This window comes from Paenibacillus sp. ACRRX, assembly GCF_022346885.1.
Lineage (GTDB): Bacteria > Bacillota > Bacilli > Paenibacillales > Paenibacillaceae > Paenibacillus_B.
Genome location: NZ_JAKRNK010000006.1, coordinates 1 through 344,403 on the forward strand (window position 1 = coordinate 1; position 344,403 = coordinate 344,403).

Sequence of the window (344,403 nt, forward strand, 5' to 3'; positions counted from 1 at the left end):
GACAGAAGTCGCTCTGTGCTTATTACGTCGCAGAGGGTGAGCTGACGGTAGGCGAGTTAAGAGCGGCGCTGGCAGAGGAATTGCCAAGTTATATGATTCCGTCGTACTTTGTACAGCTGGAACAGATGCCGCTTGCACCTAATGGCAAGCTGGATCGCAAATTGCTGCCTGCTCCTGAAGGAAGCTTGCATACAGGCGCGGAGTATGTTGCGCCGCGAGTTGATATGGAGAAGACGCTTGCGACTGTATGGCAAGCTGTATTAGGCATCGAGCGAGTTGGTGTGTTGGATCATTTCTTTGAACTAGGTGGCGACTCCATCAAGTCCATTCAAGTGGCATCTCGACTGCAGCAAGCGGGCTATAAGCTGGAAATTCGGGACTTGTTCAAATACCCGACAATTGCGCAGCTGCAAGCACATTTGCAGCCAATCAGCAGATTGGCAGATCAAGGCGAAGTAACAGGTTTAGTTCCATTAACCCCAATTCAACATTGGTTTTTTGAGCAAAATTTTGCTGAATCACATCATTTCAACCAGTCAATCATGTTGTTCCGCAAAGAAGGTTTTAATGTTACAGCGCTTCGTGCAGCACTGAATAAGCTGGTGGAGCATCATGACGCTTTGAGAATCGTCATACGAAAGACAGCTCAAGATGGATATGCATCTTGGAACCGTGCAATTGCAGACGGCAACCTGTTCGGTCTGGAAGAGGCTGACGTTACACAGCTGGCCGATCCTGGTGCAGCCATTGAAGCAAAGGCTAATGAGATTCAAAGCGGAATGAATCTGGAAGCTGGTCCGCTTGTGAAAGCAGGTTTGTTCCACGGTACGGATGGAGATCATTTATTGCTAGTCGTCCACCATATGGTCATAGACGGCGTGTCGTGGCGGATCTTGTTGGAGGATATCGCATCTGGTTATGAACAAGCTCAAAAGGGTGAAAGCATACGTTTTCCAGTAAAAACAGATAGCTTCCAGATCTGGGCGGAGCAGCTCGCTGCATATGCGAATAGCCCATCCTCAGAAAAAGAACGCGCATACTGGGAGAGTATCGTAAAAACAGAAGTATCTTCGTTATCTAAAGACTTCGAGGTCGAACGGACATTCCAAAGGGACACCGAATCCGTTGTTGTGGAATGGAACAAAGAAGATACAGAGCAATTACTGAAGCAGGTACATCGTGCTTATAACACGGACATGAACGATATTCTGCTGACAGCACTTGGGATGGCCGTTCAGCAATGGCGTGGACTTGAGCGTGTGCTTGTAGCTCTTGAAGGTCATGGTCGTGAGTCCATTCTGGAAGATGTGGATATTACACGTACGGTAGGTTGGTTTACTAGCGAGTATCCGCTCCTTTTAGAGACTGAACCGGGGAAAATGCTGGCCTATCAGCTAAAAAAGGTAAAAGAGGATTTGCGCCGGATTCCAAACAAAGGAATTGGGTACGGCATTTGCCGTTACTTATCTGCCGGTGATGAACAACTATGGGCGGCAGCTCAGACGCCTGACATTCGATTTAACTACCTTGGACAATTCGATCAGGATCTGCAGAGCAACGAGTTGATTGTATCGCCGTATTCCAGCGGTTCGGATATTAGCGATGAACAAGCACGTAAGTATGCATTGGACATTAACGGCATCATTACAAACGGCGTCTTATCGCTTGATCTCAGCTACAGCGGCAAAGAATTCCGCAAGGACACGATGATTGAGCTGGCAGCTTGCTTAAAATCATGCTTGCAGGACATTATTAACCATTGCACAGCGCAAGCACGTCCAGAATTAACACCAAGCGATGTGCTCCTGCAAGGGCTGAGCGTTGATGCTTTAGAGCAGCTGACGGAGCGTATGCAGCATACTGGTCATATTGAAAATATATATACACTGACTCCAATGCAGAAGGGCATGTGGTTCCACAGTGCCATGAACAGTCAAACAGGAGCGTATCATGAACAGACTCGGTTCACGCTCGAAGGTGAGCTGGATGTAGATTTGTTCGCCAGAAGCTTGCAAACATTGGCGCAAAGTCATGCTGTGCTGCGTACGAATTTTACTAGTGGACCGCTTGGTGAACCTGTACAAATCGTGTTTAAGGAAAAAACGCTTGGCTTCACTTTTGAAGACATACAAGACCTTGGTGAAGAAGAACAAAAGGCATACATCCAAGCGATGGCAGACCAAGATCAGGCGCGAGGATTTGATCTGGAGCGTGATGCACTATTACGTGTATCCGTTATACAAATGAATGAAGTAAGTTATCAAGTGCTATGGAGCTCACACCACATATTGATGGATGGTTGGTGCTTGCCGCAGCTTACACAAGAGCTGTTTGACACGTATGCCGCATTCGTGCAGCAGCAACAGCCAGCTCAGTCAACAGTTCCTGCGTACAGTCACTATATCGAATGGCTGGAAAGGCAGGACAAAGAAGCGGCTTCTGCGTATTGGTCCACCTATCTGGGAGATTACGATCAGCAGACAGCCCTTCCGCAAGAAACTACATCGATTCGAAGCGAGGCCTACGTCGCAGAACAACTGAGCCGTGAATTGGACGCATCACTTAGCAAAGCGATCAGTCGGGCAGCCAAGCAGCATCAGGTGACGCTGAACACCTTGCTGCAAGCCGCATGGGGTGTCATTTTACAAAAATACAATGGCACTAACGATGTGGTCTTCGGCAGTGTCGTATCCGGTAGACCTGCGGAAATAACAGGTATCGAGTCGATGATCGGATTGTTTATCAATACGATACCAGTTCGTGTGAGATCCAATGCAGACGACAGTTTTGCCGAACTAATGGGACAATTGCAGGAACAAGCTCTCGAATCCGGTAAATTTGATTATTATCCATTGTATGAGATTCAAGCACGTACGGTACAAAAGCAAGATCTAGTTAGACAAATTATGGTGTTCGAAAATTATCCGATGGATGAGCAATTGGAGCAGGCAGGCGGCGACGAGCGTGGCGTGCTGGCCATTACAAACGTTGAGGTGGAAGAGCAGACCAATTATGACTTCAACGTGATCGTCATTCCAGGCGAGGAGCTTTCTTTCCGGTTTGATTACAATGCCAATGTGTTCAGACATGCGGACATGGAACGGCTGATGGGTCACTTGCTGCACATTCTGGAGCAGATTGCGGCTAATCCACACATTTTAATTAGTGATCTGGAATTAACGACCGAACCAGAAAAGGTAGAGATTATTGACACCTTTAACGCTACAGTAACAAATTATCCACGTCATACTGCGCTGCATCGATTGTTCGAGGAACAAGTTCAACGAGTACCAAATGCGATTGCTGTTTCGTTTGATAACCGTGTTTGGACTTATCATGAATTAAACGAACGGGCCAATCGCCTTGCGCGGACGCTGAAGTCGCAAGGGGTAACAACCGACCATTTGGTAGGCCTAATGGCAGAGCGTTCCCTTAATATGATTGTCGGTATATTGGCTATCTTAAAGGCCGGCGGTGCTTACGTGCCTATCGACCCAGAATATCCGGAGGAACGCATTCGCTATATGATCGAAGACTCCGGTGCTCAGCTTATGCTGACGCAGCAGCATCTTGTAGATAGAGTCCCTGGCATAAGCAGGATCATTGTGCTTGATGACGAACTAGCGTATGACGCTAATGGAACGAATCTGGAAGGAAGCAGTGATGCGACAGATCTGGCATACGTCATCTACACGTCAGGCACGACGGGCAAGCCTAAAGGAAATTTAACGACTCACCGCAACATCGTACGGGTAGTAAAAGGTGCAGCATATATGAGCATTTCTGAGCAAGATCATGTCTTGCAGTTATCCAGCTATGCTTTTGACGGTTCAACGTTTGACATATTTGGTGCGCTGCTAAACGGAGCGAAGCTCGTTTTGATCCCGCAAGAGATACTGCTGGAAGTTCGAATGCTGGCCGATTTGATAGAGCGTGAACGGATCTCGGTTATGTTTATCACAACTGCGTTCTTTAACGTATTGGTTGATGTCAATACTGCGTGCTTGCACCACCTGCGTGCTATTTTGTTCGGTGGGGAGCGTGTATCTGTTAGTCACGTTCGCAAAGCGCTCCGTCATCTTGGACCGGGAACGATTAAGCACGTGTATGGCCCAACGGAGAGTACGGTCTTTGCGACCTGTTATGACGTCTATGAAATGGAAGATCAAGCGGTTACGGTTCCGATTGGAGGCCCTATCAGCAATACCGCCATTTACATCGTAGATAGCAAGAACAAGCTGCTGCCAGTCGGAGTAGCTGGGGAATTGTGTGTGGCGGGCGATGGCTTGGCCCGTGGGTATTTGAACCGAGCTGATTTGACGGCAGAGAAGTTCGTCGAGAATCCGTTTGCAGCGGGTGAAAGAATGTATCGAACAGGGGACCTGGCGAAATGGCTTCCAGACGGTTCAATCGAATACGTAGGACGTATCGATCAACAAGTGAAAATCCGCGGTTATCGGATTGAATTGGGTGAGATAGAAGCCCAATTGCTTGATGTGCCGGCTGTACATGAAGGAATTGTTGTCGCAAGAGAGACCGACACTGGTGAAAAGCAGCTTTGTGCTTATTTCGTGGCAGAGCAGCCAATTTCTGCAAGTGAACTGAAGGCTATTCTTGGACAAGAACTGCCTGCCTATATGCTGCCATCACATTTCATCCAATTGGATCGCCTACCGCTGACACCTAACGGCAAGGTAGATCGCAAATCGCTGCCAGCACCGGAAGAGCATATGCACGCTGGGACAGAACATGTTGAACCGCGTACGCCGCAAGAGGCACAGCTTGCTCGTATCTGGAAAGAGGTGCTCGGGTTAACGACCGTTAGTATGACAGACCATTTCTTTGAGCTTGGCGGACACTCTTTACGCGCAACTATTTTAGTCAACAGGCTGCATCAAGAGCTTCAGCTTGAGATGCCACTTCGCGAAGTGTTCCAGTACCCAACGCTCGAAGCGATGGCTGAGCGTTTGACTATAGCAGGACAGCACACATATGTGAGCATACCGGTTGCACAGACCAGTGCATACTATCCTGTTTCATCCGCACAGAAACGGCTCTATATTTTACATCAGTTGGACGGAGCTGAACTGAGCTATAACATGCCTAACATTATGCTGCTAGAGGGAGCACTGGATCGTAGCCGCTTTGAAGCTGCTTTCCATGGACTAATCTTACGGCACGAAACGCTGCGGACTGGCTTTGAATTGGTAAATGGCGAGCCAGTACAGCGAATAGCTGAAGAAGTGGAATTCGCAGTCGAGTATATGGAGGCTAGCGAAGAGGAAGCCGCTGAGCTTACACGCTCATTTATACGCTCGTTTCAGCTGGAGCAACCACCGCTGCTGCGGATCGGACTCATTAAGTTGTCAGAGCATCGTTATCTGTTGATGTTTGACATGCACCATATTATATCCGATGGAACTTCGATGGGAATTCTAGTGAATGAATTTGTTCGCTTGTATGGCGATGAGGATCTGCCGTCACTGCAAATCCAATATAAAGATTACGCTGTGTGGCAGCAATCGACCGTGCAGCAAGCGCAAATGAAACAGCAGGAAGCTTACTGGCTGCATACACTTGCAGGGGAAATTCCAGTACTCGAACTGCCAACCGATCACATTCGTCCAGCGACACAAAGCTTCCGCGGAGATCTGCAGCAGTTCGTACTTTCCCCAGAGAAGAGCGAAGGCTTGCGGCAGTTGGCCACGAACTGTGGGGCGACCATGTATATGGTATTGTTGGCGGCATATACCGCTTTGCTGCATAAATACTCAGCACAAGAGGATATCATCGTCGGCACACCGATTGCAGGGCGAAATCATGCAGATCTCCAGCCGCTGATGGGTATGTTTGTGAATACACTAGCCATTCGCAGTTACCCAGCCGGCCATAAATCATTTATATCCTATTTGGATGAAGTGAAAGAATCGACATTAGGCGCCTTTGAAAACCAGAATTATCCCTTCGAGGAACTGGTAGATAAAGTCCAGGTTGTACGAGACATGAGTCGTAATCCTGTGTTCGACACGATGTTTATTTTGCAGAACGCAGAGCTAGGCGATATGAACATCCATGGACTGAAGCTGCAGGCGGTTCAAAATGAACATACGATCTCGAAATTTGACCTAACATTCCAGGCTGAAGAAGCAGATGCGGAAATCATATGCAGCATTGAGTATTCAACGGAACTATTTGAGCGTGAGACGATTGAACGGATGATAGGGCACTTTAAGACCTTCATTGACGCTGTGCTGGATAACCCGCAAGCACACATCTCGTCGCTGGCGATAGTAACCGATGCAGAGAAGCAGCAATTGCAAGCAGCATTTAATAACACCGCAATGGCGTATCCGCGCGACAAGACGGTGCACGAGTTGTTCGCAGGACAAGTGGAGCGCACACCTGACGCGCCGGCCGTTGCTTTTGGCAGCGAGCAGTTAACTTATCAGCAGCTAGAGCGGAAGGCGAACCAGCTTGCGCAAACGCTGCAAGAGCGTGGAGTAGCGGCCGAGCAGCCCGTTGGCATTATGGTGGAACGTTCGCTGGAGCTGGTGGTTGCCGTATTGGCCGTGCTAAAAGCAGGAGGTACCTTTGTACCGATCGATCCAGAGTATCCAGAAACGCGTATCCGCTACATGTTGGCAGACAGCGGGGCGGAGCTGGTGCTGACGCAAGCGTCACTGTTCGAACTCGTTCCGGATGAAGTCGATAAGCTGGATGTACACGCTGCGGGGAGCTACACGGGAACAGGTGCAGCAGTGCGTAATGTCAACGAAGCTGCTCATTTGCTCTATATTATTTACACATCAGGAACGACCGGCAACCCAAAAGGGGTTATGCTGGAGCATCGCAATATGGTCAATCTGCTCTACTATCAGCAGCATGGAACGACCATTCCAATGCCTTCTCGCATTTTGCAATATGCTTCTAACAGCTTTGACGTGAGCTACCAAGAAATATTCTCTGCCCTACTGTTCGGCGGCTGCCTGTACATGGTAGATAACGAAGTACGCAAAGAGCCGCTGCGGTTGTTCCGAGAAATTGAGCAGAACCACATCAACGTGCTGTATCTGCCGGTGGCGTTCTTGAAGTTTATTTTTGCAGAAGCAGAATGGGCAGAGGCTTTCCCAGACTGCGTCGAGCATATCATTACTGCCGGTGAACAATTAGTCGTCACGCCGCAGGTACAAGCGTGCTTGCAGAAGCAGGGCATCAGCCTACACAACCATTATGGCCCGTCGGAGACACACGTGGTGACCACACATACGATGCAGCCTGAAGACATCGCGGTGGGTCTGCCGCCAATAGGCAAACCTGTGGCGAACACACATATTTACATCGTAAATGACAGCTTCGAACAGCAGCCAATAGGGGTCGCAGGAGAGCTGTATGTGTCTGGTGATTGCGTAGGCCGCGGCTATTGGGGACGCCCAGATTTGACGGACGAGAAGTTCCTTGCTAATCCGTTTGCGCCAAGCGAACGGCTGTACAACACGGGGGATGTGGCCCGCTGGCTGGCTGACGGCAGCATTGAATATATCGGCCGCAGCGACCATCAGGTGAAGATTCGCGGCTTCCGTATCGAGCTTGGCGAAGTGGAATCCCAGCTGTTAAGCGTGGCGTCGGTGCAAGAAGCAACAGTCCTTGCACTGGAAGACGAAGCGGGACAGAAGCAGCTATGCGCGTATTTCACAGCTGAGGGTACGTTAACGGCAGGAGAGCTGCGGACAGCGCTGTCACAGGAACTGCCAGGATATATGATCCCGTCGTATTTTGTACAGTTGGATCGACTGCCTTTGACACCTAACGGTAAGATTGATCGCCGTGCACTGCCAGCACCGGAAGGCGACGTGCAGACCGGAGCGGAATTCGTGGCGCCGCGTACAACGGCGGAGATGCAGCTTGCACACATTTGGCAGGATGTGTTGGGCTTGAACCGCGTAGGTGTGAAAGACAACTTCTTTGAGCTAGGCGGCCATTCGCTGCGAGCGACCACTTTGGTGAGCCGACTCTACAAAGAGATGAACGTTAACTTCCCGCTGCGTGGGGTGTTCCAGCATCCGACAATTGAGGAGATGGCACAAGCTATAGCAGGCATGGAGCAGCAGCAATATGCGGCTATTCCGTTGGCGCAAGAGCAAGCCTATTATCCGTTATCGTCAGCACAGAAACGATTGTATATTTTGAGCCAGCTCGAAGGAGCGGAGTTAAGCTACAACATGCCAGGCGTGCTGCTGCTTGAAGGTCCGCTGAACCGCGATCGCTTCCAAACAGCATTCCTGAAATTAATTGCGCGGCATGAGACGCTTCGGACGGGCTTCGAAATGGTCAACGGTGAGCCCATGCAGCGAGTACATCGAAATACGGAGTTTGCAATTGAGTACAAGCAGGCTGCAGAACAAAACGCTACCGAGACAGTACTTGGCTTCATTCGGGAATTTGAGCTGAATAAGCCTCCACTTTTACGTGTTGGCTTGATCGAGCTGACAACGGAACGCCATATTCTCATGTTTGACATGCACCATATTATTTCCGATGGGGCATCCATGAGTAACTTGGTGGATGAGTTTACGGGCTTGTATGCGAATGAAGAACGGACGCCGCTGCGTGTGCAGTACAAAGATTATGCTGTTTGGCAGCAGTCAGACATGCATCGCAAAGAACAACGGCAGCAGGAAAGCTACTGGCTGCAAATGTTAGAAGGCGACTTGCCAGTTGTAGAACTCCCAACGGATTATGACAGACCTTCGGCCCGCAGCTTCGAGGGTGATCAAGTCGAGTTCGAGATCGATCCGGTTATCACACAGCGGTTGAATCAACTGGCAGCTAATCATGGAAGCACATTGTACATGGTGTTGTTGTCTGCTTACTCGATCTTGCTGTCCAAATACAGCGGGCATGAAGATATTATTGTGGGTACACCGGTTGCTGGTCGTAACCATGCTGATTTGGAGCCTTTAATCGGGATGTTTATCAACACACTTGCCATTCGTAATTATCCAAACCGGGACAAAACATTCCAAACTTTCCTCGCGGAAGTCAAGGAAACGACATTGGGCGCGTTTGAGCACCAAGACTACCCGTTCGAAGAGCTTGTTGAACGACTGAACTTGCAGTGGGAGCCTAATCGCAATCCGATTTTCGATACTATGTTTGTCTTACAGAATACCGAGGAGCGCGGGGGTTACATTGATCAATTAACGATTTCACCATATCCGATTGATAATGGAGTAGAGGCGAAATTTGATTTGACGTTGTCCGTGTCCGAAGAAAATGATGTCATCAAAGGCAGCTTCTTGTATGCGAGCAAGTTATTTAAAGCGGCTGGCATTCACCGCATGATGCGTGATTATGTTGCTGTACTGAGCCAAATATGCCAAAATCCACAAGTTCAGATCAAAGATTTGAACTGTGGAGAGCAGAGTGCAGGCAAAACAAGCTCGGTTGAAACGATACAATTTGCGTTTTAACCTGCCTTAGACTTATTGAACTACTCATTTAACGGGGGTGTCTGTTCTCACCAGAGGCACACACTCCCGCTTTATTCCATACATCAGATAGGATAGGAGAGGTTCATAAATGAAGTCGGTGTTCGATAAGGAAGAAGCTTATTGGAAAGAGAAGTTTAATTCAGAGGACAGCATGAGCATTCTACCGTATAGCAGTACAACAAGCCAACCGGCAAACGCAGAACAGAAACCAGACTTGTCTGTCATTACTCATGCGCTTCCGTCCGAGCTGTCGGATCGAATCTTTTCACTTGCCAATGGTTCCGATATGGCTGTATACATGATCCTGCTTGCGGGCGTAACCTGTATTTTTCATAAATATACCAGTCGCGATCACGTTCTTCTTGGAATGCCTGTTGTAGGGTCATCCCTTGATGAGAAATCAACTCCCGACGATATTCTTATTATTAAGACGCATATCAGCAGCGACAGTAATTTTCGCTCCTTATTAGGACAAATCAAAAACGCGATCGGGGAAGCGCTGGAACATCAACATATACCATTTCGTAAAATGGTTCAGCATCTGAGCATGCAGTATGACACCAGAGGCTTGCCACTCATAAATACAGTAGTATCGTATTCTGATGTACATACCGATTCAGTTGAACAAAGTGCAGCTGTAGAAGTACTATTCCGCTTCCATCGTGATCACAACCGTCTCCATCTGAACATCAGCTATGACAACTCCCATTATGATGCCGACTATTTAAATACATTAACCGATCATTTATGCCGCCTCCTCAGCACTGTACTCTTCCAAACCGAACTTGAAATTGGCAAAGTTGAACTTTTATCCGAGTCAGAGCAGCACCAGCTTCTTCATCTATTTAATGATGTCTGGACAGATTATCCGCGTCAAGCCACTCTGCATGGTTTGTTCGAAGAGCATGTGGAACAGCAGCCAGACGCAATTGCGGTCTCCTTCGAGAAGGAAAGATTGACCTACCGAGAGCTGAATGAACGTTCCAATCAACTGGCCAGAACGCTGCGTGCTAATGGAGTGCAGTCAGACAAGCTGGTTGGTTTGATAGCCGAGCGTTCCCTTGATATGATCGTGGGCATGTTGGCCGTTCTCAAAGCTGGAGGGGCTTATGTCGCCATTGACCCGGAGTATCCAGAAGAGCGGATTCGATACATGCTCGAAGATTCAGGCTCACATGTAAAGCTGGTACAGCGTCATTTGCAAAATCGCGTACCGGATATGACGTCCAAAGGTTGCCTTCTTCTGCTGGATGATGAGCAATCGTATAATGCCGACGGCTCAAATCTAGAATCACTCAACGAAGCTGAAAGCTTGGCTTGCGTCATTTACACGTCGGGTACGACAGGGAAGCCCAAAGGGAATCTTACGTCTCATCGTAACCTCGTACGGATTGTACGGAATACGAACTATATTGAAATTACGGGACAGGATAAGGTGCTTCAATTGTCCAGCTACTCGTTTGATGGGTCGGCTTTTGACATATTTGGAGCTTTGACGAATGGTGCTCATTTGGTGCTGGTACCGCAGGAGACACTGCTTGACGCAACAAAGCTAGCAGCGCTCATTGCTGTCGAACGTATCTCAGTTATGCTTATAACAACGGCATATTTTAACGTGCTTGTGGACGTTAATACGGCTTGTTTGAATGAGGTGCGTGTCATTTTATTTGGCGGTGAACGTGTATCTGTCGCACATGTGCGCAAAGCTCTTCAGCAAATCGGACCAGGCAAGTTGAAACATGCCTATGGCCCTTCGGAAAGTACCGTGTATGCCACTTGGTACGATGTAAATGAAGTTGCTGAAGATGCGGTCACCGTTCCGATAGGGCGTCCCCTCAGCAATACAAAGCTTTATATCGTTAATGACCAGAATGGATTGCAGCCTATTGGTGTTGCTGGCGAATTATGCGTTGGTGGAGAAGGGCTTGTCCGTGGATACTTGAATCGCCCGGATCTGACGAAAGAGAAATTTGTTCATAATCCGTTTATTCCCGGAGAACGGATGTACCGGACGGGAGACTTGGCAAGATGGCTGCCTGATGGCAATGTAGAATACGTAGGCAGAATAGACGACCAAGTGAAAATTCGCGGTTATCGAATTGAGGTCGGTGAAGTAGAAGCCCAACTGCTGAAAGTGGAATCTATACTTAAGGCAACAGTTGTTGTCCGCGGCAGCGACAGTAGTGAGAAGCAGTTGTGCGCATACTACGTGGCTGATCGTCCGCTCCCAGCCAGCGAATTAAAAAGTTTACTCGCGCAAGATCTGCCGAGCTATATGATTCCTGCGTATTTGATCCCGCTTGAACGGATGCCGCTTACAACTAATGGGAAAGTGGATCGTAAAGCACTGCCATCACCTGAAGATTATGTGCAGGCGGAGACAGAATACGTTGCTCCACGTACTCCCCATGAAGTACAGCTTGCCCGCATTTGGCAAGACGTGCTCGGCTTGACGAAAGTAGGCGTTAAGGACAACTTCTTCGAACTGGGTGGGCATTCGCTGCGGGCGACTACGTTGGTAAGCAAGCTGCACAAAGAAGAGAATATTAGCTTGTCACTGCGTGACGTGTTCCGTTACCCTACCTTGGAGGCACTAGCAGCGTTCATCGTTGACGCAGAACAGGAGACACATGTCTCAATCCCTGTAATAGAAGAAAGAGATTATTATCCACTTTCGTCTGTGCAGAAGCGTCTCTATATTTTACATCAATTGGAAGGTGCTGAGCAGAGCTACAATATGCCGGGCGCGATGCTGATTGAAGGTGCGCTCGACAGGGAGCGGTTAGATGATGCATTCCGTACGCTGATTGATCGTCACGAGACGCTGCGCACTGGTTTTGAGATGGTAAATGGGGAGCCTATTCAGCGGGTATACACAGCGGTACCGTTTGCGATAGAGGTGATGCAAGCCCATAGTGCGGACCCTGCAGGTAGTATGCAGAGCTTTATACGAAGCTTTGATCTGGCGAAACCACCGCTATTGCGAGTAGGACTAGTTGAGCTGGCACCAGAGCGTCATATTCTCTTGTTTGATATGCACCATATCGTTTCAGACGGAACCTCGATAGGAATTATGATCGCGGAGTTTGTTGGTCTTTACACTGGGGATGTGCTTAATCCCCTTCAAATCCAGTACAAGGATTATGCAGCATGGCAGCAGTCCCCTGCACAACAGGAGCGGTTGCAGCATCAGGAGACCTATTGGATGCAGGCATTACACGGCACATTGCCGGTGCTTGAAATGCCGACAGATTATGCAAGGCCAGCAGTAAAGCGTCACGAAGGTGCTATTTTTGAATTTAATATTGATCCAGAGCGGAGTGCGGGCTTACGCAAGCTTGCGGCTGACAGCAGGACAACGCTGTACATGGTGCTGTTGGCGGCATATACTATCGTGCTGCATAAATATTCGGGACAAGAGGACATTATCGTCGGGACACCGATTGCAGGCCGGACGCACAGCGATCTGCAGCCCCTGATCGGGATGTTTGTAAACACACTTGCCATTCGAAATTATCCTACAGGCACGAAGACGGTCTTGTCATATTTGGAGGATGTCAAGGAAACGGCATTAGGTGCATTTGAGCATCAAGACTATCCATTTGAGGATTTAGTGGAAAATGTACACATCACAAGAGATCTAAGCCGCCATCCGGTATTTGATACGATGTTTGCTTTGGAGAATACGGAGAAGCGTGAATTCGATCTTGATGGACTTCAGGTAAAGCCCTTTGCCAATGAATACAGTATGGCCAAATTCGACCTAAATCTGACCGTGACCGAAGACGAGGACGGACTCCTATGCAGCATGGAGTATGCTACTGCCTTGTATAAGCAAGAGACGATTGAGCGGATGTCCAAGCACTTCCTGCAATTAATAGCAGGTATGATAAATAACCCGCAAGCACACATCTCGTCGCTGACGATGGTAACTGATGCAGAGAAGCAGCAATTGCAAGCATCATTCAACAACACCGCAATGGCGTATCCGCGTGACAAGACGGTGCACGAGTTGTTCGCAGGACAAGTGGAGCGCACACCTGACGCGCCGGCCGTTGCTTTTGGCAGCGAGCAGTTAACTTATCAGCAGCTAGAGCGGAAGGCGAACCAGCTTGCGCAAACGCTGCAAGAGCGTGGAGTAGCGGCCGAGCAGCCCGTTGGCATTATGGTGGAACGTTCGCTGGAGCTGGTGGTTGCCGTATTGGCCGTGCTAAAAGCAGGAGGTACCTTCGTACCGATTGATCCAGAGTATCCAGAAACGCGTATCCGCTATATGTTGGCAGACAGTGGGGCCAAGCTGGTGCTGACGCAAGCGTCACTGTTCGAACTCGTTCCGGATGAAGTCGATAAGCTGGATGTACACGCTGCGGGGAGCTACACGGGAACAGGTGCAGCAGTGCGTAATGTCAACGAAGCTGCTCACTTGCTCTATATTATTTACACATCAGGAACTACTGGCAACCCAAAAGGGGTTATGCTGGAGCATCGCAATATGGTCAATCTGCTCTACTATCAGCAGCACGGAACGACCATTCCAATGCCTTCTCGCATTTTGCAATATGCTTCTAACAGCTTTGACGTGAGCTACCAAGAAATATTCTCTGCCCTACTGTTCGGCGGCTGCCTGTACATGGTAGATAACGAGATACGCAAAGAGCCGCTGCGGTTGTTCCGAGAAATTGAGCAGAACCACATCAACGTACTGTATCTGCCGGTGGCGTTCTTGAAGTTTATTTTTGCAGAAGCAGAATGGGCAGAGGCTTTCCCTGACTGCGTCGAGCATATCATTACTGCCGGCGAACAATTAGTCGTCACGCCGCAGGTACAAGCGTGCTTGCAGAAGCAGGGCATCAGCCTGCACAACCATTATGGCCCGTCGGAGACACACGTAGTGACCACACATACAATGCAGCCTGAAGACATCGCGGTGGGTCTGCCGCCAATAGGCAAACCTGTGGCGAACACACATATTTACATCGTAAATGACAGCTTCGAACAGCAGCCAATCGGGGTCGCAGGAGAGCTGTATGTGTCTGGTGATTGCGTAGGCCGCGGCTATTGGGGACGCCCTGATTTGACGGACGAGAAGTTCCTTGCTAATCCGTTTGCGCCAAGCGAACGGCTGTACAACACGGGTGATGTGGCCCGCTGGCTGGCTGACGGCAGCATTGAATATATCGGCCGCAGCGACCATCAGGTGAAGATTCGCGGCTTCCGTATCGAGCTTGGCGAAGTGGAATCCCAGCTGTTAAGCGTGGCGTCGGTGCAAGAGGCAACAGTCCTTGCACTGGAAGACGAAGCGGGACAGAAGCAGCTATGCGCGTATTTCACAGCTGAGGGTACGTTAACGGCAGGAGAGCTGCGGACAGCGCTGTCGCAGGAACTGCCAGGATATATGATCCCGTCGTATTTTGTACAGTTGGATCGACTGCCTTTGACACCTAACGGTAAGATTGATCGCCGTGCACTGCCAGCACCGGAAGGCGACGTGCAGACCGGAGCGGAATTCGTGGCGCCGCGTACAACGGCGGAGATGCAGCTTGCACGCATTTGGCAGGATGTGTTGGGCATGAACCGCGTAGGTGTGAAAGACAACTTCTTTGAGCTAGGCGGCCATTCGCTGCGAGCGACCACTTTGGTGAGCCGACTCTACAAAGAGATGAACGTTAACTTCCCGCTGCGTGGGGTGTTCCAGCATCCAACAATTGAGGAGATGGCACAAGCTATAGCAGGCATGGAGCAGCAGCAATATGCGGCTATTCCGTTGGCGCAAGAGCAAGCCTATTATCCGTTATCGTCAGCACAGAAACGATTGTATATTTTGAGCCAGCTCGAAGGAGCGGAGTTAAGCTACAACATGCCAGGCGTGCTGCTGCTTGAAGGTCCGCTGAACCGCGATCGCTTCCAAACAGCATTCCTGAAATTAATTGCACGGCATGAGACGCTGCGAACTGGCTTTGTGATGGAAGCTGGAGAACCTGTGCAATGCATTCATGGCGATGTTGAATTCAACATCGAATACATGCAAGCATCAGACGAGCAGCTCGAGTCATTGATACAGCAATTTGTTCGAGTTTTCGATTTGAAGCAGGCACCTTTGCTGCGAGTGGGCTTGGTCAAACTTGAAGATGAGCGTCATGTGCTCATGTTTGACATGCATCACATTATTTCGGATGGAGTTACGATGGGGAACTTGGTCCATGAATTTGCTCAGTTGTACGCAGGAGAACAACTGCCAAAGCTGCGTATTCAATACAAAGATTATGCCGCTTGGCAGCAATCTACAGCATATAGCGATAGACTGGCACGCCAAGAGACATATTGGCTGGATCGGTTGGCCGGCGAATTGCCTGTTTTGGGACTTCCTACTGATTATGTTCGCCCACCAGTCCAGCAATTTAGCGGCGATGTCGCCTTGTTAACACTTGACAAGCAGCAGCATGAACAGCTAGGCAAGTTGGCAGCTGAAAATGGATCAACTTTATATATGGTACTACTCACTGCCTATACAGCTCTGCTTCACAAGTACACGGGCCAAGAAGACATCATTGTCGGATCACCGATTGCCGGTCGCAATCACCCTGACGTAGAGCCGCTGCTTGGTATGTTTGTAAATACACTAGCCATCCGTAATTACCCAACAAGTGAGAAAACATTCCTTGAGTTATTGTCTGAAGTGAAGGATTCCACTTTAGGAGCTTTTGAACATCAGGACTACCCATTCGAAAGTATAGTAGAGAAAGTTCATACCTCGCGAGATTTGAGCCGCAATCCGTTATTCGATACGATGTTTAGTTTGGAAAATACCGAACGAGAAAATATCGAGTTCGATGGGCTTCAAATTCAGCCTTATCCGCATCAGCATACAATTGCCAAGTTTGACTTAACTTTTCATGCCGAAGAGAGCACAGAAGGAATATTGTGCGGGCTAGGTTATGCTACGTCTCTGTATACTCGAGAAACTGCGGAACGCATGTGTCTTCATTTTCAACAACTGATTATAGCCATTCTACAGAAGCCGGAGCTGAAGCTGTCTGAGCTTCAACTGTCGACTACTGAAGAGAAGGAACTGGTCCTGCATACATTCAACGACACCACTACGAATTATCCACGTGAAATGACAATTCAGCATTTATTCGAAGAACAGGCGCATCTAACGCCTGAGGCGGTAGCCGTTTCGTTTGGGGAAAGATCGCTAACGTACAACGAGCTTAACGAGCGAGTTAATCGCTTGGCCAGAACACTAAGAGCCAAAGGTGTCAGCGTTGGCATTATGGCAGGGCTGATGGCAGAACGTTCCCCAGAAATGATTGTGGCGATTTTAGCGATTCTGAAGGCTGGAGGAGCATATGTCCCCATTGATCCTGATTACCCCGAAGACCGCATTCGTTACATGATGGAGGATTCGGGTACACGGATCATGGTCGTCCAGCATCATTTAAAAGCGAATATCCCGCTGCACTGTGACACCGTTATTTTAGACGATGAGGATTCTTACCATGTTGATGGTTCGAATCTGGAGCAGCACAATGGCGCTTCTGACATGGCCTATGTAATTTATACATCGGGAACAACGGGCATGCCTAAAGGGAATCTGACATCACATCGAAATATTGTAAGAGTTGTGCGGGATACAAATTACATTGATATTCACACAGAGGATGTGGTACTCCAGCTTTCAAGCTATGCGTTTGATGGATCTACTTTTGATATTTTTGGTGCACTGCTAAACGGGGCAAAGCTTGTGCTAGTACCAAGAACCACCGTAATGGACGTGGGACAACTGGCTGATTTGATTGATAGTGAGCAAATTACAGTCATGTTTATTACAACGGCTTATTTTAATGTACTAGTCGATATGAGACCGCAATGTTTACGTCACATACGCGCCATCCTATTCGGAGGCGAGCGTGTCTCGGTCAGCCACGCACGCAAAGCATTGCAGCATCTCGGGCCTGGCAAGATCAAGCATGTATACGGTCCAACGGAGACTACCGTATTCGCAACCAGTTACGATGTCAACGAGATAGCGGACGATGCTGTAACCATTCCGATTGGCCGACCGATCAGCAATACAAGTATTTATATTCTGGATCAAAATGATCACCTTCAACCAATCGGCGTAACTGGAGAGCTGTGTATTGCAGGCGACGGTGTAGCTAAAGGCTACTTGAACCGTCCGGATCTGACGAATGCAAAGTTCGTAGGCAGCCCGTTTGTTGCAGGGGAACGAATGTACCGGACCGGCGACTTAGCGAGATGGCTGCCAGACGGCGCGATCGAATATGTAGGGCGTATCGACGACCAGGTGAAGATTCGCGGCTATCGAATCGAACTGGGTGAGATAGAGGCTCATTTACTGCAGCATGAGGCCGTTCAGGAGGCAATCGTGACCGTTCAGGAAACTAGCCATGGGGAGAAGCGGTTGTCTGCCTATTACGTGGCAGAGCGGCCAACTACTGGAGGAGAACTGAGAACTACATTGGCTCAAGAACTGCCTGCATACATGATCCCGTCGTACTTCGTGCAGTTGGAGCGGATGCCATTGTCGCCAAATGGCAAGGTCAATCGAAAAGCGCTTCCTGCTCCTGAAGAGCACGTCCTAACAGGAACGGAATTTGTAGCGCCGCGTACGCCGCAAGAAGTACAATTGGCACATATATGGCAAGAAACACTAGGATTTGATCAGGTTAGCGTAAAAGATAACTTTTTCGAACTTGGCGGTCACTCTCTAAGCCTGATGCAATTAGTAGAGCGTGTATATAACGCAACAGGTGTACAAATTCCGCTGCACAGCGTATTCCAGCGGCCTACCATTGAAGAAATGGCCATGGAGATGCTCAAATCCGAATTTGCGGAGCAGATTAGCAGCCCGTTTGTAAAATTAAATACAAATGGATCAGTGAACGTATTCTGCTTCCCTCCTGGCTTAGGTTACGGACTCACTTATTTGGAACTGGCCAAGGAGTTGGAACATGAATGTGTGCTGTATGGCATCGATTTTATTGATGACGCCTCAAATTGGGACGATATGCTGGACCGATATGTAGATACGGTGGTCTCCATCCAACCTAAGCCGCCATACGTCTTGTTAGGTTATTCCCTTGGCGGGAACTTGACCTTTGAAGTGGCCAAAGCTATGGAACGAAGAGGTTATCCGGTATCGGACATATTAATGCTCGATTCCTTGAGGAAGCTGTCTGTACATGTAGTGGACGAGTTCGAAGACGATATGGATGACATGCTTGATGGCGTGGAGGATCTCAAGCAGATGCTGCTGCTTAATCCATTACTACGCGAGCGGGTTAAGCATAAAATGCGGACGTACTGGTCATATGGAGTTGAGGTTGTAAATTCTGGAATTGTAGAAGCCAACATTCATGCACTCTTGGCTGCACCGTCTGAAGTGAACCGACCGGATAATGTGACAACGGCGCTGTGGAGAGAAGCTACCCGTGGCAGTTATCTCGAATATTCACTTAGCGGCGAGCACGAAGATGTACTGCAGCCCGCATATTTGGAAAGCAACGCTCGTGTCATTCGGTCCATTATCCATCACATTATTAAACAAGAGCTGGACGCCCACGAGGTAATGTCGTGATGCTGCTGGTCGGCATTTGTAAACACACAAATTGATACTGCATACTTACAGACCGATCTAATACTAGATGACATAAGTGACATAAAAAACGGTCGGTTTGTGAGTATTCATCCACGACTATGGTTTGTAAAAGGGGAGACAATGGAGTGGTCATGCAAAAACAAAAAGGCATGTTGACCCTATGGAAATCAGCCATGTGGTTGATGTCGTTCGTTAAGTCACACAAAGGCTGGATGATTGCCGGTATTATTGCAGCTATAGCTGCAGCGGTGATCGAGATATGGACAGGAAATTTAATACAGCAGCTCACGACAAACGCAGAACATGGTGAAGGGCAGCTAGTTGTAAACACGGTATATATGGTGCTCATTGTGATTGCAGTAGGTGTGCCAGCAAAATATGTTATGGTCTATGGTGTCGAAAAGGGCGGAGCGCGTGCAATGCGGGATCTTCGCAACCATACGATGCATCATATTGGGAAGCTGCCGATTCATTATCTAGAAAAGCAGCATTCTGGCGACATGGTGTCACGAATTACAAATGACGTCCAACTGATTAACCAGTTTATGATTCGTGATTTGCCGCAGTGGTTTTACCATCCGCTTTTGTTTATTGGCTGCTTTAGTTATTTATTATGGATTAGATGGGAACTGGTGCTGCTTAGTTTGCTGCTCGTACCTATCTCTTTGTTTGTTGCACAGTGGATAGGCAAGCAGCTGCAACAACTTACAGAAGAAGCTCAAGCCAGCACAGGACAAATGAATGTCATTCTCCAGGACACACTCGGGGGGATGGCGCTCGTCAAAAGCTACCTGCTGCAAGGATTGCTTTTTCGTTCTTATCAAACCCTCCTTCAGCTCACCTTGCAAAAACGCTTGGCAGTAAGCAAACGAGAAGCGATTGTTACCCCAATTTTGTTTACTTTAATGATTAGTCCTGTCGTATTTGCGGTGTTATATGGAAGCTATTTAATCTCTAAAGGGTTGTTCAGTACGGGAGAACTCATCGCTTTTCTGTATCTGCTTAATTTGTGTCTGGAGCCGCTTCAAAATATTCCCACACTGATTACCCATACATTTGAGATGAGTGGAGCATTAAAACGAGTATATGAGATCGTAAAGCAGCCAGTCGAACGGCAGGAGGGCAGTGTCATCAAAGTTTCAGACGCACCCCCAATTGCGTTTGAACAAGTCAGCTTTGCTTATGAAAAGGGTACACCTCTGCTGCAGGACCTAAGCTTTACGATTGATCATGGGAAAACCGTGGCATTAGTCGGTGCGAGTGGTGGTGGGAAAAGCACGATCATTAAATTAATTTGCGGCTTCTATCCATTAGCATCGGATAGAGGGACGATTCGAGTATTTGGCGAGTCGCTTCATGACTGCAATCCAGAGGACCTTCGTTCTCATTTGTCAGTCGTCACCCAAGATTCCTATTTGTTCAGCGGAACGATTTCGGACAACATTTGGTATGGTCATCCGCATGCAACGCTAAATGATATCATAGCGGCTGCCAAGTTAGCCAATGCACATTCCTTTATTATGGAATTGGCGGAGGGGTACCAGACTGACGTGGGAGAAAGAGGAGGATTGTTGTCAGGCGGACAACGTCAGCGGGTTGCTATTGCTCGTGCCATTCTAAAGGATGCGCCTATCTTGCTGTTGGATGAGCCTACATCGGCACTAGACACGGAGACGGAAATGTTGGTTCAAGAAGCACTTAATGTCCTTATGAAGAACCGGACAACCATTGTAATTGCTCACCGCTTGTCTACAATTCAGCATGCGGATGAAATATGGGTTATGGAAAATGGGAGTATCGCGGAAGCGGGCAGTCATGCTCAATTGCTAGAGAAGGGCGGAGCGTACGCACGGCTGTATCACCAGCAGTTTATAGTGACACCGACTGAAGGAAAGGAGGCGGTCAGCATATGAAAGCTCCCGAGTTGATAGCATACGCAAAAGAAGTCAATAGCATGATGAACTTCATGAGCAGAAAGCGCAAGCTTCAATATTATGTCGGTATGCTGACGAGCGGCGCTGCCAATACCTTGTTTATTTTATCTTTTAGCCTTGTGGTGCAAAGCTTGGTTAACTACGCAGAGTCGAAGGATATTTCCCTTATGTATCAAGCTTTATACATTTTGGGAGGCTCGATTTTGCTGCTTAATATCCTCTCTCCGCCATTTACGTATTTGTTCCATCGAAGTGTTGAGCTTACACTCGTGAACATCCGTGAACGTATGTATCAGAAGTTATGCAGGCTGAAAGCTTCTTTTTTAGAACGAACGCATAACGGTGAGTTCCTTTCCCGCATGAATAATGATGTGTCTACCTTGGAAACCACTTACTGCGGAATCTTGTTTGCTATGCTGCTGGAAATCATGATTAGCCTCGGCTCAATTGTGATGATGTTTGTGGTTCATTGGCAATTTGCATGTGTATCGCTGCTTATATTGCTTGTGTCCTTTTACATTAGCACTCGTTTTGTTAATGCGGTGCGTGCGATGTATGATCGTTCCTTGCAAATAACAGCCAAGTTAACGGAAAAATTTACGGACTTTCTAGCGGGTATCCAACTGGTAAAGCTGTTCCGAATACGGCCCATTTATACGCAATACGAAACATTAAATGAGGAAGCCACACAAATTGCCCAACAAATTGCCCACAAAAAGGGGATGCTGGCGGCTGTCAATCATTTTGTGAGCTACATTACATTTTGTGGGATTATTGTGATTGGAAGTTTATTATATGCGTATGGAATGATTAGTATGGGGGCTGTAGCTGCCTTAGCCGTGCTGCAAATTCATTTGACGCATTCTTTTATGAATTTTGGAACTACATTATCTCTTGTTCAAAATTCTTTAGCAGGGGCACAGCGGATCGAAGAAATGCTAGCGGAAGAGGAAGAGCCGCGGAGAATTGGGAACGATGCTAGTACGTCTGTGACGGGAGCAACGGTGGAACTAAATGAGGTCGAGTTTGCCTATCAGGCGGAAACACCCGTAATTTGCAACGTTTCCATGCAGGTACAGCCTGGACAAGTAGCGGCCATCGTTGGCAGCAGCGGCAGTGGAAAGAGTACATTAATTAAGCTGCTGCTTGGTTTTTATCCGATTGACCGGGGAGATATTCGTATCCAGGGCAAACCATTTGGTCAATATACGTTAGCGGAAATTCGTCAGTTGATTGCTTATGTCCCTCAAGAAGCGTTCTTATTTACGGGTACGATCGAGGACAATATTCGTTACGGTAACCCACAAGCTTCGCATGAAGAGGTAGTGTCAGCAGCCCAAGCCGCTTATGCTCATCACTTTATCGAGGAACTGCCTGATAAGTATCAGACACATGTGGGGGAACGAGGTGCATCCTTGTCTGGGGGACAACGGCAGCGAATCGCAATTGCCAGGGCGCTGCTCAAAAATGCACCAATTCTGCTGCTTGATGAAGCCACTTCGGCGCTTGACGCAGAATCCGAGCATTGGGTGCAGAAAGCACTGCAGCAGTTGATGGAGGGGCGTACAACGATTCTGATTGCCCATCGGCTGTCTACCGTTGAGAATGCAGATATCATATTTGTAATGAAAGAAGGAGTGATCGTTGAGCAGGGGGATCACCGAAGTCTGCTCCAAGAAGGGAATTATTATGCCAGTTTACAGGGACAGGCCGGCTGATGGCGGTTGCTGCCAGTAAGTGCGAACTTCAATCGACATGCAACAGAATTGTTAATATGGTGATCACATTTTGATATGTAACTGTCCAAAAAGGAAGCCCCTGAAGTCTAGACAGAGGGGCTTCTTCCTTTCTTTAGACAACATATCTGTCGTATTAACAAACGCCTCAACGCTTAACAGCGCCGAAAAAAGACAAGATAAAACCTCATGATTCAGATGAAATCTGATAAGGCAGGTCCTGTAGTTCGAGGTTCTGCTCGGATCCACCTTCTAATATGACCTTTGTGAGACACACACGCGGCATTCTGCCATCTGGGAACCATGGTCGTGTAATATCGATAACGATTAACAATCCTTCGGCGTCTCCAACTCCCGCAAATTGTTTCCCATCGCCACGCCACATTTTCTGGGACAACACATCACATATCTGCGGCAACTCATCCTCTACTGAAAGTAATGGGAGCCCAATCTCACTTATACAGAGGATGCTATCGTGTCCAAAAGCAGTTTTTGAAAAATGAGTAAGTGAATGATGTGCAATCAATTCAACTAGGTTGCTCTGTGGATCGTAAAAATAAGTTGCCGTTGCATTCCAGTCCTCGAAAAAGAACTGATTTTGATTATCTTTTGAGAACAACTTAATTCCTTTCGCTTGCAGCCAATGTCCTGCTTCATCTAATTGATTGCTAGGAACCATAAAGGCAAAATGATAGTAATTTTGACTGTCGGTAGACCGCTGGAACGTCAGCTTCGATGCCCCAGCTCGAAGAGAGAATGAATCTATTGTCTCATCCTCAATCGGAAATTGCAGCAGTTCACTATAAAATTGTTTCATTTCGCGATAAAGATGCGTTTGCAGCACGATTTCTTTAATACGCATGTCATTTTCCTTCCTCTCATGGACTTCTATCATTGTCGAGCCCTTTGGCCGCATGTAAGTCATAAGTCTATAGAATTAGGTACAGCAACAGTGTAATAAACAATCGCTACTTAATCAACATAAATGTTTATAAAGTAACTAACGTATAAGCATGTCAATCGGCTATTCTTCTTCATACCAAAAGATGTATAGTTCATAAGCATCACAAAAGGTTGTAAACAATACTTGCATATCTTATCAATCCTAATTATTATTTGAAGATGTGATTAATCCAATCTCCGGATGAATGGAATATACCCATCATATATCATAAACATCTCCAAAAAGGGGTTCAACCAATGGATTTTTACCAGCAACGAATACTGCCTGCCTCACGTCAAATGAAAGATCTAGAGAAAGCGGTTGCCTCCTCCTTCGAGTATCTGGTCTTGCTTGATATGCACGTCGCTCAACTAAAACATGCATGTCAGATGGTACACCGCGCTAATAAAAAGTTATTTCTGCATATTGACTTGATCCAAGGCCTCCAGAATGACGCATACGCTACTGAATACCTCTGTCAGGAATATCGTCCGTACGGGATCTTATCAACGAAAGCAAGCGTGATTCAGAAAGCAAAGCAAAAAGGTGTGGTTGCTGTGCAGCGTATATTTTTGATTGACAACAGTGCACTGGAAAAGAGCTTTAAGCTGCTGCAGAACACACAGCCGGATGTCATTGAAGTATTGCCGGGTGGAATGCCAAATGTCATTCGAAAAGTGAAGCAGAGTACGAATCTGCCGATCCTTGCGGGAGGCTTTATCTCGACGAGTGAAGATGTAGAGCAGGCTTTACAGGCTGGAGCAGAAGCGGTCACCACTTCAAACAAGCAATTGTGGACATTGTATGAAAAAAAGTGATTGACAACGCTTACAATTTAAAATAAAATTTGAGCTAAGTTAATAAACGTTACGGAGACTTGGAGATCTACTTTCAAACGCGCTGTTAGCTCAACATTGAGCTACTGCGTGTAATTGATAGTAGGTCTTTTTGTGTTCTTAACGCCTAACCGCATCTATAATTGACAACAGGAGGGTTTAATATGTCAGCATTTTGGGGAGAAGTGATCGGAACGATGATTCTGATCGCACTCGGTGGCGGCGTATGTGCAGGTGTTTCACTTAAGAAATCTTATGCAGCTAATTCAGGATGGATCGTCATCACGATGGGATGGGGCTTGGCGGTTGCAGTTGCCGCCTATGCGGTAGGAACGATCAGCGGGGCGCACTTGAATCCAGCGCTGACGTTGGGACTAGCCTTAATAGGCAATTTCCCTTGGGCAGACGTACCATCCTATATGGCGGCTCAATTGATTGGTGCCATCGCAGGCGCAGTCATCGTATACTTACATTACTTACCGCACTGGAAACTAACCGAAGATCCTGCGACGAAGTTGGGCGTATTTGCGACAGGTCCAGCTGTCTATCATCCATTCTCCAATTTGATCAGTGAGATGATTGGTACATTTATATTGGTTCTCGGCATTTTGGCGATCGGGGCTAATAAATTCACGGACGGATTAAACCCGCTTATTGTTGGGTTCCTCATTGTCAGCATCGGACTTTCACTGGGTGGTACGACTGGTTATGCGATCAATCCGGCACGTGACTTGGGGCCAAGAATTGCGCATATGATCCTTCCGATTGCAGGCAAGGGCAGTTCGAATTGGAAGTATGCTTGGATACCTGTTGTAGGACCATTGCTTGGGGGAGCGCTGGGAGGTTTATTTTACAAAACGGTATTCCTAGGTACGTCAGATTCTATGGTATGGGTTGTATTAGGGGCAACAGCAGTTATTCTTGTCCTTGCACTGCTTATTTCCTCAAAAGGGACAAGTCGTCAAGCCTCAATATAGATGAATAAAGGTCCGCGCATGAAAAATAGTGTAACGGCGTAATGATGGTGTAAATGCTGAAATCAGGATAACGGGGGAATCTCACATGGAAAAATATATTTTATCGCTTGATCAGGGCACTACAAGTTCAAGAGCCATTCTTTTTAACAAAGAAGGACAAATCGTTCACGTAGCACAGAAAGAATTTACGCAAATCTTTCCTGAGCCAGGCTGGGTAGAGCACAATGCACAAGAAATATGGGGGACGATTCTGGCTGTTATCGCGACGTGTCTGATCGAATCCAGCATCAAGCCAAGTCAGATCGCAAGTATTGGCATTACAAATCAACGCGAAACGACGGTTGTCTGGGATAAGGAGTCCGGACGCCCTGTGTACAACGCGATTGTTTGGCAGTCGAGACAAACCAAATCGATCTGTGATGAGCTGCAAGCAGCTGGGCATAGTGAGCTGTTCCGCTCCAAGACAGGATTGTTGATAGATTCATATTTCTCGGGCACAAAAGTGAAATGGATTCTGGATCATGTGCCTGGTGCAAGGGAGAAAGCAGAACGTGGTGATTTACTATTCGGCACGATCGATACTTGGCTGATCTGGAAGCTGACAGGCGGCAATGTACACGTCACAGATTATAGCAACGCTTCACGTACATTAATGTACAATATTCATGAGTTGAAATGGGACGAGGAACTATTGGAACTGCTAACAATTCCAAAACAAATGCTGCCTGAAGTGCGCTCATCTTCTGAAGTATATGGTAAAACAGCTGACTTCCATTTCTTCGGAGAAGAAATTCCGATTGCAGGCGCGGCTGGTGACCAGCAAGCCGCTTTGTTCGGTCAAGCCTGCTTCAAACAAGGAATGGCTAAGAACACATACGGTACGGGCTGCTTTATGCTTATGAATACCGGTGATACGGCCGTTCAATCTTCCCATGGCTTGTTAACGACAATAGCTTGGGGAATTGATGGCAAAGTGGAATATGCCCTGGAGGGCAGTGTATTCGTGGCCGGTTCCGCTGTACAATGGCTGCGTGATGGACTTCGTATGATTAAGGAATCTAAAGACAGCGAACTGTACGCAAGCAAGGTTGATTCGACAGATGGTGTGTATGTTGTGCCTGCTTTTGTTGGGCTTGGTACACCGTATTGGGATAGCGAAGTGAAGGGTGCTATTTTTGGCTTGACACGTGGAACATCAAAAGAGCATTTTATTCGGGCTACATTGGAATCCCTTGCTTATCAGACCAAAGATGTACTTACAGCGATGGAGGCTGACTCCTCGATTCAATTAACCAAGCTGCGTGTGGATGGCGGTGCGGTGCAGAACAATTTCCTGATGCAGTTCCAGAGCGATATGCTTGGCGTGCCGGTGGAATGCCCACAAGTATACGAGACGACAGCCCTTGGTGCGGCTTATCTTGCGGGTCTGGCAGTAGGATTCTGGAGCAGCCGTGACGAGATTGCCGCCCAGTGGAGCATTGACCGTACGTTTAAGCCTGCTATGCTAGAGGAGCAGCAAGCGGAGCTTTATGCTGGTTGGAACAAAGCAATCGAGGCGACAAAAGTATTTAAATAATGGCAATAATATGTTACAATTTTAAATAAGTTAATATTTAGATTCGGTTGGAGAGCAGAGAAACCGCAATTGCACTATAGTCTAGTACTATAGTGTTATTGCGGTTTTTCTTATTATATGCCGTATCCATGACCAGGAGGGTCCATCAGATGTTAAATACATTTTCCGCAACAGAGCGTAGATCGATTATAGAAGGAATGGGTCAGCAGCCACTTGACGTTATCGTCATTGGGGGCGGGATTACAGGTGCAGGAATTGCTTTGGACGCTACAACAAGAGGGTTGCGCACAGCATTGTTCGAGATGCAGGACTTTGCAGCTGGAACTTCAAGTCGTTCAACCAAGCTGGTGCATGGTGGGCTCCGGTATTTAAAGCAATTTGACGTGAAAACCGTAGCAGAAGTAGGAAAAGAGCGTGCAATTGTATACGAGAACGGACCACATGTGACGACTCCGGAATGGATGCTCTTGCCACTTCATCGCGGGGGAACATTTGGTAAATTCAGCACTGGTATCGGGTTGCGTGTCTATGACTTCCTAGCTGGCGTCAAACGTAGTGAGCGGAGACGGATGCTAGCGGAACAAGAAACGCTAAAACGTGAACCGCTCTTAAAACGGGATGGGCTGCTGGGCGGTGGATACTACGTAGAATATCGCACAGACGATGCCCGGCTGACGATTGAAGTCATGAAGGAAGCTGTGCATCACGGTGCGATGGCAGTGAACTATATGAAAGTAGACTCGTTTGTCTATGAAAATAGTAAAATAGTTGGTGTACGAGTCGTTGATCAATTGAATGGCCATGCGCATGAGTTTCGCGCCAAGAAAATAATAAATGCTGCAGGACCGTGGGTTGACGAACTTCGGAACAAAGATCACTCGAAGACAGGCAAGCATCTGCAATTGTCAAAAGGAGTTCATCTTGTTATTGACCAAGCCAAGTTCCCGCTCAAGCAAGCGGTATACTTTGATACACCAGACGGGCGCATGGTGTTTGCGATCCCGCGTGACGGCAAGGCTTATGTAGGGACAACTGACACGTTCTACAAAGCAGATCCCGTACAGCCGATTATGACAAAGGAAGACCGCGATTACATCATGGGTGCAATTGCGTATATGTTCCCAACAGTGAAATTAACCGTTGATGATATTGAATCGAGCTGGGCAGGGGTAAGGCCGCTAATTTATGAAGAAGGCAAGAATGCATCCGAGATTTCTCGCCGCGACGAAATTTGGCAGTCGCCTTCAGGTCTGATTACCATTGCTGGCGGAAAACTGACAGGCTATCGCAAAATGGCCGAAATGATCGTGGACTTGGTCATGCGTCTGTTAGTTCAAGATGATGGCCGTGCTTTTGTAGCAGCCAAGACTAAACAAATGCCAATCTCTGGCGGACACGTGGGCGGTTCAAGTGCGTTCCCTCGTTACATTCAAAGCAAGGTGGATGAAGGGGTTCGCCATGGACTAGATCCTGCATTAGCTAAACGATGGGTACAATCTTATGGTTCTAACGTGGATGACATTTTCAAGTTTGTGGACCGCTATCGTGATCAAACGACAGCCAGCGGACTGCCACTGGAGGTGCTCATACCACTTGTATACGCAATGAACGAGGAATTGACTATGAAGCCTGTTGATTTCTTCATCCGTCGTACCGGCGCACTGTTCTTTAACATCCAGTGGGTACATCAATGGAAGCAGCCTGTCATTGCTTTTATGGCTGCTCATCTGGATTGGACGCCTGAACAGCAAACAAAATACATGAAGGAACTTGATACTTGTCTGCATCAAGCTGTTGTTCCGCAGGTTGAAATGGCGAAGTAGTTCGAAGTTCAGCAATTTAATCATAAGTGACTGCCCAAGGAGCAGGTCCCAGTAGGATCACTACGCATAGGACTGCTCCTTGATTGTTTCAAAAGCTTGTTTGGGCTTCATCCTTATCTGCTGCTATTTCTAAGATGCTCAGGCTGCACGTTGATCGGTGCTTCAGCACCAATCTGTGCGTCACCAGGTATATTACTGTCGCTCTGTTTTGAGCCGAGCCTATTCATCTGACTGTAAACTGTACCAATAATAACGAAGAGTGCGCCGATATAATGAAAGTTGGTTATGGTTTCACCAAGAAAAATGGCAGATAACATATATCCAAAGATAGGTGTAAGAAATAAAAAATTATTTGCTCTGACAGGGTCTTCTTTCAATAAGGAGAACCAAAGCAACATCGCAATAATTGAAACAACAATTACTTGCCAGAAAAGCCCAAATCCAAAGTAGACATCGAGATGAAAGTAGTAATCAGGCTCTAATAAAAACGAAAGCGGTATAGCCATTGCACTGCCTAAAATAATCTGCCAGGTATTTACTACAATTCCGGGCAATCTCATTTGTATTTTACTAAAGTAAATGCTTCCGATCCCCATTGAAAAAACACCAATTCCCAATGTAATGAACCCGAATAACGTTCCATTAATAATGTTTATATAAGGATATAGGGCAATTCCTAGGCCTAACGCTGAGAGACACATGCCCACTAACTCATTTCTTTTGATGGTTCTGTTTAAAAAGATGGAGCAAAGGAAAGCAACAATAAACGGATTGAAGGTAAGTAATAAATTAAAAATGCTTGAATCTACATGGTCAAGGGATAAGAAACAGCATCCCACATAAATAGTCGAATTAAGTAATCCTAGAATAATTAAATTTCCCCATTCTTTCCCTTTTGGAAAAGGATACTTTCTGTTAGCGATATACACGATAGCAAATAGTATAATCCCTGCGAAAAACAATCTTGTTGAGGCGAAAAGTAGTGGACTTGAAGAGACTAAACCTATTTTTGTAGCAATTGCTGCAGTAGCCCAAATAAACGCATAAAGGATTCCGGTCGTTGTTCTCAATGTAATCACAACCTTTAGAATAAGTCTTACATCGAGTATATAAGCTTGAAATCAATTAATAAAATTGATATTTTGAATGAAAACCATCATCTTTTTAGATGGATGTGAGGGGGCGAATCTTTGTGGAAATTCGGCATTTGGTTACCCTGATTACGATCGTTGAGTTAGGCGGTTTCACCAAAGCCGCAAATCATCTTGGATATGCTCAATCAACCATTACTTCACATATAAAGGCTTTGGAAACGGAACTAGGTCGCCCTTTATTTGATCGGATAGGAAAACAGGTGATATTAACGGAAGTTGGAAAAAAACTGATGCCTCATGCCAAAAAGATGTTAGAAATTTATGACGACATTCAAGAAGTAACTTCTACAGAAGGTGAAATTTCAGGTCATATCACCATTACGGTTGCAGAATACCTATTACTCTATCGTTTTCCACCCATTTTTGAAGAGTTCAAACGAACATATCCTCATGTAAGTATAGAATGGCACCACGTGGACCCATTTACATTTCGGGAAGAACTTTCAAATGGAAGTACGGATATCGTTTTTATGTTAGGAAAAAAAGTGAAGGATTCGAATATCTATTGTGAAACAATAGTAGAAGAGCAAATGATGTTTTTATACCCCAATGATTTCAACTTGAACAATCAATTGGATTTGAAAAAGTGCAGTTTACTTGTTACCAAAAAAGGGTGCAGCTATCGTACCCTTTTGGAGCAGTTTGTAGAAAAATCCAATATAGGAATTCAAAGCAGGATTGAGTTTTGGAGTATCGAGTCAGTAAAACAATCAATTATGAGTGGCCTAGGAGTCTCGATATTGCCTCGAATAACTGTGGAGAAAGAGTTGTGTGAACATAAGTTAGTAGGAGAAAAGTATGAAGAAACGCTTTCTACATTTATGTTGTATCCCAAAAACAAGTGGTTATCGCCGGCAGTAACAGCGTTTATTCGTATCGTCAGAAAAAACGCACAATTTTGGTGATAGGGGCAAAGCGTAATACCGGGCAGCCTGTCGTTTGAACGTTTTGTGGAATTGTTACCAGCATTGAAAGTAAGATACTACTCCTTTCCAGTTCACCATCGTTGTCGATACTCGCAGTCATCTGTTTCGGAGTAGCTTATGGTATGGCGTTAATACTGAATCGTCATAAGTTAATCCTGTTGGCTTCTTTTATTTTGCTTTTGGTTATGATTGGGACTTATTTTTTGTTACCTCAGTTCAGTATAGCCTTTTGAATGATGGTTCTATTGATTAAAAAAGAACAAACCAAATCAAAATAAGTAATAAAGTACTCCTTTAGACATGCTGTTATGTCTGGGGAGTTTTTTTGTTGGACTCCTTTAACAGGGAAAGAAAATACCTTAGCAGGTAGCATGGAAGCACAATATAAATGATAATGATTATCAGTTAATTCGATGCACACAAATTGATGATTGGTGAGGGGTTTATGATGAGAACACGTAAGAGGAGTCAGATATTCGGTGGTGTTGTCATAGCAGTTCTATTCAGCACTGCTTGTGGAAATACAACACACAATGATGCGATTTTGGAAGTAACAAATGAAGCAGCTCAAGCTAATAAGAGCGTGAAACAAGAGACGATGAACAAACATTATCCTGTTACACTATCCATCTACTCGGATGAAGGCAAAGAAATGAAGCAAACAATAGAGACGGAGCCGAAACGAGTAGTCGTCGTAGGGTCCGCGATGGCTGAATTAATGATTGCATTCGGACTTGAAGATAAAGTAGTTGGTCTTGGTTACTTGGATCAGTCTTTTTCTAAATATGAAGATCAAATTAGCCAGCTGCCGATTCTTTCAGATCTATGGCCATCCAAGGAGTCGGTAATTGATTTGCAACCTGACATCATCTATGCGATGTCCTCAGCTTTTAAAGAGGATCGCTTAGGTGAAATCTCATTTTGGAACGAGCGAGGAATTTCTGTCATAACGGCTTCAAATTTTACTATCGGACGGAGTATCGAGCACTATATGGACGACATCCGAAATTTTGGAGTAGCTTTTGACGTAGAAGGAAAGACAGAGGCCTTTATAAAGGAGCAAACTGCGAGAATAACCAAAGTGAAACAAACTTCCAAATCAGTTCAAAATAGGCCTAATGTATTGTTGATCGCAAGTGCAGGACGTGAAAATTTTGATTATTACCCACCTTCCTGGAGTGTAATTGATGAAATGATCGAAGGCTCTGGAGGTAAATACGTGGAGTTGTCAGACGGATATATGGAAATGTCAATTGAGGCAATTATTGCTGCTAATCCGGAGAAAATAGTGTTAACTCAATTTCAAGATCCTAATAATGAGACAATTAAGACGAAGCTGCTCTCCAATGACAGGCTGCAAAACGTTGAAGCCATCAAAAAGGGAAATGTCATGGTCGTAGACTATACCAATGCCATTCGTGGAAGTCTTCAGCTTGCAGATCTGTATGAGGACGTGGCTGCCTTTATCCATCCTGAACAATATGGAGGGCAGTCATGATGTTATCGGTAAAGAAGATAACGATGGATAAGACTGCTTTAACAAATTTTGATGCTGCAATGCAGAAACGCACGTTTTTTATATGGATAATGCTCCTATTAATTGCTGCCGTTATTTGTTCTGTTGGACTTGCCTTGTCGATTGGGCAGGTATCGGTATCTTTCGGAGATGCGCTGCGTATTGTGACGCTGCGATCGACAGGGATATCGCTCGGTGATATGGAGGAGCTTGCTTCTGGTACAACCATGGATATTATTTGGAACATACGATTACCACGCGTATTATTAGCGATGATTGTTGGGACGGGTTTGGCTTTGTGCGGAGCGGTTATGCAGGCTGCTGTACAAAATCCGCTTGCCGATCCCTATATATTGGGAATCTCGTCTGGGGCCTCTTTAGGTGCAACATTTTCTATTATCCTTGGCTTTGGTGCGGCAGGAATTTTCGGGAATTTAGGTGTAGCATTCTGGGCCTTTTTGGGTGCTTTCGGCGCGTCTGTGCTCGTGCTTGTTTTGGCTAATGTGGGTAGTAAGATGTCTTCCGTCAAGCTAGTGCTTGCAGGAATGGTCATTCATGCATTATGCAGCGCCTTTTCCAATTTTATCGTTTATTTTGCTAAAGATGCGGAGGGCATCCGGTCGATAACGTTTTGGACAATGGGCAGTCTGGCTTCGGCAAAATGGGATCAACTGCCATTGATTGCCGTCATAGTAGGAGCTGCAGCGCTCTTTTTTATATTTCAGGCGAGAATATTAAATACAATGCTAATGGGAGATGAAGCTGCCATAACGTTAGGTATACATCTTAATACTTATCGCAGGTTATATATGATGCTAGCCTCGCTCTTGACAGGAATTCTGGTTGCCACCTGCGGCATTATTGGTTTTGTTGGGTTAATTGTTCCTCATATCGTCCGCAGTATGGTAGGTTCAGATCATAAACGACTGTTGCCTGTTACGATTCTTGTCAGTGCCATTTTTTTAATATGGACAGATGTATTGGCCCGATCGATCATTCCAAATGGGGAACTTCCGATTGGTATTGTCACTGCGCTTCTTGGTGCTCCAATGTTTATGTACATGTTAATTAAAAGGAGTTACGGATTTGGAGGGAAATAGATTGGAATTAAAAGTAGAGCATCTCGTTGTGGCGCTGTCTGGAACAGACATCGTTAAAAATATTTCACTCCATGTAGACAACGGACAGTTTGTGGGTATTATCGGACCGAACGGCTGCGGAAAGTCGACCTTACTAAAAAGTATATACAAAGTGCTTAAACCGAGAAAAGGTACTGTCTTTTTGGATCAGAGAAACGTCATCACATCTAATCCCAAATATATCGCTCAACAAATGGCTGTTGTCGGGCAATTTAATGACATGAACTTTGAGTTCACAGTTTTTGAGATGGTCATGATGGGCAGAACACCTCACAAGCATCTAATGGAAGCTGATCGTCAAGAAGACTATGCCCTCGTATATGCGGCGCTGGAGAAGGTAGATTTACTTGCTTACGCGGATAGAAGCTACTTAACACTTTCGGGAGGGGAGCGACAACGTGTTCTATTGGCGCGTGCCATTGCACAGCAGCCTCAGTTTCTAGTCTTGGATGAACCAACCAATCATCTGGATATTAAGTATCAACTGCACATGTTCTCAATTGTAAAATCGTTGCAAATAGCCACGTTAGCAGCTTTGCATGATCTGTCACTTGCTGCTATGTACTGCGATATTATTATTGTGGTTAAAGAAGGTGAAATCGTAGCAAGCGGCAGGCCAGATGAGGTGTTAACTAAGGAGCTAATCTATAGCGTCTATGATGTTGAATGTGAGATCTATCCAAATCCTGTAGACGGCAGATTGGCCATTGCCTACATCTCGACCTAGACATTAATTTTCACAAGATAGAGCCCGTGCTTTTGCTATTAATGTGTGAATATCATCACTATTCATGAATTCTACTATCGTTAGTATTGATAATGATTATCATATATAATGAAATAGGATTTATGGAGTATAGCATATACGGAGGATCTATGAATACGACTACCTATGAACTGCAAGATGTACGAATGTTGGCGGAGCCTGGTACACAAAGTCCTGCCGCATTGATTCTGTCCTATCCAGCTGTTATTGTGCCGACTGAAGCCATCGTATTACGTACAGCAAGCAGCATGTATAAGGTGAATGAGGGGCAGTGTATTGTGTTGCGGCATGCGGAAGAATGTATGAGCATGATAACAGCAAACAGGACTGAATTCGCACCTGTTTACGCCGTTATTTTCCAAAGTTATGTACTGAGTGAGCGTACGGACACCTGTCTGCTTTATCGTATTAGCCATGAGAATATACCCGCACACGGGGCTGTTATGGAGTTTTCAAGGCATTCGTTTGCTTTGCTGATGAGCCTGATGGCACAGCTTCGGCGGGCATCTTGGTCACGGAATGCCTCTAGACTAGATTTAATGCTGGATGAGCTGCTGAGCAGTGTCTTTAGGAGCAAAGCAGGCGAGTTCACCTTTATGTCCCATAATGATGCGATCAAAGACGCGGTTATATATGTGAATCAACATTTTGACACTTCGATCAGCCGTTCTTTTATGGCACAGATGACAGGGTTTAACCAAAGTTATTTTTCGTCCCTTTTCCATAAGGAGACAGGGTGGAGCTTCGCCGAATATTTGACTCGGATCCGTATTGAAGAGGCGAAGCGAAGATTATTAAGTACAAGCGACAATTTGAACGATATCGCTTATAAGACCGGGTTTGCCGATGGTTCTTATTTAGGAAAAGCATTTCGAAAAGTAGTCGGCTTGACACCTAGCGCTTTTCGTCAAAGGAGGGGAACTACACGTATTATCGGTATGCAGTTTCTCGGGGCACTGCTTGCAGTAGGCATTAAGCCACTTGCAACCACAGCTGAGGTGCTCCGTTCATCTTTACTCCTGCTTGAAGATCTGGAAGGGATTGTTGAGATAGATGAGCTTCACATTGCTGAGCAGTTAAAGCCTTTAGCACCAGACTTCATATTAATTCCTTCCTATTATTATCAGTATCCGGATTTGCTTAAGGCCTTGGAGAGGGTCGCACCAGTCGTTACGCTTGAGTGGGGGAAGATGGACAAGCTGGATGAGGTGAGAGTGATAGGCAGCCTCTTCGGGCGTACAATGGAAGCTGAACGATGGATTACTAGACTCCAACAAAAAGCCCTAGCAGCCAGGCAGGCCATACGACAGTGTATCGGTGCTCATGAAACGGTAGCGCTATATGAACAGTGGCATGATCAGCGCTGGCTTATTCCTTATGATTCGGTGCGGTCTGCGTTTAATCTTTATCAATTGCTTGAGCTTACGCCGCCGCTACGTGTTCAGGAAGAAGTGCTCGACCAGGCCAAGCATCTTTTTATACAGGAGCAGGATTTGATGAACTATGCAGCAGACCATATGTTTTTTATCGTCCCTTGCGCAAATACCGAAGCTTTTGAAGGGAAAATGATTTCACACGGCGTATGGCTGCAACTTCGAAACGAACATCAGTGCCATTTCTATGTACTACAGTTGGAGGAGTTCTGGATGGATGAAGGCGTATCATTGGAAAAACAGATGGATGTATTGGTAAATTTGTTAACATCAGGCCAGTGGATCCAACAATAATCCCTATTGGAAAACCAACCTCTGTACATCGACGGCACATGAATAGCATGTGTATAATAAGGGTTATCGTCGCGAATGATAATCATTATTAATGGAGGTTGTTATGGTTAAATCCGATACATATATTCTCAAATCTTTTGTTGTGATACTTTTTGTGTTGATGTTGACGGCTTGTGGCGGGGGAAGTACTGACACTGCTGCGCCTAATAAAGCCACATCAGCCGCAGAGAGCGGTGGCAAACAAGTCTCTCAACAGGAGCAAGAGTCTTCCGATTCAAAGACTAGCAACACGGATTCTGTTCAAACCAAAACGATACAAACTGCCACAGGGCAGCTTGAGATACCTGTTAATCCAAAGAGGATCGTAATGGATGGATATTTGCCCAATATGCTCATCCTGGGCATTAAGCCGGTTGGGGCTATGCAGTGGGATCTAGATAACAAAGTCATTAAGGATCAAATTGCCGGCATTGAAAGCGTAGGCGAGCGCTCACTTGAGAAGATGCTGGATTTGGACCCTGATTTGATTGTGACTTGGCTCGATCCGAAGTATGATGGAAAGATTATTGAACAATACAACAAGATCGCGCCAACCATTGTACTGCCTTACAACTATTTCAGCAGTATCTACGAAAGTACTCGTTATTTTGGGGACATATTCGACAAGCAAAAAGAAGCGGAGCAATGGTTGACGGAATTCGATCAGGATTCAGCAGAAGCACGTACGAAGATTAACAAAGTTGTGAAGCCAAAGGATACGTTTGCTTTGATGGGCGTTTTTGTGGTGGATAGTGCGTTCTACATTTATGGAGATGGCGGCTATCGTGGTGGAGAGGCAATTTATCAACATTTGAAGCTCAATCCACCGCCAAAGCAGAAACAAGAGATGATTGGCAAACAATCCTCGAAAAAAGTATCCTTCGAAGTTGTTCATGAGTATGCAGGTGATTACATTTTCCTTGACCAAGGCAAAATGATAGCAGAGGTGTGGGGAAGCAACGAGGGAGTATGGAAATCACTTGATGCCGTAAAAAACAATCGAGTATTTGACCTCGATCCCGACTTGTTCTGGGGTAATGATCCCATTTCTTTGAAACTACAAATTAAAGAATTGGCCAAAATGATTACAGAGCGGGCAAAGTAACACACGCTAACACAAGAAAACAGCATTATGTAAACTATGATTAAAGTCGCGTACTCCGCGGCTTTTTTTGTTTTTTCACTGCTAGGTCTGTTATACAAATGAAATCAAAACTCGATCACGTTATACATAGAACTAGATTAACCATTGAACAATTGAATTTACGTATAGAATTTATCTATTATCGAATGCATTGACCTAGAGTATTCTCGGGTGCTAAAGTAATTCCAATCTTATTCTTAGTTTTCCTGTAGGAATTATTAGTTTATGAAATGAAATAATGGGAGGCATACGTTTATGAGAAAATTATCCGTGTTTGTAATTGCAGTTGGCTTTGTCTTTATCGTATCTGGCTGCGGGAATGATACACAGAGCACGAGCGCCAACACGAGCGGCACTGCATCCTCAATTGCATCCAATTCAGCAACCACCATCAATAAAATAATTGTGGGTACAGGGAGTGATTTTGAGCAAGTAGCTTTTATAAATGAAAAAGGTGAGCTGACAGGTTATGACGTAGAGGTGATCCGAGAGATTGATAAGCGCCTTCCACAATATGAGTTTGAGTTTCAAACGATGGATTTCTCAAACATATTGCTCAGCCTTGAAACCAAAAAAATTGATATAGCAGCGCATCTATTTGAAAAAAACCCGGAGCGAGAACAAAAATTTCTATTTAACCAAGAGCCTTACGCCTACTGGCGAAACAAAATCATCATTTCGTCAGATAACAAGGATTCTATACAGTCGCTTGATGATCTGAAAGGCAAAAAAGTGCTCATCGGTCCGACTAGTGCCCAGGCTCAAATTCTTGAGAATTATAACAAGGAGCATAACAACGCGATTCATATCGTGTACCAGCAAAACGATGCCAATGATGATGTGCTTCAGGTGACTTCAGGGCGTGTGGATGCAACTATCGGGGCAGATTTCCTTCTTCCTATTAAAGACCCGCAGGGGAAACTCAAAACAGTGGGAAATGCATTAAATGAAGGCAACATTCTCTATGTATTTCGTAAAAATGATTCTGCATCACAGGAGCTTGCCAATACCGTTGACGCCACAATTAAAGAACTTAAAGCTGACGGGACACTTAGCAAATTAAGCACGCAATGGCTTGGCCAAGACTTTTCTAAATAAACAGTAAAGCTAACTACGAACTAGATGTCCCTGCAAGGAAGGTGAGAACGAGAGATGGGCCAACATCCATTTGAAATTTCCTATGTATTTGAATACGTTGTAAAGCTGCTTCCGTCTTTGAAAGTTACGTTGGTTATTGTGTCCAGCTCGATCCTGCTCGGTCTGCTGCTAGGACTGCTCGTCGCGTTGCCTCGACTATATCGTATTCCAATCCTGCAACAGCTGTCTCAAATTTATGTATCTTTTTTTAGAGGTACACCCATTCTTATTCAGCTCTTCCTGTTCTACTATGGCATTCCAGAATTACTAAAGCTCTTTCAACTTGATGTATCCAGAATATCTGCGCTGTACTTCGTTATTTTAACTTACTCCCTGCACAGTGGAGCTTTTATCTCTGAAGTTATCCGAGGGGCCGTGAAGGCAGTGGACCGAGGACAGATTGAAGCTGCTTACGCTGTTGGAATGAATGGCTTTCAAGCTTTCAGTCGAATTGTGCAGCCACAGGCACTGGCCATTTCTGTACCCGTCTTCGCAAACGTAGTTATCGGTAATTTAAAAGACACTTCACTTGCTTTTACACTAGGAATTATGGAAATAACGGGGAAGGCGCAAACACTTGGAACGATATCACATCGATTTGTTGAGATATACATTTCGCTCGCGGTTGTCTACTTTATGATCAGTTTGGCGCTTGAGAAGTTGTTTCATCATATTGAAAAGCGGCTGCTCCGCCATGAAGCAAAAGCTGACTCTGTCAGCACAGCAGAACGCAGTAGAAATGTGTTCGTCCGTCTATTTACGGCCGTTACCGTTAAAATTCGCAAAGAGGAGGCGGGTTTATGAAGCTTGATCTCTCCTTTATTGGAACTGCTCTCATGCAATTATTATCGGCTATCCCAACTACATTGGCGATTACGGCAGTGTCGATGTTATGTGGATTGGCCATCGGCACGATTGTAGCCTTGATAAGATTGTACAAAGTTCCAGTATTGCATTATATGGCTGCATCGTATGTCACTTTTATTCGCGGCACACCTATGCTGACCCATCTTCTGCTCATCTACTTCGGGCTTCCCTTGATTGTCGATTTCTTGTCTGCCCAGTTCGGATGGTCATTCCGATCCATCTCTATCCCGATGATTGCATTTGCTTACCTTTCGTTTTCCATTACGGCAGGGGCTTATTTATCTGAAGTGGTTCGCTCTGGTCTGCTCGCCGTGAATAAGGGACAGATTGAAGCTGCCTATTCCATCGGGATGACAACTAAACAAGCGTTAAGTCGAATTGTATTCCCCCAAGCCTTTGCAATTCTATTGCCCAGCTTGTCCAACAGCACAATCAGCATGCTGCACGGGTCAACGCTTGTGTTTACCGTTTCTGTTGTAGATATTAACGCCAAGTCCCAGATAATCGCTTCATCAAACTGGAAGTTTCTTGAGTCTTATATTGCAGCTGCGATTATTTACTGGGCTTTAACCATTTTGATTGAAAGGCTGACCCTGTTCGTGGAGAAGCGTTTTCAATTATATAACGAAGGCGGCGTGACGTAGCGCAATGCGCGCAGATTCGTAAATACATCGAAAATCGATAGGAGCAGCTAACCATGACCATAAAGATCGGGATTTTAGATCAAAGTATCGTGTTCCCTGGGCAGACACCTGGAGAGGCTTTAGGCAATACGGTCAAGCTCGCACGTTTGGCTGAAACGCTTGGTTATGAACGGTTTTGGGTGTCTGAGCATCATGACTCGAGCCAATTTGCGGGTTCATCACCTGAAGTTCTCATCGCTCATCTGCTTGCTCACACGAACAGCATCAAAATTGGATCAGGAGGGGTTATGCTGCAGCATTATAGCCCTTACAAAGTGGCTGAGAACTTTAACTTGCTCGCCTCATTGGCTCCAGGACGGATCGATCTTGGAATCGGCCGTGCTCCAGGCGGTCTGCCGCGTTCTACCAAAGCACTGCAGCCTGCAGAGGATACTCGCAAACTCGAGGAGAAGCTGAACGAGCTTGAGCAATTTCTGCTTGGACCGGCAAAGGATGAGCATCCGCTCGCTGGTTTGAAGGCCACTCCACTGCCAGAACGTCCTGCTGAAATTTATATCCTTGGCACAAGTGTATCAAGTGCTGAAATAGCTGCAGAGCGCGGCCTGCCATATGTATTTGCCTTGTTTATCAATAATGATCCGGAGGCGGCGCGCGAAGCTTTTCATACATATCGGACGAAATATAATACGGCCCGAAAATCCGAGCCCAGGACGATTCTAGCTTTATCTGTCATCGCTGCTGATACAGAGGTAGAGGCTGCTAACATAGCGGGCGATTTGAAAAGTGTACGTGTTACATTAGCCAGTGGCAAGACTATAAATGTTGGATCCGTGGAGCAAGCAGAAGAATTTGCACGGCAGGCGGGTGAATCGTACACTGCTGAAGTGCGCGACGCTGACATCACTAAGGGCACAAAGGAAACGGTAAGGAAGCGGATATTGGAATTGAAGGCGCAATATGGCGTATCAGAATTTATTTTCACTACGGTAGTCAGTGATTATGAGAAGCGTGTACGTTCCTTTACTTTATTAAAGGAAGCGTTAGAGGAACTAGCTGTATAACAAAAAGGGAGGTGTAGGATGAGTCAATTAGCATTCGATATGGAGTCCTATTTAAGTACCTACGGGAAGTTAAAACAAGCCATTGAGGGCTTGACGGACGAAGAACTGACATGGAAGGCTGCGCCGCATCAATGGAGTGTGACGGAAGTACTGGCTCACTTAGTGGATCACAGTGTAATCGTTTCGTTTCGTATACGAGAAATATTATCTGGTTCAGACGTTCGATTACCCTTCTTTAGCCAAGATCCATGGGTAGCTGGACAGAAGGCAAATGATGGAGCTGCTGCAGACGCCCTCCAAGTATTTAAAGCATTACTTGAGTACCATAGCCTGCTGCTTCAACGATTGACACCAGATGACTGGTCAAAGACAGGTATCAACTGGAAAGACGAGTCGATCAGTCTTGCGACAGTCATACAAGCATTTATCACACATGTAGAGACTCATCTCGCGCAGATCGCACGGATTAAGCTCGGAAATAGTGAAGCGCGTAATTCAAGCTGCACGTTCTGATTTGACCACTAAGAAAGAAAGCAGGTGCGCACCATGCCAGATGGAGCCATTATTATTCGGGATGCGGAAGCGTCGGATTTTGAAGCGGTTAAGGCTGTTCTAATGGATGCCTACGCTCAGTACGAATGGCTGCTTTCAAAAGATCGTTGGGAGAAGTACCGGGAAGAAATTATCGACTCCGTGAGCAATAGTCAAGTAAAAGCTCGAATTATTGCTGAACTGGATGGGGTTGTCATTGGAAGCGTATTTCTGTATGACTCCTCAGAGGCGGCTTACGGATTACCTCAATTAAATATAAACACTCCAATTATGCGCTTGTTGGCAGTAGCAAGCAACGTTAGAAGGCGAGGAGTAGCCACACAATTAATCTGGGCAGGGATCAGGCGATCTCATCAATGGGGAGCAGACATGCTTCATCTTCATACATCAGAAGTAATGGGTGCAGCCGCGCAGCTTTATGAGCGTCTGGGCTTCGAGCGAGCGCATGACAAAGATATTATTAAGGGTGATGCTGTTGTTAAAAGCTATCGATTTCATGTGAAAGAAGCAACACAACTGTGGAAGGGAGCGCTGATCACCTAGAATTTTTCGATGTTAAAATAGATTTATTCTATTATACAAGCCTCATATATTCAGTTATGCTGAATGAAATTAATACCACTATTCATATGTGAAAAATAAGTATTGAACTGATATAAAAATAGTTCTTATAAAAGCGAGGTGAAGCGAATGGGAAAGCTGCTGGAGATTGATCGATTACAGATCGCCTTTCGAACCGACCAAGGAGATATCATTTCCGTCGATGAAGCCAGTTTTGACCTTGCATCGGGGGAGACCGTTGCCATTGTAGGCGAGTCAGGCTGCGGAAAGAGTGTAACCTCATTATCCATTATCGGGTTGCTTGGCAAGAGCGGTTATGTTTGTCAAGGCGAGATTCGGTTTAATGATTGCTCGCTTACGAAGGCCTCATCAGCGGAATTGCGTAAACTACGAGGCAATGAAATCTCGATGATCTTTCAAGACTCGATGACTTCGTTGAATCCAGTCATCCCGATTGGGGAGCAAATTGAAGAGCCCATTCGCTTACATCTGAACCTGTCCCGTCAACAAGCAAGAGCGGTTGCTGTAGATATGTTAAGAAAGGTGGGCATTGCAAGACCAGAAGCAATCAGCAAGGAATATCCCCATGCGTTGTCAGGCGGGATGAGGCAGCGAGTCATGATTGCTATTGCATTAGTATGCAAGCCTAAGCTGCTTATTGCAGATGAACCGACAACAGCACTTGATGTGACGATCCAGGCACAAATACTCCAGCTTATGAAGCAATTACAAACAAACAATGGCACGTCAATCTTGCTTGTTACACATGATTTAGGTGTCGTGGCAGAGATGGCAGACAAAGTAGTCGTAATGTACGCAGGACAGGTGGTGGAAACAGCGGATGTGTTCACGTTGTTCCGAGCACCACAACATCCCTATACGCAAGGATTGATGCGATCGATCCCGCACCTCAATCGTGACAGCAGCAAGCGGATGCATGCAATCCCGGGTACTGTCCCTTCGCCGCAGCATATGCCAACAGGTTGTCGGTATCATCCTCGCTGTCGCTATGCTGTTGGTCGATGTCGACAAGAACAACCGACCGTGCAAAGTGTCGGCGGGGAGCATCTGGTGAGATGCTGGCTGCCTAGTGAGACGGAAAACACATGGGTTCCATTGGAGGGGCATTTAAGCGGGGGAACCTTATGACTTTACAAGCGGAAATAATTAGCCGACAAACCAAAAAAGCACTGCTGCGCGTGGAGCATTTAAAAACATACTATCCTTTGCGAAACGGCCTATTTTCACGTGCCACTGGTCATATCAAAGCTGTAGATGATGTTAACCTGACGCTGTACAAAGGCGAGACCCTAGGCTTAGTTGGGGAATCGGGCTGTGGCAAGTCAACGATTGGACGCTCTATTATGCGTTTGGAGCAGCCTTATTCGGGTCGTATTTTGTTTGATGGCGAGGACATTACGCACTTCCCCGTCCAAAGATTGAAGCATGTGCGGACGCGTATGCAAATGATCTTTCAAGATCCTTTTGTTTCGCTAAATCCACGAATTCGGATTTGTGATGCCCTCGCGGAGCCATTAATGGTTCACAAGCGGGTAAGACGCAGTGAGGCACAGCGTGAAGTAGCGGCTTTACTTCAGACGGTTGGCTTGCCTCGCTCGACTAACAACCGCTATCCGCATGAATTGTCGGGAGGACAACGACAACGCATCGTCATTGCTAGAGCGATTGCGCTTCGGCCGAAGCTAATCGTATGCGATGAACCCGTGTCGGCACTTGACGTTTCTATCCAGGCGCAGATTATGAACCTGCTGCAGGATTTACAGGAGGAACTGAAATTCACATACTTATTTATCACCCATGGTATGGGTGCAGTAAAGCAGATGAGTACCAGAATTGCTGTGATGTACCTAGGGAAAATTGTAGAGTTGGCCCCAACACAGCATTTGTTTCGTCAGCCGAAGCACCCCTACACACAACTGCTCTTGCATGCTATCCCATCGCCAGATCCGACTCTTAGAAAACCAAACAATCAAATCCTTCTTGGTGATGTTCCAAGTTCGATCGATCCACCCTCAGGCTGTCGATTTCATACGCGCTGTCCTTATGCACAAACACAATGCCGGACTGTCGAACCTGCTCTTACAGATGGCGATCATGCTGTCGCCTGCCATTACCCATTAGAATAAGGCGAAGCTTGAAGGGGGAAGTGATGATGGGGCGGTATATCATACGCAGGCTATTGATTTCGATACCTGTCTTTTTTGGGATCACCATCTTAAGTTTCCTGATTATGAACATGGCGCCTGGTAATCCTGTTGACATGTTGATTAATCCTAATATTCCAAAAGAAATGCTGGATTTAAAAAAAGAACTTCTTGGCTTAAATGATCCATTATATGTTCAGTATGTCAAATGGTTGAGCGGATTGTTAAAAGGGGAACTTGGTTATTCCTTTAGCAGCTTTGCCTCTGTCTCACAGTTGATCGGCGAGCGAATCGGGCCTACCTTGCTGCTGGCTTCATCCTCCCTAATGATAGGTGTTGTAATTGCCATCCCTATAGGAGTAATTAGCGCAGTTAAACAAAATTCTAACCTTGATTATCTATTGACGGGTTTATCATTTCTCGGCATATCTATTCCCCCCTTTTTTTTCGGACTAGGCTTGATTTATATCGTAGGAATTCAATTAAACTGGCTGCCAACAGGGGGGATGACAACGCTTGGAGGCACAGGAGGGATCGGTGACATCCTCGCTCATTTGATACTTCCTGTTATGGTTCTGGGGGTTACGATCGCTGGAAAAAAGGTGCGTTATGTACGCGCGAGCATGCTGGAAGTACTCCAGCAGGACTATTTACGGACTGCCCGTGCAAAGGGAATAAATGAGTTTATGGTAACGAATAAGCATGCGCTTCGTAATGCGCTCATCCCGATTATTACAATAGTAGGTACTGAGATACCCCTGCTGCTCGGTGGAAGTATTATCATTGAACAAATCTTTCAATGGCCAGGTATCGGACAGTTGACGATGGAAGCACTCTTATCCCGGGATTACCCAACATTAATGGGATTAAATATCGTGGCAGCATGTATCGTACTCACCACCAATTTGTTAACGGATATCCTGTATGCGCTAGTTGATCCGCGTATGAAGTACAGCTGAGGGGAGGGAGAAAATGTCCGTAACGAAGTTGTCGAAACTGTCATGGCGAAAAGAGGTCCCTGCCTCCGATATGAACGAGTCAAGTGAACAAGCCGATTATGTGGTTGAGAAGTATGTCAGCCAAATTAAACGCAAGTTCTTCAAGCACAAAATGGGGGTATGGGGCTGTATCATAACTTTGCTGCTGCTTAGTGTCGGGTTGCTTGCCCCGTGGTTGGCCCCATACCAACCGAATGAAGTTACAGCATCTTTCTCTGCTCCTCCTTCGCTCACAAACTGGTTAGGTACCGATCAAGTTGGGCGAGACGTATTAAGTCGGCTCATTTACGGCATGAGGATATCCCTGCTAATTGGCTTCTTCACGGTCATCATATACGTCATATTTGGTTCTTTAATCGGGATGCTGGCAGGATACTTTGGCGGCTGGCTCGATACGCTAATTATGCGTATTACGGATATCTTCTTAAGCTTCCCTTATATGCTGGTCGTGTTGGTCATCGTGAGCGTATTAGGTGCTGATGTGTTTACGATTATACTCGTACTTGCTCTTTTCAAGTGGCCTACCCTTGCCATGCTCGTCCGCAGTAGTGTCATGTCCATCAAGCAGACGGATTATGTTCGAGCAAGTATTACGTTAGGTTATAGTACGCCGCGCATCTTGTTTAGGCATATTTTGCCGAATGCGGCAGCTCCTATTATCGTAAATGCTACCTTCGGGATTGCCGGTACCATTCTCAGCGAGGCGGGTCTTAGCTTTCTTGGCATGGGTATTAAGTCCCCACAGGCAAGTTTGGGCAACATGCTGCATGATGCCCAATCCTTGACGGTTTTAACGGAACAACCTTGGTTGTGGGTGCCCGCAGGCGTTGTCATCTTAATGATAGTGCTCTCTTTTAACTTTGTAGGGGATGGCCTGCGTGATGCGCTTGATGCAAAAGCTTAACTAACTTCCTAAGCTTTCATTTAGCAACATTAAGTCATTACAAACTGGGGGCGAAACAATGAGAAAAAGCGTTTGGTTACAGCCATTTATCTTGTTAATGATCCTGCTGCTGTTACTATCTGCATGCAGTAAGTCAGAGTCAGCAGATGTTGGAGCACAAAATAAAACCTCAAATGATCGAGCTAGCGAAACAATCGTCAAAAAAACAATCACAATTGGCATTGTCAACGCTCCAGTTACTTTAAATCAGATCAATACACAAGACAATTCGGCCTCGCTCGCCCCGATCAGCTTATTAAACGATTCTTTGTTGGATGTCACGGATACAGCACAATTTATTCCGAAGTTGGCGGAATCTATAAAGACAAAGGATAAACAGACCTACAGGATTACGCTCAAACCCAATGCCAAATGGAATGATGGTACTCCATTTACGACTGCTGACGTTGCATTCACCTTAAAGCTTGCGCTTAACCCGAAAGTGGATACCTCATTTAAGCTGTCATTTATAGAAGGATTGAATGAGATTGGTAAATTAGAAGAAAAGACAGCAGACATTTCCGGACTTAAAATAATCGATTCTTCTACCTTCGAAATTAAAGCCAAAACACCGATCGACCCGCTTGTGTTTAATGAACGTTTTGGTGTAAAGGTCAACTATCTGCCTGCTCATATTCTAAAGAACGTTGACCCTGAGCAGCTATCCACACATGAATATTTCCAGAAACCGACGGTAACGATTGGCCCTTATCGATTCACTAGTTATCAGAAAGGACAATATGTGGAGCTCTCCAAAAATGAAAATTACTACCTTGACGCCCCAAAGATTGACAGAATCTTTATAAAAGTGCTTCCGGCGCCGAATCTTGTAGCGCAGCTTCAAACCGGAGAAATTCAGATGAACTCTTTACCTGTGGGACTAGTCCCGATCACCGAATATGACAAAGTAAAAAGCTTTGAGAACGTTAATGTAACTTCGGCACCAGCCTCTGAACCTGCTGAGTTGTTCTTTAATACAGAAAAGCTGCCTGATAAGAAGGTGCGTCAAGCCATCGCGTATGCGTTGAATCGACCGCTTATCGTCAATCAGCTCTTAAAAGGTCAAGCTGAAATTATTGACGGTGGAATTCCAAGCTCTCACCCTTACTTTAACAAAAGCATTAAGCCCTATGATTTTAACCCTGAAAAAGCAAAACAATTGCTGCAAGAGACGGGGTGGGATTTCAAGCGCACCCTGACATTCTTAATACCCGTAGGCAATAAGGTTCGTGAACAGGCAGCAGACATAGTAGTGCAAAATCTAGAAGCAATAGGGCTGAACATAGACGTCCAAAAGTTTGATTTCCCTACACTAATCGACAAGGTTGAGAAAGGCGAACATGATATTACCATCTTTACAAGAGATTATTATATCGAGCCCAGCCTTTATTTTACAACTTATAGAAGTAAAGACCCTGACAGTGTCATTCGTTATCATCATCCACTAGTCGATGAGCTGATTCAAAAAGGCGAGCAAGAAATCGACGAAACGAAGCGTCATGAGATTTACAATCGATTACAAGAAGTATTACATGATGAAGTCCCAACGTTAGCTGTTTATTCAGAGAAACGATTACAGGTAGTTTCCAAAGCTGTGCTTACAGGTAAACCTTTAAATCTAGGTACGTTTAACCAGGTCAATCAGTGGGATGTAGTAACAAAGTAGGTTATAAGGGATTATTCCGTTATAATAAACCGTTTTAAACAAATCAATGGAGGTGTTAGGAAATGGCAGATTTAAGCTGTCTCGTATGTAAGTCGGAAATTGAAGTAGAAGAACGCGCAACTACAGGTGAGATCGTGGAATGTGAATCTTGCGGTCAAGAGCACGAGGTTCAAGTGGAAGCCAATCTTGTCACGATAGCTCTTGCTCCGGAGATTGAAGAAACTTGGGGAGAGTAGGAAATTAACATGGATCAAAGCAGTGCTGTTTTATTATGTGTGACAAAGCTGAGAGAGGAAGAACAACGTATTATGGCTCATCTTGGCAATCTTGGTATTCGCGTACAAGTTAATCTGGATTCCATGGAGTTACCTTTAGCAGGTTCTGATGCACACTCATTTGGACTTGCGCTCATTCGTTGTCTTTCTCAGAAAAGTGCGATGAATCGATCCCGCCTGCTTGAGTTAGCTGGTATGGAAACCATAAATTCAACCCACGCAATCACCATTTGCACCAATAAGATCCATCAAGCCATCGTGTTTGAGAAATTTGGGGTTCCCCAGCCTCATTTTAAAATAATCTTTACTCCTGCAAAGCTGTTTGATGCTTTGCAAGAGTACGGAGACCTCTGTGTCATTAAACCTGCAACCTCATCATGGGGGAGAGGAATTGCAAGAATTACAGGCAAAGATTGCTTAGAGGGATGGATAGCGGCGCGTGAATCCGTAGATCCTGGTCATCAATCCTTTCCCGTCTTAGTACAGGAATATGTGGAGAAGGGGGATTATGACATCCGTGTTGTCATAGTCGGCCGAACACCGATTGTCGCATTCCGTCGGGTCTCCACTGAAAACTGGAAGACAAATACGCATCTCGGTGCAGATATTGAACTGCTTACGATTAACGACGAGATCCTTGCTATTTGTGAACGATTAGTCGAAGTGTTAGGCGAGGGCATATACGGTGCAGATTTGTTTTTTGATTATAAACATTTGCGTTATGTTGTCTGTGAAGTGAATCAGAACCCTGAATTTTCAAAATCGTGGAAAGTCCATGGGGTGGATGTGGCTTATCATATTGCACATTATGTAAGTGAGGTACTAGGTCGGGAAAACAGGGTAAACTGCACTATTAATTCATAGTATTCAGGGAGGTATAATTGTTAAATGGGTGAAACATTAATGAAGTTAAAGACCGTCATTCAAAAAGAACATTACTTTCCCTTATCTTTTGTATTATCGAGAGTGCTGAATTCAGGCGTTATTATGAGTATAGAGAAGAATGATCATGAATTAAAAGGATTGGAGAAAATCATTGCCAAGCTGACAGGAACTGCCTATGTATCTTTGTTTAACAGCTATACAGGGGCGATTCACGGTGCATTGTGGGGGCAGGACATTGTTTACCAATCCACTGTAAGGTTGGAGCAGCCAAGTAAACAGGAACAAAAGTTCTTGCGTTGGCTAGGTATCAGTCTCGTATCAGATCCGCAGACAGAGCAGGCATATACTTCAATTGCGCTGACGTGGGAAAATCTAAATCAATTAAATCCATCCATCTTCGCTGTGAGCGGTCTTGCCCCTGTTCTTGTGCTCGATTTTACTCCATTAGGATTCGGTCCTGCTGCTGCAATTGCTATAAATGACGAGAACATATGGAAAAAGGCAGAGCGGTTAAAAATCTTCGGTGCCTTTGATCTGCAAACGATGTGGACGCAGGAAGAAAGTGAACCAGAGCTGCAACCAGCAGCTCAATTCAACTACAGGCTCAGCCCGCTCGTAGCAGCATGCGTGAAAATAGCGTTATTAAGGAGGCATCCATCCTAATGAAGACCGATTTTATTCGTAAACCGCTCAAGCTGCCATCAGACGATTCGGTTCGAGAACCATTGGCTTATGGGGGCGGACCAGCGGTAATCCCTGAAGACGTGCGTCGGACCAATTTTCCGATTATTACGAAAGAAGACGTGATTCAAATGCTAGTCTCGATCCAGCAAGACGGTGATCAGGTCGTGGATGAATTTAAGGAGGCGTATCGCCATTACGTTGGAGCTAATTATGCGATAGCCACAGCAAGCGGCACATCAAGCTTGCACCTCGCACTTGTTGGCGTCGGGGTTCAGCCTGGTGATGAGGTTATTGTCCCGGCGTTCACCTTTATTGCAACGGCGCAGGCGGTTGTAGCTGCCAAGGCGATCCCTATCTTCGTAGATATAGACCCGATCACATACTGCTTAGATCCTGTGCAAGCAGAGCAGGCCATTACGAAGAAGACCAAAGCGATTATGCCTGTACATGTGCATGGTCTGCCAGCTGATATGTCCGCATTAAGACGGCTGACAGACAAGTACTCGCTCCGTCTTGTTGAAGACGCCTCCCATGCGCATTCGGCTTCCATCCATGAACAAGTGGCAGGCTCGATTGGTGATGGCGCAGGTCAAAGCTTAATGGCGGACAAAAATTTCCCTGTAGGTGGAGAAGGCGGCATCGCTTTCTTTAAAGAGAAGGAAGACTATGAACGTGCCCTTCATTTTCTTGATTCATCGGGCATCGACTACCGCATGTCCTGGATCGCTGCGGCCTTTGGCTTGAGTCAATTGGATCGCCTTCCGTATTATGATGCCATTCGAGCACGGAATGCGGCGTATTTGACAAATGCGCTAGCAGAGACAAAGCTGTTTAGCGGACCGCTCGTGCCTGATGGATATAAGCACAGTTATAACATGTATCGTGTGAAATTATCACCGGAACGTCTCGGATTAGCAGACCTTGAAGATTACCGTGTAAAAGATGCGGTTCAGCAGCTTATAAATGCAGAAGGCGTTTATGCGAGAGAGTGGCAAAATGTGCCGATTCCGGGGCATCTCCCCTTTAAAAATCGTAAAGGCTTTGGAGCGGGATATCCTTTCACCTTATCGGATCGTAAAGACTTTGGGTATGATCTAGTTCGTTTTCCCGTCACATTAAACATGCTGCGCAACAGCTTGACGATATGTCGAGAATTAAGGACACCGATCGAGTATGAGCGAATACAAGCCTACGCGTTGGCATTTAAGAAGATTGATGCGAATCCGCATATCATTCGCGAACTAGTGGAGCGGGGCGATAACCTTAAAGTGTTGTATGAAAGGGACGCCAGATTAGGATGAACATAACCGACAACCGAAAAATACGAGCAGCCATTTTAGGTGGCAGCGGGTTCACAGGCGCTGAACTGTATCGATTGCTGCGCAGGCATCCCCAATTTGACATTGATTTTGTATCCTCTGAATCCAAAGCGGGCCAATCGGTCGACAAGTACTACATCAGTTCGATTCATAAAAAGCAGATAAGCCCGCTTAAATTCAGTAAAATGGCCGAGCTGCACGGCCATTACGATGCAATCTTTTCGTGTTTGCCTACAGGGGCTTTGCCTAAAGTGATCCAACATGTTGCGGAGCATACCGATTACATTTTTAATGTCAGCGGTGATTATCGCTTAGCCGATTCTGATCAATTGCAGCAACATTATCCCGAAACGCTAAAGTACAATTTTAAGGGCGGCTGGCATTATTTTATCCCAGAATTCAGTAAGATTGATCTTACGAAGAAGATCGTCAATCTACCTGGTTGTATGGCGGTGGCCGCGCTGTACACGCTCTATCCACTCGTTGCGCACGATCTCATTGATCCACGTGTCATAACGGATGCGAAGACAGGTTCAAGCGGCGGCGGCAAATCAACTACTGAGCATCATGCAGAGCGCGCTCATAATTTTAGGGCCTACAAGGTTCATGGCCACCGTCATAAGCCGGAGGTTGAGCACGCGCTAGACTACCATCTTCACCATACAGTAGCGTTGCAATTTTCAGTCTATAGTCTGGACTTGCCCCGTGGAATTATGGCCACTACCTATTCTTTGCTAAAGGAGGGGGTAAGCGCCGTCGATGTAAAGAAAGCTTTCTACAGCACGTATGCATCGAAGCCCTTTCTCCATTATTTCAATTCGGGCAGCGGTTCTCCTATGATAAAGACTGTAGTAGGTACAAATTATGCCGAGATTGGTGCATATGTAGAAGGGCAAAACTGTGTGTCCATCGCCACTATTGACAATCTAATAAAAGGTGCCGCAGGTCAGGCGATTCAGGCGGCTAATCTCTATTTTGGCTTTGACGAGGAGACAGGCCTGCGATTTGAAGGTGAAGGAGCGTGGCCTTAATGAGCAGCCAAAGTCTGTATGTAATCAAGCTGGGCAGCAGTACGATTGTCCATCACCCTGAAATTTTTGAGGAAATCAATCGCATCGTAAAGCGAGGGCATCAGGTTCTGCTTGTGGCAGGCGGTGCAGAAGCTATTCGACTCAAATATGAATCAATATCGCGTCCAATGCCTTTTCTTACTTTGCCATCTGGTGATGAAGCGAGGTACTGTGCTCCTGATGAAATGCCTATTATCCGTGCAGCTTATCATGAGAATATTTTATCGATCATTGATAAGCAGTTAAAAAGTTATGGTCTATCTGTATACGCCCAGCTTGGTGGCGATCATAGTCTCATCTCGGGCCAGAAGGCCAAACCAATTAAGGCCATTAAGGATGAACGAACTGTTATTATCCGAGATTCTTTATTCGGACAATTCACAGGCAGTCACACGTCATTTTTGCGGTCAGCTTTAACGGCTTTTGATGTGGTGTGTCTGACTCCACCGATCTTTGATCCTACATTAGATACGTATATTAATATCGATGCCGATATACTGGCAGCTCATTTAGCGATTGAACTGGAAGCCCATCATTTACGCTTTGTTACCGGTACTTCTGGTTTGCTGCTAGATATTCGTGATCCATCGTCCACGATTTCGGATATCTATACAGATGATGAATTAAGCTTTGTTCAAGGGCGCATGAAGCAGAAGGTACGTGCTGCGCAGCTGGCAATTCTTGAGGGAGCTTGTGATGTCTTCATTTCAGGCCCGCATACGCTGCTAGGCAGCAAGACGTGGTTCTGGAACGTTAGCAGGGAGCTGGGAGCGCTTGATCTGCTAAACAAAGTTGCACGAATTCCTTCTGTTTCCCAGGATGAGCACGAACTCGCCAATTATTTGTTGGATGAGATCAAGCTTCCCTCCGTGTCTGGGACTATAGATGAAGCAGGCAATATCGTATTCAGAAAAGGGAGCGGTCCGCACACGCTGCTTCTGCTGGGCCACATCGATACAGTGCCTCATGTGTGGCCGGTTCGTACGGATACAAACGGAATTACAGGCAGAGGTGTCGTAGATGCTAAAGGCAGCTTCGTTAATTTTATTCATATGCTGCAAGAAGTTGATGTACCGGAGCATGGCTCATTACTGGTCATAGGAGCTGTCGAAGAAGAGATATCGTCTTCCAAAGGTGCTTACTTCATTCGTGATCATTATTCCGCAGATGCGGTTATTATTGGGGAACCTAGCGGAGAACACAATCTGACACTCGGTTACTACGGTTTGTTTAAGCTGCGGATTACCATTCATCGGGCGCAGGAGCATACTGCAGCCAAAGATAGCATTAGTGTAATTGACGAATTGTATCATGTAGCGGGAGAAATCCGCCAGCGAGTTCGCGATATCGATTCCCAATCGTTATCATCGCTGATTGATATTAAACATCAACAGGCAAGAGGATTTCTCACGGTAACAAGCATTTTGAATTTCAGGGTGTCGCAAGCGGCGGGTAAAGATTATGCAGAAAAGCTTGATTTAACATTTGGCAAAGAAGTGACGATTGAGGTATTACGTGCGACACCCGGCTACGCTAACGCACGCTCGGGTTCACTTGTAAAAGCCTTTGTACGCAGCTTTTCCAAGCAAGGAAAATCAATACATTATATTAAGAAACGTGGAACAAGCGATATGAACACACTGGCAACCACTTGGAGCACGGTTCCTATGGTGGCCTATGGCCCTGGCGATTCAAGTTTGGATCATACCAATGATGAGTACTTACACTACAGAGAAGCAGCAGCGACCAGAGTAATATTAAAAGACGCAGTAACCGAATGGTTTCGGTTGCGACTGGAGGAGTAGATGAGGGATATGATACCTACCCAGCAGTCTGAGCGTCGTGAGCAGACAAATGAGATTTCTTTGCTTCTCGAAAGAGCAAGGGAAGCAAGGGAATTAATTATCGATATGGCAGCTGCGGCTACAGGCTGTCATATCGGTGGAAGTTTGTCTGCTATTGATCTATTGATTGGCGCGTATGCGAAGTATGGGCAAGATCCGGATACTGCCATTATTCTGAGCAAAGGGCATGCTGCTGCGGCATTATACGCTGCACTTCATGTGAATGGAATCGTGCAAGATAATCCAGCGGAGAGCTACGGCCAGGAAGGGTCACTATTTACCGGTCATCCGAATCACAAATTGCCTGGCATCCCTTTTGCCACTGGAAGTCTGGGCCATGGAATTCCTTATGCGGCAGGCTGGGCACTGGCACAGAAGATGAAACAAACGAATGGATTAGGGATTGTGATCGGCGGGGATGGTGAACTGCAAGAAGGACTCTGCTGGGAAACGGCTCAGATCGTGCAAGCACAAGCAGTGCGTAATTTTATTTATATTATCGATTGTAATGGTGGGCAAAATGACGGGTATGTTCATGACATATCTCCGATCCGCAATCTGCGGCAGCGTTTTGAAGCGTTTGGATTTGTAGTCAGAGAAATCGACGGCCATCATTTTGAACAAATTCTTGCAGCAATAGAACCTGATTCAGAGAGACCTGTTGCTGTTCTCGCCAATACGATAAAAGGCAAAGGTGTAGCAGCAATAGAAGGCAATCCCGAAGCTCATTATGTAAAGATATCGGAAAAGTTGGCATATAGATGGAAGGTGAGTCTCGCATGACAATGTCGGGCAGGGATTCTTACAAAGCTGAGCTGGCTCAGCTAGCTGTTCTTAACGACCGGATAGTGTGTATTGAGGCAGATCTGGGCGGCAAAAATCATCCCTTTCAACAACAGCATCCTGAGCGCTTTTTTAACTTTGGAATTGCGGAGATGGCAGGAATAGATATGGCAGCTGGACTTGCAGAAGCTGGATATGTCCCGTTTTTCTCCACGTTTGCCTCTTTCGCCGCCCTGCGTGCAGCTGAAAGCATCAAACTTGCATTGGGCTACATGGGCAAAAATGTGAAAGTAGTCGCGGCATATGGTGGTGTATCCGGGGGATGGTTTGGCACGACGCATCATGCTCTGGAGGACATTGCTATCCTCCAATCGTTGCAGCAGGTTCGAATTGCTTGTCCACATGGGGAACAGGAGACCAGAACAGTGATTCAAGAGGCAGCAGCCTCGACAGAGCCGTATTACATCCGACTTTCTAGAAATGACACTTTTGACAGTATGAAGCGACAAGCGGACACAGACTGCAGGGAGATCATTGTCGAAGGGGGTGAAGCTGTCGATCAATCCCCATTATGTATCGTTTCGGTGGGGGAGCAAGCAACGGAATTATGCAAGCAGATTGTTCAACAAAATCCTGCTATCGTTCATGCGCATTTATGTTACATCGATATTCAAAGTATTAAATCCTATATTGAAGAATTAAGTGCTTTGTCCAAACGTCTGCTTGTAGTAGAGGAGCATCGCGCAACCGGAAGTACAGCATCGTACCTTGCCTTATTGCTGCCAAGGCATGAGATTTATTCACATCACTGTGGTGAACATTGGCCGATTTATGGAGGTTCACATACCGATGTGCTGAACTATTTAGGATTTGGACTGGAACCGCTGCAACAACAAATTTGGGATATCGTAGGTGGTGCAGGTGGTCTTTAGCGTACTAAAACCCAAAAACTTCCGTCATTACTTTATCGCGGACATCGTTTCCGGGTTCGGGGTAGGGATGAGTACGATTGGTGCCAACTGGTATCTAATGGATAAGACCGGGTCTATCGGCTCAATCGGCTTTATGTTGTCCCTTAACGTAATTGCAGGTTTTCTGATCTCGGCATTTGCAGGTTCATTCATTGATAAATGGAATCGCAAGACGATTATTTTATGGGCAAACATCGTACGTGCCGCAGCATTGCTGTTAATAACTGCTGCTTTTGTATGGACGGGGTTCCGCATTGAGTATTTGTATGCCTTTGCGATTGTTAATGGCATGGGTTGGGCTCTGTACATGTCAGCTTCACGAAGTCTAGTGCAAGAGATTGTCCCTGAGAAGGATCTGATACATGGCAACTCCTTAATTGAGATCAGTCTGCAAGTAGGCATGTTTATGGCGGGTGCCCTGTCAGGCGTATTATACAAATATGTGGGCTTCGAAGTCATACTGCTGCTGAATGCGCTGGCTTTTATCATAAGCAGCTTGTTTCTCAGGAGGATTCAATATGCGCCACTCCCACTAGAACAGGAGACGGACTCCTTTTATCAAACGTTCAAAGACGGCATTCGTTATCTAATAGAGCGTCCTTATATTTTCTTATTAGGGGTTGTATCGATTGTCCCGCTTGTATCCACCATGGTATATAATGTCGTCCTGCCGGGTTACGTGAGTACTGCTGTGCAAGGAGACTCGGTTGTATTTGGACTGGCGGATATGAGCTATGGAATCGGTGGGTTGTTGTCGGGGTTTATAGCTGCCCCATTGGCCAAAAGAATATCTCGTCATGGCACAATCTTACTGTTTTTCCTTGTATCTGTACTCAACTTACTCGCCATTGCCGTAAACTCTACAATTTTGATCTTATATCTAGGCAGCGTGTTAGTTGGGCTAACGAACTCTTCCTTACGTATCCTAGTGACAACGTCCTTGATGGAGTCTGTCTCAAAGTCCTACATGGGGCGAGCGACTTCGGTCTGGATGGCCATATCCTTGCTTTTGCAAACCGTCTCGGCGACAGGCCTTGGGATAGTGATTGATCGCTATTCCCCAGGAGTGGGGTTTATGTGTATGAGTGGGCTGATGTTGATCGGACTTATCGTATATTATGTGCTAAGCAGCAAAGCAGCGCATAAGCAGTCAGTAACAGTAAAGGGAGGCCAACACTTATGACAACAAGCAAAACAGTAGCTTTTGTTGAACCGAGCTTCTATGGTGTTAGTTTTGTGAAAGCTGCTTTTGAGCAGGGACATAGAGTGATTTCAATCGTATCTTCGCCTAATAATCCACAGAAATATGGGTATGAAGGTATTTATCACGATCTTATTGTGGCTGACATTAGGGATGAGGAATCGCTCTATCAGGCGATTGTTCAATCTCCATATGCCGATCAACTGGATGCACTGATTCCAGCTACGGATTACGCTTCCCATTTGACGGCTAAAGTGGCTGAACGCCTTGGACTCAAGGGGGTTCCCTTTGAGGCAGCATTAAAATCTAGAAATAAAGATTTGGCGCGGGAAGCCTATGCGGAGCATCGTGTTCCTAGTGCGGCTTTTAGGAAGGTGAGAACCTTCGAGGAGGCGGCTGCCGCAGCAGCTGATATTGGGTACCCCATCGTATTAAAGCCCACTAATTGTGCAAGCAGTCAGCATGTATACTTTATTAGCAGTGTTAATGAATTACAAGCAGCTATGGATGTTATTGTCGAATTTAAAGTATCCTATATGGATTTTAAAGTTCGTGAGGAGTATTTGGTTGAACAATATCTAGAAGGTCCCGAATTCAGCGTAGAGTTGTTCGTTAGTGAGGGTGTACCGCTGTTTTCAGTCGTTACCGAGAAAACAACTTCACCTTTACCCTATTTTGTTGAGGTTCTCCATACGCTTCCTACTTCGGTACATACAGATCGTGAGGACGAGATCGTGCACACGGCTGTTAAGGCGCTAAGAGCGATTGGAATTACGAATGGGCCCAGCCATGTCGAAGTAAAGCTTACAAGTGACGGAGCACGAATCATTGAGGTAAATGGTCGGCCGGGAGGCGATAATATTTCTTCAGACTTGTTAGTGCAGGCATTAGGCGTAGACATCTTCGAAGCAACAGTTAACTTTTATTTGGATAACCCGATTGCGATTCAGAGGAAGCATGAGCGGGCGGCGGCGATTGCTTATGTGACCGCAGAGCGTGAGGGGATTTTTGCAAATTTAAAGGGGCTCGAAAGTTGGAGCCAGCACCCTAGCGTTGTCCGGTATCAAATTAGTGTATCCCCAGGTGAAATCATTTCGCCAGCTAAGAGCTCAGATGATCGCTTAGGTTACGTTATTACCGTTGGTGATACGCCACAAGAGGCTAAAGAACTGGCTCTATCGCTCGTGAACAGTTTGCAAATCGTTTATCAGCAGCAGGACGCAGGGATAGCCAAGGTGTAGGCAGGAACTTCACCAATCAAGCATCCTTTTGGTGGCAAAAATGAAGTGAGCACGGGCTGTAAACAAAATTATTCATAAAAAGGAGTTGAAGAAGCCATATGGGTATCGCTGTAATCTATGGCAGTTCACGTCGAAATGGAAACTCGGAGCAATTGGCCAATTTGTTAGTAAATGGATTCGAAGCGGATCACATTTTCTTGTCTGACTATAAGATTAACCCGATTAATGACTACCGACATTCAGACAAGGGGCCCTATCCAGATGATGACTATCATCACGTAATTGATCGTGTTCTGGCACAGGATGTGCTTGTATTTACAACACCAATCTATTGGTATGGAGCATCAGGATTAACCAAAACGTTTATTGATCGTTGGTCGCAGTCTCTGAGGGAAAATAAATCGGAATTTTTATCAAATCTGTCAAGCAAGACAGCATGGGTTATTGGCATAGGAGACGACCAACCACATCTCAAAGGCATTCCGCTAGTACAGCAGTTCCAATATATATTTGAATATACGGGAACCCATTTTGCTGGTTATATCTTGGGCAAGGGCAATAAGCCAGGTGATATACTTGAGGATGCAATCGCTGTGGCGGCGGTGGAACAAATCCGCAAAGCTTGGCATCTTTAATGTTATTAAATAAGCTAAATCCGTTTTTCCGTATGAACAATCCGTTTTCAGGTAGCCGTCGATGCGTTTTTCTCCTAAAATTTTAGAGAGTAAAGCATCATTAGCGGATGCTGCGAAAGGGGATAGTGTGAAGATGGCAAGAACTCGATTTAGTATATTTTTTAGTGTATTTGTGGCCATGGTAGGATTGATGATTATTGCACCTATCATGCCTCCACTTATTCGTGAATTGGGGTTAAGCGAGACACACTCCGGCTTAATTATTTCTTTGGGCTCGGTTGCGATGGCCTTAATGGCGCCGGTGTGGGGGCGACTAAGTGATATAAAAGGCAGAAAGCCCGTTATATTGATTGGCTTTTTCGGAATGTTTGTAAGTTACATTTTGTTTACAGCAACGATGTATGCTGGACTGTCTGGATTTATTAAAGGTGGACTATTAGTTGCCTTACTTATTGTCGCACGTGCTATGGTCGGCTTCTTTATTCCAGCGGTCCCTTCATCTGCGCAGGCTTACATGGCTGATGTTACCGAAGAGCATGAACGATCCGCAGGTATGGCCTTAATTGGAGCTGCCAACGGATTAGGACTTGTGTTAGGGCCAGCCATTGCTGGTGTGTTTGCCCTGATTGGATTGATCTGGCCTTTGTATATTGGTGCAGTTCTCCCTGTGATTGCAATAGTTGTCGTACTGCTGCTAATACCAGCCCATAAACCTGTTATTCACGAGAAGGTTCCGAAGGTAAACCCGTTTCAAAAAGGAGTCCGTCTTTATTTATTTGCAGGGTTGATCACGATGCTCAGCATTGTTAGCTTGCAAGTGGTGGGTGGATTTTATTTTCAGGATCAATTATCTTTAACAACGCAGGAGACCGCCCGGATGCTATCCTTGGGTTTGATGTTTTCGGGGGTTGCGATGATCATTACACAGGGCTTCCAGATGAAAAAACAGACATGGCAGCCCAAACAACTTATTCTGGCAGGTGCATTACTGTTTATTGTCAGTTTAGCACTCTTCTTATTTGTAATTAACTTGGTGAGTTACTACATTGCATTCTTCTTGTTCGGGGTTGGATCAGGCCTCATGATGCCTGGCTTTATGGCAGGATCGTCGCTAGCCGTATCCCGTGAGCAGCAGGGGGGGATTGCAGGACTTGTGGCATCGGTGCAAGGGATTTCGGCAGTGATTGCTCCCATTATGAGCACAAGTCTATACCAAGTTGATCGGCATCTTCCGTTTGCGGTAATCGCCGGTTGTGTCCTTGTGTTGGTGTTTACTATGTTTGCCGTAAACAACAAGCATGCTGAAAGTAGATCGATAACAGGTCAATAGACGATGGATTTCTAGCTTTACAGCAGATTATGATGCCGAGAGGCACATTTTTTACAGAATATATTGATAATGATTATCTTTATCGTTATATTAGTAGGTAATATCGTTAGTGCTTAACAATTGCAAACCAGCCTTACAGTTGAACTTTTTCTTCGAGGTTTTTCCTTGGGGAAAAAGTTTTTCTTGTTTACAATAATTTTGGGTTGGGTTAAAATTGGTTAAGCGCAAACAGGAGAGTGGTTGAACATCTATGTGTATTCTCCTACTCCTAAAATCTACGCTTTTAGCACATATATATAACCTAATCGGTTTATATTTTATATTGGATCGGAGGAGAATGGCCTTGAACTTGCAACTAGACTCTTGGGATTTGGACGGAATGTTCGGGGAGTTTCATGATGTTACGCCTTCTTCCCCATTACAGGAACAGCACCATTACCTTTACACTTTTCCATCTCAGAGTGGAACAGGCAACTTGCATCGGATTTGTTTGCGAGAGGGATTGGAAATTAATTGGTTCGATGCAAAATTAAATAATCCGGTAACGATGGATGTAGGTATTCACTATCCACATTTAGAAATCGCTTATACGATGTCGGGCAGCGGCTGCTGGCAAACGTCTGCACATACGCAGGATTACGAGATATCCTCAGGTGTATCTACACTTGTCTATATGCATGAGACAAAGATGCATGCCGAGTTTTCCCAGAATGAGCATCTGCTTCATATGGAATTACGAATTGATATGCGACATTTACAAGCAGTCGTGCCTGAAATGGATCGACTGTCAGAAAGTTCATTTTATTGCAAGCAAACGGTAGGATCGCCGCAAATTCCGCTTATCGTGGAGCAAATGAAGCAATGCCCATATAGGGGGGCGCTTCAAAGGCTTTATTTAGAAGGGAAGTCGCTTGAGCTTTTGGCGTTCCACTTAGATGGGATAGATCATGAAGCGAAGGAACAACAAGTAAAGTCCAAGCTCACTGCAGATGATATCCAATGTCTGTATCAAGCGAAAGAGATCCTTTCTCGATCATGGAGACAGCCACCCAGTTTGCTGGGGCTGGCTAGATTGGCCGGACTGAACGATTACAAGCTTAAGCTTGGCTTTAAAGAGCTGTTTGGTACTACTGTGTTTGGTTATGTACGTGGATTACGAATGAATGAAGCGCGTACTATACTGGAACAAGGGCAAGCAAATGTAAGCGAAACCGCCATTATGGTCGGATATCACAATATGAGCCACTTTGCTGCGCTTTTTCGGAAGACTTTTGGTTACAATCCTAGTGAAACTGTAAAGCTTGCTTCATCCACTACAGATGCCGAGGTCAAGCTGTTCTGAGAAAATAAAGAGCTACAGTATTCCGGAAGCGTCGCTTCTTGACCCCAGAGCTCCAAAATCGCTAGACAAAATACTGCCATGCTCATCTTCACTACCACTAACTTGTAGGGTATTTAAGACCGTTAAAAAAGCAAAATCGCCCTCATCTTGATAACAAGGTGTGGGCGATTTTACGCTTACTATTAAAGTTAGAAAATGTCAATCAACTCTAAAACAAAAGAGAGGGAATGACCCTCTCTTTTGACGAGCTTTAACCTAACCATACTATTTGATAAGACGAGCATTTACCCAATCAGCATGGTCACTGTTAATACCATCTTCACCATCTGTGACAATAAGTTTTAGCTCATTCTTTCCAGTAAGACTTACGTTTACTTCTTTTGGCGCTACATTATTATGCATTTTACCACTAGTGAATACAACTTGATTGTCTACAACAACTTGAAACTCCACAGAACCTACAGTACCTACCTCATTATCTACCCCAACTAGCGCGGCAAAGGATGTATACTGCCCATTCAGTTTGTAGACGATTTCACTGTTAGCGTGTGTGCCCAAACCTTTTGTATAGGTTATGTTATTTAACTTAAGTGTATTTCCACCAACACTATGATCTTTTTGGATGGTTCCCCAACCTGTTGTGGCAGAAAACCAATTAATATCGCTGAGATACGTTGTAACAGGTTGTGGTGCTTCAAAGATTTTAATCTCACTTGCAGATGCAAAACCATTTGCTCCACCACCTTGAGGTACTTCAAGTCGAACATATTTAGCAAGCGTAGGTGTGAAAGTTACGGTCTTTTCTGTTTTGTCCTTTGCCCACGTGCCTGTAGCAACCTCAGTGAAGGATACCCCATCAAGACTAGTTAGAATTTTATAATTTGTAATAATCCCATTTTCTTCGCTTTGGCGTGGTAAATATGTCAGCTTGTTGAAAGTTAGTGGATTTGCGTACTTTGCTGTAATATTGTAAGGGAACTGATTTTGTTTATTCCATTGGGTGTGCCAGATACTATTTGTATCTCCATCAAATGCATTTACTGCGGCATTATTAGTACTTGAAGTCTCTTGGCTATTTGATGTTACCCCAATAATGCCTTTTACCTTATCCATTCCATCAGTCGGTTTAATGATGTTATAATCTGACCCAAACCAAATGGGTGCAGTTAGAAGAGGTAAACTCAATGCATTAATCTTATTTTTTGTATCGTTTGTTGCAGGTAAACCCCATTTATCAAAGAAAGGCGTCAAGTCATAGTGAGCTACTTTTGAAGTGTTTAGAATAAATGCCTGTTTTTTCTGATCATCTGTAGTTGGCAGATCTGCTTGTGCTAACTCACGATATAATCGATGTAGCGCTGGATAGAAGTTATCCCCAAATGCAAGATTAAGCTGCCACAACATTTCTAATTTTGAATTAGAGTCTGAGAAATTCTTGGTTGGCTGATCTACAAACGTGAAAGCAGCTAAGTACTCGCCTTGGGACCTTGCAGGCTCAGTAGGTTTAAGAACCTTCTTAGCGGCTAGAGAATATATATTTACATTCACCTCAGTCATCCCATCCCAATTCCAAGGTGCTTGTTGTCTCAAATGACCTGCCTCATGATACTGCCCCCAACCCGTTCTTGTAAGGTTTAAAGCATCGGCACTTGCTCCCGTATCTTTAGGCATAATTGCCCCATCCCAAATTGCATATGCATACGCTCCTGGTATGGTTTTTTCTGATTCGATAAAGCCAATCAAATGCCTATCTAACCGATGCCTAGGATCAGAATCAGAATGAGATAGTCCAGATATTTGATCCTGTGCTGTAATAAACTTGTCATAAGTCTGTAAAACAGCAATTGGGTCTTGATTCAAGATATGATCTTTAGCTGTAGCATAATAGAAGACAAAGAGAGCTCTTTCTGATTGAAGAACAACAGAAGGTGCATTAGGATAAGTATTCATCATTGCCTGCCAATCCGCATTTGTATTCTTGCCTAATACAAAGAAGGGAACAGGACTCCCCCCACTCACTACATTTACATTAATACTACCTTCATTGTTGCTGTTATCAAATGACAACAATCCGCCATTTGGTGAGGAAATTGTATTTAGGCCTGGTTGTAATGGATAAAAAAGCGCCCATTCTTTATCATGACGATGTATCCCAATAACCGCTGTAATTGGTTTGTTACCTGAAACTTCAATCTGAATTTGTTCATTGGGTTGTGCATATAACCCTGTCGGCTGATATATTTTTCGAGCATTAATCAATCTACGCTCTCGATCGCCTTCCGCCCATATATCTCCAAGGGCTTTTACTTCAAAATTCCGCTGAACAACAAGAGTACTTTGCTGTGTAATGGCTTCCTCCGATGGTGTGATGACTGGCTCTGAAGTTTGGGCTAGTGCCCAAGATGGCGAGCCAGCTACTACAACCGCTGTTACCACCATAAGAAATAAAACCTGAAGTGACTTCTTAAGTTTTCTCATCAAATCCTCCTAAAATAAACTAAATTTATGCATAGCCAGCATTTAAATGCTGGCATATCCATCTTGGTGTGCACTAAATAAATTTCATACTAATGTTACATTAATAAATACCATAATATACCATTAATTTAATGACACCATTTATCTCTATTGCTTCAATACCATCTTTATTCTCCTCTAAATAAAAAACTCACAATATAAGCTGTGCGCAAGCGAAGGCGCGGGAACTAACGTGCAGGATAATTGAGCAGCCTCACTAAGTACATAAGATTTGTTCCACAGAGAGAACAGGAGGAACATAAGTGAAAGATCATTGGGAACGAACAGGTAAGCATATGTAGCTTACTCTCGAGACCCTGAATATTATGATTAGCCATGCTTTTCGGGACAGGCGCCTCTATAAGCTTACCAGTGGTCTGGTGCAATTCTAAATGAAAATGGCGTCTATTATCTGAGTTAGAAGATACAATTTCTTTGTCTGATTTAATAAATCGTTCGACAGCGCAAATGCCAAACCGGATTGCAGATCTAAGGCGTCTAATCATGCAGACGATTCAATGAGGTTACATATTGTGTGGTAACCTCCCGGAATCAACCGCTTTAATAGGTTAAGAGGGATTAATCCTCTAATGAGAACCCGATCAAAGCACCTTCAAGTCAATGCTTTCATGTCGCAAGATATGGGGGCAATTTTGAAGGTGTTTTGTGTTGTGTGCAAGTGCGAGCTATCTCATGGAAGTGTGCACATAGATCTTCAAATGAGCAATAAACTAAAATGAAGCATTAAGAAAAAATATGTTCCTTAATGAGGATGATTTTCTATTGACCATTGTGGTCAAATCCAATATTTAGTAATTTGTAACAGGGGAGGGATTCTGTTAATAACTATTTATGTTAATGACTTGATAGATTGATCCTATTGAAAGGACGTGTATCTTATGAATCCGATAACGATAAACGATTTTTATCTGCCAGAAACGATGAAGGATCCGATTACGTTTTATAAGCGGTTAAGGGAACAGCAAGAGCCTATTATCTACCTTGATGACGTATATGGTATGGGGGGAGCCTGGGTTGCCTTAAATTATGACGATGTTGCAGTTATTTTAAAAGATGAGCGGTTTGTTAAAGATACCCGTAAATTTGTGCAGCAGCAACACAATAATTATTCGTCCGAAGAACAGTCATCCACTCATAAAATGCTTGCCCGTTTAATAACGATGCCGAACATGCTTATGGTTGACCCACCCGATCACACTCGCTTGCGTAGGTTAGTCTCCAAGGCATTTACTCCACGTATGATCGAAGATTTGCGTCCACGTATTCAACAGATTACTAATGAATTGTTAGAGGCTGTACAAGGCAAGGGGAGAATGGATCTTATTGCAGACTTTGCTTACCCATTGCCTATTATCGTTATTTGTGAAATGTTGGGTGTTCCTGCTTCTGACAGAGATCAATTCCGCGTATGGACACAGACCCTAATGAGTTCTGCTCTAAACCCGAATCAAGGAGAAGCCGTCCTAACATCACTCGATCAATTTGTTCAGTATATTAAAGTGTTACTAGTCCAGAAAAGGAAGAACCCCGGTCATGACCTGACAAGCGAAATGCTAAATGCCCAGGAACAAGAAGACTCGCTAAGTGAGGATGAGTTGATTTCTACTATCTGGCTGCTCCTTATCGCAGGACATGAGACAACGGCCAACCTGATAGGCAGTGGCATGCTTGCATTGCTGCAGCATCCCGAGCAGATGGATATGCTCCGAAAAGATTATTCTTTATTGCCATCAGCAGTTGAAGAAATGTTGCGTTATGCCGGGCCGATTATGTTAGGGAGCCGTATTGCAGGAGAAGACATCACTTTGAATGGAAAAAGGATCTGCAAAGGGGAAATGGTACTTGTCTCTTTGGCTGCCGCTAACTTGGATTCACAGAAATTTATTGAACCCGATGTGTTTAATATTACACGTGAGGAGAACCAGCATCTGGCCTTCGGGAAAGGTATCCATCATTGTCTGGGTGCACCATTAGCTCGGCTTGAAGGTCAGATTGCTATAGGCACGCTGCTGCAACAATTTCCTCATTTATGCTTGCTAAATGACCCTCATGAATTAACTTGGACATTCAGTAAAGTTCGATCCCTTGCAAGTCTGCACGTGACATTCTAGTTTGATTAATTGACGTAGTGTCCATCGTATGTTGAGAATGTTGACGAGTAACCCGATCCGTACTACAATATCACAAATGAAAGGGTGTTATTGTAGTATGGACCGCTTAAACACAGTTAAACGATATCCGAAACGCTGCTCCGAACAAATGGATAAATACGATGAGACGTTGTCCGGAGCTTAATCAAAAGCGTAATTGCTTTTATTTCATCGACTGATAGCAGGTTAAATTTGGTGTGAATTCTCACGCTTATTTAGTTGTGCTTTCAGTTGGTGTTACAGATTAAGAGGCTGTAGACATGTTTTGTCTGCAGCCTTTTGTGATATAACCGATTCAGTCCGTTGCTGAATTTGGTATAGCTGTACCGTTTTGACGTGTACATCAAGCAGAAGGATTGCCCCAACCAGGGTGCGATGCTTTCTGCTTTTTTTATTTTATATGCGAGAAAAGAGGAATAATAGATGAAGGTCAAACGGTTAAAAAATATTATGGAAAATACTCCGAGTTTCTGAAACAAAAGACTCATTTACGTGAAGGGCATACGCCGCTATTTGGCACAGTGTGGAGTCAAAGATAGCCATGTCGTGCAAGCCATTGGATCATTAAGCGGCGGCGAGCAATCCAAGGTTAAGCTGTGCAGCTTAATGCTAACAAATTGTAATATGCTAATACTCGATGAACGGACCAATCATTTAGATGCGGAGACCAAAAAAGCGCTCCAACAAGCTTTAATTGAATTTACAGGAAGCATTATTCTAGTATCGCATGAGGAAGCCTTTTATCAAACATGGGTTGATCAGGTGTCCAATATCGAACAATTTAATGATAGAGGAGAATAAATCAGCATGGCAACAAACATAAATTCCGGATGGAATCAGAGAATCACTTTATTTCTAACGGCTCAAACTATATCTTTATTTGGTTCCTCTTTGGTCCAGTATGCGATTATTTGGTATATTACGTTACAAACTTCCTCAGGCATCATGTTGACGTTATCAACCGTTTGTGGCTTTCTTCCGCAAATCGTGATCTCCTTGTTTGCCGGAGTCTGGATTGATCGATATAATCGTAAAAAATTGATAATGTTGGCTGACGGTGCGATCGCTGGATCAACACTCATTCTTGCCATATTGTACTGTGCAGGATACGAAGATATTGTGCTGCTTTATCCATTGCTGCTCGTTCGTGCGGCAGGCACTGGCATACAAGCACCTGCTGTAAGTGCACTTATTCCTCAAATTGTGCCACAAGATAAACTGATGAAGGTAAGCGGAATAAATAGTAGTATTTCATCTCTGATGATGTTTCTTTCGCCGGCAGCGGGTGGTGTGATGTTGTCTATTGCTCCTTTGGAAACTGTGTTTATGGTAGATGTCATTACGGCAGTCGTAGGAATTAGTATTATGCTTATAATCGAAGTACCTACATTAACAAGACCGGATGGTCAGCACAACTCCAACTGGCATGAGATTAAGCGGGGATTTATTTATATGAAAGAGCATACCTTCATCAAACGATTGCTTATGTTCTTATTTATTGTTCTCATATTAATTAGTCCATCTGCTTTTCTAACACCATTAATGGTGAGTCGCTCCTTTGGTGCAGAAGTGTGGCGATTAACGATTAGTGAAATGACGTTTAGCGCAGGCGCACTTCTCGGTGGTGTGTTGATTGCAGCTTGGGGAGGCTTTCGTAATCGGATGCATACTACCCTGTTGGCGTGTGCACTATATGGGCTCTTCATGATCGGACTCGGGAGTTCTCCCGTGTTTATCGTGTATTTGGCAGCAAACTTCCTTATTGGCATCACAATGCCATGTTTTAATTCGCCGATAACGGTGTTCATACAAGAAAGGGTGGATCCACACATGCATGGACGTGTGTTTAGCCTAATGCAAGTGTCCAATTCATGCGCCTTGCCACTTGGTATGATGTTGTTTGGCCCACTTGGGGATGTGATTCATGTGGAGAATATACTTATCGGTTGTGGATTGTTAGTTATGGTATGTGCCATATTGGCTTATAGAGTGAAACTCTCGACTGCAGATGAATGGACGTGAATGCGAATAACCCACAACTTAACAGCATGCTGTGAATGAATATCTTCTTTAGTAATTATGACGGATAGAAAATTATCTATCTTATGGTGTATTTGTAATCGAAGCATGTGAAGGGTGGCTCACTATCATATGATGGTTAGGGGGGCCATCCTTCCCTCATTAAGGGACAGGATGATAACTGTATAGGATGTAACAATTACCGTGTTATAATTACTTTTAAACGCATAATAACACACTCAATACTCATATTATGTTTTCTATCTGCTGAACCCTTAAACCTAACCGCAGATCACGATTTGAACTTTTGAAGCAACTGGGAGGTCCAATACTATGAAAAAAAGGATCGGAATCATCGGCCTTGGAGATATTGCACAGAAAGCGTATCTGCCTGTACTAACTCAATTTGATGATGTGGAGATCTCAGGGATTATGGCCCGCACGCCAGAAACCGTTGAAAGAATTGGTAATCGCTATCGGATAGATGGCCGATTTACGGATTTAGATGCGCTGCTGCATCAGGAACTGGACGCAGTATTTATTCACACGCCTACCGAAATACATGAACAAATGGCGATCCAATGTCTTGAGCGCGGCATTCACGTATACATAGATAAACCGCTCGCCTATCATATCGATGCTTCAAAGAGGATGGTGGAAGCTTCGGCTAAGTATGATCGGCTGCTTGCCGTCGGCTTTAACCGTCGCTTTGCACCGATGTATCAGCAGGCAAAGGCTTGGTTGGATGAAGTAGGGGGATTCGACTTGTGCATCGCTCAGAAACATAGGACGAAACAGCAGAAGCTAAGTGCCAAGGAAACGTTGTATGATGATCTGATCCATATGATCGATTTGCTCCTGTGGATGGGAGCCAAACCATATGAGATTGCTTCCTATATTCAGGAAAAGGATGACCAAAATCGGTTGCTGCATGCGACAGGCCAACTTGTATTTGGCAAGTCGCCGGCCTTGTTTAGTATGAATCGACAAGCAGGTGCTGATATGGAAAAGGTAGAACTTCACGGAGGCGGCAGATCTGTTGAAATTTTGAATCTTGAATCTGCTGTGTGGAATGATCGCTCAAGTGGTCAGCAAGTGAAGAAATTTGGAAGTTGGGACACGATCGGTGATCGACGTGGATTTGCTGGTGTTATCCGACACTTTTTGGAGTCACTGGACGTACCGGAGCGATGCAGCATTCGAGCTGATCAAGTGATGGCTTCCCATATTCTAATTGAAAAGTTGCTTTTATCTGAAACATAGACTCAAACGTGTGATTTGTTTACGGAAATACGGAGTATAACATCTATCAAGTGATAAAAATAAAGGCGCCATTCGCAGTTGAACTGTGAACCGTATGATGGACCACTTTGCAAAAAAGTGCCCTGTGACGGTCTCAGTATAGATAAACTCGAACGGTGCTTTTTATATTGCTACTAATATCGATTTGAAAACGTATTACTAAACTTCTCTTAGAAAAGTGGAATGTTTACAATTTTAAACTACATGGCGGGTTATTTACTCAATTTCAATCATAAATAACTCGAAGTTTATCACTTGCACCAATGTGATAAGATGGGTGAAAAATTATTTTCCAGACAAAGGATGTGTATCGATATGAAGCTGAATCACATTAATCTTACGGTCACAGATGTCCCTGCGGCCCAAAATTTCCTAGAAACCTACTTCGGCCTTAAGAAGATCGACACAAGTGGTGATGTGCGCGGAAGTGCATTCGCAGTACTAATTGATGATGATGGAGCGGTAATCACGTTAATGAAAGGAACAGGGGTGAATTATCCTAAAACGTTTCATATTGGGTTTATTCAGGAGAGTGAAGAGAAAGTGAATGAACTCAATCAACGCCTGAAGGATGATGGTTACGATGTTGCACCTCCGAAAAGATCACATGGATGGACATTCTATGTCAAAGCTCCTGGTGAGTTTACGGTAGAAGTACTGGCATAAATCGAGGACATCGTTGAAGCAATCTATCCAATTTCTGGTGAGATATGTTGTAAGCGTCGTAAGTTTGATATGAAATATAGTTCAGTAGGTAATGTCTAGGGGCAAAAGCGAACTGGATGCAGAAGACATATAATGAGGTAATTTCTCACTCAATATAGATATTTGTTAGGAGCCTTAGATGGCAATTGGCCATCTAAGGCTCTTTTATGTTGTCATGATCAATACAGTTAGATTTTTACTGCATTTCCACTGTTAATATAATATTCATCACCATTAACAGATCGGAAAGTAACACTTCTAGCTTCTATCAGGATGACATATTTTGAAGCTTGCCTATTTCCCTCTGTGGCTTCTTAAACAGCTGCATTAAGTTATCAAAGTTAACAAGCACAGTGCCCACGATAATCGTAATGGCTCCGACAACGGTTAACCAGGTAATGGATTCACCATAGAACAGCACCCCAATCGTGAGTGCAATTAATGGCGAGATGTAAAGCCAGGTTGAGGCAAAAATCGGGCTCGTCTTGGCGACTAGCCAATAGAATAGACTATGACCAATCATCGAACCGATGACAATGAGATAAAGCATGGAGCCAATCGCTTCTGCTGATTGTAAACTCTGAAACTGCCACTGTTCTGTACATGCAGACAGCAAGAGCAATAGTGCACCACCGTACATCATTTGAGCTGCATTTAGAGCAATGGGTGATGTTTCTGGGAAACGTTTCGTCACGCTTTTTGAATAAATGGCTCCGAATGAATAGAACAGTTGACCAATTAAGATGATAAAACTGCCGACAAGCAGCCATATATTTGCTGATAACGTAATCGTAGGTAAAATAATTAGCGTCACGCCAATAAGGCCAATGATGCAGCCAATTAAAGAACGCCGGCTAGGCGACTGACGCATGATGATGACTTGCAGCAACAGAATCATTATCGGAGCAGTGGCTGAAAATACGGCTGCAATTCCTGAGGTAACGTATTGTTCCCCCCAATACAAGGCTGCAAAGGTACCAAATGTTAAACCAATTCCTGTGAGCAGCATTTCCTTACGCAGAAGGAGCGAGAAGCTTGCTTTTTTCCTCCACATCATCCAGACGAATAAAAGTAGACCTGCCACAAAAAAGCGGATACCCGAAGATAAAAATGGTGGTGCAGAGGCATCAACACCGATCTTGATAGCTAGAAATGTTGTGCCAAAAATGAGACAAACGAGTAAATAATTTAAGATGACCATAATTTCTCCCCCTCTGTGAATGATCATACACCTTAAGCTATAGAACAGATAAATACGAACAGAACAGATGAATCGTCATTAGTGTACAATAGTGAATTAAAGGGGAGGCGGCTTGCATGCTGTTTAAACAAGTATACGATCACATTATAGCGAGGATTAGCAGAGGCGAATGGAAAGTACATGATAAGCTGCCTTCAATTAGACTGCTAGCCCTCGAATTGGGTATTAACAGACTGACTGTATTTAAAGCGTATCAATTGTTGAAAAAGAATGGTGTAGCCTATGTCAAGGAAAAGTCAGGCTATTACGTAAGTCCTGAGCAAGTGGATCAATCTTCGTATGAGCATGACGCGAGCTTGGCTATCGAATGTTCTGCTGTACAGTTAAACAGCAAATTATCTGACATCCATAGAGTAACCGCTGCCTATCAATTCTCACAAGCACTGATAGATCCTAATTTGCTGCCCAACTTATTTTTGTCTGAGTATGTGAAGAAGGTATTTGATATATATCCCAAGCTAATGGGGACTTATTCGACTGCACAAGGGGATGAGGAGCTGCGTGATGTCCTTTGCCAATATGTTAAACGAAAATATCGGGTTCATTTGCATACCAATGAAGTGCTGATCACGACAGGTGCACAGCAGGCCATAGACTTGCTGTCCAGGCTATTTGTAAGACCGCTAGATGCGATATTGGTGGAGCGACCGACTTACAGCGCTGCAATTGATGTATTCCAGGGCCAAGGTGCTAGATTAATTTCGGTTGATATATCGCCAAAAGGGTATGATTTGGACAGGGTAGAAATGTTGATGAGAAAGCACAAACCGCGCTTCTTTTATATGAATCCTACTTTCCATAATCCAACAGGGTATACCGTGCCGATCTCTCAACGGAAGCAGCTTGTAGAGTTGGCTGAAAGGTATCGCTGTTTGATCATTGAGGATGATGCATTTCACGAGATGTATTTTGATGAACATCCCCCTCCACCCTTATTCACATACGATACAGAAGGATGGGTTGTATATCTCCGGAGTTTCAGTAAGTATGTAGCACCAGGTTTACGAATTTGCGCCGTATTTGCCCGAAAATCTGTGATAGAGCCACTTATAAAGGTCAAATCATTGGCTGACAACGGAACGCCGTTAGTGACCCAGAAAATATTCGTCCATTACTTTCAGTCCGAGCGGATGCAACAGCATCTGGAAAAGCTGCGTATTGCACTTCAAATCAGGAGAGATATTATGGAAGAAGAATTAGCAATGGCACCGATCGATTGGAGATGGACCACTCCTAATGGTGGGCTCAATCTATGGCTCCAGCTGCCAGGCACTATTCCCGTAAGAGCATTGTTAGATGAGTGCTTCCGACGATCGATATCCTTTGTACCTGGTCAGATTTGTGATCCATTGGATGAGATGCAGTCTTGGATCAGACTGAGCTATTCATTTGTAAATGAGGAACAAATACGTGCCGGAATTCGACAATTTGCAGAGATCGCACAACGGATACAGGAACGGTGAGATGGAAGACAATTAAACATTTGGTTTAGTTAATGCTAAAGGCGATATCTTGACAGCGATATCGCTTTTTTTATTTTACGCACAATTATGCTGCTGTAGATTTCATTCGATCACTCCCTTCAAAAGCAGTAAATTTCATATTATCGCAGATTCTCTAAAGAAGGAATTACTAATGTCTCCAATGGAGGAGAGGGACCATGTCGAGCAAGAGAAAAACGGAATGAACTTTGCACCACTCATTAGTTAGACTTTTGATTACGATCCTTATGAATTCAACAACCTCACCCCCAGTGGCAATGTATACAAGCTCGACTTAGAGAGATGCTCTCTACGTTGACAGGTATATTTTGTTTATTTCCCAATAAAATGAACAGTGGTTATCTATCTATGAACGAAATGTTGAGAAGGAGGATGTGAATGACCAAGACTTTACATTTCCAACTAGTATCAGGTTACACCAACGAAAATCTTACTTTACATGTAGGCACTAGCCAGCATGTACTGCAAGTGCATACGGAGGAAACACTCCAACAAGCAGCAGTAAACAATCAGGCGCTTGCGCTTCTCTCTGAAGAGAGTCGCAAACACTTCACACATTTTGTGAATGTATCGGACGAGCACTTTCCCACCGATCGATTAAGGCGAATTCGCGTGACCTCACCTGACAAGGATCCCACGATATATCTCCCTGCCTTGCATCATGTATCGATTCATATCCCTGAACATCACAACCGAAAGTATTTCGAACGCATGCATGCTAAAAATGGTCGGTTTCATCATCCAAAGCTGGAGTCTATGGGAGTCACTAGCTTGCACAACAGCATGAACGATGCTGAGCTCATACAAGCTAGCGTAGATGCAGAATATTTACAAACGCCTTGGGACATCGCCGTCGCAATCCTGTTCTCGAACCCTGAATTGGCATCGAACCAGCCTTATACGGCAAGCATCGTCAAAAATTCGCATATTGCCCCGTCCAGCAGCGTCAATCCCACACAATACAATCAGGTGTACAACTTGGCAACAGTGATCAGTTCACAGGGCATGGCGTCTTCTACTGGCGGCTGGGCAACCATTACCGATTCCGTCGATCAATTTGGAAATCCGCTTTACTACGATTACGATTTCGGAACGCATAAAAAAGGCGATCGCATCTTGATATACAAATGGTCAGATTTGACGACTCAGAATGCCACGGCTCCAAATGCAGGAGCGATGCGAACCTCCAGCAATGACATGACGCTACAAAACCAAACATGGAGCGTGAACCAAGGGAAGACGGCTAATCAACAGCAGGACGGAACCAGTAGTGTTACCTTTCGGAAATTGTTCGCGGCGCCAAAGCTTGCCGCAGATGCTTCTGAGCCGACCTTTAAATGGACGGTAAAAGAACTGACGCCTAATCATGGATTGTCGATATACGCGGATTCGCTGGCGTTTAAAGACAACAACACTTTCTCAATCGATGTAAAAAACACCTATTTGCGCACGTTGACAGCTTATGCAGAGTTTTTTAATGAAAACGGTGATCCGATCCAAAACCCCGAAGGTTGGAACGAACAGCTTCCGTCTACAATTAGCGGCTGGTTCGAGACAGATTACAAAAAATTCATTTCAAGTCTATCGGCTGTTAATACCATTATGGGTATCCCGATGCCAACTGACCCAACGACTTTATCATTCACATTTCCAAATGATGCAACAAGTCTCAGACTGTTGTTCGGGGGATTGGGTACATCCAAATGGGACGAAGATGTCGATCTTTCCGGTGCACTGCTGACGGGTTTTTTTCAATATGGTATACCTTCTCTGTTTTTGGCGGCAGGCGCGGCGATTACAAGCACCAAATGGTTTAGCGATTTCGTAAAGGACATCGACAATGTTGTCGCCGTTTTAGGGGCATCCTTTGGGGTCGTTGGTGGAGGCGTGGCAACAGCTGCGGCTCTTGGTAACACCAAAGCAGTTTTAAGCAAATTCGCCGATGCCGTGGCCGGCATTTTACTTGGCCCAGGACTTGAGAAGCTTGTTCTTTACATTACGGGGCAAATAACGGTTGCGGAATTGGAAGACAGCATTCCTTTCGTGGGCTGGGCACTGCGGGCAGCGAACATGGCTATGGATTTTGCCGAAATGGCGGTCACGACAGGGGAGGTTCTATCTTCGCCAGCAACACTAACCTCCACTGTAACTCGCGCCATGGACCTGCAGTTCACATTAAGTCCTGATCCGGAGCATGGTGAAGCAGGGCATCCAGAGACAGCCGTATGGCCAGGGGTGGCAGATCATTATCAGGTGACTGTCCAATATCAGGGCGGAACGAACTTTGTACTGAAGGGCAGCATGCCAGAAGTGACATCTAACACACCACTGCAGTTAACGTTTGCAAATATTCCTGTCGGCGGCAGCCTTCAGATTATTGCTGGAATTTATTCGACCAGTGGTTGGTTGTGCGGCAAGTATCAGGGTGACTGGTTGCCGGCATTCCCGGACGACGGTTCCACTTCACTTCGTCAATCGGGTAATATTACAGAAATTCTCGTGCCACTCACGCAAGATACGCAGTACAACTACAAGGAGAAAATTATATTTGACGCTGATAGCCAGAAGCATATCTGGCATGCTGGCGATGTGCCAACAGCTACTGTAGCGAGCCTTGATTGCAGCAGTGGGGGCAACCATTTATGCAAGCCGGTAGGGATGTCATTAAATGGGCAAGCCTATCAAGTAGGCTACGTGTGGAGTGCTTCCAGTCAAAATTATTTGGCGCAGAACTTATCTGTGTTAGCCGATCCACAATCCCGCTTCAAGCTATCCGAGGTATCATTTGCTATCCAGCCAGCCATCGCCTACGATCAATTCGGCCTTGAGCCAGAAGATGGACAAGAGCAGGAAATCAGCTTGAATAATTTTATCGTCGACACCAGAAATAACGAGTTTCACTTACGTCAAGTGAATTTGGAAGATGAACAATCTGGTTTTGGCTTGAACGATCCAGATCTCAAGAGTTGGGGCAAGTTTAACCTATCAACTCTCGATGCTATTGTCGTTCATCCGACCGGGGCGGTTATCGCTGTAAGTTGGGAAGACAGCAAGATGGAAATTTTGCAAATACCTGCTGAACCGACGGATGATGCACAGGCACCTGATGCGCAGATGGTCTCAGGCCTTGGCGTCAGACAAGGACTGATGCAGGGACCAAGAGCACTTGCGGTTACACCGGACGGGCGTATCCTCATTCTCGAAACATTAAATCAGCGCATTCAATCGTTTGACGTTCAAGGTAATCCGGTTGCCAGTTTCCTAGGTGAAAAGCTATTTACGTTAACGGCAGCGGATTATGCTCCCGATCTGAACCAAGGCATATTCTCGCCAGCCTTACAGCAGCAATTTCAAGAAAACGGGCTCACACATATTTTTGATCTTGATGTTTCACTTATAACTGATTTAAATTCTGGTGTCCTGACATCAAATCTGATAAATGCATTTGCTAACGAGGGTGTGTACTTGTCTTACGACAGCGAAAATATGGACGATCATACGCTCAGCTCCTACGTGACGGTCGTTACCCATGATCAGGAATGGACGATTTCTGATCCAACCCGAAGCGCCGTTTACAACATACAAAAAGCAAACAGCTCACTAAACGTATGCGACGTACTGACCAATGTAACGATTGATGTCCGCGCTCAAGGCAGCATCTGGGTCGTGGAGGATTGGAATGGTGCTCAGTCATACTACATTGCTCAGGATGAGGTTAATAGTCAAGTGTTGAACGTTAATCGCTACTTGTCTTATATCTCGCTGTACAATCCAGAAGGCCGTACGGACATCACATATTTGGACGTATCAGCAGAAGCAAAAGGGTATGTCTATGTGTTGTCTTATGTAGAGGGGGGCGGAGTGCCAGGCAATTATATGATGGATATTTACGATCCAAATGGCATGTTCCTTGTACGGACGCCCGATTCGAGATTGCAGCCAGAAAGTCCTCAATATATATGTGCAGCCAAGTTCGTTATCGACATCTGGCGCAATGTGTACACGCTCAATTACGAAGCGATCGTCGGTGCGAACAATCGCATCGAACCTAGCATTAGTCACTGGATTCCGACGCTACCGTTGTTTGATCTGGGTCTTGATAAGCAGCCTGACTTCGATAATCAAGATGTAGCTGCCGTGCAAGCCGATTTTGCGGCGAATGGCATAACATTGAGTAGCTCGACGCAGATCGTGACGGTTAGCACAAGTGGCTATTGGCAAGTGATTGATGGAGCACAGACCTATGATGTTATTCGCAGCGGCAGCAGTCTGGAAGTGTACGGTATCCCAGTTGTCTAGCAATCCGGGTTGAAGTGCCTCTAACTTCGGACAGCTTGAAAGTAGCAAATAAGTGCTCAGTGTCCTTTCTCATCCATTTACGCGTTAAGGGGGAAAAAACGTGGCAGACCTATTCACTCAAGTATCCGTACAGCTTGGTTTGACGGAGGAAGACATCCACCGGGGTACGCTAACTACAGGAGCTTCGACAGGCCCAATGTATTTATCAACCAAGCCGCAGTTTCCTACGGCGGTGACACCCAAAATAGTCTCAATTCAAACGGTGCAGGAACTGCAGACGCTTGTCGGCAACATCAAGGAAGCTGGTGTCTTACAAGACGTGCCGGAACCATGGCCTGATGAGAAATGGGATGCAGATGCTAAGCAATTAAATGAGTCGGACAATCGTAAAGTCTATGCCGCCCTACGTGCGATACTTGCAGGCAAAGATACAGAGATGACAAGCTACACTTCCATTGTGAACAAGCGGTATTTTCCGATAAAAGCGGGTGTATTCGCCTGCGAAGATATTGTAGTCACTCCAGATCAGCCTCTGATCATTGAGCCGCACGGACATGATCCAGTTGTGTTGACCTGCAACTCGATCACGCTAGAACCAGGTGGGCAAATTATTTGTCAAGCTCCCGTTATTCTCTCGGTAAATACATTTACGAAAAAGTAAACAAATCTATTCTAATATTAAGGAGGCGTTCTTAATGAGCGTAGTAAATCAAATTCGGAGTACGTTTATGAGCCGTTATGGCCTTACAGATGACATCCTTCACAAAGGAACAATCACAACTTCGGGTACAACCTATATTTCGGCCGATCCAGCTCTTCCATCTGTTGTGAAGCCAGTGTACGTAACCATCAATTCCGTCGACGAGTTTAAAGAGTTCGGCGGCAATCCAGATCACTTGTATACGAGTGGTGTTATGCAGGAGCATCACAACGTCGCGGATGATTGGCCAGCCGCGAAGACCTCGCTGGCATATTCCGAGCTATCGCCACACGAAAAGGCTGCGATATGCCATGCATATACAGCGTATATATACGGGAACTCACAAAAGGTTCAATCATATCGGGATGTGATTCAGAAGCACTACTTCCCCGCGCAGCTCGCGGTGCTTGCGGCGGAAGATGTCGTTGTGAAATCAGGGGATCAACTTATTCTTTCTGGAGACGGAGATGCTCCTATAACATATTCCTTCAATACAATAACGGTTGAAGCTGGCGGCCAAATCATTAACACCGGCCAAGCAACACTGCTGGCCAATGTATTAACGCAACAAGGAGGGGACTCATCAACATATACATACGTTAGTTTAGGTACGGATGCGAAGGACGGTGCAGCAGGAGGTAATGGCGGTAATGGAAGCTCTGGCACAACGGGAAGCTCTGGATCGGATGGCAAAGACTCTTGCGATACTAAACCAGGCCAGGGCGGAACTGGCGGAACGGGAAATCCAGGGTCGCCAGGCGGCAGCGGTTCTCGCGGTTCGGATGCTGCACCAGTTAATGCAACGCTCGACACGGTCGATGGACCGGTCACATTAGGATCTGTAGGTGGTAATGGGGGTAATGGAGGAACAGGAGGTCAAGGCGGAACAGGTGGAACAGGTGGCCCTGGTGGGGCCTCAACAAGCCATTGCTCGGCAGGAGCGCAAGGCAAGGGCGGTACAGGAGGAGATGGAGGAAACGGGGGCACGGGCGGGGATGGCGGCAGCGGCCAATCTGTATACTTCAACTATACAACGCTAGTCACCGGCGGTTCGATTACTGTTGTGACACCAGAGGGTAAAGGTCAGGGTGGGCAAGGTGGAAAAGGCGGCAATGCAGGCAACGGAGGTTCTGGCAATCCACAGGGGGGCGGTGGCCATGCAGGTCAGGCAGGTGTGAATGGCACTAACGGAAAGCTTGGAACTGTTTATGTCAATAACGTGCCTCAGCCACCATCCCAATAGATAGATCGATTAAACTAGTCCGGCTGTCAAACATGGCTATCGAACAATACTTGTCACAAAGCGGGCTGACAGCCGGGAGAAACTATGAGGAGGTAGAAGAACATGAGTTTAGCTTACGACATTGTCATTCAAGGAGCTAACGGAGCCAAAGGGGATAATGGCTCGGATGGACAAAGCGCAACGCAAAACGGAACCAACGGAATAAACGGAAAGTACGATAAAAATGACAGCCCACATTGCACGTCCGCAACGAATGGGCAAGCTGGACAAAATGCGCTGGCGGCTGGAAGCGGCGGAGAACAGGGCGGAGCAGGAGCAAGCGCGTTCGACTTCGTGCTTCGCTGTGAGCAGTTCGTTGCACAATCGCCGATCACCATAATTAGCCAAGGCGGAGATGGCGGCAATGGAGGAGATGGTGGGAACGGAAGTAACGGCAGCAGCGGTGGCAATGCCGGGCAACAATCGTCCAAATGCGAGGACTCATTGCCACCAGCATTGGGGGGAATTGGTGGTAACGGTAGTAATGGTGGTAACGGTGGTGCTGGTGGAAATGGTGGCAACGGAGGAGACATTATTGTCAGTTACCTATCTGCATCGCTGACGCAACCCGTCTCGGCTCAATCGTCAGGAGGCGTAGGTGGAGTTGGTGGAGCAGCGGGAATCGCCGGTGTAGGCGGAACGGGAGGTGTGAACGGCGTCATTGATGGCCAGCCGCCGACAAGTGCGAATGACGGTGTGAACGGCGTGTCCGGGACGCCGGGAGCACCCGGTATTCCCGGTAGCAGCGGAAGCGTATCAGTGAAACCAACGGCACAGTTATAACGGCACAGGAGGATTATCCATGACTTCGGATACGATGACGTTTATCGGGAAATGGGCGTTCAGCAGCACAGATGGGAACTCCTACATAAGCCTAGACAAAAACACTGGACTGCTTACTGTTGTTGCGACTCAGTCCGCTCAGGAAGATCAGCGTTTCAATGCGTATGGAGATACCGGCAGCGGATTTTGGCTGCAGGCTAGTAACGGGAAATATGTCATCTATAACGGAAACGGATACGCGGCAACAGATCCCAGAACAGGCACCCCTTCTTTATTCGTTCTTGAGACGTCAGATTCATCCGTCCGGCTCGGCGAGCAAGCAGCAGGAACGAAATATTACGTCAATATGAACGGGGATGCAGTCAATCGTGTTCCAATTGAAAGCCCTCCTTCTACAACACTGTTAGAGCAATTATCCATTTCGCCGGGACTGGTACAAATTCAGGCGTCAAAGGTTGCAGAAAGCATGGACTTGACTTGGGTCTATATGGCTGCTGCCGATTTAAGCAGCATTATCTTTTCAGGATCTGATCTATCGCATGCCGATTTGTCAAACTGTAATGTTTATGGTGCGATTTTTCAAGGGCTGGACACGAATTTGTCGTACGCTTCATTCGCAAATGCCAGTATGTCTTATGTCATGATGGCTGAAGTTATTATGTCGAATGCAGATTTGACGAATGCGATAATGACTTACGCACAACTGCCTAACAGCAATTTGCAAGGAAGCATTTTTGCAGGCGCTAACCTGACGGACGCTTCGCTTATTAACGCCGACCTTAAGGGCGCCGACTTGACTAACGCCAATCTGTACGGAGCAAATGCGAACGGTACTCACTTCGACCAGGCGAATTTAACAAAGACTAACTTTTTGCGTGCGGTTGTAATAAATGTTCACATTCCTGGAGCAACGGTTGCATATGCGAATCTTGATAACCAGGATTTGACCACAGCAGAGATCGATTCCCTTACAAATTTCACTGGAGCTAGCATGCAGAATGTCCGCTTGAGCAATTGTTCCTTGCTGGGCGTGACGTTCTCCCATGCGGATCTGACCGGCTCCTTATTTGATGGAGCCAACTTAACCGGTGCGGATTTCAGTTATGCCAATTTGACGAATGCTTCGCTTAAAAATGGAGTAAAGTTGTATAGCTCAAGCATGTCGAACGCTACATTAACAAGCGCAGATCTGACAGGCGCTCAGCTTGGAGCGAAGGATGAAGCCTTTACGCTTAGCACGTCGCTCGTTCCGGATTTGAACAGCGGGGCCATTACGTCATCCATACAACAAGCATTTCAGGAAGCCGGACACCCGTTATCAAACAATGCAATGCTGACGGTGCGTATCCCGGATCAGAACTGGGTGATTACTGATGGCAATACCGTCTATACAATTACAAACGGAGGTGCCGTATTGAATGTATGGACGTATTCCGATACGAACGATGCAGCTGTATTGGCTGGAGCTTACATGCCAAATGCCATCTTCACTGACGCTAACTTGTATGCGGTCAATATGTCTGGGGTCAATTGGTACGGTGATGCCGCCAAAGCCAATAACGCCGATTTGGAAGAAGCGGATTTGGCAGGAGCCAACCTGGGCAGCATGGATTTCTCACAAGCCCGCATGTACGGCTGCAATTTGGATTCTGCTAACTTGGTGAGCACTAATTTTAATGGCGTCTATTTACGCGCTTCGATTAATAAAAAACAGGCGTCACTTGCCTACGCTAACCTCCAAGGAGCCACCTTCGTAGAGGCGCAATTACAGGGAGCTGTGCTGACAAATGCCGCCATATCGCTCGATCAAGGACCATTCTTCACATTGCCCTCTTCCTATGCGTCCAGTCTCAATAATCAGACGATATCGTCCGATTTACGAACTCAATTCGAGATGAACAATTATCCGTTGGAATCAAACGCAACTGTAACTGTGAATATTCTGGGCAGCTATTGGACGATCAATAACGGCTCTAACTCTGTGTACCCGGTTTACAATATCGTCGAAATTGGCACCACATTATACGTATCAGGTGGGCCGATCGGCGTACACTTGTTTGACCTGCCACAATCAATGAGTAATGAGTTGGATCAGCAAAATGTAGCGCCTGATATTCAGACAGCGTTCAGCGATAACGGATATCCGCTGCTACCAACCGCTGTTATTGACCAAGTGATCGTTCAAGGCAGTGAGTGGCACATGTCCAATATCAACGCCGACACGACGCAATTGCAAGAAGGATATGCAGAGTTCTATATTCTTAAGAACACTGAGGATGAAACGCTGCATGTCTATGGCTCAGTGTTGATGGTTGTCCGTATTGGAGATGACCAGACGCTGCAGCAGGTACGAATCGCTCTCGCTACAACACAAGTGACGCAAGACGTTATGGATGGTACAACAACGTGTCCGAACGGACAAAAATTGTCGCAGTATTTGAATCAAACGCCTCCACAGCATATTACGTGGGAGCAGATGATGACGGCGGCAACGCCGCCAAAGCCACCAGCTTGCATTCCAGATCCGTGGCATTGGTGTCCGTGAGAGGAGTTGCCGTTTATGGCCCTATCAGGAAGTGGTTTTATGAACAGCTCATCCGGATCAGCACCGATAGATATTGTGACTTTATTGGCAGGCTGCCATTCTGAGCTGACTTCAGCTGATCCTTCAATTAATGCATCTGTGCTTTTGCATATCAACAGCCAAAGCAATACACGGTATGGACTTGCAACCTCTATCAGCAAGCAGGGGCAGGCGAGCTCGGTCTTACACCTGTGTACCCATATAATTGGTCAACAGAAACGTGCTAAGGCGCGGGATCTCTCGCGAGGGACTGCTGTTTATGTGTGGGCGCAATTTGCTACTTGAAGCAAATGCGGAAAGGATGGTTGCAGACAAATGTCAAAGCGAGAACTAAACCGCAGCGCTAGCGATAATACCAGACGGGATGCGATAGCCGTTGTCGGCATGGGATGCCGCTTCCCCGGCGGAGTCAACAGCCCGGATCAATACTGGGACTTATTAATCAATGGAAAAGATGCTATTGTCGAAGTGCCAGCAGATCGCTGGAGCATTGCAGATTATTATCATCCTAACCGTGAACGAAATGGTAAGATGATTACACGTTTCGGAGGATTCATCGACGGAGTTGAACGGTTCGATCCCGAATTTTTTGGTATATCACCGCACGAAGCAGAGCATATGGACCCGCAGCAGCGTCATCTGCTTGAGGTCACGTGGGAAGCGCTGGAAGACGGGGGACATGTCCCTGCCAAGCTGCGAGGAAAGGATGTCGGGGTGTTTATCGGTGCATTTGCGCTTGATTATCATGCACTACAATTTGGAGATCCGTTTCAACGTAATGTCAGCCCCTATACGGCTGCAAGCAGTATGGCTACGATGTTGTCGAACCGGATTTCTTACATCTACGATTTTAGAGGCCCTTCCATGACCATCGATACCGCCTGCTCCTCCTCGCTTGTCTCCTTGCACCTTGCCTGTGAAAGCCTGAGAAGTGGCGGGAGCGAGATGGCTTTGGCGGGAGGAGTGCTCCTATCGTTTACTCCCCAGTATACAGTCGTCGAGAGCAAAGGTGGTTTTCTGTCTCCTGATGGACGCTGTAAAACGTTTGATGCGTCCGCAAATGGATATGTTCGTGGAGAAGGTGTTGGGGTGGTCGTACTGAAGCGCCTCGCAGATGCCATGGAAGCCGGTGATACGATTCAAGCGGTTATCGTTGCCAGTGGGATCAACCAAGACGGTCATACAATCGGCATTACGGTTCCTAATGGCAGTGCGCAGCTGCAACTGATTCAAGATACGCTGCGCAAGGCCGGTCTGAAAGGCACCGATGTCCACTATGTGGAAGCTCATGGGACAGGTACGCCAATCGGTGATCCCATCGAGGCTAAAGCTATTGGGACAGTGTACGGTGAAGCTCGTCTGGAGAGCAATCCTTTGTACATCGGTTCATGCAAAACGAATATCGGACATACCGAATCGGCAGCTGGCATTGCGGGTTTCATAAAAGCCGTGCTTTGCCTTCAACATCTCCAAATTCCACCAAATTTGCATTTCCATGAACCGAATCCTTCTATTTCTTTTGAGGATTGGAAATTGAAGGTTCCGACAGAAATAGAAACGTGGCCCGCACACAAAGGTCCGGCGATCGCAGCTGTCAATTCTTTCGGCTTTGGCGGGACTAACGCTCATGCTATCTTACGGGGGCCTTTGCAGCACGAGGAGACACGAACAATAAGAGCCGGAGATGCTAGGGTAAGAGCTTTACCAGAAAGAACTGTCGCTTCAGAAGAACAAGATTCCGTCAAGGAACGGGTCTATCTGCTGCCGCTATCGGCACGTAAAGCCGAGGCGCTCCCATTAGTAAACGAAGCTTATCTGCAACGTTTGACCCTTACCAACAACGTCCCATTCCCATCATTTCAAATGGAGGACTTATGCTGGAGCGCAGGTATGCGGCGCGAACATCACAACTACCGACAGGCAATCGTATTTCGACAGCGCGACGAACTGGTGCAGCTCCTCGACGCATCAGCTCATGGTGTTTCAATGAAGGGGATCATTCCCGAAAACAAAATATTAGGAGACGCATCAAAGCTCGTGTGGACCTTCTCCGGTATGGGGCCGCAATGGTATGGAATGGGGCGGCAGCTACTGAAGCAGGAACCGCTATTCCGTCAGACGATGGAGCGCTGTGACGCTTTATTCTTTTCGATTGCCGGTTGGTCAATACTTGAGGAACTTCGGAAAGAAGAATTAGACAGCCGCATGGACGAAACGGCTGTTTCTATGCCGATAAGCTTTATGCTGCAGGTGTCACTGGCTGCATTATGGCGCTCATGGGGCATCCTTCCAGGTGTGATCGTCGGTCATAGCGCGGGAGAAGTGGCCGCGTTTTACGAAGCAGGCGTTTACACACTGGATGATGCGCTGCGGGTCGTTTATCACCGCAGTCGTTTGCTTGATCGACTAAGCGGTACAGGGTCAATGGCGTTCGTTGCTGTTTCGGAGATGGACGCGGCCCAACTTCTTTCAGGGCTAGAAGACAAGGTATGTGTCGCTGCAGTCAACAGCCCTGTTTCAATCACATTGTCAGGTGATACACAGGCGATGACTGAAATTTTGAAACGCGCGGAGGAAAAATGTCTGTTTTACCGCTTGCTTCGAGTGCAAGTACCATTTCACAGCCATTACATGGAGGAGATCAAAGATGAACTGCTGGCCAGCTTAAAGGATATACCCACCCGGCTGGTCTCGATTCCACTGTACTCTACGGTAACCGCCGGTCAGGTCAATGGTCAGGATATCACTGCTTCTTATTGGTGGCGTAACGTAAGAGATACGGTTGCTTTTGCAGCCGTCATCGATCAGTTGATCAAACAAGGTTTTAATGCATTTCTGGAAATTGGGGCTCATCCGGTACTGTCTGGGCCTTTGACGGAATGCTTGGGGGGGAGTTCAGGAGTCGTGGTTTCCTCGATCCGTCGCAAAGAGGATGAATCAGAAGCGATGATGCATGCTCTTGCTGAATTGTATACCAGGGGTTTCGAGCCGAACTGGCAAGCGTTGTATCCGCACGGAATGTGGATGAAACCACCTTCTTATCCTTGGCTAAGGAACGCGTATTGGAACGAACCGGAGTTCATACGCCATATCCGTCAAGGTTATCGGGACCATCCGCTGCTTGGCAGACCGCTGCCAGGGGCAATGAAAGCTTGGGAAAGCGAAATCTCGCTGCTCCATTTCCCATATCTACAAGATCATCGCGTGCTGGATCAAATTCTATTTCCCGCAGCAGGCTATATCGAAGCAGCCATGGCTGCATTAACTCAAACGTTGGGCGATGGTAGCAGCTGCGTGCTGGAAGACATGGAGTTCCACAGAAGTTTGATATTATCGGATTCGAGTGCTTCACCTGTAATGCAGCACTATTTGGATATAGAGAATGGTACCTTCCGGATATATGCTGCGGCGGATGAGCAGCGGCAATCGTTCGTCCTTCTCGCATCCTGCCGCGTGCGACAGCTTCAGGGTTGGCAAAAGGTAGATCAGAAGGATATCATAAGCGCTCGGTGCACGACCCCGAATATAATTGAAAAAGACAAAGCGTACCGCATTTTAAAAAATTCGGGCTTTGATTATGGCCATTCGTTTCAGGGCATGGAGCGGGTATATCTTGGGGACGACGAGACATGGGTCGAAATCGTACTTCCAATGGACGAAAGTGAAACACGCGAGTATAGTTTTCACCCGCGCTTGATGGATGCTTGCTTCCACGCACTGCTTGCTGCCGAGTTTCCGATCGAAGGCGAGCTTCCTCAAGAGTCACAGCAGCAAGAATTTCGCATACCTGTCCGCCTAGGGCAAGTTAGCTTTTATCGCAAACCCGAAGGTCGTTTATGGGCCCACAGTATACTAATCGAACGTAATGAGACGTTGACCAGAGGTAATCTGTTAATATATGACGAACAGGAGAGACTTGTCGCACAATTCATGGACTTCGTGAAGCAAGCCGTCGACACTGGCGGTGGTAGAATGGACGGTAAACAAGCAGGGCGCTGGCTTAATCGTTTGGAGTGGCTTGAGTTGGAACGAATGTCACCTGAGTCTAATCCATCTACAGATAGCAGCACTCCGAGCGTATGGCTTTTTTTTGCCGACGCAGTAGGAATAGCAGAAAGAACAGCGGAAAGGTTAAGAAGCCGAGGGCATCGATGCATGTTGGTGGTCTCTGGGCATACTTATGCATTCGGTGGCGAGTGGCAGGAAAGTTGCATCGATCCTGAGGCTCCAGAACATTATGATCGATTGCTCGCCGATATGTCCCGAGCGGCTGGTGGTTCGACCGTAGGGGTTGTGCATGGTTGGAATCTGGACTTGCCATCTCCGGAAGAAATGACCATAAGGGATGCATCCTATAAATGGAGGATGATCAAAAACCGCGGCTGCCATTCTGTGCTTTACCTTATCCAAAGTATCGCTCGTAATCAAGCTGCCGCAGGGATTTGGATCGTCACACAAGGTACCCAGAGCATACCCGGAAATGAACGACCGATTGCTGTCTTCCAAGCAGCAGCTTGGGGACTGGGGCGCTATATCGGTCAGCAAGAACTGCGTGAGTATGGAAAAGGTCTAATCGACTTGGATCCTGGGGCAACGGTAGACGAGGCAGCACTATGTCTCATGGACGAAATCACAAATGAAAATGATGAGGAACAGCAGGTGGCTTATCGGCAAGACCGACGCTACGTGCTCCGGCTAAAGCGATATCATGAGCTGCCGCCCTCCTTGCCGCTGCAATGCCGGAATGATGGGACTTATCTTATTACAGGAGCCTTCGGAGCGATCGGGCAAGAAGCAGCTCGTCTGCTCGTTGAAAAAGGGGCAAGACACTTGCTGCTGCTCGGCCGGAAAACTCTGCCTGAACGCGAGACGTGGGACGATGCGATCATTGACAGTCAGGATGCTAAACGGATTGCTTTCATCAGGGAGCTAGAAGGAACAGGTGCGCATGTATCTGTTATAGGTATAGACATTTCTGACAAGGATGCAATTTATCACTTCATCAAGGGATACGAAACAAACTGTTCTTTACCGATTCTTGGGGTCATCCATAGCGCTGGAACAGTGAAGGATGTTCTTTTAATGCACATGGATAACAACCTATTTGACGAAGCTTATGATCCAAAAGCAAAAGGAGCTTGGAACTTGCACCAAGCCTTGCTACTGCAACCTCTTGAATTCTTTGTCCTTTTCTCATCGCTTGGTTCCTTGCTTCCAGCCGGAGGGCAAGGGAACTATGCAGCAGGTAATGCGTGTATAGATGCTCTTGCTGCTTATCGTCGCTCACTTGGCTTGCCAGCTCTTAGCATTAACTGGGGACCTTGGTCAATCGGGATGGTCGATAAGCTGCAGCTAATTGACATATTCCGTTCAAATGGAATCGACATCATCACACCAGCATTAGGTATGCGACTGTTAGAATATTTGATTGTTCAAAATATTTCCCAGGTCGTGGTACTTTCCGCCGGTTGGCGTGCGTTCCGCAAATTATATGACGGAATCAAGATGCTTGAGCTGCTTGACGAGAGTGAGGACCTAAGTAAGGATCTGTCAGCTGCGAAAGAAGCTATCATCGAACAGATCCAAACTCTTTCATCATCTGCGAGGGAAGCTGTGCTTATCGAATATGTGGAGGGATTCATCTCTGAATTACTTCATTTTGCTCGTGAATCGCTAGATACGACTAAATCACTTCCTGAGATCGGACTGGATTCGATGATGGCCGTCCAATTGCGCGCGCGGCTGCTGAATGAGCTCGGTGTCTCGCCGATGGTCGGGGAATTACTCAGCGGAAACAGCATTTCCTTATTATGTGATAAGGTTGTACGGCAATTCAATGAACAACATACTTTAGCCATGCTTCAACTCGCTGTTGAACAGAAAAAGGAGATAACTAACTTTAATCCAATTAGAGTATGATCGATTTGAAAAGAGGGGCTGCCAGCCTCTCTTTTTTGTTTAATCAGCTATGTAACACCATTATCAAATTGATTCTAATAATTTAAATCTAGGTCATCCTTTACCTAATCAAGTAATGTAAAAATCGAGGTGCAAGAAGTGTATAAGAGAGGGCGACATTTCCTATCTTCATTACAACTTCAGTTAAATTTCATCTGGATTTCATACAGCTTTAGTATACTCGTGGATGCACTAGCTGAGATTAAAATTATACATCGAGGTGAGCATAAGTGGCAGTAAACATTCTGGTTATCGAAGATGATCTTTATATTCAAGAGCTTATTCAAGAATTTCTTCGAGCTCAAGATTATGTTGTAGAAGTAGCTAGTGATGGAAGTGAAGGGTACAACAAGTTTCAACAAGGTACGTTTGATCTGGTCCTGCTGGACGTTATGCTGCCGAACATGGATGGTTATTCCGTGTGTAGAATGATTCGCAACAAACACTGCACACCCGTTATCATCATGACTGCGTTAAGTGAAGAGAAAGACCAGCTCAAAGCATTCGAGCTGGAAGCAGATGACTTCATTTCAAAACCGTTCTCTTTTAATGTGCTTGTCAAACGAGTCGAAGCTATCCTGCGGCGGTCTAAAACAGAGACCAAGCCCAAAGAGCTGTATTTTGACCGTCTCCGCTTGGATTGTGATAGCTATAAAGCTTATATTGATCAATCACTTATTGAAATCACAGTTAAGGAATTTAGCATACTTCAATACTTTTTAGAAAATGTGGGTCGAACGATTACGAGGGAGATGCTGCTGGATCGGATTTGGGGATATGATTTCTATGGAGATACGCGGATTGTAGACGCACATATTAAAAATATTCGAAAAAAGTTAGGATTGCCTTACATTCGAACGGTTAAAGGAATAGGTTACATTATAGATGGTGGTGAAAGTTGAAACGTCGTGGGATTACATTCAAAATATTTATAGTCACTACCATTTTACTTGTCGTGTCGGCTCTGATTTTATATCTTACGCTTTATTTTTTACTTCCTCCTTATTATTATCATAACAAAAAAGCAAAGCTTGAGGCTGGCGTGCATACATTAGTCTCCCAAATCGAAGCGAGTAAATGGGACAAGGCAAAAGATATACTGAAGGAGTTTGAACATCAGTACAACGCCAGTGTAATGGTTCAAAGTGAGAAAAATCAAATCATTTTTCCTAATGTTGTTTTTCTCAAAGATACTGATAACGCTAAAATAACGGGCTCCACTATGCCTCCTGTAGTAAGAGATGATACTTTTAATAAAATGATGCCTGTTTCTTTTGTAGGTGATCGTGAGCGATATCGTTTGATGGTCACGGCATCACTCCAGCCTGTTGATGAGGCAGCAACCGTTATATTGACGTTTCTACCCTACATGGTAATCGTAATTCTACTGCTTTCCTTTGTTGGTGCATATGTGTATTCTCGACTCATTGCACGACCACTGCTTGGCCTAAATGTTATGGCTAAAAAGATGGCCATGCTTGATTTCAGTACAGATTTCGACTTCAAGTCAAATGACGAAATTGGAGAGCTGGCAAGTTCATTAAATAAGCTGTCTCGCAATCTGCAACGCTCAATGGAGGAGCTTCATCTGGCTAATTCACAGCTGACAGACGACATCAAAAAAAAGGAAGAACAAGAAATCCAGCGACGGGAGTTTGTTGCGATGATTTCGCATGAATTGAAAACCCCGATTACTGCGGTATCAGGCCAATTGGAGGCTATGATTCATAATATTGGACCTTACCGCAATCGAGATAAATATTTGCTGCAATCACATCAAATTACGCAAGAGATGGAGAAGCTTGTTCATGAGATACTTGATATTTCGAGCCTAGAAAGCCAGGAGTTCAGGCCGCAAATCCGAACTTTGAATGCTACGCTGCTGCTGACAAATATAATAGAGAACTATCAATATTTTTGTGATACCAAAAAGATTAAGCTTGTAAGCGACATAGCGGAGAACGTCACGCTGCAGGCTGATGAACGTTTGTTGTCTAAAGCAGTGTCCAATGTATTAAGCAATGCAGTCAAATATACCCCTAAGGGGGAGGTAGTAAGTGTACACCTTTTTAAAACTTTGGATGGCATACAACTGGATGTAATGAATTCAGGCACGCATATCGAAGCGAATGAGCTACCTCATCTCTTCAAACCTTTTTATCGACTAGAGAAGTCACGAAGCCGAACGACAGGAGGTAGTGGACTTGGTTTATACATTGTACAAAAGGTATTGGAAGCACATCATGCCCAGTATAAATTAACAAATGAAGCCAATGGCGTAAAGTTTTCTATGAGTTTCCCAAGAACCTGGAACGATACTTAGTTCCGGGTTCTTTTTCTTATTCCATTCATACGTACTTCATATGAACTTCAAGTTGACCCAATATACTAGGCTCCATAGAAGCGGGAAACATACCGATTGATGATGTTACCGATATGGAGGAGAAGCTTATGAATATACACCGTGTAAAGATTAAGGAGATGTTAACTGCTTGTTGCTTTCTCGCTCCAAGTCTTATCGGTTTTGCGTTGTTTTATTTAATTCCATTTGGTACAAGCATCCTGTACGCCTTCCAGGATCGTCTCACGGCTGCATGGACGCTCGTTAATTATTCAGATTTGCTTTCCAGCTTGTCATTTCAAAAAGCAGCAGCAAATACCATCCGATTCACCGCTATAAGCGTACCGTTGCTTGTTACTTTATCTCTCATTGTGGCAATGCTGTTAAACCAGCGTGTGTTCTTCAGAAACTGGCTGCGAACAGCATATGTGCTGCCATTAATCGTGCCGGTGGCTTCTATCGTGCTCTTTTGGCAGATCATGTTTGATTGGAACGGGGTATTTAACGCTTTTTTGCAATACGCAGGTTGGAGTCGCATCGATTGGATGAAATCAGAATGGTCTGAGGCGGTTATCATTCTTATCTATGTATGGAAGAACATTGGATACAACGTTGTTTTGTTTCTGGCGGGCCTACAAAATATTCCTGAGCAATATTATGAAATCGCAGATCTGGAAGGGGCAGGGCCAATACGTAAGTTGTTTGGCATCACGTTAATCTATTTGACACCTACGATGTTCCTGGTCATCCTGATGTCCGTATTAAATTCATTCAAAGTGTTTCGGGAGACGTATCTCATAGCAGGAGCTTATCCGCAAGATCGCATTTATATGCTGCAGCACTATATGAACAATATGTTCTTATCGCTGGACATTCAGAAGTTATCTGCAGCAGCGACACTTATGGCAGTCTGTATTGTCGTATTGGTTGCTTGCTTGTTCCTAATCGAGCGCATGTTCCGCTCATTTATGGAGTAAGACGCATAACTACATGGGTTCAGGAGGTTGCACAAGTGGGCAAAAAATTTAAAGAAAATATGCTGTCACTCTTACGAACGATTGGATTAACGATTTTTGCACTTCTGTTATTTGTCCCGATTTTAGTTACAGTTGTTAATTCTTTGATGCCAGAACGAGAGATTTTCGCAAATTACGACATGCTTGGAAGTTCGAGCAGGAACGATTTCGTTAACTTGAAGCTGATTCCCGATTGGGTCTCCTTTGGACAATATTTTAAGGTGCTCGTATCCACATCGGGATATTTACACATGTTCTGGAACTCTGTGTACATGGTTGTGCCAATAATAATCGGGCAGGTGGCAGTGGGGGCATTAGCAGCCTACGCTTTTGCAAAATTTCGTTTCCCGGGTAAAGAGTTATTGTTTTTCCTTTACCTGACAGCGATGTTAATGCCATTTCAAGTCACGCTTGTACCCAATTATTTAATGGTAGACCGTCTTGGACTTTTAAATAGTTCCAGTTCCATCATTCTCCCAGGGATATTCGCTGCGTTTGGGGTGTTTTTGCTAAGGCAATTTATGCTCCAGATTCCCACGGCCTACATGGAAGCTGCCAAAATAGATGGCGCGAGTTATTTACGCATCTTTGTGTCTATTGTATTACCAATGGTCAAACCAGGGATTGCAGCACTTATTGTACTGTTATTCGCTGACAACTGGAATATGGTCGAGCAGCCGCTCATCTTTCTCCGTGATGCGGAATTACAACCGCTCTCCGTATTTCTGTCCAGCCTGCAGAAGGAAGCCTTCGGGGTTACATTTGCCGCTTCTTGCCTTTATATGGCGCCTATGGTGCTGCTATTTCTAAATACGGAGAAGTATTTTATTGAAGGGATTCAACTTTCCGGTATTAAAGGGTAACGCCTCTTAACATCGATCATTCACCATAGTACAGGGAGGAATTGAAATGCTGGCTATACGCCGCCATCTGCTGCGTTATTTGTTTATTGCGTTTTTTGGACTATTGGCCGTGCTGACCTTGTTCAGCAATACCTTTCAAACGATGATGCTGCCAAAAGTGACGACAGAAAATGCCGCTACCAAATTGTTATCTCTAGTCATTGAAGGCAGTGGGACGATCACCTATAAGGAGCAGGAAGATTTGATTAGTGACAGTAGCACAAAAGTGACCAAAGTTCATGTTAACAAAAACGATGATGTTAAGAAGGGCCAAGTACTTGTAACATTCGATAATTCTGCACTTAAGCAGCAGTTGCTAGATGAAGAAGATGGGCTGAAAAGGCTGCTGTTAGATATCGATGCACAAAGAGAACAATACATTGCTGCGAAAAGAGAAGAAGATGCAGAGGCATTACGGCAGGTAAAGCGTGAACTTGACAAACAACAATTAAGTGTAAATACACAACAACGAAAGATTGATAGCTTGCGCAGTGATTTGTCAAAAAATAATACGATAATGGCTCCTTATAGTGGGCGGGTATTGGATATTCAAGCGAGAGAGGGCGGGATACTCTCCAGTGGATCGACAGCGCTAACCCTAGCAAAATCCAGCGCTGGATTCCATTTTTCATTTGCCACAGATGTAAACGCATCTGAACTCATGCAGCTCGGCGAAAGTGTACAAGTCCGTGTGAAAGATGAAAAAGAATGGACGGTGACGGGTACGATCACAAAAATCAAGGAAAGTTCAACACCTGATAATCAGGGGGCAAAAGGAGAAATAGGTGCTATGAACAACGAGCAGGAGGATACGAAGAAGATCATTGAGGTCACGATGAAGGATAACAATTTGAAAGGAGGTGAGCAGGCAAGCATGTACATCGACAAACCGCTTAAGCAGCAAGGGTTGGTCTTACGTAAAGAGGTCCTTAAGAAAGATAGTACAGGAAGTTATGTATTTGTTGTGCGAGAAAAGAAAAGTCCGTTAGGCAATACGTACACCGCACAAAAAACACCTGTGAAGACGGGAAGTGAAACAGAAGATGAGGTAATTATACTATCTGGTCTTACCCCAGTAGCGGATATTATTGTAGAAATGAGTGAACCGTTGCAAGATGGCAACCGGGTTCGACTAAATTAAAAAGGAATGATAATAATGAACAAAAAATGGTTGCTACTCTTTATAATCGCCATGTTATCTATAACGGCTTGTACGTCAAATCATGCAGATCCTGTATCGGATTCTTCCCCTTCACCCGAAGCTGGAGGCAAGAAAACAGTCGTTGTTTCCGTACTGCATGTAAACCCTTTTCTAGAAACGGTCGTTGAAAAGTTCGAGGCCTTGCATCCTGACATTTATATCGAACTTAAAAGCTATCCCATTAGCGGCGGCTTGATAATGACTGGATTAGAGACTGAGAAGTATGTGCAATCGGTACTTACTGAAGCGATGTCCGGGAAAGGAGCGGATTTGATAGAAATGAGAAACTTGCCAGAAGACAAATTGGTGGATAAACAGGTATTGGCTAACATAAATGATCTCATGACAAATGATTCATCGTTTGATAAGCAGCAGTATTTCCAAAACATATTCCAGTCACCACAAGGTGCTGAAGGTCTGTATTCCATGCCTGTTAATCTGATGCTGGATATGATGGTGGGTAAGCCCGATCTTTTGAAAAAGGTGAACGCTAACATTGACGATGGGGCATGGACATGGGAGCAGCTTAAGGATATCACTAAGAAGATACAGGCTCAGCAAGGCAAGGAAATATACGCCTTTGCCGGACTTCCACCAGAGATGATCATGTCTTACTTCCTTGAGGATAGCTATCGAGAATTTGTTCTGGATAATCAGCAAGCCAATTTTGACTCCAACGAATTCAGATCACTTATGCAAAATATTAAAGCGATGTACGATGAAGGGCTGATTAATGCCAATGACGAGAACCAAGAGGGTATGAGTACTTCCGGTGACGGAAATAAAAATAGCTTGTTCTCTTATACGGGAAGTAACAGAGCAGAAACTCTATTGAGCAAATTAGTAGATTCGAATAGTCAAATGTTCCAAAGACCAACGATCAGCGGTCAACCTCGCGGTTGGACTTACAAATCTAGCAACAGCTTTGGTATGAATCGTAACTCCAAAGTTCAAAAGGAAGCTTGGGAATTTCTGAAGTTTATGCTCACAGAAGAGGTGCAAGCTTCGGACTACATGATGGGGATTCCCCTGCATAAGGGAGCAAATGAGAAAAAGCTTCAGGAAGCAGCGCAAAAATTGGCTGCAACTGTGCCGGATGCCAAGTTATTGGAGGAACAAATTCAGTACGCGCAAAAAGTCCTTGAGACAGCACACCCAAGCTTTTCTATTGATAAAAAAATCGAGACTATCGTCCAAGAAGAGTTTGATTCCTATATGAATGGCCAGAAGTCAGTGGAGGAAGTAAGCAAGTTGATCCAGAATAGAGTCAGTACCTATTTGAACGAGTAAAATCACTGACGGTAGGATGTAGAATAGAATCACGAACTAATAATCGCAGATGCCCGCCACATACTATGGGGCGGGCATCTGCGATTGGCTTTAGAATCAGGTAATCAGCTTAACCACCCAAACATCAAAGGTGCTGGAGAATACACACTATGTTTAGCTGCTCTCTATTAATCAAATTTCTTTCCTGTAATCTATTATATTATCTTTATTAATATCACACATCGTGGTAAGCTCGATCATGTAATCAAATATGTAATAAAATGTATTTGATGATTAGAAAACTCAAATGGGAAAGGTGGTAACGTTATGAGGAAGTGGATGATGGTTATTTGGGCAATGGTAATGGTTTTGTCGCTTAGCAGCTCTGTATTTGCAGACGGAAATTTTACAAGCAGCACCGTGAACTTAGGGAAGGATGCTAACGGAAAACGACAAGTACAAATCAGCTGGAATCCGCCACCTGGTAAGGAAGTGAGCCATTATGAAGTAAAGCGGCATGACGTTTTTTATGCTTGGTTTTGGTGGGATATATGTAATAATACAACACAAACGACTTGCATAGACAACAAAATATCGCAGAAGGGAACATACGATTACTTTGTGATTGCACATCTAACGGATGGAACAAAGATTGAGGCACCGGTGTCACGCATACCCGTAGCGGACTACTTGGGCGTGCCTGCTGTCCCGACCATAACTGTTTCTTCTTTGGGCAATCGAAATTATAAGGTCGGGTTCTCCATCACAAGCGGAAATAACGCGGACTTCTGGTATTTGTACCAAAACGGGAGCTGCACGTCTACCTGCTACCCTTTTCAAGATATATTAAATGAAAATGGAAACAATCCTCAATCTGCCTCTCTTACTCTAACACTCCAACCTGGAACTTACGTATATACTTTGAAACTAGTAAATACTTATGGGGTAACCTGGGCCGTTCCATACACCTTAGTTGTACCCTAAACCCTGATCCTAATCTAGCATTTCAAAAAAAGGAGCTGTTCTACAAGTCACAAAAATGCACTTGGGAAACAGCTCCTTTCGCTAATTGATTATGAATATTAGCATCAGATGAGTACCCGTCATTATAAATATTTTGTTGGTTTAGTTCAGGATTACTTTTTGCTGGGTAGAGTATACCCCGTTCTTTACGGTTTGAAAGATATACCAGTATTGTTTGTTAGAATCAACATTTGTGTGATCCCAGAAGAGGGTTGTTCCTTTGGTTAATTCTTTTTTGAATACTTCGATTAGATTAGTCCTATTCAACTTAATAACCCGAATGTAATCATAGTCGGTCGTAGGGTTCGTCCATGCAATAGTAACGGGAGAAGTGCTAGTAAGATGAAGGTTAGTAACAGGGTCTGGTGCGGCGGCCGAAGTGATTGGAACGATTGTAAACATCAACACGAGGCATAGAAACAGGATACGGAAAACAGAACGCCCAGGCTTGCTTTTCAAAGAAAACATCCATATTCCTCCTTTTGTATGGAAAACTTAATTCTTTTGTTACAGTATCTAGATACTCCTCCTTTCTTGCATTCTATTATATGGATGGTTTTACCTGTCATGACCTAATAATAACATCTTTTTGCTAACTTAGGTTGGATTTTATTACAAATAAATCCATTATTATGTTTGTGTGCAAGTCGTTCCAGTTATGTGGTTTGAGGGTGCGGATCAAGGGCTTACACCTCATATGAATATGTACAGCATAAATAACCTAATAGTAAAGAGGCCAACCTGTTAATTAGGATCGGCCTCTTCTCTGGTACGGACCGTTGATTCGATGGCATTCCATAAGATCCGCAAATGTCCTACGATTCTCGTTAAGGTTCTTCACAATCTCATGTAGGAATGAGAAGAAATGCTGTTGTTTTCTCTTAAAATAGAATAGAGTTCCTCAAGTTTTTGAATCTGATAGGTGGCAATAATATCCGAATGATTGGGTATCATTTCGGGGTTAAACCAACACGTATCTATTCCAGCTAGATGACCACCTTTTATATCCGCACTTAAAGAGTCTCCAACAATTAAGGTTTGCTCCGCCGCAAAGTTAGGAATTCTTGCAAACACATAATCAAAATATTCCTTCATTGGCTTTTGAAAACCAGTATCCTCCGAAACAAAAATGTCTTTAAACATTGGATATAGTCCCGAATCACGTAAACGCTTATACTGTGTTTTGGATACGCCATTTGTTACAATATATAAATCGTATTTCTGATGAAGATCCATTATTAAATCAAAGGCACCATTAACAAGTTGATGTCCTTGTTCCAGATAAGTCCGGTAGTTATTTTCGAGTACAGTCCCATCCACGTCTTTGCCATATTGTTTAAATAAAATAGAAAAGCGAGTGTTTACAACCTCATCACGATCTAATTTCCCTTCTTCAAAGGATTTCCATAGCGTATGATTAATTTTTTTATACTGTGCTTCAATTTCAGGTGTCAGTAGAGCCTGTTCACCTTTAAACAACATCTCCAAAGCTAACTTTTCAGCCGCACCAAAATCCAATAGCGTATCATCTACATCAAATAGTAATGTTTTGTATTTTTGCAAAATAATCTACCCACCAATTCTCTACTCGACTATTGTCCATAATATGAAGTCCATCCTAAGCTGCATAACTTAAATAAGTCGTTAAATAAGTAATTCTTTGTTGCTGTTGCTACAATAAAAGCGGCACATACATGCAGGGAATCGTTCCATGTCTGTATGTACCGCTATTGTGCTTATTCATGAAAATTCATTTAGAACATTCGGCGTCCAGTCTTTTACACCGTTGTCTTCAATAATACCCAGAACCACATCTGTAATATCTGGATCTGCAATCAGCTGATCTTGAACACGGAATTTGATATCATCAGCATCAGCTAACGATAAGCCTCTACGTAATTCAATCATAGCATCGACGTGGTAATAGCGTCCTTCTTGAGTAATACGAAGATCATTGATATCGGTCACATCTTTATCAGAAAGAATAATTAAAGCCACTCTCTCAGCAACATCACGAGGCGCCGACACTCCGATTAACCCAACCATATTATCATAACCAACCCGGAATGCAACACCAACCATGAGCAGCCCAATGAGAATGGTGACAACTCCATCAAGTGCCTCAAATGAGGTTTGAGAGGTGACGATAACTGCGATCATGGCTAATAGTGCACCCGTCACTGCGACCAGGTCTTCGTAAAATACTAAGCGGGTAGGAGGAGCAGAACGACCCACATGTTTAAATGCTGCTGGAATAAATCCGAAGCCTGTTGTTTCAACCCTTGCTTCTTTGTTTATTTCTTTCATCGCTTTTAACAAGATTGCGCCATCAACAGCAAGGTTTAACAATAAAGCGGCGATGTTAATCCAAAACGCACTGCCAGCGCCAGCTTGCACAGGGTGCTGAATCAAATGCCATCCTTCTCGAACAGTCTCATAAGCCATGATCGTCACGACAATGACCGCAATCATACAAAAGATGTTTATTACTCGTCCAAATCCTGTAGGGAATTGACGGGTAGGTTTCTTTTCCGCAAGAATACTTCCTGCAAACACAAATCCTTGATTCACGCTGTCTGCTAGTGAATGCATAGCAGATGCGAACATTGCTCCGCTGCCGCTCATAGCTGCTCCTGTACCTTTAGCAATTGCAATAAAAGCATTGCCTACCATCGCGAGCGCAGAAGATTTATTTCCTTTCTTAAGTAACTGTACTAAATTTTCGCGTTCCGGTTCGGGCTCCATTATTTCCTCCTAAATTCGTAAAAAGAATGATTGCATAATCTCAATTATTTTATAATACAACGTTTTATTCATCAATAATTAATATGAATAACTGACATAACAAGTTCAACAGTTAAATCGTAAATCTGTACAATGTATTATGCATTAGAATACAAATCATTCTTATTATGGTTACAAAAAAGCAGCACTATAACAAGTGCTGCTTTTTTAAAGATTAAGTTCCTAATTTAGCCCCTTAAATTCTCCTTTTGAAACAATATAAGTCCTTATTAAACTTAGTTATGATTGTTATCTTCTTATAATACGCTGCTCACTAACAATAAAATGCTTCCCAAGCAGCCACATACCCCAACTTATCACTAAGAAATATAGTGGCATTGTTAATAGAGAACCATTATGAAGAACACTCATTCCCCATGTTATAAAGCTAACGAGCAAGTAGTAACCTAGACTAAAAATAGCGCCCGCCGTTCCAACCACATCATGGAAACCGACAAGTGCAAGACTTAAACAGTTAGGCAGTGCAATCCCTGCGCCCAGCAGCATAATAAACATGGATCCTAATATGCATACAATGGCCATGATTCTTGGTAGTGTGTCCACTGCACCAGCAACTGTCAATACAAGCGCTCCAACGCCCATTACAAGAAGACCTGAATGAATGATTTTCTCAGGGGCATGCCTTGTTAATAGTCTTTTGGATATCATTGAACCGAAAATCGATGCCAAGGCAACCACAATCCCGAAGAAACCGTAAACACCTGGTGATAATTGAAAGTACTCAATAAATAAAAAAGGGGCCTCGGCATAATAGCTGAAAATAACTCCATTTATGCCGCCAATCAACGCGCCAAAGACTAGAATACGTTGTGACAACAACATTTGTTTAGCGGTCGATGCAAGAGCTACCTTTTTTCGTTTTGACTTATCAGTTGTTTCCGGCAACTTCAATAGGGCATAAACAAACAAAACAACACTCAAAATAACAAGCGTAAAGAATACCGACCTAAATCCAAGGGCTTGATCAATCCAGCCTCCGATGAGCGGCCCGATAGCGGGAGTAAATGCGATTACTGCAGATATCTGCGCAAACATGGTGTGCCGTTGCGTCCCTGATAGACTTTCACGAAGTATCGTTTGTGTAATGATCGATCCAGTAGCGGCACCAAAAGCTTGAATAAAACGACTTAGCAAAAGTGCATCAACAGATCCTGAGAAATAGCACAATAAACTTCCAATTCCATATAAAACAAGGCCACCCAGCATGGCTGGTCTTCGTCCGATATAATCCGATAACCATCCCCAGCAGAAAACACCCAGCGCAAATCCGATAAAGTAAATGCTTAAGGTTAGCTGGACCGCACTATTTGAGGCACGGAGCGCCAGTGATATATCGGGTAGTGAAGGTGTATAGATAGTTTCACTAATCTGCGGAAAAGCCACAAGTACGATCATTAATAATAAAGACGGGACTGCATTATTTTTGGTTTTCACTTTATATTCGCCCTCCTACAAGCTTATATAACTTCGAAAAGTATAAGCTTAGCTAGGGAAACGGGGGCTTCATTATTCTAATTCGATTACATATACTCATTTTTAAGTTCACCTTGATCAATAAATGTAGGAGGACTAAACCAATATCGCTATAGATCAGCGAATTATACCAAACATAAATATATCAAGTTTTACATATTCCTTCATTTAAGTCAAGTGCAGGACTTTTGTTTTACTTGTTACTATTTTTAATACCATTAAATAAATAGAGAGACTATAATAAAAAATAGTAGCGAAGAAATTTCGGCTTAAGATTTGAATAATACCAACTTGGAGGTTTAGGAGAGTGGCAAAGCGCTTCAAAAAGCCTGAAAGCAGGATTTATGCCATGCAGCTGGCAACGATTTTTTTAGGCTTTATTATTTTTGGTTTTTCAGAAAATATAAAAGGACCAGCAATCCCACGAATTCAATTTGATTTTATGTTAAATGAATCACAGCTCGGCATGTTATTGTCGCTTAATGCATTGGGTTACTTAATAGCCTGTTCATTTACTGCTTTCCTGACGCGTAGATGGGGAATTAAAATTGTAAGTATTGCCGCCTTTGGGTCTATGCTCATTTCAGGTATTCTTATTTACTTTTCTCGAAGCTATCCGGCTTTTTCCGCATCTTATTTTCTAATGTATATCGGCAACGGGATGCTTGAGATTGCGCTTGCTATTCTAGGAGCACGGATATTCGTCAAAAATACAGGCACGATGATGAACTTAAGCCATGGTTTCTATGGGCTCAGTTCTACCGTCGCACCCTTAATTGCAACAGGGCTTATGTCGGTGAGTGTGTTTGGGTACACGCTGGATTGGCGCGGCATGTACCTCGTTATGTTAGCGTTATCCATTATTCCAATCTTATTTGCATGGCGAAGTACTTTCCCAAGCGATAATATATCACATGAAGATCATGTTTCATTAAAGACTTTGATGAAAGACCGTGCTCTATGGCTTATGGTGCTGATCCTCTCATTTGGTGTTGTATCGGAATTGGCTGTTGGTGGATGGTTAGTCAATTTCCTGGAAAAGGCTTATTCCTGGGATACGACTACAGCCTCAGGTATGTTGTCTGCTTTTTTCTTTTGTTTTGCGCTCGCAAGACTGCTATTAGGTCCACTAACCGATAACATTGGCTTTAATTTATCGCTTATTATTTTTTCCACGTTTTCTGCAATATGCACGTTTGCAGCCATCTTGGGTGGGGAACGATTAGCATTTCTGTTTGCAGGTGCTGGAATAGGTATTGCCATGATTTATCCCACGGTTATGGCTTTTATCGCGAAAAGGTATCCCAATGGGAGTGATACCGCTATCACGTTTACAGTCACCTTAATGGGAATAGGGAGTGTCATTGGCAATTATATGATAGGGGGAGTGATTGATGTTGTTAAACATCTATTCGGTGCGGATACTCAAATGGGCTTAATCCGCGGTCTCCAAGCTGGGTACGCATTCATCGGTTTGTGTGCCGCCATTTGTGCTGTATTCAGCTGTATTCTATTCCGATTTTTAAGAAAGAGAAACGAACTTATTTGATATTCATAAGTGTCATTAACAACAGAACTTGTTTTTTCGTTGAAAAAGGACGATAGCCCGATGTTATTACACATTCGGGCTATCGTCCTTTTTGAGTGTTAAGCTTCATCGTTTATTTGGTTCGACCATAAGCTTTGGCATAACGTAAAATACGGCGATAGGCAGCGGGGTTAAATGTTCGGTAGACATATATAGCAGGTCTGGTGTTCACTTCTAAAATCCATGGCCGCATGCTTTTGTCGAGTGCGATATCAAGCCCCAATTCTTTCAAGCCCTTATAATTTTTACTTAACTGCTTGCCTACAGCTAATCCCATTTGGTTAAGCTCGCTGCGAAGTTGACGAATGGAGGACTGACTCATGTGAGGGCTCATTAAAGTAGACAAGGATTCCATTTTACCACCATTGCTTACATTCGTTACAATTTTATGAGCAGCTGCTTTCCGACCAAAGATGGACATCGCTTCCCAATTATGGTTCAAATTTTTTTGAACCAACACTCGAAGATCGAACTTTCGGCCTTTGTGGCTCAGCATGTGAATACCCTGTTGCACCAAGTACTTTCGCTTTCCGATCCGTGACTTAATTTTATTGTGCAAAAGATCCATGGAAGGAAATGAGTGAGTAGAAACTCCTTCACTTAGTTCGAACGAAACATCGGAGCGTCTTTTAGCACGCATAACCCCTTTACCGTGGGTACCAGTGTCAGGCTTTACGTACACCATTTTGTATCTACCCAACATCTCTCCCAAGCGGCTGAAATTGTATTGGGCTGTTTCTGGAATGTAACGCTTCAATGAGGTGTTTTGCAGAACGCGGGTTTTTTTCCATTTACTAAATACATGTCGAGCAGACAAAAGAGCATCACCTTTTCTGAAAAAAATGTTTGTATCTGGCTGCACTGGCGTAAAAGGCTAACAATTTGATTAACAATATCAATGTATGACACGGGGCACGATTAGGAATGGACAAAAACCTATTTGGCATCTGCTAATGTCCTTGACAAGTAGCTGCTTGATTTGTCTTCAGCCACAATTAAATTATAATAAATGATGAAGAGCATTCGATTACAAGTAGGGGATGAAGTACAGTTGCCTAAATCCATCGTAGAAAAGCTAAACTTAAAAAGTTACAAGCAAGCGGCCATTATAAATCAGCCGGAAGGAACCGATTATTTTAATGCGTTGACAAACTACGATACCTTTTTCAAGGAGAGAACGTACGATCTGATATTTGCTTTTGTATTAGACATGGAGTCCTTAAAGAACCTGGTCAACCTTGTTATCGAGCACCAGTATATGAGTCAACATGGATATCTCTTTGCGGCATATCCTAAAAAGGGCAATAAAGTTTACCCGACGTTTATCCATCGCGATGATTTATTAACAGGGCTAGGCAGTGATGAGTCTGGATACATTGGATCAAGTAATATTAAGTTCGCACGTATGGTCGGGTTAGATGATGTCTTTACCGTGGTCGGTTTTAAAGAAGATGCTAAGCACAAGGGACGGATTTCTTCTCAGTCAAGTCAATGTGTAGATGATTATATTTCTTTGATCCCATGTGTGGAAAGGGATCTTGAGGATAGGCCCGATTTGCTGAACTTATACCAGTCGCTCACCCCTGGATACCGTAAAGATTGGGCACGTTACGTGTATAGTGCCAAGCAAGAAGCAACAAAAGTTAAACGCAGAGATGAAATGAAGATGATTCTTGAGGCGGGATACAAGAGTCGCGAATTATATCGTAAAGCACATCCACAGACCTAAGACGCAAAAGCCATCAATCTTACAGATTGGTGGCTTTTGCTGTGATTACTATATGTAGTAAGTCCATGAGATGGAGAAAGGTGGGTATTTTGTATAATAATAACAAAGTTTAAAGAGCCGATTGACAAAATATAGTTCTGTTGGTAAGCTGACTTGGATGATAATAATTATCATTATCATTTAATGTTGTTTCTTATTTTTAGTTCTATTATTTCTAATTGTTTGGTTTCATAGAATAACTGAATCTTTACATTATTTTGCTGTAGAAGGAGAGAAATCATGTTAAACAAAATGAATAAGCAAATAGGTCTTATTGTGTGTACGCTAGTGATTGTAATGATGGTTTTGGCAGGCTGCGGCAGTACAAGCACTTCAGACGCATCAAGTGTGGACAGTACTAAAGCTGTAACATCTGCCGAATCAACTAAATCGGATAAAAGTGAATCAGAGAAGTCTGAAGAGAAGTCTGGGACGCGAAAAGTAACGACTGTGATGGGGGAAGTGGAGGTGCCCGTTAATCCTCAGCGAGTCATCGTCAACTGGTATGTGGGAGATGTATTTACACTGGGCATTAAGCCTGTGGCGATAAACGCTCGTGCGGATAAAGCGATGCCATTTTATGATCAGTTTGAGGGAATTCCGATCACGGAGAAATGGGAGTCCGAGGAAATTTTGAAATATGATCCCGATCTGATCATTACTTACGATCCTAAGGATTATGAGGATTTCTCCAAGCTTGCCCCGGTTATTGTAGTTCCCGAGGGGGAAGTAAGCTCATCAGAGCGATTATCTTTCCTTGGCGCAGCAACTGGACATGAAGCAGAGGCCAAAGAAGCGATTGCCGTTTTCGAGGAAAAGCTTCAAAATGCAAAGGGAAAGCTGAGCAGCGGTATTTTTAAAGACAAAAACTTCAGTATTCTTCAGGATTGGGGCCGAGAATCATACGGCGTTATGTACGAGACGGGTTCACGGGGTGGCACACTGCTCTACGAATATATTGGACTGAAAAAGCCAGAGAAGCTCGAGCAATTGGTTAAGAAGTCAGGAAAGGGTCGTGATTCTCTGTCCTATGAAGTGGCTTCGCAATATTTTGGAGACTATGTGCTCTGGTTTTTGAAAGAGGGATACGAGTCCGAATATGCAAAATCAGTGATCTGGAACAGCATCCCTGCGGTTAAACAAGGAAATGTCATACAAATTCCAGGTGAGTATAGCGGTTTGTTCTATTATTCCGATGTTGCGAGCATGACAGCACAGTTGGATTATATCTTGGATCGGTTGCTCGCGCTAGAAAAGAAATAATAGCGTATACAACGGACAAACTAAAGGTGTCAATATGTTAATGGAAACAGATAACAGCAGCAAGGGAAGATTGAAGTTTAGCTTGTTCATGCTCACTGGTAGCATCATGCTGATTTTAGCAACTGCAGCATCAATCTCATTCGGTGCCGCAGACATGAGCCTTGAAGTGGCTTGGGGTGCTCTTTTTCATTTTGATTCTGGAATTCCTGAACACCATATTATTCGAATTTTCCGTTTGCCTCGAACAGCAGCGGATATCATAGTTGGATGCAGTCTGGCTGTGTGTGGAGCCGTTATGCAGGGAACTACCCGTAACCCACTGGCCGATTCTGGACTACTAGGCATCAGTTCGGGTTCGACATTTGCGATTGCCCTGTGTATGGCCTTTTTGCCAGGACGATCTTATGTAGAAACGATGATCTATTCCTGTATGGGTGCAGCTATCACAACAGCTATTACTTATTACATGGCATCAGTCGGTAAGCGCGGAATGACCCCACAGCGTCTCGTGCTGGCAGGAATGTCTATTTCAATGCTATTTGGTTCTTTCAGCACCTATATTGCACTTAAATATGACATTGGACAAAGTTTGGCCTATTGGACAGCTGGAGGAACGGCTAACGTGGAGTGGATGCAGCTTGTTTACGTGACGCCAGTATTCGTAATCGGTTTGATTTGGGCAATTACCCTCGCTCCATCTATTACAATACTGAACTTCGGGGAAGAGCTTGCAGCAGGTCTTGGACTACGCGTAAAACGGATTAAAGGCGCTGCCACCATAATTGTCCTCGTATTAACTGGACTTTCTGTTATTGTCGTCGGTCCTATCGGCTTTGTTGGACTCATTATTCCGCATATTGTTCGATATATCATTGGTGTGGACTATTGTTACATCATACCAGCTTCCGCTTTGTATGGCGCAGTGTTTATGGTTAGTGCAGATTTACTGGGCAGAATATTGGGACGTCCTCACGAAATGCCACTTGGAATTATCTTTGCATTGATCGGGGTTCCATACTTCCTCTATCTTGTACGCAAACAAAGGAGGGAGTTTGGTTGACTCAAATCATTAAGAAGCGATTTGCATTAGCAAGACCGATTGGTGTTATTTTGTTATTATCCGTATTGGTAATCCTACTTGCTGTAATTAGTATGAACGTGGGGCGATTAAATCTATCTCCGCTCGAGGTACTGCAAGTCATCATCGGTAAGGGTACCGAGAAGCAAAATCTAATCGTGTTTGAGCTTCGTCTGCCTCGAATTGCTTTGGCAGTGTTAGTAGGCATGGGAATGGCCATCTCGGGCTGTGTGATGCAAAGCCTGCTCAGAAATGATCTGGCCAGTCCGGGTACGCTAGGAATCAGCTCAGGTTCCGGATTATTTGTAATGCTGTATATTACCGTTTTTGCGGGGAGCGGATTTTTATCACCCATGTTCTTACCGCTGCTGGCCTTTGTAGGTGGTATCACAGCAGCGATGCTTATATTTGTGCTTGCCTATCGAAAAGGTAAGGAGCTGTCACCTACAGGTTTGATTCTGACGGGTGTGGCCTTAGGCAGTGGATACGGCGCATTAACGCTTATGATTACACTTGGTCTAGAACAGAAACAGTATGATTTTGCACTGCGTTGGCAGATCGGAAATTTATGGGGCGATGATTGGAAGTACATTATGGTGTTGTTGCCTTGGGTTATTATTATCGGTTTTTATGTAGTGTTCAAATCGAATACTCTAAATACGTTAAATCTGGGCAATCAAACAGCTACTGGTCTTGGCGTCGCAGTTAAACGAGAGTTTATCGGTCTGACGATAGCTGCCGTCGCATTATCATCCGGCAGTGTAGCACTCGGGGGTAACTTTTTCTTCGTGGGATTGATCGCACCTCACTTGGCTCGTAGAATTGTAGGTCCTAACCACAAGTTCATGATTCCAACTGCGGCATTGGTAGGAGCGTTAATTATTTTGGCGGCAGATACCTTTACCCGTACGGTCAGTATGGGTGCAGATATTCCGACCGGTGTCATTATTACAATCTTTGTCACTCCCTATTTCCTCTATCTTTTATCAAAATCAAATTAGTATATGAGATGAATACAGACTTAAGAGATTGCAATATCTTATTGCTATCACGTAGAACATGATAAAAAACTTAGTTGGTACTACGAATCATTACAAACAAGTGCATCTAGTATTGGAAAGGGTATAATAAATGAACAGCAGTAAATCCTAAAGCAGGGAGTTTCAGCTGAACGACATGAGAACTGAGGTGATAGGATGCCAGAACATGAAACAAACCTACATATGGGATGGAACTTTAATAACAGTTATGCGCGCCTTCCCGTATCCCTATTTACGAGACTTAATCCGACTCCTGTTCAGTCACCGAAGCTGGTCATTTTAAATCATCCGTTGGCAAACTCTCTAGGGCTGAATACCAAAGCGCTGGAAAGTATCACTGGTACAGCTATACTGGCAGGCAACAAGATTCCTGAAGGTGCTGCGCCGCTCGCTCAAGCCTATGCAGGTCATCAATTCGGACATTTTAACCTATTAGGGGACGGACGAGCGCTTTTGCTTGGCGAACAAATTACGCCGTCAGGAGAACGATTCGACCTTCAGCTCAAGGGTGCAGGACCAACACCTTACTCTCGCAGTGGAGATGGGCGAGCCGCGTTAGGGCCGATGCTGCGCGAATATATAATCAGTGAAGCGATGCATGCGCTTGGCATTGCAACCACCCGCAGTCTGGCAGTAGTGACAACCGGTGAATTCATAATCCGAGAAACGGAACTGCCAGGTGCAATCTTGACCCGCGTGGCTGCCAGTCATCTTCGCGTTGGTACTTTTCAATACGTATCACAATGGGGTACTGCTGAAGAACTTCAGGCACTGGCTAATTATGCATTAGAACGACACTTCCCAGAAGTTAGCGCCAATGAGAACCGATATCTGCTCCTTCTTCGCGAAGTTATAAAGCGTCAGGCTGCGCTTATTGCGCAATGGCAGCTTGTGGGCTTTATTCATGGAGTGATGAATACTGACAACATGACCATTAGCGGAGAAACGATCGATTATGGGCCTTGTGCATTTATGGATGCCTATGATCCGGCAACAGTCTTCAGTTCCATTGACACTCGAGGACGTTATGCCTATGGAAATCAGCCACAAATCGCTGCCTGGAATCTCGCCAGGTTTGCTGAAACCTTATTGCCGCTGCTGCATACTCATGAGACTCAGGCAATTGAATTGGCAGAAGAGGCTATTTCAGATTTTGCTGAAATGTATTTCCATAACTGGCTCACAGGAATGAGAGCTAAATTGGGCATATTTAACGAAGAGAAGCAAGATGAATCTCTGGTCGATGACCTGCTCAGCATGATGGGCAAGTATCGCGAGGACTACACCAATACCTTCCGTGCCTTAACTTTGGGTCAATTCCAGAATTCCATCCTGTTTGGAACTGCGGAATTTACGCAGTGGCATGAGCAATGGCAGGCTAGACTGACCAGACAGCAGCAATCAGACGCCGCCTCGCAGCAATTAATGCGGAACAGCAACCCTGCAATTATCGCTCGCAACCATCGGGTAGAGGAGGCGCTAGAAGCAGCGGTGCGGCACGGAGACTTTAGTGTGATGCAGAAGCTAATTGATGTACTTTCCAACCCATACGCTCACACCTCTGAACAGGATGATTACGCTGTATTGCCTGAGTCATCTGATTTGCCTTATCGAACCTTTTGCGGCACCTAAATTAGGAGCATCCTATTATGTGGGAACATCACCCATCACAGTCGAGGAAGCAATCTCTTGTATTCGAATGAATGTGTTAGAGGTTAAATGTTGTTCCATATGCAGTGGCCAAATGAAGTGAAGGAAGGCGAAGGCTCATCGAATGAAACCTTACTTCTTAAGGAATACTCACATTTCATTAACAGCATAGCATAATGAATAATGAGGTATTTGACTGAAAAAAGTTCTCAATTTGTAATTATTATAAAATAGCTTGACAGATTGCATCATTTCGTAAATAATAATGATTATAAAGTGTGTTCAGAAAATGTTACAGGTTCTGAATGGGCTTTAATCACTACACTACATTTAAAGGAGATTATAAATATGTCACTTATCGGAACAGAAGTATTGCCATTTAAAGCATCAGCATTTCACAATGGGAAATTCATCGATGTAACAGAAGAAAATTTCAAAGGTAAATGGAGTGTAGTATGCTTCTATCCAGCAGACTTTACATTCGTATGTCCTACTGAGCTTGAAGATTTGCAAAACCAATACGAAACATTGCAAAAGTTGGGCGTAGAAGTATATTCCGTATCAACAGACACTCACTTCACACATAAAGCATGGCATGCTAGCTCTGAAGCTATTGGTAAAGTTACTTATATTATGATCGGCGATCCTTCTCATGTAATTTCCCGCAACTTTGATGTATTAATCGAAGCGGATGGTCTTGCAGACCGTGGTACGTTTATCATTGATCCGGACGGTGTGATCCAAACAGTTGAAATTACAGCTGGTGGTATTGGCCGTGATGCAAGCGCGCTGGTGAACAAAATCAAAGCAGCACAGTATGTTCGTAACAATCCGGGCGAAGTGTGCCCAGCAAAATGGCAAGAAGGCGGAAAAACGCTTAAACCAAGCCTTGATCTCGTAGGCAAAATTTAAGGTGTGATAATATGACACTAGACCAAGAATTAAAAACTCAACTGGAACAATATCTCCAACTCTTAGAAGGAGATGTTGTTCTAAAAGTTAGTGCAGACGCTGATGAGGCATCTCAAGAGATGATTGCACTGGTTGATGAAATTGCCGGCATGTCTGCAAAGATAACGGTGGAGAAAGTGCAGTTGTCTAGAACACCAAGCTTTAGCGTAAATCGAGTAGGGGAAGACACTGGGGTAACATTTGCAGGAACTCCGTTGGGTCACGAATTTACTTCATTAGTGTTGGCTCTGTTACAGGTTAGCGGAAGACCTCCCAAGGTTGAGCAAAGTGTAATTGATCAAATTAAAAGTATTCGTGGCGAATACACATTTGAATCTTACATTAGCCTGAGCTGTCATAATTGTCCTGATGTTGTACAAGCTCTGAATTTGATGAGTATCTTTAATCCTGGTATTACTCATACGATGATTGATGGTGCAGTCTTCAAAGAAGAGGTTGAGAGCAAGGACGTTATGGCTGTGCCAAGCGTTTACCTTAATGGTGAATTTTTTGACAGCGGTCGGATGACGGTTGAAGAAATTCTTGCCAAGCTGGGTACTGCTCCTGATGCATCAGAGTTTGACAATAAGGATCCTTATGATGTGCTTGTTGTTGGCAGTGGGCCGGCAGGTGCAAGTGCAGCCATTTATGCAGCACGTAAAGGAATTCGTACTGGTATCGTTGCGGAACGTTTTGGCGGTCAGGTCAATGATACTATGGGCATTGAGAACTTTATCAGTGTTAAATACACGGAAGGTCCTAAGCTCGTTGCCAGTATTGAGGAGCAGGTGAAAGAGTACAATATCGATGTCATGAAATTGCAGCGTGCCAAGCGTCTGGAAAAGAAAGATTTTATCGAAGTTGAACTCGAAAACGGTGCAGTTCTCAAGAGCAAAACGGTAATTGTATCAACAGGTGCGCGTTGGCGGAATATTGGAGTTCCTGGTGAAGTGGAGTTTAAGAACAAAGGGGTAGCTTATTGCCCGCATTGTGATGGTCCATTGTTCACGGGTAAAGATGTTGCGGTTGTTGGCGGCGGTAACTCAGGTATTGAGGCAGCGATTGATCTTGCAGGTATTGTAAAACATGTAACGGTATTGGAGTTCGCGCCAGAGCTCAAAGCCGATGCTGTGCTGCAAGACCGACTTTATAGTCTACCTAACGTTACTGTTCATAAAAACGTGCAAACCAAAGAAATTACTGGAACGGATAAAGTAAACGGAATTTCTTATGTCGATCGTGAGACAGGAGAAGAGCATCATGTGGAGTTGCAAGGTGTATTTGTACAAATCGGTCTCGTTCCAAATACAGATTGGTTAGCCGACACGGTTGAACGTTCTCGTATGGGCGAGATTGTGGTAAATAGTCATGGTGCTACAAATGTACCTGGTGTGTTTGCTGCTGGCGATTGTACGAATAGTCCCTATAAGCAGATCATCATCTCGATGGGATCTGGTGCTACAGCAGCTCTGGGTGCGTTTGATTATCTTATCCGCAATTAATTATCGTTATATAATAAGTTAAACGGAAGCCCTCATTTTTACTAGATGAGGGCTTTTGTATGTAGTTGTAGGGCATCGGTGCCCTGAGGTGCTTTTAGTTATACATACTTTAAATTTAAATGGGATCGTTAACTATATGTTGTTGTATGCCTAAATGAATATAAACCTCCACTTGCTACTTTGTATGCCATAAGCGATACTAAGCATAAGTGGAAAGGTTTGTTAGGGTTGAAGTAGTTGATTTGGTGCGAACCCCAGGTGCACATGAAATCCCCGGGAGATCCGCACCTCTTGCTGCACAAGGGATTTCGGCAATTTGTCAGTTGAATGTCAGTGAAGTTATCCTTGTATATTGGAGATCCGCACTTTTGGAGCTGGGAGCCTTAGTGGGACAAGGACTCTTTGTACCCGCTGTCGCACTCTACGCGAGTGCGTGGATAGAAACCTATGTACTGCAGAGTCATGATGAGGGAATTTGTGTCGCACTCTACACGAGTGCGTGGATAGAAACCCACATCTATGGGCAGAACGAATAGATTTATTGGAGTCGCACTCTACACGAGTGCGTGGATAGAAACCTCACTCAACTCAATTACTTCATTTAGTTCCTTCTGGTTGCACTCTACACGAGTGCGTGGATAGAAACTCTAATATCATCGTAGCCTCTTTTTCGGGATAAGTAAGTCGCACTCTACACGAGTGCGTGGATAGAAACAAATGCTGATATGTCTCTTTGTCGTCCACTGTATAGTGGTCGTACTCTACACGAGTGCGTGGATAGAAACTGGTTGTAGTGTCAGCTCATGTATTAACCCAGCTCGGTCGCACTCTACACGAGTGCGTAGAAAAAATACCTTTCCAGTTCCGTCTAGCTGTAGAGGGGAATAGGATATGGAAAACTACTAGTTTCAAAAAAATTTGCTACTAGGTGAGGATAGGAATTCTGTGTAAAACCTATACTTTGTTGGATTTGGAGGGGAATTGGTGTTCGAAACTAACAACAGGGTATTGTAAAACGTAAGAGTGTAGCAGTCGTGGCCTGAGGCCATTTATATCCTCTTAACACTCTATTATTCAGGTCAGCCTGCCTGTGAGATGATTGCCAACTTAGCATCAGTGGAAGATGACAACACCCACCTGCAGGCTGATGTTAATGAATAAATACGATACAGTCTACGAGTCATTCCCTCAGAAGGGCATACGCGACTCGTGACATTTAAAGAGTGGATTGGAATGTCGCTACTCGATGTGTGGGTTACGGGAGATTATTAAAGTTCATAGTTGTGTACAAATACGTTTGGTTAGAAACATCGTAAACGAGTTTGTCTACATCGGCTTGTGTGTACTGGAAATCATCGCAGTTTTTCGTATGACTCCACGAAAAGCCGTTTAAAGCCAGTGTTCCGCCAGCTTTTTTTATGGGTACTGCAATAGACATTTCAGCTCCGTCAAAGAAAGCTCTTTTCCCATTGCTGCCCGTTGTCTTGTGGTAGTAACCAGCAGAAATAGATGAAGTCGGTACCATGTTTAATTCGTAGCTTACTGTATTTAGACCGGAATAATACGGGTTTTCAGCCAACCAACCAAGTTCGCCATCTCTATTGCCTTTATAGTATTTGGGCGTATTCTTATCAACAGAGATAGAACCAATGGTGCTGCCAGATGAATTTGAAACAGTCAATTTTACAATATATTCTCCTCGAGAATCTTTTTCCCCAGCCAGCTTCAGATTTACGGTTTGTCCTGTGATATTGCTAATGTTGGTTTCTTGCCAGGTGCTGCTGCTCGCACCACCGAATATAACAGCTTTCCACTGGGTTCCATCCAAGATAACACCACCGTCAAAAGTTGCCCCTTGTTTTGAATTAATCGAAATAAAAAATTCAGGGTAAATTTGACCAGCGATTGCATTGATATTGGCGCTGCTTGGTATTTTTAATTTTGTCTGGCCGCCTACAACAGTCTCAGAGAAATTGGATTGTTTAATTTGAGATCTAAAACCATCTCCGCTCTCTTCGGCAGCAGATACAATAGAAACTGACGAAAGCATAAATATTACTGTAAGTACGGTAGTAAACCATTTTTTCATAAAATACCTCCTGTTTTTTGACCTATTGGCGCAGCAAACAATGATACCCTCTTGTACACAACTGGATTCGCAACAATTCTGACTAAGTCTTAGACCATAGATACACCTCCTTTAAATAAATGGTTATAAATACCTTTTAATCTACTTAATCTTACTCTATATACACCCATAATACGAATATGAAACTAACTGCGTATAAGTAATGATCTGGGTCGGTATATGCGCTAAAAATAAGCAATGATTTCTCGTTGCGGAAAGAGACTCATAAAACCAGGCATGATAGGTGCCCGCAGAGGCTACCACTTATCACGGAATAAAAATGACATTTCTTTTTTTGATATTATTCATGCCATTGAGAGAACGGAGTTGGGCTTGATCAGGACAGATGAATGGGGATGACATCTATACATGGTGTATATGCCATAGGAGATTCTTCAGGCTTCATGTCTTCCCAATTGATCGTTGCCGCGGTTCAGAGAAGTCGAACCGCTATGGGATAAACACGGACAAAAGTATTATAGAACGATAGATTAGCATAGTGATAGTAATACGTTAGTTAATCAGAGGGGGCAGTGAGCATGGAAAATAGGTGGAACGAGCGTTTTAATTCGGAGGAATATATGTTTGGGGAAGAACCTAACCTATTCATTCAACAACAAGCCTCTAGGTTAGATAAATGTAAAAAAGTTATCGCATTTGCAGAGGGGGAGGGCAGGAATGCTGTTTTTTTGGCAGCAAGAGATCATGAAGTAACAGCAATTGACTATGCGGAGAGCGGCCTCCAAAAAACTAAAAAACTAGCTCACAAGTATGCCGTTCACGTGCAGACGAAAAAAATAGACTTATTGGTGGACAACGTGCCAACCGAGGAATATGATGCCGCAATAATGGTATTTGGTCACTTTTATAAAGAAGCTCAAAAACGGATACTAGATAAAATGAAAAATACTGTAAAGACTAAGGGTATTATTATGCTTGAGGTGTATTCCAAGGATCAATTAAAATATGGTTCAGGTGGACCAGGCGATCTTGAAATGCTTTACGACCCGCAAGAGATCCTGAGTTGGTGCGAGGGTCATGAGGTGATCCATTTCTTTTACGGGGAACAAGAACGAGTGGAAGGAAAGGCGCACACCGGTTTAGCTCATGTCATTCAGCTAGTGTTAAGAAAATAAGAATATGTCATGAATTTAATCAAGAATAATTAGCACTTATATCAAAAGGTCTTGACTAGTTGTTGTCTCCAACTACAGCCAAGACCTTTATATTTTTGTATGAAGAACAGATTAGCTTCCGGTCCAAATGGAGTATGCATAGTGGTACAGAGTAGTATCATTTGCACTTAAAGCTGATCCACTATAATACACTTGAAGCGGAATAATATCATAGTAGTGTCTGGAAACAGTCACATGAGCGCTATACTGTCCAATAGCTGGTTGCACACCACTAATCGTGACCGAAAATGTACCGTTAGCACTGGTCGTTGTCTGTGCCTGATAGACTTTGTTGTTTAACTTGGTTAGGAAGGCGACTGTAATGGGAGCGTTGAAGGCAGGGGCGCCAGATGCATCTTTTGCTAGACCCGTAATGGTGATTGAATCTTTGAACCGCCACATATATCCTTCACCGTAGTTAATTCGTTGTCCAGCATTTACGTCAGATATGGTACTGACATGCGTGATGTTTACCTGCGTAGGTGCCTTGAACTCCGTGAAGGTAAGCTTATACGGTTGGACCGCGTTGTAAGAGGATAGCGACAGGACGCGAATATAATAGGTTCCTTGCGCAAATGAGCCGAGTACATCTGTATTTTGATTAATCGTGCCTAGTGATTGTAAGTTCTGATTGAAAAGCTGTACCTGATAATTTGTATTTGGTGCACTATTCGTAAAGTTGATACGGAACGACTTGGCAGCGGTGACCGTGAGCTTTACCCAGTCCTCATCGTATAAATTGTCGAGCGTTTGCTGCAACAGGTTGATCGAATCGGTCAAGGGCTTGGCCCGCCATACATTGTCGTCAGGCTCTGCACTATCATATACAGGAGACTCCTGTATTGTGAATAAATATGGATTAGCTGCATCGAAGCCTGCTTGTGCATTGACCGCTACATAATAGATGCCTGCTGGGGCAATTCGGCTTATCTGTTCATTTGTTTGGGGGCCGTAGGAGGATATTTCTTGCTCGACTAGATTGTAGGTGGTTGTGTCTAAGCGGAACAAATGAAGATTATAATCAACTGCGGCGTTTTGCACAGTCTGGAGATAAACGGTAACTTTTCCCGGAGTCGTGGTCTGAAATGTGTACCAACGCTCACCGTTAGCTTCAGAAATTTTATCTGAATATACAACTGATGTTACAACTGGAATAGCAGAGTTAGGATTGTTGTTTATCGCAGCAGGGGCGGTTGGAGGTGGTTCAGAAATGGTGGACGTTGACAAAGATTCGGGGTGTGTGGATATAGCCGTAACTTGTTGCAGCTTATCTCGCTGAAGGTGAACTGGTACGCTGTACTGTTCTGGTTGATCGTGATTCAGCGTGGTTTGAGGGATGCTGGGAAGTGCAGCGGCGATATCGCTTTGGGGCCATACCGTCCCTCCCAATAAGGCAATGGATAGCATCAATGAACTTAAGAATGACCGATTTCTCAATTTACTCATTCGAACACCCTCTCCTTGAAATATGTAATTGACAATTTTATCTTCCTCCTTTTTCTCTCCACTAGCAATAGCTTTAGCGAAATTTTATATAATAGGGGTACGCAGGGGGATCGAAAGCAAGCTTTTATAATCAAAATGACATCCCTGAACAGTTCGAAACGCTGCGACAGCAGCACGCGACACTTTCGACGCCAAAGCGTTTGAAACGTGAGATAGATGATGAAAGTAACGATGTCCTAATTGAAAGCTTGAGTCGAAAAATGAAGGTGTTAGAGAAAGAAAATAAGGAGCTAAGAAAATGGTTAAAAGTCAAATACGCCAAGTTGTATATGAGTCCATAACTATTAGTTTATGAAAAACTAAACATATATGTGATATAATCCGAATTGGACAAGTCCCCTACTTAGATTAAGCCAAGTTGATCAGTTCATCTTTTTTGAATACATATATGTAACATTATGGATAAAGTGAAATCGAAGCAGCTATTAACCGATGAAAGGATAGTAAGAAATATAGGAAAAAGAGGGGGAAACGAAATTGAAAAAGAAGGACAGGCAATCCGCTTACTCTTGGGAACTCCGGAAGACAGCATAGAGATAGATAACAAACACATTTCTAATGGAGGTCGACAATGAAACGATTTATTCCTGCGTTGCTATGCCTTATGTTAATCCTTACGGCTCATTCAGGTTCGGTGCAAGCCAAAGTGAATAATGGAAGTACCGTTAGCGAACAGCACTATACACGGATCGGTGAGGATTACGAAATCCTTAATGGGACTATGCTTCTATCAAAAAAAGACGGAACTGTATGGTATTGGGACACACTAGCTTATTCTTCCCATGCTTCCGATCCATTTTATCAAGCCAAACTTAAGCAAATTCCGGGCTTGCGGGATGTGAAACAATTCTCGTTCGATGGCAAGAACGGGGAAAGTAGATTAATGACGAATTACGCTGCATTAAAAAAAGACGGAACCGTATGGTATTGGGATTCTAGGAACAACACCTATCCTGTAGATTCTAGGATTGCTCCGAAGCCTATTAAAGATTTGAATCATGTAACATCACTCGTCGCCGATTATACCGGTAACTCTAAAAATTATAAGACCTTGTTTGTATTAAAATCAGACGGATCGGTCTGGTGCTGGATAGCTCAACAAGGCAAAGCTTCATCGACTTCTTATTATAAGATTCTTGATAATGTCGCATCTATAAAATCTGTGAACGGTCACGTATACGCAGTTAAAAAAGAGGGTTCGGTATGGAAATGGAGGACATACATGTACTGGCCCCAAAATAGCAAATTTTATGACAAAAATCCAGAGCAGATCATAGGGCTGGAAGACATCGTCAACATAGAGATGGGCGGCACTACAAACTATGCGTATAAGAAAGATGGCACGGTCTGGTCTTGGAAAACTTATGATAAGGAAAGTACTCCGATCCAAATACATAGAGCAACAGGTGCTCGAGGAATTGTTCAATTTAGCTCACAGCTGAAAGATTCGAATATCGATACTACTTATGCTCTGCTAACGGACGATAAGCTCTGGTCAATAGACAGCGATAAAGTGTTCCCCGAGCTTTCAAATATCGCTTCTGTACACCACAAGGACAAGGGCAGCTATATGGAAAACTATGTACTGAAAAAGGATCAGACCTTGTGGGCATGGAAAGATAATGTTTCTGCTTTTCCGAAGCTTGTTGTGTTCACGAATGAATCAGCAGCTGGCAATCGTTCTGGGTCAACAGAAAAACCAACAAGTGATCGTGCTGAGACCAAAACTCAGCCTGAGTTGATACGGATGACTTCACCGGAAGTTAGCCTTTCTCCGTTTATCACGATGCTGCAGCCTGGCGGACAACAGTCTATTGCTGTCAACAATGTGCTTCCCGGAACTAAAATAACATACACCATTGACGATCCTAGCATAGGATCTATAACGAATGTGAATGGCTTACCAGTCATAACAGCGAATAAATCTGGACAAACGATTGTACGGGCCACGACAAGCAGAGCTGGTTTCCCAGAAGAGACGACTTACATATTGTTGTATGTTGTGGATGGCAGCATGGTATCTGATACGTATTTCAGTGCTGTCCGTTCGATTCCTGACGCTGACAAGCAGAATTCGGCTATCGTAGAAGGACTCATGCAAGCAGGGGAGCTTGTGATCACTGCCGCAAGCAGCGATAAGCCGACTCCTGTTGACGGTCAGATCGTCATAACGCCTGAATTGATTGACAGGCTAGCAGGAAATGCATCAAGGGCGAAGTCAGCGGTACAGCAGGCGCTGTCAGAAAATAAGATTGTTCCTGCGAGAGATCTGATCGTGAACGCGGAAATACTTTCTTCGCCTACACAAAATGAATATATGTTCAAGCTCAATAAAAGTGGGTTAGTTGGCCGGAAGGATATTGACTATATAACTGTTTATGCAGGGGATGCGAAACTCGTATTTAATGTTGCGACAGCACAGCGACTGTTTCAGTCGCAATCAGTTATCGTCATTCAGCTGGTGAAAGAGAATAACGGCGTATATCGCATACAATTTTTAGATGAGCAAGGGCAGGAGCTTTCAGGTGTAGCAAGCAACATTCAGCTCATTTTGCCTGCGAATTATGCAGACGCAGTACACAGTAGTATGTTTTATGTGAATGGGAAAACAAAGGAGCCAATCGGTGGGAAGTATAATTCGTCCAAAAACGGCATGGAAGCGGAAATCAACCGTTCCGGAACGTATCTCGTGGACGATAATTCGAAATCATTCCCTGATATTAACGATCGAGATCCAGAATTAAAGCAAGCGGTACAATTTCTAGGCTCCAAAGGAATCGTCACCGGAAAAGACAATGGCAATTTTGAGCCCGATTCCCTGCTCACCCGTGCAGAGTTCACGGCGATGCTGGTAAGAGCGTTTAACGTTATGGATGAAAAGGCAAAGGAAAGCTTTTCGGACGTACATCCGCCGCAATGGCATCATCCATTTATCGCTTCTTCTGAAAAAAATCATATCGTCGAAGGTTATCCTGATGGCACATTTAAGCCGGATCGTACGATAGAACGGCAAGAAATGACCGCCATCGGCGCCAGATTCCTGCATGAGAGGAAGCATTATTATTATCCTTCGAATCCGGATGAATACTTAAACCGATTTGTAGACAAAGAAACGGTATCCAAGTGGGCGAAGCCAACGATGTCCTTGGCGGTGAAGCAGCGCTTGATCGATGTTCCCGCCAATAAACAGATAAAGGCAAAAGAGGCTGTTACGCGTGGGGAAGCCGCACGAATGCTGTATCGTCTTTATTTACAGCTATAACTCATAGTTGTACTTGAGATATGTTAATTTGTGAACTCTTCGGTATAAATAAAGTTTAAGACTGATCCATTAAAAAACAGCGGCGGACCAAGACTGGAAAAATAAAGTCTTAGTCTGCCGCTGTAGTCTTTCAACTAACGTGCCCCGATAACTTAAAACTAGAAATTAGAGTATACATCAAAAATCTCAATTGATCTTGTCTGATTTAGAAATTTCTTATTATCCATTTGGCATTTCGTTCATCCTCAACTTCAAACAGTACAACAACTGCTTGCTCCACTAGATGTAACACTATTTTCCGGACTTCTTCTGTAAAGTTATTCCAGGACATTCAACTTATTGATAACATTCTGAAGTCTCAATTCGGCGGATTTCTCGAAATCGAAATTTTAAATTACTACTCCCCGTTTTGAGAGAACCCGATCCATTTCATCATAATGTTCTTTGTCGCTTGAGGCATAGATCAAATCAAAACTATCGTTATTTTTCATCACTGTTATTATGCTGTCATCATAATTCCCATAAAATTCGATACCAATCCAATGCCGAAAGGAAATACCTTTATTGTTATAGTTATCACGAATAAAATCCAAGTCGGTTTTTTTAATGGAATAAAATGATTCACAACCATATTCAAGAGCGAATCCGGTTTGTAAATAGGCCATCGCATGAAAAAAATCGGTCAATGTTTCAAAATCCTTTATCCATACTTTTTCATCGAAACTCATATAGACAGGGGGATTGGACCTGGATAAATCGTTCTTATGGATTCCCCAAACACAGACACGTTGATTCTCGCAATAAAAAATTAAATACTCGCTATGTTTGAAGTATTGGAGTTGTTCGGGTTTGATCAAACTATCTTGTGTATGATTCAGCCGCTCGTCTTTACCAAGTTCCACATAATAATCTATAAATACCTGGGGCAACTCACCAAAATTATGTTTAATAGTTTGTATCTCATCATAACTAAAGCCATTTCGTTTTGTAATATGAAATAGCTTCTTAATTACTGTAAAATCAGTCACCCGTATCACACCTTATCCTTGTATAATACTCCATCGATTGATTTAACCATCAAGAGAGCATATTACACACCCATTGTACCATATCATTATTCACTATCTTGCCCGTTAGTTTCTCACTATCGCCAGTCTACAACTATATAAAGGATTAGACTGACGTTGCTTCATTAAGTAATGGCCAGTTTAATTGAAAGAGGGAATAATTACATATATAAAATAAGGAAATATATTGTTAAGATTTGATAGGTAAAGTATTCCACGGAATATGTCGGAACAGTTGCGACTCTCCTTTTTACTAACTGAGCAGGTTATTTATAGAATTACTCATTACTTATCGGAAAATTAGTATTAAAGAGGTGAATGAAAGCGTGCAGTCTACGCGTTATATAGATGGATTATGTTTTTCTGTCTTATAGCAACCATCTTTTTGAAAACTGCCTTAACAAAAACTAAAAGGAATAACCAAATTGAAATTATTTTTAAATGTCATAACTTATTTAGTTACAGCTATTGCCGCAATTCTCGCATCTTTTCCATTAGCAGCAATTTATCAGGATTTAAGTGGTAATGATAATACGTTTTTCTTACATAATATGTTCATCTGGTCACCAATTATCGCGATTGTTTCGTTTATTATCTGTTATTTTTTAATTAAAAAAATAACGATCAAGCCGATACTTTTGGGGACAATAATCGGCTTTTGGTTTATCAAAGTTAGCATCTTCATTCGCGACACAATTGATCTTTATATTCTGTTAATGCCAATCCTTCTTGTATTTTTATCACATTTCTTATTAAAGAAATATAACAATTGGCTGCATATCAGTGGTTTTACACTTGGAGCAACATTCGGTTTCATTACATCCTACGCAACAGTTCTTTTTATAAGACTGGTTAATAATTCATTAACTTCGTATTTTAATTTCCAGCACAACGAATTAATGATAGTTATTGCTGGAACTGCTATTTTCACGATATTAGGAAGTATTATCGGACTCAAAAGATGTAAACAGACACAAGAGATGTAGTAGTTTATCTCCACATAACTAGAACTCGGAGTGATGAACTGCGAAAATATTATTTTCCGTATCAGAACGACTTGTTCATTTTATCGAAACTTGTACTTAACAATAAGGATGCTTTAATTAAAACTCATTGAGTTGCATATGCAGCTCTTTTTTCTTATTGTGCTAACGGAGAACGTTCATTCAATGATACAGCGACAGTAATGGACTATATTTTCTGTTGACACCTCGATTTCCTCTGTAATGATGACATACAAGCTGTCACTGAGAGTGTGGTAGGATAAAATTCTAACTTGCCCCGTAGTAACTGAAATGAAAGGAGGAGGCATCAATGAGGCGTATGGATCGCTTGATCGCAATCGTGATTGCGCTGCAGCAACGACAGGAATCTGCGCAGGTGCTTGCTGACAAGCTGGAAGTGTCTAAGCGAACAATTATGCGAGACATGCAAGCACTCTCTGAGATGGGCATCCCACTGTACGCGGAGATCGGTCCGACAGGAGGGTACCGGTTGTCAGAGGGCTACAGTTTACCGCCATTGCAGCTTGATGTGCAGGAGACTTTGACGGTGCTAGTTGCGCTGCGTGCACTGACAGCCTATGCGGATACGCCATTCAATCGGGAAAGATGGACTGTTATTGATAAATTACGTCATGTTCTTCCGCCGGCAACCCTACATCAAGTTGAGCCTTTACTCGAATTGATGCGGGTAGAGGTGCCAAAACGTTCGTTCAAGGCGCCCCTTTTAAACGAACTGCTCGCTTACTGTTCAGAAGGGGCTTGGATGAACGCTCACTATCGCTCAGAGAAGCATCGCCGTTGGCTGCTGCTGAAGCCCAAAAGAGTTTATGCGGAGCACGGCTTCTGGTATTGTGAGGCATACTCGCCTATACATGGGGAAATAAGGACATTTCGTGCCGATCGATTCGATGAGCTGCAAGATGCAGACCCAGCAGCTGCTCAGGATCAAGTGGGGCTGATATACCCACCTAAAAAAGAAACCGCAGACAACTACATACGGATTCGAGCTGAGTTAAGTTATCGAGGAATGCTGATGGTCGAACAAGACCCTCATATAGGGGAGCGTGTGCACGCATTGCAGGATGACCTGTGGGAGGTTGATTTCCTCTGCCCCGCATCTGAATGGGAATGGGCAAAGAGGTTCTTTTTCTCGCTTGGCTCTGACGCTCATGTACGGGAACCAGATTTGTTGCGAGCTGATCTCTACGAAAGAGCTAGGGATCTGTGTAATCGTTACCGAGCAGAAGCTGAAAAGGAACTGGTCGAAGATAGCCTCTTAGATGCTAAGAGAAATTCACATGTATAATATCCAATACAATTATTAGAAAAGGGGATATCATTATGAGTGGTGTTACACAAATACGAGATCATTTATTAGAAGAATTAAATTTAGTCGTCCGCACTGTTGAATCACTGTTGACCAAAATTCAACCGGAAGAGTGGGAGTATCGCCCAGCTGAAAATATGCGTACGCTATTGGAGTTGACACATCATCTTGTATCCATCCCTGCTTCCGATTTGGCTATTTTACAAGAAAAGACCCAAACAGAAGTAGAGCAAGTGGAAACACAAGTAAGCGGGATCAGGGACCCATTGGTTCTAGCAGCACAGTTTCGTGCCAACTATGACTTATTACAAGCCTACATGTTGTCATTAACTGAGGCGGAGTTATTAAACAAGTCTACAAAAGCGTTTTATTTGGACCATGGTATCGTTCAAATTAAGTGGCTGATCGAAATTGTTACACATTCGTTTCACCACAGATCGCAGCTTTATAACTACCTGAAACAGTCAGGCCATGAACTTCAATTTTTTATGCTTTATGGCTAAGATGTGTACAAACCTTGAATAGTGTTCCGATTTGAAATCGAAGCGAGTGGAGGAAAAGGAGTCATATTATGCACATAAGAATATTAGAAGAGAGAGACAACCAACACATTGAGTCCATAATTAGGACTTGTCTGAAGGAATTTGGGGGAGACCGAGAAGGATTGGCCTGGGCCGATCCACAGCTAGGCAGTTTATCCATGGTCTATCAAAAGGACCATTCTAGGTACTGGGTTGTAGAGTATAATGGAAAAATAGTGGGGGGCTGCGGCATTGGGCCCGTCGACGATATGGAAGGCATTTGCGAACTGCAGAAAATGTACTGCTTGCCAGAAGCTCGTGGGACTGGTATTGCTCATCAGCTGATGGTAACGGCGCTTGACTTTGCGAGTAAACATTACAAGCAATGCTATATTGAGACCTTAAGCAATATGGAAGCGGCTAATCAGTTCTATAAGAAATATGATTTTGTTGCACTAGAGAGGCCGCTCGGCAATACGGGGCACTTCTCGTGCGATGTATGGTATCTAAAGACGTTTACTGATAATTGATGGTGCAATAGCAACAACAATGCTGCTAAATAAGGCAGTTGATCATTAATATGATAGTTCCATAAAATACCGTGGTAGGAGGCATAAGCGCTCTTGAACTCACAGGATCATACAGAAACAGAATTTAGCAGAGAATGAAACAATGTAATAAGAGCCCTCACCCTGAAGACAAGGTGAGGGCTCTTTAACGATGGGATCTGTTAATCAATAACCCTTACACAAATGTAGAAGATTAAATGGCCGCAGTGCATACTATTTATTATGACCGTGACCTCTTTAGTCATGAGTGGCCACTGATTTACTATCAATTTTGTAACCCAAAAGGTTCTTGCTCGTATTAAGTTTACATGCCTGTTATGAGAACGTAATTGCGAATTTGGATGCGGCATGATATTAATGTTGTTTACTTCATTAGTGGAGTCTCTTTTTATCTTATAGATACACATTTAACCTACATAAAAGTTGAGGTCATTCATCTTATGAGTGTGGTATTTACAGATCATGCCGATATATGGTATCGGTCAGCTGAACAGAAGGCAGCCCAGTATTTTGCATCCCTTCGCAAGCAAGTCATAGAAGAGACTTATGTCCCTGTCCTGACAGAGGACATTCAAATGTGGAAAAAGAACCATATTCACCGTCATTCCTTGCTGTCCTTTTTTTCGAAGCGAAAAAGAAAGCCTGATTCTCGGGATTACCACAGTTATATCCAGTGGCTGAATTATACTGGGAAACTGGATGAATATTTGGATCGAAGTGTTTCCTATATTTATTTACGGGATCTGGGCAAGGCACTTGACTCTTCTGACACACAGACTCGAGTTCAGCGTGTAGTTGCCGATGTTAAAAATCATTTACTTCATTCCAATCCAGTGAACATGGGAAAACAAACAGAGTTAATGAGCCTGAAAGCCTTATATCGATGGGCTCAGACAAAAGGCATCGAATCGGATATTATTTGGGTTATTGATAAACTCAAGGCTGTATCCACACATATTCCGCAGGAATTGAATGCCGAGCATGCGCAGCGCAAGCTGATCAAGATTATTGTTGGGGTATTGTTGCATGTCATAGAAGAAATGGATGATACAACTTTGCCGGCAGAACGCACGAAGAGAATGGGCGAAGCTATTAGAATTGGTTATTCCTATGGTCTGACTTATCCGTTTATCGATGATCTACTTGATTCCCAAATTCTAACCTCACATGAGAAAGAACAATATTCTAAGATGATTAGAACGGCTCTTCTGACTGGATCTGTGCCGGAATTAGGCGAGTGGACAGGGAGTAATCTGGAGTTTATTCAATATGTACATTCAGAACTACGGGATGCTTTTGAATACATTAAGCATCAGCAAGGGAAGGAAACACAAAAGACATTTTTTGAGCAGTCTTACGTGTTTTTTCATGCTCAGGAAATCGATCGTATGAAAGAGCTGTCTAACGCTGATTACACCAATGAGCAGCTTTATATACCCATCATTTTAAAATCTTCTTCATCCCGATTAATTGTTCGCTCTGTCATTGGTGCATCCACGGACGAGGATTTTGATCAGCGTACTTTCTTTTATGGCATTTACAATCAGTTGGCTGATGATTTCGCGGATATGTTTGATGACATGCAAAATGGTGCAGTAACACCCTATACCTATTATTTAAAATATCGGGACCAGCGTTCAGATCTGATAAACCCCTTTGAGTTGTACTGGGCGGTCATCTCGCATTTGATCCATCATGTGCATCATTCAGATATCAAGACTCGTGAGGTCATCCTGAATCGAGCGATTAATGGTCTAAAACGTTTCAAGGAACGCATCGGCACAGAAAAGTATAATGAAATGATGGAGATATTTGCATCAAGAATTCCGGCATTCAACCTTCTTATCCAGCAGATGGTTCGTAAAGCGGATGATGTGGATTTCTTTGACAAACTGCTGCGTGATCAGATGGTGATCTCGCTTAGAACCGATCGAGAGGAAAAGGAATTTTTCCAAGATACTGTTAGGACAGTCCGTCAGCAGATCAACAATCTGCTGCAGATCCCTAAACACAGCGGAATTCCACCGATGAAGGAATCACTCATTGATGCTGCAAATTACAGCCTTGAAGGGGACAGCAAGCGTTTACGGCCCATATTGACTTGGGTCATGGGTGTGAATGAATACGGTCTGCATGCTGCGGCTATCGCACCGCTTCTGAGATCATTGGAGTATATGCATACCGCCTCCTTGATCTTTGACGATCTGCCATCGCAGGATAATTCGTCTATCCGAAGGGGACGACCAACTCTGCATCAGGTCCATAATAGTTCTACTGCAGAGTTAGCCGGCCTTTATTTGATCCAGAAGGCGATTGAAGAACAATCGTCGCTTGATGGGTTTGATACAAAGACAGTGCTTGCCTTGATGCAATATTCCTCTCAAAAGGCTGGCGATATGTGTGTGGGGCAGGCGATGGATTTGGACTCCAAAGGAAGAGTATTGACCTTGGACCAAATGAACATGTTGTGTTTCTACAAAACTGGAATCGCGTTCGAAGCCTCTTTGGTTATGCCTGCCATACTCGCTCAGGTAAAGGGAACGGAAATTGCGACTTTGAAGCGATTTGCCTATCATGCAGGTATTGCCTTTCAGATAAGAGATGATTTGCTTGATCTAGAGGGCGATGTGCTCCTACTCGGTAAGCCTATTGGCATAGATGTTGATAACAACAATTCAACTTTTGTGACTGTACTAGGTCAAGAAGGAGCCAGAAAAGAGATGTGGGAACACTACTGCTTCGCAATGGAAGCGCTAGAAGAGATTCCCCGCAATATTCCCTTTCTGAAGCATTTATTGGATTATTTTGTTAATAGAGACCGTTAGCACCGTGTGTTTTAGATCAAGATCCTTAGCAATACATTTTAACCAGTGTGGATGATTCATGTTTTGGAAAGCGTTGGACGTGTACGGGGAGCCTTGGTCATTATAAACGATCACGCCCGTCACGTCTTTCATCTTTTCGAGTTTTCACTGTTTAAATTAAAAATATGTTAAGAATCGGTATCATCTATTAAAAATTCATAATATAATAAAGAATGTGTCGGAATCTGTTGTCGATTAATTACATACTGGTCGATTAGTGGCGATTTATGATCACCGGTGTCAGTCAGAAGAGGGGCAGATCGATGAAAGCACTCATTTTTTCAGTATGCATGGCTGCGACTCCATTTCTTGTGTATGTCATATTTAGAGGATACCGTAAAAGGGAGCAAAGTCGCCTTGGTGACATGGGCCTACTGCAATTAAGTAACACGAACAACGCAACCCTTGCTTTTGATCAAACTAGGGAGCAGGCGGAAGGGACTGTGCGGATGCCCTCTGTGCTCATCGTGGATGATCAGTCGTCCATTCAAATGCTGCTGCGCGAAGCATTTAATTCCATGAATGCACAGATTGTAAGTGCTTATTCAGGTCAGGAAGCAGTTGAATACATTCGAGAACAATCCTTTGCGGTTGTGTTGATGGATGTTAAGCTGCCTGATATGAGCGGGATGGACTTGCTTCTCAAGTTTCGGGCGATGCGTCCCCAACTCCAGGTCATTATGATGTCTGCCTTCAGTGATGTTAATCGGATTGAATCTGCTAAGTCTGCCGGAGCAATCGGTTATTTCTCTAAGCCATTTGATATTGATGAATTAAGATCCTTTGTTGCATCTAGACTTTAATTGTACCTTTATTACGTAGTCGGAGGATGTTATGAGACGACGAACTATTCATACGCAGATGGTTGTTCGAATCGTCATAACGGTAACGATCGCACTGTCCTTTATTTTCGCGTTATCTTATGATGCGATTCGTTCAATCATTCAGGACCAAATTAATCAAAGTTTATTAAGTCAAGCTCAGATGGCTGCGCATGAAGTAGATGCTGCGATTCGACAGCAGAAAACGATGGTCGAGACGTTTGCACGTGTTATTAATGGCATTTACAATTCGGACGATCCACTGGGCAATATCAACCATGCTACCCGAATGTTTGCAGAGCAGCCCAATCCATTAGTCTTTGGTTATTGGTTCACCGCCCAATCTGACTACAAACAACAAGGTAAGTTCACTTCGCGATATGGATATAATGAGAATCACCAACTTCGCAGCTATTACAGTCCGTCACATACTGATGATTCGCTCCCCATTTTCAGAGATAATCCAATGTTTGACTACTATCACGGTGCAGTGAAGACAGGCGCTACATATATCACGTCTCCATATCTGGATCCTCATTTACGAATTCCCATGTTATCCCTTAGCACTCCTGTATATGATAAACAGCTCAAGGTTAGAGGCGTTGCAGGGATCGATATCCGCTTCAATGATTTGCACACCTTATCTACACGGCTCAGTTTTTATCCTAACAGCGAAACGTTACTAATATCCCAGCAGGACGAGGTATTGTACAATCCCGACAGTAAAATTAACTTGCATGACATTAACTATCCTTTTGATACGGACATTAGCAATCTTGTACATGAAATTAAGCAGAACAAGACACAAATGGTAAACGCCAGGTATAAAGACAAGGATGTTATTATATTTGCCATGCCAATTACAGAACCTGGTTGGACAGCGTTAATAATGCTGCCTACATCTGTCATTGACCAAGTATTGGCACGAGTATTGCTGATATCATTGATAACCTTCGCAATTTTGGTGATTACCGTCTACATTTTAGTCCATTTGTGGGTAAAACGGCTAATCACGAAGCCCTTAAAAGTACTGGTGCAGGCGTCGCAGCGCATTGCAATCGGCGATTTTAGTGGTACTGTTCAAATTCAAACGGAAAATGAATGGATGCAGCTAGAAAAGCATATGAATCAAATGCTGGAGACACTGCGGCATCATGCGAAGCTGGAACAGGAAATGAAACGTATGAGTGCGCTGAAAGTCGTAGGTGAGATGGCTGCTGCCATCAGCCATGAGATCCGGAATCCGCTGACCACCGTGCGCGGGTTTCTACAGCTGCTTCGTAATAAGCCAGAGCATGCTGCAGAACATGTTTATTTTGACACGATGATGGATGAAATTATTAGAGCAAATACCATTATTACAGAATACTTAACGTTGGCGCAGAACAAACTGGCCCATTTTACCCCGCAATCCTTAAATCATATTATTGAGCAAATTTATCCTCTTGTTCAGGCGTCCGCTACGGCCAATTGCCAGCATATTGTGATGGATTTGCAAACATTGCCAGCTGTAATGCTGGATGAAAAAGAAATACGGCAGCTCCTGCACAATGTGATCCGGAACGGACTAGAAGCGATGGAGGCCAACAAAGTGCTGCAAATTAGAACCCGTGCTGAAGATGAGGCAGTACTGTTGGAGATTGAAGATGAAGGCCCGGGATTTGAACCCTCCATCTTATCTATTGCGGGTACACCATTTATGACAACGAAGGTAAATGGGACTGGATTAGGCTTGGCCATCTGTTACAGCATTGTGCAGCGTCATCACGGCAGCTTGCATATAAGCTCGAAACCAGGGAGGACAGTCATTTCTATTAAGCTTCCTCTCGTCTTCCCCGCTCCTGGCACAAATAATTAAGACAGGCATCGCATGAGCACAGTAGCTTTTGGTGAAATCTGGCGGCTGTGCTCTATCGCTGTCTTCTGTTCATTCCATGATCACATCTCCCTCAGCTTTTCTTCTTATTCTGCCCGGTCTGCTATTAGATGCCGACACGCATCATATACAACAAAGAAGAGGGAAGAATAACTCCTCGTTTGCATGAGTACACATAAACATACACTTAAGATGATGAATGATATTTATATTATACGTCGTCTTGTTAGTGCGCTCCAAAATGATGGTGTAAAAATATAGAATATAATGGTATTTACTCAACTTGGGCAGCGTTAAATGCTCCTTTTATGTCGCACTTTATTTCAAAAATTAAACACTTAGTCATATGTCAACGAAACAACATTTCATTTTTTATCAGTGTTGACCAATGTTATATAAAGACGAGGTTTTCGGCATGATAAGCATGAGCAATAGCTAATGAACACAAAAAAGTATTGTATAAGTATGCAACATTGTGTATACTGGTGTCAGTCCACGAGACATGCAATTGTACTTACATTCAGATAAAGTGGGGAATTAATAATGACTAAGATGAAGGCATTTCAATTGGCAACAGCATGTATGCTGCTTATGGCTCTCGTTGTAGGTTGCGGCACGAAAGAAGACGCATATGATAAGGTGATTAAAGAGAAGAAGCTGGTCCTTGGGACAAGTGCAGACTACCCACCTTTTGAATTCCATAAGAAGATCGCAGACGGCAAGGACGAGATTGTAGGATATGATATTATGATCGCTAAGGAGATCGCTAAGGATCTCGGTGCAGAACTAGTTATTGATGATATGAAGTTTGATTCTGTTCTTCAGGCCGTTTCTTCTGGTAAAGTCAATTTTGGGATGGCTGGAATGGACGCGACAGAGGAACGAGCAAAAGTAATGTTGTTCTCGAATTCAGTGTATAAGGCTGAAGCAGGGGTTCTAGTCCGCGCAGAAGACAAGGACAAGTTCAAGACACCTGAAGACTTGAAGGGGCTGAAAGTTGGCGTTCAGAAAGGTTCTACATTTGAAGATGTAGCCACACAAATTCCGGACGCTAAGCAGGATCTGCTTGTTAAGGTGAACGATCTTGTTCTCTCACTGGAAACCAAGCGTGTAGATGCCGTATTGGTAGAGAAACCAGTTGGGCTAGCCTATGAGACTAATAATACGAAGGTAGCTCTTTCGCCCGTAGTGCTCAAGCCGGCAAGCGAAGGTTACGTTGCAGGTGTGGGCAAAGAAAGCGTAAAGCTGAAGGAAGCAATCGACAAGACTATTGCACGTCTTAAAGCGGACGGTTCACTTGATAAGTTTATTACAGAAGCCAATGCATTGGCAGATGCTGCTGCAGATGAAGCAAAGTAAGGAATGGCGGATATAAGCAAACGACAGGTGCGGCGTAAAGCCGCGCTTTTTCGTTGGAAAACATATAGGCAAGATGTAGAAAGGGTTGTTTAACATGAATATGTTCCAAGCATTATGGGAATTCAAAATGACTTACTTATCAGGAATGGGCATGACGATACTGTTATCTATATCAGCGATCATAGTTGGTTTTATATTTGGATTAATACTTGTCTTGATGCGGCGGTCAGGGATTGCTCCCTTAAAGTGGTTCTCAGCAACTTATATTGAAGTATTTCGGGGAACTCCATTACTTGTGCAATTGTTTATTATTTATTTTGGACTATCGGAGTACGGGGTTGACTTGCCAAAGTTTACTTCCGGTGCGATTGCCGTTGCTTTAAATAGTGCGGCTTATTTGGCGGAGATATTCCGTGCAGGTATTCAAGGTGTTAACCAAGGACAAGTGGAGGCTGCCCGTTCTTTAGGTATGACCCAATCGATGACAATGCGTTATATCGTGTTGCCGCAAGCATTACGTAATGTAATGCCTGCTATCGGTAACGAATTTATTACAATCATTAAAGAATCTTCAATTGTAACTTTTATTGGCATTGCAGATCTTATGTTTCAGACTGAAGTTATTCGAAACACAACTTATTCATCCATGGGACCGCTTTTGGGGTGTGCGCTATGTTACTTTATTATGACGTTTACACTATCCAAAATGGTCGGATTGATGGAAAGGAAGTTAAAGTATAATGATTAACATCACAAACTTACACAAGTCGTACGGCCAATTACACATTTTAAAAGGGATAGATCTTGAAATTAACGCAGGTGAAGTCGTTGTGGTCATTGGGCCAAGCGGGTCCGGGAAGAGCACTTTGCTGCGCTGTCTGAATTTGCTGGAGACACCAACGAAAGGTGAGATACGATTCGAGGGTGAGATCATTAACGATAAGAAACATGATATTAATGCCACACGCGAGAAGATGGGAATGGTATTCCAATCCTTTAATCTGTTTCCGCATATGTCGATTCTTAACAACATTACGATTTCACCTATTAAAGTGAAAAAGATGGACAAACAGAGTGCCGAAACAATAGCGTACGAACTGCTTGAAAAGGTAGGATTAAAAAACAAAGCGAGTGCTTTCCCAGCACAGTTATCTGGAGGTCAGAAACAGCGGATTGCAATCGCCCGTGCATTAGCAATGCAGCCGCACGTTATGCTGTTTGATGAGCCAACTTCGGCGTTAGATCCTGAGATGGTAGGCGAAGTGTTAGAGGTCATGAAGTCACTTGCAGCCGAAGGTATGACCATGGTAATTGTGACACATGAAATGGGATTTGCACGTGAGGTAGGGGATCGCATTATTTTTATGGACGGCGGAAATATCGTGGAACAAGGAGCTCCGGAATTGCTCTTTGCAAATCCACAGCATGCTCGGACACGAGATTTTTTAAGTCGTGTGTTATAACCGGAGCAGATGATCTTGGACGTAACATCAATAATAAACATAAATGTAATTATGTAAACTAAATTCAGATCAAAAAGTACTCGCCGAAGCGGGTACTTTTTTTGTATCATTATGAACTGTTTAATTTCATCAATATCCACTTTAATGACGTTTTTGTCATCTTTCTATAAAAAAATGAAAATCTGAACCCTTTGGGGCCCAAGGGTTTGAGCGTCATGTAATAATCTACCTGCGCACAGGTTACAAAATTGTGATATGATTCTTTCCGAGCCGAGACAAGTAATGTACGGGGGATGATTTACCGGTAGTTGAAATGGGACATACCATTTTAATTATCTCGGGGTGAATCACATTAATGGTTGGCAACAACCCATGATGAGTAGGGTACTCCTTAACCCGAATCCGACAACTAACCCCGCAGGCTTTATACTAAGGAGGTACACATAATGAAGAAACGAATGACCCTCAAGATTGCAGGAGTTATGCTTGGACTTGTCACAATGTTCCATATTTTGCCTGCATATGCTTCACCTTATATAGCAGTAGAAGGAGATACTTTCTATTCTATATCGAAGAAGTACAAGGTAGGATTGGAGGCGCTGTTAGCAGCAAATCCTACGATTAAACCGAAAAATATTTATGGCGGCTTGGAGATTCAGATCCCGGACATAGTGAAGAACAAGGCCGCGAAAGTAGAGATTGCGTCGATTCCGTCACCGAAGACTGAAACAGCGAAAACTGCTGACAAGCAGCCAACAAAAGCATTGTCAGATACAACTCCTGCTACGGAGAAACCAGCTCAGGCCAAGCCAGCAGAGAAAAAGGCGGCAAGCGTGGCCTCTTCTGTACCTAGTAACGTTGTTACTGTTGCTGGGCGTGACATGAAGTATAAAAAGAAGTTGAATGTGAAAGCTACTGCATATACAGCACATCCGAGTGAAAACGGGAAATGGGGCGCAGTTGACTATTTTGGTAATCCATTAAAATTAGGCACTGTTGCTGTAGACCCTAAAGTGATTCCACTCGGCACAAAATTGTTTGTTACCGGCTATCAATTTAAGCATCTGCCACAGGGTGGGTATGTTGCAACAGCTTCTGATATTGGAGGCGCAGTGAATGGCAGCAGGATCGATCTGTTTGTTCCTGTCAGTCAAAAAACAGGCAGCACATTCGGAGTGCAGAGCGTTCAGGTATATGTATTGAAATAAGGAATAGAAACGGCTGGTGTACCTAGATAAGGGACATCAGCCGTTTTTATTTGTTTAGAGCTGGAGTGAGCCAGACAACAACTACCGTTCTTTCTTCTCCTTTTGGTCATGAAACAGTTCAGGTACGGTCACAAAGTTATAATTCTGAGCACGCAGCTTTTTAATAATGCTCGGAAGCGCTTTGACTGTATTTTGTAAGTACCCATTCATACCGCTTCCACCGGCATGCTGCAATACAATCGAACCCGCAGATACTTCATTTAAAATATTCCGCTCCATTAAAGAAGAAGGGATACCCCGCCAATCATTAGAATCTACGTCCCAATTAACGACCATATAGCCATTTTCTCCTGCCCATTGCAACTGATCTTCTGAAATTTCGCCAAATGGAGGACGGAAAAAGCGTGGTTTATAACCAACTATGTCGTCTACGATGGCTTCGGTCTGCTTGAGCTGGCTAATAAACGCTTCTATACCCGATCTGGTTAGAAGTGGATGACTGTACGTATGATTGCCGATCACATGTCCTTCAGCGACAATGCGTTTAACCAGAGCAGGATACTGCTTGGCTCGGTAACCAACTAAAAAGAATGTAGCCCGAATACCTTCATCTCGTAATATATCGAGCACAAGAGGTGTAACGCGGTTATCAGGCACGTCGTCGAATGTTAAAGCAATCTTCTTTTCATGAGTACTGTTACTGGCTCTTAGCTTGAAAATGTGAGGATAACGTGTTCTAAGTTGGGCGATAGACAGCTTACGCTGACCTATAATCTGTTTTTGATTGCTTACAGCAGAACGTGCCTTTTGCTGTTGCTGATTCTGTTTCGTCTGAAGGTGCTTTTGTGTCTGCTGTACTCTGCGATATTGTTTTAATTGATTAGACTGCTGTTGTTGTTGTTGTTGTTCTGTGCGAAAGGAGAACTTGAATTTTTTAGTTTCTCTCTCCTTTGATTCTTGGGCATGTTTTTCCATATGCTTTGTCATATGCGAACGTATCGGCCAAGTAGTTCCATTATGCACCGTACTGTTCGATCGCACTTCAGCAGGTGTCGCTGAAGTGGAACTGCTGTGATTGGAAGTCTGGTCAGGGATGTTTGGTAATGGATAACCCGCTTTAGGTTCATGCATCCCGCATCCACTGCTTACAATCAGAAAGGATAAGACAGCGGTTGTGCATAATCGACGCATTTCGATCCCCCCTCCGCTTGTATTCGATGTCATTGTTATGTCCTTCGACATATGGAAATATGCTTGTAAAGGCAAACCATTTATCACGCCTATTAGCAGATGTTTCTAATATTCTGAAAATTTTCGCAAACATAAAGAAAACGTCAATTCAGATGTGATTTCTATCACGGTCGCATAGAAGGGATAATGACATAGTATAGTTGTTAAACCTCGAAAAGGAGTATGACTGTGCATACAATTGTATCTAACGAACGCATCTCAGAAGGCATTTACCTGATGACGGTAGAAGGGCGATTCACTGCGCGCATGGGACAATTTTATATGCTCCGCTCGTGGAATCATTCGCCGATTTTATCACGTCCAATTAGTATTTGTAACATTGAACCGGACAGCATCCAATTTTTGTACAAGGTTGCAGGTGAAGGTACTCGCATGTTCGCTGCTTTGCGTGCAGGTGATCAGATTCAATTGGAAGGCCCATTAGGAAATGGTTTTCCTAATGTAACAGGGAGAACCGCATTAATAGGCGGGGGAATCGGGATTGCTCCATTGCTCTATACGGCAAAGCAACTGGACAAGCCTGATATCTATCTTGGATTCAGAGGACAATCGTATCTGACAGAGGCTTATGAGCCTTATGCAAATGAAGTTTATGTGAGAGTAAACGGGAACCTGTTAGAGGATTTAGACTTATCGAAATACGAGAATGTTCTTGTATGTGGTCCATTGGGCATGATGAAGGCCGTTGCATTAATGATGGAGCATACGGATACCAAGGTGTATGTATCTTTTGAGAAACGAATGGCATGCGGTATTGGAGCATGTTATGTGTGTTCAGTCATGAACAAAGACAAAAACAAAAAGGTTTGTTCGGATGGACCTGTATTTTTGGCAAAGGAGGTGGATTGGCATGCGGAGCTTAGCTTGTAGTGTAGCAGGTATTCATTTTAATAATCCGATCGTTATGGCATCTGGAACATTTGGTTTTGGGAAAGAATATGCCAAATTATATGATATTAATCGATTGGGCGGCATCTCTTGCAAAGGCTTAACGCTGCATCCGCGCACAGGGAATACAGGAACACGTGTATTTGAGACATCAGGCGGCATGCTGAACAGTGTAGGGCTGGAGAATCCGGGAGTTGAGGCATTTCTAAATGAAGAAATGCTGTACTGGGAAACGATCGAGCCCGTTAAGATCGCAAATCTAGGTGGAAGTAACATCGAAGAATATGTGCTGGGAGCACTAAAAATCACGCGTGACGCCGAGGAACGACGCAAGCAGAGTCGTATGGCTGTGGACATGATAGAACTTAATATTTCTTGTCCTAATGTCAAAGAGGGCGGGATTGCCTTTGGCGTAAACACAAATATCGCTCGTGAAGTTATACGCGAAGTTCGTCAAGTCACATCGCTTCCGCTTGCAGTGAAGCTGTCACCAAATGCTGAAAATATTGTAGATATGTCAGTGATGTGTCAAGAAGAAGGAGCCGAATGTGTCTCCTTAGTAAATACATTTTCCGCAATGAAGATCGACATTTATCAACGCAAAAGTGTCTTTAATAATGTGTATGCAGGGTTATCTGGACCAGCAATCAAACCAATTGCACTTCGTATGGTCCATCAAGTATCAAAGGAAGTGACTATTCCCGTGATGGGTATGGGTGGTATTGCATCAGCATCAGACGTCATTGAGTTTATTATGGCAGGGGCTTCTGTCGTACAGATTGGTACTTATAATTTCATGAACCTTCGTGCTGGAGAAGAACTGATCGCGGGAATCCAAAGCTTCATGGAGCTGGAGAACATTAATAGCTTGGACGAGATTAGGGGCATCATATAAAATGAAATGGAATATACCGTCTAACTCGATACAATGCCGGATTGAACGGATAGGTAGAGATTGGCTGGTTACCCTCACAGGTGGAGAGATGCCGGAGGATCATCATATTGGAGCGGTATCGATAGCATACCGGGCTCCGGAGATGCAGTCAGGCTGGAAAGTGGACACGCTCAAGGTTCCTAGGCACAAGGAGCATGTGCTCACGAATCCTATGGCTTTGGAAGCGGCTGCTACACTGGGCGGCACTGTGACTGTTGCAGCAGGCGTGCATTTTGATCAGTTGACTGCAGAACAAATTCAAATCGTCGTGGATGAATGTTGGCGATTGCTGCGCGAAGCATTGAATCATACAGATTAAACATATGGGAACAGGTCGGAATATCCGGCCTGTTTATTCTATATAATTTCAGAATAAAGGATGAAACGGATCATAACTTTCCACGTATAGATTATCATTAAGTTAAAGAAGCTAACCTTGAGGAGGAACTATACACCATGTCACTGTTCAAACGTTTAAGAGATGTTACGATGTCGAATGTGTTTGCCTTAATTGAGAAAGCCGAAGATCCAATTAAGATGACGGATCAATATCTCCGTGATATGCAAGAAGATCTTGAGGAAGCAGAGCGTGCCGTTGCACAGCAGATTGCGATTGAGAAGCGCTTTAAGCAGCAATACGAGGAGCAAGAAGCACTCGTGAAGAAACGCGAGGAGCAGGCTCATCTTGCTGTAGGCGCAGGTAACCTTGAACTGGCTCGTCGTGCGTTGGAAGAGAAAAAGTCCGCTGAGCAGAAAATGACTGAGTTCAAAACTAGCTATGATCAGAACAAAGCTGCAGCAGACAATCTTCGTAGCAAGCTGGAAGAGATGCGTAAGCAGTACACTGACATGAAGAACAAACGTGAAACGCTTGTAGCTCGCTACAATGCTGCAAAAGCACAAAATGAAATCAACAAAGCAATGGCTGGTTTCAGTTCAGATACAGCAATGTCCGGTTTGAAGCGTATGGAAGACAAAATGCTGCAAATGGAAGCACAGGCAGATGCCAGCAATGAACTGAGCGGTAATTCTCGCTCTTTGGACGACGAATTCGCCCAGCTTGGTAAAGACCAGCAGGTCGAAGACGAACTGGCAGCAATTATTAAGAAAATGGAACAGCAGAAATCCGATGGCTCGAGCAGCTAATTGATTACAACACCCAATGCTGAACGAAGACGCTTGCTTACCGCAAGCGTCTTCGTTCGCCAACATGTCCGGAATCAGAAAGAGGAGGAGAAAGCTTGGACATCCTTAATGTAAGCTTTCAGAACATTCAAGCCATGGCACTGTGGACAGGAACAGGTGTAATCCTGTTATTTATCCTCATGTGCATTGATGCTTTATTCACGAAATATAATGATATACAAGAGATGAAAAATGGGAACGTAGCGGTAACGACCCGCTTTATAATGAAGCTGTTTGCACAAGGCTTCATATTATCCTCATCCATTAAAGTCGCGTACAGCTTGGGCGAGGCGCTAGTTATGTCTGTAGTTTCTTTTATTATGCTGCTCATTATTGAGGCCATTGTCCGAATCGTGCTTCGAGTTGTTTTTAATCTTAATCTGGAAGCGGGCACAAAGGACGGAATGATGTCCCATGCGTTGTTAGCCGGCTCTTTGCACGTAGTCGGAGCATTTATTATCGCAGCTTGTCTGTAACAGAGTAAAATGTTCCCTATCTAGGGGTGCAATGAAAGGAGCAACTGCACATGGGATTATGGAAAAGAGTGCGCAAGCTCATGGAGAAACCGGAACCGGTCAAGCCCGAGAAGACACCTATGAGTTTGCAGCCAGGTGATGTATGTGAAGTATCACTTATGACTTATGAAATTATTGGGCGTACGGAGTGGAAAGCGCGTTCAACGATATGGCTAACGCTGCGTGATGGTTCGCGTGTTCAGTACTTACAAGTAGAGAAACGTGAGCAATGGAATTATAACTTATATGAAGCGATTGATGGACGATTAGATGCTGTCGACGAAGTTCCAAGTGAGATCGAACTCGATGGTACATGGTACTACATGGAAGATCAGTATAACGGCCTCGTGCAGGTTCAAGGCCAGACACCGTTTGGCGTACCTGGGGAGCAGTACGTATGGGAGTATCAATCGGACAATCGGAAACGGCTTCGAATTGAGTGGCAGGATGGTCGCTTTCAGCTATATGAAGGCGAATCTGTATTACCTGCTGACGTTCGTGTCATCCGTCAGTCTTAATCGAGGCTGAGATGAAGAATAAATCTCTTTATTGGCTCAAATGGCTGCTGGTCGTCACCTTTATTGTTCCCCTGTTGACGGCATGCGGACAGATGGATATTTCAGAAACGTACCCCCTGGAATCGGTAACTAAAGAAGGCAACAGCAGTTCCTATGTTTACCGTGCTGCTGGGGTAGAAGTTCCTGCAGTTGCCACTGCACTTGCCGATAAGAGGAAGCCGGAGCAGATCTCAAAGGAAGATAAGGAGCGGATGTTCCTCGTCTATCCAGATGAGGTGATACAGCTTCAGCGTGACACGGAAAATCCGGAAGATACACTTATTGAGGTAGATTCCAAAGAGTACGTACAGAAAAATTACGATCGTAGCTTCCTGGAGATGTACATTCAGTACAAGATCGTAGACACATTGTTTGATTCACTAAGTGGATTTGGCAAATATCGAGGTTATACACAACAACGGCAATATGCTCCATCGAAGCCGTACCGGGCACCTACTCAAGAAGATAAGAAAAAAGCACCTCCAATTACGGTAGAACGTAAAGGTTCAATCTTCCGCCGTGGTTCGAATCAAGATTCGACAGTCGGTAGTGGAGGGAGTATATTTAACCGTACTCCTTCATCTAAAGGCTCCATCACGCGGGACAAAAGTGGGGGATCCAAATACAGTTCCAAGTCACCCACAATTAAGAAGTCCAAACCACCACGAACTCGGATAGGTAAAGGTGGCATTACAAGGCGTGGGCGAAGGTAGCTTGCCTTACGAATTTTAGTATGAATGCCGCTGTTCTGCATTGCAGAATGGCGGTTTTTTAATATTATACAAGATAGAAGATATATCTTCGAATTCACTTCGTGTAAATTCCGTTGCGCACGGACTCATTTTGAAACATAGAGCTTGGGTATAATCATCACAATCATTTCAAGTTACAATAAATAAACATAATTATAATTATGTAAACTATTTTAAATGATCACTATAAGTAAATAACAAAAAAGGGGCCAGTACATGAACTGGCCTCTGATTGTAGAGCAATTTCATGTGGTTATGTAAGACATTTTATCTAAAATATATGTAAACAAGTATCCCTAACGATCAATCGCTTCAGACATCGTCTTATCCGTCAAGTGTGCATAGATCTCAGTTGTTTCCGTGGAGGCATGTCCCAGCTGTTCTTTGGTCTTATAAATATCATTTTGCAAATAATAGTCAGTAGCAAACGAGTGGCGGAGCTTATGAATAGTCAAGGCAGGCTTGCCGAACCGTTTAGCGTATTTTAGCACCATTTGCTGCATGGCCCGCTTGGTCATACGGTTGCCTTCTTGTTCTCCATTTTTAATAGCGAGAAACAAAGCCTTTTCTCGCTTCGGCGCATGATATCGGGTACTGCGCAGCTGAAGGTATACTTCAAGATGATCCTTAGCTCGTTCTCTATAATAGACTGGGGTCTTAAAAGTCTCATCATTATGACCTTTACGGTAGACGTATATCAGTTTATGATTCATATCAACGTCATCGATATTCAGATTCACCACTTCACTGACCCGCAGACCCGAGTTTAGAATTAGGCTGGCGATAGCAGCATCACGTGCTGCATTCAGCTGGTGAGCATACAGCGCTTGTTTATTCGAAGCGACATCAGCAGCATAACCTTCACGTATATAGTGAATGAATGCCTCTAATTCATCTTCTTCCAGCAGCTTTCCTTTTAACTTGGCGGCGCTATCCTTAGGTTTATGTACTCGTTTAATCTCAATCTTCGCCATTACGTTACGTTTGAGCAGCGGGTACAAGTTCTCGTCCTCGGCAATCTGGCTTAAGTAGTGAAATAAGGATCTCATCGAGGAGAGCTTACGAGATATTGTAATACGGCTATTCTTTTGTTCCTTATAGGTAGTCAAGTAGATCCGATAGGCAGTAATGTGCTCCATCCGCAACGATTCCAATTGCAGCAGGGTAACATCCTTCATCAAGGGACCTTCACTTATGCCTTCTGTTATAAGCCATCCTAGAAAAATCTCATAATCACGTATATATTCCAGCAAAGTAGAGGGGGATAAGTCAGGAAGCTTGTATTCCATATATTGTTGAATGTACCATGGCATTGTCGGAAGCTTCTGTTCCAAGTGTACACGGTCTTTTTGTTTCTGAATCGTCATTTTCAGCTTGCTCCTTCATGTGCTCATCATTTCCATCCTAATCTTTATTTTAACATATCAAAAAAGATTTGACGGTTTCCTTTTCCAGATGTAACGTATACTCTTAGTACAGTAAGATTACCAAGAGAGGTTGCGAAACATGTCATGAAACAAACGTACTCGAAGAAGCAGAAATTCCAGCAATTGCTTTACATTTTACTTCCTATATTTGTGACTCAAGTTGCACTGCAGCTTATGACTTTCTTTGATACGGTCATGTCCGGTCATTTTAATAAGGAGAATCTGGCGGGCGTCGCCATTGCTACGAGTTATTGGGTTCCTATATATACAGGACTAAGCGGTATATTTTTAGCTGTTACCCCAATTGTGGCGCAATATGTGGGTGCGAAGCAACGTGACAAGATTGCATCGAGCGTTATTCAAGCCGCTTATTTATCGATATTGTTTGGTATAGGCGTTATTATCCTAGGTTTTTTTGCTGTGGATCCCTTAATTAATCGGATGAATCTAGAGGCAGAAGTTAGCCGTGTGGCTAAAGAGTTTTTAAGTGCTATCGGTATTGGAGTCATTCCTGTATTTATTTATACGGTCATACGTGCAACCATTGATGGACTTGGTCTCACTCGTGTCACGATGTTTATTACGTTGTTGTCTTTTCCTATTAACGTTATTTTGAATTATGTTTTTATTTTCGGCAAGTTTGGCATGCCAAGATTGGGTGGTGTAGGCTCAGGGTTTGCAACATCCATTACCTATATCATCATTTTAAGTGTGGCTATTCTGTTTATGAAACGTAACACGATGATGCAGGATCTTGGCATGTTCAGACGATTAGAGAAGGTATCCTTAGCGCAATGGAAGGAAGTACTGCGCATTGGTTTGCCAATCGGATTGTCTATCTTCTTTGAAGTCAGTGTATTCTCAATGGTTACGTTATTGATGAGTGGATACGATACAATAACGATCGCCTCCCATCAATCTGCATTGAACTTTGCTTCATTACTGTACATGCTCCCGCTCAGCATTGCGATGTCCTTAACGATTATGATTGGCTTTGAAGTAGGGGCCAAACGTTATGAGGACGCCAAGCAGTATGCAAGATTAGGTGTCTTTTCAGCCATTGGGCTTGCGGGAATATGTGCGGTGTTTCTAGTGATATTCCATTCTAATGTAGCTGCCATGTACACAAACGATCCCACTGTCAAAGAGATGACAGAGACCTTTTTGATGTATGCGATCTTCTTCCAGCTGTCAGATGCAATAGCGGCTCCTGTACAAGGAACTTTACGTGGCTATAAGGATGTTAATATTGTATTTATAGTTGCATTTGTATCCTATTGGGTCATCGGCCTGCCAGTTGGATTCGCACTCTCATCTTGGACATCTCTTGGTGCTTATGGCTTTTGGATCGGCCTAATCACGGGCTTGGCATTTGGGGCAATCGGCTTGTATGTTCGTCTCAGCGTTATTGAACGGCGTGCTAAACGAGGACTGTTAGGGAATTAAGGAGTTAAGGAGGGGGCGGTTATAAGCCGTCTCCTTTTTGCTGTTTGTAAGTGATGAAGCTCAATGCGCTTCATAATATATTTTACTAAGGGTGGAAATATCCAGCTGCCGACAAAAGCGGCCGGGTCAGAGTACATCGTCTTCTTTATGAGGACAAATAAGGCGGAGCTTCCTATAAAGTCAATCATAATCATTTGTCTTATAGCCGACGCGGGCACGACAATCACAATAAATTCATCATTTCGTTTCTTCCATGGCAAAGGCATTTACTGCTTCCTCCATTTCACATCATAGCAGGACTGTTTATCTTTACTTTATGTGTGCAAGGGATTGTCTTATGTGCCTTGCTTCAGCGCTAGATAGCTAATTGTGAGGATAAAGATGAAAAATGATATATGCGCGGTTTATTGATTTTTAGATAACCACTACTTCACACTTCCTCCTTGTTATAGCATATAACCTTTATCCTATTTATAAATAATGCACAGCCCAAAGGATTACAGTTGGGCTTTTTGTAATATCCACTAGGGTGGGACGATAAGAGGTAGTGGATAATCTGGCTATTATTATAAATGCTTATTACCTTGGTATGTGGCTCCGTAAGCAGTTTAGCAAGAAATAACGGGCAATATACCTTCACTTGTTCGGAATATATTTCGTGCCTTCAAAATATATAATGTGTATTATATGCGCCGTATTATCACTATAATACACATTTAATCAAATGTAAGCGAAAATAAATTCGCATATAGTGTGTATTACTTATTGAATAATCATTAAATATGACGTATTATATAAACAGAGCAAAGGAGGTTCTAACAATATATGCATAAACGACTCGGTGTCAGCGGAACTGGAAGAATTGGAAGATTGGTTATACGCAGCATGTTTATTCATGGAGATGGGACTTCAATCGGCCTTATTAATTCTTCATGTTCCCCCGAACAATTAGCACATCTTTTGAAGTATGATTCGATACACGGGCGGTGGGACGAGGAGATTAAGTCTGATGATCATTGCTTAATTATTCGTGGTCACAACATTCCAATCGTTAACGAACGTAACCCCGAACTGCTGCCATGGCAAACGTATGGGATTGACGTTGTCGTGGATGCAACAGGCAAATTCAAAAGCCGTTCAGAAGCATCGAAGCATCTCCAAGCAGGGGCTAAACGAGTGGTTGTAACGGCACCTGGAAAAGAACTGGATTGTACTATTGTAATGGGTGTCAATGAGCATACTTATGATCCGGACCATCACGCGCTCATTTCCACTGCATCCTGTACGACCAATTGCTTGGCACCGCTTCTGCAAGTATTGGACCAGGAATTTGGCGTACAATCGGGCTGGATGACGACCGTTCATGCTTACACGAATGATCAGAAACATCTTGACAATGCACATTCTGACTGGCGAAGAGCAAGAGCGTGCGGAAGCTCCATTATTCCGACTTCGACTGGCGTAGGCAAGGCGCTAAAAGATATCCTTCCGCATCTGGCGGAATCCATCCAGGGTATCTCATTGAGAGTACCCGTACAAAATGTGTCCTTGGTTGATCTTACTGTTCAATTGCATTGTGAAATAACAAAAGAGGATATAAGTCGCGCATTTACAAATGCGATTCAAGAAGGTCTGGGGCCATTTGTAGAGTATAACGAAGAACCCCTTGTATCTTCCGATTACATTGGCAATAACAAATCTGCAATTATAGATGGATTATCGATTCAGACGGCGGGGCAACAAGCTAAACTATTGGCTTGGTACGACAACGAATGGGCATATGCATGCCGGGTAACTGATTTTGTGAAGTATATGTTCGTCCAAAATGAAAAGGGGGAATTATTGTGCGGGACCAAATCAATGAATTAATTTCTGATTATGTGAGACAGAATGATCTGGGTACAATTATTTGTCGACATTGCGACGACATCATCGATACATTGCCCACTAATAGTGTAAAGACGAAGTATATGGTATGCGAGAAAGAAGCTTGTCGTAAACAAGAGGGGAGTGCTTCGGCTTGACAGTATTAAGAGTGAGCTCATTCCAAAATGGCGGCAAAGAACATATAGAACTTCTGGGTGGAAAAGGCGCTCACCTTGCGGAAATGACAAAGGCGGGACTTCCTGTCCCGCCTGGATTCACCATCACAACAGACGTCTGCAGACATTATTACAACAATAACCGCCAACTGCCTACGGGCTTGAGGGATGAGATCGAACTTGCACTTACTGAGCTGGAGAAAGAGCAAAAACGAGTGTTTGGCGGCACAGACTGTCCACTGCTTGTGTCGGTACGTTCTGGTTCCGTAACGTCAATGCCCGGCATGATGGATACGATTTTGAATTTAGGATTAAATGACGAAACAGTAGAAGGATTAGCGCAGCAGACCAACAATCGAAGATTTGCTTACGACTGTTATCGCCGCCTTATCCAAATGTACGGCTCGGTTGTCTATCATATAGAGGCGATACATTTTGAGCGTGTGCTCCAAGAGGAGAAGCAGCTCCATCAATGTAAGGACGATCAACAACTTACAGAAGAATCGTTGATCACGCTCGTTCGGAAATTCAAACGACTTATTGATCAACGTGCCGATAAAGTATTTCCGCAAAATGTAAGGGATCAATTACAAGGGGCAATAGAAGCCGTGTTCTTATCTTGGTCGAGTCCAAGGGCGAAAGTATATCGCAAAGTTCATCTTATTCCGGATGATCAGGGAACAGCCGTAAACGTGCAGGCAATGGTATTTGGCAATATGGGAAATAACAGCGGAACAGGCGTATTATTTACTCGTAATCCCTCTACTGGGGAGAACGTCATGTTTGGTGAATATTTAATGAATGCACAAGGGGAAGATGTTGTCGGCGGTACAAGAACACCAATTCCGATTGCAGCTTTGCAGGAAACGCTGCCTGAAGTTTACCAGGAGCTATCCTCCTCTGCGGAGCAGCTTGAAAGGCACTATAAGGACATTCAAGATATTGAGTTTACGATTGAAAATGGAAAATTGTATTTCTTGCAAACACGCAGTGCGAAGCGGAATGCGCGTGCTGCGCTCAAGGTAGCTGCTGATCTAGTCAATGAATGTATGATATCAAAAGAAGAAGCTTTGATGCGCATTGATGTACAGCATTTGAACCATTTATTGCATCGCTCCTTGCAAACCACTGCTGATCACGTTGTCATAGCAACGGGACTGCCTGCTTCTCCAGGCGCAGCCTGTGGGCAAGCCGTATTTGATGCAGACACTGCAGACGAATGGAAACGTGCGGGAAAATCGGTTATTCTGGTACGTCTCGAAACGACACCTGAAGATATTCACGGCGTTATCGCTGCTGAAGGAATTCTTACGCTGCGTGGAGGCATGACAAGCCATGCTGCAGTTGTTGCCCGTGGGATGGGCAAACCTTGTGTGTGTGGTTGTGAAGTTTTAAAGATTGATGAAGAGCAGCAGCAGCTTATCGCCAAGGATATCGTTATTCGTGAAGGTGACTGGCTTACACTCGATGGTGGCAGCGGGCAAGTTATCCCTGGTCAATTGGAGTTAAAAGAAGCGGATATTTTCCCGGAGCTACTGTTAATTCTGGAATGGGCAGATCAGATTCGTTCCTTAAAAGTGATGGCAAATGCTGATTCTCCGCTGGATGCACGTAAAGCAAGGGAGTTTGGAGCAGAGGGTATAGGGCTGTGTCGAACTGAGCACATGTTCTTATCCCCAACGCGAGTTCCAATTGTGCAGCAGATGATTCTGGCTGACAAGGAAATGGATCGCCAAGTGGCGCTAAACCGCTTGCTGCCAATGCAGCGTTATGATTTCGAAGAAATGTTCCGTGAAATGGATGGTTATCCAGTGACGATTCGCTTGCTGGATCCACCACTACACGAATTTCTTCCAAATGTGGAGGAATTGACAGAGCGTTTAATGGTACTGCGTTCAACTGAGGGTGTCATCCATACCGAACGTTCTGAATTAGAACGGATGATAAGAAGAGTCCGCGAACTGCAAGAAACCAATCCGATGCTAGGGCAGCGCGGATGTAGACTAGGGATTATGTTCCCTGAAATATATGAAATGCAAATTGAAGCGATATTCCAAGCAGCGCTCAGATGTATATGTGACGGGATCACAGTACATCCACAAGTTATGATTCCATTGGTGGGGCATGTTAATGAACTGCATTTGCTGCGGAAATTAGTTGACCAAGTGGCAGAACAAGTGTTAGGGCATGAAAAAAGAAACTGTCCGTACAAGGTAGGCACGATGATCGAAGTGCCTCGTGCAGCCTTAACGGCAGGTGAGATTGCACGATCAGCAGACTTTTTCTCCTTTGGCACTAACGATTTAACCCAGATGACATTTGGATACAGCCGAGATGATGCTGAAGGCAAATTTTTAACGCACTATGTCGAGAATAAGCTGCTTCCGCACAATCCATTTCAAGTATTAGATACAGAAGGGGTAGGCAAGCTGATCGAGATGGCAGTCATTCAAGGCCGGTCAAGAAATCCCCTGCTGACCACGAGTATTTGTGGGGAACACGGCGGCGATCTGGAATCCATTATGTTCTGTCAGCGTGTGGGATTGGATTATATCAGCTGCTCGCCGTATAGACTTCCAGTTGCTCGAATTGCGGCGGCCCAAGCTCATATACGCATGCAATGGGAACTGAAGCTTCAAGAAGAAGCAGTCTGAATCTGGACTTAAATGTAATGTACATGCAGCCGGATGGTGACATATTCGGTGACTCGTGAAGATCGAGAGTTACGAATATCCCATCCGGGATGCTATAATCTTGTCATAAAGAAGTAGCTCAAAAGTCCGCGCCTCTTCTTTAACAGATATTTATAGCATGAAGCGGAGGGATACAACATCGAACTAACAGCAAGACAATTAGAGATCATTAAGATCGTTAAAAAACATGCTCCCATTACGGGAGAACAGATAGCAGAGATGCTTACCGTCAGTCGACCGACGATTCGTGCGGACCTATCCTTACTTGTCATGCTGGATTACATTGCTGCCAAGCCGAAAGTGGGCTATTTTCTTGGTGAGAAGGCTGAGAAAAAAGAATCAGACTCCTATGTTCTGCGTGAAATGAAGGTTGGACAGGTTCAAGGCATGCCAATCGTGGTAGATGTGAAGACAACGGTACAAGACGCAGTTGTCACATTGTTTCTGGAGAATATCGGAAGTTTGATCGTAACGGACGAAGAGGGCAAGCTTGCGGGTGTTATTTCACGTAAGGATTTGCTTAAAGTGACGTTGGGTAACCCCAATGCATCCTCCATGCCGGTCAGCATGGTGATGACTAGACAGCCGAATATCGTGACGATCACGCCAGAAGAATCTGTACTGGAAGCAGCACGCAAGATGATCCACCATCAGGTTGACAGCTTGCCGGTTGTTTCTTGTCCGGATGGTACGTCAGATGCGGAATGTAACGTCGTTGGCCGGATTACGAAGACAACGATCATCAAGCTGTTGCTCGATAAAGTAGAGCAGGAGTAAGCGGGAGGACAGAAGTGTATGGGGAAGGCGTCATATACAATTACCGTCGTATCCGATTCCGTAGGAGAGACAGCGGAAGCGGTCGTGCGGGCTGCCATACGGCAGTTCGAAGCACCACAAATCAAGATCAAGCGCCATATGAATGTACGTAATGAAGAAGAATTATGTATTGTAATGGAAGAGGTCGCCGAATCGGGGGGATTTGTTGCATATACACTCGTCCAACCCGAATTAAGAGCAGCGATTAAAGAGCATGCCATTCGATTGCACGTTCGAGCTGTCGATGTGATGGGGCCGATGATTCAAGCTTTTGTGGACACATTTGCTGATCAGCCCAAACGAATGCCCGGACTGCTCCATCGGTTGGATGAGGACTATTTTCAACGAGTAGAAGCCGTTGAATTTGCCGTGAAATGTGACGATGGCAAGGATCTGAATGCTATTCTCAAGGCGGATATCGTATTGCTTGGGGTATCTAGGACGTCAAAGACACCATTAAGTGTATTTTTGGCACATAAAGGCAAGAAGGTTGTGAATTACCCTGTAGTTCCCGAGATTCAACCGCCGGAACACTTATATCGTATCTCATCCAACAAAATAATTGGTTTGACCATGAATGCGGAGCATCTTCTCAAAATTCGCTCAGAAAGATTAAAATCGATGGGGCTTCCTGTGTTGGTGCGATATGCATCGTTAGAACGTATTGTTGAGGAGTTAGAATATGCTCGTTCGTTATTTGATCGGTTAGGTTGTCCCGTCATTGATATTACAGACAAGGCAATTGAAGAGACGGCCGGAATCGTGATGGATTTCATATCATAAGATAAAGAGGAGGGAGCTGGAGATGGATCGTCAACTAGCTCTGGAGATCGCGCGTGTTACGGAGGCGGGTGCCCTAGCTTCAGCCTCATGGATAGGGCGGGGTGACAAGCATAGCGCAGATCATGCTGCCACTAGTGCAATTAGAGAAATGTTCGATTCGGTGCCAATCGATGGCACCGTAGTCATCGGCGAAGGGGAAATGGATGAGGCACCGATGCTTTACATTGGTGAAAAGGTAGGCAGTCGTAAAGGCCCCGAAGTGGATGTAGCGGTAGATCCATTGGAAGGAACAGAGGTAGTCGCAAACGGGTTAAACAATGGAATGTCGGTTATCGCGATTGCAGAGAAGGGACATTTCTTGCATGCGCCAGATATGTATATGCGGAAGCTGGCAGTTGGACCCTCGCTTGCTGGGCATCTTAGTCTGGATGATCCCATTGATCTAACATTGGAGAAGGCGGCACGTACACTGGGCAAATCTGTACAGGACTTGACAGTTATGATTCTACAGCGCGAGCGGCACAGCGACTTGGTACAGGCATTAAGAAACAGCGGCGTTCGAATCAAACTGCTCGATCATGGAGACGTATCCGGTGCAATTGTGTCCGCTATCCCGGAATGCGGTGTGGATTTATATGTAGGTTCAGGCGGTGCGCCAGAAGGCGTACTTGCAGCTGCGGCTTTGAGATGCCTCGGCGGCGAACTTCAAGGTCGACTTATGGTAGAGAGTGAAGAGCAATATGCTCGTTGTTTAAGAATGGGTATTAAAGATCCGGACGCATTGCTCACGATGACAGACCTTGTAGGTACAGGTGATGTTATTTTTGCGGCAACAGGGATTACCAATAGCGATTTGCTAAACGGGGTACGTCATTTGCCTGGTCAACGAGTTGAGACACATTCTGTCATTATGCGAGCGAATACGGGTACAATTCGTTATTTACGGTGTGTGCATAACATGTCGGTAAAATTAAAGTACGCAGCAGGAATGAATTAAACAATCTGTTACCGAGAAGTCGAGCATTATGCTTGGCTTTTTTTGTTATTTTGGATATTACAAAAGCGAGTACTGCTTATGGCGTTTAACTAGTAAATAATAGTATAGTAGAAGGTGGTGTTTTTTGCGCCACTTTTCGTAATTTATACGCTATTCCATTTTGTAGCCACATAGTAACCTACAATGTTTGTCGAAAATTTTAGTGATTGGGGTCTTAAGAGTAATTCAGGCTTCGAGTCAATTGCTAGATTAGCAGTTAGGAGTAATAGAAATGGATCAGCATATGTTTTTGCCTCCTGTGCGAATTGTTGATATTACGAACAATAAACAGGAAATCCCGCCTGGGGTATCGTTAATATCTGCGCCTGCATTATGGGAAGAAAGTCAACGTGGGGATGGAGTCGTTATCGCGATTCTGGATTCTGGCTGTCAGGTCGATCATCCGGACTTGTGCGGTAGAATTGTCTCAGGAAGAAACTTTACGAATGACGGGGGAGTTGAGGATTACACAGATCAAAGTGGGCATGGCACTCATATCGCAGGAACAATTGCGGCGAATTTGAACAATTATGGCGTGGCAGGAGTTGCTCCCGAAGCAGATCTGCTTATTCTGAAAGTGATTGGCTCAGATGGATCTGCACGAATCCAACAGGTTGTAGATGCTGTGGATTATGCGATCGCTTGGAGAAATGGTCCGCAGCGTGTGCGTGTCATCTCCATGTCGCTCGGCTCTACGCATGATAACGCAGCCTTGCACGAAGCTATTAAACGTGCTGTCGCAGCTGATATTGCAGTGATATGCTCTGCTGGCAACGAGGGAGACAATTGCGCGGATACGATAGAGATCAGTTATCCAGGCGCCTATCCGGAAACACTATGTGTTGGAGCTATTGATATTGACTTGAATATGGCACCATTTACGAACACAAACGAGACCGTAGACCTGGTTGCGCCCGGCAATGAGATTCTGTCAACCTGGATGGATGGGAAATATGCGGTCATGTCTGGAACCTCGATGGCAGTACCTCATGTTACGGGAGCAGCAGCACTCATTATTAATGAACGTGAGCGGGAGCTTGAAAGAACTATTAGCGTGCAGGAAATTTATGAGCAACTAAAAAAGCGAACGGAGTCTCTTGGTTATAAGCGAACAGTGGAAGGGCATGGTGTTTTAATGCTGGATACATAGAGTTATTAGAGTATATAACTTTGGTAGCGCTCGCTTTGAAACAACAGATGTGATACTTTATGGGTTATCACTATTAAATAAGGACTTGCCAACTGGCGAGTCCTTATTTCTTCCGATTAGTTAATGGATTTCCAAACTGCAGAGGAACTACTAGGTGTGTCGCCCAGCGTCCACCAGCGTGCTTCGTAGTTAGCGCCATTGTAAGATACTTTGTCGCCAGCTAAGTACACGGTACCTGCACTCCATGCTGGGTATGCAGTACCACCATCAGTTAATGTCTTCTTAGACAGTGCTACTGAGGCAGCAGACTTATTGCCGGCAGTATCAACTGCTTTAATCGTGTACACATAAGTCGTGTTCGCTGTTAAGCCAGTATCATTGTAAGAAGTTGTTGTCGATGTTCCTACTAAGGTTCCATTACGATAAACTTCATAATTTTGAATACCAGCAGAAGCAGTAGAAGCAGACCAAGTTAATTGAATGCTGCTTACTGTCTGAGCAGGTGAAACCACATTGCCTGGAACTGTAGGAAGCTGTGTTCCAGTTCCATTCGTCAAGTTCACGTCAATAACTTGATAGAAAGCATTTGGTGTATCTGCAATTTCCCATACGCCAAGAATAAGGTGGTAACCACTACGATCTGTCGGAACGTTACATTGGTGGCTGACGGATGTAGGTGGTTTTGCACCGCCGTCATTGATTTGGCAGAACAGCTCCAGATCGGAACGTTTTAATGCTTGGTTCGGATTCCAATTAGCTTTTGTAATGTAATATTTCCATTCACGTGTAGCATGGTTAGCTGTCAGCTTCCAAGTGAATGTATTTGTACCACCGTTTAAGTTTACTTTATTCCAGCGTGTAGTTGTTTGCTCGTACAATTCAGGGTAGATGCCGCCGCCTGTAATTTGGCCGTCAGCAGGTCCGCCAGTAGGGAAATGCCCAGGAGCTTCAATGCTTTGCGGTTCGTACTGAATAGCACCACAATTCGTGTTCGTGCCTTGCTTACATTGTAATGCACGGCCTGCTGGAGACTCGATGTAACCATGTGCAGAAGCTTTTCCAGCAAACACAAAAGAACATGCAGCCAGCAGCAAAGCCATAAATACGACAGCTGCGAGTGGAGATAGTTTAGGTAACGAGAGACGATATGAATTCATTATTTGGATCCTCCTATTATTGGTAGATTAGGTGTATAACATGCTATGCATGTTATTCCTGTTAAACAGCTTGTAACGTCTGAAAGTTCACCTCCGGCTTCTGCTATTCCTCAACTTCCTTGGCCAACGTGGTGCGTGGTACATACAGAATAAAAGCGCTAATCTCATGAAGATGAGACTATTCCACACATCATGAATGAATATACCTTGCTATCTTGCTTACTCCATAACACACACAGTTCTCAGCAAAGTTAAACGGTTAAACAAAGTGATGTCATCGTCTTGAGTTGATAGCGTTTACAACCCAGGTGCATAAACACCACAATCGCTTGATCTACTCCGCATGATGATTATCCTTAAACAGGTAACCGTTTACATAAGAACCGTACCGATGGCCTCTTCCATAGGGATAATTGAAAATGTGAAAAGTTGAGAGTTAATAAAGGTGTACACCTTATATTGCTTGGGGCTTGTCTAGCTGCGTAGATGAATCGTATAAGGTGTGCTGTAAAAAAAGTAATAGGCAAATAATGGAGTGGAAGTTGAGTTAATTCTATTATAACGAAACAGAAAGAGGGGTCAAGAAATAAATTGTGTGAAATATCACTCGCGAAATGGCGCAAACGGTTGTGTATTCTAGTTAATGATGCACAATATTTGCGTCATTAAACCTAAACTGCGTATAATAATGATTATACGCAGTTATTTTTGAACTAGAATTTGAGATAAATGGTGCTGAATTGTATGATATGAAAGGAGATTTGCTTAATGACTGCTACAGTTTGGAATCGAATTGAAATCGAAGACAAGTACGAAGAATCGCTTACTGCATTTCGCCTGTGGATGACAAATGCCGGATACACCGTATATACACAGCGTAATTATATTGGAGATGTGCATCAATTTCTCAGAACCTTAAATGGAAAACCGGTAACAGACATTAAAAATTTGCAAGTCTTGTCTTATCTCGCACAGGTGAAATCGACTGGTGTGAGTGATTCTACACGCAATCGCAAACATTGTGCTCTTATCAGCTTTTATCGTTCATTAAATGAATTGGAGATTACAGACGTAAATCCAGCGCTGCAAGTGAAAAAGTCTAAGACGGAGTCACAGCGTGCTCCCGTATATTTGGAACCGCCACAGATTAGAGAGTTGATTCAAGGGGTAGACGGCAAGTACCGCAATCGTAATATAGCTATTCTAATGCTGATGGCATATGGAGGCTTACGGGTAGGTGAAGTACATAGACTTAATCTTTCCGACTTTCATCGAGAGCGACGTACCATCGAGGTGCTGGGTAAAGGGCGCAAGTGGAGAACCGTTCCGCTGCCTGAGCCGGTTGTACAACATCTGGAATTATCATTGCTAGAACGGTTGCAGCCCTGGCGAGCCGGCGAGGATGCATTATTTATATCGCAGAAGGGCCGTAGACTCTCAATTCGCAACATCCAATCAATCGCTAGTCTGTTATTTGAACAAATGTCGTGGAATGACGAACAAAATAAGTATGCGGGAAAGGGCAGATCGTATTCATGCCATAAGCTTCGCCATTCGTTCGCAACCATGCTCGTACGCAGTGGCACGGATATCCGTACGGTTCAGGAAATGTTGGGGCATGCTTCCATTCAGACAACGACAGTATACACACATGTAAACGATAAGCAGAAAGAAGAGGCAATGTCTCGTTTAGCAGCATGGATGTAGTGGGTTGTAGCGACGTGATATGAATAACTGACGCAAAACGTTCCCAAACTATATAGTACAATAGGAATGGCTGGCTATTGCTTCACCAAAGGAGGAGTGCGTATGAATGCAATCAAGTCAAAGCTTCAAGCGCTATTCCGCCAACGTTGGCTTGTAAAGTCTTTTAAGATCGGTTTTCCGTTGGCTGTTATTTTATTTGTTATTATTCAAGGAAAGAAAGAACTTTCTCGCTTTTCCATCTCAGAGTCGTTAAAAGCGGTTCGATTGTTGTCGAGCGAGAACTTTACAGGGCTAATTATTTTAGGCATATTGGCAGTTTCCACCATGTTTTTCTATGATGTGATGCTGCTGCGCTCAATCAGGGCCAAGATGAGATGGAGTAAAATTTTCCGTGTATCTTGGATAGCTAACACGTTTAACGGTATTTTTGGTTTTGGAGGAGTAGCAGGAGTCGGCGTTCGAACTGTACTTTATCGATCCGTGTCTAAAGATGCGTCTAGATTGCTGCTCGCGATTGCCTGGATGGCACCATCTATGATTAGTGGCTTGTCCTTGTTATCCATTCTTGTTATTATCGGCGTATTCCCAGCGCATGAACTGTTGAATGCTAAAGGCTGGCTATGGATTGTGCTAATCGGGATCGCGCTTTTTTTTCCGACTTATCTTTTGCTTTCACGTTGGAAAGGACGTCAGCATGCCAATGTGGGATTGACATTTGGTTATACGCTAGTGTCCTTTATTGAATGGCTGGCAGCTGGGACAGTTGCTTACTCGATATTAGTATGTTTAGGAGTCCCTGTAAGTTACATACAAGTGATTGGCATCTATACGGTTAGTGCCGTGGCTGGAATCATTAGTATGGTTCCAGGCGGATTTGGTACATTTGATATTACTTATCTCATTGGGATGCAGGCACTGGGCGTTGAAGATCATTTGGTGTTTACAGGCTTGTTGTTATTCCGGATTATTTATTATTTTATACCATTTGGATTGGGTCTCATCTTCGCTGCATTTGAATTCGGCGAGGTCGCCGTGAAAAAATGGGAAGATCATCCTAAATTCAGTTCTTACATTGAATCGGGAAGTATATTCTGGTTTATACAACGCTCCGTCTGGATGAGCTTATCTGCCTGGTCAATTACTATTCTATTGTTTATGACGTCCATCTTTCTGCTGGCTTATGGCGTCACGACACCAGAGCTCGGGCAATCGTTTGTCCGGATACCGTGGTTGAATTCACAGAGCGCTTATCCAATTGTTAACGGTATGATTATTGGCTCTGCTTTCCTTATTCTGATGATGTTAAAAGGGATATTCGAAAGAACGCTGCGCGCCTATTATATTACATTAATTGCACTGCTCATAAGTACGACAGCTACTTTTTTATTGGGAACAAGTATCCGACATACTTTGTGGCTGCTTGGTATGCTTTTATTTGTATTTTTACTGCGCAGCCAGTTCACAAGACTGCGTTATCCCATCACGAAAGCTGCGACCATAGTGAGCACATTATTTATGCTCATCGTCGTCTGGATGTACTTGATTATCGGCAAAGTGTTCAGTTCACTGCACGATTCGATTGAGTTTGGCAGCTATTTGCTGTCACAAGGTGAATGGGCAACCTCCATCGTCACAGCAGGTATCGTATTTGTATGTTTGTACAGTATTGGCTGGGCAGCATTTGAACACCATAATCGTGAGCCCTTTGGGCGTGAATGGTCCTATCATGATCGTCATTATTTTCAGACTGTTCCAAACGGCTGGATATATGAACATGTACCATATAAACGGATGTACGAAACAGACATTCCCAACATGCAGCTGCCAATTGTTATCCGAGGTAGGAGAGTACTGGTACTTGGCCTGCCGCAAATTGATGCAAAGTATCGTGCTAAAGTGATGCAGCAATTGTACGCCCAAGCTGATCGATTCGGGTATGAAGTTGTTTTCACGCAGGTCAATTCGGAGTGGATGCCGCTGCTGCATGACTATGGCAACGACTTCTTCAAAATTGGTGAACGGGCGCACATCCGAATGGAAGGTACCATCACGGAAGAAGTTCCTGATATGAGTCATGTGGAAAGGTATGACTTTCCGTTGGACCAATCTGTGCAGAATCATCTTCTGGCCAGCATAAGTCAATGGTCAAATGTAAGTGCAGAGTATGTACAAGGCTTTACACGTGCATTACATCTGATGAACGGTTCGCATTATTTGTTTGTACTGCAGCCCGCTTCGCATGAGACATGGACCGGTTATGCCATTGTCTTCCTAGACACTGCGAACAGGCGGCTTATTATTGAGGATATGCGCTGCACCAGTTTGTCCCAGCAGTATGAACCAAGTGAGGTGACGGATGGAGATCATCATTTGCTTCATACTCTGTATATGTGGGCACGTCACAAAGAAGTCATACTAGAGACGGGCTTTATTCCGCTCGCACACGTCGAGACGTCTCTTGCGCCTTATTCATGGACGGAACGTTCTGCCATTGCCATGTATCGACGCTTGCGAGGTCAATTTCTGCTCTACAATCAGCGTTATCGCTGGCAGACATGGAGTGAACCAGAATGGGAGTCGCAGTATGTAGCATTTCCGAAGCGAATGTCACTTAATACGTTAATGTGGAGATATACACGCTGGCTCCAACGAATCCATAGACAAAGTTTATTGGAAATCGGACGTACAAATACAAAATAAGAACATTTTGAAAACTATAATGAAAAATCATGAAAATAACACTCAAAGGCTCGGAATCACGGTTCCGGGCCTTTAGCATGGAAAAAACCGCTTCCATCTCATGAATACGCCGCTTTCCGCGTGTAGGACAGGGGGGCATATGGTGCTACAATAAGTAATGAAAGAAGGTTAGAACAAGGTTGTTAGAACCTATTTCACACACTAACTGATGACTTCTCTATTTATAATTCAGTAATACAGCTTAGATAATAACTTGCAGAAGGTGATTGTACATGGAAGGGCTAATAGGCTTCGCAATTTTGGTCGGATTTAACTTAGCAGGTGTATGGCTGCATAATACGCTGAATATTCCTTTACCGGGGAATGTGCTTGGGCTTGTGTTATTTCTAGCAGCGCTTGGCTTGAAGGTCATTCGATTGGAGTGGGTTGAACGATCAGCTCAATACCTTCTGAAACATATGCTCTTGTTTTTTATTCCTTACGTAGTGGGTATTATCGCGTTCTTCCCGGTTCTTGAAGCCCATTGGTTCAGCATATTTGCTGGAATCGGCGGCAGCACGCTAGCGGTATTGTACGTAACCGGCATGGTTGCCAAGAAGCTGCAATCTACAGATCATAATGAGCCTGTGACCAATAAGGTAGGCCAGGGGGAAGCAGCATGAATGCAGCAGACATTCTCCAAAAAGTTTGGTTTGGCTTAACGATAACGGTTGTGGTGTACATAGCGGCTCGCGCACTACAACAACGTATTAAATGGATGCATCCTATGATTGTAAGCGCCGGAGTCCTTATATCGATCTTGTTGATTAGTGGCCTACCGCTTCAGCAATACAAAGAAGGGGCCGACCTATTGTCACTGCTGCTAGGACCTGCTACGATTGCTCTCGGAGTCCCAATTTATAAACATCGTCAACACATTAAAGAACAATTTCGTGCGGTAATGCTGTCGATAACGTGCGGATCCATTGTTGGGGTAGCAAGTGTAGCTGCGATTATGTTCTCCTTTAGCGGAGGCAAAGATATTGCGATGAGTATGCTGCCAAAATCCGTGAGTTCGCCGATTGCAGTTGAGATTGCCAAATCCCTTGGAGCTGTTCCAGAATTGGCTGCTGTCTTTACGGTATTTACGGGAATTGTGGGAGCACTTGTAGGCACAGCCTTCCTGCGGAAGTTCGGTATTAGAGATGAAGTTTCGTTGGGGATTGCGCTTGGTACAGCAGCCCATGGCTTCGGAACAGCTAAATGTTTAGCTGATTCTGAGAAGCAAGGAACGTTTAGTGGTTTGGCAATGGGACTAATGGGTGTAATTACATCTGCGCTGTTTGCTGTCTTGTTTTTGGTTATATAACAACATTTATAATTAATTGTGTTAATTGTATGAAGTCTCTCCTCGCGGAGAGGCTTTTTTTGTTTGAATTCCATTCATTAGGGTCCCCGATTGTAAAAATAGACGGTTGTGAAAATGCGATCAAAACACCGAGTGGAATATTAGAAGGGCAAGTCAGCGTGCCTTTGAGTTTGGCTATAAGTCTTTTCCAAGTTTCTATTTCCTTTACGAAAAACTTACCGGCAAGTGTTTGATGATTTGTCCGGTTACTCCGAAATAGCAAGAACGTTGGTTCATGTGAAGATGATGAATGCTCTGACACCGATGGGATTAAAATTGTAATCTAGATTAGAGGATATGATAAGAAGCCACCGCTCATCGTCAGGTGAGAAGTGGCTTTTACATTTATTTTTTATAATGTGAAATTAATCACATTATATGCTGTAAATTTGTGATATAGTAAAGACATCAAATAAGAGGAGTGATTACAATGAGAACATTCAAAACATTTAACGATACAAACAAGGTCACTCAGTACTTCCTGCAATTGTGTTACAACTGTGATGACAAACATTTATGCACAACCGAGGAAGAGTGCAAGCAATGCTGGACAAACCATCATCAAGTAGACGTAGATAATGAACATAATGAAACACGTGATATGTTAGCAGCGTATTACGCATAAGGAACAAAACTTTTTTATCCCCTACATTGTGAAAAAAGTAACATTCTAAAATGGGAATTTGCTCATCTTTTGAACACAACGTTTGAAGAATTGAAGAATTTGAAACATACTGCTGTTGAACCTCCGACCTATTACGGAGGTTTTTTGTTTGAAAGTGTATTTCAAGGCAAAAGGCCGGTCGGTGTCTGTAAGTTGCAGTCATGTGGACTTCCAATATACTTCAAAATAGAATATGATGTACGATAACGGAAAACAACTGTAGTAAAGATGTAAAGAGGTGAGAATTCATGGTGTTCAGATTGGGCAAGCGTATACACTTGGAAGTGTGGTATGACAGTTGGTGTCCACTGTGCACAGGGATTCGCAAGCGATTAATAGCTATCGATTCCTTTCGCGTGCTGCAGTTCCAATCGATTCGAGATGATATAGCTGTAAGCCAATCTAGTGTGAAGCACATTCCTTTGCCTGAGTTGGAACAGAGAATGCATGTGAGAGAGGTTCAGTCGAACCGCTTATATAGTGGGATTGATGCTGTTATCGTGATATCCAAAGCGATTCCGCTCTTATGGATTTTTTGGCCGCTGCTAGTTATCAGTCGTTGGATCAGGTTAGGCGAAAGACTGTATGATTTTATTGCTTCGCGTCGTATAATTGTACCCGCAGGTGCTTGTCAGGATCAACAGTGTGATTGGAGACCACCAGCGTCCAATAAGGATAGTAAATAACCTTTTGTATTCATTGAAAGGGTATTTACTATCCTTAAGATAAAGAGTGACATAAATATTATTATGTAAACCAATTGCGTTTCAATCCTATCGTTTGATCCACTTATAAGTGTCTAATTTCTGTCATGTTAAATGAATTGCAGTGGAATAAACATCTTAAAGAGCAGACAATCCTAGGGATAGCCTGCTCTTTAGTCATTCATAACTATTAAATCATATTAAATAAGTAATTAGTCTGCACTCCACACCAGTGGGTGAGTCGAATCAATAAGTTCGACAGCCTTGGCATTACTAATCACTTGGGCTTCGTCTTTGCAGCCAGGAATTACACTTGTCACTGCAGGGTGGCGTAAACACCAAGCTAAAGCCCACTGCGCCATATTGACATCATGCGGCACTTCATTACGCTGGATCAGCTCGACTTGCTTTAACGTTTCGTCTAGCTCTACTCCATTATGCCGCGCACGGACATCATTTTCTCCGAATTTCATGCCTGCTTTATACTTCCCAGTCAAAAATCCGCTTGCAAGAGGTACACGTGCCAGAACGCCTAAATTGTGCGCTTCACACTCAGGAAATACGTCTTGTTCTGGGCGACGATCCAAACGATTATATACGATCTGGATTACGCTTGCTCCAATCTCTGTTGCATTTACTGTCTGATGCATGCTGTTGCTCTTGTTTAAAGATATGCCAATATGTCTTATTTTACCTGAATTCATCTGCTTATCGAGCATCGTCCACAGTTCATCATTATTAAAAGCCTCATCATTACCAGAATGGAATTGATACAAATCTATGTAATCTGTATTTAATGCTATTAATGATTTGTCCAATTGTTGCAGCACGTCACTAGCACCATATTTATCAGTGCGGTTCATGTGCGAGTGAAACTGATGTCCGAACTTTGTTGCCAGAATCCAATCTTCACGATTATTTTGTGCCAAATAGCCGCCAATCAATTTCTCTGACAAATGGTCGCCATAACATTCGGCTGTGTCAATGAAGTTGATACCAACCTCTTTTGCCTGATGCAGAATACGATCCACTTCTGCCTGCGTGTAATCATGACCCCATTCGCCGCCAAATTGCCATGTTCCCACACCGATTACGGAGACTTTCATACCTGTCTTGCCTAACACACGATATTGCATCATTGAACATGTCCTCCCTGCGTCTGGTTTTATGAATAACTACAGTGTAGCATAAATGGCATCGGATATTAAAATCAGAGGGGGCTGCGTCAGGCTCTAATCCAGTATCCACAATTCTAGCAATATATAGGAAATGACAGAATAGGATTGAAACCTGAATGAACGGGAGTATTATTAATAAATAAGGGAGTAGGGCAACTTTTGAGTTTTGTTTACGTATGGTTAATAATATACATACATAGTGCTCCTAAGAAATAATGAAGCAAGAAAGTAGAGGACAAACATGAATAATCAAATGATCGATGGAAGATATGAATTAGTACAGACCATAATGCAATCGGATGACGGCACTTGGTACCGTGCACAGGATACATCTCTTAAAAGAGAAATATTTTTATTGTTAAGCACTGGCACACCTGAAGACTCATTAAGAGAACTAACAGCTGAACTGTCTCAGTCATCTAGCGACTCTTTCTTCCAGTTATTGAATGCGGGAACGGATGGTCCCAATGCTTTTATGGTATTTAATGCGTACAAGGGTATGCCCTTGTATCAATATGCAGAGAAGCATGCAGTGCCTTTGCAGACAGCGCTCCAGATTGTATTTCTTGCGGGCCAACGGCTCCAGGAGGGAGGCCGATTAGGCACGTCAGCTTTCTCTGTGAGCTTTGATAATCTCTGGATTACCGATCAGCATGAATTACTCGTAATGAATTACTGGAATGAAGCTAGAAGCAGTCGAACAGGCACGTCGGGCTTGTCACAATTGCTTTATCAATTGTGTACGCTTCATGCACTGGCACCGCGTCAGTACGATATTTATGTGAGTAGAATGCAGTCAGCTTTAAAGCATGAGCTGCCGGCTCAACGCCAATCCGTCTTGACACTGGCTAGACGGGTATATCAGGACGATGAGTCAGTATTGGGTTATATGACCACGATTACAGAGATCTTAAATCAGCCTAATCTGCCGATTGTAGACAGTTATGCCCAGTATGAGGTGAAAGCAGCTCAGCCGCCTACTTATGAGTCTTTGTCGTCCACCACACCAGAAGCCTATGTTGCAGATTCGACGCTGTACGATGAACCTGAGACAGCTTATGATACAGTCGAACAGGAGGAGCGACCGCAAACGCTCGTTCGAGAACGGACACAGCCTGATAAGCGAGTACAGCAGGCTCCTAAGCGGAAGCTGAGAACGCCGCTTATTATTGCAGGCTGCATTTTATTTGTCAGTTTGCTTGGCGGAGCAATTATCTGGGCTAATTCTTTAAGCAAATCAAGCGATGCGGCAACTGAACCAGAATCAACAGTCACAACGCCAAACGATGCAGATCAACATAAAGAAGAAACATCAGAATCCAATCAAGTAGATAACGGGGATGGTTCTACTTCTACTGATAATGGATCATCTGCGGGAACTGACTCAACAACAGGACAAGTAGAACCGGGTACTACAAATAAAGGTGGTACGTCAGAGAGTGGAAATACTGATTCTACCAGCAATGAAAATGGCGAAGGAAGCGAACAGCAGCCAAATCAAGGACAAACAACCGATCCGGGTACAACAAGTCCGAACACAGGGGTGGAAACAGAACAACCAACTACGGGTGGAACCGATGGGACAACTACTCCTGGCACAAACCCGGGAACAACTACACCGCCGGTCACTACTGACCCAACGGCGCCAACGGAACCGACAGTTCCAACAGATCCTAATGGCAATACGACACAACCAACGACACCAAGCGGAACGGCACCTAATTTGGTTGGTCTTACACAAGCCGAAGCAGAGAAAGCGGCATTGGCGGCAGGCATGAAATATAGCTTTGCCAAAGAAAACGCTGAGGGTCAGGAAGCAGGCAAAGTCTTTAAGCAGGAGCCCGCAGCAGGAACAGCAGTGAAAAAAGGAGACCGTGTCACGTTTTACATCGTTCGTGAAGCGAAGAAGTAATACACAAGCTTATCAGATCAAATTAAGTTAACATATACAAGAGGATACCTCCAAGATATGCTGTTTCGGGAAATACAGATAGTATTTCCAACGGAGAGGCCATCAGAAGAGCCAAGTTACGACTTGGTTCTTCATGCATCTCTGGTAAAGCGACTGCTGTCGTAGAAAGATCGTATATTCTGTCTGATGCACTTGATTTCTAGCGATTATTGCGCTTGCCTGGGAAATAAGCATAAGGAAATGGCCGCTTAAATTATTATATTTCCTAGGTTCTCATGTATGGATAAACATCAGTTTTAACGATATCAGGAACAAAACTTATTTTTGCTTTAATTTTGACATGCCAGCGTGAACAAGTTTGACCTTTACTTGAATATTGTCCAGATCACCAGGGGAAAGTGTAATGTTTCTGCCGTTACCTTGGCGTTTCCAATGCGTTACCTGTTGGCGGTATACATATTGATGCAAGCTGTATAGATCCGCATTATGATCCAACCCCACCTTGAACGTGTGTTTTATCTCAGCCTTCACTTTATCTTCTGCAAGTTCCTCTATTTCAGACTCTGGCAGTGGAGCCAACATTTCATCAATACTACCAGTAATATTGGCTTTAATGGTATAGGAGAGCACGGCTCCTTGAGTACGCACGTGAATGTCCCATTTCGATGTTTCCATCGATAATAAGACCTGGTGTTTGTTATTGTCCCGCCCAATAGCCAATGCCGTTCGTGCTGAACTCGAATTAATCCATCTTAAGCCCAAACTGTCCGCTTTGGACTGCCATCCTTTATACGAATTGTCGTCAATTACAAATATACCATCCACTTCATACTGCTCATTGGGTTTAATGTCTTTGAACCACTGCTTGCTATTTGTGGCCAATGAGGGCAGGAGTAGGGTTGCCCCGGGTTCTACTAGCTTTATTAACATTTCACGCAGTGACAGCGGCTTGATATAGGCTTGTTGCTCGTACATGTCCATCGGATTATGAAGCAGGGAATTGATAGGCGCCAAGTTAAATGTGTTATTGACTGCAAACAGCTCCTTAATCGAAACATGCGTACCAAACACCCAAGGTGAATATCTAATTTCATGATAACGCAGCATCGAATCCATCATGCTTTTCATATTTTGCGATAACACTCGTTCGTGAAACACAATAGCAGTGGTATGTTCCCAAACAATAGGCAGTTGTGAGGAATTATAAATATTATTGATCGCTGCGTCTAACGTTACACCTTCCCCGCGTCCTAGCCATACGGGTACTTTATCTTTAGGCTTAACTCCTTCTTGCTTGGCTACATTTGAAAAATCAAGGGATTGCGTATATACAATGTATTTATCATTCTGAAAATCGATACCAATAGCTGTGACATAATTGTTATCCTGCACATTTTTATAATCCCAGCATCCGCTTAAGCTAAGTAGCAGCAAGAGTAAACTTCCAACATACAGCCCTCGAATTGGGATACGCGCACTCATTATTTCTTATCTCCTTCCCGTGTTTTATCCAACGGATAAATATATTCCGGTCGTCTATTTTTCCATTTAGAGGGCAACTCAATCAAGGATTTGGCAATATCATGAAACGATGGTGGGGACAATGGAGCCAGGTAAGGAATCCCAAAGGACTCCAGTGTTGATAAATACAGCAGTATTGACAGCATGGCGATAAAGAATCCATACATCCCTAGAAATGACGACAAGAGAACAACACCTAATCTGATTACACTCACAGTGCCGCTTAGTGACTGATTTACTAGTGTGAAGGTCGCAACTGCAGTGACAGCGGCTACAACCAATGTTGTAGGAGAGCCAAGTCCAGCCCTTATAGAAGCGTCACCTACAATAAGACCGCCGACAACAGCTACAGTCTGGCCAACGGCCTTGGGGAGCCTAACACCAGCTTCACGAAAAATCTCAAACAGTCCTAACATTAGGATTAACTCCATTGATGCAGAGAAAGGTAATCCGGATCTGGCATTGGTGACAGTTGCGAGTAATGGCAGAGGAAGCTGCTCTACATTAAAGGCAATTAACGCAATCCAGAATCCTGGGATAAATATAGATACGAACAAGCCTACAAGTCGCAGTAGACGTTGGAATGTAACAAAGTAATATGGAAAATGCGCATCCTCAGGTGATTTTAAAGCTAACATCAGGTCAGCTGGACCGATCAGCGCCATGGGAGTCGTATCAACCATAATGACAAATCGTCCTCTGACGAGTGATTGCACGACATGATCAGGCCTGCCAATATAGTCGAGCAGCGGGAATAGGGCATATTGGGAATCGCCAATTGCATCACCTAGCTGCGAGCTGCTAATCAGCGCATCAATGTCTAGACGATTAAGGCGATCTCTGACATCGGCGACTAAATCAGGATTTGCGATATCTTTAATGTATAACAGTGCGACGTCGGTATGTGTGCGCCTGCCTATCGTAAGACTTTCGACCTTCAAGCTGTCGGACTTCATTCGTTTGCGAACTAGTGCAATATTAGTCGTAAGGCTTTCTGTAAAGCCATCCTTTGGCCCTTTGATCGAGATTTCCGTACTTGATTCCTCTGGAGCCCGATTAGGCGGCTTGGCAATATCAATCGTATAGTAACGCTCAACATCAGGAAAGCACACCAGTAGGTGACCATCGAATAAACGTGCTTCTGCTTTTAACAACCCAGAGGATGACGCTAATGGAATCAATGACAGACTAGAATGGTCGTCTAAATGAGATACCTCTTCTACCGACTGCATAAGATCTCTGAACCTTGGTATTATATACTGATTAAACTGCTGGAAGTCGGCCATTCCCTCGCACCATGCAAACACCACCTCAATTTCCTGATGTAAAGTGTTGTACTTGCAGGTGTGGAAATGGATATCTGAGCAAGTTAAAAGATGTTTTTTTAGGCTCAATATAGTTAATGGTGCTAATTCATTTAGTCGATTCGGCAATTTGTCGCTAGAAATATTTGTTGGATCCTCATTCATGTTAAATAGTCCTTTTAGATGTGTTGGAAAAGCAAGCAAGAAGGGCAAAGATGCCTGAGCATACAAGGATTCCAATGGTAACAACAGGATAATAGTAGTCATGCAGCCATGAAAGAAACATCATGTCGCTCATACTAATCTGTATTACACTGATCAAGAGCAGTCCGGATATTATGCATACGGCAGCCCTGGCCCCTTTACTGCGAAAGGGCATGAGATCGTAGATCAGGAACATGGCCAATGATATGCGAATAAACGCTCCAGATAACCATTGGAAAATGGAAAAGAAGTCTACGTGATTGATGTACTTGCCTACGGTAACCAGTCGCCATTGCTCAAATGTAGGGAACCGTAAGCTGACAGCTGTGTCTCGGCCAAAGTTAGCGATTGCTCCAATGTAGGGACCTATAGTAAGCCCACCTAAAAAGATTGCTAACACTGCCATTCCCCAAAAGTTAACCTTGGTAGACATATGATGATGCAGGAAAAGTACCATAATGAGTTCAACCATGCCGGCGCCTCCATAGATCGTTCCCTGGAGTACGGGAAGAGTTCCATTCTCAAGAAGGGGAAACATCAACGAATAGTTTTTATACTGCATGTTGGCTCCCATCACAAAGTAACCTAAAACAATAACGACCGGCAGCAGCATACCTGAACATATAGCTATCGATCGAATACCTGCAAGAGCGCATGCTGCGGATAAAATTGCCAACGTTATGACGATAACAAATAGCGGAGTGTGGGGTAAATACGATACGGTTGTCCAACTGGCAGTATCCTTTAATGTGATGAAGGCTACTGTTAGCAAGTACGTAACAAGAATGATAATGACTAGCCATGCCACAAATGGGCCTGTTTTTCCGTTAAGCCATTCAAATAAAGTTTGCTTGCCTTTCTTTTTTATGGTCCACAGAATGACCGGGATCCAGAGCAGGCTAAGAGCCATAACCATTACAATGCTTAACCATCCGTCTCTGCCGGATTGCTGCAGCAGAAGAGGGATGATAATCACATGATTCAACATGCCGGTTGATAGCAGTAAGATCATGCACACTTGTAAAAAGCTAACGGAAGTCTTGGGTACGCTCATATGAACCTCCTTACAAACAGTTGCATGTAGCATTGTGTTAATTTGCTCCAAAAGAAGAGAGTTCATCCATGACCAATTAAATATACATATAATATATTATGTAAACTAATGATAAAAGATGTGCAGCCAACCATTTTTGCATTCTGGATAAGCTTATTAAAGCAATCATGGTTTGTGATTGGAATGATCTTTGTAAATGAAAAAAGAAGAAGCGATACTCGCTCCTTCTTCAGCTATATTTGGTTTCTATTTTAGTGTAAGCCACAAAACGAATGGGGGAGTCACTAATGTTGATGAGAGCATACATCTACAACTATACATAATGAGACTGTCCTATTTGTGGCTTACAGATTAGGCTCTCGCTCTGAAAACTCTTGAAGCAACCCGCCTATCTGTTCAACCAGTGGGGCAGGTGCTTTCTTCGTTGAACCCGCATCAAATGGTGGCTGAGGATCGTATTCCAAAATCAACTGGACTCCTTTACCCAGATCATCCCCGAACTCCCAAGATACTAATTGGAGAGCCATATCAATACCTGAAGATACACCAGCTGCGGTTACGATTTTATCATGGCGAACCACTCTTTCTTCTGTTGGAATGGCTCCAAGAGAATGAAGCAGGTTGAAGGAGGCCCAATGAGTGGTCGCGTTCGCTCCATTCAATAAGCCTGCAGCGCTCAAAATAAGCGAGCCAGTACATACCGAAGTCGTCCACTTCGTCGTTTCATGTATTTTACGAATCCAATTCAATGTTTCTTCGTCATTGATTGGTGTTTTGTAGTTAGGAGGGCTGCAGCCGGGAACAATAAGAATATCGGCTGTATTAACCTCAGAGAAACTATAATCGGCATACAAACCACCCATTTTTGAATCTAGTTTGATGAGTCCTTTCTGCTTGGCTACAAATTTCACATTACATTTCATTGTTGCAGCAAATACTTCGTATGGACCAATTGCATCTAATGCTGTAATACCATCGTATAGCAGGACAGCGATTTCCATGATGATCTCTCCTTTAAGCATGATGTTAATTCATTCACGCTCCAAGTATACCATACCCCCCTATAGTATACTGGTGTATATATTGTGAAGTCTTCTTATTTTCGAAAGTACTTTCTACTAATAATCCCCAGAAATAATGCTGATCTCTTTCAAGTCTGATTGGGATGGACTTCATAACTTGAAGCATAGGCGCAATACGGTAAGCGATAAATCGGGGTGTAACAATGAGCCCGCTGCAGCAGCGGGCTTTAAATTGATTGTTGATTAAGCTAAAACTGCCAGCACATCATCAATTTTTCGTTTGTGTGACAACACACCGTAATTCATCCAGGCTATAAAATCAACTTCATACACATGCCCGTGTTGAACAGCAGGAAGCTGATTCCACAAAGGTGTGTCCAGTAGTTCTCTGCCTTCTCCTTCACGTTTATCGAACGTAATAAACAAGTGATCTGCATCAAGCTGGGCGATCCATTCATTCGTAAGGGATATCCGCCTTTGTCCAGTAGTCAGCTTATTTACAAGCGGGTGGGGTGTGAGTCCCAAATCCTTATAAAGAACACCACCAGTATAACCTAGTTGTTCACCTCCATATAGATTAATTCCACATGCTGAAATACGGAGACAAGCTACAGTTCCGTTGCAGACAGACCGTCGGAGTATCTCACGTGCGGCAGCGGCTTTTTGCTCATAACTTTGAATTACTTCTTCTACCTTGCCGGATTTGTCGAAGATGGAAGCTATCGTTCTGAGCGTTGCTCGCCAGTCCTCTCCCATAAATGGAAGCTTAAATAGCGGGGCAATATGACGGCAGTCCTCAAGTTGCCAGCGGCGGTACCCTTCATCCAACAGAATAAGATCCGGCTCATATTGGGATAGTTGAGCCCAATTCCCTGACGAAATATCGAAATGTGGGACCTGATGAAGTCCTAAATATTCTTGCTTTCCCCATTGCGCATGTGAATACTGGGCAACTGGAACAATATCCAGCGCAAGCAAATAATCCTCAAGAAATGGGGCAAACACGCGAATATTGCCTTGATGTGTGCGACGATACTGGCCGGGAGTAACACCTACGGTACCTTTAAATCGCCTGTTGAAATAGTATTCGTTGCTATAGCCGACCGATTGTGCAATATGATGCAAACGGTCGTCGCTCATAAGCAGCAATTGCTGAGCGCGCTCAATACGTACACCATTCAAATAGTCGAGTGGAAGCTGTCCGGTGATTTCCCTGAATAGCTGTGTGTATCGAGAACGATTGATTTGTACCATTGCAGCTAACTGATCTACTGTTAATGCTTCAATGTAATGATGATCTATAAAGTCAATGGAACGTTCTACTGCAGCTCGGTTAAAGGCGTCCTGATTCTCCACGCTACTTTGCTGGCAAAGCAGCAGAAGCTCCTGAAAACGGATATGTCTTGTCAATCGTTGTGTATCCCCATTGTCACCACGATTGTAATACAAAGATTCGAGCAGCAGGACACAGTGGGAGAAGGGATGAAAGGTAACCAAGCCATGCTGTACCAAATTATTGCCTATCGATGCCTGAATACGAGCATATCCGGATTCAGTCTTACCAATCATTTCAAAGCTTAGTTGGTAAAAAGCAAGTCCTTCTCCTTCACAGCGCATGTCACTGCCTGTCCCTGGGGCAAGCATAAATCCCATTCCTTTTTTGAGTGGAAACCGGGTTCCATCTACGAACAGGATTCCGTTCCCCTGTGTTATGATGATCAATGTCCAGTCTTGAACTACTTCCTGTAAAGTATTAGAGTAAGCAGATCTGCTTAACAGTTCTATCTGGTTAAGGGAGTAAAAAAGAACGTCTGCTGATGGCAACTGCTGTGTGTGATTCACTATTTCTCGCCTCTTTTGATTGAGAATTATTTTCAATTATATTAGTGTAAAGCAAAAAAGAAAGCTCATCAACTGAAGTTGACAATCTTTCTTTTTTAAATTCAATCTTTACATGTGGCAAGAGGTTACTTCACCATATATCGAAGCAAGTCATCCAATTTCATTGAATTGGCTGTAATAGCACCTGACTGCCAATGCGTACGGTCCATCTTATACACCTTACCGTTCTTAATTGCCGGAATGTTCTTCCATAATGGCCCGTTCAGCTTGTTGTAAGCCTCCTGATTTCCAGCGTCATCCCATGTCCCGTTGGCAGGGAATACAATTATATGATCAGCTTCCAGCTGAGGGATGACTTCCTCAGAGACGATAACATGGTAGTCGGTCATATTTGCTGCCATAGGTACAGGTTCAAGCCCAAACTCTTTATAAATAACACCTGTATAGCGGTTTTTAACTCCGAAGAGAGCCATACTTTTGTCTGCAACGTTTAAACGAATAACAGCCACTTTCTCTTTGCCCACAGTTTTCTGTAATTTAGCCTTGCTTTCTTCGACTTTTTGACGATAGTCCTTCAATACTTTTTCAGCCTTTTCCGGAATGCCTAAAGCATCAGCAATGGATTTTAAAATTTCTGTAGAGTCTTCGAGCACTTCTTCCTTTATGCGATATGTAGGCGCTACTTTTGAATATTGCTCATACTGGGCTTGATTAGCCCCCCCATCGAGAATGATGAGATCGGGACTTTGCTCGAGCAGAGCTTCGATGCTGCCAGTGATGTCGAATTGCGGAACATCAAGCTGAAGATAGTCCTGCTTGCCCCAGCTCGGATGGTACCATTGTACAACCGGAGTCACATCTAATGCTTTCAAATAATCCTCTACATAGATTCCTGCCACCCTTTGGGGGTGAGTGGGAATTGTTACGTCTCCAAATTCGCCGCTAACAACTCGTGTCTCTGGTTTAGTTTGCTTGCCAGATGCACCATCTTGCCCTTGGGCATTTTCTGTATTAATTTGTTCAACTGGTTCTGGATTCACTGAATTCGACGTATTACAAGCAGTCAAACTCATCACCACAATTATACCTAAGGTTAGCGTAATAACGTTGCATCTTTTTTTAAACATATTATTTCCCCCAGACATTATTGTTATTGATTATCATTCTCAAAGAGGTTGCTTTGTGAATGTTAACTTATAATTAGTTTCTATTCAATGCATATTCTCTGAGAATTTCTTATCTAATCTCTTATCAGACTTCATTGAGATCGCAAGGCATAGATTCAGAACCAGCACAGTGCATCGTAAGGTTGTTTTTGGTAGAGCAGGTTAGTAGTAACATGAGTTATGCACTTTGTGGTAACACCTGGTAGTAATTCTGGGGTTTAGGTGTACCCCAAAGAAGCATTAAATAATGCTGTAACCAAAATAATCGAATACGTCTTGCAAAACGTTTCACTTCTACATCAAAATCAACGTAGATTCGCCCTTTACTTTTGTAGATTCTTTTGTAGGTTTGGCAACGAGTGTGGAAAAGGCAGCGGACCATTTCGCCGTGGGTGAAACCTTCATCACGACTCGTTTTTTCTTTGTTCATTTCAAATAATGCACAAATACCAACGATCCATGGCTATCCACAATCGGCATTTCACCGCTTCACGCAGCATCAGGAGCATTTGCTTATCGAGATCCAACTTCATAAGACCCTCTTCCTTGGTTTCAGGTTAATGCCAAATCGAATAGGACAAGGGATACTCTAACCCAAGCTGCAGGCAGATAAAGATATTGTTGTTGCGACAGTGCCGTATCATTTGCACGAGTAGAGATGTAGAATAATAGGGAGAATCAAATACTAAAGTGAATTCATTATGGCTAAGATAAAAGCAAAGGTTACCCCTGCTTTCACATCGCTGGACAAGTCGCTGATCGAGCGATATGCGGCCAGTAGTCCATCGAAATGGGGAGAGAATATCTCCAGTGCGCAAACACATTTGGCTACGAAAGAGCGAGTCATTGCCTGTGGGGAAAAGAAGGCAGCGGTTACGATGAGAAGTTTATCTAATATTTGAGCAAAGAAAAATTCCAGCGATGCTATTCATCAATGTGAGATAGATAGCAGCCAATCCGGACATTTTGCCGCTTTGGCTGCTAACCCCTTATTTGAGATCGAAAATCACGGAACAGAACACCGCCCGTCGTTCATGATTTAGGCTTTGAAATTGCCAGATACAACGTACTCGCCGATGCGGAGAAGGATACCGCCGAGGGCGTGATGAAAGCAATACCTGAGCTGTGCAAAGCAGGTTTTCACTTGTACAGCTCGCTGCTATAGAGCATAAGGGGACCTAAGTGTTGGGCTGACTACCCTACTCAAATTCATCCATCAACAACGATGATACTTCATAATTTCGGCTTGCCAAACGCGCAAAGTACCCCAAGAAAGGACGGAGTGACTCCGCGGACTTCACGTCCATAACGCGAGTCGCGCATATGCCATGCTGATACGAACGTATACGCCACAAGCACCATTGTCAGGTTTTGTGGATTATTTCTGGTATTTTGAAGGATATGCACCACCTCATTCAAAGGAGCTTTCGCTACCTGATGGTTCGATTGAACTCGTGATCAACCTGCATAACGATAAGATTAAATTGTTCAGCCGAGAGTACAAGGACCCATTACGGACATACGGCAGCTCTGTTATTTGCGGGCCGCATTCCGAATATTTCATTATCGATACTTCCGCAGAGGCCACTGTTTTGGGCATACATTTCATACCGGGCGGCATTTCCCCATTTCTTAAAATGCCGGTGAATGAACTACATAATACGCATGTTTCCTTGGATGCACTGTGGGGAGCAAGCGCCTATGATCTGCGTGAGATGCTGCTTCAATCACAAACGGTAGATGAAATGTTTCGAATACTTGAAGCAAATCTGATCAAGCTGGCTTCCCGACCACTAATACGCCATCCGGCAGTAAGCTTCGCACTTAACGAGTTTATGCGGTTGCCGCATACAAGACCCCTTTCGGATGTGATTGATCAAATCGGTTTAAGTCAACGGAGATTTATTCAGATCTTTAAAGAAGAAGTGGGGTTGACGCCCAAGCTTTTCTGTCGTCTTCGTCGTTTTCAGGAGGTATTGAACAGATTAGACCACACGAAATGCGTCAATTGGTTGGATGTTGCCATCGCTTGCGGATATTATGATCAGATGCATTTTATTAAGGATTTTCAGGCTTTCTCCAGTCTAAATCCTACTGATTATTTATCAGCGCAAGGCAGGCATCACAATCATGTTGCGATCCATAACTAAGGGGTCAATTTTTTACTATACCCTCGTTTGAGGGGCGGTTAAAATAGTGAAAAAAGAGAGGTGAATGTAAATGGTTAATGTAACCCCGTTTCTATGGATCAAGAACACTGCGGAGGCGATTGAGTTCTACAAGAAGGCTTTTGATGCCGTAGAGAAATATCGCTTGACGGAGCCGGAAGGCAAAGTCGCTCATGCTGAAATTGTAATCGGCGAAGCTCTCATACAGCTCGCTGGCGAATATCCCGAATACGGCATTTTAGGGGCGGAAACGATAGGCAATACAACGGTCGGTATCCATCTTTTGGTCGACGATGTAGATAAGCTGTTCCATCAGGCGGTTGAAGCTGGAGCGACAATCGTCAATCCGATAGCCGATCAATTCTACGGTGAACGAGCGGGAAGTGTGAAGGATCCATTCGGACATTATTGGATGATCTCAACCACACTTGAAACCTTGGAACCTGAGGAAATACAGAAGCGATTTCTCGCCATGTATGCGAGTTAAGCTGGTTACATAAATAACTTAATAAAGATAAATAAACAAAGCAGGTCCGCATGACCTGCTTTGTTTATTTGTATCCTCGTAAAACAAAAAGCGGTTTTTTGGCGAACTGCAGATGCTGGATGCATTGGCAAATAGGAGCGGCTTTATAGTTCAGTCGTCCTTGCGTAATCATGAAGATTACTGCCTTCCTTTTCTAGCTGGTGAACATATATTTTATAATGTATAGCTTATTTGCAACGAATAAAGGAACCACTAACAGCAGACTTATTCATATAGAATATCACCAAAACCGTAATTGGGATTGGTGGTTTTTTTATTGTCTACTATGATTTCTAGAATATCGAATGTGATAAGAATGTCACATTTCCGATCTTGCTTGTCATCTCAATCGAGCGACGGTGGCTAATGTAAAACAATAAAATAAGGGTGCAAGAACTGCCAGTCAATATAAAATGTTCCGACACATCCCAGTTAACTAGCAGCTACAGCTCTTGCATGATGTTGTTGGTTACCAGGTCCAAATTTTAGAAAAGTAAGGAGAGGATTTAAGTTGAAGAAACGTCGAAATCAAATCCCACGCGTACTTAGCATACTGACCACTGTACTGGTGATCAGCCTCGCTGCAGAAACAAGCGTGTACGCTCAGAAGCAGCCACAAGCGAGTCGAACTGACACCGTCAAACGGATGGCCTTCATTGTCCATAATGCCCTCCCACAAACAGACTACGTGCCCTTGATGGATTATACGAGTGGGCCAGTTGATGGCAGCGAGGTAGAGGCGTTTTTGGACGCTTTTTTTGCCAAGGATGCCATCAAGCAAAAAGCAGGGACTATTACTGTATCCGTTGTACAAGACGGTAAGGTGCTTGTATCCAAGGGCTACGGTATGACTGACAAAACGTCGAAAACGCCTGTAGACGCAAGTCGATCAACCTTTCGAATCGCATCTGTCTCCAAAGTGTTCACGGCAGCCGCCATTATGCAGCTCGTTGAGCAAGGAAAGATTTCACTTCAAGACAATATTGAAAAGTATCTGGATGGTTACAAAGTCACCAATCCATTCCGTACACCCGTCACGATCGAGAACCTGCTAACGCATACGACCGGATTTGAAGTGCGCGAACCTGCAGATGCCAGCTATTTGACCGATGCTTCTCAGAAGCCGATTTCACTAAAAGAAAGTATCTTCATGCAGTTCCCGCCGGTAGTTCGGAAGCCCGGAACGTCATACATGTATGATAATTTCGCCTCGAGGCTGCAAGGATACATCGTACAGCAGGTAAGTGGAGAGCCCTTTGGGAGCTATATGCAAAAGCATCTGTTTGAACCGCTTGGCATGACTTCAAGCAGCTTTCGGCTAACGAAAGATCTGGCTGGACGCATGGTAACATCTTACGATATGGCGAATAACGCCATTCCAGCGTATGATTTGTCGCCGAGCGAGTGGCCGGAGGGCAGTATGATATCGACAGCCTCTGATATGGCGTTGTTTATGAGAGCATTCCTTAACGATGGCCAGGCCGTTGATGGTACTGTGATCCTGTCGCCTCCATCTGTGAAGGCGATGTCGGCGTACCACATCGCCATCCACCCGGAGATGCCAGATATGACATACGGCTTTGAGTCGTCTGTAGATCTGTCCAGTACAAACGGTGAAGATGTGATCTCAAAAGGCGGCGATATTCTTGGCTTCAGCTCTTTGCTGTGGCTGCTACCTGACCGTAAAACAGGTGTCTTCGTCTCTTACAATACGAATCAAGATGTACGAAAAGATTTATTTGCCGCCTTTATGGATCATTATTATGCTGATCGTAAACCCTCATTTGGACCGATGGGCTTTCAACCGCATTCCAAAGCCACACTTGCCAAATTTGAGGGCTTGTATTCCGATTTGAGGATTAAATTAATGACCAAAGTTGAAGTTACAGGCGACGGTACGCTCCTGGTAAGTGATCCTTACAGCCATAATAATAAGCTGACGCAGGTGGATAATCTACTGTTTGTGGATGAGCAGGGGAAGCCGCTCGCGTTCAAAATGGATGCAAACGGTCGCATTGTTTATCTCAAATATGCGAATCAATTCAGCTACGCTGCTAAAATCGCGGAGAACCAGCAAGGTTTCCCGGACGTATCAGCTGATCATCCCTATAACAGTTACATTCATGGCTTGAAATCGCTCGGTTTCTTAACAGATGATCTGTCTAAGCCATTTCATCCTATACAGCCCATTACTCGAGGAGCCTTCATTCATGCTTTTAACGCAATATGGAATATTTCTGAGTCTACCAACCCATCTTCATTTAAGGATATTGAACACTCTCCCTATCGAAAAGATATTCATGCCGCTGCAGAGGCAGGCCTGTTGAATGGGACAAGCGATGACTTGTTCGAACCAGACCGTCCGATTCGCCGAGAGGAAGCAGCCGCTATTGTTTTTCGCATACTGGCGGGATCGGAAATTCGAGAGCCGAATGCTACGGCTGCGTTAGCGCCTGGGACGTCAAAATGGGCTGTCGATGCAGTCAGCTCTGTTGTGAAATGGAAGCTGCATGGCCCGGAGGTGACCGAAACGAATGGCACAATCGACTACGGCTCGCAGCGAGATCTGAACAAACAAGAATTGGCAGCGCTACTATTTACGATGCTGCTTCCGAATTAGGGAGGAAACGTTGGTGAGAGGGGCGTAGTTGCCTCTCTTTTTTTGTTTAGATTACTGTCGAAATGTTCTTTTTCAAAAATTTAAATTGGAATGATATGATAATAGAAAGCTGCGGATGATTATCATTATAGGATATAAATCGCGACAATCGCAGGAGGGGATGATGACCGTGATGGATTTAAACATTTTGATTATAGAAGATGATGCTGCAATTTTCCGTTCCTTAAAGGAGAAGTTGGAGCAATGGTCGTTTCACGTCATGGGACCGGAGCGATATGACGATGTAATGCACACTTTTATTAGCCAACAGCCGCAACTGGTCATCATTGATATCCAACTCCCGATGTACGATGGTTTTCATTGGTGTCGTGAGATTCGGGCGGTTTCGAAAGTACCGATTCTATTTCTATCGTCGCGTGATCATCCGTTAGATATGATAATGGCGATGAATATGGGAGCCGACGATTATATCCAGAAGCCGTTTCATATGGATGTGCTATTAGCCCAGATTCAAGCGATTCTTCGCCGGACTTATGCTTATGGGGAGGAAACGATCGATCTGATCGAATGGAACGGCTCCATAATTGATTTGAATCGAGGGCTAATCCGCAAAAATGGACAGGATGTGGTGTTAACGAAGAATGAGTTCTTTATCCTTGTATTGCTGGTTAAGGCTAAGGATACCGTTATATCTCGCGATGATCTAATCCGCAAGCTGTGGGATGATGAACGTTTCGTCAATGACAATACGTTAACTGCAAATATTACTCGGCTGCGCCAAAAGCTAACAGTGTTCCAGTTGGAGGAAGCCATTGTCACGAAGAAAGGGCTTGGCTATATGGCGGCAACGTTATAAGGGGGGAGTGACTTGTTACTCCGTTATTTGGCTGATAGGACGAGCTGGATTGTTTTCTACCTGCTTTCCTTGTTATTCGTGGATTTGCTAATCTGGATCGACCCTGGCATTTCGATCAGAACTGAATCAATACTGTATTTAAACTCGCTGCTCATTTTGTCTATGATCTTATTTGTAGGTTGGCGCTTTGGAAAAGAAATGAAATATGCGCGCGTGCTGTCGAATCTAGCTGAACAGATAGATGAAGACTGGCTTGAGATGATGCCGCCTCCTAGCTTTTATCACGAAGAAGCCACAAATCAGCTTTTGCAGACAGCGGGTTACTGGTATTCACGTAAACTTTCAGAAAGCCATGCTGCCCAAGCTATGGAAAAGGATTATATTACCGCCTGGGTACATGAAGTGAAAGCCCCGCTGACCGCCATGAAACTGACAATAGATACCAATAGGGGCAATCCGGAGCTACGTAAAGTTGAATCAGAATGGCTGCGGATTCATCTGCTCATTGACCAACAGCTGTACATTTCACGTTTGTCATCGCTAGAGTCGGATTATATGGTGGAACAAATCGGGATTCAGCAGCTTGCGGTCAAGGAAATACGCGAGTTGGCCCCCTGGTGTGTGGAGAAAAATATAGCCATCGAGATTGAAGGAGAGGAGGCTTTGGTTACGACAGACCGCAAATGGTGCCGCTTCATCATTCGGCAAGTGCTGACCAATGCGGTAAAATACAGCTACGCAGGCGGAACAATATTGCTCACGACTACAGTCACGCCTGATGGACATGTCCGATTAGCAATCAAGGATGAAGGGCAGGGTATTGCCGCCCATGACTTGCCTCGTATTTTTGATAAAGGATTTACCGGGGAAAACGGAAGATTGCAAAATGCGGCAACCGGACTGGGGCTCTATTTAGCACAGACTGTCGCACTCAAAATCGGGATTGGATTAACGGTGCAATCGGAGACGCACGTAGGAACAAAGATTGGGATGATTTTTTCTACAAATCGTGAGTTCGAACCGGTACGGACATAACAATCTTGGAATGAGACAATTAAGTCTGCCAATGTGTTTAAATGACCTTTTTCTCTTAAATAAATGTTGGAGCAGAGCGGGAGGCTAAGAAGATGATTCAAAGCAATATGAAAAAAACCGTGCTGCATGCGCAACAACTCCGTAAATCCTATGGTATCAGGGGTAATGTTCAGCAGGTGCTCAGAGGCATTGATCTACGTGTCGTAGAAGGGGAATTTGTCGGCATTATGGGACCGTCCGGTTCGGGAAAGTCAACGTTGATTAAGGTGCTGGCAGCAATGGATAAAGCGACGGCTGGAAAAATAGTAGTCGAAGATGTCGACATCTCGACTATGAAAGACGCTGAACGGTCTATTATCCGATGCAATAAGCTCGGATTCATCTTTCAAGATTACAACTTGTTAGATATGCTGACGGTGAAAGAGAACATTCTACTTTCCATATCGCTTAGTAAAATGCGAAAAAAAGAGGTAGAGGCTAAATTTCAGGAAATTGCATTGGATCTTGGCATCCTGGATATTGCCGATAAATACCCCCATGAAATTTCTGGCGGGCAGCGGCAGAGGACATCTATTGCACGAGCCTTGATTCAGCACCCTGCTCTACTATTCGCGGATGAGCCAACAGGCGCGCTAGATTCGAAAGCAGCCACCTCACTATTGGAGATAATAGAGGCGCTTAATCGGCAGCGCAGCATTACTATAATGATGGTGACTCATGATCCAATCGTATCGAGTTATTGCAGTCGAGTCGTGTTTTTGAAGGATGGTATGCTGTATTCCGAATTATATCGCGGCAGCAAAACGCGGCAAACTTTCTTCAAAGATATTATGAACGTGCAGGCCGTACTCGGGGGTGACCACGTTGACCCTGCGTGAGCTGGTCATCCGCAGTATGCGAAGTAATATGAAACATGACTATCTATATTTTTTCGCGTTTATGATGAGTACTGCCCTATATTTTGTGTTTGCTACTTTGGCCAATGATTCTTTAATTATGGCAGCTATCTTCAAAGATATTCAATTCGCTTTGTTATTTAAAGTGGCTGGGATTTTACTGCTTGCGATTATGATCATATTCATGATCTATGCGAACGGCATCTTCCTGAAGAGGCGCAGCAGGGAAATCGGGTTGTATCAGCTTGTTGGCCTTACCCGCAGGACCGTGGGGCTGCTGCTCATAACGGAAAATGTATTTCTTGGCATAGGAGCGCTCCTTATCGGAATTGCCAGCGGGGCACTCGTGTCACGACTTTTTTTACTCATTCTATTGAAACTGGTTGGTAGTAAAAGTGTACTAACCGTCTCATTCTCCAGCTCAGCTGCCATGCAAACTGCTATTGTGTTTGCTGTTCTCATCGTCCTTACATTAATACAAACGTTGTACAAAGTTTACTGCACCACGCTTATTGAACTGCTCAAGGTGGATCGTCAGGGCGCTCAACCAACACAGCCTAAAGCAGTTTTGTCCACTATCATGGGGCTGCTCGGCATTTTGTTGATCGTAATAGGTTACATGCTCTCCAATGAAACGCTTGGTCCGGAATTTTTTTTGCAATTACTGGCCATTCTCGCCTCAACCATCCTGGGAACTTATCTAGTATTTCGTGTAACGATTGGTTGGCTGTTCTACCTGATTCGTAGGAATAGGAATGGGCAGCTTGGACTGAAAAACAGTTTATCACTGGCACCGATCATGCATCGAATGAAATCAAATGCGATATTTCTAACGTTGATTACGGTTTTGTCCGCAATGACATTGACAATGGTGGCATTCGCGTACTCGATTTACTACTCGGCCGAAAGTGAGGCTCGGGCCATGATGCCATACGATTTCATTTTTGAAAATAATGAGCACGATGCAAATTCATTTCGTGCTGATTTGGAGTTGACAGGCCTTCCATTTGTACACTATCCAATTGAGGCGGTTCGACTGACAGGTAGTTTTGGAACAGGGAAGGAGGATAGACGCAACTTTTTGCTACTTGCAGCAGAACAGCTGCAGGCAAGTGGTGCCGATATTGTTGTGCCGGAACAAAGTGAGGCCATCTGGTATAGTGGCCTAAGGAAAACAGTAAGCACGGAGCGGGATCCTGTTCATTTTCCGCAGGCAGCTTATTTGGGAGCATACAGGGGGTATGCCCTAATAAATGTGATCCATGGCATTGATCGTTATATGATGAACTTTAACGTGCAGGGCAGTCAACTGATCGTCTCTGAGGCGACGCTAACAGATATTCGCGAGCAGATGCCTATGCTTACAGAGCAGGAGGTTGTTCGTATTGATACTTATCAGATTGCGCTTATGGGTGATCGCGCAGCAGCTGCTGATTTCTATGCGAAATATGTCAAAGCAGACGAGTATAGACCAAGCTTCTACACGTATTATAAGGAGTCGCATCAAAAATTTGGACTAATCCTCTTCACTGCAGGCTTTCTCGGACTTATATTTATGACCGCAACAGGCAGCATATTGTATTTCAAGCAGATAACAGAGGCGGAGCTGGAGAGGAAGAGCTATACGATTCTGCGGCAGCTCGGATTCGGGGAGCGTGAAATGATGGGCGGCATTATACGTAAACAGCTGTTTGTGTTTGCGATTCCGCTTGTGATTGGGCTTGTACATGCCTACTTCGCCGTAAAAACTGCCACAGCGCTGACACTGTCAGACATCACCATTCCCGCAGCTATTGCCATGGCAATCTACACGCTAATTTACTTCATGTTTGCTGTTCTTACTGTTCGTTATTATCGCCAGATGGTAAGGAAAGCGCTGTAGTGATCAGAAATCCACTGTCTTATCTGACCGCCTTGGGATGATATTTTGCAAATAATACACCAATCAAGAAGGCAGTACGGTCTTGGACAATTTACCTAGTAATAATGTTAAATGACATAACGGCACGATCACAGCGAGAGCAGCACGACACATACCCTATTCGAAATATGGTTACCGCAAGCTGTAGCAACTTTAGGAAAATTTAATAATTACCCTATTTCTTTTTAATAAGTTTCACCTATCCTTGTCGTAGCAGGAAGGGGCACACGATTGAAAAAGAAATGGGGTTTTTGCTGTGGATATATTTAGAAAGACCAGTAAAAATAAATGGATTCGAAGTGATTGGGCGGCTGCCTGGATGTTTCTCACACCAAGCTTGATCGGATTCGCCTTGTTTTATCTGATACCATTTGCTACCGGTGTTGGGTACTCCTTGATGGATAGCACGATCGATGGCCAATTCGTTGGCTTGGATAATTATAATACGCTGCTGGAAAGCGATTCCTTTCGCAAAGCAGCGTCCAATACCTTCTTGTTCACTGTTGTGACGGTTCCAGTCATCATTGCGATATCTCTTGGCTTAGCCATGCTCCTAAATCAGAACATTTATTTTCGTAACATGCTACGAACTGCTTATGTAATGCCGCTTGTCGTTCCTGTCGCATCCATTGTTGTCATTTGGCAGATTCTATTTGATTGGAACGGTTCGCTGAATGCAATGCTCCATGTATTTGGGATCGAACGTGTGGATTGGATGAAGACAAGCGCTGCGAGAAATGTTGTGATGGTCGTGTATTTATGGAAGAACGTTGGATATAACATGATTTTATTCTTGGCAGGACTGCAGCAAATACCGAAAGATTATTACGAAACCGCCGACTTGGAAGGCGCGGGGCGTCTTCGGCAGTTCACGAGCATTACGCTTGTTTATCTAACATCTACGATGTTCTTCGTCATCATCATGTCCATTATCAATTCGTTCAAAGTATTCCGGGAAACGTACCTGATTGCAGGAGATTATCCCCATGACAGCATATATATGCTTCAACACTATATGAACAATACGTTTATGTCGCTCGATATTCAGAAGATAACTGCAGCAGCAACCATGATGGTAGGGTGCATCTTGTTCATCGTGCTCCTATTATTTGCGATTGAACGAAGGTTCCGGCAGTTTATGGAGTAGCAGGAGGTGAGACAAGTGCAAAAAACAAATTGGTGGCAAAAAGCAGTACTCACGGGTATGTTATCGCTCATAGCGCTAGTATTGCTGTTCCCAATCGTGATTACGTTCACAAATTCATTAACGACTGCCAAAGAAATCAACATCAATTACGAAGCGATTGGGAAGCTGAACTCAACGGGATTCGTCAATTTGAAGCTGCTGCCAGATTTCGTATCTTTTGAACAGTATTATAAAGTTTTAGTAGAGAACACTAGATTTCTGATGATGTTCTGGAACTCCGTTTTCATGGTCGTACCAATTATTGCAGGACAGACGCTGATTGCGGCGTTAGCTGCTTATGCATTCTCTAAGCTGCGATTCCCAGGACGGGACAAGTTGTTTCTGGTCTATGTATTGACGATGCTTATGCCGTTCCAAGTGACGCTCGTACCCAACTATATTATGGCGGACCGCTTGGGGCTGTTGAACTCTCCTAGCGCGATTATTCTACCAGGTGTTTTCGCAGCATTCGGCGTGTTCATGCTTAGACAGTTTACGATGAATATTCCGTATGCCTACATCGAAGCTGCCAAAATGGACGGTGCCGGACATCTTCGGATATTTTTGCGGATTATTATCCCGATGATTCAGCCAGGAATCGCGGCGCTTGTCGTTCTATTATTCGTCGATTACTGGAATATGGTGGAGCAACCGTTGATCTTCTTAGACGATCCGTTTAAGCAACCGTTGTCCGTTTTTCTATCGCGAATTAATCAGGAAGAGCAAGGCGTTGCTTTCGCGGCATCTATGCTCTACATGACACCCATGGTGCTGTTATTTCTATATGCGGAGTCTTATTTTATCGAGGGCATTCAACTATCTGGCATCAAAGGTTAGGTGTACTGGTTAGGGAGGGAACGGAATTGGATCGAAAACGAAAGATCTTATGGATATTTATCTTGTTTATGATAACACTTCTGATTTTTACGCTGTATAGCAACACGCTGCAATCACTATCTTTGCCGAAAGTAAGAGCAGAGAAAGCGATTCTAGGCAGTATCGAGCATTCGCTCGAGGCGAGCAGTATATTGCAGCCGCTGGCGGAAGTGAAGCTACTTAATCCCGCAGGCTGGAAAGTTACGGCTATTGCTGTCAAAGAAGGGGATCGTGTGAAGAAAGGGCAGACCTTAATCACCTATGACAGCAAATTAACGGAACGAGAACTAAAAGACGAGGAAGCGCAATTGGCCAAGCTGAAGTTCGATCTGCAGAACAGTCAAGATCAGTTTATTGCATTCGCCACGGATGGGGACGAAGTGAAGGTGCGCAGCGCCCGACGCGATATCGAGATTCGTAGAATTGATATTGGAGTACAGGAGAGGAAGATTCATTCGCTTAAAGAAAAAATCGAGAACAACAAGAAGATTATCGCCCCTTTCGACGGAGTTATCACCCGATTGAATGCCATTGAAGGGATGGCATCGATGAGTGAGCCGGATGTTCAGGTTGCGAACAATCTTCAAGGATATCGATTAGAGTTCATGATCGATTCATCGCTCCTATCCAGCCTGGGGGTCACGTTGAAAGAGAAGGTGCCGATCGAGATTCGTCCCAACCCTGGTCAGGAAATTAGAAATATTGAAGGGACGGTCTATGAGATCGCTGATGCAGCACCGCGGTTGGATACTTCTTCGAATCAAGAGCACAAGACCCCGACAGCGACAGCACAGAAAATTATTCGTGTGCAAGTGATCGATTCAGAACTGAAGGGGGGTGAACAGGCGTTCATCCAACTGAAGAAACGCTCTTCACAAGAGGGGTTATTAATCTCCAATGAGGCGATTCACCAGGATCGAGAGGGCAAATATGTGTACCGGATCGAACAGCAGAAGGGCGCTCTAGGCAATAATTTTATTGTAGTTAAGACCAAGATTCGTTCCAGTGAATCCAATGACAAGGAAACGCTGATCCTGTCATTTGATTTTGACATGAATGATCTGATTATTCTTGAGAGCACAGAGCCGTTACAGAACGGCAATCGCATTCGACTGCAATAATGATTGAGAAGAAGAGAGGAATCATACGATGAAAAAGAAAATCATGATGGGCATGATGTGTATCTTAATCGCTGCAACGACCGCTTGCGGCAGTGGAGATGGATCTAACAAGGATGCTGCTAGTAAAGCAAAGCGACAGAACAAAGACGGGAAGACGATTGTTACCCTAAGTTCACTTTATGTCTATCCTTACTTCGAGGCGCTGGAGAAGAAATTCGAACAGAAATATCCGGATATCGACTTGCAAATTCAAGCTTATTTGGGCATCGAGGAAAAAATGACGGAAACGGCCATTGAAAAGTATCTTAAACAGATGAATTCAACGATGTTAACAGGGGAAGGCGCAGATATTATTGAAATGAGCTATTTGCCAGTCGAGAAATATGTGTCTAAAAAAATGCTTGTCAATATGAACGATAGGTTAGAAGCCGATCAAACGATAAATAAAAGTGACCTGAACATGAATGTGTTGAATGGGATGAAAATAAATGGAGGTTTGTATTCTGTCCCTTCTTCCTTCTTCGTCGGTACGTTTGTCGGGAATGGAGATGCCCTTGCGAAGACAGTCAAGGTGGACGAGAAGAACTGGACTTGGACACAGTTCGAGGAGGTGGCGCGCAAGTTTAAGGCGAGCAGCCGCAAAGATCAATTCGCCCTAACGAGTTACGCGCCAGAACGATTCCTGCAAATCTTGGTTAAGAATAATCTTACTGATTTCATAGATGCTGATAATCGTCAGGCGAAATTCGATACACCGTTATTCATACAGAGTTTGAAACAAATTCAAAAAATGTACGACGAAAAAATCTTATCGGCAAGTGCAGGCAAGCCGAACAACCAATTGTTCTATCATACCTATTTATACTCGCCTTTGGATGTAGCTCAAGTGGCATTCAATTTCTATGCGAATCCGAAATTATTGCCTACCCCGCATACGAAAGAAGATGTGCCTGGTACCACCTTCTTAATACCGAATCAACTTGGCATTTCAGCCAATTCACCAGTTAAAGATGAAGCGTGGAAGTTCATCGCATTCCTTATGTCAAAAGAAGCGCAATCCATGAATGATGGAGAAGGCTTCTCGCTTCTCGCATCCGTCAATGAACAGATGCTTCAAGACATCAAGAAGCGTGTTAAGAACGGTGAGATTACAACGAAAATGACGGATCGCCACTACGATGAACTGAAACAGCTCATTCAATCTGCGAGCAGCTTGGCCCAGGCGGATGATAAGTTGCTATCCATGATTGAAGAAGAATCCAAATCGTATTTCAGTGGCCAGAAATCGGCAGAAGAAGTGGCTAAGTTGATTCAGAACCGTACAACGACTTATTTAAATGAGTAGTTAAGCATCAAATGAATGTTATGAAAACAACAATGTTGGGCTATGTAAAATAGATGGTGTAAAGATGAACTCCCCATATAGGGAGTTCATCTTTACGTTATGACAAACTCTAATCAATAAGAAACATTCGTTTTCACTAGTCGAAATTACTTTCTATATCTTCAGTACCTGAGCTAGGCCTTGCCGCACCGCTTGTAGATCCATCCGAATTTTGATAAGGAGGGGAAATGTCCTCTTGATCCGGCATCATTCTGTCTTGATAAACATCGGATTCCTTTTTATTCAGTTCCGTATCATCTCCTACACCAAAATTCAACGCGTATATAAAACCGCCAATTAGAATAATAATGGTGAGGCCAATGCAAGCCGCCATTCTTTTTCGCATGATTCTGATTCCTTTCTTTTTCCGAAATGTATCATTACATATTTTTAATAACTAAATCTTTTTGTTCAAGCAATACCGCTGTATCTGAGTGTTTAGCCACGTCTGGAGAGTGGGTGACGACAATGATGCATTTATTTTCTTTATGAGCAAACTCTTTGAATAGTTCGATAATATCAAAGGCAGTTGCTTGATCTAGATTCCCGGTAGGCTCATCGGCAATTAATAAATCCACGTCGCAAGATAAGGCTCGGGCAATCGCCACGCGTTGTTGTTGTCCACCGCTAAGCTGCAATACCTTTCTTTTGGCTTCTATTTCCGTTAACCCTACCTTTTTTAATAATTCATGCGCTCTCGCTTTTTTGTCTTTCACGTCAACTTCCGTAATCTCCATGGCCGTTACTACATTTTGAAGGGCAGTCATATACGTAATGAGGTTGTAGGATTGAAAGATAATCGAGACATGTTTGTTTCGATAGGACTCCAACCCCATTTTCTGTATATCTGTTCCTTTGAATAGGACAGACCCGCTTCTAGGAGTATCTAATCCGCTTGCTAGACTAAGAGTCGTTGTTTTTCCTGATCCAGATGGTCCTAAAATCGTATAAAAATGTCCGGCTTGAAACGAAAAGTTTACGTTATCTAAAATCGTATATTTTTTATGATTGTTTTTATAATGGTAATTCAGATTTTGGAACTGCAATATTGCGTCCATATAGACCCCCCTATTCATGTTTTAATAAGATATCTTTTGGATTCAATCGGAGAATCGATAATGCTGGAAGAATGGTTGATAAGATTGCGATCACTAGACCCAGCATACCTAACTTCAACAAATCTTCGGAGGTTACTCGCACATCAATATCAAGAACCGGCTCCACATCCTGACCTTGGTCAGGAATCATTCCAAACGAGAATCCGGGATTATTTTCAGCCTCCTGTTCTCCCACATAAGAAGCAACTTCATTCTGCAATAAACGATCTCCCATTTTTTGAGACACGGTCCCGCCTGTAAAGACAGAAAGGCTGAATGCTAGAGCAGCGATACACAATACTTCTACTAATAGTTGTCCGATTAATTTTCCTTTTTTCTCGCCAATCGCGAGCAGAATTCCTAATTCTTTCCTCCTTTCCTTTATGGCCAACGTAATAATAAGGCCTAAGATAATGGCTCCCGCAAAAGAGACCAAGTATATGATCCATTTCGAAGTCGATGCTACGTTCTCAATCGGGCCCACCATTTTTCGATATAATGCATCATGGGCATCGAGCTTAAATAGGTCGAAGTCAATGCCTGTTTTCTTGCCTTCTGCTTTGAAATCCTCAATATGGTTTGGATCATTCAAGTAATAAATGGCTTGGTCAATGGGGCTCCCTTTCGTTTCTTTATTTTCTGAAAACTCTTTTAATGATCCGTACGAAACATATACTTTGTTCGACGGATGAAACAACGGCGGTGCCGATTCCATGTTACCGTCTATCGTGGACGTTTCGTATATTCCGATAATCTGTAAATCTATTTTCGATGCACCATCTTGTGCTTGAATTTTTAGCTGATCACCAACTTGCAGATTGTTTTGTTCAGCCAATTCTTTTTCAACGAGGGCTACTTTCTGATCCTTGTCATCCGGTGTTATGGAACGGCCATCGATGACTTTGTTCGTTTCGTCCGTAAATTCTTTTAGCAAATCAGAAACACGAACGCCTTGAATGAGTGTATTTGGCATTTTCATGCTCCCTTGGTTCCCGTCTACGGAACCGCCTAGCGCGTTATCTCCTTGATTGGTATTAATGGGGGTATAGCCATCTGCTATACCTTGACTGTCTTTTACATAGTTGAACTCTTTTACATGTGGGGATTCGGCTAACTTATCTGCTTCCTCTGTAGAAATTTCCGGACGATGTATTCTTTCATTTGGATTCTCAAGTCTCTGTTTTTGTACATACTTTTGAAATTTATCCCCATCTAATCCTAGCGTCACATCAACTCCTAACTTTTTCCTGACAAGATCATTCGCTGCCTTTGTGACATTCTGTATGGCGAATCCCGCTAATACTAAATTAGTAAGCACCAAAAAGACGGCGAATAGGATGAATGACTTTCCCTTTCTTGCTTGTACACTTAAATAGGCGCGTTTGATAAAATTCATAATTTCTAACCTCCTTTTTGATATCTATAATGTATAGGAGTGATCTGGAGTCTACATGAAGTTAGCGAGGAGCTTATCTAGAGAACGTTATGTTATTATCTGGAAGATAATTCGGTGTCAACATAGAAAAACCCGTGAGGCTGCCGAATAGCAATCTCACGGATCGTGTGTATCTCTTGGAGATCTCTATGTAGCTTGAGAACCAAGATTTTCTTTGATTATTTTTCTACATGGACATCAAGGGTTTGGACGCCAAGAACTTCATCGAGTTGTTTTTTCATTTGCTCCTTCGTGATTGTACCTGCTTTTGATTGATCAAAAAGGGCTTTTACCTTTTGTTGAGTAGCATCATCAAAGTGAATCGCTTTTGTTTCTTTCTTCATGTTGTGAGCCGGACTGAAATCTACATCCAAATCGATGCCGAGCTCTTGCAGCTGAGCTTTTACCTGCTCTTTGCTAAGTGTTCCGGTTCTCATTTGCTCAAGAATCGCTTTCGCCTTTTCTTTGGCAGCTTCGTCAAGGTTATCGAATATTGACGAAGTCATCTTTACCATAACGCCATGAGCTGTTTTGCTGAAATTCACATCCATGTCAATGCCAAGCTCTTGCAGTTGAGCTTTCACTTGTTCTTTTGTAAGGGTGCCGGCTTGGGCTTGCTCAAGTATCGCTTTTGCCTTTTCCTTGGTAGCGTCATCGAGGTTAACAGGGTTCACTTTTCCAACTTTGAATTTGATGCCGTCATGAGCCGCTTTGAGAGCAAAGTCTACATTGACACCAAGTTCTTGCAGCTGAAGTTTGGCTTGTTCTTTCGTAAGAGTCCCTTTCTGCAATTGATCGAAAATGGCTTTCGCCTTGCTTTGAGCCGCTTCATCAAGGTTATTTGCTGCCTTTACCTTAACAGTCGCTGTCAGTAGTTGTCCATTCCCGATAGATTGCGCAGGTACCTCGGCAGCGAATGCGGATCCCAAAGAGGTGAATGTGAGTACAGCACCTAAAGCAGTTGTGGCTAATGTTTTTTTCATAATTGTCAATCTCCTTTGCGAATGTATTGTAGTTTACGATCTCATTGTATGACCCTTATCTGGAGTTACTATGAAGATCATGTAGAGTTTTGGTGAGGATTTTCGGTCTCTTCATATAAACTCCAGATAGCACGGCTATACTAATAATAGAGGTGATATCATAATGAACTATCAGATTCTTGTGATTGAAGATGATCAAGAAATTCGGGAATTAATCAAACAATTTTTGATGACCCAACAATATAATGTTGAAGTTGCATCCGATGGAATAGAAGGTATGAAACAATTCAATAAGCAATCCTTCGATTTAATTCTATTGGATGTCATGATGCCTAATCTTAACGGATTCGAGGTCGCCAAGATGATTCGGAATGAGTCCAATGTTCCCATCATTTTGCTAACTGCTTTAGAAGAAGAACAGGATCAATTAAAAGGTTTCGATCTCGGAATCGACGATTATATTACAAAGCCTTTTTCATTTCATCTATTGATACGGAGAGTCGAAGCCGTGTTAAGAAGAAGCAAGGATCAAGGAACGAATAATAGCCTGGTATTCAAGGAGGTTCAAGTAGATTGCAATGCCTATAAAGTATACGTCAACGAAGTTGAAATCCCATTAACGACCAAAGAATTCGAAATCATACAGTTGCTCGTTCAAAATGAGAAAAAAGTGCTCACCCGAGAAAGCATCGTCGAGAAAGTATGGGGATACGATTATTACGGGGATACGCGAGTCATCGATACGCATATTAAAAATGTGAGAAAGAAGTTAGATATACCTTACATTAAAACCGTAAAGGGGATCGGCTACAAAATTGATGACTAAATGGTTGAACATGCTGAAAATGAAGCGTATTACTTATAAGCTGTTTGTGACTACGTCCCTTATTCTGTTATCCTTTGCCGTCCTGATTTATGTATCGCTGTATTTCTTTCTGCCTACCTTTTATCAGCAGTACAAGACGACTCAGCTTCAGACAGGGATCGAAGAAATCATAACGAAATCGAAGGAACTTGATTTGCAATATGGTGTGCTGCTTCTTGATGCCTTTTCCAAAAAAAATAACGCAATCGTCTATCTTCAAAATAAAGAGGGAGCTATCATTTACTCTCCATTTTTTTCTTCCGTTCGCAAAGGCTATTCACTACCGGCAGAAGTGAGAGTCGAAAGAGCAAAACCAATCCTGAATACAAACTCCTTCGATGTCGCCGTGCCTATTCAGTTTATAGATGCGAATTTAGTGCTTGTCGTGTCTGCTACCTTTCAACCGATTGATGAGGCTTCGCAAGTATTAGTACTTTTTCTCCCTTATTTAAGCATTATCGTTATTGTAATCGGCATAGGCAGTGCTTACTTTTACTCAAGGTTTATCACGAAGCCGCTTCTGTACATTAATCAAGGTGCGCAGAAGATGGCGAACTTGGATTTTTCGGAACAAATCGAGGTACATTCTACGGATGAATTGGGGGAGCTGTCTACCAGTCTAAATGAACTGTCAGTGAATTTGCAGCAAACGATGCAAGAGTTGCACAATGCGAATCGGCAGTTAAAGAGCGATATTGAAAAAGAAAGAGCAGTGGAAACAAAACGAAGGGAATTTTTCGCGATTGCAGCGCATGAATTAAAAACTCCTCTTACCGTGATGAAAGGGTATCTGGAAGGAATGATCTATCATATCGGTCCGTATCGCGATCGCGATCAATATTTGCATAAAAATCATCAGATTGTCGAGGGAATGGAGCAGTTAGTTCGTGAGATATTAAGCATGTCGAAGTTGGAGCGCGATGCATTCAAGCTGCAGCTGGAAGAAGTGAATCTTTCGCAGCTCGTGGATAAAATAACTGCTGATCTTGAATATTTTGCGGCTCAGCGAGAGATTCAACTTATGAAGCATATTGCCTCAAACATAATGGTTCACACTGATCGTCTGATGCTGGTGAAAGCATGCAAAAATATCATCCATAATGCGATTATGTATTCTCCACAGGGAGAAAAAGTATGCATTCAGCTAACCCGAGATGTGCAGGAAGGCTGCATTCAATTTCAAGTCATCAATACTGGCGTGAACATTAAGGAAGAGGACATGCAGCAGATTTTTGAACCCTTCTATCGAGTTGAAAAATCTAGAAATCGCAACACGGGGGGCAGCGGATTGGGATTATATCTTGTAAAGCAGATTTTTGAAGCTCTTGGCATCTCATACTCTATTAACAATATAGAGCAAGGAGTCGAATTTGAAGCTGCCATTCCGATATCAGAACAATGAACGCTTACAAGAAACGGGCTTTAAAATGGCTACTCTTATTTAATTAACAGATATAAGATAAGGAGCTTTCGAGTATGTGCTCGAAGCTCCTTTTTCTTGTATTCATACACGCTTATTTGAATCATATCCATATAAACTGAGTTTACTTTAGAAGTAATTGTCGTACCGGAGACGGATATCATATATAACTGTAAAATGAGAGTATTCTCATTTTTATGTTGGCATTAACTGTTATTAGTAGTAAGATAATAATATAAAAGTGAGAGTTATCTCATTTTTAAAAGGAGTGAAACGATGCCAAAAGTAAATGAAGACTATATTCAAAAAAAGAAGACACAAATATTAGATGCAGCCTTTGTGGTATTCAAACGAAAACCACTATATGAAATGACTATGCTAGATGTTATTAAGGAAGCGGGTATAAGCAAGGGGGGGATATATAGGTATTTTGGTGATATTGATGAAGTGATTATAGCTTTACTTAATAGAGAAACAGCTAGAAACAATTATAAGCATAAAATTGATGAGATACTTGCAAGTACAGAGACCACAGTAAGTATAGTCGAAGCTCTTTTTGATTTTCTGGCAAACTATATTCATAACAGTCCAGCTACACTTGGTAAATTTCAATTTGAACTTACTGTATATTTTGCAAATCATCCTAATAAATCGGAAAAGTTTAAAAACAGTCTTACAGAACAGGAAAATGGTCAATATTTCATAAGCACACTTTTTAACGAGATAACGAAAGGAGTAAATAAGGGAGAGCTTCAGACGATCTTTCCGCTAAATGATATCTTTACTTATATTATCACCACAATTGATGGTGTGGTTCATAAAGTTGTATTGCAAAAATGTTATAGTGTCAATGCAAATCGCATTGATGTCATACAGATTTTTAAGATGATATCAAACTCAGTATTACATATGTTAGGGGTTAAATGATTGAATATCCCAGGGGGACTATGTATGAAAAATAAAGAATTAAAAGAGGTTATGATATTTTTCATAATTACTGTTTTCTTAAGCCTGTTTGTATTTTGGGGGCCACTTGCTTTATGTGAAGTTCCAACTATTGGCTTTAATAGTGGGGCAGTTGGACCGGTTTGGGCAATAATATTGTTCATGATGGGAGGCTTTGTCCCTTCGATAACAGGTATCATTCTTACTGCCGTTTTTGAAGGTAAAAAACAAGTAAAACAATTTATGAAAGAAGCATTTCAAGCTAAAATTGGATTAAAGTGGGTTCTGATAATTATTCTAACAGCAGCATATTTTGCTGTATCTTGGATTGTTATCTATTTAGCTTTGGATGGAAACTTTCATTACGCTAAATTTTTATCTGTACTACCTACTATTCTTCCTTTGTTTATACTAGGCCCATTATCAGAAGAGTATGGTTGGAGAGGCTTCGCTTTAAAGAGATTATTAAAAATTGTTAATCCTAACATAGCGAGTTTAATAATTGGGTTAGTTTGGTCTGTATGGCACTTGCCATTGTTTTATATAGTAGGTACTAATCAGCATGAGCAGCAACTGTTATTTTTTACTTTCATGATATCGGTTACGAGCAGTTGTTTCATTTATACTTACATCTATATCAAAACAAATCAAAATTTGTTTACAGCAGTATTATTTCACTGGGCTTACACCTTTTTTTCAGATGCAGCGCACAGTAGTATTATAAGGAGCGATTTATTTAATGTGCTGGAATTTTTCCCAGCACTTCTAATTGGAGTAGTATTTTCATTTTTGTTGCATCGGATCAAGCCGATATTAAAGACTATCAATGCTAGCAGTACGATATGAAGATAAAGCATTGAACTATTGGGAAATTATATGATCATGTCTGTTATCCCTATAAACAGGTCTGTTTGATCAAATCAAACAGCGACAGTCACGGACTATTTTAATCCATCACTGTCGCTGTCTTCATTTCTAGCAGGTCAAATTCTTAGCTTTTGTGATAAATTTGGTCGATATGATATCAACCTAAGGTCAATTAATGTGATAAGTAGCCGTGATGTGATTGATTGTATACGAGGAAGGCGCTGCAAATTGAATGTAAAAATAACCGTCCTCAGTTGCCGTGAAAATTCTTCCTACGTTGCTGTTAAAGAAAGTCCCGAGATGGTAGTTGGTATTGTCGTACACGGAATAATACGCATAATTGCCTTGTGCATAAATCGTGAGCTGTTGGCCTTTCTTCAAATAGATTCCTTCCAGCGAGCTTAGTTCATTAGGGTGAAGTGCATAGTGCTTAACGAACTGCTGTGTTTGTCGAACATCAGGCTTGGTAGCAGCGATAGGTGCAGTGGAAGCATATGCAGGTGATGCTGTAGCGAGGACAACCAGTACAGACATGGACAAAAGCAATTTCTTCATACTGATTCAACTCCTTTGATATATGTTCAAGTAGTATCTCGAAGTTATGTTAAATATAATTCATTATCAGATTCTTGTAAACATATAATTCCGATTTTTATTGTAGGAAATAGAAATGCAGATGGGGTTGTTTAGAACGCTGGGCGACAGGTTAGGGGACACGACAGATGTTATGAGGGGTATTGCGGGGTATGTACCCTTTGGACCTTATTATCCTTGGGCGATGTGTGCTTTTAATGAACCTAACCAAAAACCTTCCCGGTCATTTACCGAGAAGGTTCCAGTTAGAATTATGTTATTTAGAAGATGCAGATTTGGTTTTGACGTGCTCTCCAATCTCTACCTTTACATCTTCGATCTTGTTTTTCCCATCGAGCAGCTTACTTGGCTTACCCTTTAGGAAATAGTCAAAGAAATCCAATGTATATGCATTAATACTGCTGTGAGTACGATACACGGTCTGTATTCTAGCAGCATCATTCGGTACAGATGGATAGGTAATTAACGGAGTGTCTGAAAATGTACTATGGTCTGCATGACGGAATGATACGGAATAACTAGAGCGTACTGCCTGCTTATAGCGAGAAATCACATGTTTCAACATCTCGGTCATCTTCTTTTCATCCTTTCCTTGTGCTTGTGCAACCTGCTTAGGATCAGTACTTTCTAAATTTTTCAATCCGTCGTAGCCAGCATTCATCAGCATAAATGGACCTGGTATTCCGCTCTCAGGAATCAATTTGCCAAAGAAGCCGCCGTCCATATTGATGCCAGCTTTTACACGATCATCCTGGAGCATCACTTGAGCAGCTGTAGCACCTCCGAATGAATGACCGAGCATTCCAACTCGACTCAGATCAGCCTGCTTCCAAATATGATAGCTTTTCTTCTCTGAAAGTTGTGCTAGGCGATCTAATACAAACTGAATATCTTTCACCCATACTTTGGTGATTAATCGATCTAGGTAAGAGGTATTATCATCATTAGCGCCGTTGACTTTGACAACTTTTCCGTTAGGAAATGTGGTTACTAACGAATTATATGTATGCTGAACACTTACAACGATGTAGCCTTGGCTTGCTAGTGGCTCTGCAATAAATCGATACGTATCATTAAGCAGCCCGAAGCCGTGTGATAAGATGAGTACCGGATATCTTTGTTCCGATTCAGCAATAGGTGCCTTGATCAAAGAATGAGTAGTAGATGAGAGCAAGGGTAAAAATTGAGCAGCAGGGATTTTATAATAACCTTCATATGCTTTTGCCAATGATGTTGGATCCGTTGCATAAGGTTCGCGCTTATGAGAGGCGCTTGATGCGTTAGTAGGATACCAGACTTGAATCATCAGCTCACGATGATCCGACTTGTCTGCCGTAAATGTTTCCGGACGAGCTTTGTCTATCCAATGAAAACGATCTGTTCCCACTTTATATGGGCCTTTAAGGGCAGGGAATATTACAGCTGTCTGCTTAGACGAAGTCGTCGGAGCCTTAGATTGTTGGGTAGCAACTGCTGATTGTTGCTCTTTCTGGGATGGGCTGCTTCCAAATGCGTTTATTACGCTATTCCCGATAAACAATGAACACAGCATAATTGTCACTAAAAATTTACGTTTCCCGATAAGCTTTACTTCCATAATGCAACTCTCCATTTCAACAATAGGTTTGTGTGAGTAAATACTTGCTTCCAATGCATTAGACTCTACTACAGCAAATTCCCCTTCATTGGCGGTAAATGTGCTGGAAGTCGAGATGGCTCTATTCCTAAGTGTCTTATGAAGTAGTCCCATTTCCTGCGGATAAATACGGTACTTCTAAGTTTCTAACATATATGTCGGATGACAAGAAGATGAGGACATTACCGATTGTACGCTTTATGGCGTTCCTAATATGTTAAATCAATATTCATCGGGGATATAAAAATATTCGGCAGCCTCGAAGCAGTTAATAAGTTCCACCTATCCTTGTCGTAGCAGGGAGGGGAACACGATTGAAAAAGAAATTTCAGAACCGCACAACGACTTATTTAAATGAGTAGTTAAGAAAAAAATGAATGTTAATAGTAAATGGCATGGATCTATTGCGACGCGCTAGGTCCTTTTTACTTGTAATTACTTATTGAAGTCATTGAATTACTGAGATGAGAAAAAGAAAGAGCTTATTGCCATTTATGAAGATAGAGTGGCTGCTTATTCAACATTAAAGGAACGATTATCAGAAAGATTCATCTTGGTTATGGGATTCCTGAGGAACCAGTGGAGAACAAAACGGAGAAAATGAAAAGACGTCCTTTGCGGAGGAGCTACTGCTTTAGCAGTACCTTCTCCAGGGCGTCTTCCTTCATGGTCACGGTCAGTATACCAATCCGCTAGGGATCGGGCTGAGACCACATGTAGGTTGTTGTTATATTTCTGAAAGCGATAGAATCACCGATTGGCACCGAACTAAAGGGCTTTTTTCAAAGAGCGGATGACTTTGCACGGATTGCCGACAGCCAAACTATCTGGCGGAATGTCCTTCGTAACGACACTGCCAGCCCCAATCACGCTGTTCGCTCCGATCGTCACGCCTGGCAGGACTATAGCGCCTGCACAGATCCATACATTATCACCGATATTGACTGGATGTGTGTATTCCAATCCCGCTATCCGTTGCTCTACATCCATAGCATGTTCTTCCGTTATAAGGCAGACGTTGGGTGCAATAAATACGTTGTTACCAATTGTAATTTCCCCGCTGTCCATGAGCTTGCAGTTAGCATTGAGAAAAAAATTATCTCCTACCGTGGTATTATACCCATAAGTACAGAAAAGGGGCTGCTCTACAACGCAATTATCTCCGGTCTTTCCCAGCAGCCCGCGAATGGCGATCTCTCGTGCCTCGCGGTCTAGCGGGTGTATATTGTTATATTCGTATAACTTGTTCACGGTATCAGCACGGTCAGCGACAAGCTCAGGATCGCCAGGTTGGTATAACATACCAGCATGCGATTTTTCTTTTTCGTTCATAACATCAACTCCTATATTCATAACAGCAAAGGTATTGTAATATAAGGGATGATAAGATACAACTATAATATTGCGCCATTGGCATCATCAAGATCGTGAGACAGAGATGGCCGGATGTGGCTCCGTTATATGCTTCTACAAACCATGATTGACCATTGTATCTGGTCAATAAGGTTACACCCTCTTTTATTGTTCATCTCCTCTTAGTACCACCCTGAACCTCTTTTTGCAAACGTAGGATAGACTTGGCGCACTTGATAATACTTCGATCTCTCAGCGCATCCCGTAAATCCGAATGGTCTCTTGGGCGTCAAAGTTAGATCGGTGGAATGGTTCGTGAGCACTCGTTCTTCTTGAAACGATGACAACCAAACACAACCGTCACCACGATGCCGGGGCAAGCTCGAAAACCCGTAGTCATACGTCACAACGTCCCGAACAGTAAGGCGCCGCCGCTACCACAGACTTGCCCTTGCCGTGGCTGACGATTTTGATACTATTTGATAGATAGCCATGGTCGCGCTCCTTTCCATGCCAATCTGCACAATGATTTTCTGTGATATTTAATAACAAGTTCGCGTTTGCTATACTGATAGCAAATAGCTGGTTTTGGGAGGATAGTATGAACGAATTAAAGCAAATTGAACAGAAGTACAATTTTACATACCCGAAATTATATAGACAGTTGTATTTAGACGGTATGTTGGATTCGGGTGGAGAATATGGGCAGGATTGGTACGAAAAGTATTATGCTAAATTAGCCCAAAACCCGCCTATGCTGTTTTTCGGCTTTGACTTTGAGTTGCTAAAATGGAACAGAATCGTTGAAGAAATCGAAGCATTCAAAGACCCCGACGATTATCGTCAGACGAAACCAGAGTTTCAGTTTGTTCCATTTGGTCGACAAAAAAGCGGAGATTTGTATGTGTTCCAATTTGATAAACAAAACGGTGAGGATGTACCTATTACGTTGATTTATCACGATGATATTACCGCTGTTGTTTTGGCGAAAAATTTACAGGATTTTATTTTTAGGGACTTGCTTGAAGATTTAACGAATATGAAGTATTCCAATACAGCAAGTGGCGATTTGAAAGTCAATTCTGCCAACATATTAAGAACACACCGAAAGTATTTGAAGCATAGTCAAGTTGCAAAGTTGGAAGAAATATATGGTAGAGATGTTTTTGAATACATAGAAACGACCTCAACGGGGCGCGAGCTGCCACTGGAAGGGTTAATCTCAAACGATGAATTAAAACAAGTGTTAAAACAGGAGATTAGTTTCGACGCGCTCGACAACGAGTTTGAGTATTGCAATTAATAGACACGCACAAGACGTCAGCACATCTACGGGCTGACGTCTTTTTGTCTCTTCGATTTGGTTTTCTGAATTATCCATACCCCATAGTTCAGATGTTTTGCATTCCCCCCAGATATTGCAAAAATTGACCGCTTCCACACAGCAAAGCGTTCTTCGTTAAATGTTCATTCTCTAAGTAACGGGGAGCAATTCATTAATATTGATTCGAAGAAACCGGAACGTTTTATGATGTCATTTTATTGGGATTCCAACGATACCTTGCTTCAAAGCTATATATAAATGGAAATTTCTAACGAGACGTAATATTAAATCGGTTATTATGGAGTATTAGTATCTATTGTATTTTACCCTAAACGAGATGCCTAAGTTTAGGTTTCATCATTTAAAAAACCAACAGGAAGTTCACCTCTGAAAAGAGTAGCAGAACATATTTATACGAAGCTCAATATAGAGATAATGTATAAAATGGGACATTGAAGTCACCAGGGAGGGGCCCGATCCTGCATGTTTTTTATGCTTCGAACGATAATGTTCGTGATCAGTGCCTTCGCACAGAAAGATTCATGTAAGTTCTTTGTTTACCCCGATGCGCTATGAATAATTTTTTTGAAGTTTTTCGAGAAATAATTGAACCGAAATCCGGTTCTTTACGCCTTATCTATATAGAGACAAATGTGAGAGGGGAGACATCATGGAAGTGGAAAACGAACAGCGGCTAATGGATGAGATTAGGCAGGGGAATAAAGACGCTTTCCGGACGTTGGTGAATCCGGTGATTCCGAAGGCTTATCGGACCGCATATATGATGCTGCAATCCAAGCCGTTGGCGGAGGAAGCGGTACAGAACGCACTAATTGAATTGTATTCGACGATCGTGAGCGGCAAAGAAATTAACAAACTTCATGGTTGGTTTAGTCGGTTGCTAGCTAACCGGGCGATTGATATCGCGAGGAAAGAGCAAGGGAATAAAATTACCGTTGATATCGATGGCATGGAGATCCAGGACGCAGCTTCTACACCACTTGAAAATTTGCTCATGAAGGAACAGTCGGAGCGGCTGTTCGAGTCGATAATTACATTGGAGTTGCATCAGCGGATCGTTGTCGTGTTGTATTATTTTCAGGAACTAAAGATTGAGGAGATCGCCACTCTTCTAGACATAAAAGAAGGTACGGTCAAGTCCCGACTATATCATGCCAGACTAAAACTCAGCGCTGTGCTTCAACGGGCGCAAGGGCAGGCAAAGGAGCTGACGATATGAGTAGAGAATGTGATACGGATTTGAAAGCAGGCTTAGCGCAAGCGCTGGCAACGATTCCGGTACCCCAATCATTGTTTCAATTCGCGGAGGAACTGCCCGGCAAATTCGATCGAGGCGAACTGGAGCTGGATGGAAATTCGAAGATTGAATCGCAACCGATTGGATCTAGACGGTCCAAGCGACAGAAGATTCCTGTCGTCTTCAAAGGCACGGCAGCGGCGGTGATCTTAGTGGTAACGTTCTTTGCAGGTGTGACCATGTCTCCTGCTTTTGCTTCGCTCGTCAGAGGTGTGCCTGGCATCGATATCGCTATCGATTGGCTGAAGCATATACGGGAGCAAGACGGTGTCCAGACGGCGATGAACCACGACTACATACCGATCGATCCGGTGACGATGAAGAGAGACGGCACGATCATTACGATCAGCGACATCTATCTGACAGAAGAGGAGCTGCTGTTCAAAAGCTTCATTCAGACTGACTCATTCGATTTAACCGATGAGAGCAGTCCGGTATCGATTTGGATTTCTCCCCTCAATACCTTAGCTGGTCAAGGATCGACGACCTCTTCGTCTGTCATCACGGCAGCCGATGGCAGCGGGAAACCGGTGCTTCATGAAACGTATAAGTATCAGTTGTCCGATGGCGTTGTTAAGCAGTTTTTAGTGCAGGGCACCGAACTTGAGCTAGAGGTTACCAAAAGAACTTTTATCGATGAGGGACGTAGATTAGATATACAGCAAATGGGGATTATGAAAGTGTCGATTCAGCCTGACAAGCTGCTGCACAATAAAGTGTTAGAGCCGAAGCAGTCGCTGCCTATTGGTGATTCTGATCTCAAGGAACTGAGCTTGGAAAAGTTGACAATTCAACCGACGACGATGAATCTGATTTTGAAAGGGCCTGAGGGATGGTATTACGAATTTCCGAGAGACGATGAGACTGCCCCGTATTTGAAGGACGATCAAGGCCGGGAGTATCGGTACGATCCTTCAGGCTCCGGTCTATTGTATTATGAGGGCGGACAACTGCAATTGCCGTTCTCATCGTCCGTTTATTTCGAACCGAATGTCCGTTCATTGACGCTTCATATTGGAAGTCTCCGGGTAGGCGAATTCGAGCCAAGCGAAAAGCTGGATTTGCCTTTAAACGGCGAAAATCCGCGTACGATACATTTTAAAAATAAGGAAATCGTTATCGAGGGGGCGGACTACTTGCCTGAAGGGTATCTGCATTTGAAGATCAAAAAAGACAGTCCCGAACAGAAGAGGCTGGAGGGCGTATCTTTTGGCATTGCTCAGGAGGAGAATCTTACAGAGAAATTCGATAATGAAGGAACCGAAGCTTACGATGCTTACAGGAAAAAACAAAGAGAGGACATGAAGTCCTTCCATGTGAACGGCTTCGGCATCGCCGAGGATAACCGCAAGTCGGAACATCTGAACGTCTATATTCCAGCGCCCAAGCTAGACCAGTATACGCTCACACTGTCCCGAACCGGAGATTCCATTACGGTGAACCGTGACTATACGGTTTCGTTGAAACCTTGATCAGCAAGGCCTAAATCAGAAACACGCCTTCAATGGCGTGTTTTTTTGCTATCACATATTTGAATCAATTTTATAAGAAGAAAGATACTGCAAATAAAATCGCTAAGGTTCAACAAGTTATAAGGAAAAGTAAGGAGGAAGAAGGAAAACCAAGAAATGAAGAGTTAATAACGCAGCACGAAGAAATTGATGCAATAGATAAAGCCAGAGAGTTGCTTTTTAGTTAGGCTAAAGGTGTTTTGTTATTATAAACTTTACACAATCATGCCACATTACTATATCCTCCCTTATAGATTGTCCCATAACCGTACTACACGCAAGGCATATGCGCCTCTATTGCGTAACATCCCACTGTTTCTACTTGCGCTCGGCGGTTGTTGATACTGAATTTCTTTCAAAATATCTCTCATTGAATAAAACTGATATACTATTGATAAATGAGGTACTGTGTTGTACGATGTATATGCAAGAGGAGGTGTGAAAGGCGGAAAAGATATGACGAATATATGAAAAAATAAACCAGTTAACAAAGTATTTTAAGGAAAAGAAATAATTTCAGTGATGTTCAAAAAGAGTACTGTACCTTTCTTAGAACGAAATAGTGTTGGGAAAACAACAGTTAGGAAGATAATTACAAACTTACAATATTAATAGAGAAGAGGAATACCTTTTGAAAATACGTAGTCAAATTACATTTGCAAGTCTGGCCCTTCTAATAACTGGAAGCTTCCTGCTATACACATCGCCAACCTCAATTGTAAAAGCAGAGCCCACTCAAAATGTATCTAGTTCCTTACAAACAACCACTCAACGATCTCATAATTCCGTCAAGCAAGCAATGCAGGATACATTGCAACTTGGATTCCCGGGGATACTTGCTAAAACTTCTGAGGGTGGAAAAACGTGGGGTTATGCCACTGGGGTAGCGAATCTGAGCACAAAGAAACCAATGGAAACAGATTTTCGCTTTCGAATTGGAAGTGTAACGAAGACGTTTACCGCAACGGTTGTACTTCAATTAGCTGGAGAGAACCGCTTGAATCTAGACGACTCCATCGAAAAGTGGTTGCCTGGTGTCATTGAAGGAAACGGATATAATGGTAAACAGATCACCATCCGGCAGATATTGAACCATACAAGTGGTATCGCTGAATACTCAAGATTCAAAGGCGCTGATTTTATGGATACAAAAAAATCGTATACGGCTGAAGAAATAGTGAAGATGGGGATTTCTCTGCCCCCAGACTTTGTCCCAGGAAAGGGCTGGTCTTATTCAAACACAGGATACGTATTACTGGGTATTCTTATTGAAAAATTAACCGGAAACAGCTACGCAGAAGAGATTGAAAATCGAATTATTGAACCGCTTGAATTGTCGAATACATTCCTACCTGGAAATTCAAGCGTTATACCAGGAACCAAGCATGCTCGGGGATATTCCCAACCAGACGAAGCAAGTGAGATAAAAGATGTTACACATTATAATCCAAGTGCAGGTAGCTCAGCTGGAGATATGATTTCTACTGCAGACGACTTAAATAAATTCTTCTCTTCCTTGCTCGGTGGCAAACTACTGAAGGAGCAGCAATTAAAACAAATGCTAACTACAGTTCCTGTAGGAAGAGCAGGAATCGATAGATATGGTCTTGGAATCTTTGAAACACAGCTTCCAAACAGTGTCTCGATATGGGGGCACACAGGTGGTATTCTAGGGTTTTCTACTTATGCTGGAGGTACACTTGGAGGCAAGCATACTTTGGTCGTAAGTCTGAACAGTTTGGGTAGAGATAACAGTCCTAATCCTTTTAATAATATTTTACTTGCTGAATTTAGCAAGTAGACAGAAAGGGGAAGCGGAATATTATGTAATAGTTTTTATAATTAAGAACATACCTTTCTGGTCCTAAAACCCAACTTACTAATATAAGATGAGTGATTATGGGATTAAGACGACAACTTTTTAAACCTTGCCCTTCTCAAAACACGCCTAGAAAGCCCGGGCAATATAAGACGTTTTTGAGCCTCTATTGCGTAACATTGCCTGCTGTTTCTGCTTGCGTTCGACGGTTATTGGTACTGAATTTACTATTGATAAATACAGTACTGTGTTGTACGATATACATGCAGGAGGTACAGTATATGAATGTAGAAGATTGGAAGTCACAAATTAAGCGAGGAACACTCGATTTATGTATTCTATTGCTAATAAAGCAACGACCATATTATGGGTATGAAATTATAAGTAAGTTAGAGCAGTATCCTATTGTTGCTGCAAAAGAAAATACAATTTATCCACTGCTTAGAAGATTATTGAAAGAAGAATATATTTCTTCATCTTGGCAAGAAAGTACAGAGGGCTTGCCACCGAGAAAATATTATACCCTTACAGAAAAAGGAAACGAATACTTAAACGCGATGTCCTTAGAATGGGATAATTTATTAACGGCTATATCAGAAATTAAAGGAGAGTTAAATGATGGATAGAATTATGAATGACTATCTTGTAAAAATTGAAAAGTATTTGAAATCTATGTCCGACTCCGAGCGTATCGACATTGTAAAAGAAATCAAAAGCGTAATGCTTGAATTGCAAAATAATGGTTTTTCTTCTGAGCAAATCATCGAACGGTTAGGAAACCCAAAAGAATTAGCGAAAGCATACTTAGGTGAAGCCATTTCAAAGAACAATAAATTTAGTTGGAGTAAATTCGGAGCAATATTTGCATTTTGTAGCAGCTTTGCAGGCGTCAGCGGTATGTTACTTTTGCCATTCATCAGTACTCTTTCCATTGCTTTAATGATTGGTGGAGTTATTACGCCAATGGGCGGAATTATTAAATTTGTTGGGTATCTTATGGGATATGATATTGCCGGAATAACAATCGAAATGGGAACATTTACACCAAGCCCAATGCAGTTCTTGCCCATTTCTATTGTGATTGGTGTCTTAATGTTTTGGCTCGGGAAAGTCTTATGGAAGCTTACTATTAAATATATACACGCAATTAGTCAGAAAAAGAAAACAGTGTAATAATATAAAGAACGGGGCGCGGCGGTCATTCATAGACCAACCGTACCCCGTTTTTACTATGCGAGGGCAGCGTCATGTTTACGCGTAAGTGCTTCGACGCGTCGTTTGTGTATCCATGACAACGCTTCGTAATCGTTGAGTCATCTCGGCTCGGCATAGGGGATATAGGAAATATCGTACTTCGGGATCGACGACAATTATCGGATGACGGTATCCTAATTGTTGTTCATGCACTAAGCAAAGCAGAAGGAAGGCACCACCTAATGCAGCTTTAGCAAGATGATATTTACACCTATGTCCTCCCTTATGGATTCGTACTTCATTCTGTCCAGGCAATCAATGACTATAAGAGAATGCTCAATAAGAAAGAAGGTAGGAGCAAAATGAATTACTTGTTTGAGAACCTTGCCGAAATGAACGGGATGACAGATCAAGTTGTAGCAACAGATATGTTAATAACAGCTAAGGCAGGCGTCAAAGATCTAGCAGTTGCGATAACAGAAACAGCATCCCCGGAAGTAAGAAACATATTAAGAAGTCATTTAGATACAGCTATATTATTTACATGACTTGAATAACGAACACGCTGCGAGCGGCTGTAATGGGTAACGCCCAGTCAAATCTGGGCCGTGCGAAATAACAACTAGGAGTGGGAGCAACTACAGCGTATCTACCGACGACACCGGATGCAGTCTACAACTATAATTTCCGAGTCTAATGTAGTGTAGTGTTTAGAAATATGAAAATGAGCCCACCACCGTAATTTGGAAGCTTCTTATTTCCAATTTTACATGCAATGGGCTATTTATGTTCAGTGTAAGGCAGTGTAAGATACAGAGGTTATTAGTTTGTTGATTTAAAGTATTTTAATAAAATTCCCTCTAAAACTTGCTTAAAATCGTTTTTATTATAAGAAGAGTTATCAACTTTTATCTTGGTTATGTTTAAGCTGTTAAAAATTTCTTCTTCTAGTTTCCTTCTTGCTTTAAGAACCTGCAGCGTTCCTTCTAACCCTTTGTAATTTTGTTTTTTCCCATAACCTTGGTTCGTATAATATTCAATAAATCCCTCTGACCATTCCTGAGGTCTTTCCTTTACAGCTTTTCTGAAAGATTGATCAAGATCGTTCTGTTCTACGTAAATCATCAAGGGATTCAGTCGCTCCACAATTATTGCTAGTTCAATAACGTAACTTATAACGTCTTCCTTCTTCGCACCATGTTTAATCATCCCCGTGGTTACAGGATTTTGTATAAAACAACCATCAAAAACAAAGGTGTCTGCGCCATTCAAAACTTGATCTGCAAACTTCTTCCATCGTTCTGTTATCAATTTCCTGTTTTGATCAAGCGACAATTCATAAATATCATGTTTGAAAACTGCATGAAGCAATTCATCTGGAAAACCTGACCCGTATTCATTTTTTATTTTCCGATATTCTAGGAAGTAATCGTTACCTTGTTTAATCATGAGATTACTCAACAAATCTTTAAACTTTTCATGGGTACTCAATAATTCATCGCATTCATCTTTCTTAAAGAAAGCGACTCCATCATAATCAGCAGGATGTTCCAGATTTCCTTCTAAAAACAGCTGGGATGTAATGTTCATTTCCGTAAGAATTTCATGAACAAGTTGAGCTGTTGTTGTTTTCCCGAATCCTGGCAATCCCTCAATCAAGACTAACTTCGATCTCATATTAAAGTTCCTCCATTCGCTAATTGGAGGATAAGCAGGTAAGGATCAATAGAGATGCGGTTTCCCACAAATAAAAGCGGATACCATCCGGTATCCGCAGCATGGGTTTATAATACACCTTTTCCTGCATACCCTGTAAGATTAAAGAAAAGCATACCAAATAAAATAGTGTAGTCACTATTACAGGCATCATTTTGATTGTTAATCTTTACAGAGTAATCCACATGATAAGGTTTATGCTCCTTTGTTTGCATCTCTATTCCCTAGATTAACATTAAGCATAGATAAGTTCAATCAGGGACTTTCTAAACAAAACAAAAAGAACGCTCCCGCGCCACACAGCTTACGGTAAGGGAAAAGGGATATTCTCTCTTGCGGAGTCAAGCAGCTCCTGCAGCTCCATCGCCAGCACCCTAAAGCTCCTGTGTTCGAGGAACCGACTCCTATTGCCGCTCAACCCAGTAAGTTGGAGGGGCTTCATCCAAGAGTACTGGGGGTCGCACAAAAGCTATTCCAGGATGGTCACTTCCGTTCAGCTGTTCTAGATAAGTATGTAGCGTTGGATAATGATGTTAGGCGTAAAAGTAGGCTACAACATGATGGACAAAGCTAATGCAAAAAGCTTTTACTAATAAGGCAACTATTCTTAAGGTAGCTGGTGGTGACTCACCGCAGCTAGGAACGATGTGGTTATTTTCAGGTTCTGTGATGGGGGTTCGTAATGTTCTTGCCCATGACCATTTCGATACATCCATCAGAACAGGAAGCGTAGAGCAGCTATACTTTGCATCAATGTTGTTCAGACGATTAGACCTCGCGGTGAATGTTGAAGCAGAGCAACTCATGGCGGAAATTTCTCAGATCTCGTTCAAACTTGACGGAAATGAATCCTTTTTGAATAAAAGACAAAATAAAGAAGTATCTTTCTCCATCAAAAGAATTTGTTGATGGTCAATTGCACAGGCTTTGTTTCGACAAGTTCCTTACATTAATTCGAAGTGTATACTTTAATGACCAAAATGCAGGTATCGACTTGTTATTGGAGTGGGATGCACCGATCTTTGATCACATCACCAATGACGACCATTCGATTTAATCACTTACATTTATAAGGCAGCTGGCGATTTAAATACTCTGAGTTATGTGTTGAATAAGGTAGGACGAAAAGGTCTTAAAGAACTGACGGACAAAATTGATAAGTTGAATGAGGAATCATTGTATCCGAGTCAAAAAAATGATAGTGAGATCTGTTCTGCAGCTGCCGCGAAAATCGGCAGCTATTATTTTTGTAGTGGATATTCCTTCTAGCAGATAAACAATAAACTGGCGCTCTGGACGAGCGACTAAGATTAGGATGGTTTGCTTCGAATCGGATAATGCTTCTACAGTCTTTGTATACATCTCTTGTTTTGCGCTCATCCCCGAAAGAGGTCCAAGACATGATGCTCCGTGTATGTTTGTATCCATAAACCCAGTCCAAGCTTTTGGAAGTTGCAAGAGTATTAAGGTATGACCTGTTGGAGCTGTATCAAAAACGATATGGTAGAATTCATGTTCGTTAGTAGATAATAACTTGGTGAATTCATCAAAAACGGCAATTTTAACCGTACAAGCGCCTGAGAGCTGCTCTTCAATCTGTTGTATCGCTTCCTGAGGGAGAATGTCGCGATAAGGTCCGACGACTTGGTCTCGATAATCGCTTGCAGCTTGTTCAGGGTCTAAGTTAGCTGCTAAGAGTCCAGGTACACCATTTACAGGTGTGGGTTCACTACGGATCGTTGTCTCAAACAAATCATCCAAGTTCGAGGCTGTACTGATTAAAAGGACTTTCTTTCCTTGTTTAGCTAATGTCGATAGCGCTGGAGCTAGCAACAGATGTTTTACCCACGCCACCTTTACCAGTGAAAAAAATATAGCGATGATGTAGATCGTAGGTACGAATTTCATGGGTAACACCTCCTTTGCTTAGCAGCAGCCACTGCCTGGTTCACAACAACTTTGTGACTTCGGCTGCACCTTGATGGTTTTAAAGGTTTTTTTACCGATATTCCCTGAGTCAAATGAAACCCCTGTCCAAGCTGTCAACTCTTCACGCGTTGGGTACCGATTTTCCGTCTTCAGTTCACCATCTACGAGTGTGATTGGGAATGCATCAGGACCATGCTGTTGAAGATAAGAGAGTGCAACCTGATTAATCGTAAATGCTTGAATGTCCTGAGACAGGTTGAAACGTTACATCACATCCCTGCTTGCGTATTGCATCCAGATCTGCAGCAATGCGAATGAGTTCAGGATCAACACTCGGTGTATAAGCTATTGATTATATAAGTGCATGATTATATAATGATTGATGTAATCAAGTATGTCACACGAAGGAGATGCTTCAAATGAAAATTGAAATCTTTGATCCTGCTTTATGTTGCTCAACAGGTGTCTGTGAGCGATTGATTATATAATGAAAAAAATTGAAGATAAGGGGGAGCATAAGATGTCGATTTCCATTGAAGAAATGGCTGAACAATTCAAGTTACTAGGAGATAAGACTCGCTTAAAGATCGTAACGATATTAAATCAACAAGATATGTGTGTTTGTCAGTTAGTTGAACTGCTTCAAACGACGCAGCCGAATATCAGTCAACACCTTCGAAAATTGAAGGATGCAGGCTTAGTACAAGAAGAACGCAGAGGACAGTGGATTTTTTATTCCTTACAAGTAGCAGAACAACCACATCTCCACGATGCGCTTCAATATTTACCGAAACTTGAGGAAGAGGTCCAACAGAAAATATACAGCATGTTATGCGAATAGGAGGATGATTTCCATGGGTGAGGGGAAGAGACTTTCTTTTCTAGATCGGTATCTAACGATTTGGATCTTTGGGGCAATGGCTATTGGCTTATGCCTAGGGTATTTAATTCCTAATTTCTCCGAAGTGCTTTCCAGTATGCAAATTGGAACGACATCTATACCACTTGCCATAGGTCTGATTGTGATGATGTATCCGCCGCTTGCAAAAGTGAAGTATGAAAAGCTTGGACGGGTGTTTAAGGATTGGAAGGTACTCCTTCTATCCTTAGTACAGAACTGGATTATCGGTCCCTTTCTGATGTTCTTCCTAGCTATTTTATTTTTAAGCGATATGCCTGAATACATGATTGGGCTAATCATGATTGGGCTTGCAAGATGTATCGCGATGGTCTTGGTGTGGAGTGATCTAGCCAAGGGGGATCCGGAATACACAGCTGGCCTTGTTGCATTCAACTCGATCTTTCAGATCCTGTTTTATTCCGTTTTTACGTATGTGTTTATCACCGTACTACCAGGTTGGTTTGGGGTTGAGGGCGCTGTTGTTGATGTCTCCATGGGACAGATTGCAGAGAGCGTGCTGATTTATTTGGGAATTCCTTTTGCAGCAGGGTTACTGACACGCGTGATTGGGATCAAGCTGAAGGGTCAACAGTGGTACGAACAAGTGTTGATTCCGAAGATAAGTCCACTTGCCCTTATTGCACTATTATTTACGATCGTCTTGATGTTCACGCTTAAAGCAGAATTGATTGTCAAGCTGCCTCTTGATGTAGTGCGTATTGCGATTCCGATGATCATCTACTTTGTCGTGATGTTCCTTGTATCCTTTTTCTTATCAAAAAAGTCAGGAACCTCCTATCCAGTGGCTTCGTCTTTATCTTTTACGGCTGCAAGTAATAACTTCGAACTAGCGATAGCCGTAGCGATTGGCGTATTTGGTTTGGATTCAGGGGTTGCCTTTGCTGCAGTAATTGGGCCGCTTGTTGAAGTACCGGTATTGATCGGGCTTGTAAATGTATCGCTTTGGTTGAAGCGAAAGTATTTTGAGCCTGCAGTAAATAAGTAAAACTAGGAGAGATTAAGAATGAGTAAACCATTGATGTATTTTCTATGTACAGGAAACTCTTGCCGAAGCCAGATCGCAGACGGCTGGTTAAAAACGTTAGGTAGTGATCAATACGAAGTCAAGAGTGCAGGTTTGAAGGCACACGGTCTTAATCCAAGAGCTGTCCAAGTAATGAAGGAAGCTGGAATTGATATATCGAACCATACATCTGATGTGATCGATCCTGAGATCCTCAATCGTGCTGATTATGTCGTAACTCTTTGTGGGCATGCTGATGAGCATTGTCCTATAATCTCGAACCCGAACGTGGTGAAATGGCATTGGGGCTTTGATGATCCTGCAAAAGCGGTTGGAACTGAAGAGGAAATAATGGCTCAATTCCGTGAGGTGCGAGACGCAATAAAAACCAGAATCGAATATTTCCTAGCAGAAGGAAAATAATCAGCGCTTTGAACCGATTAAAAGGATTTATAATCGTATATCTTATTTATAGGTTCGACATTTAAAAAGAATGTCTTTATTCGCCCAGTCACTAGGGATCATTTCTCGGATGACAATAAGTGTTAAAAGAAAATAAACCATTAGACTGGCGATAGTGTTAAACTACGGGAAGTTTACAATAACAGAGGATGGAAACATTATGGAGTTAAAATTCGTCATTCTGGTAAATTTTCTAAGATACTATATTTTGTGAAAATTAACTAGCGCCACAGACTCATAAATCGTAAGACTAATTTAATTGCTAAACAATACGCTCTAATCATTAATGTTATTTTTTCTTGGTGTGATACAAGATCACACTGAATTAATATCAGTCAAAAAAAAGCAACCATTATGATTGCTTATTTGAACTTGAGGTTGGGGAACAAGGAGGTAATATTAATTATATTCGAAATTTAGCATGAGGTTACAAACCTAATGAAGTGTAGGATGATAAGCCTTCTAGATGCATGTATAATAGCCAGCCTTAAAGGGTGACGATAGGGGTAGGCTTTGACAGAACAATATAAATTTATACGGAAATAAATTTATTATGACTCATCTTTCTGATTCGACTATCCGATGATTTTATCATTGGACCGTTATATTGCGCCCCTCTCAAGTTGTTATAAGACAATATGTAATCAGTATGGTATTTTCATTCCCATATGAAAAGCCAAAGAAAACAATCTGTCACTGTAACACCGAGAGAGGCCGTCGATAAAAAGGGGAGTGAGTCAGATCGTGAAATCAACCCGTTTAAGATTATTACCATTTCGCTTCGTAATTATGCACATTTATAAACGTCACAATTTTGTTCTCCCTTTTCACATAGCCGATCTTCTCATTTATAAGTAGCGTCATCGATAATCACCGAAAACAAATTAAGGTCTGGCAATAGAGGTTTCAAGCACTCCAGAACAATAAAAATTTTATGATCCGTTCAACTTATCTTTATAACCATTCTTTTAATAGCTATATATTTTATAAAATAAAAACTACTTCTCATTGTATGTCTAACAATGGGAAGTAGTTTTTTGTCCGTTGGCTCAATACTGTTTTTGATTCAATCCTATACTACTTGATTGCGTCTGAGAAGCGTACCCAAGATTATAGCCTAAGTTGTGAGAATTCGCGTATGAAGATGCAGAGCTCTCAATTTGGTTACATGCTTGTAAAACAGATTGCATTTGTTGAACGGCTGTGTGATGTCCTTGAAGTGCCGTCTGAATAGTTTGTGCTGCTTGTTGTTCACGTTGCACCAATTGCTCTAATACACGAGCATTTTCTTGTTCTTGCTGTAGCAAACGTTGATAATTACCACTAGCTTGCTCTGTTTGTTGTATCAGCTGCTGTATAGTACTTTTAATTTGTTGCGTTGATTGATATGGCATATTCAAAACCTCCTTTCAAATAGAGTGTGTGAACCAATGATGCACCCCTTAATAAAGTGCACCGCAAATTAGAAATTATGCAGATTTTTTTAAAAACAATATCAAAAGCATCACAAAAATCATGTGCGATACACTATGGGCATTAAAGCAATAGGGGGTACTAGCGACAGCAGCCGAACGTATTTTAATAATGTTCAAAACTAAACAAAAGTGATGACTTGAATGTTTACTGAAAAACGCTTATTAACGTTAGTTAATTGTTAAATGCTCAAGGGAATAAAAATATAAGTACAATATTTTTTATATTTACATTCACTGGGTAACATAATAATGATATTGGGCTATTTGCCTCTCGTGCAGATAAAGGAAAAATAATTTTCAACTTACAGCAGCAGGAGGACTAGAACTAATGAATGAAAAACTATGGATTACAGCATTGGGTGGAGTTAACGAAATAGGCAAGAACATGTATGTATTAAAGTATGGAGAAGATATCGTCGTGATTGATTGTGGTTCCAAATTTCCAGATGAAAGCTTTTTGGGAATAGACTTGATAATACCTGATATTAGCTATTTATTAGCTAACAAAAATCAAGTTCGAGCATTAGTTGTTACTCATGGTCACGAGGATCATATCGGAGGAATTCCTTATTTATTAAAGCAACTGCAAATCCCTTTATATGCTTCACGGCTGACCTTAGGTCTAATTGAGATCAAACTAAGGGAGCATGGTATTCTTAGTGAAACAATAATGAAATGTATAAACGCTGATTCACAAATTGAACTTGGAGCCATCAGTTGTTCCTTTTTTAACACGAATCACAGTATCCCAGATAGTCTCGGTCTCGTATTTGACACACCTGAAGGCACAATCGTTCATACGGGCGACTTTAAATTTGATATGACACCCGTGAATAAGCAATATCCAGATCTACATAGAATGTCCGATATTGGTAAAAAGGGCGTACTGTTGCTTCTATCTGAAAGTACCAATGCTGAGCGTCCAGGATTTACTCCATCGGAAAGTCTCGTTGGCGCTCATATCGAAGAGGCTTTTAACAGAGCAGATCGTAAAGTTTTATTTCCACTTTCGCATCGAACGTATATCGACTCCAACAAGTTATTGATGCTGCCGCTCAAACAAACCGTAAATTAACTTTACTTGGTAGGAGTATGCTTAATGTAGTATCCGTGGCGCAAGACTTAGGATACTTGACAATACCAGAGGGGATGCTCATTGATTCAGAAGAGGCCAATAAACTTTCACCCCATAAAATTGCTGTACTTTGTACCGGTAGTCAAGGTGAACCAATGGCAGCCTTAGCCCGTCTTGCAGGAGCAGCACATAGACAAATGAAAGTAGAAGTAGGAGATACGGTAATCATTGCTGCAAATCCTATTCCTGGAAATGAACGCAATGTAGCAGAATCTTCTTTAGATCCTTATCGCCAGCATGGTTTATATACGCCTGATAACAAGAAACAGCACCCTTAGCTGCCATAGAAGTTCCCCACAAGCTAAGTACTTCCCCATAATGTAACGGCTCGTTTTTGGGGTCACCACTTAATATACCCATAAAATTATTACTCCCTTACTTAAATTTTTTTGAACCCTCTAATTAAGCTTCCTCTTTTACTAGTAACTTATTCATGCCCAAAATCATTTTTGACTGTTTAACTCATGACTGATTTCATGAGTAAAGTAGCCACCCTAATGAAAAAGCGAACTTCATCTTGTAGAAGTTTACTTTACAGTTGAGTAGAGTGCTAAACCTTCGAAGTGTAACGATATACAGAATAGCACGGGTATTTATAATCAGTTCTTTGATTACGTATATAGTTAGGAAATTATTGTTTTTTGACGTATTTACCGTAATCCGGAATGGCGATACGCAAAGTCCTTCGCTAATTTTTCCAATCCATCAGACAGTTCTTCACCAGCAATTGGTCTTCCGTGGCCAGTTACAGCAACGGCTGGCTTCAAGGCTGATAATACTTTCACAGACTGCCAAGCTGCTTGCCAATCTGTAGTGAAATATCGAGGAGGTCCGTTTAGCTCCTGCTGTTGTGTAAGAACTTTATAGAGCGAGTCTGAACTTATTGAACGTCTTTCGTTAGTTCAAATCCATACCCGCTATAGAAATGACATATATACACCCTTACCCTCTAACATCTTAAATCCGAGTTGCTTGTACAACGTACGAGCAGGGGCATTATCATCATCTGTTTCGAGCTGTAATCGTGCGGCTTTATTAGAAATAGCTAAATCAATTGCATGCTCCATTAGCTTCCTGCCTACGCCCTTCTTTCTATGCTTAGATGATGAATATAAAGCCTCTATACGCAATACTGGGGAGCCTTTGCTTATTGAGAAGCTCCAGGAAAGGATGATGAAACCAATATATTCATGTTCCTGCTTAGCTAAATAACAATAAGCCGAGCTGTCATTAATAAACCTATTTAAGATTTGTTCACATTGTTCTAGCTGATCTGGTGATGGATCTGACTCGTCTACTCCATTGGATGAAGAATTTAAGTAGCCTGCTATCAAGCTTATAACTTTAGGAATATGAGATTTATCAAGAAGTATGATTTCTATATCCAATATAAATCCCTCCCGTCAAAATTAAAATCTTCAATATAATAATTATTCATGAAATTATGTCTGTTTCCTGCCAGTTAGTTTCAATAAGAAGGACGTTCCCGCGCCTTCGCTTGGGCTAAGTCCTCCTCATTATATTCTCTTTCCAATTACTAATCAAAGAACGTACGCGGTTAGCATGTAGTGCTTAAACAGGGGACTTATCTTAACCTAAGCATTAAGAAAATACTTTATTTTCTATTGACACCGCTGTCGTCACTGGAAAGGAGCAGCGTGCAATTGTTTGCAGTTGACAGACCTGCGCCCATGCGGATCTGGGCCGTGCGAAAGAACAACCAGGAGCGTGAGCAGCAGCTGACGTAGCATCTTAAGAGGAGTAGGTTCTGATGCGAAATACATTGTGAGCAAGCTGGTGCGTCATCTAACAAACTGGTAAAAATGTACTAGGATATCGTAAAAGCTTATATCTCCCTTTTTATCATTTAGGCGCTTGCCCATTATTGCATGTTGTGCACTCCTTTATATAGGTATCTGCATATATTAACAGCAAACACTGAATGTGAAGAGGAGAATGAGGATGCATCATCATTTAGGTCATCACTATCACTGGCATAATCCTGTGCCTAGCAACTGGAATAATAACTATCAGGGTTATTATCCTCAATACTGCTATAGGTATAATAACGATAGTAATCCCTACGGCAAAATAATATTAAGAGATTATGGTCAATGTCCACTTGTAGTGAATATTGATCATGCCGCAAAGCAAAACAATACTTATCGTACCGCTTTATGGACAGGTAAACATTTTCAAGTGACTCTAATGAGCATCAATGTTGGCGAAGATATCGGTTTAGAAGTTCATCCGACAACGGATCAATTCATACGTGTGGAAGAAGGTCAGGGACTTGTTCAAATGGGGGATCGAAAAGACAATTTAGATTTTCAAGTGATGGCTTATGAGGACTATGCAATTATGATACCTGCGGGAAAATGGCACAATATAACGAATACAGGACATATACCTCTTAAAATTTACGTGATCTATGCACCGCCTGAGCATCCATATGGTACAGTTCATGAAACAAAAGCAGTCGCCATGTCTGCAGAAGGATAGTTAAATCTGATTCTAGAATCAACTTTATTTTGCCCCGGTTCGTAAGTCAAGCCGGGTTAATTACATATTACTCAATTTTATTATCTGCCACCACTTATCTAACCGGAAATGGTACGATATAATCACTCCAGAATGATTATCGAGCGTTTACTTCCTGGTTTATAGGCACGTGACCCCATATGGAGGTTTCACACGCAAATCACAACAATAAAACCAAGTGCTGCTAAGAATGATAAAAACAGTTCCGAAAATTCAAATAATGAATTCTCGAGCGTAGCTCCAATTGCAAACAGTGAAATTAATTCATCTCCCTGATAACCGATTCCAAAACTTTATGAAAGGAGAAACCTTTCTAAGTATAGATCGGATTAAAAAAAGGAAACTGCAATGCATTGCCATACTAATAACAAATTGTGCTTTTTAGGAGGAGCCTGTCACCAAGGGATATTTATGTCCTTTTGGTAACGGGCTTTTTTTGTCATCTCATAGTCAGAACATATTATAAATTAGGGAAGGGTGATATCTAGGTGTTAATTCTTCAACTAGCTATTATATTAATTGCGTCCAAGGCAGCTGGGAGTTTAAGTGTAAGGTTAGGTCAACCGTCAGTCTTAGGAAAACTTCTAGTTGGAATTGTACTTGGACCATCCGTTTTAGGCTTAATAAATGAGACAGATTCTTTGGCAGAATTTAGTCAAATAGGTGTCATATTATTAATGTTTATTGCGGGTTTGGAAACAGATGTTAATGAATTTAAACGCACTGGTAAAGCCTCATCGCTAGTAGGGTTTGGCGGAATTATTGTTCCACTTATACTAGGTTATTTTGTAGGAATCACTTTAAGTCTCACTACGATGGAATCATGGTTTTTGGGATTACTTCTTTCTGCTACAAGTGTTAGTATTTCCGTCCAAGCACTTAAGGAAATGAATCAATTAAAAACTCGGGAAGGCACAACTATTTTAGGTGCAGCTGTAATAGATGATGTAGTTGTTATTATCGCATTAGCATTCTTGATGAGTTTTACAGGTTCAGATGTTAGTTTAACTATTGTTATTCTGAAGAAAATACTATTTTTTGCTGGTGCAATACTTATTGGCTGGAAAGTAGTTCCGTGGTTTCTAAATAAATTTTCATTCTTAAAAGTTACAGAAACAGTAATATCCTCAGCTTTAATTATCTGTTTTGTTTTTGCATATATAGCAGAATTCGCTGGTATCGCTGCCATAATAGGAGCTTATATTGCAGGTGTAGCAATTAGTGTAACGGACTTTAAACACGAAGTTATTCAAAAGGTTGAAACAATTAGTTATTCAATTTTTGTGCCTGTATTCTTTACTTCTATTGGTATCACCGCTCAGTTTACAGGGATAACTAAAAACTTAGGTCTTATTGTTCTTTTAACCATCATTGCAGTTCTTACTAAGCTAATTGGTGCATCCGTCGGCGCAAGGATAGCTGGATTCGGTTGGAATAGTTCTTTAGGAATTGGTGCGGCTATGGTATCTCTTGGTGAAGTTGCTTTAATTATTTCAGCAATTGGTCTAGAATCCAAATTACTAAGCCAAGACATGTTTGCTGTAATAGTTGTTGTCATCTTAATTACAACAATCGTAACTCCACCCATGATGAAATATTTTTTTGAAAAGAAATACTATTCAAAGAACGAAGGTTACGAACCTGTTAAACGAGAACAAATTTAGAGTAAATATTCTTTAAAGGCTGAGAGATACATTTTACTTTTTATACGTTCAGTAATATGATATTCGCCACTAGGATCATTTGGTTTCTATAGTTTTCTAACACATATAACATTGTTTCTAAAGCATTTAAGCAGGGTATTATTGAGGAGTGTACAAAGTAAATAAAGTTATTGACTGGAGCTGTTGATGTAGCGTGATTTTTCAATTAGCTAATCGTCAACCTTTGAGGAATAAATATTAGACTTGGCCATCGAGAGCTTTTTCAATTATACTCGAATCAGAAAATAAACAATTAGATAGAGGGCAAGAACTTGTGTTGCATCGATTGTGAAAGCATCAGGGGTGTTAGTTGTAGTGAGTCAATTCCAGTCTACAACATTATCTTCTTAGTCAAAACTCTATTTTCCCTAGTTTAATTGTATTATCGTATATAGAGGGAAGTGGTTCATTATATGAACTACTTCCCTTTATTTTTTGTTCAATATTGATTGGACTGTCAACACTAAATCAGTTTACTTTTTATGGGCTCGTTTCCTGAACCCGATAGGGATTAACTAACTTAGGGGTTCCATGAACAAGATGATGATCGAACTAATTAATGTAATCATCAAGTTCAAGTTTTAGATCTTTTAGATTATTAAAAGTTTCCTGTTTAAGAAGCTCTGTATTTAATTCTTCGAATGTGGCTTCGACAACAGCATTTTCGTAGGGACAACCTTTATACTCAGATATATCCGGCTAATGTTGAAAGTAGCTACATAGAATGACAAGTATCAGCGATGTACGCATGACCTTGATTAACTTTGGATAACATATTCCCACTGGTAAGCAAAACTAAGGGGAAACGTATGTCTTTCAGAGTTCGAAATCCTATAGATGAAGCTCGTAAAGCTGCAGAGCGTGCGGCAAGAGCTGTTGCTGAGGCAGCTGAGCGTGTTGCCAGAGAAACAGCAGAGGCAGCCGCTGAAGCAGAACAAATAGCAAAAGAAGCACAAGCGACCTTAGAGCAAAAACTAAAAGAAGCAGAAGAACCTGCTATTTAGGGCTGGATAATCAGTTGGTGATCACGCATATAAGCTATGCTGAAATAAGTGCTAATTAAGGAAATAATGAGCATTAGATGAATGAATTCGAAGGCAGCGATGTGCGAAGCTAGTTATCTGGTAGCTCTAGTTATCTGGTAGCTAATGAAAATATGTAACATCTTATCTTATTTTTTTCTCAAATAATGCACTGATAAAAATGTGTAACATCTTATTAGAACTCAAGTGTAGTAAGGGTTTAACGAACCCTTTAGACATATGTACAAAATACGGGTTTTGTGAAATAGTATTATCAGTAAAAAGGAAGATTATCGTTGTCCGTCTATTTAGCACATCCAATTGTTGTCTCAGAAAATGATTCTCTGCCTTTACTTTTTCAAGTTCTTACGTATACTCAGGGCCTTTTCCACCATAGCTATATTGCTTACCAACAGGTTGCTCTATACGATGGAATTGACATACCATTTCATCCAAGTCTTTAACTGTGTCATATTTCGTATTCCTAGCTGATCCATGACTTGTCGTCTTGGGATACCTGCTAGTCTCATTTGAATCGCTTGTATCTTCACTTCCATGGGATAGATCACTCTCGTTCCCAACACAAAAACACCTACAAGGTTGTCTCCATATCTTACGACATGAAATGATTCACTTGAAGGTTTTTTGATTTGTCTCATATTAGGTGGTCAGTCCCTACTAGAGAAATTGAGCTTTTTAGTTATTTCATTTATTTATTGAATTCATTAACTGGAAGAAGTATTCAGGTTTATGAGTCTTATTTAGGTTATACCATGAATGTAATGCATCTGGTGTAAATACGTCTATTTTTTTCAATACCTCCATTGCAAATTCTAGAGGAGCTATTCCTGATGCAGTAACTAAATTCGTATCAGATACTACAGATCCCAACTCATAGAACTTATCACCTTTATAGTTAGGACATACCATTTTAGTATATTCTAAGTTATTACTTGTATGCTTTCTAGTATCCAAGTATCCCATATTCGCGAGGGCATCAGTTGCACCACAAATTGCAGCAACAATAGTGCCAAGCTTTAAAGCATGTCCAATTATTTCCAATATAGGTTGATGAATCTCTTCACTCCAAGTAGTCCCTCCTGGTAAAATTAAAAGATCTTTACTCTCAAGAGTACATTCATTAAGGGAAATATCTGGTTTTATGCCCAGTCCTCCCATAGTAGTAATCATTTCTTTATTAGCTCCTACTGTAATTACTTTTAAAGGTGCTAAATCTTTTTTGAAATATCTTCCTGAGTTTAGTTCAGCAATTAAATATCCATATTCCCAGTCCGACATTGTATTAAATACATATAGAAAAGCTTTTTTTGTTTGCATCCAATAACACTCCAATCACAGTTGATATAGCTATTATAATATGACTTCCCTGACAGTTAACGTCAGGGAAGTTATCATACTTGATGAAATTTTATTAATTCCGACAGAACTTCAGGATCTGACCGTTAGCATAGTGAAGACTGCCTATCAAGTTGAAATTCTAAATCCATGGCAATAAAAATACCTCAGATGCATTCATCTTATTCACCTTTTATAGTTGGCTTATTTTATCCTGTATGATCCAGGAAACTTAAATGATCAATGGCGCATTAGTTAGGGCTTACATGGTTGTCAGGGTGAATTAGATTTCCCTTCATAGATGTCTATTGTTTATGAAACGCTATTTCGACACCTTCATCAATAAAGATTCCTTCAGAAATATGGATATAACTCATCGTGTTTCGAATCCAATACAGATTAGGTTCAACTTTAAATAACTGGGTATCATGTTGGTCATGGAAAGATATAATATAGGAGTCTATCCCCTCTTTAATTATGAAGGACGTTTGATATTCATCTGCGAGTTGATAGGGACCTACGATGTTATCAGCGCTATTGAATTTCATGATTCTAGGTTGCTTTGGAGCATCAGGTTCACTACTATCATTGGGTTGGTTTAAAAATTCTAATATTTGCTGCTCGTAAAAAGGGCTTACCTCTTCATTCGTTAATAGAACTGTCACCTCTTCGCTTGTCAAAGAACATAAGCAATGCGACGAATTGCCCGGCCAACCACCAGAGTGACCAATAGAACCATCTTGAATAATAAAACCACAACCATATGAGCTATTTAACGGTGAAGGAGTAAGGGCGCGATTCATCATTTCAAGTGATACTAATTTACCCTGAAGGAACCCTTTTACAAATCGGGCTATATCTTGAGCTGTGGCATAAATGCCCCCGTCACCATAAAAATCGTACTTCTTATTGATATCTTTAAAAATGGGATCTTCTATTACATGGATATATTTCTTATTTATAAAATCAAATAGCTTACTGACAGCAGTTGGCTTAGATTTTGGCTTCGTTGTGGTGTTTATAAGTTGAAGAGGTTGGGCAATCATTCTTTGTAAATAATCCTCATAAGATAGTTGACTTGCCTGTTCGATAATTTTAGCTAGCAAGACATAATTTGTATTTGTATAGAGCCAACTGCTACCTGGTAGGAAGTAAGGCTCCTTGTTAAGTAAAATATCTTCAATATTTTCAACTGAAGAATTATCTATATATTCTGGAATTCCGGATGTATGCGTCAATAACTCTTCAATCGTTACATCTTGAAAGGTACTTGTGTCAAACCATTTTGTTAAGTTGTCGTTAAAATGAATCACCTTTTTTTCTATTAATTGAAGTACCATCACAGCTGTGTACATTTTGCTTAAGGAAGCAATGTTAAATAGTGTATCCCCCGTAATCGGAACTAAATTTTTCATATCTGCAGCGCCTATTGTCACATCTACAATTTCGTTATTGCTCTTTTCTACATAGACTGCACCATTGAACTGGATTTTTTCAAGCGTAGAATAAATAGAGTTGAACATAAGTAAGCCTCCTAAATATATTAGTCATCTAATATTTTTGAGATGAAGAACTCAAATGAACTCTTCAGCAGCAATTTCTTTCAATTTATTCGTAATTCTTTCTAATTCATTACGTTCAGCATCAGTTAGTTTAGAAAATAAACGATCGGCCACCGAACGCTCGACATATTCTTGCTTCTCAAAGTACTCCACACCTTTAGTTCCTAGCGTAATAAAAACTTCGCGGCGATTATCAGGATTGATAGTACGATGAATAAACTGGTTCTTCTCCATCTTCGCAATAAGCTGGCTTACTGCACTAGAACTATTGTTCATTTCTATAGCAATCTCACCTACCGTTATTTTGTTGGCTGCGTATACAATATCCAGCAACACGGCTTGCTGAGTGGTGATAGAACTAGCTAAATATGGTTCATAATATTTAAAAATCAAGCGGTTAATGGCATAGTCCGCTTCATTAATTTGTTTAACTTGTTCATATAAGTTCATGATCTCACCCTCTGGAATATGTTAGATACCTAATATATTAGAGGAGGAGCTACGATATGTCAAATTTTTGGTGATGGATTGTAGTGTTCTTCATCCGTTAAATGAGTGCAAATAATTTTCGGATTTTTCCGGTACATATCGTGCTTCCCTGATGGGCACATTGAAGAAAAAGTGAGTAAACGATCCAAAAGATTCATGACCAACATGCCGGTGCTAAACACGAATCGTTAGTCGCAGATCTAGGTTAGAGCAAAGATGTTAACAGGTTATTGAAAAATACACTTAAGTTGATATTTTAATCAATTGCCTTGACATATTCGTGGCTACCGAATATTGTGATATTTCCGATGAAGATTGATTTAACATCAGGTACGCCACAAGTCGTACTGTCGGTAGTGTCCTCATCTTCTTGTCAAAAGCAGATAACAAGAACTTGGGGACATAAAACAAAAAACCGCGATTTATGAGGTATGTAATGTCTCAACGTTCTTGTCGACCAACATTTGTGCCTCCTCCTTTAGGAGTATTTGCATTGATCTGTTTAATAGTTTTTGGATTTTGAAAATAGTGTGCCTGTTGTCAGCTATATACGTCTTCTGTTGCAACATCATATGGATGTTCCAACGTAGCTAATTCGTAAAAAACAATATCTCTAATTTTGTTACTAAAAACGTCAGGATCATTGATTTTCCAAAGATCCTGGCGTTTCGCTTTTCTATTAAATATGCACCATATTATTAGATATTAGGCTAAAAAATAAGGTTTCTAAAAACTCCGTCACAAGTTTAAGCCATTCTAATTGATAACTAGTGCGAATGATTTGTTGCACGTCTAACAAATAATGCTAATAGCAGACCGATTACGGCCACAATCACAATAGCGCCAAATGTAAATTGTGTACCTGCTGCAACTAGAGTTTCAGGGCTTGCTTTTGAATGCTCTACTGTAAAGCGGTGTTGTCCTATTGTCATGAGTGTAATTGCTAAAGCAGTACCAGCTGCGCCTGCAATCTGCTGAAGTGTATTTATGACAGCGGAACCATGAGAATACAACTGTTTTGGTAAATCATTAAGTGAGTTTGTTGTCGCCGGTATAATCGTTGTTGATACACCTACATGGGGTAGTACCAGCGCAGCTGACACCATTTGATCATATTGCTGACGGATCAGTTCCCAATTAATCGGGCGCGTGAGTACATGCTGAAGGTTCGCATATGCATCAGTCATTCCCGGCTCCGGGCGGTATAACTTTTGTGTGTGAATAGCTTTTAATCGAGGCATAAGTTTGTAACCAAGTAAATGACAAAAGGCAAATGCAACCTCACTCTGTCCATGAGAATCAACATAATTCTTTTCCACTTCCATATCGGTGCAATGGCGCAACAACCCTTCCATCATCGCAGCGACTTCTGATGAAGAACACGATTTTAGCTGCGAGTAGATGCAAGTCGAATTTTTCTCTACATGCCAATAAATCATAACACCGCGGCCGCGGTATCGGATATGTCATTCCGTCATGAGGTTCTGATCCCATGCCCCGAATTTCTTTGAATCGGAGGCGCAAGATGTTGTTCCCTCACCCCATATTTCCTGCATCCGTACTTTGAAGATAGCGTTCACTACTTCGGAAATCGCGTTGCGAAGGTTATCTTTGTGAATGAATTTACGCCGGACATAAAGAAGGTCTTTATAGCTTTCACCATGATCACCGGCACTGACACGCTTTAAACCGGTATTCGTTCCCAAACCGTAAAGAGATAAGATCAACCGCTTTTGTAGCGTATCCCGGTCTAATATCTCTCGATGACCCACCGTCTTGAACATTTCTGTAAACGAAATACGTAGATCGGTTTCCTTCAAAATATCCAGTAAGCTGGTCATTGGCCAGCGGCGCGTAATTTCACCTTTTATCCGGATTAAATTAACCGGCTCTTCTTGAGGTTCCAATGGAGAAAGCGAGATCCAGCCTTTACCTTTATCAGTAATTCGTACTTTAGGGTTCTTCGGCATTCCCTCGTTTAATTTTTCAAGGCCTTGAATCATTTCCTGCTTTAGCGTAGTGATAAAAGAATCTGCATCCAGCGGCTGATTTAAAGCTTTGTAGTTTTCCTCCTGGCGTTCCTCGAAGTCTACCGGTAGGTCCTCATCCGGATTCCGATACCGGTTCGCTCCGGATACCCAAATTTCTTTACATCGTAACTTATCCCGAAGCATTTGTAAGGCGCTGATTTCATAGTTGATCCTGTTTACTCGTTCTTGTCCCTTTTCATCTTTTTCGATGATAATTTCTTTGTAGTTATTACGGATCACCCCATTGATCGGAATTTCGTCGGTTAAGGGAAAATAGTGCATTCCCGTTTGAGTGTATTTCTTGATTAGCTCAAGCGTGAGGATAACCGGACGATGAATGTCGTTATTAGAACGAAAATCAAGAATGCTAAGAATTTCAGGAACTATCCGGCGGTAATGGCTGCCATAGGAGGCACGAATGACCGTATGGATTTTTTCGCGGTATGCCGGTCCAGTATGTTTAAATTCTTTGACCAAATCTTTTAGTGTTTGTTCGTTTACAACTGGGTACAGGACATCTTTAATGATTCCCTCCGGATGCTCGATGGCCGTCTGTGCCATGTTAAATAAAATGCCATACTTATTGCTGACTCGTCGTAGATCGTTCAGAATTTCCTTATCGATTTTTCGTTCGGCGCGTACTCCGATACGGTGAATAATTTGAATAAGCAGATCGACCAGGTTATCCGATATTTCCATGCAGCGTAACCAAAAGAAAGTTGACAACAGCGTATATCGAATCGGATCGGGATGTCGGCGCAGCTCGCGTAGATCCTCAGTAGAAACGCGCTGCCGGTACTTTTTCAATACCTTGTGGGGAATGTCTCGAAATAAATCATCCGGAAGCTCCAAATTGCGAATAGTCCGCAATTTGTTAACTTCCTTCAGAACGCTATCCACCCCAGCACGACCAGGATCTGCCTTTAACTCATTAAATGATATTTGGATACTGTTGTCACTGGAGGCTTCTTCTTCGTCAATCTCTAAAAACGAAATGCTATCAATTAGAGAGTCTAACTGAGCTAAAGACGTGGAAGGTAGTTTTAGATATGTCGCTTGAAAGAAGGATTCTTCATATTTGTGAATGGCTGAACGGATCAAACGCTCAATGCGGTCTGGTGTGGGAGGTACGATTTTTAATTCATGGAATCGACGGTAAACGCGTTCCTTTAAATGCTCAAATTCATGATCCTGATGCAGAACATGTTGACATAGCCATTCTGTCATTTCCTGAGCATCTTCTATCGTATCCTCGCGGAACCCGAAGAACTCCCGGATCTGTGTTCTGTGGTAGGTGATCGAACGACCAGTCCAATCGTACTGAGCATATAATTCTGGCTCAGAGAAGATTTGCTTTGCAATGTACGCGATCACCGCTTTGGAAACTTCGTACTTATGAGTTGGGAAACGGGCTTCATTTTGAAAAAACTTGAGTAGCACGGCAAATCCAATCCTGGTTTCCCCGGTCTTGTTCTCGATCAACCTCATCTCGTTCGGTAGGATCGTATAATGCTCGATTAATTCGTCCAGTTCCCAATTTCGCTTCATGTTATCCCCTCCAAAGTAAAGTTCCTATTACAGTGAGTATCGGAACGTAGTGCTTGAAATAAGTAGATCCAAGCTGTATTTTTTGGACAATACGAGTCTTAAATAGATCGAAGTTCCATATACAAAAATAAATTCGGAACTTTAAGTTATTCATGGGGATTAAGCTAAGGGGCAGGTTAGTTGCAATAAAAGGAAATCATTTACGACTTATCAAGATCAGGAAAAGGAATCGTTTTCCACCAAGCTTTTCATGACTTCGACCACCATCGAAGCATAATTGTGGTAAGATATTCAACAGCTGACACACGTTAATACGTTCAGGAGGGGACAAGTTGGAAACAATACCGAATATCGTAGAAGTGGCAGCGCTCGTCGGCGATCCTTCGCGCGTCACGATGTTGCTTGAATTGTTAGGAGGTAAAGCTCTTCCTGCCAGCGAACTGGCGCGTGCCGCGCGTATTACGCCACAAACGGCAAGTTCGCATCTGGCAAAATTGGTCGAGGGGGGCTTGCTCGTCGTGGAAATGAGCGGTCGACACCGCTATTATCGGTTGGCTGGACCCGAAGTCGCATACGCGCTCGAAGCGCTCAATGTCATCGCAACGCAAAAGCCGATTCGGTCACTCAAGGAATACGACCAGTCAAAAGTGTTGCGGTATGCTCGCACTTGCTACGACCATATCGCGGGAGAAGTGGGCGTGGAGCTGACTGATCGGCTACTTGCGTTGGGAATGATCGAACGATCCGGTCGAGACTTTGTAGTTAGCACACAGGGATATGACCGTTTTAAGCACTTTGGCATCGATGTAGATAGCGTGCAAAAAGGAAGGCGCCATTTTGCTAGGCAATGTCTGGATTGGAGCGAGAGGCGACACCATATCGCGGGTGGTCTTGGTACCGCAATTACCAACAGATTATTTGAACTTGAATGGATTACGCGGATTCCCGGCGGGCGTGCCGTTCGCGTAACGGCCGCGGGTCTGAAGGGCTTGGCTGACGAGTTTGACCTGAAACTTTGACATGCAATTCACCTCAGCAACGTTGCATTCATTATTCGGTGAGAGTCGAATGATTTTCCCGTTATACTACTCGTTGAGGTGAGAGTTTAAATGAATAAAAAAACGAAATTAGCAATTCAGCTCATTCAGCCCAAAATACTGTACTTTGGCACTCCGGTCGTATTACTATCAACATTGAATGAGGATGGGACGACGAACCTCACACCGATGTCATCTGCTTGGGCTCTTGGGAATCGCATCGTTCTCGGGCTTGGCGGAGGCGGGAAGGGATTCGCCAACCTGCTCCGCTGTGGAGAATGCGTTGTCAACCTGCCGGATGCGTCACACTGGGGGCAAGTAGAAAAATTATCCAGGTTGACTGGGGCCAATCCAGTGCCAGATTACAAACGGGAGCTGTACCGATTTGAACACGATAAATTTTCAGCTGGTGGATTCACACCGCTTGCTTCAGATATCGTGAAACCGCAGCGAGTGGAAGAGTGCCCTTTGCAAATCGAGGCAAAAGTCGTCAACCTCCATCACTCAGAGGGATTTGCTATTATCGAGGTAGAGGTACAAAAAGTCCATGCTCATGAAGCGATTTTGCTAAGTGAGCAACATGTCAATCCAACCGCGTGGAACCCGCTGATTTACAGCTTTCGCCACTACTTTGGCCTGGATAAAGAGTTGGGCAAGACCTTTAAGTCAGAAACATGATATGGACACTAGTTTCGATGAAGAAATGAAAAGGCTAATTGAATCATTTGGAAATAAAATATTAGAAAACAGCGTTGACCGCTGAACTAACGGGTACGTTAGTTCAACGAACAGGCTGCAATTGGTACAATTATCACTCATAAAAAGAACTCTCTACAGAAGTGGAGGGTTCTTACATTTTTATCCATATGTTTGCGGGTGGTGTCAGCTACGCTGGTACTACCCCCACTTGTCAAATTGAACATTGGGTCTCTGCTAAGACCGTAAAGGAAGGAATCAATCTTTTTCATGCTTTCTGTATGTAAATGTAATGTACATTCTTTTTCTACAAAGTATCTATTATGTGAATAAGATTTCAGTTGCTCCTTTTAAGATTTTCTGATCCATATAACTAGAAAACGGCAGCTGAATGGCTGCCGTTACTTTTTATGTACTTGGTTCTGCTTCCCCTTCCTTTCTATGCCCCCGGGTATCCACAGTTGCAGAACCTCTAGGCGTAGCAAAAAAGCCCAAGCGAACGACAAATAGCGCCGTTCTCTTGGGCATTTATGTTGATATATGAAAACACTAAAGAAAAGGAGTAGATTGCTAGTTTCCTCCCATAGAAATGAGGAGCTGCATAACCGTCCCGAAAGGCAACTTTTTCTTGCGGGTAAAATCTTTTTCAGGTTTTTGGACATAGGGTGTTGGTGCGGCTGACATTTCTCTAATAAGGAATGTCAGCTTTTCTTTAAGTGACACCGCATATTCATTCATTGGCATAACCCCCTCGTTTTTCAAGGGGCTACGCTACACATTTCCAACTTCCAGTCAAGTCCTATTTGCGGTTTTTATGCAAAAAAAGAGCGGCTATCTACTCGATAACCTGCTCTCATGCTTGATTATGGTGTCCACGCCTTATCTTAATGACATTGCCTTCGAGGGTTCCTTTTTTATGAATTAAGGCTTCTTGTTGTGCAAGAAGTATTGAATGTGTTTGTAAACGTCTTCACGAATTTTCACATCATGATTATGCTCAAAAATGTTAATATCAAGGAATTGACCATTCTCATATTCATATCTGAATATTTTAATCCCAGATCCAATATCCTTGGTGTTTCCCAATGTGTTTATCATTTCTCTGTACGTCATATCCTTTGTTATTTTAGCCAAATGAGACGACGTTATTTTTCTTATCTCATTTGTTAATCCTAGAATTTCATTATTATTTTCATCACGTGACTGTGCGTTATGGTTAGAGCATCCAAGTAATGTCGTCATTAAAGAAAAAAAAACTAAAATAAAAATAAATGTATTTTTCCGAACATGCATTGCAACGTCCCCTTTCTTTTTGGTAGCGTGTATCGTTTACAAATAAAATAACTCATGGCCCTTCGCTTCTAAAAATCTTCTTTCCCAATTTATATGTCAACATCTTCTTTTTTATTATTTTGAGTCTATCATTGACTGCTCGTCAGAAAAACTTCCATCGTAACATGTGATCTTTAAGGTGAGAAGAGGATATATTCGGAAATGTCCCCGAGTTCTTGTCAAAAGAAAATGACAAGAACTCGGGGACATAAAACAAAGAAACGCGATTTAAGTGGTATGTGATGTCACAACGTTCTTGTCATCCGTCATCTTTTTTATCCATTATGACTGAGACAAAAGTCCTTTTACAAACAATGGGACACTATGCTTATAGAACTCTTCCTCGGTGACGAGTTGGGACTGATATTGCCCGTGAATCAGCTCGCTCATCTGAAAACCGTAGCACATCGAGAGAAAAGACATGGCGGCAAGACGCTCATCCTGTCTGGCTATAACTTTTTTCTTGTGCAAGCGTTCAAAATATTCAACCAGCAAGGAGTGCAGCTTCGCCGGCGGATCGGCCAGCATTCTGTCCAATTCGGGAAGCATTCCTTTGTCGCGGATGCCAATCATAATGATGTCCGCATTTTTATGGAAAAACAAACGGTACTGCAGGCTTACATTCAGCAGATCGACTTCTGGATTATCGGTCGCTTCCTCTTTTAACAGCTTCTCAAATTGCGGGATATCCGAATGTCTTTCAATGATGGCTTCCAATATGCCTTGCTTGCTTCCAAATTGCCGGAAAATCGTAGATTCATTGACTTTAGCTTCCGCTGCAATGGCTTTGGTGCTTACTCCCCGATAGCCATTCTTTTTAATAAGCCGTGTCGCAGTCTCAATGATTCTGTCAGAAGTATTCATTGTATTTCTCCTTTTGCAGATGTTAAACCTATTCTACTACAAGTATTGCCCATGTAGCAGGGTTGGGATTATCATTTTCATAAACGTATATTCAAGGAATATCATTTCTTTTTCCCCAGCGGCTTGGTTCTGTAATCTTGACATGATCAGGCACCAATTGCGTGAGCGTGCCTAATTTTTCGAATGTAATCTGGATTCGGTCAGAGGGCAACAGCCATTGTTCAGTCTCGATTGCGCAGCAATCCGGTATTGTCCCCATTCCTATAATCGTGCCTGGGAGCGGCGTGAAAACTTTGAGAACCTCCTCCATCACTTTTGCAGGGTGTGCAGAATACTCGGATGTGCTTCCTTTCCAATGCAGTCTCTCCCCGATGCGTACATCCACTTCCAGTGACAGTGGGTTGTCGATTTCATCAGGCGTAACTAGAAATGGTCCTATTCCTTTGCTGCGATCAAAATCTTTGCAGCGCGTCGGTCCGGTCATCGCCAGAAAATCCGGCCACTGCACATCGCGAATAGTACTGTCGTTAAAAATAACATAACCTGCAATGCAGTTCCCCTTCCCTGTAACCATGGCCAGCTCTGGCTCAATATCCAGGTAAGAAGAGTACGATGGCCAATGAATCGTATCCCCATCGCCAATTAATGCATTATGGTTACACTTGTAATAACTGAAAGTTACTTTATCCGGATCTTTCTGAAATTTTTCAGCAATTTTTTGTTTAAGCTCTTCTCTTTCCGGCCCTGTGTATTCTCTTTGCAGCAGATTTACGCCAGCATTTCTAAGATGTCTTGGCGTCAACCCGAAATCGATAAGCGCAGCCGGATTCGGAACCGGCGAGAGCAGCTTTACCTCTGCAATCGGGCAGATTTCATTTTCATTGAATTGATGCGTCTGTTCGACAGCATATTGCATTAATTCCTTAGCGGCATCATAACTTGCCGGCAAATAATGAAGATAGCTGTCCATACTTTCAAGACTGTCAACGAATCTTCCCTGCTTTTTCAAGATTGCGGCAAATGAAACGACAAAGTTATCGTTTATCACAAGCCCAAACAAATGTTCCTGAGATGTCTTGGTTTTAAAGGTTACTAGCTTCATGTTGCAGCGCCTCCATCCATGTTGTGTCTGTTACTAGCATATTACATAAAGATAATGCATGCAAGTACTTGCTTGCATTTGTATTTTACATTCTCTATACTAAAGACATGCCTCACCCCAAAACATATACACAAAGGAGAATTTTCATGAAGAAGTATGGACGTATTATCCAGAAACCCCGCGTTAAATTTTTTGAAGTCGCAGATGGTGTCTTTGCCGGTATATCGCCGTATCGTGGCATCAGCTGGGCCAATGCCGGGTTCATCAACAAGGGTGAAGGGCTAGTGTATGACACGTTCTTCGATTTGTTCCATGCACGGGAAATGCGGGATGCTTTTAAGGAAGTAAGCAACGGTGCCTCTCCCGCATATGTGGTGAACTCGCACTATAACAGTGACCATGCCTGGGGAAACAAAGTGTTTGAAGATGCTTGTATTATTATGCACAAGGAGGCGTCTAGAGAGCGTCTCACAGAAAATATCGCCTGGATGGACAGTGTCATCAGAAGAGGAAAGGATTCACCGGAATCGACCTCGGGAGAACGGTTTTTTGCGGCGGAATTTGAAGGATTCGACCTGGAAGGCGTAGAATGGGTGCTCCCGAATATTGAGATAAAAGACGATATCAACATCCGTCTTGGCGATACGGAAGTTATGATTTACAACGTAGCTCCTGCCCACTCTGACAGTGACTTGCTGCTGTGGATGCCAAAAGAAAAAGTGCTGTTCGCCGGTGATGTCGTATTTAACGGTTGTACAGCATACAGCGAAGAGGGAACCCTCAATTGGGTTAAAGTGCTTGATCGCATTATTGATGAAATTAAACCCGAAATCGTTATTCCAGGGCATGGCGCCATCTGCGGCCTGGACTTCGTGAGGGAGCAGAGAGAATACCTCCTGAACCTGATCAGCGAGTTTAACAAGCATTACAATGACGAGATTGATGCCTTGTCCCTGACCAAGCAAATTGATATTTCCCGCTTCCTTCATTGGATTCAGCCAGAACGCTTGTATGTTACAGTGGACATCCTATTGAAAAGCAAACGAGGTTTACCACCCCTTCCAATTTGGAACGAGGTGCCTGCTAAGCTGGAAGACATGAAAGCTTTTTTGGCCGGAAAATATGGTAATCAAATCAAGCCATGGGATCCTATGAGTGTTTGGCAAGAATAGCAATTTGAAGCTTGCCTTCTAAAAACATTAGAACGGCCCTGTCGCAAACGATGCGAACAGCGGCCGTTCTTTTGAATTGTTCCACTGAAATAAAATCGACGCTTAGAAACGATTATACAAAATGAAGAATTGGTGGGATTATTTTTTACAGCCGCTTTTAAAAATCTCAATCATCTGTTCCTCAAACATGTCCGAATGAGTTGCCTTGTATAAACGCTAACGGTGCAGTATGTAAATCGTAATTTCACGTCTTCTCTTTTTATGAAAAGTGATGAGATATATTATTTAAATATAACTACCGTTCTTCTCTTGCATTGACTGCTTCATGCTCAACAACATGTTATACCTGTTATTGATCATTCAAACAGCTTAAAAAGTAAAAACGATTACCTCTCCTCTTAGGGACCAGGCAATCGTTTTTGATTATTTCATTAAGTACTCCAAAATTTCGCATACGTTAGACTCCACACTGTTTGTGTGGGTATGTATCGTGATTTCCGGATGCACGGGCGGTTCATAGACATCAGAAATACCGGTAAATGCTGTGATTTCGCCTTTTATTGCTTTTGCATATAAGCCTTTCGCATCTCTACGTACACATTCCTCCAATGGACAATGCACATACACTTCAACGTATGACTCCAGCTCTGCTCGGGCATAGTCTCGCATTTCCATATAGGGTGCAATCATGGAGATGATCGTCGTAACCCCATTGCGGTTCAGCAGCTTGCTAATATAAACGGCACGACGAATATTCTCTAGTCGATCTTCTTTACTGAATCCAAGCTCTCGTCCTACGTTGTGTCTAAGTTCATCGCCGTCCAAGCATTCGACCCTAACGCCTCTTTCCTGAAGAGCCGCTGTCAAAGCTAACGCTGTTGTCGTTTTACCAGAGCTTGGAATCCCTGTTAACCATATTGCTGTCCCAACCAATGCACTGTTCCCCTTTATGATAAAATAGCGATCCGTTCAAGTGCACGTTCTCCGTAAATAGAATCAAACGGCTGCTCCTCCATATGGATGTAACCTATGTAACAATCACATTGCCTCATACGGCACGGGCGTTCTTTAGAGATTCCATCTAGGCCATCTTTATACAAATTTCCGATCACTTGACGGTCCTTATAGCAGCGCTTTACGCGCCCGTCGCCTTGGACATAAAACACATTTTCTCCTGCACGGCACGGCTTGTCCATACTGTCGTAATCTTTGGCATTAAGGACAAAGTAAGGGTCCATCTCGGTCAAAAATGCGGTATCCTCGGCAGAATAGTATTCTGGTTTATCTTTGTAGGCGTTCACCCACATATAAACATCATCAGGTAGTGCATTCCTTAATGAAGAAATGGAGTTGAACGCACTCTTAACACCGACACAGCCTACACTGAACGGTATTTTTTGTTCATAAAGCTTGCTGCATTGCTGTAAAAATCGCTTTTCCTCCGTCTGCCCCGGATGGTAGGTTACCCAAAATGAAGCAGTAACCGGATCCAATTCGGCTGTCCAATCGAGCCTAGCGGATAAGTTGGTTTGGATAGCGACCTTAGTAACGTGCTGCATGTGCGACAGCTTAACCAAAGCTTCCCTGTACCACCGATGCGTAAGTCCTTCGCCATATGGATTAAAAAACAAGGACAACTGATGCCCGCTTCCTGCTTGTGTCCTTACCCACTCGACAAATGTCTGCACCTGCAGCCGATCCTTTGCCAATGTCTCTTGACTATCTATATTCTTGCTAAAAGGACAATAAGGGCAGTCATAATTGCATGAGCTCAAGCTCCCGCGAAAATAAATCGTCGCTTTCATAACAGTACACAGCTTTCCATGCGCGCCCGTATTTCTGGAGAAATGAACCAATCCCCTATAGAATCGGAGTACATGAGCCCTTCATCCGTCAGACGCAGCACCTCATGCTCTATAACAGCCAGATCCGTATGCACAAGCAGATTCAACTCGGGATAGTCTACTAGAGCTGACGATGTGAATCGCTCCGCGTAGCTGCTCAATGCCAAGCCTTCTGTATGAAGCAGTGCTTTTAGGATAAAGCGTCGCTGCTGATCATCCTTGCTTAACACAATGCCATAATCTGCATGGGTATAATCGGCTGAAGCCACATAGTCGGCAATGATGCTTGCTGTAGCTGAACGACCTACACTGTATCGCGAGGAGTAATGGACTGTTCTCGTGTAAGATCGTGCGCCACAGCCAAGTCCAATCATGCCCTCCTCCTGACAACCATAAGGGAGTAATGATTTCTCCGACATAGCATCTGCTTTGGCAAATCTCCGCATCGAGTACTGGGTATATCCATGTGCACGCAAACGATCCCGCGCCACACGATAGAAGCTTAGTCTCTGATCCTCGCCACTCTGCCTGATCTGCTCTGGCTTTACGATCGTGTGCTCACGAGTATATAACGGATAAATAAATAACTCCTCTGGATCATAAGACAACGCCTTATCCAGCGAATATATCCAGCTATCAAGGGTCTGGCCAGGAAGGCCATAAATCAAGTCCAGATTAAGGATCGGAAATTGATACAGCTTGAGCTGTCTCAGAGCTCTTTCGACTTCCTGCGGCTTTTGAGGACGATAGATCGCATCCGCTTCAAATTCTACGAAGCTTTGAATGCCCATGCTGACCCGATCCACCTGCCTACTTTTTAAAATGTCCAAGCGTTCGATGGTGATCGTCTCGGGAGATGTCTCTACCGAGATGGAGGCTTGGTTTGGATTCATACCCATCACATGTTGAGCAATATGAAACAACCGATCCAGCTGGGTAGGTTCCAGTAAAGTCGGTGTACCGCCTCCAATTGCAAATCTGGCAACCGGTTTATTCGGAATGAGCGGAGCCCATTGTGCAGCTTGTCTTTCCAAAGCATCCACATAATTGGTATGTACGTCGGCCCTCTTGTCAGGCAACGTGAATAAATTGCAAAAACCGCAGCGTGCTCCGCAAAACGGAATATGCATATATAAAAATAACGTATCTGCTAATTCCTGACTCCACAATTCGGAAAGCGGCAGCTTCCTCTCTAATTCTCGATAGGAGGTTTTGTGTGGATAAGCGTATAGATAAGATCGGTAAGGCTCTGATGTGAGGTTTTCTTTCCAACTGCGCAGAGCCTCCGAATTCTGGATGATATCCGTGTAATTAGGGTAGACCGTATAGCTCATCATGTTCCCTCCTCTCACCTTACAATATAAATTCGCGATAAGGCACGTTCCACACGACCTCATGCGCTAGTCTATGGCCGTTGTAGCCATCTTCACCGAAGGCGGTGCCATGATCAGAGAACGCCATGCAAAATACAGGCCGTTCTCGTTCTCTGAATGCCTGAAATAATCGACCAAGCTCACTGTCAACATATCGAAGTGCCGCGCGCTGCGTCTCTATGGAGTCTTTCTTTGCTCCTGGTACAAAATAATGATTGGGCCCATGAATCGCTGATATATTCATAAACAAAAACATACGTTCTGTGTGATCCGAATTGTGCAGCAGCTTGATGGCATGGTTCACCTGGTGCTCAGTAGAGCGTTGATTCGTAACTCCAAAGGTCATCCGCCAATAGCTTTCTTGGAAATAGCTTGGAAGAACTTTGGCGAGCGGAACTTTTTTGGTGAAAAAGATGACTCCACCTATACAAATCGTACGGTAGCCCGCTACCTGTAATCCAGATACGAGATCCGTTGAATCAAATTGCCATGTAAACGGATGTGTCTTTAATCCCGTATTTTTCGAATGAAACAATCGAACATGCTCTGACTTGTTTGTCGTAGCGGGGGTCGGCAGAAATCCGCCAAAGAAAGCATGATGGGCTGCATAAGTGAAGCTGCCGGGCGAATGTCGCTTTTCCCAATGTGCGTCCCCGCACAAATTCGGACAGTTTGCTTCCTCCAACACAGCGGCGTCATATCGCAGCGTATCCAGCGTAATCATCAGAATATCATGACTGCCTACAATTTCGTTCATGTTAAACATCGTGGTGATCCTCTTCCATTTTAAATATTCGTAGAGCGTGAAGCCATTCTCATTTCCCATTCATAGGGATCGTGTCCTTCATAATGGCTATGATACAGTAAATCCCCAAACGGATTAACATCCAATACATACGGTCTATACGAACCACTGCTCAGTAGTACATCTATGCCTGCGACGGTAGAGCGTTGAAATACCGATAACGTTTGTTCAGCGCATCGTCGTACGGCAGCTTGAAGGTTGTCAGACATGCCAACCTCCTCCAAACTCATTCGATCACTATCGAGATGCAGATTCGTTATAGGTGTTCTGCTTGCCCTTGCAATACTGTGACAAGCTTGACCTGCTACGACAAGTTGCCGGATATCAAAAGTGCGATCCTGATAAGTCGCTTTTGGAATCCATTGCTCTACATGAGCGCCGTGTCCCAATAACCAGTTGATGATTTGGCGAATGACTTGGTGTTCTTTATAGTTCATCAGCTTTTTTACATTATAAAATACAGGTGGTCTACGGAGATAGTTCTCCACACCTATCGTCGTCACGGCCGATTCCGCTCCTGTAACGGGATTTACCTGATACGCGATTACACCACATGCGCCAGAACCAGTTGCTAGCTTGATAAATAGACGATATGTTCGCTCTTTTGCCATTGCATCCCGAAGTGTATCGTAATCCGGTATGGCTTCCGGTGCAGCTAATCTTCTTGGCACCGGTAATCCAGCTGATGATAAGATCTGGTGCGTATACCTTTTATCGAACATGGCGGCTATGTCCTCGGGAGCATTCATCCATCGCGGGGTATCCCATAGTTGTGCTGCCTCCCTGTCCAGTCGAGATAACAACTTGCAATACCCACGAAACCACTGGGAGGGATGATAGAGTTTTCCCTTAATCTCCTTCAACCCTTTGGCCATCCTTACCAAAATAGGCTGAACAACGCTCTTGTTGTATCTCAGCCAACGCTCGTCTATTTGAGTGTTAGCCGCATCAGGGGCGCCAAGTGCAATCAGCTCACGTTCTACTTCAAAATGTTCCCCGGGCGCGTCGATCCGCAGCAATGGAGATTCAGCAAACATTAGCCCCGAGCTTTGTGCAAGCGAACTTAAGGATACATTTCCCTGCAGCACATCCCTATAATCCAAAACAAAGGCTGGGGGCAACCCCAGCCGAGCTCTTGCCGCTTGCAGTCCGGTTGTTCTTCTATTACCGGAGTTGCCTATAATAATCATCGATTCCATCGTTATTCCGTCAAGGAAGGATAGCGATAATCCTCGTCTTCATCTGAATCCTGTTGATCGCTGATATCTACATTCAGCCCTGACTGCTTCCAACGATTCATCATTTCATCCGACATATAATGATAGCTTAAATCAAGGTTCTTCAGTTTCATTACCTTTTCGCTATGGATAAGTGCTTCAGCTCCCTCATCTGTCAAGGTCCCCATAGAAAGATCCAACGTATGTAGTTGATCAAGAATCGGTGCATTGGCTACCGCAATAGCAATTTCATCTTGAATTTCACTGTCTTTGAGCCCAAGATAGGAAAGCAAAGGGAATTTTCCAGGTTCAATCAACTGGAGCACATCCTCGAGACTTCCATCAAAACCATACTCTTCTACCCCTAAATAAAGTTCTAGCTTCTTTAAGTTTTTGAAACTACCTTCACTTATGCTAGTAATGACGTCATTACTAAGACCGCCGCAAATAATAGTAAGCTCCTCCAGTTTGTCATGGTGAGCCGGAATTAGGCTGAGACCTGTGCTTCCTTTAATTGTGAGAGAGCGAAGCTCGGGATAGGCAGATAGAATCGGTCCTAGGTTAGATTGATTAATCCAAGAGACCTCGCATTCTTCATAGGACATATCGCCAATAAATAAACTCCGCAGCTGCGGAAAGCGGTCTTTCAACCGAACAAGAACTTCGACAATTTCACTGGAATCATTCTCGTAGGCGCCGCCCCAGTCACCGATGACGAGACTTTCAAGTTGCAAGCTCTCATCCTTGTCTGCCATTTCCACTATTAAGTCTACGATTTTGACACCTTTCTCATATTGATCATAATCGACAGATAATTTACATTCGGACATAACAACAATACCTCCTAAAATGAATACTAACTTTTATTATAATAGCCATACTTGCGAGTTACAAATGTTTGCCAATTAATAAATAAATCCTACATAATTGACTAACAGAAGAGAACCCGATATCTGGATCTTTTTCTGTAAAAGTCAAACTGGCATACAGCTTCACGAGTGCCTCGAATCTACACTTAAATTTTGCTCTTAAGAGCGTATATTGGGGGCTTATTAAATAAATTCGAACTTCTACCTGGATCCACAGGTTTATCATCCTCTCTGAACGTGAGTTAACAGTTATCTTATTGTCACATAAGGACTTGTCATTGTAATTTCGCTATCTTGCTATTACATTCCAAAATGCACACAAAAGCCTGTTTTCAGGGTTATACTAACTTTTGTTAACCGTCTTGCAAATCAAGACTGCCCAAAGGGGAATAAATCGGCTTTTTCAAAAATGTCGATCACGCATTAGCCGCATATTTTCGTCCCTGCAAACGGCGCAAGTCACACGGGCAAACGCTGGAAGTCAACCAACGGCTGAAAAAACACTTGAAGGAGGCATTTTAATGACAACTAAAAACAGCAGTCCTCTCTATTGGACCTTGCTTTCTTATGAAAATTGGAAGGTGCATATCGGCGCAACTGAAGCAGGCTTATGTTTTGTGGGCTCGCAGAATCAGCCATACGAAGAATTGGCGACATGGACAAATAACCGCTTTCCTGGACACGGGCTGATTCAAGATGATGAAAAGCTGCAACCGTATGCAGATGAACTTGTTCGATATTTTCAAGGTCAACTTAATCAATTCACCATCCCACTCTTTTATCGCGGAACGCCTTTTCAGGCAGCTGTATGGAAGGCACTTTGTGATATCCCTTACGGTCAAACCCGGTCTTACTCGGAGATTGCTCATCAGATTCAAAAACCGGCTGCGGTTCGAGCGGTTGGTACTGCCATTGGCTCAAATCCGATTCTAATTACGGTTCCTTGCCATCGGGTTATCGGCAAGAATGGATCGCTGACGGGTTATCGCGGCGGAATGGACATGAAAACAAAACTGCTGGAACTGGAGCAAAGCACACCAATCCTTGAAAAGGAGCTGCACCATGTCTGACCAACGTATACCATCATTAGTCAATCTTAACTGGTCCGAGTTGCACCAGACACTTGACGAACAGGGCTACGCCAAACTACCATGTCTTCTTAATTCCGATGTGTGTGAAAGTCTGATGGAAGGCTATGAAGATGAATCACTTTATCGCAAAACCATCGATATGACGCGTTATCGTTTCGGAATCGGAGAGTACAAATATTATCAAGCTCCCCTTCCAGATCTGTTACAACAGCTTCGTGATGGCCTGTACCCGGAGCTCGCCAAAACGGCCAATCGCTGGCTGGAACATTTGAATCGATCACCCGAATATCCTGATACTCTGGCTGCCTTTCTCGATCAATGTCATCAGGCAGGGCAAACTCGTCCAACCCCGCTGATTCTTAAATATGAAGTAGGCGGCTACAATTGTCTCCATCAGGATTTGTACGGTGACATCTTCTTCCCCTTTCAAGTCGTATTTGTGCTAAACCAACGAGGCGGAGATTATACAGGCGGCGAATCTTTACTCATCGAGCAGCGGCCGCGGGCGCAGAGCAGAGGTCATGTCATTACGCTGAATCAGGGTGAAGGACTAATCTTTCCAACCCAGCAGCGACCCGTATCGGGTACACGCGGCTATTATAGGGTGACTCTGCGACATGGCGTAGGTACAATCACATCGGGAACACGTTACAGCATGGGGATTATTTTTCATGATGCGAAGTGAACGAACAACCGAATCCTCGACATACAAGTTTGATTCAACAAAGAACTGCAGTCTCGCCTATTATACGTATACAAGGCATGGATCGGCAGGTGAACGAGGATGACAGTCAAGTATTTGTACAAAACACCAAAAACACTGCTGAATAAAGGAACTGGTTTTTTGTCCGGCTATAGTCATTCGTTAAATCCTTATACAGGATGTACCTTCGCCTGTTCCTATTGCTATGTGCGGCAAATGCCTGTCTCCACTTTTCGCAGCGCGGAGTGGGGAACTTGGGTAGATATTAAAAAAGAGGCTGCGGTCACATTCCAAAAGGAGTTGCGCAGAGCCAGAGTCAAGGGCCCGGTTACCATCTTCATGTCATCCAGCACGGACCCTTACCAACCAATCGAACACAAGGAGAAAGTTACGCAGTCTTTACTGGAGGTTATGGTCGACAATCCCCCAGACTTCTTGCTTGTTCAGACACGCAGCCCACTTGTCAGCAGAGACATTATGTTACTGCAACAGCTGGGGGCCAAGGTTCGGGTAAGCATGACGGTAGAGACCGACCGGGAAGATATTCGCAAGCACTTTGCCCCCTATGCTCCTCCCATTCAGGCAAGACTTAAAACACTACAACTGCTTGCTAAATTCGGTATTCCTACACAAGTTGCCATCGCTCCCTTATTACCGAGCAGTAAGCGATTTGCAGAAATGTTGCGTCCCCTGGTTAACCGGGTATGTGTAGACGATTATTTTATGGGGGACGGCAGTGGCGGTAAACGAACGCGCAATTTGGGCTTACAAGCGTTATATAAAAATCTGGGCATGGAAGAATGGTATCATCCATCTGCCTATCAATTGGTTTATGAGCAAATGCGGCAGCACTTTTCGGAAGATGAACTTTACATCAGCCAGAAGGGTTTTGAACCCTAACGTGATCATATGTAAAATCATGTCTCCATTTATTTTCAATCCTGTGTAAAAGTAATAGATGAAGTTGAGTGAAGCCTATGGACTTCAAGAAATATATTGGCAAGACAGAACAGGTAAGAATTCCGGAGCCCCGCAATCCTTACCTGTTTTCGTTTCACCATCATGTATAAGTTTAATTTAATGACGTGAACATTGCCTAATGAAGTCTTATTGCCGCGTTAACATGTTCGCATTGTAATACTCGGTATTTTCCACCTCACGACTTTCATTCTCAAACCTACGTTTGTTACATATTTTTATTTGCGTTTCATACTACGAATAATACGCTTGGTTTCCTGGTCTACTCGGAAAGACTCCGTTATTTTCTGCAAAGCTTTGTTAAATGTATCGTTGTCCAAAGAATTAGATTTTAAGTATGTCATCGTTGGCTCAGGCATTTTGATAAAGCAAATCGATATCGCCCAAGCTACAGCCATTTTTACATAGTATGCTTCATGTTTAATACCATCCAGCTTTTTTAAAACGGCATCCAGATAGATATCGTCTACATAATAATTAAGAAGCATCACGACAGCGAAGCGAAGATCGTATTCATTTGTGGATTCAAAATATGGCTGAAGAAAATCCCATACACGCTCTTTATGCTTCTGAGTAACCTTGAGACCTGCACAAAAACTATCACATACCGACCAATTGTCGATGCTTGGTATAAACGCGGCTACATGATACAAAACTTCATCAATGTCCGCCTTCAAGTAGCCAATAATCATTCCGTGCACCATAACCTCTTCAAACCACTCTGCTTGGTTTCCAATAAAATTGCCTGTCCAATTGCCCGTTGCCATTTTTTTCGCGATCTTGCGAAGCTCTGGCAATCGTACACCCAATACATTATTTATATTGGGGATCAAGGCCGCAGAAAAAGCTTGGTACCCCGGCTCTGCCAGCTCGAGTAGCTGTTCCTTCAATGTCATTTCCATGGTAGTAACTCCTTATTTACTCAAACGAAATCACCCACAAATATAGGGAAGCCACCGAACCGAATGGCGAATATTTACGCCGATACTGCTCAAATTCTACTTTTGATAAATCGGAAAGACTGTACAGTTTCATTATCCCTCTTCGGATCGCAATATCTCCCCAACTGACAACATCCCGTCGTTCCATGGAATTGATAAGCAACATCTCTGCAGTCCAACGTCCAATGCCATTTAACGTTGTCAGCTGACGAATCACCTCATCATCGGGTAGATCGCGAAGCGTTTCAATATCCCATTTACCTGTTGTGATCGTTTCGGCAATGGAATGGATACAGACCGCTTTTTTCATCGTCATCCCGCATTTCTGGATATCGTCTGTGCTCTGTCTGGTTATATTTTCAGGCGTGATTTCGCCTAATCTCTCCTGCATTCGATCCCAAACGGTATGAACGGCTTTAACGGACACCAATTGCCCCACTATTGCGTGTACAAGCGCGGAAAATAGATCGGGAATGATTTCACGTTCGACTTTCCCCAAACGGTCGATGGCTCTTCCCAAGATTTCATCCTTTTGCTTTAGATAATCGATTTCGTTTTGCCCATACTCATAAAACTTGGTCACGACTCTGTTCAACCAGTTATCCTCCAATCGTGAATGATAGAACCAATGTGTCACCTATTACTATACCTAAAAAGGCTGTATTTAAGTGAAAACTCGAATGAAACAGCAAGATTAAGAAACGAATTGAATTGAAACATAATAATTCCTCACAAGCATCAGTCACCGAATAATCATTCCCATTAAACCCACAAAAGTTGAAGCCTGATGACTGGCAATAATACATCCATCTAAATCCTCAACCTCGACACTTAGCTCATTAAAGTTACAGTCGCTAAGATCGACTCCCTTTAGCTTTGATCCGATCATACAAGATTGATCGATATTACAACGGGTAAAGTTTAATTTTTGAATAGTAGAACCATAATAGTCAGCGCTTTCTAAAGAACAATCTTCAAAACTTACTTGTTTAAATTTAGCGAAGCGAAAATTTGAAAAATCAGCTAAGCAGTCCAGAATACGGACATTTTGAAGTCTACTCTGAGAGAAGTTTGTACCAATTAGCTTACAATTTCTAAATTCAATACGATGAAAGAATGAACTTGGAAAATTAACATTTGAAAAATCGCAATTCTCGAAAACAATATCTGTAAGTTCGATTTGTTCCAACGATGACTCTGTAATGGTTACATTTCTAAAAATCATTTTATCCATGGAAACCTTGACAGCATCCTGGTACTCAATTGTTATATTATCAATAACTCCATTACTAATCTCATCTCTTGATTCTAATGAGTGAATAGTTCTTGTTTCGAGCAACTCAACTGGAATTTTAGGCTGCTCAATCTTAAATATCATATTGTCCTCCATCCTTCATCCGTTGATAGATCAGCTATCAAAATGATTATTGCATTTATTCTCCACTAAAACTTTTGGCCCATTCAGCAACCCTGCGACTACTTTCTTCCTCTGACAAATCTTCAATCCTAGTCATAATACTCCACCTTACTCCAAAAGGGTCCAGTATACTACCAAATCGATCACCTGAAACAAAACTTGTAACTGGTTCCCTTACTTTTGCTCCTCTTGATACTGCATTTTCAAATACCTGATCAACATTAATTACATAAATCCCTAAAGAATAACATGCATTGTCTTCATCTGGCGGCAAGACCAATTTATATGCCGGATTCGCTGCTCCCAATTGCAAAAAACCATTTCCAAAATCTAATTCTGCATGGATAATTATTTTATTGCCATTCCCATCAGGTAGTTCAGTAATATCCTTCACCCTTGCATTGAAAACAATTTTATAGAACTCAATTGCTTTAACAGGATCCTTCACGGTTATAAATGGTGTTATCGTTGTCACGCCGTTAGGTGTACCATTCTTTGTATGTTTACCTGATACGGCCGTATATTTTATGCTTTCAGTCAACTTTACTCCTGCTTTATTCATTTACAAGCTCTCCTTATTTTATCATTTATCAAGTGATACCAACGATCCATCTCGGTAATCAACGATTATCTTCATTATAAAAAAACTTCAGTGACATCTACTGTCAGTCAAGTTTTTGAAGTTGATCATATCTACTTATATTTAAATTTACTTCCGCGATCGTTTAGTTATATCTTACCTTCATCCATATAGTCCAGCATCAGGACCTGACTGCGAATGGACGCTGGATGGATGATTTTAACTGGATTTGTATATATAAAACCGATATATTATGTGGGAGGTAGAGCACAAAGTGTTCGTGTTCGATATGTGTAAATGAAAGAACGCGCATGTCGAAATCTACACGTTTAGGCTCATATTATTTATATTGGGGAGGGCCTCGGCATGGACAAAAATTCTGTTTATGAAACAAATAGCTTCTATTGGGATACAAAAGGAAATGAATATTTAGGAGCAATCGTTCTTCCTTTTTATGGCGCATTTGTATCAGAAGAAAAATGCCAGCTTTTTGGTGATGTCTCAGGGAAAAAGATGCTGGAAATAGGTTGTGGAAACGGTCAATCCTTACAATATCACGGGGAACACAAAGCCTCTGAACTATGGGCTGTGGATATATCAGAAAAACAAATCAAAAAGGCAGCGCAGCATTTGAAGGCATGCGGTCTTTCAGCAAAATTGATTTGTTCTCCCATGGAAGAGGAATGTGGTATGCCAGTTGATTATTTTGACTTTGTTTACTCGATTTACGCCATAGGATGGACCACCGACCTTGAGGGTACATTTCGCCGGATCGCTTCTTACCTAAAAAAAGACGGTGTATTTATTTTCAGTTGGTCTCACCCTATTCACAGATGTGTTGCTGCAGAAAATAATAGGCTTACTTTTAAAAAATGTTACTTCGATGAATCTTGGTATTCGATATCTCTTGATGAAGGTGTGATAACCTTATCGGATCGTAAACTATCAACCTATGTGAATGCGTTGGCAAAAGCGGGATTCGTAATTGAGCAAATGATTGAGCAATCTGATGATGAAATTATGCGGGACGATAACAGCGAGTTTGCACAAAGAGCGAAAATGCTTCCTGTAACTTTTGTAATCAAAGCAAGAAAACTATAGACTATTATGACAAAAGCATCTGCCGTCTTCAAAGTTCGAGTAACCTGGAACTGAGCCGCTTATTCCATCTCAACCTCCGTAACCACTAACGCTTTCAGAAGAAACTAAACGACCGTTCCCCGGTAAAATACTGAGAAACGGTCGCAGCATAATAATGTTTTTTATTCTTGTCTTCGTTACACCATTCATATTTCAATGCCATTTTACCGAGCAATTACTTCAAGTACATCGCCGGTTCCATCATCAATAATACGTATATTTTTGTCATCAATGAGTTGAATTGTGCCGTCCGGCTTCAACGTTTCATGCTGCTCCTTTAATCCGTGAGCAACGGTTTTGCGAATCAGCCCTTGATTCTTGAATACCAACGTATACAGGTCATGTTCTCCACTCTTTCGATTAGAATATTCAATTGTGACTACAAGTAGATTCTTGTTAGTCCCCTTGAAATTTAAGTTGAGAACATGAGTATTCAAGTTAATGTCTTTTATGCCTAACGGAATCGAAGTCTTTTGTCCCGTATAAACATTAGTAATCTCTAGATCCCCTTTTCCTGCTCGAATTGTATAGTTGTATCCCATCATGCTGCCATAAATAGTATCCGTATAATTGTTGAGTCCTGTCACGGTTACCTTGCCCGTCTTGGTGTCTTGATTGGCCACTTCCCCCTCCAAAGCAGATGCAAGGAATCTAATCGGCACATAAAGATGACTAATATACCATACAGGTTCTCTGCCCATATCCACTTCTTTACCATCAACTTCGGCAATTCCGCTTCCCATGTGGACAACAATACGCTTCTGATTCCTTTTCAAAACCGCCGTCTTGTCACTTTCCATCTCCCAATGCAGACCTGCGTTGCTGCCCAGCGAGAAAAAACTTCCGTAAGTGACACCGTCCTTAAGCAGCGTCTCAATATGGTTGATACGGCCGTCTTCCCATTGCAGTTCCAACTTCACGTACTTGGATGCTGCATTCGTTTCATGTGATCCAAGCGGAAAAAGAAATGACATGATAACTAGAATGGCAACTGCATTTTTCCAATTGTTCATTTTCATAGCAACCTCACCCACTTAATGTATTTTTCATTCTATAATAGAAACGCGTATATCTTATAAAAAGTTGCTATTACAATAGGAGTTGGAACGCAGAATGACGATTTTCGAATTATGTTCTTTCGTGTTCTCTTATTCTTGATAATGCTATTGTGGCTGCTAATTTTCCATTATGCATTCCGTTTTTAGAAACCTCTGTTAACTTTTCTTTAGCTGGAATGTATCTATGAAAACCAATAATCTCACATGCTCTCTCTTGCACATACATATCTTCATCATCTAAATACTTTATTAATGAATCAAGATCTCTTTTCGGTGTTAATGCCATGATTGAAAAAATATACTGACAACGAACATCATCATTTATTAGTTCGTTAGAACTTATCAATTTGTTCAGCTCTTCAATACAAATTGAGTCTTCAGCAAGCTCAGTATTACTAAATTCTATTTCTGAGGGATAGTCTTTCTTTAATTCATCCCAATCCAAATTAGGATGTTGTTCGAGTTTAGTTATAAATGAACTTATACTTCTAAAACTTGGAGATAAATCCGTTTCCTCATGATTGATGTAACTTATCCTGTATTTGCATGCACCTTGAAAATGTAAGCCTATGTAGTTTGAATGATCATCTGTCCATAACGGAATAATATCTTGATAAACCTCCATTTCAGACATAAAATCAGCTGTTTCAATGATTTCATCAAATTCCATTAATCTTAAAAAGTATTTTTGATCCTTCTGTTGTTTGCTGTGAGTTTCTAACTCTTCAACTAATCTAATAGGTAATGTGATGCTGAATCTATTAAAAAGATCTATAAACATATTTCTGCTCCTTTGAAAAAAGATACTTTTGAGCTAACCTACTTGTTAATTGAGAAAAGGCCGCCTTATAGCAGCCTACATGTAATTCAACTATCGTGTCCCGTTAGTTTAATATTCATATCCGGTTTCTTCATTTGGTTTTGTACAAGCTGCATCTAGAATATATATGCCATTCTCAATTCTTCTGCGCAATAAATTGTTTGAATCTTACAAAATACTGCTCTGATGCCTCCCAGCGCCTCCAGTCCAAAAAGGACATGTCCTGCTTACCATATTGATCCGGTGGCTGATAATGCCGGGAAACATAAGTTCCGTTGTCCAGTGAATAAAAATAATACGCTCCATCAGGAGTCTTGATTTCAATCCTAGCATCTAGGTAATCTCCATCTTCGTCTATACGGGCCTGACGGAAGGTGTAACATTTTGAGCCGTCCCAGAATCCGTCATCCTCCGCTTCTTCTATAGATAACGCCTGAATGACAGGGTACTGCAAAATGTCTTGCACATCCTGTACCTCAATGTTTCGTAAATAAAGCTCAGCCATATTAACGCAGGTCAGAAACATCGTCCAGCAATCGCTAATCTCTGCTAGCGCTTCTTGAGACTCTTCCGTAATGTTCTCCCACTCAGACTCCTTATCAACGGTTTTCCTCAACAAACCGATGGAATGATCTTGCTCTAGCCAAATGTAATACTGATGCCGTGTATCTTCCATATAAACGCTGAGATCCCGCTGATCCCCGTCAGCATCAATATGTTCCTGCTGAGCTTTGAAAAATACGCCTTTTTCCTGAAAATCAAAAGATGGCGTGTCATTCGGCATTAAAATACACTGTGTCAATTTTAATATATTTTCCTCATTGATCGTATTATGGGTAAAATATAAATGAACAGGTTTCTCTCTCGTGCGGGTTACATTTAATTCTTTTAATGCGGATCGTCCTTCTGCAATAACGGTTGCCAGCGTGTCAAAAGAAAAGCCAGCATCCTCCTCTTCCATGTCCAGAAAAACTTCATCGATCAAAACCTCATGAATACCCACCGGGAGCTCCTGAAGTACACCGTCTCCCTCCCACACATTTACTAGGCATGCGATCGATTTCTGCCCGTCCACTTGGAATTTGTACTCATCATCCTGAACTAAAACCGCAGCGCTGAGATCACCTTTTACAATTGTTTCCCCATGATTGTAGGAACCGCACAATATTTCAGCAACCAACAGATTGCCCGACACATAAATTTCCTGACCGCCTACAGCTATATTTTTCGCGCTCAAATTACCGATTACCATAAGTCCTATGGCACCATCAGTTTCTTTATTAAAGAGATTGTCTACGGCAAAATTTCCATCAATAAAAAGGAGGATTACCTCTTTTTGTTGCGGAAAAGGCTGCTCCCAATCCAGATTAAGAGCAGGTAGTGTCAAATCCCCTTCATAATATGCGGCAAGATGTTCCTCATTAAAATCCTGATAAAACTTGGCCCACCAAGAGCCTTCCGGAAACTTATCTGCAAGCTGACTAAGTGGAATGAATTGAAAAAGGGTGTCCATACCTTGTTTTCCTTTCACTAGTAAGTTTTAACTATTTTCTCATATGTAAAAATTAGGGTCAATCTCAACTTTTTATTGCTGCGCCCGTCAACCAGCCTGCCCGTTAGCGAAACGCAGCTACCGATCTTATGCTTGCCGGATCGTAATCAGGCTTAATCAGTATTAGGGCTTAGCTTTCAGATCAGGACGCCTTAGGCGAATTATAATTCTGGTATATCGAGACATAGTCGCAGACCTGCTAACTGGCCAGGCATATTTTTTATAGGTAATTGCAGCTCGGTCAATAGCATTGCCCATTGTGAAGGATGTTGAAACGGGTAAAATCCGGCAGCGCCTCCACGAACTATTATCTCATCCTTCGCTCCTTTAATGCGGGTGAACGCGGCAATGGCAAGACCTGCTATGCCAAAATTATTGGATGCAGCATGATTGAGCCCGCTATCACCAAATTGAGTAAGGCAAATGTCATCGGATAAATCTCGTGATGGAATTTCTTCTCCACATGTGAATAAATTATTTTTGAATTCCTTGGAAACATACTCCCACTCGGAGTCCCACGGCATTCTATACCCGCTTTTTTCCATAAAAGATGCCGCTTCTTGTAAGTTAACATAGGCAGGAAATGGCCCATCTTCGCTATAGAAATCAGGTCTTTCTAGATCATTTGATAGATTAATATTTTCCTCCAGTACCCACTCGTAAACAGGGAAGCGGCTCATTAGGAATGGGTTTATATGAGTATTTTCATTTCCATCAGATTGATGGATAAGTTGAGAAATCATGGACCAGTCGTTAGGTTCGCATATATTTCTGATGCTCTCAATATGTTGAGAGCAGGCTCCATAAATAAAGTCTCCACCAAATATTAGATTTAAAGGTGTTTCATAAAGCTCATCATAAAAACATGGTATTTCTATTTCTTTACCATTACTGGGGCTTTTTAATAGATATGGTTTTGCGAGTTTGAATCTGCCTGGTAATTTCTCGATTATCGAATTGCAAATATCTCCGCGTCGTTCACGAGAAGCAGATTGCCAATTTTCCAGGCTATTGATTTCTGTAATATTGTACATTGGATGCACCATCCTCTTCAGCGTATTTTTCTCAGCTTAAGCTGCTTATTTATCAGGACGAGTGGGATCGATTATTGAATGCTGATGATTTTCTATATAAGCGTCAAAAGCATCTATGCCTTCTTGTAAAATTATATACGCTTCTTTAGGAGTAATTGGGACAACCCACAAGACACTAATTACTTCTTCACCTATTTTTATTTCTTCTAAATCTTCACTTTCTCCTCTGAGTTCATCAATTAAAAGGGCCTTTGTAGTCCAGTTCTCTGGTGCGAGTGTGCTCTCAGTCATTACTCGTGGTACTCCCGAAGACTTTATATTTTCAATATTATGGGCAATTAAGTCGCAGAAATATGTGAATATACGATCAATGTTTTCTTGCCCCAAATCGGGTTTTAATGCTAGCATCCATTCAGTCTCAATAGGTTTTCCAGTTTTTCGAATGGAATTAGATAGGCCGACTGTTGCGAATCTTGCAGGGATATTATCATTAATTGATGGGAAATAATATATCTCAATATATACGCCAATCTCTGGTTTTGTCATTATGACTCTATATTCCGGCATAGACCATTCTTTGATATACATATTAAGTATAATTGTTCTTCTGATGTCGAATTCCAGAATTTTTTCTCGGCATGACTCTTTATTGATTTGCACATCTATCACCTTTTTCTTTAATGGCTTTCTCCGTTTTCGTATCATGGAAACCATTTGGAGCTTTAAGTGCAAGGAAGCAGTTTATAACTCTCTCGTTGTCTCTTGTTTTTACTCCACTTGGTTCTGGTGTTCCACCCTTATGTTCTTTGAAAACTTCATTACAGCTTCCTGAGCTCTATGGATAATATCATCTACTTCGGAAAACTGACGATCCATAGATGCTAGCACCTTCAGCAAAAAAAGACCAAGACTTTGATCTCCTAGACACAATTCCGTTTCGGCGAAATATTCGATGTCTTCGAGTTTTTCTATATTTCTTTTATGATTGATGTTTTTAGGGAACTCGATGTATTGATGGAGGGTTAAGACTGCATCTTCTCCCTTCGTTTTAAAATCGTGAACAATTCCGTTGAATAGGGTGTCTTTGAATCCTTCCTTGAGCCTGCCTTTTTCATTCAATGCATCAGGATGAAATGTCGCCAAATATTTTTCGTTTCTTATGGCCTGATCATTCATGATGTAGAGTACTTTTTCTTCGTCAAGAATCTTAACGATTTCATCAAATGACTTGAACCGTAGTCTTGTAAATCTTGCCGGAGAGAATTGCTTTCGCAAAGAATCTTCATGATTTGAAAGATATGCTCTAAATGAAATTTCAGCATTTCCTTCCAAGAGTTCTTTGAAATAAGCAAGATGCCTTTCATCAACCATATCTGCCTCCTATGCTTCTTGAGCATTTGGGTGTACATTAGTGAGATCTGCAATCTGATAGCCAATTGGATCTGACGATACACTAGGTGCTCGCCATCCGAGAGATCGTGCATAGTGCCGAAAAACAGACGTTTGGGAACGATTAATCCAGATCTCTAGCCCAACTAACCAACTCTTCATTTTCTAAATGATATGGATTTTTGTAAATATTAGAGTAATAGTATTCCGACTCCAATAAGTCTCTAATCTTATTGAAAACATGATTGGTGGCATGAAATCCATTGCTGATAGGAGCAGTGAAGGCAAGCGAGCCATTATGAAAACCATCTAAAGAGCCAGCAAGCTCTTGTTTGACTATTGTTTCAACCGCTTCTAATATTTCTTTGATAGGCTGCTCTTTGTAAATTTGAACACAAAAATTCCCACCATGCTCTATTAACTCAAAATCTCCGTTTGGATGGAGCTTTATTGTATCTCCTTTTGCAAGCCCTAGAGCTAGCCCTGGAGATGCACATAATTTAAATTTTTGATCGCTTAGGTATTCTGCAGGAAGCTCTTCTAAAACTGCTTCCTCTGAATAGGTTCCAGCAAAAACCTGAATCAATGTTAATTTATCGTTCATATGTTGCTCCTTAACTGCGTCTATCTTGCATTACATGTATTCATGTATTTTATAAGTTAACGTGGCATCTTCATGTATGATCAGGGTGCTTTAACTCTCTCCACCCATGTTTGTCGAGTATGTAAATACTTTTTGAGCCAATGCATAGCAAAGTGTCACCAACGACCGAAATATCTTCGCATTCTACAATTTCATCAATCTTCTGAAGCCTGGACTTTTCTTTTGTATAATCAAGTAAAAATAATCCTTCATTCGAAGCGAAGTAGATATGATCTCTATAAAACGCCATCTTTGTTAAAATCATATCGTCATCGTAGTGGCTGACAGCTTCGAACCCGCTGGCTGCATTTCCGCGCAATATGGTTCCATTAAATCCGCATGTCCAAATGACACCGTTGGAGGCACATATTACACTCATCATAATCTCGTCAGTGAATACTTGGCAAAGCCTCCAAGAGTGCCCGTTGAAGTGATATATTCCATTCCGTCCGACTGCATATAAATCTTTGGCGGAATATCCATCGATGTCAGCAATGTCATCGCCGATATTAAATTGATTTATTGCATGGTTGGGCTTTATTGTTGGAGCGGGACTTCTTAGTTCACCTGCGATATCATGCCATTGATTAGCATCACGAACATATATTTGCCCACCACCACCGCATGCGTACAAACAGCCATCAATCTCCTTCAAAGAGTTAAGATAACCATACATCGGTGCAACCTTTTTCAATCCGGCATCTACTATTTTTTCTGTGCCTTGTCCCCCAGGCCAGTAATATGAAATATCTCCGTTTTTCGAAAGTGCAGCATATTTACGTTGACTACCCAGCGCAGACTTAACAACACAAAGACATATAGTTGAAAAATAGGGGATGTCTAAGTGACGCCATTTGTTCTCAGGAGCTTGATCGTCAAAATAAAAAATCCTGGTGAACTCAGACGAGTCATCTAAATCATCCGGCTTAGATGCAAACATATAGTAATCATCTTCGATCGCAGCACACTTGTTGAACGTTATTAAAATTGCATTCATAGGTTAAAATCCGATACCATAGCGGACCTCCTTGAGTCATCTATTAAGCCAGTTTTGAGAAATCTATCGACACTTTTCTATTGGAATCTATATTTCTCCAGTCCCTCAATCACTACTCATAACCCTGTTAAGAGGCAGGTAATGGAACGACCTTAATTTTGCAGAATAAATCTGTTCTGAAGAGAGGATGACGTCATCCTCTCTTTGGATATCGATTTGCTGCCAAAACGTCTAGTCAGCTTTGCACGTATTGAGCCGATTCAAATCGATAATTTCGTTAATGCCATACTCCTCGAATTTATCCAGCAGCGGGTCACTGCCGTGCTTCAACTTCAAATCCATTTCTTCTGAATAGAGAGGGATGATGGCATAAAAGTGTACGACTCGCCCATCCCCCATGTCCAGCGAAAGAAAATCTTCATCCACATCAAGAGGAGGCAGCAAAATGATTCCGCTCATTTCCGTTTGCTGTGATAGCGGTTCAGCCGGATCCCCATTAGGCATCGTATGCTCCCAGCCTAGCCAAGTATCGTACTCATGGGGAAAACGAGCTAACATTTTGAGCCATTTAATAGGCCAAAAATGTACGTGATTTTCTAAATCTTCTTGCGAGATCCGCCAATCCGGCGGCAAGCAGATCATCAATTCCGCGAATTCGTAGTCTTCTGCGCCTTCTGGCGTATTCATGGGCTTAAAGCTCATGCCCGTTGTAAATAACGTATAATAATTGCGTTCGGGTGTCGGTTTTATGACGTGGACATCAATATGAACGACATCCGATAGGATTTCGTGGAAAACGGAATCGATTTCTCCGATATACTGGCGCACGTGGTCTTCGATTTTCTCGCTCCATCCTTCTTCCCCGTACTCCGGTGGCTGCCAAACATGCTGCCTATCGCCATAGCGATAGATTGGGTACCCTGACTCCGAATATTCCGTCAATTTTGACACGGTCGTCTCTCCCTTGCTTCCTATATTTTCATCTAATTCATCATACCATAATGTCTATATACAAGTAATAATTCCCAACCCCGTTCATAGGTAAGTCGTACTCCACTTTTCGTTTGCCACCCCTGATGGCAAACAGCACCTTACTAACCTGTTGCGATGTGATTTCCTTTGCTGGAATAACGCTAGTCATAACCCTCGATTAATTGCCATACCTGTGCAGGTGAAGCAGAAATATTAATAAAGGTCGTAGTTATTGCCATATTTATTACTTTCCTTTTTAGTTAACGTTGATTGGTAGTGGAGCATGAGGGGCTACCAGTTTTTGTTCGCGCATTTCTTCCCAGAATGCAGGCGGGATGATCGTGTTCAATGCAGCTTTGTCTTCTGCAATTCGCTCAGGTCGACTAGCACCAGGAATGACAGCAGCAACTGCAGGATTAGCCAGTGAAAATTGTAAAGCAGCTGCCTTGATGCTGATGTGATGACGATCTGCAATATTTCTGATTCTCGCAACTCTTGCCATAATTTCTGGTGACGCTTGTTGATATTCGAAGTGAGTTCCTCCAGCAAGAACACCTGAGCTATATGGACCACCAACGACAATATCCATATTGTGTTTTTCAGCCGATTGCATTACCCGCTGCAGCGAGTGCTCATGGTCTAATAAGGTGTAACGACCAGCCAGCAACGATACATCTGGTTTCGTTTCTTCCAATTCAAGCATAAGTTCAATCGGCTCTACTCGGTTTACTCCGAGTCCCCAACCCTTAATTACTCCTTCTTCACGTAAACGTGTGAGTGCACGGAATGCCCCTGTTCGGGCAATTTCAAATTGCGATAACCACTCATCACCATAAAAGTCTTGCGCGACATCATGAATATAAACAAAGTCCAGACGATCTGTTCTCAAGCGTGTCAAACTCTGCTCGATTGAGCGAAGGGTTGCATCCGCGCTATAATCATTGATGATTTTATTCTTACGGCCGAATTCGAATAGTCCCCCTTTTTCTCCCAGATCACGGGCAGAAGTATCCTCAAGTTCATCCGAAATGATTCGACCTACTTTCGTACTTAAAACGTAATCATTACGACTTCTTTTCGACAGTGCTTCACCAAGGCGAATCTCCGCTAAGCCAGAACCATAAAGAGGAGCTGTGTCAAAGTAACGTATGCCACTCTCCCAAGCAGCATCTACAGTTGCGATAGCTTCTTCTTCTGGGATGTTACGATACATATTACCTAGCGGAGCAGTTCCAAAGCCTAGTTTTCCTTGCAGTATATTTCTCATATGAGTAAACCCTCCTAATATTTTTTAAGCTGTATCTGTATGTCGGAAATCAATGACTGTCCAATCACTTAATGTCATTTCATCGTCTGGCAAATTTGATTATGAGACATTTATATCGATAATAAAAGTACGCACTTTTAAGTAATATGGGAACTAAAAAGTACCTACTAAAATACTGGAGTACATCCCATGACTGGCGTTTATCTCAAAATTAAATAAGAAAATGGCCTGACAGCAGCAGGCCATTTCAAATCAAACGGGCAATGAGATCATTATATAAGCGATTCTTCTTGAATGTTGGTAAACAGGTACTTTTATTTATTCAAATAAAACCGTTTTTTGCTCCAAACTACTTTTCTTGGCCAATTCAATCACCTTAATCGTATTCATCGCTTCAATTGCGTTTACAGGTAACGGAGCATTATGGGTGATCGCTTGATAAATGCCTTGATAGAAATTTTCATAAGAACCCGGTATCGTTTCTATTTTTTTTGTGGTGCCATGTTTTCCATTTTCAGTCGTCAACTCACCATACCACTGTTCATGGTCTTGCCCCCAACCTGGGCTTCCTGGCACGCTGCCTTGGCGAAGAGCATCTTCTTGTGAGTCCAGACCATATTTAATAAAACTCCCTTTACTGCCGTGAACTTGAAATTTCGGACCGGAACTTTTAACAATTGAACCACTGTGCAGAATGACTCGCATTTTTCCATAATTTAAAATGATATGAAAATAATCATCCACTAAAGCATCCACTCTTTGTGCAAATACATCACCAAACACACTTATTGGGTTACCAAATAAGTACAAAGCCTGATCGATTAGGTGTGCTCCTAAATCATAAAGCATGCCTGCCCCAGGTCCAACTTGTTCTCTCCATCTTTCTCTTACCTCTGGCCGATACCGGTCAAAATGCGCTTCATATAAATAAATTTCGCCCATAGCGCCGGATTCGATACATTGCTTCACGGTCAGAAAATCATTATCCCATCTCCTATTGTGAAAAACGCTTAGCAATTTGTTCTGTCCGTTCGCTATTTCGATTAGATCTTTTGCCTCTTCAGTCTGAATAACAAATGGTTTCTCTACAACAACGTGTTTCCCAGCAAGCAAGGACTGTTTGGCAAAAGAATAATGTGTAGAATTAGGAGTCGTAATGACGACTAGGTCAATTCTTTCATCCGATAGCAGATCTTCTATAGAGGATACGACCTCCATATCTGGAAACTTCCTTCTCACTTTATGAGGATCACTGGAGACAATCTTTAGAATTTCCATTCCCGCAAGAGATTGTATAAGTGGAGCGTGAAAAATCTCACCCGATAATCCATAACCTACAATACCGACATTAATGATTTTCATTTGGTTTCCTCGCTTTCTCAGGAGCTTGTTAAGCGTCAAGTTTATTCCATTATAATTATTTTACTGAATATTAACAACAATAATTAAGTTTAATAATTATAAATACAGTTATTTAACTTATATATTTTGTATATCATGCAACTTATATGCACATCAAAATGATGATAAATTGTGTTTGCATTGAATTAGGCAGCAACAAATAATAAAATAAAGGGAGAATAATCAGCTAAGGTGGACAAGTATGAACCAAGAAGAAAGAATAAAGTCGATTCTGGACTATTTAAAATCGAATATAAAGATTAGTATGGAGGAAATTTGCTCCCTGTATGAGGTTTCTTATGATACAGCTAGACGCGATATGGTGAAAATGGAGCAAGATGGGTTAATTGTTCGAATTCGAGGCGGAGCAATGCTGCCTTCTCTTACCAAGCATATTAGTAGTTATAAAGATCGGTCAGAAAACACGGAGAATAAACGCCGAATTGCACATGTGGCAGCTTCCCTAATACAGGACGGGGACTATCTCCTTATGGATGCAGGTACTACTACGCAATATACTTCCGAATTATTAACAACCCCAAATAATGTTATTGTGACCAATTCCATCGACATTGCGGCTGTTTTGTGCGACAAACCTGAAACCATCACCCATTTGTTGGGTGGAGAATTAAATACTTGGCATCGATACGCATTCGGCCCTCGTGCAATCGAAATGCTTTCTGATATCAAAGTAGATAAATTGTTCTTAGGTACATGCGGGCTCTCACTTGAAGGCGTGTTTGCTCCTACAGTAGAAGAAGCCTATATGAAAAGAGAAATGATAAAAAGAGCAAACCAAATTATTTTGCTTGCAGATTCAAGCAAGTTTGAAAAAAGTTTATTTCACCGTGTGTGCCAATTCGATCAAATCGATTTAATAGTTACTGATACCGCGCCAGAACAACCATTTGATAAAATTTTCAAGGATTTTGGAGTTAAGGTCATGGTTGCGTCCGACTAGACTGCTATTTAATGGGAAAAGCCGCAAATATGCGGCTTTTTGTATGTTCTTGTTGTTTTAGCTAGTTAGGTAAACAAATTGTGTGTCATCATTAAAAATCAAAATTGTCAGGATCTGGACCTACACGGTGATTTTGATTCAAATCATCCATAAGTTTCATATCTTCATTTGTGAGCTCAAAGTCAAAAATAGCAGCATTTTCTACAATACGATGCTCTTTGGTTGATTTCGGAATGGTAATAATGCCATGCTGTAGATCCCAACGTAAAATAACTTGGGCTACAGATTTATTATATTTAGCAGCAATTTTAGTCAAAACTTCATTATCTAATAATTCGCCTTGCATTAATGGTGACCAAGCTTCCAGTTGGATGCCATGTTTTTCACAGAATGCTTGAAGCTCTTTTTGCGTTAAGCGTGGATGACATTCCACTTGGTTGATTACTGGTTTAATTTCTGCGTCTTTTAATAAGTTTTCAAGATGGTTAACATGAAAATTACTTACTCCAATTGCTTTTACCCGTCCTTCTTTATAGAGGGTTTCTAATGCACGCCATGCTTCTTTGTATTTGCCTTCAACAGGCCAATGAATCAGATAAAGATCTAGGTAATCTAACCCCAGTTTTTTTAGGCTTGTTTCATAAGCTGCGATTGTCGATTCATAACCCAAATCAGCATTCCATACTTTTGAAGTGACAAATACCTCTTCTCTTGAGATACCTGCTGCTTGTAGTCCTTCACGGATGCCTTGACCTACTCCTTCTTCATTTCCATAAATCGCTGCGGTATCAATGCTGCGGTAACCATGCTTGATAGCTACTTTAACGGCGTTGACCAACTCTGGCCCTTCTTCCACTTTAAACACTCCGAGACCAAATCCCGGCATTTTTACACCATTGTGTAGAGTCACTGTATCTTGCAAATTCTTTATCATTAAAAATTCCTCCTATATTAATTAATCTAACTGAACCGTTGATTTTAAAAGTTTGTTTAACCTTACCGGCAAAATATATTATGTTATACGACAACCTAAAATAAAAGTACGTACTTTTTTGTGCTATAGGTACTTAAAAGTGCCTTTTGCCTTTCCAAGCTTACTTCCATTCAGACCAAATTAACTTCATGAGGTACTAACAGCGCTAACCATTCGAATGAGTCTCTATAATAAGCAAAAAAAACCGCTTAGCCATCCTGGCTAAACGGTCCATTATGCTACATCTGGATCGACTCTATCATCTCCACTACAGGCTTCTGCCACGAGTCCTTCTCATCGACTGGAGCGCTAAAGCTAATTTCAAGTAGTGCTCCATCTAATTCCGCCCAACCAAGGAGTCGATAAGTGTCACCCTTCTGGGATGGCATGATGACTTCAATGACTGCAATGTGCTTCCTATGTACGAGCATCGTCTCATTCTTCAACCATTCTAACTTTTCTCCTTCACTGTCATGTTCCAAAATCGCCTTCATCTTCAATCGTGCCTCATCGATTCCGGCATCGGTTACCGGTTGCTCTGGATCATGTCGCAGCTCGAGCTTCACTTTCTTATGTTTATAAGTATAGACAAACTTCGAGTTCGATGTCTCATTCGATTGCAGCTCTAATCCCTGCGGGAGCTTCAGTGACATCAAATTGGAGAACACTTTGCTCATTCCTAGCTCAACAGACTCATTTACCTTATTGATTTTTTGTTCTAGTTCCTGCTGCTCATGCTGTACAGTCAATGCGATCTCCTTGCCCACACCCGCCTCTCGCTCTTGAGTGCCTTGGAGCATACTGCACGCAGAGATGATTGCCACTACGATCGTTAACAATGATACAGCCAGCCATTTTTTCATCACTATTCCTTCCTTATCTCTTCAAATTTTCCAACTACTCATTTAAATAGATTGTCACACGATTTGCGACCAAATCCGCAACCTCTTGCGCCGATTTCTGTCCACTGAAGTAAGCTTTTGCTTCTTCTTCAATAATGGTTTGAATCTTCGAATTATTCTGTTGCGGCGTGATTGCCTGGGCAAGCATCTGCTTGATTATACTGATGTCCGCCTTCTGAACTGAGATCGTGGATCCCATTGGCGACTCAATAGCGCCTTTGTCCTCAAGATCCTGAAAAGTCTTCTCGTTTACTTTTTTATTGACCGAGAACCCTTGTAGACCAGGCATCATCTGGCCCTCCTCGGACAATAAGAACTTCATGAATTCCCATGCTTCCGCCTGCACATTCGAATTCCTATTCATTCCTAAGTTCTTATGCATCACGAATGTACCTCCAACCTGCTGCCCAGCAGCGAGGGGCTTATGATAGATCTTCCCTTGTTCATAGAACATCGCTGGCCCTACGAAATAATCTTCAGGTGATAAGATTAGAGAAGGTGCAAAGAAATAATCACCTGCGTTGACTTCTGCATCTGTAACTACCTTATTCGCATACATCATCTTCACCTGCTCCATCAATCCAACAAATACACTAGCATCGAAGCTCACAGGGCGCTTCTCTTCATGGACAATGCGAGTATAGTTATCAACGAACAGGTTATTCAGCATTTGCTCAGGCGGCGTATTCCCCATCGAATACGTATGCCCGCCTGATGCCGCCAGACGAGTGCCTACCGATGTAAACTCCCCCCATGTCCATGTGCTGTCATCAAATTTCACACCGGATTGCTCTATGGCCTTTGCATCCCCCATAAGACTGTCTAAGGAAAACCACAAAGGCAGTGAATAGAGTCCGCCCCTCATCTTAGCCCCATCCAAAATGTTCATCTCATACAACGTGGAATCAAAAGCAGGGTCCTGCTTCATCAACTCACTCAAGTTAACAAGCGCTTCTTTGTCTACGTATTTCCAGACCGGCAGACCACTCACATCCAGAGCGATCAAATCAGCTCCTTTACCGGACAATAGCTCTGTATTCGTGGTATTCACATATTTTTCGAGATCCCCTTCTTGATTGGAGCCTTCCCCTTGGCTGTATTCCTTGATTTGAATATCCACATCGGGATGTTTCTCTTCATACCGCTTCTCTGCCTGGGAATACACAGGGTCCTTTTGGAATACGGATAAGACAACCATTTTCTTGCCGTCTTGTCCTTCCTGTCCTTCTTCCTTCACCTTACTGGACTGTCCACCAGTACATGCGGTCAATGCCATCGTTAATCCAACGATTAAACTGAGTACACCTCTTTTTTTCATCGTTAACCTCTCCTCTCCATTCTCCATGCGATCGATGCGGCTCATGCGCATTAGAAGACTCTAACGCGTTGGCCTTCTGTAAGCGGCTCGCTGCTTTCCACAATGATGCTATCTTTCATGTAAACTCCTTGTAACACCATCGTTTCTTGACCATTCGTTCCCCCTAATTGGACGGGGGACTTCCGAACGACGTAAGTATTGCCTAACGGCCCTTTACGCTCTTCGATGACTAGCACATACTTGTCTTTCCCCTGTTGATGTATCGCTTGGTTCGATATGAGCATGCCACCTGCGGGCTTCTCCGATTGTGTCAGTTCTACGCTTACGAGTTCATTCGCTTGAACATTTGGATGTTGGACCTTCACCACGACCCGTTGACTTGAAACCGTCTGAGACCCCCCACTTCCTGATCCCTCTTGTAAGGCAGTACCTGTTCCTGGCCCCGCCACCTGACGAATATCGGTAATGATCCCTTCAATCGGGACTTTTGCCCCTTTATGTTCAACTTGAACGTTCAACTTCTCCTCCGTCCGCAGTTTTAGGCCCATCGTATCCGGAATGACCATTTCAAATTGATAGCCTTGCTGCCTACTCGCTAAGCTGATATCAGGACCTCCGCTCCCAGAAGGCAGTAGTTCCGTGGCAAGTATCTGGGTCACAACGCCGTCAAATGGCGCGATGATGCGTCTACGTTCACTCTCCTCTGACTGCATCGTGTTCACTTTTCGCTCCTGGACTCCCAAGGCGATTTGGGCGCGTTCTAACTCCCGGTTCGTGCGGCGAGCCTGCATCTCGTCGTTATTTTGCATGGCTTCAATATAAGCATCATGCAAGTCAACGAGTGCAAGCCGCTGCTGTGCAATGTCCGCCTGAACGTCAAGAATAGCCTGTGCAGCTGCAGAATTTTTATATGTGATTAGCGTCTGGCCCTTAGCTACACGATCCCCTTCTTTCACATAAATCTTCTGAGTAGACCATTCTGCCGTATTCGATAAATTGATCTGTTGCCGAGGCAGCAGCCGAGCAGTACCACGCCACTCAGTTACTAACACGCCTTGCCTCCCTACCTCTGTTTGTACCTTCGGTAGATTTATCGTCAGCAAAGTATTGCTCGATAGGGTAAGGAAAAGAAGCAAGCCGCTGAATACCCCGGTGAACCACACTATTTTTCGTTTTTTTCTAGCATCCAGCGCTTCTGGGAACTCTGTAGCCATCCTAACCCTCCTCTCATAGCTACCCTTTAATCCCCGACATTTGAACACCTTCGATAAAATAAGACTCCGCATATAAGAACAGCAGAACCATCGGTGTCATATAAATCAGCGATGCAGCAAAACCAATGCCTTGGGCTTCCTTATGGATTCTGGATAAATAGAGCGATAATGGCTGCTTAAAGGCATCCTCCAAGAAGATCAAAGGCTGCTCGACCATATTCCAATGTTCAACGAACAACAACACGATTAACGCCGCAATTCCCGGCTTCATCAAAGGCAGCATAATTCGAAAAAAAATGTAGTAATGTCCAGCGCCATCCATCTGCGCTGCTTCAACCAACGCATAGGGAATCGAGAGCATAAATTGTCTCAGCATAAACACACCGAATGCCGCGAATATTCCTGGCAAAATAATCGCGCTTGCTGTATTCATCAACCCCAACTTATCAGCAATAATATAATTCGGAACCAGGGTCACTTGAAAAGGCATCAGCATCGTCATCAGATACACCCGAAACCAGCCTTCTCTCCCCTTGAACCGAAGCTTGGCAAAAGCATACGCTGCCAGTGCACTTACAACCGTCTGTCCCGCAATGATCGCCATGACCATCGTGACGGAATTCCAGAACATGAATAAATACGTCGGCGTCTCTAACAGGACTTTTCCGTACTGTTCGAAGGACAGCCAATCCGGGATGAGCTTCAGATTTACGAATGCAGCAGTCTCCCCTTGCGTAACGACTGGCATTTTACCCACCAGACCGTAATTGCTGCGAATTTCATGCTCCGTCATAAAAGAATTTGTGAATGTAATCACAATAGGTATTAGCATCAGAAGCCCGATGCATGCCATCACCAGGGTGACAAATAGGTTCCGAATGAAACCCTTCTTCTTCATTCTACCTCCCGTATCATTCCATAAATTGTGTATATCGCTTTTCTAATCGAAGCAGCATTGTTACGATAATAAAGATAACGATTACCATCATTGCCGCAGCTGCAGACAGCTTCTGCACATCCATCGCGAAGAACATATTGTTCATATAATGTTGAAGTGTATAGATGCTGTCATGCGGGTAGTCTCCTGCGATTAGGTACGTTTCTCGGAAAATTTTGAATGTATTCATAATCGACATCAGGATGACGAAGACCATCGTTGGCGTTAAATAGACGAGTGTAATCCCGTAACATTGGCGCCACTTGCCCGCCCCCTCCAAATCAGCCGTCTCATAGTAATCCCGCGGAATGCTTTGCAGCCCTGCAAGGAATAAAATGATGTTGTAGCCGATATGCTTCCATAGGTAAAAAATAGTGATCACACTTCTTGCCCAGACCGATTTCATCCAATCTACTTGTTCAAGCCCGGCAGCATACAGCCAAGCATTAAGTGATCCATTCCAATCAAAAAGCACTTGCCACACCATCACGATGGATGCCACCGGTACGACCAGTGGCAGGACATAAGCCATCCTTAGAAATTGCCGCAAATAGAGATTCCTGTTCAGTACGAGTGCGATACCTAGTGACAAAAGAAGCATTAGAGGGACATTCACGGTCGTGAACCAGAACGTATTCGAGGCGGCTTTGCGAAAAGAATCACTGCTTAGCAGCTCCTGATAATTCGAGAGTCCAACAAATGAACCGCCAACCGTTCGGTCCAACACGGAGTAGACAAGTCCCATTCCAAACGGAATGAGATAGAATAGAGCAAAACCGATCGCACTTGGCAGCAAGAATGTTACAGCAACTAGCCCTTCTCTTCGGCGGAGAAAATTCCGCTTCATGACTCCTCCGAATCATAAAATGCAACACTTATATTACCTTCTTGAAGGTTTACTTGGAACATCGCCCTGCCATCCGCTGCACGTTTGTAAATGACGATAGATTGATCTATTCCTTGTGCTTCATTCGCATGGCCGACTGCCACTTCCGGCTGATAACCATCGATTCGAAGATCCAGTTGTTTCAAGAATACATTCGCCATCGCGATCGTTTCCGATGGTTGTAATTTCGAAGGAAGCGGGGCTGATGGCTTTGTACCTATTGCTTGAACAAAATGTAACTGCCCTGTTTCCGCATCGACATTGGCTACAACCTCTTGATGCGGCTCTTCGAATGTCTTTCCTTTCTCCATCAATATGAGATTCAATTGATGAATCCGCTTACCTCCATTGATCCCCTTGGTAATTTGTGCGCTTGCAATGTCGAAGTCCTTCGTCTCAGGAAATCCACGATTAATGCGAGCAAGCAAGTCTTGTGCCGTCTTATGCTTGCTAATCTCATCCGCATATAGATTGGTCGTGACATAATCCGAATCCTCATCTTTGGTGACGAAGCTGCGCACATCCTCCGTTCCGGTTAGATTGAGCAAGGCACGAATCTGTGCCGCTACGGCAGGCGCGGTATGAATGACAACGGGTGTGAGAAGGATAACCGCAAGTACACATGCCACCATGCGAACTTTTACAGTTGATTTTGCTTTATTTTTTTCATTGCGATACCGTGCGTAAGAAGCTTCTAGAATGCGCTTTTGCATTTCCGATGGAGTTTCCATTGCCTCCGCACAATCCTGTAGCTTATCGCGCAGCTGTTGTTCAATGGACATATAGTTCTTGCTCCTTTGCTGATTCAAAGTATGGGCTAATCTTGCGAAGCTTCCCCAGTGCAGCATGATGTCTGGATTTGACCGTGCCTACGGGAATGCCCAACAATTCAGCCATTTCATCGAAGGTATATTCGTGATAATAGCGCAGAATGATTACCGTACTGAGTTTGTAGGATAACTGATGAACGATGGTCAGCATCTCCTGATGCGTCTCGGACTCCAGAACCTCACGATCCGAGAACATATGCTCTTCTACCTCCAAGAGCCGCTTCTTCTCGAAGATGCGGAATCTCCTCCAGCTTTTGGTTCGCCACTTCTGTATTTGCTTCAGCGCGATGCCATGCATCCAAAATCGAAAGGGACGATTCGCATCGTAATTGTCGATCGAGCGCCACAGCTGAAAATAAATTTCGTTTATAACATCTTCTATTTCATTTTTTTCCGTCATCAGAAAGACAACGGAGCGGTAGATTTCGGGGAATGACCATTCATAGATCACCTGAAACGCAGACGAATCCCCATCCTTCATCCGTCCAATCCAATACTCAATATCAATATCTTTCATGAAAAAAGGGCCCTCCTAAGTAAGCTTACACTCTATATTGCCACGATCATTCGAAAAGGTTCGATAAATGCCCTAAAAAATTTAGGATAAATCATTTCGTTTGGATGCAAATCACTTTTACTTCATCAAACTGAGCACATATCTATATATCAAAAGTACATACATTTATCGATTTTTAAAATAGCGCGTCATAGCTTTTTTAGCTTTTGCCAGACTAGATAGCCTAGCTACCTGCCAATTAGAAGCCTGCTTGCTATGATGTTAAATAATTATAGTGTTATGTAAGATAACCGTTAGTTCTTCGGATTCCAGCGGACTGATAATTTGGCAAAATACACACCATATATACTTCAAGCAACCACGCTCTCTGAAATAACACGTCCATAGTTAAGATCTTGTACCCCCAAAACAAAAAAAGCCACTAAAATAGCGACTTTGATTGGGATGATATTGTTGTCCCCCGACATATTTATTATTTTGGTTCTAAAACGTTAGTCGTTCATTCAGCTGCAATCCTCTACTAGTTCGAGCGCCCTGTTCATCTCGTCAAACTTGCTGTTATTCGAGGAAACCTGAGCTCTTGTAGGCGCATTCGGCTCAATATACAGCTTGGCACTATTTACGGCTAAAGCTGCGTCCGTGAAAGCTCCAGCAATAAGATACAACTTACTGCCGTAATTTGCCGTATCTCCAGCCACAAACACACCGGGAAGATTGGTTGCCAGTTTCTCATCCGCTTTAAAATTCCAATCCTCTCTCGCTAGCCCCCAATTCAGCATAGGACCGAGATCACCGCGCAAGCCATGATTAATTAAGACGGCGTCCACCGCGAGACGCTTCAGCCCCGTTTCCTTTGTCCATTCCCCGTCCTCATTTAATGGTGCAATCGAAACAGCATCAAGCCGCTTGCCATTCCCGTATAAATCCGTAATAACATATGGCGTAAGCACTTGAACGTTTGATGCCTTCATCTGTTTCACATTCTGCTCCAGCCCGCCGAAGTGTTCCCGTCGGTGTACGAGCGTCACCGATGCTGCGATTTCCACTAGTGCATTAGCCCAATCGATAGCCGAATCCCCACCTCCAGAGATGAGTACTCTCTTATCGCGAAAGCTTGCCAATTCCGTGACGGTATAATGGAGATTTGTCTTTTCGTAATTCTCTGCTCCAGGCAGGTCAAGCCTAGCAAGCTTCAGCGCACCATGGCCTACTGCCAAAATCAGCGTCCGGCTCCAGTGCTGCTCTCCGGTTGCAGACGTTATGAGCATCGTACCATCAGCCATTCTCTCCAGCCCGGTAATTTGTTGACCCAACACAATAGTTGGATCAAATGTTTGAGCCTGTCGGGTCATGACCTGGGTCAGTTGCGCGGCGCGAACGGGTGCCAGGCCGCCGACATCCCAGACGATCTTCTCGGGGTACATCAACGTCCTTCCCCCAAGTTCCTCTCTCGCCTCGATCAACTTCGTCTTCATATCGCGCATTCCGCTGTAAAAGGCAGCATATAGACCCGCCGGTCCTCCACCAATGATGGTAACGTCATAAAGATCTAGTTTCTTCGCCATTCTTTCCCTCCTCTGTTCCTGATCTCCCCTGCAAGTTGAGCTAAGTCTTCTTGCGTTTAAATAACAAATACATGAAGAAAGGAGCACCAATGCCTGCTGTGAATACACCTGCTGGAATATCCAGCGGCTGAAAAAGCATTCTTCCCGCCAAATCCGCCAGCAGTAGAATGATTGCACCTATAAACGCGGATACCGGGATAATGATCTTGTAAGAATTACCGACAATCCTCCTGGCGATATGCGGTGCCATCAATCCTATGAACGAAATCGTACCGGCTACGCCAACCGCAGCGCCGGCAAGCGCAACGCTATAAAATAAGAGAATCATCCGACTAAGCTGAATCCTGCTTCCAAGCCCACGAGCGACATCTTCGCCCAAGGATTGCACATTTAATTCTTTCGCCAGCAGCAGTGACAAAGGAATGAACACCGCTACCCACGGCCAGAGCATCTCGACATAGCTCCAATTGGTACCATATATGCTCCCCGTCATCCAATTAAGCACTTGAGCGGCCAGATACGCCGGCCCGCTAATAAGCAGGAACGTGGTGAGCGCCCCCATTGCGGTAGAAATGCCAATGCCGATCAGCACCAACCGGAACGGCGACACACCTTTTTTCCAAGCTAATACATAATTGATAGTAGCCGTAACCAATGCACCGCCGATAGCAATGAACGGTACCCAGTGAATGCTGTAGCCCGTCACGAAAGTCATGAAGGCAACCACAGCTACCGATGCTCCTCCGGTTATACCCAGCAGATCAGGCGAAGCGAGCGGATTACGAATAACGCCCTGCAATAATGCACCGGCTGCTGCTAATGCTGCACCAATGAGAATAGCCGCTACTATTCGAGGCAGACGGAACTGCATAATGATCAGGTTGCTGGCTTCCATATTTCGGCCGGCAAGAGAAGCAAACACCTCCTCTAGAGGAACGCCAACGCCCCCAAGCGATAAACTAACAAGCGACAAGGCGACAACGATAAAAGATAAAGCGATAAACATGAATGTATATTTCGCTGTATGCGGATTAAGCATGTTGTTTCCTCCTGGCCACATGAATCAGAAAGGGAACTCCGATAATCGCCGTTGCGACGCCTACTGGAACTTCTTTGGTTTCCAGAATAAAGCGTGACGCTAAATCTGCAGTCACTAGAAGGATCGCACCGACAATTGCCGTATAAGGAAGCAGCCATTTGAAATCATGCCCAATCATATATCTGCACAAGTGAGGGACGATAAGCCCGACGAAAGCGATCGGACCAGCTGCTGCTACCGAACTTCCCGCCAATAGTACGATTGCCGCAGCCGACAGTACGCGCACCAGTGTCAAACGCTGTCCCAAGTTTCTCGCGCTATCGTCTCCAAGCGCCATAATGTTTAACGAGCTCGCCAATAGTAGTGAGATCGCTAACCCTATTACCATATAAGGCAGTACCATCAGCAAATGCTCCAAATCTCTTCCTTCTACGGAGCCGATCATCCAGAATAGCGCAGATTCGAGCGACTGCTTATCAATAAGAATAATGCCCGATGTAATAGAGGAAGTGAAAGCTGCCATACAAGCGCCAGCCAAGGTCAGCTTTACCGGCTCGAACCCGCCTCCTTGCAAGCCCAGCGTATAGACGGCCGCTGATGTTGCAACCGCGCCTGCGAAAGCAAGCCAGACCATGCCGCTCATCGTTAACGAGGAGCCGAACGCGAGCAGGCCAATGACAATAAATAGCACTGCGCCCGCATTTACGCCGAGGACGGAGGGCGAAGCAAGCGGATTCCTTGTCAGAACTTGCATAATTGCCCCGGCTACAGCTAAGCTTGCCCCTACCAGTGCCGCAACCAAGGTTCGGGGAACGCGAGCCGTCGTCAGAATAAGATGTTCGTTGGAGCCGTCGAAATGACTGTAAGCCTGCCATAGGTCTTTTAACCCGAAGTAATGAAGACCGTACAATACACTGCACAACATACTAATCAGCAGCAGGATCGCGCTGACAGCTAGGCCGGCGAGCTTTCGCTTGCTGCTTCGCGTTAGAAAAGAACCATTCATGCCTGCACCGAGTCTCCTTTTCATTGGCAGTTCTAACAACTAAACTGCCAGAATCGTCAACAAGCTGACGCGAATACAGCGTCAGCTTGTCGATCCGATAAGCCTTTATTATTTTACATCAAAGTATTTAACGAGTTCATCCAGCAGCAGATTAGCCGCTTCATATCCACCTGCCGAGTTCCATATGGCTTCATCGACTTGAATAATCTTATTGTTCTTGCTAACACTCAAGTTCTGGAACAACGGATCTTTTTTCCACTCCTCCACGACCTTCGCCGCATCATTCTTGCCTGGAGACTCTGATACGAAGTAGAATAGCACATCACCATCCATACTAGGTATCGTCTCTTTGGACATAACTTCTATAAAGGAGTCTTTATCCTGCGATGCTGGCCGGGCAATGCCTAATTGGCTCAAGAGCACACCGGAGAACGTTTGCTTCTGGTAGATACGAACTTGTTTGGCGGAGAAGCGGACCACTGATACTTTCGTTTCCGCTTTGCTGCCAAGCTTGGCCTTCACATCCGCGACACGTTTGTCGAAGGCCTCCATAACCTGCTCTCCTTCTTTCTGTTTGTTTAAGGCTTCGGAGTAAAGCTTGAAGTTGATTTTCCAATCTCCTGCAAGATCATCGGAAAATATCGTCGGAGCAATCTGCTTTAATTGGTCATAAATTTTCTCCTGTCTGACCTTATTGCCGATAATCAGATCGGGCTTGAGGCTCGCGATCATTTCAATATTCGGCTGCAGCTCGTCTCCAACAACGGTGACCCCTTCCATCTCTTGCTTGATATGGTCGTACCAAGGATCGCCAATCCAAGACTGAACGGCTCCGACCGGTTTGATGCCGACTGCCAACAGCGCCTCCGTTCCTTCATTGGTCAATATAACAATACGTTCAGGGGTGCCTGTGAGCGTTTCTTCCCCCATCGCATGTTTAATTACTCTTGTGTCACTCGCCGGGCTTGCAGCAGGACTTGTGGAAGCTGCTACATTACTACTGGGCGAGCTGCTGTTTGCCGATGTGGCGTTCGTTCCTCCTGTTGTGCATGCGCTTAACAAGAGGGTGAAACAAAATAATAAAGTTGCTGCCATTGCTGTTCTCGACTTGCGATACATCGGTAATACCCCTTCTCTCTTATAATGATAACGATTCTCAAACTCATTACCAATATAACGCTGCTGCCTTCTAGCAACAATGGGAGATCTAAACATAACGGATGGATTATTTCGACACTGCTCCTGCTGCATCGCAGCTTCTTTAAAGCTTGTGGGAGAAGCACCTTCGTATTTCTTGAAGATACGGCTGAAATAATAGCTGTCGGTATAGCCTACGCTCTCTGCAATTTCCTTCAAGGTAAAATCGGTGGACAGAAGCAAATGCTTCGCCTTGCTCATCCGTAATTGAATCAAATAGTCGATCGGGCTCGTTCTGACTTGCTTCTTGAAGGCGCGCAGCAGTTGCCTGGAGCTGCAATCAAGGTGTTCAAGCAGCGACTCAAGTGTAATCGGCTCCCGATAGCGCTCATGAATATAACGTACTGCTTGGGCCACTAGATCAGGCTTGACTGCTATCACATTCTGTCGTTCCATCTGCTCCAGTATTTCATGGACCATTTGATAAAAAATCGCTTTAACTTGAAGTTTCTCTATTAGATTCGAACGATGCCACTCCTTGCTCATGGAGGTGACATGATGGAAGATGGAGATCGGGTAATGAGGCTTGAACACATACTGCATTTGAAACGGATTGTGCTGCTCTATCAATTTGACAGTTTCTTTACGGGCTGGTAGCGCTAGCACCGCTTTATACATAATCATATAATAATCCAGCAGCTCCTCTGCCGTAATATCAAGATAGAAGCCCTTGCCCCCATGGATCAAGGAAAACCGGCTGACGTGGTGTGCAATGCCGTCCAGCTGGAGTTGTGCGCTGCCTCTAGTCACATATATGAAGGCACTTGATGGCAATCTGTATGCATGCAGCTCCTCTTCTTGCTCCATTTTTGTATGCCGTACATCTATGATCTTAATGAATGCCTGATTCCATAGCAAAGCTTGATCATTCAATTTCACTGTCTTGCGCTCCTCTTCTCTTTTACTCTATGTTGTGAGATCTATACCTTCATCTTATATGATACTGATTATCATTTGCAACGATAATTGCATGTCCATTTCCCAGCGGCTCTTGTTACATATTGCCATCTTCGATTCCTTACAAAAACTACTTCTGATCCAACAAAATTGGGTTCTGACGGGCGCTGGATTACCACATAAAGAGTAACATAACGTGGAATGAGGAGGGTCAGACCAATTCAGCTATGTTCATATTTCCATTTAGAAGCAGTGTGTCATTTTTAATCTAATTTATTAATAAAACCACACAGGGCATCCCAATAAATGAGTTCGACTGTTATAATGAAAAATTCCTTCAAGCTACCCGCTAGCATATGTAGTCAGCTTAATTGCAATTAACATATTTTTAGATTAACCAGTCGCCAATTAATATTTGACGACTGGCCGCTTATCCGCAAAGTAATACTAATAAATTGATTACTTTAATTTATCGTAATACCGCCACTTGCATATCCTGCAACAGAATTTATTAATGATATTCCAGTAGCGGTTGCAGAGAATACGAGCAGAAGTCGGTCTTGAGGTGAAACTGGAATAGCTAATCCAGGTGTCAAACCATTGCTGACTTGACCTATGGCAATAATTCCTGTTAGCGCAGGTGCCAGTGTAACAGAAGCTCCAGGTATTGCAACAAATGTGTTATTTGGTGTTGTTGATCTAAATAATTGTGCAGTGATGGTAATTGTTGAACCAACTAGTGCTAGAGCTAAGGTCGTGCTAAAATATGCTGCAATATTCGTAATTGTCCCTGCGCGTGGTACTGAAAATGCAAAGTTTAGTAGAGTTCCTCCTGCTCCAGTTAAATCTATAGTGCCTCCAACAATGCTAACACCTGTTCCTGAATTCCCAAATCCAACTAAACTAGAGGTTCCAATAAGTCCACCTGCAATAGTTGTTAAAATAACAGGAAGACCAGATGCATAAGGTATAATTGCACTAGATCCTGTTACTCCCGTCGCTCCAGTAGCGCCAGCGACTCCTGTTCCCCCAGTGGCACCAGTAGCACCCGTTGCCCCAGTAGCGCCAGTTGCACCTGTTGCTCCGCCAGCAGGCCCAGTGGCGCCTGTCACACCTGTATTACCTGTAGCTCCAGTAGTACCGGTTCCTGTTGCTCCTGTCGCTCCAGTAGCACCTGTACCACCTGTACCGCCAGTAGCTCCTGTTGCTCCTGTAATTCCACCAGAAGGACCTGTTGCTCCAGTCGCCCCAGTAGGTCCAGTTAATGAAGGTGCTGTCAAGATGCTATTAAGCTTAGACTCTAAGAGCATCTCATTCTTGAGAGCAGTCATTAGTGTATTTTGTACACTATCATCAATTGCTAGCAAATCGCTGATAGTCGCTGGTATTGTTAACCCAGGTAAAGTTCCAACAGCATATTGTATTTTTTCGGCTTCAGCATTAATGACATGACCTAGGCCTAATTCATCTATCGCAATTGATGCTAACAATAAGTTTAACGCATCTTCTCTTGATAATGTGATACTTGGTGTTATATTTGGAAGATTCGCTTGTGACATGATTCCACCTCACATTTATATTTGCTCACGCATTATCTTATGTCTCAGAACTAGTAAAGTTCGTGATTTATGCATATATCCGCATATGACTATCCATATAAAACATAGAATATAAAAGTACATTAATGAAATGAAAAAAAGAGGGTGCCTGTGCCCTCCTTTTAAAAAGATATCTATAAAATTAAATTGTTATTTGCTAGATTAGAGTTTTATCTAAAGGCATTTAATGAATTAGGTTAGTTTTATTCCAACAAATTTAGTCTGATTATTACGCATTAGCTTCACTGGTACAAGTCGCTCATATAAAAATGGGAGGTTTTATTGTCGCAAGCCCCTCTGCCCAAGGGTTACCGAGTAAACGACTGGTACCACTAGAGCCATATGACACTGAAATTTATCATATGCATTTTCTTATAATAAGGTTCCGTAATGAATAACCTCTAGCATAATAATTAATGCAAACCTGTAGGCAGACAATAACGTTCCTGAATTAACCCTTGAGCACCAGCCATATTCAATCATGAGCATTCCCGCCTCGAAAAGGAACGTTTAGAAATTGATACAACTGGTGCCAAAGAGCCATAGGGATGAGATGTCTCAAAAATAGTATATGAATTTAACAAGTTGATTATTCTAATAACTTCAATCAAACAAATAAGACTAATGCGGCTGTACCCACTACACTCTTTGCAGATGGCCACGCTAGCGTAAGTGTACTCGCACTCGCCCCACATACGCAAAACGGCTTTCCTTCTGGCCACGTTGATGGTCTAGTAATCAGGTCCACTGGATTCTTGGGCAGCATCACACTTTGTCCCACTCTGTGCAGTCAGCCACGCTAACGTTAGCGCGCTGGTGCTTATTCCGCTCGTGCTAAGCGCGGCTCCCTGCCCCTTGAACACATGACCTTGCCTATCAGATGTCCAAATATAAGATCCATCCGCTACCTAGATACAAATCGTATGATAGCATGTTATTTTCTTATTAAAAATACAAAATTCTATAATCTCATGGCACATATTTTAACTGTCAAGCTATAATTCAGGTTCGTTATCAGTACCTCTGATCGCTCAAGAGAAGAGGGGAATGCAAGCATTTGCTTCCCTCGCCTTCACGATTAACACTTACCTTTATGTAAGTACCTGTACTAAAAGTGCATACTTACATTTTTATAGTTCTGACCTTATACTCAAGAAGTAATATCACCTAAGGAGGAAAAATCTATGAAAACTCTTGTTATCGTAACACACCCAAGTATAGAGACATCCATCATAAATAAACGGTGGGCAGATGAACTCAAAAAATATCCAGAAAAGTATACTGTACATGAGTTGCATAAAGTTTACCCTGACGGAAACATCAATGTAGAAAAGGAACAACAATTAATTGAATCACATAGTAATCTTGTTTTACAGTTTCCTGTTTATTGGTTTAATAGTCCGCCACTGCTGAAAAAGTGGCTTGACGATGTATTTGCTTATGGTTGGGCATACGGTTCAAATGGAGGCGATAAATTAAAAAACCGCAAAGCTGCGTTAGCTGTATCTGCCGGGATAAAGGAAGAAGACTATCGTGAAGAGGGTAGATACCAGTATACGCTCGAACATTTATTATCCCCTTTTGAAACTTCTTTCCGGTATTGCAATGCAGATTATCGCTCGTTCTTTGCTTTTTATGGTACTGAAAGTTTTGAGCCAAATGCTGGCGAATTGGACAAAAGCGCACAAGATTATCTGAATTTTATTGACAACCTGTAATGAGATAGCCTAATTAGGCCAAAAAGAAGTAATTCCTACTGCTGTACATCCTCTAGAGTTAGATCTCTGTTATTCTCACCCCACTCACACATCATATTTAACAATGGGATCAGGGTTTGGCCACGGGCTGTTAATGAATATTCCACTTTGGGAGGGACTTGAGGAAATTCCTTGCGGTTGATAAGACCATCTGACTCCAGTTCCTTTAACATAATGCTTAGCGTCTTAAAAGAAATGATTCCGATACTTCGCTTCAACTCATTGTGCCGCATAACCTTGTTTTCAGACAGCCAATACAGAATAATCATTTTATACTTACCGCCTATTAAGGACAACGTATACCCAAAGCCGGTATTTTTTAATTCCATGCCAGTAGGGACACAGGTGTCGCGCACAGTTACACTCTCCTTTTAGCCATGTGTCAAGGGCCAATCACCTTCTATTGTTGCGGCTGCTTCCAGCAGGAAAACTGAACTGATTACGTTCACTTCAGCTTTCCAAGGCCCTGCTGACCATTCATAACTAAATTCTACGTTTTCGCTTGAATCATCTATGACACAAAACATCTCAATATCCGAGAAGGGTCCGTCTGTACCCCGGGATACAGATCCATAGACTCCTATTGCGAGTACTTGTTCTTTGTATAGCTTATGGAGTTTAGCCGCAATTTCTTGGCAGATTTGAAGTCTTTCTTTTCGAGAAATTTCTACTGGTCCATTCATGTTCATCTACATACATCTCCCTTTACTATATTACTAGCGAGTGGACTTTGACACATGAATGGAGGACCACGTGCCTAACGGGGAACTTTATCTGGATACATGAGTTCGTTCACCTCCAATTTACTATATGGTAAAGCTACAATAAAATAAGCCGGCGCTATCGCCTCATTGGCGACAGAACCAGCTTAAAGTACCTATATTAAAAAACTTTTGTTGTCCATGATTCACAATTCCATGTTTCTGTAACAATATCCCGATAGAATTCAGGTTCGTGAGAGATAAGCAGGATACTGCCTTTGTAAGCTTTGAGGGCACGTTTCAGCTCTTCCTTCGCATCGACATCCAGATGGTTAGTCGGCTCATCGAGTACGAGCAGATTTGTTTCTCTGTTAATGAGCTTGCATAAGCGAACCTTTGCCTTCTCACCGCCGCTTAGCACAGCGATCTTGCTCTCAATATGCTTCGTAGTGAGACCACACTTCGCCAGCGCCGCACGTACTTCGAATTGGGAGAACGAAGGGAACTCATTCCATATTTCTTCGATGCACGTGTTATAGTTTGTATCCTTAATTTCCTGCTCAAAATAGCCGATATCCAGATTGTCTCCACGTTCAACAGAACCAGAGATCGCTGAAAGCTCGCCTAGAATACTGCGTAGCAGTGTCGTCTTCCCGATACCGTTCGCACCAACAAATGCGATCTTCTGGCCGCGCTCCATACGAAGATTCAATGGTCTAGACAACGGCTCATCGTAACCGATAACAAGATCTTTGGTTTCAAATACTAGCTTACTGGAAGCTCGCGAATCCTTGAAGTTGAACTGCGGCTGGGGCTTCTCCTTCGCCAGCTCGATGACATCCATCTTATCCAGCTTCTTCTGCCTGGACATCGCCATGTTGCGTGTAGCAACACTTGCCTTGTTACGCGCAACAAAGTCCTTCAGATCGGAGATCTCCTGCTGTTGACGCTTATAAGCAGATTCCAACTGCTGTTTCTTCATTTCATACACTTGCTGGAACTTATCATAATCACCAACATAGCGGTTCAACTCTTGGTTTTCCATATGATAGATCAAGTTAATAACGTTGTTCAGGAAAGGAATATCGTGCGAAATGAGAATAAATGCATTCTCATAAGTTTGCAGATATCGCTTCAGCCATTCGATATGCTGCTCATCAAGATAGTTTGTGGGCTCATCCAATAACAGGATGTCCGGCTTCTCTAGCAATAGCTTCGCCAACAACACTTTGGTACGCTGACCGCCGCTGAGGTCATTTACGTCTTTGTCCAGACCGATATCATTCAGCCCGAGTCCACGAGCTGTTTCTTCGACTTTGGCATCAATCAAATAGAAATCTTGATTAGTCAACGTATCTTGAATCGTACCTACATCTTCAAGGAGCTTCTCCAGCTCTTCCGGTGTTACGTCCCCCATCTTGCCGTACATGTCATTCATTTCTTGTTCCAAGTCAAATAAGTATTGGAAGGCTCCCCTCAAAACATCACGGATCGTCGAGCCCTTGCTCAACACGGCATGCTGATCAAGATATCCAACACGCATCCGCTTGGACCATTCCACCTTACCTTCATCTGGCTGCAACTTGCCAGTAATAATATTCATAAATGTGGACTTGCCTTCGCCGTTGGCGCCAATCAGTCCAATGTGCTCGCCTTTGAGCAGACGGAAGGACACGTCCTTAAAGATCGCACGGTCTCCGAAGCCGTGACTTAGTCGTTCTACGTTTAATATGCTCATGCATGACACCTTTTCTTTTATACTTTGTACTAGAACATTATAAACGTTGTAGCGACTAGAACTCAATGTATCCTCTTCTATTTTATGAAAAATAACATTTACTTCTGTTCCAACCCCGATTCTAACCTGCTATGCAATCCCATCAGAACTGAACGCTAAAACCTTTGAATTTAATAAGTGGTGAATGGCTATGTCGTCAGCTCCATCATTATGTCGTCAAGAAGTCTGCTTACTTCTTGTTCAGAAACAGCGGGTGTATGGTAACCTACGCACAAAGTGAGTATATTACGATATGAGCTTACACCCAGACAGAAAAAGGGGGCGTACATAATCGGCGAAGTCATATAACCATTTACTGTATTACAAGCTGCAAATTGGATAGTGTGTTCTGAGATGACGCCGAAATTCGTCATTAGCGGCAATGCCATTTGCAGCTGACTGACCATCTCATGCTGCTTGGCCATCCCTGCTTTTGCAGTAGAAAGAGGCATTGCAGCCATCTTCTCCATTCCTGCTGCAGAAGACAGGCCGGGAGTATGCTTTTTAATTGCATCCATGGCGTGCTTCACCTTCTCTAAAGTTGCTTCAAATAGCTCGCCGTCGTTCATCTCAATCTCAGGCATTTCCATACCGGATAAATTACATAATGCTCCTGTTGTGCGGCTCGGCAAATACCGGCGCAGATCGACTGTTATGCCAATGGCCTTTTCCTTGGTACGAGGCGCCATGTAGACTGCTTGCTTGGCAATAGAGCGAAAGTACGCCGCAAGCACTCCGTCATTGAGCGTTGCCCTAGCTGCCTTGGTTCGGTTAATGAGCTTTTCTGTCTGGTATTGTTCCAGACTTCTCACTGCAATAACAGGAGTTAGATTCTCTTGAGAAGTGGATGGGAAAGACCAAAGGGAAGCAATTCCTGCTTGCTGTTGGTGGGCTGACCAAATATCTGTTATTCCCGCTGCAGCAAACAGTGGAGTTTGGTCCCTAAAACCTTGTTTGCCCTCCATCATGACTTGATGGATCGTTTGGTAAGACTCTCCCTCAAATAACCGGGTATATAGCGTGGCCAATAGCTGGATAAACTCTTTCACCCCTGCCCCATCCATGCAAAGATGTGATATTTTCAAGCACAACGAATCATGTCCAGATCTAAACAGCCGTGCCTCTAGCATTGGACCGTTAACCCAGTCAATCGGCTGGGCTATGTAGGCTTCTATTAGGGAGTCTCTTTCATGATCTTGACAATTTTGAACAGACAATATCGACTCGATCGCACGTTCTGTATATTTTTCCCAATAAGGTGTTTCAGCTTCTACAAATCTACTGTTTAAAATAGGATTTTTGACAGATGTTAGTTGAAGAGCCTTCTGTAATAAATTTGTATCGAGCTGCCCAGCAAAATGTAGTACAGTCCCAATTTGTTGGACTGCAGTAAACAGCCCCATTAAGTAATTCATCCGATCCTGTGATGCAGCTGGATATATAATAACTTCTTGTTCTTCCTTCATAAGTAATCCGCCTCCTGTCAATAAATGTATCGATTATTATTTTTATAATTAAACAAACAATATAATGTTTCGTCTACTTATATAATAAACGTATTTTAAATATATTTATAAAGATAGTCAATATACTTCTTTTTCGGGAAAATAGATCGTATATCAGATCGGTATCATATGCATTCTAATTCCAGATTTTTTTGAGGGTAAAATAAAAAACCGCGATCATCGCGATTACTTCACAAACAACGGAGGACACGACTCTTATCTGTCTACATTTGAGCTGAATTCTGCAATTCCTGTGATAGGGCTTCTCTCGTCTCTCTGAGGTACGTGGGCAATGAGTCCCATATCAGCCTAGGCCTTATTTATAAAGCGGTAACAGCTGCCTCAAACTCCCCCTCCACTTCAGAAAGCTGTTCTAGCGTATCTGCGAGAACGCACCACTCTTGTAACATCGCAGCAGATTGGCATTTGCCAAATAATCGGGCTTGTAGTTCTTTTAAATGTGCTAACTGCGTATGACTGCCAGCAAAAAATCTTGAAAAGTCCATAGCCCGTTTCGCACCAAGCGGTAGTGCAAAATGTATAAGATGTTCGATCTCTCCGTGGACAAGATTTCCGCTTCTGATATGTTCGGCTTTAGCGAGAATGGCGTTTGTACCGACCACGTAATTAGAATCAGTTCCATATATTGCTTGTTGCTTATAACGGGATTGAAATAAACGGAGGGAGCGCTCATAAACAAGTTCTACTGAAGGGGACTCTATCCGCTCAGGTGACAGCCAATAACGGTAAGAGCCTTGGCTGCACTTGATTCGTTCCGCCTTCCAGGCCAGATCCAACTGCTCTAACGGCAGCCATACATACGGATATCCTGCTGGATCGTGCAGCATTATTTCTTGTACATTGATGTCTAATGCAAGAACATAATGATCACTTCCTCCCACATATCGATAATTTGGATTGTAGGTTAAATGCCCCATATCCAAAGGCCCTAACATGATCGGTGATACGGCAAGATCTTCTCTTAATTCGTCCAACGGCATTAGTGCCCCGTCTTGTTTCACTTTTTCTTGAACATGAAAGCCGAGTATATCAAACGCTCGGTTAACACCTTCATCAGGGCTGCTTGAGCAGCTATCGAAGAAGATCCTATTAGATTCTGAAAGAAAAGCTCCTAACGCGAATCCTGTCATAACTTCAAAGAAGCCAGGCTCAACATCCTCACCGATCGTCGACAACAGCATCGAAGCCGAATTGGCATAACAATATGCGCCATTTCCCAAATAACGTGTCATATCATTCATCCTTTCATAACCGCTCATGTATTTCTTTGCTCTTTATTCAGCGAGCTAGATTAAAAGCGACACTATTATTCATGATGCCAGTCGAAATGGATGTCTTACTTGTTAACGCTTACCTTCCAACAAAAAGACGATCAACACTGATGATTCATGTGGTTGATCGTCTTTTTGTTATTATTCGAATGAATTAGACCCGTTTTCCCTCAATCATCGTCCATTGTACTTCATACTTCTCATTGAGAAGAACAAAATCTGCGTCATAGCCGAGTTCAATTTTCCCTTTGTTCGTCAGACCTAAAATACGAGCAGGTGAGGTTGAAGCCATTTGTACAGCATCTGTGAAGGATATTCCATGCGCTGTAGTTAGTCGCAACGCTTCATTCATTGTTACCGTACTTGATGCCAAAGTACCATCCGCTAACCTTGCAACTCCCTCGGATACCGTGACATGATGGCCACCAAACAGATATTCTCCATCCCCCATACCCATCGCTTGAAGCGCGTCTGTAATCAGTACCATCCCTTCCGGTCCTTTAATACGATGCATCAGACGGATGATTGCTGGATGAAGATGAACTTCGTCGACGATCGCTTGCAGACTTACATGCGGCTCCTCGAATGCGGCAACGATCAGACCGGGGTCCCGATGATGAATTGGTCTCATGCCATTAAAGCAATGTGTCACATGACTCGCGCCTGCCCCAAATGCTTCCTTCGCTTCCTCATACGTGGCATCAGAATGCGCAACGGCAATGACAACTCCTTGCTCCTTTAAATAGGAAATCAGCTCTAGTCCACCCGGCAATTCTGGAGCAATCGTCACCATTTTTATAAGCGAACCAGCTTCCCGGAATATAAGCTTCATTTCATCCAGATCAGGATGGCGAAGATATTTCTCATTCTGCATCCCTTTCCGTCTCGGATTCAAATAAGGTCCTTCCAAATGAATGCCAGCGATCTTAGCTCCTTGCTCACGACCGACCACCGATTTCACGCGGCAAATCATGTTCAGTAGATCATCGATCGTGGAACTTACAGTTGTCGCCAAGAATGAAGTGCATCCGGTGGCCGCACATGTCTGAGATACTGCTTGAATACTTTCTTCCGTGCCATCCATCATATCGTAGCCATTTGCTCCATGAATATGAACATCTATCATCCCAGGGATGAGCCACATCCCTTTGCCATCTATCCGTTCGTAGTCCTCGTCGAATGTAGAAGCTTCTTGCGTCTCAATGCGCTCTATCTTCCCATCTGTAATCCAAACTGAAGCGGAAGGCAGGATTTGATGTGGGAGCAATACGTTGACATCATGAATGATTATGTTGTTCATTTCTATTCAACTCCGTCCTCAGAATTATTTGTTGTACATTCAATCAGTGTGATATTATTCTGATCTAATACTTCTCTCATTTCACTGTTAACAGACTGATCTGTCACGATAATATCCACGTAATCAAAATCTAACTTAAATCTTGACTTTGCCGCGAATTTCGTATGATCCACAACAAGGATCACTTGATCCGATTGCTTGGCCATTTCCTTCTTCACTCGAACATCATCTTCATAGGGATAATAGAGTCCGTCTGGCTGAATGGACGTTGCCCCGATGTACGCCTTATCTGCACGAATTTCACTAATTTTATCGATAACAGAAGGACCATATAATAGTCGATTCTGCGCATGCAAATAGCCGCCAAGTACATAAATGTTCAAATCATCTCGTTTGGAGAGAATGCTTACATTATCAATTGAATGTGTAACGGCAGTAATCTGCTTCGCTTGAATATGTTCCGCGACAAATTGGACAGTTGTCGATACGTCCAAAAATACCGTCTCATGATCGTGAATCAGCTTAGCCCCAAGCTGACCGATAGCGTTCTTACTGGTGGATTCTTCAATGAGACGTTCCTGATAGGAAGAGAGCTCTTTCTGAAGACTGGGAAGAGCTACCCCGCCATGCGTCCGAACAACGACACCTTCTTGAACCAGTTTGACAATATCTCTGCGCGCTGTGTCTCTGGATACTTGAAAAATCGAGCATATTTCGCCAACACTCATGGATTGATGTTGCTTTAAGTAATCAAGAATGTTTAATAATCTTTCTTCTTGAAACAAACGGGGTGCACTCCTTTAATAATGATTTTATACTTTAACATAAGTATATATAAGTACGTGTAATATTACAATAAGTATTTATAAGTAATTATCGTGATTAACTACACTCTAGAACCTATAATTCACTTACATTATAAGATATACTGCTGAATTACTTCCAACCAGTATGTAACGCCTTTGTGCTGCCCTTATTCAGACAGGCAACGGCAAATAACCTCAGCAGCTTCCGGCCGCCGAGGTTATTTATTGAGTTATACGTTAGAACCTAGATGCGGTTTGTTAATACACGGGAACCGGATTAGCAGGCACTTTGATATCCGCATGTACTGTGCTTGTACTGACCTGAACCGGCTCCGAATTATTTCGAACTCCAGCTGCCTTTATGACAAAATGATAGCTTTTGTTTGGATCAACGTTATTTAATGTATACTTATATTCGGTTTGACCTGCAACAACTGGAATATATACGCTCCAATTTTTGTTCACCTTGTCATCCTGCTCATAAATTCTGAATCCTCTGACAGACTCTGTGACAACCGAAGGGGAATTCCATGAAATAACGGCTTTGCCACCACTCTCGATTTTGACTTTCGCTTGCTCTACCTTAGCAGGCTTATCGTCTGTTCGCTTGATGCTGTACTCGTCGTATTTCTTTACGCTCTCCCCTTTTGCCGCCGTATATGACGTAAATTTGAGAAGTTCATTAGTGATCGAGACATCGGTGAACATTTTTTTGAACGGCTGAGCATTGATAACGGCAAAATAATCATTATAGCCTGGATATTTCTCGTAAAATTTTCCACCTACAGAGTTTGTCATCAGATACACGGTACCCTGAGGATTGACTACATTACCTTGGGGATCTTTAATTACGTTTTTAATAGGCTTATCGTTCAGCATTTGATAAGATCTCATATACATATGGTCATGTGCTTCGAACACAATATCTATGCCCATCTCATCGAATACAGGTATCAAGTACTTCTTATAGAATTGGATGCGGCTATCTTCCCACTGCCCCGCATTGTCGCCTGAGGAATACGGACCTTTATGAAAGGATACGAATTTCCACTTCTTATCGGTTTTTGCAACTTGATTCCTCATCCAATCCAACTGGGCATTGAATTCAGGATCTACCCAATCCAGTTCACCTTTTTTATTGAGTGCTCCCTCGAACTGGGAGTTAAATTGCATAAAGAGCGCATCCCCATATTCAAAAGCATAAACAGAACCCTCATGAGTGCCTGTAACTACGCTTTTTGGCAAATTAAAATGGTTGTAAAAATTATTGTTATCTGTCGTTTCATCCCCGTCATAGTCTTTGACTTCATGTCCGCCAAGCACAGGAACAAAAGGAACACGAGCAAATTCATACTGCGGAACGCCTAGAAACCATTGCCATTGGGATTCCAAATCGCCGTTATCCACCAAGTCCCCGGTTAAAATAAAGAACTTCGGATCGCCAATATGATCAATCGCCTTGCGGAATGTATCTTGCCACAGCTCAAATGTAGATTTACTGGAGCCCTGCGAGTCGGAGCCTACAACAAAGCGGAAATCCGCATTATTCACTTGATCGGTAGTAAAAGAACCAATAGGGCCCCATCCATCTGCATCTCCATTGCCAGCACGGTATTTGTATGCCGTAGCCGGCTTGAGCTGATTTGCAATGACCTTATGGCTTGCAAATTTCTCCTTTTTCTTAGCTGATCGATCACCTTTCACCATGAAAGTCTCAATAATAGTGGAACTTCCGGTATACACAGTCGCTTTAGCTTCTGGGAATACATCATTTACTACTTCTGCGGCTTCAACAACCTGCAGCTTTGTTCCTGATACGTTTTTTGGTGTGTACCATGCAAATGCCAGACTAGTTTTGGGATCTCCGTTGAATGTCATATTTAACAATTGGGGAATTTTCTGAGAATTTAGTGTTTTGCGCTCGCCGCTGACCACAACATCTCTTATTCTGCTCGAGCCCGTATTTCCTATCGAGTCACTTCCTGATACTCGTGCATTAGAGTTCACAAGCCAGCGAATATATAATCGATTTTGATCATTGGCTTCGTTTGGAAGCAGAGCATCTACTAATGATCCTGTAGCATTGTAGTCAGTTCCTAGTAGAAGCGTACCTTTGTTTACGTCTTTCCAATTAGTTAAATCTGTGCTTATTTGGACCTTGAAATCTCTTGGTCCTGAGGAAGAGGATTTCTGTTGTGAGGATAAAGTGATATTTTCCAGGCCTTTTGTTGAGAGGGTGGCAATCCAAGCCTTTTTGTCTTTACCATTATCCCAACCTTGATAACGAATGCTTTTTTCGCTTTCTTCAAAAGTAAAGCCCTGTCTGTTACTTCCCCCAACCTCTTGTACGATCGACGAGGAATCTTTATAAAGGCCTGATGAAGCATTAAACACCCCGGGGTCATTTTTAATGCTCGTAAAATCCCATTTTGCTGCAATTTCAGTACTTGCCACCACTGTCTGTTCTTCCACCTCGTCAGCAAAAGCCAAATTGGTGAATAACAACATAAACATGACTAACATAGCAACTGCTCGATAACATTTCTTTTGCAAAGCACGATTAACCTGCATTTCATACCCTCTTTTCTCATAAAATATAAATCTTTATCCAAAGAGATGGTAACACACTATTATGTTATGCCTAAGTTATTTACTTAAACTATAAATTTTAAGTTAAAAAACTTGATTTTATGGCTCTTATTAGATTTCTATTATGTTGAAAATCGAATTTCCTGCACTACGAGACATAATTTAAATTGATTCAATAATACCCTCGATTTCATTTTGAATATCTACACTCGACTCAGCTTGTTATTCTGCATAGATGGAGTGGATGTTTCCTTCTGGATCGGCAAAAAAAGCGGCTGTATGTCCCCAAGGCATGAGCGTAGGCTCTTTAATTGCAGTGCCGCCATTTGAAATGATTTTCTCATAGGCTAATTGGACCTGTTCAGGCGAATCACATGGGAAGCATAGTTCCAAAGCTTGTCCCCTATGCGCTTCGGAATAAGAGTGATGGCCATTCGTATTGGCCCCCATTAATTGTTTGGAGCAAATGGACAGGCGAACGCCACTATTTTCAAACTCCACGTACTCTTCAGAGTCGACAATAGTTGGGAATCCAAGCACATCCCGATAAAATCGAGTCATTCGGGGAACGTCATTCGTTAACAACGTAAGTACGGTTACTTGAGGTTTCATATATAAAACTTCCTTTACGGATTTTTTTAGACATGAAGCTAGATTACAGAATATCAGTCTTTAACCTGTATTGAGATCCTCTAGGAACTATTTGTAGACCCCTACAGTCGAAAGCAATCTATTGCTAGTAAGTCATTACGTTATAGGACACTTAAATTTCATTAGTTTGCTAACTACTTCATACTAAAGCTAACCTTGGTTATTAATGTTCAATATTGTAGCAAGATCAATTATGGTGCTCTCTATCCTTTCAACTATTTATTCTTCTGCTTTGCAACTTGCATACCGCCGATGATAAGCATGATAACCCCAATTACTGCTAGAATAATCCGAACTAAGAATGGACTCAATGAAAACACAGTTTCACCTTGCCAGTGCAATCCGAACAACCTTTCATTCAGGCCCACAATCGCCAATAATGGCTTAAGAAACAAACTCAGCGCTAATAATACTATCCCCCAAATAATATTGCTATTCATTGAGTCATAACCTCTTTTCCAATTTAGATAAATGAAGATTAGTTCAAAATAAAACGATCTATCATTGCCTTATTAGAATTTTATCCGATAATGTTATTATTTGGATACTTATCAAGTCTCGTGCAATAATAGAAGAATGTCGACCTAGCTGAAGCCCAATTTTGCGGCAGTACCAACCCAATCAATGCAGCACTTCTAGTTGTCCTCGTTCAATTATGTAAAGCTCATGGTGGGTTCTCCTGTAAATGATGGTTGTGTGGTAACTTCCATTTTACACGACTCCATCCATAGGCTTCTTTGTGATTTTAGCTGTCGCACTTCATATTACAAGTTCGTCATAAAATAAAATTTTTATGTGATTTGGTGTACAATATACATAGAATTATTTTATAGATTAGCTGGAGGTGATCATATGAATTTACTTAATATCTCATTTGTGATATTGATAATAGTAGGATTATTATTCGCCGCTTATGGTTTACATAAAAAATCTCAATTATCAATATTCTTTGGTGGGATGGCTTTCTTAGCACCAGTTTTTCATTTCATTGGTTGGACTCCTGTTTTACCTTTCGTTGCTCCGATTGCATTGGTAATTTCATATTTTGGGATGAAAAAGGTAAACCCGCTTAGACAGACTCTTTAAAGGGTCTTTTTTTATGCACACCTTAACACTTCAACTGTTCTATAATTTGACTTCTGACACGATGAAATAAGCATTTGCTCTACTCGTTTTATCAAACGCTAAGTATAACCAACGAAACCAATAAGGCCGTTATCCAAATATTTTGTAACAACCCCTTAAGGTTCCCAAACCTAAACATTCCCTCCACTATATTTTACTGTTAGGTTCCGTAGCTGCTATTTTCTGTAGGCTCAATACTTAAATTACTAGGGAGATTGTGCAACCCCCATTTGCACATAGCCTCCAGAATTGGCATCAAAGTTCTGCCCCTTGGAGTTAAAGAATATTCCACCTTAGGAGGTGTTTGCCGGTATTCTCTCCGGTTGATAATATTGTTTTCTTCTAGCTCCTTCAACTGGGAGCTCAGGACCTTGTGAGTAATGTCTGGAATGCGCCGCTTGAGCTCACCGTAGCGTATAACCTCTTGGTTGATTAGTTGATACATGATTTTCATTTTCCATTTGCCTCCAATCATGGTTAAAGTATAGTCAAACGGAGTCAGGCTATTTTGTTTTTCCGTAGATTCGTTCTGTTTCATCATCTCATTGGGTTCCCTTCCCTTAAAGTAAGTACACACTTTAAAGTGCATACTATTTTTTTGAAAATATGTGTTAGTATGAGTTCCAAGTGCAAGCAGAACTTCTCTCTGGTTAACAGTTTAAACCGAAACTGCCACCGCAAAAAGTAATGAAAGGATAATAATTATGCCAAGCTATGATGCAATCGAGTTTAATATGAGCGATTTAAGTGAGCATGAAATGTATAAATTGATGATCGGTTCAGTTGTACCGAGACCCATTGCGTGGGTTTCGTCCAAAAGCAAAGAAGGCGTATTAAATTTGGCACCCTTTAGTTTTTTTACTGTTGCTTCCCGTAACCCACCAACACTGCTGATTTCCATCGGCCCGGGCGTAGGCGAACGAGACGGTACGGTCAAGGATACACTGACCAATATTCGTGAGCTCGGAGAGTATGTTATTAATATGGTTTCCGAGCCACTAGGCGAAGCGATGCAGCGTTCCTCCGCTAATGTAGCACCTTCAAAGAATGAGTTTGAACTTGCAGGAGTCACGCCCAAGCCCTGTAAGTATGTCAATGTACCAGCTGTACTTGAAGCCCCGATCGCTTTCGAGCTAAAACTCGATCGAATTATACCCGTCGGCGGAGATCATCTAGTTCTTGGAATCATAGAGCATGTGCAAATGGACCCCGCTTCGTATGCAGGAAATTTTAAAACAGCAGTGGATAAATGGAAGCCATTGGCAAGCTTAGCCGGTGACTATGCCGGACTGACAACTACATTTTCACTTATACATGTAGCTGATAAAAATATTTAGCGGAGCAGATGTCATCTCCGTCATGACAAATCTTTCTCCATTCCAATTTTCTCAATGTTTATGTCAAGACCAACTCTTTCAAGGATACTTTTCCCTTCAAGAACACCGAATTGAAGAACCGGCCATTAGCCGATTTCACTACAGCGTGTCCACAGATCAGGTTGTTTTCACTTATCGTAATCATATCGTATAAATGCGGGTTTCGCGAGATAGCACGAGCTGGCTGTATTCCATTCACCATACCTCTAAACGAGGAGAGGAAAGATGGATGTGTTATTTAAAAACAAAAAAAGAGTAGCAATCGCTTCATGCATAACAGCAATAACTCTTTTGGGAGCCGCAATTCCCGTAAGTGCAGCGGATACGCCAAGCAATACTATACCAACTGTTTCTTATGGAAATACTACTTGGACAGAGATACGCCTCTACCAGTAGTTGTTGTTCCAAACACATGGAATCAATTTGCTTAAGATTTTCGTTAAGATTCTTGGGATAAGGATACATTTGTAGCATTGAATGCATCCGCTGGTGTGTCTCTTGCAACTACTTGTACCTCTCAATACACGATTAGTGGAAGCACTGAATATAACTTCGCATTAATAGCTAAGGCTACTATAAGTGGTAATTGGGGGCAAAGCTGGGGGAAAACCCTCTACTGTAACTTACACTGCAGAAAAGGGATTCACTTATGAGCTTTGGAGCGCTAATAAAATCAAAAGAACATATTAGTCGTATCCTCGAGAGGGTAAAACAGGACTGGCTGCGCAGAGCAACGGCAGTAATGGAACTTATAAATGGTTCTTCCGATATAAATAAATGATATAATAACCGTTGATAGAACAATCAACGGTTATTATATCATCCATTAAGGAGTGGTATAAATATTCGAATTTAGAAAAAGTCACGTAACAGTCATTTTTTTTATTTTTATAGTTATTATGAGCAGCTGCAGTTCAAAAAATGAGACAATTCCCACTAAAGTTGACTCACCTAATATTTCTCAATCACAGCTAGATAAAAGTGATGCTGATTTAGTACCCAAACTAGAACGTAATAATAAAAATCAAGTTTCTTATCTCTTTTTTAATGAAGCGGATGTGACTAAAACTATTTTTTTATCCTTCTATGCCAATTACGATAGACGGACAATAGCTAAGGTGGAGCTTTTACAAGACAATAAAACAGTAGTGAGTAATGTTAAACTTCATGATAAAAAGATCACGAATAATGGAAAATTCACAATTTCACTATCTAAATATATCCCGCAATTTAATAAAATTAAATTTTTTGACGAAAATGATGCTCTTATTTTTACACTTCAAACAGGTCAATACTTTCTCGAAAAAATAAATATTAATAATAAAAATAATGAAGATTCATGGTTTTTAGATTCCTACAACACCTTAGAAGATGCTGGTAGATTCAAAATAAATGCGAAGATCAAGAAAAAGGGGCAAAACAAGTACAGCTATAAAATATTATTACCAAAAAAAATAAAAGATCAAAATATTTTGAAGCAAGAAGACAAATCGTCAATTAAAGATAATAATTTTAGTTTTAATTACGAAAGCCAAATTGACTTAAAACAATTTGGAAATTATGAAAGCATATCTTATGATATGTCTGTTATTCAAAGTGATATTTATGGAGGTCAGTCCTTAATAATGTCTGTGAATATTCCTTTATCAAAAACTAATATAATTAACAATTAAAATACGGAATATGATTTTTAGACCCATTCTAGTGGCTTCCAAGTAAACCACCTGATGTTCTTACGTTTATGATTTATCCTTGTGCCTAAATCAATTATGAAACTAGCTTGTCCCCTCGCCTATTAAGTTTTTTGTAGACTACTATTTGATTATCAAAAACATTATGGGACTGCCTTGACGGCCTCTATTTCAGTGGTCACGAAAAAAAGATGGAGCATTATCAGCGGACATTCCTATACAGAACGTCCGCTGATAATGCCTTTCTTTATAGCCTCCAAAAGGTCAAAAGAGGGGTTAAACTTTCTTAATCGCTTTGAAATCTCTAAAAAGCTAATTTAGCATATACAGCATACCAAGTCACTTACAAGCTTGAGATACACTTCCTCCGCCATGAATTAACTTCATCAAGATAATTTCCTAACTTCCCTCCTTTATCTTCTTTTATCTTGGATTGCTGGATCAAGCAAGCAACGCTGTCATGGGACGAAAGTGAGTGTCATCAAGAGAAACCGTGAAAAATACTCGGTATCAGCAATGTGTGACGTCCTACGAATCTCTAAAAGCACATACTATTATGAAGCCACAGAACACAAGTCAGAAGACCATGTTACGAGTCATATCGTTAAAATGTTCAATATGAACCGTAAAGCTTACGGTACTAGAAATTTAAAAGTTCAACTTCGTTAGCGAGGCATGATCGTATCTAGGCGTTGAATCAGCCGAATCATGCAGCACAAAGGCCTAGTCTCTACTTATACAGTAGCTCAATATAAGCCACAAAAGACAACATCTAACTAATCCAAGCAAGCAAACGAACTAAATAACTACCAATGGCTAAGCGATGCGTTAAGAGATCGTTTAATAGCCATCTTTAATTAATTCAACAGCTCTCTCAACATACTCGTCTCTGCCTTCTATAATGCCTTCAATGGTTGGATCAAGAAGAATATCAGGCTGCACTCCTATTCTTTGCGTTGGTTTATTCTCAGGATCAAATACACCGATTCCACTTATTGCAGTTTTTATATTTCCTGGAAAAGTAAATTTAACTACATTACCATCAGCTCCGGCAGTTGGCCTCCCAAGAACTATTGAATTTTCTGTATTTCTAAGCGACATCGTTGTAAACTCACCGCTACTAATAGTTTGTTCATTGATTAAAATCACTACTTTCCCTTTATAAACCGCGTCATTTGTATCTTGAGGCTTCCCTGAGACAAGAGTCTCAATATAATTAAATTCACCCGGTATTGCACGATTAGGTAATGACACTTTGGCAAACTCTTTTTCAGAAGGGATCAGATACTGGGCTAATGTATAGGTAAGTTCGCTAGAAGGGTAATTTCTAAGATCAACAATCAGACCTTTAGTGTTCCACCATTCCTTCATGATTGCATCAATCTCACCTTTTCCCAACAGACCGGCATTGATATAGTAAATTTCCCCGTTCTCAATTGCTTGAGATTTTGTATCAACAAGGAAATTAATCACTTGTCGAGAACCCGTCACACTTACATCCATCGTTTTTCCCTGTCGGATTATGGTAACGTCCGTATTCTTCTGATGAGCTCGCAATAATGCAAGAAAGAAAAAAGTAGCCGTGTCTTCTCGAGACTGTGAGATGTATTTTCTTCTTTCTTCTAATAATTGATCTATACTATTGTCCCCAACTTTTAATATAATGTCTCCGACTTCAAGTCCACATTTGTTAATTACTTTACTTATAACAATCTGATTGTTAATTTCAGTAAAGTTTACGGGAAACTGATATTTTCCAAAATAATCAGTAATTGACTCTTTATTTTTGCCCACCAAATAGGCATGAGAATCATGTATTCTAGTTGTCAGTTCCGATAAGGTCATGAAATAGGAATCATAATCAGACCCATCTATTATTTTAGGGATAAACTCCAGAAGCACTCGATCCCAATCCTCTCCGATAACATCTTTATAAGGATAATAATATTCGATAATATTCCAATAACGGAATAATCCAAGTAATCTGTAGCCTGCATCATCAAATTTCATACTATAATAAGGGTTTTCATTATCCATAATCGGAAAGGGTGAATTACCCTTAAAAATAACATATGCATTTTCTCGTTCTGAAATATTTGAATCCAAAAGCTTTGATAATTCAAGGCTCAGATCTGTACCGAGATATTCCTCGTCCTTACCCCAATCTGTAGTTGGACTGAGCTGTATAGAATTTTTGGAAAACTGGTATAGCTGCTCTAGATCCCTGGGAACGGTCCCATTACCTAATGAATGAACCCACTTATAGAGAATTGAGTTTACATCTGAATTGTCTTCTAAAATAGAAGGCATCACCCGAAATAGTTCATAATCCCAATTTATATCCCCAGATACAACCTTAGGATGGTAATATTTCACCATTCCCCATACCTTACTGACCTTAGCCAAATCCACGATTTTTTGTTCAGAAAGGCTGGAAAATTTCATCCCACTTCCTTGATCAAAATCTTGCTTCTTCTCTCTCCCAGGTTGAAGAGTCTCTTGTGATGTTGAATACCCTGCAATAATAAAAATAAGCAACACACTGAAAAACACCAGGTACATCCGCTTCCTTCTTTTACCTTCTCCCACCTATTTCCCACCTTCCAGCTCAACAATTTAACTTTTTGTCTTTCAGGCAAATCTAGGACCTGCTTCATCTATCTTAGCAAATCTACATGGTATTATATACCATACTTATAAACTATCCTTCATAATCCCTCTTGTAAGAAAATTCCTGATAATCGTTAGCCTTCGCTCTCAGGTAACTATTAAAGATAACTTATGTGTTCCCTTTGGATAAATGAATGGCTCTTCCCTTACAATTGGAAACTTAATCTCACTAAATCGTAGGAATCTCGTATATGTTTTGATCCAAAAAATTAAAAATAAAAAAGCAGCACGGGACATAGCTGCCCAGAACTGCTGCTCATTTTCTTCTGCACTTAAAACTTTATGAAGGTAACCGTAAATTTGGTATAGGCATATCTTTCACTTTCCACCTTAATCAAAGCTTGATGCGCTTCGATAATGGATTTGGCTAATGCCAAGCCAATTCCTACCGATTCATGCTTTTTAGAACCGCTTGCTTTATAGAATCTCTCAAAAATATGCGGCAATTCCTCAGCAGCAATTCCTTCCCCAAAGTCTTGAATCACCAACTCCGTATAAATTGGTGTATCTTCGATTGTAATCTTGATCTTATCGCCGGGATCGGAGTGCTCAATCGCATTCTTCAGCAGGTTCAATAATGCTTCTTGCATCCATAGTTTATCGTGTGCAACGACTACTTCCTTCGGGCCATTCCAGTCAATCAATATATTCCGATCAGTAATCATGTTCTCCAAGCGATCTATAGCATCCTCAACGGACTCAACCAAATTGGCCGGTTCTTTCTCAAATGAAATGGCTCTTGCATCTATTTTCGCTACCTTCAACAAATTTTGAATCAAGAGATGCATTCTAGAGATTTGCACATCGTTATTTTGCAGCAGCTGAACTTGCTGCTGGCGCGGCAAGCTTTCATTCAGCATCATCTCATTGTAGATGGATATCGTAGAAAGCGGCGTTTTTAATTGATGGGATATATCCTGCAGCATTTGTACTAAAAATTCTCTCTCTTCACGCAAATCCTGCATGCTTTTTCGAATAATATGTTTCATCGAACGAAAGGAAACCACCAGCTTAGCGAGATCCCCTTCTTTGTTTTCATTGATGACAACTGAATAATCCCCATCGATGATTTTTTTGGCTGCCGAGGTAAGCTGTCTAATTTTCTGGAAAATCATCTTATACTGCATGTAGCTTGCCAGAATCAGTACACATCCGAAACAAACCAATCCCCAATACATAAACTGATTATGGCTAGCGATATGGTTATTTAATAGAGGAAAAAGCTGCGACTCCAGTCCCTCATATAATCCATACTGCCTTAAGATCGCTCTCCCTTTTTCCTGATACGGAATTGAATCAGAGGAATGGCTTGTTAAGACTTTCATAATTTCCGCTTCGTTCTCAGGGTTATGTTCGACCAATCTTGCGGTGATTTCCCCCCAAGTTGTAATGGAATCGCTTTTCAATTGATAGTTGAACAGTTGTTGGGTAATCAATTGATAAACGGTAAATAACGTTAACAGAACGGCCAATATCGCTATGTAGCCTTTCAACTCGGTATTTTTCATCATCTTACTCTCTGCTCACATCCTTATTCCAGCGATAGCCCAATCCTCTTTGCGTGACGATAAACTGCGGATTTTGGGGATCATCTTCAACCTTGTCTCTTAAACGCCTAATGTATACAGATAACGTATTTTCATCAAAAAAAACTTCATCTCCGTCCGTCATATTTAGCAGGAGTTCATCTCGTTTCAATGCTTTGTGGGCGTTCATCATGAAAGCTAGGAGAAGCTTATATTCTGAATTCGTTACTGGAACGCTCTCTTGATTTTTGTACACCTTGACTAGGTTCATATCGATTTTAATATTTTCAGATGTAAGGATCATCGAAGTAGTTTTCAGCAGCGCTTGCTTGCGTAATTGCACTTTCACTCTGGACATCAGTTCCTTCACGCGAAAAGGCTTCGTGATATAATCATCCCCTCCTATATCCAGTCCCATGACCACATTTGCTTCTTCATCCAGGGCGGATAAGAATACAACCGATGTATCGCTATGTTTTTTGAAATGCACACATAAATCATAGCCATTTCCATCTGGAAGGCCAATATCTAGAATAATTAAATCAAAAGTATGATGATCATACTGATGCTTCGCTTCTTTGACACTAGAGGCTCTAATTACCTCATACCCCTCATTTTTCAATGAAAATTCGATGGCTAGCCCAAGAGCTTCATCATCTTCAACCAGCAATATGTTACTCAACGTGTGGCCCCCTTCTCCTCTTTCAATTTCGGCCATAGGCCAACAAATCAGAATAGCCTGACTATACACATAGCCAGGCCCTCGTTATTATTCTTCCCTGATCACATCAATAATATTATCTTTTTGGATTTTGCGCAGCGGAATCAGAACAGATACATAACTGATGATTAAAGCGGCAGCAAACGTAATGATACAAGCTATATAAGGAATCGTCCACTCAAGCTTCAAGACACCAGAAGCTGCCACATATATTATATAGGAAAGTATACATCCGAAAAAGATCCCTTGTAAGCTCCCAGACACACCGTATATCAATGCTTCATAGATAATCATTTTTTTCAAACCTTTTTGTGACATACCAATTGATTTTAACGCAGCCAGTTCTTTACGTCTGATGATGATGCTGATCGTAATCGTATTGATGATATTAACACTGCCAATCAGAGAAATAACCGCAATAAAACCATATACGAGCACTTTAATCACAAGCTCTGATTCTTTCCTTATTTTATTCTCGTCCAGATAATTAACGATTGTAATCGAGTACTTGGTTCCAACGGTCTGCTGGATGTCCGCAACTGCCGCGCTAGATTGATCCACATCCTTTAAGTTGATTCGAAAACTAGCGTCCTGTTGGCTAACTTCAGATACATTACTAAGCGACTTCAACTGTTCTAAAATGGCATGACGGTCTACGGAAGAATCATGATGATCTTGTTGCAGGTAGATGGTTAGATCCGATTTCGTGGACTCTTTATTCACATATTTGGATGCAAATGCGATATTCATGATCGATGAGAACGTAATAAACAAAACACTACTTATAATGATCGATAAGATCGTAATGTTATATCGATTTTTATTTCTTTTTACATTTTTCATGGCCAGGCTCAATGGAAAAGATATCGGCTTTTTCAGCACGGTATTTTTTTGTTTTTTGATCGATTCTTTCCTTATGGATAATCTACTGCTGATTGCCAGCAGGGGAGATATTCTGCCTGCAAAGAAAGCCGGATAATAACTGGATGCTAATACAGCTGCCAGCGTAATGATCGAGCTGATCAATACGATTTGCCAATCAATGTGAAAGAACGAGACACTTGCACCGTCCTCTAATATAATGAAGAAAATAAACTGCAGAGCTGCAAGAGCTAATATGCTGCATACAATTCCAATCGGAATCGCGATAACAGCCAGCACAGCAGCCTCCCTCATGACAATGTGTCGAATCTGCTTGCGCGTAGCTCCGATGCTTCTCAATAACCCGAACTGCTTCATCCGTTCAACGACGCTGATTTGAAAGGCGTTATAGATGACGACAGCTGTCGCGACCACGACTATACTGATGACGATGACGAGCATGGCCAAAATCGAGCGATTCGACTGTGGCTTCAACACTCGTATCAATTCTTCATTGATAACAATATTTTCATTACCAGTAAGTAATTTGACTTCATCTAACACTTCGTTAAAGTTCGCTGTCTGGTTGATTTCGAATAATATCCGACCTTCCCCAATGTCAAAATCACGTTTATAGGTTAATAATCGTCCAACTTTACTTTTCTGTGTAAACTCGCGATTGTCTAGTAACCCAACCAGTTTATAGGTTTCTCCATCCAATTGAAAGGATTCTCCGAGCTTAAGATCTTTATTGATATAAGGAAGCGTCCATGAATCGACCGCTGCCTCATGCTCATTGGCAGGTAGTTGGCCATCCAAAAGGCTATAAGGTAAAAATTCCAACGCACGATGATCGGCGAAATTCATTTGTACTGAAACGTCCCCAACCGGGATGTTCTTGCCCTGAGACATCAATCCATACGATGCGATTTGGGGATTGTATCTGATCTTATTCAGTATCGCTTCATCGTAATTGGAGATGCCGACATGAAACGAAAACCCATTTAGCTTTTTGATGTTTTCAATTTGGGAGAGCTGTGATCCCTTCATAAACAGACAGATCGTGGATATTAACGCTACTGAGAGTACGATTCCGACTAAGGTCAAAATGGTACGCTTGATATTCCCTTTTAGATACCGGCTGCTAAGTTGTTTGTAACTGCTGATCAACTTCATTCTCCCCCAGTCTAAGCCTTATTCACAGTTAGCCGTTGATCTGAAATGATACTACCGTCTTCAATCGTTATCACCCGGTCGGAAGCCGATGCAATCGATAAATCATGCGTAATCAACACAATAGTTTGATTGTATTTCTTGGCTGTCAATCGTAATAAATCCATGACTTCCTTTGTATTTTTCGTATCTAGGTTACCTGTAGGTTCATCGGCCAGTATCAAATGAGGACGATTAATTAGCGCCCTGCCAATGGAGACCCGTTGCTGTTGGCCGCCAGATAATTCGGAAGGCAGATGAGTCTTTCGGTCATGAAGCCCCAGGGTTTCAATAATTTCATCGAGATACGTCATATCTACCTGTTCCTCATCTAATAGCATAGGCAATGCGATATTCTCCTGGACATTCAATACCGGAATCAAATTAAAGAATTGAAAAATAAATCCGACTTTTCTTCTTCTGAATATGGAAAGCTCATCGTCCGAATAATCGTAAATACTATTTTCCCCGATGAATACTTGTCCTGAAGTTGGTCGATCCAACCCTCCTAATATATGCAGCAGTGTACTTTTCCCCGAGCCGGACACACCTACGATGGAGACAAATTCTCCTTGTTGGATCGAGAGCGTAATCCCTTTCAACGCATCAACCCTGTTATTGCCTTCGCCATAACTTTTCACTACATTTTCCATTCTTACAACTTCCATATCTTCACCCACTCATTACGTAAAGTTCAACCTTATGTGTATGCATTCATGTACTTAATCTTTTACATCTACAAAGTTTACTTTGTCTTCGCTATCTGGATAAACACTTCTGATTTCATCTAAAATCTTATTCACTTTTTCTTTCTTTTTATAATCAAAACTGTCTTTTTGGAAATGAATCAATGAGATCGTTGACTCTGCTTCCTTTATGTTGTTATAAGTTTGGTCGTTAACAATAACCAGATCCATAGGGTCATACCCGATCCAAGCCTGACGTTTCACATACTGTACGGATACTTTCTGACCGTTCAAATCGATTTGGTTATTCTTTATTTCGTAATCACTTAAAGAGAAGAGCAGATTTTGACCATTCGATAATTCTTTAATTGCGGTAACTGGATCTGAAATAATAGATGAGCTTTCAGGATCTTGTCTAGCTCGAATCATCCCCTTCTTGATGAACTGCTCAGCTGTAGAACGAGTAATAACTGAATATTTGATATCTCGGGTATCAAATTCCTGTCCCGCTTCATCCCGATCTTGCTCTGCAATTTTTGTAGTTATTGTTGTTGTAATCAGCTTCATTTTGTAGTCGATCACTTCTTTGCTCCTATCTTTGTACAACTCTTTGACTTTCTTCATCTCTTGATCTGTAGCGATCACTAAAATTCCATTAGCCGATTGCGTTGGGCCTTCCACAAAACGTTTTACGCCGAACCCGATACCTGCAAAAATAGCGATAACCAATACGAAAACTATCAACTTCTTCATTTTGACTGCCCCTTTATAAAAATCATTTTATGTCTGAATTATATACAACTACGCTTTATAAGTTAATGACTCTTATCTAACGATTTGACCTCTTCTCTTACATTTTAGTAAGAATGATAGAGATTGCTGATTTTCTTAGGGCAGTATTTAACCACTATATGGATACCGACATGACGTGAGTTGTATCTTCATGAGAAAGCGGAACGCCAAAAAGCCCTAACCGATGCGGGCATAGGGCTAGAACAAGCGACGCCGAATGAAATGTACACGTGACGCACATGATCGACCACAATCACTTGTGAGGGAATAACCTCCTTTAACTCTCGCCGAACTTCCGTGCTCATTGCAAAAGGACAGCATCTTTTATTTGTCCACGCGCACCTAGCTATGCTAGGCACAACCAGCCGGAGTGAGTCCAGTCGAGGTAGGAGCCAAGTCACTTCGTAGCTGACAGACAACTGGTGGAGAGGAGAGATCCTAAGGTTGAAGCCCTGAAACAAAGGAAAACTCCCCTTCAAGCAGCGGTTTATTACTAAACCTCTCTATTTGAAGAAGATCATATCAAAATCGGTAGCCTGTTCCATTATTTATAGTAGCGAGGTTACGAACTTCACCTCTGGAAAGCGGCTATTCGGTCCTTTCATTAAGATTCCACCCTGATTTTTCAGATACATATCGAAGAAATCCAGTATATAGGCATTGATAACGGAGTTTGCTCTCTCGGGCGCAATCTTTCCTGTAACGCCTAGCATTTTGAACAGCGGAGAAATGAACTGTACGTCAATAAAATTCAAATGCTCCGTATTGTCGATATAGAGGAATTGTCCCCCTGCGGTAACCGTTTCGCGCATCCGTTCAAGCTCTAACTTTTTGTATTCCGTTACTTGATTCATCCACTCTCTTGTGTTGCCCATACGGTTAAGCTCTGCATCCGTGTAGACCCGGTTATCCATCACCATTTTTAATCTATCAAATTCGCTTTCCGAGTTCATGAACAAAAACGGCTTTCGCAGGCCCTCTCTGTCACGCAGTCGATAAAGCGCTCCATCTAAGTCGATTCCAACCGTGATTCGCGGATCGTAAGCAGCGTCGTAGGCCGTCGCTCCGCCGATGGAATGACCGAATACCCCGACATGACCGAGATCAAACCTCCCTTTTAGATGACTTGGAATCTGACCCGATTGGATGAGCTCGAATTGGTCTAGCGCAAACGCCACATCGTCGGTTAACACTTTTCCCAACTTGTCGCGATTACCGCTTTCCGTCCGATAATCATGGTCAGGCGAGAATAAGCCGTTGGTTGTGCTGGTCGTGATTCGACCGTCCGGAAACTCAGTTGCAAATGTATTGTAGGTGTGGTCGATCACTGCCACGATATATCCGTGACTAGCGAGATTTTCGGCTTGTGACGTATGGAGGAACCTGGAAGATCCGAAACCGGGATTCGCAAGGATCAGCGGGTATGAAGTCTGAGCCGAAGAGACCTCGGCCCCTGAATAAGCATTGCTGGATACGTACTTCAGGTGTTGAAGAGTAAACCCAGGAAGGCCATAGTTCGCGGCCATATAATTCAAAATCTGGGTATCGGGAATAAAGGGAGCGTACTTGCCAGTGCCAGCTTGAGCTGGATACCATACCTGAACCATCAATTCTCTCTTACCATCTCTGGCTTCGTCGAAAATCTCTTCCCTTTTTGTATCCACGAAATGAAAAATTTGCGTCCCTACCTTAAATTCGCCTGTCGGTTCAGGCAGTTTAAATACAGGAAAAGCATATATGAGACCTGCTGTTACGACCAGCATTATCGCGATAGCGGTATAAGCCGAACCCAACATGAATCTTGGGATTTTTTTTGGGCCTGTTTTTTTAAAATAGCTATAACCAGAAATGGCTAAAAACAGCATCGTTATGCTGTATGGGAAAAATATCTGAACTCTGTATCCTTCCACTGTCCAATGAATGACCAGTAAAAGTGTGGCGATTCCGCTGGCTACAAATACTGGAAATCTGCGCCTACCTTTTTTTAATAGGACTGTTAATGCAAACAAGCCGATGTTTGACAAAAAAAGCAACAGTTCATACAGCCTCATCTCGATTCTCCTTTTAAAAAATCTCTTTTCATTTGTTCCAATCTTATCCTGCCAGACTGGCCTAAGCTTTCGATTTGCCTTACATCTACCTTACAATTGTGTAATTCGATCTTGCGGTATTAGAGGACTCGTAAAACAGTTTCTGATATTTTTAATGAAACCCATTTTATTGAATTTCGTGAACGATGCGAGGTATCTGCAGATTTAGATTTCGTAACCGGATCAAATTAAATTTCAATTGCAGCTTCTTCAATTCATACTTTCTTTATCATTGTAATAATGTAAAAAAGCACCCTAAGAATGCAACATTTTCGCATTCTCAGGATACTTCCCTCTCCCTGACTTTTCATTTAACATAACCTTCCATAATAGGTTTTGATCTCACAAGCTCTATTGCAAATTATCGCAGTTTAGCGGATCTATAATAGACACATTTCGTATACCTTTTTTATCGTACATCCAACTATTGTTTTATCAATACTATTCACATAATTTAGCTATCTAGCATAAGATATATAGATTTTTTAGTAGATAGGAGGAATAAAATTGACAATCATTAATCGTCAGCGCTTAACAAGTCAGACTACCAATACCGTGGTCGCAGCCTCTCAAGTACAAGCCATAACAAGCTTACTGGCAGGATCCGCACCTAATGCTGTAAATGTAGGTAATGCTCCTCTCATTTGGCCTTCTCTCAACAAATATATTAACGACAATAACGATGCTCCAGCATTCACTATAATTCCTGAACAACCATTTTCTTCTGTACCGGAGCCGCAATTTCTATGGAACAGCTTAACTCCTATTCCTGGAGAGAGCTTGGGGTTTGCCACCATGACATCACCAATCTTGATAGAAGCTAATACCCAAGCTGAGTTTGTTCTGTTTCTAGCCGTATTTGCAGATAATGCTCATACCGCTAGAATTGATATTGTTAATGCACAAACCTTTGCCCCAATCCCATCGACCGATGCAAGCGTTAACTTGTTAGACGGTTCACTTGATCCCGTAACAAGTGTAACGACCGACACTAGTAATCCTTATAATTGGCAAAAGATTCGCTATTATTCTATTCCAATTACGTTGACCGCTGTTCCGACTGATCAGCTGGTACGCTTTGTTATTTCCTTTTCAGTCAGCAATTACTTGGATAATGGATCCATAAATACCGCTGGCTTGGCTTTTGTTGCGGACTTTTATCAATTTGTGGGAGATGATGAAATCGTGAGTGCATTTGGAGGACTTTTACTTGATGAAGTTGGAATTTTGAATCTATCCTCTACATCGATCAGAGTGCCATTGGACCTGCCGTCTAATACCTCACTGAATATCAGCTATGCTACACCGGAAGTCATAACAATTACCGAGGCGGGCACCTATCGTGTCGATATTAACTTGGTAGGAACGATCGCCATTGCCCCCTCCCAAGTTGGAGTGGGACTCGGCATCAACAACACCCTCCAAGCCGATATGTTTCAGGAACTGATAGTGAATGCAGTAGACTTTTCCACGTTTACCCTGTCCAACTACTATGTTTTAGGTATTGGAAATCAATTGAGCATTCTTATGTATTCCATACCCAACTTGCAGTTTTTCTTTGCTGGTACGGGTATTTCAGCAGTACTATCGGTTCAGCGCGTATTCTAATATAGTTGTAGACTCACTGGATGTTCTTAAAGTAGAGAAACGAAAAGGCCAACTATTCGCTGGCCATACCCCTGTTGAGTAGACAGAACTAAAAAGACAGGTTTAAGCAGCAGCCGTATCTCGGTATTCCACCGGGGAACGGTTGTTCAATTTTTTCTGAAATCTACTTTGGTTAAAAACAAGATATATTTCCGTACTTGTTGTTCTGCCTCAGCTAAGGTATTCGGTTTGCCTAAATAAATCTTTTCCGTTTTAGATTCCATCTAAGATCCAGACGCTCTAATCCTTCGATTTCCATCGCTAATTTTTGTAGTTCAGTTAGATGATTATTTCTTAGGTCTAATTCTAATAAATTCCGAATTGTGAAATCTCTTCAGGCAAAAAGGAGCAAGTGTCTCTCGACACTTGCTCCTTACGTGTTTTTCATACGTTCAACCTCTTCATTACCTGCAGCGATATAGACGCCAGCCTTTTATATGCTTCTGACACTACCATCGCACCCTTCCGACCAATCTTTGATCAATATGTGTATTATTCTCGTTTCTTCCCAACTGCACCCATAAAGATGATGAATTCTTCATCACCGTCTAATTCTAAAATATCATCAACCAATTTTTGATCATAGATTCCAATTGCACAAGCACCTGCACCGATCGATTCACTAGTCAAATAAAGGTTTTGGCTTACATGTCCAACATCGATGAGGATTTTTTTGTGAGCTGAAATATCATACTTCCATTCAGAACGATAGGGTGTTGTACTCCATGCAAACATTACCGAAGCTTTTTTTACAAAATTAGGAACAAAAGGCTGATCCAAAGTAATCGCATCAATTTTTTGATCAATTTTATCTAATTCAAACATAAACAGGAGCTTGTGTTCCATGGGAAGGTATCTATAAATTCCTTGTTGCAAGCCCTCTACTCGCATAATAAATAAATATGTCTCAAATGTATGTGTTGCCCCACTGCAGGGTACAGTTCGCAATGTACACCCATTCTTCGTCATACTCGTTATCCCTTGGGTAGCCCATAATAAATATGATAACTCTTCAAGACTTAATGATTCATCAGAATAAAACCTTGTACTTCTTCTTTCATTTATACATTCATATATGCTTTCTTTACTTACAACATCTTTTCTGATCTCTGGCAAATCAATAATTAGTGATGTTGAGTTATAGGACTTAACAATTGGTGGTTGCGGAAGTCCCTTTAGCTTATCTGTTTTAATATGTTTAAATTCAAGAAAATTCGATTTCAAAAAGTTTCTATGTTGTTCATATTTAGCCATAATAGACTCTCCTTAGATGACTTAATCGTTTCTTAATAGTTCTAACATAGCATGTATTAAAAATTATATTGTGATCTCATTCACAATATAATTTTTTACTTGAATACTAATGTGGTCTCGGTTAATGTGGTCTCGGTGTCAGCAGAAAATAAAGTCCTAGACTGTCGCTGTTTCATTTAACTAACGTGTCCTGTTAGCTTAACAAACAACTTTTCCGTTGGGTTTGAACCTATCCTCTCGATTCCATCCTTCGGAGATATACATCTCAATTATAATGAACTCAGCCGGATTCCTTGCACGATCCGCTCCTGGAGACTCTACGATGAATCAAATTATTAGAATCAGAAAATATAGAAAATAAGACCTTTGCCCTCGGCTACAGTTTGGCTATAGAAACGCCGGATTTCGTTAAAATTCTGAAGCATGTAGGCAAAGAATTCATCTTCATCCTCGTCTGAAACAGTGTCAGGTTCAAGCGGATATACCTCTTCCTTAACCATGGCCGGGAAATCATACCGCAAGCGAAGCTGCGCTTCATCCAGCTCAGACATAGCCAGAAGCGCTTCTGCAACTTGCTCGGCGCGTAAGGAAAACGCCCCGAATGAGCCGAAATCGATGCCTTTGTCAGACGTCAGCGGAACAACATAGCCAAGAGGGGGCTCTCCATCAGCAATATCGCCACAAAGCAAGTAGTGAATCGCCTCCCAGGATCTATCAATGTCCAGTCCGGGATAATCGTCTATTTTCAAACTCTTCAATGCAATGTCACCTGCTGTGATTTGCTGCACCATGTTGTCATCCATAGCAAAGTAATATCCGCGCATTCCCATGTCGTCATCCTTCTTTCCATTATTAGTAGTGACTATACTACCCCATCAAAATGTAACATCTGGTAATTGTGTATTTCAAGGAACATTATACCCATGTTGCCGTCAGGACTACTTGTATGAATGTATATGTACTATTGCCCTCATAAAACAGATATTACCCGCACGCTATTCATAGAAAAAACCGTTCCTTATTCGGGAAACGGTTCGTTATTTTTATAAAAGCGACACAATGATTGTATTTTTATAATAGTAAACCCATTAATGGATCCCATTTATTCCGGTGCATTCGGACCCACATCTGCTGCTTTAAGCGGTTTGCGACTACTAGCAGCATTTGAAAATTCATCAGCTCCTACATCGGTTTTCGAGCGTAGTTGTCCATCCATATCATCTATCACTTTCACTCGTTTTTCAAGTTGGATGTCAGTTACTGCTTTATTTATAGCTGGGCTGTTGGCAGATAGTTTATGCAAGCCTTCAGAAATGGTAAAGTCGGGATTTATGGCTAATATTTCAGAAGGGCCGCGTGACGCATTGGATAATGTGCTACCAAAGCCGAGGTTACCCTTAAAGATAGTGTCGGTGCTGCTAGACTCGTGATATAAGATGCCCGTCTTATTAGCGACGATATTGTTGGCCACCCAGCTTCCAGTCGGGGCGTATTTTTTTGACGTATTCGTTGAACCAATCGTAATACCATCTTTACTGTTAACAATGGTGTTATTTACGACTGTTGCACGATACACTCGCCATTGGGAGCTCAAATCTTCATCTGAAGGGTTCGTTGGTTTCCCATCTTTTCCACCGTCATACTTACCGCTGTCCAGAAATATAGCATCACCTGTTATGTCTTCCATATAATTGTTATAAATTTTATGATCATTTCCATATATCCGAATGCCCATTACCTTCTCCTTCACGCCATCTCCAAAAAAGAAATTGCCGTAAAACTTGTTATTGTGACCATGTCTGGCTGTCAATCCACCGCGGTTATTTATGAATGTGTTATACCTAACCTCATTGTTGCCTGATTTTACTGACACAACCTCTAGATCGCCGTCACAATTCTCGAATAGATTGTATTGGACTTTGTTTTGACCTTCGGATAAGGAAATCTTCGATACTCCAAGACGAATCGTTTCATTACCGTTTGCTGCTGATAATTTAACATTACGGAAATGGTTGTATTCAATCACGTCACGCTGAGAAATTTGTTTAACAGCTCCATTTATATATCCACTAAAAGCAATTACTGGTGCAGGATCGCTTTTCCCGTTAAAATCGTTGCGATCAATCTGGTTGTCGGAGCTGTTCTCACCTTTAATCTCCAGCCAGATCATCTTATTTCCAGTTGCAGGGACAGCAAACATATTGCGTGTCAATCGGATATGGTTCGAACCGTCAAGCTGAACCGCTGCACTGCGGGTGGTAGTTCCGGTGTTCGTAATTTTCAGTCCTTCAACGACAATATGAGATGAACGGACAATGTGTAACACGTCAGCACCCGCAATAATCGCTCGCCCACGGTTTGCGGCTTTAATCGTAATCGGATTTGTACTTGTGCCATGTTTACCACTGATTTGCAGCGCTTTGCTTCCTTTGTATGTACCATTTGCCAACACAATGGTTGTCCCTGGATTTGCCTCATCAATTGCTGTCTCTAGCTGTGCAGAGGTCGACACTTTTACTACCTTTGATACTACCCCTGATTCAAGTGCAACGTCATAAACGACGTCTGTTACTCCGGGCGCACCACCAGCTAACTGATTTTCTGCTGACGAATAACCTGTTACTGGAAACAAGGTTACTGACAACAAGGTCATAAGTAATAATCGTCTAATTTTGCTAGGTTTTATCAACATGATCACCTCTGTATATAATTGTAGTTGTAATCCTACCTTCTATATATAACCTATTTTGAATAAAAGGATCTTAAAAATTGGTTTTTTACGTAACATTTATACATGAGACAGGACGTCTATCTATGATTTAACATCCATTTGGTACTGCAATGCATAGCTATGACTCTTTAAACATCCTAAGCCTAGAATTTTGCTTCATTAAATTAAAAACCACTCTTTTAGTGCAATAAAATAAGCAGGCTTAAGCAGCCTGCTCAACAATGTATAATATTCAACTTCAAGTCCCGCTAAAGTTTTCTTTCCTTATTGCCCTTACTAATATTGCCTACGTCTCGTCCCATAACGACCGATTCTAAGAGAAGAGTTCAGCGCTGGGTGTTATGGCGGATGAGGAATAAATAGCTGACTACTGAAAGGCTGCAGAACATGATGATACTAACAGTAAAAACGGCAAACATGCTGTTTTTCTGTTATTGATGCACGAATCTATTATCATCCATATTTGCTTGTATAACGTCCACCCAATTTGTATTATGCATCATCTCGGAAGAATCCCCATCAAATGCCTTCATGGCTTCCTGATCATCAAGCAGCCGATATCTCAACCAAGCCGTTAAGTAACCCCTATGGTTGCCACCATTACCTTCAATCGCTGTATGAGCTGCACCTTTTGCCATCCCCATCATAACAGGCGTGCTTGCGTTAGCACTATGCAAGGCTAATTGATTCGTTGATACCGGTGAGATTAAAAAATCTCTTGTACCGCCCAAAATGAGGAAAGGAACGGTAATTCGTGCTGTATCGTACACATCTTTTGGATCACAATGCTTCAAATCCGGGAGAGCGATGGATACAACCGTCTTAATCAACGATCCACTTTTATAGTTGGTATGAGCATTAATGACGCCAGTAGACCCTTGAGAATGTCCAGCTACACCAATATGTTCTATTTTTATTTTTTGATAAAACAAGCTGTTAGTGAGTTGGTTTTCATTTCTCAAATAATCAATAGCCTCTACAATTTCTTTGCCTGTTCCTGTCGTTTTGCTATAGGAATCGATTACAATGAATCCCCAGCTAGCAAGATGCGATAAGAGCTCATCATAACGATCTGGCGTGGCACCTGTTCCATTCCCCCAAGAAATAATAGGATAGGATTCGTCTCCCTGAAATGCTGGGTAGTATATTCTAAATAAAGCCTCTTTGCTCGTACTCTTAACTTCTTCTACTTTTACATGATAGCTTCCTTGCTGTGCATACCGCTGCTCAATGCTTCCTTCTGTAAGTTCTGGTACATTAGAATGAATGATTATTTGCATGAATATAGTTATTGGAACTGCAACGATAAGGACAACAACTGACAACCATAAAATCCACTTTCGTTTTTTCCAAACCGACATAGACGTGACCTCTCCGATAGTCTATAGGTTTCTCTATCGTTTTCTCTGTTAAATAATAAAACTAATGGGATATACGTGAAAGATGCAGTTAAGTTTCATTAAACAAGATGCTAGATTAAACAGTAGATACGGAGAACTGAGAATAGCTCAAAAAGTATGATTTGCTGTAAGTACAATAGACTGTCACAGCTCCAAGTTAGCAATGTACCACGTGAATTCAAAAACAGGACGGGCAGATAAAAGAGGTGTTTTGAAACTCGGTTATTTCGTCCTCTTTGACGGTAAAAAGGTGGGATTATTGTATTGGATTTTAACGAAGATTGACTCATCAAAGAAGAGACCTTTTAACGGTCTCTTCTTTAATGGCAATTCTACTATTGAGCGTCAATTAATAATTTTTAACTTTACAGCAAATGGTCGGGTCTTGTATACCACTTGTAGACCTCATTTAAAAATGAGGTGAATTTATGAAAATATCAAGATTAAAACGTATGTAATGGATACTTGTTCAAAACATATTTTTTCCCTTTTATTAATTGCTCTGCACTCAAAGTGAGTCCGTATATATCGCTTGAAAATGACACACTTCTCCCCAATAAGAAACCTACCATATAAGTTTCCCAATCAGGATAAGCTTTGCTTGCCAGTTTTGCAACAGTTTGCAAATATGACATCGCTTCTTCTCTAGTAATGTAGTTAAGAAAGCAACAAGTTCTTGCTAGGAACCCAACACGCTCATAATCCCATGCTTCCATAGTCTTAAAGTTGACAATATCCTCTGGTGAGGTGAATTTAACTTTTCCTTTAGAAACGCTAAATAAAGTTTTACAACCTTCATTAAAACTATCTACGATTTCTTGTTCAATTCCCTCTGGACTTCCTTTACTCTTGATGATTTCTAAAATAATATCATTATACTTTGTACGATGCCCTTCATTGAGCAACCATTCTATTGTATCTTTTGCAGTTGCAGAATCTACAATTTCCCACATTTCAGCAAGACCATTTATATAAGTCTCTCTGTGTTTCTCTTCAAAATTTAAAATGCTTGCTTGCGAATAAACATGGTTATTGGAAACCAGTACGCTTCCAAAACACATCAATTTCTCTTCATTTTCTGATAATTTGTTCACTTCATAGAAACTAGGTTTTCTAGAGAACCAACCCAAAATACTCACTCCTATTTCTTTTTTGTAAGGATAACATTTCTTTTCCTACTAATTATTCGCTGATACCACTTTTTAACCCAAGTAAAATTATAACAAATTCAATTATAATACATATTTTAATTAATGCAATAAATTATTAATATCATTTCCGTTTTAGAAAGCAATAAAGCCCAATGTATATGCTTTCTTATAAGTAAATGTAAGCATAACAATTATCAGATAAAAGGCTTTGACCAACTTCCATTGAGAAGGATTTTCCATTGGATTCCAAGCATGTTCATCACCAAGGACTGGTACAATTTTCTAATTATTATTGACTAAACCAAATTTACTATATTATTATTAACATTGTATTCCACTACCAAATTCAAGGAGGTTGTATAATGAAAAAGAAACTTGCTATTTACATCATGACTGCTCTACTGATGTTGTCTGTTGCAATTCCTGCAAGTGCTGCTTCTTACACCACGAATTTGTCCAATATTAACAACGATGAAATTACAGAAGTTAATCCTGAAAGAACTAATAAAATCGAAATATTGTATGAAGAGAGATCTAGGTTAATACAATCAAACGACCATGGAGAAAAACTTGCTGAAAATCAAATGAAATTAGAGGGTCTAGGTGTAGAGTTTCTTTCCACTAATGAGGTTCAGCAAAGATTTGGTAATGATGCTCCAGCTGAAGCTAATTTAAATTTAACTAGTGTCAATAACTCGGACTTGATTTCTCCTTACGTTAATCCTCCTGAAAAGAAAAATATTGTTTGGAAAAGTTATCGAGCGGATATGGTTAAGAATAGCGTTACATATGAAGTACAACATCTAACTGCAGAATCTAACAGCCAATCTTCATCATTAAAAGGAACAACCACTGCTGTTGTACAAACAAGCAGCTCCTTTGGAGTTGCAGTCGAAAAATTAATATTTACTGTATGTAAAGCAGGGGCATCAACCGTATCTAATGGAGTAAGTATTGCAATATCATTTTATGACGCATTGAAATCTTTTATTAGTGATGCAAATTTCAAAGCTACTACAACGGTTGATAACGTTAAAGTCACCTATCAAACAAATCAATATCAATCTATTGATTATATGTATGTTAAGGTAAAATCAAAGAATGACAATACTCAAGTTTTATCTTTTGTAACTAATGAAGTTTCAGGTGACACAACTGCAATTGTCCCTATTTTTAAGTATGGTGCTAATGGTGCTACATCTGGATCATCATCTAGCACTATAAATAGACAATTTTCATATAAAGCACCAAAACATCGGGATAGCGCACAGGCAGTGGCCTCCTATCTTGATCCTGTTTATCAACCAGGTCAATCATTCTTAAATGAGCTTCAAGTTACAGGGATTAAGGGCGCGAAAGTACATTTTATCCCTATGACTGTTGTAACTTTACCAGGTTCTCTTAATTAACTTTTATCAAAGAGCATAACATCTTGGAGTATGTACAAGGTGTTATGCTCTTTACTCCATTTTTTACGTGTCAATAGTTTGTATTAACCGCGATTTGGTACTCCCCCCATATAGGATTCATAGCACACTGTATATGAAATCGAATACTACGTATTATTGACGATGATTCATTTTAGCGCCTCGTCAAACGCCAGTTCGATCTGATCAATTTCTGTAGAGACCGCAAACAGAATATAAGGTTCCTTCACCTTTACTACGTGTTTTTCAAGCAGAGCATATTCATTCGGGCGATAGTCTTTAAATTTGACCGACTGAGTGTCGATTCGTTTTATAATGTTTGACTTGACACTTTCTACTTGCTTTACGTCTGTTACCTTAATTACAACAATTTCATCCGCCATGACGTTGGACTTAGCAGTATAGAGAATAAATTCTTCAACTTGTTCAGAGTCAAGGCCGTATAGCTTTTTCAGCTTACTCTCATCCCCTTTCTTCAACTTGTCCAAGTTGACAGACTGCTTGATCTGCTCTTCGATCTTGGCAGTTGATACGTTGATAGATGGCTGTTTAGAAGTACATCCAATCATTAGACTAACTGCAAGAATGAATATAAGCATTGCTAACCACATTCTTTGTTTGATTATTTTATCATCACTTTCCATAAGGTCTGTTTCCCCTTCTCCGTTATTCTTTTGTATCCGTCAAATTGTTGATCGATGGATCCTCTACGAATGTATTCATGTTATAAAGTATCAGCATGTCATGGATTTGATGCTGCTGCGCGAGCGATGCAACATCCCCCTCATAATATCTAAGATCCACCATATAAATTTCACTGAAATGTGAGGTTAGGAACGGAATAAAGCTATTGGCATAGGAATCCTTGACCACAAGCAGCTTCTGCCCTTCCTTATGGCCTGTATTAATCTTAATAAGAGGGTGGTTGCCATTAAAAAATACGGTATACTTGTCCTTTTTCTTCATATTTTCCAACTCATACATGGAATCCGTGCGTTGCTGCTCTTCAACGTATTCGACGGTATACTCCCATTCATTCTTCGGTATATACAATTCTATACTGTCTGGACTCAAATTTCGAAATCCACTCTTCGAATACAAGGAGCCATAGAAATCATGCGTCAAGATTCGTATATCGAAGTCTTCATCCCTCTTATGAGTGAATCCCATCTGCTTGCTTAGCTGCTGGTACGCATAGAAAGCACCTTTACTTGTCCAATGGTGATCCGTTTTGTAGTAAATCGGTTCATTTTGTCGAGAAGAAAGCACTGGGTACACATCGACATAATGGATGCCTGGATTTAAAGATGTTCTTACGTCATTCAGCAAGACCCGTTCACGATCACCCGAGACGTAATCCGGAAGCTTGCTTTGCAGCACACTGACAGCAGTTGGAACGAGCATTATATACTTGGTAAGCTCTGGCGTTGAGGAGTGGAAGGAATTAATCGTTTGGACCTTCTCTTTCAATTCACTTTCACTTCGCTCAACAAACTTCTGAAGTAAATACCCATCCTTCCCAAGGTACACACCATTGCTTTCTTTCTTGCCTATCACGCGATCCACACTGGATTTTACATCAACCCATATCTCTTTTGCCACGAATTGATCCGTCATATACTTCTCAAAGTCCGATGTGAACTTTCCAGATATAAAGCTGTGAAACGAAAACACTGGCAGTTGCTCCAACTTCCGATTTTCTGACTCTGAGAATACCTTCTTAGGCAGCAGCAGATTGAGAAACAGAATAAGACCGATAAAGATCAGAAATAATATCGCCATTACGTATTGCGACAACTTGTCATAACGATTCAAGCTCAATCACCTCCCCGTTAATCATTTTTGTTCCGTCTTTTAGAATCTAAAGTACAAGAAGGGATTATACGTTTCATTGACCAAATAGGCCGTCGAAAGAAGCAGAAATATAACGTATAGCATGGACATGAAAATAGCCCCGCCTATCTGATACTTGTTATTAAATGCTGATATCGCCTTCTTTGGAAGTGGTGTAGCCAATAGTGCAGCTAGCAGCAATACAATAAGATTCGTAGATAAATAATAGTAGCTATGATCGTTAGCAATCTGATGTGTGCTAAAGTTAAACATTGTTCCTAGAAATTCCATCGCTGTCGACAACTGATCAAGCTCAAAAAATACCCATCCGATCACGACAATCAGGAGTGTATAGATATGCCCTACTATGCGAGGGAGATGCTGCAGCCACTTGTATAGGAAGAGCTTTTCAAGCGCAATAAAACATCCGAAATAAAGACCCCATATGATGAAATTCCAGCTTGCGCCATGCCAAAATCCGGTCAAAAACCATACAACAAACAAATTGCGTAACTGCTTTACGATTCCTGCCCTATTTCCGCCTAGCGGAATGTATACGTACTCACGGAACCAAGAACCTAACGACATATGCCATCTCCGCCAGAACTCTGATACGCTGGTTGAGATATACGGATAATTGAAGTTCTTCGTAAACTCGAAGCCTAACATTTTACCGAGACCGCGTGCCATATCCGAATATCCACTAAAATCAAAATAGATTTGCAAGGTAAAGGCGATAATGCCAATCCATGAAGTTGCTACGGTCAAATCCGCCGCAGGAGTAGCTTTAATGTTTGACCAGAGCATGCCGATATTGTTCGCAAGCAGCACCTTTTTCGCCAGACCACTAATGAACAATTGCGTTCCTTCCCCAAATAACGATAGTGTTATTTTTCGGCTTGTGAGTTGCTTTGCAACATCACCGTATGCAATGATCGGTCCCGCCACAAGCTGCGGAAACATCGTTACAAATGTACCGAAGGAGATGATATTTTTCTGAACAGGAACTTTATCGCGGTACACGTCTATAATGTAAGACATGGTTTGAAACGTATAGAAGGAAATGCCGATCGGAAGCGGAAGCGACGTTACTTCTAGATGCAAGTTGAACAAAGAATTAAGATTCTCGACCAAAAATCCGAAGTATTTGAAAAAACCGAGTATTGCTATATTCCCGATGAGGGAGCAAACCAAGATGGCTCTTGCAATACTTTTTTGACTACGAAATCTATCGATTAGAAGTCCATTCGCATAATCAAACACGGTCGAAAATATCATTAGAAAGATGTAAACTGGCTCTCCCCACGCATAGAAAACTAAACTTGCCAAGATCAAAATTACATTTCGCAGCCGATTCGGTGTTATAAAATAGATAAAAAGTGTTACAGGCAAAAACAAATACAGAAAAATCAGGCTACTGAATACCAAAGCTCGGCGACCTCCTTCATGAGAATCTTATTTCAGTTCGCCTTTCAGATAGTCGAGCAAAAGCGGATAGAATTCAGCCTTGAAATGTATGCCATCCTCATCATATAAGGCTAGATTCTGTTGGGCTACGGATGATACATTTACATACTTCACTTGTTTTTTGCCGGCCAGTTCCTTTAAAAGTTGATTGTAAGCGTCAATATTGGAGTAACGCGGCTCTTCTATTAGTGCTTTCTTGGTTACTGGAGTGACTGACAATATCGTTATTTTGGTTTGCGGCAGCGTCTCTTTGATCTTGTCGAGCAATTTCCCGTATTGCTCGATCCCGAACTGCAACGGATTATCTGTTGGCCAGAGAATGTCATCTGAGCCCAATGCTATAAATAAATGTTCCGGATTTCTTTTAGCCAATTCGGCCACATCATTGCCTTTCAAGGCGAAGAAAGCTGTCTTGCCGGCTGCTCCAAATACGTTCGCTTTGTCCAGTACATCATGGAAACTAAATCCCTCGGTAATAGAATCTCCATAGAATACACTCGTATTAAACAGAGATTTCAGTGCAGATTCCTTTGCTATTGCTGTTGTAGCTTCTTTTTGCGGAGTCGCTTCTTTATCTACTGCTGTCGAAGCAGTTCCGTTCTCTTGACTTACACAAGCTGCCAGGGACATGGCGATCATCGCTGTCATCAATAGGGTCATCCACTTTTTCATAATCATTTTCCTCTCTTGTGACTTACTTTTTTTATGAAATGATGTGTGATAATAGGACTACTCTCTTCATCACAATAGATAGTTTAAAGAAGTAAGATGAAGATAAAGTGCAGATGAGGTTGAATTTAAATAAAAAAGAGCAGCTCTTGATGTTTACAAGAGCTGCTCAGCTATAAATGAATCAGAAATGATATATGTTTATTTAGAAGGTATTTTTCTTTTCTCAAGGAAGAAAAAGAAAAGTACACCGTCCACAGTGTTGTTCGCGCCATAGGAAACCCCGTGCAGTTCCAGTATCTTTTTGGAAATGGCAAGCCCTAGTCCCGTTCCTCCGGAAGCGCGATGTCGGGAAACTTCGCCCCGATAAAAGCGATCCCATATTTTCTCGATCTGCACTGACGGAATATGGACGCCTGTATTCTCGATGCATACCTTAACGGATTCCTGCTCCTCAGTCATTGAAATGTTAATGGAATTTCCCTCGGGTGTGTATCGAATAGCGTTGTTGATAAAGTTGACAATAACTTGCTCGATTCGGAGCTTATTGGCCACGACTTCAATCGGAGCTAGCGATACATTCAAACTCAATTGCTTGTGTGCAATGTCGTTATACAGCTTTTCACAAGATTGCTCGATCACAGTATCAATTCTGAACGTGTCCAGCTTCATTTTGTATGTTCCTGATTCATATTTTGCTAATTCCAACATGTCCACGATGAGAAGATCCATCCGCTTCACTTCATTTTCCATGGCAGAAAAGTAATAATCCCTCTTATGGTTGGCCACGCCGTCTTTCAAAATCGACAGACAGCTCTGAATGACACTCAGAGGGGTTTTCAATTCATGCGATACCCCTGAGATGAATTCCTTTCGTGTATTCTCCAACTGCTTTTCTTTTTCAATGTCCTGCTGAAGCTTTTGGATATAGGAATTTAAGGTGTCCGATAATTCATTAATATTACGCGAGAGATCCCCAATCTCATCTTTTGTTGTGATGGGGAGCTTTTCAGAAAAATCCAGCTCAGTTATTTTCTTTGTCATTTGATTGATCCGCAATAAAGGACTTGCGATACCCTTGGAAAAATAGAACGAGGCCAGCAATATAAGTACTAGGACAAACACTATGATATAAAGATAATAATCCTGGATCATCCGAATCGCTTCATCGACTGGCTGCAGGGAGGTCATTGCAAATATATATGCGTCCTTCCCCTCTTGGTCTTTAATAGCCGTAACAAACTGTTTATATTTAATATCATTCTCTTCGTACGTACCCTCTAATGTAGCTGCTGCCTCTTCCTCATTCTTTAACAGCAAATCCGCTTGAAATGCTTTAATTCTGTCCAAGAATAAGTGGTTCGTATAAATAAATCGTGTAGCTTCATTTTTTGCAGGTAACATCGTTTTCGTTATGGTTCCGAATAAGAAAAGGGTTGGAAATTTCGTATTATTCAAATCTTCAGACCCTTTTTCGTTTGGTAAAAGCTCATGTTCCTTTTTTGCAAGCCGATTATTCTCCCAAGTAACAGCAAAGTTATCTGTGCTGATTATGTATGGAATAACCTCTGTCCCTTTTCTAAGTCCTTGAATTACGATGTCGTTTCCTTTACGCAGAAATTCGTTTCCTTGCCGGATTTCCTCAAAGTCACTAAAGCTATATAAGGGGATTATGATAGTTTTGGCAGCGAAATTATCATGACTGACTTCATTTATTGTAACTTCAATTGAGTCATCACTGCTCTCTTTTACATTGCCGAATTCATCTAATACAGTTACCCAAGTATTGTGCTCTCTATAAAATTCCTGCTCCAGACGTCCAATGTCTAACGAATGATTATCTTGGTTAACATAGTTTTGAGCGAATGTTTCAAGGCTCGCTTTTACATTCTTTACTTTCTGATGGACATAATATTGCTTAAAAAATACGGTCTGGCCAAAAAAAATGGTGGCGAGGATCAGTATACATAATGCCGTTGTTAAAACAAATAATTTGAATACGATACCTTTTTTCATGACAATTCCTCAAATTTATAGCCGGATCGAACGACCGTAACAATGCATTTGGCCTTGTGCCCTAGTTTGTGGCGAAGGTTGCGGATATGACTATTGACCGTCCGATCGTCGCCTACGAAGTCATAGCCCCATATTTTCGTTATCAATTGTTCGCGGTTGATAATGATTCCTTTATTCTCCATCAAGTAAATTAATATTTCAAATTCCGTATGAGTTAAGCTGATGTGAACCTCATCTACCGAAACAGTACGAGAAGATAGGGAGACCGTAATGCCGCTGCTGGAGATGATTGAACTATCCGGTTCTTGCATATGTCGGTTTTCCAGCAGTCTCTTTGCTCGTGCCAATAATATTTGAGGACTATAGGGTTTGGTCACATAGTCATCTGCTCCAAGTTCGAAACCAAGCAGTGTATCATCTTCATCAACACGAGCGGTTAGCATAATAATGGGAACATTTGATGTTTTGCGAATCCGTTGACATACAGACCATCCATCTATTTCAGGCAACATAATATCAAGAATAAGCAGATCCACCTCATGATTCTGAAAGGTTGATAATGCTTCTCTCCCGTCGCCCGCTTCTAGAACATGATATCCTTCGTTAAGTAAGTAATCTTTCATAATTTCGCGTAAAATATGCTCGTCTTCTACAATTAAAATTGTATTCGTCATGGTTGATCCTCCATTGAATGGTGTGATTTGTTATGCTCCCAGGAGAATTCACTGCAAAGATAAATTCCTTCATCTAAAACGACTAATCGTTCAATAAGCTGGATATCATTCTTTACTTGTTAGATAAAGCATAAACATAGCTCGATAATAATTTGAATAACCCCCCTATTTGAGGGGGGGCCGTGCACAAATATTATTTTATCATATACTATAAACGGTTATCCTTTTGGAAATTAAGACGAAAATGCGCTTTGTCATGGTACACTGCGAACTCATATCCCTGATCTTTATAGAATTTAATGATTTCCGGTAGCACTTGCAAGGTTTGTGGCTTCTCGTGCATAAGAACAACTTCCAAATCCTCTGTCGTTTGTTCTTTTACATTTTCGATAATTTTATTTGGGTTTCCTTTTAACATCCAATCATGGGAGTCAATCGTCCAGTCCCATACTTTAATGCCTACGTTTGCGATTTGATCGCGAATTTGTATGTCCTTCAATCCAGGGGCTGATCCATAAGGGGGACGTACCAGCTTTGGATTCGTACCTGTAATATCGCGGATCAAGTTTAATGTTTCCACCATTTCGGGGACAAACTGTTTATTGTCATATAACTTGACCGCATCATGTGTCATACTATGTGCTCCAACATAGTGTCCTTCTTTTACAGCTCTTTTGACATAATCTTGATACTCCGTATTTTTCAAATTACTGCCCTGCATGAAAAAAGTTGCTTTTACATTATACTCTTGTAATACGTCTAGGAATTGGCCCGTTAATGAACTCGGTCCATCGTCAAAAGTCAGGTAGACTACCTTCTTATCTTGCTTGCTGACATCGCTGCCCCTTTCAGCTGAAATAGAGGAAAGTTTCCCAGAATTAAAGAATATAAGGAGAGATACGACCAGGATAATTCCTATGGACATTCCTATTTTCGTGAATGCACTCCTACTTCTGCCAAATCGTGATGTTTTCATATAATCGATCCTTTCTATGTCATTCACTTGTTGAGATGAATAAATACTTGTTGTATTCTTTTTTCTTACAAGTGATAGATTAATATAGAAAGATAAAGATAAAGTGCAGATCATGTTGAATACATTTAAAGAAAAAATGTGTGGGTTAGCCAGCTAACCAGAAGACAGTCTACACATGCCATCTAACGCAAAGAATAGGCACATTAGATTCTCTGAGTATTCCTCCCCCCCTTTGTCGGTATGGAACCGTCACGCTGACGCTGTCATAACACAAAGCATAGCCCCTGAATGAGAAAACAGTGCCCCCTCCACACTGGAGGGGGCACTGTTTCATTCTCTTACGGCTTGGCGGTTCCCTTAATCTTATCAAAGTACGGGGCAAGCTTGGAGCCGAGCTGCTTAAACTGCTGTTGTTCTTCTTTGGTCAGCTTCTCCTCATGAGTGACCCCATTTTTATCGGTGATCTTCAGCTTTAATTGCACGATTTGCTTGGTCAGCTCCATATACTCCTTAAATTCTTCTTCCTTGAGCTTGCCTTTAGCTGCTTGAAGCATTCCCTCGATCGCTTGATACTCTTCCTGTGAAACGCCATGCTGTTCAATGTCTGTAGAGGAACCGAATATATCATCGGCTAGATAGGAAGCAGCAAGTGCGACAGACGGAATCAGGATTGCTACTGCGACAATACCTACAAGTATTCGTTTTTTCATGGGAGATCTGCCTCTCTCTTCGTTCATATAGTGTTGATAGGACTGACGGACACGTCCATACAAATCGGGTGGGCAGTGCATCGAATCAGCTACCTGGTGAAGCACTTCACGCAATTCTTTGTCAATGGACATACGCGTCTCCTCCCGTCATTTCCGAACGTTTCCGGAGTTCTTTCAGTGCCAGATGATGCCTGGATTTCACTGTGCCAACAGGGATCTGCAGCATGTCTGCGATTTCTTCCAGAGCATAGTCGTGAAAATAGCGCAGGATGACAACCACGCGTAGTTTATACGATAACTGGCGGACAAGGCTGAACAGTTCATGCTGCATTTCGGACTGCAGGACAGCTATCTCCGTCCACTCGAACTGTTCGCAAGTCATCTGGCGGTTTCGTTCAAAGAGGCGAATTCGACGCCAAGCCTTTCTTTTCCAATCTTGGACCTGGCGGACAGTGATCCCGTGCAGCCAATACCGAAACGGTCGGTTCGAGTCGTACGTGTGAAATGACCGCCACATGCTCATATAAACTTCATTCACGATATCTTCAATGTCCTGTTTGTTGTAGACGAGAAAAGCAACCGTCCGATATACGTCTTGGTGAGTCGCCTGATAGACAAGCTGAAAAGCCGATTCGTCGCCCAACGTTTCTTTTTCAAGCCACGGAAGTAATTCTTTATCATTCATGGGGGGCCCCTCCCTAACGTGTTACAACCCTTTATTCGCTCTCGCGGGGAAAAAGGTTCAGTAAGCGAATAAACTTTTTTATGATACTCGCCATTTTAGGAACTTCTTCTGGTTCACGGTTACACCGCTTAACGTGGTGAAGAACGAAAAAACGCTATTCTTCTGTAATATATCAGTAATCTTACCTTGATTGGACTTTCACCAACTAAAATTAATGGCTTTCTAGACACACAACATAAAAAACCGCTCCTTTTCGAGCGGTTTCCTCTTAAAATAAAGGTTATCCATTCTTTGTTGCAATGTTTGCATGAAAAATAAAAATTAATAATTTCCTACATAAAGAATAGAAACACACTATACCGCATTACGTTCCATTACAAGAACCAAACAACCCTTTTCAGACCATGGTTCATGTTCTGTATTAGGTCCATAACAGAGATAAGAACCTGCTCCATACTCAACATCATTGCTGATAAGAGCTCCATCTAATACGAATAATTCCTCGGTATCCTTATGCGTATGTTGAGGGAATTTTGCCCCCGGTGCAAATCGCACGACATAACGCAGTTCACCATTCTCATCTCGCAATGGGATTTGTTCTATACCATCCATAACAAATTTCCACTCACTGTTTGTGATATCAACGGAAAATAAATTTTTCATGTTATCATCTCCTTCTATACAAATAGTAATTTATAATGATATATTACTCAATATGAACAAAAATGAACTATTCTTCAGGAGAAATGAATTATGGAAATCCGTTTGTTACAGACATTTCAAGCTGTAGTCCAATGTGGTAGTCAGATAAAAGCAGCAAATCTGCTGCAATACGCACAATCTACCATCACCTTACACATCAATCAATTAGAAGAAACACTCGGCATCGAACTGTTTGAACGTAAAGGAAAACAAATGGTGCTAACCGAAGCCGGAAGACTTATGAAAGAACAGGCAGATATTTTATTAAATCAAGTGGATGTCATCACCGAAACCGCAAAAGAATTTTCAATCGGTCAAAAAGGACTTATTCGGATTGGAGCAATTGATTCCATTGCCAAAACAAATTTGATTACCATACTAACAACGTTTATGAAAGAACATCCTCAAATTTGTCTTTCCATCGAAAGTGGCGTAACCCAACAATTTAGTCAACGGATTATCGCTAACGAACTTGATATTGCCTTATGTCCTCCTCCATCACCAGAATTAAATCTTGAATTTTATCCGTTGTATGAAGAAAAGCTTTGTTTGATACTGCCAATCGACCATCCATTATCTACACAAGAAAAAATTTACATGTGTGATTTGGAAGAGGAAAGTTTCATTTTAACTGGACAATTGTGTGATTATCGGCGAAAAATAGAGCATGTTTTTCTTCATCATGGCTTTCATTTACACGCTAATTACGATGCAACCAACATGGATATGGTTTTAAATCTTGTATTACAAGGCTTTGGTATTGCTATGCTGCCTAGCAATTTCGTTGCCAATTCACATCAATACGCTGTTCGTGACATCGATGATATTTCAGTCGTTTTACCTGTTGGATTAATCCGCAAAAAAAATAAAGTCCTCAGCCCTGCTACAGAAAAATTGGTAGCTAACCTAATTTCATCCTGCTAAACAAGCACAAAAACCAGTTCATGTTTGTCAAGCAGATCTACCTTGGTACCTAACAGATTTTTTATTATAATAATGTTTATGGAAATGACAAATAAACCTCCATTGGCGAGGAAGTTTATGGATTTTGTTGGATATTGTTAACGATGAACAAGCTTAAGCATTAGCTATGGTATACGCATGTTAAAATAGCAGCCACAGGGTTTATTAAAACCTTGTGGCTGCTTTTCATATCACACAATAGATACCGAAAGTTAATGTTTAGTTTACTGACTATAAGCACATGCAACGAAGATTGCTGACTGTCGAGAAGGCTGCTCGTCCCGAAACAAGGATAACCTTTAGTTGTATTAGGAGATCCTGCCCATTGGTCGGGATTATTCTGGCACCTTGTCCGTTCGAAATTGGAACCGGGGCATCGCTATAACCCCGGTTCTGAAACCATTGAGCCGGAGTACACGTTAGGCTTGTTCTGCCCAGTTCGCCGGATATGTTACATAGATAAATCGTGCATATTCTGGCACAGAAAATTGAATCTTACTTCCTTTTGGAATCAAGATCACTTCTCCTGGACCAGCTGACACCTTTGTACCGTCAATGATAACATCCAGATGTCCCTCAATCACATAATCAATTTCATCATAGTTAAGTGTCCAGTCAAAGGTTGTTTCTTTCATCTCCATGATACCGCAGCCAAGTCTTGGACTTTCCTTTAGCGAGAAAAGATCTTTACAATAGACAATATCATTAGGATTGCCTGTATCGAGACGATCCTCTTCTGTTACTTTCATATTTGGCACTTTAACAGAAGTAATCCCTCCAGGACCTCTATGAACATTCTGTTCAATAGCATTTGCTCCTATTTCTTCCATGATAATTTTACGAACCATCTCTTCAATCATTTTTTTATCGATACTCATGGGTACCCTCCTCTATTTCTTAGGTGCAGTATTTTGGAACCATTTTACTTGCAATGAGCATTGCAACCATTACAGCTGTGACATACTTTTGAACATCGATTCTGTTATTGGCTAAAAGAGATGTGAAACAAATTTCACTACGCTATATGACTTCTTTCTTCGTAATCACCATACGCGGCACGAAAAACGACGCCGCCATATATAGTTTGGATAAGACAAGTTGTGTTGTCATGTTCCCATATCTATTCCTGCACTAAACAATTCCTCTGCCATTTCCTTATTTCCCATAGCATAAAAAAACACAAAAAGGCCTAAAGTTATACCGCTTCCTGTCAAATAGGAATGCTATAACCTTAAGCCTCTTTGCTTTAGTAAGACTACGCCTTTGTAGTCCTATATTACATTATAAACGCGAATGAAACACGCTGTTCCACACGCTGTAAATTTAAATTGCATACTCCCTTATAGTTTATCCTCTAACTAGCTATTTACAATAGATAAACCTAAACTATTTTGTGAACATTCTTCAACGTTGAATCCTTTACCATGCTCACAATCTTGAAGAGCATGTTCAAAACAATTTTGCAACAATTCATTAACCTGAATTTCAAAATTAATTTTTTTGAAATCTAAATGGGGAGGAAATATTCGATTTATCTCCTATTGAACCTATAGGAAATAGAGAAAATAGAAGTTTGAACGTGATATTTAGATATTGTTGTCGTTGTTTACGCTTACCTCGGAATTGATCCAATAATTACCTTACCTTATACTGACATTTAGTAACCTATTTATTCAGCTAGCAACAAAAAAATTCAAGAGAATGGAAAGGTGAAAATAATAGACTTGGGTTCGCATTTAATCAGAACGTAAGCTTTCGTACTCGTCTACTCTTTAAAACTATCGTTCAGCTTTTTGATTACTTTTGACTTCAAAACGATAGTGCTCGGAACTAAAATACGGAACGATTACAAAGGAGAGATTTCTATTATTCACACTTACTCTAGATTAAAAAAAACGTTGTCCATCGCTCTAGCCTCGACATTGCTTTTATCATTAGGTACTTTGTCAAATGTAGCATACGCTTCAGAGAGTGGACAGTCCTTTCCGACGAGTGCATCATTCTCAAAAACTGCCCCTCCGATCTTCGAAGAAAAAATTGTTGTTAAACTTAAACAGCAAGCCTTCCACCCAAGCAAAGAAGGAAAACTTCAATTGCAACAAGAAATACTTCCGCTATCCGCTATACCAGAATTATCGTTTGACCCGCTAATCTCGCAGCAATACTTACCATCAGCTAACAAAGGCGTTGCTGCTAGTCATTTTACATCGGTGTTTGAACGCTATTATTATTCCAAAATTCCCGCTGGCGCTGACGTCGAACAGTTGTTACAAAAGTTGCGAAGCTCCTCGCTCGTTGAAGAAGCCTACTTAAGCAAAAAACCAGAATTAGCCAATGCGCCTATATCAAACACAACACCTGTCCTTCCAGACAACGATCCACGCTTCTCTTTACAAAGTTATGCACAAGCAGATCCTCTAGGTGTTAACGCTCCGTATGCTTGGCAATTTGAAGGTGGAGATGGCAAAGGTATCAAGTGGGCCGATGTCGAGTGGAATTGGGCTTTAAATCATGAAGATCTAGCTGCTCACAACATACAACTTTTGCCAGGAGCCGTTAATGATGGAGATGGTAGTCACGGTACGGCTGTACTCGGGGTTGTATCCGCGGTTGACAATGCTATCGGCAATATTGGGCTAGCAAACAAAGCAACGCCAATTGTATCCTCATTAGTTCGTTCAGGTGGTACAGCAGAAGCAATTTTAGCAGCCACACAAGTGTTATCTCCGGGTGACGTTATTCTGCTCGAAATACAGATCGGTTATGGCGGTCCTTGGTTGCCTATCGAAACACAGCCGGCAGAGTTTGATGCAATCCAATATGCAACAAGCTTAGGTATTGTCGTTGTAGAAGCGGGAGCCAACGGTGGTGCTGATCTCGATCAGTACAAGCATTGGGACAATAAATATATCTTCAATCGGGATCTCCCAGATTTCAAAGATTCTGGAGCAATACTTGTAGGAGCGGGTTCATCAACTGCACCTCACTACAGACTCGGCTTCAGTAGCCAAGGCAATCGAATCGACGCTTACGGTATTGGCGAGAACGTTGCTACCTTAAGTTCAACAAGTACTGCTTCGACAACAGGTTATACTGACCATTTTAATGGAACATCTTCTGCTTCACCTGTCGTTGTAGGTGCGATTCTACAACTTCAAGGAATCGCTAAAGCCAAATTCGGCGTGCCGTATTCGCCAGATGAAGTTCGTAGAATACTGAGATGGTTACCGTTCAATACCCCGACTTCCGACATAGCAAATGATAGAATTGGTACCCTACCTAATTTAAAACAAATTATTACGAATTTACCTACCCCAGGTGCTGTACCTAACGATACAGTAGCACCACTAGCACCAACCAATCTAGTTGTTAATACTACCAATAACACAGTTAACTTGAACTGGACAGCTTCTACGGACAATGTTGGTTTGATCGGCTATGACATTTATGTAAATAACGATCCTTTTGCTAAAGCAAGATCGACTAGCAATTCTGCTACGATCAGTGGATTAACAAGTGGTTCATATACGTTTACTGTCAAGGCTCGGGATGGCTTTAGTAATTTGTCTACGGCAAGTAACTCGGTGCCGGTGCAAGTTGCCGCCTGCCCAGCTCCATGGAGTGACTCTTCCACTTATGTTCAAGATCATATTGTTTCTTATAACGGAGTTAAGTATCAAGCCAAATGGTGGACGCAAAATGAACGTCCAGATCTGAAAAGTGGTCCCAACGATGTTTGGACTGTGCTCGGCCCTTGCTAAAAAATAAGAACTTGATTAAATAATAGAGAGGTAGGGCATATCAATTCCCTACCTCTCTATTATTATCTTCGATAACCCCACTTTAGTTCTGTAAGTAAACTCCAATTACAAAAACAATTGTCTTAAATAAAATATTTATATGGCGTTCTGGATTACACATGAAATAATAGATACATATTCTACAGGAGCGTTTAGCAAGCGCTAACTCGTTTTTAGGAGGGCTCTTGCCCGCGGAGAAAGCGTACTTTGTACCGCTTTACGCGCTCCTTTTTGGGGTGAGTATCTGCTATACTGTAAACTATGATGATTAATGCGGGATATCATTTTCAAACGGGATTGTAAACCAAAGTAAAAGATGGTTGAGAGGCAGTTGGATGCTTGTCAGCCGTTGGTTCAAGTGAAACGTGGCTAAGTTAAAGGGTAATTAAGTATTTTATTGAGTGATATATCGTTTTGAAAGGAAGAAAATATGATCTATTTTACCGCGGACTTGCATTTTGAACATGACAAAATTATTAAGCATGCGCATCGCCCTTTTCGCAGTGTGGGAGAAATGAACCAAAAATTAATTCAAAAATGGAACAAAAAAGTATCCTATACGGATGAGGTATACATTCTGGGTGATGTGACAATGAAAGGCGGGATGGTGGCTAATCATTATTTATCACAGCTAAATGGAACGAAATATTTGATCAAAGGGAATCACGATAACTTCGTTGATGACGAACCGTTTGACCAAAGTCACTTCGTCTGGATCAAAGATTATTATGAATTAAAACATGGAAATCATCATTTCATCTTGTTCCATTATCCAATCCTTGAGTGGCATAAACAAAGACATAGCTCAATTCAACTGCATGGGCACATTCACTCCGATATTTCGTATAACCTAGAAATGCTTGAAGAAGGCATTAACCGCTATGATGTTGGCGTGGACGCGAATCTGTATGCGCCTGTGAGTATGGAAGAGATCTTGAAGACTTTGGACAAGTGAGAAGTTTGAGAAAAATAGTTGTTCGTAACTAGTCCTTTAAAACGCATGATACGCTTACTGCATGAAGTCTCCTAAATGAAGGTTGCCTTATGACCAGGTGCGAGAAAAACAATCGAAGTCGCTTCAATTATTCGCAGCGGCATGCCGTTCCCATTGTTCAAATTATTAACGTTTCGGATCTAAACTAGCAGGTCTATGCTGCTGTACACGGTGGAGATACCGATATCTCGGGATAGATGCCTTTTACCAGCAAGAAGATTGATGATGTATGATCTATTATCAAGGCTTTTCCTTGTTATTCTGCAACACCAGTGAGCTCATAAAGCGAACAAAGAGGCAGCCGGATCTCGGGTCCACAGCAATATCCACATCGATCCCGTACACTTCCCGATACACCTCTTTCGGCCTATTTTCGATAATTAACGTAATCACATTGTTTTCCTCTTAAAAATATATGGTAGCATCTCTAACAACCGTTCACGTGTGATGGGATCTTCATAATTCCATGTAGCATCGATATAATGAATCTTACTGGAAGTTAACTTGGCTATAACCTTGATCTGTGGGCAGTGAGCAACTGCTTGCAATTCTAAGGGAGAACCCAAGATGAAGTTGCGATCTCCCCTGCTGCAACTACACGTTCTTTATAAGGAAGCGCTGAGTTGAAGGGAACAGTTGGAGCAATTTTCGACAATGCCTTTTTTCGGCTAGCTGACTGTAAGTATTAATAATTAGATCGGGTTCTAAGTTCATGATCAACTCTAAGTCACCAGAATTTCCAGCATCATTACGTTTCGCACCCTTTTGACAAGAGCCATTGCTTTATAACATCAAATGCCTGTTGTGCATCCTGTTCGTAGAAGACGGCCACCTCTTGCTGGTAAGCATAATTCAATCGTACATAGCCACCCAGTTGCAGGTAAAACAAAAAGCAAGTATATGGGGTCTCAATGGACAAATCCGGTGGAAAATCCGCTTGGCACATTCCGGCCAGCTCGGGCAGTGAAAGCTGGTTCTGCCCTGATGGAAAACGCAAAAAGAGATGGTTCCGAGTTCCCGTCCACGGTTCATAATAGACGGCCTCCTCTTGGCTGCTTCCATACACCTGACGGTATATTTCGTCCAGAACCAAGGCGTACATGCCATCGTCTTCCTGATCCCGTATCTGCAGGGAAATCGTCTTTATGTGCTCCGCATGCCGAGGCAGCCAGAGCAGCCCAGCCGTCTGAGGATGTACCGCCAGGAAATCACCGTCCATCGTTGTGCCTATAGCCTTACACTCGCCGATCTGTTGCTCAGTAATGGGGCTATCTTCGCCATGCTCCCATAACCCGTACTCGGCAAAGGGTTTTAGCACCTCCGAATCAGGCAATTGGACATTGATCCATCCTCTGTAAGTTCCTTCACCAAAGCGCTGCAAAAAGCGAAGGTAGCCTGGTGGATAAATAGCAGCATCTTCCTTCGCCAGCAGTAGGTTCTGGCTCTCAGACAGCGGCTTTTGCTGAGATACGATGTACATGAATACTCCCCCTGTCTTTCAATTCGCTGATGGATTTCAAAAAATGGACATGCAAGACTTCATACCACCGTGGCCACAAAACCCACAGAATTGGATTAGTTACCATTCATAAAAATTTTCCTTGATCATTTCCTCAAATGAATCTGCTAATAACTTGATCTCCCCGGTATCGTGATAACAGATGCAAACCTTTCCCGCTTGATTAATGATAATCGGGTCGCCGGACCCATCCATGGAAATGACATAACTGGTTCGTAAAACATCTGCAAAGGGAAGTTCCTTGCATTGCTCTCGGAACTCCAGCGTCAAATCGACAACCGTTTCATTTCCGAGACTAGAGCCATTTGAGAATGCATGTATCGCAAGACCAGCATATGCTCCCCCAAAGGTCTTGATAAAGTGGACGTAATCCTCATGAAAGATTACATTCAGCCGTTGCTGAGCCTTAACAATTTCCTCTTGGCTCGCCGGCATGCCTACTAGTGTTCTATGATCTTCCCGATGAAGAAAAAGTTTTAATCTCTCCATTAACGCGTTTTTCATAGGTTATCTCCTTCCCAGACAATGCTGTTTCAGGATAAACTTCGTCTGTTTTTATTGGAATCTCATATCAGTGTGACTTGGCTACGTGTAAAGCCATCCATCCGCCGGATGATTTCCAGGCTCTTTTCAAGCGATGCATAAGAATGCTCGATCGTGCTCGCTACAGCTCCATTCCGCTGTTTCTCATAAATGGTGATCACTGGTCAACAACCCTTTACCATATGTAACTTGCTAATCCCACTGCCCGCTCCTTATCTCTTTGATGTCAGTATTCGCGAGCTGCATCGAACCAGCATTGAGCCATCTCCTCCGTTATAGGCTGGCCAATCAGGTGATCAGACTGGCTGAGCTGCCATACAGCTTCGCCAAGGTCTTCTCTTTCTGTGGTTTCGATGCCTTTGAGGGTATTGAAACGTACGGTAAAAGCGGTAATGGCTGCTTCGGCATCAGCAAGGCTGCTGGCTTGGGCCAAGGATGCCTGTGCAATGTTATAAGCTTCATTAGCCAGTTTGGCAAGACGTTTAGGCCAAGACGAGAATGGGCGGCCATATTCGGTCATCCACCACGCAGGTTTTCGTAACTGGCTCACTGAAGCATGACCGGTCCACGGACGGGTTTTAGCGCGTGTTTTCATTTGCTGCCTTAGGCGCTTACCTGTGGCCTCTTCCACATTGTAGGCGATAAATCTGTCAAGAAACGGCCATGTGTCCAAGGAGGGCAAGTCCTCCAAATCAGGCATGAAGCGCAGCTCCAGATTCGTTAACTGGGCATGACGAACCAACAAATCCATGTCACAGAAGTTCCCCCACAAACTGAGTGAGTCAAGATTGGGGAACCGGTCCAGAGAGTCCAGCGAGATAGGCTGTCCCAGCGGCGTGTTTTGCAGCGTCAGGCTCGTCACCTGGTGCAATTCACCAAGGTCAGGCAATGTGAAAGGAGGATCATTCTTGCGTCGACTGGTGCGTGGCGCTAGTGTCAGTGAAGACGGCATATTTCCAGTGGCCGATAAGCGTAATAGATCGCCAGACACGCTCAGGCGGTAAGATCCCTGTGGAAGCTTCAAGCTCAGGCACCCTTCGGTCTGGCCCAGCTCAATATGCAAGCCATGTATAATGGATTGGCTAGCGTCCACCACCGTATCGGCAGACAGGAGCGGAGTCCACATCATCTCTTCAATGGGACGTTTCTGCGCCCAATCCAAGAAGCTCGCGTCACTACCTGAATAGTACAGAAATCGCGGCCAAGGCGAGCCCGCCGGCGTAGCAAAGGCATCGAATACGGTCCAATCGATGCGTGCGTCTGGTACGACGTGGAGGTCCACCTTTTTTCCCAATTGCGACGGTCCGATAGATAAGCTGCCCACACCGGGACGAATAACAAGAGTGTGGCTGCGAGGACCCGTCAGATCAATCGGATAACTACCGTTTTCTCTAACAGAACTAGAAGGTTGAGCTTGGTTATCATTTGGCACTTCCGTCATCCTTTCTTCTACGCTTGATTTAGATGCTCCATTTTTGAAAACCATAATTGAATAAGCAATCTTGTATTTTTGAAATTCCTCTGCCGACATCAGTTGATCTCTCAATTGCCCCATGCACGTTCCATCTCAATCTCTTGAGAAAACTAGCTTCATTCACGCTTCTTTAGACAAATTTCACACAAAATAGGAATCCTCAAACTCAATAACATCGTCAGTATACGAAAAGTGATTGGCCTGGAGTCTTATTGATATTCCGTTGGAGAACTCTTCAAATGAGTTTGCAATCACCTATTGATAGCTCATACCTGGGTGATATTTAAAGATTTGTCCCGAGATGCCGTTTCCCCCCCTGATCTAAATCCAAAATTAGACACGAGGATGCTTCAAAATCGGTAAACGGAATCCATTTTTTGCTCCCAATTAGAGGTTTGATCCGAGCTTCGTCGATCCATTCCACCTGCTCCTCGTCCTCAAACAAATCATTCATCATGGACCATGTTTCGATGATATCCGAGATAGACATAAAGGAGTTATAACCGATAAAAGGTACTTGCTATTGTTGTCCGTTCCATGTCGACAGAAAGTTGCGAAAATGAATTGGTAGTTGAACGTTTAATGTACTTTCCTAAAGGATTAGTTCTTGCTCCGTAGCAGGAGGGTTAACGGTAGAATAAATCGATTGCGATATCGTTTCAATTTGTTTTAGAATACTTCCCCATACGCCGTTAGCCATGCATGGTCCACCGCCACTTTTAAAATTCATATTTCCCAAATCTATTTCTGAGAGCTTCTTCGTATGGTATCCACTCCGAGTCACTCCATAAAGACAAATTTACAAGTTCCGACAGCTTATCTACGACTTGTGCTGGGCTATTGATCTTTATCAAAGCGTCAAGATCCTCATTACGGATATCCAACGCTGCTCGCAGGTAATCATCATTAAGACGCTCTTCTTTGAGTTCATATTCATCCCTCGCCCACTGTTCGCAAAAGATTCTTTCGGCCTGGATCTCTCCACCCTCGAAAATCGACAACTCGAATATTTCCTCATTTATATACCCGGCAGTCATCACCGGTCCCTCGATAAGTCGGGACAACGTAATGCCGATCTTCTTCACAGTCCCCCATACGAAATAATCGTGGAGCACGCTGATCCAGTTCTCATTGCTTTTGCTTACATACATGACAACTTTGGTCACCTGAGCTTCATTTTTACCTAGTGCTTTGAGATGCGCCTTACTTAACTCTCTTAATACTTCGATAGTCTGCTCAAGGTTTTTCGACCTGATATGCAAATTTGCAAATGATCTTCCCACAGGTAACCTCCTACGACTAAGGCTGTTTTATGCTCATTACCTAATCTAGTAGCCCTATATAATTAGTATCTTATATTCATTATAGTGATCGTTTGTCCAAATTCCACCTACTTTTTACCTGAATTATGGAAATATGTACGATTCACTCCTCATACAATCAAAAGGCGCCCCATGGACGCCTTTTGTCTTGCACACCTGTTTTATTTGAGCATTTGATATACTTGCTCAACATCCTTATCCCCACGGCCAGACAGATTGATGATGATAATTTGATCCTGGCCCATCATCGATGAAAGCTTCTTTGCGTATGCAATCGCATGCGCACTCTCCAGGGCAGGAATGATTCCCTCTGTGCGGGACAGCTCCTGGAAGGCCTCCAGCACTTCCTCATTGGTGACGGTTGCATATTCAGCCCGGCCCGTCACTTTCAGCTGGCTATGCTCCGGCCCAATGCCCGGATAGTCAAGTCCTGCTGCAATTGAATAGGTCTTCTTAGGCTGGCCTTCCTCATCCAACAGCACTAAACACTTGAATCCATGAATGATGCTCGGTACTCCTTCGGTTAAGGATGGCGCTTGATCGGGCTCAACACCAATCAAGCGAACGGTCGGCTCGTCGATGTAGTGCGCGAATGCGCCAATCGCATTGCTGCCGCCACCTGTGCAGGCCACTACCGCATCCGGCAGACGTCCTTCTTTCTCCATAATCTGCTGCTTTGATTCTTCGCTAATAATCGCCTGAAAGTGCTTGACCATCGTCGGAAATGGATGCGGCCCTACTGCGGAACCTAGCAAATAAAACGTATTTTCATAGTTGCGAACTAGATCGTCCAGCGCTTCATCTACCGCATCCTTCAGTCGACCTTGGCCTTTATGAACCGGTACAACCGTCGCTCCGAGCAGCTCCATTCGAAACACGTTAAGCGCCTGCCGGCGTGTATCTTCCGCTCCCATGTAAATGACACATTCCATATTAAACATGGCGCAGGCCGTTGCTGTAGCAACGCCGTGCTGTCCGGCACCAGTCTCAGCGATAATCCGTTTCGCGCCCATCCGCTTAGCGAGCAGGATTTGGCCAATAGCGTTGTTGATCTTATGCGCTCCGGTATGATTCAGATCCTCGCGCTTTAAGTAAATCTTCGGGCCACCCCAAGCTTTGGTCAGCCGCTCCGCATACGTCAGTGGATTCTCGCGACCAACATATTCGCGCAGGTAATAGCGAAGCTCTTCCTTAAAATCAGTGTCGTCTCTAAACTTGTAAAATTGCTCACTCAAATAACTCAAAACTTCCTGCAATTCTGGCGGGACGAAGCTGCCCCCAAACTCTCCGAAGTATCCCTCTTGCTGCAATTGTTGGTCCATAAGTAAGCCCCTCCACCAATCGAAATAGAAATAGAATTGGAAATCTACACCTAGCATTTTACCATAAATTACTTCAGGTCTGAATTGCTCTAGACCTCCCTACAATGATATTTTAATCTACGTTCTATGCACTTTTGATAAATACATGCCTAGTGCTTGCCATTCGTACAATCAGGTTTGTATGGAAACACATGACGGTTTTTTTACTTCATAAAAAAAGTTCCTAAATTTCTTTAGGAACTAAACACATTTTTCTAAATTAGAAGGATGTACCGGATTGAAGCTAGTTAAGCCTCTTCCAATAGACTTCTCAAATAGCGAGAACGAAGAAACAAGAAGTAAATGGACCACGCTACTAGAAATAAAAATATAATACTCGTTGCGAAACTTCCTATGGAAGTGGACACTCGTGTTTGTAGCATTTGCAGTGCAAATACGGAATGTAGTGCTGCGAGTATGACAGGGATAAAGAAAAGGATCGCTAACTGTACCGTGATAATCTGATTCACCTCGCGGTTAGTCATGCCTATTTTCCGCAGCTTTCTGTACTTCCCTTTTTCCTCCTGAACATCGGTATAAAAGCGGAAGTAAATAAAGCTTCCAGCCGCAATAAAAAACACGATACTGATAAATGTCCCCACAAAGAGCATTAATTTGTAAGTTAATTGATCCGTCTGGTACCAGTCCGGTGATGAACGATACTTAAACGCACTCCAATCGGTTCCAATTTGGGCATTAATTTTTTCTGCTGCTCTCGATGCCTCTGTCCAATCCGGAACTAAATAACCATAATACACTCCTTTGTTTAATACAGAATCCTGTTTCTCGAAATCTGTATCATTTAATACATACAATTTTCTATACGAGCCCTCTGGAAATAGGTTGTCTTGGACAGCATCGATAATCCGAAGTGAATTGCTTCCCAAGTGTACGGCTTCATGCTCCTTAATCGTTATACGGGTATTTGCTTTGTTTGTCCACACGGGGACTTCAATAGCTTCTCCAGTTTGTAACTGCAATGGTTCGCGGTTCAACAATTCCGCAATCCGATTATAACCTTGATTGGATATTGCTCCGGTCTTCTGACTTGAATCGCTGTCGAACTCTAGGAATGGTACCGAGACTGTCGTATACAACAGCCCTTCTTCAGCTAATATTGAGGAAATGATAGCAAGATTTTGATCACGGTGAGCATCAGAAGAATAGGAGGAATAATTGAACGGTATCGGATAGCTCTTCGCGTATTCCTCGTCTACCGACTGATAAATGGCAAAAAAAGTTGCCATTGTCGTGAATGATACCGTGCAGGTAATGGTGATAACAAACAATAATCGAGCGTTATCTTTCATACGATAAACCAAGTCTGTAATCCAAACTAAGTTCGTTTTGTGAAAAAATAATGGTGGAAGGGATGTCAATCGCATTAAGATAAATACACTAAGCTGAGAATAGAACAGGTAAGTTCCTGCTGAAACCAATATCGCGATAACGCCCAAGTCATAAGGGATCGCAAATTCTAATACGACAATGAGATAACCTGCCGCAATCCATATGAATCCTGTTATGGAGAGCCATAAAGATGCTTTAGGTGGATCTTTTGGCTTTTGATTCCCTTTAAGGAGTTCAATGATCTCCTTAGATCTCACTGCAAACGGGGCGAGCTTAGAGATCAAGCCAAATATGATTAGAAAGCAGGTTATTGTCAAAATAATCGCTTTCACTGGCATGTAAAATTCGAGTTCTGAAACTTCCAGAATCATCGAAGCGAACATTAAAAAATATTTCGATAAAAAAAGTCCAGCGGTGATTCCTGTCACCATTGCTGTAAGCCCAATAATGATATTTTCCCATGAAATCAGTCGATTCAATTGCTTGCGTGTAGCACCTAACATCATCAACAAACCAATTTCTTTTGATCGCATCTTCAAAAAAGTCCCCACTGAATACAGGATAAACAGTAATGAAAATATGGAGATCGCAAATTCTCCTGCAGACAGAACAGCATGAACGGGGCCGGAAGTGAAACTCTCTCCGATCTTAGGATGAAACAGGTTCACAGCAAATAGAAAAAAGACCAATATGGAAAAGGTGCTGCTGAGAAAGTAGGCTAGGTATGCTTTGTAATTTCTTTGCACGTTTTTAATTGCGAATTGTCGAAAAGTCACGAGAATCGCCTCCCATAAAGGACAACACTTCCATAATGTTGCCATAGAAGTCGTTCTGATGTTCCCCCCGATAAATCTCGTTATATATAGAACCATCGCGAATGAAAATAATTCGGTCGCAATAACTCGCAGCTGTTGGATCATGAGTAACCGTTAATATTGTTGCTCCCATTTCGCGATTAATATTGCGCAACAACTCCATTACAGCACGAGATGATTTGATGTCCAAGTTTCCCGTTGGTTCGTCCGCAAGTACTAGTGCCGGTTCATGAATGATGGCTCTTGCAATGGCTGCACGTTGGACTTGTCCTCCCGATATTTCATAGGTACGCTTGTCGAGAATATCAGTAATCCCCAAAATTGGAGCAATGGCGTTTAACCGTTCATTCATTTTCCTTACAGCTACTCCGTCCAGCGCTAATGGCAGGAAAATATTTTCCCGTAAGGTCAACGTATGTAATAGATTGAAGTCCTGAAACACAAAGCCTAGTTCGCGGCGCCGAAACACAGCCAATTGCTCAGATGGTAGTTGATGTGGTTCTTTTCCATTGATGACAACCGCTCCAGTGGTTGGATGGTCAATTGTCGAGACGACATTCAACAGCGTTGTCTTTCCGCTCCCCGATGGGCCCATAACGCCAACAAATTGACCTTTCGGTACGATGAAATCTATAAGTTTTAATGCCTGGCAAGACACTTTTCCCTCATAAATTTTTGATATTTTACTGATTTCCAGCATATTCATGTGTGAACTCGCTCCTTTCTTTCCTTACTCTAAGGTTATAAGAAAGGAAGGGATGCCGCTATCGTTCTAAATAACATCAACATTACAAATCAGTCACCTTGTCGAATCAGGATGATAGGGCAATGGAAAATCAATCTTGACTTCCGTTCCTACTCCTAAAGAGGATTGGATCGAAACCTTGTGACCTAACTCATCACAAATTTTCCGGACGAGATATAAACCGATGCCCGTGGATTCACCATATTTGCGTCCGTTGGCACCAGTAAAATACAAGTCAAATACTCTAGGAAGGTCTTGAGGGGAGATGCCTATGCCTTCATCGTTTACGGTCAATGTAATGAACGCTCCTTGTCGACGTACCAATATCCTGATCTGACGATTTCCACCATCAGAATATCGGATGGAATTGGTAACCAGTTGCGTCAGTACAAACTTCAGCCATTTGCGATCCGAAAGAACGGTGGCATCCCCTTGCACATCGGCTGAGGGGAAGATGTGTTGGTGAATAAAGTGACTTTTTAAGTCGTTAATGACTTCAAACACCAGCGGCTCTATGGGCACCGTTTGAATATAGAAATCCTGTCGAAAAGAGGACATTCTTGACAAGGTCAGAATCATATTTAACTGGTACTCCATACGGGCGATCTCCATTTGCATTTCCTCCGCCCCCTCCGAGTCCTCACGATCCTGAACAATCAGATGCAAAGCGGAAAGCGGTGTTTTGAGCAAATGGACAAAACGATTCATAAAATCAATCTGCTCCTGTTTTTCCTGTATGGATCTTTCCTTTTCGCTCTGCAATAACTGATATTGCCTTGCAAGTCCTCTCTTGAAAGTATGAAGCAACGGTGATGTAACGTCCATTTGCAAAAAAACCTTTGCATCTTTCAAATCGGGAATATTGCTCAGCCACTTATAGCCGCCGCGTCCAGCCACATAACGGAATATCAGATAAATCAGCAGCATAAAAATACTCACTAGAAAGAGATACACGATATTGCTTGCAACCATATTTACATCCAACCAGCGAAATGTCGAATATAAAAATATAAACTGTATGATATGAAGTATGATATAGGAAGTATTATCTTTAATAAATAACTTCACTCTTTGGCCACCTCGTTCCAAGAGACATTCAAACGATAGCCTAACCCCTTGACGGTTTCAATGGCATTTTCTATTCCGAGTTCGGTGAACTTCTTGCGTAACCGGGCTACATTTACATTCAGTGTGTTCTCGTTAATGAATTCTTTTTCGTCCCACATCCGTTCAAATATTTTCTCCCGCTTTACCGTACGTGGATACTTGTGGATAAGAAGGTCTAGAAGATCACCCTCTTTTTTCATAAGTGATATTTTTTGCTGTCTGTAATGTAGTTCTGGACGTTCGGGGAAAAATGTTACTCCATAAAAATGAACTTGCCGTTCGGTATCAGCACCTCCGATTGATAATTCCCCATACGAACGGCGGATTTGACTTTTCACTTTGGCAACGATGACATCATAGTAAAAAGGTTTAGTTACAAAATCATCTCCACCGTACTCTATTGCCATCACCTGATCCAATTCTCCTGTTCGAGCAGAAATAAAAATAATGGGACAAGGTGAAATTTTTCGTATTTGTTTGCACCAATAGTATCCATCAAATTTAGGCAGATTCACATCCAGCAAGACGAGATGAGGCATGATTTGTTCAAAGGCTTGATCTATGGCATCAAACTGCTGTGTCACAATAGGTTGATATCCGTATTTGTCCAAATGATTGGATAGAAGCTCGGCAATTCGCTGATCATCTTCTACAATAAGAATCCGGTACATAAATCCTCCCTCCACACGCTTGGGTCATTTTGATCCGTACCAATTGCAGGTTATTCACTAACATTATAGATGAAATTGAGCAGACTTTGTAAAATAACGGAAACCATCTCATGTGTTGAGGCTTAGCTAATAAATAAAAGTGCCTGTCCTGCAATACCTTATAGCAATTACAACGCCTCAGTATACAAGTTCGTAGCTGTCATAATCGCTAATAAAACGGCAGCGCTACCGTTCATTCTCATAGTTTAATAACAAGGGTTATTGGCAAAAAATAAGAAGGAGCTTATCACGACGTGACAGCTCCTAAAAATCTAATGGGTTAAAATAAACAAGATTCTGTTTTCTCCGTTCCCTTAAATTGTGCTCTACGATGTGCTAAGCAAAGAAGGCCATACCGAAATTTTCTCACGGCAGGAAGGACATAAGGTTTCCCCCGCTAAATAAGGCAGGTGTCCAGCCAATGTTTGTTCTCCAATCGATGCGGCACGCTCCGCTAATGTCCGTATTTCTTCATCTACAAATGACGTGACCGGAACAATCACATGTGGTTCCTGACCTGTGTGAAAGACGGGGTCGCGTTCATAAGCTTGAAGAATTCCTGCACAATCTTCATTAGGCCAGATGAATACATCTTGCTCGCAGGCAGGACACACGGCCACATACTCATCACCTTCACTAAATGTCATCAACATGTTGGCAGGGAGATATGAGCCGCGATAAGCAGCATCCGCAACAAGAATGTAACGCTTCTCGGTATCATCTATGGATTGTTGGGCAGTGTAGGCTAATACTTCCTCTGTAAGCGCTCGGAGCTTGCCAATTGCCTCTACATAGTCACCATATATTTCCGAACAAACGGAGCTGCCCACATCCTCAGCTAGTTCAGCCCAAGATGCCGGGAATGGCGCCTCATCCCGCTCACCACGGCTTACCTCAATGATTCCGCAATTGATATACAGCTCTTTGCGCACTTCTGCATCCGATGTGGAGCATGCCAGCTGTGCCAAATACGGCATCGCCGCGTAGGTAGCCGTATATATCGTATTTTGATGGAACAAATACTCCTGAAAGAGTTCGTCAAAAATCTCCTGGCTGTATTCCTGCACTAGCTGCTGCAATAACACAGGCGCGTTGTCTGCAAAACCGTACGCTCCTGTAAGTTTTCCCCATACATCGCTATTCCACTTTAGCAAGGCTTCCCTCCGTTCCACATTAACAACTTTATCCTTTCTACTAATTGTATCACAAACAAACACTAGAATTAGTGCCTGATACCCTACACTTCCCTCTTAACTCAACAGCTATTCTCTGATTGCCATAGACAGACTTGTACATTTACAATAAGAAAATGACAAAGACTAAAGTCAGATTGACAGGAGGAGGATATTAGATGCCGCAATTAATTTTTAGAGGAATTCCAGCCGAGGGCATACGTGCAATTAGCATCCCTCTCGTAGAGGAAATGGCCGCAATTTGCCAATGCGGAACGGATAATTTCACTTTAGAGTGCCTGCACGTCACCGCTATATTCGACGGGAAATATACCGATTCGTACCCTTTCATCGATGTATGGTGGTTTGAGCGGGGGGAAGAAGTGCGCGATAAGATGGCAGAGGCGATCGATAGGCATGTCCGTTCTCTCGGTATACCCGATTTGGAGATTTCCTTCCGGGTTGGCCGCGAGGACAATTTTTATATGAACGGACGCCGTTATGATTCGTAGCTAATAACAATGCGAGTGGCGACAAATACGGGACCTCCAGCACGTTGATTCTATCCTTGCCGCCTTGACATAGAATACCGGATACGCCTAGACCGTTTACAAGCAGGTTGCCGACAACTCGGTCAATAAATTATTATTTAGTCGCGCAGAAAGCAATTAACTGCAACAAATCCTGAGGATCACATATTTGCTGTACCAAAGCCAAAAACTAGCAGACCCGTATAGACAAGAAGGCGACCCTTATTTGGGTCGTCTTTCTAGCTTCTAGAAATAGTTAAAATTGCTAAATACGAAAATGTCAGAGATGCTCTTCATGACGGGAATTTTTCAGACTAGATTCCGAGGCCTTCCGATCTTCAAATTATTACTTGTTCTATATCATCACATTTTTCACTAGTCGGCTGATATAAAGAGTGAAGCTTGTATTCGCTTTAAACTTGCTCGTACCCAAAACCGTTGCTGTCACTCGTGGTACGGGTCACCGCACTGTCTGTAACGGCAAGTTTTCATACTAAAACAGATTCTAGTGGACAACCCTTCAAATCATTTGCAGGAAACCCTTTGCCCCGTACCGCTGGTACTTCGACTTCAACATCAGGCCCATGTGTTTGGAGAACGTTTTGAAGTTTATGATCCATGCCCCTGCATTCGAGATTACATTCTTTGCTGCGTCGATGGCATCATGACGTTCAAGAAATGTCGAACATTTTAAACTAATTCGTTTAACCATGTTTCCGTTCCCGTCTTGGATGTTATTTTAGAATGTTTTTCTCCAAGTGTAATTGTCGAAGAAACAAAAACAAGGGAAGACCCAGTGAAGGACCTACCAGTAGTGTACCTGCAATCGGCAGCCATAAATATTTCATTCTCTTTCTGGTGCCTTCTAACAGAATGAATCCCATAAGCACGATCGCGGTAACTAAAACATCCATCCATGCAAAAGCTCCGATACGCGTGCTGGTTATGGCTTTAAATAGAAGAGTCAAATCGAGGCCATTGTGCACGACCCAAGGGATGAATTGCGAATAGGGCAAGACGAGTCCCAAAAAAGCTAATACTCCATAAAAGTACTTCATTTATAACCCTCCATTATTTTGTAATTTCAAAAAGCTTGCAAAAGTCCGTTTGCTCCATCTTCGCTGCTACGCGCGCCCCGGCCTCAACCCATGTCCTTCAAGGCTCCGTTCCAATCCTGCTGCGCGATTTTTCAAAAAACTTGCCCCTACTTATGGTACGGTTCACCGTTACTAATCTTCAATTTATATGCTCATTACTTCAATGCAAAAGGCAGCTGATTGTTTGACCAGCTCATTGTTCAACTATCGTGTCCTGTTACCTCAATCGACATTACGCGCCTGGTCCTACAGCTAGAATTGTCTTGGGAAGACCAAAGACGGCAGCCCGCAGCGTAGATACAGAGTTATGTGAAGCAGCATCTCATCAGAAAACGAACTTGAATTCTCATATTTCACTTCTATAATTTATTCTGTTACCTCGCTATGTTCCTCATGCAGCTGCAATATTTCGATGTCATTAAAATTAGTATATATCCTGAATTTATTATTTTTCCAAGAGGTTTCGCCTAATGCCTTATTCGCGAACTTTGAGAATAATTCCATATGTTGAGTATTCGCGAAATTACTGAGTTATCCTGTCCGTTTGTTTAATCGATTAGTTATGATCACAACTTTCATGATTAATGACCTCACCTTTGCCCTACCATCTATCGGGAATGAGTTCAAGTCCTTGTCATTTAATCTTGACAAAAACCTTATCACTAAATGAAAAAGCCGCGATTCTCGCGGCGAGTAATAAAATAATATTCTTGTCAAACGACATTTTTAACATAAATAAGAAGAAAAACAAGCGCTGGTGGCTCACTGTTGTAGACTGCCAGGATAGGCTGTATCTATATACCACTCTTTATTTTATTTTCTTCCAATCCACACCATTAGAAGAAATTGCCACTTCCTTCGCGTTATAACCGATAAACATTTTACCTGATTGAATGACTTCCATCTTATTCATAATGTTTAATTTCGTTTCTTTCCAGTTCAGCTTATCTTTGGACGTTAATAATCGAGTGCGTATAACTCCAGAGCTGTACCAGTATTGTGTAAACACATAATACTGGTTATTTAGCTGAAAGATAGGCGTACGATAATCATCATTACTGTACTTATGAAAAATAGCTGCACTTTTCTTGAAATTAAAAGTAATTCCATCCCTTGAGGTCAATTGATTAGAATACATGTCAAATAAACTAATAATTCCTTTGTCTATTGGCTGCTCTTCATATACATAGTAATTCCGTTCCGGTACGAATTTTCCGGTTGCTATATCGGTCGTATTCCAAGTATAAAACAGCTTTTTGTTTACGGCTCCGGATCGAAGCTTCCAATTAATTAGGTCCGAAGAGGTGTAAACAATAAGCTCTGCTCCTACATCGTCCTTTGGGTTAACCAAAAAATGATTGATTTCAGTTGTTTTTTTGTAATTATAATATGAATGTCCGCCTGCGATGGCTGAATACCCGCTTCCATTCCACCATATAATTATGGGGCTACCCGTCCATAGGATATCGTTGATAGATCCCTTCTGAACCCAATTTAAACCGTCTGGTGAAGTAAATACATATACCTTATTCGACTTTTCACTTGTTGCCAACAGAATCCGAGTACCGTGCACGATCTGGATGTTCCCGATCCCAAGCTTTAATCCATTATCTGCTTCTAAGGTGAATGGCGTCCAATTCACAGCATCGGTAGAATAATAATGGCTTTCTCCATTAAATGTGTACGAATTGGATAAATAATATACACCTTGGACAATCCGAATCTGATGGTATATAGCAGATGAGGGCAGACTACGAGATACCCACGTTTTTCCATAGTCTCGAGTGATGTTTAAGTATTTATCTGATATGGTAAGAATTTCTCCTTTACCATCTGCAGTGATACTATTGATCGCATCTTTCGTCGCGCGTTGAAAAGCAACTGGAAATGTAACAACTTGCTGAGTTGTATTCAAGTTTAACTCTTCAGCACTTGCCGTATCGGAGTTACTAGACATGGAGATAATCACTATTACGATTGAACTGATAATAAAATAAATCCATTTGTTAGTTTTCATTATTTCTCCTTCTGTAAAGTATAGTTATTGGGATAAATTGAGTCATTATTATACATTATAGGATTTTCTTATTTATGAACAGATAAACACATCTAGTTATTACATATATAGGGTTTCATAATTGTAATACTTCGCATTTTCATCTTGTCAAATTGGTAGTCTATGTAACTAATAAATATCCTATCCACTAAGACGTCATGCAAAAGAGCTACCATGCGGCAGCCCCTTCATTTTAAACATCTGTAACCACACTTGTAGTTCCATAATCTTATCGTTTTGCTTTATCATTTTTTCTCACTAAACTGAGACGGACTGGTTTCACGGATGTGGAAAAGGATATCGAACTGTTCCGACAGAGATGCATTAAAATACTGCGGCCGATCAGGGATGATTTGAGCGATGCCGTCAAAGAACGGCTGCTCTTTTTGTGCCCATTCCTTTGCCTGATCCTTAAGATTGCGAACATCCAGCATAAACATTTCATATGGAACTTCGCCAAACTTATAGTTGGAGCTGTTCACGTCCTGCTGAATCGTATCTGTCGCAAGCTTGCCTTCGCTGAAGGCGGTGAATTTCCCCTTGGTTGTGGTAGTTCCGATGGCCACATATTGATCGCCAAAGCGCTCGTTCAAGAACTGCCCCGCCACTTTCGGGTACATTTCCTTATCAATTACGCCTTTTGCTACATGGATATTATGTCCCCACACCATCGTTTTACCGCCAAATGCTTGCTGGGCCCATTCTGCATGATCGGCTAAGTATTGATCGTGCAGCGTTACAATCTGTGCATAATCGCTAGGAATCATCATTGCCGTGAAATTCTCGATCACCTTAGCCGTCCCCTTCACCCATACAAGCTCGGATGCGGCATTTTCATTGTTCATCTGTTCCGTCTTATTTTCGAGCAATTTTACAACTTTGGCTGCATTCGCATTGAATTTCTTCTTCTTCTCAGGTGTAAGCTTCATATATTCCGGCAAGCCTACAGCCGCAGCTGGTAACTCCTTATAGCTTTCCTCGACTTCGGACAGTATTTCAGGATGATGCAGTTTCACATAGTCAATCACTTTATGAAAGACAGCTGGCTCAAAAGTCTTCAAGTCGAGTCCGATAAATTGGATTTTCTTCTCGTGTGCTGGGTCAGCGTTATAGTCCTTCATCCATTCAACCATCGCAACAATCTCATCGGCTGGGTACAGCAGCTTCAAAAATTCTCTTGGATTCCCCTTTCCTGTGTGGATATATTCATTCAGCTTTAAGCCATTGCCCCAATCCTCTTCGATTCCGAAATTCGTAAAACCCATCTCGGTAACTAAAAACTTGACGAGACGAAACTTCATTGTAAATATTTCAGAACTTCCGTGTGAAGCTTCTCCTAATCCCACATAATTGGCGTTCCCAATCATGTCTTTGAACGGCATCATATCATCGAATGGCTGCATAGGATCGATCGTCTTTAGCGCCTTTGCTTGTGAATGAATTGACTCAACCACACTCAACTTGACAGGTTGAGCGACTACGGTAGGTTCCACCTGTTTATCCTCCTTCTTCTCCCCACACCCTACAGCCAGCATAGATGCTCCAATCATGATAGATATCCCTGCATATACCATTTTCTGTTTCATTTGTTTCCACCTTTTCTCGTGTTGTAATATTGTTCACTGGTACGTTTTCTATTTTATTTTTTAAATCTCTCAATTTTCTAACTTGATTCTTACGAAATCATTAAGTTATTTCTGAATGTAGGCACCCCCTAATCATAGGTCCCTTTTCAATGCGAAACGAAGAACATTACAACTAGGAAGAAAGCAAGATCCGATCAACGATTATCTTGAATTTAAAGGCGAGCACGCACAAATATCGCTCCGCAAGAAAGAGAATAAACGAATGCATTGGTTGCTTTTAATCAAAATTTAATAATTGTTTTCGGTTAAATAAGTTCCATTTTAGATGAATATGGTAAAATATAGATCGAAAGTTTTAAGTAGTTTATTTTTTTAGGGGAGGAGGATTTCATCCAAAATCTAAATAGGAGGTGTAGCAATGATTACACGAAGCAAAATGATGGCTTTGAGTCTCTGCTTTTGTATGCTGCTCGCTTTATTACCTACATCAGGTAACGCCAAGGCAGAGGTTAATGTCGCAGGTATGACAGATGTTGTACCGAATCCGTGGAAGCAGCAAAATATCGGTTCTCCCGCATTAGCGGGCAGCGCTTCTTACGATCCGGGGGTTGATCAATTTACTGTAAGCGGCGCTGGCACAGACATCTGGGGCAAGTCAGATCAGTTCAATTATCTCTATCAGCCCTGGACGGGAGACGGCGCTATTATTGCCCTTGTCTCTTCTCAGAGCAATTCACACGATTTTGCGAAGGCAGGAATCATGATCAGGGAAACGTTGAACCCCAACTCCAAGCATGTCGATTTGCTATTAACGCCTTCCAACGGGTTCACGTTCCAATACCGGACTGATACGGGCGGAACATCTCAGAGTATTAAAATTGCTTCGACGAGCCCGGCCTGGATAAAGCTTGAACGCAAAGGCAATGTGATCAAAGGATATGTATCCAACAACGGGTTGAACTGGGGCGATTTGGGCAACTTGACTCTTAATATGAATGCTTCGCTGTATGTTGGATTGGCTGTCACCAGCCATAATGTATCCAACTTAAGCACGGCCACCTTTGACAAGGTAAAAGTCAATGCCACCGGTGATGTATTCCCCCCTACAGAACCAACAAACTTGCAAGCAAACCGTATAACGGATACAACTGCGAACATATCCTGGACCGCATCGCTGGATGATGTTGGGGTAAAGGGCTATGACTTATACAAAGATAATGTCCTGACACAAGCGAATGTCAAGGATACTACCTACACCTATACCGGATTAACACCGGATACCACCTATCAATTCACAGTCAAAGCTAAAGATGCGGTAGGAAATATATCCAATGCCAGCAGCCCTCTCACCGTGAAGACGACAAGCCAAACCGATACGCAGGCCCCAACTGCTCCAACAGGACTTGTAAGCCCAAGCAAAACATCTTCGTCAGTCAATCTAACCTGGACGGCATCTACAGATAACGTAAGCGTCTATGCGTACGACATTTATAAAAATGGCACACTCGCCGGAAACACGCCTACGACATCTTTTAATGCAACAGGACTTACAGCAAATACCTCATATACCTTCACCGTTAGAGCAAGGGACTTAGCAGGAAATATATCTGCAGCTAGCAATGCGTTGTCTGTCAAAACCAACCCCACCTCTTCCGATCCTTATACGCCAGAGGTTGTCGCTAACAACTTGGAAACACCATGGGCTGTTGATTTTGCATCAGATGGGCGGATTTTCTTCACCGAACGCAACAGCGGCAGAGTTCGTGTCATTGTGAATGGGAAGTTGAAATCCACGCCAGTCATTACGCTAGGCTCGCCTTTCTATTACATGCCTAAGAGCGAAGGCGGCTTGTTGGGACTCGTCCTCGATCCTAATTTCACCACCAATCATTATATGTATATCTACCATTCCTACAAAACATCAGACAACAAAGTTGCCAATCAGGTCGTTCGGCTTAAAGAGAATAACAATATCGCTACGGTAGACAAAGTCCTGATTACGAACCTTCCAGGTGCGGTCTATCACAATGGCGGTCGGCTGAAAATAGGTCCCGATAACAAGCTGTATTTCGCCGACGGCAATTACGGTAACAAAGACGATACACTTACTTATCTCGGCGGGAAAATATTCCGACTGAATTTAGACGGCACCATTCCTAGTGATAATCCGTTTGCCTCCTCTCCCATTTATAGCCGTGGACACCGGAATCCTCAAGGATTAGCCTGGCAGCCAGGAACAAATCGTCTCTTTGCATCGGAGCACGGTGAATCTTCTAAAGATGAGATTAACTACATTCAACCCGGCAACAATTACGGTTGGCCTAAATATGAGGGTGGGAATCAAAATCAACCAGGGATTACACCTCCGCTCATTTATGCGAATGGCACAACATGGGCGCCTTCGGGTATGACTTTTGTAACTCAAGGGCCGTGGTCAGGGAACCTGCTTGTTACCAATTTAAAAGGCAAACAGATCATTCGTATGATCATTGGAGAGCAGAACGGCAAACCGACGATCAAGAGCAGTGATCTTACTTACTTGTTTGTGAATAAATATGGACGCATTCGCGACATTGTCGAGGCACCAGACGGATCACTCTATTTCGTTACCAGTAACAATGGCGACAAAAACGGTGACGGCAGCCCGGATAAACTTATTCGATTAGCACCTAACTTCTAGCGAATATGAATTATACGACTTGGCCTGCTTAAGCTTCTAGATTAAGGATAGACCTCTTATAGCAATAGGGGGTCTATTCTTCATTCATCTTGAAACGAGCAGTGTAATTATGAAATTCACAAATTATTCGCTGATCAGCATTATTGCAGTTGTCATTCTCTTGACGGGATGTGAGAGTGAATCGAAAAGGAGTTCTCATTTAGAAAAAGAGGCATGTTGTCAATGAGCAGCCATCATATAAAAAAATAGGTATCACTCGCACAATTAGATTGCACAATTGATACCTATTTAATATTGAAATTTTCAGTGGCCTCGTCACGATGTGTATGTTAATTACATCTGTTCTCCAAGGCATGTTACGTAATCTTAAATATTAAACCAGCGCAATTCGCCGCCCTTTAGCTCCAGTTCAAAGCTATTGCCATTCGCATACACCGTGGTGTTCCGTGGCTCAGGCGTATTGTTGACAACGCAATACGTTCCTGTTTCTGGATAAACATGAATTTCCGTATGGGCATCCGAACTAAACCAGTTGTGCAATTCTCTATCTTTGCTGCATGACCACAGTAGTGCACGATGTAACAAACGGGCGTTTTCCGCACTATACGGTAGTCCACCAATATAAACGCAGCGACCGTTAAAGTAACTATTAACAGCTAACTGCACCTCTTTATCCTTACAAGTTAGAATATCAGCGCTAGTCGCATATACATTTTTCTTACCTTCACCAAAGTTAATGTCACCATCCATATCGGCGGTTATAAAGTGAGACGGCTTGACGTCCCAATTGTATTTATCGTAACCGAGGGTGAACCCGCGTTCTAGCTCCACACCTAGAGCATCGCCTAGCTGGAAGAAGCGCCCCTGATGTTGGGCAGCGGAAGGTTCGCCTACACCGATAAAACCGCCGCCACCAGCAATAAATGCGCGGATTTGCTCAACAATATACGGATCTGTCCAGTTATCGCCGCCGCCATGAGCGGTGCCAGCGTCACCGACGTTAATAATAACATCAATATCATCTAACAACTGCGGCTGCTCACGAATGTCGTCAAAGCTTATGAACGAAACATCGAACGGAGCGCCGCTCAAAATTTCTATAATACCTGCATAGCTGTAGTTTTGTTTCTGATACAGCGCATGATGCACCATGTGGCAGCCCCAAGAGCGCATTTTCCCCCAGCTATTCAAGACGGCAACTTTAGCTAAGCAGAGCGGCTTCGTGCGCGCCTTCTCATATAAATCGCGGAATTCATCCGCTACTTGCGATACATAATCAACAAAGTCTGGGAAGTCCAGCGCCAGCTTCAAGTAACCGCCATAGCCAATACGATCTACAGGCTTACGCAAGATCGCACGCCGTGCTGTTAACCAGTTCTCTTGCGCTTCTGCCGTTGGATTGCCACCAGGATGGAACGTATCCGGGAAGAAGTATGGCAAGAAGCGCCCTTCTGTATATTTCACCCCAGGAATGTCGCTAATTAGGCGCAGTGTCGAACCATTACCGAC

At 42.8% G+C, this 344,403-nt stretch carries 280 protein-coding genes, 11 pseudogenes, 1 CRISPR repeat array and 1 riboswitch; of the genes and pseudogenes, 156 read left to right on the forward strand and 135 right to left on the reverse strand.

Features of this window, described 5'->3' with window-relative positions:
- From MH117_RS17620 to MH117_RS17635, 4 genes are all read left to right on the forward strand, one after another.
- Nucleotides 1-9,470: amino acid adenylation domain-containing protein (locus tag MH117_RS17620; RefSeq protein WP_481857279.1), on the forward strand; the 9,470-nt coding region annotated here is incomplete at its 5' end.
- Between the two features lie 109 nt (nucleotides 9,471-9,579).
- The gene (locus MH117_RS17625) at nucleotides 9,580-19,092 is read left to right on the forward strand and encodes a non-ribosomal peptide synthetase (protein ID WP_239330740.1); all 9,513 of its coding nucleotides are present in this window, start codon (nucleotides 9,580-9,582) and stop codon (nucleotides 19,090-19,092) included.
- Between the two features lie 152 nt (nucleotides 19,093-19,244).
- Entirely contained in the window at nucleotides 19,245-21,026 is a 1,782-nt protein-coding gene (locus tag MH117_RS17630; protein WP_239330742.1) for an ABC transporter ATP-binding protein, read from the forward strand.
- Nucleotides 21,023-22,765 carry an ABC transporter ATP-binding protein gene (locus MH117_RS17635; RefSeq protein WP_239330744.1) on the forward strand — a complete coding sequence of 581 codons (1,743 nt, stop codon included), beginning with the start codon at nucleotides 21,023-21,025 and terminating at the stop codon, nucleotides 22,763-22,765. The genes MH117_RS17630 and MH117_RS17635 overlap by 4 nt, the downstream gene beginning before the upstream one ends.
- A gap of 205 nt (nucleotides 22,766-22,970) precedes the next feature.
- Here MH117_RS17635 and MH117_RS17640 read toward each other — a convergent pair whose 3' ends face one another.
- Nucleotides 22,971-23,645, reverse strand: a complete 675-nt coding sequence (locus MH117_RS17640) for a VOC family protein (protein WP_239330747.1) — start codon at nucleotides 23,643-23,645, stop codon at nucleotides 22,971-22,973.
- A gap of 338 nt (nucleotides 23,646-23,983) precedes the next feature.
- Between MH117_RS17640 and MH117_RS17645 the strand changes: the two genes are divergently transcribed.
- From MH117_RS17645 to MH117_RS17660, 4 genes are all read left to right on the forward strand, one after another.
- Nucleotides 23,984-24,544, forward strand: coding sequence for a glycerol-3-phosphate responsive antiterminator (locus MH117_RS17645; RefSeq protein ID WP_239330750.1), 561 nt, complete (start codon nucleotides 23,984-23,986; stop codon nucleotides 24,542-24,544).
- 182 nt (nucleotides 24,545-24,726) lie between these two features.
- Nucleotides 24,727-25,539, forward strand: coding sequence for an MIP/aquaporin family protein (locus MH117_RS17650; protein ID WP_239330751.1), 813 nt, complete (start codon nucleotides 24,727-24,729; stop codon nucleotides 25,537-25,539).
- An 85-nt stretch (nucleotides 25,540-25,624) separates the two neighbouring features.
- Complete coding sequence (glpK, locus tag MH117_RS17655) at nucleotides 25,625-27,115, forward strand: glycerol kinase GlpK (protein ID WP_239330752.1); 1,491 nt, start codon at nucleotides 25,625-25,627, stop codon at nucleotides 27,113-27,115.
- 149 nt (nucleotides 27,116-27,264) lie between these two features.
- Nucleotides 27,265-28,938, forward strand: coding sequence for a glycerol-3-phosphate dehydrogenase/oxidase (locus MH117_RS17660; RefSeq protein WP_239330753.1), 1,674 nt, complete (start codon nucleotides 27,265-27,267; stop codon nucleotides 28,936-28,938).
- Between the two features lie 113 nt (nucleotides 28,939-29,051).
- Here MH117_RS17660 and MH117_RS17665 read toward each other — a convergent pair whose 3' ends face one another.
- On the reverse strand, nucleotides 29,052-30,008 hold the full coding sequence (locus MH117_RS17665; RefSeq protein WP_239330755.1) for a DMT family transporter: 957 nt from the start codon (nucleotides 30,006-30,008) through the stop codon (nucleotides 29,052-29,054).
- 122 nt (nucleotides 30,009-30,130) lie between these two features.
- On the opposite strand from MH117_RS17665, the gene MH117_RS17670 reads away from it, so the two are divergent.
- The 30 genes from MH117_RS17670 (at nucleotide 30,131) to MH117_RS17815 (ending at nucleotide 61,523) form a co-directional block, all read left to right on the forward strand.
- Entirely contained in the window at nucleotides 30,131-30,997 is an 867-nt protein-coding gene (locus MH117_RS17670; protein WP_239330757.1) for a LysR family transcriptional regulator, read from the forward strand.
- 469 nt (nucleotides 30,998-31,466) lie between these two features.
- Entirely contained in the window at nucleotides 31,467-32,516 is a 1,050-nt protein-coding gene (locus MH117_RS17675) for an ABC transporter substrate-binding protein (RefSeq protein ID WP_239330759.1), read from the forward strand.
- Nucleotides 32,517-32,575: 59 nt separating this feature from the next.
- Nucleotides 32,576-33,634 carry a FecCD family ABC transporter permease gene (locus MH117_RS17680; protein WP_239331338.1) on the forward strand — a complete coding sequence of 353 codons (1,059 nt, stop codon included), beginning with the start codon at nucleotides 32,576-32,578 and terminating at the stop codon, nucleotides 33,632-33,634.
- Between the two features lies 1 nt (nucleotide 33,635).
- A complete protein-coding gene (locus MH117_RS17685) occupies nucleotides 33,636-34,400 on the forward strand; it encodes an ABC transporter ATP-binding protein (protein ID WP_239330761.1) in 765 nt (254 codons plus the stop codon).
- Nucleotides 34,401-34,549: 149 nt separating this feature from the next.
- The gene (locus MH117_RS17690; protein WP_239330763.1) at nucleotides 34,550-36,166 is read left to right on the forward strand and encodes a helix-turn-helix domain-containing protein; all 1,617 of its coding nucleotides are present in this window, start codon (nucleotides 34,550-34,552) and stop codon (nucleotides 36,164-36,166) included.
- Between the two features lie 103 nt (nucleotides 36,167-36,269).
- Nucleotides 36,270-37,310, forward strand: coding sequence for an ABC transporter substrate-binding protein (locus tag MH117_RS17695; protein WP_239330765.1), 1,041 nt, complete (start codon nucleotides 36,270-36,272; stop codon nucleotides 37,308-37,310).
- Nucleotides 37,311-37,604: 294 nt separating this feature from the next.
- Complete coding sequence (locus MH117_RS17700; RefSeq protein WP_239330768.1) at nucleotides 37,605-38,447, forward strand: transporter substrate-binding domain-containing protein; 843 nt, start codon at nucleotides 37,605-37,607, stop codon at nucleotides 38,445-38,447.
- A 54-nt stretch (nucleotides 38,448-38,501) separates the two neighbouring features.
- Nucleotides 38,502-39,290: an amino acid ABC transporter permease gene (locus MH117_RS17705; protein WP_239330771.1), complete on the forward strand. Its 789-nt coding sequence runs from the start codon at nucleotides 38,502-38,504 to the stop codon at nucleotides 39,288-39,290.
- Complete coding sequence (locus MH117_RS17710; RefSeq protein WP_239330774.1) at nucleotides 39,287-39,997, forward strand: amino acid ABC transporter permease; 711 nt, start codon at nucleotides 39,287-39,289, stop codon at nucleotides 39,995-39,997. The genes MH117_RS17705 and MH117_RS17710 overlap by 4 nt, the downstream gene beginning before the upstream one ends.
- Nucleotides 39,998-40,050: 53 nt before the next feature.
- The gene (locus MH117_RS17715; RefSeq protein WP_239330777.1) at nucleotides 40,051-41,058 is read left to right on the forward strand and encodes an LLM class flavin-dependent oxidoreductase; all 1,008 of its coding nucleotides are present in this window, start codon (nucleotides 40,051-40,053) and stop codon (nucleotides 41,056-41,058) included.
- 18 nt (nucleotides 41,059-41,076) lie between these two features.
- Nucleotides 41,077-41,571: a DinB family protein gene (locus MH117_RS17720; protein WP_239330780.1), complete on the forward strand. Its 495-nt coding sequence runs from the start codon at nucleotides 41,077-41,079 to the stop codon at nucleotides 41,569-41,571.
- A gap of 33 nt (nucleotides 41,572-41,604) precedes the next feature.
- A complete protein-coding gene (locus MH117_RS17725) occupies nucleotides 41,605-42,153 on the forward strand; it encodes a GNAT family N-acetyltransferase (protein WP_239331340.1) in 549 nt (182 codons plus the stop codon).
- Nucleotides 42,154-42,300: 147 nt separating this feature from the next.
- Nucleotides 42,301-43,320: an ABC transporter ATP-binding protein gene (locus MH117_RS17730; RefSeq protein ID WP_239330783.1), complete on the forward strand. Its 1,020-nt coding sequence runs from the start codon at nucleotides 42,301-42,303 to the stop codon at nucleotides 43,318-43,320.
- On the forward strand, nucleotides 43,317-44,318 hold the full coding sequence (locus tag MH117_RS17735; RefSeq protein ID WP_239330786.1) for an ABC transporter ATP-binding protein: 1,002 nt from the start codon (nucleotides 43,317-43,319) through the stop codon (nucleotides 44,316-44,318). Before MH117_RS17730 ends, MH117_RS17735 begins: the two co-directional genes overlap by 4 nt.
- A gap of 26 nt (nucleotides 44,319-44,344) precedes the next feature.
- Nucleotides 44,345-45,295 carry an ABC transporter permease gene (locus tag MH117_RS17740; RefSeq protein ID WP_239330789.1) on the forward strand — a complete coding sequence of 317 codons (951 nt, stop codon included), beginning with the start codon at nucleotides 44,345-44,347 and terminating at the stop codon, nucleotides 45,293-45,295.
- Nucleotides 45,296-45,308: 13 nt separating this feature from the next.
- Complete coding sequence (locus MH117_RS17745) at nucleotides 45,309-46,238, forward strand: ABC transporter permease (RefSeq protein WP_239330792.1); 930 nt, start codon at nucleotides 45,309-45,311, stop codon at nucleotides 46,236-46,238.
- Between the two features lie 58 nt (nucleotides 46,239-46,296).
- Nucleotides 46,297-47,943, forward strand: a complete 1,647-nt coding sequence (locus MH117_RS17750; protein WP_239330795.1) for an ABC transporter substrate-binding protein — start codon at nucleotides 46,297-46,299, stop codon at nucleotides 47,941-47,943.
- Nucleotides 47,944-48,005: 62 nt separating this feature from the next.
- Nucleotides 48,006-48,179: a lysine biosynthesis protein LysW gene (locus MH117_RS17755; protein WP_239330798.1), complete on the forward strand. Its 174-nt coding sequence runs from the start codon at nucleotides 48,006-48,008 to the stop codon at nucleotides 48,177-48,179.
- Between the two features lie 9 nt (nucleotides 48,180-48,188).
- Complete coding sequence (locus tag MH117_RS17760) at nucleotides 48,189-49,082, forward strand: RimK family alpha-L-glutamate ligase (protein ID WP_239330801.1); 894 nt, start codon at nucleotides 48,189-48,191, stop codon at nucleotides 49,080-49,082.
- Between the two features lie 24 nt (nucleotides 49,083-49,106).
- Nucleotides 49,107-49,766: a degT/DnrJ/EryC1/StrS aminotransferase gene (locus MH117_RS17765; protein WP_239330804.1), complete on the forward strand. Its 660-nt coding sequence runs from the start codon at nucleotides 49,107-49,109 to the stop codon at nucleotides 49,764-49,766.
- Nucleotides 49,766-51,088, forward strand: a complete 1,323-nt coding sequence (locus tag MH117_RS17770) for a DegT/DnrJ/EryC1/StrS aminotransferase family protein (protein ID WP_239330807.1) — start codon at nucleotides 49,766-49,768, stop codon at nucleotides 51,086-51,088. Before MH117_RS17765 ends, MH117_RS17770 begins: the two co-directional genes overlap by 1 nt.
- Nucleotides 51,085-52,137 carry an N-acetyl-gamma-glutamyl-phosphate reductase gene (gene argC, locus MH117_RS17775; protein ID WP_239330810.1) on the forward strand — a complete coding sequence of 351 codons (1,053 nt, stop codon included), beginning with the start codon at nucleotides 51,085-51,087 and terminating at the stop codon, nucleotides 52,135-52,137. The genes MH117_RS17770 and argC overlap by 4 nt, the downstream gene beginning before the upstream one ends.
- Nucleotides 52,137-53,981, forward strand: coding sequence for a M20/M25/M40 family metallo-hydrolase (locus MH117_RS17780; protein ID WP_239330813.1), 1,845 nt, complete (start codon nucleotides 52,137-52,139; stop codon nucleotides 53,979-53,981). The genes argC and MH117_RS17780 overlap by 1 nt, the downstream gene beginning before the upstream one ends.
- Entirely contained in the window at nucleotides 53,982-54,803 is an 822-nt protein-coding gene (locus tag MH117_RS17785) for a 1-deoxy-D-xylulose-5-phosphate synthase N-terminal domain-containing protein (protein ID WP_239330816.1), read from the forward strand.
- Nucleotides 54,782-55,735, forward strand: a complete 954-nt coding sequence (locus MH117_RS17790) for a transketolase family protein (RefSeq protein WP_239330820.1) — start codon at nucleotides 54,782-54,784, stop codon at nucleotides 55,733-55,735. Before MH117_RS17785 ends, MH117_RS17790 begins: the two co-directional genes overlap by 22 nt.
- The gene (locus MH117_RS17795; RefSeq protein WP_239330822.1) at nucleotides 55,725-56,957 is read left to right on the forward strand and encodes an MFS transporter; all 1,233 of its coding nucleotides are present in this window, start codon (nucleotides 55,725-55,727) and stop codon (nucleotides 56,955-56,957) included. The genes MH117_RS17790 and MH117_RS17795 overlap by 11 nt, the downstream gene beginning before the upstream one ends.
- The gene (locus MH117_RS17800) at nucleotides 56,954-58,216 is read left to right on the forward strand and encodes an ATP-grasp domain-containing protein (protein ID WP_239330823.1); all 1,263 of its coding nucleotides are present in this window, start codon (nucleotides 56,954-56,956) and stop codon (nucleotides 58,214-58,216) included. The genes MH117_RS17795 and MH117_RS17800 overlap by 4 nt, the downstream gene beginning before the upstream one ends.
- A 98-nt stretch (nucleotides 58,217-58,314) precedes the next feature.
- Entirely contained in the window at nucleotides 58,315-58,851 is a 537-nt protein-coding gene (locus MH117_RS17805; RefSeq protein ID WP_239330824.1) for a flavodoxin family protein, read from the forward strand.
- A gap of 133 nt (nucleotides 58,852-58,984) precedes the next feature.
- Nucleotides 58,985-60,181, forward strand: coding sequence for an MFS transporter (locus MH117_RS17810; RefSeq protein WP_239330826.1), 1,197 nt, complete (start codon nucleotides 58,985-58,987; stop codon nucleotides 60,179-60,181).
- Nucleotides 60,182-60,524: 343 nt separating this feature from the next.
- The gene (locus tag MH117_RS17815; protein WP_239330828.1) at nucleotides 60,525-61,523 is read left to right on the forward strand and encodes a helix-turn-helix transcriptional regulator; all 999 of its coding nucleotides are present in this window, start codon (nucleotides 60,525-60,527) and stop codon (nucleotides 61,521-61,523) included.
- A 264-nt stretch (nucleotides 61,524-61,787) separates the two neighbouring features.
- On the opposite strand, the gene MH117_RS17820 is transcribed toward MH117_RS17815, so the two are convergent.
- A complete protein-coding gene (locus tag MH117_RS17820) occupies nucleotides 61,788-64,001 on the reverse strand; it encodes an NPCBM/NEW2 domain-containing protein (protein ID WP_239330830.1) in 2,214 nt (737 codons plus the stop codon).
- 938 nt (nucleotides 64,002-64,939) lie between these two features.
- Here MH117_RS17820 and MH117_RS17825 point away from each other — a divergent pair.
- The 5 genes and pseudogenes from MH117_RS17825 (at nucleotide 64,940) to MH117_RS17845 (ending at nucleotide 70,198) form a co-directional block, all read left to right on the forward strand.
- Complete coding sequence (locus tag MH117_RS17825) at nucleotides 64,940-66,172, forward strand: cytochrome P450 family protein (RefSeq protein ID WP_239330832.1); 1,233 nt, start codon at nucleotides 64,940-64,942, stop codon at nucleotides 66,170-66,172.
- 531 nt (nucleotides 66,173-66,703) lie between these two features.
- Nucleotides 66,704-67,012: pseudogene (locus tag MH117_RS17830) on the forward strand (ATP-binding cassette domain-containing protein); the annotation flags it as partial.
- Between the two features lie 6 nt (nucleotides 67,013-67,018).
- A complete protein-coding gene (locus MH117_RS17835) occupies nucleotides 67,019-68,233 on the forward strand; it encodes an MFS transporter (RefSeq protein ID WP_239330835.1) in 1,215 nt (404 codons plus the stop codon).
- Nucleotides 68,234-68,563: 330 nt separating this feature from the next.
- Nucleotides 68,564-69,493, forward strand: a complete 930-nt coding sequence (locus tag MH117_RS17840; protein ID WP_239330838.1) for a Gfo/Idh/MocA family protein — start codon at nucleotides 68,564-68,566, stop codon at nucleotides 69,491-69,493.
- Nucleotides 69,494-69,847: 354 nt separating this feature from the next.
- On the forward strand, nucleotides 69,848-70,198 hold the full coding sequence (locus tag MH117_RS17845; protein ID WP_239330841.1) for a VOC family protein: 351 nt from the start codon (nucleotides 69,848-69,850) through the stop codon (nucleotides 70,196-70,198).
- A 307-nt stretch (nucleotides 70,199-70,505) separates the two neighbouring features.
- Here MH117_RS17845 and MH117_RS17850 read toward each other — a convergent pair whose 3' ends face one another.
- A complete protein-coding gene (locus MH117_RS17850) occupies nucleotides 70,506-71,438 on the reverse strand; it encodes a DMT family transporter (RefSeq protein ID WP_239330844.1) in 933 nt (310 codons plus the stop codon).
- Nucleotides 71,439-71,554: 116 nt separating this feature from the next.
- Between MH117_RS17850 and MH117_RS17855 the strand changes: the two genes are divergently transcribed.
- The 15 genes from MH117_RS17855 to MH117_RS17925 all read left to right on the forward strand — a co-directional run bounded on the left by MH117_RS17855 (nucleotide 71,555) and on the right by MH117_RS17925 (nucleotide 96,319).
- On the forward strand, nucleotides 71,555-72,961 hold the full coding sequence (locus MH117_RS17855; protein WP_239330846.1) for an aminotransferase-like domain-containing protein: 1,407 nt from the start codon (nucleotides 71,555-71,557) through the stop codon (nucleotides 72,959-72,961).
- 417 nt (nucleotides 72,962-73,378) lie between these two features.
- On the forward strand, nucleotides 73,379-77,299 hold the full coding sequence (locus tag MH117_RS17860; protein WP_239330848.1) for a hypothetical protein: 3,921 nt from the start codon (nucleotides 73,379-73,381) through the stop codon (nucleotides 77,297-77,299).
- A 100-nt stretch (nucleotides 77,300-77,399) separates the two neighbouring features.
- On the forward strand, nucleotides 77,400-77,960 hold the full coding sequence (locus MH117_RS17865; protein ID WP_239330850.1) for a hypothetical protein: 561 nt from the start codon (nucleotides 77,400-77,402) through the stop codon (nucleotides 77,958-77,960).
- 34 nt (nucleotides 77,961-77,994) lie between these two features.
- Nucleotides 77,995-79,242, forward strand: coding sequence for a hypothetical protein (locus tag MH117_RS17870; RefSeq protein ID WP_239330852.1), 1,248 nt, complete (start codon nucleotides 77,995-77,997; stop codon nucleotides 79,240-79,242).
- A 102-nt stretch (nucleotides 79,243-79,344) separates the two neighbouring features.
- On the forward strand, nucleotides 79,345-80,064 hold the full coding sequence (locus tag MH117_RS26580; protein ID WP_275444718.1) for a hypothetical protein: 720 nt from the start codon (nucleotides 79,345-79,347) through the stop codon (nucleotides 80,062-80,064).
- Nucleotides 80,065-80,083: 19 nt separating this feature from the next.
- Nucleotides 80,084-82,609, forward strand: a complete 2,526-nt coding sequence (locus tag MH117_RS17880) for a pentapeptide repeat-containing protein (protein WP_239330854.1) — start codon at nucleotides 80,084-80,086, stop codon at nucleotides 82,607-82,609.
- Between the two features lie 15 nt (nucleotides 82,610-82,624).
- On the forward strand, nucleotides 82,625-82,933 hold the full coding sequence (locus MH117_RS17885) for a hypothetical protein (RefSeq protein WP_239330855.1): 309 nt from the start codon (nucleotides 82,625-82,627) through the stop codon (nucleotides 82,931-82,933).
- Nucleotides 82,934-82,963: 30 nt separating this feature from the next.
- Nucleotides 82,964-88,567: a type I polyketide synthase gene (locus tag MH117_RS17890; protein WP_239330857.1), complete on the forward strand. Its 5,604-nt coding sequence runs from the start codon at nucleotides 82,964-82,966 to the stop codon at nucleotides 88,565-88,567.
- Nucleotides 88,568-88,836: 269 nt separating this feature from the next.
- Entirely contained in the window at nucleotides 88,837-89,508 is a 672-nt protein-coding gene (locus MH117_RS17895; protein WP_239330859.1) for a response regulator transcription factor, read from the forward strand.
- Entirely contained in the window at nucleotides 89,505-90,929 is a 1,425-nt protein-coding gene (locus tag MH117_RS17900; protein ID WP_239330861.1) for a sensor histidine kinase, read from the forward strand. Before MH117_RS17895 ends, MH117_RS17900 begins: the two co-directional genes overlap by 4 nt.
- Before the next feature lie 128 nt (nucleotides 90,930-91,057).
- Entirely contained in the window at nucleotides 91,058-91,924 is an 867-nt protein-coding gene (locus MH117_RS17905; protein WP_239330863.1) for a carbohydrate ABC transporter permease, read from the forward strand.
- Nucleotides 91,925-91,983: 59 nt separating this feature from the next.
- The gene (locus tag MH117_RS17910; RefSeq protein ID WP_239331342.1) at nucleotides 91,984-92,826 is read left to right on the forward strand and encodes a carbohydrate ABC transporter permease; all 843 of its coding nucleotides are present in this window, start codon (nucleotides 91,984-91,986) and stop codon (nucleotides 92,824-92,826) included.
- Nucleotides 92,827-92,872: 46 nt separating this feature from the next.
- The gene (locus MH117_RS17915) at nucleotides 92,873-94,006 is read left to right on the forward strand and encodes an efflux RND transporter periplasmic adaptor subunit (RefSeq protein WP_239330866.1); all 1,134 of its coding nucleotides are present in this window, start codon (nucleotides 92,873-92,875) and stop codon (nucleotides 94,004-94,006) included.
- Between the two features lie 15 nt (nucleotides 94,007-94,021).
- The gene (locus MH117_RS17920) at nucleotides 94,022-95,356 is read left to right on the forward strand and encodes an ABC transporter substrate-binding protein (protein ID WP_239330869.1); all 1,335 of its coding nucleotides are present in this window, start codon (nucleotides 94,022-94,024) and stop codon (nucleotides 95,354-95,356) included.
- Nucleotides 95,357-95,662: 306 nt separating this feature from the next.
- Complete coding sequence (locus MH117_RS17925; RefSeq protein WP_239330872.1) at nucleotides 95,663-96,319, forward strand: fibronectin type III domain-containing protein; 657 nt, start codon at nucleotides 95,663-95,665, stop codon at nucleotides 96,317-96,319.
- A 141-nt stretch (nucleotides 96,320-96,460) separates the two neighbouring features.
- On the opposite strand, the gene MH117_RS17930 is transcribed toward MH117_RS17925, so the two are convergent.
- The 4 genes from MH117_RS17930 to MH117_RS17945 all read right to left on the reverse strand — a co-directional run bounded on the left by MH117_RS17930 (nucleotide 96,461) and on the right by MH117_RS17945 (nucleotide 100,558).
- A complete protein-coding gene (locus tag MH117_RS17930; protein ID WP_239330875.1) occupies nucleotides 96,461-96,826 on the reverse strand; it encodes a hypothetical protein in 366 nt (121 codons plus the stop codon).
- Nucleotides 96,827-97,195: 369 nt separating this feature from the next.
- The gene (locus MH117_RS17935; protein WP_239330877.1) at nucleotides 97,196-97,921 is read right to left on the reverse strand and encodes a YjjG family noncanonical pyrimidine nucleotidase; all 726 of its coding nucleotides are present in this window, start codon (nucleotides 97,919-97,921) and stop codon (nucleotides 97,196-97,198) included.
- A 177-nt stretch (nucleotides 97,922-98,098) separates the two neighbouring features.
- Nucleotides 98,099-99,103: a cation diffusion facilitator family transporter gene (locus MH117_RS17940; protein WP_239330879.1), complete on the reverse strand. Its 1,005-nt coding sequence runs from the start codon at nucleotides 99,101-99,103 to the stop codon at nucleotides 98,099-98,101.
- A 288-nt stretch (nucleotides 99,104-99,391) separates the two neighbouring features.
- Nucleotides 99,392-100,558, reverse strand: a complete 1,167-nt coding sequence (locus MH117_RS17945; RefSeq protein ID WP_239331344.1) for a multidrug effflux MFS transporter — start codon at nucleotides 100,556-100,558, stop codon at nucleotides 99,392-99,394.
- A gap of 427 nt (nucleotides 100,559-100,985) precedes the next feature.
- On the opposite strand from MH117_RS17945, the gene MH117_RS17950 reads away from it, so the two are divergent.
- The gene (locus tag MH117_RS17950) at nucleotides 100,986-102,185 is read left to right on the forward strand and encodes an MFS transporter (RefSeq protein WP_239331346.1); all 1,200 of its coding nucleotides are present in this window, start codon (nucleotides 100,986-100,988) and stop codon (nucleotides 102,183-102,185) included.
- A gap of 112 nt (nucleotides 102,186-102,297) precedes the next feature.
- Here MH117_RS17950 and MH117_RS17955 read toward each other — a convergent pair whose 3' ends face one another.
- Nucleotides 102,298-103,041 carry a YheC/YheD family protein gene (locus tag MH117_RS17955; RefSeq protein WP_239330882.1) on the reverse strand — a complete coding sequence of 248 codons (744 nt, stop codon included), beginning with the start codon at nucleotides 103,039-103,041 and terminating at the stop codon, nucleotides 102,298-102,300.
- Between the two features lie 195 nt (nucleotides 103,042-103,236).
- Here MH117_RS17955 and MH117_RS17960 point away from each other — a divergent pair, with 195 nt between their 5' ends.
- From MH117_RS17960 to ahpF, 7 genes are all read left to right on the forward strand, one after another.
- Nucleotides 103,237-103,953: a YdeI/OmpD-associated family protein gene (locus tag MH117_RS17960; protein WP_239330885.1), complete on the forward strand. Its 717-nt coding sequence runs from the start codon at nucleotides 103,237-103,239 to the stop codon at nucleotides 103,951-103,953.
- 279 nt (nucleotides 103,954-104,232) lie between these two features.
- On the forward strand, nucleotides 104,233-105,255 hold the full coding sequence (locus MH117_RS17965; RefSeq protein WP_239330888.1) for an ABC transporter substrate-binding protein: 1,023 nt from the start codon (nucleotides 104,233-104,235) through the stop codon (nucleotides 105,253-105,255).
- A gap of 40 nt (nucleotides 105,256-105,295) precedes the next feature.
- Nucleotides 105,296-106,315 (forward strand): FecCD family ABC transporter permease, encoded by a 1,020-nt coding sequence (locus MH117_RS17970; protein ID WP_239330891.1) that lies wholly within the window; start codon nucleotides 105,296-105,298, stop codon nucleotides 106,313-106,315.
- A complete protein-coding gene (locus tag MH117_RS17975) occupies nucleotides 106,312-107,334 on the forward strand; it encodes a FecCD family ABC transporter permease (protein ID WP_239330894.1) in 1,023 nt (340 codons plus the stop codon). Before MH117_RS17970 ends, MH117_RS17975 begins: the two co-directional genes overlap by 4 nt.
- Before the next feature lie 195 nt (nucleotides 107,335-107,529).
- Entirely contained in the window at nucleotides 107,530-109,005 is a 1,476-nt protein-coding gene (locus tag MH117_RS17980) for a protein adenylyltransferase SelO (RefSeq protein WP_239330897.1), read from the forward strand.
- A 366-nt stretch (nucleotides 109,006-109,371) separates the two neighbouring features.
- On the forward strand, nucleotides 109,372-109,935 hold the full coding sequence (gene ahpC / locus MH117_RS17985) for an alkyl hydroperoxide reductase subunit C (protein ID WP_239330900.1): 564 nt from the start codon (nucleotides 109,372-109,374) through the stop codon (nucleotides 109,933-109,935).
- An 11-nt stretch (nucleotides 109,936-109,946) separates the two neighbouring features.
- A complete protein-coding gene (ahpF, locus tag MH117_RS17990; protein ID WP_239330903.1) occupies nucleotides 109,947-111,476 on the forward strand; it encodes an alkyl hydroperoxide reductase subunit F in 1,530 nt (509 codons plus the stop codon).
- A 416-nt stretch (nucleotides 111,477-111,892) separates the two neighbouring features.
- Nucleotides 111,893-112,329: direct repeats of the CRISPR family, unit length 29 nt; unit sequence GCACTCTACACGAGTGCGTGGATAGAAAC.
- Between the two features lie 402 nt (nucleotides 112,330-112,731).
- Here ahpF and MH117_RS17995 read toward each other — a convergent pair.
- Complete coding sequence (locus MH117_RS17995) at nucleotides 112,732-113,565, reverse strand: hypothetical protein (protein WP_239330906.1); 834 nt, start codon at nucleotides 113,563-113,565, stop codon at nucleotides 112,732-112,734.
- A gap of 258 nt (nucleotides 113,566-113,823) precedes the next feature.
- Here MH117_RS17995 and MH117_RS26865 point away from each other — a divergent pair.
- Both MH117_RS26865 and MH117_RS18005 read left to right on the forward strand, forming a co-directional pair.
- Nucleotides 113,824-113,928, forward strand: a pseudogene (locus MH117_RS26865) (transcriptional regulator); the annotation flags it as partial.
- Nucleotides 113,929-114,143: 215 nt separating this feature from the next.
- Entirely contained in the window at nucleotides 114,144-114,740 is a 597-nt protein-coding gene (locus tag MH117_RS18005) for a class I SAM-dependent methyltransferase (protein WP_239330909.1), read from the forward strand.
- 111 nt (nucleotides 114,741-114,851) lie between these two features.
- On the opposite strand, the gene MH117_RS18010 is transcribed toward MH117_RS18005, so the two are convergent.
- A complete protein-coding gene (locus tag MH117_RS18010; RefSeq protein WP_239330912.1) occupies nucleotides 114,852-116,225 on the reverse strand; it encodes an Ig-like domain-containing protein in 1,374 nt (457 codons plus the stop codon).
- 458 nt (nucleotides 116,226-116,683) lie between these two features.
- Here MH117_RS18010 and MH117_RS18015 point away from each other — a divergent pair, with 458 nt between their 5' ends.
- Together MH117_RS18015 and MH117_RS18020 are read left to right on the forward strand one after the other, a co-directional pair.
- Nucleotides 116,684-116,860 (forward strand): hypothetical protein, encoded by a 177-nt coding sequence (locus MH117_RS18015; RefSeq protein WP_239330917.1) that lies wholly within the window; start codon nucleotides 116,684-116,686, stop codon nucleotides 116,858-116,860.
- Nucleotides 116,857-119,547: an S-layer homology domain-containing protein gene (locus tag MH117_RS18020; RefSeq protein ID WP_239330920.1), complete on the forward strand. Its 2,691-nt coding sequence runs from the start codon at nucleotides 116,857-116,859 to the stop codon at nucleotides 119,545-119,547. Before MH117_RS18015 ends, MH117_RS18020 begins: the two co-directional genes overlap by 4 nt.
- A gap of 389 nt (nucleotides 119,548-119,936) precedes the next feature.
- On the opposite strand, the gene MH117_RS18025 is transcribed toward MH117_RS18020, so the two are convergent.
- Complete coding sequence (locus tag MH117_RS18025; protein WP_239330923.1) at nucleotides 119,937-120,575, reverse strand: hypothetical protein; 639 nt, start codon at nucleotides 120,573-120,575, stop codon at nucleotides 119,937-119,939.
- Between the two features lie 464 nt (nucleotides 120,576-121,039).
- Here MH117_RS18025 and MH117_RS18030 point away from each other — a divergent pair, with 464 nt between their 5' ends.
- The 11 genes from MH117_RS18030 (at nucleotide 121,040) to MH117_RS18080 (ending at nucleotide 133,626) form a co-directional block, all read left to right on the forward strand.
- A complete protein-coding gene (locus MH117_RS18030; RefSeq protein WP_239330926.1) occupies nucleotides 121,040-121,600 on the forward strand; it encodes a hypothetical protein in 561 nt (186 codons plus the stop codon).
- Nucleotides 121,601-121,928: 328 nt separating this feature from the next.
- The gene (locus MH117_RS18035; RefSeq protein WP_239330929.1) at nucleotides 121,929-122,924 is read left to right on the forward strand and encodes a helix-turn-helix transcriptional regulator; all 996 of its coding nucleotides are present in this window, start codon (nucleotides 121,929-121,931) and stop codon (nucleotides 122,922-122,924) included.
- Nucleotides 122,925-122,959: 35 nt separating this feature from the next.
- The gene (locus tag MH117_RS18040; RefSeq protein ID WP_239330932.1) at nucleotides 122,960-123,448 is read left to right on the forward strand and encodes a DinB family protein; all 489 of its coding nucleotides are present in this window, start codon (nucleotides 122,960-122,962) and stop codon (nucleotides 123,446-123,448) included.
- Nucleotides 123,449-123,516: 68 nt separating this feature from the next.
- Nucleotides 123,517-123,996, forward strand: a complete 480-nt coding sequence (locus MH117_RS18045) for a GNAT family N-acetyltransferase (protein ID WP_239330935.1) — start codon at nucleotides 123,517-123,519, stop codon at nucleotides 123,994-123,996.
- Between the two features lie 479 nt (nucleotides 123,997-124,475).
- Entirely contained in the window at nucleotides 124,476-126,860 is a 2,385-nt protein-coding gene (locus MH117_RS18050) for a polyprenyl synthetase family protein (RefSeq protein ID WP_239330937.1), read from the forward strand.
- Nucleotides 126,861-127,162: 302 nt separating this feature from the next.
- Nucleotides 127,163-127,702, forward strand: coding sequence for a response regulator (locus tag MH117_RS18055; RefSeq protein ID WP_239330939.1), 540 nt, complete (start codon nucleotides 127,163-127,165; stop codon nucleotides 127,700-127,702).
- A 31-nt stretch (nucleotides 127,703-127,733) separates the two neighbouring features.
- Nucleotides 127,734-129,578: a sensor histidine kinase gene (locus MH117_RS18060; protein WP_239330941.1), complete on the forward strand. Its 1,845-nt coding sequence runs from the start codon at nucleotides 127,734-127,736 to the stop codon at nucleotides 129,576-129,578.
- 561 nt (nucleotides 129,579-130,139) lie between these two features.
- The gene (locus tag MH117_RS18065) at nucleotides 130,140-130,955 is read left to right on the forward strand and encodes a transporter substrate-binding domain-containing protein (protein WP_239330944.1); all 816 of its coding nucleotides are present in this window, start codon (nucleotides 130,140-130,142) and stop codon (nucleotides 130,953-130,955) included.
- A gap of 94 nt (nucleotides 130,956-131,049) precedes the next feature.
- The gene (locus tag MH117_RS18070; protein ID WP_239330947.1) at nucleotides 131,050-131,703 is read left to right on the forward strand and encodes an amino acid ABC transporter permease; all 654 of its coding nucleotides are present in this window, start codon (nucleotides 131,050-131,052) and stop codon (nucleotides 131,701-131,703) included.
- A complete protein-coding gene (locus tag MH117_RS18075; RefSeq protein WP_239330950.1) occupies nucleotides 131,696-132,418 on the forward strand; it encodes an amino acid ABC transporter ATP-binding protein in 723 nt (240 codons plus the stop codon). Before MH117_RS18070 ends, MH117_RS18075 begins: the two co-directional genes overlap by 8 nt.
- Nucleotides 132,419-132,676: 258 nt before the next feature.
- Nucleotides 132,677-132,857, forward strand: a riboswitch (cyclic di-AMP (ydaO/yuaA leader).
- Nucleotides 132,858-132,864: 7 nt separating this feature from the next.
- Nucleotides 132,865-133,626, forward strand: a complete 762-nt coding sequence (locus MH117_RS18080) for a 3D domain-containing protein (RefSeq protein WP_239330953.1) — start codon at nucleotides 132,865-132,867, stop codon at nucleotides 133,624-133,626.
- An 81-nt stretch (nucleotides 133,627-133,707) separates the two neighbouring features.
- On the opposite strand, the gene MH117_RS18085 is transcribed toward MH117_RS18080, so the two are convergent.
- The gene (locus MH117_RS18085) at nucleotides 133,708-134,817 is read right to left on the reverse strand and encodes a polysaccharide deacetylase family protein (RefSeq protein ID WP_239330956.1); all 1,110 of its coding nucleotides are present in this window, start codon (nucleotides 134,815-134,817) and stop codon (nucleotides 133,708-133,710) included.
- Between the two features lie 228 nt (nucleotides 134,818-135,045).
- On the opposite strand from MH117_RS18085, the gene MH117_RS18090 reads away from it, so the two are divergent.
- The 7 genes from MH117_RS18090 to MH117_RS18120 all read left to right on the forward strand — a co-directional run bounded on the left by MH117_RS18090 (nucleotide 135,046) and on the right by MH117_RS18120 (nucleotide 139,669).
- Entirely contained in the window at nucleotides 135,046-135,747 is a 702-nt protein-coding gene (locus tag MH117_RS18090; RefSeq protein ID WP_239330959.1) for a dihydroorotate dehydrogenase electron transfer subunit, read from the forward strand.
- Nucleotides 135,728-136,660, forward strand: a complete 933-nt coding sequence (locus tag MH117_RS18095; RefSeq protein ID WP_239330962.1) for a dihydroorotate dehydrogenase — start codon at nucleotides 135,728-135,730, stop codon at nucleotides 136,658-136,660. The genes MH117_RS18090 and MH117_RS18095 overlap by 20 nt, the downstream gene beginning before the upstream one ends.
- Nucleotide 136,661: 1 nt before the next feature.
- On the forward strand, nucleotides 136,662-137,018 hold the full coding sequence (lpdD, locus tag MH117_RS18100) for a prenylated flavin chaperone LpdD (RefSeq protein WP_239330965.1): 357 nt from the start codon (nucleotides 136,662-136,664) through the stop codon (nucleotides 137,016-137,018).
- A gap of 137 nt (nucleotides 137,019-137,155) precedes the next feature.
- Nucleotides 137,156-137,845, forward strand: a complete 690-nt coding sequence (locus MH117_RS18105; RefSeq protein ID WP_239330967.1) for a PspA/IM30 family protein — start codon at nucleotides 137,156-137,158, stop codon at nucleotides 137,843-137,845.
- Nucleotides 137,846-137,946: 101 nt separating this feature from the next.
- Nucleotides 137,947-138,360 carry a DUF350 domain-containing protein gene (locus MH117_RS18110; RefSeq protein WP_481857284.1) on the forward strand — a complete coding sequence of 138 codons (414 nt, stop codon included), beginning with the start codon at nucleotides 137,947-137,949 and terminating at the stop codon, nucleotides 138,358-138,360.
- 50 nt (nucleotides 138,361-138,410) lie between these two features.
- Nucleotides 138,411-138,917, forward strand: coding sequence for a DUF4178 domain-containing protein (locus MH117_RS18115; protein ID WP_239330969.1), 507 nt, complete (start codon nucleotides 138,411-138,413; stop codon nucleotides 138,915-138,917).
- A gap of 11 nt (nucleotides 138,918-138,928) precedes the next feature.
- Nucleotides 138,929-139,669, forward strand: coding sequence for a DUF4247 domain-containing protein (locus MH117_RS18120; protein WP_239330971.1), 741 nt, complete (start codon nucleotides 138,929-138,931; stop codon nucleotides 139,667-139,669).
- Nucleotides 139,670-140,004: 335 nt separating this feature from the next.
- On the opposite strand, the gene xerS is transcribed toward MH117_RS18120, so the two are convergent.
- The gene (gene xerS, locus MH117_RS18125) at nucleotides 140,005-141,075 is read right to left on the reverse strand and encodes a tyrosine recombinase XerS (protein WP_239330974.1); all 1,071 of its coding nucleotides are present in this window, start codon (nucleotides 141,073-141,075) and stop codon (nucleotides 140,005-140,007) included.
- 144 nt (nucleotides 141,076-141,219) lie between these two features.
- On the opposite strand from xerS, the gene MH117_RS18130 reads away from it, so the two are divergent.
- Nucleotides 141,220-142,581: an MATE family efflux transporter gene (locus tag MH117_RS18130; RefSeq protein WP_239330977.1), complete on the forward strand. Its 1,362-nt coding sequence runs from the start codon at nucleotides 141,220-141,222 to the stop codon at nucleotides 142,579-142,581.
- Here MH117_RS18130 and MH117_RS18135 read toward each other — a convergent pair.
- The gene (locus MH117_RS18135) at nucleotides 142,578-142,847 is read right to left on the reverse strand and encodes a hypothetical protein (protein ID WP_239330980.1); all 270 of its coding nucleotides are present in this window, start codon (nucleotides 142,845-142,847) and stop codon (nucleotides 142,578-142,580) included. The two genes, MH117_RS18130 and MH117_RS18135, sit on opposite strands and share 4 nt — an antisense overlap.
- A 559-nt stretch (nucleotides 142,848-143,406) precedes the next feature.
- Between MH117_RS18135 and gap the strand changes: the two genes are divergently transcribed.
- From gap to MH117_RS18170, 7 genes are all read left to right on the forward strand, one after another.
- Nucleotides 143,407-144,450, forward strand: coding sequence for a type I glyceraldehyde-3-phosphate dehydrogenase (gene gap / locus MH117_RS18140; RefSeq protein WP_239330983.1), 1,044 nt, complete (start codon nucleotides 143,407-143,409; stop codon nucleotides 144,448-144,450).
- Complete coding sequence (locus MH117_RS18145) at nucleotides 144,426-144,605, forward strand: GapA-binding peptide SR1P (protein WP_036698173.1); 180 nt, start codon at nucleotides 144,426-144,428, stop codon at nucleotides 144,603-144,605. The genes gap and MH117_RS18145 overlap by 25 nt, the downstream gene beginning before the upstream one ends.
- The gene (gene ppdK, locus MH117_RS18150) at nucleotides 144,602-147,277 is read left to right on the forward strand and encodes a pyruvate, phosphate dikinase (RefSeq protein ID WP_239330986.1); all 2,676 of its coding nucleotides are present in this window, start codon (nucleotides 144,602-144,604) and stop codon (nucleotides 147,275-147,277) included. The genes MH117_RS18145 and ppdK overlap by 4 nt, the downstream gene beginning before the upstream one ends.
- A 177-nt stretch (nucleotides 147,278-147,454) precedes the next feature.
- On the forward strand, nucleotides 147,455-148,093 hold the full coding sequence (locus tag MH117_RS18155; RefSeq protein ID WP_343224473.1) for a CBS domain-containing protein: 639 nt from the start codon (nucleotides 147,455-147,457) through the stop codon (nucleotides 148,091-148,093).
- Nucleotides 148,094-148,111: 18 nt separating this feature from the next.
- On the forward strand, nucleotides 148,112-148,915 hold the full coding sequence (locus MH117_RS18160; protein WP_239330990.1) for a pyruvate, water dikinase regulatory protein: 804 nt from the start codon (nucleotides 148,112-148,114) through the stop codon (nucleotides 148,913-148,915).
- A gap of 22 nt (nucleotides 148,916-148,937) precedes the next feature.
- Complete coding sequence (glpX, locus tag MH117_RS18165; RefSeq protein WP_239330993.1) at nucleotides 148,938-149,912, forward strand: class II fructose-bisphosphatase; 975 nt, start codon at nucleotides 148,938-148,940, stop codon at nucleotides 149,910-149,912.
- A gap of 271 nt (nucleotides 149,913-150,183) precedes the next feature.
- Entirely contained in the window at nucleotides 150,184-151,101 is a 918-nt protein-coding gene (locus tag MH117_RS18170) for a S8 family peptidase (RefSeq protein ID WP_239330996.1), read from the forward strand.
- A 116-nt stretch (nucleotides 151,102-151,217) separates the two neighbouring features.
- Here the strand turns inward: MH117_RS18170 and MH117_RS18175 are convergent, their stop codons facing one another.
- Complete coding sequence (locus MH117_RS18175) at nucleotides 151,218-152,258, reverse strand: lytic polysaccharide monooxygenase (RefSeq protein ID WP_481857280.1); 1,041 nt, start codon at nucleotides 152,256-152,258, stop codon at nucleotides 151,218-151,220.
- Between the two features lie 768 nt (nucleotides 152,259-153,026).
- Between MH117_RS18175 and MH117_RS18180 the strand changes: the two genes are divergently transcribed.
- The 6 genes from MH117_RS18180 to MH117_RS18205 all read left to right on the forward strand — a co-directional run bounded on the left by MH117_RS18180 (nucleotide 153,027) and on the right by MH117_RS18205 (nucleotide 159,402).
- A complete protein-coding gene (locus MH117_RS18180; protein WP_239330999.1) occupies nucleotides 153,027-153,965 on the forward strand; it encodes a tyrosine-type recombinase/integrase in 939 nt (312 codons plus the stop codon).
- 102 nt (nucleotides 153,966-154,067) lie between these two features.
- Nucleotides 154,068-156,665, forward strand: a complete 2,598-nt coding sequence (locus tag MH117_RS18185) for a flippase-like domain-containing protein (RefSeq protein ID WP_239331002.1) — start codon at nucleotides 154,068-154,070, stop codon at nucleotides 156,663-156,665.
- Nucleotides 156,666-156,937: 272 nt separating this feature from the next.
- The gene (locus MH117_RS18190) at nucleotides 156,938-157,327 is read left to right on the forward strand and encodes a CidA/LrgA family protein (protein ID WP_239331005.1); all 390 of its coding nucleotides are present in this window, start codon (nucleotides 156,938-156,940) and stop codon (nucleotides 157,325-157,327) included.
- On the forward strand, nucleotides 157,324-158,013 hold the full coding sequence (locus MH117_RS18195; protein WP_239331007.1) for an LrgB family protein: 690 nt from the start codon (nucleotides 157,324-157,326) through the stop codon (nucleotides 158,011-158,013). The genes MH117_RS18190 and MH117_RS18195 overlap by 4 nt, the downstream gene beginning before the upstream one ends.
- A gap of 469 nt (nucleotides 158,014-158,482) precedes the next feature.
- Nucleotides 158,483-158,677 (forward strand): hypothetical protein, encoded by a 195-nt coding sequence (locus MH117_RS18200; RefSeq protein WP_239331008.1) that lies wholly within the window; start codon nucleotides 158,483-158,485, stop codon nucleotides 158,675-158,677.
- 287 nt (nucleotides 158,678-158,964) lie between these two features.
- Nucleotides 158,965-159,402, forward strand: a complete 438-nt coding sequence (locus MH117_RS18205; RefSeq protein ID WP_239331010.1) for a thiol-disulfide oxidoreductase DCC family protein — start codon at nucleotides 158,965-158,967, stop codon at nucleotides 159,400-159,402.
- Between the two features lie 230 nt (nucleotides 159,403-159,632).
- Here MH117_RS18205 and MH117_RS18210 read toward each other — a convergent pair whose 3' ends face one another.
- On the reverse strand, nucleotides 159,633-160,556 hold the full coding sequence (locus MH117_RS18210; protein WP_239331354.1) for an aldo/keto reductase: 924 nt from the start codon (nucleotides 160,554-160,556) through the stop codon (nucleotides 159,633-159,635).
- Between the two features lie 283 nt (nucleotides 160,557-160,839).
- Here MH117_RS18210 and MH117_RS18215 point away from each other — a divergent pair, with 283 nt between their 5' ends.
- Nucleotides 160,840-162,510, forward strand: coding sequence for a Stk1 family PASTA domain-containing Ser/Thr kinase (locus MH117_RS18215; protein ID WP_239331012.1), 1,671 nt, complete (start codon nucleotides 160,840-160,842; stop codon nucleotides 162,508-162,510).
- A 318-nt stretch (nucleotides 162,511-162,828) separates the two neighbouring features.
- On the opposite strand, the gene MH117_RS18220 is transcribed toward MH117_RS18215, so the two are convergent.
- The 7 genes from MH117_RS18220 to MH117_RS18250 form a co-directional block, all read right to left on the reverse strand.
- On the reverse strand, nucleotides 162,829-163,992 hold the full coding sequence (locus MH117_RS18220) for a Ger(x)C family spore germination protein (RefSeq protein WP_239331014.1): 1,164 nt from the start codon (nucleotides 163,990-163,992) through the stop codon (nucleotides 162,829-162,831).
- Nucleotides 163,992-165,500, reverse strand: a complete 1,509-nt coding sequence (locus MH117_RS18225) for a spore germination protein (RefSeq protein WP_481857281.1) — start codon at nucleotides 165,498-165,500, stop codon at nucleotides 163,992-163,994. Before MH117_RS18225 ends, MH117_RS18220 begins: the two co-directional genes overlap by 1 nt.
- 1 nt (nucleotide 165,501) lies before the next feature.
- Nucleotides 165,502-166,593, reverse strand: coding sequence for a GerAB/ArcD/ProY family transporter (locus MH117_RS18230; protein WP_239331016.1), 1,092 nt, complete (start codon nucleotides 166,591-166,593; stop codon nucleotides 165,502-165,504).
- Between the two features lie 344 nt (nucleotides 166,594-166,937).
- Nucleotides 166,938-167,594 carry a DJ-1/PfpI family protein gene (locus MH117_RS18235; RefSeq protein WP_239331018.1) on the reverse strand — a complete coding sequence of 219 codons (657 nt, stop codon included), beginning with the start codon at nucleotides 167,592-167,594 and terminating at the stop codon, nucleotides 166,938-166,940.
- A 264-nt stretch (nucleotides 167,595-167,858) separates the two neighbouring features.
- Nucleotides 167,859-169,457, reverse strand: a complete 1,599-nt coding sequence (locus tag MH117_RS18240; protein ID WP_239331019.1) for a helix-turn-helix domain-containing protein — start codon at nucleotides 169,455-169,457, stop codon at nucleotides 167,859-167,861.
- 125 nt (nucleotides 169,458-169,582) lie between these two features.
- On the reverse strand, nucleotides 169,583-170,584 hold the full coding sequence (locus tag MH117_RS18245; protein WP_239331021.1) for an ABC transporter substrate-binding protein: 1,002 nt from the start codon (nucleotides 170,582-170,584) through the stop codon (nucleotides 169,583-169,585).
- A gap of 217 nt (nucleotides 170,585-170,801) precedes the next feature.
- Nucleotides 170,802-171,053, reverse strand: a complete 252-nt coding sequence (locus MH117_RS18250; protein ID WP_239331024.1) for a hypothetical protein — start codon at nucleotides 171,051-171,053, stop codon at nucleotides 170,802-170,804.
- A 271-nt stretch (nucleotides 171,054-171,324) separates the two neighbouring features.
- On the opposite strand from MH117_RS18250, the gene MH117_RS18255 reads away from it, so the two are divergent.
- From MH117_RS18255 to MH117_RS18310, 12 genes are all read left to right on the forward strand, one after another.
- The gene (locus MH117_RS18255) at nucleotides 171,325-171,525 is read left to right on the forward strand and encodes a hypothetical protein (RefSeq protein WP_239331027.1); all 201 of its coding nucleotides are present in this window, start codon (nucleotides 171,325-171,327) and stop codon (nucleotides 171,523-171,525) included.
- A gap of 426 nt (nucleotides 171,526-171,951) precedes the next feature.
- Nucleotides 171,952-172,773 carry a DUF6597 domain-containing transcriptional factor gene (locus MH117_RS18260; RefSeq protein ID WP_343224470.1) on the forward strand — a complete coding sequence of 274 codons (822 nt, stop codon included), beginning with the start codon at nucleotides 171,952-171,954 and terminating at the stop codon, nucleotides 172,771-172,773.
- A 70-nt stretch (nucleotides 172,774-172,843) separates the two neighbouring features.
- Nucleotides 172,844-173,278: a VOC family protein gene (locus MH117_RS18265; RefSeq protein WP_239331031.1), complete on the forward strand. Its 435-nt coding sequence runs from the start codon at nucleotides 172,844-172,846 to the stop codon at nucleotides 173,276-173,278.
- Nucleotides 173,279-173,828: 550 nt separating this feature from the next.
- Nucleotides 173,829-175,937, forward strand: a complete 2,109-nt coding sequence (locus MH117_RS18270) for a serine hydrolase domain-containing protein (RefSeq protein WP_239331034.1) — start codon at nucleotides 173,829-173,831, stop codon at nucleotides 175,935-175,937.
- Between the two features lie 172 nt (nucleotides 175,938-176,109).
- Entirely contained in the window at nucleotides 176,110-176,793 is a 684-nt protein-coding gene (locus MH117_RS18275) for a response regulator transcription factor (protein WP_239331358.1), read from the forward strand.
- A 12-nt stretch (nucleotides 176,794-176,805) separates the two neighbouring features.
- Nucleotides 176,806-177,828 carry a sensor histidine kinase gene (locus MH117_RS18280; RefSeq protein ID WP_239331037.1) on the forward strand — a complete coding sequence of 341 codons (1,023 nt, stop codon included), beginning with the start codon at nucleotides 176,806-176,808 and terminating at the stop codon, nucleotides 177,826-177,828.
- A gap of 92 nt (nucleotides 177,829-177,920) precedes the next feature.
- Nucleotides 177,921-178,706 (forward strand): ABC transporter ATP-binding protein, encoded by a 786-nt coding sequence (locus tag MH117_RS18285; protein ID WP_239331040.1) that lies wholly within the window; start codon nucleotides 177,921-177,923, stop codon nucleotides 178,704-178,706.
- 28 nt (nucleotides 178,707-178,734) lie between these two features.
- A complete protein-coding gene (locus MH117_RS18290) occupies nucleotides 178,735-180,606 on the forward strand; it encodes an FtsX-like permease family protein (protein WP_239331043.1) in 1,872 nt (623 codons plus the stop codon).
- A 358-nt stretch (nucleotides 180,607-180,964) separates the two neighbouring features.
- A complete protein-coding gene (locus tag MH117_RS18295) occupies nucleotides 180,965-181,792 on the forward strand; it encodes a carbohydrate ABC transporter permease (RefSeq protein WP_239331360.1) in 828 nt (275 codons plus the stop codon).
- 57 nt (nucleotides 181,793-181,849) lie between these two features.
- The gene (locus MH117_RS18300) at nucleotides 181,850-182,668 is read left to right on the forward strand and encodes a carbohydrate ABC transporter permease (protein ID WP_275444728.1); all 819 of its coding nucleotides are present in this window, start codon (nucleotides 181,850-181,852) and stop codon (nucleotides 182,666-182,668) included.
- 26 nt (nucleotides 182,669-182,694) lie between these two features.
- On the forward strand, nucleotides 182,695-183,828 hold the full coding sequence (locus tag MH117_RS18305; protein WP_239331049.1) for an efflux RND transporter periplasmic adaptor subunit: 1,134 nt from the start codon (nucleotides 182,695-182,697) through the stop codon (nucleotides 183,826-183,828).
- A 28-nt stretch (nucleotides 183,829-183,856) separates the two neighbouring features.
- Nucleotides 183,857-185,173, forward strand: a complete 1,317-nt coding sequence (locus tag MH117_RS18310) for an ABC transporter substrate-binding protein (RefSeq protein ID WP_239331051.1) — start codon at nucleotides 183,857-183,859, stop codon at nucleotides 185,171-185,173.
- A 136-nt stretch (nucleotides 185,174-185,309) separates the two neighbouring features.
- On the opposite strand, the gene MH117_RS18315 is transcribed toward MH117_RS18310, so the two are convergent.
- From MH117_RS18315 to MH117_RS18330, 4 genes are all read right to left on the reverse strand, one after another.
- Nucleotides 185,310-185,558, reverse strand: a complete 249-nt coding sequence (locus MH117_RS18315; RefSeq protein WP_239331053.1) for a hypothetical protein — start codon at nucleotides 185,556-185,558, stop codon at nucleotides 185,310-185,312.
- A 34-nt stretch (nucleotides 185,559-185,592) separates the two neighbouring features.
- Nucleotides 185,593-186,270 carry an ABC transporter ATP-binding protein gene (locus MH117_RS18320; protein WP_239331056.1) on the reverse strand — a complete coding sequence of 226 codons (678 nt, stop codon included), beginning with the start codon at nucleotides 186,268-186,270 and terminating at the stop codon, nucleotides 185,593-185,595.
- 10 nt (nucleotides 186,271-186,280) lie between these two features.
- Complete coding sequence (locus MH117_RS18325) at nucleotides 186,281-187,705, reverse strand: ABC transporter permease (RefSeq protein WP_239331059.1); 1,425 nt, start codon at nucleotides 187,703-187,705, stop codon at nucleotides 186,281-186,283.
- Nucleotides 187,706-187,923: 218 nt separating this feature from the next.
- Entirely contained in the window at nucleotides 187,924-188,727 is an 804-nt protein-coding gene (locus MH117_RS18330) for a hypothetical protein (protein ID WP_239331062.1), read from the reverse strand.
- A gap of 160 nt (nucleotides 188,728-188,887) precedes the next feature.
- On the opposite strand from MH117_RS18330, the gene MH117_RS18335 reads away from it, so the two are divergent.
- The 4 genes from MH117_RS18335 (at nucleotide 188,888) to MH117_RS18350 (ending at nucleotide 192,803) form a co-directional block, all read left to right on the forward strand.
- Nucleotides 188,888-189,553, forward strand: coding sequence for a response regulator transcription factor (locus MH117_RS18335; RefSeq protein WP_239331362.1), 666 nt, complete (start codon nucleotides 188,888-188,890; stop codon nucleotides 189,551-189,553).
- On the forward strand, nucleotides 189,546-190,994 hold the full coding sequence (locus MH117_RS18340) for a sensor histidine kinase (protein ID WP_239331065.1): 1,449 nt from the start codon (nucleotides 189,546-189,548) through the stop codon (nucleotides 190,992-190,994). The genes MH117_RS18335 and MH117_RS18340 overlap by 8 nt, the downstream gene beginning before the upstream one ends.
- 294 nt (nucleotides 190,995-191,288) lie before the next feature.
- The gene (locus MH117_RS18345) at nucleotides 191,289-191,939 is read left to right on the forward strand and encodes a TetR/AcrR family transcriptional regulator (RefSeq protein WP_239331068.1); all 651 of its coding nucleotides are present in this window, start codon (nucleotides 191,289-191,291) and stop codon (nucleotides 191,937-191,939) included.
- Nucleotides 191,940-191,963: 24 nt separating this feature from the next.
- Complete coding sequence (locus MH117_RS18350) at nucleotides 191,964-192,803, forward strand: CPBP family intramembrane glutamic endopeptidase (RefSeq protein WP_239331071.1); 840 nt, start codon at nucleotides 191,964-191,966, stop codon at nucleotides 192,801-192,803.
- 189 nt (nucleotides 192,804-192,992) lie between these two features.
- Here the strand turns inward: MH117_RS18350 and MH117_RS18355 are convergent, their stop codons facing one another.
- The 3 genes from MH117_RS18355 to MH117_RS18370 all read right to left on the reverse strand — a co-directional run bounded on the left by MH117_RS18355 (nucleotide 192,993) and on the right by MH117_RS18370 (nucleotide 196,386).
- Nucleotides 192,993-193,379 (reverse strand): hypothetical protein, encoded by a 387-nt coding sequence (locus tag MH117_RS18355; protein WP_239331074.1) that lies wholly within the window; start codon nucleotides 193,377-193,379, stop codon nucleotides 192,993-192,995.
- Between the two features lie 295 nt (nucleotides 193,380-193,674).
- Nucleotides 193,675-195,015, reverse strand: coding sequence for an alpha/beta hydrolase family protein (locus tag MH117_RS18360; protein ID WP_239331077.1), 1,341 nt, complete (start codon nucleotides 195,013-195,015; stop codon nucleotides 193,675-193,677).
- Nucleotides 195,016-195,822: 807 nt separating this feature from the next.
- Nucleotides 195,823-196,386, reverse strand: a complete 564-nt coding sequence (locus MH117_RS18370; protein ID WP_275444721.1) for a sugar O-acetyltransferase — start codon at nucleotides 196,384-196,386, stop codon at nucleotides 195,823-195,825.
- A gap of 622 nt (nucleotides 196,387-197,008) precedes the next feature.
- On the opposite strand from MH117_RS18370, the gene MH117_RS18375 reads away from it, so the two are divergent.
- The 8 genes from MH117_RS18375 (at nucleotide 197,009) to MH117_RS18415 (ending at nucleotide 204,121) form a co-directional block, all read left to right on the forward strand.
- On the forward strand, nucleotides 197,009-197,710 hold the full coding sequence (locus MH117_RS18375) for an SMI1/KNR4 family protein (RefSeq protein ID WP_239331080.1): 702 nt from the start codon (nucleotides 197,009-197,011) through the stop codon (nucleotides 197,708-197,710).
- A gap of 691 nt (nucleotides 197,711-198,401) precedes the next feature.
- Nucleotides 198,402-198,971, forward strand: a complete 570-nt coding sequence (locus tag MH117_RS18380) for an RNA polymerase sigma factor (RefSeq protein ID WP_239331083.1) — start codon at nucleotides 198,402-198,404, stop codon at nucleotides 198,969-198,971.
- Entirely contained in the window at nucleotides 198,968-200,521 is a 1,554-nt protein-coding gene (locus MH117_RS18385; RefSeq protein WP_239331086.1) for a DUF4179 domain-containing protein, read from the forward strand. The genes MH117_RS18380 and MH117_RS18385 overlap by 4 nt, the downstream gene beginning before the upstream one ends.
- A gap of 59 nt (nucleotides 200,522-200,580) precedes the next feature.
- The gene (locus MH117_RS18390; RefSeq protein ID WP_239331088.1) at nucleotides 200,581-200,748 is read left to right on the forward strand and encodes a hypothetical protein; all 168 of its coding nucleotides are present in this window, start codon (nucleotides 200,581-200,583) and stop codon (nucleotides 200,746-200,748) included.
- A gap of 443 nt (nucleotides 200,749-201,191) precedes the next feature.
- On the forward strand, nucleotides 201,192-202,361 hold the full coding sequence (locus MH117_RS18395) for a serine hydrolase domain-containing protein (protein ID WP_239331090.1): 1,170 nt from the start codon (nucleotides 201,192-201,194) through the stop codon (nucleotides 202,359-202,361).
- A gap of 299 nt (nucleotides 202,362-202,660) precedes the next feature.
- On the forward strand, nucleotides 202,661-203,005 hold the full coding sequence (locus MH117_RS18400) for a PadR family transcriptional regulator (RefSeq protein ID WP_239331093.1): 345 nt from the start codon (nucleotides 202,661-202,663) through the stop codon (nucleotides 203,003-203,005).
- Nucleotides 202,998-203,552 carry a DUF1700 domain-containing protein gene (locus MH117_RS18405; RefSeq protein ID WP_239331096.1) on the forward strand — a complete coding sequence of 185 codons (555 nt, stop codon included), beginning with the start codon at nucleotides 202,998-203,000 and terminating at the stop codon, nucleotides 203,550-203,552. The genes MH117_RS18400 and MH117_RS18405 overlap by 8 nt, the downstream gene beginning before the upstream one ends.
- A 383-nt stretch (nucleotides 203,553-203,935) precedes the next feature.
- Entirely contained in the window at nucleotides 203,936-204,121 is a 186-nt protein-coding gene (locus MH117_RS18415) for a spore coat protein (RefSeq protein WP_343224471.1), read from the forward strand.
- A gap of 274 nt (nucleotides 204,122-204,395) precedes the next feature.
- Here MH117_RS18415 and MH117_RS18420 read toward each other — a convergent pair whose 3' ends face one another.
- Complete coding sequence (locus MH117_RS18420; RefSeq protein WP_239331098.1) at nucleotides 204,396-205,250, reverse strand: P-loop NTPase family protein; 855 nt, start codon at nucleotides 205,248-205,250, stop codon at nucleotides 204,396-204,398.
- Nucleotides 205,251-205,674: 424 nt separating this feature from the next.
- Between MH117_RS18420 and MH117_RS18425 the strand changes: the two are divergent.
- Nucleotides 205,675-206,198: pseudogene (locus MH117_RS18425) on the forward strand (TIGR02391 family protein).
- Between the two features lie 381 nt (nucleotides 206,199-206,579).
- Here the strand turns inward: MH117_RS18425 and MH117_RS18430 are convergent.
- Both MH117_RS18430 and MH117_RS26870 read right to left on the reverse strand, forming a co-directional pair.
- A pseudogene (locus MH117_RS18430) lies at nucleotides 206,580-207,192 on the reverse strand (TRC40/GET3/ArsA family transport-energizing ATPase); the annotation flags it as partial.
- A gap of 23 nt (nucleotides 207,193-207,215) precedes the next feature.
- Complete coding sequence (locus MH117_RS26870; protein ID WP_350338963.1) at nucleotides 207,216-207,473, reverse strand: arsenic metallochaperone ArsD family protein; 258 nt, start codon at nucleotides 207,471-207,473, stop codon at nucleotides 207,216-207,218.
- A 164-nt stretch (nucleotides 207,474-207,637) separates the two neighbouring features.
- Between MH117_RS26870 and MH117_RS26875 the strand changes: the two genes are divergently transcribed.
- The 4 genes from MH117_RS26875 to arsC are packed head-to-tail and all read left to right on the forward strand — an operon-like array spanning nucleotide 207,638 to nucleotide 209,566.
- Nucleotides 207,638-207,706: an arsenic metallochaperone ArsD family protein gene (locus tag MH117_RS26875; protein WP_350338964.1), complete on the forward strand. Its 69-nt coding sequence runs from the start codon at nucleotides 207,638-207,640 to the stop codon at nucleotides 207,704-207,706.
- 32 nt (nucleotides 207,707-207,738) lie between these two features.
- Entirely contained in the window at nucleotides 207,739-208,059 is a 321-nt protein-coding gene (locus MH117_RS18435) for an ArsR/SmtB family transcription factor (protein WP_239331101.1), read from the forward strand.
- Nucleotides 208,060-208,072: 13 nt separating this feature from the next.
- Nucleotides 208,073-209,125 (forward strand): ACR3 family arsenite efflux transporter, encoded by a 1,053-nt coding sequence (gene arsB, locus MH117_RS18440; protein WP_481857282.1) that lies wholly within the window; start codon nucleotides 208,073-208,075, stop codon nucleotides 209,123-209,125.
- 18 nt (nucleotides 209,126-209,143) lie between these two features.
- The gene (gene arsC / locus MH117_RS18445) at nucleotides 209,144-209,566 is read left to right on the forward strand and encodes an arsenate reductase (thioredoxin) (RefSeq protein WP_239331106.1); all 423 of its coding nucleotides are present in this window, start codon (nucleotides 209,144-209,146) and stop codon (nucleotides 209,564-209,566) included.
- 1,088 nt (nucleotides 209,567-210,654) lie between these two features.
- Here the strand turns inward: arsC and MH117_RS18450 are convergent.
- Entirely contained in the window at nucleotides 210,655-210,999 is a 345-nt protein-coding gene (locus MH117_RS18450) for a hypothetical protein (protein ID WP_239331108.1), read from the reverse strand.
- Nucleotides 211,000-211,408: 409 nt separating this feature from the next.
- Here MH117_RS18450 and MH117_RS18455 point away from each other — a divergent pair.
- Nucleotides 211,409-212,424 (forward strand): annotated as a pseudogene (locus MH117_RS18455) (ribonuclease J); the annotation flags it as partial.
- Here the strand turns inward: MH117_RS18455 and MH117_RS18460 are convergent.
- The 3 genes and pseudogenes from MH117_RS18460 to MH117_RS18470 form a co-directional block, all read right to left on the reverse strand.
- Nucleotides 212,423-212,575, reverse strand: a pseudogene (locus tag MH117_RS18460) (DUF3231 family protein); the annotation flags it as partial. The pseudogenes MH117_RS18455 and MH117_RS18460 overlap by 2 nt on opposite strands.
- Nucleotides 212,576-212,846: 271 nt before the next feature.
- Nucleotides 212,847-213,102, reverse strand: a pseudogene (locus MH117_RS18465) (MBL fold metallo-hydrolase); the annotation flags it as partial.
- Between the two features lie 30 nt (nucleotides 213,103-213,132).
- Nucleotides 213,133-213,603 (reverse strand): GNAT family N-acetyltransferase, encoded by a 471-nt coding sequence (locus MH117_RS18470; protein ID WP_239331110.1) that lies wholly within the window; start codon nucleotides 213,601-213,603, stop codon nucleotides 213,133-213,135.
- A 574-nt stretch (nucleotides 213,604-214,177) separates the two neighbouring features.
- Between MH117_RS18470 and MH117_RS18475 the strand changes: the two genes are divergently transcribed.
- Both MH117_RS18475 and MH117_RS18480 read left to right on the forward strand, forming a co-directional pair.
- Nucleotides 214,178-214,717 carry a cupin domain-containing protein gene (locus MH117_RS18475; RefSeq protein WP_239331112.1) on the forward strand — a complete coding sequence of 180 codons (540 nt, stop codon included), beginning with the start codon at nucleotides 214,178-214,180 and terminating at the stop codon, nucleotides 214,715-214,717.
- 527 nt (nucleotides 214,718-215,244) lie between these two features.
- Complete coding sequence (locus MH117_RS18480; RefSeq protein ID WP_239331114.1) at nucleotides 215,245-216,420, forward strand: cation:proton antiporter; 1,176 nt, start codon at nucleotides 215,245-215,247, stop codon at nucleotides 216,418-216,420.
- A 591-nt stretch (nucleotides 216,421-217,011) separates the two neighbouring features.
- On the opposite strand, the gene MH117_RS26880 is transcribed toward MH117_RS18480, so the two are convergent.
- The gene (locus MH117_RS26880; protein WP_350338965.1) at nucleotides 217,012-217,152 is read right to left on the reverse strand and encodes an IS3 family transposase; all 141 of its coding nucleotides are present in this window, start codon (nucleotides 217,150-217,152) and stop codon (nucleotides 217,012-217,014) included.
- Between the two features lie 116 nt (nucleotides 217,153-217,268).
- On the opposite strand from MH117_RS26880, the gene MH117_RS18485 reads away from it, so the two are divergent.
- Entirely contained in the window at nucleotides 217,269-217,463 is a 195-nt protein-coding gene (locus MH117_RS18485; RefSeq protein ID WP_239331116.1) for a hypothetical protein, read from the forward strand.
- 321 nt (nucleotides 217,464-217,784) lie between these two features.
- Here the strand turns inward: MH117_RS18485 and MH117_RS18490 are convergent.
- The 5 genes and pseudogenes from MH117_RS18490 to MH117_RS18510 form a co-directional block, all read right to left on the reverse strand.
- Nucleotides 217,785-218,062 (reverse strand): annotated as a pseudogene (locus tag MH117_RS18490) (IS3 family transposase); the annotation flags it as partial.
- 124 nt (nucleotides 218,063-218,186) lie between these two features.
- A complete protein-coding gene (locus tag MH117_RS18495; RefSeq protein ID WP_239331118.1) occupies nucleotides 218,187-218,819 on the reverse strand; it encodes a type 1 glutamine amidotransferase family protein in 633 nt (210 codons plus the stop codon).
- 323 nt (nucleotides 218,820-219,142) lie between these two features.
- Nucleotides 219,143-220,360, reverse strand: coding sequence for a serine hydrolase domain-containing protein (locus tag MH117_RS18500; protein WP_239331121.1), 1,218 nt, complete (start codon nucleotides 220,358-220,360; stop codon nucleotides 219,143-219,145).
- Nucleotides 220,361-220,411: 51 nt separating this feature from the next.
- Nucleotides 220,412-220,849, reverse strand: a complete 438-nt coding sequence (locus tag MH117_RS18505; RefSeq protein ID WP_239331124.1) for a MarR family winged helix-turn-helix transcriptional regulator — start codon at nucleotides 220,847-220,849, stop codon at nucleotides 220,412-220,414.
- A 1,121-nt stretch (nucleotides 220,850-221,970) separates the two neighbouring features.
- Nucleotides 221,971-224,466, reverse strand: a pseudogene (locus tag MH117_RS18510) (Tn3 family transposase); the annotation flags it as partial.
- A gap of 332 nt (nucleotides 224,467-224,798) precedes the next feature.
- Here MH117_RS18510 and MH117_RS18515 point away from each other — a divergent pair.
- Both MH117_RS18515 and MH117_RS18520 read left to right on the forward strand, forming a co-directional pair.
- Nucleotides 224,799-225,485 (forward strand): ArsR/SmtB family transcription factor, encoded by a 687-nt coding sequence (locus MH117_RS18515; protein ID WP_239331127.1) that lies wholly within the window; start codon nucleotides 224,799-224,801, stop codon nucleotides 225,483-225,485.
- A gap of 90 nt (nucleotides 225,486-225,575) precedes the next feature.
- On the forward strand, nucleotides 225,576-226,181 hold the full coding sequence (locus MH117_RS18520; RefSeq protein ID WP_239331129.1) for a flavin reductase family protein: 606 nt from the start codon (nucleotides 225,576-225,578) through the stop codon (nucleotides 226,179-226,181).
- Nucleotides 226,182-226,769: 588 nt separating this feature from the next.
- Here the strand turns inward: MH117_RS18520 and MH117_RS18525 are convergent.
- The 4 genes from MH117_RS18525 to MH117_RS18540 all read right to left on the reverse strand — a co-directional run bounded on the left by MH117_RS18525 (nucleotide 226,770) and on the right by MH117_RS18540 (nucleotide 229,497).
- Nucleotides 226,770-226,937 carry a hypothetical protein gene (locus MH117_RS18525; protein WP_239331132.1) on the reverse strand — a complete coding sequence of 56 codons (168 nt, stop codon included), beginning with the start codon at nucleotides 226,935-226,937 and terminating at the stop codon, nucleotides 226,770-226,772.
- Between the two features lie 183 nt (nucleotides 226,938-227,120).
- Complete coding sequence (locus MH117_RS18530) at nucleotides 227,121-227,492, reverse strand: hypothetical protein (RefSeq protein ID WP_239331136.1); 372 nt, start codon at nucleotides 227,490-227,492, stop codon at nucleotides 227,121-227,123.
- 321 nt (nucleotides 227,493-227,813) lie between these two features.
- Nucleotides 227,814-228,395, reverse strand: a complete 582-nt coding sequence (locus MH117_RS18535) for a TetR/AcrR family transcriptional regulator (protein ID WP_239331139.1) — start codon at nucleotides 228,393-228,395, stop codon at nucleotides 227,814-227,816.
- 91 nt (nucleotides 228,396-228,486) lie between these two features.
- Nucleotides 228,487-229,497, reverse strand: a complete 1,011-nt coding sequence (locus MH117_RS18540; RefSeq protein ID WP_239331142.1) for a fumarylacetoacetate hydrolase family protein — start codon at nucleotides 229,495-229,497, stop codon at nucleotides 228,487-228,489.
- A 146-nt stretch (nucleotides 229,498-229,643) separates the two neighbouring features.
- Here MH117_RS18540 and MH117_RS18545 point away from each other — a divergent pair, with 146 nt between their 5' ends.
- A complete protein-coding gene (locus tag MH117_RS18545) occupies nucleotides 229,644-230,669 on the forward strand; it encodes an MBL fold metallo-hydrolase (RefSeq protein ID WP_239331145.1) in 1,026 nt (341 codons plus the stop codon).
- Between the two features lie 423 nt (nucleotides 230,670-231,092).
- Here MH117_RS18545 and cysC read toward each other — a convergent pair whose 3' ends face one another.
- The 6 genes from cysC to MH117_RS18575 are packed head-to-tail and all read right to left on the reverse strand — an operon-like array spanning nucleotide 231,093 to nucleotide 236,738.
- Nucleotides 231,093-231,602 carry an adenylyl-sulfate kinase gene (gene cysC / locus MH117_RS18550; RefSeq protein ID WP_239331148.1) on the reverse strand — a complete coding sequence of 170 codons (510 nt, stop codon included), beginning with the start codon at nucleotides 231,600-231,602 and terminating at the stop codon, nucleotides 231,093-231,095.
- Nucleotides 231,603-231,616: 14 nt separating this feature from the next.
- The gene (locus MH117_RS18555; protein WP_239331150.1) at nucleotides 231,617-232,474 is read right to left on the reverse strand and encodes an STM4011 family radical SAM protein; all 858 of its coding nucleotides are present in this window, start codon (nucleotides 232,472-232,474) and stop codon (nucleotides 231,617-231,619) included.
- Nucleotides 232,471-233,847 carry an STM4012 family radical SAM protein gene (locus tag MH117_RS18560; RefSeq protein ID WP_239331153.1) on the reverse strand — a complete coding sequence of 459 codons (1,377 nt, stop codon included), beginning with the start codon at nucleotides 233,845-233,847 and terminating at the stop codon, nucleotides 232,471-232,473. The genes MH117_RS18555 and MH117_RS18560 overlap by 4 nt, the downstream gene beginning before the upstream one ends.
- A gap of 19 nt (nucleotides 233,848-233,866) precedes the next feature.
- Nucleotides 233,867-234,652, reverse strand: a complete 786-nt coding sequence (locus MH117_RS18565) for an STM4013/SEN3800 family hydrolase (RefSeq protein ID WP_239331156.1) — start codon at nucleotides 234,650-234,652, stop codon at nucleotides 233,867-233,869.
- A gap of 20 nt (nucleotides 234,653-234,672) precedes the next feature.
- Nucleotides 234,673-235,890 (reverse strand): STM4014 family protein, encoded by a 1,218-nt coding sequence (locus tag MH117_RS18570; protein WP_239331159.1) that lies wholly within the window; start codon nucleotides 235,888-235,890, stop codon nucleotides 234,673-234,675.
- Between the two features lie 2 nt (nucleotides 235,891-235,892).
- Nucleotides 235,893-236,738: an STM4015 family protein gene (locus MH117_RS18575; RefSeq protein ID WP_239331162.1), complete on the reverse strand. Its 846-nt coding sequence runs from the start codon at nucleotides 236,736-236,738 to the stop codon at nucleotides 235,893-235,895.
- A gap of 560 nt (nucleotides 236,739-237,298) precedes the next feature.
- Here MH117_RS18575 and MH117_RS18580 point away from each other — a divergent pair.
- The 3 genes from MH117_RS18580 to MH117_RS18590 all read left to right on the forward strand — a co-directional run bounded on the left by MH117_RS18580 (nucleotide 237,299) and on the right by MH117_RS18590 (nucleotide 239,471).
- Nucleotides 237,299-237,847, forward strand: a complete 549-nt coding sequence (locus tag MH117_RS18580) for a methylated-DNA--[protein]-cysteine S-methyltransferase (RefSeq protein WP_239331163.1) — start codon at nucleotides 237,299-237,301, stop codon at nucleotides 237,845-237,847.
- Nucleotides 237,840-238,553, forward strand: coding sequence for a 2OG-Fe(II) oxygenase (locus MH117_RS18585; protein ID WP_239331164.1), 714 nt, complete (start codon nucleotides 237,840-237,842; stop codon nucleotides 238,551-238,553). Before MH117_RS18580 ends, MH117_RS18585 begins: the two co-directional genes overlap by 8 nt.
- Before the next feature lie 99 nt (nucleotides 238,554-238,652).
- Nucleotides 238,653-239,471 (forward strand): SPL family radical SAM protein, encoded by an 819-nt coding sequence (locus tag MH117_RS18590; protein ID WP_239331165.1) that lies wholly within the window; start codon nucleotides 238,653-238,655, stop codon nucleotides 239,469-239,471.
- A 296-nt stretch (nucleotides 239,472-239,767) separates the two neighbouring features.
- Here MH117_RS18590 and MH117_RS18595 read toward each other — a convergent pair whose 3' ends face one another.
- The 4 genes from MH117_RS18595 to MH117_RS18610 form a co-directional block, all read right to left on the reverse strand.
- A complete protein-coding gene (locus MH117_RS18595) occupies nucleotides 239,768-240,451 on the reverse strand; it encodes a DNA alkylation repair protein (RefSeq protein ID WP_239331166.1) in 684 nt (227 codons plus the stop codon).
- A 16-nt stretch (nucleotides 240,452-240,467) separates the two neighbouring features.
- Nucleotides 240,468-241,085: a DNA-3-methyladenine glycosylase family protein gene (locus tag MH117_RS18600; RefSeq protein WP_239331167.1), complete on the reverse strand. Its 618-nt coding sequence runs from the start codon at nucleotides 241,083-241,085 to the stop codon at nucleotides 240,468-240,470.
- 147 nt (nucleotides 241,086-241,232) lie between these two features.
- Nucleotides 241,233-241,868: a pentapeptide repeat-containing protein gene (locus MH117_RS18605; protein ID WP_239331168.1), complete on the reverse strand. Its 636-nt coding sequence runs from the start codon at nucleotides 241,866-241,868 to the stop codon at nucleotides 241,233-241,235.
- A gap of 55 nt (nucleotides 241,869-241,923) precedes the next feature.
- Complete coding sequence (locus MH117_RS18610) at nucleotides 241,924-242,448, reverse strand: VOC family protein (RefSeq protein WP_239331366.1); 525 nt, start codon at nucleotides 242,446-242,448, stop codon at nucleotides 241,924-241,926.
- 405 nt (nucleotides 242,449-242,853) lie between these two features.
- On the opposite strand from MH117_RS18610, the gene MH117_RS18615 reads away from it, so the two are divergent.
- Entirely contained in the window at nucleotides 242,854-243,588 is a 735-nt protein-coding gene (locus tag MH117_RS18615) for a class I SAM-dependent methyltransferase (protein WP_239331169.1), read from the forward strand.
- 203 nt (nucleotides 243,589-243,791) lie between these two features.
- On the opposite strand, the gene MH117_RS18620 is transcribed toward MH117_RS18615, so the two are convergent.
- The 11 genes from MH117_RS18620 to MH117_RS18670 all read right to left on the reverse strand — a co-directional run bounded on the left by MH117_RS18620 (nucleotide 243,792) and on the right by MH117_RS18670 (nucleotide 254,721).
- Nucleotides 243,792-244,640, reverse strand: coding sequence for a copper amine oxidase N-terminal domain-containing protein (locus MH117_RS18620; protein ID WP_239331170.1), 849 nt, complete (start codon nucleotides 244,638-244,640; stop codon nucleotides 243,792-243,794).
- Between the two features lie 115 nt (nucleotides 244,641-244,755).
- A complete protein-coding gene (locus MH117_RS18625) occupies nucleotides 244,756-245,466 on the reverse strand; it encodes a HEAT repeat domain-containing protein (protein ID WP_239331171.1) in 711 nt (236 codons plus the stop codon).
- A gap of 175 nt (nucleotides 245,467-245,641) precedes the next feature.
- The gene (locus MH117_RS18630) at nucleotides 245,642-247,036 is read right to left on the reverse strand and encodes a hypothetical protein (protein WP_239331172.1); all 1,395 of its coding nucleotides are present in this window, start codon (nucleotides 247,034-247,036) and stop codon (nucleotides 245,642-245,644) included.
- Nucleotides 247,037-247,218: 182 nt separating this feature from the next.
- The gene (locus MH117_RS18635; RefSeq protein ID WP_239331173.1) at nucleotides 247,219-248,091 is read right to left on the reverse strand and encodes a hypothetical protein; all 873 of its coding nucleotides are present in this window, start codon (nucleotides 248,089-248,091) and stop codon (nucleotides 247,219-247,221) included.
- A 45-nt stretch (nucleotides 248,092-248,136) separates the two neighbouring features.
- Nucleotides 248,137-248,796, reverse strand: a complete 660-nt coding sequence (locus tag MH117_RS18640; protein WP_239331174.1) for a suppressor of fused domain protein — start codon at nucleotides 248,794-248,796, stop codon at nucleotides 248,137-248,139.
- A 63-nt stretch (nucleotides 248,797-248,859) separates the two neighbouring features.
- Entirely contained in the window at nucleotides 248,860-249,462 is a 603-nt protein-coding gene (locus MH117_RS18645) for a hypothetical protein (protein WP_239331175.1), read from the reverse strand.
- A 142-nt stretch (nucleotides 249,463-249,604) separates the two neighbouring features.
- Entirely contained in the window at nucleotides 249,605-250,084 is a 480-nt protein-coding gene (locus MH117_RS18650) for a DUF4265 domain-containing protein (protein ID WP_239331176.1), read from the reverse strand.
- Nucleotides 250,085-250,154: 70 nt separating this feature from the next.
- Nucleotides 250,155-251,120 (reverse strand): hypothetical protein, encoded by a 966-nt coding sequence (locus MH117_RS18655; RefSeq protein WP_239331177.1) that lies wholly within the window; start codon nucleotides 251,118-251,120, stop codon nucleotides 250,155-250,157.
- A gap of 231 nt (nucleotides 251,121-251,351) precedes the next feature.
- The gene (locus MH117_RS18660) at nucleotides 251,352-252,071 is read right to left on the reverse strand and encodes a suppressor of fused domain protein (RefSeq protein WP_239331178.1); all 720 of its coding nucleotides are present in this window, start codon (nucleotides 252,069-252,071) and stop codon (nucleotides 251,352-251,354) included.
- Between the two features lie 277 nt (nucleotides 252,072-252,348).
- Complete coding sequence (locus tag MH117_RS18665; protein WP_239331179.1) at nucleotides 252,349-253,359, reverse strand: aldo/keto reductase; 1,011 nt, start codon at nucleotides 253,357-253,359, stop codon at nucleotides 252,349-252,351.
- A gap of 318 nt (nucleotides 253,360-253,677) precedes the next feature.
- A complete protein-coding gene (locus MH117_RS18670) occupies nucleotides 253,678-254,721 on the reverse strand; it encodes an oxidoreductase (RefSeq protein WP_239331180.1) in 1,044 nt (347 codons plus the stop codon).
- Between the two features lie 241 nt (nucleotides 254,722-254,962).
- On the opposite strand from MH117_RS18670, the gene MH117_RS18675 reads away from it, so the two are divergent.
- Complete coding sequence (locus MH117_RS18675; RefSeq protein ID WP_239331182.1) at nucleotides 254,963-255,721, forward strand: DeoR/GlpR family DNA-binding transcription regulator; 759 nt, start codon at nucleotides 254,963-254,965, stop codon at nucleotides 255,719-255,721.
- Between the two features lie 91 nt (nucleotides 255,722-255,812).
- Here the strand turns inward: MH117_RS18675 and MH117_RS18680 are convergent, their stop codons facing one another.
- From MH117_RS18680 to MH117_RS18740, 13 genes are all read right to left on the reverse strand, one after another.
- A complete protein-coding gene (locus MH117_RS18680) occupies nucleotides 255,813-256,655 on the reverse strand; it encodes an aldo/keto reductase (RefSeq protein WP_239331184.1) in 843 nt (280 codons plus the stop codon).
- Between the two features lie 278 nt (nucleotides 256,656-256,933).
- A complete protein-coding gene (locus MH117_RS18685) occupies nucleotides 256,934-257,557 on the reverse strand; it encodes a hypothetical protein (RefSeq protein WP_239331186.1) in 624 nt (207 codons plus the stop codon).
- Nucleotides 257,558-257,591: 34 nt separating this feature from the next.
- Nucleotides 257,592-258,914 carry an ABC transporter substrate-binding protein gene (locus MH117_RS18690; RefSeq protein ID WP_239331188.1) on the reverse strand — a complete coding sequence of 441 codons (1,323 nt, stop codon included), beginning with the start codon at nucleotides 258,912-258,914 and terminating at the stop codon, nucleotides 257,592-257,594.
- A gap of 50 nt (nucleotides 258,915-258,964) precedes the next feature.
- Nucleotides 258,965-260,128, reverse strand: a complete 1,164-nt coding sequence (locus MH117_RS18695) for an efflux RND transporter periplasmic adaptor subunit (protein ID WP_239331190.1) — start codon at nucleotides 260,126-260,128, stop codon at nucleotides 258,965-258,967.
- Between the two features lie 19 nt (nucleotides 260,129-260,147).
- Complete coding sequence (locus MH117_RS18700) at nucleotides 260,148-261,026, reverse strand: carbohydrate ABC transporter permease (RefSeq protein WP_239331192.1); 879 nt, start codon at nucleotides 261,024-261,026, stop codon at nucleotides 260,148-260,150.
- A 13-nt stretch (nucleotides 261,027-261,039) separates the two neighbouring features.
- Nucleotides 261,040-261,912, reverse strand: a complete 873-nt coding sequence (locus MH117_RS18705) for a carbohydrate ABC transporter permease (protein WP_239331193.1) — start codon at nucleotides 261,910-261,912, stop codon at nucleotides 261,040-261,042.
- Nucleotides 261,909-262,733, reverse strand: a complete 825-nt coding sequence (locus MH117_RS18710) for a hypothetical protein (protein WP_239331195.1) — start codon at nucleotides 262,731-262,733, stop codon at nucleotides 261,909-261,911. Before MH117_RS18710 ends, MH117_RS18705 begins: the two co-directional genes overlap by 4 nt.
- A complete protein-coding gene (locus MH117_RS18715; RefSeq protein ID WP_239331197.1) occupies nucleotides 262,723-263,298 on the reverse strand; it encodes a sigma-70 family RNA polymerase sigma factor in 576 nt (191 codons plus the stop codon). The genes MH117_RS18710 and MH117_RS18715 overlap by 11 nt, the downstream gene beginning before the upstream one ends.
- A gap of 503 nt (nucleotides 263,299-263,801) precedes the next feature.
- Nucleotides 263,802-264,863, reverse strand: a complete 1,062-nt coding sequence (locus tag MH117_RS18720; RefSeq protein ID WP_239331199.1) for an NAD(P)/FAD-dependent oxidoreductase — start codon at nucleotides 264,861-264,863, stop codon at nucleotides 263,802-263,804.
- Between the two features lie 40 nt (nucleotides 264,864-264,903).
- Complete coding sequence (locus MH117_RS18725) at nucleotides 264,904-265,902, reverse strand: FecCD family ABC transporter permease (protein WP_239331201.1); 999 nt, start codon at nucleotides 265,900-265,902, stop codon at nucleotides 264,904-264,906.
- The gene (locus tag MH117_RS18730) at nucleotides 265,895-266,908 is read right to left on the reverse strand and encodes a FecCD family ABC transporter permease (protein WP_239331203.1); all 1,014 of its coding nucleotides are present in this window, start codon (nucleotides 266,906-266,908) and stop codon (nucleotides 265,895-265,897) included. Before MH117_RS18730 ends, MH117_RS18725 begins: the two co-directional genes overlap by 8 nt.
- Before the next feature lie 108 nt (nucleotides 266,909-267,016).
- Nucleotides 267,017-268,984: an ABC transporter substrate-binding protein gene (locus MH117_RS18735; protein WP_239331205.1), complete on the reverse strand. Its 1,968-nt coding sequence runs from the start codon at nucleotides 268,982-268,984 to the stop codon at nucleotides 267,017-267,019.
- Between the two features lie 482 nt (nucleotides 268,985-269,466).
- Nucleotides 269,467-270,561, reverse strand: coding sequence for an exosporium glycoprotein BclB-related protein (locus MH117_RS18740; protein WP_239331207.1), 1,095 nt, complete (start codon nucleotides 270,559-270,561; stop codon nucleotides 269,467-269,469).
- 1,223 nt (nucleotides 270,562-271,784) lie between these two features.
- On the opposite strand from MH117_RS18740, the gene MH117_RS18745 reads away from it, so the two are divergent.
- Complete coding sequence (locus MH117_RS18745; RefSeq protein WP_239331209.1) at nucleotides 271,785-272,318, forward strand: NAD(P)H-dependent oxidoreductase; 534 nt, start codon at nucleotides 271,785-271,787, stop codon at nucleotides 272,316-272,318.
- Nucleotides 272,319-272,353: 35 nt separating this feature from the next.
- On the opposite strand, the gene MH117_RS18750 is transcribed toward MH117_RS18745, so the two are convergent.
- The 10 genes and pseudogenes from MH117_RS18750 to MH117_RS18795 all read right to left on the reverse strand — a co-directional run bounded on the left by MH117_RS18750 (nucleotide 272,354) and on the right by MH117_RS18795 (nucleotide 283,418).
- The gene (locus MH117_RS18750) at nucleotides 272,354-272,713 is read right to left on the reverse strand and encodes a winged helix-turn-helix transcriptional regulator (RefSeq protein ID WP_239331211.1); all 360 of its coding nucleotides are present in this window, start codon (nucleotides 272,711-272,713) and stop codon (nucleotides 272,354-272,356) included.
- 18 nt (nucleotides 272,714-272,731) lie between these two features.
- Nucleotides 272,732-273,046 (reverse strand): annotated as a pseudogene (locus MH117_RS18755) (nucleotidyltransferase domain-containing protein); the annotation flags it as partial.
- 193 nt (nucleotides 273,047-273,239) lie between these two features.
- Nucleotides 273,240-274,796: an ABC-F family ATP-binding cassette domain-containing protein gene (locus MH117_RS18760; RefSeq protein WP_239331212.1), complete on the reverse strand. Its 1,557-nt coding sequence runs from the start codon at nucleotides 274,794-274,796 to the stop codon at nucleotides 273,240-273,242.
- Between the two features lie 188 nt (nucleotides 274,797-274,984).
- Nucleotides 274,985-276,301, reverse strand: coding sequence for a condensation domain-containing protein (locus MH117_RS18765; RefSeq protein WP_239331214.1), 1,317 nt, complete (start codon nucleotides 276,299-276,301; stop codon nucleotides 274,985-274,987).
- Between the two features lie 359 nt (nucleotides 276,302-276,660).
- Nucleotides 276,661-277,593: a hypothetical protein gene (locus MH117_RS18770; protein WP_239331216.1), complete on the reverse strand. Its 933-nt coding sequence runs from the start codon at nucleotides 277,591-277,593 to the stop codon at nucleotides 276,661-276,663.
- Between the two features lie 193 nt (nucleotides 277,594-277,786).
- Complete coding sequence (nagA, locus tag MH117_RS18775; protein ID WP_239331220.1) at nucleotides 277,787-278,932, reverse strand: N-acetylglucosamine-6-phosphate deacetylase; 1,146 nt, start codon at nucleotides 278,930-278,932, stop codon at nucleotides 277,787-277,789.
- Between the two features lie 2 nt (nucleotides 278,933-278,934).
- Nucleotides 278,935-279,717: a DeoR/GlpR family DNA-binding transcription regulator gene (locus tag MH117_RS18780; protein WP_239331224.1), complete on the reverse strand. Its 783-nt coding sequence runs from the start codon at nucleotides 279,715-279,717 to the stop codon at nucleotides 278,935-278,937.
- Between the two features lie 279 nt (nucleotides 279,718-279,996).
- Nucleotides 279,997-282,309 (reverse strand): fibronectin type III domain-containing protein, encoded by a 2,313-nt coding sequence (locus MH117_RS18785; protein ID WP_239331227.1) that lies wholly within the window; start codon nucleotides 282,307-282,309, stop codon nucleotides 279,997-279,999.
- Nucleotides 282,310-282,549: 240 nt separating this feature from the next.
- Nucleotides 282,550-282,939 carry a VOC family protein gene (locus tag MH117_RS18790; protein WP_239331230.1) on the reverse strand — a complete coding sequence of 130 codons (390 nt, stop codon included), beginning with the start codon at nucleotides 282,937-282,939 and terminating at the stop codon, nucleotides 282,550-282,552.
- A 254-nt stretch (nucleotides 282,940-283,193) separates the two neighbouring features.
- On the reverse strand, nucleotides 283,194-283,418 hold the full coding sequence (locus MH117_RS18795; RefSeq protein WP_239331233.1) for a hypothetical protein: 225 nt from the start codon (nucleotides 283,416-283,418) through the stop codon (nucleotides 283,194-283,196).
- A gap of 412 nt (nucleotides 283,419-283,830) precedes the next feature.
- On the opposite strand from MH117_RS18795, the gene MH117_RS18800 reads away from it, so the two are divergent.
- Nucleotides 283,831-284,064 carry a hypothetical protein gene (locus MH117_RS18800; RefSeq protein ID WP_239331236.1) on the forward strand — a complete coding sequence of 78 codons (234 nt, stop codon included), beginning with the start codon at nucleotides 283,831-283,833 and terminating at the stop codon, nucleotides 284,062-284,064.
- Nucleotides 284,065-284,075: 11 nt separating this feature from the next.
- Here the strand turns inward: MH117_RS18800 and MH117_RS18805 are convergent.
- Together MH117_RS18805 and MH117_RS18810 are read right to left on the reverse strand one after the other, a co-directional pair.
- A pseudogene (locus MH117_RS18805) lies at nucleotides 284,076-284,219 on the reverse strand (IS1595 family transposase); the annotation flags it as partial.
- Nucleotides 284,220-284,263: 44 nt separating this feature from the next.
- Nucleotides 284,264-284,641: a winged helix-turn-helix transcriptional regulator gene (locus MH117_RS18810; RefSeq protein ID WP_239331239.1), complete on the reverse strand. Its 378-nt coding sequence runs from the start codon at nucleotides 284,639-284,641 to the stop codon at nucleotides 284,264-284,266.
- 166 nt (nucleotides 284,642-284,807) lie between these two features.
- On the opposite strand from MH117_RS18810, the gene MH117_RS18815 reads away from it, so the two are divergent.
- Nucleotides 284,808-285,440 (forward strand): flavin reductase family protein, encoded by a 633-nt coding sequence (locus MH117_RS18815; protein ID WP_239331242.1) that lies wholly within the window; start codon nucleotides 284,808-284,810, stop codon nucleotides 285,438-285,440.
- Between the two features lie 58 nt (nucleotides 285,441-285,498).
- Here MH117_RS18815 and MH117_RS18820 read toward each other — a convergent pair whose 3' ends face one another.
- The gene (locus tag MH117_RS18820) at nucleotides 285,499-285,681 is read right to left on the reverse strand and encodes a hypothetical protein (RefSeq protein WP_239331245.1); all 183 of its coding nucleotides are present in this window, start codon (nucleotides 285,679-285,681) and stop codon (nucleotides 285,499-285,501) included.
- Between the two features lie 23 nt (nucleotides 285,682-285,704).
- On the opposite strand from MH117_RS18820, the gene MH117_RS18825 reads away from it, so the two are divergent.
- Together MH117_RS18825 and MH117_RS18830 are read left to right on the forward strand one after the other, a co-directional pair.
- Nucleotides 285,705-285,875, forward strand: a complete 171-nt coding sequence (locus tag MH117_RS18825; RefSeq protein WP_239331247.1) for a hypothetical protein — start codon at nucleotides 285,705-285,707, stop codon at nucleotides 285,873-285,875.
- A 503-nt stretch (nucleotides 285,876-286,378) separates the two neighbouring features.
- Entirely contained in the window at nucleotides 286,379-287,152 is a 774-nt protein-coding gene (locus tag MH117_RS18830; protein ID WP_239331250.1) for a hypothetical protein, read from the forward strand.
- A gap of 858 nt (nucleotides 287,153-288,010) precedes the next feature.
- Here the strand turns inward: MH117_RS18830 and MH117_RS18835 are convergent.
- The 7 genes from MH117_RS18835 to MH117_RS18865 all read right to left on the reverse strand — a co-directional run bounded on the left by MH117_RS18835 (nucleotide 288,011) and on the right by MH117_RS18865 (nucleotide 297,689).
- Nucleotides 288,011-289,759, reverse strand: a complete 1,749-nt coding sequence (locus tag MH117_RS18835; protein WP_239331253.1) for a S41 family peptidase — start codon at nucleotides 289,757-289,759, stop codon at nucleotides 288,011-288,013.
- A 353-nt stretch (nucleotides 289,760-290,112) separates the two neighbouring features.
- Entirely contained in the window at nucleotides 290,113-291,348 is a 1,236-nt protein-coding gene (locus tag MH117_RS18840; RefSeq protein ID WP_239331368.1) for a HAMP domain-containing sensor histidine kinase, read from the reverse strand.
- A gap of 4 nt (nucleotides 291,349-291,352) precedes the next feature.
- Entirely contained in the window at nucleotides 291,353-292,048 is a 696-nt protein-coding gene (locus tag MH117_RS18845) for a response regulator transcription factor (RefSeq protein ID WP_239331256.1), read from the reverse strand.
- A gap of 87 nt (nucleotides 292,049-292,135) precedes the next feature.
- Complete coding sequence (locus MH117_RS18850; RefSeq protein WP_239331258.1) at nucleotides 292,136-294,118, reverse strand: ABC transporter permease; 1,983 nt, start codon at nucleotides 294,116-294,118, stop codon at nucleotides 292,136-292,138.
- A gap of 17 nt (nucleotides 294,119-294,135) precedes the next feature.
- Nucleotides 294,136-294,828 carry an ABC transporter ATP-binding protein gene (locus MH117_RS18855; protein WP_239331370.1) on the reverse strand — a complete coding sequence of 231 codons (693 nt, stop codon included), beginning with the start codon at nucleotides 294,826-294,828 and terminating at the stop codon, nucleotides 294,136-294,138.
- A gap of 54 nt (nucleotides 294,829-294,882) precedes the next feature.
- Complete coding sequence (locus MH117_RS18860; protein WP_239331260.1) at nucleotides 294,883-295,599, reverse strand: lipoprotein BA_5634 family protein; 717 nt, start codon at nucleotides 295,597-295,599, stop codon at nucleotides 294,883-294,885.
- A gap of 587 nt (nucleotides 295,600-296,186) precedes the next feature.
- Nucleotides 296,187-297,689 carry an alpha/beta hydrolase family protein gene (locus MH117_RS18865; protein WP_239331262.1) on the reverse strand — a complete coding sequence of 501 codons (1,503 nt, stop codon included), beginning with the start codon at nucleotides 297,687-297,689 and terminating at the stop codon, nucleotides 296,187-296,189.
- Nucleotides 297,690-298,235: 546 nt separating this feature from the next.
- On the opposite strand from MH117_RS18865, the gene MH117_RS18870 reads away from it, so the two are divergent.
- On the forward strand, nucleotides 298,236-299,336 hold the full coding sequence (locus tag MH117_RS18870; RefSeq protein WP_239331264.1) for a hypothetical protein: 1,101 nt from the start codon (nucleotides 298,236-298,238) through the stop codon (nucleotides 299,334-299,336).
- A 531-nt stretch (nucleotides 299,337-299,867) separates the two neighbouring features.
- Here MH117_RS18870 and MH117_RS18875 read toward each other — a convergent pair.
- The 5 genes from MH117_RS18875 to MH117_RS18895 all read right to left on the reverse strand — a co-directional run bounded on the left by MH117_RS18875 (nucleotide 299,868) and on the right by MH117_RS18895 (nucleotide 305,890).
- Nucleotides 299,868-300,629: a SagB/ThcOx family dehydrogenase gene (locus MH117_RS18875; protein WP_239331266.1), complete on the reverse strand. Its 762-nt coding sequence runs from the start codon at nucleotides 300,627-300,629 to the stop codon at nucleotides 299,868-299,870.
- A gap of 341 nt (nucleotides 300,630-300,970) precedes the next feature.
- Nucleotides 300,971-301,459 carry a YfbM family protein gene (locus MH117_RS18880; RefSeq protein WP_239331268.1) on the reverse strand — a complete coding sequence of 163 codons (489 nt, stop codon included), beginning with the start codon at nucleotides 301,457-301,459 and terminating at the stop codon, nucleotides 300,971-300,973.
- A 272-nt stretch (nucleotides 301,460-301,731) separates the two neighbouring features.
- Nucleotides 301,732-303,321 (reverse strand): polysaccharide lyase 6 family protein, encoded by a 1,590-nt coding sequence (locus MH117_RS18885; protein ID WP_239331270.1) that lies wholly within the window; start codon nucleotides 303,319-303,321, stop codon nucleotides 301,732-301,734.
- Nucleotides 303,322-303,791: 470 nt separating this feature from the next.
- On the reverse strand, nucleotides 303,792-304,721 hold the full coding sequence (locus MH117_RS18890; RefSeq protein WP_239331272.1) for a poly(ethylene terephthalate) hydrolase family protein: 930 nt from the start codon (nucleotides 304,719-304,721) through the stop codon (nucleotides 303,792-303,794).
- A gap of 482 nt (nucleotides 304,722-305,203) precedes the next feature.
- The gene (locus MH117_RS18895; RefSeq protein ID WP_239331274.1) at nucleotides 305,204-305,890 is read right to left on the reverse strand and encodes a DUF1266 domain-containing protein; all 687 of its coding nucleotides are present in this window, start codon (nucleotides 305,888-305,890) and stop codon (nucleotides 305,204-305,206) included.
- A gap of 383 nt (nucleotides 305,891-306,273) precedes the next feature.
- Between MH117_RS18895 and MH117_RS18900 the strand changes: the two genes are divergently transcribed.
- Complete coding sequence (locus MH117_RS18900) at nucleotides 306,274-307,320, forward strand: hypothetical protein (RefSeq protein ID WP_239331276.1); 1,047 nt, start codon at nucleotides 306,274-306,276, stop codon at nucleotides 307,318-307,320.
- Between the two features lie 167 nt (nucleotides 307,321-307,487).
- On the opposite strand, the gene MH117_RS18905 is transcribed toward MH117_RS18900, so the two are convergent.
- From MH117_RS18905 to MH117_RS18950, 10 genes are all read right to left on the reverse strand, one after another.
- Entirely contained in the window at nucleotides 307,488-307,982 is a 495-nt protein-coding gene (locus MH117_RS18905; RefSeq protein WP_239331278.1) for a DUF4358 domain-containing protein, read from the reverse strand.
- A gap of 22 nt (nucleotides 307,983-308,004) precedes the next feature.
- Complete coding sequence (locus tag MH117_RS18910; protein ID WP_239331280.1) at nucleotides 308,005-309,153, reverse strand: DHHW family protein; 1,149 nt, start codon at nucleotides 309,151-309,153, stop codon at nucleotides 308,005-308,007.
- 39 nt (nucleotides 309,154-309,192) lie between these two features.
- Entirely contained in the window at nucleotides 309,193-310,599 is a 1,407-nt protein-coding gene (locus tag MH117_RS18915; protein ID WP_239331282.1) for an MBOAT family O-acyltransferase, read from the reverse strand.
- Between the two features lie 27 nt (nucleotides 310,600-310,626).
- Nucleotides 310,627-311,310: a GDSL-type esterase/lipase family protein gene (locus MH117_RS18920; protein WP_343224472.1), complete on the reverse strand. Its 684-nt coding sequence runs from the start codon at nucleotides 311,308-311,310 to the stop codon at nucleotides 310,627-310,629.
- A gap of 198 nt (nucleotides 311,311-311,508) precedes the next feature.
- The gene (locus MH117_RS18925; protein ID WP_239331286.1) at nucleotides 311,509-313,323 is read right to left on the reverse strand and encodes a sensor histidine kinase; all 1,815 of its coding nucleotides are present in this window, start codon (nucleotides 313,321-313,323) and stop codon (nucleotides 311,509-311,511) included.
- Nucleotides 313,320-313,997: a response regulator transcription factor gene (locus MH117_RS18930; protein ID WP_239331288.1), complete on the reverse strand. Its 678-nt coding sequence runs from the start codon at nucleotides 313,995-313,997 to the stop codon at nucleotides 313,320-313,322. The genes MH117_RS18925 and MH117_RS18930 overlap by 4 nt, the downstream gene beginning before the upstream one ends.
- 208 nt (nucleotides 313,998-314,205) lie before the next feature.
- Nucleotides 314,206-314,922 carry a polysaccharide deacetylase family protein gene (locus tag MH117_RS18935; RefSeq protein WP_481857283.1) on the reverse strand — a complete coding sequence of 239 codons (717 nt, stop codon included), beginning with the start codon at nucleotides 314,920-314,922 and terminating at the stop codon, nucleotides 314,206-314,208.
- Nucleotides 314,923-315,311: 389 nt separating this feature from the next.
- Nucleotides 315,312-315,815, reverse strand: a complete 504-nt coding sequence (locus MH117_RS18940; protein ID WP_239331292.1) for a DUF3600 domain-containing protein — start codon at nucleotides 315,813-315,815, stop codon at nucleotides 315,312-315,314.
- Complete coding sequence (locus tag MH117_RS18945; RefSeq protein WP_239331294.1) at nucleotides 315,805-316,368, reverse strand: sigma-70 family RNA polymerase sigma factor; 564 nt, start codon at nucleotides 316,366-316,368, stop codon at nucleotides 315,805-315,807. Before MH117_RS18945 ends, MH117_RS18940 begins: the two co-directional genes overlap by 11 nt.
- A gap of 354 nt (nucleotides 316,369-316,722) precedes the next feature.
- Entirely contained in the window at nucleotides 316,723-317,031 is a 309-nt protein-coding gene (locus MH117_RS18950) for a cupin domain-containing protein (RefSeq protein WP_239331296.1), read from the reverse strand.
- Between the two features lie 90 nt (nucleotides 317,032-317,121).
- On the opposite strand from MH117_RS18950, the gene MH117_RS18955 reads away from it, so the two are divergent.
- A complete protein-coding gene (locus MH117_RS18955; RefSeq protein WP_239331298.1) occupies nucleotides 317,122-317,994 on the forward strand; it encodes a LysR family transcriptional regulator in 873 nt (290 codons plus the stop codon).
- 458 nt (nucleotides 317,995-318,452) lie between these two features.
- On the opposite strand, the gene MH117_RS18960 is transcribed toward MH117_RS18955, so the two are convergent.
- Entirely contained in the window at nucleotides 318,453-318,911 is a 459-nt protein-coding gene (locus MH117_RS18960) for a cupin domain-containing protein (RefSeq protein WP_239331300.1), read from the reverse strand.
- 1,215 nt (nucleotides 318,912-320,126) lie between these two features.
- Between MH117_RS18960 and MH117_RS18965 the strand changes: the two genes are divergently transcribed.
- A complete protein-coding gene (locus MH117_RS18965; protein WP_239331302.1) occupies nucleotides 320,127-321,794 on the forward strand; it encodes a S8 family serine peptidase in 1,668 nt (555 codons plus the stop codon).
- 553 nt (nucleotides 321,795-322,347) lie between these two features.
- Nucleotides 322,348-322,788, forward strand: coding sequence for a hydrolase (locus tag MH117_RS18970; protein WP_239331304.1), 441 nt, complete (start codon nucleotides 322,348-322,350; stop codon nucleotides 322,786-322,788).
- 279 nt (nucleotides 322,789-323,067) lie between these two features.
- Here the strand turns inward: MH117_RS18970 and MH117_RS18975 are convergent, their stop codons facing one another.
- The 12 genes from MH117_RS18975 to MH117_RS19035 all read right to left on the reverse strand — a co-directional run bounded on the left by MH117_RS18975 (nucleotide 323,068) and on the right by MH117_RS19035 (nucleotide 334,927).
- A complete protein-coding gene (locus MH117_RS18975; protein WP_239331306.1) occupies nucleotides 323,068-323,220 on the reverse strand; it encodes a hypothetical protein in 153 nt (50 codons plus the stop codon).
- A 355-nt stretch (nucleotides 323,221-323,575) separates the two neighbouring features.
- Nucleotides 323,576-324,307 carry a hypothetical protein gene (locus MH117_RS18985; protein WP_239331308.1) on the reverse strand — a complete coding sequence of 244 codons (732 nt, stop codon included), beginning with the start codon at nucleotides 324,305-324,307 and terminating at the stop codon, nucleotides 323,576-323,578.
- A 99-nt stretch (nucleotides 324,308-324,406) separates the two neighbouring features.
- Nucleotides 324,407-324,850, reverse strand: a complete 444-nt coding sequence (locus MH117_RS18990; RefSeq protein WP_239331310.1) for an SMI1/KNR4 family protein — start codon at nucleotides 324,848-324,850, stop codon at nucleotides 324,407-324,409.
- 265 nt (nucleotides 324,851-325,115) lie between these two features.
- Nucleotides 325,116-326,330 carry a hypothetical protein gene (locus tag MH117_RS18995; RefSeq protein ID WP_239331372.1) on the reverse strand — a complete coding sequence of 405 codons (1,215 nt, stop codon included), beginning with the start codon at nucleotides 326,328-326,330 and terminating at the stop codon, nucleotides 325,116-325,118.
- Between the two features lie 625 nt (nucleotides 326,331-326,955).
- Entirely contained in the window at nucleotides 326,956-327,093 is a 138-nt protein-coding gene (locus MH117_RS19000; protein ID WP_239331312.1) for a hypothetical protein, read from the reverse strand.
- The gene (locus MH117_RS19005) at nucleotides 327,083-327,646 is read right to left on the reverse strand and encodes a hypothetical protein (protein WP_239331314.1); all 564 of its coding nucleotides are present in this window, start codon (nucleotides 327,644-327,646) and stop codon (nucleotides 327,083-327,085) included. The genes MH117_RS19000 and MH117_RS19005 overlap by 11 nt, the downstream gene beginning before the upstream one ends.
- A gap of 200 nt (nucleotides 327,647-327,846) precedes the next feature.
- Nucleotides 327,847-329,007, reverse strand: a complete 1,161-nt coding sequence (gene trpB, locus MH117_RS19010) for a tryptophan synthase subunit beta (RefSeq protein ID WP_239331316.1) — start codon at nucleotides 329,005-329,007, stop codon at nucleotides 327,847-327,849.
- 287 nt (nucleotides 329,008-329,294) lie between these two features.
- The gene (locus MH117_RS19015; protein ID WP_239331318.1) at nucleotides 329,295-331,172 is read right to left on the reverse strand and encodes an FtsX-like permease family protein; all 1,878 of its coding nucleotides are present in this window, start codon (nucleotides 331,170-331,172) and stop codon (nucleotides 329,295-329,297) included.
- The gene (locus MH117_RS19020) at nucleotides 331,147-331,917 is read right to left on the reverse strand and encodes an ABC transporter ATP-binding protein (protein ID WP_239331320.1); all 771 of its coding nucleotides are present in this window, start codon (nucleotides 331,915-331,917) and stop codon (nucleotides 331,147-331,149) included. The genes MH117_RS19015 and MH117_RS19020 overlap by 26 nt, the downstream gene beginning before the upstream one ends.
- 93 nt (nucleotides 331,918-332,010) lie before the next feature.
- Nucleotides 332,011-332,928 (reverse strand): sensor histidine kinase, encoded by a 918-nt coding sequence (locus MH117_RS19025; protein ID WP_239331322.1) that lies wholly within the window; start codon nucleotides 332,926-332,928, stop codon nucleotides 332,011-332,013.
- A 92-nt stretch (nucleotides 332,929-333,020) separates the two neighbouring features.
- Nucleotides 333,021-333,734: a response regulator transcription factor gene (locus MH117_RS19030; RefSeq protein ID WP_239331324.1), complete on the reverse strand. Its 714-nt coding sequence runs from the start codon at nucleotides 333,732-333,734 to the stop codon at nucleotides 333,021-333,023.
- Between the two features lie 365 nt (nucleotides 333,735-334,099).
- Nucleotides 334,100-334,927 carry a hypothetical protein gene (locus MH117_RS19035; RefSeq protein WP_239331326.1) on the reverse strand — a complete coding sequence of 276 codons (828 nt, stop codon included), beginning with the start codon at nucleotides 334,925-334,927 and terminating at the stop codon, nucleotides 334,100-334,102.
- 197 nt (nucleotides 334,928-335,124) lie between these two features.
- Here MH117_RS19035 and MH117_RS19040 point away from each other — a divergent pair, with 197 nt between their 5' ends.
- On the forward strand, nucleotides 335,125-335,457 hold the full coding sequence (locus tag MH117_RS19040; protein ID WP_239331328.1) for a DUF1904 family protein: 333 nt from the start codon (nucleotides 335,125-335,127) through the stop codon (nucleotides 335,455-335,457).
- Nucleotides 335,458-335,995: 538 nt separating this feature from the next.
- Here the strand turns inward: MH117_RS19040 and MH117_RS19045 are convergent.
- From MH117_RS19045 to MH117_RS19060, 4 genes are all read right to left on the reverse strand, one after another.
- Nucleotides 335,996-336,187, reverse strand: a complete 192-nt coding sequence (locus MH117_RS19045) for a hypothetical protein (protein WP_239331330.1) — start codon at nucleotides 336,185-336,187, stop codon at nucleotides 335,996-335,998.
- A 22-nt stretch (nucleotides 336,188-336,209) separates the two neighbouring features.
- On the reverse strand, nucleotides 336,210-336,533 hold the full coding sequence (locus MH117_RS19050) for a DUF2834 domain-containing protein (RefSeq protein WP_239331332.1): 324 nt from the start codon (nucleotides 336,531-336,533) through the stop codon (nucleotides 336,210-336,212).
- A gap of 847 nt (nucleotides 336,534-337,380) precedes the next feature.
- The gene (locus MH117_RS19055; RefSeq protein WP_239331334.1) at nucleotides 337,381-338,589 is read right to left on the reverse strand and encodes a hypothetical protein; all 1,209 of its coding nucleotides are present in this window, start codon (nucleotides 338,587-338,589) and stop codon (nucleotides 337,381-337,383) included.
- Between the two features lie 284 nt (nucleotides 338,590-338,873).
- Nucleotides 338,874-340,214, reverse strand: a complete 1,341-nt coding sequence (locus MH117_RS19060; RefSeq protein ID WP_239331336.1) for an erythromycin esterase family protein — start codon at nucleotides 340,212-340,214, stop codon at nucleotides 338,874-338,876.
- Between the two features lie 418 nt (nucleotides 340,215-340,632).
- On the opposite strand from MH117_RS19060, the gene MH117_RS19065 reads away from it, so the two are divergent.
- On the forward strand, nucleotides 340,633-342,894 hold the full coding sequence (locus MH117_RS19065) for a PQQ-dependent sugar dehydrogenase (RefSeq protein ID WP_239331337.1): 2,262 nt from the start codon (nucleotides 340,633-340,635) through the stop codon (nucleotides 342,892-342,894).
- 366 nt (nucleotides 342,895-343,260) lie between these two features.
- Here the strand turns inward: MH117_RS19065 and MH117_RS19070 are convergent.
- Nucleotides 343,261-344,403, reverse strand: a 1,143-nt coding sequence (locus MH117_RS19070) for a lacto-N-biose phosphorylase central domain-containing protein (RefSeq protein ID WP_275444722.1), incomplete at its 5' end; no start/stop codon positions are given.

What these genes read in the sequence shown, in the direction of transcription:
- MH117_RS17835 (WP_239330835.1), top strand. Translation starts at nt 67,019, where the DNA reads ATGGCAACAAACATAAATTCCGGATGGAATCAGAGAATCACTTTATTT.
- MH117_RS18370 (WP_275444721.1), bottom strand. Translation starts at nt 196,386, where the DNA reads ATGAACGAAAAAGAAAAATCGCATGCTGGTATGTTATACCAACCTGGC.
- MH117_RS18115 (WP_239330969.1), top strand. Translation starts at nt 138,411, where the DNA reads ATGGGATTATGGAAAAGAGTGCGCAAGCTCATGGAGAAACCGGAACCG.
- MH117_RS18995 (WP_239331372.1), bottom strand. Translation starts at nt 326,330, where the DNA reads ATGACGGAAGTGCCAAATGATAACCAAGCTCAACCTTCTAGTTCTGTT.
- MH117_RS18760 (WP_239331212.1), bottom strand. Translation starts at nt 274,796, where the DNA reads ATGAGCATATTAAACGTAGAACGACTAAGTCACGGCTTCGGAGACCGT.
- MH117_RS17960 (WP_239330885.1), top strand. Translation starts at nt 103,237, where the DNA reads ATGAAGAGCATTCGATTACAAGTAGGGGATGAAGTACAGTTGCCTAAA.
- MH117_RS17750 (WP_239330795.1), top strand. Translation starts at nt 46,297, where the DNA reads ATGAGAAAAAGCGTTTGGTTACAGCCATTTATCTTGTTAATGATCCTG.
- MH117_RS18825 (WP_239331247.1), top strand. Translation starts at nt 285,705, where the DNA reads ATGGATGTGTTATTTAAAAACAAAAAAAGAGTAGCAATCGCTTCATGC.
- gap (WP_239330983.1), top strand. Translation starts at nt 143,407, where the DNA reads ATGCATAAACGACTCGGTGTCAGCGGAACTGGAAGAATTGGAAGATTG.
- MH117_RS18520 (WP_239331129.1), top strand. Translation starts at nt 225,576, where the DNA reads ATGAATAAAAAAACGAAATTAGCAATTCAGCTCATTCAGCCCAAAATA.
- MH117_RS17680 (WP_239331338.1), top strand. Translation starts at nt 32,576, where the DNA reads ATGCAGAAACGCACGTTTTTTATATGGATAATGCTCCTATTAATTGCT.
- MH117_RS17790 (WP_239330820.1), top strand. Translation starts at nt 54,782, where the DNA reads ATGGAAGGTGAGTCTCGCATGACAATGTCGGGCAGGGATTCTTACAAA.
- MH117_RS17660 (WP_239330753.1), top strand. Translation starts at nt 27,265, where the DNA reads ATGTTAAATACATTTTCCGCAACAGAGCGTAGATCGATTATAGAAGGA.
- MH117_RS18770 (WP_239331216.1), bottom strand. Translation starts at nt 277,593, where the DNA reads ATGACACGTTATTTGGGAAATGGCGCATATTGTTATGCCAATTCGGCT.
- MH117_RS18435 (WP_239331101.1), top strand. Translation starts at nt 207,739, where the DNA reads ATGTCGATTTCCATTGAAGAAATGGCTGAACAATTCAAGTTACTAGGA.
- MH117_RS18950 (WP_239331296.1), bottom strand. Translation starts at nt 317,031, where the DNA reads ATGAAAAATTTATTTTCCGTTGATATCACAAACAGTGAGTGGAAATTT.
- MH117_RS18230 (WP_239331016.1), bottom strand. Translation starts at nt 166,593, where the DNA reads ATGAGCGTACCCAAGACTTCCGTTAGCTTTTTACAAGTGTGCATGATC.
- MH117_RS18050 (WP_239330937.1), top strand. Translation starts at nt 124,476, where the DNA reads ATGAGTGTGGTATTTACAGATCATGCCGATATATGGTATCGGTCAGCT.
- MH117_RS18590 (WP_239331165.1), top strand. Translation starts at nt 238,653, where the DNA reads ATGACAGTCAAGTATTTGTACAAAACACCAAAAACACTGCTGAATAAA.
- MH117_RS18340 (WP_239331065.1), top strand. Translation starts at nt 189,546, where the DNA reads ATGACTAAATGGTTGAACATGCTGAAAATGAAGCGTATTACTTATAAG.
- MH117_RS18160 (WP_239330990.1), top strand. Translation starts at nt 148,112, where the DNA reads ATGGGGAAGGCGTCATATACAATTACCGTCGTATCCGATTCCGTAGGA.
- MH117_RS18655 (WP_239331177.1), bottom strand. Translation starts at nt 251,120, where the DNA reads ATGAATGCAATTTTAATAACGTTCAACAAGTGTGCTGCGATCGAAGAT.
- MH117_RS18985 (WP_239331308.1), bottom strand. Translation starts at nt 324,307, where the DNA reads ATGTACATCGTATCTCAGCAAAAGCCGCTGTCTGAGAGCCAGAACCTA.
- MH117_RS18355 (WP_239331074.1), bottom strand. Translation starts at nt 193,379, where the DNA reads ATGAAGAAATTGCTTTTGTCCATGTCTGTACTGGTTGTCCTCGCTACA.
- MH117_RS17695 (WP_239330765.1), top strand. Translation starts at nt 36,270, where the DNA reads ATGGTTAAATCCGATACATATATTCTCAAATCTTTTGTTGTGATACTT.
- MH117_RS18005 (WP_239330909.1), top strand. Translation starts at nt 114,144, where the DNA reads ATGGAAAATAGGTGGAACGAGCGTTTTAATTCGGAGGAATATATGTTT.
- MH117_RS18130 (WP_239330977.1), top strand. Translation starts at nt 141,220, where the DNA reads ATGAAACAAACGTACTCGAAGAAGCAGAAATTCCAGCAATTGCTTTAC.
- MH117_RS17780 (WP_239330813.1), top strand. Translation starts at nt 52,137, where the DNA reads ATGAGCAGCCAAAGTCTGTATGTAATCAAGCTGGGCAGCAGTACGATT.
- MH117_RS18665 (WP_239331179.1), bottom strand. Translation starts at nt 253,359, where the DNA reads ATGAGAAATATACTGCAAGGAAAACTAGGCTTTGGAACTGCTCCGCTA.
- MH117_RS18045 (WP_239330935.1), top strand. Translation starts at nt 123,517, where the DNA reads ATGCACATAAGAATATTAGAAGAGAGAGACAACCAACACATTGAGTCC.
- MH117_RS18745 (WP_239331209.1), top strand. Translation starts at nt 271,785, where the DNA reads ATGAAAACTCTTGTTATCGTAACACACCCAAGTATAGAGACATCCATC.
- MH117_RS17810 (WP_239330826.1), top strand. Translation starts at nt 58,985, where the DNA reads ATGGCAAGAACTCGATTTAGTATATTTTTTAGTGTATTTGTGGCCATG.
- MH117_RS18540 (WP_239331142.1), bottom strand. Translation starts at nt 229,497, where the DNA reads ATGAAGCTAGTAACCTTTAAAACCAAGACATCTCAGGAACATTTGTTT.
- MH117_RS18580 (WP_239331163.1), top strand. Translation starts at nt 237,299, where the DNA reads ATGACAACTAAAAACAGCAGTCCTCTCTATTGGACCTTGCTTTCTTAT.
- MH117_RS18700 (WP_239331192.1), bottom strand. Translation starts at nt 261,026, where the DNA reads ATGAAGAAGAAGGGTTTCATTCGGAACCTATTTGTCACCCTGGTGATG.
- MH117_RS18405 (WP_239331096.1), top strand. Translation starts at nt 202,998, where the DNA reads ATGGATAGAATTATGAATGACTATCTTGTAAAAATTGAAAAGTATTTG.
- MH117_RS18840 (WP_239331368.1), bottom strand. Translation starts at nt 291,348, where the DNA reads ATGAAAAATACCGAGTTGAAAGGCTACATAGCGATATTGGCCGTTCTG.
- MH117_RS18320 (WP_239331056.1), bottom strand. Translation starts at nt 186,270, where the DNA reads ATGGACGCAATATTGCAGTTCCAAAATCTGAATTACCATTATAAAAAC.
- MH117_RS18635 (WP_239331173.1), bottom strand. Translation starts at nt 248,091, where the DNA reads ATGTACAATATTACAGAAATCAATAGCCTGGAAAATTGGCAATCTGCT.
- MH117_RS18485 (WP_239331116.1), top strand. Translation starts at nt 217,269, where the DNA reads ATGTCTTTCAGAGTTCGAAATCCTATAGATGAAGCTCGTAAAGCTGCA.
- MH117_RS17825 (WP_239330832.1), top strand. Translation starts at nt 64,940, where the DNA reads ATGAATCCGATAACGATAAACGATTTTTATCTGCCAGAAACGATGAAG.
- MH117_RS18925 (WP_239331286.1), bottom strand. Translation starts at nt 313,323, where the DNA reads ATGAAAAAAGGTATCGTATTCAAATTATTTGTTTTAACAACGGCATTA.
- MH117_RS18475 (WP_239331112.1), top strand. Translation starts at nt 214,178, where the DNA reads ATGCATCATCATTTAGGTCATCACTATCACTGGCATAATCCTGTGCCT.
- MH117_RS18615 (WP_239331169.1), top strand. Translation starts at nt 242,854, where the DNA reads ATGGACAAAAATTCTGTTTATGAAACAAATAGCTTCTATTGGGATACA.
- MH117_RS18215 (WP_239331012.1), top strand. Translation starts at nt 160,840, where the DNA reads ATGAATAATCAAATGATCGATGGAAGATATGAATTAGTACAGACCATA.
- MH117_RS26580 (WP_275444718.1), top strand. Translation starts at nt 79,345, where the DNA reads ATGAGTTTAGCTTACGACATTGTCATTCAAGGAGCTAACGGAGCCAAA.
- MH117_RS18180 (WP_239330999.1), top strand. Translation starts at nt 153,027, where the DNA reads ATGACTGCTACAGTTTGGAATCGAATTGAAATCGAAGACAAGTACGAA.
- MH117_RS17945 (WP_239331344.1), bottom strand. Translation starts at nt 100,558, where the DNA reads ATGATCGTACTTGTGGCTTTTCCGCAGATTAGTGAAACTATCTATACA.
- ahpC (WP_239330900.1), top strand. Translation starts at nt 109,372, where the DNA reads ATGTCACTTATCGGAACAGAAGTATTGCCATTTAAAGCATCAGCATTT.
- MH117_RS18015 (WP_239330917.1), top strand. Translation starts at nt 116,684, where the DNA reads ATGGATAAAGTGAAATCGAAGCAGCTATTAACCGATGAAAGGATAGTA.
- MH117_RS18040 (WP_239330932.1), top strand. Translation starts at nt 122,960, where the DNA reads ATGAGTGGTGTTACACAAATACGAGATCATTTATTAGAAGAATTAAAT.
- MH117_RS18695 (WP_239331190.1), bottom strand. Translation starts at nt 260,128, where the DNA reads ATGGCTACAGAGTTCCCAGAAGCGCTGGATGCTAGAAAAAAACGAAAA.
- MH117_RS17630 (WP_239330742.1), top strand. Translation starts at nt 19,245, where the DNA reads ATGCAAAAACAAAAAGGCATGTTGACCCTATGGAAATCAGCCATGTGG.
- MH117_RS18810 (WP_239331239.1), bottom strand. Translation starts at nt 284,641, where the DNA reads ATGAAACAGAACGAATCTACGGAAAAACAAAATAGCCTGACTCCGTTT.
- MH117_RS17915 (WP_239330866.1), top strand. Translation starts at nt 92,873, where the DNA reads ATGCTGGCTATACGCCGCCATCTGCTGCGTTATTTGTTTATTGCGTTT.
- MH117_RS18990 (WP_239331310.1), bottom strand. Translation starts at nt 324,850, where the DNA reads ATGAAAAACGCGTTAATGGAGAGATTAAAACTTTTTCTTCATCGGGAA.
- arsB (WP_481857282.1), top strand. Translation starts at nt 208,073, where the DNA reads ATGGGTGAGGGGAAGAGACTTTCTTTTCTAGATCGGTATCTAACGATT.
- MH117_RS17765 (WP_239330804.1), top strand. Translation starts at nt 49,107, where the DNA reads ATGGGTGAAACATTAATGAAGTTAAAGACCGTCATTCAAAAAGAACAT.
- MH117_RS18415 (WP_343224471.1), top strand. Translation starts at nt 203,936, where the DNA reads ATGAATTACTTGTTTGAGAACCTTGCCGAAATGAACGGGATGACAGAT.
- MH117_RS17710 (WP_239330774.1), top strand. Translation starts at nt 39,287, where the DNA reads ATGAAGCTTGATCTCTCCTTTATTGGAACTGCTCTCATGCAATTATTA.
- MH117_RS18675 (WP_239331182.1), top strand. Translation starts at nt 254,963, where the DNA reads ATGAACCAAGAAGAAAGAATAAAGTCGATTCTGGACTATTTAAAATCG.
- MH117_RS17870 (WP_239330852.1), top strand. Translation starts at nt 77,995, where the DNA reads ATGAGCGTAGTAAATCAAATTCGGAGTACGTTTATGAGCCGTTATGGC.
- MH117_RS18190 (WP_239331005.1), top strand. Translation starts at nt 156,938, where the DNA reads ATGGAAGGGCTAATAGGCTTCGCAATTTTGGTCGGATTTAACTTAGCA.
- MH117_RS18080 (WP_239330953.1), top strand. Translation starts at nt 132,865, where the DNA reads ATGAAGAAACGAATGACCCTCAAGATTGCAGGAGTTATGCTTGGACTT.
- MH117_RS17920 (WP_239330869.1), top strand. Translation starts at nt 94,022, where the DNA reads ATGAACAAAAAATGGTTGCTACTCTTTATAATCGCCATGTTATCTATA.
- MH117_RS17885 (WP_239330855.1), top strand. Translation starts at nt 82,625, where the DNA reads ATGGCCCTATCAGGAAGTGGTTTTATGAACAGCTCATCCGGATCAGCA.
- MH117_RS18880 (WP_239331268.1), bottom strand. Translation starts at nt 301,459, where the DNA reads ATGGGAATGCGCGGATATTACTTTGCTATGGATGACAACATGGTGCAG.
- MH117_RS18210 (WP_239331354.1), bottom strand. Translation starts at nt 160,556, where the DNA reads ATGCAATATCGTGTGTTAGGCAAGACAGGTATGAAAGTCTCCGTAATC.
- MH117_RS17940 (WP_239330879.1), bottom strand. Translation starts at nt 99,103, where the DNA reads ATGGAGCCCGAACCGGAACGCGAAAATTTAGTACAGTTACTTAAGAAA.
- MH117_RS18315 (WP_239331053.1), bottom strand. Translation starts at nt 185,558, where the DNA reads ATGCGAAAAAGAATGGCGGCTTGCATTGGCCTCACCATTATTATTCTA.
- MH117_RS18720 (WP_239331199.1), bottom strand. Translation starts at nt 264,863, where the DNA reads ATGGCGAAGAAACTAGATCTTTATGACGTTACCATCATTGGTGGAGGA.
- MH117_RS18930 (WP_239331288.1), bottom strand. Translation starts at nt 313,997, where the DNA reads ATGACGAATACAATTTTAATTGTAGAAGACGAGCATATTTTACGCGAA.
- MH117_RS17855 (WP_239330846.1), top strand. Translation starts at nt 71,555, where the DNA reads ATGCTGTTTAAACAAGTATACGATCACATTATAGCGAGGATTAGCAGA.
- MH117_RS17910 (WP_239331342.1), top strand. Translation starts at nt 91,984, where the DNA reads ATGCTGTCACTCTTACGAACGATTGGATTAACGATTTTTGCACTTCTG.
- MH117_RS18420 (WP_239331098.1), bottom strand. Translation starts at nt 205,250, where the DNA reads ATGAGATCGAAGTTAGTCTTGATTGAGGGATTGCCAGGATTCGGGAAA.
- MH117_RS17760 (WP_239330801.1), top strand. Translation starts at nt 48,189, where the DNA reads ATGGATCAAAGCAGTGCTGTTTTATTATGTGTGACAAAGCTGAGAGAG.
- MH117_RS18195 (WP_239331007.1), top strand. Translation starts at nt 157,324, where the DNA reads ATGAATGCAGCAGACATTCTCCAAAAAGTTTGGTTTGGCTTAACGATA.
- MH117_RS18865 (WP_239331262.1), bottom strand. Translation starts at nt 297,689, where the DNA reads ATGAGGCTGTATGAACTGTTGCTTTTTTTGTCAAACATCGGCTTGTTT.
- ahpF (WP_239330903.1), top strand. Translation starts at nt 109,947, where the DNA reads ATGACACTAGACCAAGAATTAAAAACTCAACTGGAACAATATCTCCAA.
- argC (WP_239330810.1), top strand. Translation starts at nt 51,085, where the DNA reads ATGAACATAACCGACAACCGAAAAATACGAGCAGCCATTTTAGGTGGC.
- MH117_RS18065 (WP_239330944.1), top strand. Translation starts at nt 130,140, where the DNA reads ATGACTAAGATGAAGGCATTTCAATTGGCAACAGCATGTATGCTGCTT.
- MH117_RS17690 (WP_239330763.1), top strand. Translation starts at nt 34,550, where the DNA reads ATGAATACGACTACCTATGAACTGCAAGATGTACGAATGTTGGCGGAG.
- MH117_RS17720 (WP_239330780.1), top strand. Translation starts at nt 41,077, where the DNA reads ATGAGTCAATTAGCATTCGATATGGAGTCCTATTTAAGTACCTACGGG.
- MH117_RS18245 (WP_239331021.1), bottom strand. Translation starts at nt 170,584, where the DNA reads ATGTTTAAAAAAAGATGCAACGTTATTACGCTAACCTTAGGTATAATT.
- MH117_RS18710 (WP_239331195.1), bottom strand. Translation starts at nt 262,733, where the DNA reads ATGTCCATTGAACAACAGCTGCGCGATAAGCTACAGGATTGTGCGGAG.
- MH117_RS19045 (WP_239331330.1), bottom strand. Translation starts at nt 336,187, where the DNA reads ATGGTTAAACGAATTAGTTTAAAATGTTCGACATTTCTTGAACGTCAT.
- MH117_RS18135 (WP_239330980.1), bottom strand. Translation starts at nt 142,847, where the DNA reads ATGCCTTTGCCATGGAAGAAACGAAATGATGAATTTATTGTGATTGTC.
- glpK (WP_239330752.1), top strand. Translation starts at nt 25,625, where the DNA reads ATGGAAAAATATATTTTATCGCTTGATCAGGGCACTACAAGTTCAAGA.
- MH117_RS18585 (WP_239331164.1), top strand. Translation starts at nt 237,840, where the DNA reads ATGTCTGACCAACGTATACCATCATTAGTCAATCTTAACTGGTCCGAG.
- MH117_RS18345 (WP_239331068.1), top strand. Translation starts at nt 191,289, where the DNA reads ATGCCAAAAGTAAATGAAGACTATATTCAAAAAAAGAAGACACAAATA.
- MH117_RS17930 (WP_239330875.1), bottom strand. Translation starts at nt 96,826, where the DNA reads ATGTTTTCTTTGAAAAGCAAGCCTGGGCGTTCTGTTTTCCGTATCCTG.
- MH117_RS17845 (WP_239330841.1), top strand. Translation starts at nt 69,848, where the DNA reads ATGAAGCTGAATCACATTAATCTTACGGTCACAGATGTCCCTGCGGCC.
- MH117_RS17715 (WP_239330777.1), top strand. Translation starts at nt 40,051, where the DNA reads ATGACCATAAAGATCGGGATTTTAGATCAAAGTATCGTGTTCCCTGGG.
- MH117_RS18275 (WP_239331358.1), top strand. Translation starts at nt 176,110, where the DNA reads ATGGATTTAAACATTTTGATTATAGAAGATGATGCTGCAATTTTCCGT.
- MH117_RS17730 (WP_239330783.1), top strand. Translation starts at nt 42,301, where the DNA reads ATGGGAAAGCTGCTGGAGATTGATCGATTACAGATCGCCTTTCGAACC.
- MH117_RS17970 (WP_239330891.1), top strand. Translation starts at nt 105,296, where the DNA reads ATGGAAACAGATAACAGCAGCAAGGGAAGATTGAAGTTTAGCTTGTTC.
- MH117_RS17850 (WP_239330844.1), bottom strand. Translation starts at nt 71,438, where the DNA reads ATGGTCATCTTAAATTATTTACTCGTTTGTCTCATTTTTGGCACAACA.
- trpB (WP_239331316.1), bottom strand. Translation starts at nt 329,007, where the DNA reads ATGGACCAACAATTGCAGCAAGAGGGATACTTCGGAGAGTTTGGGGGC.
- MH117_RS18010 (WP_239330912.1), bottom strand. Translation starts at nt 116,225, where the DNA reads ATGAGTAAATTGAGAAATCGGTCATTCTTAAGTTCATTGATGCTATCC.
- MH117_RS18730 (WP_239331203.1), bottom strand. Translation starts at nt 266,908, where the DNA reads ATGAATGGTTCTTTTCTAACGCGAAGCAGCAAGCGAAAGCTCGCCGGC.
- MH117_RS18060 (WP_239330941.1), top strand. Translation starts at nt 127,734, where the DNA reads ATGAGACGACGAACTATTCATACGCAGATGGTTGTTCGAATCGTCATA.
- MH117_RS18535 (WP_239331139.1), bottom strand. Translation starts at nt 228,395, where the DNA reads ATGAATACTTCTGACAGAATCATTGAGACTGCGACACGGCTTATTAAA.
- MH117_RS17995 (WP_239330906.1), bottom strand. Translation starts at nt 113,565, where the DNA reads ATGAAAAAATGGTTTACTACCGTACTTACAGTAATATTTATGCTTTCG.
- MH117_RS18330 (WP_239331062.1), bottom strand. Translation starts at nt 188,727, where the DNA reads ATGAAAAAAACATTAGCCACAACTGCTTTAGGTGCTGTACTCACATTC.
- arsC (WP_239331106.1), top strand. Translation starts at nt 209,144, where the DNA reads ATGAGTAAACCATTGATGTATTTTCTATGTACAGGAAACTCTTGCCGA.
- MH117_RS18955 (WP_239331298.1), top strand. Translation starts at nt 317,122, where the DNA reads ATGGAAATCCGTTTGTTACAGACATTTCAAGCTGTAGTCCAATGTGGT.
- MH117_RS18375 (WP_239331080.1), top strand. Translation starts at nt 197,009, where the DNA reads ATGAACGAATTAAAGCAAATTGAACAGAAGTACAATTTTACATACCCG.
- MH117_RS18260 (WP_343224470.1), top strand. Translation starts at nt 171,952, where the DNA reads ATGCTGATACGAACGTATACGCCACAAGCACCATTGTCAGGTTTTGTG.
- MH117_RS18800 (WP_239331236.1), top strand. Translation starts at nt 283,831, where the DNA reads ATGAATTTACTTAATATCTCATTTGTGATATTGATAATAGTAGGATTA.
- MH117_RS17805 (WP_239330824.1), top strand. Translation starts at nt 58,315, where the DNA reads ATGGGTATCGCTGTAATCTATGGCAGTTCACGTCGAAATGGAAACTCG.
- MH117_RS17860 (WP_239330848.1), top strand. Translation starts at nt 73,379, where the DNA reads ATGACCAAGACTTTACATTTCCAACTAGTATCAGGTTACACCAACGAA.
- MH117_RS17890 (WP_239330857.1), top strand. Translation starts at nt 82,964, where the DNA reads ATGTCAAAGCGAGAACTAAACCGCAGCGCTAGCGATAATACCAGACGG.
- MH117_RS18960 (WP_239331300.1), bottom strand. Translation starts at nt 318,911, where the DNA reads ATGAGTATCGATAAAAAAATGATTGAAGAGATGGTTCGTAAAATTATC.
- MH117_RS18055 (WP_239330939.1), top strand. Translation starts at nt 127,163, where the DNA reads ATGAAAGCACTCATTTTTTCAGTATGCATGGCTGCGACTCCATTTCTT.
- MH117_RS18715 (WP_239331197.1), bottom strand. Translation starts at nt 263,298, where the DNA reads ATGAAAGATATTGATATTGAGTATTGGATTGGACGGATGAAGGATGGG.
- MH117_RS17725 (WP_239331340.1), top strand. Translation starts at nt 41,605, where the DNA reads ATGCCAGATGGAGCCATTATTATTCGGGATGCGGAAGCGTCGGATTTT.
- MH117_RS17770 (WP_239330807.1), top strand. Translation starts at nt 49,766, where the DNA reads ATGAAGACCGATTTTATTCGTAAACCGCTCAAGCTGCCATCAGACGAT.
- MH117_RS18325 (WP_239331059.1), bottom strand. Translation starts at nt 187,705, where the DNA reads ATGAATTTTATCAAACGCGCCTATTTAAGTGTACAAGCAAGAAAGGGA.
- MH117_RS18310 (WP_239331051.1), top strand. Translation starts at nt 183,857, where the DNA reads ATGAAAAAGAAAATCATGATGGGCATGATGTGTATCTTAATCGCTGCA.
- MH117_RS17980 (WP_239330897.1), top strand. Translation starts at nt 107,530, where the DNA reads ATGCCAGAACATGAAACAAACCTACATATGGGATGGAACTTTAATAAC.
- MH117_RS18170 (WP_239330996.1), top strand. Translation starts at nt 150,184, where the DNA reads ATGGATCAGCATATGTTTTTGCCTCCTGTGCGAATTGTTGATATTACG.
- MH117_RS18295 (WP_239331360.1), top strand. Translation starts at nt 180,965, where the DNA reads ATGTTTCTCACACCAAGCTTGATCGGATTCGCCTTGTTTTATCTGATA.
- MH117_RS18790 (WP_239331230.1), bottom strand. Translation starts at nt 282,939, where the DNA reads ATGAAACCTCAAGTAACCGTACTTACGTTGTTAACGAATGACGTTCCC.
- MH117_RS18265 (WP_239331031.1), top strand. Translation starts at nt 172,844, where the DNA reads ATGGTTAATGTAACCCCGTTTCTATGGATCAAGAACACTGCGGAGGCG.
- MH117_RS18205 (WP_239331010.1), top strand. Translation starts at nt 158,965, where the DNA reads ATGGTGTTCAGATTGGGCAAGCGTATACACTTGGAAGTGTGGTATGAC.
- MH117_RS17635 (WP_239330744.1), top strand. Translation starts at nt 21,023, where the DNA reads ATGAAAGCTCCCGAGTTGATAGCATACGCAAAAGAAGTCAATAGCATG.
- MH117_RS18725 (WP_239331201.1), bottom strand. Translation starts at nt 265,902, where the DNA reads ATGCTTAATCCGCATACAGCGAAATATACATTCATGTTTATCGCTTTA.
- nagA (WP_239331220.1), bottom strand. Translation starts at nt 278,932, where the DNA reads ATGAACAACATAATCATTCATGATGTCAACGTATTGCTCCCACATCAA.
- MH117_RS18250 (WP_239331024.1), bottom strand. Translation starts at nt 171,053, where the DNA reads ATGAACAAAGAAAAAACGAGTCGTGATGAAGGTTTCACCCACGGCGAA.
- MH117_RS18225 (WP_481857281.1), bottom strand. Translation starts at nt 165,500, where the DNA reads ATGAATGAGGATCCAACAAATATTTCTAGCGACAAATTGCCGAATCGA.
- MH117_RS17745 (WP_239330792.1), top strand. Translation starts at nt 45,309, where the DNA reads ATGTCCGTAACGAAGTTGTCGAAACTGTCATGGCGAAAAGAGGTCCCT.
- MH117_RS18970 (WP_239331304.1), top strand. Translation starts at nt 322,348, where the DNA reads ATGAACCAAAAATTAATTCAAAAATGGAACAAAAAAGTATCCTATACG.
- MH117_RS19025 (WP_239331322.1), bottom strand. Translation starts at nt 332,928, where the DNA reads ATGGTTGCAAGCAATATCGTGTATCTCTTTCTAGTGAGTATTTTTATG.
- MH117_RS18400 (WP_239331093.1), top strand. Translation starts at nt 202,661, where the DNA reads ATGAATGTAGAAGATTGGAAGTCACAAATTAAGCGAGGAACACTCGAT.
- MH117_RS18820 (WP_239331245.1), bottom strand. Translation starts at nt 285,681, where the DNA reads ATGGTGAATGGAATACAGCCAGCTCGTGCTATCTCGCGAAACCCGCAT.
- MH117_RS19060 (WP_239331336.1), bottom strand. Translation starts at nt 340,214, where the DNA reads ATGAAACAGAAAATGGTATATGCAGGGATATCTATCATGATTGGAGCA.
- MH117_RS18940 (WP_239331292.1), bottom strand. Translation starts at nt 315,815, where the DNA reads ATGTCCATTGACAAAGAATTGCGTGAAGTGCTTCACCAGGTAGCTGAT.
- MH117_RS17880 (WP_239330854.1), top strand. Translation starts at nt 80,084, where the DNA reads ATGACTTCGGATACGATGACGTTTATCGGGAAATGGGCGTTCAGCAGC.
- MH117_RS18200 (WP_239331008.1), top strand. Translation starts at nt 158,483, where the DNA reads ATGAGAACATTCAAAACATTTAACGATACAAACAAGGTCACTCAGTAC.
- MH117_RS17705 (WP_239330771.1), top strand. Translation starts at nt 38,502, where the DNA reads ATGGGCCAACATCCATTTGAAATTTCCTATGTATTTGAATACGTTGTA.
- MH117_RS18385 (WP_239331086.1), top strand. Translation starts at nt 198,968, where the DNA reads ATGAGTAGAGAATGTGATACGGATTTGAAAGCAGGCTTAGCGCAAGCG.
- MH117_RS18685 (WP_239331186.1), bottom strand. Translation starts at nt 257,557, where the DNA reads ATGAAAAAATGGCTGGCTGTATCATTGTTAACGATCGTAGTGGCAATC.
- MH117_RS18905 (WP_239331278.1), bottom strand. Translation starts at nt 307,982, where the DNA reads ATGGAAAGTGATGATAAAATAATCAAACAAAGAATGTGGTTAGCAATG.
- MH117_RS18640 (WP_239331174.1), bottom strand. Translation starts at nt 248,796, where the DNA reads ATGATACGAAAACGGAGAAAGCCATTAAAGAAAAAGGTGATAGATGTG.
- MH117_RS18595 (WP_239331166.1), bottom strand. Translation starts at nt 240,451, where the DNA reads ATGGAAATGACATTGAAGGAACAGCTACTCGAGCTGGCAGAGCCGGGG.
- MH117_RS17965 (WP_239330888.1), top strand. Translation starts at nt 104,233, where the DNA reads ATGTTAAACAAAATGAATAAGCAAATAGGTCTTATTGTGTGTACGCTA.
- MH117_RS17950 (WP_239331346.1), top strand. Translation starts at nt 100,986, where the DNA reads ATGCAGCTGGCAACGATTTTTTTAGGCTTTATTATTTTTGGTTTTTCA.
- MH117_RS18690 (WP_239331188.1), bottom strand. Translation starts at nt 258,914, where the DNA reads ATGAAAAAAAGAGGTGTACTCAGTTTAATCGTTGGATTAACGATGGCA.
- MH117_RS18945 (WP_239331294.1), bottom strand. Translation starts at nt 316,368, where the DNA reads ATGAATGATAAAGAATTACTTCCGTGGCTTGAAAAAGAAACGTTGGGC.
- MH117_RS18900 (WP_239331276.1), top strand. Translation starts at nt 306,274, where the DNA reads ATGAAAAAGAAACTTGCTATTTACATCATGACTGCTCTACTGATGTTG.
- MH117_RS18020 (WP_239330920.1), top strand. Translation starts at nt 116,857, where the DNA reads ATGAAACGATTTATTCCTGCGTTGCTATGCCTTATGTTAATCCTTACG.
- MH117_RS18095 (WP_239330962.1), top strand. Translation starts at nt 135,728, where the DNA reads ATGCGGAGCTTAGCTTGTAGTGTAGCAGGTATTCATTTTAATAATCCG.
- MH117_RS18360 (WP_239331077.1), bottom strand. Translation starts at nt 195,015, where the DNA reads ATGGAAGTAAAGCTTATCGGGAAACGTAAATTTTTAGTGACAATTATG.
- MH117_RS18290 (WP_239331043.1), top strand. Translation starts at nt 178,735, where the DNA reads ATGAAACATGACTATCTATATTTTTTCGCGTTTATGATGAGTACTGCC.
- MH117_RS18680 (WP_239331184.1), bottom strand. Translation starts at nt 256,655, where the DNA reads ATGATAAAGAATTTGCAAGATACAGTGACTCTACACAATGGTGTAAAA.
- MH117_RS18575 (WP_239331162.1), bottom strand. Translation starts at nt 236,738, where the DNA reads ATGTCCGAATGTAAATTATCTGTCGATTATGATCAATATGAGAAAGGT.
- MH117_RS19050 (WP_239331332.1), bottom strand. Translation starts at nt 336,533, where the DNA reads ATGAAGTACTTTTATGGAGTATTAGCTTTTTTGGGACTCGTCTTGCCC.
- MH117_RS17755 (WP_239330798.1), top strand. Translation starts at nt 48,006, where the DNA reads ATGGCAGATTTAAGCTGTCTCGTATGTAAGTCGGAAATTGAAGTAGAA.
- MH117_RS19000 (WP_239331312.1), bottom strand. Translation starts at nt 327,093, where the DNA reads ATGAATTTTAAAAGTGGCGGTGGACCATGCATGGCTAACGGCGTATGG.
- MH117_RS18555 (WP_239331150.1), bottom strand. Translation starts at nt 232,474, where the DNA reads ATGAAAGCGACGATTTATTTTCGCGGGAGCTTGAGCTCATGCAATTAT.
- MH117_RS17700 (WP_239330768.1), top strand. Translation starts at nt 37,605, where the DNA reads ATGAGAAAATTATCCGTGTTTGTAATTGCAGTTGGCTTTGTCTTTATC.
- MH117_RS18560 (WP_239331153.1), bottom strand. Translation starts at nt 233,847, where the DNA reads ATGAGCTATACGGTCTACCCTAATTACACGGATATCATCCAGAATTCG.
- MH117_RS18795 (WP_239331233.1), bottom strand. Translation starts at nt 283,418, where the DNA reads ATGAATAGCAATATTATTTGGGGGATAGTATTATTAGCGCTGAGTTTG.
- MH117_RS17925 (WP_239330872.1), top strand. Translation starts at nt 95,663, where the DNA reads ATGAGGAAGTGGATGATGGTTATTTGGGCAATGGTAATGGTTTTGTCG.
- MH117_RS18350 (WP_239331071.1), top strand. Translation starts at nt 191,964, where the DNA reads ATGAAAAATAAAGAATTAAAAGAGGTTATGATATTTTTCATAATTACT.
- MH117_RS18830 (WP_239331250.1), top strand. Translation starts at nt 286,379, where the DNA reads ATGAGCAGCTGCAGTTCAAAAAATGAGACAATTCCCACTAAAGTTGAC.
- MH117_RS18035 (WP_239330929.1), top strand. Translation starts at nt 121,929, where the DNA reads ATGAGGCGTATGGATCGCTTGATCGCAATCGTGATTGCGCTGCAGCAA.
- MH117_RS18605 (WP_239331168.1), bottom strand. Translation starts at nt 241,868, where the DNA reads ATGATATTTAAGATTGAGCAGCCTAAAATTCCAGTTGAGTTGCTCGAA.
- MH117_RS18075 (WP_239330950.1), top strand. Translation starts at nt 131,696, where the DNA reads ATGATTAACATCACAAACTTACACAAGTCGTACGGCCAATTACACATT.
- MH117_RS18285 (WP_239331040.1), top strand. Translation starts at nt 177,921, where the DNA reads ATGATTCAAAGCAATATGAAAAAAACCGTGCTGCATGCGCAACAACTC.
- MH117_RS18670 (WP_239331180.1), bottom strand. Translation starts at nt 254,721, where the DNA reads ATGAAAATCATTAATGTCGGTATTGTAGGTTATGGATTATCGGGTGAG.
- MH117_RS18235 (WP_239331018.1), bottom strand. Translation starts at nt 167,594, where the DNA reads ATGGAAATCGCTGTCCTGCTATACGATGGTATTACAGCATTAGATGCA.
- MH117_RS18890 (WP_239331272.1), bottom strand. Translation starts at nt 304,721, where the DNA reads ATGTCGGTTTGGAAAAAACGAAAGTGGATTTTATGGTTGTCAGTTGTT.
- MH117_RS18935 (WP_481857283.1), bottom strand. Translation starts at nt 314,922, where the DNA reads ATGTCCATAGGAATTATCCTGGTCGTATCTCTCCTTATATTCTTTAAT.
- MH117_RS18495 (WP_239331118.1), bottom strand. Translation starts at nt 218,819, where the DNA reads ATGCAAACAAAAAAAGCTTTTCTATATGTATTTAATACAATGTCGGAC.
- MH117_RS18650 (WP_239331176.1), bottom strand. Translation starts at nt 250,084, where the DNA reads ATGAACGATAAATTAACATTGATTCAGGTTTTTGCTGGAACCTATTCA.
- MH117_RS18185 (WP_239331002.1), top strand. Translation starts at nt 154,068, where the DNA reads ATGAATGCAATCAAGTCAAAGCTTCAAGCGCTATTCCGCCAACGTTGG.
- MH117_RS19020 (WP_239331320.1), bottom strand. Translation starts at nt 331,917, where the DNA reads ATGAATATGCTGGAAATCAGTAAAATATCAAAAATTTATGAGGGAAAA.
- MH117_RS18875 (WP_239331266.1), bottom strand. Translation starts at nt 300,629, where the DNA reads ATGGCTAAATATGAACAACATAGAAACTTTTTGAAATCGAATTTTCTT.
- MH117_RS18530 (WP_239331136.1), bottom strand. Translation starts at nt 227,492, where the DNA reads ATGCATGTTCGGAAAAATACATTTATTTTTATTTTAGTTTTTTTTTCT.
- MH117_RS18505 (WP_239331124.1), bottom strand. Translation starts at nt 220,849, where the DNA reads ATGAACTTATATGAACAAGTTAAACAAATTAATGAAGCGGACTATGCC.
- MH117_RS17820 (WP_239330830.1), bottom strand. Translation starts at nt 64,001, where the DNA reads ATGAGAAAACTTAAGAAGTCACTTCAGGTTTTATTTCTTATGGTGGTA.
- MH117_RS17740 (WP_239330789.1), top strand. Translation starts at nt 44,345, where the DNA reads ATGGGGCGGTATATCATACGCAGGCTATTGATTTCGATACCTGTCTTT.
- MH117_RS18070 (WP_239330947.1), top strand. Translation starts at nt 131,050, where the DNA reads ATGAATATGTTCCAAGCATTATGGGAATTCAAAATGACTTACTTATCA.
- MH117_RS17785 (WP_239330816.1), top strand. Translation starts at nt 53,982, where the DNA reads ATGAGGGATATGATACCTACCCAGCAGTCTGAGCGTCGTGAGCAGACA.
- MH117_RS18565 (WP_239331156.1), bottom strand. Translation starts at nt 234,652, where the DNA reads ATGTTTAACATGAACGAAATTGTAGGCAGTCATGATATTCTGATGATT.
- MH117_RS18120 (WP_239330971.1), top strand. Translation starts at nt 138,929, where the DNA reads ATGAAGAATAAATCTCTTTATTGGCTCAAATGGCTGCTGGTCGTCACC.
- xerS (WP_239330974.1), bottom strand. Translation starts at nt 141,075, where the DNA reads ATGACGATTCAGAAACAAAAAGACCGTGTACACTTGGAACAGAAGCTT.
- MH117_RS18705 (WP_239331193.1), bottom strand. Translation starts at nt 261,912, where the DNA reads ATGAAGCGGAATTTTCTCCGCCGAAGAGAAGGGCTAGTTGCTGTAACA.
- MH117_RS18620 (WP_239331170.1), bottom strand. Translation starts at nt 244,640, where the DNA reads ATGAACAATTGGAAAAATGCAGTTGCCATTCTAGTTATCATGTCATTT.
- MH117_RS18300 (WP_275444728.1), top strand. Translation starts at nt 181,850, where the DNA reads ATGTTATCGCTCATAGCGCTAGTATTGCTGTTCCCAATCGTGATTACG.
- MH117_RS18815 (WP_239331242.1), top strand. Translation starts at nt 284,808, where the DNA reads ATGCCAAGCTATGATGCAATCGAGTTTAATATGAGCGATTTAAGTGAG.
- MH117_RS19055 (WP_239331334.1), bottom strand. Translation starts at nt 338,589, where the DNA reads ATGAAAACTAACAAATGGATTTATTTTATTATCAGTTCAATCGTAATA.
- MH117_RS18175 (WP_481857280.1), bottom strand. Translation starts at nt 152,258, where the DNA reads ATGAATTCATATCGTCTCTCGTTACCTAAACTATCTCCACTCGCAGCT.
- MH117_RS17905 (WP_239330863.1), top strand. Translation starts at nt 91,058, where the DNA reads ATGAATATACACCGTGTAAAGATTAAGGAGATGTTAACTGCTTGTTGC.
- MH117_RS18645 (WP_239331175.1), bottom strand. Translation starts at nt 249,462, where the DNA reads ATGGTTGATGAAAGGCATCTTGCTTATTTCAAAGAACTCTTGGAAGGA.
- MH117_RS17645 (WP_239330750.1), top strand. Translation starts at nt 23,984, where the DNA reads ATGGATTTTTACCAGCAACGAATACTGCCTGCCTCACGTCAAATGAAA.
- MH117_RS17625 (WP_239330740.1), top strand. Translation starts at nt 9,580, where the DNA reads ATGAAGTCGGTGTTCGATAAGGAAGAAGCTTATTGGAAAGAGAAGTTT.
- MH117_RS18450 (WP_239331108.1), bottom strand. Translation starts at nt 210,999, where the DNA reads ATGCCATATCAATCAACGCAACAAATTAAAAGTACTATACAGCAGCTG.
- MH117_RS19030 (WP_239331324.1), bottom strand. Translation starts at nt 333,734, where the DNA reads ATGTACCGGATTCTTATTGTAGAAGATGATCAGCGAATTGCCGAGCTT.
- MH117_RS18855 (WP_239331370.1), bottom strand. Translation starts at nt 294,828, where the DNA reads ATGGAAGTTGTAAGAATGGAAAATGTAGTGAAAAGTTATGGCGAAGGC.
- MH117_RS18380 (WP_239331083.1), top strand. Translation starts at nt 198,402, where the DNA reads ATGGAAGTGGAAAACGAACAGCGGCTAATGGATGAGATTAGGCAGGGG.
- MH117_RS18785 (WP_239331227.1), bottom strand. Translation starts at nt 282,309, where the DNA reads ATGCAGGTTAATCGTGCTTTGCAAAAGAAATGTTATCGAGCAGTTGCT.
- MH117_RS18625 (WP_239331171.1), bottom strand. Translation starts at nt 245,466, where the DNA reads ATGTTTATAGATCTTTTTAATAGATTCAGCATCACATTACCTATTAGA.
- glpX (WP_239330993.1), top strand. Translation starts at nt 148,938, where the DNA reads ATGGATCGTCAACTAGCTCTGGAGATCGCGCGTGTTACGGAGGCGGGT.
- MH117_RS17650 (WP_239330751.1), top strand. Translation starts at nt 24,727, where the DNA reads ATGTCAGCATTTTGGGGAGAAGTGATCGGAACGATGATTCTGATCGCA.
- MH117_RS17800 (WP_239330823.1), top strand. Translation starts at nt 56,954, where the DNA reads ATGACAACAAGCAAAACAGTAGCTTTTGTTGAACCGAGCTTCTATGGT.
- MH117_RS18545 (WP_239331145.1), top strand. Translation starts at nt 229,644, where the DNA reads ATGAAGAAGTATGGACGTATTATCCAGAAACCCCGCGTTAAATTTTTT.
- MH117_RS18500 (WP_239331121.1), bottom strand. Translation starts at nt 220,360, where the DNA reads ATGTTCAACTCTATTTATTCTACGCTTGAAAAAATCCAGTTCAATGGT.
- MH117_RS17735 (WP_239330786.1), top strand. Translation starts at nt 43,317, where the DNA reads ATGACTTTACAAGCGGAAATAATTAGCCGACAAACCAAAAAAGCACTG.
- MH117_RS18860 (WP_239331260.1), bottom strand. Translation starts at nt 295,599, where the DNA reads ATGAAGAAGTTGATAGTTTTCGTATTGGTTATCGCTATTTTTGCAGGT.
- MH117_RS17675 (WP_239330759.1), top strand. Translation starts at nt 31,467, where the DNA reads ATGAGAACACGTAAGAGGAGTCAGATATTCGGTGGTGTTGTCATAGCA.
- MH117_RS18765 (WP_239331214.1), bottom strand. Translation starts at nt 276,301, where the DNA reads ATGAAGGAAGAACAAGAAGTTATTATATATCCAGCTGCATCACAGGAT.
- MH117_RS18255 (WP_239331027.1), top strand. Translation starts at nt 171,325, where the DNA reads ATGGCTAAGATAAAAGCAAAGGTTACCCCTGCTTTCACATCGCTGGAC.
- MH117_RS18525 (WP_239331132.1), bottom strand. Translation starts at nt 226,937, where the DNA reads ATGAATGAATATGCGGTGTCACTTAAAGAAAAGCTGACATTCCTTATT.
- MH117_RS19065 (WP_239331337.1), top strand. Translation starts at nt 340,633, where the DNA reads ATGATTACACGAAGCAAAATGATGGCTTTGAGTCTCTGCTTTTGTATG.
- MH117_RS18105 (WP_239330967.1), top strand. Translation starts at nt 137,156, where the DNA reads ATGTCACTGTTCAAACGTTTAAGAGATGTTACGATGTCGAATGTGTTT.
- MH117_RS19040 (WP_239331328.1), top strand. Translation starts at nt 335,125, where the DNA reads ATGCCGCAATTAATTTTTAGAGGAATTCCAGCCGAGGGCATACGTGCA.
- MH117_RS17840 (WP_239330838.1), top strand. Translation starts at nt 68,564, where the DNA reads ATGAAAAAAAGGATCGGAATCATCGGCCTTGGAGATATTGCACAGAAA.
- MH117_RS18920 (WP_343224472.1), bottom strand. Translation starts at nt 311,310, where the DNA reads ATGAAAAAGTGGATGACCCTATTGATGACAGCGATGATCGCCATGTCC.
- MH117_RS18085 (WP_239330956.1), bottom strand. Translation starts at nt 134,817, where the DNA reads ATGCGTCGATTATGCACAACCGCTGTCTTATCCTTTCTGATTGTAAGC.
- MH117_RS18740 (WP_239331207.1), bottom strand. Translation starts at nt 270,561, where the DNA reads ATGTCACAAGCGAATCTTCCAAATATAACACCAAGTATCACATTATCA.
- MH117_RS18885 (WP_239331270.1), bottom strand. Translation starts at nt 303,321, where the DNA reads ATGTTGATAAAACCTAGCAAAATTAGACGATTATTACTTATGACCTTG.
- MH117_RS17640 (WP_239330747.1), bottom strand. Translation starts at nt 23,645, where the DNA reads ATGCGTATTAAAGAAATCGTGCTGCAAACGCATCTTTATCGCGAAATG.
- lpdD (WP_239330965.1), top strand. Translation starts at nt 136,662, where the DNA reads ATGAAATGGAATATACCGTCTAACTCGATACAATGCCGGATTGAACGG.
- MH117_RS18220 (WP_239331014.1), bottom strand. Translation starts at nt 163,992, where the DNA reads ATGAGTGCGCGTATCCCAATTCGAGGGCTGTATGTTGGAAGTTTACTC.
- MH117_RS18570 (WP_239331159.1), bottom strand. Translation starts at nt 235,890, where the DNA reads ATGGAATCGATGATTATTATAGGCAACTCCGGTAATAGAAGAACAACC.